Genomic DNA, 461,373 nt, shown 5'->3' with positions numbered 1-461,373 from the left:
TTCCTCACTTCGTCCGACCGGGCACTGCTCCCTTAGTGAGGCGAGGACCTGCGGCGCGTCCGGGCTAGCAGAAAGCTTGAGGTGGTCGTATGTCCGCCAGGAAACAGGACACTGCGTCTTCGTCATACAACTCTCCTTTGAATTTTTAGATTGCATCGGTAGCCAATTATTTCGTAGTGCTGATCTATAACAAACATCAACACCAACGAGAAACATCACTACAACGGGCTAAAATGCAGTATTTGCTGCAAGTCAATGACTCAGAACTCGACGAGTGGTCGCCCACATCGGGCGACCGTGCATCTGCAGTTAGATACTACATGATATCTAGCCATATTCAAGCTTCACTTCCTTCATTTGATATCCAGAGAAACCCGCATGCTAATTTCAAGACGACGTTGCTTCCTGCTATCGTCTTATATCCGCGGGGCAAAGCCGCGCCCATCAGACGCAATCATCACCAGATCAACCATGACCAAGCGAGAAACGCGGGCAAAGATTCCTCTTACCGAGGGGGACACAACGCCACACAAGCGGAAAAGGCGCAGCACAGCAGCGGTCCGCGATCTTATTATGGAGAGCGCGCGCGAACTGTTCGCGACCGTCGGATACGGACGCGCCAGCATCCGCGCCATAGCTGAACACGCGGGCGTGCTGCCGCACCTCGTCCATCGTAATATCGGCGGCGGCAAGGCAATGCTCTTCGAGCAGGCCGTCTTTCTACCGTTCGAGGAAATGCTCGAACAACATTACAAAAATACCTGGGTCGTGCGGCGGCGTGACATGGAAGGGGCCGTCGAACGCACGCGCAGCTATATCGAAGCCCTCTACGATCAGCTGCGCGCCGACCGGCAACTCTGGCGGGCACTCGTGCTAGCGATCCAGACACATCAGAACGAACTCGATCATTTGCTGGGTGACGCCTCTCCACTGCTTCGCTACTTCGAACGTCTCGTGGAAACGGCTCGCCCGTCAATGGACGAAATGGGTTGGGAACTTAATACCGATATCGCTGTGCGGATCACCTTCGGCTCCCTCTTCACGATGGCACTATTCGATGATCTTCTGTTTGGCAGAAGACGGCCAGACAAGAAGCTGCTGATCGAGGAGATGACACACTACGCCTTGTTCGGGGTAGCAGGCAGGCGCACTTCCGACAATATGACGGGACGCCTGCAATCAGGTCACGGTCACAATGTTCCGGCAGATCAGTGCGAGGCCGCAGCAGGCAAAAGAAAGCGCCCGGGATGCCGTCGTTGATACTGCGTGACGGTACACCTCCGGCACTCACCAGAGGTGGGTTAAGACTGCGTGAAAATCAACACTCCCGCACCATCCCCAGTTTTTGCTCCGCCGTCCAGCGCCGCCGACGCTCCGGGCCCGTCAACACATCCATCACTTCCTGCCTGGTGTTAGTCAAAAACACAGTCTTATGCCTACCCGCTAGTTTAGGTGTGAGGCTGTGTCCGGTGTTTCAGGGGGCTGCTCCATTACAACGAGCGCCCCCCGCATAGGGCATTGAAATACCGTTCGCCTCGGGAGTTCCGGCGAGCCACAGCATCATTAACTTAACGGTGCTCGCGTGTCCTGAGTTATGGGGTCAACTCCAAAGCGCCTGCCCCCTCAAAGCCAACAATCGCAACGTCGGCACTATCGTCCCAGTTAAACGACTCAGCCGCGTCGACGCAAAGTGGCGCATCGGAGTCAAGTCTTGTGCCTTCACTCATTTTTTCGTCTTGTCTGGCGGAACACCAAATGACGTTTCCCGACCACACTCGTGCAAAATTGAGCAACCCCGGGATCTTCAAAGAGCATCAGCGATCGACTCGAAAATCAATGCCGTGAATGTCAGCCGGATTTCCAACAAGTTTCTCAAGCGCGGCGCCGACGATAGGGACAGAGCTGTCGGGATGGACAGACCCGTGCGCGATCCGGTCCGTGAACGCACCTAGCGCACAGGATTCGTGAGTACTCCAAGGCCCTCAATATTGATCTCGACTTCGTCACCGGGATGCAACGGTGCGGTTCCAGGAGGCGATCCTGTGGCGACAACATCGCCCGGTTCCAGGGTCATCACGGAAGTAATATAAACCAGCAGCTCACGGCAACTCCAGATCATGTCGGAAGACCGATGGTCCTGCCGCGGTTCACCGTTCACGCGGCACTGAATGCGCACATCGGTAGGGTCGAAGTCCGTGTTGATCCACGGGCCCAGCGGGGCGAACGTATCAAAAATCTTGCCGTCTACAAAGGCAGCGGAGGCGCGAAAAGCCGGTTTATCACTCATCGTCCCGCCAGTGACATCGTTGATACAGGTGTAACCATAGATGTACTCAGCGGCATCATCGATTGTTACATTCCTGGCCTGTCGACCAATCACAATCGCAATTTCGCTTTCGTGATTAAACGGCACGGCGTCCGGCCATTCACGTGGCAACACGATTGGATCGCCTGGATTTGCACAAGTAGACGGTGGCTTGATCCAGAGGAAGGGCCGAGCCGGTAACGGACGACCGGCAAGGTGCGCACGATAGTTTGGACCAACTGCGACAATCTTCGAGGGCTGCACCGGGGCAAGCAACCTCTCATCGCTCAGAGAGAGCTGCCCGGCATTGGGCACTGGGCGGAGGTCAGGAAATGCGCCCTCAAGCGGCACGATCCAGTCTCCCGTGAGTTCGCCGAAGCGAGGTCCTTGCGGAGATTGATACCGAACTAGTTTCAAATTATCCTCTTCCTAAAAAAAGTCATGCTCGAACGCATCGCGGCAGCGAAATCTCGACGGTGCGACCCGCAACCCTCACGTCTTAGAAAACCTGACGAAATGACAACGGGGTGCTGACGCTCGACGCATGCTGTCAACCTTTTCGTTCTTTCGACGACGAAAAGACCATGACGAAACCGATACGACCACGACAAACATCGACGTCCGTTGCATGCAGCAGGCATCGCCAAAGAAATTGCTCGGCGCGGTTAGCCTCACGGCAGAGCATAGACACGAAGGGGCGCGGAGCGCGACCATTTCATGGCTTCACAACTTCCGCCGACTGCGGACTGCGCATTCGCTTCAAACGGTGTGCGCTCACCCACGAGGACTTCATGAAAGTTGCCTGCTGCATCATATGCTGGCGATAATTGCGAGCGTCATTTTGTAGACGTCTCTGAGTCGACGGCGCCGTCATAACCGGGTTGCCCATTGCAATGGTGAGCTTCGCCGTTTGGCCCAGATCCGTCGATACCGATCAGCTCGCAACCGGGCCGAAAATAGCCACAGGTGGATCGAAGTGCAGCCCGTTCGTTGCGCACCCCCTTTCGCTATACGGCGACTGACGCTCAAACCGCAAGTCTTATCGACCTCCTATGTGGCCAGTGCCCGCCTCAACGCGCACCGGGCCACCTACGTGGTACGTCCTTCGATTGATACAGGGGCAGCCCTGAGCGACCGCAGCTAACCTGGCCGACCTTGCGATCCCGCTGCAGCTGCATGCCCTTTTAGAACAGGAACGTAAGGTTTGCAGTTACGACAAGCGCACTTCCGGTGTCCGGCGCATAGGTGATAGGCGTCGGATTGTTGGTATAACGAACCCCGACGCCCGCATAAACCCCACGATACACCTTCGCCTTATACGCTAAAGTGAATGTCGTGCTGCTCGAATGCGTCAGGGAACCGGCACGGCTTGATGCTGCCTGTGCATACGGGCTGAATGAGTTTCTGTCGATGATGAACGAGTAGGTATCCTGCGGTCTGCTCGCAAACGGTCCAACCGCGTAGAATCTCAACTCATAAGTGCTGTCGATAGCCGAAAATTGCGAATTACCCCTCTGGACCGAGAATCCGGCAAACAGACCTCGATAAGGCGAGGAAGCAGAGAAGCGATACAACTGCTGGTCTCCCATGAGGTACCAGGCGTATTCTCCGGTTCCACGACCGCCGTTCTTGTAGTCGATAAACGCGCTGTTGTTATGTATATATCCTGCCCGGTACCAGCTTTGCAGAGCGCTGGCTGTTGGTTCAGTCTTATAGCCCAGCTCGTTGATTAACAGCGTCCTGGCATTTTTAACGTTCCATTTGAGCGATGAGGGATTCTCCACATTTTCCTGTCCATATCCGTCGGGACTGGAAGAGGCTTGCACCCCAAACTTGTTGTAGATCGCGTCAGTCAAATGAAACGTGAAATTGGCCCCCGGACGAGATGCCAATGAGCTTGACAAGCCAGCCTCCGCCGGCACTGTCCCCGAAGCCCCGAAAATTACGTTTGTGATATTTCCCGCGATATAGGGGCCGTAGAATTCGAAGTCGTTGCCAAGGTAGCCGAGCTTGGCTTCTACGCGCCGATTGAAGAGGGTCTGGTAATAGTAGAGCTGCCCCATCGTCAGTACGTCTGGGGTCCCCGCGGTCCAGTTTGTCCGGATCCATACCCCATCGACCACAATCTGCCCATCCGGAATACCGTATCGCGAGAGATCGGCAATGATGGCGAGATTAGCTGTCGAGATATACGTGTTTCTCTGGCCATCGTATCGCTGCTTTCCCGCCGGGGGACCACTTCCTGCTGATCCACCGAGTACGTTATCCTCAACATGACCTACCCAGAACCCCTGGTAGCCGATGCCGTGCTCCGCGAGCATCCGGCGGAAGCTGTTGTCCCCCGTCAATGTTCCAGACGGTGGCGGGAAATCGACAAAGATACTTTTGATACCTACGTTCTTGTAGACGTCATCGTTTCCGGCCGTCGGGGCGACAGGAACGGCCGGTACAGGTGCAGGCGAGGTTTCGGCCATCAATGCCGGGCCGGAAGAAGCCGTTGCCGGTGCTGCGTCCGTCGGCACCGTTCGGACAATTCCCACAGGATTTCCGGACGCACTTTCTGCCGGGTCAGGACTCGCCGCCATGGCACCTTGGACACCTAAAACCGCTAAAGTCATTACCGTCAGATTGCTGCCAAATCTCTTATTTTCTTTCGTAATCCTAACTAACATCTAACGTCTCCGTTTTGTAATATTTTAGATTTATAGGTTCATGACCAGGCCGATATTTCCCTAGTCGTCCGTTGCGCAAGCAACGTCTCGCCTACAAACAAGGCCGAGAGCTGAATGCATCGTCGACCCATGGATCGGGTCGACGAAATGCCCGACGCTGCTCGACCGAACGCTATGAGAAGTCTGGCCCTGGCCTTCAGTCGTTGATGTTCGTGGCAGGAACAAAATCTTCTGTCTGCGTGGCGAAATATCGCCCACTCCGGAGCGAACCAGCCAGGGTCGTACGCAAACCTGTCCGGTGGTACTGTGGATCAAAACCCATCGCAGCATGCAGGAAGCGACGGTTGTCCCACAGCATCACGTCATTCGGCGTCCAGCGATGCGCGTAGACGTTCGCGGGATCAGCAAGGTAGCCCGCCAGCTCGGCGAGCAACGCGTCGCTTTCCACCTGGTCCATACCGATGAAGCAATCCACATACGTCGGACTGATGTAGATGCATTTCCGGCCTGTTTCAGGATGCTGGATCACGACCGGATGGACGACGGAGGGATACCGATTGATAATCTCTTTCCCCGCCCACAGCTGCGTGGGGCCCGAAAACTCCCCTGAAGTCGGCGGACGCACACTATGCCAGGTAGAACCCGGCCGGGACTGCTGGAAAGGCCCCATGCGCAGCGTTGCCTTGTACTCCAGTTTTTCGATCCGCTGCTTCGTCGCTTCGGGTAACTGCTCGTAAGCCTTCTGGCTGTCCGCGAAAAGCGTCTCGCCGTCCTTTGGTGGCACCTCCACCAGACGCAGCAGCGCACCCTTGCAGACCTCCACTGTGTATGCAGTGTCGCGATGCCAAGGCAGTCGGCCCTCGCGGAGCTGGTCACCATCGTATACATAGGCACTTGCCGAAGTTCGCCGCGAACCACCGAGTTCAATCAGGTAAGGCTCGTCCTTCGACCTGATTTCGGGCATCGGGTGCATCTCCAGTTCGCCGAAGCAACGACTGAGCGCTAGATGCTGGGCGTTGGTCTTTACCGCCTCACGAAATAGCAGAATGCCGTGTTCAAGCCAGGCCGCATACAGTGCTGCGCGCGTGGCGTCCGGAACCGGCTTCTCGAGGTCCAGCCCGGTTACCTCGGCACCTACTGGCATAGGCTTCACCGTGAATCCTACAGAAGTCATACTGTTAGTCATGCTTTCCCCTTCACAGGTCTAAACTGATCCGCTGCGGCACACTCGCAGCGTCAAAACGCGTTGACAAAAACGACTGCTGTTACGGAGCTTCGATCCCGCCAGACGCGGCACTCGTGGGACTACATGCCGAAATAGAAACGACCGATGGGAATTGAATGTGTTTTGGCTACGACAGCCTGCCCTCCCGGCAGCATTGGAGACCAGAAACGCCATTGGGAGTAGCGCGACCACTGTGCGCCCCTCACTTTCGCACTGGAAATATGCTGACCTGTTTGGGACCCGGCGCTTCGAGTGATCTGACGCCGAAAAACGACCGGCAGCGAGCAGCAAGCGCAGCGATTGCGCTTAGTCTCCATCATCGTTGTCTCCCGATTCCGGCGCATTGTGGTTAAAAACCAGTGAATGCGCATACTCAGGGGTCTCTCGATCAGTTTGATCGAGAGACCATTATGTATCCAACGATGTGTATATTAGATAACTGCGTTTTCTTGTCAACAAGGGTTGTCCCGCAACGCCCCTCTCATGCGTGACCGACCTGCACACGTCGCAATAAACACCCGTCAACGTTTCGCTGCTTTCCTTGACCGTTTCGTTCGGCACGAGCCGTGCCCGCCAGCGCAAACCGGCGAGCGGCTCAGCAACACGCTCGGTAATTTCATAAATGCAGAGCGTTTGTCGCAACGTCCCGGTGGATCAGGAGAAATCGATGGACCAGGCTGTGTCCGATCTATTGCGCTGCCCGTTGAATTGCGGTTTGTATGCGCACCCGTCGGGCAAAAGGAGAAGTCAGCTAATAGGTCTCAATGTGTAGCCGCGCGCTGCTGTGCAACCGGTCGAACGTCAACTCCCAGTCAACTCCGCGTTCGACGCAGATGTCGCGGAAAGCGTCCAGGACGCCGCGCTCCATGCCCTTTCGGCCGCACATGTAGAAGTGACATGCTTCATCGGCCAAAGCACTCGCAACGTCCTCCGAACGACGGAGCAACAGGTCTTGTATATAAGCCTTGGGTTGGCCGTGGACCCGCGAAAAAGCCACGTTGACCTCGATGAAGCTTGCCGGCAACGCGCGCAGCTCACCCAGATAGGGAAGTTCTCCCGGAGTTCGCCCGCCATAAAACAAACTCATGGTTTTGGAGCCGACGCCAACCCGTTTCCGCCGTTCGACAAACGCTCGCATCGGAGCAATGCCGGTACCGGTACACATCATGACGATTCTGGCGTCTGGGTCCTCCGGCATGAGCAAGCTCGCACCCAAAGGACCAACCACCTTCACCTCCGCATCTACCTCAAGGTCGCAGAGGTAGTTGGAGCAGATGCCAGGCCGCGGCCCATTCGGCCCGTCTTCCATTACGCGTTTGACAGTCAGCGCAATGGTATTACTTACACCGTCTTCTCCGTCACGGGAACTTGCTATCGAGTACGCGCGCATCGTATGCGGTTTACCGCCTGCGTCTGTGCCGGGTGGAAGGACGCCCACCGATTGACCTTCGACGGCCGGATAGCGGTATCGACCAAAATCGATGACGATATGGTGTATGTTGCTGGTGACACCCGGGGCAGTCACCCGGACGTTCCGAACAACCTTCCCGATGGCCGGAGCACGAGAGGAATAGATACTGACCTCCGGCATGCCAGTGGCCGCCGGCGCGTCGCCAGCGCCTGAATCTTCCGCCCGCCTCGTTTCGGCGGGCAGCGCCGTCCAGGCAAACTGTTCTTCCACTGAATAACGCTGGTTATCGCCTACGAAACGCCACGAATCCACCGCCCCGGTCGGACAGTTCGAAATGCACTCGCCGCAACTGTCGCAGACGTCCGCCTTCACCACGTAGTTCTTCGCGTCATGGAGGATCGCGCCCTGCGGGCAACTCTCCTCGCAGGTATTGCAGCGAATGCAAAATTCCGGGTCAATCAGATGCTGTCGTATCACTTTGGTATCACTCAAGGGAGCAGGCTCATTCATCGGTCAAGTGGCAGGAGGCCGCGGGCATCGCCCTCGAACCGCCTCGACGCTACCAGCATGGTTCCACGGGCAAGAGAGTTCAGTCCCAACGTACGGGCAGGCTGACGGCGCCGCGCAAAAACGGCAGTACCCGGAACTGCGGCTTACCGTTCAGGCGCAGCTTTGGCAAACGGTTAAGCACCACTTGCAGCGCGACACGAGCATCGAGCCGAGCCAGATGACTGCCAAGGCAATGGTGGATGCCGAAGCCGAACGCCATATGGCGTTTAATCGTTGACAGAGGTCGGTCAAGACGGAAGGTGTCCGGATCGTCAAAGATGGCAGGATCCCGGTTCGCGCAGGCGTAATAGCCCGCGATTTTGACCCCGGCCGGGATATCGACGCCGGCAATTGTCAATGGCTTCGCGGTCGTTCGCCACGTCGCCATGACGGGCGGATCAAAGCGCAGACTTTCCTCAAGGGCGATTTCCCCCAATTCCGGTTGATTGCGCGCCGCCTGCAACAGATCGGGCTCTTGCAACAGGCGGGTCATGCAGCCGCCGAGCAAACCCGCCGTCGTATCCGTGGCACCGATCAGAAGCAGCAACAGCAGTTGTAGCAATTCGTCGTCATGGAATGGCCGGCCTTCCGGGTGAACCGCCAGCACCAGATGCGCGAGAAGATCCTCGCGTTCATTGTCGGTCGCATCGGCCAGTCGCTGACGCCGAACGGCCAGCAGCGTGCGAAAGTAGTCGAAAATCTGGCTCTTTGCGGCTTCTACCCGTGCCATGTCAAACGTCGAGTTGCCGTTGCTGATTTCGGAGGCCCACGAGTGAAAATCGTCGTACCTCGATGCATCCACGCCGAGGGTGCCCGCTGCAACACTGATTGGATACTGCGCGCAAAAATCTGCGCAGAAATCAGCCTCGCTCCGGTCAGCCGTCATCTTGTCGATAAGACGGTTTGCCGTCGTCTCGTAGACGCCGGTCATCCTTTTGACGGCCGCGATGCTGAAGTACGGGTTGACCAGGTTACGGAAGATTGTGTGTTCAGGCGGATCATTGCGCAGACCGGGCTCTTGCGTAAACTCAGGCATCTGACCGTAATTGGCCGTCGCCGACGTTGGGTCCTGCCATAGCGCGCGAATGTCCGCGTGTCGGGTGAGAGCATATAGCGGATGCTTATGGCCGCGATAAACCAGTACTTCGCCGGCCTGGCGCATCCAGCGTTGATAGGCGATGGGGTCACTGATCGCCTCTTCGCAGAAAGGGTTGAATTCGACCGGCTCTACGGCTGAAGGTGTTTGCGCCGAACAATTAGTGCCCATGCTGTCTCGCTCCTATCGCAGGAATTCACGCCCTAACAAGGAAGGCGTTGCGTCTCAAATTATGGAATTTCCGCTTTCCGGCTCGGAAAACTCGTCCCTTCGGTAGCTCCATTAATAACTGCCCCCACTCGCGCGGACAGAGGATCTAGCGAAGTCGCCCTTATACGGACGCCAGTCACCGCTGCATCGGAAGGCGCTACATGGAACCTATCAACCGGGCCACCCCGCATAAGCACAATGCTTAGCTATGCAAATTGTCCGTATGTCGCGAAACCGGTAATTCCATCGCCTGACATCGTTGATCCGGATATCCGAAAGAAGTCCATTAGATAGATTCTCCTATCCAGCAACTAGAGTGTACTGCCTATCTAACTAGTTTGACCTACCGAAAAACCCGGATACGTGGCTTGACTCCAAGCTCTTGCAGGAAGCCTGCCGCAGTACAGTAAAATCTGGGTTATATGACATTTACCGCCTATGATGAGCTCCAAAAATCCGGCAGGAAGCGCCACAACGAAAGAAACAGCCCCCCTCACAAAACGAAAGAGGCGCAGCACCGCGGAGATCCGTCGCTTAATATTGGAGAGCGCCCGTGAAATGTTCGCGAGCGTCGGATACGGGCGCACTAGCATTCGTGCGATCGCAGAGCACGCGGGCGTGCTTGAGCATCTCGTCTACCGCAACTTCGCTGGCGGCAAAGCAGCACTGTTTGAACATGCTGTGTTTTTGCCGCTGGAGGAAATGTTGGACGACCAATACCAGCACACTTGGGTGCTGCGGCAACCGGACATGGAAGGCGCGTTGGAACGAGCCCGCCGTTTCTTAGAAACGCTGTATGACCGGCTTCATGCGGACCGCAAGCTCTGGAAAGCGCTGGTTCTGGCTCTCCAGACGCATGAAACGGAGCTGGACCATCTGCTCAAGGTGGAAACTTCTCCCGTCTTGCGATATTTTCGACGACTGGAGCAAACAGCGGGCCCTTCAATGGACGCCATGGGCTGGAAAGCCGATACGCAAATCGCAGTGCGAATCACCTTTGGATACGTGTTTGCGGTAGCACTCTTCGAAGACTTGTTATTCGGGCCTACCCAACCGGACCGGGAAGCGCTGATCTCAGAAATGACGTCATACGCACTATTTGGCGTAGCGTCCCGGCCAGAGCCAAAAACAGCGATTCGCACACACGTGCGCCAGAATGCCCGCCGCTCGAGGTCGGAGCGATAGCGCCCGGGCAAACGCCCTGTGAATCACGCAGGGGTAACACTTATTTGCCGTACGCAGCAAGTGCATTTCAGTGCAGACGCTAGAGTCGAAAAGATCAGGCGGTCGTCGCAACGCGCGCTCCGCCGCCGCCTGAATGACATCGTCAATGCGCAGAGCAGTCTGCGGAGCCGGCCCGACAACGAAAGAGATCCTCGCTATTAAGCCGGTCAGCCACGAACCGAAGGAAGCGTGCCGCATCGGCCCCATTGATTACGCGATGATCGTAGCTGAGGGATAGCGGTAACATCTGACGCCAGACGACACGCCCATCGGTGTCCGGAACAGCCGTCGTACGGACGCGTGTCACTCCCAGGATAGCCACCTCCGGCGCATTGATGATTGGCGTAAAACCCGTACCACCAATATGACCAAGCGAAGTAAGAGTCATGCAGCCGCCGGACATTTGCTCCATCGGCAACCCCTTTGTCCGTGCTTTGTCCGACAGTTCGGTAAGCTCGGTAGCGATCTCGCTTACCGATTTCGTGTCGCAATCGCGAACGACCGGAACAAGAAGACCGCCCGGGGTATCGACCGCAACACCAATATTGACATATGACTTCAGAACGAGGTCGCCAGAGGCGTCCAGCGACGCGTTGAAATGCGGAAATTCGCGCAAAGCGGCTGCTAACGCTTTCACCAACAGCGGAACCAACGTCAGACGGACGCCGCCTGCAGCATTGCTTGCGCTGCGCCTTTGCTCAATCACCGTAACGTCCGCCTCATCGTGATGCGTCACATGCGGAATCATGACCCAGTTCCGGGCAAGAAAGCTCGCCACTAAGCGCTGCATCTTCGATAGCGGCTTGCGATCAACCTTACCGAATCGGGCAGGATCGCTCTTCGGCCACGGAGCTAAGCCGCGTACCCATTCCTCTGACATGTTATGCATTCTCCTTTTAGAATACTTCGTGATTTCCTCGGTTATTCCCTCGCTCCGCGCCGGGCTCCATCACCTGTTTTGCGCCCACGCCCCGCTGTTGATCCACAGCCCGAGATCCACAAATATTTAATCGATGATTCCGATCACGGCGCCTACCGCGTATGTTTCGCCGAGACGGCCGATGATCTTCAGAGTTCCGGTCGCGGGGCTTTCAATCTCATTCGTCGACTTGTCCGCCTCGATGGCATAAAGCGGGTCGCCCTCTTTTACATGAGCACCATCTTCCGCCAGCCATTCTGCGAGAATCGCCTCGCTCATTTCAAAACCGATTTGAGGAATAATAATTTCTGTTGCCATTGCATGTTTCCCGTGCACTGAAGTTAAACGCTGAAAGTCTTTTATATCTGCCGCTCGGCTCGCAATCAGATCCGCAAAACGCTCATGCCGATCAATTACTGCGGATACGAAATCAGGACGGCTGTTAGGACTGCTTGCGCCAAACGGAAGCCTCCGCGACTGCCTTTCGCATCGGCGCACAGCTCAACCAAAAGAGCAATGCCGCTATAGGGGACAGGACCAGCATTGAAACGGTAAGGCTATCGGCCAAGCGTGCTTCGTTGTGAAAAACGAGGTCGGTGCATCCCGCAACAAGGGATGGTCCCAGCCCGTATCCCATTCCCGAAGAAACGAGAAGATATATGCTCGAAACGATTCCCCGATATTCGCTTGGTGTAGTCAGCGGAATAGCCGCTCCAACGCCCGCGACACCTAGGCACAAAAATGTTGCAGCGACAGCAATCAGAAACGCTGGATAAGTGGACGCATGGACAGCAAGAATAACGAAGCTTCCCAGTAGCACCGAAACTACCATAAGGACGCGCATATGCGCGTCTGCGACACCGCGGCGATGACCAAGGTAGTCGATGATGTGGCCGATCAAAAGCATGGAAAGACAGACTGCGAATATCGCAAATATCGCGAAGGTAAAGCTGACTTGCGCCATCGGACGATGAAAGCTTCTAACAGCGTACGTTGGGGCCCACGAAAGCCACCCTAACGCACACATGAGGAATACTCCGTAGGCGACGAACATTGGCAAGTAAAACCCGCGCCTTTTCGCTATGAAACCAAACGCTCCCTTCAAAGAGGGTCGCGATTCTGACGCTAGGCGCTCTCGCCGCTCGGGTTCGCGGAAAGTGAGGACAAGCGGCAACACAAGCATCGATGGTATTGCCGCAGCCATGAAAACAAGCTGCCAAGTCGCGAAGTGCCGACCAAGCAAAGCTAGGCCACCCGGAGGAATCATCGTCAGAAGAAGGCCACCAAGTGCGAATCCAACACCGTTCCCGAGCGTGGCACCCATTCCGAAAATCGAGAATGCGAGCCCCATCCGCCGATGCGGGACCACATCGCCCATCAGAGAGTATGCTGCCGGCGACAGCGTCGCCTCTCCCGCACCAACTGCGAGTCGCGCCAGCATCAATGATCCAAGCTGGAGTGTTAAGCCACAGGAGAAAGTGGCGATCGACCATGTGAAAACGCCGGCCACGATGAGCATACGACGAGACCACCGATCGACCAAATATCCAAGGGGAAGCCCCAGCACGGAGAAAAACGCCGCAAACGCCAGTCCCTGCACCAGGCTGATCTGAAAATCAGAGATGTGTAGGTCAGCCTTAATCATAGGAATCAGCAGCCCGATGATCATGCGGTCAAGCTGTGAGGTCAGGTACAGCAACACCAGGATTCCTACCAAATACCAAGGCCGCTTGGCCGACATTTCAGCCGGTCGTGACAACGGACCAATTTTTCCGGTACGACCCGTGACTGCTTCTTCGCCTTCGACACCCATCAACATGATCCTCCTCCTGTAAGGCGCAAAATTCACCGCGCCCGTCTCCGTTTTCAACTGATTATCATGCGTTCGAGCTGCTCTTCATTATCGCGTGCGTGGGATTTGATGGGTCAACAACTGGATCGCCGCGCGCGCGCAGTCTCCCAGTACTTGCCGCCCGCCCCGCACGCCTGCCCGAAAAGACGCAATCCGCCAACGACATCCCGTTGATATACCCAGCAGCGCAAAGACCGGCAGCTGAGTGTCCGGCCGCGTATAGCCCCGTGATTCGGCTGCCCGAATCGTCAACGACCGCACCGGTATCCTCGTCGACTTGCAGACCACCTAGCGTAAATGTCTTCGCAAACGACAACCTGTGTGTCACCGCCAGATTGATCGCGACGTAGGGGCCACCTTGGATTGCGCACAGGATATCGGCACTTTTTCCCAGCGGATCGGCTCGGAGCGCGACCGCCGCGTTGTTTGCATCGATGGTCTTGGCGAGTGCATGGGGAGGCACGCTGATCTTTCGCGCCAACCCGAGTATGGTCGTCGAATAGCGCGTCCCTCCGCGCAAGATGTTGAGCAACGCGGGTGCGTAGCCAAACTTAAATTCGTTGCGTTTTGCCCGTGAGCATTGATAAAGGGCTTTGAAGCATGTCGAACGATCGACTATCAACCAAGCCTTACCCTCTGGCTGGCGCGCGATTGCAACACCAAGCTCGCCAGGATTTGCGCCCTCATTGACAAAGCGCTCCCCGCTGCCGTTTACCGCAACGCCGCCTAGCAGAGCACGAGGTGGCGCAATTGACCGGCTCAGAAAGGAGTTTTCCATTTTACGGACCGCACCACCAGCCGACTGACCAAGGTCGATGCCGCTTCCGTCATCTCCGATTGAACCCATGCGCACAAGCGCGAGATGATTCAACCCCAACAACGGCTGCGTTTCACGCAGCTTCTCCACGTTGAAGACATAACCGCCGGTGAAAGGATGACGCCGCGACGAGCACGAATTCGCACTGGCACTTGCTGTTGGGACAGTTCGAGCCGACGGCATTCGTCAATCGCCTCGTCCTGCGCCGTAGGGTTAAGCGGCTTGAGAGGCGTTACGGAAGCAAATAACTCCCTGTGTCGTTCAATATCGACGGGGGCAATGGGTCTTGCCTCTACACCAATCACGGCATCCGTCGCATCGATAATCAGACGGCTTACGAGCGTGTGAGTCAGACAAGGGATCTTCGCCCGCTCGACGGCATTCTTGAGCGCATCAAAGAACACTCGCCCCGTGAAACCCTCGCCAAGCGGACGATGGCCACGAGGTGAAGCGCGTGTGCCAGTCTTCTGCTCGAACTGGGCTTCGTTCCCCGAGTAAAAGAGCGAACTCGACGCCGGTGGGTAAGGGACCTTCGGGGAAAACAGTTCGCCGCTGTAAGGCACACCCAGGCGGACTAGCCAGTCAACGTCGTTTCGGCTGCCCTCACAGAAACGCCGTAACGTCGCGGGGCTCACTGCGTCGCCTAGTTCGGATTCAAGATACCGATACATCGCTTCGACACTATCTGGCACGCCGACGCGATCCTGCACTGCCGTCGCGCCCGCATAGAGAATACCGCCACTCCGAGCGGTCGCCCCACCGCCGTCGAAACGATCCACGAGGAGTACCTCCGCACCCGCCTCATGGGCCTCCAGGGCCGCGCATGCGCCAGCGCCGCCAAACCCAACGACGATGACGTCTGTTTCGCGGTCCCACCTCACGTCTGGCGCATCGGAAACCCGCAACGGCCCCAGTGCGACCGATATCTTAGGATCGGTCATGACGCGACCATTGCCTTGGCGACCTCAACAATCCGGCCCTGTGAAGGCGCAAAAGCTGTTTCAAGAGGCTTTGAGAAAGGTACTGGGCAGTAAGCGGATCCGATCCGTTCAATGGGAGCCTTGAGCGAGCCAAATAGAGCATGCCCGACCGTCGCTGCAATTTCAGCGCCGACTCCAAAGGGCGTAACTGCTTCATGCACAATCATCAACCGGCGAGTCTGTTGAACAGACGCGACCACCAGTTCACGGTCCCACGGCGAGACCGTACGCAGGTCGATCACTTCCGCCTCGACGCCCTGACTAACCAATGTCTCTGCCGCAGCTAGTGCCTCCACAACCATGCGCGAGTAGGAGACGATAGTCAGATCGCGTCCTTCTCTCACAACCAGACCTTTTCCAAGTGGCACGCGCTCGCCCGGCGCGATCGACCTGCCCCAAGCCGCAGCGCGATACGACGGCATGTTTTCGATAAACAGCACGGGATCTGGATCGTCAATGGCCGACCGCAAAAGGCCATAGGCATCGGCTGGATTCGATGGCGCGACCACCTTCATGCCTGCGGTATGAGCGAACCAAGCCTCGAGATAGTCGCAATGTTGGCCGCCGCTGCCGCGCCCGGCGCCGGTCATTGTCCGAATAGTAATCGGTACGCTGGTCTGTCCACCCGACATGAACCTCAGCTTGGCCGCATGGTTGACTATCATATCCATGGCGACAGTCGTAAAGTTCATCAGCATGATCTCTGCCACCGGTCGCCAGCCACGAATCGCTGCCCCAATCGCCGCTCCGACAATGGCCTGTTCTGAGATCGGCGTAGATCGCACCCGGTTGCCAAAGCGCGTCTCGAGGCCCTTGGTTATGCCAACTATTCCGCCGCCTTCGGGATCACCCACGTCTTCGCCGAGAACGAGCACCCTTGAGTCGTCCGACATCGCGTCGGTGAGCGCCAGGTTTATGGCCTGAAGGATATTCGGGCTCTTCTCCTGAACCTTGACGCTTTCGTTAAGTGCGGTCGCCATTATGCCAACTCCTGTTCAAACACGTCGCGCTTCAGTTCCGCGAGTTCTGGCCACGGACTCGCAAGTGCGAAGTCAACGGCCTCATCCAGTTGCGCCTCGAAATTCGCCTCGATTGCAGCGAGATCGCCTTCTGTCGCCACGCCGTTCTCAACCAGTTGCGCGCGGAAAACACGATAAGGATCGCCTTCGATAGCCGCCGCCTTCTCGGCCTTGTCCATATAGCTATCGTCGTCGCCAAAGATATGACCGTGGAACCGGAACGTCATCGCTTCGATGAGCGTTGGTCCCCCGCCGGAACGGGCCCGCTCCACTGCCTCCCTGGCGAACCCGTACAGGTGAAACGGATCGTTCCCGTCAACACGGGCCGCTGGCATCGAATAGGCGACTCCTCGATCTGCGATGCGGTCCGCGGAGGTCCCCTTTTCGTAAGCAGTGTGTTCGGCGTAGCGATTGTTCTGGCATACAAAGATAACCGGAAGCTTCCACACAGAAGCCAGATTCAGGCTCTCGTGAAAGGCGCCGATGTTAGAAGCACCGTCGCCAAAATAGGCAACCGTCACTCGACCATCGCCGGAGAGTTGAGAGGACCAGGCGAGGCCGTTCGCGATCGGTAACGATGACCCAACAATCCCTGTCGTGACCATAATGCCTTTGGCGGGATACGTGAGATGCATCGGGCCGCCCTTGCCTTTGCAGGTGCCGTCAACACGGCCTGCAAGTTCCGCCCAGAGATCCTTGAGCGGCAAACCCTTCGCCAGCATGTCGTGGATGCCACGGTATATCGTGCAGATGTTATCGTCGTCAGTGAGGCAGGCTGAAATCGCCGAAGGAATCGCTTCCTGACCACGATAGCTGTAGTAGGGCATAACCAATCGCCCCGAACGGATCACCTTGCGCGCACGGTCGTCGTTGGCCTTCAACAAGGCCATCCGACGGAAAATGTCCAGCTGCGTAGCGGCCGGAATCGTAAAGTTGTTTGTATTCATACCGGTTCCGATTTCCTATTGTTTCGACCAGAAAGCACGTGTCCATCACACCTTAGGAAGACGTCAGTAAATCAGCGAATCGAATTGGGGGAGACGCCGATCACTGAGCGTTCTCCTAGAGGAGACAACTGCAAGATAAGAACGAAGATAACGATAAGATGCCAGCGATCTGCTTTTGCGACGGGGATAACCCGAGCGGCGAAGCGACTATCTGAATGTCTTACGTTGCACTGTCCCGCTTGATCCGCCGCGAGAGAAACAATGTCGCTCAGGCCCGCCCACCCGCGAGATAGGCTTCGATCCCCCGGTGCATGTTATAAATTTGTCGCTCTTGCACCGGGTTGAGCCGCGGCCCTTTGAACGACGCGCCGTGCATACCCGACTGGACTCGCTCCATGTTGCTGAGATCCTGATAGAGAAGCGGAGGAATCTCAGCGCGATGCTGCCTGTAATCTTCGTAGTATTCGCGTTTGAACGTGGGAGCTTCCCCGGGTGCAACGCGCAACATCGCCCACATATCAAGCAGGCATTGCTCAGGGTTCTTGGCATTCGGCCGCGCGCGCATCACGAGGCTTGAATCGACGCCGAAGACGAGAACCATGTTCGGGAACACATTCCAGTCAACACCCAACTCTGCCATATCCTGTGCCGTAAGCTCATGCCAGCCGGCCCCTCGTCGATCGCCTGCTGTCGCAGCCGAACCGCGTATGCCTTCATGACCGCAAATGGATCCGCGTCCAGCCCAAATTCGGCAATGGCATCCTGAACGATCGATGCCCCCCGGCTGCTCACGGTGCCGGCTCCGCCGGTTTCCTTGGCGATTCGCTGAACCGCACTCGAGAATGCGGCGGCGAAGTTTTCGGGCTCAGGACGGCCCGTTTCCACAGCCGGCATGCCGAATGGCCGACCGCCCCGGTTCGTGTGGCTACCGTGCTTCCCACGCTCCTTGCTTGTGGTGACCGCGTCGAGGAAAGGCTGTGTCTGAAAATGCGTTGCCGGGACGTGATAACTTTCCATGAACGATTCGATCGCAACCTTCCAGTTGCATTTCATCTCCATGGTCTTGTACCAGGTGAACCGCATTTTTTCGAACTGTAGACGACCTACGGTTTCCGGCACCGGCGCGATGAAGTCCTCGAACGATTCACTTTCTGCGTCAAAATTGACAAAGACGAAGCCACCCCACCGCCCCACCTTAAGCTGGCCGAGACTCACCTCCTCGGGCTGCAGTCCGCCTCGGCAGTTCCAGTCCTCAGGAGTTCGAATATATGTGTTCTTACCCTGCAGGTCCCAGCGCCAGCCATGAAACTGACAATAGAAACGGGTGACGGTACCGCAATTGTGGTCGACTAGTTGACGCCCACGATGTGGGCAGGAGTTCTGGAACGCCTTGATCTCATCGTCGCCTGTCCGGACGATGATCACCGATTGCCCGACGATCTCATAGGTTATGAACGCGCCGACGGCAGGTAATTCCTCTTCGCGACATACCATCTGCCATGTACGCATCCAGAGCTTCTCAGCTTCCTGCCCGGCAATCTCTGAGGAAAAGTAAACATCCTTGGGAAGAAAATCGTCGCGCACGGCGCCATTCGCACGTAACTTTACCGAGCTTCCCGGTCCCTCTGCAAGCACCTTCTCCGTAAGCACAATCGTCTCCTAGATTGACTGGCTCGGCCCATACCGGATCGAAGCGCCGAGTGAATGCGTATACTTAGGGCTAATTCGACCAACACGACCTAACCATCGTTATGTATCCATCTGTGTGTATATTAGTTAATTGCTGTTCCTTGTCAAGAAGGGTTGTTCCTCGGCGTGCCAGCATCCTTCCGGGGGACCACGGTCAGTCATTTAACTCCCCACGCCGTCCGGGAGCCAGTGGACCGCAGTCTCGCCGCAATACCACTGCAGAGCGACAGGAGTCACTCGATGAACAAAAATAGAAGCAACGCCAAAACGCAGAATTCCGATGCGGACACGATGAAGCGCAGAGCGAACGGTATCCGGACTCATGCCAGGCTGCTCGAATGCGCGGTTTCGCTCTGGGCCGAACTTGGCCTGACGGGCGTAACGATCAGTGCACTGGCCGACCGGGCAGGAATGACCCGTCGGGCGATCTACCAGCACTTCGAAACCCGTGAGGCCCTGATAGACGAGATGAGGAATCACCTTGACGAAGAACTCATCAAGCTGGCCGCCGGGCATGCTTCTGCATTTCCGGATCCTTACGGCGTGATAGCCGGCCTCGCAGCCGACAGTCTGGACCTGGTACGCTCACGGATTCTCGACTTGATTTCCACTGACGCGAATGACAGCCCGCTTGTCGTTGACACCATCAAGTGGTTTCACATGCTGGACGCACGCGGTCAGCTGAGGGATGGCGTCGATCCTTCGCATGCCGCAATCATCTGCCTGTCGATGTGGTTCGCAGCTACCCTGGCCGTGTCGCTCGGCGCTAGCCCAGCCGAGCGGCGAGAGCAGGCGCGGCGATTCGCCAAGAGCTTCGCCGATTTCATGGGCCGCGGAGCGTTTATCGAAGGTTACCGGCCCGGTTCCCACGAGCCGCCCATGCCGTCCCGACCGCGCGCAGGCAGCAGGCTTCGCGCACAAGAACTCCCACAGGACGACACCCCCTGAACGGCGCGGACCGACCACGCCACGACATGGCGCAACTCGTTGTTAACCTGCCAACTGCCACCCCTTGCGATTTTCGCACCGGTGAAAAAACGAGCACGGCGGCACTATCGGCGCAGGAACCATGCGACGGCTTCGCCCGGCGTGTTTGGCTGCTCAAGGCTATCATATTCGTATAATTGAACACCGTTGCCTTTATTTTAAACAGGAGGTCAGGCGTCGCAGACATGCAAAAGCGCTAAAAAACACCCTTCGACACTCTCGGCGGGAGATCGGCGCATTTGCTCATAAGTCAGCGAGTCTTGCAACGGAGGCCACCAATCGCTGGGAGATACCAGACTGTTACGCTGCACGCTCGCCCGAGCGCTCGTCAGAGTCAGCGATCGGGTTGCCGGCAATGACAGGCGCCGTACTGATTCCAAATCATTGCCACCCTACTCAAGACTTGTACGTTCATTCATATTGTTATACACTGTTCACATTTTTAATGTCATCCATTTTTATGTTGCATCGGCAGAAGCTGCCGTTGACGTTACTTAAAGTTTGAGCCTCATTAGTGACTGCGTCAGACCTCGCAGGAACGTCCACCCATGATCTGCATGGGTCGATCGAAACGAGCGCAGGTTACCGTTCTAGCACCGATACACGGAGTAGCAAATGGACACTCGAGAGAGATCGTTGCGTATGCTGGTCGATAAATGGTTCGGAGCCGGGGCGGTGAACTTCGCACGCGTGACACGGTTCAGTCGTTCTCGGCCGACCCGGTTGCGCTATGTCTGTGTCGAAGTCGTCAGAGCATCGGGACCCGTCAGCATCCTATTCTTTCGTCATCCCGACCGGTCGTGGCGCGTCTTTCCGCCAGATCATGACCGACCTTCGATCGGTCGAGCGGCCGAGAGCAGCGTCCTTGGTGAGTATGTTCGCGAGAGCATGTATCAAATGAGCAACGCGTAGAGCAAGCCAAACCAAACTATTAGCAAAAAAGTGGAGACGGAGCCTGGTGTCAATTCCAACTATCTTCGAAGGTGATTTCGCTGACGAACGCGAATCGACAGAATATGACGTGGTGATTGTCGGCGGCGGCCCTGCGGGTTTGTCAGCGGCCATTCACCTAAAGCAGCGCGCGGCAGAAAGTGGCGTTGAAATCGGGGTTTGTGTGCTCGAAAAGGGCTCAGAGATCGGGGCGCATATCATGTCGGGGGCTGTGATGGACCCGCGTGCATTGAATGAGCTGATCCCGGACTGGAGGGAAAAAGGCGCGCCTTTGGACGTCGAGGTGACCGAAGACCGGTTTCTGTTTCTTACGGAAACTGGCTCGAAAGCAGTGCCGAACTGGGCGTTGCCGGACAACTTCAAGAATCATGGCAACTACGTGATCAGCCTCGCGAACGTCACGCGCTGGCTGGGCCAGCAAGCCGAAGCGTTGGGCGTCGAAATTTTCCCAGGCTTTGCTGCCGCAGAAGTGTTGTACGACAAGAACGGGAACGTCAAAGGCGTGGCGACCGGCAACCTCGGCGTCGGTAAGGACGGTAAGCCGACAGAGAATTTCCAGCTCGGCATGGAACTGCACGCAAAATACACGCTTTTCTGCGAGGGCGCGCGCGGTAATCTAGGTAGGCAGCTTTCCGATAGGTACGAGCTGCGCAATGATTCGGACCCACAAGTATATGGTATCGGCATCAAGGAACTGTGGGAAATTGACCCTGCGAAGCACAAGCCGGGCCTCGTGATCCACACGGCCGGTTGGCCGCTCGATTCGCGGACCTACGGCGGCTCCTTCCTGTATCACATCGATAATAATCAGGTGATGGTGGGCTTCGTCGTTGGCCTCGGGTATTCAAATCCGTATCTATCGCCGTTCGACGAATTTCAGCGCTACAAGACGCACCGGGACATCCGCAAGTTCCTCGAGGGCGGCAAACGCCTGTCGTATGGCGCACGCGCGATTACTGCGGGTGGTCTGATGTCCTTGCCGAAGCTCGTCTTCCCGGGCGGCGCGCTGGTCGGCGATGATGCGGGCTTTCTTAACGCATCGCGGATCAAAGGCTCGCATGCAGCGATCAAAACGGGCATCCTTGCAGCCGATGCCGCATTCGACGCTGTGCATACCGGCCGTCGTAACGACACGTTGAAGGCATATCCTGAATCGTTCAAGACCTCCTGGTTGCACACTGAACTGTACAAGGCGCGCAACTTCAAGCAGTGGATGAACAAGGGGCTCTACCTTGGCACGCTGATGGTCGGTCTCGAGCAGAAGTTACTGGGTGGCAACATGCCGTGGACGCTGCATCACGACCACTGGGACCACGAGATGCTTAGGCCCGCTTCAGAGTTCAAGCCGATCAAGTATCCGAAGCCAGACGGTAAGCTCACGTTCGATCGCCTCTCGTCGGTGTTTATTTCGAACACCAATCATGAAGAAAATCAGCCTGCTCATTTGACACTGAAAGATGCACGCGTACCTGTCGAGGTCAACCTGCGGACCTACGCAGGTCCTGAGGCCCGCTTCTGCCCGGCCGGCGTCTATGAATTCGTGAAGACGTGCGAAAAGGAAGACCGTTTGCAGATTAACGCGCAGAACTGCGTGCATTGCAAAACTTGCGATATCAAGGACCCCACGCAAAACATTATATGGGTCACACCTGAAGGCGGCGGCGGTCCAAACTATCCCAACATGTAATGTTCAGCTTGAGGCACCGGAAAATCGTTATGCAAATCATTCGGTCTATTTTGGAATTGCGTGGACAATTGCGAGAAAAAAATCGCACGGAATTCGTGCCTACAACGGGCGATCCGCACGACGGTTACCGCTCCCTGATACGGCTCGCGCTCCAGCATGGTGGCCCGGTTATAGCGAGTCTCATCACTAACCCCCTGCAGCGCGGGCCGAACGAGGATTTTGGGAGTACTCGAGGACGCTTGAGGGGGGCTTCGAGAAGCTGCGCGGACGGGAAACGTTGACTTTGTGTTCGCGCCGACCAAGAGTCATTCGTTTTCCCGTCCCGGCAATACGCTGTTCAGCCAGCGAGTGAGCTGGGTGACAGTTCTCAAGGCGAGTTCCAACGGGAATTCTTTCGCTGGAGGTGGCCCGATTGCAACGATATCCAGTACCGGATCCCCGCCCCGGCATATTGACGACGAGCGCCACCCGGAACTAGTAAAAAGGCGGCCGGCGCCCGGACTGGCCATAGACGCGTGAATTCGGAGTCTTGCACTATGCATCCGCCCGTTTCACGGAAGCGTCCGCGCAGCGTCACCGAGGCTCGGGACATTAGCCGAAGAACAGCAAGCACACACGAGTGATCGCAAGGAGTACGCCAGAATGGACTTCAGCTTTACGGAAGAGCAGACCTCGTTCCGGATGAAACTGCGTGCATGGCTCAAGGATAACCTGCCTTCGCGCAAGACCCTCCGTTACGACAGCCCCGGAAGCATGGAACGAACAGAGGACTTTCGCAAAGACTGGGAACGAAAGCTGTTCGAGGCAGGCTACGCGGTTGTTCACTGGCCCAAAGAGCACGGTGGCCAAGGCCTCTCAGCGACTTATAACCTGATTGTCAGCGAAGAACTCGGCCGGATTGCCGCTCCGGAACCGTTCAACACGGCCGGCACCGAGACCGCAGGTCCGCTTCTAATGGCAGCCGGCACCGAGGCTCAGCAGTCAGCGCTGCTCAGAAAGATCGCAGGCGCCGAAGATATCTGGTGCCAGGGCTTTACCGAGCCAGAGGCTGGTTCAGATTTGGCCTCCCTTAAAACGCGCGCCGTGCAGGACGCGGACGGATGGATCATAAACGGCAGAAAAATCTGGACAAGCCATGCTCATGTGGCGAATTGGTGCTGCCTGCTTGCGCGGACCGATCCCGAAGCTCCCACGAAGCGCGCGATGACCGTGTTCATCGTGCCGATGTCTGCGCCCGGGATCATGGTAAGGCCGCTGAACCAGTTGAATGGTCGCGCAGAGTTCAATGAGATTCTTTTCGAGAACGTGAGGGTTCCAGCCGATAACCACATCGGGGCGGTACATGATGGCTGGCGGGTCGCAACAGAGGCCGTTGCGCGCGAACGAGCCCTCATCCGCCTTTACCGCCAGGCACGCTTCCAGAACGAGTTCGAACATATCTTTCGCGCGGCGCTTGTCCGGCGAACGCGCACGGGGCGCTTCGCCGACGACGGGCATTTCAGGCAGCAGGCCGCCGATATCTATGGGATGTTACGCATCTTCCGCGTGCAAAACCTCAGACTGCTGAGCCGGCTTGAGGCCGGCGAGCAGATCGGTGCTGAAGCCAGTTTCCTGCGCCTGCTCTGGAGTGAAGCACGGCAGAAGATCGGACACCTGGGGCTCGACGTACTCGGTGATGACTGCGGCACCGAAGACGAGGAAAGCATAGGAGCGGGGCGCTTCCAGGACATTTATTTCATGTCTCGCGCGGACACCATCTTCGCGGGTACCGCCCAGATTCAGCGCAATATTGTCGCCGAGCGTATTCTCGGACTGCCGAGGTAGCAAGATGGATCACACCCTGACACATGAACAGCGCCTCGTTGGCGATACAGCTCAAGAACTCTTTTTGCAACACTTTCCCGTTTCGGCGCTCCGGCAGCTCATCGATGGCGAAGGGGTATCGAAGTCGGCTGTCGAAACGCTGGGTGCAAGCGGACTGATTGGAGTATGTGCCCCGGCGACGATTGACGGTGGAGAACTCGGCGCCCTCGGTGCATTGCAAATCGTTATCGCTGCCGCCAACTGTCTGGTTCCGTTTCCGGTGTCCGAAAGTATCGTGGCTGCAGCACTGCTTGGCACCACCCATCCGGATATCGCCCGGGAAACAATCACGGCGCAGACAACTGTCGTCTTCGGCGCTTCTCAAGCGGCGCCGATTGAGGGCGGCAATGGACGGCTCTGCGGAACCCTGCGCAACGTTCCCTCGGCTTTGACGGCAAACTGCGCGATCGCACAGGCGAATCTGCCTTCGGGACCCGCTCACGTCCTTGTGGATCTGGGCAAGCCGGGGGTGTCGCGAGTCGCCCGCAAGAGTATTGATCCCGGCTATCCGCTGGGAGAAATCGTACTCGAAGAGGTCGCGATCGATGAGAACGACATCATCGGTCCCATCGTTCCTGAGTGGGAACGGCTGCGGATGATTTTGGCAGCAGGTGAACTCCTCGGCGCCGCACGGGCCTGCCTGAGCATGGCAGTGGATTATATGAAGGTTCGCAAGCAGTTTGGCCAGGAAATCGGACGGTTCCAGGCACTGAAACACATCGCCGCAAACGGCGCGTTGTCGATCGACTGTATGCACACCGCGACAGAATACGCGGCCTGGGCCCACGACGCCCGGGACGACGAAGCCGAGATGTTCGCGTCGATTGCAAAGACTTACGCATCGGACCATGCCCGTCGGGTCGCAGAAGACGCTCTGCAGTGCCATGGGGCCATCGGATTCACCTGGGACTACGATCTGCATCTTTATCTTCGGCGCATCCTGCGCCTCGGCGCCAGTGCCGGTACCGCGGCGGAGCACCGTGAATCGATTGCAGAGATGCTCGGCAAACGCTTGGCTGCAGAGGAGATTTGAATGAATGGCGTGCTAAAAGGGTTACGGGTAATTGATTTCGGCCAGTACATCGCTGGCCCGCTCGCAGCAATGCTGCTTGCCGATCACGGAGCAGATGTCATCCACGTCGACCCGCCAGGTGGTCCCCTCTGGGACAAGCCTGCGAACGCGATGTGGAATCGGGGCAAGCGTGCCATCTCACTCGACCTGAAGAAAGCCGAAGATGTCGAGATTGCGCTCAGGCTGATTGCGTCTGCCGACATCGTGATCGAGAACTTCCGTCCGGGTGTCATGCGCCGACTAGGTCTCGACAGCGAAGTGCTGTGCACCCAGCATCCCCATTTAATCTGGTGCTCGCTCCCCGGGTTCGGCTCCGATGATCCGCGTGCCGGATTGCCCGCATGGGAAGGTGTGCTAGGTGCCGCAACCGGCAACTTCATGCTTAAAGTCCAGGCGGAGCGCGATGATGCGGGACGACGCCTGCCACGCGAGAATGAAGACCGACCGATCTATACCGCTACCCCGCTCTCCTCAATGTTCGGGGGATGCTTTGGCGCACTCAGCGTCGCCATGGCATTAGTAGCCCGCCAGCGGGACGGGCGCGGACAGCACATCGAGGTGCCGCTTTACGATGCCACGTTCGCAGCGATCGGCATGCCTCACTGGGTAGGCAAACCCGGCACGCCCTGGACGCGCAGCTACGAGTGCGCAGACGGACGCTGGATCGATATCATCGGCTTCCATGCGAAATTCATTCGCGCCACGCTCAAGGAAGCCGGCGTTGAGCATTGGCTTGATGAACCGTTCGTTGGCGACATCAGACGACCGTTCAAGACAACCCCTGAGCAAGCCACGGCATTGCTGGCAAAGATGGACCCGCTGTTTCGCACAAGAACCGCACTCGAGTGGGAAACTGCGCTGAATGCGGTTGGCGTTCCGGCAGCCGTCTGCCGTACTACGGCCGACTGGCTCGCTACGCCGCAGGCGCGCGTGTCGGGCGCCATTGTTGAGCAAAACGACCCGCGTCTTGGAACGATACTTCAGCCAGGCATACTGGTGAACCTGAGCCAGACTCCCGGCGACATCTGCCTGCCGCACCCTTGCCCGATCAGCACCGTGCAGAAATCCTCGCCGAGCTCAAGGCACCGCTGCGTCCAGCATTGCCGCTGAAGACGCCGGATAACCGGCCTCCACTCGCAGGACTGCGTGTCGTTGACCTTGGGACCGTCCTTGTTGGCCCCACCTGCGGCCGCACGCTCGCGGAGTTCGGCGCGGACGTGATCAAGATCGACAACCCGCGCGGGCAACCGCCCGACCCCGACGTGAGCCGTGGCAAGCGAAGTATGCTGATCGATCTGACCAGCGAGGCCGGACTGGATGCCCTGCGACGTCTGTCGGACTCGGCCGACGTTTTTGTTCAGAACTTCCGCTTCGGCATCGCGGAGAAAATGGGATTCGGCTACGAGCAGCTGCGGCAGCGAAATCCGGATCTCGTGTATATGTCGTTCAACCTCTATGGGCGCACAGGCCCGTGGGTTGAGCGGCCAGGCTTCGAGAATCAGGCCCAGGCGGCCACAGGGATGCAAGAGCGGTTTGGAGGCGCGAGTCATCCAGCGAAGGAGGCGCTCCCTGTCAACGATTATGGCACCTCCCTGCTGGGCGCCTACGGCATTGCACTCGCGCTCTACCATCGAAACCAGGCGGGCAACGGTTCGGGTCAGCACGTCCACACCGCACTGACATTCTCGGCCTCGATGATGCAATCGGCGATTTTTGTCGACCGTCGAGACACCATCACCAACGAACCACGCGGGCAGAATGCGCTCGGTTCGGCGGCTCTTCATCGAGCATATCAGGCTTCCGATGGCTGGCTCTTTGTCGGTGCCCTCCCCGAGCAGACCGAAAAGCTGGAGAGCGTCGCCGGGCTTTCTGGAGCCACCACCGTGCCACCCACCCGGCTCGCAATGTTCCTTGAGGAGCGTATACGCACTGCCAGCGTCGAGGACTGGGTACAGCGACTGGGTCCGGTGGGCGTCGGAGTGCACAGGATCGTTACCATTCCCGAGGTTATGGCGCTTCCATACGTCAGAGCGCGGAGCCTCTATCTCGAACGCCCACATCCAGATGGCGGCACCGTCGCAACGATAGGCCCTATTCCACGCCTGTCCCGCACTCCCGTGCAGCCAGGACGTCCGCTGCGGCCATCGCTGGAAGCCAGGGACATTCTTGGCGAGATTGGTCTGGACGACCGATTTGAGCAGTACTTGGCGGACGGTATCATCACTATGCGGCAGCCGCGCAGAGCGAGAACAGGTTGAGTTCCCTGCCTTCATCGCCTTGGAAGTAACACCGGGCCGGCGGATTCTTTCGTACCGCGCCGCCTTGCAAATAGCCGCGGCGGTTCAGAACCTATGACTACCCCGGCTGAATGCCCTGAGCTCCGCGCGCCGTCCGCCACATGGAACGAATAATCGTAAGCGGTCGAGTAATGACGCCCTACCGAAGCTGTCGTAAACGTAGGAGTCTAAGTGTCCGCGTGGACACTTAGACACTTACATGATTACAGAGCAACGGGACTTAAAAAGCAGGTTGGAGATCGGCCGAAAGCGGGACGGTCGGCGGGAATTTGACGAAGAAGCGGTAGAGGAACTAGTTCAGCTATGTCTGAAACCGGGCGTGTCGATCGCACGCACTGCGATGGACCACAACGTTAATCCGAACCAGCTCCGCAGGTGGATCACGCGCTATCAGCAACGCGAGGGCATGCAGAAATCTGCCATGCGGGGGACTGAAGTGGTGGAAGGGATGTCTATCGACATGGTATCGACTGCAACGGAACGACCGGCTTTCGTGCCAATCGTAGCGGCCGCGTCTGTGACAGTTCCTCCATCGCCACAGCTCTCGATGACCCTCGCGTTGCAAGTACGGCTGTCGAATGGTGTCGTGCTTGAGCTCGGGCAGGCCATTGCGAGCATCGAAGAACTGACAACGCTGATCCAGATCATGGGGAGGTTGCCGTGTTCCGGTTCGACGACAACCTGAGGGTATATCTGCACCGCGATCCCGTCGACTTCCGGTACGGCATGAACAGCCTGTCGATTCTTGTTGAGCAGGCGATGCACCTGAATCCGATGGACTCGTCGCTTTACATCTTCGGCAACCGTCGCCGTGACAGAATCAAGATCCTTTGTTGGGATGGTAGCGGCTTCTGGCTTATGACGAAACGCCTTGAGGCAAGCCATTTCATATGGCCCGACATCAAAGCCGAGGTAGTGACACTGACGACCAGCGTGTTGCACGCGTTGCTCGATGGCGATGACGTCACCGCGATCCGACGGCATCCGAAGCAAGAATATCTACGCGTAAGCTGAACACGGAATTGGCATGTCAGTCTAACCTGCATGCCAATTCCAGTCACCATCACCGCGGACGAACTTGCTGCGTTGCTCGCGATGCGCGAAGAGCACGCAGCACTTCAGCACGAGCGTGATGAGCTGCGTAGCATGGTGCGTCTCGTGACGGCAGAGCGCGATCTCGCCGAAGAGCGGTTGCGTGCTTATCGCCGTGAACTGTTCGGCGCAAAGGTAAGCGCGCGATTTCGCACACCTAGCTTCTGTTGTTGAGAAGGCTCACGATTGCGTCCGCAATCCTACTTGCGGACGCAATCCATGACAGAAGATGACTTGGGCTTTTTGCCGTTACGTGTGACGCGCGTTGGCGTCGGAGGCAAACGAAGCTTTGACCCGGTGGACAAGCGACGGCTGGTTGAAGCCTGTTTGCGCCCTGGGGCCTCGCTATCTGGCCTCGCTCTCAAGGCAGGTGTAAATGCCAACCAGTTGCATAAGTGGGTTCGCGCGCGTCAACAAGGCCTCGCCCCGATCATGCATGACGCGCCGGCCGCGCTGTCGGCGTTTGTACCGGTGGTCACAATCGAGGAGCAAGCGCCGGTAATGGCCTGTGCGCCCACGCCCCGCCGGATCACCGGTCCCGAATCTTCCTGTGCCCCACCATCGTCAACGCGAACGCGACCTGCACGCCTGACGGCTCACCTGCCCAACGGAGTGAACATTGAACTCGAATGTTCGGCAGGCGACGTTGCAGTAATCAATGCGGTGGTCGTTGCATTGGGAACACGCTGATGTTCCGCTTCGAGGCGGACCTGGCGGTCTTCCTGCATCGCGAACCGATCGACTTTCGGGCCGGCATCAATAGCCTAGTGGCGCTCGTCGAGCAGTCCATGGAACTCGATCCGTTTGCTCGCGCCGTCTTTGCCTTCCACAACCGCAAACGCAACCGGGTCAAGCTGTTGTTCTACGATCGCAACGGCTTCTGGATGATGTTGCGGCGCCTCGAGGAAGACCACTTTGTATGGCCACGCCGACAGCAGACCGTTATCAAGCTGACGAGCGAGCAGTTGCACTGGCTCCTGGAGGGCATCGACATTGATGCTGTGCGGCGTCACCCGGCGCGAACGTACCATCACGCCAGTTGAGGATCGCGCGTCACTTTGAAAGTACTAGTCGACTTGTTACACATTTCCGTAAACCCACCGCGCGCAACACTTCGCTATCGTGGGGCTATGGACGAGGACGACTTCTCTCGATTGCCGCCAGCTGCTCAAGCCTATATTCGTGAACTCGAAACACGAAACCGGCAATTGGGCGAACGGGTCACTCAGCTCGAGGAGCAGTTTCGCCTCGCGCAGAGCAGACGCTTCGCCCCGAGTAGCGAGAAGATAAAGGATCGCGTCTTCGACGAAGCCGAACAGTTCGCCAGCGCCGAGGCAGACGAGATCGACAACGACGGCATTGACGACGCGTTTGTGCTCCCCGACACGGGTCTGCCGGATGCGACGAAACCCGCGAGAAGCAAACCGGGACGTAAGCCATTACCGGCGCACCTGCCGCGCCAGCGCATTGAATACGATCTACCCGAAAGCGAGAAGATATGTCCGTGCTGCGCGCACGCTCTGCATCGTTTGGGCGAAGAGACCAGCGAACAATTGCATATTGAAGTAAAGGCCTCGGTGCTTCAGCACGTTCGCTTTAAATACGCATGTCGCCACTGCGAGCGTCACGCGGAGCGTACGCCGGTGATCACAGCGCCGATGCCGGCGCAGCCGTTGCCGGGCAGCAATGCCAGTGCGGCGATGATCGCCACCGTCACTGCGGGCAAATATGTCGACGGTACGCCTCTATACCGGATGGCCCATGCGCTGGCACGCGCGGACATCGAGGTCGGGCGTGGCACGCTGGCGAACTGGATCATTCGGCCCGCCGAGTTGCACTACAGTCGGCTGTACGAGGCGCTGCGCAAGACACTCCTGTCGCAACAGCTGGTTCACGGCGACGAAACAACGGTACAGGTGCTCAAAGAGCCGGGCAAAGCCGCCCAGAGCACCTCGTACATGTGGGTCTACCGCAGCGCCGAAGGCTGCCCTGAGCCCGTCGTGCTGTTCGACTATCAGCCAGGGCGCGCCCAGCAATATCCTCAGGCCTTCCTTGCCGGCTACAAGGGCCTGCTTATGACCGACGGATATTCCGCCTGGCGTACGCTCGAAGGTCCGACGCACTTTGGTTGCATGGCGCACGCACGGCGCGCCTTCGTGGAGGCCCTCAAGGGCATGAAGAAACCCGGTGGTCGTGCTGCACAAGCGTTGGAATACTTCAAGGCGCTCTACCAGGTCGAAACGCTCGCGAAGGGCGATCTGCCTGCAGGCGAGACCCGGGTCGACTACACCTTCCGGTTGCGTCAGCAGCACAGCGTGCCGCTGCTCGAGTCGTTGCGGAAATGGCTCGATGAACAGGCGCCGCAGACTCTCCCCGAAAGCCTGCTGGGCAAAGCGATCTCCTATACGCGCAACCAGTGGACGTATCTCAGCCGCTATGTGAGCGACGGACGCGCTCCAGTTGACAATAACGTGATCGAACGGGACATTCGGCCATTCTGTACGGGAAGGTCTTCATGGCTATTTAGCGACACTGCTGCCGGCGCGAAGGCGAGTGCAATGGTTTATAGCCTCATGCTGACGTGTCGGGCTTGCGATGTTGAGCCCTATGCATATCTCCTGCATGTGCTCACCGAATTGCCGCAGCGCGCGCCGCAGGACGATGTCACTGACCTCCTGCCATTCAACTTCGCGAAACGATCCGCTGTTGACGTTAAGTCAGTCTGATCAAGCGCGGTACGGCTTGCTGAAACGATGCGGAACACCGGCCGCTACCTCTGGACTTCTGGGTGTATCCTCGGAAGGCAACCACAGCGATGCCCCTGCTGCGACTCGAGACCGGCGGTCACCATGCCTCTCCTGACGAACGAAGAATCCGCGCTAGTGCTTGCGGATCGTCATATCACGGAAGCGCTGCAGCGAATCGCGCTGCAAGAAAAGCGCGTTACCGACCAGAAGGAATGCGGAAGAGATTCGTCGCAATCAGAACAGCTCCTGTGCATCATGCGGGACATCCTCTGCTCCTTTACGGAGCATCGGCGCCAACTTGAGGAAGAGCTTGAAAGAGAGCGGCGCTATCTAAAAACCCTCGACCCCTGAGCAACATCTCGACGACGCGTTGATAGACATCCGCATCCGGTGTGCTCAAACGAGCGCTTACGCGCAAAGAGTGAAGCGCAAGATTCAGATCAACCCGGCCTGTTCAACGAAGCCGAGGCGCTCAGCGCAAACGCAACCCCGGCACAGGAAGACTCGCCTGAGTCGATGGTTTCGGCACACACGCGCAAGAGACGCGGTCATCGCAAGCCGCTCGATCCTAACCTGCCGCGCGAAGTTGTGCGGCACGAATTGCCCGAAGCCGAGCGCTTCTGCATGAACGACGGACATGCGCTCGTCGAGTTCGGGGTGGAAATCAGCGAGCAGCTCGACGTGATTCCGGAGCAGCTTCGCGTGATCCAACACCAGCGCGTTAAGTATGCCTGCCCGTGCTGTGACCTCGGTATTAGGGTCACGCCAGCACCTGCGCGAATCATCCCGCGTGGACTGTTGACTGAGTCGGCGCTGGCGTGGATCGCTACGGGCAAGTACCAGTTCGGCATGCCTCTGTATCGCCAAGCTGGCCTGCTACGTCGCTTTGGCGGCGATATCTCGTCGAACACGATTGCGGCGAGCATGGTCCGCGTAGGTCTTGCGGCGCAGCCCGTGATCAACCTGCTGCGCGACGCGCTGCTTGACGCCGGAATGATCTATTGCGACGAGACGACGCTCCAAGTGCTCAAAGAGGAAGGTCGCCGAGCACAAACGACGAGCTATCTGTGGGCGCAGATGAGCGGGTCGGGTGTGCCCGTTCGCTGCTTCACCTATACGCCGGGACGTGGCACGAAATTGGGCGAGAAGCTGTTCACCGGCATCCGACCGGGCGCGGTCATGATGACGGATGGATACGAACCGTACAACGATATCGCCAAGCGCTATGGGCTCGTGCACCTTGGATGCTGGGTTCATGTAAGGCGGTACTTCGTCAAAGCAGAGGACAGTGTGCCCAAGGCGGCACGAACTCCCAACCTGCTTGCCACACGCTTCATCAAATTGATCGGCCAACTGTTCGTCGCCGAAGCGCGGAGCGAAACGTGGTCTGCGCAGCGACGGCAGCGGCTGCGACGACGGTACAGCGCGCGCGTATTCGAAGCGATACACGCGCTGATGCTCGAGCAGTCGCACGCCGTCGTACCCAAAAGCCTCCTCGGCAAAGGGCTAACCTATCTACGTGCGCAATGGCCAAAGTTAATCCGTTACATCGAGAACGGCGATTGGTGTGGCGCGACAATCCGGATGAGAGACGCGCGACGATCAAGTTGAGAATGTCGCGGCAGAAATGATGATGCCGATGTTGATTGACGCTGGCAAGCGTTTGTTGATTGACGCGGGCGTTTGGGTGTCGCGCGACAATCAAGTTGAAGCGACCAGTCAATGAGGATTGCTGTGTGATGGGGACGCCGCGGCTATTCTGGCTGCGCGACAATCAGGATGAGAATGTGGTGGCGTGGAGGGTGATGACGGGGTTGATTGACGCGGGCTAGCTTTGCCTGCGAGCCGCGCGTCAATCAGGATGAGAGCAGCGGGTTATTCGGTGAGGTCGATGCCGTGCTGATGCTCTTGGGTAGCTGGCACGCCGACGTTCTTTGGTGTTGCTCGACTGGCCGGGCGTCCTGGTCCGTGCTGCTTGCGCTGCAGGGCCGTACGGCGACGGTAGCTTTCGACGTTCAACTCAAAGATGGTCGAGTGGTGGACCAACCGGTCGACAGCGGCCACCGTCATGGCCCGGTCGGGGAAGACCTTGTCCCATTCGCCAAACGGTTGGTTGGCCGTTATGCAAAGGGAACGGCGCTCATACCTGGCGCTGATGAGTTCGAACAGCACCGACGTCTCCGCCTGATCTTTGCTGACATAGGCGAAATCGTCCAGGATGACCAGGTCGAAGCGATCCAGCCGGTTGATGGCTGACTCAAGCGCGAGCTCGCGGCGCGCAACCTGCAACCGTTGCACGAGGTCGGTAGTGCGAGCGAAGAAGACCTTCCAGCCCTTCTCCAGCAGGCTTAGTCCGATCGCCGACGACAAGTGCGATTTGCCGCCTCCGCTCGGCCCTAGAAGAATCAGGTTGGTGCCGTTACGCAACCAGCCGTCGCCCGCGCAAAGCGCCGAGACGTGCGCGCGCGACACCATCGGCACCGCGTCGAAATCGAAGTTCTCCAGTGTCTTGCCTGGTAACAGCTTCGCGTCCCTGAGGTGACGTTCGACTCGGCGTCGATCGCGCTCGGCGATCTCGTGTTCGGCTAGGGCCATCAGCAGGCGCGCTGCCGGCCATCCTTCCGTGTCGGAACGCTCGGCAAAGCTGGACCAGATCTGCTTGATGGCGGGCAGCCGCAAATCGTTGAGCAGCAGCGACAGGCGGGGGGCGTCAATGTCGAAGCTCATTGCGTCACCCCCGTTTCCATATCAAGCAGGGCTTCGTAGTCGCTCAGCGGTGCCAGTTGGACGTTCACCTCCGGCATGCTGTTCGTACGCTTCGCTTCGAAACGCGAACACAGTGCGTCCAGCTCGGGAAACTGTCCATCGTCCAAGCACTGCTGCAGTGTTGCTTTTCGCCGTAAAGGGGCCGGGTGTTTTCGGCGCAATGGCGCCAGCGAAAGGCGCCTGATTCGGGGCTCGAACGGGGATCAAGAATCCTTGTTTTTACCTCCTTTCGCAAGTGCTGATTTGTTGCTCTCGGGCATCGGGCGTGGAACACGGTAGCTCTCGCCGTCGAGCACGACGCGGTATGCCGCGTGTCGCAAGCGATCAAGCGTTGCAGCGCCGAGCATTTTGTTGGTCGCGAACGCGTCGCCCCATTCCGTAAAATCCAAATTACTTGTTAAGACAGTCGATGTACGCTCGTACCTCTCGGCAATCAGATCGTGGAAGTCTTCGTCTTCGGGCGTGCGCATGGGTTTCAGTCCAAAGTCGTCAATGATGAGCAACGGCACCTTGGCAAGCGCCTGGAATCGCCGTTCGTAGGAGCCCACGGCTTGCGCGTTGCGTAGCGTGCTGAGAAGCCGAGTCTGAGTCATGAACAGGACATCGTGACCTTGCCGGGCGGCGGAGTGGCCCAGTGCCTGCGCCAGATGGCTTTTGCCTGTTCCGCAAGGACCGGCGATCAGCACGCTGACCTTCTCATCGATGAAGCGACAGGTCGCGAGATCATGGACGACGGCGCGATTAAGATTGGGTAGCCGGTCGAAGTCGAAACCTTCCATTGTCTTCTGTCCACGGAAGTTCGCGCGGCGCATGCGGGCGTCGAGCTTTCGATGATCGCGCCGTGCGATCTCGTCCTGGATAAGCAACGTCAGGAAATCGGTATAGGCGAGCTTACGGTCGATGGCTTCACGGTTGCGTGCTTCGAGCGTGTCGAGGATGCCGGACAGTCGCAATTGCTTAAGAGAAGACGTGAGTTCGGGAATTGGATTCATGTTCAATGGATCAGGAGAGTCTGGGTATCGCGGCAGAAGCGGCCGCCGTGGGTGTAGGTGGTCGAGCCTGACTCAACAGGTTCAATCGACAGCCAGGTCTGATCGAGGCCTTTCTGCAAGATCAGCTTGACGGCTTTGTAGCTCGGCGTGCCGAAGTGATTCGCGCGACGGCAGGCCGCCTCCAGGCGCGATGCGCCGAACTGCTGAGCGAAGCGCAGCACGCCCTGGACGGCGCGCAGCTTGATGAGAACCTGATCGCCGAAGAGCGTGTGAACAAGCGCGTAGCATGACGGCCCGATACGTTGTGCTTCTCTCAGACACCATTGGGTGTCGTGCATTTGCCAGGCCTGTGCTGCTGGCGGCATGTGATCGGCCACAGTGATACGCGTTCCTGGCGTAGTCTGGCGGACATGCGATGCCGACAGTTCGTGCTCGTAGTAGAGCTGCACCATGGTGGCGGTCGCCTTGAGCCACAGATCTTTACCGGCAAGCCGGAACGGCACAGAATAGTAGGCGCGCTCGAATTGCACATGGGCGTCGCGATGAACCTTCACGCGCGCCCAGGTTGCCAGCTCGGGCGGCACATCGGGAAGCGGCTGCAACAGCGCCTGTTCGACATCCTCGAAACGCTTGAGCGGCACTTCGCGCGTCGTGCCATGCGTCCGGGTGCTGGCCTCGTGCATCACCCAGGCTCGCGCTTGCCGGTTGGCGTCGTCAAGGTCACGGAATTCGCGAAGAGGAAGGAAACTCGACTTCACGTATTTGACGCCCGACTCGACAATTCCTTTTTTAGCCGGGTCCCTCGGCGGACACGGATCGACCTTGAACGAATACCCTTCGGCGCATTGCGCGTAAGCGCGCTGGACTTCGGGTTCGTAGATGCAGGCCTTGACGATGGCACACTTGGGGTTATCGATGATGACGCGGCCCACTACGCCATTGAACCACTCGAAGGCGTGACGGTGACATAGCAACCATGTGTCGACGCTCTGATCGCGGACAAACTCAACGTATTGATGCCGCGACCAGCACAACGTCATCACGAAGAACCACGTCTTGTGGACCTCGCCGGTGTGTGCATCGGTGATGGTCGGACCTGCGCCGAAATCAACTTGCGCGGCTTCTGCGGGTTTGAACTCAAGCCGCATCGGAACATCCGGCGTGAGCTCCGCCTTCAATTGCTGAAGTAGCCTGTAGACGGATGAGTAGCTTCCCGTGTAGCCGTGGTTGCGCACCAGCGCGCTGTGAATCGTCGTGCCGGGGACGCCCGCGTCGTGCCACTGGGCAATCTGTTCGCGCCACGGTTCGGCCGACGAGATACAGCTCGCGGGCAGGAACTCCTTGTGGCTGAACGCTGTAGCAAGCTGCGCGTCATCCGGCAGAGCGTTGTCCGGAGAAAGCCACCCGCGCTCGGTTGCGATCTCCCGCACGGCTGCCAGCTTCTTACGGCCCATGATCTTCGACCGGTCGATATCCCGGTCGGAGTCACCCTGGCGCATTCGCACCAGAACCTGTCGATATTGGTACATCTCGAACTTCCTCTTCAAGCCACCCTCCGGAGCAAATGCGTGCCGGCAGAGTAGCGGTTGGTGAAGTTCGAGCGCCCGACTCAGACGCCAGTGGCGCCTTTACGGCGAAAATCTACTGGCGCCTATATGCCGAAAAACTTGCGGCGCCTAAACGCCGAAAACTCCCTGGCGCCTTTATGCCGAAAACGGTTTGGCTCCTTAACGGCGAAAGTTCACATGCAGCGCCTGGGCCAGTTGCGCTTCGCAGTTGTGCTCGTGGGCCAGGCCGAGCAGTTCAACCATGGTCCTACATGCTTGGCGCTGCGAAAGCTGCTCAAGCAGGCGATCGAAGGTCAGTCGATATGCCTCGCGCGGAAAGATCTGATCGCGGTAGACCAGGTTGAGCAGCGCCATGGGCTTGCGGCGCAGCGCGTGGATGACGTGCCGGTAGTTGATGACGTGGCCGTGCTTGCCATTGGGACCCGCGCGGCCGCGCTGCAGTGTCATGAGGGCTGTGCCGCCCAGAAACAGTTCCAGCCGGTCGTCGTACAGCCGTACGCGCAGGTGATGGCCGATCAACCGTGACGGGACGGTGTAAAACACCTTGCGCAGGACGAAGCCGCAGGTGGCCGTGACGTACACGCGCGTTTCCTCGTAATCAGACGTACGCTGGACCGGAAGCGGCTGAAGAAGTGCCCGCTCGAGTTCGATGCGTTTGCCGTTGCGCGCGTTGATTCGACCGACAATCTCGTCGATGAAGCGGCGATAAGAACCGAGATTCTCGAAGTCGTGACTGCCGCGCAGAAGCAACGCATCACGCACCGCGCTCTTGAGGTGGCCATGAGGGCTCTCGATAGAGCCGTTCTCGTGGGCAACGCCACGGTTGTTGCGTGTGGGCTGCATGCCGTAGTGGGCGCACAGCGCATCGTAACGCGTGGTCAGATCCTTGCGCGCGTCGGCATCGAGATTGCGGAACGCCGCCGACAGGCTGTCGCTGCGGTGTTCGCGCGGCGCGCCCCCAAGTGCCCAAATGGCGTTCTGCAGCCCTTCAGCCAGCGCGACATAGCTCTCGCCGCCGAGAATGACGTGAGCGTGCTCGAAGCCCGAGCACGCCAGCCGGAAGTGATAGAGGCGGTGGTCAAGCGCGAGACCCGCCACGGTAATGCTTAGGCTGTCCATTTCGGTGAAGTCGGACAATCCGAGATGACCGGGTTCGTGTACTTGACGGAACATAACGTCATGCTCCTCGCCATGGAGTGCACGCCAGTCGCGAATACGGCGCTCCAGAGTGCGGCGCACGTTGCCCGGGAGGTCGGGATGGCGCCGAAGCATCTCGTCCAGCACGGCTATCGGTCGAATGCCGGGAGCGGACTGGAGCAGCGGCACGATCTCGGTGTCGAAGATTGCCGCCAAGGGATCGGGACGACGACGCGCACGTGGCGCCTTCTTCTGTGATGGCAGTCGCCGGTCCTGATCGATGCGATACCCCGTGGCGGCGCTGAACCCGGCGCGCGCAGCCGCTTGAGCCGGTCCTTCCTTGAGTCTGTACTTCATGTAGAGCCTCATCTGATGGTCGTTGATGTGTCGGCCGGGCAACGCAGCCTCCGTTCGCTACACGAAAGAGCTGTTCATACCCGATTTACCGCGACCACCAATAAGGCACCCCAGCAGCGGGGCAGACTCCTTTGGCGCGGCGTCGCGACAGCGGTTCCGGGCTATGCCCTTCACCGCTGCCGCAACGCCATTACTCTCATCCTGATTGACGCACGGCTCTCATCTTGTTTGACGCGCGGCAGATTGGCCCGTCAGCAACAATGCTTGTGAAAATGCGATTCGTCCATTCTGTCTGGGACGCCGCTCGTGGCTGTTCAGCGACACAGTCGACGGCGCGAACGCAAGTGCCAATCTTTATACCTTGGTCGAAACGGCAAAGGCCAACGGCATCGATCCCTACCGCTACCTCACGTGGCTGTTCCAGCGTCTGCCTCTAGCGAAGACCGCTGACGACTACGACGCGTTGCTGCCTTGGCGCATGCCTGTCGATCTCCGCTGATCCATATCAACTCCTGCCGAGCCGATCAATCGCCTTACTCTGACGGGCGTCGCTCGTGGACCGCTTACGAATAATCGTACCTCGATTTCACGTACGGCAGGCCGATGCCGACACCTCGGATGAGCATGCGCAAATTGAAGGCAGTCCTGCGGCTGAAGCGGGCGCGTGGCCTGACCACCGGCAGATCAGCAGGGCCATCGGCATCAGCGTCGGCGCGGTGTCGAAGATTGCTTCTCAGGCGACGCAGGCAGGACTTGATTGAGCAGCGACCGAAGCGCTGTCAGACGACGAGCTGGACGCGCGCCTCAGCCTGCGGCGACCACTCCCTAGGTAGCAGCATCCCGGCGCATCGAGCCCGATTACCCCGCACTGCACCGAGATCTGCGCCGCAACTGCGTCACGCTGCAACTGCTCTGGGAGGAATACGTCCAAGGCAATCCCGGCCTGCGGACCTATCGCTGCACGCAGTTCTCCCAGAAGTACAAGGACTGGTCGGCCTCGCTCACGCGCTCGATGCGACAGAAGCATTGCGCCGGCGAGAATCTGTTCGCCGACTTCGCCGGGCCCAGCGCGCCGATCCTCGCGCGCAACGGCGTCGCATTCCAGACCCACGTGTTCGTCGCCGTGCTCGGTGCTCGAACAACACGTTCGCGTGCGCGACGCAATCTGAGGCGATGGCCGACTGGATCGGCGATCTGTGCGACGCGCTGGCGTTCATCGGCGGCGTCCCCGAACTGCTGGTGCCCGCTACCGGCTGCCGGACATCGTGAACACCGATAGCAGCCAGTCACGGCGGGCGTGTCCACCGAGGCGGTGCTCGGCCGCAACATCCGCCTGTCGATGGACGCCAAGAAGCCGGGCGCGACAACGTCTTTGTCGAAAGGGGTGGCGAAGCATCAAGTACAATTAGGTTTATTTGAGGGCTTATGAATCGGCCCGCCATGCCCGGCACTCCATCGACGACTACATCGTCTGTACAACCGGAAACAGCCTTATTCGAGCCCGGTGTTACCGCACACCGGATAAGGCATATGTTCCACTTAAAAATCTCAAACGACCGTTCGAACGAGTGAGGCCACCTCTCACAGCTTGACTTCCGCAAGGCATTACTTGTGCGATTGACATGAATACGCTACGTCAATTAAAATGTAATTCATCATCCGGAGAATTAATTCTCACAACTACGATGCGTCAGCAGCGCCTCCTTTGTCGGACACATGGATCGGTCTCGTGGATAAACTCGACAGCATGCGGATATTTGCCCTCGTTGCGGAAGCTCGTGGATTCGCTAACGCCGCGCGACGAGCCAACTTGAGCACTGCTGCAGTCTCGCGTGCCATCATGATGATGGAAAAGCGTCTGCAAACCCGCCTGGTCAACCGGACAACCCGGCAGATATCGCTCACCGAGCCGGGAAGACGCTATTTACGTCACTGTGAACAGATCCTGAATCTAGTCGACCGCGCCGATGCGGAAGCGGCCAATGCCAGGGTCCAGCCATCCGGGAAACTGCGCGTTCATGCTACGACCGGTATCGGTCAGCACTATCTCACGCCCGCCGTTGTGCAGTACACGCAGAACTACCCCGACGTTGAAGTAGAAATGGTTCTCGCGCAACGCAGTCCCGACCTCATCGAAGAAGATTTTGATGTGTCGATCGTAGCCGCATCTGGCCTGAAAGATTCATCATTGGTCTCGCAACGCATCGGCATCATTCGGGGGATCATTTGCGCTGCGCCGCGATATCTGTCCAAGCACGGAAAGCCAACATCCTTTTCGGATCTTGCATGCCATACCTGCGTGCAGCTCATTGCACAAGATGGCTCTTGCATCCCCTGGATATTTGGTGGGCTAGAGACGTTGGTGTTTCATCCACATCGTATTGCTCCAATCAAAGTGAACGTTGCTGAAGCTCTCACTGAAGCGGTCAAAGCCGGAGCGGGCGTCGGCGTGCTGTCAGCCTCCGCCGCACTGCAGGGTATTCGTGACGGGTCGCTCATTCAGCTGCTGCCAGACGTGTTACTGCAAGCCCAAAACCTCTACGCACTGTACGCATCGCGGGAACATCTGGATGCAAAGATCAGGAGCTTCGTCAGGCTCCTGCAGGAAACCATACCGAAAAAGCTTTTGGCAGAAGAACAGGAACTGAGATCAGCAGACTATCGACGGATCGAATCTTGCGCTGGAGTCCGAACGGCGTGAGAACCCGATGGTCGAGAAAGAAAAGGAAACGATTTTCGCCCAGCATCGGCAGGTGCCATACCAAGTGCGCAAAAATCGGTCGCTTGACTACACTGACTCACCGTTCCCGGCGTGTGGTTCAGAGAACCATCACGAACCGTCGTTGCATGCTCTCTGTGGACTGGCTCATCTTCCCTCGCCACGGAGCGCCGGGGTTCAACGCGATTCACAGCAGTGGCGATTCAATGGCCTCGCCAATCCACTGCAGCAAACGGCGATCGCGTACAAAGCGTTCCAACGGGAGTTTCGACGCGTTGAGCGAACAGCCCGCCCTGTGCCGGCCTTCCCGACATGCCAAGCTGATCGATGCTGCAAGTGGTTCTTGCTGCAGTCTCGCTCAGCCGGAGATTGGGTGAATTGCTTGACGTCACAGAGACATGTCACATAGCATGAACAATTCATCATTCGCTGAATATATTATGTATTCGTACCAGATACCCCGCCGCCGCACGCTCGGTACCCATGTATATGCTGCGCCAGCGAGGAACGCTGTATGACCTCGACACCGGAGGACAATGTTCCCGTCGAGCCCACGCCTCCCTATCCGCCCCTAGCCGGCGCCCAGCTCGTCATCGCGACCTTCGTGGTCGCGCTCGCTACGTTTATGACAGTGCTGGACACGTCAATTGCGAACGTGGCCGTGCCGGATCTGTCGGGAAACCTCGGCGTTTCTGTAGATGAAGGGACCTGGGTTATCACGATCTTCGCGGCAGCCAATGCAATCTCAATCCCGCTAACAGGCTGGTTCACTGAACGCTTCGGGCAGGTCCGTCTGTTCGTTGGCGCGATACTGATGTTCGTACTCGCCTCCTGGCTCTGCGGAATCGCCCCGAGTTTGCCGTTCCTGCTCGCCGCACGTATCCTGCAGGGTGTGGTGGCGGGGCCGCTTATCCCACTATCGCAAGCGATCTTGCTCGGCTCATATCCGAAGCACAAAGCCAATATGGCGCTCGCGCTATGGGCCATGACTGCTACGGTGGGTCCGATCGCAGGGCCGCTTCTCGGTGGCTGGATCACCGACAACTATAGCTGGTCATGGATCTTCTACGTGAACATCCCCGTTGGCATGTTCGCAGCATTCGTCATCTGGTCGATCTACCGAAAACGCGAAACCACCACGCGCAAGCTACCAATCGACACCGTCGGCCTGCTTCTGCTAATTATTTGGGTCGGCGCGCTGCAGATCATGCTGGACAAAGGTCGCGATCTGGACTGGTTCTCCTCGTCTCTGATAGTCACGTTGTGCGTCGTCGCCCTTGTGAGCTTTGCGTTCTTTATGATCTGGGAACTGACCGAGGAACACCCCGTGGTAGACCTCCGTCTGTTTGCGCGACGAAATTTCACAGGCGGCACTATAGCGATCTCAGTGTCATACGCCCTCTATTTCGGGAACCTCGTGCTGCTGCCGCAGTGGATGCAGGAGTATCTTGGTTACAAAGCCTTCGACGCTGGCCTCGCCACGGCGCCCGTCGGAATTTTTGCGGTGATTCTGTCACCGTTCATGGGCCGCGCGATGCGCCACGTCGATGCACGCGTATTGAGCACACTTGCATTCGCAGGCTTTAGTGCGATCTTTTTCATGCGCTCTAAGTATGTAACTAATGTAGATTTCTTGCATCTGGCGCTACCGACATTGCTACAGGGAATCCCAACTGTACTCTGGTTCGTACCACTCGCCTCCATCATTCTTTCCGGACTTCCGCCTGAACGCATCGCTGCCGCGGCTGGACTATCGAACTTCGCGCGAATCTTCTGTGGCGCAGCAGGCACATCGATCGCCGGTACCGTTTGGAATAACCGGATTGCACTTCATCACGTACGCCTCACTGAGCAGGCAAGCATCTACAATCCCGTCTTCATGCAATCGGCTGGAACAACCGAGTCGTTGTTGGGTCTCGACCCTCAAGCCGCGCATGCGTTGTTCGACGCCGGAGTTAATAGCCAGGCGGCCGTGATGGGACTCGACGACTTTTTCTTCTTGTCCTCACTCATATTCGTGGCGATCATTCCGCTGATCTGGATCACACGGCCGGTCAGGGGGGCGGGCGATGCATCCGCAGCCGCCCACTGAGCTATACAGCGCGCTGCCCACGATTTGTGGTTCGTCAGCCCACGCATCCGAACTACCTCTGCATTTCTCGTGACGGCGCGGAGCATGCGCCCGCGTGAAAGATTTTGCCGAAGCCGTTGGTCGTTCCGCGCTTTCCGCCGCTGGCGGCGCATACACCGGTGTACCCGAAGGGTTGCTTACCGCCTTATCGCGATCGGTCGGCGGTGTGTGGAAACCATGGCGACGATCAGCACCGGCATAGCGCGCTTCGCGCTTTAGCTCCGATGAAAAAACGCTCGCCGGTCTGCTCGCCGCCGTAGCCCACGCCCTGTACAAAACGATGTCGCGCGGCGGGAAGCACGCTCGAGTTTGCGTGATCAGCGGCTTCGCACAGCGCGCTCAATGATACGGCATTACGCCGCACGGCTGCGATGTGACCGTTCGCCTATCGGGCGTCCATCGAGGGACTCAGCCGATGCGTTGTCTTCGGTGCTTGCGCCGCCGATGCTGCCGCGTCCGCGACTCCCACTGCGCCAGATGGCATATCGATCGGCCGGGTCGTCGTTCCTGCCGCATGCGGGTACATCACCATCAGCGTGCGCAACACGCCATTGGTCCAGCCAAAGCCGTCCTGGAGGGGATATTCGCCGCCGCCGGCCGACGATGAACCCGCTTTCGCATCGACATCGTACTTTTCGACGAGCTTGCCGGTGTGCCGATAGTAGGCCACATCGTTCTGGATCCAGCGCTCCGCGATCTGCTTCGCCAGCGCGTCCTGACCGTAGCGGCGTAGTCCCATCACGGCGAGAAACTGCAGCGGTGCCCAGCCATTCGGCTCATCCCATTGCTGCCCGGAGCGGACCGTCGTCGTCGCGAGGCCGCCCGCGCGCAACAAACGGCTGCGAACGGTCGACGCCACGGCCACCGCCTGCGCCTTCGTCGCGATGCCCATGTACAGCGGATAGACCGTCGCCGCGCTCAACCGATGCGTCAACAGACGGGAGACGAACTGATAGTCGCCGAAGGCGTTCAGTTGCGGGTCCCACAAATGCGCGCAAATGGCATCCGCGCGCTGGCGGGCGTGCTGCTCCATCGCTTCCGCATTCGTGGCATCGCCCTTGATGCGATACCCGTGCGCAAGCGTGCGCTCCAGGTCGTACAGGAGACTGTTGAGATCGACCGGCACGATGGACGTCACTTCGATGCTCGACAGCGACTCGCCATCCGCGAACCAGCGCGAGCTGAAGTCCCAGCCTGTTTCGCCGCCCGCGCGCAGATTGCGCCACAGGTCCTGCGCATTGCGGCCGGGCATCTGTTGCGCCGTCTCCATGTCTTCACGATACGACTCGTCGCGCGGCGCGGCGCGGTCGTCCCAGTAGCGGTTCAGCAGCGCGCCGTCTTCCAGACGCACGGCATGTCGGACCGACTGGCCCGGCGCAAGCTTGTCAGCACCGTCCATCCAGTATGCATATTCCCTCTCCAGTTCGGGAAGATAGCGGACGAACGTTGCGGCGCCCTCCGTGTCGGCGGCGAGCTGGACCATCTGCGCGAAAAACGGCGGCTGCGAGCGGCTCAGGTAATAACTGCGATTGCCATTCGGAATGTGACCGTATCGGTCGATCAACGTCGCGAAGTTGTCCAGTTCGTTTCTCATCAGTTCGCGCTGACCGCTCTGTTTCAGGCCCAGCATGATGAAGTACGAGTCCCAGTAGTAGATCTCGTCAAAACGGTCGCCCGGCACGACATACGAATACGGAAGCGGCAGCAATGACGACCACGGACTCGCCTGTGCATCGGGGTTGCGGCGCAGGACCGTCCACAAGGTGTCGATATGTCCGGTCACGCTTTGCCGGGGATCGGATGCATAGCCTTTCACGTCGCGCGACGGCAGCGTGAAGTGCGATGCGATAAACGTCCCGAGATCGGATGACTGCGTACGCTTTGCGTAGTCGGACATCACCTGTTGCGGCGACATCTTCGGCACCATGTCGGCGAACGTCTTGCTGTCGGGATAGAGATGCGCGAGCTCGACTTCGCGATACAGCGCGCCATATAACTCTGAAGGCGGCAAGGGTGACGTCTGTGGTGCAATTTGTGCAATGGCATGTGACGTCGTCATCGCGCTTGCCATGACATAGAGTAAGGCGATGATCTTCCTCGGCATCATCATTCGCGACATTCAGTTTCTCCTGCTTCGACAGAAATGGGGTTGATGAAAGGTCGCGCCGGTAATAGGGTGGTGACAAGACACAGGTCGGACCGGGATTCACTAAACCTGAAAGATAATCAGGGTGCTCAGCTCGCGCCTGAACACGTACGGGAGACGGTGCCGTCACGCAAGGTCGTTCTTCGCATGCACGTTCAACATCAATCCAGCCGGATCGGAGCGCGCAGACGGGTATTCAATCGATCAACGAACCAGACCAAGCCCCCTCGCCAAAATCCATACAGTCGAGCCTGGTGCTGGCGATACAGCATTGCGTGACTCAACTGTGCGAGGCGACCATGAATTGTCGCTCCCTTGAACAGGCCGAACTTACCCAATGAGCCATAGGCATCGTAGTCAGCCAGCGACACAAGAGAGCCGAAATCCCGATATAAAAAATCTGGAACTCGGTATCCACGCAGACCGGCGGAAGGTAAGTACTGAATCAGATGTTGCGCCTGCTGATGAGCGACCTGGGCAGTCGGCGGCAATGGACGCTGAGCGCCGGGCAACGTCAGGCTCGCACAGTCTCCAATTGCGTACACATTCGCGTCCCGTGTTGTTTGAAGGGACGGCAGCACTGCAAGCTGATTGCCCCGCGTCGTTTCGAGGCCATCCATGTTCGAGAGGAACTCTGGCGCCTTTACGCCCGCAGCCCACACCTTCAACGATGCAGACAGTCGCCCGCCGTCCCCCAGAGTAAAACCATCCTCCGTAGCCGCAGTGACCTTTGTCGAAGTCAATATCCTGATCCCGAGAGCCGCGAGCTTCTGCTGCGTCGCTGCTGAGATGTCCGTCGGGAATGCTGCGAGTAGCCGTGGCCCGCTTTCGATGAGGGAAATGTCGATGCGCGACGCCAACGACTTTGCCCCGTATGCTGCCGCAATTTGAGTGAGTTGCACCAGCTCGGCCGCGAGTTCGACACCGGTCGCCCCTCCGCCCACGATCGCAATCGACAAGTCCTCGTCCTGCGCAAGGCACTGGAGCATGCGGATTCGAACTTCATGATTGAACGCATCCGCCTGCAAACGGGAATCGATTTTGAAGCAGTGGTCGCGTACACCTGGTGTACCAAAATCATTGGCTTCGCTGCCCACAGACATGATTAATATGTCATAGGCGAGCCGCCGCGCTGGGACGAGCAAACGGCCATAGGGCGCGTGCAACGCCGCGATTAAAATCTCGCGCCGGGACCGATCCAGACCACACATTTCCCCTGGCTGATACTCAAATCCGGCGTCGCGAGCCTGTGCAGCATATGGTGTCTGCTGCTGCGAGATATCACGGGTTCCCGCCGCAATAGTGTGCAGCATTGGTTTCCATACGTGGGCCGAATCACGGTCGATCAGCATTACCGACGGTCCACAGCGCCGGTGAGCCCGGCTCCTTCCCAGCGCAGTGGCAATCTCCAGACCTGCAACCCCACCACCTACAATCACAATTCGCTTTTCTAGCTGGTCACGCTTCATTATGTTCAGCCCTACCTGAAGATCAGCAATACCGTTAGTCGGTGTCGGCCCACAGTCGATCACTGTCGGTATTGCAAACGTTCTCTTTCGGCCCGAGACCCGGCACCTGAATCGCTGATGCGCTCCGCTCTTCACCACAGGCCGCGTGGCAACATCCCCTTCCGCTAACGCACGATGACATCGGGTTTTTTAATAAGATGGAAATCGGTCGAGGTCTCCTGAACCTGCAATCGTTTCAGCGATTCGCCCGGATCCTTGCGAGCAAGGACGTTCATCGCGTGTTCGTATCCGCGCGCCTGGTTAAGCTGAATCGCGACATCAGAGAAGTCATAATCCCGCGAAGACGGCTCACCTGGTGGTCCCTCACGCACAAATCGCACGACGCTCGTCTGTACACCATCGCCCATCAGTTGAATGTATCTGGGCCGTTGCGTAATTTTTTCCCTGACAGCCGGCTCAAGCTGGTCAAGAATGGTCCGGATCAAGCCACGATAAGCATCCGTCAATTCGCGCGTGCGCAGATCGTTACGCACCCTCTCCGAATAGACGATCTCGTCGCGGCGTGCCATCACTTCCATCATGTTCTTCGGTAACGCTTTTTCCCCAGCGAACAGATCTACGATGAAAACGCGTTTCCCATCCGGACCGCAGCGATCGATCACGAGATCAAGCGGGGAGTTGCTGACAACGCCTCCGTCCCAATACGGTTTGCCATTCACGAACGTCCAGGAAAATCCTGGCGGCAAACTTCCGCTGGCAAGGATATGGTCTGGTGTCAGTTCGTCAACGTAACTGTCGAATACCTCAAGCTCTGCGTTCAGCACATTGACTGCGCCCACCAGCAGCCGTACCGGGCTCGTCCCGAGCGCCTGGAAATCCACGTATTTCGTCAGCAGCCGTTTCATCGGCGTCGTATCGTAGAAACTTGTCCAGTTCCAGGGCGCTACCCAAGGCCTGTCGAACGAAAACATCCAACGCGGCCGGAAGAATTCGGGCACACCGAATTGCAGGATCTGCATGGCAGTCGTCGCACGCCTTAGCTCTTCCGAAGGCATCTGTGGTGATGCGACCTGAAGTTCGGACCAGAACGATTCGAGTGCGGCGGTTGCATTGCGCGGATTGCTGGCAATGATTGCGCCATTAAGCGCACCAATAGATATACCCGCCACTATTTGCGGGTATATCTGGTGTTGCTCGAGCGCCCGAACAACGCCACACTCGAACGCCCCAAGTGCTCCACCGCCCTGAAGAATCAGGACCGTCTGGCTGGCCAACTGATCGAGCACGAAATCGGGGTCGTGCAGCCTCTCCTTTTCATCATGCACATTCGTTCGGTAGCGAATGAGCCCCTCGACCAGGCGGGTTTCGCTGGGCGGACGGCCGAACGAGAAAACAGCACGAGGTACGTCGTTTTTCAGATAAAATTGTGCAAAGGAACGTTGGTCTAACGCTCCTCGGCCAATCCGCTCGTCCGTATCTAAGGGATCTCCAAGTACATCGAAGCTGATATCGCCGACTTCGCAGAAAAAATAAGACACCTGGTCGTATCGCATGCGCTTGTCAAGCATGTTCATGGCGGCCAGGCGTCCCTGCTTCACAGCGTTATCCCAGTGCTCGATATGCCGACGGCGTTGAAATACCGGATCAAAAAAACTCACTGCATCCCCAGCTGCAAAAACGTTAGCGACACTGGTTCTCAATTGCTCATCGACGACGATCCGTCGCGCCTCCAGAGCAATCCCACTACCGCCCAGGAATTCCGTAGCAGGCTCGACGCCGACACAGGCAACCACGAAGTCACAGGCTATACGTGCACCGGAAAAGGTTTCGACTTCCTTCACGTCACGGTCACCATAAAGTGCCACGATTCCGTCGCCGAGGCGAACCGAGACTCCGTATGCTTGCGCATGCCGCCTGAAAAACTCCGCCAGCTTGTCCGATTCGAGATGCCTGAGCAAGCGGTCGTCCCTCTCGATCACCGTTACATTCAGGCCAAGTTCACGTAGCGACATGGCAAGCTCCATGCCCAGAAAACTGCCGCCGACAATAGCCACGCTTTCGGCATCTGATGCTGCTTGCCTGATTGCCCAGCCATCCTCTACCGAACGGAGCGTATAAACCCTGCCGAGACTGGCACCCCGCCCAACGAATCGCTTCGGCCGAACACCAGTTGCTATTAGAAGTTTCCCGTACCCGATTTCCTGGCCGTCACTTGTCTCAATGTGTTGCTCAGCAGGATTGACAGATACCACCCGAGTGTCCAGCGCAAGACCGATTTCATGCTCCCGGTAAAATTGTTCGGAATGCACAAAGATCTGCACGTCATCCGCCTCGCCTAGCAGGTAACGTTTCGACAGGGCGGGTCGGTGGTAAGGCAACCGTTGTTCGGCCGAAACCAGCAGGACGGAACCCGTCGCACCCTCCCGCCTTAACGTCTCAGCCGCCATTGCATTTGCCAGCCCGCCTCCGATGAGAAGAAAATCAGCATGCTGATTCGCCACTGATAGCGCCTCCTGCCGTTAGTCGGCCCGCCTTTCGGGGCCGTCAAGTCCACTTCGTGCGCACAAGCCAGCGGCGCGCGCGCCCTCAGTCATTGCATGAACCAGCCGTGGCTGACAATAAACGACTGTCCTGTGAATGCCGCCGTGGGAAAGGACGAAAGAAACAGCACCGTCTGCGCTACGTCCTCCACTGTCGTGAATACCCCGTCCACCGTGCCACCCAGCATCACATTTCTGACTACTTCGGCTTCGCTGATTCCCAGCTCTTTGGCCTGTTCAGGTATTTGCTTGTCCACCAGGGGTGTGCGCACGAATCCCGGACAGACCACATGCGATCGAACGTTGTGCTTCGCGCCTTCCTTCGCCAGTACTCGCGCCAGTCCCAATAACGCGTGCTTGGCCGCTACATACGCCGACTTCAGCGGCGACGCCTCATGTGAGTGTACGGAGCCCATGTATATCACCACCCCGCCGCGATCGTCTCGATACATATGCCTAAGCGCCGCTTTCGTGGTCAGGAACGCTCCATCCACGTGAATTGCCTGCATCTTTTTCCAGTCAGAAAACGCATAGCTCTCGATCGTGTTCACAATCTGGATGCCCGCGTTAGACACCAGAATGTCCACCGATCCCAATTCAGACACCGCTCGGTCAATTCCGTGATTCACCGCGTCCTCGCTGGTGACGTCCATCGCCAGCCCGATCGCCTTACCCCCCCGCCCGATGATCTCTTCAGCCACCATATTTGCACCGTGCTCGTTCAGGTCCGCAATGACCACCGCCGCGCCCGCCTGTGACAGCGTCAGCGCAATCTCTTTGCCGATTCCACTTGCCGCGCCTGTGATAACTGCAACCTTACCGCTCAAGTCGTTCAACATATTTGCGCTCCACAACGTCATCCGGAAATACCACTCAGGTCAGGTAGTCGTGAACCACTTCGCCAAGACCGAGCGTGAGATCGGCGATGAGATGCCGGGCCTCCACGATTTCGAGAACAGGTAAATGCGCAACTGGCGCCAGCGCGTGGGACGCCAGTGTCAACGCGGCAGGGCCGCCCCACGCGCCCTTCATCGTGATGTCTTCGAGGTAGTAACGAACAAGCTCACAGATGCGCGGTGAGCCATCGACATGCGGAACAATCTTCAACAGAAAGTTGGGCATGGCCAGGCGCTTCGCCTGCTCGACAACGTCGAGTTCCCGATGCTTGTAGCCCATCGTCCCGGTCGCAACCCTCACGGGACCATAATCCAGTGTACCGACGAGAGTGTCGATGTGTGTTTCAAGCGTCGGCGACGCCAACTTCTTTGGGAATCCCCACAGCTCTCAACCGCCGGCGATGGGCGGATGGTCGTTCAGGTACATGGCATGCGTGTAGCTCCCGGGAACCCCGTCGTGTTCCACCGGAATCACCTGACCACTCTCTGTGTAATCGCCGAAACCCGTCGAATCGGCCATTCGGATAAATTCGTACTGAACGAGTGGCTCGGTAATCGTGAGTGGTTCGGGCACCACTTCGCGCAAACGGTCAGGGTCCGTTCGATAGGTAATGATGAAAAACTCGCGATTGACGAAACGATACGGTCCCATGGGGAATGCGGGACTCGTGAGTGGCATCGCAAAGGCGTTTGATACAACGGCATCGATTTTCATCTGCTTCCCTTTCCCTGCCAGTGTGGCTACTGAACGGATGAATTCTGACTTATACCAAGCCTCTGTCAGCGGCCGCCGGCAATTCGGCAGGGTATGGACAGCAGCGACTGGTTCGTCCGAGTGTTGAGATTGCCTGCAAATAATTCAGCAGTCAATGAATTTAATAGAGACGACGGCAAACAGGCACGGTGCCAGAGGATGCGACCGGGACTACGTCCTGCCTAGGCAAAGCGGCCGTCGAGCACCGCTTGCGTGAAACTACGGATCATCGGACGCGCCTCGAACGCTGGACCTTCCGGAGGAACCAGTCGGTCACCACTGCGAATTCAGACCGAGCATGCTTAGCACCACCCCGAGTACCGCGCGCTTGAATGCCCGAGGCCGGGCAGGGAGCGACGAGAATGACTCGAGCACGTGGCTGTAGGAAACGGTCTTGCTGATCGCGTTGACTATCATCCAGTACACAACTTCTGGATCGCTTTTCGGTAATTCCCCAGATCTCATGGCATCGTCAAGCAGCGGAATCATCGCATCGTGGTGGGGACGCACCAGTCGCTCTACAAGAAATGTCAGCCGCTCGCCCTGCTCCGTTGCGGCGGTCGAGAAGAACAGTCCGATATCTGGCTCAAGGAAGACGCGGTCGACAAGTATCGTCAGCGCATGCATGACCCTTTCGCAACGTGACAACCCTGTCTTTCGGAGATTGGCAATCGCCTCTATCATTGGCACGGCTTCGGTGGCGATCTGGTCAACCACAGCCGCCCACAAATCATCCTTCGAGCCAAAATAATGGGCCATCAGTGCAGGATCGACTCCCGCGTCGCGCGCAATCTCTCGTACGCTCGTCGCCTCAAATCCGCGTCTTGCGAAAACTTTCCGTGCATGCTTGAGCAAAGCCGCGGCATCAACGGTCGCGCTCCGCGCTGGACGGCCACGTGAACGACGCCCATTGACTGCTGGTGTTACAGACTGTCGCAGCGAAATGCTCATCTTTGTTCTGGCTCAGGTCAATGTGATTGAGGCAAGTTTACCTCACTCGCGCCGGCCATCTTCGCGGACCAACGTTTTTGCCAGTTGACGTTGACACGTCCCTTCCCATACCATACCCCATAATTCATCACACGAAGAAATTACCTGAGAATTCACGCATACGTTCTGAACCGAGGCCGGCGCGTCGTTTCCGGCGTCTGCTGTCCGACAGATTTGGTTCGCCCGGAAAAAGGACTTCATCGCGGCGTTGTGCAAGAGGAGTCCCCAGGCTGCTACCGGTGAAGCCCTCCACTTGTCTCGGGGGCGAACGTATCGTGATCGCTCTGACGAAATTCGCCATCTTTCCCGAGACCTCGTATGACTTTCTTTCTGTTGACGTGACGAATGCTGCCGGCCATGTTCTGCTGACACGAGCAGCCGGGTCTATTCAGGACAGGCCCGAGCCTCCAAGGGAAAATTCAACTGTCCGTCAAACAGATGATTCCCGATCGCGAGCAGTGCTTTATCAGTGTTCTCATTACGACTATGTACGACGACGACACCATCACTCTCGTTACAGACGCGCCTGTAGCTTGGGGAAGTCGACGGCTCGTGTATATCCATCCGGCGAAACCGAGTCTGCTTCTCAAGGTTGCCCACAGAATGAAGCCTGCACACGGTGGTCTGGGTAGACTGGCCGGAACTGGACGTCGGCTCCTCGCGATCTATGACCAAATGGTCATGCTGAGGCGTGAAGTTACCGAGTACCAACGGGTCGACCAGCTCAACGGAGGTTTTCTTCAGATCTGCCATGGCACTCTTCGAACTGATATCGGCATAGCACTCATTGTCGAGGCTATTCGAACACCATCGGGATCACTCGCTCCTACGCTCCATGAGCTTATCACTACAGGCCGCTTCAGAGGTCGGGTGCGATTGGCTCTTGAACCCTTTATAGGACAACTACTTCCAGTCCCGCCGTGCTGGTCGACATTCATACCCGGAACGTCGTTTACGATGAACTCGTGAACCGGTTCGTCCTCATTGACGGAATCGGGGATAAAACGCTTTTGCCGTTGCGTTCCTGGAGCCGTATGATCAATCGACGTTCCAAGCTCAAATATGTCGACCGATTTCTCAGAGAGATCGAAGTTATTAGCGCGTCCATCGCAGATTTCTCTAGGTCTCCGTATTCGCCTCCGGCTAACAAACGGCAAACTGTATTCGATCCCCGCCTCGTTAAATAAGTATGCCGGTCCGTCGCAGGACCGCTGGCCCCGACGACCGCGTAACAGTACGCGCCCGCCTGCAGATCCGCCGTTCGACGCGTGGCCCGTACACTATGTGGAGTTCGAAGCCGGCGGCAGCGCCGCTACACAGCAGAAAGCGGGCAATACATGCCATGCACAACTGCAATGCGCGACTGATGGCAACTATCGGGAGATGGTTCAGGCACAGCAACAGCTGGTCGCCCTTCCGGCAGCACAAATCGCAGCAGCGGCGAGCAGTATCGTTGAATTCGGAGCACGGTATGCCCGCAGACGGGGTCAATACTCGGCGGAAGAGTGTTACACAGGCGCACGGCACGCTGGCCGAAACAGTGGAAGCTGCCTAGCATGCCGCGCGCGGTGACGTTGTCCTGCGGCACACCATAGCGGCTCACGCGACACCGTTGGTTCTCTTTACGGTCCGTCCTGGTGCCCGATAAACATCGATCCCTGAACGGCGGATTGCAGAAAGCGGATTGACCATCCGGAAGCCCGTGATACCGCACTGCGTCGGTGCGGATTCGAGGATAAGATGCCGCGAAACGCCCCTTGGTCTGAGGCGTTCTCACTTGACTGCGTCGCTACAACTGGGAATCTCGATAGTCTCCAGATTGATTTGCTCGCTGCCTGAAAACTTGCGTCGCACAATTCATCATTCAATGAAATAATGATCGACGTTAGGTGCGATTTCTCAAGATAGTTCAAGCATTCAATGACCACAACGGACGTGCGCGTTAGCGGTGCGATAGCGAACAGTGCCCACCGATTTTGGAAGAACAATTTTCAGCTGTCGAACCCCATGCGATCTACGTGCAATCTCGCCCTTTCCGGCTTTCTATTGTGTGTCTGCTTACTACTCCCCCCCTTCGCTAGGGCGGCTGATGCTTCCGATACGAAGGCGGCGTCAACAGTGCCCGCATCCCTGACGGCCCCCGATGTCGACGCCCTTTTGGAGGAACTGCAAGCTGGTCAGAACAAGCTCAGGCAGCGCGCTGCGGAGGCGACCAGAGATGCGGAACTCGCCGAATCGGATGCACTCGCCCGGGAAATGACCGACAAGGTCCAGCTCTTGCTGGCCACTTCGCTAATGCCCTGGCATGCAAAACTGCAGGAGCAACTTGATGTGCTGGCTCCTGTGCCCACCCCCGGCGCAGAGCCGGAAACGCCAGCTGTTGCGTTACAACGCCGTACGCTGGGCGGCCGGCTATCGCAGCTGGACGTTCAAATCCGGCAGGCCCAGTCCATTCGAGATAACCTGGCAAAGCTGCATAAACAGATCAGCCGTCTCCAGCATGACAGGCTAAGCGACCTACTCGCGTTGCGCTCCAGCAGCATTCTGCAACCCAGGTTCTGGGCACCACTGGTTAAGCCCGATCCCGGGGACTCGGAAGCGTTTTGGTCCTTCAATGCCCTGTTGCTCAAGCAATTTCGGTTTGCGTGGCAAACCGCCCGGTGGCCGACCACCGCGCTGCTTCTTCTGTCTGCGTTTGCCTTCTGGGCCGTCGGACCACGTGCATTCGAATCGGCCATTGCCTCGCTATGCCTGCGTCGACTGCCAGAGGGTAGGTTAAGGCGAAGCGCACTGGCGATCGCAACCACGATCGCCAGCGTCGTATCGACCGCCTGTGTGGTGGAGATCACTTATGTCGCCATGACCCGGCGGCATCCTCTGGTGCCACCGCTCGACCAGGTGGCAGAAAATGTGATGCGCCTGTCGCTGATCTGCGCCTCCGTCTCCGGCCTCGGACGGGCGCTGCTGAGCGCGAAACGTCCGTCCTGGCGCCTGCCGGTAATTGCTGACGAAGTGGTCCTCGCGATAAGTCCAATTCCCCGCCTACTGGCCGTACTCCTCATTGTTTTCGGCACCGTAGAGCAGATCAACAGGGTCATCGACAGCAGTCTCGAGGTTACGCTGTTCGCTCGCGGCCTGGTCTCGCTGGTTGTGGTATTGGTCATCGGCGCTGCGCTGATCCGGGTCAATCGCGTCCGCAACACGATGGCAGCGGCGGGCAAACCTCCCGAAGCCCGGTCGACGCTTGCCGGAATGCTCCACGCCGGCATCACGGTCACGGTCGTAGTAGCACTGTTCGCATTGCTAGCTGGCTACATCACATTATCCCGCTTCCTTACCTATGAGTTGGTGTGGGTCAGTCTCGTTCTTTGCAGTTTCTATCTGCTCACGCGGCTCACACAGGATGTTTTCGAAAACCTGTTCTCGGTTCAGCATGCCAGCGGAAAGACGTTCAGGAACCTCTTTGGCGTCGAGGAAGCGCATCTCGACCAGACGTCAACGGTGCTGTCCGGATTGGCGACGAGTCTTTTACTCTTTGTCGCGGTCGTCGCGCTCTTGACGGGTGGATTCGGCACGACTCCGGCAGATCTTTTCAACGACATCGTCGAAGTTTTCGGGGGCGACCGGCTACGCAGCCTGAACATCGTTCCCTCTCGCGTGCTCAATGCGGGACTGACGCTCGCTGTCGGACTGTATCTGCTGCGCTCGGTGCATCGCTGGCTGGACCGCAAGTTTCTGCCCAAGACCGGCATGGGTGTCGGCATGCGGGCGTCGCTGCTGGCATTATTCACCAATATCGGCTATGTCGCCATCGCGCTGCTCACGCTGTCAGCGCTCGGCGTACGATGGGATAACCTTGCCTGGGTGGTCAGTGCCCTGTCGGTAGGCATCGGGTTCGGCCTGCAGGAAATCGTGAAGAATTTTGTATCCGGACTGATCCTGCTAACCGAGCGACCAGTCAAGGTCGGTGACATGGTCAGCATCAGCGGCGTCGAAGGCGACATCCGACGTATTAACGTCCGCGCGACCGAAATCCAGCTTGCCGATCGGTCAACGGTGATCGTGCCAAACTCGCAGTTGATCTCCCAGAACCTGCGCAATGTGACGATGGGCAACACCAGCCTGGGGGTCGCCACACTCATCCTGATTTTCCCGCTTGACATCGATCCGGAGCGGGTTCGGGATCTTCTCTTGCAGACATTCCTGGACCACCCCGCCATCCTGGAGCAGCCGGGACCGTCGGTTCTTTTTAGCGACCTGACGCCTGCGGGTATTACGCTAAGCGTTACCGGCTACGTGCGTAGTCCCCGGATTACGGGCAGTGCCAAAAGCGATCTTCTCTTCGAGGTGCTCAGACGACTGCGCGACGCCGGCATACCGTTGTCCAACCCGCAAACACTCGTGGTCCGCCGCTCGCAGCATGATAATCTTGAGCAGCAGCCTTCCGAAACGCGTGCCTTCGCAGAATCGGAGGCGAAAAACTGCACACCGGATGTGTCTCCGCAGAATTAGTTATGCCGCCTTCCATCAAGCGACGATGTTGATTAAACACTACAAGCATCATGGGTCGGGCAGTGTGTCTTGCGACTGCGCCCTGATGACGGGCGAGGTAAATGCACGTTGGGACCGCTTCGTCGAGAAACGAAGATGATCCTTTCTTGCGGCGTTTCGACCTGCATGCGTTGTATGTCCTGGCGTTATCTAAATGCGACGCCAGGTGAAAGGCCGTCCTGGCGACGCGAAAATTTTCGTGCAACAGCGGTTGAACTGATGGCATTGAGACACAAACTTCACATTTCATGTCGTGAGCAATGTTGGCCAGCTTCGGCCTGCGTCCGCAAATCACGCGAAGAACCTCCGCCACCTCTGTCTAAGACGCCTGACACGCCCGGTCATTCGCAGCGCGGCAGCTAAGCAGACAGATTGCTTGCGGTCGGGTGATGACGCCCGACCGGGCATCTGTCTGCTCGGCTCTGGCAGTGCCTGCGTCCAAGGTTCACGAGGAAGGTGATCGATCGCATTTCTACCGTTGATTGCACACCAATCTTTCTCAATGCCAGGATCCGGGCACTCGTGACTATTTCGGTCATGCCCAGGGAAAAGCACGCGCGGGCGATGACTATCTGGGGCATGGGCGTGACGATTGGACCAATTCTCGGCCCTATACTCGGGGGCTGGCTTACAGACAGTTATAACTGGCGCTGGGTGTTCTACGTGAATGTGCCTACCGGCATCGTTGCCTTCCTCGGCATCCTGATCTTTATGAATGAGACTCCGGTATCCGCTCGGCGGCTCGACCTGTTTGGCCTCGCGACCTTAAGCATTGCCATCGGATCGCTCCAGCTCTTCCTCGATCGCGGAGGAGTGCAGGACTGGTACGGCTCAGTCGAGATCTGGATCGAGTCATTGACCGCGCTCATCATCTTTGCATTCTTTCTCGTGCACACGCTAACGGTCGAAACGACCTTTAATCGTGCCCCGGCGCACGACCGCAACTTTGTCACCGGCTGTTCCATATACTTCATCGTCGGTGCTGTATTGTATGCAACCCGTGCGCTTCTTCCACCGTTGTTGCAGAACCTGATGCTGTATTCCGTCGTCGCATGGGTTTGGCGACCGCACCCAGCGGAGCAGGCTCAATGATCGCGATGACGCTCGCGGGACGTCTCGTCGGTCCGCTCAAGGCGCGCAACCTTATCGCAATCGGTTTCGCCGTCGCGGCGTTTTCGCTCTGGCAGATGGCTGGCTACAACCTGTTCGTGAGCGAAAGCACGGTGATCTGGTCGGGCTTTCTGCAGGGGCTCAGTATCGGCCTGACCTCCGTACCACTGACAACCGCCACCTTTTCGACGCTCGATCCGCAGTTGCGTGGAGATGGCACCTCAATCTACAGCCTGAGCCGCGACATCGGCAGCAGTATCGGCATTTCCTTTGTGCAAACCGAACTGACGCGCAATACGCAGATTGCCTACGTTGACGATTTCAAGCTGCTGTTCGTCCTTAGTCTTGCGGTCATACCTTTCGTGGCCCTCATGCGACCACGTCCCGCCCAGCCCGACACTTCGTCAATGGTGGAACATTGAGAGCACGGCCATTGTCGTTCGCGTCGAAGCGTGTTCGTTCAGGCTAACAAAACGAATGGATTCGGAGAACACTTCCTGACGTAGCGGCATCATCAGAACCGGCAGGCCAAGAGACAGGCTAAGCGCTTGCTATCTGCCAGTGGCCCTACCGTTAGGGCTGTTTAATTCGCTGAATGAAGTTCAAGCAGACCAAACAATAGCCGAATCCGAAAGATTTTTTGCGAGTACCAAACTTTTGGCCTCGCCATGCGCCCGGAAGCTCATACACTGATGACGCTTTAGACGAGCGCGTTGCCGACGTTCTATCGTTCGCGCTCCTGCCGCCCTTGGCCGGCATCACAACGATTGACTTCCACGAAGGCTTGGCGACCGTGCGCACGAGACGTTGTAAATCGGGGCGTGGCCTGCACAATCGGTCGATCCGATGCCAATCACGTCGAAGACACTATGCGCATCAGCGAAGTTCAGATCGATCGGCTTGGAAACTGCGAACATCTCAGCGTGACGTCGAGCTTGCGCCGGAACATGAGGCCGATATCGGTGCCGACACGGCACACGCGGCAGTCCTCGTTTCCAGCCCACACGCAGGAGGCCCCATCAAGATTGATGTCCACGGTGCAGCGCACGCGCTGGATGTCAACTACGCGCCCCCCGAATACCCTGCACCTTACTGCGGAGCTTGGGCATGCCGTTCCCTGCAAACGACCGAAGGCGGCCCATCTCCAGTGGGCCCCGCGTGCTGCTGCGAGCTGCGTCGCTGGTGTCGACATGTTACGCCTTGTCGAAACTATCCTTCGAATGCCTGTTCAGCCACCGCATCGACCACTGTACCGCGTCTTTGATCGCAGCTTCCGGAGAGTCAAACCGTTCCGCGGGAAAGCGCCGGCTGGTTACCACCGCCCGCTTCGAAGGTCGCGTGATCACCGCCGTCGCGCAAAAGCGTCCGTCAGGCATGCGTAGCGGCTCGCAATGGACGCTGTACTCGCCGCGCGACAACATCACCTTGGTCATTTCGATGTTCAGATCAATACCCTGACGGCCGTGGCTATCCGTTCGACCAGCCCGGCCCGCCATGGCAGTGGGCATGCCCGTCGCAGCTATTTTGCAGTCGGCACCCATATCTGGATCGCTAACGTAATTCATCAACCGATTAATATTACAGCAGCATGATCTGTATTGCCAGCAGGTGCCTGAGGAGCGACAGAACCCATGAGGAACTTTCGCAGACGCGATCGCGTACGGTCGGTGTACTTCGTCGGGGGCCGGCAATCGGATGGCTGAACAAGTCGCCCGGATCGACCGCCAGCCGCGGAATGGCAGTTTCATTCAGGGCTGCAAGAGGATCCGGGTGATTGAGCGATCCGTCCCCGAACTGTTCCTATCTGGTGCGTGACGCCATTGCGGAGACAGCAAAATCCCGTTTCCGGCCGCATCGTCAACGGAATGCCAAATTCTTCATATAATGAATTACTCGTTGGTAGCGTGACCGTGCCCATCACGGCGAAGGTTGGGGCTCAGCGGGACTGAGACCTCAATAGTTCGCTCCTGGCCACCGACATCCACGCTGACGCTCCAGTAGGCAGGCTAAAAGGGCTTACGATGAAAGCTGCGAGCGGGTGGTGCTGATCGAGGGGCTGAAGAGGAACTCTCACGCCCCTTCTAGTGGAGTCGCCGGATCTGAAGATAGATCAAGATTGTCCTATGTACGCAGCCTGCGGCGGGAATTTCCAGGCTTCATCGTCGCGGACGGGCGTGGTTCCATCTTGCCGGGGCTATGGTCCATCCAAAGATTCTCACCTCCCGGGAGAGCACATGCGCTGGGTGATTCTGTTGATCTTCATCGCTTGCACCGCCTACGCGCACTGGCGGGGCAAGGTTCGGCATGGGTTCTTTCGCCAGCTTTCTGATCATTCGACATTCATGTCGCCGCTGAACAGCTTTGTCTACCTGTTTTCGCGCGTGCCTTCCACGCCCTATCTTCAACCGTCGCTGTTTCCCGAACTGGCGCCGATCAAGGCGCAATGGGAAGCGATTCGCGCCGAAGCCGTGGCACTTCATGACGCAAGCAAAATCCAAGCGTCCGGTAAATACAACGACATCGGTTTTAATTCCTTCTTTCGGCGCGGCTGGCAGCGTTTCTACCTGAAATGGTATGACCATCCGCATCCGTCCGCCGTCGCGACGTGTCCGAATACGCTGGCAGTCTTGCGGAACATTCCGACCGTCAAGGCCGCCATGTTCGCGACGCTGCCGCCTGGCGGCACGCTCACGCTGCATCGCGATCCGTACGCTGGCGCGCTGCGCTATCACCTCGGACTCGTAACGCCGAACGACGACGGCTGCGCGATCATCGTCGACGGCGAACGCTATTCGTGGCGCGATGGAGAGGAGGTCGTATTCGACGAAACATATCTGCACTGGGCCGAAAACAAGACAGAAAGGCACCGCATCATTCTGTTCTGCGATATCGAGCGGCCCATGAAATACCGCTGGGCGCAGGCCTTCAATCGCGCCATTGGTGGCTTTGTTATGCGCGCCGCCGCATCGCCGAATGCGATCGGTGACCGCACTGGCTGGCTGAATCGGGCATTCAAATACCTCTATTTGATCCGACTCGCCGGCAAGCATCTGAAGGCGTGGAACCGGACTGCGTACTACATCGTAAAGTGGTTATTGTTTGGCGGAATCGCAGTGGCGATCTTTTGGCGCTACTGAATGCGAGACGGCGGTGCACAAGCACATCTACTACCGCAAGAATTACAGCCCTTCCGCTCTGAGCACTCGCGCGATATCGGCGGTTGGCGGTTCAGTTCCATTCGGCCTGACCAGTGTGCCTGGTGAGGCAAGGCGATCCTCGCCCGAAGAGCACCGCTTTCATAGGCCTCCCATAGGCACTCGACGGTCATCAGTCGCTTGGGACACGCGTGGAACGAGCTACGGAAAATCTCATTGAAACCCTTTGTCCTCCCCGTTTGAAATCGAATGTCGTAGGGCAAAGCCGCTAAGCGGGATCGGCCAGTCCAGTCGCGAGGGAACTCAACGAAACACCCCCTCGCCGGTCTGCTCGAACGCATCGGCCGCACGAAGGACTGTGCATTCGTCGAAATGGGCGCCAACCAGCATCAAGCCGACCGGCCGCCCGTCGATGCCACCGCAGGGCAGCGACAACGCCGGGTGGTGGGTGAAATCGAACGGCGCCGTGTTGAGCGCCATCGGATGCGACGTCTTCAATTCCACCTCGACGCTCGTCGATGCGTCCGGCAAGCGCGTCGCGGCCATCGGCGTCGTCGGCATCAGCAAAAGGTCGACCTCGTGCAGCGCGGCGTCGTACTGTCGCCGTAGCACGCGACCCGCATTAATGCCGCTTCCGTAACCGGCATAACCGATATGACGCCTGACATGCTCCGAGATGACGAAGAAGAGCTTGACACTGGCCGGCGCCTGTTCGACGTCCGCCGCGTGGTCGTGCGCCCATTGCATCAGCGAGACCGGGTACTGGTCGTGGCGGCCGATGCCGAACCCGTTTCCCCTCAACGCGGTTTCGCTCATGCCCGTCCAGCCGATCGCGCTCCAGATGTCGAAGCCGTTCAGGTGCAGGGGAATCGATACGTCGACCACCCGCGCGCCCAGTTTCCTGAGGACCGATGCCGCGTAGCGCACGCGCCGGCCTACCGCCGGATCGCTGCCGGGCACATCGAACCCCTCCTTCAGCACGCCGATCGTCAGACCCTCCACGCCCGCCCCGATCGCCGCTTCGTAAGCGTCGGACCGCTGGTCGCCCCGCTGGCGCGGATCGACGTCGTCCGGCCCGGCGATCACGCTCAACAGCAGCGCCGCGTCGGCGACCGTCGCGGTCATCGGGCCCACGTGATCGAACGATGCATCGAGCGACGGTATCCCGGTGTACGGCACGAGTCCATAGGTCGGCTTGATGCCCACGATGCCGCTGAACGAGGCCGGTAACCGGATCGAACCGCCCTGATCGGCACCGATCGCCATGTCGACCTCGCCGGTCGCGACCAGCACGGCCGAACCGGACGACGAGCCGCCCGACGAAAATCCTTCGGCCCACGGATTCAGGATCGGTCCCGCGCTGCACGTGTGGCTGTTGCCCGAAAAGCATAGATACTCGCAATGCGCCTTGCCCGCGATAATCCCGCCCTCCGCCAGGATCCGCTTGACCACCTCGGCATCGGTCTCGGGAATATAGCCATCGAAAATGTTCGCGCCGATCATCATCGGCAGGCCCGCCACCGGAACGCTATCCTTGATCGCGATGCGGCGGCCCGCGAGACGGCCGCCCGCCGCCTCGACGATATGGGACTTCACGTGCCACGCGTTGTGTATGTTGTCCGCGCCACCGGGCTTCGCATATTCGCGGCCGGCGGGCACCGGCCGCGCCCCCTGCGCCGCGATCTCGAAGACGTTGCCGTAATTGCGCACGCTGTTTGCTACGACGTCGGCGTAAAACCCGGCGTCGCTCGCGCCGATGCCGAGCCCGAGTTGGGCGGAAATCCGCAGGACATCGTCCGCAGACGGGGCGGGAATGTTCGCGACGCGCGCCGCATGGCCCGGCTGTATGCTATTCAAGTCATCCTCTCTATCGGTCAATATGTGAAAGGCTCGACGCGCGCAAGCCCGCGTTCTCTTCCGGTTGCGCGGAACGCGCCTCGAGCGGGTGATTGGACATCAGTGCAACGAGCGCCGCCTCGCCGATTCCATCGGGATTGACGTCGGCCACGACCTTGCCCTCGTACATCACAAGGCACCGGTCCGCGATGCGCCTGAGTTCCGCGAGTTCGGTCGAATACAGGAGCACCGCGCCGCCCGCCGCGCAGAAGTCCTCGATCGCGCGGTACAGAACCTCCTTCGTGCCGACGTCGACGCCACGCGTCGGGTCGTACAGCAGCAGGGTCCTCGCGCCGGTCATCAGCGCCCTGGCCAGCAAGGCTTTCTGCTGGTTGCCGCCCGACAGGTCCTCGATACGAAACCGGAGATACCGCTCCTGCAGTTCGACCTGCGACGCCGCCGCTTTCGCCGCTCGGATCTCCTTCCAGATCGACACGATCCCCAGCCGTCCCAGACGCCCCGAAATCGGCAGCGTGATGTTCGCCGCCGTCGAGAGGTTCGGAAAAATGCCTTCCGTCTTGCGGTCCTCTGCGACGTAGGCGATCCCCTGTTGCGTACGCAACGCATGACGCGGACTGCGCAGACGAATCGCGCGCCCGTTTAGCACGATCTGGCCGCCAGTGGGCTCTGCCTGGCCGCTCAGCGTCTGGAAGAGCTCGCGCTGCCCCTGCCCCTCGAAGGCGGCGACCCCAAGAATCTCGCCGCCCGCCACTTCAAGTGACACGCCGTGCAGGCCCCGACCGGTCAAGTCGTTCAGCACTAGCGACCTCGCACGTCCCGGCGCGGCGGCGCGCGCCCGCAGCCCGCGTTGCGACAAGCCGGAGCGGCCGACCATCATCCCGAAGATATCGCCGTCGCTGACTTCGGCGAGCGACACAGTCGCCACGCTCTTGCCGCTTCGCAGCACCGTGGCCGTGGACGCGAGTTCGCGGATTTCCGACAGGCGGTGCGAAATATAGAGCACCGCAGTGCCGCGCGCGGTCGCCTTGCGTACCAGCGAGAAAAGCCAGTCGACGTTGGCGAGCGCGGCAGTCGGCTCGTCGAGGATCAGCAGAAGCGGATTGCCGTGCATCGCGCGCACGATTTCGAGCCGCTGTCGGGATGCGAGCGACAGGTCGCCGGCGAGACTGCAACTCGAAATGTCGTCGATGCCGTGGTCCAAGAGAATCGCGGCGACGCGCTCCTCCATCAGCCGGGTCGCGACCGTGCCGCCCATGCGACGCAGCGAGCGCGGCAGAAAGAAATTCTGCGCGACCGTCAGATTGGGAATCAGGCTCAGCTCCTGAAAAGCGGTATGCACGCCTGCCTGCCGCGCGCCGACCGGATCCCGGGGTGCATACGGGCGCCGCATGATGCTCAGCGATCCTGCATCGGGGGCGACGACCCCAGACAGTACCTTAACGATCGTCGACTTTCCCGCGCCGTTCTCGCCCAGCAGCGCCTGGATTTCGCCTGCTGCAATCCGAAACGACACGCTCTCGAGCGCGACCGTCGGGCCGTACGCCTTCGATATCGACCGCAAATCAACGGAAATTTCGCTTTTGCTCATCGCACACTCCGAAACGGCAAACACGAGATCACGGCTGGACTGTGGCCTTGACCTTCGTCAGCTTGTACCGGTCGGCGGCCGGCGCGCAGTCGCCGCAATTGATGCCGGGCTCGTTCGGCGCGACAACGATCTGCGCGGGCAGCGGCTGGATCGTCGCGCCCGCGACTGGCTTGCCCGTCAGCGCGGAGTCCAGATCGATCTCGGGCAGCAGCGTCTTGTCGTAGATCTCGTCCGCGAAACCGTCGGGGACGAGATTCGCGGCGAACGTGTTGCAGCCGTCTGCGATGGTCTTGCCGTTGCATAGCTTCACCTTGTCGGCAGTCACCCACGGCAACGGATACTGAATGTTGGTCGGCTTGAGATCACGCTTGCCGGTCAACACTTCCATCATCAGCTTGAATGCGTAGCCGGAGGTGGCCGGCGGCGCGCCGGACGAAACGCCTGTGAGCCCGTTCGACGTGTAGTTCTTGTTGAGCAGCCCGAGCCGAAAGCCGTTCATGTTTTCGCCGGTGACCGGAATCAGCTTGTGTCGGGAATCGACAAGCGCTTTCAATACGCCGGCCTCGCCGCTTTCGGACCAGATGCCCTCCACGTCCGGATGAGCCGCGAGCGCCTTCAACGTCTCCTTCTGGCTGATCCGGTCGTCCCACATTCCATAGTACTCAGTTAGCACCTTGATGCCAGGATATTTCGAGAAGACCGATTCCGCACCATCCGCGTGTCGCTTGTCGAGCGACGTGCCGGGCACGCCGCGGTTCATGAAGATCTTGCCTTTGCCGCCCAGCATGTTGACCAGCGCCTGGGCCGTATTCTCGCCGAAGCCCGCGGACACGTAACTGACGTTGTAGACACAGGGCTCGGTCACCGTGGCGTCGGCCATGAAAAACTTCACGCCCTTTTCGCAACCGCGCTTGATCGTGCGGTTTAGAGCCGTCGGCGAAATCGGAAAACTGATGATGCCGTCGGCCTTCGCGTCGATCATGCTTTCATACGCGGCGATCTGCGCCTGCGGATCGGTGCCGGAGATCACGACCTTCAGATCGACCATCTTGTCGTAAGGCGGCGTGCTGGCGAGCGCCTTGACGATATTCGCGTACTCGCTCATGAAGCTGTTCCCCGTATAGCTCAGGCTGAGGAATATCTTGTATTTACCGGTGTGCGGCGCCGGGGTTTGCGCGTCCGATACCCCGGTCGCCAGCGCGAGCGCGCTGGCCAGCAGCGCAGTCAACAGAACAATTTTCATTTTTCCCGCTTTCATGAGTTTATGAGCCTTTAAAAAGGGTTGTTCGTGCAACCGGATCGGTCATCGGGACGACGGCTGCGCGAGCAGCGCCAGCGCGATGACGCCCCCCGAAATGACCAGCCGCCAACCTTGTTCGAGCCCGGTCGCGCCAATCAGCGAATCGATCGTGCCGAGAAAGCAGATGCCGACAATCGTTCCGACGAAATTTCCGCGTCCGCCGAGGATTGAAGAGCCGCCCACGACCACCGCGGCGATTGACGGCAGCAGATAGGGGTCGCCCATCGTCAACGTGGCGCCGCCCGAATAGCCGCACAGCAGGATCCCGCTGATCGCGGCCAGCATCGCGCTGCACGCATAGACGCCGATCAGCGTCCCCGCGACCGGCACGCCGGCGACGCGCGCGGCTTGCGCGCTTCCTCCTATCGCATACAGATGCCGGCCGAATACCGAACGACTCTGCAACGCAATGCCGATCAGGCAAACCAGCGCGAATATCAGTACGATGTTCTGGACGCCGGCCGTGCGGCCCTTGACGATCGACACCACCAGCGCCGGCGCGTCGCCGACCGGGCTCGCGTTTGTATAGCCGAGCGCGACCGATGCCACGATGATCCCGATGCTCATCGTCATCATGAAAGCCGGAATCCTGAACGCGGCGATGCCGATGCCGTTCAGGCAGCCGATCACGCCGGCCATCAATACGATCAGCACGAGGAACTGCCATTGATCCGCGTGGGCGCCGCTCAGCAATGACGTGGTCATCACGCCGCCAAACATGAAATTGGCCGAGACCGACAGGTCCAGCCCGCCCGACAGGATGACGAGCCCCTGCCCGAGCGCGACGGGCAGCAAGAACGTCCCGAGGATCAATACTGTCTCGGCTTGATTCCACGAACCGAGAGCGGGTGAAATCAACCGGGACGCGAAGATGCAGACGACCGTCAGCACGGCCAGCACGACCGTGGCCACGGTTTCGGGCGTCGTGCGGCGAGCGCGCCGCCCGTCCCGGCCCGCTTCGATGGGGTCGGAAACGTCGACTCTCGCACTCATGCTTCCGCTCCGCTATGGCGCGCCTGCGTCAGGCCCCGCTCGCAAAGGATCGCGGCAATCAGCAGCAAGCCCTGGCACAGCCCCGTGTAGAACGACGAAATCCCCATCGCCAGCAACATCTTCTGCATCAGAAGCAGCACGCCGGCGCCGATCATCGACCCGATCACGCCCCCCTGCCCTCCGGTCAGGCTGGTCCCGCCCAACGCGACGGCCGCGAACGACAGCAGCAGAAACGGTATGCCGGAGTTCGGATCGCCGGTCGCGGTCTGCGCGCTGAGCAGGAAGCCCGATGCGCCATAGCAGACGCCCGCCACGACGAACGCCAGGCAACGCGCCCTTCTGGTCGGGACGCCGGACAACGTGGCGGCCACTTCGTCCGCACCGGTCGCGTAAATCCATACGCCCACATCCGTATGCTTGAGGAACAGCCATAGCGCGGCGAATACGCAGACGACCATCGCGGTAATCGGCATGCCGAACAAGGTGTCGGTCATGGTCATGCTGATGAAGTCGGCGACCGAGCCGCCCGGAACCGGCATGATCAGCAACGCAATGCCCTGCGTGACAATCATTGTCGCCAGCGTGGCGGCAATGGGCTGGATACGGCGGTATGCGACCAGGTAGCCGTTCACTAGACCGACGGCCGCGCCAACAACTGCACACAGCAGAAACGACGCGACAGCACCGCCCGGCCCCGGCAACGGATAAGTGGCGACCAGCACGTTCGCGACCGCGATCGTTCCCGCCAGCGATAGGTCGAATCCGCGCGACAGAATCACGACGGTTTGTCCCGCCGCCGCGAGCGCCAAGGGCGCCGAGTTGTTCGCCAGATTCATCACCGACGAAACGTCGAGCGCGTCCGGATCGAAGACCGCGTATACCGCGAGCATCGCCATGTAGATGAGCGCGGCGAGCGACACGCCGCGGGTACCCCATTCCCTTAGCATTCCTACTGGACCTGCGTTGGTGCCGTGATTTCGATGGATGGTCATTGGGTGCTTCCGAACAATGATTGCGAGTGATTCAAGGACGCCCCGCGACTGCGTTGCAGCGGCTGCCGTCGGAATACGCCCGCCAGAAAATCAGTAACTGCGATGGTATGAATGCAAAAGTCGCTCTGCTTTGCCACGACAGCCATTGCAAATGGTCTGGGCAAGACACGATCGGCAATCGAGCCTGCTTTCGACGGAAAGCGGGCCAACACAGGTCGCGCATCCGGGCGGCGCGCGCCGAAGCGGTGCGCGAGGCCGCTAGGCTTTCCCCTATTGGTGCAGGACGGGGTCCGCGAAAGAGAATCGAGCGGCGCGCCTCGTGTCACGACGTTCGGCATGGATCTTGCTTTGTTATGACCGTAGTCCCGCCCGCTAAAAGGACGCCTTCAGTGGAATTCAATTTCTCTACGGCCACGGTCGACGATAGCCAGCGCTTTGACTATTGGCAGGATTCGATCTGCGCGCATTTCGCGCCCGCGCAAAGCAAGGCGCTCAAGGCCAGCGACTTCCACGGTCATGTGCGCGGTCAATCGCTCGGCAATCTGCTGGTCGGTCATTACACCGCGAGCCCACACTCGTGGCATCGAACAGCCCAGGACGTGCGCCGTCGACCGGACGAAGACATCATCGCGTTCTACGTCGAATCCGGATCGGTGAAGATGTCGCAATCCGGCCGGTATCTGGAGCTCGGCTGCGGGCAGATCGCGCTTTACGACGCTTCGCAACCGTTCGATCATGAGGTGGCCGTCGAATCGCTCTTTCTGATGCGGATGCCACGCTCGATTATCCTCGGCCGATTTCCCGAGATCGAACGGCTGATCAACGCGACAATCACCAGCAGCCCGTCGATCAGCGGACTGCTCGGCAGTTTCATGAAAGAAGCGCTGCTGTTTCCGGCGCAAGCGCCCGAGCTCGCCAAGCGTCGGCTCGGCGGCGCATTCGTTGACGCGCTCACCGCAGTCCTCGAGGTTCATCACTCGACGCTGTCCGAACGCTGGTCGAAGAAGCACGCGGCGCTGCGCGCGAACACTCTGCGCTTCATCGACGACAACCTCGAGGACGACAGCCTTTCGGTCGGCGCGATGGCCCGCTGTCTGAACGTGTCGGAACGCACGCTTGCACGCGCGTTCGCCGCCGTGGGATCAACCCCGACCCAAGCATTATGGCGAGCGCGCATTCAGAAGAGTTTCGACCTGCTGCAAAGCGGCAGTGTATCGAATGTCACGCAAGCCGCCTATCAGTGCGGCTTCAGCGACCTGTCGCATTTCTGCCGCTTCTTCAAGAGGACGTTCGACGTTACGCCGAGAGCCGTTCTCGCTCGTCAGCTCCAGTAAGCAAGTCTTGCCAGGCGCCGAACAGCCCGTCCGTGGGCCTCCAGCGCCCGTGCCTGTATGCCTGTGCATTTTTGCAGAAACCATCTGCACGCCCGGGAAATTGCGCATGCCACCGGCTGGCAGCAACATTAAGTCCAGTGCACCTTGCGCCACCGCGATGCAAAGTCAAATCACGCACCGGTGCGTATGCATCAATCAAATAATCAAGCCGGAGACACGCATGACTGCGTATTTCGGCGAACGTGACCGCCGATTTCGGGAACGTGACCGATTCGGCAAGGTCGGGCGTTGCGCGGTGTCGATTGTAGATTTCCTTGCTAGTTCTGGTCGAGTTCTGGTTCGAGCACGCTTGGTTTCGGAGGTGGTTTTCTAAGAGATTCGCCCGTCAGTTTGATGCGGTGATGTCGCTGCATAAGGCGATCGAGCATTGCGTCGGCGATCGTCTCGTCGCCTATCCAGCCATGCCAGTGTTCGATTGGTAGCTGGCTGGTCACGATCGTGGCTTTACCGGCAGAGCGGTCATCAATCATCTCGAGCAAATCGTTTCGGACCATCGCGTCGAGCGGAGCCATTCCCCAATCGTCCAACAGAAGAACATCAACGCGAGCGACCTGCAGCAGCCATTTGGTGAAGCCGCCATTGCCGTGGAGGACGCGCAGTTCCTCGCCGAGGCGCGGCACACGTAGGTACAACGCGGAATGCCCGCGTCGGCAGGCATACTGCGCGAGGGCGCAAGCGAGCCATGATTTACCTGCGCCGGTTGGGCCGCTAATGAGCAGGCTGTATCCAGATTCGACCCAGTCGCCGAGAGCCAGGCTTGTGAGCGATCGCGGGTCCACGCCTCGACCAGCGCGGGTGTCGAGATCTTCGATGGCGGCCTGCGGATACTTCAGGCGCGCTTGCTTGAGCAGTCGAGTGCGGCGACGATCATCGCGCCAACTTGCATCCCGGTCGACCAGCAACGACAGGCGTTCCTCGAAGCTCAGAGCCGCAGTGCCGGGCTGCGTCAGCTGCTCTTCCAATCCGTCAGCGAACCCATCCAACTTCAGGGTGCGTAGTTGCGTCAAGGTTTGGTGCATCATCATGGCGGGTTCTCTTTACTGGTAGTAGCTGGGGCCACGGACATGCGCGTGACTCGGACTGACCCATTCGACAGGCGTGGTCGCTGCCGCGCGGTCGCGGTTGTTGATGAGGATGTCGCGCACGTGGCGGTAACGATGTACACCCAATTCAAGCGCCAACGCGCACGCCGCTTCGAGACGGTCGCGACCATAGCGACGTGAGAGCGAGAGCAAGCCAAGGCACGCCCGATAGCCGTGCTCGGGATGGCGCTGTTCCTGCAGAAGTCGCGCGACGAGCGCACCGGTGGCGCCGCCGATCTGCTGACCCCAGTGGATAAGCCGCTGTGGAGTCCATTCGAGATGGGCGCGATGTGCTGCCGGCATGTGCTCGACGGCGGTGGTGTAGCCTCCTACGCGATCATTGCGAGCATGGCTGGCCACACGGCGACCGCGATGCAACAACTCGACAGCGCCCGCAGTGATGCGCGCATCGAGCTACCTTCGGCTTATCCTGCGGGCGATAAACGCGTGCAGGCAGAAATGAGGTGCCGTAGTGACGCGCGAAGTCCAGCACGGTGTCGCCGGCGCGAGGCTCATAGCGATCGGGATCGGCGATCATCGCGCGCGGGTTGTCCGGCACGATCAGTTGGGGAACGCCGCCGTAGAAGGTCAGCGCGCGGGCGATACCACTCAGCCAGTCCTCCATCGTCTCGGCCGGCGTGGCGCATGCGAATGTATAGCTCGATGCGCCCATGGCGGCCACGAAGATGTGCGCGCGGCGCCCTGTGGTCAACGGCAACGTGGGACCGGCAAAGTCGACGAATAGCTTCTCGCCAGCACGGTGGATTTGCCGCATGGAGCGCTTCAGCCGTTTCGCGAACGCCTTATAGTGCTCGCAGAACTGCGTGTAACGGTAAGTCTTCCGATTCGCGAACTCCGCCTGATATTCCTCCCACAACAACGTCAGCGTCACGCCCTTGCGGCGCAGCTCTTGATGAATGCGACCGTAGTCGGGCTGGGCATAGGCCGCGGGTCCGGTGGGCTTGCCAAGAAGCCGTCGCTCAAGCTCGCCTTCGTCCATATCACAGGCGATCGCCCAATCCAGCCCGGCGGCACCCGCCAGTCCGACGTACTTCGTGACCACGCCCTTGGAAATGCCCAGCGACGCGGCGATTCGATCATGCGAGAAACGTAAGCGACTCGGCACGACCGTATCTCAGTGCTGAATATTTCGACGCATGATGGGCGCGTTCAGCTTGACGAGGACAGTCAGCCATGTCGAACGCAGCGGGCCGTACCCATCCCCATCGCACGTATGCGCAAGAATTTAAGCAGCAGGTGATCCGGGAGACATTGGAACCCGGCATGTCGGTGTCGATCGTTGCGCGACGGCACGACATCAACGCCAATGTGGTGTTCGCATGGCGCAAACAATACCGTGAAGGCAAGCTGGTCATTCCTGCACTCGAAGCTGCGCCGAGCGTGCCCAGCACGAAGCTGCTGAGCGTCGACGTGATCGACTCGGCATTGGTACTGCGGCCGCCTGAGTCGTCAATGGCCTCGCAAGCGACGAGCGGCGTACCGATGCCGGCGCCCGTGTGCGAAATCGAGGTGGAGATCGGCAAACGGTGTGTGAGGATTCGCGGTCTGTCTGCCGAGCGCGCTGAAGCGTTCCTGCAGGAATGCCTGAAGTGATCGGGCTGCCGGCAGGTACGCGCGTCTGGCTCGTGGCCGGCGTGACAGATATGCGCTGCGGCTTCCAGGGGCTGGCCGCGAAAGTGCAGACCGCTCTTGAAGAAAATCCGCTGGGTGGCAACGTATTCATCTTCCGCGGCCGCCGCGGCGATCTCGTGAAGCTGCTTTGGGCGACCGACGATGGGCTCTGGCTGCTCGCAAAACGATTGGAGCGAGGCAGGTTTATCTGGCCTCAGGCCGACGGTGGAAAAATCCATCTGACGAGCGCACAGCTGTCGATGCTCCTCGAAGGCATCGACTGGCGACGCCCGCAACGCACCGCTGCTCTGTCGATGTTGTTAACCACATCGAAGGCTCGTAAACTGCGACGCATGTCCCAATCTGCGCCGCTTCCCACCACCGTCGCGGAGCTCCAGGCTCTGGTGCTCGAGCAGCGGGCGTCGATCGAGAACATGGTGCGGGAGCTCGCCGCACGGGACGACCAAATCGAACGCCTGAAGGCGCAGATCGACAAGCTCAGGCGGATGTACTTCGGGAGCAAGTCCGAGAAACTGGCCCGGCAGATCGATAAACTCGAGGCGCAGCTGGAAGACCTGACGGCCGGTCAGGGCGCTGCCGAGACGCGCGGGCGCCGAGACAAGACGTCGACGGCGCCGCCCGGTCGAGCGCCCACGCGAGAGCCGCTGCCGCCGCACTTGCCACGCGATGAAATCGAACTTACACCGAATCCGGCTTGCCCCAAGTGTGCGACAACGATGCAGCGACTCGGCGAGGATGTTTCCGAGCAGCTCGCGCGCGTAGCGGCTGCGTTCAAAGTAATCCGCACGATCCGTCACAAGCTGTGCTGTCCTGACTGCGGCCACATCGAACAGCCCGCGATGCCCAGCCTGCCCATCGAGCACAGCATCGCGCATCCGAGCCTGCTGGCCGACATTGCGGTATCGAAGTTCGCCGATCACCAACCGCTGTACCGCCAATCGGAGATTGCGGCACGCGACGGCGTGACGTTGGATCGCGCCAGTATGGGCCGCTGGATCGGACAGATCGCCGAGCTCTGCGGACCGCTTGTTGAAGCAATCCAGCGCTACGCGCTGGTCCCCGGCAAGGTACACGTTGACGACACGCCGGTTGCGGTGCTCGCGCCAGGCAACGGAAAGACGGTGACCGGTCGCTTCTGGGTCTACGTGCGTGACGATCACCGCTCGGGCTCGACTGAGCCGGCTGCGGTATGGTTCGACTTCTCCTCGAATCGCAAAGGCGTCCATCCTCAGACCCGACTCGCCGCATTCCGCGGCATCCTGCAGGCCGATGCATACGCCGGTTTCGATCAACTTTATGCGAGCGGCGAGATCCACGAAGCGGCATGCTGGGATCACGCGAGGAGGTACATTTACGATGTTCACGCGCGCACACCGACTTCAGATACCCAGCAACTGCTCGAGATGATCGGCGAGCTCTACAGCATCGAAGCCGACATCCGCGGCAAGGCGCCTGACGAGCGTCTGCGCTTCAGGCAGGAAAAGAGCAAGCCGTTGCTCGCGAAGCTCGAAGCGACGATCAGGGTGAAACTCGCGACGCTATCGACGAAGTCCGCGCTCGCAAAAGCAATCAACTACTCGCTGAACCACTGGGCGGCGCTGGTGTTCTACTGCGAGGACGGTCGAGTCGAGATCAGCAACGTGCTTGCCGAGAACGCGCTGCGCTGTGTCGCGCTCGGACGGAAGAACTATTTGTTCGTCGGCTCCGACAGCGGGGGCGAGCGAGCCGCCGCGATGTATAGCTTGATCGGGTCGGCAAAGCTCAACGGGATCAACCCGCGCGCCTATCTGGAGTACGTCCTGACCCATATCGCTGATCACAAGATCTCACGCATCGACGAATTGCTGCCTTGGAACGTGGCCGACAAACTGAAGCCGGCCACTCCGCCTACACCCTTAACCGGGTAGATCTGGATAGATTTGCGTGGATCGTGTCCACGATTGCCGATCATGGGCGCGATCCCCCGTGATCTATACGAATTCCACCACGACAGCACCATCATGCCTCACGCGCGCGCGAATCAGGAACTGGCCCAGCCGAGTCGCTTACCCTGAAGCGGCTGTAGAACGCGCCGATGCTGCCCTTGTTCGGCCCGCTCACGAAACGCAGTGACAGGTCCGCCGACACGGCCTTCCTTCTGCGCATCCGGATTACCGATCAGGTACTGACCGGTTGCGTCGTGCGGTCCGTTGGCGAAGAGTTCGTAGAGCGCCGGCGCGCGCTCCGTATAAGCGACGTTGCCCGCCACCGACCACACGGGCGTCAGCTTGTACAGCGCCCCGAGCGAGGCGCTGACCGCGTTGAAGTCGCGATCGGCAGCGCCCGCGAACTTGTCGTTGCCCGCTGCGGTGGGCTCCTGCTTGACGTGTTCGTAGCGTGCGCCCGCGCTCAGCTTGAGCGCATCGGTGACGTTCCACTCCTCCAGCCCGAACAGCGCCAGGTTGGTCGTCTGCGTGGTCGGCACGAGCGCCTCGTCGCCGAGCGCCGAGAACGTGTTCTGGCTGATCTGCACGCCGATCGCGCCTTCCAGCGGACCGATCTTGCGGTGCCGCGCCTCCAGCCGCGCTTCATAGCCGTGATTGCGGAACGTCGTGCTCGTCTCGCCGTCGTCGATTTCCCTGTGCTCGTAGTCCGTGTAGCCGAAATCGAATTTCAGTTGCGAGAACGGCCCTTGCAGATTGCGTATTTCGGACGCCAACGCCACATGGTCCTGATGCATGCGCAGTCGAACATCATCTTCCGCGACGGAGCCATAGTTCGCTTCATAGCCGTTGTACGGCAAGCCCGCGTAACCGTCGGCCCATGTGTACGACGTGCCGACCGCGCCCCCGTGCCAGCGCCCATCGCTGTTCGGGATGCTGCCGTAGGCCTCGTCGGCGTCGGGGCCGTCGAGCGCGCGCTGGCGGTCCGAATGCGCGAAGCCGGGAATGCGCTCCTTGCTGGTATCCCGGTCGAAGGCGTCGACGTGAAAGGCGAAACGCCCGTTACCGAGAAACCGCCGTCGAACTTAAGTCGTAAAACGTCCTTGATCATGCGCATGTTCATCCGATGCGCGGGCATGCTCTCTCCGGCAAAAGCCGGCGAGCATAGCTCGCGTGGTTGATGTCATGCGCAACGCCATTCCTGTCGTCCGGTCCGCTCGGTCACGTTCCCGAAACGGCCGGTCACGTTGCCGAAAACGCCGGTCACGATCCCGAAACAGCCGGTCACCTTCGTCCGAAATACGCAATGACTATTGACGTCGTATTCGTCGGCCTCGGCAATATGGGCCTGCCGATGGCAAAGAATCTCGCACGCGCTGGGCTGTCGGTCGCCGGGTTCGACCTGCAAACCGATCGCGTCGGCGAACTAGCGCAGTGCGGAGGGGTGGACGGACGCAGTCTTGATGAGGCGGTAGCGCATGCACGTTTCGTCATTACGATGTTGCCCGGCTCGAAGCAGGTGTCAGCGCTGCTCGACGGCGACCATGCGCTTTTCTCGAAGGCGCGGACGTCGACTGTGTTCATCGACTGTTCGACGATCTCGGCGGTTCACGCACGACAGCTCGGACAGGCCGCAAAGCGCTACGGCGTCGAGTTCGTGGATGCTCCGGTGTCTGGCGGCGCGCACGGCGCGGCGGCCGCGACGCTGACCTTCATGGCCGGCGCTAGCGCGTCGGCCTTCGAAGCGGTCAAGCCGCTTTTTTCAAAGACTGTAGCGAATGGAGTTTCATCTTCGACTTTAGGCTTTGCCGACTATTTGCGCTGTCGCGGGAAGTCACGGTTTGAACTCCGATCCGTGCCCAGTGCTCAGCCACTGATTTGATACATCGGTCGGACCAAGCACGGGGTTACTTTCGGGGTTGTTGCTCGAGTGCCGGTCCATCGAGTCCCGAAGGAGTAGTGGCCGCCGACCGGCACGTTGAGTGCCCAGAGGCTTCGCCGTGTCAGCCGATGATAGACAGCACCCAACTCGTTAAATGCGGCCCAACGAGAACCATCGCGATTCCGGAAAATACCATGGTCAGGCTAGCGACAACACCCTCTTCCGTCCCGCGTTCTCGTGCCCGCGCTGTTCCAAACCCATGGGCTGAGACACCGAACGAGGCGCCGTGCGCGACGGTCGAGCGGAGTTTCAGAACCGCGAGGACGATGTCACCAGCAATCATCCCAATCAGACCTGTGATGACCGTGAACAGAGAAACCAACTCTACAGACCCACCTGTGTCCGTCACAACTTCAACCGCAAATGGCGTAGAAACGGACCGCGCCATCAAGCTGAGTGAAACCTCTCTGTCGAAATCAAACAGCCTTGCGAGAAACGCTGCGCTGAATAACGCCACAGCCATGCCAACGAAGATACCCAGCGACAGTGCAAGCCAATGGCGTTTCGCAACGTCTCGATGGTTGTAAATCGGAACAGCGAAAGCGACTGTTGCTGGTCCTAACAGCCAAGTCAGCCATCGCGTGTCTCCGATGTATTGCGCGTAGTGGATATGAAAGGCCAGCAACGGCAACAGGATAGCGAGCGGCGCTACGATAGCGGGCGAGAGAAACACGACTTTTCGGCGTTGGTATACCCACTTCGACACGCCGTAAGCCACCAGCGTCCATGCGAAGCAGAGAATAGATATCCAGGACATGTCAGCCTCGCTTCGACGTTGCCGCTTCTTGCGAGATGAATTTCCCAGTAAGGCGCCCTACTAAGAAGACGGTTGCTGCAGTTGCCATCATGACCAGTACTGTACCCGCAGAAATCGAAATTAAGAGTTGCAGCCCGAACTCTCGAAACAGATGCGCGTACTTGGTCAGTGCCACAACACTCGGGATGAAGAACAAGACCAGCTCCCCCAATATCCAAGCTGCCCCAGTTTCCACATGCTTCGATTTGATAGAGCCAGTGAGTAGCAGCCCGAGCACGCAGAACAATCCGAGCACTCCGCCGGAAACAGGGAGGTCGAAACGCGTCACGACCTCTGACGCTGCTAGAAACACGAAAACGAAGATAGCTGCTTGATAAACTCGCTTCGCTAAGCGGCAAAAAGGAGCTGCTGAAAATGCCCACTTGACGGGCGGCAATCGCATCGATGACATGACTAAGCTAACGTAGGGTTTCCCCTATGTTAGCCGCGTTGCTAGTGAAGCGTTGTGGGTTTCGTGTTCAACGATTGTGCAGAATCCGCCTAACCTTGCTTAACGAGGTCGACTGGTTCGGCGAGTTGGAAGCGATTGAGCCGCTATTGGACGGCGTGCCAAGACGAAGCCCGTCAACGCGAGGAAGCTCGCTCGCCTCTTACGCTTCAAGCCGTTCGAGATACTCCTGCGGCAGGCTCATCACAACCTTGACGCCATATTCCGCGTCTGCCCACAATTCGCTAGCTTCGAACTCCACATGGAAGGTCGGGACGTATCCAGAGGGTAGACCGTTACCGACTGCGTCCGGATAGTGGATGTCGCGGTCGCGTTCTATGACCACTCCGGTCTTCCCGCGCACATAAGCCGGCATGCGAACATGACCCGGAACGAAGATATTGCGCGCACGGACGCGGTCGCCTAGTTGCAGCAGTTCCGTAGGTGGTGGTGGAGCCGCCCTCCCAGGTCCCATCGGACGCCCCATCGGCCAACGTCCGCCCGCTCTCGTTTCCAGCTCGCTATGCGAAAGGACGCCTGTTTCTACATAAAGGGTAGCCAAACCTGTGAGCGAGCGCTCGTAGTAGTTCTCCGAGAGATACTGGAGTGGAACAATCCTTTCGACCGCATGCCGATATTGGTCGACGTTGAATTTTTTAAGTTTTCCCGCGCCGAGCGACAAGAGAGCCTTCGGCACGATTTCCCAATCGGCATGGTCGTGGGCTTCCTTCGAGACCGGCCCGAAGCCCTGCATGCCACCAAGGTCGTGAATACCGTCCATATATGCCTCTGCCTGACAAAATCAATATAGTTGTATTGCGCCTCAACGCGCAACGGTAGGATTCGCAACTCCAATCATGCAGTCTTGCGTGACGATTGCTGCCAGTTCATTTTCGCTCCATCCTTCCGTGCCCTCTGGGCGGACCGGAATCACGAAATATCTCGAGTCGGCAGTCGTGTCCCACATCCGAATGCTGACCGACTTAGATAGTTCGAGCCCCAGTTCCGAAAGAACCCGCCTTGACTCGCGCACCGCACGAGCCCGGTACTCTGGGTCTTTGTACCAGTCAGGCGGGAAGCCGAGCACTGCCCACGCAGTGCACGAGCATTGGGTGCAGACCACCACGTTCTGCTCTGTCGGCGTGTTGAAAAGCGCTTTGATACGAGTTTGCTGCGGCGGACCAACGTAGCCCATCTCTGCGAGGGTCGCAGTAGCATCCTCATCGAGGCGAGCCCGGAATTCCGAGTCGAGCCAAGCTTTCGCCACGGCCTTCGCCCCGTTGTCTGACGTCCATTTCTGTGAAGCGTGCGCGGCGTATTCCGGGACAAACTCGTCCGAGAGCAGGCCTTTATCCTTCAGCGCGCCGACGATAGCTTCAGCGCGCTTCTCAGCAGAAGCTAAGGGGCGAGCATCTTGATTTGCATTGTGGGTCATGGTTGACACCTCCCTAATGATTGTGTTCATCCGGCTATCTCTGAAGGTTCTTGGCTTGCTGCCTCTCGACCGTCAGCCTCCGCAGAAGGTCGCAGTTCGACGCTCCGAAAAAGCACGAAGCCCTTCTTCGAAATCGACGCTTTCGCAAGCCTGCTTTCGGAGCTCTGCAATTCGCTCCATCGCGCTGACCGGCACAGGCACTGCGTCCTCAAGAATTCGTAGCTGTTCTTTCACTGCACGAATGGCAAGCGGAGCTTTAGCAGCAATCGTGCGAGCGTAATCAAGAGCGGCATCGTTCAGATGTCCCTTGTCCACTACGTGGTTGACGACACCATGCTGTACCGCTTGCTCGATTCCAAGTGGCTTTGCGCAGAAGAACATCTCCTTCAAGACATGCACCGGAAGATTGTTGAAAAAGCGAAGCAAGCCACTTGTTGAGTATGGCAATCCGATATTCGACGGTGTGATGGAAAACTGCGCGTTACGCTCGGCGATTACCAAGTCGCAGCTCATCACAAGGTCAACCGCTCCGCCCCATACCGAACCCGAGACTGCTGCGATGACAACGCCCGGGTAAGCCCTGACGGCGCGGAGCGCGACCTCGAGAGGCTTTCCATACGCGAGCGGGTCCCGGTCCTCTTGCAATTCTTTAAGGTCGTGCCCGGAACTCCATACCTTATCGCCCGAGGGATTTCTCACGATGACAACGGGAGCGTTCGGTGCGCTGGCGAGCAGCGTTAAATGCTCCGCGAACTGCGCAAGGATTTCCGTGTCGAGTGCGTGTCGAGCGGATGGATTAGAGAAGTCCAAGCACACGACCCTGTCTGCAAGGGTGGTGACGTGGACCTTTTCTCTTTCCACTGCGCCGTTGTATGTTTCCATTGAGTTGCTCGTCACTTCTCGTCTCCAGTGTTCTCGTGCTGTCTCGTCGCGCATGTTTCCGAGCTTCGCGCTGCTCAGTCACATCGAGGTTGCGCCGCCGTCCGCGTCAATTACTGTTCCGTTGACGTAGGCCGACCGGCTCGATGAGAGGAAAACAACGAGCGAAGCGATTTCATTGGGCGTTGCGGGGCGTCCGAATGGCATGTTTGAGAGCATTTCGCGCCATCTCTCTTCGTCCCCAAATCGCTCAGCGGCTCGGGACCTATAGAGCGTCACCAAACGGTCTGTCTCGGTCGGGCCAGGATTGACGCCAAGAACACGAACGCCGTGCCGGGAAGCATGCGCGCCGGTTGCCTTTGTGAAAGCAACCAACGCTGCGTTTGCAGTCGAGCCAGCGACGTAGTCATAGCGAGGGGCTACGCCTGCGATACCTATGACGTTGACGATTGCTCCAGACCCACGCTCACACATTGCCGGCAAAGCCGCACGTGTCAGATTGACGTACCCGTATAGCTTGAGGTCCCATGCGGCTCGCCATGCCTCGTCGGAGACCGACTCAAGGCCGCCACCTGGAATTGCACCTGCGTTGTTGACAAGAATGTCCGCGCTTGCCACCTGTTCGAGCAGTGCTTCAGGCAACGCGTGAGCTGACAAGTCTGCGCAGAGCCCTTTGACAACAGCTTCTGGCGTCTTCCTGAGTGTCTCCACGGCCGATGCGACGCGATTTTCGTCCGAGGCGACCATAGTAACGTCGCATCCTTCTTCAACGAACAGACGGCAGCATTCCAGGCCGATTCCACGCGACCCACCAGTGATAACTACACGCTTTCCTTCGAGATTCAGTTTCATGACAACTCCGTCGACAACGTCGTATCAGGCAGAAGCAAACATCGGTCTGTAAAATCGCCACTCAGTATTCATCTCGTAACGATGCGCAAAGTTGAGGACTGTGGCCTCGTCGAAATGCTTCCCGGCAATTTGAAAAGAAAGAGGAAGCCCATCAGATGTAAAGCCCATCCTAGCTGCGAGAGCCGGATGGCCGGTACAACAGAAAGGAGTCAAATAGCCACGGCCAGAGAGGAAATCCTCGGCTACGGGAGGCTTCAAAATAGGTGCAGGCTCACACGTCGGGAGCAAGATGACGTCCACCTTATCGAGCGCGGCCGTCACCGCCAACGTTAGTTCTCGTCGCAGACGGTGCGCGCGCATGTAGGACCCTCCGGACACCAACGCCCCTCCCATTACACGAACTCGGAAGACCTCCCCAAGGTCATCCGGAACGGTACGAATGAGGTCGGCGTGAGCCGCGAAGAGCTCGACCGCCGCGATGAGCTTCTTCGAGTCCTCAAATAGCTTCAAATGCGGGAGTTCAATCGACACCACCTTCGCACCCATCGCCTCGAAAACCTTCAAGGTAGCGTCGAATGCTTGCCGTACCGCCGAAGAAGCTGGCACCTCTTCGTCAAACCATCGATATGGCACTCCGATGACCGCGCCTGAAAGGTCGTTGCTGAGTCCAACGGTGTAGTCGCTGACTGGAGCCTGCGACGAGTCTGGGTCAGCTGGGTCATGGCCTGAGATGCACTGAAGAACTTCCGCTACGTCTGCGGCGCTCCAAGCAATCGGTCCTACGTGGTCATGCGAGAACGAATTGCTCATCACACCGCGGCGACTCACGCGGCCGAAGGTTGGCTTCAAACCTGTGACACCGCAATACGCTGACGGACCTCGTATAGAGCCGCCCGTGTCTGAACCGATGCTCATCAGCGCAAAGCCAGCAGCGACACCAGCAGCCGACCCGGAAGACGAGCCAGCCGGGTCGTGTGTGAGCTTCCAGGGATTGCGACACGGCTCACCTAGGATGTCCCATGACGGTCCGCCGTGAGCGAACTCCCAAGTCGCCGCTTTTCCCATAAGAACGCCGCCGGCGCTCTGTATGCGCAAGGACACCTCAGCATCTTTCTCTGGAACGCGCGAAGCAAATGCTCTCGACTGCCCCGTGGTTTTAGTTCCCGCTGTATCAATGATGTCCTTAAGTGTGTACGGAATTCCAGCCAGTGAACCGAGTGGTTGACCTGCGGCCACTTTCTGGTCGACGTCAGTTGCGGTCTGCAAGGCCGATTCGTACGTCTGCGTGACGAAGGTGTTGACCCTGCGCTCGTTCGCGTTGATACGCTCTCGGGTTTGGGCAAGCAGGTCAACGGAGGAAAGCGTACCTTCACGAATTTGTCGTTTCGCTTCAACCAGTGTTGGAATTTCGGAGGATTTCTGCATTCCTAGTACTCTACTCAGCGAGTCGGGTCAAAAATGAAAGCGGGTGTCGCCGTGAGGTCGACCTCCTCCAGCCTCTGCGACATTTCCGCTAACCGTCGGTATCCGCGAAGAATCTCGGAGCCAAACGGGGCGTTCGTCGGCAAACCTAGGACCGCCGCGCGCGCCAGAATCGCTTCATCCGACTCATCTGCGAAATTTGTCTTAGGTGTATCAGTCATAAGCCTTCTCTATGTTCGTTGCCCTATTACGGACATTGCTTCAGTGTCCCTTCACTACAAACGGCGTGCTGGGCATGTCGGTGTCGTCTTGAAGCTGCAACGCATCGAATTTTGCTTCTGAGGTTGCCTCTCTCGCCATGAGTGACACAGTCACACTTACAGCAAACGCAAGCGGGACGGTAATCAACGCAGGCGTGCTCAGCGGAAAAAACCACCAATGCGCACGCATGGCTGCCAGATTATTGTGAAGCACGGCTACCTGCACGGTCGGAGAGACAACAATAAGAACGACCGATGAGATAGCGCCCACAGCCATTCCCCATACCGCGCCATTTGTCGTCAGCCTTCGCCACAACAAGCTCAACACAAGGATAGGAAAGTTTGTAGCCGCGGCAATCGCCATCGAAAGACCGATAAGGAAGGCGACGTTCGTGTTTTCGAAAGCAAGAGCAAGGATGGCCGCAATAGCGGTCACAGCCACGGAGCTTGCCCGTGCCACCTTAACTGATGGCTCTGTGTTCTCTGTACCGGACTTCGAGAGGCTTCCCCAGACGTCATGTGCTAGCGTCGTCGCAGACGTCAGGGTGATTCCCGAAACGACCGCGAGAATCGTCGCGAAAGACACGCCGCAGATGAATCCAAACAGCGAACTCCCACCTAACTTCTCGGCGAGAAGGGGTACTGCCATGTTGCCCCCACCCCCCGCGTGCAGGATAGTTTCACGACCAAGCATTGCGAGCGCTCCGAAGCCGAGCACCAGGACCATAAGATGGAACAGGCCCACAATGACCGTTGAATACAGTGCCGATTTGCGAGCCGCGCCCACATTCGGAACTGTCAGAAAGCGCGTCAAAATCTGAGGCAGCCCCATAGCGCCACACAGCAGACCGATTGACAGTGAGATGGAATCCCAGCGAGAAATGCCGCCAAGAGAAGGTGCACCCAAGTAGTCCGCTCCACGAGTCTCCGCTACGGCCCGGAAGACGTTTCCTGGATTGAAGCCGAAGTGCTGCAGCAGCAGAAATGTCAAAAGCGCGACGCCAGTACATTGAAGGACAGCTTTGATAATCTGCACCCATGTCGTAGCCAGCATGCCGCCAAAGAGAACATATGACAGTGTGATAAGCGAGACGGCAATGACCGAGACCGCATACGGCAAGCCGAACAACAGCTTTATGAGTACCCCTCCGGCTACGAGCTGGCCAATTAAATAGAAAAGCGTAATCGGGATGTTCGATGTCGCTGTGGCAATTCTCATCGGCTTCTGCCTGAGCCGATGCGAGAGCACATCGGCGAGGGTGAACTTGCCAAGTCTGCGAATAGGTCCGGCAAAGAGAAACAACATCATTGGCCAACTGATGGCTGCTGAGATGGAGTAGACGTACCCTCCGAAGCCGCTTGTAGCGAGCAAACCGGTCATCCCCAGCAATGCACTGGCGCTGAGATATTCGCCGGACATCGCAAATCCGTTTTGCCACGCAGAAATACCGCCGGATGCAATGAGAAATGCCTTCGATGACTTGCTACGTTTCGTGGCCCAGACTGTGATAAGCACCGTTGCTGCTAAGAAAAGAAGAAAGAAGGCGACCGCGACGATGTGGTGACTGCTCATGGCTATCTCCTCTCAAGACCCGCGGTTGGCTAGAAAACTCGTGGCGGTCGCTAGCACGATGCCGAGGAGAATGATTGCCGGACCAATCACGAGGGAAGTCGGAATGTCTCCTAGGGTGTTACTCGAGAGAGCATCGGGAAAGAAAGCGAGCAATAGCGCAAAGATGCCGTAAAAGACCAGCATGACAGCTGCAAATTTTCTTTCCCTTACCGTCGAGGGCAGTGCGGTAGCTTTCAAAATACGACTCCTTTAGTGTTTATTAGAACGTTGGTGTCCGATAAAAAGAAGCTGCTTCCTTGGCGAGTCGTACCCGTCAGCCCACGTCTGCGTCGACATGCGCTGCGCACCGTGCTCAAGCTCACGAACTACTGCATTAGCTCTTCCGTAGATGCTGTGTCTTTCTCGGTCGCACTTGCTTGAAACAGCACCTTGTCTTGCACGAGTGTTTCGAGTTCCTCTGGCGAGAATCCGGCCTCTAATAGAACGCTGAATGTGTGCTCACCCAACTCGGGCGGCGCATATCGTGTCGCGTCGCGCGAGTCACTCGTCGTACCCGGTTCATTCGTGAATATCGGCGTGGGAACTTGGCGAATGGCTCCGAGTTGGCGGTGAGCGACCGACTCAACGAGTTCGGCGTGTTGCACCTGCGCGTCGGCGAAGACTTCATCGAGTGTGTGAATTGGTCCTGCAGGCACTCCAGCGCTCACGAGTAACTCGGTCCACTCACGCTTGCCCTTGTCCTTAAGCCGGGTCTCGAGCACCGTTCGAAGCAAATCGCGATTGGTGACACGGTCTTCATTAGTCAGGAATAGTGGGTCCGACGGAAGATTGGGCAGGTCCAGCAAACGGCACAACTTGTTCCACATGTCCGTCGTGATAGGCGCCAGATTGAGGGGGCCGTCTGCTGTTTGGAAAACTCCATATGGAGCAATGACCGAATGAGCGTTGCCCGTGCGTTGCGGAACCTGTCCGACGCTCAAGTAGCGTTGGCCATGGACGCTTAGCAAACCGACCAACCCAGCCAGGAGCGATGTCGTTACATGCTGTCCTTGCCCCGTGCGTTCACGCTCATAAAGCGCCGAGACAATCGCAATCGAAAGCCACATTCCGGAACTCAAATCGCCGATGGCAGTACCTGTGCGGGTAGGGTCGCTATCGGGAAAACCGGTAAGGCTCATCATGCCGGAGTAGCCCTGTGCAATCTGGTCGAAGCCTGGCCACTCGCGCAGCGGCCCGTCAGTCCCGAAGGCGTTGATACTTCCCATGACAAGCTGCGGATTCCGCACGCGCAGGGATTCAAAGTCAAGACCCATATCTTTGGCGGTGCCCGGCTTGAAGTTTTCGACGACGACGTCAGCGTCATCGATGAGACGACGAACCACGTCCAATCCCCGTGAACTACGGAAGTCGACGCAAATTCCCCGTTTGTTGCGGTTGCACGAAAGGTAATAAGTGCTCACGCCACGGTCAAAGGGACCCCAGACACGGCTCATATCGCCGTTTGGTCCGGCCTCCACCTTAATGACATCTGCGCCGAGGTCGGCGAGCACCATCGAGCAAAACGGACCCGACAGCGCACGGGTTAAGTCGACAACCTTCAGTCCTTGCAGCGAGCGCATACAGTGCCTCCTTCTTCGAGGCTAGCGGAAAATCCGGCCTCAGTTTTTGTCATCGATGCAGACGCAGGGCTTTGCGTCAACACCCCAAATCCATGTCTCTGAGGCCGAGTATAGAAATTTCAAAAATAAGTCGAAAATATGATATTTGTCTTGGTCGAGAAGATTTACTTATGGCGACGGGAGTTCTGAATGGACCTGAGACAGCTTCGATATTTCGTCCGAGTCGTGGAGATGGGCAACGTAACGCGGGCCAGCGAGTCGCTACACGTCGCCCAACCAGCCGTTAGCCAGCAAATTCGAAATCTGGAGCGCGAACTTGACTTTCAACTGCTTGAGCGCAGCCAGCAGGGCGTAACTCCGACCGCTGCGGGCAAGAGCCTTTATAGACACGCGCTGGAACTGATTCGGCTCGCGGACCGGACCCGCGAGCTTCTCCTACAAGACGCGGAGATGCCTCAGGGCAAAATTTCTGTCGGCCTTCCAACCAGCACGGCACGCTTTCTTGCAATGCCGCTTGCACAAACCATCCGAGAGCGATTTCCTACCATCTCTCTGGAACTCATCGAGGTGCCGACAGCCGACATGGCGTCCCTAGTCGCGTCTGACCGAGTGGACTTGGCGGTGATACCGGATGTGGCCCAACTGCATGGCGTGCGCACCGAGCATCTGTTGTCCGAGATTCTCTACGTGATTGCGTGGCCTGAGTTCGAGTTACCCAATGAGCCAGTTAGCCTCGCGGCGTTGGCTCGCATGCCAATGGTCCTGCCCAGCAACCCGAATACAATTCGAAGCAGAGTCGACTGGGCTCTTCGTGAGAAAGGGCTTGCATGCAACGTGCTGTTCGAGGCGGGAACCACTTCATTGTTGTTCGCTGCGGTACTCGCAAAAATAGGCGTAACGGTGCTACCTTGGACTGCTGCCTACCAGGAAGTTGAGGATGGCAAGCTCAAGATTGCGAGAGTCGACCATCGATTGTTCAAGCGCGACCTGTCGCTCTGTTGGAAGGATTCAGGAACGCTTAGCAATGCCGTGATAAAGGTGAAAGAGGTCGTCCATGAACTATTCGACAACTTCGGACAACGTCCTGAATGGGCGGCGACTTCTCAGCGAGCAACTTCGCAGAAGCGGAAACGCGACTTGAGCTAAGCGGAGGACTCAAAAGACGTCTTATCAGCAATAGTAACGTGCGAGCGATACCCACGCTCGCACGAGCCTGACCGGACCGTAATTGTTGAGGTCCTTGTTGTAGGCTATGACGTCTCAAATCTTCTCAAGATAGTTGTGAAATAGACCTACATGCACGAAGGCATCCTCGCAACCATCGGGCCACAAGTCGGTGCTCTTAAATCTCACATCGAACGTTCTCTGCGCGGGCGAGTCAAGAGAGTGAGCATGGGCGTCTGGAAATGCATAAGCCGGTGACACGCTGGCAATCGTTCCTACCTTGCCACGCACATAGGCTGGCATACGGATATGTCCAGCAAAGAAATCGTTAAGAACGCGAACGGAATCCCCTACCTGAAGTTCCGGTAGCACAGAGCGCCCCACTCGTCCGTCTCCAATCTTCACAGCAGGAATTTCGGCGCGACCAGACAGCGCTTGGAACTCTTCGAGACTTATGAGACCTTTCTCATGAGACAACACAAGTAGACCCAAAAACGCCCGCTCGAAATAGCTGACAGAGACATAGGTCGCGGGATTGAGACGCTCAACTGCATGACGGAACTCGTCCATGTTGAATGCCCGTGCCGTGACGAGCTTCGACATCAAGCCCGCGACCTTGATTTCCCACGGGTCCTTGAACGGCGTAGTCTTCCCTACTTTCGTGACGGGGCCGAAACCCTGCATGCCCCCCAAGTCGTGAATTCCATCCATTGTTACGCCCCGAGGTGCTGATAGTTGCTGGTAGGCATTTCAAACGGAGGCTCAAGCCGTCGGACTCCAATGAGACTATCCTGGTCGACAAGCTGCGCCAATTGCTCTTCACTCCATCCATCCGTGCCCGGCGGACGCATCGGGAGCACCATGTATCGGGTGTCAGCAGTTGTGTCCCACACGAAGAGCTTCATTTCTTCCGGTAGCGACAGTCCCATTTCAGCGAGCACGCTTCGCCCGTCACGAACAACTCGAGCCCGATAGTCAAGGTCTTTGTACCACCCTGGAGCGAGGCCCACGATGGTAATCGCGGTGCAGGAGCACAAAGTGCAAACGATAACGTTGTGTACGGCTTCTGTGTTTTCTTTCACCATCAAGCACCCGTGATGGGGTGGCATGGGAAATCCTTGCGAAGCCGCAGCGGCTTTACCATCCGTCAGCAAGAACTGTTTGAATTCAGGGTCAGTCCATGCTTTCGCACAAAGTCTCGCTCCGTTTGATGGCAGCCAGTCCTCTTCGACGTGCTTCTTATAGTCCGCTGCATCCGTCGCTTGCAAGACCTTGTTGTTGACAAGAAGAGTTTCAAATGCGTCGACGCGCGCATCGATTGGAGAAGTGGTCATATCGATTTTCTGAAAAATGGAGCGACTTTCGATTAGCCATGGCCCTATTCGCCATGGCATCAAACTTTCTACTTTAAAATTAGCATTAACACTCTTTAGCTATTATCAGACGCTCGCCTCTAAATCAGAGGATGAGCGCGAGCGCGCAAAGCCAGTAGGTTCTTCAGGAACGGCGAGCCACTTCTTGGTTTGAAAAGAAACCGCTATGAATGTAAACACTGCACTAATCATGATGGTGCCAGTCATTGCCGCCTCGAGACCGTATGTGGTCGTGAAGACGGCAATCAGGAACGGTGCAACGGCGCCAAGGGAATTGAACCCGCTTGCGATACCAAGACCCAAACCACGCTCCTCAGCCGTAAAGCGGCGCGAAAGGTAGGTCGGGACGATGCCGTAGATGCTGTTAGATATCAATCCAATCAAGATAGCGCCAACCATCATTGCCCAATGCGCCGGATTGAATGTGTAGAGCAAGGTAATAGGCACGGTCAGCGCCATATAAACCAATAGAACTGGTCGCTCGCCGAATCGACGTCCCAGCAAACCGGCAACAGGTTTTCCGACGATGGAGGCGACCGAATACATAGCGACGAACGGAAACACATCTGCCGGGCTCAGCCCGCGAATCTGAATGAGGAAGGTGGGATACAGCGCGAAGATTCCATAAAAAAGAAAGTTCGCACCCACAACGAATGCAAAACCTTGAAAGACCGCCGGGTTGAGAGTGAGGCCCACCTTCGCTTTGCCCTTCTGCTTTCGACGGCTCTCGAGCCACTCCGGCGACTCTGGGATGGCTTTTCGAATAAAAATAGCCAGTAGAGCCGGCAAAACGCCGATGAAAAACATCCATCTCCATCCAAGAACCGGATACAAGGTCTTGAAGCAAAATGCGGACAGAAGAAATCCCATCTCATAGCCAGCCATCATGAGGCCCGAAGCTAACGCTCGAGCCTCTTTCGGCAAGCTCTCCATCAGCAATGATGTAGCAGTGCCCCACTCGCCACCGTAACCAATACCAAAAAGAATGCGCAGCAGCAGCAACGACGCGTAGCTCCACGCAAGACCGCTCAACCCACTAAACAGACAAAACCAGAGAATCGAAATCATCAGTGGCAGCTTCCGGCCCCACTTGTCGGCAGCGGCCCCAAACCCGATGGTTCCAACCAAACGCGCTCCACCCATCGCAAGCGGAATAAGCGCCATCGTTTTCAGGTCGACGTGGAATGTCTTTGCGAGGTCGGGAATCAGGAAAAAGAAGATGGTCATGTCGAACGCATCGAGAGCCCACCCCATCGTTGCGGCGGTGAGAATCTTCCAGTTCGTTCGCATGAGGGCGAGCGGGTTTGTTTGCATGGGGCAATTCCGAAAACTGTCTGTGACCAGGTCACGTGAGCCACTCGTCAATCACCTATGGTGAACTGTGAGCGGCGCGAAGGAGACTTTATCAATAGCTCTCGGATTCATCGTATTCAGAAACAAATCCGGCTGTTAGCACGTGTGGGTCATTCAGATTTGCTACGAGAGCCACCCTCATCGCGTGTAATTCGCAGAGAGGGGTAGCCCGCTCGCAATCGTTTCACCGAACGAGCACCTCGCATGGAAACTTGCCCCGCTACGGATAACGGCAGCGGTATTCACTTCTTTCGGAGCCGGGGGTCAAGACATCGGGAGCCTAGAGACACGTCGAACGACGTGTCGGTGGTCGCACAAAGCAAACGGTGATAGATGCGTTGGAAATAATTTTTCACATCACCGAGCGTCGTGGCCGACCAACACTACTTCAGGCGTAGCGTTAATAGCCGCGGATTCGGTCAAAGAGATGCGGAATTCGCTCGCCAGATTGCTCGGCCCGGATTGCCATCGCGGCTTGTTTCGCCTTTGAGCGGCGCGAAATAATCGATGCGAGATGCCCCGTGACAATTACGCCTGGATGCTCCCAAATGGCATCTCCGCTTGGAAGCGGCTCTTCGTCGAATACGTCGAGAATCGCGCCCCCAAGCGTTCCAGAGTCAATGGCGGTAGTCAGTGCCGCGATGTCAAGCTGGCTACCTCTTCCCACGTTCACCACTCCTGCCCCCCGTGGGAGCATGTTGAGGACCTTACTGCTCAGAAGACCCCTCGTCTCCGTAGTCTCCGGCAGCAAATTCACCAGAACGTTTGTGCCAGCGAGAAATTCCGCAAACTCGCTCGCGCCTGCAAAGCAGGCGACGTCTCGAATCTGTTTCAATGTCCGAGACCAACCACGCACGGCAAAGCCATTTGCAATCAATCGATTGCAGGATGCAACTCCGAGATTCCCCAGTCCCATGATGCCGACTGTGGTCTCACTTGCAAGTCCGCCAATCAATGACGTGTCCCAGCGCTTCTCTCGCTGCGCCGTGACGATGCGGGGAAGATTCCGCGTTAGTGCGTAAGCCGCCATGGTCACGTAGTCGGCCATTCGCTCGCTGGTTTCCGCCGTAACCATCCTCACAATAGGAAGGTAACCCGGCAAATTCTGGTCTGCCAAGAGGTGGTCGACCCCCGCTGCTTGACTGAGGACTAGACGAAGATTCTTGTATTTTGCGGTACGTCCTGCCTCCGGCTTCCACAAAAGGACATACAGCACATCATCGGGATTGACAGAAGTGTCTTCCCAATGTCGTACCGGTAAACCTGGCAGGTGTTCTTCGAAGAGTGCTTGCCACTCTTGGAGCCCCTCGTTATCGCAAAAATTTACAAGCAACGTCACAATGCCTCACAACACAAAAAGAGCCACCGCCACAACCCACCTGCAACATGTCGATTCGGCAACGGCATACCCAAGCTTGCGCCTGCGAAATGCGACTCAGAGAACTGGCCGGCGTGTCCGATGTCCACTCATTTTTTCAAAGAAATGCCCAAGCTTGAGGACTACTGCGTCGCTGAATGGTTTTCCGGCAATCTGTAGCGATAGCGGGAGACCTTCGGTCGAGAATCCCGAACAGACAGACAGTGCCGGGAAGCCGAGCAGATTGAACGGCCGGGTGTAGACCTGGCGATTGGTAACGACGTCATGCTTTCCGAGGGGTGGTGCCGTATTCCCTCTCGTGGGCATGAGCACCGCGTCGTAAGATTTCAATGCTGTTCGAGCGTGGTTGATTAGGAGACGTCGGCGCCGTTGCGCATTGATGTAGTCGGCCGCGCTGATGAATGCGCCTGAGCCAATTCGTGCGCGAGCTATCTCTCCGTAAAGTTCGGGCCTTTCCGTAAGAGTGGACTGATGAATCGCGAACGACTCGGCGCGCTCAATCAAGTTACTAATATCGGAGTAGTGTTGAAGCGGAGCGAGCGACACATCAGATACCTTACAGCCGCCCTCTTCAAACGTTCGAACAGCCGATTCCAGCGCCTCAACCACGTTTGCGTCAGCGGGAGCATCGGACTCGTAGAAGTGCCTAACGATGCCGATTCGCATACCCGCGACGCTATTGTTCAAATCGGAGATAAAGTCAATCTTCGAGTGCCGCGCACTCGACGGGTCCGCCTTGTCGTATCCGGCTAAAGATTGCATCACCAATGCGCAATCCTCCGCTGACCAGCACATCGGACCGACATGGTCTTGCGAAAATGAGAGCGGCGTAACTCCTGCACGGCTGACAAGTCCGTAGGTCGGCTTAAATCCCGCGATTCCGGTCCAAGCTGCAGGTCCACGGATAGACCCGCCAGTATCGGTACCTAATGCTCCGAGGCCCATTCCAGCTGCGATAGCGGACGCGGACCCGGAGGATGAGCCTGCAGGGTCACGTTCGAGGTCCCAAGGATTGCGAGCTGGTGGCCAAGGAAGGTCAAACGATGTGCCACCGACCGCAAACTCCCAAGTAGCCGTTTTACCAAGGATAACCGCCCCCGCAGCCCGGAGCCGTCGGACAGCCGTTGAATCTGTTACTGCAGCTGCTTGGTCGCTGCAGACAGCGGAATGACACGTGGTCGTGCTCCCCTCGATATCGATGATGTCTTTGATTGCCACTGGTATGCCGTGGAGAGGGCCCTTGAAAACCCCCTTAGCAATCTCAGAATCGGCGTGCTCAGCGTCAGCAAGTGCCTGTTCCTTGCATACTGCCAGGTAGGCATTTGTTCGCGAATCTAACGCGTCGATACGGTCGAGTAAATGACGGGTCAGCTCCGTCGACTGAAGAGTCCCTTCCCTGATAGACGCTGACGCTTGAGCAAGCGTCAAGTGATGCAGTCCGCGGTCAGCCATCGAGTTCATCCGGGTGCAAGAAACAGAGGATGGGTTCGACATTGAATTTGATTGGGTCACGAACGTTCCTTGCCGCGACCGTGACCAATTCAACATGCCGCTCGAGCTCCGCGACGCTCTCTTGCGGATACCGCTCGAGGCCGTGCAACTGTAGAAGGGCCTTGAAACTTTTTTCCATACTAGGTTTTCTATCAGGGATTGATTTGACGTTACCGCTCACCGCATGGCCGTACAGAATCAAATGAAAGCCGCGCTTTGCTGTTCGCATGGGCTAAATTTAAGTGGGATTGCCGCCTCTACGTTAGCCTGACAAAGCCAAATCCTTGATTGTGGGAGCCAGTTCAGTCGTGCGACGCCTACCTCTGCATCCCCGGTTGTTCACGAACCGGCTACTTGTCTTCGACCCGTTGCTCAGACGTGCCCGACGTTGTAGACGCTCGCGATTGCGGAGAATTTCTTCGTTTCCCTTGCTCGCCCCGGCCAGCCAGTGTGATGTGCAGCAACTTCACAGAAAGCAGCGTCCCTGCCAGTGCGGCTACTAGCGTTATACCGACGGCAATATGAACCGAATGAACCATCACTTCGCGAGCGACACTCAAAACGCCGTGTCCATCATACGAAGCTAATTTGAAAAGCTCGAATACTTTGCGCTGGCTTGTCTCATCAACAAGCAGTTGCGGGTCGAGAAGCGTGCTTTCTACCTGAGATAGCGAATTCGGAACAAGACCGATATCAATCTTGGCCCTCATCGCGTAAATGTACGAGTGCGTGACAACCAGTCCCATCAGGGTCGTTCCAAGCATTCCACCAATCATTCGCGAGGACTGAAGAAGCGCCGTGGCTATGCCAAATCGCTCTCGTCCTACGATGTTGTGACCGAACACGTTCATGTTGTTCAAGCAAAATCCGATGCCAATGCCCGCCAGCACTACCGAGGTGGTCAGAACCAGGTGCGATGTAGACGCGTTGACCGTCAGAACACCCAACGCGGCGAGCAACATCAAGCTGAAACCAAAGGTAAGCGTTAGCACTGGCCGTTTAAGCTTCACGACGATTCTTGTATTGATTACGCTTCCGAGCGCGCTGCAAGCCGCCAGGGGTGTAGCGAGAATTCCGGCCTGTTCGGGGGGAAGTCCAAATCCAGCCTGGAGCAAAAGGGGAATGAAAAAAAGAAGGGAAAAGAGCCCCATTCCCGCGAGAATCGACAGTACAAGCAGCTTCACAAAGTCTGCTTCCTTGAACAGGTCAAGGGGCATGATTGCATTTGGATGCCGGCTCTCGACAAAGAGGAAGGCGGGGATACATACCAGAAGCAAGAACCCCAACAAGGCGTTTGCTTCCGTTAGACCGGATGAGGGAAATCGCTCGAGGCATAACTGCATCAGTATCAACATCGCCGCAATCAGCGTCGCCCCCCAGAGGTCGAGCTGAACCTTCTGGCCGCTTTGCATGTCTCGGTGCGTCATGCGAGGAAGAAATTTGAGAACAAGCGCCAGACCGACCAAACCGACGGGAAGGTTGATAAGGAACGTCGAGCGCCACCCCAAGTGTTCCGTCAAGAACCCACCGAGCGTCGGTCCTATGGATGTGCCCACGCCATACATTGTCGAAAGTACAACCTGCCAACGTACGCGAGAGCGTGCGTCTGGAAATAGGTCCGGCACGGAGGCGTAAGCCGTACCTACCATCATGCCACCACCGATTCCCTGTAGCGCTCTCGCGGCCACGAGAAACAGCATGCTATTAGCGATTCCGCATAGAGTGGACGCTATTGTGAATGTGGCGATTGCCGTCAAAAGGAAAGGCTTACGTCCAAAAAAGTCTCCAAGCCGCCCGAAAATCGGAACCGACACGATGGATGCCAGGAGATAGGCGTTGGCAATCCACGCATAGTATTCAAATCCACTAAGGTCAGAGACGATTGAAGGAAGCGCAGTACTTACAACAGTCTGGTCGAGTGCCACCAGCATGTTCACGGTGCCGATTCCGAGCATCGCGAAGAGGGACTGTTTAAAGGCGCGATTTGCCGGCGCAAGGCTGTCCCGCGCAAGCGTATGCGCTGATGACCCATCTTCGAAATTCATACTTAGAAGATTCTTCGACTGGTTTGACTATTACGAATTGGTTGCCAATGCGACCGAGGGATTTTTGCAAAAACTGTCAGCAAGAGGCGACTTAAGGTGCCACTCCGTAGTCAATTGAAACGCGTGAGCCGCATTAAGAATGGTCCCTTCCGAAAATGGCCGCCCAACGATTTGCATTCCGACGGGAAGTCCTCTCGAGTCAAAACCACATGGAACGCTTACTGCCGGCAAACCCAAATAGTTGAATGGGCGCGTGTTGTCCGAGATATTTGCCGCAAACTGTCCGGCATCGTTTCCGTTCAATTCGACGTCACTTTCCTCGCGTGTCGGAAGCTCAAATTTGACCGTCGGAGCCACGAGTACGTCTACCTTTGAGAACACTTCGCGTGAGAAGGTCTTTAGAATCGGCCCTCGCCGTCGTAGAGCTTCTATATAGTAGGTAGCAGGTATCGCGAGGTTCGCAAAAAGCTTCGCATTTGTATGCGCTGTCATCGCACCGGCGCTTAAGCGCATATTTTCGGCGTGGACTGATGCTCCTTCGGACCGTATGACCAACGAACCATACGTATGAATTGCATCCATCAACGGCACATCGACCGCCCGAACGGACGCACCGCGCGATTTGAGCACAGCGATAAAGTCCTCACTAGCCGCCAGAATCGCAGCGCTAGCGCCGTCGAAGAAGAAACTCCGGGGAACGCCTATTTTGAGCCCTCTTACATCGCCTGAGAGCATTGCCTCATAATCCGAAACCGGCATGTTCGAACTGCTCTTGTCTGCCTCGTCGACGCCTGCAATTACGCTCAGCATGAGCGCGCAGTCTCGCGCGCTTCTGGCTAGCGGTCCAACGTTATCCATCGAGAATGACAGAGGCATCACACCATGCCGGCTCACTCTAGTTTGTGTTGGCTTGATTCCAGTCACGCCATTGGCCGACGCCGGCAGACGGATGGACCCACCAGTATCGGTTCCCAACGAAGCAAAGGTTAGATTTGATGCAACGGCCGCACCTGACCCACTTGACGAGCCACCGCTGATATAACGCGCGCCCCACGCATTATGGACATCGCCTGTATGGCTATTGTGACCAGTGCCGTTTTGGGCGAACTCCGCCATGTTCAAGCCTGCAAAGGAATACGCTCCTTGCTGCGATAGCAGGCTTATTGCGGTTGCGTCGAAGGCGAAGCGTTGCGAACTATAGAGAGCTGACCCGAATGCGCAGGGCCGGCCCCGCTGCGCGAATATGTCTTTATGAGCCAGCGGAACTCCATGCAAGCGACCAAGCGGAGTTCTTTTTTCGGCGATTGCGTCGCATCGACGTGCCGCTTCCCATGCATGCTCTGTGTCGACCCAAGCGAAAGCATTCAGGCTGGCTCCCACCCTCTGCTGAAGACTTAAACATGCATCCAGGACCTCCGACGACTTTATGTCTCGTCGCTGAAGCGCATCGGCAACCTGCGTAAGGGTCATGCTTGTGATTTGCTCGTGGCTCATACTTGTTCGTCCACTCGCATCGCTGCCGCATAAACCAAAGCATCTTCAAAGGACGCTGGCTCATCCATGACTTCCAGCTGTCCGCGCAACGACTCGAAGTCTGTAATCACACATCTGAGTCCATCTGCAGCCTGTTGTGCCAAGCCAGTTGGCGCTTTCACGTCATGCCACTCCGAGACATAGCGCTCAACCAATATTCCAAAAGACCTATCGACGACGTCGCCATCAACGAAGCTTTTTGAATTCGGGTGACTACCGGCGCTTTCTGACGACATCTTGCGGTCCCTTACTGAAGAGTATGAATTCGAGCGCTGATGGATGAGCGTCACATGCTCTGCATGAAGAGCTGTGACAGGCTTCCCCCGCGTCAAAACCAATCTTACCGACGCGATTGAGGTGCCAGTTAGGATTGGATGGTCACGGCAGTTGACTCTTGAGGCCACCTGCGCGCTCGTGTCCTGGAGCATGGCGCAGCCAACCCGCTGCATATTGGTGCGTCTGTCACACATTTCGGTTCTCCTGCGCACCATGAAGCGGCGTGGGCCGTCACCATGCCTTATTTCCGGCGTATTCCGGGCAGTTGGTGTAGAGCTTGCTTTCCAGTAGGGAGTTGCCTATTGGCCATCATCATGCAATTTGATTACTCCACCGAAAACATTGAAGCCGCACAACGGTCCGAATACTGGACTGAGGTTGTTTGTCGACATCTCATCCCGTCCAAAGGGTGGATGTCCAACGACACCCACATGCAGGGTCGGTATCGTGGCCATTCGCTGGGGGCTCTTACGATTGCCAGCAGTTCAGCGCCTCACCGAGTTTGGAACCGCACAGAGGAACACGTCCGAACCTTGCCAGACGACGACATCATCGCAATACAGATTGCCTCGGGTTCGGCAGCAATGCAGCAAGCGAACAGAGAGGTTCTTCTGCAGGCCGGTGACATCGCTCTCTATGATGCGGGCAGGCCGTTTCGGCACGAGTTCTTCGGGGGTGACGCATATGCGTTGCGCATCCCTCGCAAACTGTTGCTTTCACGTTTGCCGAACGCCGAGTCTCTAACGAACATTAAGATTGGCGACAGAACTGGAATGCCGCTCATCATCGGGGGCATGCTCCGCGAAGCGAGTGAACGCCTTTCTTCGGCGAATCCAGCGACTCAGGGGCGGTTCGCAAGTGCAATTCTAGACACCATCAGTTCCGCGCTCCAAATTCAGTTCGAAGAGTCAGATTCAAGAGTGAGCAGAGGCGAGGACATTCTTTATAGAAAGGCGCTCGCGTTCATTGATGCAAACCTTGATAACTCATCGTTGTCAGCAACGGATATCGCTGACGCACTGCATGTCTCGCGTCGAACGCTGTCGCGCGCGTTCGCGAGGCAAGACAGTACATTGATGCAGTGTCTTTGGAATCGTCGCTTAGAGATGAGTCACCAACTGCTTCAAGAGGGAAAGGTCAAACAAATCTCGCAAGCAGCTTACCAATGCGGATTTGGCGACCTTTCGCATTTCTGCCGGTCATTTAAGAAAATGTATGGCTCGTCGCCGGGCCAAGTTCTTCCGACCGGAAACTGAGTCAAAGGAGCCAACGCTTTCGTTTGCGGCTAAAGCGTTGCTTTTATGAGTTCGGCGCTTTGAGTTCAATTAAGAGGTCTCTTGCGGCAACTTGGTCGCCCGGTTTGACATGCACGGCCGCGACTTCACAGTCTCGCTCGGCTGTAATGTTTGTCTCCATTTTCATCGCTTCGAGCGCAACGAGCGTCGCTCCAGCAACCACGCGCTGACCCGGCGTGACTGACACTGCCAGAACCGAACCGGGCATGGGCGCTGCCACATGAAGTCGGTTTGAGGTGTCTGCAACAGGCCGTCTCTGTCGCGAAGCGACTGCGGCACTTTGTGTTCTCTCTTCGACCGTCGTCGAACGAGGCTGACCGTTGAGTTCGAAATGGACTCTTACCAGCCCCGTTTCTCTGTCTCTGTGCTGGTCGAGTAAGCACACCTGAAGCGTCTTTCCTGGCTCAATAGAGACAGCGACCTCTTCCTGCGGCCGCACGCCGAAGAAGTACGCGGGTGTCGGCAGCACCGAGGTATCGCTGAACGCACGCACATGCGCAAAATATTCGCTGGTCTGCTTTGGGTACATTAAGTAGGACGCGAGCTGACGGTCGTCCAAACGTTGCTCGCATGCGGATTCGCCCTCTCTGCGCGCCTCATCAAGGTCCACATCGGGAATCGTGTCGCCGGGTCTGTAAGGTTTTGGCGGCTCGCCTTTCAACACCTTCCGCGACAGCTCTTGCGGGAAGCCATCCGGCGGGAAACCGAGTTCGCCGCGGAACAGAGACACTACGGATTCCGGAAACGTCATCTCCTTGGTAGGCTCGCAAACGTCCGCAGCGCTCAGGTCGTTCGCCACCATCATCAGTGCCATGTCCCCTACCACCTTCGAGGTCGGCGTCACCTTGACGATGTCGCCGAACATGCGATTGACCTCCGCATAGGCTTGGGACACCGTAAGCGTCAATCTGAGGCCGTCTTGACGATCAGAACTTGACCTCTGAGAGCCGCTGATTCGTTAGCACGAGATCGAAGGCGGCGGGATCGAAGCTGCCGCCACACCACTCGAGGAAGTGGTCGTGCTCCTCGTGCATCGGATCGGTGATCGCCTCGAGGAAGTCGGCATATCCTGGCACTCCACCGACGTCTTCCGGTGGACACGCATTCTGCCCGTCCAGGCACAGCGGCCGGCGCATGTCTGGATCAGGCACCAGCGCCTTCTCGACTTTGATCCGATGCTGCCAGTTGTCGCCGTAGTCGTAGATGTAGGTGAATGACTTTAGCCCGCCCAGCGCCTTCGCCAGCGTGACCCGTGCTTCATTGAGCATCGGTGGATCGCTCTGGAATCCGAAGTCATCAGGTTCACCATAGTTGGTTTCGCCGAAGACGAACTCGTGCAGGTGACCGCCTTCCCAGCCCATGGCCAGTTGCAGCACGACATGCAGTTTGCCCAGCCGGATCGAGCCGGGAACGATGATTCGTCGCCAGATCGCCGGCTTGATGTACTTCAGTTCAACGCGCAGTACGTAATCGGGCACTGGCGCCTTGACCAGGCGCAGGGCAGGTTTGCGGGGCTGGACCATCGGATTGATTGTCAGGCGGCTTGCTGCTCGATGTGTGCAGCCGGCATCAGGCGCCACGGCAGCAACTCGTCGATGCGGTTGATGGGATGATCGGCGATGCGCTCAAACACCGTGCGCAGGTAGGCAAACGGCTCGATGCCGTTCAGGCGCGCCGTACCGATCAGACTATAGATCACCGCCGCGCTCTGGCCACCTCCGTCGGAGCCCGCGAACAGATAATTGCGCCTGCCGAGGACCAGCGGCCTGATCGCGCTCTGCCGTATTGTTGTCCACCTCGATGCGCCCGTCTTCGCAATAGCATGTGAGTGCGTGCCAGTGCCCCAGCGAGTATCTGATCGCCTTCGCCAGCCCGGACTTCGCCGGTACCTGTGACAGCGTGTGTTCGAACCAGGCCTTCAGTTCAGCGAGCAATGGGGCCGAGCGCAGCTGGCGCGCAGACAGGCGCACGTCCGGCGTCTGGCCGCGAACCTCGCGTTCAACGGTATATAGCGCCCCAATGCGGCGCAGCGCTTCCTCGGCAATTGGTGAGCTATCCAGCTTGTACAGGTCGTAGAACTTGCGCCGCGCATGAGCCTTATGCCGAGTTCGGCATAAGGCGCATTATCCCGAGTCGAGTTTTATGTGGATTCTGACGCCGTGAACGTTGCACCGACAGTGGCTGTGCATCGCTGGACACTACATAAATCCTGTCAGTCAAAGGGAGTCCAGAAATGCCAGAAGGTCCGGTGTAGGCTTCCATGCCTTTGCACGGACTGGCCGAATCCCGGCATGCTGCCAGAAGGTTTCCAGTGCGTCACGTTTCATCTGGAGGTTTGTCGAAACGTAGCGTCCTGTCGTTGCGATGCTCGCGTGGCCAAGGTAGTCGCGAATTACAGTGATGTCTGTGCCGGATTGCAATAGCGCGACGGCGCAGCTATGGCGCAGGACATGCGGTGTAATGCGCTTCCGGTCGAGCGTGGGCAAAGCCTGCGTAGCCCCTTGTACATGTCGGCGCAGGATGTAGGCGATTCCATCGCGACTCAATGCTTCGCCCCGGCGGTTGAGAAAGACATGCTGCTGCCGATCTGGTTGAGCGTTCATCCGCAGACGGTGCAGTGCATTGACCGTATCGCGCCAAAGCGGCAAGAGTCGATCCTTTCGGCCTTTACCATGCAAGCAAACCAGCCGAGGTGCAGTCAGTTGCAAGTCGCTCCAGCAAAGGTCCGCTGCTTCGCTAACGCGCGCACCGGTATTGTAGAGAAACAGCAATAACGCGTAGTCGCGACCGCCCTCAACCGTTGCTGGGTTGGGTCTGGCGAGAATTGCGCGAACCTCGTCAGCTTCCAGATAGGTCGCCGGGCGATGCCGCACCTTCTTCGCCGGAATTGCAAGCGCTCGAGCATACTGTTGCGAGTGCACGATATCGGTACGCAGCAGGTGTCGGAAGAAGCTTCGAATAGCAGATCGCCGGCAATTGCGCGTCGCTGCGGAGTTCGAGCGATCCATCTCCAGATGAAGCAGGAACTGGCTAACGGTCTCTGCGGTCATGTCGTCAAGGGCAATTCCCGAAAGACTGCATCGCTTGTTCGCGGCGACGAATTCAAAGAACAGCTTCAGCGCGTCGCGATAGGCATGCACGGTATGCTCGCTGGCGCCTCGCATGTGCTGCAGGTTGTCGGTAAAGAATGATTCGACGCGCGTGAACAACGCGGCTGACGGTACGGTCTTCATTCGACTGGCCCCGCGCTGCGCAGATGACGCCGGAATCGTTGACTGGCGAGTTGGAGAAGTTGTGGCGTCGCCTTCAGGTACACCTCGGTACCGAGGACATCTTGGTGACCGAGATACGCCGACAACCACGGGAGCTTCGCGTGCATATCGACTCTGGCTTCGGCCCATGCCGTGAGACGGTGGACGGCAAAGGCGTGGCGAAACTCGTAAGGTCTGGCGCCGACTCTGCCTGCCGGTGGCTTCATCGACAACTGACGAAGTAATCGGCGGAGCGCATCAGACGCGGACTTCACGGTGAGTGGCGTACCGTCGAGCCGAATAAACAATGCTCGCGGCTCGCTAACGCCGAGGCGCTCGAGAATCTCGTGACGCGCATGAAGGTATTGACGCAACTCCTGCGCGAGGTCGGGGCGAAACGGAACGATACGCGATCGTCCCTTGCTATGTGGAATCAGGAATGTACCGCGCCTTAGATCTACGTCTTCCATACGCAAGCGTACCGCTTCTCCCAGTCGCAGGCCGGTACAGTACAGCACCAGCATCAACGTGCGCAGCATCCGTGCCCAGATCCATCGACCACGATGGCTGCTCGCCACCTGCAACATTCTCGTCACTTCATCGCGCGAGAAGATGTAGGGGATATAGTGCGATTCCTTGACCGGCGCGAGCGCGTGCTCGGGCACATATCCGGAAGGATCCTCTCGACGTCGGTACAGACATAGCTGGCGCACTACCCCGAATTCCAGCCCCACCGTGACCGGCTTACGCCCGGTCTTACGCGAGAGCCATCGCCCAATGGCCTCATCGAGGGCGACGTCGGCTCTCCACCCCCATTGTTCAGCGACGAATTGGACGAAACCGTTGAGCACGAATTCGCCGCGCAAATATTGCACGCCCATGGCCCGGCGAAACCGCAGAAACTTCGCAGCGTCGTGTGCCAAACCGGCTGCTGTCACGAGCGTTCTCATGATGGGACCGGAAGCGAGACGTCGCGCAAGGTCTCCGTTGCGATACGCACATATGCCGATAAGGAGTCCGGGTCGCGATGGCCGAGAATCTCTGAAATGATTCGCGGATCTGCTCCCAGGTCGATCTGGCGAGCAGCGTGAGAGTACCGCAGGACGTGACTACCGAGATACTGCGCCGTCAGCCCGGCTGCGGCCGCATGTTTGGCGATGACGTGCCAGACGGCTGAGGATCCCGTGAGCGGCGCGAACGGCAGCTTCAACTGGACGAACAGATATCGGGTTGTGGTATGTGGGGGCCTTCCGCCGCGAAGATAGCGGACCAGCGCCCTCGCGACCACCGGCAGAAGCGGCAGAGTAAAGACCGCGCCAGTCTTGGGACGCGTAACCTGTAACGACGACGAAGTCCAGTTGATATCGTCCAGTCGCAGCCGGATCAGTTCACCGGCTCCGAATCCATAGGTCACCATCATCAGCAGCATGGCGTAGTCGCGCAGGCCATGCGGATTTGATTGATCCACCGCTGCCAGTAAATGCTGGACGTCCTCCCATGGCAGGGCTCGGCGTGGCCGCTCATATCGTGGCTGGACGGGAGCGATTACCGAATCGGCGAGGTTGCGCGAGCTGCGCCCGGTGGCGAATAGAAAACGGGAAAAGGACCGAATACTGCCGGCGATATCGGCCGTAGTGGTACGCGCATATCGACGGCTACAGTCGACCAGGAATGCGTCAACGTCGACAAGCGTCATCGAACGCCAGGTTCGGTCAAGGACACGCAGGTGTTGGAGAAAATAGCCTATGTGCGTCAGCCGCTTGTGCACGGTCACCATCGGGTTACCGCGATGCGCTATGAGATAGTCCGCATACGCGCGTAGCAACGCAGTGGCCGGTCGAGCAGAAGGTGGTTGGATACGCCACGGCGGCGGATCCCTTCCCAGCACGTAATAGACCCGATTGAGCGCGTACAAAGCCGTCCCGGAGATTGCGGCTCTGTCAGGGCTGACGCTGTGCCTGCGAGCGTACCAGTCAAAGAATCGACGCGCACCGTCGCGAGTCAGCTCAGCGCGCTCGTCAAGCCCACGCTGCTCGCAATATCCCCTGAAGCGCCGGATCCACCAAAGGTACAGTCTGCCAGCGCCGTCGCCTACAGAACGGTCGTCGTGCCACACGCGAACGATCTCCGTCGTCGTCGGAGATGTGTCGAATGGGGGCGGATCGGCAGATTGATGTCGCATTCGGCACCCTCGCTGTTACCCGATCCAGCGTAAATTCGTCCCCGGCTGCTGTCATGCCCCATCTCTTGTTGGACGCCGGCGCTGAGGCACGAAGCATTCCGCCGCGATGGCAGAAAGCCCAGCGGGGCCGGCAGATTGTTGAGGGTATGGTGAGCAAGCGCACGCCGCAGTTCGAACAGCGAATCACATACGCCGGCCGGCTTCTGTCGCCTGGTGCCGAGCGTTGTTGCCCGGGGTAGGAGATCGAGCCCACGTAACGCTGCTTGAACTGCCCATAGACGGCGGCGCAACCAGCGTGCGGCCGCTGACAAACTCACGTCGTCCGATCGCAACGCATCGGCTGCTGCCTCTACACTTCGCATGCTTGACGCGCTTGCAACGACTGCATCGATTGAATCGAGTAGCCCTGGAAACCTTGCAGCGAGAAAATCGGGCAGAAGGCTAAAGGTCTTGCCTACCAGAGGACAGTACCACCGCGCAATGCGCATCCCCGCTGGCGTCACGCGGCGGTAGGTGCCATGGCGAGCAAAACCGCATCCGCCTGTGGGGTGTAACGGACAACGTTCCAGACGTGCCGTGACCCATTCACGCCTGGCGATATATCTCTCGGCGCTGGATTGCGTTCGCAGCGGAATTTGCATGCTTGCACTCGCCTCCGTTTGGACGCCATGTTCGCATCGCGTCGCAACGAATATTATGCCGAGTGCTACGCGGCTCTGACTGAATCCGCTCGCTGCAGCACAACCGTTTCGCCGCATAAAACCCAACTCGAGATAATGGGCCCAGCACCCGGCCTCGATGACCGTGCCGTCACGATACAGCGCGTCATACCCGCTGAAGGCATCTGCCTGCAGGATTCCCGTATAACCCGACAGATGTTCCCGAGGCCGCTCACCTTTGCGGTCGGGTGAGTACCTGTACCAGACTGCTGGTGGAGCGCGGCTGCCTGCCGGGCGGTCATCCCGAACGTAGGTCCACAGGCGCGCCGTGCGTGTCTTGCCACGCCCCGGCTCCAGCACCGGCACGGGCGTGTCGTCGGTATGGATCTTGTCTGCGGCGCGTACATAACCGCCGAGTGCGTCGGACAGGGGTTGCAGCAGCGCTGCCGCTTCACGCACCCACGAAGCCAGCGTTGCCCGGTCCAGTTCGATGCCCGCGCGGCGATAGATACCGGCTTGCCGATATAGCGGCATATGGTCAGCGTACTTCGCGACGACGACCTGTGCGAGCAGCCCGGCACCCGCCATCGAGCGTGCTATCGGCCGCGAAGGTGCAGGCTCCTGTACTACTGCTGCACAGCGCGGGCAGCTCAGCTTCGGACGTACGTGACGCAGCACCTTAAAGTAGCCGGGCACGTAGTCGAGTACCTCCGAGACGTCTTCGCCGAGCACACGCATCTGTTTGCCGCATTCCAGGCATCCGCAGTTTGACGGTGCATGCACAACCGTTTCGCGGGGAAGATGGGCGGGGAAGTGCCGTGACCTGCGGCGCGGCGGAACGACGTTCGTTGTGGCCGATGTATCCGCAGTCGCGTCGGCGTCAGGTACCTTCGCCGGTGCGGTCATATCTGGTTCATGAACAGGCAGCTCACCGAGCGCGAGCTGCAGCTGGTCCATCAGTTCTGTCATGCGCTCCGATGAGCGGCCATACTGCCATCGCTTCAGTCGCGAGATCTCGGCCAGCAACTGCGCGATGGTCTCGTCGCGCGAGGCGACGATGCGCTTGAGAGCGGCGATGTCATCGGGCAGATGGCTGGCTGGCATGCATGCCAGTGTAAATGAAGGCCACGCGCTTGTGGGCTCCCGCACCATGCCTTATGCCGCGTGCGTCGGCTGCCACGTCCGCTCGGGGTGCCGCCAGTCAATCCCTTCGAGCAGCATCGACAGTTGGGCGGCTGACAGATGGACTGTTCCCGAGTCCGCCTGCGGCCACACGAAGCGTCCACGCTCGAGTCGCTTCGCGTACAGGTTCATGCCGTCGCCGCTCCACCATAAAATCTTGATGAGGTCACCGCGACGCCCGCGAAACAGGAAGATGTGCCCCGAGAAGGGATCACGACCGAGTGCTGACTGCACCAGCGCGGCAAGTCCATCCATGCCGCGGCGCATATCGGTAACGCCCGCTGCCAGCCATACGCGGGTACCGCCTGGCGGCGCAATCATGCTGGCATCAGGCAGCGCAGCACGAGGCGCAACTGCACGGGGTCAACCATGCCCGTGACGCGTACACGGGCACCGTTCAGTTCGATCTCGATGCGCGACGCGGCCGGCACGCTCTCGCGATGTGACTCGACAGGCTGCACAGCGAGCGACGCCGGTTCTTCGGTCTCGCCGGTCGGTGCACCAGGTAGCGCTACGGGCAGCAACACCGCTGTGCTGTGCGCCACTCCTTCAAACAGGCCCGCCCGCAGTTGCCGGCGCCACTTGAACACCATATTCGGATTCAGTCCGTGCGCCTGCGAGAGCTTGGCCACCGAAACACCCGGCTCGCACGCCGCGACGGCAACTTGCCGCCGGTACTCTGGTGTGTAATTCGGTCTGCCTTTGCGGTTCGATGATCGCGCATTCCGTGTGTCCAAAGTAGTCCCCATCACTCGAAGTAACGGACATTACTTTGAACACCGGCTTAAGCTCTGTCCATGCGGCCGCGGAATGACGCTTACGGGACACCTCAGTCCATCGGTGGTCGATACCGAGCGACCGAGCTTGTTCCCGCAGATTGGTGTACTGGCCGCCGGGCATTTCGTGTCGATAGACGTCAGCTGTTCCCGCCCGCACTTCCGATTCGAATGGCGCGTAGTAGCGGCGAACACCCTCCCAGTACATCGAAGCTTCATGAAGCTTCGTCGGAGCGAGTCCCGGGTCGCATTCTGTTCCGGCGAGCGCTACCGCAATGCTGGAAAGGTTGGGCTGGGAGGTTTGACCGCTCATCGCATCAAGAGCACCATCGACCACGTCGCAACCGGCGCCGATAGCCGCAAGGACCGACGCAGCGGAGATACCGCTCGTGTCATGCGTGTGAAAATGGACTGGCAGGCCCGTTTCTTCCTTGAGCGCTTTCACCAACGCCGTCACCGAACGCGGTCTGCAAATGCCTGCCATGTCCTTAATGGCCAAGATGTTCACGCCGGCGCTCTTCAACTCCCTTGCAATGCCCACGTAGTAGCGTAAGTCGTATTTTGGCCGACTCTTGTCGAAAATGTCGCCGGTATAGCAGATGGCTCCCTCGCAAAGCGCGCCAGTGTCTCGCACGGCGTCAATAGCGACGCGCATGTTGCGGACCCAGTTGAGTGAGTCAAAGACCCGGAAAATGTCGACCCCGGCGCTCGCGGCTTGCCTCACGAAAAAGCGCACGACATTGTCGGCGTAGTTGGTATAACCCACCGCATTTGAGCCACGGAGCAACATCTGGAAGAGAATGTTCGGCACCCGTTCTCTCAGCTGAGCGAGCCGCTCCCACGGGTCTTCTTTGAGAAACCGCAATGCAACATCAAACGTAGCCCCGCCCCAGCACTCCATCGAGAATAAATTCGAGAGCTCGCGCGCGTAGAACGGCGCGATGGGAAGCATGTCAGCCGTTCGCATCCGTGTCGCGAACAGCGATTGGTGGGCGTCACGCATGGTCGTGTCAGTCACGAGCACTTGCTTCTGTGCGAGAATCCAATCTGAGAATTTGTCCGCGCCCAATTCCAGAAAACAGTCCCGCGAGCCGCTGGGGATGGGTGCGGCCGCATTGAAACGCGGTAGAACAGGTTTGGCGATTGGTAGCGCAGGAAGCGCGCGGCCCTTCATCTCTGCGCTACCATTTACGCTGACCTCACCCAGGTAGCGAAGCAGCTTCGTTGCCCGGTCACGGCGTTTGGTGAAGTTCAGCAACTCGGGCGTGAGGTCGATGAACCGTGTTGTTACGTCACCCCGAGCAAACGCCGGGTGATTGATGACGTTTTCTAGGAACTGAAGATTCGAGGCGACTCCCCGAATGCGAAACTCGCGCAGCGCGCGGTCCATCCTGACAATCGATTCGCCGGATGACGTCGCCCACGTCGTCACTTTGACCAGCAGCGAATCGTAGTACGGCGTAATGACAGCACCGCCGTATGCGGTACCGGCGTCGAGTCGAACACCGAAGCCTGTCGCGCTGCGATACGCGCTCAATTTCCCGTAGTCAGGAAGGAAGCCGTTCTCGGGGTCCTCGGTCGTAATCCGACATTGCAAGGCGTATCCGTTGAGTGGAATCAGGTCCTGGGCAGGGACGCAGGCCGCCCGAACAGCTAATTCACCGCGTGCATCGAAGTCATCCTCGGTAACGCCAATGCGCCCACCTTCAGTGATACGTAGCTGCGCCTTTACGATGTCGACGCCGGTTATCATTTCTGTAACCGTATGCTCAACCTGGATACGCGGATTGACTTCGATGAAGAAAAACTTGCCGCTGTCGGCGTCCATCAAGAACTCAACCGTGCCCGCATGGCTATAACCGACGGCATCCATGAGCCGAAGGGCAGACGCACATAATTCGGCTCTTGCTGTCTTGTCAAGATATGGAGCCGGTGCTCGCTCAACGACTTTTTGGTTGCGCCGCTGGACCGTGCAGTCCCGCTCGTACAAGTGAACAAGGTTGCCGTGCATATCACCGAGCACTTGAACCTCGACGTGACGGGCTCGTCGAACCAGCTTTTCAAAATAAACTTCGTCGTTGCCAAAAGCGGCGAGTGCCTCGCGGCGCGCAGCGATAAGGGCCGACTCAAGGTCTCCTTCGCTTTCCAACACTCGCATGCCTCGACCTCCGCCGCCCCAGCTAGCTTTGAGCATGATTGGGTATCCAACTTCCTCGGCGAGCGCTCGGCATTGCGCAAGGTCATGAGGCAGAGGGGCAGTGGCCGGCATCACCGGCACTCCCGCAGACATCGCCGCGTTTCTCGCAGATACCTTGTTCCCGAGAGTGCGCATGACTTCAGGCGTTGGGCCAACCCATCGAATACCGGCATCGATGACAGCCTGAGCGAAATCCGGATTCTCGGAAAGGAATCCATATCCCGGATGTATCGCGTCTACATTCGCTTGCTTCGCGACCCGCAGAATGTCGTCGATATCGAGATAGGCAGCCAGTGGCTTCTTCCCTTCGCCCACCAGGTAACTCTCGTCGGCTTTGAATCGATGCAACGCAAGTCGGTCCTCGTTCGAGTAAATGGCGACCGTCCTGATATTCAACTCTGAGGCCGCTCGCATCACTCGAATGGAGATTTCTGAGCGGTTGGCGACCAGGAGCGGCTTGATGGGGGCGATATTCGTCATGCTTTGTACCTACTTTGAGGACGTGCCGGCCTTGTGTCGGAAAGGCGAGTCCGCTTGTTGCAGCCGTAACGCTCGATGTCCTTGCAAACGCGAGGTGGCACGGAGCGGGTGACAGCTATATTGCGGCTGTGAGGAAGCTCGACAGTCGGGTCTAGGTGTCCAAGAGGACGCGAAGAGGCTTAAGTCGTTCCGTCAAGCGTATCGCGCATGAGAGCGCCTTCTCTTTGGTCACATACAGCGCTTCTGTTCTTGTAATGGCATCGCCTTGTTCGGACGCGCTTCTCGCTTCCAGATACCAAAGGTCCGCCTGCTCATCGAGGCGTGCGGTTATGACCGCATACAGACCGCGCGTTGTTGCGACTTTATCGCGACGCGGACAAATGCCTGCAACCGTTTGGCAAACAACGTCCTCGACGACGTCACCGTGGCTCATTCTTTTTCCCAGCTCAATTTTCTGACTTCAACCTACTCGAGACCGATGCGCGCGACGGTGTGACCGTCCATCCAATCCTAGTGGTCTCCGGTTTCAACCCACGCCCATCTGAAACCGTATGCTCTCCCAACGCTCGGGTCCTGTGTGTCGGCAATATCACTTGGTTGGTCCCGCATCGTCGTTGGGGCGCCGAGACTACCGCAGCCAGCACGTCCAGCAAGCACAGACATGTTCAATCTCCAGCATTTTGGGTCGCCTTTGGTGGGCGACCGACCTAAAAACTCGTGAGGACCACGCGGGACTCGCGAGTCATCACCGGACTTCTTCCATCCACGGCGCGTAAAATCTCTGTATCGAAGAAAGGTCCAGCTTTGCGACCTCTGCACTCTGACCTTGAAACAGCAACAACAGACTTCGCACCAAAGACCCGAGCGGTACCGATGAGCCGTGCAGCTGCGCATTGCATATGGCCAGGCCAAGGTCCTTACACATGAGCGCGACCTGAAAGCCGCCTTGATACCCATGACTTGACGGCACGTCCGGCAGCACGCCCGGCCACGGGTTCCATTTCTCTGTCATGAAATTTCGGCCGGTGCTGTGATTGATAATCTCGGTGAGCGCGTTCGCGTCAAGACCGTTCCTCGAACCCAGCGCCAATGCCTCTGCAGTTCCAGCCATCAGAATTGCGGCAAGCATGTTGTTGCACATCTTGGCCGTTTGCCCTGCTCCGCTTGGGCCTGCATGGAAGATGCGACTGCCCATTGAGTAGAGCATCGGGGAAGCATCATCCACAGCCGACTTATCGCCGCCAACCATGAAACTCAACGTCCCGGCGCGTGCGCCCATCACGCCGCCCGAGACTGGCGCGTCCATAAACGCGATGCCACCCTCAAGCGCCGCTGCATAGATGCGCCGTACGATTTCAGCAGAGACGGTGGAGCAATCGATAAGGAGCGGCTTTGAGCGTAACTGGGCCAGTAGACCGTTCTCACCAAGATACAACTCTCCAACAATCTTGTCGTTCGGCAACATCGTAATTACCGCGTCGACGTCTCTCGCGGCTTCCAAGGCCGAACCAGCAGTCTTGGCACCGGCATCAGTCAGCGGAGCATATGCGGCCTCATTGACATCGAAGACGGTGACCTGATGTCCCGTTTCGAGCAGGTTGAGCACCATCGGTGAACCCATGTTGCCAAGTCCAATGAACGCCACGCTTTTCATCGTTTTCCTCTAGACATTTGCAAGACAGGCACGGGATGCTGTTCTAGTTGGTCCCGAATAACCTTCTGCATCGGCGCGCATCGGAGCTCCGCTCCAGCGCGCCGACACCTCTATCATGCGGAGCGCTACACGATGTCAATCGACATCGGTGCCCTTAGTTTCTTTGACGAGGAAGAAGCAGACGATAGCGGCCACGCCTGCCACAACGATGGGATACCAAAGGCCGGAATAGATGTTGCCGCTAGCTGCGACCATGGCGAACGCACTCGCGGGCAGGAAGCCACCGAACCATCCGTTGCCAATGTGATAGGGCACTGACAGGCAGGTATATCGAATCTGCGTTGGGAAATATTCGACGAGCATTGCCGCCATCGGCCCATAGACCATCGTCCCGTACAGCATGAGCACGATGAGTACCACAACGGCCATGAACTTGTTTACCCGGTTAGGGTCTGCTTGCGCCGGGTAACCACTGTCAGTCAACGCGCCCTTAAGACTGTGGTCGAATCTCTCTGCCTCAATCTTTGCTGCGGGCCCTGCCGCGTTATACGAGGGGACGTTAATGCCGCCGACCTCAATCCGTGCTGGCTGTCCACTGGGTGCTACGCGGTTCTCATAGCTTACCCCTGCTTTTGACAAGGCAGCTTTCGCGACATCACAGGAGCTTGTGAACTTAGCCGTGCCGACGGGATTGAACTGAAACGAACACTCTTTCGGGTCGGCGATGACGACGATGGGCGCTCGAGCCTGAGCCTCCTCCAACGCTGGATTCACGTAGTGCGTGAGGGCTTTGAACATCGGGATGTATGTCAGCGCGGCCAGGAGGCAACCAATAAGCATGATTGGCTTTCGCCCAACCTTGTCCGACCATGCACCGAATATCACATAAAACGGCGACGTAATCAGCAGGGCAGCAACGAGAATCGTGTTCGTCGTCGCCGAGTCGAGTTTCAGCGTCTGATTAAGGAAGAGCAGCGAATAGAATTGGCCGGTGTACCAGACCACCGCCTCGCCCGCAGTCACGCCAAACAGAGCGATAAGCATCAGTCGAACGTTCTTCCATTTGCCGAAAGCTTCCTTGATTGGCGCTTTCGACACTTTCCCTTCGTCGTGCATGCGTTGAAACGCAGGCGACTCGCTCAACTGCAATCGAATCCAGACGGACACGCCCAGCAGAACAACCGACAGCAGGAACGGGACGCGCCACCCCCACGCGCCGAATGTGTCCTCGCCAACAACGAGGCGAATTGCAAGGATGACCACGAGCGACAGGAGCAAACCCAAGGTTGCGGTCATTTGAATCCAAGAGGTCCATCCGCCGCGTTTGTGCGCAGGCGCATGCTCCGCCACGTAAGTCGCCGCTCCGCCGTACTCACCGCCAAGCGCGAGACCTTGCAGCATTCGCATCGCGACAAAAATGATAGGCGACGCAATTCCAATCGACGCATAGCCAGGCAGCAAGCCGACGAAGAATGTCGATGCGCCCATCAGCAAAATGGTCACCATGAAGGTGTACTTGCGGCCCAGCATGTCGCCAAGTCGGCCGAAAAACACAGCGCCCAACGGACGCACGGCAAATCCTGCGGCGAAGCTCAGCAGCGTGAAGATAAAAGCCGCCGTCGGGTTGACGCCGGAAAATATGTGCTTGCTGATGTACGGTGCGAGCGCGCCTGCAAGGAAGAAGTCGTACCACTCGAACACGGTTCCGAGCGAGGATGCAAAGACTATCAGTCGGTCTTTGCTGCTCATTTTCTCTTGGCGCGTTTGTCCCACTACTGCCGACATGGCTGTCTCCAATTTGATTGGTCTGCGCTCCGAACGTGGCGTCGGAAACTAGCTGACTTGGCCGGCTGTGTGGCCGGCTCTAGTAATCAATATTGGATGTAAGCGGTACGCCTGCAAATGGCAGAATATCCACACTGATTGTGCGCGGATTGCGCAACGGGCCCCGGAGCAAGGCGCTCGAGACGGCGAGAGTGGGGTATCAGGGCGGCCCGCAGTGCGGATTTGCACGCTTTCGCCGAACGTCTTCGAGGGCAACTGCGACGACCCAAACGCATCAGCCGCGCGAACGGCGACCGCTGCGACAGATGTTTAGGCCGAACCTCAACCGGTTTTTTGGCCGGGGCGTAAAAATCAGATGACGAATCCGTCCCACGCTGTCCGCATGTAGTTGATGAACGGTGGACTGAGTCCTTCCTGACGCAGGTAGTCAGCATGAACCGGCAGTTCCGGCGCGCGGAAGTCGGGAGTTTGGCGAACACGGTTGGGAAAATCCGAATTCAAAATCGCTGCGCGACCTATCAGGACGAAGTCCGCTCCCTCCTCAAGCACCTCCAAAGCACGCCTAGCACTGCGAATCTTACCAGCGACGCCTAGACGAGCTTGTCCTCGAGCGAGATTAGCGAAAACACTCAACATGCTTCGGCCGGCAAATGGGCCGTCCATCACGACCTGCTTCGAATCCCAGAGTGCCAGGTCTAGATAATCAATCTTAGACTGCTGGAATGCCGCGGCGACAACATCGCGCAACTCTTCAACCCGCAACCCATATCTCTCCACGGACAAGCGCAAGCCAATCTGAAAGTCTGGCTTACAAGCCTGGCGGATTCCATCCAGTATCTCGAAGAGAAACCGTGACCTATTCTCAAGGCTTCCACCATAACGGTCCTGACGACGGTTCAAAGTCGGAGACAAGAACTCTGAAACCACGAATCCGAAAGCACCGTGCACTGCAACTCCGTCGAATCCGGCTTGTTGAGCGCGCCGAGCAGCACGGATGAAGTCGTCGCGTATCTCCACTATCTGGTCGATGTTCATCGCCCTCAGTCCGGCGACTGCGTCCTCTGACGCTGGCGCTGGAACGCCGCCGAGCGCGGGCTGCGCGCGATGACCTGCATGATGCAACTGCACACCTGACAGTGCTCCGCCAGCTCGAATGACGGTCGCCATACGCTTCAAACCCTCGAGCTGAGTGTCACTATGGATGCCAAGCTGCCCCTTGAAAGCTCGCCCTGTCGACTGCACCGTTGCCGCGCAGGTCTGGACGAGCCCATATCCTCCTTGAGCACAACGCTCGACCCACTCCACGTCGAACCGCGTTGCCGACCCGTCAGGAGCGCTTTGTTGATTTGTCAAAGGCGCGAGCATGAACCGGTTCTTCATAGGCTGCCCGTGCGCGAGGACTAGAGGTTCAAACAAGTTCGATTGCATCATTCGTTACTCGCCTAACTGCGTTGCTCGGTCGACGCTGGTCGGTGGTGTTCTTCCAACGCGCGTGAGTTAGCAGCATAGAAGTTGACAACACCCATTGTCAAATGAGAAAGTAGCAATATTGTCTTGTTTGGCGAGCTGCAGGGGTGCTTGATAGAACTGTGGCAACAACGATTTTCTAATTCGTGGGCGTTTTTATGAGGCAGTATCGCGGGAACACCGCCGAGTCGAGGCGGCTTGAACGAAGAGAAAGGCTTCTCGCTGCGGCCAGAAAGGTCTTCGGAGAACAGGGCTTTCACAGTGCAAAGGTGCGGGCCATTTGCGAAGAAGCTGGGCTCACAGAGCGCTATTTCTACGAAAGTTTCGCGAACAGCGAAGCGCTGTTCATCGCCATGCATAAGGCAACAAGCGAACGAATCATCAGCATCATCGCCAACGCCGCAGACACTTGCACTGACAAACCGGAGGCGAAGGTTCGGGCAATGCTGCTCGCCTACTTCGAAGACATCGTCGCCGACCCCGTGGCTGCACGGCTATTTGCTATCGACGCCGGCTACATCAGCGCCGCGGCCAAAGAAGTGTGCTCAAACTGGCGCCAGCGATTTGGTTCGTTGGTCGCTCAGACACTTAACGGACGAGCGAGCGCTGGAAGCCCGCTCGTCAGAAGCGGCGCCGTTCTCGCAGTGCTGTCAATCGGCGTGGAATGGATGGAAAGCGGGTTCTCTACGCCCATCGGCGCCATCGTCGACGCCGCGTCGCTCTTCACAAGCGTGCTTAAAGGCCACTGATGTAATTGCTGACCGCGGATGCGGTCACACCCCCTTTTCTTTCAAGGAGCCAACATGTTGAGCTACGTCATGCTGGGAGCCGATGACATCTCCGCATCGGAAAGATTTTTCACGGCCCTTCTGAGTCCACTCGGATATGAGATAACTCGCTTTGGGTCAGACAAGGTCGTCTACTCATTGCCCAATATGCGCGACCCTCACAACGGTCCAGGTGCCGTCTACGTGACGAAGCCATACGACGGCAAACAGGCAAGCGTCGGCAATGGCTCAATGACCGCTTTCCGAGTGAATAGCGCGCAGATGGTCGAGGAATTGCATAGCGCAGGGGTAGAAGCAGGCGGGACTGACGAAGGCGCCCCTGGTTTCCGGGCGGAGTACAGCGACGACTTCTACGTAGCCTACCTCCGAGACCCGTTAGGCAACAAAGTGGCGCTCTTCTTTACGCTGAATCGTTAGCATTCCCCCAATGTAACGTGCAAACGAAAAGTTTCTCGCAGCGTCTTGCTCTTCGTAGACCCGATGACCCCAATTTGGTGAGGCTTCGTCCACACCGGTGCAAGCTGGCACCGCCGTCTTCGGTGTAAGTCCGAATAGCAGCCACTTTCGCCTAGGCCTACTGTGCATAAATGCAGTAACACGGCTCCAACAGATTGGCGTAGAGCTTGCTTTAGAAAAGGACTTTCCACGTCAATCACTTGGTTGACGGGTGCTTCGAGCAAAGACGCAATGGAATTTCACTATTCAACCGATGGAATCGCTGCCCGCAAGCGTCCGGAGTTCTGGAACGACGCGGTTGCCGCTCAGTTTATGCCGGCGGACGGGCAATTTTCCGCAGGCGAGGAGTTTTCGGGCAGCCTGGACGGCCACACTGTCGGTAACGTGAGTGTCGGGAGGTTCAGCGCGCTTCATCATTGCTTCGAACGGACCGAACAACGGATTCGCCGAGATTCTATCGACGACTTTGTGTTGCTCTTTTGTGAGTCAGGTACAACGCTGTCGACGCAACAAGGAAGGACAGTCACGCTACAGTCAGGCGATATCGCACTCAACGATTCGGCACGCCCCTTCCTGCACGACCTCGATACAGACTCTCTTCTGCTTCTGCGGATGCCAAGGACAATGGTTTTGTCCCGCTTCGCGAGAGCCGAGTCGATGGTCAACGTAAGATTGGACCAGAGTCAGCCGATGGTGCGATTGCTCTCTGAGATGCTGAGAGAATCGTTCCGTATCGATGAGAATGCGCCGAGTTCAGCGAAAGCTCGGTTCGCGAGCGCGATGGTTGACACCTTCACATCGGTATTGGAAATCCAGTCCCAAAGTGACAGCACGATGCTAGGTGGTCGACACGAGCAGTTGTATAAGTTGGCGATGGACTATATCGAAGCTCATCTCGACGACTACGAACTCTCGATAGATTCATTGGCCAATATGTTGCATGTGTCCGAGCGGACACTTTCTCGCATTTTTGCGGTTCGTGGCACGACGGTCATGCAGCAAATCTGGAGGCGTCGGCTCGATGCGAGCTATGCGGTCCTCAAGGAGGGCAAAGTCAAGCAGGTCACCCAGGCGGCCTACCAGTGCGGGTTTGCAGATTTGTCGCACTTCTGTCGACTGTTCAAAAAGGTTTATGGAGAATCACCGAGCACGATTCTTCGGGCACGCTAACAGTCGCTGACTCCTTGTCGAGCAAAACTAGAAAAGCGCCTCGCGGCGCTTTTCTCTTTGACATTCAGTATTCAGACCGTAAGAACTACGGAGCCGGTCGTTTTCCCGCCTTGAATGTCCCTGTGCGCCGTGACGACCTCGTTCAGCGAATAGGTCGTCGGGGAATCGACCTTCAATATGCGTTGCTCCAATGCCTTGAAGACAGAATCCGCGGCCGCCTCGAACTCAGCGCGCTGAGCCGTGTAATTTGCGATTGAAGCCCGCGTCATGTATAGGGAACCGCGCGCCCCAAGCATTCCCAGGTCGATTGGGGGAGTTGGGCCAGATGCTGTTCCGAAGCTCACGAGAATGCCTCGCGGACGAAGACAGTCCAACGACTTCATGATGGTGTCCTTCCCGACGGAGTCGTAGACTGCCGACGTGAGCTTGCCGCTTGTGATTTCTTTAACGCGAGCGACGAAGTCTTCCTTCCGGTAGTTGATGGTGTGCGCGCACCCATTCTCCTTCGCACGTTGTGCTTTCTCGTCAGAGCCCACGGTTCCAATGACCGTTACGCCCATGTGGCTCATCCACTGGCACGCCAATGAGCCGACCCCGCCAGCAGCAGCATGCCAGAGGACTACGTCGCCCTCTTTCACCTCGTGGCACCGGTGGATGAGGTACTCCGCCGTCAGCCCCTTGAAGAAAACGCTAGCCGCAACCTCGTCAGTGACGCTGTCCGGCAGTTTCGCCGCGCGTGCAGCCGGAAGCAAGCGCTCCGTCGCGTAGGCGCCTGGAGGTCCGCCCGCGTAGACCACTCGGTCACCGACCTTGAACCCTACTACCTCCGGGCCTACTGCTTCGACAACGCCCGCAGCTTCGACACCCAGTCCGGTCGGCAACTGCAGCGGGTAAGAACCTTCGCGGTGGTAGACGTCGATATAGTTCAGTCCAACAACCGTATGGCGAATTTTCAGCTGCCCCTTTTCGGGCGCGCCGACATTAACTTCCTCCCAGCGCAGCACTTCTGGGCCGCCAGTCTCGTTCAATCGAATCGCTTTCGCCATGGTCATCTCTCCAGATTCTGGTGCCAAATGCAAATGGCAAGCGCATTTGGTTTGCCTTAAACAACCGAGTATTCACAACTGCGGCCGTGCCGCGTAATGCAACTGACGAACATCCGTTGTGCATTTATTGAGCAACGACCGGTCGGCTGCTTACTTTGCCGCCGGGTCGTCGAGAAACAGTCGGCTGTTGCGATGAACAGAGTCGGCAACGAAATTCGCCACTTCACGGATGTGTGCAGCCTTACGATGGTCCTGATGCACGTGCATGTGGAAGGAGCGTGTCAGCGCTATCTTGTCCGGCAGGACCTTAACCAGCGTTGGGAAAAACGCCGCAATGTAGGCGGGCAGAATGCCGAGACTCTCACCACCTAACGTCGCAAAAACCTGCGGTAAGAGCGCGGAACTGCGGATATGGGGAGTAATCGAATCGCTCACGGCACTCAAATAATTGAGCTCAGGCGCGAACAGCCCCTCTTCCACATACCCGACGAATGGGTGCCGTGCGAGGTCCTCCACCGTGCGAATCGGGTCTGCTCCACCGATGTAGTTGCGGGAGCCATAGATATACATCCGATAGTCCGTCAAGCGACGGGAAGCCACGCGCATGTGCTCTGCGCCCGACAGGCTAATTGCGATATCGACCTCCCCTTTCCACAGACTAAAGGCACGGGGGGCCGCAAAAACCTCAATTTCAAGCGCAGGATGAATGTCAGTGAGCTCGTGCAGCTTTGGTGTGAGGAAAATGCTCCCAAATCCGTCTGGCGCACCAATTCGAACGATACCTTCGAGCTTTTGTTCGTCTGGATTGGTTGAAGCCTTTGACAAAAGCCAAGCACTTTCGATTGTCTCGGCGGTTTGCATCACTCGTTCACCGGCCGGGGTCAAAACATAGCCCGCGTTGCTCTTGTGGAAGAGCCGATTCTTGAGTTCAGCTTCCAGTGATTGGATATGCCGCGAGACGGTCGTGTGCTCCGTGCCGAGGCGTTCCGCCGCTGCCGACAACGTGCCAGTCCGCGCCACTGCCAGGAAATAGCGGAAATCATCCCAATTCTCACCCTGCTTGCGTGCCGGCATCTTGCGTCTCGTCCCTTTACCTGCTGTTTTCCATATTTTATCCCGCTTGAGCCGCGCCGCGGACGCGGTCGCGCAATACATGCACAGCCGTTGGCAAGGTATGCGCTGTTGCGAATGAGAGCGCCCTCCTACCATTCACTCGTCCTGTGGTGTTCCCTGTAACGGAGACGCAGAAGCCACAAAGAAGGACTCTTCCTAAATCAAATTGCAATAGGAGCATCACCATGCCTACCCTCGCTTGGCTCGGCCTCGGACTCATGGGCAACCCCATGTCCAAACATCTCATCAACGCTGGCTATACCGTTCGAGGCTACGACATCGATGCTGATGCCTGCGACCGCGCTTCGGCTATCGGCGTAAAGGTCGCTAAGACCATTGCTGAAGCCGTCGCCGACGCAGACGTTGTCTACTCGATGTTGCCGTCGGGCACTGACGTGCATGATGTCATGACCGGTGCGAACGGCGTGTTCGCAAGTGCCCGCAAGGGAACCATGGTCATCGACTGCTCGACCATCGGCATCGACTATGCGAAGAAGATTCACACAGCCGCTGATGCCAAGGGCATTGTGTTCGTCGAGGCTCCGGTTTCCGGCGGCACCGAAGGTGCCCGCGACGGCACCTTGACGTTCATGCTCGGCTGCGACCCGAAGCATTCCAGCAAAGCGAAGGAAATGCTGCAGCCGCTGGGCGAGTACATTGCATACGTGGGCGGCCCCGGTACCGGCCAGGCTGCGAAGGTGGTGAACAACCTCATCATGGGCGTGAGCGTCACCGTCAACTGCGAAGCGACCGCATTGGGTCAGCGTCTTGGCCTTGACATGAAAGAGTTCTTCGAAATCGCCATCCGTTCCTCGGCGGACAATTGGTCGCTGCGTTTGTGGAATCCCGCTCCCAATGTCGTGCCTGAAGCTCCGTCGTCGCGTGGCTACGCCGCCGGCTTCAAGACGTGGCTGCTCGCGAAGGACTTGCACCTCGCGATTGAGGCTGGCGCCGAGGTCGGTGCAGACCTCAAGACCGCGGAAACTGCATACAAACTGATGACCGAGCACTCCGAAAGCGGCGGGAAGGACCTGGATGCGACGTCGCTCGTTCTGCATCTCAATGGCGAGAAGAAGAAGTAATCGAACGTCGTTCGTGTAATGACTTGAAGCCCCGGTTAGCGCTGAGCATTCCGGGGCTTCTTATTTCTTTGAGCGTCGATATGTGCGTATGCGGCTCTGGAGCTCTACTGACGCGAACGAACGGGTCGATGCGCGTACGGTACGTCTACCGGAGCCCCAAGCGTTACACGTGGCCGGGTCTAAATTGGAACGTCACCGCTGACTGCTCAACAGACGCTTTAGCCTTGAGTCGCTTGGCGGCAAGGCACCAATTCAGCGCAATGACCGAGAAGGCCAAACAGGCTTAGGATTGAATTCTGGAAGTTGGACTATTGCGGCGAAAAAGGCTAATGCTGACCCTCGTCCATTGCGACGAGAGAACGGCGATGAGATGTGACGCCGCTCAAACTGGAGAGCCCCACTCAATCTTTGGGCTCGGGGGATTTGCACTTACTGGGCCGCTCACATCCGGCGGGCAGCGCCGCGGATACTTTGCGTGGCTGCGTACCCGGGTGGCACTGACAGACGAGCTATTTTCAGTTATAGCCGAGAACGACCGCATCTCCGACATCTGGGCGCTCGTCCGTGCTGCGAGCCAGCGCGGCTACCGGATAACCCAGATGTTGTTGATAGCAATTAGGGCTCGGAAACGCTTCGAGCGAGAACGTAGCCGACGTGTCCCAGTCGACATTTGCGTCGACGGTGGTGAACGGCTCTCCCATGATGTCTTCCTCCATGCTGCTACTCGCTGACTGAGAGGCAGCTATCTGTAGTTTACTGGCTGAGATTGACCCGGGAAAACGGACACCTATTCTTTGTATAAGGAGGTGCTAAAAATGGGTAGGCATCGAGCACCGTACCCGGCGGAGTTCCGGGCTCGTATCGTTGACCTGGTGAAGGCCGGGCGAACACCTGAGGAGCTGGCGCGAGAGTTCGAGCCTAGCGTACAGACGATAATTAACTGGGTCGCGCAAGCGGATATTGACGCCGGTGTGCGTCAGGAGGGTTTAACCACCGCTGAGCGCCAGGAACTCACCCGTTTGCGCCGCGAGAATCGGCAACTAAAAACGGAGCGCGACATTCTCTCTCACGCCGCGGCCTGGTTCGCCCGCGAGACAGGAGCCGTATCTTCGAAGGATACGGATTCATGAGAGCGAACCGGGCCCGTTGGCCCATTGCCACGATGGCGCGGCTGTTGGGAGTCTCGACCAGCGGTTACTACGCGTGGCTGGTGCGTGAGCCGTCTAGGCAATCACGTAGCGATGCTCAATTACTCGCACGCATTCGTACGCTGCATGCGAGTTCGCACGGTACGTATGGGGCGCCGCGCATCCATGTGCAACTCGCGCGCGAAGGTGTGCACGTGGGACGCAAGCGAGTCGCACGCCTAATGCGCATTGCGGACCTAAGGGGAGCAAGCCGACGGCGCTGGCCACATACGACGCGTCAGCGTGCGGGAGCACGGCGCGCGCCGGATTTGGTGCGCCGGCACTTCAATGCTGGAGGGCCGAACATACTGTGGGTCGCAGATGCCACCTACATTCCGACGGCGGAAGGCTTTCTATATCTGGCCGTGGTGCTCGATGTATTCAGTCGGCGCATTGTCGGCTGGGCGATGTCGAACCACTTGTACACTGAACTTATGTTACGCGCGCTCGACATGGCGCTCCAGCAGCGGCGCCACGAGGGCGTCATCCTGCATACCGACCAGGGATCCCAATACACGTCAATTGCATTTGGGCGACGCTGCCGCGAAGCGGGTGTACAGCCGTCGACGGGTACAGCCGGTGACGCCTACGACAACGCAATGTGCGAATCCTTTTTTGGCACGCTTGAGGCAGAACTGCTGCTGCGCGAACACTTCGCGACCCACGAACAAGCACGGCGGTGCATCTTCTCATTCTTGGAAGGTTGGTACAACGTACGCCGCCTGCATAGCAGCATCGGATATTGTTCGCCGCTCGAATTCGAAAACCTGAGCGCGAAGACAAAAGCCGCATCACCCTGCGAGTTGCCCACCGACGGGCAGCGTCGTGGTCGTGAAAAGCGACCCGCTGCCCGTCCGTGGACAACTCGCGATTCAACACTCAACGGAGGCTAGATAACGTTGAACCCTTGACTGCAAATCCGTCCGTCAGAGCGGGTCAATCTCAGGCCGGGGTTTCCCGGAGCTATCAAGCGCAACGAACGTGAAGGTGGCTTTCGTTACTCGCTTGGTCTGTTCGCCATTTCGGTCTCGCTGCCAGGCCTCCACTGCCACGCGCATCGAGCTGCGTCCCACCGACAGCAACGACACGTAAACAGAAACTTCGTCCCCGACCTTGACTGGTTGAATGAACGAGATTGCCTCGATTGCTGCAGTCACTGTTCGTCCACGACTGTGGCGCGATGCGAACGCAGAAGCTGCGAGGTCCATTTGACTTACCAACCAACCGCCAAAGATGTCACCGTAAGGATTAGTGTCGGCTGGCATGGCTGTCACTCGAATTGCCGGCTCGCCTGTCGGAACATGTTCACCATCCAAGTTCACGTATGCTTCCCTTTTTTCAATAAATACTTCTTCACTTGTCTCAACAACATATCGGAGGCGCCAGATGTCACCGCGGCCCCCCGATATGTTCTCTCTCCACAGGTCGTGCCTTGCTTTTTACCGGCTAGCAACTCACCGTCGACGACGTGTTCGACTCCTCGGGTCGCGGCGTTGGTCGACGGCGTTACCCTCCTGAGCTACCCGTAGCTCTTCCATCAGGTCCACACCTTCTTTGAGCAAACCGAAGGGAGCCTCTGCAAGCTGGGCTTCGTACATGCTCATTACATTCGAGAGCTCTAAGAACAAGCCCTCATCAAGCAAGAAGGTGCCTGTCTCGTTTGCATGAGCTCTCGTAGAGCGTATTGCCCGCTCAATTTTGACGATGCGGTCTCTGCTCAAAGCACCACATCCTCGATGCGCGAGCCATGCGCTCTGGAAGAGCAACTCGCCCATTGAGGATGCTGCGCGCTCCCAACTGGTTCCTACGCGCGCTGCCTCCAGAAAGATTCGAAATCGCAGTGCGATTTCGTCACGCAGCCGCTGAGGAGACGGCTGACTGACATCGAACACAGCGGTCGTGACGCACGTTCTGAACGACTCGATTGTCACGGCGGTAGATGAAGCATCCTTTGACAAAGACAATTCCGTGCCCGCATAAGAAACTTGACAGTCCGCCTTGACGGCGGACTGTCCCTGACCAAAGCAGCAACTCGCTCGTTCACGATTGGCGATTTACGAGCGAGACCTACTCAACTCATCGATTGTCAGTTGATTTAATATACGGATGAATCTGAACGTTGTTCCAGACGCGGTTGACGAAGAAAGGGTCGCGCTGCGCGAAATCCCTGACCGCTTCAATACTGTCCGCTTCCACGACCAGCATGCTTCCGATTTTCTTATCGCTGTTCACTTCCGTGTACGGGCCAGCAACCAGCAGCTTGACAGTTGCAGCTGCCAGATGGGCTCGATGGGCCGGATAATTCTCTTCCCGCGCATTCGGCGTTGCGGGGTCATCCTGGCAATAAATTACGAAGTGCATTGCTGCCCCCTTCATTGAATCAGGTATGGTCGATTCCCTAGGTTGAATGGCCGCGCATACTAAGCATCCTTCTCCTCACGTACGCGCGGCAGCTCTTACTTCAACGAAATCGTTGTGTTCACTCCGTCGTTCACCGTGGCGTCGTCGAACCAACGCGCAGTGACCGTCTTCGTCTGCGTATAGAACTGAATGACTTGCTTACCGTACGGACCGAGGTCGCCAAGCTTGGAGCCGCGGGAACCCGTGAAACTGAAGTACGGGACCGGCACCGGAATCGGAATATTGATACCGACTTGGCCTACATCGATTTCGCTCTGGAAATGCCGTGCAGCAGCACCACTCTGAGTGAACAGTCCTACACCGTTGCCCATCGGATTGCTGTTGACCAGTGCGATAGCGTCATCAAGCGTCGGAACCGTCAATACGACGAGCACGGGGCCGAAAATCTCTTCACGGTAAATTCGCATGTCTGTCGTGACATCCGAGAAAATCGTGGGTGCGATGAAGTTACCGGATTCATAGCCCTTGACTTGCACATCTCGGCCGTCCAACAACAGGGTTGCTCCTTCATCCACGCCGCTTTGAATCAGCTCGAGGACACGGTTCTTTGCAGCTTTCGAAACCAACGGGCCCAAGTCGGCGCCAGCCTCATGACCCGCGTTGACCTTCAGCGTTTTCGCACGTTCGACGAGGTCCGGCAGCCATTCCTGCGTCTTCCCGACAAGCACGATGACCGAAGTAGCCATGCATCGCTGACCGGCAGCACCGAAACCGGCGCCGGCCAGCGCGTTGAGCGTGTGTTCGCGGTTAGCGTCCGGAAGGACCACAGCGTGGTTCTTCGCGCCCATCATGGACTGCACACGCTTGCCGTGCTCGCTTCCCAGACGATAGACGTGCGTACCCACAGCAGTGGAGCCGACAAACGAGATGGCCTTGATGTGCTCGTGCGTACAAAGCGCGTCAACGACGTCCTTACCACCGTGAACTACGTTCAGGACGCCCTTCGGCACACCAGCTTCAATAGCGAGTTCGACCAGCGCCATCGTGGACAGCGGGTCTTGCTCTGACGGCTTGAGAACGAAGGTGTTGCCGGTCACAATCGCCATGGGGAACATCCACAGCGGAATCATTGCTGGAAAATTGAACGGGGTGATACCGGCACACACACCGATTGGCTGCCGAAGCGTGTACGTGTCGACCTTGCCTGCCACGTTCTCAAGGAAGTCACCCTGTTGAAGCGTCCCAATCGATGCGGCATGCTCCACAACCTCGAGCCCGCGAAAGATGTCGCCCTCTGCATCAGGAACGGTCTTGCCCTGCTCCGCGCTGAGCAGCTTCGCAATGCGCGAAGAATCTTCGCGGATGAGTGCTTGATACTTGAGCATGATGCGCATGCGGGCGCCGACCGACGTGTTTCGCCAGGTCTGGAAGGCCTCGTGCGCCGAGTTAATAGCGGCGTTGACTTCTTGGGCAGTCGCGAAAGGAACGCGGCCAATGACTTCCTGCGTTGCCGGGTTGATGATGTCGCGCCACTCGTTCGTCTTCGATTCGACGAACTCGCCGTTAATCAGAAGCTTCGCGGTGGACACAACGTTCTGCACAGCGTCTTTCGGGTTGTTCATAGTTCAAGCCTGATTTGGATGGTTGAAACTGTCTACGCTGAGCACCGCGCAGGCATAAGATTCAGTCAGCCCGGTGTCTCCTCCGGTCTTCCGTCTTTGAGATGCTTGGTGTGCGTCGACCTCCGCAACACCTCAATGCGTCGATAAGACCGCTCCGGTTGCCTTGACTCCAGCGCTTCGCCGGCAAACTACTACTGCGCTACCAAACCTCTTTGGCTTCTGCATCTGGTTCGCCAGTCAGCGTGAAACCATTATTTGCCGCATACCTGCAAAAAAAAAGTGCCTATCTCTGCAATGGTTGTGCGCAAATCGCACAAGCGCACTCCGCGGCATGTGCGTAAGGTGTCGGATAGGGAAGGACAGGCCTGGGACCAGCCAGGCGGATGGATTGAGCAAACCAGATGAGGTGGGGCTAGTGGGAAAAGGTGCGGCGGCTTTCTAGCGAGCGCCCCGGGGCAGACGAGTCTTGTCTCGCGCCCTCAGACGAGCCGCGTGTCGGCTGGGTCAGACCAGGTTTTCCAGCGCCGGCAGTCACCCTACGGCTGGCGTACGCCGCGGGTGACTCAAATGAATGCTTGGACGACGACGCTTGACTCGTTAGCGGAGCGAAAATCGGCTATGCGTGAACGCCGGCGTATTGACTGACGATGTCAAGGTCCGTGAGATGCTCTCGAGGAATCTCACCAACAAACTGTCCTCGTCGGATAACCAGTACCTTCTCAGAAACAGCCGCGATGAAGTCGAGATTCTGCTCGACCAGCACGATGGCAAGCCCCCGCTCGGACCTCAATGCAACGAGCGTTTCCGCAATTTCCTCAATGATAGAAGGCTGAATACCTTCGGTTGGCTCATCGAGCAGCAGAATGGTTGGGTTGCCGATAAGCGCCCGCGCCAGCGCAAGTAGTTGCTGCTCTCCACCAGACAGCGAGCCACCCTGACGGTCCATCAACCTTTCTAACCGCGGGAAGTATTTAAGAGTGTCATCGATGGCGCTAGCCGCGTTCTCTCCGGTCTTATAAGCACCAAGACGCAGGTTCTCGTAGGACGTAAGCGTTGAGAATAAGCCTCGACCTTGCGGAACATATGCGAGGCCGCGACGCGCTCGTTCGTGCGGCTTCAAATGAGTGATGTCCTCCCCCGCCAAGGTGATTTCGCCTGCAGTCGCTTTCAGGGCGCCAATCAACGTTTTCAGGAAAGTCGTTTTCCCCATCCCGTTATGCCCGAGGATACCGACCGATGCCCCCTCTGGAACGGAGAAATCCATGTTGAAGAGCACGGGAATGGAACCGTAGCCCGCGCGCAAACCCTTCACTTCGAGCAAATTAGTCATGTCGCTCATTGCGGTTTCTTCCCGAGGTAGATTTGCTGGACGAAGGGGTCGCTCATAATGCTTTCAGGCGTGCCCTCCCGGATGATTGCGCCCTGGTGGAGAACCGTCACCTTCTTGGCAATCTTTCGGATGAAGCTCATGTCATGCTCGACCACAACCAGCGCGTGCCGCTGATTGATTTCCAAAATAAGTTGTGCCGTCCGCTCGACCTCCGCGTCACTCATTCCAGCCGCGGGCTCGTCCAGCAGAATCAGAGGTGGGTCACCCGCGATAACGACGGCGAGTTCAACCCACTGCCGTTGACCGTGAGCCAACAGGCCAACAATCGCATCGGAGAATTCGAGCATCCCGACTCGCTCGAGCGTTTCGGCTGTAATGCGGTCGGTCTCGTGCGGGGTGTTCGTCCTCCTCGCAGCTATCCAGACGTTCTCCCATACGGTCATCCCATTGCAGAGGCTCGGGACTTGAGTCTTGATGCCAATGCCGAGTCGCCCGGGCTCATGGGGTTGCATGGCCGAGATATCACGGCCGCGGAAGCGGATTTCTCCGGAGGTCGGCTTGACCTGACCTGTGAGCAGCTTGAAGAACGTGCTCTTCCCGGCACCATTTGGTCCGATAACGCAACGAAGCTCCTGCTCTTCGAGCTTGAAGTTCACGTCTTTCGTCGCATGGACACCGCCAAAACGAACGTTGAGACCCTTGGTTTCAATAAGTGGCGTCATCTCTTCATCCTCTAGAGGTCCACATTTGCCACGTCCGACGTGGCGGGACCATTTTGCTTCTCAAGGTCGGTTCGCGCACTACCCGCTCGCCGCTTGAACGGAATCAGCGCCAAGTCAACCAACTTACCGACGCTTGGAACGATGCCTCTAGGCACCAGAAGGACAAAGCAAACTAGGACCGCGCCCAATACGAGGTTTGAATTTACTACCTGTTGGGCACCAATCTGTGTTGTCAACCATTGAATCGCGATGCACCCGATGATTGGACCAACAAGGGTTTCGAGACCGCCAACGATGACCCAGATGATTATCTGGGCCGACTGCGACAGCCCGAAAATCGTGGGGCTGGTGAATGCTCCCCAGTTGGCAAAAAGACATCCAGCCAGCCCAGCAATGGCCGCCCCGATTACGAACGTTCCGAGCTTGTAAGCCCGCGAGTCGTACCCAAGCAGAAGCACGCGCTGTTCATTTTCTTTCGCGGCAACGATGACGCGCCCGACTTTGCTTGCGATGAGCCAACGCAAGAGAAAGTAAACAAGGAGGAGCGAGCCCATCGAAATGTAGAAGATGCCCTGCGGTCCAATGATGTCGTCAGGATTGCCCGGGACATTGAGTGTCGAGATTCCAGGAATTCCGTTGAATCCACCCAGCGACGCCTTGCCAACATTCCACTCGGGACCGGCGGTCGAATTCATCACGTTGAACAGGATGAGGGTCACCGTCAACGTGATGACGCCCATATAGACATCGGATAATCGCCCGTAGAACATCAGATATCCGAGTATTGCCGCGAAGACTGCTGGTACAAGTATGGAGAGTGCTAGCGGGATAGTACTGTCGCCAATGTTCGTGACTGCAACGGCATAGGTGTATGCGCCGATGCCGAAGAACGCTGACTGACCGAAACAAAGAATTCCGCCGAATCCCCAGATAAATCCAAGACTAACAGCAAGTATTGCCATCACCACATACACCGTCATCTGGACCAAGGCGAAATCGTCGAGAAGATGGGGCAGTGCGAACATGAGGACACCGCCGGCACACAACGTAAGCGCTGCACTCTTCCACGACTTGGAAAACCTTTCAACCGTGGTTGCCGTTGGGATTAGGCGGCTCTTCGCCTTCAGTACTGAGTTCATAACGCCCCCTTGAAAAACCGACCGGTAATGCCCTGCGGGAGAAGACGCAGCATCACAATGGCGCCCACAAGCAAGGCAACTTCACCGAAAACTGGTGTGGTCCAGAACGTCGCAAGTTGGTTCACCGTGCCGAACAAGGCAGAAGAACTGACCAGTCCCAGCACAATGGAGGCGCCACCGCCAATCACCGTGATAAACGCCTTTGCTACGAAAGCGCCACCCATTGTCGGAACAACGCCTGTGAGCGGCGCCAGAAGTCCACCGGCTAGGCCGGACAACGCTGCTCCGAGGGCGAAGGTTCCGGAATACACGATGCCCGGGTTGATACCCAAGGCACCAGCCATCTCGGGATTTAGCATCGTTCCCCGCGCAATCAGTCCGACCGACGTCCGCACAAGCAACAGCCTCAGCGCGACGGCGATGCAGACTGCGACAGCGATGATAACGAGCGAGTAGTTGCTGACCGAGTAAGAGCCTACGGAGAAACTCCCGAGCGGCGCTGATATGCCCTCGGTAGTATTGCCTACGAGAGCCGTAACGACTCCGATGAGAAGAAGAGATAGTCCCCAGGTGACTAGCATCGTGTCAACCATGCGACCGTATAGCCGACGGATGAAAAGGCGCTCGAGAACGACACCAATGACCGCGACGCAAATCGGCGCAACGATGAAAATGCTGACCCAGATGTTGATGCCAAGCCGCATCGCAGCGATGACGGCGTAGGCGCCCAACATCATGAATTCGCCATGAGCTAGGTTGATGACTTTCATCATGCCGAAGACGACCGCAAGACCAGCGGAAACAATCACTAGGCTTGCAATCGCAAATAGCACCTGTATGAAAACGACAGCTACAAGGTCCATCTCATGCCTCTCTATCGGAAGTCAAAACTCACATCAGAACTTAATCGTGTATTGACGATTGTCTTGTGGATTCTTGATAAGGTTGCAAACAGCACTTGTGTCACTCGGAGGCTGTGCCGGGAACGACTCAAGCACCTTGAATTGATGTTCTTTCACTTCGGCGATGCTCACATTCTGAATACAGTGATGCGTACCCGGGTCAATGGAAATCTTGCCGCTGGGTGCGTCGAAGGTGATGCCCGTTTCGAGTGATTCGATGACCTTCATACGGTCTACTGTCCCGGCTTTCACCACACCTAAGGCCCAAAGATTGAAGCCCTGATAGGCACTCATCGCGAGTTCGGTGACGTTGGGATAATTAGCCCCAAAGCGCTTCCTGAAGTTGGTTTTGAAGGCCTTGTTAACTGGATTTTCGGCAGACTCAAAATAGTTGTACGCGAGAAGGAACCCATCACACTCGGCGGGTGAGAGCACAAGCTGTTCGTTGCCGATACCAAACGTAGTCGAGGCCAACGGAATCTTCTTCTGCATGCCTGCAGCAGCCCACTGCCGATAAAACGACATGTGCGACCCACCAACCAAACACGAGACGACCATATCTGGCTTGGCAGATTCAATCTTCGAAATCGTGGATGCGAAGTTCGTCACATCAAGTGGGAAGAAATCCACGGCGACGACCGAGCCACCGTTCTCTTGCGCGTACTTCTTAATCCACTGCGAGGTGATTTGCCCGTAGTTATAATCGGCAGCAATGACGTAAATCTTTTTGCCCCACTTCTTCATTGCGTACGGAACGAGCTTGGCGACAGTCTGTGCGGGCGTCACTCCGGTGGCGAAAATGTTTCGGTCGCAGACCCCACCTTCGTATTCCTGGTTGTAGAAGTAAAGTGTTCGATATCGGTCTAGCACAGGCCGTACGACCTCGCGCGACGCCGATGTAATGCCGCCCTGCACGACCGCGACCTTGTCCTTCAGAGCCAGCTGTTGCGCATACTGCGCATACAACTGCATGTTCGACTGCGTGTCATAGTTGATAAATCGAATCTTTTTGCCGAGAAGGCCGCCTTTAGCGTTCCACTCTTCGATGGCAAAGGTCAAACAGTCGACCATCGGCTTACCATAGATATCAATCCCGCCCGACATGTCGTGCAAGCCCCCGACAAGAATCTCATCGGCTGCGCTAACAACCAGTGGAAACCCCGAACCAGCTGCAGCCAGCGAGACTGCCGACGTCTTCAGAAACGAACGACGATTCATCTTCTTCTCTCCAGAAATAGCGCCAATTTTCAGCCGTCGCTGAGGTCAAGCGACTCAGCATTGAGTGCAGCTTAAGGTTCAGAAATTGGCGTTTCTTGGCAAACAACGTCACGTGCATTGACTGTGACGGACAACGCGTCATATTCCCGTGAGATTTTTCACAAAGAACAGCGCTGTCGCTCACGTGCTAGTAGATTGTCTGCGACGGTCAACAGCCCGAATTTTGGCCAGTCTAGATTGGGGAGGCGCTACCACTGTCAGGCGGGAGACCGCTTGACGGTTCCCTAATCGCTAATTCGACGAGGTCAGACAATGTCGCAAGGTCCAGAACTTCCTACGGTCGGTCAACTGCAGGCGATTGCAAAAGATTGCGGTCTCGAATTGAGCGTAGAGCTCGCGACCGACTACGTTGGCATGATGGCTACAACCTTCAATTCCTACCGTCGCATCGACCAACTTGTTGAGCGAACACTCCCAGTCAAGTACGCTCGCACACCAGGCTTTCGTCCCTCCGAAGAAGAGAATCCGCTCAACGCGTGGTACTGGCGATGCGAGATTACTGGTGCTAAGGAAGGACTTCTGGCGGGCGAACGGGTGGCCGTAAAGGACACCGTATGCGTCGCGGGGGTGCCGATGATGAACGGCTCGAAGCTGCTGGAGGGGTATGTTCCAGAAGTGGATGCGACCATCGTCACACGAATGTTAGATGCAGGTGCAGTCATTGCGGGCAAAGCAAACTGCGAAGATTTTTCTTTCTCGGCGGGAGGCATGACGTGCAGCTACGGGCCGGTCGGGAACCCATGGAAGCCTGACCACAACCCCGGTGCCTCGTCGAACGGGAGCGCTGTCCTTATTAGCCAGGGACAGGTCGACCTCGCGATTGGAGGTGACCAAGGCGGCTCCATCAGATTGCCTGCCGCACTGTCTGGTTGCTACGGATTGAAGCCGACCTTTGGCCTCGTTCCTTATACCGGCTGCGCGATGATTGAAGCCACGCTAGACCACGTTGGGCCAATGGCAAGCTCCACCCGAGGAATCGCAAAGCTGTTGAGCGCTATTGCCGGCTACGATGGAGAAGACCCGCGGCAACAAGGTCGAATCGCTCCGGGCTTTGATACCAACTACTTACCTGCTTTAAAACGCGGTGTGGACGGATTGAGGATTGCCGTATTGAAGGAGGGGTTCGGTCAGGACAACAGTCACTATGGGCTCATCTCCTCGGAAAAGGAAGTCGACGAGTGTGTTCGCGCGGCCATCGAGAAGCTGCGCTCATTGGGAGCTAAAGTTGAAGAAGTCTCCATACCGCAGCATCTCGACGGATTCCCAATATGGACCGCTATTGCCATAGAAGGGTCGTGTGCATTCATGTTAAACGGTCACGGGTTGGGTACGAATTGGCATGGGTGGTACAACACATCGATGGGCGAACACCTCGCTCGTGCCCTACACTCGCGCCCGCATGACCTTCCGCCCACAGTCCTAAGCGTTCTTCTGAGCGGGGAATACATGCGCAAGTACTATTTCAACCGCTACTACGCAAAGGCTCAGAACACCAGGCACATCGTCACAAATGCGTACAACGCAATGCTTGCCGAATACGACATCATCGCCTGTCCAACTACGCCGCATCGCGCCACTCCCATGGCTCACCGTGATGATTTGCCGAGTACAGTTGTTGCGAACGCACTTGACCAGCTCCGAAACACGGTTGTTGCTGACGTTACTGGTCATCCGGCTATTAGCGTGCCTTGCGGCGTACGCGACGGCCTGCCCGTTGGCATGATGCTAACCGCACGGCATTTTGATGAGCACACTCTCATTGCCGCCTCGGCAGCTTTCGAGTCACTCGGAGACTGGAAGGAAGCCTGACTTCGTGTCTTCGACAGGATTCGAAACCGACAAAGTAACCTTTGGACTTTAGCGCGGCGCCTAAAACAAACGCCATCTGGCCGTTCAGTCAGATGGCGTTCGCAAGCTCGCACATGACGGGTCATCGACATCTGACAGAGGGTGCCGTTCGCGGGAAACTAGCTGATTTTCACCGGCATATCGTCGTATTTTCCCATTTTATAGACAACGACGGACACAAGCCAGCTGACCACGAATAGTCCGATTACCAAGTAACCAACAACTCCGAAATTGTCAGCGACTCGTCCAATGAAGTCCCAGAACGGACCCTTGAGTTGGAATTGCTGAGCTGAAAGCGAGAGCACTTCGATACCGCCAATTAAGACCGCTGCAACCACCGACACGAAGGTTATTGTGATGTTGTAGAAGAGCTTGCGCGCCGGGCGCCGGAAGGCCCAGCCATAAGCGCCCAGCATAAGAAGGCCGTCCGCCGTATCGACCAGGGTCATTCCGGCCATAAAAAGTGCAGGGAAAACCAAAATCGTTTCCATCGACATGCCTTTCGCTGCCTGAGCCGCCGATATGCCAAACAGAGCCACCTCAGTGGCGGTGTCAAAGCTCAGACCGAACAAGAATCCAATGGGAAACATGTGCCAGCTTCGCGTGACAAGTCTGAAAAGCGGTCGAAACACTCGGCTCAGCATTCCACTCTTATTCATCAAAATATCGAGGTCGTCCTCGACGAGCGTCTCTCCACGCTTCACCCGTCTGAACGTTTGGATAACCGAGTAAAGAATCTGGACATTCACAATTGCCAAGACGAGAAGAAATGTCGCAGAGACCGACGTCGCTATCACCGCGCCAACCGCTTTGAGTTGGTCGAAATGCCCTTCAATCGACGACGCTGCAAACCCCACGCCCACTGAGAGCAGGATAACTATCGTCGAGTGTCCCACGGCAAAGAAGAATCCCGCCGAAACAGGCCGCCGACCAGCCTGCATAAGCTTTCTCGTCGTATTGTCGATTGCCGCGATATGGTCCGCATCGACTGCATGCCTCAATCCGAAGGTGTACGCAAGAAGCGCTGTCCCAAGCAGCAATGGATGAGAATGCAGTGCTAGTGCTGCATATATCCAGGCAATAATGTTAATGGCAACGATTAAGCAAATCATCGCCACGACCCGTGCACGTAGGCCGTCACCACTCACGGCATGCAAACTCGAGAAAGATTGTTTGAACACTTAGACCTCTTGTTTTTTTCAAGTCGGCATGCCCGATGACAACACTGAGCAGCCGAGAGGATGACATCCCCTCGGCCTCAAGTTAGCCACGCAGAAGATACTTCGGGCCTGTCGAAGTGACGCTCGGTGAAAGGTAGTGACTGTGGGTTCTAAAACACTTCGTCGCGTGTGCCGTCGCGAAACTCATCCTCTCGCGCATGAAGAGCGTCCTGGTCGATAAGCGCGCTGCGCGCCATCGATTTCTCAAGCGCATCGAGCCAACGATGGTAATACTCGTCCACGCCGTTTTGCCCATGCTCCTGTATGGCGCGGGCAAGCTCTCCACGGAACGTTTCCCAGGTGAAATAACCCGCTTTCGATAAGCTCACAGCCATTCCAAAGGCCCTGCTTTGCCACGGTGCGTCAAATACCAGTTCACCGTTCGCTCGCGGCATCGCAATCTCGCCCGTCATTGCAGTGACATTACGGTCGAGTTCCGCACCGGCGGTATCAGTCGCGCATGAAACAAAATTTGCTTCCATATTCCCGCTCCTAAGCAACCGCCGGCAGGACAGTCACGCCTACCATCGAATCGCGAGTGACCAACTTCGCAAGCGCTTCCTCCGAGAGGCTCTCGCTGCCTTGCGGTCGTTGGGGGATGATGAAATATCTCACCTCGACGTTGCTATCGAGGACTTTGACAGGCTTTGAGTCCGCCACGGTCGTGCCAAATTCCGCCAATACTTTGCGCGGCTCACGGACAACGCGCGCTCTATACGGCGCGTCCTTGTACCAACGCGGCGGAAGACCGAGCACCGGCCACGGATAGCACGAGCAAAGCGTGCACACAATGACGTGATGGACATCCTCGGTATTTTCAACGGCAACGAGGTTTTCGCCTTCCATGCCGCTGATGCCAAGTTCGGCGACGGCCTTCGTCGCGTTTTCAAGCAGGCGTTTCTTGAACTCCGGGTCGACCCATGCTTTTGCCACAGCCCGAGCGCCGTTCATCGGGCCAATGTCGTTCGTGTAAGTGTCGATGATTTCATCGATGACCGGACCCTGCAGAACGCCTTTCTCGCGAAGCAGAGACTCGAGCGCGCGTGCTCTTACCTCGCCTTCAGTCGGCGAGTGTGGATGGTGATGATGGTGGTCGTGTTCGCTCATTTCATTCTCCGGTTATGCAGCAGCAGCGGGCGCGGTTTCCCGGTCCATGTAGCATTCGTAAAGGTCCATGGTCACGCTCGTATTGGGCTCCGCGTCATCGCCCCACAAGTCTTTGCCCTCGAACCGCACCGCGTATGTGGGCTGCGCGTTTTCGCCTTTACGATGTGCCATGGTGTCGGCCAGCGGATAGGTGCCGCTATACGCGACGACGGTGCCCGGCTTGTGCCAGATGAAGCGGGGTAGTCGGGTGTGACCTGGCACAGGCGCCATTCGCGCCCGAATCCGGTCACCAACTGAGAAGTTCTGGGGCTGGTCGTCGCGGCGTGCGCCAAGGCCCACGTAAGCGATTTTTTTGGCACCTTCCCTCAACTTCTCGACGACTGCAGGGTCGATTTTCAGGCCACTTAGGTCAGGCAAAGGCTTCCCTTCTCTGACCAACGATTGCCTCGCATTGATTTCGTCGCGCGTCACAAATCCATCCCTGACACACAATTCCTCGATTGCCTCAAGCCAATGCACGTAGTACGGCGTCTGCAGATAGTCAGCCGTCGGCATCTGCTCGATAATGTGCCGGAACTCGTCCAGAGCCCAACTGCCTTGCGTCCCCGCCACCAGGAGCAACCCAAACGTTAGTCCTTCCCAGGGTTCGTGAAAAACCACGTCATCTTTTGTCTGGATTGGGTTACGGAAGTGGTGACCGCCGATGTCATGGATTCCAATCATGCTTTTCTCCAGTCGTGGATGGCCTCTGGCTAGAGGTCCTGTTGGTCCAACGATTTACCGAAACGCACCTTCGCCGGTGGCCTCATACGCTTTCGCTGCCCGAAAAATGCTGCTCTCGTCATAGTGCCTGCCGACAAGCATGAGACCAGCAGGCATACCGTTCACGCCTCCGCAGGGAAGCGTCAGCGCAGGGTGGTGTGTGAAATCGAACGGCGACGTATTGAGCGCCATTGGATGAGACGTCTTGAGTTCGGTCTCAATCGATGTGGATTCGTCCGGCAGCGGCAGTGCGGTCATTGGAGTCGTCGGCATGAGGAGCAGGTCTACGTCCTTAAGCAACTCATCATATTTGCGACGAAGTACACGGCCCGCATTGATGCCATTCGCATAGCCGAGGTATCCAATGTGACGCTTAGCGTATTCGGAGATGACGAAGAAGAGCTTGACACTTGGCGGGGCTTGGTCGATGCCGCCTGCATGGTCACGCGCCCACTCCATCATCGAAAGCGGATATTGGTCGTTTCTGGAAATGCCAAAGCCGTTTCCTTTGAGGACAGTCTCCGTCATGCCAGTCCAACCGATGGACGTCCAGATATCGAAGCCGTGAACGTGAAGTGGGACGGAGACGTCGACCAATTTCGCACCAAGTTTTTCCAAGACCTTCGCGGCACTAAGGACACGCTGGCCTACCGCAGGGTCACTGCCAGGAACTTCGAAACCTTCTTTCAATACCCCAATTCGCAGGCCCTTGACCCCTTGCGCCATCGCGGCTTCATAGTCAGCAGGTTCAACGCCATGCTGTCGGGCATCGCTCCCGTCCGGTCCAGCGATGACGCTCAAGAGAAGCGCTGCATCACCAACGGTTGCCGTCATCGGGCCGACGTGGTCGAAGGAGGCATCGAGCGGAGCAATGCCAGTATATGGAACCAAACCATAAGTCGGTTTCAGTCCGACAATGCCGCTGAAGGACGCCGGCATGCGAATTGAGCCCGCCTGGTCCGCTCCTAAGGCCATATCCACCTCGCCGGTTGCGACCAGCGCAGCGGAGCCCGATGACGAACCGCCGGACGAGAAGCCTTCTGCCCACGGATTGTGAATACGACCAGCTACGCTCGTATGGCTACTGCCAGAAAAACACAAATACTCGCAATGAGCTTTTCCTGCAATTTCACCGCCTTCGGCAAGAATGCGCCGCACAACTTCCGCATCAAACTCCGGGACATAGCCCTCGAAGATGTTCGAGCCTGCCAACATCGGCAGCCCAGCAACGGGGATGCTGTCCTTAATTGCAATGCGCCGGCCGCTCAGCTTGCCCTTACCTTCGACGATGCTTGAACGCACATACCAGGCGTTGTTCCTGTTTTCCGCTGCGGGCGGTGTCGTGAAGTCACGTCCGGCAGGCGGCATGGGAGCGCCTTCCGCGGCAATCGCAAACACGGTGTCGTAACTCTTCACACTATTTGCGACAACATCTGCGTAAAAGCCGGCGTCTGCTTCACTCACGCCCAAGCCTAGGTCACGGGAAATCTTGAGAACATCCTCTCGGCTCGGAGCCGGGATGTTTGCCGCACTGGACTGCTTGAGGTCGGCACTTTTGGAGCTTCGGGCGTTCACTTGAACCTCGCAAAACGTAGTAAATGATGAAAGCGGAAGCGGTGGAGAACCTTTGCTCACCATCCTTATCACCATGCTACGAAGCCAATTTTGGAAGTGCTTGCCCCCTAACGCCATAAGAATTTGACTGGGAAAGCCAGAATCAGCGCTTCGTGTCCGTCGTGGTCAAAACCTTCTCCGTTGACGAATCTTCTCCGTTGGCGAATCGTAAGAAATCTTCACCCTCGAACCTTGTTGTGGGGTTCTACCGCGTGCGCGTCCCGCATGGCTCGAACAAACACTTGAAGCTTTGCTGGCATGCGGGAACGATGCGGGTAATAGAGATAAAACGCCTCACCCCGGGAGCAGTGCTCCTCCAAAACCGGGACCACGCGCCCGTCTCTGAGGGCGTTGTCGGCGAATTGTTGGTACACGTATCCGAGTCCTAAACCGTCCTCAACAGCCTCCACGACACTGCGCATCTCGCTGAACACCAAATTGCCAGCGACTTGCATCGAGAAGGACGATTCACGTGGGCCAAACCGCCACTCGAAGAACCGTCGGCTTGTGCCATAGCGTTGACGGATGCAGCGATGACTGAAGAGTTCTTTGGGGGTTCGAGGTGTGCCGTGCTTTTCGAGATAGGAAGGTGAAGCTATGACAATCGTCCTTTGTTCCAAGCCTAAGGGCAACGCAACCATGTCTTGCTGAACAGAATGACCCAACCGAATGCCAGCATCAAATCCGGAGCCCACGATGTCGATGAGTCGGTCGTCCATCGAGACGTCGAACGTGACGTCTGGATATTGTTCGACGAACCTCACTTGGATTGGTCGGATGAAACACTCGTATGCGACGTATGACGTGTTGATGCGTAAGACGCCCTTCGGGATATCGATGGTCTCGCCAATGTGCTGAATCGTCTCCGAAATGCTCCCCAACGCTGGGGCAAGCGACTCAAGAAGTTCGGTTCCTGACTCGGTCAACGCAACGCTTCGAGTTGTGCGGTTGAACAGCCGCACATTCAACTGCGTCTCGAGCGTCTTGATTGTGCGCGAGACGGCGGTTGGTGTGACCCCTAGTTCCGCTGCTGCTTGCCGAAAATTTCGATGGCGAGCAACTGCTTCGAAGGCTATCAAAGCACTCAAGCTGGGGTGCGGGATTGGCGGCACGACGGTGCTCACATGGCCTCCTGGCGTCATTGTGAACTTTATGTTCACAATGAGTGTACGCCTTTGCTGATTCCCCTAAGGCCCACCGAGCCCTACTTTAGGTACACGTTTGCAGCAAGGCGAACGCAACATATGCAGCTGCCAGGACCAGAAAATGAACACCTACCTCATTATCGGTGCCGGTCCGGGAATTGGACTCGCAAGCGCTCAGAAGTTTGCAGCACAAGGTTACAAAGTCGTATCAGCTGCGCGGTCGGGAAAGCGTCTTAATGAAGCAATCGGCTCATTGCGCGAAACCGGCGCGAAAGTTGTGTTTGAGGAGGTCGACGCAAGCAACTCAGCAGCGGTCGAGAAGCTGATTCAGAAGTACCGCGATGACCTCAAAGTTGTGCATTACAACGCCGGAGTGCTTCACTATGATGCCAATGGCTCGCTGCAAGCGGCGCCCGTCGACTCGATTACGGTCGAAAGCCTCAGCAACGAAATGACGGTCAACCTCACGAGTGCCCTTGTTGCCGTCAAGGCGGCAGAGGACGCTTTCGGGAAACGCGGCGGTTCGATTCTCCTGACGGGCGGTGGTTTCGGGGTCGAGCCTAACGCTGACTTCATTAACATCAGCGTTGCAAAGGCAGGGATTCGGGCTGCTACCAAAGCGTTGTTTGAGCCGCTCCGCGCCCAGAACATCCACCTCGCGACCGTAACGGTATCTACGCTGGTCAGTGCGTACTCTGACAAGTCGAAGGAAATCGCCGAGAAATTCTGGTCCCTGCACAACCAGAGCGATTCGAGCGCATGGGAGTGGGAATCGGTCGTGGTCTAACAGCCGTAAAAGCATGCCTCGCGCACGCGGGGCATGCAAGACGGGTCAACAGGATGTTTGGCCGCAGCTAAACCATGCGCTTACGGTCTGACCAATACCTTTCCCTGCCGGTTGCGGTCGGCAAGCACATTGAACGCTTCCTGCGACTTGTCGAGGGAGTGCTGAAGGTACGCAACGGGTTGCAATGCTCCATCTGCAAATCGCTGAAACAATTCCCTAGCTGCGGCGAGCGCTTCCGATTGATGCGCACCCACAAAATGACGAACATCGACACCGACAAGGCTCGCTGATTTAAGCAATGCGAGATTCGTCGGCAACTTGGGTATGGTTCCCGATGCAAACCCGATAACCAAATGTCGGCCGCCTTTGGCAAGAGAGCGAAACGACGACTCGGAGTCGGCTCCCCCGACTGGGTCGACGACGATGTCAATCGCTCCATCTGCCGCTAGTGCGCGAAGCTGGTCCCGTAACGCCGGCCCGCTGGATGCGAGAACAAGTGTCTTTGAGGCACCGAGCGCACGGACCTTCGCTGCCTTGCTATGCGACGAGACAGCAGCCAATACCCGAGCGCCGTTTGAAACAGCAAGTTGCACCGCGGCCTGACCAACCCCACCCGCAGCCCCCAGCACCAGTACTGTCTCCCCCGAGCGCAACGACCCCCGATTGCCCAACGCGTAGTGGGCAGTCAAATAGTCTACGAGAGCACTAGCGGCGACGTTTTCGTCGACACCGTCAGGCAAGGTTATCAAGTCATCTGCCTTCGCGACCGCGTACTCGGCGAGGCCACCGCCAAACTGCCAAACGGCTACCTTACGACCCACCCATTGTCCGTCCACGCCGTCACCCACGTCCTCAACGACACCGACAATCTCACCCCCGGGAACGTATGGCAGTTCAGGCTTCATCTGATACTTTCCCTGAACGATGAGCCCGTCCACAAACCCAAGTGCCGTGGCTACCACTCGGAGAAGCACTTCGCCTCTAGCCGGTACCGGCCTTTCGCCGACATCAAGAGTGAGGATTGGTGAGTCAACAAGTTCTTTAACAACTGCTCGGCGCATCGAACGCCTCCTAATGGTCATGGGATGAGCACATTCTTATGCTGAAGGCGGCACCTCAACATTGTGAGACCGCCACATCGTTCCGTAAGAGTAGCTGATTGCGACATTCTGGTTGGGCGCAAACGCATGAACGGGTGTGCGTAGAGAGGATGGTCCTCCCCGGTCGTGATATTGCAAAGTGCAGAGTGTCTTTTGGAGGCGAATATGACTTCACACAACCAATCCGGACAATCGGCGGGCTTACGTTTCCGCGATGCTGTCCGAGAAGAATCCCCTTTGCAAGTCGTCGGCGCAATCACCGCTTATGCCGCGAAGATGGCCGAAGCGGTCGGCTTTAAAGCGCTCTACCTCTCGGGCGGTGGCGTTTCGGCGAACTCTCTCGGCATGCCGGACCTCGGCATCAGCACAATGGAAGATGTCTTGATTGATGCGCGTCGCATTACCGATGCGTCGTGCCTTCCGCTCATGGTCGACATCGACACCGGCTGGGGCGGTGCATTCAACATTGCTCGCACCATTCGCTCATTTATCAAAGCTGGCGTTGCTGCAGTACATATCGAAGACCAGGTTGGTCAAAAGCGCTGCGGTCATCGCCCCGGCAAAGAATTGGTGTCTAGTGCTGAGATGGTCGACCGGGTAAAGGCTGCCGTCGACGCCCGCACAGACGATTCATTTGTCATCATGGCGCGCACAGATGCCGCAGCATCTGAAGGCATTGACGCAGCCATCGAACGAGCTGTCGCGTACGTCGAAGCCGGTGCAGACATGATTTTCCCGGAAGCGATGAAGACGCTTGACGACTACCGTCGTTTCAAGGAAGCGGTGCGTGTTCCAATTCTCGCCAACTTGACCGAGTTCGGCTCTACTCCGTTCTTCACAGTTGATGAGTTGAAGACCGCGAACGTCGACATCGCTCTCTACTGCTGCGGCGCATACCGCGCAATGAATGCCGCCGCACTCAACTTCTACGAGACGCTCAAGCGGGACGGCACACAAAAGGCGGCGGTGGAAACGATGCAGACTCGCGCTGACCTGTACAAGTATCTCGGTTACCACGCCTACGAAGACAAGCTTGACGAGCTCTTCGCAGCGAACAAATAAAAGCATTAGGAGACAAACATGAGCGAGGCTCAAAGTAGCACTGCAGCGGGCGGCTTCAAGCCGAAGAAGTCCGTCGCCCTCTCCGGCGTCACGGCGGGAAACACTGCGCTTTGTACGGTTGGGCGCACCGGAAACGATTTGCACTATCGCGGCTACGACATCCTCGACATCGCGACGACAAGCGAATTCGAAGAGGTTGCCTATCTCCTCGTGCACGGCAAACTACCGAACATCGCGGAGCTAAAAGCCTATAAGACGAAGCTCAAGTCGCTGCGCGGGCTGCCCGCGAATGTTCGAGCAGCACTCGAATGGGTGCCGGCGTCGGCGCATCCGATGGATGTCCTGCGCACCGGCGTGTCAGTGCTCGGCACAGTTCTTCCCGAGAAGGACGGCCACAATATTGCTGGCTCAAAGGACATCGCTGACCGTTTGATGGCGTCACTGGGCTCGATGCTGCTGTATTGGTACCACTATTCGCACAACGGAAAGCGCATCGAAGTCGAGACCGATGACGACTCCATCGGCGGACATTTTCTGCATCTGTTGCATGGCAAGGAACCGTCGAAGTCGTGGGTCGACGCGATGCACATTTCGCTTAACTTATACGCCGAACACGAGTTCAATGCGTCGACTTTCACGGCGCGTGTAATCGCCGGCACGGGTGCCGACATGTACTCGGCTATCACCGGTGCTATCGGCGCTCTGCGTGGCCCGAAGCACGGCGGTGCCAACGAAGCTGCGTTCGAAATTCAGAGTCGCTATGAAAACGCAGACGAGGCAGAAGCCGACATCAAACGCCGCGTTGAGAATAAGGAAGTCGTGATTGGCTTCGGCCACCCGGTGTACACCATCTCGGACCCGCGTAACAAGGTCATCAAGGAAGTCGCGGGCAAACTGTCCAAGGAAGCGGGAGACACGAAGCTCTTCAGCATCGCCCACCGACTCGAGTCGGTGATGTGGGAATCGAAGAAGATGTTCCCCAATCTCGACTGGTTCAGCGCCGTGTCGTATCACATGATGGGCGTGCCGACCGCGATGTTCACGCCGCTCTTCGTCATCTCGCGTACGTCGGGTTGGAGCGCTCACATCATCGAGCAGCGCATCGACAACAAGATTATTCGACCAAGTGCCAATTACACGGGACCGGATAATCTCACGTTCATTCCGATTGCCGACCGCAAATAACAGAGCAACGTCGTCCCTTCACGTCCTGAGAGCACGTGGAGATTCGGCCCCACTGCTCACCCGGCGGTAGGGCCTTTTTGATATATGGCAGGGTTTTTTGCGGCACGTTGCATCAATTCCAGCTCGCCCTGTGCGAGACGTCGACGCGTCGCAATAGACTTGCCGTGGTGATTAACCGTAGGGGTCTCCCCACAATACCTTTGAGCATGGCGATTTCTCATAGACCATGCGATAAGCGAGATACGGCCATGAATACTGCATACCGAAAACCCCTCTCCGGCAAAACTTGCGACTTCTTCGATGCGCGCGCGGCCGTTGACGCTATCAAACCCGGCGCGTATGACACGCTGCCGTATACCTCCCGAGTGCTTGCGGAGAATTTGGTTCGCCGTTGCGACCCCTCTATTCTGGAGATTTCGCTGCTCCAGTTGATTGAGAGAAAAAGAGAAAGGGATTTCCCCTGGTTCCCTGCACGCGTCGTGTGTCATGACATCCTGGGTCAAACAGCCCTCGTTGACCTCGCTGGCCTACGAGACGCCATCGCCGACCAAGGTGGTGACCCTGCGAAGGTGAACCCGGTCGTCCCGGTCCAACTCATCGTGGACCACTCGCTCGCTGTTGAATGCGGCGGTTACGACCCTGATGCGTTCAAGAAGAATCGCGCAATTGAAGACCGACGAAACGAAGACCGTTTCGACTTCATCAATTGGACCAAGAGGGCGTTCAAAAACGTCGATGTAATTCCGCCGGGCAACGGCATCATGCATCAAATCAACCTGGAACGGATGTCGCCCGTCATCCATTCCAACGACGGCGTAGCTTATCCAGACACGCTTGTCGGAACCGACAGCCACACACCGCACGTTGATGCGCTAGGCGTCATCGCAATCGGCGTTGGTGGGTTGGAAGCAGAAAATGTGATGCTTGGTCGTGCGTCTTGGATGCGCCTACCGGACATCGTCGGTGTCGAGCTTACCGGCAAGCGCCAGCCCGGCATCACCGCGACGGATATTGTGCTCGCTCTTACTGAGTTCCTTCGGAAGGAAAAAGTCGTCGGTGCCTACCTTGAGTTTTATGGCGAAGGTGCATCAAGCCTGACTCTTGGTGACCGTGCCACCATTTCGAACATGGCGCCGGAATATGGTGCGACGGCAGCGATGTTCTACATCGACGAGCAGACTATCGAGTATCTCCGTCTCACCGGTCGCGAAGAGGAACAAGTGCGCCTCGTCGAGACGTATGCCAAGACTGCCGGGTTGTGGGCAGATACTCTGAGCGGTGCGCAATACGAGCGCGTGCTCCATTTTGATTTGTCGAGCGTCGAGCGCAATATGGCTGGCCCCTCGAATCCGCACAAGCGCCTTCCGACCTCTCAACTTGTGGAACGCGGAATTGCAGGCGAGTGGGATGAGACCCCGGGCAAGATGCCGGACGGCGCAGTAATCATCGCAGCCATCACGAGTTGCACGAACACCAGCAATCCGCGCAACGTGATTGCAGCCGCACTCCTTGCCCGTAACGCCAATGCGCAAGGCCTTACGCGCAAACCGTGGGTCAAATCATCCCTCGCCCCCGGTTCCAAGGCAGTCGAATTGTATTTGGAGGAAGCAGACCTCCTGACCGACCTCGAGAAGCTTGGCTTCGGCATCGTTGCATTCGCCTGCACGACGTGTAACGGCATGTCCGGAGCGCTTGACCCGGTCATCCAGCAAGAAATCATCGACCGCGAGCTTTACACGACTGCGGTCCTTTCTGGAAACCGCAACTTCGATGGCCGCATCCATCCGTACGCGAAGCAAGCGTTTCTCGCATCGCCTCCGCTGGTGGTTGCCTACGCGATTGCCGGTACGATTCACTTCGACATCGAGAGGAACTCACTCGGCCTCGGGAAGGATGGTCAACCGGTCTACCTTAGGGATATCTGGCCGACCGATGAAGAAATCGACGCGATTGTCGCTAAGAGCGTGAAGCCCGAGCACTTCCGCAAGGTCTATGAGCCGATGTTCGCCGTCACAGCGGCGAGCGGCGATGCAATCAGTCCCCTTTATGACTGGCGGGAACAGAGCACGTATATTCGCCGGCCCCCGTATTGGGAGGGCGCACTTGCCGGTGAGCGGACTCTTAAGGGTATGCGACCGCTAGCTGTTCTCGGTGACAACATCACTACCGACCACTTGTCGCCGTCCAACGCTATCTTGGCGAATAGCGCCGCCGGCGAATATCTGGCCAAGATGGGTCTGCCAGAGGAAGATTTCAACTCGTACGCTACCCATCGCGGCGACCATCTCACGGCTCAACGGGCGACCTTTGCCAATCCGACGCTCATCAATGAAATGGCGGTCGTCGACGGACAGGTAAAGAAGGGCTCGCTTACCCGCGTAGAACCTGAAGGAAAGGTGACCCGCATGTGGGAGGCAATCGAGACCTATATGGACCGAAAACAACCGCTCATCATCGTTGCAGGCGCAGACTACGGCCAAGGCTCTTCGCGCGACTGGGCGGCAAAAGGTGTGCGTCTCGCTGGCGTCGAGGCTATCGTTGCTGAAGGATTCGAGCGCATCCATCGCACCAACCTCATTGGCATGGGCGTTTTGCCGCTTGAATTCAAGTCGGGCGTCAATCGAAACACTCTGGGTATCGATGGAACCGAGACGTATGATGTGCGCGGCGACCGTAGGCCTCGCGCAGACTTGACCTTGGTCATCCATCGCAAGAACGGTGAACAGCTTGAGGTTCCTGTGACCTGTCGCCTCGAGACGGCCGAAGAGGTCTCCATCTACGAAGCCGGGGGGGTGCTGCAACGCTTTGCGCAGGACTTTTTGGAGTCGTCGAAGGCTGCGGCCTAACGTCGACGGCGATTGCAAAGGCGGCGCCAAGCGCGCCGTCTAATCTACCCACGGAAATCAAATCGCATGGCACAAGCACCTCAAATCAAGATTGCTGCAACCTACATGCGGGGCGGCACAAGTAAAGGCGTTTTCTTTCGTCTCAACGACCTTCCGAAATCCGCTCGGGCTCCGGGCACGGCCCGCGACGCACTGCTTCTGCGCGTCATTGGAAGCCCTGACCCTTACGGTAAGCAAATTGATGGAATGGGCGGCGCAACGTCAAGCACCAGCAAGACGGTCATCGTGTCGAAAAGCACGCGACCTGACCATGACGTCGACTATCTCTTCGGTCAGGTGTCAATTGACAAGCCTTTCGTGGACTGGAGCGGCAACTGCGGAAATCTGTCGGCAGCGGTTGGCCCCTTCGCGATTAGCGGCGGGCTAATCGACCCCGAGCGTGTGCCTGACAACGGCCTTGCAGTTGTCAGGATTTGGCAGGCAAACATTGGCAAAACCATTATTGCTCACGTCCCAATGACCAGTGGGTCGGTGCAAGAGACGGGCGATTTCGAATTGGATGGCGTGACCTTCCCCGCAGCCGAAGTCCAGCTCGAATTCCTCGACCCCGCCGCGGACGAAGAAGGCGCAGAGGGGTCAATGTTCCCCACTGGCAACCTCGTCGACGACCTCGAGGTACCGGGTGTCGGCACGCTGAAAGCAACCATGATTAACGCCGGCATTCCCACCATCTTCGTCAATGCTGACGCTATTGGCTATACGGGCACCGAACTGCAGAACGCTATCAACGGTGACGAAGAAGCCCTCAAGCGGTTTGAGACGATTAGAGCGTACGGCGCGCTGCGCATGGGACTTATTAAGAACCTCGATGAAATCGCAAAGCGTCAGCACACGCCCAAGATTGCGTTTGTTGCCCGCCCTGCCGAATATGTCGCCTCAAGCGGAAAGAAAGTTAGTACAGAAGAGGTCGACGTGTTGGTCCGTGCGATGTCCATGGGTAAGCTGCACCATGCAATGATGGGAACAGCCGCAGTTGCTATCGGCACTGCCGCGGCCATCCCGGGCACCCTGGTCAATCTCGCTGCTGGAGGCGGCGAACGCCACGCCGTTCGCTTTGGACATCCGTCAGGCACCTTGCGTGTCGGAGCCGAAGCGGTCGAATCGAACGGTGATTGGCAGGTCAAAAAGGCAATCATGAGCCGAAGCGCGCGCGTCCTCATGGAGGGTAACATTCGCGTTCCGAGCGACGGAAACTAGCGCTTCCCATTTCATCGAATGTCGCCACCGGGGAACTTGCTTCCCTGGTGGCAGAGATGAGCCTCGCAAAACTGAACCGATTCAGAGCCTGTCCGACGCTGTGCCCAGCGGTCTTCGACTCGCTCGAAACGAGAGTTCTCGTGGCTGCGTTGTCCTAGCCGCCGCGACTACCTACCAGATGTCGAAACCGTGCATATGCAGGGGCACCGACACATCAACACGCGTAGCACCGAGCTTCATCAGCACCTTGGCGGCCGCGCGCACGCGCTCGACTGCAGCCGGGTTGCGGATTTCGGAAGGCGAACGCTCGTTTCGGTGAAGTCGAACAAGCTGGCGGGCGGTGCTGCGAGGTGCATGGATTGTAGCGTGAGTGTTCGGGATCAGGCTACGCGGTCATCGGGCTTATTCTTTCGGCGCATCGAGTCGCCCTTCGGCGGAAGCTTGTGGGCCTGATGCACGAGGCGATTGAGAATGGCGTCGGCAAGTGTCGGATCCTGTAGCCATGCATGCCAGTGTTCGAGTGGCAACTGGCTGGTGATGATTGTCGAGCGTGTGCTGACGCGATCGTCGAGCACCTCGAGCAAATCGTTGCGCGCGCCCGAATCGAGATCCTGCAGGCCCCAATCATCAAGTAATAAAACGTCCATTTTTGCGAGCTGCGCGAGGCGTCGGGTGAAGCTGCCGTCACCGTGCGTGATCTTCAGTTCCTCGAACAGGCGGGCCACACGCACATACAGTACCGAGAAGCCTTGCCGGCAGGCTTGCTGCGCGAACGCGCAGGCGATCCATGTCTTGCCCGCGCCGGTCGGCCCGCTGAGGATGATGTTCTGGGCGTTGCGAATCCAGTCACAGCCGGCGAGCGTGGCGACGACGCGCTGATTAAGTCCGCGGCTCTGCCGGTATTCGATATCTTCGATGCATGCCTGCCGGTTCTTCAACCTTGCAGCCTTCATCAGGCGTTCGAGCCGTCGCGTGTCGCGCCACGCCAGTTCACGATCGACGACGATGCCAAAGCGCTCTTCGAATGATCGTCCCGAGGCCGACACCGAGCGCGCCCTGTACCTGTCGGTGCGTGAGATTGCATGCCCACTTCAGGCGGAGCACTTCTTTGATTCTGCGCATGGTCGTCCGGTGAGCCGGCATCGTCGATAACTCCCAAGTATCCGTCAGCGCAACCCGTCTTGATTGTCCGCGTGCATGATGCGAAGGTTTGGCCATTGTAATGGTTGGAGTGATGCGATGGACGACGACGCGGTGGGCCGAGCTGCTGCGCGAACGCGCGCGCGACGCCCTCGCCAGGGCGAAGCGTTCTGGCGAGAGATGGTTGCAGCATGGAAGATGAGCGGCGTTGGCACTCGACGTTTTTGTCGCGAACAAGGCCTTGCCGTAAGCACTTTCGGATTGTGGCGCAAGAAGTTTGCGGGCGAAACGGCAGCAATGAGTCCGCTGGCGTGACGGCCGACGCCGCGTTTGTCATTGCTCGCCTCGAAGGTGAGCCTGCAGCGACACCATCATCTGCGTCAGTCGATACGCCAGCATCGTCGACGCGTGATCGCGTGACGTTATCGATCGTCGGCGTTCACATCGAAATGAGTGGCGTGCATGCCGAGCGCATCGTGCGCTTCGTGCTTGGCCAGCTTGGCGGTGCACGGTGCTGATCGCCGCTGATGTTCGAGCCTACATCTGCCGCGAGCCGGTCGACATGCGCAAGTCGATCGACACTCTGTCGTATCTGGTCGAACCGCTGCTTGAGCAGAAGCCGGCTTCGGGCAACTTGTTCGTGTTCGTCGGGCGTGACAGCACGAAGGTGAAGTGCCTCTATTGGGACCGTACCGGATTCGCGCTTTGGTACAAACGACTTGAACACGGACATTTCCCATCACCGGCCTCGCTCGCACAACGCGGCTTCACGCTTGCGGAACTCAATGCGTGGCTCGAAGGTATTGAGATTCCAGCGCGCGAGCCTCATCGCGCCGTCGCGGTGACGCGCGTGGCTTAAACGCTGCCCTGAATCGCGCACAGCGCTCACCGAAGCTTGTAAACGTCGCGCGAGTTGGGCATCATGCTTGACATGCTGCCCGCCGCCGTCACTGCCGAGGATCTGCCACTAGAGCTGGAGGCTCTGCAAGCCTTTGCACTCGAACAGAACCGGCTCGCGTGCGTGTTGTGGAAGCAACTGGAGAGCCTTCAGCATCAGATTGCACAACTCAATCGCGCATGCTTCGGCGCGAGCTCTGAGCGCCTGGCCGGTCAGGCCGAGCTGTTTGACGCCGCCATAGATATTCCCGTTCCTCCCGAGCCAGCGAAGTTTCAAGTCACAGGGCACGCCCGCCGGGGACGCCCTGCGCTGCCAAAGGACTTACCACGCACGCGCATCGAATATGACCTGAGCGACGAACAGAAGGCCGCATTCGACGCGCTTGAGCGCATCGGCGAAGAGCGTAGCGAGACGCTGCATTACGAGCCGTCAAGGCTCACAGTCATCGAACATATCCGCTTCAAGTATGCAGCGAAGAAGGATGGCGAGTCGACCATCGTGACGGCGAGCGCTCAGCCCTCGCCGCTGCCCAAGAGTAACGCGAGCGCGAGTCTGCTCGCAAACATCCTAGTGAGCAACTACGTCGATCATCTGCCGTTGAATCGGCAAGAGATGCGCTATGCGCGCCGTGATATTCACCTGCCGCGGGCCACGCTGTGCGAATGGAAGCTGGCCGCAGCAGAATTGCTCGCTGCGCTTCTGCCACCGCTGCGTGCGCACCAGTTGCAGGCGCCGCGCATGCACGTCGACGACACGACGCTGCCTTTGCTTGAGAAGGGCCGCAAGACCACCCGCACTGCTCGATTATGGTATCCGTCAGCGGAACCCGTTAGGGCGGTTGCGCGGCTAAATGTCGACGATCTTTCGCAGTAGAGAGTAGGAAACGCGCCAGTGACCATCAGTATCATTGACGGCAATCGAGGCGGTCTTCGCATTTAGTCGAACGATGATGCCGACGCGCTCGCTCAGGTGCTTGTCGGTGAAGCCAACCGTGTCACCGATGAAGAATTCTTCACGCTGCGTTCTCGGCGGTGGTGTCGGTTCGACGTGAGGCTGAGCATTCGAAGTTTCTGGATAATCGCTGCATACAGCACGCCCCAACGGCGTCGAGTTGCGCTGTCTTGAACAACGGCCTGTGTTTGGCGAAGTTCAACTATGGTGCCTTGCGCAGGCGGTCAGAGCGGGTTGTCGCCGATGTAGTTTACGGCCATCCCCAGATGCAGGCGTTGACGTATTTCGAGAATACGTCGGGGGTCATCAAGCATTTTACCGATAGCAAGATAGAGGCGATATAGCTCGGCGCTGGGCGCCTGCCGAAGCGAGTCGAGAATGTCCATGGTGTAGAGGTGTTTTAACGGGCGAGCGGCAACAGTTCGTGCACGCGATTGACGGGATACGATGGCAGTTTCTCAAGCGTTCGTTCGAGCCACGAATAGGGTTCGATTCCGTTAAGGCGAGCCGTCCCGATGAGGGAATACATCGTTGCGGCCGCCCGGGCGCCTCGTGGAGAACCCGCGAACATCCAGTTCGATCTTCCGACGGCAATAGGCCTGATCTGGCGTTCTAGAGCATTGTTGTCTGGCAATAGGACGCCGTTCTCCGTGTACCGGATCAGCGCCTGCCAATGCCGTAACGCATAACCAAATGCCTTGGCAAGCGGCGCTCGTGGGAGCAAACCGATGCTATTTGCCTCGAGCCATCGACGAAACTGCGCAAGCATGGGCAACGCCTCAGTTTGTCGTGCCGCAAGTTTGATGTCCGGAGCTTGGTCTTTAACCCGGGATTCAATCGCATATAGCTTGGCGATCCACTGAAGGGCTTGCGCTGCGAGCCCCGGCTCCTTCTGATCCTTCGCAATTTCAAAGAACCGTCGACGGCAATGCGCCCAACATCCAACCTCGATAATATCGCCTCGCTCGTATAGCGCACCATGGCCGCTATACGCGTCAGCCTGCAGATACCCTTTGTATCCGTTTAGGTACAGCAGCGGATGTGCTCCCGCACGCGACTCCGCGAACTCGAACACGACTGCCGGCGGATGGTCGATCCAGACACCGTTCTCGTTGCGCTGGCCCGCGCCCAGATAACCCCATAGTCGTGCTGTGCGCGTTGATGGGTGCCCTCGCTCAAGCAGAGGTAGCGTCGTGTCGTCCACGTGCATGCGCGGCGCCTTCAACTGGTGAGCGCGCAAGCTAGGCAGCAGTACCGAGAGTAGCTCAGCAGATGCCAGCTTCCATTCGCACAACGTGGCGCGTGGTAAGTACACGCCCCGGCGCGCGTAGCGCATTTCCTGTCGATTCAACGGCAGATGATCGACATAGGTATTGACCAGGACATTGGCAAGCAGGCTGGCGCTTGCATTGCTCTTGGGCAGCGGCGACGGCTGAGCGCTTGCGGCCACGATGGTCGATTCGCCATCCTTCTTCGCCACGTATTTGAAGCGGATGTGCTCAATGACGGTCAGCTTGGACGGCTCGTAATGCAGTGTCTCGCTACGCTCTTCGCCAATGCGTTCGAGCGTATCGAACGCCATCTTCTGTTCGTCGCTCAGATCGTATTCGATGCGTGTACGTGGCAGGTCCTTGGGTAGCGCCGGACGCCCTTTACGGGTGTGACTCTCTACAGGAACGGCGTCGACTGCTGGCGGTGCCGGGATATCCGTGGCGGCGTCAAACAGCTCGGCTTGGCCTGCCAGGCGCTCGGAGCTCACGCCAAAGCGCGCACGGTTCAACTGTGCAATCTGATGCTGGAGGATTTCCAACTGCTCCCACAACACTCGTGCAAGCCGGTTCTGTTCGAGCGCGAACGCTTGCAGTGCATCGGGCTCGACGGGAAGATCCGCGACAGTGACGGCGTTGGGTGGCATATGTTCCATGATGCCTAACTCAGGCCACGTTTACAAGCTCGGCGCTGCGCTGGAGCACCTCACGTCACGCGCGTGACTGCCACGGTGCGGTGCGGCTCTCGCGCCGGGATCTCGATGCCCTCGAGCCATGCGTTGAGCTCGGCGAGCGTGAAGCCGCGCTGGGCGAGTAACGAGGGTGCCGGGAAACGGCCTCTTTCGAGACGCTTATACCAAAGCGCGAAGCAGGTCCGGTCCCAATAAAGAATCTTCACTTTGGAGCGGTCGCGCGCCACGAAGACGAACAGGTTGCCCGATGCAGGCTTCTGAGCAAGTAACGGCTCGACGAGATAAGACAACCCATCGATCGCCTTGCGCATATCGACCGGGTCGCGACAGATGTAAGCGCGAACGTCCGAGGCAATAAGCACCGGCCACCTCCAAGCTGGCCAAGCACAAAGCGCACGATGCGCTCGGCATGTACGCCGCTTAGTTCGACACGAACGCCAGCGAGCGAGAGCGTCACCCCGTCACGCGAGGGCGACACATCAGCCGCTTGCGTTGCAACAGGCGGCCTTGAGGGAGCCAGTTCACCATCCACATTGGAAACGATGAATGCCGCATCCGCAGTAACCGCGAGTGGCTGTTTAATCTCTCTAACCGGGCTTGCGAGCTTCTTGCGCCACAGGCTGAAGGTGCTTACCGCGAGACCCTGTTCTCGGCAAAACCGCCGAGCGCCCACACCACTCGCCTTCCAGGTGGCAACCATTTCGCCCCAGAACGCTTCCCCTTGCCGTGGGCGACGTGTACCCATCGCCGTTGCAGCCTTAATGATCTCGTCTTCCATCGCATTGCCCTCGGTCTCACGAAAGCATCACCTTCACATTCGGGACGTCGCGATTCAAGACGGGATCCGCTGACGCTTACCGATTATGGGGCTATCTGGGTGCGGGCCAACGCGAGGAGAACGACGTTTGGGTCGATCACCCTCCGGCGGTCGTGTTCCAGTTCGCTGAATCGCGCGCGGGCTCGCATCCGCAAGGTTACCTAAAAACTTACAAGGGCTACTTGCAGGCCGACGCATACAGCGGGCACGAGGCCCTTTATGAGACCGGCGACATCATCGCGGTCGGTTGTTGGGCGCATTGCCGCCGTCGGTTCTTTGAAATCGCCAAGACTCAAAGCAAGCCGGGACTTGCGGCCCAGGCGCTGCAGTGGATCGCCCAGCTATACGCCATTGAGTCGCGAATCAACCACCAGACCCCTGACCGCAAATATGCGGCGCGGCAAGCGGAGACCTTGCCGGTATTAGCGCAGTTCCGGCAATGGTTGGAAGGAAACGTCATCGGTTTGCCGACTCAGGCACCGCTCGCCAAAGCGTTCGGCTACGCGTTACGTCATTGGCAAGCGCTGATACGCTACACAGAGAGCGGTGTTCTGTTACCCGACAACGACGCGTTGGAACGGCAAATCCGGCCGATCGCGCTTGGAAGAGTCACTGGACGTTCGCGGGCTCACCGCGAGGCGCTCGTGCGACGGCCACCATGTATTCATTGCTCGGGACGGCTCGCTTAAACGGTTTCGAACCGTATGCATGGCTGAAGGAAACACTAGAGAAGTTGCCGTCGTATCCCGTCAATCGCGTGCACGAACTGCTGCCGCTTGCCCGCTAACTACCCCGACATTCATGGACATCCTGGACTCCCTTCGGCAGGCGCCTAGCGCTGAGTTATATCGCCTCTATCTGACCATCGGTAAAATGCTAGATGATCCGCGACGCATTCTCGAAGTCCGTCAACGACTGCACATTGGGATGACCGTCAGATACATCGGTGACAATCCGTTGGGACCGCCTTTGGAAGGCACTATCAACGAGCTGCGACATACGCAAGCGGTCGTACAGGACAACGTGACTCGACGCCGATGGGCAGTGTTGTATGCGGCGATTATCCTTGATGCCACCGCAGCCCCAATTCAAAAAGGAAGCGCCGCCACCGCGCCCGCGTCCCGAAGAGTTCTTCATCGGCGACACGGTCGGATTCACCGACAAGCATCTGAACGAGCGTGTTGGCACCGTCGTCAGGCTGAACTCCAAAACGGCGTCGATCGCCGTGACAGACTCCGAAGGACACTGGCGCGTCTCGTACGGTCTCTTACGGAAAATCCTCGATATCTGACTGAAGTCCTGTCAACACGGGATGTGCTGACGGATACACTCCCAAAGGGAGCTACCTTAATGCCGGCAGATTGGTCCATACGCAGCACCGCCATGATGAAGCCGACGATCCGTTTCGGTTTGCCGAACACTCATTCCGGGAATCTGAACACGCGTTTCGGCAAATCGAACAACCGGTTCGGAGCACCAGCGTCCTTGTTCGACTTCAACCGAAACGCGTGTTCATCTTCCAGCGAAAACCCTGTTCGACATCAACCGAAATCTCTGTTCGGCTTCGCCGAAATACGCAGCCGGGTCGCTGCCAGGGACCTCAAACCCTTCCTTGAGCACCCTAATGCGCAGGCCTTTGATGTCATAGGCCATAGCGGCCTCATAGTCCGAAGACTTGACCCCGTGCTGGCGTGCGTCGCTGACATCCGGGCCAGCGATAACGCTCAACGGAAGCGCAGAGTCGGAGACTGTTGACGTCATAGGCCCTACATGGTCAAACGACGCGTCGAGCGGCGCAATGCCCGTGTACGGGACGAGGCCGTACGTCTGCTTCAGACCAACAATGCCGCTGAACGACGCAGGCAGACGAATCGAGCCCGCCTGGTCAGCTCCGAGTGCCATATCGACTTCGCCGGACGCGACGAACACCGCAGAGCCGGACGATCAACCGCCGGACGAAAAGCCATCGCGCGACGGATTCTGGATACGACCCGCATTTAATAGGAGTGCCCGGAACACTCAACCCATCTGGCCTAGGTTGGCACAGCCAGTTGAACGCCAATGCGCCGGATCTGATGGAAGTCCGCCGCATCGTCGAGCCAGCAGTGGCAGCACTCGTCGCGAACCGCTTCCCGAAAAACGACACAATGGGGCTCCCGACGCCGTATGAATACGTGGGGAGCGCGGCGAAACCGACAGATCAGCTCGAATTTGGCTTCGCGATCTTCCTACGACCCACAATCATTTCCCGCAACGCTCGCGCAGTTCAATGCGCAACCATATTGGCATCACTGCATCCGACACGTTCAAGGCCGGACGAAAACCGTTCAATACCTCTTCCGCTGCATATGAGGTGCTCGACGCAATCGTCGGGTGACGCCATTCTCGCGACTAGTGCGATGCTGGAACTTTAGATCGACACCGAATCACGTCGTCAGCGATCTGCAAGAAGTCAACAGTCCGGTGGCACCAACGGCTGGTCTTATTCACCGCTTCCCCGTGCGATAGCGGACGCGGCCGTCACCGTGCTGTCGAGGCGAGATAACATGCTCGCCGTGGGTTCATAGCTACAGCGCATATCGCGGACGGTAGCGCCCCGCCCTGCGAGAATCGTTGCCGGAATGCAACACTTCACCATATTATCCACTGCGGCCACCCAAAATTTCAACGCGGACGAGATGATCTCATTCCCGGTTGCAAGTTAGTACATCACTTAGTACGTCCGCACCCGCGCCAAAGTTTAAACCCTCGTGTTTTCAATAGGTTAGAAATGAAGTGCGGCGCCTCTCCTGGGCACCAAGGTCTCTTTCAGCGTTTTGCAAACGACCCCACGAATCGACGCGTGGGGTTTTTTGTTTCCGCGCCTTTTCTTTTCAAATCCTATTCAATTTTCTTACGTCGTCTATTCGATCTTCTGTTGATTCGAATCGATTCGAATCATTCGCGCTTACGATCACGATTTAATCGCGCTTATTCGTGCCACGCGCTTTCTTGACCTCCTGCAGCTAATTAAACACGGGCGTACACTCAGCGTGCCTGCGGCCCTGCCTGTCCGGCCTCGCCGCTCGCCAGGCAAGCCAATCAATTAATCGAACGGAGACCACGGCAATGAGTTGGACGCGCGAACAACGAAACGTAACGATTGCGGCTTACCTGGGCTGGACACTCGACGCATTCGACTTCTTTCTGATGGTCTTCATATTGAAGGACATCGCCGCCGAATTTAATACCGGCATTCCCAAGGTGGCCTTTGCCATTACGCTTACGCTGGCGGCGCGTCCGCTTGGCGCGTTGATCTTCGGGCGGCTCGCGGATAAATTCGGCCGCCGTCCGACATTGATGATCAACATCGCGATTTATTCGCTGCTCGAATTGCTCTCGGGTTTATCGCCGAATCTCACGACTTTGCTGATCTTGCGCTTTCTCTTCGGCGTCGCGATGGGTGGCGAATGGGGCGTCGGCTCCGCGCTGACGATGGAAACCGTGCCGCCTTCCTCGCGCGGCTTCGTCTCGGGCTTGCTGCAGGCGGGATATCCGAGCGGCTACTTGCTCGCGTCGATCGTATTCGGCGTGCTTTATCAGTTCGTCGGCTGGCGCGGGATGTTCTTTGTCGGCGTCGCGCCCGCGCTGCTCGTGCTCTATGTGCGCGCGCACGTGCCGGAATCGCCCGCGTGGCGCGCGCTCGAAAAGCGCAAGCGGCCGGGTCTGCTCGCCACGCTCAAGCAGAACTGGAAGCTCTCGCTTTACGCGATCGTCCTGATGACCGCGTTCAACTTTTTCTCGCATGGCACGCAGGATCTGTATCCGACCTTCCTGCGCGAACAGCATCATTTCGACCCGCACACGGTTTCGCTGATTACCATCGTGCTCAATATCGGCGCGATTGTCGGCGGACTCTTTTTCGGGTCGCTTTCCGAGAAGATAGGACGGCGCGTGGCGATTTTCATCGCCGCGCTGATCGCGTTGCCGGTTCTGTATCTATGGGCGTTCTCGACAGGCCCGGTGATGCTCGCCCTCGGCGCGTTCCTCATGCAGATTTCCGTGCAGGGCGCGTGGGGCGTAATTCCAGTGCATCTGAACGAGATTTCGCCGGATGAGATTCGCGCGACGTTTCCGGGGCTCGTTTATCAACTCGGCAATCTGCTGGCGGCCGTCAATGCGACGATGCAGGCATCGATCGCCGAGGCCCACGGCAAGGACTACGGCACGGCAATGGCGATCGTTGCGGGAACCGTCGCTGTCGTGATCGCCGCGTTGATCTTCTTCAGCCGCGAGCGAAGGGGTATCGATATGACGCGCTCGGCGGAGGAAGTGGCGGCGCAAACTTAAGCGAACCATCGGGCGCCACAAGCTATTTTAGAGGGCGATGCCGACGCATTCGGCACGCCCCGTGCTGCTCCTCCGAACCAACGCCGCTTCGGAGACCCGTGATGCTCGCCCTCTTCGTCATCGCTTTCCTCCTTGTCGCTGGCGCGTTGACCTTCGTGCAAGCGCCCGCCGTCGCCTGGCTCGCGGCGCTCACGATCTGGGTCGCGGCGGGCGCATTCACCGGCATCGTCGGGCCGATAGTCACCGCGCTGCTGGCCATCGTCTTCGTGCTTCCGGCGCTTCTCCTCTCCATCAAGCCGTTGCGCCGCGTGCTCATCAGCCGGCGGGTGCTGGGCGTATTTCAAAAGATCCTGCCGCAGATGTCGGCCACCGAACGCGACGCCATCGAAGCGGGCACGGTCTGGTGGGACGCCGAACTCTTTTCCGGCCGCCCGCACTGGGACTCGCTCCTCGCTCACGGCGCGCCAAGACTCACGCCGGAAGAACAAAGCTTCATCGACAACGAATGCGCCCATCTCTGTGACATCGCCAACGACTGGGACACCACGACGATCTGGCAGGATCTGTCGCCGCAAGCCTGGGCCTTTATCAAGGAGAAGGGCTTTCTCGGCATGATCATTCCGAAGCAGTACGGCGGAAAGGCGTTCTCCGCTTACGCGCACTCGCAAGTCATCATGAAGCTGTCGACGCATTCGTCGGCGGCGGCGGTCTCGGTGATGGTGCCCAACTCGCTCGGACCCGCCGAATTGCTGCTGCATTACGGCACCGAAGAACAGAAGAACTACTACTTGCCACGCCTCGCGCGCGGCGATGAAATCCCCTGCTTCGCGCTGACGAGTCCGTATGCCGGCTCCGACGCCGCTGCGATTCCCGATGTCGGCGTCGTCTGCCGCGCGATGCACGAAGGCCGCGAGACGCTCGGCTTTCGCGTCACCTGGAACAAGCGCTACATCACGCTCGGACCGATTGCCACCGTGCTCGGCCTTGCCTTTCGCGCGCTCGATCCCGAACGTCTGCTCGGCGGCAACGAAGCGCCCGGCATCACCTGCGCGCTCATTCCGACGACGCATCCCGGCGTGCATATCGGCAGACGTCACTGGCCGCTCAACGCCGTGTTCCAGAACGGCCCGAACTGGGGAACAGACGTTTTCATCCCGATGGAATGGGTTATCGGCGGACGCGAACAGGTCGGACGCGGCTGGCGCATGCTGATGGAATGTCTCGCGGCGGGCCGCGCGATCTCGCTGCCGTCGTCGAATGTCGGCATGGCCAAACTCGCCGTGCGCGGCACCGGCGCCTATGCCGCCGCGCGCCGCCAGTTCCGGACGTCGATCGGACGCTTCGAGGGCATTCAGGAAGCGCTCGGCCGCATGGGCGGCAATCTGTACGTGATGGATGCGGCGCGCCGCCTGTCGGCACAGGCCGTCGATCTCGGCGAAAAGCCCTCGGTGATTTCGGCGATCGCGAAATATCACATCACCGAGCGCGCGCGCAAAGTGATCAACGACGGCATGGACGTGGTCGCGGGCAAGGGCATCTGCATGGGGCCGTCGAATTTTCTGGCGCGCGCGTATCAGCAGATGCCGATCTCGATCACCGTCGAAGGCGCGAACATTTTGACGCGCTGCCTGATCATCTTCGGACAGGGCGCGATTCGCTGTCATCCGTATGTGCTCAAGGAGATGGCGGCCACGCGCGAGCCCGACGCAAAACGCGCACTCACCGACTTCGACGCGGCCTTCTTTGGTCATGCGAGCTTTCTCGCGTCCAACGCGATCCGCAGCCTCGTCTACGCGCTCGGCGGCGGCGTGTCGATCCGCAAACCCGCACAGGCCGACGCGCGCCTCGTCCTGTACTATCGCGCCGCGACACGACTGTCGAGCGCGTTCGCCCTCTTCGCCGATATCTCGATGCTCGCGCTCGGCGGCGAGCTCAAGCGTCGCGAGCGCCTGTCCGCGCGCCTGGGCGACATCCTCGCGCAGCTATATCTGATCTCCGCGACGCTCAAGCGCTTCGAGGACGACGGCCGCCCGGAAAGCGACCTGCCGCTCGTGCGCTGGGGCGTGGAGGACGCGCTGTATCAGGCGCGGCTCGCCTTCGACGGCTTGCTCGCCAACTATCCGAACCGTGCCGCCGCGGCCTTCTTGCGCGTCTTCGCGTTCCCGTTCGGCCTGCCGCACACACCCAGCACGGACGCGCTCGGCAACGACGTCGCGCTTCTGATGCAGACGCCCGGCGATGCCCGCAGCCGCCTCGTCGAAGGCTCGCACGTGTCCGCGCTCGAGGACGATCCGATCGCGGTCGGCGAGAAATTGCTCGCGCTCACGCCCGCCGTCGTCGCACTCGAAGCGCGCCTGCGCGATGCCGTGAAATCCGGCAAGACCGCTCCTTTGCCGCAAAGCCCGGACGAGATCGAAGCCTGGGCGCGGCAAGCGACCGCGCTCGGATTGATCGATGCGAGCGAGGCGGCTCTGCTCGAAGAATGGGCATCGCTCGCGCGCGAAGCCGTGAAAGTCGATGATTTTTCCGCAGACTTCGGTATCCTCGAAGCATTGCAAAAGCGCAGCGCCGAGATCGAGCAACAAATGCCCGAAACGGTCGCCTGATTTCGAAGCACACCACGCTGCCGACGACCGCTCGCCAATCGATGAAAGACCGCTACCTCGACTTCGTCAATTCGCCCTTCGGCACGAGCATCGCCCGCTCGCTCGGGCTGCCGCGCCCCGAAGTGTTGCGCCGCCTGCGCGCAGGCGAAGCCGAGTTCGGCGGTATGGCGGCCATCGGCGCGGGACCGTCCCCGGCACTGTTCGACGACCTCCTCGCGGTGTTGTCCGGCATCGGCATGACGGGCATCGCGCATGACAGCGCGTCCGGATGGCTCGCCGTGGCAAGCCGTCATGGCGCGATGAGCGGGCGTTTCGAGGCGCGCGCCACCGATTCCAGCCCCGCCAACCGCGTCCAAGCGCTGATCTTCGATGCCACCGGCATTGTCGAAAGCAGCGAGCTGCATGCGCTCTACGCCTTCTTCCACGACGCGCTGCGCTCGCTTGCCAGAAGCGGCCGAATCGTCGTGCTCGGCCGCCCGCCCGGCGCTTTGAGCGATCCGCGTGCGGCGACCGCGCAGCGCGCGCTCGAAGGTCTCACGCGCTCGCTCGGCAAGGAAGCGCGCAACGGCAGCACGGCGAATCTGCTGCGCGTGAGTCCGCAGGCTTCCATCGAAGGCACGCTGCGCTTCTTTTTGTCGCCGCGTTCGGCGTATGTGTCGGGGCAAGTCGTGCATCTCGAAGGCGCGGCGCCCTCGCCCGCGAACTGGGCCGCGCCGCTCGCCGGAAAGCGCGCGCTCGTGACGGGCGCGGCGCGCGGCATCGGAGCATCGATTGCGGCGGTGCTCGCGGCGCACGGCGCCATCGTCACCGGGCTCGACGTGGCCGCCGCGCGCGACGCGCTCGATCAGACCATGCTCGGCATAGAAGACGCGTCGCCTTCTAACGGCGCGCATACCGCGCTCTATGCCGATATCGCATCGCCAGAAGCGCCCGCCGAACTCGCGGCCGCGCTTGCGGCGTCGGGCGGCATCGATATCGTCGTGCATAACGCGGGCATCACGCGCGACAAGACCATCGCGCGCATGAGCGCAGAGATGTGGGACAGCGTGATCGACATCAATCTGCTCGCGCAGGAACGCATGGACGAAGCCCTGCTCGCGCAGAACGTGATCGGCGCGGGCGGGCGCATCGTCGCGGTGTCGTCGATCAGCGGCATTGCGGGCAATCGCGGCCAGACCAATTACGCCACCTCGAAAGCCGGCGTGATCGGGCGCGTGCAGAGCATGGCGCCGATACTGCGGGCACGCGGCATTACCATCAACGCGGTGGCGCCGGGCTTCATCGAAACGCAAATGACCGCGCGCATGCCATTCGGCGTGCGCGAGGCCGGACGAAGGCTCAACTCGATGGGCCAGGGCGGCTTGCCGGTCGATGTCGCCGAAACCGTGGCATGGCTCGCGAGTCCCGGCAGCGCGGGCGTGACCGGCCAGGTGGTGCGCGTCTGCGGCCAGAGCCTCGTCGGAGCCTGACGGATGCACGTCTCCACGATGCCCCGCCCGCGCACCGTCGTCGTCGATACGCTGCCGTCGCCCGCAAAGCTCTATGGCCGCTTGCTGCCGGGCCTGTTCTGGCGCGGCCACGCAACCGATCTGCCCGCGCTGCGCCTGATTCGCCCCGACGTGCGGCTCGACCCCGAACATATCGGCCGGTATGCGCGCGTATGCGCTTCATCCCCGAGCACGGCGTGCCGCTCACGTTCCCGCATGTGCTCGCGTTTCCGCTGCATCTGATGATGCTTACCGATCCGTCGTTTCCCTGGTCGGCGCTCGGCGTCGTGCATCTGTCGAACAGCGTGCATTTGCGCCGGCCGCTGCTCGCGGGTCAGGGCTTGCGGATCGAAGTGGAATGCGGACCGCTCGTGCCGCATCCGAAAGGCCAGGCGTTCACGCTGCATACGCGCATCTACCGGCGCGGCGAGGCCGTGTGGGATGGCGACAGCGTCTATCTGAAACGCGGCGTGAAGACCGAAGCCACCGCGCCCGTCGCCGATGCCATCGAGACCAGTACGCCGCTCCTCGTACGCGAAGCGCGCTGGCAGCTTCCCGCGCAACTGGGCCGCGACTACGCGAAGGCTTCCGGCGACTTCAATCCCATTCACCTGCATGCGTTGAGCGCGAAGGCGTTCGGCTTCCAGCGCGCCATCGCGCACGGCATGTGGACGCTTGCGCGCACGCTCGCGGCGCTGCATCCGGTGAAGACGCTCGCATCCGGTCACGCGCACAGCGACTTCAAGCTGCCGCTCTTTCTTCCGGGCGACGCGACGCTGTGGAGCGCGGCGCCCTCGTCCACCGCGCGCGCCTTCGAAGTGCGCGATCTCGCCGGCGACCGGCCGCATTTGCGCGGCGAGTTCGAATGGGAACTGCCATGAGCACGTCTTCGAACCTCGGGCGCAGAGTCGCGATCATCGGCAGCAACCGGATTCCGTTCGCGCGTTCGAATACGGCTTACGCGACGGCATCGAATCAGGACATGCTGGCCTTCACGCTGCAAGGTCTCGTCGATCGCTACGATCTGCACGGCCTGCGTCTCGGCGAGATCGCGGCGGGCGCGGTCGTCAAGCATTCGCGCGATTTCAATCTCACGCGCGAAGCCGCGCTCTCGACCACGCTGGCGAAGGAAACGCCCGCTTACGATGTTCAGCAGGCCTGCGCCACCGGCCTCGAAACGGTGATTCTGGTCGCCAACAAGATTGCGCTCGGACAGATCGACGTGGGTATCGCAGGGGGCGTGGATACGGCGTCGGACGCGCCCATCGGCGTGAACGAGCGCATGCGCAAGATTTTGCTCGAAGCCAATCGCAGCCGGACGGCGGGCCAGCGCGTGGGCGCGCTCGCGAAACTGCGGCCCGGCATGTTCTTCAGGCCGACGCTGCCGCGTAACGCCGAGCCGCGCACCGGTCTTTCGATGGGCGAGCATTGCGAACTGATGGCCAAGCGCTGGAAGATTTCGCGCGAAGCGCAGGACGCGCTCGCGCGGGAAAGTCATCTAAAACTCGCGGCGGCGTACGAGCGCGGCTTCTTCAACGACCTGATGACGCCGTACAAAGGCCAGACGCGCGACAACACGCTGCGGCCCGAGCTTTCGCTCGATCAGCTCGCGCAACTGAAGCCTGTCTTCGATCGCGATGCGGGCACGCTCACCGCCGGCAACTCGACGCCGCTCACCGATGGCGCGTCGGCCGTGCTGCTCGCATCGGAACAATGGGCCGCCGAACGCGGCTTGCCGGTGCAGGCGTACTTGAGTTTGTCGGCATCGGCGGCAGTCGATTTCTTCGACAAGCGCGAAGGTCTCTTGATGGCGCCCGTCCACGCCGTCCCGCCGCTGCTTTTGCGCGCCGGCCTCGCCTTGCAGGACTTCGACTTTTACGAGATTCACGAAGCCTTCGCCGCGCAGGTGCTATGCACGCTCGCCGCATGGGAAGACCAAGAGTATTGCGAAACCGTGCTCGGACTCGGGCAGGCGCCAGGCGGCATCGACCGCGCGCGTCTGAACGTGAACGGCAGTTCGCTCGCGACCGGGCATCCGTTCGCGGCGACAGGCGGACGCATCGTCGGCACGCTCGCGAAGATGTTGAGCCATGCGCCCGCTCGCGGCGATGGCCGTCCCACGCGCGGGCTGATCTCGATTTGCGCGGCGGGCGGACAAGGCATCGTCGCGATACTGGAACGCTGAAGCCGCGAGACGCTCGCGGCCCTCAACGCACGTAGCCGACGCAACGCGAGCACGAAGCACGAAGCACGAAGCACAGCAGAACACAAAGCAGCATGACAAACATAAGGCGCATACAACCCGCGCCAACGGAGACAAACCATGAGTCCGGCACCGGCATCGCCGCGCGGGGCTGTCGAGCCGCATTGCACGGATGGCATTTGGCATGCCTCGTATCCGGCGGGCGTGCCGCGCGATATCGATCCGTCGCGTTACCGTTCGCTCACGCATTTCTTCGATCAAGCCGTCGAGCGCTTTCGCGATCGCGTCGCTTACGTGAGCCTCGGCTCCGAACTCACGTTCGGCGCGCTGCGCGATAAGGCGCTGGCGTTCGCTTCGTATTTGCAAGAGCTCGGCGTCAAACCCGGCGATCGCGTCGCGCTCATGATGCCCAATTCGCTGCCCTATCCCGTGACGCTCTTCGGCGCGCTTGCGGCGGGCGCGATCGTCGTCAACGTGAATCCGCTCTATACGGCGCGCGAACTCGCGTATCAGTTGAAGGATTGCGGCGCGCAGACCATCGTCGTCGCGGAGCCTTTCGCGAAAACATTGCAGGACGCGCAGCACGGCACGCGCATCCGCCATGTGATCGTGAGCACGCTCGGCGACTTGCTCGGCGACGGCCTCAACCTCAAGGGTCAGGCAATCGACTTTTTTCTGCGTCACGTCAAGAAGAGCGTGCCCGCGTACTCGCTACCCGAGGCGGTCGGCTTGCGGCAGGCACTCGCGCGCGGCGCCAGGCGCAAGTTCGAACCGGTGCGCATCGGGCACGGCGATATCGCCTTCATCCAATATACCGGCGGTACCACGGGCGTGGCGAAGGGCGCGATGCTCACGCACCGCAATGTCGTCGCCAACGTGATGCAGGCGCTTGCGTGGGCGCGCGCGAGGCTCGTCGATGGCGCCGAAACGGTGGTCACGCCGCTGCCGCTCTATCACATCTATTCGCTGACGATGAATGCGCTCGTGTTCCTCGGCATCGGCGCGCGCAATGTGCTGATCGCCAATCCACGCGATCTCAGCACGTTCATGCGCGCGCTGCGCCGTGAGAACTTCACCGCGATCAGCGCGCTCAACACGCTCTACAACGCGCTGCTCGACAACGACGAATTCCGCGCGCGCGACTTCTCCGCGCTCAAGCTTGCGATGTCGGGCGGCATGGCCACGCAACGCGGCGTCGCCGAACGCTTCGCGAAGCTCACGGGCTTGTCGATCACCGAGGGTTACGGGCTCACCGAATGCTCACCGCTCGTGTGCGCGAGTCCCATCGGTGTCGAAGACAACATGGCTTTCGATGGCAGCATCGGCCTGCCCGTGCCTTCCACGCTCGTGCGCATGCGCCGCGAAGACGGCGTATGGGCCGACATCGGCGAACGCGGCGAGCTTTGCGTGTGGGGCCCGCAAGTGATGAAAGGCTACTGGAATCGGCCTATCGAGACCGCGCGGATTATCGGCGCGGACGGCTGGCTCGCCACCGGCGACATCGGCGTAATGGACGCGCGCGGGTTCGTTCGTATCGTCGATCGCAAGAAGGACATGATGATAGTGTCCGGGTTCAACGTGTATCCGAACGAGATCGAGGACGTGCTCGCGGCGCATCCGAAAGTACATTCGGCGGCGGCTATCGGCGTGCCCGACGCGGTGACGGGCGAACGCGTGAAGGTGTTCGTCGTGCGGCGCGACGCCACGCTCACCGTGGAAGAAGTCCTCGCCTTCGCCCGTTTACATCTGACCGGCTACAAGATGCCGGCGTTCGTGGAGTTTCGGGATTCGCTGCCGCTTTCGACCATCGGCAAGGTTTTGCGACGCGAATTACGCGATGCTGAACGCGCGAAGCTTAAGGAGTAGCATCACTGGTCCAATCGGAGAACTCATGCCGCCAGTGCCGCCAGTGCCGTCAGTGCAATTGCGCCGCATCACGAACTGGCGGCTCGCCTGTGCGAGCCTGTGTTTTCTGCTGCTCGCGATGTTCGCGCTGTTCGAATCGCACGCGTACGCACAGGTTGGCGCGGACCGCATCGCCACGCTCGATGCCGATCAGCAGGTTGCGTGGCTGACCGGCGCGGCGGCGAGCGGCGAGCTTGCGGCGCTCGACGACGAGCAACTCGTCACCCTCTTCCAGTCGCTCGATCCTCACACGCTGCCGCGTTACTTGAGCGCGGGCACGCACCGCTTTGCATCGTGCGAATTCACCATGTGGCGGCGCGAACGCGTGAAGGGAAAATGGCCGAAGCGCGCCGACCACATGCTCGTGCGCGTGACGCGCGAACCGCTGCGCATCTACGCCAAATGGTTGCCCGACGGCGCGCATGCGGGCCAGGAGATCATCTACGACGATTCGACGCGTCCCCGTGAGCTATACGGGCATCTGGGCGGGCTGTTCGGCGTGGTGCCGATGTGGACGAAGATCGACGGCGCCTTTGCGCGCGCGCAGTCGAATCATTCGATCCGCGAACTCAGCATCGACGCCATCACGCAGCGTTTCATCGACGAAAGCCGCCGCTTCATCGAAGCGGGCATCACGCGGCCGGCCAGCGTCGATGTGCGGACTATCGACGGTGTGCGCGTCGTCGCCCTCACCTACGATACGCCGAGCGGCCAGCCCGACTTCTACGCCAAGCGCGAAGTGCTCGGTCTCGATCTGACGCGTCCGCTTTTGCGCAGCATCGAATCGTTCGATAACGACGGCGAGCAGTTCGAAAGCATCGTGCTCGAACGCATCGATCCCAAGCCCTTCGACGACCTGACGTTCGACCCGAAAAATCCCGACTATCGCTTCTGATGGCGGCGCTCTGAAGTGCTCGCTGACTTGACGACACACGCTGTAACAAGCGCGATTTCCCGGCATCGGTTAATTTTAAGTTTCGCCTAAGAATCGGCTTCTAACCTTGCCGGACTTCATCGACATCAACGTCGGCTGCCGGATGTCACCGGCGCCCAGAATCGTCATGTAACAACCAAGGAGTTCGGTCCATGAACCTCCGTTTAGCTTCCGCTTCGGCGCCCGTGCGGGCCATCAAACGGCTGCTCAGCCATCACGAAATCGCCACGCTGCTTTTGCTTTTGCACGCGCCGATCGACGCCATGGCCGCGACGCCGGATGTCGCTTCGTTGCAGGAATATGGCTACGTCGAAATCGTGTCTCCCGAAGCGGGCGCACCGAAAGTCCGGCTGACCGAAGACGGCAATGCCGTATTGCGCGGGTTGGGCGTTCGCTAAAGACGCGCGCTTGGCACGTGCTCGACACTCATTCGGCGTCGCGATCTCTGTAATAATCGGTTGATCCCATTCACAACCGACCAAGGAGTGATTCGCGATGTCCGCTACTGAACCCATCGTTCAACGTGTGTTGCTCACCAACGACGACGGCATCGACGCCCCCGGCCTTGCCGTGCTCGAAGCCGTCGCCCGCGAAATCGCGCACGAAGTCTGGGTGATCGCACCCGAGCACGATCAGAGCGGCACGTCGCACTCCATCAGTCTTCATTCGCCGTTGCGCGTGTCGCGTCAGGGCGAACGGCGCTTCGGCGTGCAAGGCACACCCGGCGACTGCGTCGTGATGGCCGCGCGCCATCTCATGAAAGATGCGCCGCCCGATCTCGTGCTTTCTGGCATCAATCGCGGTGCGAATCTTGGCGTCGAGACCATGTTTTCCGGCACGGTCGGCGCAGCCATGACAGGCTTGCTGCTCGGCTTGCCGTCCATCGCGTTGAGCCAGACATTTTCAGATCGCGACAACGTGCGCTGGGACACGGCGAGCGCGCTCGCGCCCGGCGTGATCCGTCAGTTGCTCGCCATCTCGCACGACGCGCCGACGTGTCTCAACGTCAATTTCCCCGATTGCGATGCAGAAGCCGCCGGTCCGCTTACCGTGACGCGGCAAGGCGCCGGGCTCGTGGAAGGTATCGACGTCATCGCGGAAGTCGACCCGCGCGGTCTCGATTACTATTGGCTACGCTTTCAACGCGGCGCACGTGAGAATGCGCCCGACACCGAGACGGCGAACGTGGCGGCCCGACGCATTGCGGTGACGCCGCTCAATTTCGATCGCACCGACGCCCGCACCTTCGCCACGCTCGAAGCCGGCTTGCGCGGCGCACGGTAGCGCGTTGTTGGCTAGAACGTTTCCTCTCAGACGCAGATACGGCTTTCTCGTATGCTGACGCGACCCGCCGTACCAGCGCGCGGGATGACGATTAGAAAAAGGAGACACCCTATGAAGCGTGCGATCAGCCGCGCATGCGCCGCTGCGCTCTTGGCGCTGTCGGCGGCAAGCGCGTTTGCGCAAGCGCCTACGCCCGTTGGCACATGGCAGACTATCGACGATGCCACGGGCAAGCCGAAGGCGATCATTCAGATCGTCGACGACGGCAGCGGCCAGTTGTCGGGACGCGTGGTGCGCGGCATCGGCGAATTCGATCATCCGGAGCGGCGCTGCACGGCCTGCACCGACGAGCGGCGCGATCAACTAGTGAAAGGCATGACCATCATCACCGGTCTCAGGCAGAACGGCGACGCCTGGGAAGACGGGCAGATTCTCGACCCTGAAAACGGCAAGCTCTACAAGTGCAAGATGAAGCTCGAGGACGGCGGACAGAAACTCGTGGTGCGCGGGTATATCGGCGTGTCACTCTTGGGGCGCTCGCAGACATGGTTGCGTCAGTGATCTCGCTCAAATGAAAAAACCGGCCAAGGCCGGTTTTCGTTTTGCATCCTCTTTGCAGACGCTTTGCAGACGCTTCGCACGTGGCCGATGTCACGCAGCGCGGCGTTCCGCTTCGACGCTTTCTTCCATGAGCGATGGAAGCTCCGCCGGAACGCGCATGCGAGAAGTCATCAACGCGTAAAGGGACTCGCCTGCCGGGCCGAACAACTGCGTCATCACGCGCAGCAGCACGCCCGATTCGTGCCACGCCTTGAAGCGCCGGTGACAGGTCTGATACGACGGGTATTTGCGCGGCATGGTGGACCACGACGCGCCGCTATACATGACCCAGAGCACGCCATTTAGCACGGCGCGGGTGTTGGCGAGCGGCCGACCGCGCAGTTCGGAACGCGGCCTCAGCTCGGGGAGCAACGGCGCCACCATTTGCCATTCTTCGTCGGACATGTCGCGGTAGGGCTTCACGTTAATTTCTCCAATTTACTGTACCCGGCAACGATACCGAGCGCACCAAAGCGGGGAAATAAGAGTCCTCCTAATCTTGAAAAAGCCCGACAAGCCTTACGCCAATTGGCTGAACGGCTATTTTTGGTTTCTCGGTATTAGGTCAGTGAGATATCCGATAGACGGCGCGGCGACTCCAGATATTCCTTCGACTGCATTTCCACGATGCGCGATACCGTGCGCGCGAATTCATTGGCCATCGGTCCTTCCACGTACAGGTCTTCGGCGGGCACCGCCGCCGACATCAGCAGCTTGACCTTGTGGTCGTAGAACACGTCGATGAGCCACGTAAAGCGACGCGCTTCCGATGCCATGCGCGGCGACATCTGCGGCACGTCCGACAGAATCACGGCGTGAAAGCGGCTCGCGAGTTCGAGGTAATCGTTTTGCGAACGCGGTCCGCCGCACAAGGTCGCGAAATCGAACCAGACGACGCCGTCCGCGCGACGCAGTGCCTTGAGCTCGCGCTTCTCGATATGCAGCAGCGGGCTTTCGTCCGGCACGGCGGCGAGCTTCGCGAAGTCGTCGCGCAAGGCTTTATCCGCGGCCGCGCCGAGCGGCGTGTGATAGGCCTGCACGGTCGAAAGCGTCAGTCTGCGATAGTCGGTGCCGGCATCGACATTCAGGACGTCGAGATGCTTCTTGATGAGTTCGATAGCCGGCAGCAGCCTGTCGCGATGCAGGCCTTCCGGGTACAACGTGTTCGGCTCGTAATTGGACGTCATCACGAACTGCACGCCGTTGGTGAAGAGGCGATCGAGCAGGCGATAAAGAATCATCGCGTCGGCGATATCGGAGACGTGGAATTCGTCGAAGCAGATCAGCCGGTAACGCTTCGCGATGCGCCGCGCGAGTTCGTCGAGCGGATCGGCCTGGCCCTTAAGGTCTTCCAGTTCGCGATGCACCTCGCGCATGAACTCGTGAAAATGCAAACGCGTCTTGCGCTGCACCGGCACGACCGCATAGAAGCTGTCCATCAGAAAGCTCTTGCCGCGCCCGACGCCGCCCCATAGATACACGCCGCGCGGCAGCTCCGGATGCACGAGAAACTTCATGATCGCGTTCGAGCGGCGCGACTTGTAGGAGATCCATTCGTCGTAACAGCGCTGCAGCCGCGCGACCGCCGCGAGCTGCGCCTCGTCCGATCGATAGCCCCGCGTGCGCAGCTCGTTTTCGTAGTATTCGGTGACGTTCATGATGCGGCTTGTAGCGCTGATGCCGTTGAATGTGACGAAGGCGAACGGTTTGATCCGCTCGCCTTCGTTGCGATGCCGGCCGAGCCGGGCCGAGTCCGGCCGGGTCCGACCGGGTCCTTTAAGACCCGGCGAACTTACATGTTCAGCGCGCGTTTATCGACTGCGAGCGCCGCTTCGCGCATGACTTCGGAAAGCGACGGATGCGGATGGCAAATGCGGCCGATGTCTTCGGCGGCCGCCTTGAACTCCATCGCCACCACGGCTTCCGCGATCAGGTCCGACGCGTCGGCCGCGATGATATGCACGCCGAGAATCTCGTCGGTCTTCGCGTCCGCGATCATCTTGACGAAGCCATCCGCACGGCCTATACCCAATGCGCGGCCATTGGCCATCATCGGGAACTGGCCGAACTTGAACTCGCGCCCTTCCGCCTTGAGCTGCTGCTCGGTCTTGCCGACCCACGCGATTTCCGGTTCCGTGTAGATGACCCACGGAATGCAGTTGTAGTCGATATGCGGCTTCTGACCGTCGATGATCTCGGCCACCGCCACGCCTTCGTCTTCCGCCTTGTGCGCGAGCATCGGGCCGCGCACCACGTCGCCGATTGCGTACACGTTCGGCACGGCGGTCGCGCAGTGTTCGTCCACGTCGATGAAACCGCGCTCGTTGGCCTTCAGGCCGATTGCTTCCAGACCGAGATTGTCCGTGTTCGGCACGCGGCCGATGGACACGATCAGGCGGTCCGCTTCCAGCGTCTTTGCATTACCCGTGCTGTCCGTGTACGCGATGGAAACGCCGCTCTCCGTGGTCTTCACTTCGCCGATCTTCACGCCGAGGTGAATGTCGAGGCCCTGCTTCTTGAACTGCTTCGCGGCTTCACGCGCGAGCGCTTCGTCCGCTGCGCCGAGGAACTGCGGCAGCGCTTCGAGCACGGTCACGTCCGCGCCGAGACGGCGCCACACAGAACCCAGTTCCAGACCGATCACGCCCGCGCCGATCACGGCGAGCTTCTTCGGCACGGCGTCGAAGGACAACGCGCCTTCGTTGTCGGCGACGATCTTGTTGTCGACCGGGATATTCGGCAGATGACGCGCCTTCGAACCCGTGGCGATGATCACGTTCTTCGCCGTGACCGTTTCCGTTTCGCCTTCGCCCGACACTTCGATCTGCACGCCGGCCTCGGTCTTGCCGGCGAACTTGCCGTGACCCTTGAGCCACGTGATCTTGTTCTTGCGGAACAGGAACTCGATGCCCTTCGTCATCTTCTCGACGATGCCGTCCTTGCGCGCGAGCATCTTCGAGACATCGAGCTTCACGTCCGACACGCTGATGCCGTGATCGCCCAGATGCTTCGCCGTGTTCTCGAACTCTTCCGACGACGCGAGCAGCGCCTTCGACGGAATGCAGCCCACGTTCAGGCACGTACCGCCGAGCTTGAGCGTGCCCGCCGGATTTTTCCACTTCTCGATACACGCAACCGACTTGCCGAGCTGCGCTGCGCGAATGGCCGCGATATAGCCACCGGGGCCCGCGCCGATCACGACGACATCAAATTCCTTGGACATGACTTTCCCTTGATATGACTCCGCTCATGCGGAGACGCCCTTCACGGTGCGCGCGAGCCTATCGCGCGCACCAGGGCAACATGCGTTCTACGCTTACAGGTCGAGCAGCAGACGAGCCGGATCTTCCAGCGCGTCCTTCATGGCGACGAGCGACAGCACGGCCTCGCGGCCGTCGATGATGCGGTGATCGTAAGACAGCGCCAGATAGTTCATCGGGCGGATCACGATCTGGCCGTTTTCCACCACGGCGCGTTCCTTGGTGGCGTGCACGCCAAGAATCGCGGACTGCGGCGGGTTGATGATAGGCGTCGACAGCATGGAGCCGAACACGCCACCATTCGAGATGGAGAACGTGCCGCCCGTCATTTCGTCGATGGACAGTTTGCCGTCCTTCGCCTTCTGACCGAATTCGGCGATCTTCTTTTCGATGTCGGCGAGGCTCATCTGATCTGCATTACGCAGAATGGGCACGACGAGACCACGCGGCGAACCGACCGCGATACCGATGTCGAAGTAACCGTGATAGACGATATCGTTACCGTCGATCGACGCGTTCACGAGCGGGAACTTTTTCAGCGCGTGCACGGCGGCCTTCACGAAGAACGACATGAAGCCGAGCTTCACGCCATGTTCCTTCTCGAAGCGGTCCTTGTACTTGTTGCGCAGATCCATGACCGGCGCCATGTTGACTTCGTTGAACGTCGTCAGGATGGCGTTGGTCTGCTGCGATTCGAGCAGACGCTCGGCGATACGCGCACGCAGACGCGACATGGGCACCCGTTGTTCCGGGCGATCCTTGAGCCACTGATCCGCCGATGCGGGCGCCTTCACGTCCGGCAGCGACGGCTTCGCGGCGCGTGCGGCAGCCGGAGCCGGTGCGGCGGCGGGCGCCGGAGCAGCAGCCTTGGCGGGCGCGGCAGCGGCGGATGCCGAAGCGCTGAGTGCATCGCCCTTCGTGATGCGGCCGTCGCGGCCGGAGCCTGCAACCTGGTCCGCGGATACGCCCTTCTCGGCCAGAATCTTCGTGGCCGAAGGCGATGCGGCACCGCCCGTGGCTTGCGCCGAACCTTGCGCGGCCGCCGGAGCAGCAGCCGATGCGGCGGCAGGCTCGGCTTCGGGCGCCGGTTTCACTTCCGCGTCGCCAGCGGCGGCGGCGGCCGGTGCTTCACCGGCCTTGGCTTCGGTGTCGATCTTCGCGATGATTTCATCGGCGGCGACGATATCGCCGTCATGCTTGATGACTTGCGCCAGCACGCCGGCGGACGGTGCGGGCACTTCGAGCACGACTTTGTCGGTCTCGATTTCGATGAGGATTTCGTCCCGGGCGACAGCCTCGCCCGGCTTCTTCTTCCACTGCAGCATGGTCGCTTCTGAAACCGACTCCGAAAGCTGGGGAACCTTGACTTCTACGATAGCCATTTCTGTTTTGTCCTGATACGTGTCTGTATGAATGCGAGCGACGCGATGCACGGCGACCTGACGCCGCATTCGATGCGCGTTTCGCGTACGGGACCGGCGAGCCTCGCCCGCGCGGTCCCGTCAAGCCGTGTTACTTCGCGATCACCTGCGCGCCCTTGAGGCGGCCGAACGCGCCTTCCACGAGCGCCTTTTGTTGCTCGTAGTGCTTCGCGTAGTAACCGACCGCGGGCGAAGCCGAAGCCGGACGGCCGCTATATGCGAGCTTCATGCCGTCCTTCATGCCTTCACGCAGATGGTGCTCGATGTAGAACCAGGCGCCCTGGTTCTGCGGCTCGTCCTGCACCCAGACCACTTCGGTCGCGTTCTCGTATTTCTTGAGTTCCGCGTCGAACTGCTTGTGCGCGAACGGATAGAGCTGCTCGATACGCACGATGGCGACGTCGTTGCTCTTCGCTTCGCGGCGATGCGCGACGATGTCGTAATACACGCGGCCCGAGCAGACGACCACGCGCTTGACCTTCTTCGCGTCGATGGCCTCGTCCACTTCGCCGATGACCGGCTGGAACGAACCCTTCGCCAGTTCCGACAGGTCCGACACGGCTTCCTTGTGACGCAGAAGCGACTTCGGCGTGGCGATGATCAGCGGCTTTCTGAACAAGCGGATCATCTGGCGGCGCAACAGATGGAAGATTTGCGCCGGCGTGGTGGGCTGCACCACTTGCATGTTGTGATCCGCGCACAACTGCAGGAAACGTTCGATACGTGCCGACGAGTGCTCCGGACCTTGGCCTTCGTAGCCGTGCGGCAGCAGCATGGTGAGACCCGAGACGCGGCCCCATTTCACTTCGCCCGACGAGATGAACTGGTCGATCACGACTTGCGCGCCGTTCACGAAGTCGCCGAACTGCGCTTCCCACGCGACGAACGTGTTCGGCTCGGCGGTCGAATAACCGTATTCGAAACCGAGCACCGCTTCTTCGGACAACACGGAGTCGATCACCGAGAACTTGGCCTGACCTTCGGCAATGTTCTGCAGCGGAATGTACGTGCCGTCGTTCCAGCGCTCGCGGTTTTGATCGTGCAACACCGCGTGACGGTGCGTGAACGTGCCGCGGCCCGAGTCCTGACCCGTCAGACGCACCGCATAACCCGAAGCGACCAGCGACGCGAACGCGAGATGCTCGCCCATGCCCCAGTCGAGCTTGGCTTCGCCACGGCCCATGGCGCGGCGATCGTTGATCACGCGCTCGACGAGCGGATGCACCTTGAAGTTTTCCGGGATCGTCGTGATGCGCTCGGCCAGCCGCTTGAGTTCGGCGAGCGGCACGGCGGTGTCGGCCGCGTCGGTCCACTTGCGATTCAGGAACGGCACCCAGTCGACCGCGTACTTGCTCTTATAGTTCGAGAGCACCGGGTCGATGGTGTGGTGACCTTCGTCCATTGCCGTGCGGTACGCCTTGACGTATTCGTCCGCGACTTCGGGCGTGATGACGCCTTGCTGCACGAGCTTTTCGGCATACAGCGCGCGCGTGCCCGGATGCTTGGCAATAGTCTTGTACATCAGCGGCTGCGTGACCGCCGGCGTGTCCTGCTCGTTGTGACCGAGCTTGCGGAAGCAGACGATATCGACGACCACGTCCTTATGGAACTTCGTGCGGAAGTCGATGGCGAGCTGCGTGGCGAGCACCACGGCTTCGGGATCGTCGCCGTTCACGTGCAGCACCGGCGCTTCGATCATCTTGACGACGTCCGAGCAGTACAGCGTCGAGCGAGAGTCGCGCGGGTCCGAGGTCGTGAAGCCGATCTGATTGTTGATGACGATATGCAGCGTGCCGTGCGTGCCGTAGCCGCGCGTCTGCGCGAGGTTCAGCGTTTCCATCACGACGCCCTGGCCCGCGAAAGCGGCGTCGCCGTGAATCTGCACCGGCAGCACTTGCAGGCCTTCTTCGTCGCCACGGCGATCCATCCGCGCCTTGGCCGACCCTTCGACCACCGGGTTCACGATTTCCAGATGCGACGGGTTGAACGCGAGCGACAGGTGAACCGGGCCGCCATCGGTCGAGACGTCCGACGAGAAACCCTTGTGATACTTGACGTCGCCAGCCGGCAGGTCATCGACGTGCTTGCCTTCGAATTCGGCGAAGAGGTCGGCGGGCATCTTGCCGAGCGTATTGACCAGCACGTTCAGACGCCCGCGGTGCGCCATGCCGATGACGATTTCCTGCACGCCGTTCGCGCCTGCGTGACGGACGACTTCGTCCATCGACGCGATGAAGCTCTCGCCGCCTTCCAGCGAGAAGCGCTTCTGACCGACGTACTTGGTGTGCAGGAAACGCTCGAGGCCTTCGGCGGCCGTCAGGCGATTCAGGATGTGCTTCTTCTTGTCGTTCGAGAAGTTGGGCGTCGAGCGCGTCGACTCGAGCTTCTCTTTCCACCAGCGCTTTTGTTCGGGGTCGCTGATGTACATGTATTCGGCGCCGATCTTGCCGCAATACGTGTCACGCAATGCCTTGACGATCTCGCGCAGGCTCGCGCGCTCGAAACCGAAATACAGGTTCGTGGCGCTGAACGTCTGGTCCATGTCGGCTTCGGTGAAGTCGTAGAACGCAGGTTCGAGTTCAGGAATATGCGGACGCTCGCGGCGCTTGAGCGGATCGAGGTCGGCCAGTTGCGAGCCGAGGAAGCGATATGCGCCGATCAGTGACTGGACGTAGACCTGCTTGCGCGCGGTGGCGAGATCTTCGCCGCCGCCTTCACGAGGAACGAAGGCGTTGGACTTCGCGCGCTGCGCAAAGGATTCGACGATAGGGCCGTGAGCCACGTCGCTCTGAGCCGTGCCGTCGGATGCTGGCACGTTCTGAAGCGCGTCGAAATAGGTGCGCCAGGTCTCGGGGACCGACGCCGGGTTGTCTAGATATTGCTCGTACAGTTCTTCTACGTACGGAGCGTTACCGCCGAACAAATAGGAGTTCGACTGGAATTGCTTCATCATTTTACGCTCACCTTTCTTCGAGTTTCTCGAGGAAGTGCGGGTTAAGAAACCTTCCGCGCCACGGCCTGACCGTTTAGCGGATTGCGCGAATCAAGTCTGCTTGGAAGGACCTAAAAAGCGACAGCTAATCCGATTAGCATAGCACAGAACCAATCGTCATATGACAGGTGGTCGCACCTTGGAGCCTCGGCTTCGCCCTTCTGCAACGCAGATGTGCGGGCATTCGCGCGATAAGCAAGCGATGTTATTGCGCGCGCGTCGGCAGCGCTTTCGGAAGCTTTAGCGATGAGATAAAAAAAGCCGCCCGAAGGCGGCTTTGTCACTTGCATGCGAACGAACGCGTTAGTCGGCTGCACCTTCACGGCTCGCGCGACGACGCTCGTGTTCCTTCAGATGACGCTTGCGCAGGCGGATGGACTGCGGCGTCACCTCGACGAGTTCGTCGTCGTCGATGAACTCGACCGCGTATTCCAGCGACAGCTGAACCGGCGGCACGAGACGCACGGCTTCGTCCGTACCCGATGCGCGCACGTTGGTAAGCTGCTTACCCTTGATCGGGTTCACGACCAGGTCGTTGTCGCGGCTATGGATACCGATGATCATGCCTTCGTACAGCGCGTCGCCCGGCGTCACGAACATGCGGCCGCGATCCTGCAGCTTCCACAGTGCGTAGGCGACAGCGGCGCCATCGTCTTGCGAGATCAGCACGCCATTGCGACGTTCGCCGACCGAACCTTCCTTCACCGGCGAGTACGAGTCGAACGTATGGCTCATCAGACCCGTCCCGCGCGTAAGCGTCAGGAATTCGCTCTGGAAACCGATCAGACCGCGCGCCGAAATCTTGTATTCGAGACGCGTACGGCCACGGCCGTCGGACGTCATGTCGAGCATTTCGCCCTTGCGACGGCCGAGTTCTTCCATCACGCCGCCCTGATGCTGGTCTTCGATATCCACCGTCAGGTTTTCATACGGCTCGTGCTTCACGCCGTCGATTTCTTGCAGCACCACGCGCGGGCGCGACACGGCGAGTTCGTAACCTTCACGGCGCATGTTCTCGACCAGAATGGTCAGATGCAGTTCGCCGCGACCCGACACTTCGAACGTGGTTTCGTCGCCCGTGTCTTTCACGCGCAGCGCCACGTTGTGGTTCAGTTCCTTCGTGAGACGGTCGCGAATCTGGCGGCTCGTCACGAACTTGCCTTCCTTTCCCGCGAGCGGCGACGAGTTCACGAGGAAGTTCATCGTGAGCGTGGGTTCGTCGACGGTGATCATGGGCAGCGCTTCGGGATTTTCCGGCGCGCAGATGGTCACGCCGATACCGATTTCCTCGATACCGTTGATCAGCACGATGTCGCCCGCCTGCGCTTCCTCGACCTGCACGCGCTCGAGGCCGTGGAACGACAGCACCTGATTGATCTTGCGATTGATGATCGCGCCGTCCGGACCCGAACGCACGGCCACTTGCATGCCCGGGCGAATACGGCCGCGCGCCACGCGACCCACGCCGATACGGCCGACATACGAGTTGTAGTCGAGCGAAGTGATCTGCAGTTGCAGGGGACCATCGGGGTCCGACGGGCGCACCGGCACGTGTTCCAGAATGGCTTCGAAGAGCGGACGCATGGTGCCTTCGCGCACTTCCGGGTCGAGACCGGCATAGCCGTTCAGGCCCGACGCGTAGACGATCGGGAAGTCGAGCTGCTCTTCGGTCGCGCCCAGCTTGTCGAACAGATCGAACGTCTGGTTGATCACCCAGTCGATACGCGCGCCCGGACGGTCCACCTTGTTGATGACGACGATGGGCTTGAGACCGAGCGCGAGCGCCTTCTTGGTCACGAAGCGCGTTTGCGGCATCGGGCCTTCGACGGCGTCGACGAGCAACAGCACGGAATCGACCATGGAGAGCACACGCTCCACTTCACCGCCGAAGTCGGCGTGTCCCGGCGTGTCGACGATATTGATGTGCGTGCCTTCGTATTCGACCGCGCAATTCTTCGCCAGGATCGTGATGCCACGTTCTTTTTCGATGTCGTTCGAGTCCATGACCCGTTCGGCGACCTGTTGGTTTTCCCGGAACGTGCCCGATTGACGGAGCAACTGGTCGACGAGCGTGGTCTTGCCGTGGTCGACGTGGGCGATGATTGCGATATTGCGTAGGGCGCGAGTCATAGAAGGTATCTTGGTTATGCGCCGTCGAAGCAGGCCTGAGTCCATCCAGAACATTCTGGATAAGGAGGCGTCGTGGCTCGGCAGGCCGTCTTTGACGCAATGCTGTTCCGACTGAGCTTGTCCGGCAGCGCGCAAGTTCCTTGTGCGCTGCATTCCGTCCGGCTTATGTCTTTCGGACGTAGTTCTTGTACTTCGCGGGTACTTCGTCTTGTACTTCGCGGGTACTTGGCTCGTTACTTCGCTTGTTACTTCGGACGGCTCGTCAGTCGGCGCAGTTGCATGTGAATCACGGTCCCGGCGCGGTGAGAACCGTAAATTATAGCACGCACGGAAGTCACTTTCTGACAATAGGCCGCGACCCGTAATTGCGATGTTGCGCCGCCGCCGCGTCATCTATGTGATAAACGCGCTTGGCTTAGTGCGGCGGGCCGCCCCGGCCGATTATTAAGCGTTCTTGGAAAAGATTCTTGCAGCGACATGTTGCCCTACCTATAATACTGCCTAGTCAATTATTGCGACCGCACAAGAATTTACAATGAGTGAGGCTCCAAAACCCGCTGGCATCGGCGATTACGTCCTGAGCGAAAGCGTGGGCTACCTCATCAGCCGGGTGCGCTCCACCATGTGGAACATGGTGACGCAGCACACCTCCTCCGAGCTCGGCATTACCGGAACGCAGGCGAGCATTATGTTCATGCTGGCGGTGGGCAAATGCGCGACGGCGGCGGATATTGCACGTGAGTACGGTATCGACGCAAGCGCGGTCACGCGTCTGATCGACCGGCTGGAGAAGCGCGGCCTGCTGTCGCGCGTGCGCAGCGAGGCGGACCGGCGCGTGGTTCGACTGGCGCTCACCGAAGACGGCCGCGTGATGGCCGAACAAGTGCCCGCCATCTTTACAAGCGTCCTGGACAATCTTCTTGCAGGCTTCACGCCCGAGGAAGTCGGATTTCTCAAGAGCATGCTGCGACGCGTACTGGCAAACTCGTGCGACTCCGCCGCGGCCCTCGCGCTGAACGCGAACGACAAGCCCGCGACGTCATTGCGATGACAAGCAAATCCGCCGCTACGGCGCAAAAAAATGATTGCAACGTCCATCTTTAATTCTCATCTCAAGAGACGAGCGATGAAACACCTATCCTTGCCAGCGCTCCGAGGCATCGGGCTGCCGGGAAGCGCGAAGACCGCGTTGGCGGCCGCCGCTGCCGCGCTGACCATCGCCGGATGCGCGAACTATTCGGGCATTTCGAGCGACAAGACAATCGCCACGCCCGACGACTACAGCGCGACGCAAAGCGTGCCGGGACAAGGCGGCCAGTGGCCGTCGCTCGACTGGGCTAAGCAGTTCGGCGACCCGCAATTGCCGCAACTCATCGACGAAGCGCTTGCGGACAATCCGAGCATTGCGCAGGCCCAATCGCGAATTGCAAAGGCATCGTCGTATATCGAAACCTCGCGTTCGGCGCTGTCGCCTAAGGTCAACGGTTCGTATTCGTGGACTCGCGAGCTCTACTCCGCCAACGCGCTTTTCCCGCCGCCCTACGGTGGAACGTGGTTCAGCGAGAACAACGTGCTTGCCAGCGCGTCTTGGGATCTCGACCTCTGGGGCAAGAATCGCGCGCGTCTGAATCAAGCGGTCTCGCTGGAAAAGGCGGCCGAGGCCGACATGCAGCAGGCGCGCGTCACGCTCGCGGCGTCGGTGGCGCGCACGTATAACCAGCTTGCGTTGCTTTACGCACTGCGCGATGTCACCCAGCGCGAGATTTCGAATCGCGAGAACGTGGGCCGCATCACCAACGGACGCGTGACCGCCGGTCTCGATACCAACGTGGAACGCCGCACCGCCGAAGGCAACACCGCGACGAGCCAGACCAACCTCAGCGAACTCGACGGCCAAATCGAGTCGGTGCGCTATCAGCTCGCGGCGCTGCTGGGCAAGGGTCCGGACCGCGGCCTGCAGATCGCCAATCCGGTGATCAATTCGAACATCACCGTCGCGCTGCCCGACAACGTGCCCGCCGACCTCGTCGCGCGCCGTCCGGACATCGTCGCGGCACGCTGGCAGGTCGAGTCGGCAACGCACAACATCAAGGAAGCGAAGGCCGAGTTCTTCCCGGACATCAACCTCGCCGCGGGCTTCGGTTTCGACGCGTTCGGCTGGGGCCGCTTCCTCACTTCGAGCAGCCGTCAGGTCCAGGCCGGTCCGGCCATCCATCTGCCGATCTTCGATGCCGGCGCACTGCGCGCCCAGTTGAAGGGCCGTTATGCCGACTTCGAAGGCGACGTCGCCAACTACAATCAGACGCTCATCAACGCGATGAACGACGTGGCGACCAATATCTCGGCCATCCGCTCGCTCGACCGTCAGATGGGCGACGCCCAACGCGCGCTCGCGGCGGCGTCGAACGCCTACGAGCTCGCGGTGATCCGCTACAAGGCCGGGCTGTCGCCGCAACTGCAAGTGCTGACGGCCGACCAGAACCGCCTCGCCAACGAGCAGACCGTGACCAATCTGCGCTTGAGGCGCAGCGACCTGCAGATCGCGCTGATCAAATCGCTCGGCGGCGGATTCGACGCGACCGATTCGAATCTCGCGATCGACGGCAGCGGACAGCCCAAGGGCACGCAACAGACGGCAAGCCAACCGGCGCAGTCGAACTGAGCCGCGCCCAAGTACAAGAACACGCATCAAGATAAATACGAAACATTCGGAGCCTTCAATGAGCGACCCTCAACAAAACGCCGCCGCAGCCGCCGCCGCTCCCGCGCCCAAGCAGCGCAACGGCAAACGCCGCGTGCTCATGACGCTGATCGTGCTCGTCGTCATCATCGCCGCCGTGGCGTACGGCCTTTACTACTTCCTCGTCGCGCGCTTTCACGAGTCCACCGACGACGCCTACGTGAACGGCAACGTCGTGCAAATCACGCCGCAAGTGGTTGGCACGGTCATTTCGGTGAACGCGGACGATACCCAGACGGTGAAGGTCGGCGACCCGCTCGTCGCGCTCGATCCCGCCGACTCGAAGGTCGCGCTCGATCAGGCGGAAGCGAATCTCGCGCAGACCGTGCGTCAGGTACGCACCTTCTTCGTCAACAACAACCAGTACGAAGCGCAGATCGCGCTGCGTCGCTCCGACCTCTCGCGTGCCCAGGACGATTTGCGCCGCCGCATGACGGTCGCGCAAACGGGCGCGGTATCGCTGGAAGAAATCTCGCACGCTCGCGACGCCGTGCGCGGCGCGCAGGCGGCGCTCGATTCGGCCCAGCAGGAACTCGCGTCGAACCGTTCGCTGACCTCGAACACGACGATCGCCGATCACCCGAACGTGCTCGCCGCCGCCGCCAAGGTGCGCGACGCGTACATCAACTACGCGCGCAACACGCTGCCCGCGCCGGTGACGGGCTATGTCGCGAAGCGTTCGGTGCAGGTCGGCCAGCGCGTGGCGCCGGGCAATCCGCTGATGGCCATCGTGCCGCTCAACGGCGTGTGGGTCGATGCCAACTTCAAGGAAGTGCAGCTCAAGCACATGCGCATTGGCCAGCCGGTCGATCTGACGGCCGACCTGTACGGTTCGAGCGTGGTCTATCACGGCAAGGTCGTCGGCTTCTCGGCCGGCACGGGTTCGGCCTTCTCGCTTTTGCCCGCCCAGAACGCGACCGGCAACTGGATCAAGGTGGTGCAACGGCTGCCGGTGCGTATCGCGCTCGATCCGAAGGAACTGGAGCAGCATCCGTTGCGTATCGGCCTGTCGATGGATGTCGACGTGACCATCAAGGATGAACAAGGCGGCCAGCTCGGCCAGGCGCCGAACACGGTTTATCAGACCAACGTGTTCGACAAGTACGGCGATCAGGCCGATCAGGAAATCGCGCGCATCATCCAGCAGAACGCGGGCAATGGTCCGCAGGCTTCGTCGGGCGCTTCGTCCTCGCGCGGCAACGGCGCGGCGGCGAAGTCCGCCTCGGCCGCCAAGCTGATGTAAGCGGACACGGACCTCATCGATGTCTCAAGCCAACGTCGTTCATCCGCCGTTGACGGGCGGGAAGCTCGTCATCGGGACGATCGCCGTGTCGCTCGCCGTATTCATGAACGTGCTCGACACGTCGATCGCGAACGTCTCGATTCCGTCGATCTCGGGCGATCTCGGCGTCTCGTCCGATCAGGGCACGTGGGTCATCACGTCGTTCGCGGTCGCCAACGCCATCTCGGTGCCGCTCACCGGCTGGCTCACGCAGCGCATCGGGCAAGTGAAGCTGTTTCTCGGCTCGATCATTCTCTTCGTGATCGCTTCATGGCTGTGCGGACTCGCGCCGACGCTGCCCTTCCTGCTCGCCGCGCGCGTGCTGCAAGGCGCGGTCGCCGGCCCGATGATCCCGCTGTCGCAAACGCTCCTGCTCGCGAGCTACCCGCGCGAGAAAGCGCCCATCGCGTTATCCATGTGGTCGATGACCACGCTCATTGCGCCTGTCGCCGGGCCGATTCTCGGCGGCTGGATCTCGGACAACATCTCATGGCCGTGGATCTTCTACGTGAACATTCCGGTCGGCTTCATTGCGGCCATCGCGACGTTCATGATTTTCCGCGACCGCGATTCCGCCATCCGTAAAGCGCCCATCGATTCGGTCGGGCTCGGCTTGCTCGTAGTCTGGGTCGGCTCGCTGCAGATCATGCTCGACAAGGGCAAGGATCTCGACTGGTTCAATTCGACGACCATCGTCGTGCTCGCACTGGTCGCGGTGATCGCGTTCGCGTTCTTCATCGTGTGGGAGCTGACGGCGGAGCATCCGGTCGTCGATCTGTCGTTGTTCGCGCTGCGCAACTTCTCGGGCGGGACCATTGCGCTCTCGGTCGGCTATGGACTCTACTTCGGCAATCTCGTGTTGTTGCCGCTGTGGCTGCAAACGGTGATCGGCTACACGGCCACCGACGCCGGGCTCGTGATGGCGCCCGTCGGATTGTTCGCGGTGCTGCTCTCGCCGATCACGGGCAAATTCCTGCCGCGCACCGACCCGCGCCGGATTGCAACCGCCGCGTTTCTCGTGTTCGCGCTGTGCTTCTGGATGCGTTCGCGCTACACCACGGGCGTCGATACCTGGTCGCTCACGCTGCCCACGCTGATTCAGGGTATCGCGATGGCGGGCTTCTTCATTCCGCTGGTGTCGATCACGCTGTCGGGTTTGCCGGGGCATCGCATTCCGGCGGCGTCGGGCTTGTCGAACTTCGTGCGGATCATGTGCGGCGGTATCGGCACGTCGATTTTTTCGACGGCCTGGGAGCATCGGTCGATCGTTCATCACGTGCAACTGGTGGAGCAGGCGAATTCGTTCAATCCGAACTTCACCAATTCGATGCAGCAGATGGGCGCAATCGGCTATTCGCACGATCAGACTTACGGTCTATTCAACAGCATGGCGACGCAGCAGGCCGCGCAGCTCGGCGTGAACGACATGTTCTATATCTCGGCGGGGATTTTCGTCGCGCTGATCGCATTGATCTGGATCACGAAGCCCGAACGCTCCGGCGGCGGAGATTCAGCGGCGGCGGCATCGGCGGCGCATTGATCGTTGCGGTTCGTTTGGCACGGACGTAAAAAAGCCCAGACTTCTCGTCTGGGCTTTTTTTCGTTGCGCAGGTTGCAAGTCTGGCGTCGCTGACTCGCTCAGCCCGCCGTGACGATCAACCGTTCCGGCGCAAGCACGCCCTCGCCCGCTTTCGCCACGCCAAGCAGCCGTCCGCCTTCTTGCGTGTACACGCGCACGCGGCCCGCTTCGAGCATGTCCGTCGATACATCCGACAGCTTGAGGCGCTGGCCATGCAAAAAACGCCGGGTGGCATCGTCGTCCAGACGCACTTCCGGGAACGTCGATAGCAGCGCATCCACCGGCTGAAGCCACGCATCGCGCGCGATTTCGTCGATGTTCGCCAATGCATCGAGCGTCACCGCATGGTCGAGCGTCAACGCGCCCACGCCCGTCCGCCGCAACGCCGTCAGATGCGCGCCGCATCCCAACGTCTCGCCGATATCCTCAGCCAGGGTGCGTACATACGTGCCCTTGCTGCAGGTCACGCGAAACGTGACGAGCGGCAACGCACACGCGATCATCTCCAACGCGTGGATGGTGACGTTGCGCCCTTCGCGCTCCACGGTCTGTCCCGCGCGCGCGTATTCGTAGAGCGGCTTGCCGTCACGTTTGAGCGCGGAATACATCGGTGGAATTTGCACGATCTCGCCGAGAAAGCGCGTCATGGCATCTCGCACAGCCGCTTCGTCGCACGTCACCGCGCGCTCGTCGATGGCTTCGCCTTCCGCGTCGCCGGTCGTCGTGCGCATACCGAGGCGCATCGTCGCTTCGTAGGTCTTGTCGGCTTCGAGCAAATCCTGCGAAAACTTGGTTGCTTCACCGAAACAAAGCGGCAGCAAGCCTGTCGCGAGGGGATCGAGCGTACCCGTGTGTCCCGCCTTCTTCGCGAGAAAAAGCCGCTTCGCCTTGATGAGCGCGTCGTTGCTGGACAAACCGAGCGGCTTGTCCAGCAGCAACACGCCATCTAGCGCGCGCCGGGCAATCTTCGGGCGCGGCGAGTCCTTCGTTGCACCGCTCATCGCTCAGGCGCCTTCTTCGTCGTCTTTGGCGCGCGAGGCGTTCGCTTCGTCGATCAGACGCGACATCTCCACGGCTTTCTCGATCGTCTGGTCGTAGTGAAAGTGCAGCGTCGGCACCGTATGAATGTGCAGGCGCTTGAACAATTGGTTATGAAGATGCCCGGCCGCGTGGTTCAACGCTTCCTCGGTTTCCTTCGGGTCGCCGGTGAGCGTCGTGAAATAGACCTTCGCATGCGCGTAATCGGGCGTGAGTTCGACGCTCTGCATCGTCACCATGCCGATGCGCGGATCTTTCACCTCGCGCATCAACTCGGAGAGATCGCGCTGAATCTGATCGGCGATCTGCACGTTGCGATTCGGGGAAGTACGTTTTTTAGCCATGATGTTTTCCGTATTCGTCGCGCGCCGCACAAAAGAAAAAGGGCGGAGCGAGCCGCGCGGCCCGCTCCGCCCTCTCGCCTTGGCGGCTCGCTGCAAGTTACCGCTTTACAGCGTACGAGCCACTTCGGTCACTTCGAAGACTTCCAGCTGGTCGCCTTCGACGATGTCGTTGAAGTTCTTCATCGAGATACCGCACTCGAAGCCCTGACGCACTTCCTTGACGTCGTCCTTGAAACGCTTGAGCGAGTCGAGTTCGCCGGTGTGGATCACGACGTTGTTGCGAATCACGCGCACCGAAGAGGAACGCTTGACCACGCCGTCCGTGACCATACAACCTGCGATAAGGCCGATCTTCGGCACGCGGATGACCTGGCGCACCTCGACCATACCCGTAACCGTTTCGCGCTTTTCCGGCGAGAGCATGCCGGACATTGCCGCCTTCACTTCATCCACAGCGTCATAGATGATGTTGTAGTAGCGAATGTCGATGCCGTTGGATTCCGCCAGCTTGCGGGCTTGCGCATCCGCACGCGTGTTGAAGCCGATGATGACCGCCTTTGAAGCCGTCGCCAAATTGACGTCCGACTCGCTGATCGCGCCGACCGCGCTGTGCACGATCTGCACGCGCACTTCGTTGGTCGAAAGCTTTTGCAGCGATTGCACCAGCGCTTCCTGCGAACCCTGCACGTCGGCCTTGACGATGAGCGGCAGATTCTGCACTTCGCCTTCGCCCATTTGCTCCAGCATGTTCTCGAGCTTCGCGGCCTGTTGCTTGGCGAGCTTGACGTCGCGGAACTTGCCTTGACGGAACAGCGCGATTTCGCGCGCCTTGCGCTCGTCCGGCAGCACGATGACTTCTTCGCCCGCAGCCGGCACTTCCGACAGACCCTGGATTTCCACCGGGATCGACGGACCCGCCGTCTTGGTCGGCTTGCCGGTTTCGTCCAGCATGGCGCGAACGCGACCGTACGCGCTGCCCGCCAGAACCACGTCGCCGCGATTCAGCGTGCCCGACTGCACCAGGATGGTTGCGACCGGACCCTTGCCCTTGTCGAGCTTGGCTTCGATCACGAGACCCTTGGCCGGTGCGTCGATCGGTGCCTTCAGTTCCAGCACTTCGGCCTGCAGCGACACGTTTTCCAGAAGGTCGTCGATACCCTTGCCGGTTTTCGCCGACACTTCGATGAACGGGGAATCGCCGCCGTACTCCTCCGGCACCACGCCTTCCGCGACGAGTTCCTGCTTCACGCGGTCGGAATTGGCTTCCGGCTTGTCGATCTTGTTGATCGCCACCACGATAGGCACGCCACCCGCCTTCGCGTGGGCGATGGCTTCCTTCGTTTGCGGCATCACGCCGTCGTCGGCCGCGACGACCAGAATGACGATGTCGGTTGCCTTCGCACCGCGCGCACGCATGGCCGTGAAGGCCTCGTGACCCGGCGTGTCGAGGAAGGTGATGACGCCACGCGGCGTTTCGACGTGATATGCGCCGATATGCTGCGTGATGCCGCCCGCTTCGCCCGCCGCCACCTTGGCGCGACGGATGTAGTCCAGGAGCGAGGTCTTGCCGTGGTCGACGTGACCCATGACGGTGACGACCGGCGGACGCGGCAGACGCTCTGCCGTTTCTTCCGTGGTTTCGCCTTCGACCAGCAGCGCTTCCGGATCGTCCAGCTTCGCCGCGACCGCGCGATGGCCCAGTTCCTCGACGATGATCATCGCCGTTTCCTGATCCAGCACTTGGTTGATCGTGACCATCTGGCCGAGCTTCATCATGATCTTGATGACTTCGGACGCCTTCACCGCCATCTTGTGCGCGAGATCGGCCACCGAGATGGTTTCCGGCACGTGCACTTCACGGATGATCGGCTCGGTCGGCGCCTGAAACGTGGTCTGTTCCTGATGCTTGCCGCGACCTTTCGGGCCACCGCGCCAGCCGCGATCTACGCCGCCGCTCGTGTCACCGCGCGTCTTGATGCCACGCCGCTTGGACGCGTCGTCCTGCCAGCCGCCCTTGCCGCCGGCCTTCTTCTTGTCGCCCGCGGGTGCGGTCGTGGCGTGTGCCGCCGTGCCGCCCGCTGCCGGCTTCTTCGCCACGGCAGGACGTGCCGCCGTCGCGCCTTCCGGACGCGCCGGCTTGTGCAGCGTGCCCTTCGCTTCCGCAGCCTTGGCTGCTTCGGCCGGCTTGGCGACCACGGGCGCCGGCTCCGGCGCCTTTACCTGCGCCTTGCGCGGCGTGTTCATCATCTCGCGGATGGCGCGTGCCTCGGCTTCCGCTGCCGCGCGACGCTTCGCGATCTGTTCCTGTTCGACACGCGTTTTTTCAGCAGCGGCGCGCGCGGCGTCCTCCGCCTTCTTGGCGGCTTCGCGTTGCGCGGCGCGCTCGCTGGCAGCCTTCTCTTCCGCAGCCTTTTCGGCGGCTTCGCGTTGCGCGGTGTCGTCGACCTTCGGCTCGGGCTTCACTTCAGCCTTTGCATCGACCGTCGGCGGCGTGCGCGCTTCCTGACGCGCAGCCGATGCCGCGCGCGAGATTTCCGCTGCCTGCGCGGCAGCAGCCGCACGGCGCGCCGCTTCGTCTTCCTGACGACGACGCTCGGCTTCAGCCGCTTCCTCACGCTGACGACGCTCGCTTTCCTCGCGTTCGAGCTGAGCCTGACGCTCCTTCAGCTCGCGCTCTTCGCGCTCGAGCTGCTCGGCGGCGCGACGCGCTTCTTCCTCGCGGCGCTGCAATTCGGCTTCGTCGACTTCTTCCTCGACCGGAGCGGGCGCCTCGGCGGCTTGTTCCACGCCGGCCTCGTCGCGCTTCATGAATACACGCTTCTTGCGCACCTCGACCTGAATGGTGCGAGCTTTACCCGTTGCGTCAGATTGCTTGATCTCCGACGTATGCCGGCGGGTCAAAGTGATCTTGCGCTTGTCGGCGTCGGCGGAACCGTGCGACTTGCGCAAATGATCGAGCAGACGCGCCTTGTCCGTCTCGGACAGGTCGTCGTTCGCGCTTGCTTTCTGGACGCCAGCCGCCTGCAACTGCTCGAGCAGGACGCCCGCAGGCATTTTGAGTTCCGCGGCAAATTGGGCTACGTTGTTACTCGCCATTCATTCCTCTTGATGCAAGGACATATCCTTGCGGTTAGATCGGGGTCACGCGGCCAAACCGGCCGCCAAATATCAGTGCGCCATGGTCATTTCTCACTGGAACCAGTGTTCACGTGCTTTCATGATCAACGCCTTAGCGGCATCCTCTTCCACACCGGTCATTTCGACCAGTTCATCCACAGCCAGCTCCGCGAGTTCGTCGCGGGTCTGGATCTGGTGTTCAGCGAGCTTCGCGAGAAGCTCGTTGTCCATTCCTTCGAGACTCTTCAGATCGAGCGCGACGCCTTCGACCTTCTCTTCATTGGCGATCGCCATGGTCAGCAACGCGTCGCGCGAACGGTTACGCAGTTCGTGCACCGTGTCTTCGTCGAAGGCTTCGATCTCGAGCATTTCGTTGAGCGGCACGTACGCGATTTCTTCGAGGCTCGTAAAGCCTTCGTCGATCAGGATGTCGGCGACTTCCTCGTCCACATCCAGACGCGCCATGAACAGATCGCGCAACTTGCCACGTTCTTCGTTCTGCTTCAGCGCCGATTCGTCCGGCGTCATGATGTTGATCTGCCAGCCGGTGAGCTCGCTGGCGAGTCGAACGTTCTGGCCGCTTCGGCCGATGGCAACCGCGAGTTCGTTTTCGTCTACGACGACGTCCATCGAATGCTTTTCTTCATCCACGACAATCGACTGGACGGCTGCCGGCGCGAGAGCGCCGATCACGAACTGGGCGGGGTCTTCCGACCATAGCACGATGTCCACGTTCTCGCCACCAAGCTCGTTGCGTACGGCCTGCACGCGCGAACCGCGGATGCCGACGCAAGTGCCGATCGGGTCGATACGCTTGTCATAGGCGATCACCCCGATTTTCGCACGCACGCCAGGATCGCGCGCGGCCGCCTTGATCTCCAGCAGGCCTTGCTCGATTTCCGGCACTTCCAGCTCGAACAGTTTCATCAGAAACTCGGGCGCAGTGCGCGAAAGCTCGATTTGCGGGCCGCGCGCCGTGCGGTCGACCTTGGCGATGTACGCGCGCACACGGTCGCCCACCCGCAAGTTTTCCTTCGGAATCAATTGGTCACGGCGCAGCAGCGCTTCCACGCGACCGGATTCGACGATGAAATTACCCTTGTCCAAACGCTTGACCGAGCCGGTCATAATCTTTTCGCCGCGCTCGAGGAAGTCGTTCAAAATTTGCTCGCGCTCGGCATCGCGCACTTTCTGCAGGATGACTTGCTTCGCTGCCTGGGCGCCGATACGGCCGAACTCGATGGACGGAATCGGTTCTTCGATGAAGTCGTCCACCTGCGCGTCGGGCTGTTGCTCCTTCGCTTCGAACAGCAGGATTTCCTGATCCGGCTCTTGCAGGCCGGCCTCGTCCGGCACCACGCGCCAGCGGCGGAAGGTTTCGTGCTCGCCGCTTTCACGGTCGATCGCCACGCGAATGTCGACGTCTTCCTCGAACAGCTTTTTCGTTGCCGATGCAAGCGCAGCCTCCAGGGCTGCATACACCACGTCCTTGTTGACGTTCTTTTCGCGCGCCAGCGCATCCGCCAGCATCAAAACTTCGCGACTCATTGTTTGCGGCTCCTAAAGTCAACTTTGGGGACGAGACGTGCTTTGTCGAGGTCCGCGAGCGTGAAATCGAGCATCGCGGCGCCGTCCTTCCCTTCAAATTCCAAACCGATCGTGTCGCCGTCGGGGGCATGCAAAATGCCACGGTACGACTTGCGCCCGTCCAACGGCTTTTTCAATGTGATGACGACTTCGCTCCCCGCGAAGCGTTCGAAATCCGCCAGCTTCTTGAGCGGACGGTCGAGACCCGGCGACGAGACTTCGAGCCGGTCGTAATCGATATTCTCGACTTCGAGCACATACTGGAGCTGGCGTGTGACTTTCTCGCAGTCCTCGATGGCGATACCGCCCGGATGGTCGATATATATACGCAGCATGCCGCCTCCCGAACGCTCGAGATCGACAAGCTCGTAGCCTAAGCCCGAGACCGTGGTTTCAATCAGTTCCGTCAGTTGCACAGTCACTCCAAGGTGTTCGCGCGCTCCACGCCGACAACACCTGCGGGCATGCGCCATAAGCGGGCGCGCACCCTTCTTCCCCGAGATGCCGAACCGAAAAGCCAAAAAAAAATGGGCGCAACGCCCATCTTCTTCAACCGAGATCGCACTCAGGGCAGAGAGAAAAACTACGTGCCCAGCGACTTTGTGATTTTAGCCATTTTTCGGGATAAACGCAAACGTAGACGGCCCGTTCAGGCTCGTTTCGTGCCGAAAGACAGACTTTTTGGCTTGCATTTGCAAAAAACGGTCGACGCCATGAAGCCTGTCGACCGTTACTTGCGAATCCCGCAATGACGCGGATTCAATGACGGCTAGCGCCCGCGCGTCCGATTTCGCGGACCGCCGCGCGCCGGACCGCCCGGCTTGCCTTGTCCCGCGTTTTGCTGGCCGCCCGGACGATTGCCGCGCGGACCGTTGCCATTCGCGGCTCGCTTGGCCGGACCCGCCGCGCCCGGCGCACCACTTTGAGGACGCGCGCCGCGAGGACCGCCACGGCCGCCCGGTGCGCGATTGCCGTTAGCCTCGCCGCCGCCCGCGCGGTTGCCGTTAGCCTCGGCGCCGTTGCGTCGGCCTGTGCCATTGCCGCTCCGGTTGCCCGGGCCGCCGCCAAAACCAGCACCCGCGCCGCCCATGCCGAAGCCGCCCGACATGCCGCCCGCCGCGCCGCGCCGACCGCCGCCGTTGCGTCCCGGCGTTTGCGACTGCGCGATGCGCGCATGCGACATCAGCACCGGCTCACGCGTGATGATGCCCATCGACGTCTGCATCGGATCGGGCTGCACGCGCGGTGCGGAACTACGGCCACCCTTTTCTTCGGTCGGCAGCTTGAGACCCACCGCCGCGAGCAGGCTGCGCACCTGGTTATCTTCGAGCTCTTCCCAGCGGCCACGCTTGAGACCGCGCGGCAACGCGATCGGACCGTGACGCGTGCGGATCAGGCGGCTGACCATCAAGCCCGCGGCTTCGAACATGCGGCGCACTTCGCGATTGCGGCCTTCGGCCAGCGCGACGTGATACCAGTGATTCGTGCCTTCGCCGCCACCATCTTGAATGCGCAGGAAGTTCGCGGGACCGTCGTCGAGTTCGACGCCCTTTAAAAGCTTCTGCTTCATCCCTTCCGACAACTGGCCGACCACGCGCACCGCGTATTCGCGCTCGACGCTATAGCGCGGATGCATGAAGCGGTTCGCCAGATCGCCCGAGGTGGTAAGCAGCAGCAAGCCTTCGGTATTGAAGTCGAGGCGGCCGACCGCGAGCCACTTGGCGGTTTTCATCGACGGCAGCTTGTCGAACACGGACGCGCGGCCTTCCGGGTCGGCGTGACTGACGATTTCGCCTGTCGGCTTGTGATAGAGCAAGACGCGCGGCGGTTTGCTCGCCAGCTTGCGCTTGAGCGGCTTGCCGTTGATACGCACCTGATCGGTCGGCATGATGCGCTGGCCGATATGCGCCGGCTCGCCGTTCACCGATACACGGCCCGCGATGATCAATTCTTCCATGTCGCGCCGCGAACCCATGCCGGCATCTGCAAGAACCTTGTGCAGCTTGGGCGCGTCGTCGTCCGGTTCGAGCACGCGCTTTTGCTGGGGCGCGTTGCGGCCACGGCGGAGCATCGGCGCGCGCACGCCGCTCGCGCCGTTGTCGGCGTCGAAGGCGGGGGACGTGACGTAGGCGAAAACGTCGTCGACATTGGCGGCTGCGGCGCGCTCGCCCGTTGCCGGTGCGGCTTCGGCACGCTTGCCGCGCGCTTGCTGCGGATTCTTGCGCCGGCCGCCTTCGCGCGGCGCGGCTTGAGGCGCGGCATCGGCGGCGACGGGCGCCTCGGTTGCATCGACCGGTTCGCTTGCGCCGGCTTCCGCCGATTCACGGCGCGGATTCCTGCGGCCGCCCTTTGCCGCGTTGGCGCGCGGCGCGCGGTTGCCCGCTTCCTTGCGCGGCTTTGCGACCGGTTCCGCGACGACGCCATCCGGCGTCGCCTCGGTCGCGGTGTCGGGTGAACCCGGCGCGCCTTCGGCGCCCTTGGTCTTGGCGACAGCGCGGCGCCGCGCGATCAGACTGCGTGGCCCGCGGCGCAGGCCGCGGCGCGGACGATCGTCGCCTTCGCCATTCTCGTCGCTGCGCGTGCGTTCGCCGGCGTCGGCCGGTTCATGGGCGTCCGCGGCGTGCACGGGGCGCGCGGAATCAGGCGAATCGCTGTCGTGGGAATGTGTCAAAACAACCTCAAATGTCGAATCGCGCGTCTCGTGAGGCGCGTCAAAAATTTCCGCTGATCGGTTCGGCCGGTCGTCTCGAAATGATCATTTTGGCGAGCCGAAGCGGATCAGGGGCCATGCAAAATTGCGTCAGGCGCGGCGCGCCGTAGGTTCTTCGGAGTCGTCGTCATCCGAAGCGAAGTCGTTCAATGCACGCGTGTCCCGTTCATGGCCGTCTTGCGCGCCATCGGGCGGAGCGGGAACGGCTGAATCGTCGACTTCGTGCGCTTGCGTGCCGTCGGGATGCGCGTGCAGTTCAGGCGCGGCTCTCAGTGGCTGCGCGTGAATTGCGGCGTCCGGACCGGCATCGCGGGAGTCACTCGCGTCGGCGCTTTCGGGTGTTGCTTCAGGCTGTGCCGCGGTTACGTCCGCGGGCTGCACCGGCTCGGTGAGCGCGATGACGGACTCGGACACTTCATTCGGGTTGACTGGCGCACTTGCGGGATGTTCCCCGGCGGCAGTCGATTCATCCGCAATGCTGGCTGTGGGCGGTGTATCGCCGGCAACGCGATCCGGAAACTCGATCGAATGCTGCGACAACAACGACGCTTCCAGTTGCGCCGACGGATTATCCAGCGCGGGCAATTCATCGAGCGCGGTCAGCCCGAGGTCATCCAGAAACTGCTTCGTCGTGGCGTAGAGCGCCGGACGTCCGGGCACGTCGCGATGGCCGATCACTTCGATCCAGCTCCGATCCTCTAGCTGCTTTACCACTTGCGTGTTGACGGTCACGCCGCGAATCTCTTCGATATCGCCACGCGTTACTGGCTGCCGGTAAGCAATGATCGCAAGCGTTTCAAGCACGGCGCGCGAATACTTCGGCGGCTTTTCCGGATGCAAGCGGTCGAGATAAGTCCGCATCGCCGGCTTGCTTTGAAAGCGCCAGCCCGTTGCGAGCGCGACCAATTCGACGCCGCGGCCCGACCAGTCGGCCTGAAGGCCTTCGAGCAGCGTGCGAAGGGTATCCGCCGATACGTCGTCGGCGAACAGCTTGCGCAATTCACTCAGTCGCAGCGGTTCCTGCGCGCAAATCAATGCAGTCTCGAGGACGATCTTCGCCTCTTGAGTATTCATGCAGCTTGGGTCAACCCTAAATGGTCAATGAGTGGTCAATGAACGGCCAATGATTCGATTCAAACCGGACTTGCGCAGGTTCGAACGCCACCGAAACGGTGCGGACGATAAAGCTGGACGCTGAGTTTCAAGACGCGCTCGCCCGATTTTGGTCGGTCATATTGACTGGGAGCACGCACCGGGGAGAGGCGATATCGGGCGTTCGATCGAGCGAAGCGCCGGGCCATCCAGCCGGACGAGGTGGCGCTTTCCTGGATGAAAGCGCATGACTGAGCGCCATATTACGCAAAAAGAACCGGTGCGTAAAGATGAATACAGGCGAACACGCAATCGGCGCGCTCCTTACTTCGCGCGCCGCCGAGATCCTCGACCTCAGACGCGCGTCGAAAGAAAGACGCGCAAACGCTCGACGCCCTTGTCGAGCCGCGCGGGATCGCACGCGTAGCACCAGCGCACGAAGCCTTCGCCCTCTTCACCAAACGCGCTGCCGGGCGCAAGCCCGAGACCGGCGTCGCGCACCAGCGACTTGCAAAGCTCGAGACTGCGCGACGCGCCGGGCAGCGAGAAGAACAGGTACATCGCACCGTCCGGCGCGCGCACGTCGACGCCGTCGATGGTCTGCAGCGCCTTGACCAGATGATCGCGACTCGCGTGCAGGTCCGCGACGAGCGATTGCGTGAAACGCTCGCCCTCCTCGACTGCGACGATGCCCGCCTGCTGCACGAACGACGGCGCACACGACGTGTTGTATTCCACGAGCTTGCCGAGGTCGTCCATGAGACGCTCGGGCGCGACGATCCAGCCGAGCCGCCAGCCCGTCATGAGCCAGGCCTTCGAAAACGAATTCACGGCGATCACGCGTTCATCGCGCGATGCGAGGTCGAGGAACGACGGCGCAACCTTGCCGTTTCCGCCGTAATACAGGCGCTCGTAGACTTCATCCGCGACGATCCAGATGCCGTGGCGGCGGCAATGCTCGAGAACGGTGCGCTGCTGATCGCGCGTCATCGTCCAGCCGGTCGGGTTGTTCGGCGAGTTGATCATCAGCATGCGCGTCGACGGCGTGAGCGCGGCGAGCAGCCGGTCAAGATCGAGCGTCCAGCCGTTTTCGCCGTAACCGAGCGAAACCGTTTCGACGCTCGCGCCGAGAATCTTCGGAATCTCGACGAGATTCGGCCACAACGGCGTCACCGCGACCACGCGATCGCCCGCGCCGACGACGAGTTGCGCCGCCAGCATCAGCGCGTTCACGCCAGCGCTCGTCACCGCGACGTGCGCGGCCGACGTATCGCCATGCAAGGCCGTGACGTAGCGCGCGAGCGCCTCGCGCAAAGACGCGACGCCCAGGTTATGGGTGTAGAACGTTGCGCCATCGGCGAGTGCGCGACTCGCGGCATCGCGAATGAACGGCGGCGTCACGCGATCCGATTCACCGAACCAGAACGGCAGCACGTCCGGCACGCCGAAGCCGGCATTCGCCACTTCGCGAATTTGCGACGGACGCAACGCCCGCACGGCATCGCGTGCGTTGGGCGCATGAGGCGCAGGCGACGCACCGCTGTGGCGCGCGCCCGTCAATTCGCTCAGTTCTGCGCTCACCGCGCCTTCCGATTCACTCATTGCACGCCTCGTCGAATAAAGAACGCAGTCTAACGCTCCCGGCACATTTTCGAGACAAACGGCCCGTCAGGTCAGTTGCTCGGCGCGCGGAGGCAGCGCGGCGATCAGCGACCAGACCGACTCCGCCGCCGGAGACAGCGAGCGGTCGCGCCGTCGTACGAGTTCCACGGTGCGCTCGGCGCGCGGTTCCAGCGGCAGCGCGATCAACGAGGAATTCGCGGGCAAAGGCAGCGCGAGCCAGGGCAACACGCTCACGCCGACACCCGCCTCGACCAGTCCGAACACCGTCGCCGGATGGCCGAGCTCCTGCACCACCTGCGCCTGAACGCCGTGCCGCTGCATGACGGCATCGATGATTGGCCGGCTTCCCGAAGCCTGATCGAGCATCACGAGCCGCTCTCCCGCGAGCGCTTCCCATGGCGCCGCAGACTCGTGCGCGAGCGGGTGATCGCGGCGTGCGACGAGACAAAACGAATCGGTCATCACGGGCTGGCCGTGAAGGGCGTCGTCGGCCAAAGGTCCGATCACGACGCCGAAATCCGCTTCGCCCGACTTGACCTGGCGGAGCACGTCGGATTGGACATCGTCTCGCAGAATCAATGTGACGAGCGGAAATTCTCGCAGACACGACGCAATCACGCGCGGCATCAGCCGGCACGCGACTGTCGGGCTCGCCGCGACGATCACCCGGCCGCGCTTTTGTTGCCCCAATTCGCGCACTTCGTGGAGCGCGGAGTCGAGGTCGGCAATCAGCCGGGACACCGTGCCGACGAGATTGACGCCGACATCCGTCAACTGCACTTCGCGCGTCGTCCGGTCGATGAGCTTCAGCCCGATTTCCCCTTCCAGCTCGCGCACGCATCGGCTGACCGCCGACTGCGTCAGGCCGATTTCATCGCCCGCGCGGCTGAAACTACGCAACCGCGACACCTCGATAAAGACGCGCAACTGGCGCAGCGTCACGTTCAGCGATCCGTTCATTCCCGACGTTCATCAATAAGCCCGTTTCATACGGATTATAGCGGCGGCAATCACGCCGAATCCTCCGAACGTACGTTTCGCTGCGGTGCAGCATAATTGCGAAAACGCACGCTGGATGGGCTCTCTGCACAGGATTGGTGATTGTCCCGATTTCTTATCCGGCTCGTTTCGGGTCTGATACGGGCCATGCTGGCGTTGCGTCAGCCTACTGCCATGCGGGTTTCCCGGATTTTGCGACGCGCATGGCACGGTTCTCGCATTTCATTGCGCACAGAGGTCGGGCGACGAGGCATTCAGAAACAATCGTCTGCCGCACCGTTCCGACTCTCTCCTGGTAATTCGTTCATCGGATTCCGACCAGAGTGCGCGGCGCGGGGCAGCGCACCGGGGTTAGCTTCGCTGAGGTGAGATATGGTGCTGTTCGACGATTTGAGAGATAACGAGTGGGCGCTGGTTGAGGCTTTGTTCTGTTCCGAGCCAGCGCGCAGTGAGCGGCGCGGCCGTCCGCGCGTCGAAGCGCGTTCGGTGGTCAACGCCGTGCTGTGGGTGCTCTCGACGGGTGAAGGCTGGTCGAAGCTGCCCGGGCGTTATCCTTCGCCCCCTACTTGCCGCCGCCGTTTCGACGAATGGCAGGCGGACGGCACGCTTGCCGAAATCGTGAAGCGTTTGTCGAGCAATGGCCGCGAAGTCTCGCTGCGCGGACGCATTGGTTCGAGCGCAGCCAAGCCGCCCGCGCCGCCGAGCCGCGATCGTCTGCGCGGTGCATTCTGGACCAACCCGGAATCGTGGCGCGCCCCGGCCAAGATGGCCTGATCTATCTGCTCCGCTCGAAGCAGGCTGATTTCCATACATTCCCTGTTTCGGCTCAGTTTCGCTTCATTCCCTGCACGCGGGCGTTCGGCCCGCGAGGCATCACCTTCCGCCAATGTTCGCCGCGCACGCCCTTCTTTGCGTGCCGGCCTTTCTCGCCGGTCATAGTATGGCTCGCCAAAAAAACTGGCGAGGCTCAGCTAAAACGGCGGAGAAACAACTCTTTACCATTGCTTACAGCGTGTTGGCTGCGCAAAGCATAGTTTGGTGAGTGGACTAACAGGCCCGGTTTGGGTTTGAGGGGACTCGCCATGAAGGTATCGATACTGCTCGCTTGCGGTGCGCTCGGCGCGCTGACGAGCGCGGCGGCATCTGGGCAAGCCCGGCCGCCGCCGGGGTCGGATTTGCATCTGAATACGAGAGCGGCCATGAGCGCGCCGCAGGATATCGCCCGGACGCGCGATGTGACGCCGCCCGCTCCGCGTGGCGATCTGCGCGGCGATATCGCGAGCAATGTGCGCGCGCGTCCCGATTCCGAAAGGGAGAGCCAGGGACGGCATCATTGACGGACGCGCGTTTGCGTAACAAAGTGCTGGACCATTCCCGTGCGAAACGGGATTTTTTTCGTCCGCGCCAGTGTGAAGCCACGGGAAAGACCGGACGCCCGAGAAGAAGCCCGGCGGACAAGACTGACGACGACGATCCCTCGGCTCGTCAGCCGATCAGTCTCAGCTCCAAGCACTCGCCGTTCAGGCTCTCGCCTCGACTACGACTTCCTGGCCGCCGAACGAATAAGGTTCGCTGCGTCTCAAGTCCCAGTCGATCGAACGTTCGTCGCGGCAAAGCCGGTTGAATTCGTTTTTCCCGCGCTCGGTTACAACAGCGATATCCACGGGTGCATGAAAGCCCGGCGCTGGCGCAACGGTGCGCTGTCTCGTGAGTTCGAGCAGCCCGAGGGCGCGCAGAAGGTCGAAACCTTTGGGACGTTTTGCCCAGGGAACCTGACGATACTGCGCTCGGCGAAGTGCTTCGAGTACGGCTTCGTTAGAATACGTGGTCATCTCGTTCTGTCTTCCTGTGCAGCCATGACGACGCTCGTGACGGTCGCAAGACGGTCCGCGACGTCGACTAAACGCGGCGCGCCGAATTTCGCGTTGCCAAGCATGATCAGCTTGCTGGCGAATGTTTGGCCGCCGCTTGCGTTAGGTGCTGCTTTCTATTACAAGCCCCCGTTGAGAGCGCGCTAATCACGCGCTTTACTGCGACACCCGCCGATGCGTTCCCGAAGTCCGCGATGACGGAACGAATTGTCCTCAAACCAATACGTTACCCCAATCAAATTGGTTCTATTTACTTTATTGCTGCTTTTTTTTGCATTATTTGCGCTTTGGCGACGCCGCCGCGTCCAGATTGCCGTTCTCACCGTCATTTTGGCGTGGGCGTGCGGTAGCGGATGGTTCGCCGGGCCTTTGCTCAATCTGGCGCAACAGGGCTTTGATCAGACGATCACGCCGGACTTCGCACCCAAGACCGACATCGTTCTGATGGGCGGCGGAACGGACAGGGAAGGCACGGGGCTCATCCCGAAAGCGGATTCGATCCCGCGCATTGCGGCGGCGGCGAAGTTGTACCGGGAGTGCCGCGCGTCCGGTGCGTCGTGTCGATTGATCCTGAGCGGCGGCGACCCGCAAAACCACGGTCAGGCCGAAGCGGACAATTACGCGCCTTACGTGCTTGCGCAGGGCGTCGCGCCCGGCGATCTCATCCGCGAAAATCAAAGCCTCAACACTTATCAGAACGCGCGTAATGTCGCCGCCATTCTGGGTGATGCACATGACAGCGATTTGATCGTCATTACGTCGGCGTACCACATGCGACGCTCGCTGGCCGCGTTCGACGCATTCGGTTATCGTCCGCAGGCCTACGTTTCAGATGTGCGACATAACTCCGTCACACTTCTGCCCCGCTTCCGCAGCTTCGAGAACAGCGAGCTTGCGGCGCACGAACTCGTGGGCATGGCGCGCTTCGAGGTGTATCGCTGGCTGCGTCTTTATTGAAGGCGCTGGCCGAATGCGTGAATCGATTGCGCGAGGTTTAGTCAGGACTAGCTAGCAACGAGCCGCACCTGTAAGATCGCGCACCGGCTTTTCGAGGGCCGGCCAGGAATCGTGATTCGACACGTCGTTGCCCGAATCGGGGTCTACGATGGGTACGGTCCGAAGCGCATTGCCGAAGACGTTCGGGTAGCGAAGCACCTCCGTGCGATGCGGGACTGGATTTTGCTCCGAACTATGCGGCAATACCCGGATCGGACAGGCGATTCCCGGATTCAACTGTCACCAGGAGGTTAAAATGAAGAAAGTGTCCGTGGCTGTTCTGTTGTCGTTGAGCGCGCTTGCATCGGTGGCCTATGCTCAAAGCGAGCAAGGCGTGACGATGAGCACCGATCCCGCGAAGATCGCGGACGTCGAATCGCGCGCACAAGCTCTGCAATCGTCGCAGCAAGACAGTATGCAAGGCATGCATTCGCAGCCTATGCATAAGTCGGGTAGTCATCACAAGAAGTCGCACGGCAAGTCGACGACCGGTTCGAGCCAGTAAGTTCGCTTCCGGCCGCACGGCTAGTTCTGTCGCGCTGCGCTCTGGTGCGTGAGCACCTCGGGCGCAGCGTAATCAGCGAACGAGCCAATCGCCGCTTGATATCTTCGGTAGTCCTGCAACTGATTGCGCCGAGACGGGGTACATCAGGCAATCGATGCGCGTTCTCGTGCCATCCAGTTCCACTTCGACATGCATCCGGTGCGAGCGAAACAGTCCTTCCACACCGGGATACACCTCTTCGATTTCATCGAGCACAGGCACAAGCGATTCTTCGATTCGAAAGATATCGCCACGAATCGGCGCACCGGTATCGTCATCGAGCACTAGTCCGGGATAAGCGCCGAAATCGAAAAGATGACCGCGCACGTGCGCCGCGCCCAGATATTCCGGTGTCGCCAGATCATGGCGCTCTGCCGCGCGATTGATATCATTGGCTTCGCCCGCGCGCAGGGTGCCGTACACAAAGACGTATTGCATCGGAGAATGCCGCTCCATTCGTGGCGTTGAACGATCCGCGCATTATGCCCCGCGAAAATGCGCTGCCGGCGGGCCGTCCAAGCTTCCGCCCGAAAGGCGATCCATGACTACGTTCGTCGACACGAATCCATCCAGCGAGAATGTCGAGCACCTCGACATTCCAGTCGAACATTCGCCGACCCGCGATCATCCGATCCGCGTGCGCTCGCGGCCCGTGCCGTATGGCGTGCGAATCGCGCTGCATACACATCCGTGGGCGCAGGTTGCGTACACGTCACGCGGCGTGCTGCGCGTGGCAACCGCCGATTCGACGTGGATGGTGCCGCCTTCCCGTGCGATCTGGGTGCCGCCGAACGTGACGCATGAAGTCGTGATCGTCGAGGACGCGTATCTACGCACCCTTTACGTCGACGCCAGCGTCGTGCCGCCTGGCCTCGGCGCGTGCCGCGTGGTGGAAGTGTCGCCGCTGCTGCGCGAGGTGATCGCCGCACTCGACGAAGACGCGATTTCCCGCCAGCGTGAGCGGCTGCTCGGCACGCTTGCGCTCGATGAAATCATCCGCTCGCAGCCACTTCCGCTTTCCGTGCCGATGCCCAATGACAAGCGCCTGCGCGCGCTCTGCGACGCCGTGCTGAGCGACCCGTCGCATTCGGATCTCGAACGATGGTCGTCGGAAGCCGGGGCGAGCACGCGCACCATCGCGCGGCTCTTCAGGCGCGAGCTCGGCGTGAGCTTTTCGCAATGGCGCCAGCAGGCCGTGCTCGCACGCGCCATTCCGCTTCTGAGCCAGGGACGACCGCTAGCGCAAGTCGCACGGGAATTGGGTTATCAAAGTCAGAGCGCGTTTTCGGCGATGTTTCGCCGCGCTTTCGGGCAAAGTCCTCGCGCGTTTTTTTCGCGTGATGCGGGAACGGGCCACGACGAACGCCCGATGGACGACGCCTAAACGCGGCGCACCATGTGCCGGATCGAACCGAGCAAGGCGAGTCGCGGTCCCGCCGGACGATAGCCCAGACGCACGTACAGGCGCGCGGCGGGGTTGTCGACGAATACGCGCAACTGGCATTCGGCGAGCCCTCGCGCACGCGCCCAGCGATGCGCCGTGTTCAGCAGGAAGGTGCCTGCGCCGCGTCCGCGAAAGCCCTGCGCGATCTGCACGTCACGAATATGCAGCGAGTCGTCTTCCTCCGTCACGCGCATGACACCAATAGGCACGCCGTCCGCCTGCAGGATGAAGTTCTCCGACTCGCGCCAGCTCGACAGAAACAGGTCGCCCCGCCACACGAGATTGTGACGACGATAGTAGCCGACCATGTTGTCGTGCGTGAGCGCTTCGGCGAAAGCGAAATCCGCCATCGACGCCTGGCGCAACTGGAACAGAGAGAGGTCTTCGGTCGGGTCGAGCATCGCACGCGGGACGGGCACGAGGAGGTGCCCTAAACACTATGACAGTGCGCGCCTGCTGGCAATCGACAAATCGATGTTTGCGCAGGATTCGGTGCGCGGGACCTGACGCAAGCGAAAAAACGAGCCCAAAAAAAATCCAGCCCGAAGGCTGGATTTTCTCAACTAGCTGGCGGAGCGGACGGGACTCGAACCCGCGACCCCCGGCGTGACAGGCCGGTATTCTAACCAACTGAACTACCGCTCCAACTCGTTCACCGATTGCAGCGCTTTTACAGCAGCCGCCGATGTTCTGGCGTCCCCTAGGGGATTCGAACCCCTGTACTCACCGTGAAAGGGTGATGTCCTAGGCCTCTAGACGAAGGGGACTTCAACCTACTAAAACTAAACTATCGACACAGCGCAGCGAAAAAAAATCCGGCTTATCAGCCGGAGTCTTCCTGCTTGCAATGCGTTGGCGGAGCGGACGGGACTCGAACCCGCGACCCCCGGCGTGACAGGCCGGTATTCTAACCAACTGAACTACCGCTCCAGCGCTTACTTCCAGGCAGCGCTTCTTACTAGCAGCCGCCGATGTGCTGGCGTCCCCTAGGGGATTCGAACCCCTGTACTCACCGTGAAAGGGTGATGTCCTAGGCCTCTAGACGAAGGGGACAGAAACTTGTGTATCTGTCTTTGCTACTTAATCATTCGCTCTGGGCTTAACAACTTGCCGCAAGCAGCGAAGACCGAAATTCTATACAACCTGATGTTACTTGTGAAGTATTTTTTGCGACTTCCGAAACGCTGGAAACCATACAAACAATACCACCTGCCCTGCAAAACCATTCTTGGTGGAGGTAAGCGGGATCGAACCGCTGACCTCTTGCATGCCATGCAAGCGCTCTCCCAGCTGAGCTATACCCCCTTGCAGAACAGAAACGAGATTCTATAGGCCATTTTTGAAGTTGTAAATACCCTTTGACGCTCGTAGCGAAATTTTTTACCTCTCTTCATGCATTTGCGCGCAATGCATGCATCGCTGGCATTCATCGCGCGCGGCTTTGCGTCTTCAGTCAGCTTGCGGCCAGTTCCAGCCGACGCAAAACGGCTTCGCGGCCGAAGAGCGCAAGCACGGCGTCGAGGGACGGCGTGTGCGTCGTGCCTGCAACCAGCAAGCGAACCGGCATCGCGAGTTGCGGCATCTTGAGCTTGTGCGCGGCAAGCGTAGCCTTCACGGCCGCGGCGATCGCTTCCTTGCTCCACTCCGCTTCGGCGAGCGCCGCGCGCAAATCGGCGATGGCCGGCCGCACTGCATCGGTGACGTGCTGCTTGCGCGCTTCGGGATCGATCGTGGGCTCGCGATAGAACATCACGGCGTTATCGGCGATTTCCTTCACCGTCGATGCGCGGTCCTTCAAAAGCCCGATCGCCAGCTCCAGCGGCGCGCCGTTCTCGATCGCGCTCGCTTCGATACCCGCCTCGCGCAAGAACGGCCGCGTGAGTTCCGCGAGGCGACCGTTGTCCGCTTCCTTGATGTAATGCGCATTGAGCCAGTTGAGCTTGTCGTGGTCGTATTGCGCCGGCGACTTGCCCAGATGCTCTAGGTCGAACCATTCGACGAACTGTTCGCGCGAGAAGATTTCCGCATCGCCATGCGACCAGCCGAGGCGTGCGAGATAGTTCACGACCGCCTCGGGCAGATACCCGTTGTCGCGATAACCGGTCACGGCCATGGCGCCATGACGCTTGCTCATCTTCTCGCCCTGCTCGTTCAGCACCGTCGGCAAATGCGCGTAAACCGGCACTTCACCGCCGAGCGCGCGCAGGATGTTGATCTGACGCGGCGTGTTGTTCACGTGATCGTCGCCGCGAATGACGTGCGTGATCTGCATGTCGAGGTCGTCGACGACCACGCAGAAGTTGTAGGTCGGCGTACCGTCGGGACGCGCGATGACGAGATCGTCGAGTTCTTCGTTCGAGATCTCGACCGTGCCCTTCACGGCGTCGTCCCACGCGACCACGCCCGTCAGCGGATTGCGAAAGCGCACCACCGGCTCCACGCCTTCGGGAACCGGCGGCAACTCCTTGTCCGGCTCGGGACGCCACGTGCCGTCGTAACGCGGCTTTTCGCCCGCAGCGCGCTGACGCTCGCGCAGGGCATCGAGCTCCTCGGTCGACATATAGCAGTGATACGCGAGCCCCTTCTCCAGCATCTGCGCGACCACTTCGCGATAACGCTCCATGCGCTGCATCTGATAGAACGGACCTTCGTCGAAATCGAGGCCGAGCCAGGCCATGCCTTCGAGAATCGCATCGACCGAGGCTTCGGTGGAGCGCTCGACATCGGTGTCCTCGATGCGCAGCACGAAGGTGCCCTTCATCTTGCGCGCGAACGCCCAGGGATAGAGCGCGGAGCGGATGTTGCCGAGATGGATGAAACCGGTCGGGCTCGGTGCGAAGCGGGTACGGACTTGGGTGGTCATTGCGGTTTTACTCGATGGATGGCGTCTGTCTCGCTCGAAGCCGATGCGCGCTCTACGCGCCTCAAAGCAGACGAGAAGTGTCCAATGACGGCTGATTCGGAAGCGTTCGTGCGGCTGGATCACGCGGCCGGCGCTTCGTCAAAGTGAACCGGAATTATACTCGCGGCCTGCTTTGTGCCGGTCCGTGCGCCTTTGTTTTATGATGTCCGCGCCTTTTTGCCGATACCGGCCAAGGCACGTTCAAAGCAGCAAGGCGCGCCCGGAGTTCAACTTGAAGCCATCGTCATCCCGTCTTTCGCTTTCGCGCCGCGCGTTTTCGCTCGCGGCGCTGTCATCCGTCGTGACCGCGTGCACGACCGCCACGGGCGGCAACGCCACGTCGACCACGACCACGAGCACGCCGCCGCCCAAAACGGATATCCAGCGGCAAGCGCCCGTTCGCATCGGGCTTGCGCTCGGTGGCGGCGCGGCGCGCGGCTTCGCGCATATCGGCGTGATCAAGGCGCTCGAAGCGCGCAACGTGCCGGTCGATCTCGTGGCGGGCACGAGCGCGGGCTCGGTCATCGCGGCACTGTATGCGTCGGGCATGAACGGCATCGCCATCAACAAGCTCGCGCTCACCATGGACGAAGCCTCGATCAGCGACTGGGCCATGCCTTTTCGCACGCGCGGCATCTTGCAAGGCGTGGCGCTGCAGAACTACCTCAACAAGACGCTCGACAATCGTCCGATCGAGAAGATGGCGAAGCCGCTTGGCATCGTCGCGACCGACCTTCGGAATGGTCAGCCGATCCTCTTTCAGCGCGGCAACACGGGCATCGCGGTGCGCGCGTCGTGCAGCGTGCCGTCGATCTTCGAGCCGGTGAAGATCGGCGACCACGAATATGTCGATGGCGGGCTGGTGAGTCCCGTACCCGCCGCATTCGCGCACAAGATGGGCGCGGACTTCGTGATCGCCGTGGATATTTCGGCGCGTCCCGAAAGCGGCCTCACGCAAAGCTCGTTCGACGTGCTCATGCAGACCTTCACGATCATGGGCCAGACCATCAAGGCTTATGAACTCGACAAGTACGCGGACGCGGTCATCCGGCCGAATCTCAATGCCATGAGCAGCAGCGACTTCAGCCAGCGCAACGCATCGATTTTGGCGGGCGAGGAAGCGGTCGCGAAGATGTGGCCAGCGTTGCAGCGGCAGCTCGTCGAACGCGGCGTGCGCGTTTGAGAAGTCTTCTGCCTGGGTAATGCAGCGCGGAGCATGAGCGCGCCGGCGCTCGGATACCACGGCGGTTCCTGTGCTCGGGTGCGCGGCGAGCGTTTGAAACCCAACGCGAAGAATCGATCGAGCGACACACTGTCGCCCAACGACGTCACGGCGACTTGGGTGCTCGAATGCGCGGCAAACCCCAAGCAAAAGAGGCCACGCTCGCCGAGCCGTGGCCTCTTTCGTTCGCGCTGCGGAAGACCGCGACTACCTCAGCGACTTCACCTTGTCTGCAGTGATCTCGGCAGGCTGTCCGCCCCACGTTGCGCGAAGATAATTCGCCAGTTCGGCGATCTGCTCGTCGCTATACGTGCCCGCGAATCCAGGCATGTCCTGCATGGCCTCGCCGTGCGGGAACGGCTGCGCCTTTATGCCATCGAGCATCGACACGATCAGGTTGCGCGGATCGGCCAGACGCAAGGTCGAGTTGCCGTTCATCGCTACCGTGACGTGCGGCTTGCCCTCGCCCTCGTGCCCGTGACAACCCGCGCAAGAATCCAGATAGAGCGAGCGGCCCGCAGCGAGCCGCGTGGCGTCGCCCGACTGAATGGCGGCGAGCGGCGCGGCTGCCTGCGGCTTGTCGCCGAGCAGATACGTGGCGAGCGCGCGCAGATCGTTGGAATCCAGATGCTGCGTGCTCAGATAGATCACGGGATGCATCTCGCCATAAGCCGAGCCTTGCCGCGCGACGCCCGTCGCGAAGAAAGTCTGCAGATCGGCGGCATTCCAGCCACGCGCGGCAAGCGCTTGCGGCGTGATGTCGGGCGCGCCGACACGGCCGAGGGCTTCGCCTTGCAGCGTTTTCGCATCCTGCAACTGGCCGAAGGCACCACGCGGCGTGTGGCACTCGGCGCAATGGCCGAGCGCGTTGGCCAGATAGCGCCCGCGCGTCCAGTCCGCCGATTGTCCCTGCGACGCATCCGGCAAGGTGTCGTTCAAGAACAGCATGTCCCAGAAACGCACGGCGAAGCGCACGTTGTAGGGAAACGAGAGGACCGGCTTGACACTCGGCACGGCTGCCGGCTTTTGCGCCATCAGATACGCGTAAAGGGCGTCACTGTCCTCGCGCGTGATCTGTCGATACGACGTATAAGGCATCGCCGGATACAGCTTGCCATTCGGCGACTTGCCTTCATGCAGCACGGCGTAGAAGTCGTCGGCGCTATAAGAGCCGATGCCGTACTTCGTATCGGGCGTGATGTTGGTGCCGTAGAACGTGCCGAACTGCGATTGCAGCTTCACGCCGCCCGCGAACGGCGCGCCGCCGTTCGCCGTGTGGCATGCGGCGCAATCCGCCGCATGCGCGAGATAGCGTCCACGCGCGATCTGCTCGGGCGAGCTCGCGATGTGAACGGGCGCGTCCCGACGGTCGCCGCACGCGCTCAACGCGAAAGCGGCAAGCGCGAGTGGAATCAGCCGCACGACGCAGCGCGACACGAAGCGAGTTACATTCAGTCTCGTCATGCTGTGTCCTTCACCAGGCCGGGCGTCGTGAGCACCAGTTCCTTCACGGCTTCGTAGTAGCGCACGTAACCTGTGCAACGGCAGATGTGGCTGTCGAGCGCCGACATGATGGTCGCTTCGATCTGATCCTTCGCGATGGGATCGCGCTTCAGGTTGTCGAGCAGGACCATCGTCGCGTTGACGAAACCCGGCGTGCAATAGCCGCACTGGAAGCTGAAATGTTCCAGGAACTTCTGCTGCACGGGCGCCAGTTCGACGACTTCGCCCTGCTCGTTGCGCTTCGCGTGTCCCTCGACGGTCCGCACGTTCTTGCCGTCGAAGAAATGCGCGCCGTTGATGCACGAACGCACTTCCTCGCTCGTGCCATCGGCCCGGTCGACGATCACGACGCACGCGTGGCAGATGCCCTGCCCGCAGCCGAGACGCGAACCGGTCAGGCCGAGATACTCGTGCAGGAAATCGATCATCGGCAAGCCGGATGGCACCTGCATCGGGCCGACCTTATTGCCGTTGATCGTCATGGAGAGCGAGCGCGATTCGACGCCCGCGGCGGATGGGATGGCCGTCATGCGAGCACCTCCTGAATGTTTTGCGGGCTCACCGGCAGATCGGTGAATCGATGTCCGATCGCATGCGCGATCGCGTTGACGATGGCTCCGACCACCGGAATCATCACCACTTCGGCGATGCCTTTAGGCGGATCGGTTTCGGAAAGCGGCGGCAACACTTCGCTGGTTTGCTTCCAGACGGCGACATCGCTTGCGAGCGGCAAGTGATAGCGGTTGAAGTTCCACGTGCCGTTGCCGGGACCGTCTTCGTAAAGCGGCAGATACTCGTGCAGCGCGTGGCCGATGCCCATCGCGAGGCCGCCTTGCAACTGCCCGGAGACGAGTTGCGGCGCGATCTGATTGCCGCATTCCATGATCGAATGATGCGAGAGCAGATCGACCTTGCCGCTGGCCGAGTCGATAGCAAGTTCGACGAGCGTGCCGACCGCGCTGTAATACGTGACCGCGGCGTTGTTGCGCTGCACGGGCGGGATGAACACGCGTTTGCGATCGAGCACGGTATAGCCGTTGGCCGTGGCCTTGCCGCGTTGCTTGCCGTTGGCGGCATCGGCGCTGCCGAAGCGCACCGAGAGTCCGTCGAGCGGTACCTGATCGACGGTGCCCGCGATATCGAACTGCGCCTCGCTCCACTGCCAGCGATTGAAGGTATGCACCGCAGCGCCCGTGACGAGCCCGAGTTCATGCGCCTTCTTCGCGAGCACGTCGAAGGCAAGCGGCTCCATGCCGTCGGCCGCCAGCTTGCCGTCGACCCAGCGCGCATCTTCCACACGCACGACGTACGAGGTCGCCTGACCGCCGCCGATACCCTGCCCCCAGAGCGCGAGCGCGGCGGGCCAGATGCCGTGACGGAACACGACGCGCGCCGCTTCATGCGTGGCGTGCGTGAAGTAGAAGGCGGAATTCGTCGCGCTGGCCGGCGACATGTACGCGGGCGACCAGCGCGGATTCGCGCTCAAGCGATCCTGCTCGGCTTGCGACATGATGTACGGATCGCCGCTCGTCACGACCGGCAGATCCGTCCAGTCGATGATCGCCATATGCACCTCGACGGCGGGCTTGCCGAGCCACTTCGCGACCGCGAGGGCCTGCGAGGTCGACGTGCCGGTGCCGATCTCCGCGCCCGAGTGACTCAACGCGATGCGCCCGTCGGCCGTGAACTCCACTTTCGCGAAGGCGCTTTCCGCGCCCGTACCGAAGTCCTTCTGCGTACACGCGAAGCCGATGCCATAGCGCATTCCCGGATGCGCCGCCTCGAAATCGCTCTTGCGCCGCATGCGTTCGGTCCACAGCGGCAGTTCCTTCGCGCGACGCAGCACTTCCTCGGCGCGCAACGCGCCGGCGGGAATGGCGCCTTGCGTGTTCTTCATGCCGGTGCGGAACACGTTCTTCAGGCGAAAATCGATCGGGTCGATATCGAGCTTCTGCGCGATCTCGTCGATCATCATCTCGGTCGCGGCCATGCTTTGCAGCGTGCCGTAACCGCGCGCCGAACCGGCATCGACCGCGCGCGAGGCAATCGCGATCGCGGTCAGATCGCTCTGCGGAATGTAGTAGATCGACTGCGCCGCGGTCGCGCCGACCATCGCGACCGATGGCGAGAAGTTGCAGCGTCCGCCACCGTTCGCTTCGAAGTCGCCCTTGAAGGCTTGAATGAGGCCGGTGTTCTTGTCGATCGCCATGCGATAGCGCATGTCGAACGCGTGACGCTTGAGCGAGCTCTGGAACTGTTCGAAGCGGTCGAAAGCCAGGCGCACGGGACGGCCCTCGCCATACATGGCCGCGACGAGACCGTAGAACGGCACGTTGAAGTGATCCTTCGAACCGTAGCCCACCGTGTAGCACGGATGCAGGAACAGGTTCTTCACTGGAAAATGCGACTTGGCCGCCATCTCAACAGCGCTTTCCGCGACTTCGTGCGGACCTTGCGTCGGGACGACCATGTGCAGCGACTGAGTCGCCGCGTCGTACCAGCAATTCGCGTTGTCGGGCTCGAGCGCGGCCGTATCGACCGATTGCGTCTTGTATTCGCGATCCACGACGAGCCAGTCCGCCGGCGGATGATCGAGCTGGTCGGCAATACTTTGCGCGTGGAACATGCCCTGCTCGTCGAGCTTGCCGTGTTCATGAGCGTCGGCCCAGACGGGCGCGCGCTTCTTCATCATGTGCGGAAAGAGCGGCGTGTTCTTCAGGCTCGAAAACGTGTCTTCGTCGAAAGGCGTCTTGCCGCCGACGCGCACGAAGCGAAACGACGCCCACGGATCGCGCTCGAGCGGACCCGTCGTTGCGCCGTAACGGATCACGCCATCGCGGAACTGGAGCTTTTCCTTCGCGAAACGGAAGCGCGCGAAGTCGTGATAAATCAGCATCGCAACGGCCTGGCCGAGATACGCGGGCGTCTTCCCGGCCGGCAGGAACATGTCGTCGCCATAGAACGCGGGGAAGGCGAGCTTGTCGCGCGCGAGATCTTCCGCGGTGACTACGCGATCGGGCTTCAGCGCATCGCCGAGCACCGACAGATCGAAGCCTTCGTACAGACAGTCGGCCCGCGTCACGCGCAGGATCAGCGCGTGCGATTGTTGCTGCGGCCAATGCGGCATGTCGGCCGCGCGGATGTCGCGCGCGAAGACCTTCGCGCCCGTTACTTTTGCCATGCCGTCGATACGAAACTTTGCGCTTCCGTTCGTGGCATCCCATTGAACGGGCGTGAGTATCTTCTCTTCGAACAACGCGGCGAACGCACGGCTGCCTAAGGGCGCGACGAATACCGAAACGCCCGCGAGTGCAGCCGCTTTCAGAAAACCACGACGCGACAGGTCGAGTTTCCCCATGTACTTCTCCTCAAGTGATCGCCACAGGCCGTCCAGCATGGAGACGGCCACACGCCGCCTTCACGCGGGCATGTAAAATTTGTTTGCAATACGAAACGTCGCTGGGCGATGAATCGAATCCGGCATTGACTGACAGAAGGCAGTGGGCGCGATTTTAAGTGCGGGAAAGACCGTCAACAACGCGCACAACGTCAAGTTCTGTCAAGATTAAAGCGGCAAGGGAATGAGGAAAATCAATATGGTGAAATGCCGCGCGCTCAAAATAAAACGGCGACCTCTTTCGAGAGTCGCCGTCTTTTAGACGATACCAACGCGATCAATAATCCGCGTCTTCGATCCACGCAGCCTGAATGGCTTCGAGAATCTTTTCATTGGAGCTCTGCGGATCGTCGTCGAAACCAACCAGCTCCGTCACCCAGCGATGCAAGTCCGTGAAACGCACATACTGGGGATCGATATCTTGATGCGCATCGGTCAAGGCCATTGCGATCTCTTGAGTATCTGTCCACTTCATGAGCGAGCCTCCGTCAGTGATTTTCTTTGGCGTGGTTAATGGTGTAGCGCGGGATCTCGACCACCAGATCCTCGTCGGCCGGCACCATTGCCTGACATGATAACCGCGATGTCGGTTCGAGGCCCCACGCCTTGTCGAGGAGATCGTCCTCGTCTTCCTCCGACGGTTCGAGCGCGTTGAAGCCCTCGCGGATGATGACGTGGCAGGTCGTGCACGCGCACGACTTCTCGCAGGCGTGCTCGATCTCGATACCGTGTTCCAGCAGATTGTCGCAGATGCTCTTGCCGATATCGGCGTCGATGACCGCGCCGTCCGGGCAAAGCTCCACGTGAGGAAGCACAACGATTTGAGGCATGGACTTAAGTTTTCCGTGAATTTCCGAATGGATCAGACATCGTCGAGCTTGCGGCCGGCGAGTGCGCGGCGAATGCTCTTGTTCATGCGGCGCGCGGCGAATTCGTCGGTTGCAACGGAAAGCGCCTTGGTCGCGTCTTCGATACGTTGCGCCGAATCGCCCTTCGCGATGGTCGCGAGTTCTTCCGCCAGCGTTTCGATCTGCGCGCGTTCGCTCTCGTCGAGCAACTCGGCGTCTGCCGCGAGCGCCGCGTGCGTGGCTTCGACCAGCCGTTCTGCATCGACCTGTGCCTCGCGCAGCGCGCGAGCCTGCATGTCGGTCTCGGCGGTCTTGAAACTTTCCTCGAGCATGCGCGCGACGTCGTCATCGGCGAGACCGTAGGACGGCTTTACCACCACCGACGCTTCCACGCCCGAAATCTGCTCGCGCGCGAAAACGGACAGCAAGCCGTCGGCATCGACCTGATACGTCACGCGGATGCGCGCGGCGCCCGCCGCCATCGGCGGAATGCCACGCAATTCGAAACGCGCGAGCGAGCGGCAGTCGGACACGAGTTCGCGTTCGCCCTGGACCACGTGGATCGCCATTGCGGTCTGGCCGTCCTTGAACGTGGTGAAGTCTTGCGCGCGCGCGGTCGGGATCGTCGAATTGCGCGGAATAATCTTTTCGGTGAGACCGCCCATGGTTTCGACGCCGAGCGACAGCGGAATCACGTCGAGCAAGAGCCAGTCGTCGCCTTCGCCGCGACGGTTGCCGGCGAGCAGATCGGCCTGAATCGCGGCGCCGAGCGCCACGACCTGATCCGGGTCGAGATTGACGAGCGGCGGCTGGCCGAAATACGTCTGCACCGCGCGGCGGATCACCGGCATGCGCGTCGCGCCGCCGACCAGCACCACGCCCTTGATCTCGGCGGGCGCGACCTTGGCATCGCGCAGCGCCTTTCTCGTGGGTCCGAGCGTGCGCGCGACGAGCGCTTCGGTGAGCGTGTCGAACTGCGCTTCGGTCACGGCGACATCGATCACGCGGCCGTCCGAAAGCGTGGCCTGGACGCGCGTTTCATCGGCCGACGAAAGCGCTTCCTTCGCGACTCGCACATGGTCCAGCAAGAGCCGCACGTCTTCGGGCGAAGTGACTTCGACGCCCGCCTGCGCAATCACATGCCGATACAGCACGTGGTCGAAATCGTCGCCGCCGAGCGCGGAATCGCCGCCGGCCGCGAGTACTTCGAAGACACCCTTGGTGAGCTTGAGAATGGACAGATCGAAGGTACCGCCGCCGAGATCGTAGACCGCGTACAGACCTTCCGATGCGTTGTCGAGACCGTAAGCGATGGCCGCCGCGGTCGGTTCGTTCAGCAGTCGAAGCACGTTGAGTCCGGCGAGCTTCGCGGCGTCCTTGGTGGCCTGGCGCTGGGCCTCATCGAAATAAGCGGGCACGGTGATGACCGCGCCGACCAGATCTTCGCCAAGCGAATCTTCCGCGCGATAACGCAGCGTGGCGAGAATCTCGGCCGACACCTCGACCGGGCTCTTCACGCCGTCGATCGTACGAATCTGCACCATGCCGGGCGCGTCGATGAAATCGTACGGCGCGTTCTCCGCGCCCTCCACCTCACTCTTGCCTCGGCCCATGAAGCGCTTGACGGACACGATCGTATTGCGCGGATCGATGGCCGCTTCTTCCTTCGCGACGCGGCCGATGCGCCGTCCGCCCTTCTCCAGATAGCGCACCACCGACGGCAGCAGCACATGGCCGTCCTCGTCGGGAAGCGCTTCGGGCACGCTGTTGCGCACGGCCGCCACGAGCGAGTTCGTCGTGCCGAGATCGATGCCGACCGCCACGCGCCGCTGATGCGGTGCGGGCGCCATGCCGGGTTCTGAGATTTGCAGTAAAGCCATCGTTGATCTTATGGGGTTGTGTGCGGCGCCTGAGGCTCTTGTACGTCAGGCGGTTTCGAGCCGCTCGATCTGCGTGCCGATTTCATGCGCCACGCGTTCGATGAACATCAGTTGCCGCACCGCCTCGCTTGCCGCCTGATCCGACTTGCTGTCGATCAGCGCTTCGAGCTTGGTGAAGCGCACGCGTTCTTCATCGCGCAATTCGTCGAGCAAGGATTCGAGCGCGCCGATATTCTTCGCGCCGGCCGCATCCTCGATATTCTCGCGCCATTCCATTTGCTGCATGAGGAACGCGGGTTCCATCGCCGTATTGTTTTCCGCGCCGACATCGATACCGCGCAGCGACAGCATGTAGCGCGCGCGCTTCAACGGATCGCGCAGCGTTTGGTAAGCCTCGTTGGCGCGCGTCGCCCATTGCATCGCGATACGGCGTTGCGCGTCGCCCGCCGAGGCGAAGCGGTCCGGATGCACTTGCGCCTGCACGGTGCGATATGCGTCGTCGAGCGCTTGGTGATCGACCGCGAAGACCGGCGGCAAGTCGAAGAGATCGAAGTGACTGTCGTTGAGCGATGCCATTGAGGATTACCGGTTACTCGGAAGATGTCTCGAAGGATGCAGCAAAGTCGAAGCGCGAATGAAAAAGGCGGCACGCGCCGCCTCTTTTGCCGATACCGTCGGCGTCATGCCCGGTTATACGCGGAACGACTCGCCGCAGCCGCACTCGTCCTTCGCGTTCGGGTTGTTGAAGCGAAAGCCTTCGTTCAGCCCTTCACGCGCGAAATCCAGTTCGGTGCCGTCGAGATAGGCGAGGCTTTTCGGATCGATCACGACCTTCACGCCCGCCGACTCGAACACCATGTCTTCCGGTGCGAGTTCATCGACATATTCGAGCTTGTACGCGAGACCCGAACAGCCCGTCGTACGCACGCCCAGGCGCAGGCCGACGCCCTTGCCGCGTCGCGCCAGATACTTATGCACGTGCTGTGCTGCCTTCTCCGTCAACGTGATTGCCATAGTCTTTGCGTCGCGCTCTTTACTTGCTGCGTTACTTCGAAATCCGAGGCGCCGATCTTGCCGGCGCCATTCCAGGGTCGTTGCCTACGCCACCTTCTTGCCGCATTCAGGCCGCGTGTTGCTTGGCTTCCGTCTGCTCGGCCTGGGGAGCCGCCACGCCGTGACGTTCCTTGTAGTCGGCGACCGCTGCCTTGATTGCGTCTTCGGCGAGAATCGAGCAGTGAATCTTCACGGGCGGCAGTGCGAGTTCCTCGGCGATCTGCGTGTTCTTGATCGTCAGCGCCTGATCCAGCGTCTTGCCCTTCACCCATTCGGTCACGAGCGAGCTCGACGCGATGGCCGAGCCGCAGCCGTACGTCTTGAACTTCGCGTCTTCGATCACGCCGTCCGCGCCCACGCGGATCTGCAGTTTCATCACGTCGCCGCAAGCCGGTGCGCCGACCATGCCGGTGCCGACCGTGTCGTCGTCCTTCGAGAAGGAGCCGACGTTGCGCGGGTTTTCGTAGTGGTCCAGAACCTTGTCGCTATAAGCCATGATTCGAATTCTCCGGTGATCTATCTCCGCGAGAGGCGGAGCAACATTCTTTCGACCGGCACGCGGCCAGTCGCCAAACCATTCGTGATGCGCTCAGTGCGCCGCCCACTGGATGCTCGAGATATCGATGCCATCCTTGTGCATTTCCCACAGCGGCGACAGGTCGCGCAGCTTTGCAATCTTGTTCTTCAGCAGGTTGATGACGTAATCGACGTCCTGCTCGGTCGTAAAGCGGCCGACCGTGAAGCGGATCGAGCTATGCGCCAGCTCGTCGTTGCGGCCGAGCGCACGCAGCACATACGACGGTTCCAGCGACGCCGACGTGCACGCCGAACCCGACGACACCGCGACATCCTTGACCGCCATGATGAGCGATTCGCCTTCGACGAAATTGAAGCTGATGTTGAGGTTGTGCGGCACGCGGCGTTCCATGTCGCCGTTCACGTACACCTCTTCCATGTCTTGCAGGCCCTTGAGCAGACGGTCGCGCAACATGCGGATACGTTCGTTCTCGGTGGCCATTTCCTCGCGCGCGATACGGAAAGCCTCGCCCATGCCGACGATCTGATGCGTTGCGAGCGTGCCCGAACGCATGCCGCGCTCGTGACCGCCGCCGTGCATCTGCGCCTCGATACGCACGCGCGGCTTGCGACGCACGTACAGCGCGCCGATGCCCTTCGGCCCATACGTCTTGTGCGCCGAGAACGACATCAGATCGACCTTCAGCTTCTGCAGATCGATCGCGATCTTGCCGGTGGCTTGCGCTGCATCGACGTGAAAAATGATGCCCTTTTCACGCGTGATCTCGCCGATCGCCTCGATGTCCTGAATCACGCCGATCTCGTTGTTCACGCTCATCACCGATACGAGGATCGTGTCGGGACGAATGGCGGCCTTGAACTTGTCCAGGTCGATGAGACCGTCGTCCTTGACATCCAGATACGTGACTTCGAAGCCTTCTCGCTCGAGATCGCGCGTGGTGTCGAGCACGGCCTTGTGCTCGGTTTTCACCGTGATGATGTGCTTGCCCTTGCTCTTGTAGAAGTGCGCGGCGCCCTTGATCGCGAGGTTGTCCGACTCCGTCGCGCCCGACGTCCAGATGATTTCGCGCGGATCGGCATTGACGAGCGCCGCGACGTTTTCGCGCGCTTCCTCGACCGCCCGCTCCGCGTCCCAGCCGTACTGATGGCTGCGCGAAGCCGGATTGCCGAACTGCTCGCGAAGATACGGAATCATCTTGTCCACCACGCGCGGATCGACGGGGGTCGTCGCGCTGTAATCCATATAAATGGGCAGGTGGGGAATGTCGTTATTCATCTGTCGCTCCGGGAAAATCGTTCAATACACGTGGCCGGGATGCTCGTACTCGCGCTTCATGAGACGCGCCGCGCGGCTTCAACCAGCCAGGTTGAAAATGGAATTCGGCCCCTTGGGCACCACACGCGCGGCTTCGACGCCCGCCGGTTCGGCGCGGCGGTCGCGCAACACCGACGACGAACCTTCGCGAGCGCGCTGCTGATCGACCAGATCTTTCAGCGAGACGGAATCGAGATACTCGACCATCTTCTGATTGAGCGTCGCCCACAGTTCGTGCGTCATGCAGTGGCCGTCGTGCTGCTTTGTGCCTTCGCACGTGCCCTTGCCGCCGCATTGCGTGGCGTCGATCGGTTCATCGACCGCGATGATGATGTCGGCCACCGTGACGTTCTCGGCGCGGCGCGCGAGGTTGTACCCGCCGCCCGGCCCGCGTACGGACTCGACGATCTCGTGGCGACGCAGCTTGCCGAACAACTGTTCGAGATAGGAAAGCGAGATGCGCTGGCGCTGGCTGATGCCTGCCAACGTCACCGGGCCCTGCTCCTGGCGCAATGCCAGGTCGATCATCGCCGTGACGGCGAAACGGCCTTTCGTGGTGAGTCTCATAATTGGGGGCTACCGCTAATACTCGATGATTTCTGTCAAGTATAAATATCCCACAGTTTTAGTCAAGTATCCGAGACCAGATAAGTAGCTGTTTAATTCTATTTCTTGCCGCGCGCAAGGCCGCCGCGTCGTGCCCATTTCAACTGACGAGTTGTGTCCGCAAGGCCGCCAATAGCCCCTCACAAGCGTCTTCGCATTGATCGAGCACGCGCTCGAAACCGTCGTCACCGCCGAAATAGGGGTCGATGACCACGCGGCTGTCGTCACGCGTCGCGAACTCCATCAACAGGCGAATCTTGTCGCGATGCTCCGGCGGACAGACCGCCGTAAGCGCCGCGACGTTCTTGTCGTCCATCACGATCAACAGGTCGAAGCGAGCGAAGTCTTCGGCCGTGATCTGCCTCCCCCGCAACGGTGAGAGGTCGTAGCCGCGCTTCTTTGCGGCACGTTGAGCGCGCTCGTCGGGCGGATGTCCGATATGCCAGTCGCCCGTTCCCGCCGAGTCGATAATGATCCGTTCCGAAAGCTTCGCCTCCTCGACGAGATCGCGCATCACCGCTTCGGCGCTGGGCGACCGGCAGATGTTGCCGAGACAGACGAAGCAAACGGCGATGGAATTCATCTCAAGGCTGGATAGAAGGTTATCGGCTGCCACCATCGGCAACGCGTGTTCGATAGGCCCGAATTATACAAAGGGTCACAAAAACGCGCGCGCACGAGTCACTCAAGCAAATCCGCCGAGCACGATCAGCTCCCGTCGCGATGAATGTCATGCGTGATGAAGCCGGAGTCGCCGTTCGGCATTTTCAGCCAGTCGCGATGCGCGAGCGTGCGGCGAATGTCGTCGAGCCCGCTACTCCAATGCTCGCGCATGGTCGAAAGGCCGAATTGATAGTCCTTGTAATGCCCTTCGTATTCCTTGTGGCGGTAAATCAGGTGGATCACGTTGTAGCGCTTCGAGCACGCGAGTTCGGCCGCGCGCCGGCACCATTCGTCGTTGTTGCGCAGTTCCTCGGGCACGAGATCCAGCACATGCTGCAATACGTTGCGATACCGCTGTGAGCGCTGCATCTGATCCGTCACGAGACGCGTGCGGCTGGAATATTGAACGTCCTTCACGCGACCCATGACGTCGACGATGCTGTCCGGCACCGGCCCGCGCGCGCTCCAGAGATCGACCTGAAATGCGAGTGTGTCGCGACGCGGCGTGGCCTGCGCAATCTCGTAGAGCGGCGTGTTGGACATGAGGCCGCCGTCCCAGTAGAACTGGCCGTCGACCTCGACTGCCGCAAAGCCCGGCGGCAGAGCGCCCGACGCGATGAAATGCTCGGCGCGCAGCTTGATCTTCGTATTGTCGAAGTAAGCGAAGTTACCGGTTGCCACGTTGACCGCACCGACCGACACGCGCTTTTCGCCCGAGTTGATGCGATCGAAGTCGCACAGGCCTTCCAGCGTGGCCCGAAGCGGCGTCGTGTCGTAATAACTTGCGGTCTGCGGCGAGCCCGGCCGCGAGCGGCGAAGGGGGCGGAAAGCGCGGCACGAAAAAACCCTTTTGCCCTTCCACGATCGCGCCGAACGCCTGCCACGCGGTGAACGCCTTGCGAATCTCGTCGGGCGATTCGAACAGCGCATGCTCGATGAACGCCGGCAATGGAAACCCAAATGCCGGCTGACAAATGGTTTCCCAGAACTGGAGCAGACGCGGCACGCGATCCTTAGGCGCATTGCCCGCGATGATCGCCGTATTCAGCGCGCCGATGGAGATGCCGGCGATCCAGTTCGGCTCGATGCCCGCTTCGTAGAGCCCTTGATAGACGCCCGCCTGATACGCGCCGAGCGCACCGCCGCCCTGCAGCATGAGCGCGATGGTCTCGTAAGGCGGCAAGTCGATGCGCTTGTCGCCTTCGTTCTGAGTCTCCGGTTGCAGCGCTTCGCTGTCGTCGATTTCCGCCATGCCGATGCCTCCGCTTTCTCGCGTGCGTGTCTTTCGCTTATTGCATGAACCAGCCGTGGCTCACCACGAACGATTGCCCCGTGAGCGCCGCTGTCTCGAACTCGGACAGGAACCGCACCATCTGCGCGACGTCTTCCACCGTGGTGAACACGCCGTCGACCGTGCCGCCCAGCATCACGCGCTTCACGACTTCTTCCTCGCTAATGCCGAGTTCCTTCGCTTGTTCGGGAATCTGCTTGTCGACGAGCGGCGTGCGCACGAAGCCCGGACACACCACGTGCGAGCGCACGTTATGCTTTGCGCCTTCCTTTGCCAGGACGCGCGCAAGCCCGAGCAAACCATGCTTGGCGGTCACATAAGCGGACTTGAGCGGCGACGCTTCATGCGAATGCACCGAGCCCATGTAGATGACGACGCCGCCGCGATCGTCCTTGTACATGTGCTTCAACGCGGCTTTGGTCGTGAGGAAGGCGCCATCGACGTGAATGGCCATCATCTTCTTCCAGTCCGAGTAGGCGTAATTTTCGATGGGATTGACGATCTGAATGCCCGCGTTCGACACGAGGATATCCACCGATCCAAAATCCGCCGCGACCCGGTCGATACCCTGATTGACCGCGTTCTCGTCCGTCACGTCCATCGCGATGCCGATAGCCTTGCCGCCCTTTTCGCGAATCTCGGCGGCGACGGTATCCGCGCCTGACTGATTTAGGTCCGCGATAGCGACTGCCGCGCCCGCTTGTGCAAGCGTGATTGCGATTGCGCGGCCAATGCCGCTCGCCGCGCCCGTGACGACCGCGGTTTTACCATCGAGCTTGCCGTTCTGTGACATGCGAACCTCCTCTCTGACAGTTGAATGACAACATGCGACGCCATTGGCCGCAATATGGCCGTTCGGCATAGGACGAGTCACGCCGCGCATGAGAACACCTAGACCGTTCGGCCGACTAGTCATGGACGACCGGAAGCGGCTATTGTGCATGAACGGCGTGTCGCACTGCAGCGAATACGAAGCGACGCTCGGCTACAATGAGTGCCCTTCGCGCATGCCGGACGTGCCGCGCCGTTTGCCCTGAACTCGTTTTTTGTTGCCCTCCGCGGGCCTTTCGCCATGCTCAGTTACCGCCACGCCTTCCATGCGGGAAATCACGCCGACGTACTGAAGCACGCACTCGTCGTCCGGATGCTTCGCCATCTCGCCCAGAAAGACAAATCGTATTGGTATATCGACACGCATGCGGGCGCCGGCGTCTACTCGCTGACGGAGGGCTTCGCCGCGAAGAATGCCGAGTATGAAAACGGCATCGCGCGGCTGTGGGAGCGCACGGATTTGCCGCCGCTCATCGCCGATTATGTCGATGAAGTCACGGCCCTGAACGCCGATGGTGAATTGCGCTTCTATCCTGGCTCGCCGTATCTCGCGTGGCGGCTCATGCGCGAACAGGACCGCATGCGTTTGTACGAGTTGCACAGCACGGAAATCGACGTGCTGCGTCATAACTTCCGCGATGCAGGCCGCCGCGCGATGATCTACGAAGGCGATGGCTTCGACGGCATCAAGGCCATTTTGCCGCCGCCGCCGCGCCGCGCGCTCGTGCTGATCGACCCGTCATACGAAGACAAGCGCGACTATGCGCGCACGCTTGCTTGTCTTGAGGAATCGCTCAAGCGGTTCGCGACGGGCACTTACGCGGTGTGGTATCCGATCGTCGCGCGACCGGAGTCGCAACGCTTCGCGGAGCAATTGAAGGCCATTCAACCCAATGGCTGGCTGCATGCGGCATTGATCGTGAGGCAGCCGCCCGAAGACGGCTTCGGGCTATACGGCAGCGGCATGTTCATTTTGAATCCGCCCTATACGCTCGCCGCCGAACTCAAGCAGGCGCTGCCATATCTCGTCGATACGCTCGGCGAAGACAAGAACGCATCGTTCAAGCTGGAGCACCGCGCGGCCTGAACTTGCTCGACTCAGGGATAAGGCGTGCGGGAATTGCCGTGCCGCCTGCTGTTGGATTGCGCAGGCGCAGTCGCTTGCCCCGACGAATAGTCGATGTACGGAGAAACGACGATAGGCGGCTGGTCCTGCTGCGGCGGTCCGGGCAGCGTGGCCATGGGCACCATGCCGGGCCCGCCGAGCGGCCCCGTCTGAAGCACGGTCCCCGGCACGCCGCTGTGGATGCCCGTTTGCGTGTCCAGCACCAGCGGCTCGCCGCCCGGCGTGCCGAACGCCAGTGGCGCGATGACGCAAAGGCATGCGCCGAGTGCCGCGCGAACGCGTCGTGCCGTATTGCTTTGCGTGCTTCGGAAAGCCTTCGTCGCGTCGTGGATATGGCTGCGCATCGCTCGCTCTTTTATGTAGACGAAACCGCTTTACCTTACCCCGGTGGCAAGCTTTAGGCTAGGTGTTTTGCCTCACAACCGGCCCTTCTCAGGAGATACGATGCAATCGACCAGAACGCTGCTTGCCCTTCTCATCTCGCTTTGCAGCGCCACCGCCATGGCGCAGACGGCCGCGCCCGCTCACGACTCCATGCACGGCATGCATATGTCCGAAGCCACGCCGAACGCGGCGGGATCGTCATCGACAGCGGACTTTCAGGCCGCCGACAAGTCGATGATGTCGGGCATGGCCGACATACAGTACAGCGGCGACGCCGACCGCGATTTCGTCGCGCACATGATCCCGCATCACGAAGGCGCGGTGGAAATGGCGAAAGTCGAGCTGAAGTACGGCAAGGACGCGAAGCTGCGCAAGCTGGCGAAGGACATCGTTGCGGCACAGGAAAAGGAAATCCGCTTCATGAAGCAGTGGCTCGCGGCGCATCCGCAAACGAAGTAAGCGGAACAAGCAGCGCGCCAAAAACGACAAAGCCCCGCGTTGCGGGGCTTTTTGCATGGCCGTGGCGCCCTGTGCGGCGCTACTGCGCCTTAAGCGTTGTAGCCGTTCGATTCGAGCGAGCGGATGCGCATTTCGAGCTGAACGATATCCGCTGATTGCGCCAGATACTCTTCACGGCGACGTTGTTCGGCGGTTTCAAACCAGATGCTGAGTTTTTCAAGCAGGACTGCAAACATGATGTTTCTCCAAGGATTTCGACGATCCCTGGCATTTCGGGTCAGGGATTACCCGTATAAGGGATAACCCGGATTATAGCGCTTGAATCTCAAAAAGTGTAGCTATATGCATGAACACTGTGCATTTCGTCACGCAGTGGTGCGTCTTTTTTGTCTTACTCAACCGACTGATTTCAAGCAGCTTTTTCTACAGCGTCCGTGAGCGAAAGCACACTGTTGGTGCATTACTCCGCAAGCTGATCCAAAATGGGGCAATCAGGACGCTCGTCGCCATGACAGTGGTTCGCAAGATGAACGAGCGTATCGCGCATGCTCGTCAGTTCATCGATCCGACGGTCCAGTTCGGCGACGTGCTCAGTTGCAATCGCCTTCACTTCGGCGCTTGCACGCGAGCGGTCTTGCCATAGCGCCAGTAATTTGCGTATGTCTTCCACCAGGAAACCAAGCCGGCGCGCCTGCCGGACGAACCGCAATGCATGAACCTCCTGCGCTCCATACACGCGATAACCCGACGACGTTCGTCCCACCGGATTGAGCAAGCCGACGCTCTCGTAGTAGCGGATCATCTTCGCCGTCACGCCCGAGGCCTTAGCCGCTTCACCTATGTTCATTTCTCGCTCCGCATAAAATCTTGAAATCGACTCTACACCTTCCCATCATGGCAAGGTATACGATGTTGTCATCGATCCAATTTTCAAGCGAGGAAACCGGAATGACCGAGTTCGAAGTTCAGGGCATGAGTTGCCAGCATTGCGTCGCCGCCGTGACGCGCTCGATTCATGAAATCGATCCGCAAGCGCAAGTGCGCGTCGATCTCGAACATGGCCGCGTGACAGTCGAGTCATCGCAGACGAATGAGGCGTTGATCGACGCAATCGACGACGCCGGCTACACCGTCAAAGGCGCCGCGTCCGCATGAGTGCCAGCGAACGCTTTACCGTTGCGCTCATCGGCGCGTCGGGTTTGCTGGGGCGCGCGGTCGGCGCCGAGCTGAAAAACGCGGTCGAGGCGCATGACTGGCGCGTCGTGCGCACGACGCATCGGCATGGCGATGCGGGCAGCGTGTCGCTCGATATTCGCGATCACGACGCCGTGCGCGCCTTTCTGCGGAGCGAGAAGCCGAATGCCGTCGTGGTCGCCGCGGCCGAGCGCCGTCCGGATGTGTGCGAGAACGATCCCGCTCTCGCCCGCGCGCTCAACGTCGATGCCTTGCAGACAATCGCGACCGAAGCCCGCGCGCTCGGCGCCTGGGTATTGTCGATCTCGACTGACTACGTGTTCGACGGCACCTCGCCGCCCTACTTTCCCGACGACGCGCCTGCGCCGCTCAACGCCTACGGCCATAGCAAGCTGGACGGCGAGCGCGCGCTACTCGCGTGCGATCCGGCTTCATGCGTGCTGCGGCTGCCGTTGCTCTACGGTCCGGTTGTCGACTGGAGTGAATCGGCGGTGACGAGCCTCACGCCCGCCATCGTCCGATCGGCCGATGCCGCGAACGCGCCCGCGCCAATGGACGCCTGGGCGACCCGCTATCCGACCTACACGCCCGATGTCGCCGTGGTAATCCGCGGCATGCTCGAACAGCACGCGCAAGGCGAGACGATCTCGGGCATCGCGCAATGGTCCGGCGACGAGCCGATGACCAAGTTCGATATCGCCGAGCGCATCGCGCGAGTACTGCAACTCGACGCGAAGCTCGTCGCGCAAACCACGCCCATGGACGCGACACCGCGCCCGCGCGACTGTCATCTCGATTCGGGGCGGCTCGAAGCGCTCGGCATTGGACGGCGCACGCCTTTCGATACCGCGATCGCGCATCTGCTCGCTCGATATCCCGAGCAAGCTCAGTGAAAGTCGCGGCTCGGCGCGGCGAGCCCGGCCAAGCAGCGCGCTATGGTCTTCGAGCCGCTGCGCCACCAGATGCCGCACATCGCCTTCTTTTTGCCAGACGCCTTGCACGCCGAGCAGCGACGCGCCCAGCAACACCTTGCGCTGTTTCTCGACGAGCCCCGGCCAGACGATCACGTTGATCGAGCCGGTTTCGTCCTCGAGCGACAGGAAGATCGTGCCGTTCGCCGTGCCCGGCCGCTGCCGCACCGTGACGATGCCGCACGCCCGCACGAAGCGGCCGTTGCGAGTCTCGCCGAGTTCAGCGGCGCTTTTGAAACGCTGGCGCGCGAGCCGCTCGCGCAGCAAGGCGAGCGGATGACGATTGAGCGTGAGCCCGAGACTCGCGTAGTCGTCGACGATCTCGCGGCCTTCCGATGCTTCCGGCAACGCGAGCGGCGCTTCGGTCATCGGCGCATCGCGCAGCAATTCCGGCGCGCGCTGCTGCGCGCTCACCGCCCACCAAGCCTGACGCCGATGCCCCGCGATGCTTTGCAGCGCATTGCCCGCCGCGAGCGCTTCGAGTTCGCGACGCGACAGGGCCGCGCGACGCGTGAGATCGTCGACATCGACGAATGGTGCTTGAGCGCGCTCCGCCATGATCCGCTCGGCCGCCGCTTGTGAAAAACCCTTGATCAGTTGCAGCCCGATGCGCACGCCCGGACCGCCCGCGCCGTACGCCTGGGCATCGAGCCTGACGCGCTTTTTGAGCTTGCGCGCGCCGCGTCGCATGGTCTTGCGAAAAACCTGATCCGGGCAAGGTGTGCCGTAGAACTGCTGACGCCGCCGCTGCTTTTCGGCATCCTGCAAGACGCGCACGCCATCGCCGGGCGGCATTTCCAGCACCGATTCCCAGTCGCTCAGCGACACATCCGGCGCGAACACCTGCACGCCATGACGCCGCGCGTCCTGCACGAGCTGCGATGGCGAATAAAAGCCGAGCGGCTGGCTATTCAGCAAGCCGGCCAGAAACGCCGCCGGTTCGTAGCGCTTGATCCACGCGCTGACATAGACGAGCAGCGCGAAACTCGCCGAATGACTCTCGGGAAAACCGTATTCGCCGAAACCCTCGATCTGCTTGCACACGCGCGCCGCGAACTCTTCCTCGTAGCCGCGCGCGAGCATCTTCGTCATCAGATCGGCCTGATACTTTTCCAGATGACCGCCGCGTCGCCATGCGGCCATCGCGCGGCGTAGCTGATCGGCCTGTTCCGCGCTATAGCCTGCGGCGACCATCGCGAGCTTCATCACCTGTTCCTGGAAAATCGGCACGCCGAGTGTACGCTCGAGCACCGGCCGCAGTTCTTCCTTCGGATACTCCGCTTCCTCGAGCCCTTGCTTGCGGCGCAGATATGGATGCACCATGCCGCCCTGAATTGGACCGGGCCGCACGATCGCCACTTCGATCACGAGGTCGTAGTACTTGTTGGGCCGAAGACGCGGCAGCATGCTCTGCTGCGCGCGCGATTCGATCTGGAACACGCCGACCGTGTCCGCGCGGCAGCACATCTCGTAGACGGCCTTGTCCTCGCGACGCACATGCGTCATGCCGAAATCCGGCACGCCACGCCGCAGCGCGATGAATTCGAGCGCGCGCCGGATCGCGGAGAGCATGCCGAGCGCGAGCACATCGACCTTCAACAGCTTGAGCTGATCGATGTCGTCCTTGTCCCACTGAATCACGCAGCGATCCTTCATTGCGGCGTTTTCAATCGGCACGAGGCGCGACAAGCGTTCGCGCGCGATCACGAAACCGCCGACGTGCTGGGACAAGTGACGCGGAAAGCCGCGCAACTCGCGCGTAAGCCGGATCAGATGCTTCGTCACGTGCGAGTCTTCGTTGAAACCCGCTTCTTTCAGATAACCGGCCACCGCGGACGGACCATCCCACCACTGCTGCGACTTGCCGATCCGTTCGATGAGCGACGCATCCAGTCCCAGCGCCTTGCCGACATCCTTGAGCGCACTCCTCGTGTGATACGTGGTGAGCGACGCCGCGAGCGACGCGCGATGCCGCCCGTACTTCTGATAGATGTACTGGATGACTTCCTCGCGCCGCTGATGTTCGAAATCGACATCGATATCCGGCGGTTCGTTACGCGCGCGCGAAATGAAGCGCTCGACCAGCATGCTCATCTCGACCGGATTGATCTCCGTGATGTAGAGGCAATAACAGATGATCGAATTGGCCGCCGAGCCGCGCCCCTGACACAAGATTTTCCGGCTGCGCGCGAACGCGACGATGTCGTAGACCGTCAGAAAATACTTCTCGTACTTCAGGTCCGCGACGAGTTCCAGCTCCTTTTCGATCTGCCCGATGGTCTCCACGCTCAATCCGTTCGGCCAGCGTTTGAGCGCGCCCGCGATCACGTTTTTGCGCAGATAACTGCCTGGCGTTTCGCCGGGCGGCACGAGTTCCTCGGGATATTCGTAGCGCAATTCATCGAGCTCGAAGGTGCAGCGCTTCGCGACCTTCAAGGTCTCGGCAATCGCTTCTTTCGGATACAACGCGCCGATGCGCAAGCGTGTACGCAGATGCCGCTCCGCGTTCGCTTCGAGCGCGTAACCGCATTCGGCCAGCGGACGATTGAGGCGGATTGCCGTCAACGTGTCCTGCAAGGGCTTGCGCGAACGCGCGTGCATTAGCGCGCCGCTTGCCGCAACGAGAGGCAAACCGCTCGCCTTCGAAATCACGCGGCACGAAGCGAGACGTTCATCGTCGCTGCCGTCCTGCCACAACTCCAGCGCAAGCCACGCGCGGCCAGCGGCGAAACTTCCGAGCCAATGAGCGCGATCGAGCGTATCGGCAAGCGTGGCCGAGCGTTGCGGAACCAGAATCAAGAGACAGTGCGGCAGATGCTTCAGATGCGCGATATCGCCGCGTAAATCGGTGGCATCGAACGAGTCGGACGGAGTGGCGGCGGGATTCGTGAAATCCTCCGGACCGATCCGATACGTTCCCTTCGGCGAACGCGAGCGCGCAAGCGAAATCAGCTCCGACAAATTGCCGTATCCCTCGCGATTGGTCGCCAGCGCAATGAGCGTGCAAAACGGCTCGCCGTTGGCATCGGTGAGATGCAATTCACTGCCGATTATCAGCTTCAACGTTGCCTGCTTGGGCGATGGCTCGCCGGCCTTTCGCGCCGCGTCGGCTGCGGCTTGCGCCCGCGTCTCGATCTCCTTGATCGCGCCGTACGCGCGCACGACGCCTGCAAGCGAACATTCGTCCGTGATTGCTAGCGCGGTATAGCCGTGTTCGAGCGCGGCGGCCGCCAGTTCCTGCGGATGCGAAGCGCCGCGCAGGAACGAGAAGTTGCTCAGGCAATGCAGTTCCGCGTAGCCGGGCAAGAACGCCGAGGCGGACATCGCGCCGGAGAACTTGCCTTTGCCGTCGCCACCGCCCAGGCCGATGAGGTCGCTCAAATCTTCCATGGCGGCGTCATCCGAAAAAACCGTGGAGAAACCAGTCGCCCGTCAGACGCTCGCGATACACCCAGAACATGCGGCCGCGATCGTCGGAGGCGACGTAGTAATCGCGTTGAACGCCGTTGCCGTCCCACCAGCCCGCTTCGATACGCTCGGTCCGGCTGATGAGCTTCAACGCGCGACGATAGAACGGCCGCTCGTTGCGCAACATCAGCTTTTGCGGCGTTTCGAGAATCCACGATGGCCGCGGCTGCGAAGGCACGGCTTGGTCGGGAAGCTCGAACGATTCCGCGCTTTCTTCTTCCGTGTCGTCTGGCGTCGGCGCTTCGACGCCCTCTTTCGCGCGCGACTTTTTTCCGCGCTTGGGCTTGGCCTTACGTTCAGGCTGATACGTTTCGACCGTCACCGCCGCTTCCGGCCGATGATCCTCCCGCTCGCTCAATTGCACGACATTTTCCGCGCCGAGTCGCGCGCTCAGACGCTCCAGCAACTGCGCCATCGAGTCGGCATCGGAACCCGGCATGGGGAAAAGCGTATCGGCGGGCGGCTCGTGCTTGCTGACCTTGTCGGCCAAAAGCTTCATCTCGATCACCGGCGCGATCAAGGTTGCCTGATTCAGCTTTTCGCGCAGCAGCCAGAGAATGTGCTCGGCATCGCGCGTCGGCACAGCCCATGCAATCTTGAGCGTCGATGTCTTGGGTGCGTTGCGCGCCGCCAATTCATGTTCGAGCAAAAGCGAAAACTCGCTGACCGCCGAGTGATGCGCGCTCAACCAACCGGCGAGTTGCAACACGAGCCGGCGTGCCGCAAACAACAGCGCATCGGCGTTTTCGACGCGCGCCTGCAACTCGAGTTTTGCCTCGAACGATGCCGGCGAAGCGCAAAACGCTTCGCGTGGATCGGGCGCCTGCCCGTAAGCTTGCGCGAGCCATTGCAGAATGCCCTGCCCGAAACGCCGCGCCACGCCTTTGCGCGGCAAGCGACGCAAGTCGGCGAGCGTCACGCAACCAATCTGCTCGAACGCATTGCCATGCGATGCCGCCGACGGCACGAGAGACACCGGCAATGCATCGAGCGCGCGCACGAGTGTTGCCTCTTTCACAATACGAACGCGTTTCGCCACTCGTCGCGTGCGCGCGTGCGCAAAGAGCCACGCGCCCCACGCGGTCGGCGCACAGCCCATCCGGGACGTGAAGCCACAATCTTTCACCGTGGAGCGCACCTTTGCAAAGAGGCTGCGCAAGCCGCCGAAAAGCCGCATGCTCGCGCCGACTTCCAGCAACACGGTATTCGCATGTGCAAGCACGACCTTCGGCGTGAACGCGAGCAAGGACAACGCCACTGCTTCGAGCGCGCGCTGCTCTTCGCTGATATCGACGGCAAGCAAAGTGAGCCGCGGCGCGAGCGCGAACGCATGCGAGCGCGTGCTGCCCGGGCGCACGCCGAGGCGGAACGCGACGAGATCGGGCAGCAGAATGCGCGCGTGATCCGCGAGCGCAAAACATGGCTGACCGGAATCGTCCGCGTTCGCAACCGAATTGCCGACGGGCGCTTTACCGGGCGTCGAGTCCATTCCAGGCGAGGTCGAATTCGTCGAGATCGACGGCATCGATGGCGGCCTGACTGCTTCGAGCGATAAAAGCGGCAATGTCACCGCTATCCACAACATGATTGACCTCTCGTGCTCTCCTGGCTTGATCCGCGCGACGAATGTGCTCAGGCAATGCCGGCATTTGCAGCGGCAAACGCAACTGCAGCGGTTTTTCCAGCAACGGACCACGCCGCTTGATGATGTCGATTTCGAGCATGACCACCTGCATCCATTCGCGACGATTCATTGTCTGCGCGTGCGCAGGCAGCACCGGTTTGCAGACGATGCGCAATGGTGCCGCGGAGGATTGCTTCGCGGCATCGAGCGGGCGGAACAGAAACACCAGCGACTGCGATTCCTGAGCGGCCACTTGCAAACGACGCAGCGCATCGGGCCGCGCCTTGGGCAGCCAGATCAAGACCGCGCCGCTGCCATCCTGTTTGAGCGATTGCTCGGCCGCCCATAGCACCTGATCCTCGGGCGCTTTGACCCAGACCAGCTTGCCCGGCGCGATGTTCATCGACCGGAACGCTGCTGGATTGGGCATCCAGGGAGGCGCTACGAAGATGACGGTGCGGCCTCTTTTCGTCACCAACTCACGAAGCGAACGCGCGAGCAGCCTGACCTCGCCGACCCCGCATTCTTCGATAAGCAATTCAGTGACGGCGCCAGCCATCCAGCCGGTATTTGGCAAGACCAGATCGAGCGCCCGATAGCCACTCGAAACGACACCCGCGTCCGACACGCCGACCTGCTCGCCTTGCCAAAGCTGCTGCTGCAGGCGCGATGTCAGCCCGATATCGAGCAGTGAAAGTGCTGCACCCATGAGTCTTCCCCGTCCACCCGAATGCAAGAGCCTGCTCATGCCCAGAGCATTCGGCAACCCTTTTGTACTGTATATTTATACAGTATTTCGAGGCGACGAGGTAAACGGTCGATGTGGGTTTTAGACGGGCTTGAGACGGACGACTGGAGGGGATTTGAATGTTTCTGGATGGAGATTTGGTGCTTGCGTCCGTGATGTAAGCAAGACTCTTTCTCGCACGCCCAACGCCGCAGAAACGCAAAAACCCCACCTGGTTTGGGGGTGGGGTTTTTGTTGCTGCATGAGGAGCCTGACGATTACCTACTTTCACACGGGAGATCCGCACTATCATCGGCGTGGAGTCGTTTCACGGTCCTGTTCGGGATGGGAAGGGGTGGTACCAACTCGCTGTGGTCATCAGGCATGACTTGTTGTCGTGCGCCGGGTGGGCACACAACCAATCCGGGAAGAAGCAGTAAATGTTGGGTGGCGATTGTCGCACACGCATAACTCGCCAGTGGTTCAAACACACTGGTTATAGGATCAAGCCTTACGGGCAATTAGTATCAGTTAGCTCAATGCATTACTGCACTTACACACCTGACCTATCAACGTCCTGGTCTAGAACGACCCTTCAAGGGGCTCGAAGCCCCGGGGATATCTCATCTTAAGGCGAGTTTCCCGCTTAGATGCTTTCAGCGGTTATCTCTTCCGAACATAGCTACCCGGCGATGCCACTGGCGTGACAACCGGTACACCAGAGGTTCGTCCACTCCGGTCCTCTCGTACTAGGAGCAGCCCCCTTCAAATATCCAACGCCCACGGCAGATAGGGACCAAACTGTCTCACGACGTTTTAAACCCAGCTCACGTACCTCTTTAAATGGCGAACAGCCATACCCTTGGGACCGGCTACAGCCCCAGGATGAGATGAGCCGACATCGAGGTGCCAAACACCGCCGTCGATATGAACTCTTGGGCGGTATCAGCCTGTTATCCCCAGAGTACCTTTTATCCGTTGAGCGATGGCCCTTCCATACAGAACCACCGGATCACTATGACCTGCTTTCGCACCTGCTCGACTTGTCGGTCTCGCAGTTAAGCACGCTTATGCCATTGCACTATCAGCACGATTTCCGACCGTACCTAGCGTACCTTCGTACTCCTCCGTTACACTTTGGGAGGAGACCGCCCCAGTCAAACTGCCTACCATGCACTGTCCCCGATCCAGATCATGGACCAAGGTTAGAACCTCAAACAAACCAGGGTGGTATTTCAAGGACGGCTCCACCGAAACTAGCGTTCCGGTTTCATAGCCTCCCACCTATCCTACACAGATCGGTTCAAAGTCCAATGCAAAGCTACAGTAAAGGTTCATGGGGTCTTTCCGTCTAGCCGCGGGGAGATTGCATCATCACAAACACTTCAACTTCGCTGAGTCTCGGGAGGAGACAGTGTGGCCATCGTTACGCCATTCGTGCAGGTCGGAACTTACCCGACAAGGAATTTCGCTACCTTAGGACCGTTATAGTTACGGCCGCCGTTTACCGGGACTTCAATCAAGAGCTTGCACCCCATCATTTAATCTTCCGGCACCGGGCAGGCGTCACACCCTATACGTCCACTTTCGTGTTTGCAGAGTGCTGTGTTTTTATTAAACAGTCGCAGCCACCAGTTTATTGCAACCTCTTCACCCTTCCAGCGCAGGCTGGTTAAGCTACAGAGGCGTACCTTATCCCGAAGTTACGGTACCAATTTGCCGAGTTCCTTCTCCCGAGTTCTCTCAAGCGCCTTAGAATACTCATCTCGCCCACCTGTGTCGGTTTGCGGTACGGTCACTATTAGACTGAAGCTTAGAGGCTTTTCTTGGAACCACTTCCAATTGCTTCGCTTCCGAGGAAGCTCGCGCCACACCCTTGAATCCTGTGCCCGGATTTGCCTGAGCACCTTCTCCAATGCAGCGACCGGGACGTCCAACACCCGGACAACCTTCCGCGATCCGTCCCCCCATCGCATCTAACAATGGTGCAGGAATATTGACCTGCTTCCCATCAGCTACGCATTTCTGCCTCGCCTTAGGGGCCGACTCACCCTACGCCGATGAACGTTGCGTAGGAAACCTTGGGCTTACGGCGAGGGGGCTTTTCACCCCCTTTATCGCTACTCATGTCAGCATTCGCACTTCCGATACCTCCAGCACGCTTTTCAACGCACCTTCGCAGGCTTACGGAACGCTCTCCTACCATGCATATAAATATGCATCCGCAGCTTCGGTGACTGGCTTGAGCCCCGTTACATCTTCCGCGCAGGACGACTCGATCAGTGAGCTATTACGCTTTCTTTAAAGGGTGGCTGCTTCTAAGCCAACCTCCTGACTGTTTTTGCCTTCCCACTTCGTTTCCCACTTAGCCAATCTTTGGGACCTTAGCTGGCGGTCTGGGTTGTTTCCCTCTTGACACCGGACGTTAGCACCCGATGTCTGTCTCCCGTGATTGCACTCTTCGGTATTCGGAGTTTGCTATGGCGTAGTAATCCGCAATGGACCCCACAACCATGACAGTGCTCTACCCCCGAAGGTGATACACGAGGCACTACCTAAATAGTTTTCGGAGAGAACCAGCTATTTCCAAGTTTGTTTAGCCTTTCACCCCTATCCACAGCTCATCCCCTAACTTTTCAACGTTAGTGGGTTCGGTCCTCCAGTACGTGTTACCGCACCTTCAACCTGGCCATGGATAGATCACTTGGTTTCGGGTCTACGCCCAGCAACTGATCGCCCTATTCGGACTCGCTTTCGCTACGCCTGCCTTAATCAGTTAAGCTCGCTACTGAACGTAAGTCGCTGACCCATTATACAAAAGGTACGCCGTCACCCCTTGCGAGGCTCCGACTGTTTGTATGCATGCGGTTTCAGGATCTATTTCACTCCCCTCCCGGGGTTCTTTTCGCCTTTCCCTCACGGTACTGGTTCACTATCGGTCGATCACGAGTATTTAGCCTTGGAGGATGGTCCCCCCATCTTCAGACAGGATTTCACGTGTCCCGCCCTACTTGTCGTACCCCTAGTTCTTCCACGCTGTTTTCGCTTACAGGGCTATCACCTGCTATGGCCGCACTTTCCAGAGCGTTCAGCTAACAACACAGATAAAGAGTACAGGCTGATCCCATTTCGCTCGCCACTACTCTGGGAATCTCGGTTGATTTCTTTTCCTGCGGTTACTTAGATGTTTCAGTTCACCGCGTTCGCTTCACTAAGCCTATGGATTCAGCTTAGGATGACCCATTCGGGCCGGGTTTCCCCATTCGGATATCGGTGGATCAAAGCTCGTTTGCCAGCTCCCCACCGCTTTTCGCAGGCTACCGCGTCCTTCATCGCCTGTGATCGCCAAGGCATCCACCACATGCACTTGTTCGCTTGACCCTATAACGAGTGTGTCTGCCAGCATTGCTGCCTTTAAGCCCACCGTCATAGGTTGAGTATTCGCGTTGTGCCGTATTCCAAAGCAATCTTTCGATCACCTTTTCATACTTGATACAATCACAACCCTGATTACCCTACTCACACCCATCTCTAAGTGCTTTCGAATAATCTCTTTACTACTTCTTCCAGATTGTTAAAGAACGACAGCCGATAGCGTGATCAAATTCAATCACCTACCCGTGCTGACTGGCTCAATCGCCAATGCGCAACGTTGAACCCCGCGTTCAGCGCTGTGCATTGAGGATTGGTGGAGGATGACGGGATCGAACCGACGACCCCCTGCTTGCAAAGCAGGTGCTCTCCCAGCTGAGCTAATCCCCCCGTGTGTGCCTGACTCAGTCTGCTCGCTTGGTCGTTTTAAGCACCGCTTGCCCGGGTGGTGGGTCTGGTTGGATTCGAACCAACGACCCCCGCCTTATCAAGACGGTGCTCTAACCGACTGAGCTACAGACCCTTAGCCTGTCTTTCTGACAGCCGATAAGCGTGAACACTTGAGTGGGCGAGCGTTTAAGCTCGAGAAAGGAGGTGATCCAGCCGCACCTTCCGATACGGCTACCTTGTTACGACTTCACCCCAGTCATGAATCCTACCGTGGTGACCGTCCTCCTTGCGGTTAGACTAGCCACTTCTGGTAAAACCCACTCCCATGGTGTGACGGGCGGTGTGTACAAGACCCGGGAACGTATTCACCGCGGCATGCTGATCCGCGATTACTAGCGATTCCAGCTTCACGCAGTCGAGTTGCAGACTGCGATCCGGACTACGATCGGTTTTCTGGGATTGGCTCCACCTCGCGGCTTGGCAACCCTCTGTTCCGACCATTGTATGACGTGTGAAGCCCTACCCATAAGGGCCATGAGGACTTGACGTCATCCCCACCTTCCTCCGGTTTGTCACCGGCAGTCTCCCTAGAGTGCTCTTGCGTAGCAACTAAGGACAAGGGTTGCGCTCGTTGCGGGACTTAACCCAACATCTCACGACACGAGCTGACGACAGCCATGCAGCACCTGTGCGACGATTCTCTTTCGAGCACCCCAAGCTCTCACCCGGGTTTCGTCCATGTCAAGGGTAGGTAAGGTTTTTCGCGTTGCATCGAATTAATCCACATCATCCACCGCTTGTGCGGGTCCCCGTCAATTCCTTTGAGTTTTAATCTTGCGACCGTACTCCCCAGGCGGTCAACTTCACGCGTTAGCTACGTTACTAAGGAAATGAATCCCCAACAACTAGTTGACATCGTTTAGGGCGTGGACTACCAGGGTATCTAATCCTGTTTGCTCCCCACGCTTTCGTGCATGAGCGTCAGTATTGGCCCAGGGGGCTGCCTTCGCCATCGGTATTCCTCCACATCTCTACGCATTTCACTGCTACACGTGGAATTCTACCCCCCTCTGCCATACTCTAGCCTGCCAGTCACCAATGCAGTTCCCAGGTTAAGCCCGGGGATTTCACATCGGTCTTAACAGACCGCCTGCGCACGCTTTACGCCCAGTAATTCCGATTAACGCTCGCACCCTACGTATTACCGCGGCTGCTGGCACGTAGTTAGCCGGTGCTTATTCTTCCGGTACCGTCATCCCCACCCGGTATTAACAGGCAGGTTTTCTTTCCGGACAAAAGTGCTTTACAACCCGAAGGCCTTCTTCACACACGCGGCATTGCTGGATCAGGGTTGCCCCCATTGTCCAAAATTCCCCACTGCTGCCTCCCGTAGGAGTCTGGGCCGTGTCTCAGTCCCAGTGTGGCTGGTCGTCCTCTCAGACCAGCTACAGATCGTCGCCTTGGTAGGCCTTTACCCCACCAACTAGCTAATCTGCCATCGGCCGCCCCTATAGCGCGAGGTCCCGAAGGATCCCCCGCTTTCTTCCGTAGATCGTATGCGGTATTAATCCGGCTTTCGCCGGGCTATCCCCCACTACAGGACACGTTCCGATGTATTACTCACCCGTTCGCCACTCGCCACCAGGGTTGCCCCCGTGCTGCCGTTCGACTTGCATGTGTAAGGCATGCCGCCAGCGTTCAATCTGAGCCAGGATCAAACTCTTCAGTTCAATGCCTGTTACTGTTTTCGGTTGTTTTACCAACCGGTCGCTCACTCAACGTACTGACGATGATCAATCCGTCTTTCGACAGATAAACCTTCCTCTAATACTGTGTGAGACTTGATAACTTTCGCTAAACGTCCCAACCCCGAAAGGTCAGAACCGCTCGCGCCATCAAGTGCCCACACTTATCGGCTGTTAGTTTTTAAAGAGCACATTCGCCAAGACTTCCTGCCAAGCGCACCAAGCATTTTGCTCAGCACCGCTTCGTCTTGCGTCGCTGCATCTGCAGCAGAGAAACGAGATTATGTACGTCGTTTCAGTTACTGTCAACAAGAATTTGAAGCTTTCTTTTCTTGCCCACCGCGCTTCGGAGCGAATACCACCTTTGTCCGCCTCGCCTACTGAAACCACCTCCCGCTTCCTTCGCGTTCATCGAATCGCGAAGGAACGGAATTTTAGTTGCGCGGCGTGCAATCCGCAAGTAGCCGAAACGAAAAAATTGACGGGCGAAGATCCACCGCCCAAACGATCCACTTCAAAGCCCGTGTTCAACGTTTCGAACGTCACTCTAGCTACCATTCAGATGAGCAGTAACGGCGCCACCTAAGCGACTACAATTAAAGGTTTTCTGCCCCAACTAACTCGTATCCCTATGCGCTCGCGAATTGCAAAACGTATTCCTCCGGACGCTGACAAGCTCGTCAGTCTCTCGCTCGCGCTGTTCGCGTCGGGCAGCCGCGTCGAAGACCGCTTCTGGGAAGTGCGTCTCGATGCCCTTATCGCCAAACTCGTGCGTAACGGCAATCAAACAACGCTCGACGCTGCCTTAGATCATCTCCAGCAGAATCATCCCGATGCCTACGGTGCGCTTGCCGATATGGCCGAGACGCATAGCGAGTCTTTTGCCATCGACATCGACGGCGTCGCGCACGAAGCGCTCCTGATTGCCGCGCCGGTGCTCGCCTGGACGCGCTATTCCATCCCGTCGGGTGCGCTCAAGTCCGAGACGATCGACGCCATGCGTACGCAGCTGCAGGCGCACGTGCTTGCGGCGGGTGCGCGCGTCGCATTCGCGCCGTATCTGTACAGCATCGATCAATTGCCGCGTCATCACGTGGATACGGCTCGGCTAGCCCAGCAATTGACGCAGACCGCCTTGGGCGCGGCGGCAGTCCGGCTGAATCTAGCTGATCTGCCGGAGACCTCGCCAATTCTCGCCGACCCGCGCTTCCTGTTGGCCATCGCGATTGTTCCTGCAGGCGCGGCTTTCTTCCGCTGGCAAGAAGACGAAACGGGCGGTCGTACCGAACGCGGTCAGTGCCTGGAGCAATGGATGGCGCAAGGTGGGCCAAACTTCGCTGCCATCCTGCCGGGTTGTGAGATCGAATGCCTGCTTCCAGACGCCTATTACTCAGCCTGCCGCGATGCAGACGAGCAAGTCCGCCCTCACACGGTGCGCACGGCGGTGCGTTATCTGTTCGATACGCTCGGCACCGCGCCGCAGGAATTGCGCGCAGTCATCGCGGGCTTTGGCGAGCGCCGAATCGACGAGTATCGAGTCGGCTTCACGCGTCGCGGCAGTAACGATGTGATCTACGGTGTCGTATGGCCGTTATACGGCCGCGAGAACGGCGAGCTGGACATGGAAGAGGACATCGTCGAACTGGAAGGCGCAAACGGTCCGGTCGAAGAAATCGTCGAGCTATTGAAGAAAGCTGGAGTGTCCGACGTGCGCCGCCACGCAGGCCGCTTCGAACCCGAATTTTGCGACGACTGCGGCGTGCCGCTTTACGCAGATCCGCTCGGTGAGATCGTACATGCCGAGATGCCTGAAGACGCCGAACCTGCGCAACCCCACTTTCATTGACTGGCGTCATAAGACTAAGTGCCTAAGGCAATTAAAAAACCCCGCTTTTGCGGGGTTTTTTGTGCAATTCTGCCTATGCCGTTTGGCTAGGGGGAAAAATCGGCCGAAGTTTGTCAATATGGACCCGTGCCGACGCGCTTGTCGGCAGCAAGTCCCGGCGCGCAGGCGTCGGCGTATTGATTCGAGGTATAAGCATGAAAATTACGATCATGGGTGCTGACGGCGAACGTCGTGCAGGCCTTAAAACATTGCTGCGCCGTATCGCGCGTCACGCGCAGTTCAACGAAGTAATCGACTGGCGACAGGCCGGGGTGGCCTTGAGACAAGCCAGATCCAGCCTGATTGTCGTCGACTGGGAGCCTCATCTGCGAGCGGGCGATCTGCAGACGCTGCTCGAAGAGGCACGAGGCATTCCCACCGCCGTAGTGGTCGACCGACCCACGGTCGCTCAGGTTTATATGCTGATGGGCATCGGCGCGATGGGCGTCATTCCACGCACGCTCGATCCCGTTCTAATCGTCAGCGCGCTCGACATGGTGCTCATCGGCGGTCATTACGTGCCGCCTGATGTGATCGATCCGGCGCTGAGTCAGGAGTCGCTAATCATTCGTACGCCGCTCAGCGCGGCCATTCGGCGGCGGCTACGTCATCTGCCCGCGCTGTCGCCGCGGCAGCAGCAGATCATGCGTTGCGTACACATGGGCAGCACCAACAAGATGATCGCGAAGACGCTGGGTATCAGCGAAGGCACTGTCAAGATCCACCTTGCGAGCATCTTTCAGCAACTAGGCGCCACGAACCGCGCCGCTGCCGTTGCCATCTATAACGGCGTGCAAACCGCGCATCTCGAGATTCTTCGCAGCAGCGAATGCGAAGCGCCGGAGCGCGCAGTGCCGGGACAAGCGAACGTGGTGCCATTGCGCCGAAGACGCGCGCTGTATCCGTCACTCACGGAAAGCGACGCGTCGTCGCTGCCAATGGCCGCCCAGCCCGAGGCGACGTTCTAGCAACAAAGGACGCGTTTGGGTTCGTCGTTTGCACGCACGAATCACGCGCAACGAGTAATATGCAAGGCATGGGGTTCTTTTACACACCGCTCCCGCTTTGGCTTACCGTCGGCGGCTGGATAGTCGCCGCGGGATTGCTCGCGCTCGTACTGTTGCAGCGTCCTTTCAGCAGATTGCAGGACGCCACGCTACAGCACGTGTGGCTTGGCATCATCGTCGCGGTGACGGTGTTGTGGGCGTGCAATGCATGGTTCGACGACGGACCCGTCATCCACTTGCTGGGCGCGACCTTGATGGTCACCTTGTTCGACTGGCGGCTGGCGCTCATCGGCACGGCTGCCACCACCGGTCTCGCGGCCGTCGTGCTCGAGGCATCCTGGCTCTCGGTCGCGGTCACCTATATGTTGTTCGGCGCGCTGCCTGTTGCGGTATCAACGTTCCTGCAACGGCTATCCAATGCGTGGCTGCCGCGCAATCTGTTTACGTTCATCATCGGGCACGGCTTCGTGAGTTCCGCGGCAGCGGTTGCCGCGGCATGCGGCGCGACGGTGCTCTTCGAGATGGCGCTCACCGGCGGACCGGTCACCGTGCCCGCTGCATTCATGCGCGGCTCGCTATTACTGGTTGTCGGCGAAGCGCTCTTTACCGGCCTACTCACCATTTTAATCTCGGTGTATAAGCCAGCCTGGATCACCACTTACGACGTGCGCCGCTATCGCCTTGATCGCGGACCTCGCGTCTGAGGCATTCCGCAAGCCGAATTGCACGCGAGCAAAAACGCAATCAAAGTGCGATAAGATGGAACTCCTTCCCCGCACGCGGCATCTTACTTGCCCGTGTCTTCTTAGCACCAGACTTGATGGAAAGTAACCACGCACCGCGCCGGCTTTTGCGGCTCGTCGGCCGGTTGGCGGTATGCGCATCGATTGCATGCGCGGCAGTATCCGCCTTAGCCGACTCGCTCGACGAGCGCAACGAATTGATTCACCACTTCGTCACCGACTTCCACGCCAATCCGCTCGTCGCGGATTGCGCGGCACACGGCAACTTCATCGCTAGCACTTCGGCGGCGTTCGATCACGTAGAGTTTCCGCCTGCTGTCTTCGACCCATCGCGCTCGACCATCGAACCGTGGAACGATTCGTTCGACGAGAAGAAGCAGCGTATCAAGGTGGACAACGTCGTGACAGTCGAGGGCGAAGGCGTCTCGAAGAGCGGTGAGAGCGATGTCACGCCGCTCAAGTTTCGTTGTGGCTACGTAGGCAGTCAAATGCTCGCCTTCGGCTGGAACGATCCGGTTCCGCCACTACGCCCCCGCGCCGAACCGTCGTCCGCACGCGGCACGAAGGGCAAGCATGGCGCGAAAACAAAAGGTGCGTCTGCGGGCAAAAGCAAGAGCTCGGGCAAGTCGACGAAGAAGTCGGCCAAGAAGCACTAGCTAGCCAGCCAGGAAGCACGGCAAACAAAAAAGGCGCGGCACCTGAAGGTGTCGCGCCTTTTTGCGTCATCGGAAACGCTCTGGGATAGATCAGGCCGGATACGTCTGCAACTGCCAAAGAATCGCCTGCAACATCGCCGCACCAAGCGCCGAACTCCGCTCGCCACTCCAGCCCACACGCTCATCCGGCAAATTCGCGTTGTCCTTGAACGGCATCTCCAGCGTCAGCGAGAGACACTTGTACTCGTTGCCGATGTACTTCGACGCGAGCTTGAGCGCATCCGTCTGATACTTGCTCGACTCGTAGCCGTGCACGTCCTGAAAGTCCGGGCTTGCCTGCTTGAAGAACTCGATGAACGCCTTCTGTTCTTCCGCCTGCTTGCCGGTGAAGCCCGGAAGCATCTCCGAGCCCGCGACGAACACGTAAGGAATGGCTTCGTCGCCATGGATGTCGAAGAACATGTCGCAGCCGATATCGCGGATGGCATCACGCACCACGAGCACCTCGGGACTGCGCGCGGCATCCGGCTCCATCCATTCGCGGTTCAGGTTCGCGCCGGCCGCGTTGGTGCGCAGATTGCCGAGCACGCTGCCATCCGGATTCATGTTCGGGACGATATGAAACACCGCGCGATCCAGTACCGCGCGCGCGGTCGGGTCACCCGCCCAGTCGCCCCAGCCCGCGAGCCGCTTGACGAGGCCCTCGACGAACCATTCCGCCATCGTTTCGCCCGGATGCTGGCGCGCGATGATCCACACGTTCTTCTTGGGCTTGGCACTCATGCCATCGGCGAGACCGAGCGAAAGCAAGGACATTGGTCGGCCTTGCACCGTGCTGCCAAGTTCGGTCAACGTGGCGTGCGGCATCTGCTGCACGGCGCCAAGGAATTCCGCGTGACGCTCGTCGCTATACGGCTCGAAATACGCGTAATGGATGCGATCGAAATCGGGCGTATGGTCGATCTTCAACACGCCGCCCACGTATTCCGTCGCCACGCGAAACCAGTTCACGCGATCGTAGCTCGCCACCGCCTGATAGTCGCGCCAGCCTTCCGGAAACGCGCATTGCGCCGCATTCTCGAAGCTCATCACGAGACGCTCGCCACGCGCACCCGAGACGCGGAAATAAAACCACTGCGCGAAATCGGCGTGAGAATCCGGACGCACGCGCAAACGAATATCGGACGGGTTGGTCGCGTCGACGACTTCGATTGCGCCCGCATCGAAATGACTTGAAATTGAAATGCTCATGATGAATTCCTTGATGCAGACACTTTAATCCGCGACGCGGCGGCGAAAAATATAAGTCGTATCGTTCGATGCCTTCGCGTCGAACGCATACCCGTCACTGTCGAAGTCCTTGAGCCCTTCCGGCTCGTCGATGCGGTTCTTCACCGCATAGCGCGCCATCAAACCGCGCGCGCGTTTCGCATGAAAACTGATGATCTTGTAGCGTCCGCCCTTCCAGTCCTCGAACACGGGCGCGACCACCGGCACGTCGAGAAGCCGCGGCTTCACCGACTTGAAGTATTCCCCCGACGCACAATTCACGAGCACGCGCGCGCCGCGCTGCTTCCTGAATTGCTCGTTGAGCGCGGCCGTGATGCGCTCGCCCCAGAACGCGTAAAGATCTTTGCCGCGTGCGTTCGGAAACTTGGTGCCCATTTCAAGGCGATAAGGCTGCAATAGGTCGAGTGGTCGCAAGAGCCCATAAAGCCCGGACAAAACACGCACATGATTCTGCGCGTAGTCGAGATCGGCCGAAGACAGCGTCTTCGCGGCGAAGCCTTCGTAGACGTCGCCATCGAAGGCGAGCACGGCCTGCTTCGAATTCGTCTCGTCGAAACGCTTCGACCATTCGGCATAACGCTGGAAGTTGAGCGTCGCGAGCTGGTCCGAGATGCCCATCATTCCGCCGATCTGTTGCGGCGAAAGATGACGCAGACCCTTGATGAGCTCGGCGGCGTCATCGACGAACTCGGGCAGCGTGTGCTTGCGGATATGCGGCGGCGTCTCGTAGTCGAGCGATTTGGCAGGCGATAGAACGATTATCATGGAGGCTCGCCGTCAAACGAGCGGCGATCATAGGCATAAACCCCCAATTGTATCGAATGGAAAATTCCGCCGCGCTGCCCGTGCAAGCGCCCACGCCCGCCTCCGCCTTACGCGTGGTGCTCGATTCCAACGTGTGGATCGACATCCTCGTATTCGACGATCCCGCCACGCGCCCGATTCGCGCCGCGCTCGAAGCAGGCACGCTCGAAGCGCTGATCGATCCGCGGTGTCTCACCGAACTCACGCGTGTGCTCGACTATCCGCAGTTCGTGCGCTTGAACGTCGACAAGGAAGCGGCGCTTGCCATCGTCGCGCGGCTTTCGACCTTGATCGCGCCGCGCACGCAGGAAGGCGAACGGCCGCTGCCCAAGTGCCGCGACCGCGACGACCAGAAATTCCTCGAACTCGCGCAGGCTTCTCGCGCGGACTGGCTCGTCTCGAAGGATCGCGCGGTGCTGAAGCTCGCGAAGCGCATCGCGCGGGATTTTGCGTTTCGTATCGGCGAACCCAAACCTTTCGTCACCGCATTCGAGGCACGATTCGAGGCACCGCAGGCCACGTCCGCGCACATTGCAAGCGCTGTTTAGAATAGCAACCCTACCCGTCAGCACACGTCCACGCCATGAACGCCACGCACGAACTGCCACAGACCCCGCCCGAGCTGTCCTTTCCGTCGCGTCTGCCCAATGTCGGCACGACCATCTTCACGGTGATGAGCGCGCTCGCCGCACAGAAGGGCGCGGTGAATCTCGGTCAGGGTTTCCCCGATTTCAACTGCGACCCGCGCGTCGTGGATGCCGTCGCCAACGCCATGCGCGACGGCCACAACCAATATCCGCCGATGGCGGGCGCCGCGCCCTTGCGTCAGGCCATCGCGCGCAAGATCGACGCGCTCTACGGCCGCGCCTACGACGCCGACCGCGAGATCACCGTGACCGCCGGCGCGACGCAGGCCCTGCTCACGGCGGTGCTGTGCTGCGTGCATCCGGGCGATGAAGTCATCGTCATCGAGCCGACGTACGACAGCTACGTGCCGTCCATCGAGCTCGCGGGCGGCAAGCCCGTGTTCGTCGCGCTCGAAGCGCCCGACTACGCGCTGCCCTTCGACAAGATCGCCGCCGCGATCACGCCGAAGACGCGCCTTCTGATGATCAACACGCCGCACAATCCGACCGGGCGCGTCTGGCGGGCGGCGGACATGAAGAAGCTCGAAGAGATCGTGCGCGATACCAACGTGCTGATCCTCTCCGACGAAGTCTACGAACACATGGTCTACGACGGCGCGCCGCACGAAAGCGTCTCGCGCTACCCGGAACTGGCCAAGCGCAGCTTCGTCGTGTCGAGCTTCGGCAAGACCTTCCATGTGACAGGCTGGAAAGTGGGCTACGTCGCCGCGCCCGCCGCGCTGACCGCCGAATTCCGCAAGGTGCACCAGTTCAACGTGTTCACGGTGAACACACCCATGCAGGTCGGCCTCGCGCATTATCTCGAAGATCCGAAGCCGTATCTCGAACTGCCCGCGTTCTATCAGAAGAAGCGCGACTTTTTCCGCGCGGGTCTCGCCGATACCCGCTTCAAGCTCCTGCCTTGCGACGGCACCTATTTTCAGTGCGTCGATTATTCGGCGATCAGCGACATGCCCGAAGCCGACTTCTCGCAATGGCTCACGAGCGAGATCGGCGTCGCGGCCATTCCGGTGTCGGCGTTTTATCACGAGAGTCACGAATCCGGCGTCGTGCGGTTCTGCTTCGCCAAGAAGGAAGAAACGCTGGCGCTCGCCTTGCAAAGGCTCTCGAAACTCTGAGCGGGGCGCGGCGAATTCAATCACGTAGAGGAGACATCCGCATCATGAGTTCGCAGGAATACGCAATCGGAACGCTTGGAATCGTCGGCAGCGGCGCGATGGGTCGCGGTATCGCGCAGATCGCGGCGCTCGCCGGACTCACCGTGCGTCTCTTCGATGCCAATCCCGTCGCGCTTGCCGCCGCGCGCGAGTATCTGTCCGAAACGCTATCGAAGCTCGCCGCCAAGGGCAAGATCAGAGAAGCCGATGCGCACGCCGCGCTCGCCAACGTGCACGACGCACAGGACGCGAGCGAACTCGCGGATTGCGACGTCATCGTGGAAGCGATCGTCGAAAATCTCGACATCAAGCGCGAACTGTTCCGTGAACTCGAAGCCGTGGTGAGCGAGCGCTGCATTCTCGCGTCGAACACTTCGTCACTGTCGATCACCGCAATCGCGGCGGGCTGCTCGAAACCGGAACGCGTCGCGGGCTTCCACTTTTTCAATCCCGTGCCGTTGATGCGCGTGGTCGAAGTCATCGACGGACTGCGTGGCGATCCGCGCGCGGGCGATTCACTCATGGAACTCGCGCGCCGCATGGGTCACACGCCGGTGCGCGCGAAGGACATGCCGGGCTTCATCGTGAATCACGCGGGACGCGGCATGAACACCGAAGGCCTGCGCGTGGCGAGCGAAGGCGTGGCGAGTTTCGCGGACATCGACCGCATCATGCGCGAGCAGGCGGGCTTTCGCCTCGGGCCATTCGAATTGCTCGATCTCACCGCGCTGGATGTCTCGCATCCGGTGATGGAGTCGATCTATCACCAGTTCTATGAAGAGCCGCGCTTCAGGCCTTCGCCGATCACGGGCACGCGGCTCGCGGGCGGGCTGATCGGGCGCAAGACGGGCGAAGGTTTCTATCGATATGCCGATGGCAAACACATCGCGCCGCCCGAAGCCGAAGCGCCTACCCGCTTGCCCAAGCGCGTGTGGGTGAGTCGGGCGTCGCAAAGCGCTTATGAAGCGGTGCGCGCGTTGCTTCCCGCATCGGTCGAACTCGATACCGACGCAACGCCCGCTTCGGATTCCTTGATCATGGTCACGCCGCTCGGCTTCGATGCGACCACCGCCGCCGTCGCTGAAACGCTCGACGCCACGCGCGTCGTCGCCATCGACACACTCTTTCCCTTCGATACCGCCGCGCGCCGCACCATCATGACGACGCCCGCGACCACGCCCGCCATGCGCGACGCGGCGCACGCGCTCTTCGCCGCCGATGGCGTGCCCGTCAGCGTGATCCGCGACTCGACCGGCTTTGTCGCGCAACGCGTGGTGGCAACCATCGTGAACATTGGCTGCGATATCGCGCAGCAAGGCATTGCGACGCCGTCCGACATCGATCTCGCCGTCATGCTCGGCCTCGGCTATCCGCGCGGACCGCTCGCACTCGGCGACGCGTTCGGCGCCGCGACCATCCTCACGATCTTGCAGAACATCCACGGCGTGCTCGGCGACCCACGCTACCGGCCTTCGCCCTGGCTCGCACGCCGCGCGAGGCTCGGACTTTCTCTTACCCATATCGAGGAGCTCAGATGAGCGCCGAACTGCTGACCTACCGCCCTGCCGGGAGCGACACCACGCTCGTGCTCAAGCTGTCGAATCCGGGCGCGCGCAACGCCCTGCATCCGGATATGTATGCGGCCGGCATCGAGGCGCTCAGCACGGCCGAGCGCGACACGTCGGTGCGCGCCATCGTGCTGACGGGCGCGGACAACTTCTTCTGCTCGGGCGGCAACCTGAACAGGCTGCTCGAAAACCGCGCGAAGGATGAATCGGTGCAGGCCGAGAGCATCGACTTGCTGGGCGAATGGATCAGCGCGTTGCGGGCATCGACCAAGCCGATCATCGCGGCCGTGGAGGGTGCCGCGGCCGGCGCGGGATTTTCGCTTGCGCTCGCGTGCGATCTGATCGTCTCCGCCGACGACGCGCGCTTCGTCATGTCGTATGCGCGCGTCGGCCTCACGCCCGATGGCGGCGCTTCGTGGTTCCTCGCGCGCGCCTTGCCGCGCACGCTCGCCAGCGAAGTCCTGCTCGAAGCGAAGCCGATCGGCGCGGCGCGTCTGTATGAAGTGGGCGTGGTCAACCGGCTGACGAAGAAAGGCATTGCGCTCGATGCCGCCATCGCCTGGGCCGACGATCTCGGCAGCGTGTCGCCGAAAGCACTCGCACGCATCAAGTCGCTCATCAACGCGGCGGACGTGCAGCCGCTCGCCGCGCATCTCGACATGGAACGCGACAGTTTCGTCGACGCCCTGCATCACGGTGACGCGCTCGAAGGCATTACCGCGTTCCTCGAAAAGCGTCAGCCGACTTACCGCTGAGATGGCTCAATACCAGTTGCCCAAACGCCGCCGCATCTATCTGATGCGCCATGGCGACGTCACGTATTTCGACGACAGCGGCCGCGCAATCGACCCGGAAAGCGTGCCGCTCAACGAACGCGGCCGCGAGGAAGCAAGCGCGGCTGGACGCGTGTTTGCCGCGCAGAACATTCGCTTCGACCGCGTGATCGTGAGCGGCTTGCCGCGCACGCGCGAAACGGCGCAGCGCGTGCTCGCCGAAACGCATCAGCCAATCGAGCCGGAAGTTTGGCCGGAGTGGCAGGAGATACGCGGCGGGCGGCTCGCGAGTCTCACGACGCAGGATATCGAGCGCGCTTTTCTTTCCGTGTTCGATGGCGTGGTGCCCGAAGAGACGCGCTTTCTGGGCGGCGAAAGCATTGGCGAGCTGCTCGATCGCGCGCTGCCCGCCATGACGAAGCTGCGCGGCGATGCCTCATGGGACACGGTGCTGCTCGTGCTGCACGGCGGCGTGAATCGCGCGTTGCTGTCGCATGCGATCACGGCCGGCGGGCGCGCGTTCTTCGGGCATCTGTCGCAGGCGACGGGCTGCATCAACGCGCTCGATGTCGGCGACAAACCCGGCGACTGGGTCGTGCATGCAATCAATCATTCGCCGCCCTCGCCGCTTCATGCCGACGTGCGTCACACGACGATGGAACTGCTGTACGCGCAGTTTCTGCGCTTCAAGGCCGACGAGATGGACTGAAGCGCGACGTCCTGGCGCACCACAAAAATATGGGAGGAGACGATGCCAGACAACGAAACCGATTTCGCAGCGTTCGAAGGAACGCGTCCGGTGCACGAGAGCCAGCGCTTCGATAGCGACGCGCTCGCCGCGTGGCTTGCCGCGCACGTCGAAGGATTCAGCGGCCCACTCAAGCTGGAGCAGTTCGCGGGCGGCCAGTCGAATCCGACCTTCAAACTCGTCACGCCCACGCGCGCTTATGTCATGCGCTCGAAGCCCGGGCCGGCCGCGAAGCTCTTGCCATCGGCGCATGCAATCGAGCGTGAATATCGCGTGATGCATGCACTCGCCGCCACGGATGTCCCCGTCGCGCGCATGCTCGCGCTGTGCGAGGACGAGAGCGTGATCGGCCGGGCGTTCTATGTCATGGATTTCGTCGAAGGCCGCGTCTTGTGGGACCCGTCGCTGCCCGGCATGTCGGCCGACGAACGCGCCGCGATCTACGGCGAGACCAACCGCGTGATCGCCGCGCTTCATACCGTCGATGTAGCAGCGGTCGGACTCGCCACCTACGGCAAGCCTGGCAACTACTTCGAGCGGCAAATCGGACGCTGGAGCAAGCAGTACGTCGCGTCGCAAACCGAATCCATCGACGCAATGGACCGCCTGATCGAATGGTTGCCGCGGCATATCCCGCAAGTCGAGGCGCGCGTCAGCATCGTGCATGGCGACTTCCGGCTCGACAACCTGATCTTTCATCCGAACGAGCCGCGCGTGCTTGCCGTGCTCGACTGGGAACTCTCCACGCTCGGCGATCCGCTCGCCGACTTCGCGTATCACTGCATGGCTTGGCATGTCGATCCATCGCAGTTTCGCGGTATCGCGGGACTCGACTGGACCGCGCTCGGCATTCCCGACGAAGCCGCCTACGTCGCACGCTATTGCGAACGCACGGGCTTTGCGATCGAAGGCGACTGGAACTTTTACCTTGCCTACAACATGTTCCGCATTGCCGCGATTCTGCAAGGCATCATGAAGCGTGTGGTCGATGGCACCGCCGCGAGCGCACAAGCCGCCGATGCGGGCCGGCGCGCGCGGCCGATGGCCGAACTTGCCTGGCACTACGCCCAGAAAGTCGGCCACTGAAGACGGAAAAGAGGAGACGAGCGATGAATTTCGACTACACAGAGAAGGTGCACGCGCTGCGCGAGAAGCTGCTCGCCTTCTTCGACGCGCATATCTATCCGAACGAACACGCCTTCGCCGAGGAGATCGCAGCCAATGGCGCGGCGGGCAACGCATGGGTGCCGACGCGGCTGATCGAAAACCTCAAGGACCACGCACGTCGCGAAGGACTGTGGAATCTGTTTCTGCCGGCATCGGCGCGTGGCGCGGGTCTCACGAATCTCGAATACGCGCCGCTCTGCGAAATCATGGGTCGCGTACCGTGGGCGCCCGAAGTCTTCAACTGCAATGCGCCCGATACCGGCAACATGGAGACCATCGAACGCTATGGCACCGAAGCGCAAAAGGCGCAGTGGCTCGAACCGCTTCTGCGCGGCGAGATTCGTTCGGCGTTTCTGATGACCGAGCCGGAAGTGGCGTCGTCGGATGCGACGAACATCCGTTGCAGCATCACGCGCGATGGCGACGATTACGTCGTCGATGGCCACAAGTGGTGGTCATCCGGTGCGGGCGATCCGCGCTGCAAGGTGTATATCGTGATGGGCAAGACCGATCCCGATGCGCCACGCCACGCGCAACAATCGATGATCCTCGTGCCTGCCGATGCAGCGGGCATCACGGTGCGTCGGCCGCTCAATGTTTTCGGCTACGACGACGCGCCGCACGGCCACATGGAGATTACGCTCGAGCAAGTGCGCGTGCCGGCCGCCAACCTATTGCTCGGCGCCGGACGCGGCTTCGAGATCGCGCAAGGGCGGCTCGGGCCGGGGCGCATTCATCATTGCATGCGGCTCATCGGTCTCGCCGAACGCGCGCTCGAACTGATGACGAAGCGCACGCTGTCGCGCGTGGCGTTCGGCAAGCCGATTGCGCGGCAAGGCGTGACGCAAGAGCGCATCGCCGAGGCGCGCATCATGATCGAACAGGCGCGTCTGCTCACGCTCAAAGCTGCCTACATGATGGACACCGTCGGCAACAAGGGCGCGCGCGGCGAGATCGCGATGATCAAGGTCGTGGCGCCGAACATCGCGTGTCAGGTCATCGACTGGGCGATACAGGCGCACGGCGCGGCCGGCATCTGCGACGACTTTCCGCTCGCTTATGCGTATGCTTCGGCGCGCACGCTGCGGCTCGCGGATGGGCCGGACGAAGTGCATCGCAATGCCATCGCGAAGCTCGAGTTCGGGCGGTATTCGGAAGCGCGCGATTGAGCGAGGAAGACGGCCTCGCCGCGCCCTTTAGCTCGCTTGCGAACCCGCGTCGCGCAACCCGAACAGCGCCGCCGAATCCACCGTCAGCACCAGTTCGCCATCCTGGTTATGCGCTTCCCAGCGCGTGGCGACGATACCGCGATCCGGCTTGCTCTTCGACACGCGCTTGTCCAGCACGCGCACCGTAAGCCGCACCGAATCGTCGACGCGCACCGGCTTGATCCAGCGGATATTGTCGAGACCGGGCGAACCCATCGAGGTCGAATCGGCGAGCATGTCGCGCACGAGAATGCCCATCATCGCGGAACAGGTGTTCCAGCCGCTCGCAACGAGACCGCCGAAATGCGACGCCTTGCCCGCTTCCTCCGACAGATGGAACGGCTGCGGATCGTAACGCTTCGCGAACTCGATGATCTCATCGCGCGTGAACGTGTGGGCGGAGAGTGTCACCGCATCACCGACTTCGAAATCTTCATAGGCGTAGGTCATTCAAGCTCCTTCCAGGTCATGAAACGCGGGTTGAGACGCAAAACGCGCGAGGTGGTAGTCCACGTCGCCGAGCGTCGTCTCGATGATCGACAGCCGTTTGAACCAGTGCGCGGCGGGCATCTCGTTGGTCACGCCCATGCCGCCGTGCAACTGCACCGCCTGTTGCCCGACGAAGCGCGCCGCCTGACCGACACGCGCCTTCGCAGCGGAAATGGCCTGCGTGCGCGTGGCCGCGTCGCCGCTGGCGTAACGCGCAGCGGCGAGATACGTGATGGAGCGTGCCTGCTCGGTGTGGATCAGCATGTCCACCATGCGATGCTGCAGCACTTGAAACCGCGCGATGGGCGCACCGAACTGCTTGCGCTCCTTCGTGTAGTCGACGGTCGCGCGATCGAGCGCATCGAGCGCGCCGAGGGCTTCGGCGCAAAGCAAAAGCGTGGCGTAATCGGCGATCTTCGCGAACGTGGCCGCACCGCCGTTCAAACGCGTGGCTTGCGTGTTCCTGAAGACGAGCGTCGCGGCGCGCTGACCGTCGATCGTGCGGTAGTCGGTGACATCGACGTTGGCGGCATCGCGCGGCACCAAAAAGAGCGCGACTTCATCGGCGAGACGCGCGGGCACGATCCAGTAATCGGCCTGCGCGCCGTGCTGCACGACCGACTTCCTGCCGTCGAGCGTATGGCGTTCGCCTTGCTTGCTCGCCGTAGTGCGAAGATCGAAGAGATCGTAGCGCGCGTGCGGCTCGTTGAACGCCACCGCCATCCTGAGTTCGCCACGTCCGGCGCGCTCGAGCAATTCGCCCTGTTCCGCCGATGCCGCGAGCCGCAACGCTTCGATGCCGACCGCCGTCGCCCAATAAGGCTCGACGACGAGCGCGCGCCCGAGCTCTTGCATCACGACGAGCATATCGACGGGCCCACCATCGAAACCGCCTTGCGCTTCGGGAACGGGCAGCGCCAGCAAGCCGAGCTCGGCGAACGCGTTCCAGTGCCGTGCATCGACGCCCGCTTGCGACATGACGATCTTCTGCCGCGCGTCGAACGAATATTCGCGGTCGAGATAGCGGCGCAGTGCATCGCGAAACTGCTGCTGTTCATCGGTGAAATCGAAGTCCATGCGCGCTCCTCAAAGGCCCAGAATCATCTGCGCGATGATATTCTTTTGAATCTCGTTCGAGCCGCCATAGATCGACGTCTTGCGAAAGTTGAAGTAGTACGCGGCAAGCGGCGCGGCATCGTCGTCGCCGGTCTGGCTCGCGTCGCGCTCGCCTTCGAGGTACGCGGGATCGAAGCAGGCCGCTTGCGGTCCGGCCGCTTCGAACATGAGTTCGGTCAGCGCCTGCTGCACTTCCGTGCCTTTGATCTTCAGCATCGATGCTTCGGGCCCCGGACCTTTTGCATCCGACTCGCTTGCGATCACGCGCTGCACCGTTGCTTCGAGGGCCATCAGTTCTATCTCGAGCGCGGCGACTTTCGCGGCGAACAAGGGATCGTGCAAAAGCGGCTGGCCGCGGCTCGTGCGTTCGAGTGCAAGCCGCTTGAGAAAGCGCAGTTCACGCTTCGATTGCCCCACGCGCGCAATGCCCGTTCGCTCGTGCCCCAGCAAATACTTCGCATACGTCCAGCCGCGATTCTCCTCGCCGACGAGATTGGGGACCGGTACCTTCACGTCGTCGAAAAAGACTTCGTTGACTTCGTGATCTTCGTCGAGCGTGATGATCGGCCGCACGGTGATGCCCGGCGTTTTCATATCGATCAGAAGGAACGAAATGCCCTCCTGTTTCTTGGCCTCGGGATCGGTACGCACGAGGCAGAACATCATGTCGGCATGTTGCGCGAGCGTGGTCCACGTTTTCTGACCATTGACGATGTAGTGATCGCCCTGTCGCTCGGCGCGCGTGCGCAACGAAGCGAGATCGGAACCGGAGCCGGGCTCGGAATAGCCCTGACACCACCAGTCGGAGCCATCGAGAATGCGCGGCAGATAGCGAGCCTTTTGCGCGTCGCTGCCATATTTCATGAGTACGGGACCGACCATCGATACGCCGAATGGCAGGACCATCGGTGCGCCCGCGCGCGCGGATTCTTCGTCCCAGATATGACGCTGCGTGGCGTTCCAGCCGGGACCGCCATACTGCTTCGGCCACGCGACCGCCGACCAGCCGCGCTCGCCGAGCAGCTTGTGCCAGTTCGCAAAGTCTTCGCGAGTCAGACGCTTATGATTGAGAACCTTGTCGCGCAATGCGCGCGGCAAGCTGGCTTCGAGCCAGTTACGGATGTCGGCGCGAAAGGCTTCGTCCGCAGGGGAATGATCGAGATTCATGCGCTGTGTCTCCTGTGTAGCCGACCACACGAGACACCGCTGATTTACTGCAGCGGCTCTTTCAGTGCGGCCAGAACGGGCAACGGCAATACGTCGATCCCTTCTTCCAGCAAGGCATGCGTTTCTTCGGGCGTCGTCACGCCGCGGATATTGCGCGCGGGCGCTTCATCGTAATGAATGCGCCGTGCTTCCTCGGCAAAACGATCGCCCACGTTCTCGGTCTTCTCGATCAACTCGCGCATGAAATGAAGCGCGCGCGCCTGAACGCCCGCCGCATCCGGCGATGGTTCCGTCGGTACCGCGCGGTCGTTGCGCGCCGTCGAAAGATTCAGACGCGGCGCCGATGGCATGCGGCTCACATCCGTCTCCGAACAGACCGGACACGCAACCAGCTTGCGCAACAGTTGCGATTCGAACTCTTCGGTAGAAGCGAACCAGCCTTCAAACCGATGTTCTTGCGAGCACTTTAAATCGAGGACCTTCATGCTGATGGGGACTTCCGGGAAGTTTATCTCAAAAACTATCGATTGTGAACGGTCGTTCGTAAAGACTAATCTTTTGATTGCTCGACCGGTGATCGATTCTAGCGGTTCGAGGGTACGGGCGCTTGGCTCACCCATAACGCGAAATGTGGCAGTCTGGCACTGCGCCGAAAATGAACAAGCCCCAAGATCGAATGATCTTGGGGCAAGCGATACGTCTTCAGCGGTTCAACGGATGACGACTACGCCTTCGATTCTCCCAACGCCCACTCTCCCGAGCGCACCTTCTCCAGCCAGAACGCGCCGATGATCGTCTTAACATCGCTGATCGTGCCGTCCTTCACCCACTGCATGAGCTGCGCCGGCTCCGCGATAAACGTCTCGAGAAATTCGCCTTCATCGAGCCGGGCATCGCCAGCGGTGAGACCGCGCGCGAGATAGAGATCGATGAACTCGGTCGAATAGGAGATCACGGGGTGGATACGCGTCAGAAAAATCCACTCGCTCGCGGTATAGCCCGTCTCTTCCAGCAGTTCACGCTTCGCGCATGTCAGCTCGTCTTCGTTGGGATCGAGCTTGCCGGCGGGAAATTCGAGCAGCACCTTTCCCACCGGATACCGATACTGCCGTTCCAGCAAGACGCGACCATCGTCGAATTCCGGCAGGATCATCATCGCGCCCGGATGCTCGACGAATTCGCGCGTGGCGTGCTTGCCGTCGGGCAATTCCACGGTATCGCGCTTGAGCGTCAAAAATTTGCCTTCGTGAAGCGTGACGCTTTCGACCTTCTTCTCGATTAGGCCGTCGTCGTTACCGAAGTTCGCGGTGGAAGAAGCGTTGTGATCTGCCATCTTGAGCCCTATGCCAAATGGCCAAAAGCCGCCGACAGCAACCAGCCGTCAGCGGCGTTTGACAAGATACTGATACGTGAAGCCCGGAAACGCGAACACCACGAAGAGACTGAAGGTAATGGCATAAAACTGCCATTCCTGATCGAAGCGGTTGCCGGCGCGCGCTTCGAGCATGAAGCCGAGCGCGCCGACCGCGAAGTAAAGAACGAGCAACTCGCCGATCCGAATCCAGACGCCCTTCTTCGCCGTCTTGCTCCCATCCGCATGAAGCTTGAGCGGCACGACGGCAAAAAGGCGCTGATTCAGGAACGGCAAGTTGGCGCCGACGAGCGCCAACAGCACGATAAACCATCCCGCTGCCGACATTACAGCGGCAGCGTATGCGTGATCGCTTGCAGGCAAGCCGTCATCAGCGGGCCGGGCACGAGACCGAGCACGAGCACGGCCAGACCGTTGAACGCCAGCAAGGAGCGATTGAGGCTGCCGGCAACGATCGGCGACGCATCTTGCGGCGCGTCGAAGTACATCAGCTTCACGATGCGCAGGTAGTAGAACGCACCGACCAGCGATGTCAGGACGGCCAGCACGGCGAGCCACGTCAGACCGGCGTTCATCGTCGCTTCGAGCACGGCGAGCTTCGCATAGAAACCGACGGTCGGCGGAATGCCCGCGAGCGAGAACATCATGATCATCATGACGAACGCGAACACCGGGCTGCGCTGATTCAATCCCTTGAAGTCGTCGATCATCTCGGCTTCGAAGTCGCGGCGCGCAAGCAGCATGACCACGCCGAAGGTGCCAAGCGTCGTGACGAGGTAGATGATGCTGTAGAACATTGCCGAGCTGTAGGCGCCCGCCGCGCCCGTTACCTTGCCGTCCACCACGCCAGCCAGCAGGCCGAGAAGCACGAAGCCCATGTTGGAGATGGCCGAGTACGCGAGCATCCGCTTGATGTTCTTCTGCACGATACCGGTGACGTTGCCGACGATTAGCGACAGCGCGGCGAGAATCACGAGCATCTCTTGCCAGTCGACCGCGAAAGGCAGCAGACCCATCACCAAGAAGCGCAAGCCCCACGCAAAGGCCGCGACCTTCGGGCCGCCGCCGGTGAGCAAGGTCATTGCGGTCGGTGCGCCTTGATAGACGTCCGGCACCCACATATGGAACGGCACCGCGCCCATCTTGAACGCCACGCCCGCCACGACGAAGATGATGCCGAACAACAGCACCGCGTCGTTGATGCGGCCCGAAGCCACCGCCTTGAAGACTTCACCCAGTTCCAGCGAGCCGGTCGCGCCATAAAGCATGGATATGCCGTAGAGCAGGAAGCCGGAAGCGAGCGCGCCGAGGACGTAGTACTTCATCGCCGATTCGTTCGCCTGCGGCGAATCCTTGCGCAGCGCGATGACCGCATACAGCGACAGCGACATCAGTTCGAGGCCGAGGTACAGCGTGAGGAAGTTGTTGCCCGAAATCATCACGCACTGGCCGAGCAGCGAAAAGAGGCCAAGCAGGAAGAAGTCGCCGCGAAACAGACCGCGGTCTTCCAGATAGCGCCGCGAATAGATGACCGACACCGCGTAGCCCAGACACACCACCGCTTTCATGGCGCTCGCGAACGGATCGACGACATACATGCGCGTGAAGAAGTAATGCGGCGTCGGATCAAGTGCCGTGAACGCGAACCACACGCCGACCACGAGGGTCGACACGAGCGCGATCAGATACGTGACACGACGGCTTGGCACGCCGAAGATCGTGTCGTTCAGCCAGGCGATGACGACTGCGGCCATCAGGACCGCGTCGGGCAACAGCACACTCATAGGGGCGTTTTGCATGATCTTTTAATTCCTCCGCACGGCGTTACTGATCCAGCGGCAGCTTGGACTGCGCGACGTGGGAGAGCAGGTTTGCCACCGATTCGTGCATGACGTCGGTGAAGGGCTTCGGATGCAGGCCCATGTACAGCGTGAACGCTGCGAGCACCACCAGCATGAACATTTCGCGCTTGTTGATGTCCTTCAGCTTCGCGACATGGTCGTTCGCCACGGCGCCGAAGTACACGCGCTTGTACATCCACAGCGTATAGGCCGCGCCGAGAATCAGCGTGAACGTGGCCAGGAAACCGATCCAGAAGTTGAACTTCACGGCGGCCAGAATCACCATGAACTCGCCGACGAAACCCGAGGTGCCCGGCAGGCCGCAGTTGGCCATGGCGAACAACATGGAGAACGCCGCGAACTTCGGCATGGTATTGACGACACCGCCGTAATCCGCGATCTGGCGCGAGTGGACGCGGTCGTACAGCACGCCGATGGAAAGGAACATCGCGCCCGAGACGAAGCCGTGCGAGATCATCTGGATGATCGCGCCTTCCACGCCAAGCTGGCTGAAGATGAAGAAGCCAAGCGTGACGAAGCCCATGTGCGCAATCGACGAATACGCCACCAGCTTCTTCATGTCCGCCTGAACGAGCGCGACGAGACCGATGTAGATCACCGCGATCAGCGACAGCGTGATGACCACGGGCGCGAGAAAGTGGCTTGCGTCCGGCGCGATGGGCAGCGAAAAGCGCAGAAAACCGTACGCGCCGAGCTTCAGCATGATCGCGGCAAGCACGACCGAGCCGCCCGTCGGTGCTTCCACGTGAGCGTCGGGCAGCCAGGTGTGGACGGGCCACATCGGCACCTTGACGGCGAACGCGAGGAAGAACGCTATGAACAGCAGCACCTGCGGCGTCATGCCGATCTTCGCGGCTTGCCACGTGGCGAGGTCGAACGTGTGCGTCTGCGTGTACAGGTACAGCAGCGCGATCAGCATCAGAAGCGAGCCGGCCAGCGTGTACAGGAAGAACTTGAACGCCGCATACACACGGTTCGGACCGCCCCACACGCCGATGATGATGTACATCGGGATGAGCGTGGCCTCGAAGAACACGTAGAACAACAGGCCGTCGGCGGTCGAGAACACGCCGATCATGATGCCCGAGAGAATCAGGAACGCGGCCAGGTACTGCGAGACGCGCTCGGTGATCACTTCCCATGCGGCGATCACCACGATCACCGTGATGAGCGCGGTCAGCACGACAAACCACATCGAGATGCCGTCCACGCCCAGGTGATACGTGATGTTGAAGCGTTCGATCCAGCTCGCCTGCTCGACGAACTGCAACGCGGCCGTCGACGTATCGAAGCCGGTGATGAGGGGGATCGTCACGATCAGCCCGAGCACCGAGCCGATCAATGCGACCCAGCGCGCGGGCGCCGGGTTGTGGTCGTTACCTATAGCCAGGACCAGGACGCCGAATACGATCGGCAGCCAGATCGCGACACTGAGAATCGGAAAAGAGTGCATAGGGTCCCTCGCCTTATTTGCCGCCGAGCGTTACAAACAGGGTCAAGAGCCCCAACATGCCGATAATCATGGCGAACGCGTAGTGATAGATGTAACCGGATTGAAGGAAGCGGATCACACCGGCGAACCAGCCGACGAACCGCGCACTGCCGTTGACGATGCCGTCGATGACGACCACATCGCCCTCTTTCCACAGCCCCCGGCCAATGGCGACCGCGCCCTTGGCGAAGACCACTTCGTTGATCTTGTCGAAGTAGTACTTGTTGTCGAGGAGCGTATAGATCGGGCCGGACGCCTTCTTGATGACAGCGGGCAGATCCGGACGCTTGATATACAGGAACCACGCGACGATCACGCCGAAAGCCGCGATCCACACCGGTCCCGGCGTGATGATGCCGTGCAGCGCCATGGCCATCCAGCCGTGGAACTCCGTGGCCATTTCCTTCAGGCCTTCGTGGTTTTCGGCAATGTAGATCACCTTGTCGAAGATCACGCCGTGCGAGAAGAAGTCGCCGTAGACCATCGGACCGATGCCGATCGCGCCGATGATGATCGACGGAATAGCCAGCAGCACGAGCGGCAGCCACACCACCCACGGGGTTTCGTGCGGCACGTGCGCGTGGCCGTGGTCATCATGGCCGTGCCCGTGGTCGTCGTGACCATGGCCGTGCGAATCGTGACCGTGGCCATGTGCTTCAGCTTGACCCATCGGCGAATCGGGATGCTTCGGACCGCGGAAACGCTCCGGACCGTGGAACACCATGAAGTACATGCGGAACGAGTACAGCGACGTGACGAACACGCTTGCGACCACCGCGAAGTACGCAAAGCCGGAGCCCGCCAGGTGCGAGGCCTTGGCCGCTTCGATGATCGAATCTTTCGAGTAGAAGCCGGAGAAGAACGGCGTGCCGATCAGCGCGAGCGAACCGATCAGCGACGTGATCCAGGTGATCGGCATGTACTTGCGCAGACCGCCCATGTTGCGCATGTCCTGGTCGTGGTGCATGCCGATGATGACCGAACCCGCGCCGAGGAACAGCAACGCCTTGAAGAACGCATGCGTGGCAAGGTGGAACACGGCGACCGGATAAGCCGACACGCCGAGCGCGACCGTCATGTAACCGAGCTGCGATAGCGTGGAGTAAGCCACCACGCGCTTGATGTCGTTCTGCACGACGCCGAGAAAGCCCATGAACAACGCGGTGATCGCACCGATGACCGTGACGAACGACAGCGCCGCATCCGAATGCTCGAAGAGCGGCGACATGCGCGTCACCATGAAGATACCGGCCGTTACCATGGTTGCCGCGTGGATCAGCGCGGAGATCGGCGTCGGGCCTTCCATCGAGTCGGGCAGCCACACGTGCAGCGGAAACTGCGCGGACTTACCCATCGCGCCGATGAAGAGGCAAATGCACGATACCGTCAGCAAGCCCCATTGCGTGCCGGGGAAGGTCATGGTCGCGAGCTTGTCGCTTTGCGCGAACACGTCGCCGTAGTTCAACGAGCCGCCGAACGCCAGCAACAGGCCGATGCCCAGCAGAAAACCGAAGTCGCCCACGCGGTTCACGATAAACGCCTTCATGTTGGCGTAGATCGCGGTTTCACGCGTGAAGTAGAAGCCGATCAGCAAGTACGACACAAGACCCACGGCTTCCCAGCCGAAGAACAGCTGCAGGAAGTTGTTCGCCATGACGAGCATCAGCATGGAAAACGTGAAGAGCGAGATGTATGAGAAGAACCGCTCGTAACCGACTTCTTCATCCGCCATGTAGCCGATGGTGTAGATGTGCACCATCAGCGAGACGAAGGTCACGATGACCATCATCATCGCGGTGAGCGAGTCGACCAGGAAGCCGACTTCCATCTTGAGCGAACCGACCGTCATCCATTCGTAGACGGTGGCGTTGTAGCTCGCGCCGTTCAGCACGTCGAAGAAGACCATCGCGGACAGCACGAAGGAGATCGCGACGCCGAGAATCGTCACGCTGTGCGCGCCCTTGCGCCCTATCGTCTTTCCCAGCAGCCCCGCGATCAGCGAACCGGCAAGCGGCGCCAGCGGAACCGCAAGCAGGACGTTTTCATTGAGTGTCATGGACATAACAGCCTAGCCTGAAATTAACCTTTGAGCTGATCGAGGTCCTCGACGTTGATCGTGTCGAGGCTGCGGAACAGGGTCACGAGAATCGCGAGACCGATTGCCGCTTCAGCAGCAGCCACGGTCAGCACGAAGAACACGAAGATCTGGCCGTGTATGTCGCCCAGATAATGCGAGAACGCGACGAAATTGGTGTTCACCGCGAGCAGCATCAGCTCGATGGCCATCAAAATGATGATGACGTTACGGCGATTCAGGAAGATGCCGACGATGCTGATCGCAAAGAGGATCGCACCGAGCACGAGGTAATGGGCAAGACTCAACATTTCGATATTCTCCTTCGCGCTCAGCCCTTGTTGTCGACCGTTCCCGCACCGATGTTGCCGGTCACGGGCGGTTCCGTCGCGGCGTCGGGCGCCTCTGTCTCGGACTTCATCTTGACGATACGCACGCGGTCCTGAGCACGCACCTTGACCTGCTGGCTAACGGTCTGCGTCTTCTTGTCCTTCTTGTCGCGAATGGTGAGCGAGATCGCCGCGATGATGGCGACCAGCAGCACGAGACCGGCGATTTCGAACGCGAAGATGTAGTCCGTGTAGATGATCTTGCCGATGAGCTGCGTGTTCGGCATCACCGCCGCGCCGCTGACAGCCGCGCCGACCACCGGCGTGGTCGTCGCGCCGAAACCGTGCCACAGGATCAGCGCCGTTTCCACCACGATGATCGCGCCCACGATGCTCGCGAGCGGCACGAAGCGTCTGAAGTCGCGTCGCAGTACGTCGATGTTGATGTCGAGCATCATCACGACGAAGAGGAACAGCACCATCACGGCGCCCACGTAGACGAGAACCAGCAGGATCGCGAGGAATTCGGCCTGCAGCAGCATCCAGATCGCGGCCGCGTTGAAGAACGCGAGCACGAGGAAGAGCGCGGATGACACCGGGTTGCGCGAAGTGATCACCTTCAGCGCCGACACGGTCAGGAGCAGCGCGAAGATATAGAACAGTACGGTTGTGAATTCCATGATTACCGGTTCATCGTTAGGCCATCAAGAGGCATGGTGTATCGGCGCTTCGGCTCGCTCTCTCCGTGCGACGGACAAAGCGCGGCCGGGGAAGATCAGCCACGAAGCACGGTCACTAAGCGCGCCGCATTGTGCCAGACAGCAACAACAAAAACGCAACGACATGTCGAGGACGGGAGCGCGCGAACGTGGTTTCTGTTTCTCTCGCGCGGCGCTCCAGGCTCGGCTTCGCATCAACGATAAGGCGCGTCTGCCGCCTTCGATGCGGCGATTTCTGTCTCGTAACGGTCGCCCACCGCAAGCAGCATGTCCTTCGTGAAGTACAGGTCGCCGCGCTTCTCGCCGTGATATTCGAGGATGTGCGTCTCGACGATCGAGTCGACCGGGCAGCTTTCTTCGCAGAAGCCGCAGAAGATGCACTTGGTCAGGTCGATGTCATAACGCGTCGTGCGGCGCGTATTGTCAGCACGCGTTTCCGATTCGATCGTAATGGCGAGCGCCGGGCATACTGCCTCGCACAGCTTGCAGGCAATGCAGCGCTCTTCACCGTTTTCATAGCGGCGCAGTGCATGCAGGCCACGAAAACGCGGAGAAATAGGCGTCTTCTCTTCCGGGAACTGCACCGTGATCTTGCGCTGAAACGTGTAGCGTCCCGTCAGCGCCAGACCCTTGAGCAGTTCGGTCAGGAAGAAGGTCTTAAAAAAGCTCTGTATTGCGTTCATGATATTTGTCCGCTCTTGTCTCTTTGCGCGCCGTTACTTCCAGATGTTGAGCGGCGACATGATCCAGAAGCCGACCACGACGACCCACACCACCGACACCGGCAGGAACACTTTCCAGCCAAGACGCATGATCTGGTCGTAGCGGTAACGCGGGAAAGTCGCGCGCGCCCAGATGAAGACCGACAGCAGGAGGAAGACCTTGAAAACGAACCAGAACACGCCCGGGATGAACGACAGGAAGCCGAACGGTGCGTCCCAGCCGCCGAGGAACAGCGTCGTGGCGATCGCCGAGATCACGATCATGTTGATGTACTCGGCGAGGAAGAACAGCGCGAACGCCATGCCGGAGTAATCGATCATGTGACCGGCGACGATTTCCGATTCGCCTTCCACCACGTCGAACGGATGGCGGTTCGTTTCGGCGATGCCCGAGATGAAGTACACGACGAACATTGGCAGAAGCGGCAGCCAGTTCCACGACAGGAAGTTGACGCCGAAGCCCGCGAAAATGCCGCGTTGCTGCGACGTGACGATATCCGACATGTTCAACGTGCCCGCGACCATCAGGACGACGACCAGCGCGAAGCCCATCGAGATTTCGTAGGACACCATCTGCGCCGCCGCGCGCATGGCGCCTAGGAACGCGTACTTCGAGTTCGACGCCCAGCCCGCGAGAATCACGCCGTACACGCCGATGGACGAGATCGCCATGACATACAGCAGACCGGCGTTGATGTCGCCGAGCACAGCCTTGGCCTGGAACGGAATGACCGCCCACACGGCGAACGCCGGGACCACCGTCATGATCGGCGCGATCACGTAAATCCACTTGCTTGCTTGCGTCGGCTGAATGACTTCCTTGAGCAACAGCTTCAGCACGTCCGCAATTGGCTGCAAGAGACCTGCCGGGCCGACGCGGTTCGGGCCGAGACGCACGTGCATCCAGCCGATGAGCTTGCGTTCCCAGAGAATCAGGTACGCGACGCACAGCAGGATCACTACCGCGACCACGACAATGCGCACCAGCGCCCACACCGTTGGCCATGCGACGCCCAGAATCTGCGTGCCGCCCGCGTTGATCGTATCGAACAAGCCCATTTACGCCTTCTCCACTACCAGTTCGCCGAACAGGCCGCCAAGCGCGGCGCCGGCTGACGTGCCCGCCGATACGCGGACCACCGATTCCGCCAGATTCGCATCGCGAACCGCGGGCAGCACCACCGACAGATTGCCTTGCTTGACGCGCACTGCTTCGCCGTCTTTCAGGCCGAGCTGGTCGAAAAGCGCGGTCGGCAGACCCGCCATGTTCGCGTCGCGGGCCGCGGCCGTCAGATGCAGCGACGGGGCGCGGCGCACCAGTGCGTCGGCGTGATAGATCGGCACGTCGGCAAGACGCTGGAAGCCGCCGTTCGCCGTGACATTCGACGCCGCGCGCTTGGCCGCGACCGTCGTCTCGTTCGACAAACGCGCGCTCAACTCACCCGTGCCGAGTGCGGCGATACGCACTTCTTCGGCCGTGTCGTAATCGAAGCCCGACAGACCGAGCAACGTGCCGAGCACCCGCAGAACCTTCCAGCCCGGACGCGTGTCGCCCAGCGCGCGCACGACGCCGTTGAACGACTGAGCCGTGCCTTCCGCGTTGACGAAGGTGCCCGACGTTTCCGTGAACGGCGCGATGGGCAGCAACACGTCCGCGTAGTCGAGGCCGTGCTTGAACGACGACATCACCACGACCATTTCCGCCTGCTTCAATGCGGCGATGGCTTGTGCGGGGTTGGCCGTATCGAATTCCGGTTCTGCATTGAGCAGCACGTAGCCCTTGCGCGGCTGTTCGAACACTTCGCGCGCGTTGAGACCGCCTTCGCCCGGCAGGACGTCGACCAGATGCGCGCCCACTGAATTCGCGCCTTCGGTCAGGAAGCCGAGCGTGGCGCCCGTGCTGTTCGCGATCCATTGCGCCGCCGCGTGAATCTGCGCGAAATCGGGATGCTGAACCGCGAGGTTGCCGAGCAGCACGACGCGCTTGTCGCCCGCCGAGAGCGATGCCGCGACATCTTTCGCCGCCGCCGATACTTCGCGTCCGGCAAACGCTTCCGGCAGTTCCGAGCCACGCGCTTCGGCCACCGCGGCTGCGATGCCCGCGAGCTGGTCGAGCCAGGCCGACGGCGCCGCCACCAGGCGATGCGCGGTCGGGATCAGCGAGTCGTCGTTGCTTGCGTTGAGAAGCGTGAGCATGGCGCCATTCTTCGCCGCCTGACGCAGACGCGCGGCCAGCAACGGATGATCGCGACGCAGGAACGAACCGATGACGAACGCGGTATCGACATTCGACAGATCCGCGATAGGCACGCCGAGCCACGGTGCGCCGACGCCCACGGGCGCCGAGAAGTCGTTCTGACGCAGACGGAAATCGACGTTGGGCGTACCCACGCCTTCAGCGAATTGCTTCAGCAGGAAAAGTTCTTCGACCGTTGCATGCGGCGTGGTCAGCGCAGCGATGGCGTTCGCGCCGTGGTCCGCCTTGATACCCTTGATGCCCTTGGCCACGTATTCGAGCGCGGTCTGCCAGTCGGTTTCGATCCAGTTGCCGCCTTGCTTGAGCATGGGCGTGCTCAGGCGCTCGTCGCCGTTCAGACCTTCATAGGAGAAGCGATCCTTGTCTGAAATCCAGCATTCGTTGATGGCTTCGTTTTCCATCGGCAGAACGCGCATGACGCGATTGTTCTTCACCTGGACGACGAGGTTCGCGCCAACGGAATCGTGCGGGCTCACCGATTTGCGGCGCGACAGTTCCCACGTACGCGCGCTATAGCGGAACGGCTTGCTCGTGAGCGCGCCGACCGGGCACAGATCGATCATGTTGCCGGACAGTTCGGAGTCGACCGTCTTGCCGACGAACGAGGTGATTTCCGAATGCTCGCCACGGCCCAGCATGCCGAGCTCCATCACACCGGCCACTTCCTGGCCAAAGCGCACGCAACGCGTACAGTGGATGCAGCGCGTCATCTCTTCCATGGAGATGAGCGGGCCGACGTTCTTGTGGAACACCACGCGCTTTTCTTCGCTATAGCGCGATTGCGACTTGCCGTAACCGACGGCCAGATCCTGCAACTGGCACTCGCCGCCCTGATCGCAAATAGGGCAATCCAGCGGGTGGTTGATCAGCAGGAACTCCATCACCGACTGCTGCGCCTTCACGGCCTTGTCGGAGGTGGTACGCACGATCATGCCGTTGGATACGGGCGTGGCGCACGCGGGAACGGCCTTCGGCATCTTTTCGACTTCGACGAGGCACATCCGGCAGTTCGCCGCGATCGACAGCTTCTTGTGATAGCAGAAGTGAGGAATGTACGTATCGACCTTATGCGCAGCCTGGATCACCATGCTGCCTTCAGGAACCTCGACCGTCTTGCCGTCAATTTCTAGTTCAACCATGATGGATAAAGATCCTCAACCTCTGTCGCGCATCTGATTGCGCGTCTGATTACGCGGTAAGCGCTTCGGACGCCGCATGATGCGCGTGCCCGCCGACGAGACAATGCTTGTGCTCGACGTGATATTCGAATTCGTTCCAGAAGTGCTTGAGCATGCCGCGCACGGGCATGGCCGCCGCATCGCCGAGCGCGCAAATCGTGCGGCCCATGATGTTTTCGGCAACCGAGTTCAAGAGATCCAGATCTTCCTTGCGGCCAAGTCCGTGCTCGATACGATGCACCACGCGATACAGCCAGCCCGTGCCTTCGCGGCAAGGCGTGCACTGACCGCACGACTCTTCGTAATAGAAGTACGACAGACGCAGCAGCGAACGCACCATGCAACGCGTTTCGTTCATGACGATGACCGCGCCCGAGCCGAGCATGGAGCCCGCCTTGGCGATGGAATCGTAGTCCATGTCCGTTGCGAGCATCATCTCGCCCGGCACGACCGGCGCCGACGAACCGCCTGGAATGACCGCCTTGATCGACTCGCCGCGTACACCGCCGGCCAGTTCCATCAGCGTGGCGAACGGCGTGCCGAGCGGCACTTCATAGTTGCCAGGACGATTCACGTCACCCGACACCGAGAAGATCTTCGTGCCGCCGTTATTCGGCTTGCCGATCTCGAGGTAATTCTGCGGGCCGATTTCCAGCAGGAACGGCACGGCCGCGAACGTCTCGGTGTTGTTGATGGTGGTCGGCTTGCCGTACACGCCGAAGCTCGCCGGGAACGGCGGCTTGAAGCGCGGCTGGCCCTTCTTGCCTTCCAGCGATTCCAGCAGCGCGGTTTCTTCACCGCAGATATACGCGCCATAGCCATGATGCGCGTACAACTCGAACGAAAAGCCCGTGCCCAGGATGTTCGCGCCGAGATAACCGGCCGCGCGCGCCTCTTCGAGCGCCGCTTCGAACACGCGATAGACCTCGAAGATCTCGCCGTGAATGTAGTTGTAGCCCACGGTGATGCCCATTGCGTACGCGCCGATGGCCATGCCTTCGATCAGCGAATGCGGGTTCCAGCGCAGGATGTCGCGATCCTTGAACGTGCCCGGTTCGCCTTCGTCCGAATTGCAGACGAGATACTTCTGCCCCGGGAACTGACGCGGCATGAAGCTCCACTTGAGGCCGGTCGGAAAACCCGCGCCGCCGCGGCCGCGCAGACCCGACGCCTTGACGTCGGCGATCACTTGCTCGGGCGGAATCTTTTCTTCGAGAATGCGCCGCAACTGCTTGTAGCCGCCGCGCGCAACGTAATCTTCGAGATGCCAGTTCTCGCCGTTGAGGCCAGCGAGGATCAGCGGCTTGATGTGACGATCGTGGAGTGACGTCATTTCGAAAGTTCCTCGATCAACTGGTCGATCTTCTCGTGGCTCAGGAAGCTGCACATGCGGTGATTGTTCACCAGCACGACGGGTGCGTCGCCGCACGCGCCAAAGCATTCGCCTTCTTTCAGTGTGAACTTGCCGTCCGGCGTGGTTTCGCCGAAGTCGATGCCAAGCTTCTGCTTGAGGTACTGAGCAGCACTATCCGAGCCACCGTCCGGGCCGAGCTGGCAAGGCAGGTTCGTGCAAAGCGTGATCTTGTGCTTGCCGACCGGCGCGAGGTTATACATGGTGTAGAACGTCGCGACTTCCTGCACGGCGACCGGCGGCATGCTGAGATAGCTCGCCACGAACTGCATGAGTTCCGGCGAGAGCCACCCGTGCTCTTCCTGAGCGACAGCCAGTGCTGCCATCACCGCGGATTGCTTTTGCTCCGCGGGATATTTCGCGACCGCGCGATCGATTTCTTTCAGGCCTTCAGCTGAGATCATTTTCAGACACGACTCTTTCAATTCCTACCGAACGAAAACCTGCCGCGCCCTTCTTGTTGCGGCAGACCTGGCGTCCTGCGGTTTGCTGTTATTGCTGCTGCGCTGTTCGCTTGGGCGTCGAGCGAGAACCAATACGAACGGCTATCAGCGATCGATTTCGCCGAACACGATGTCTTGCGTGCCGATGATCGTCACGGCATCCGCGATCATGTGGCCGCGCGCCATTTCGTCGAGCGACGCGAGATGCGCGTAGCCCGGAGCGCGAATCTTGAGGCGATAAGGCTTGTTTGCGCCGTCCGAAATCAGATAGATGCCGAACTCGCCCTTCGGATGCTCGACGGCGGCATACGTCTCGCCTTCGGGCACGTGGAAGCCTTCGGTGAAGAGCTTGAAGTGGTGAATCAGCTCTTCCATGTTGCTCTTCATGCCGACGCGCGAAGGCGGCGCAACCTTGTGATTATCGACCATCACCGGGCCCGGATTCTTGCGCAGCCAGGCAATGCACTGTTTGGCGATACGCACGGACTGACGCATTTCCTCGACGCGCACCAGATAGCGGTCGTAGCAGTCGCCGTTCACGCCAACCGGAATGTCGAAGTCGAGTTGGTCATAGACTTCGTACGGCTGCTTCTTGCGCAGATCCCATTCGATGCCCGAGCCACGCAGCATTGCACCGGAAAGACCCATCTGCAACGCGCGCTCAGGACTCACCACGCCGATGCCGACAAGCCGCTGCTTCCAGATACGGTTGTCGGTGAGCAGCGTTTCGTACTCGTCGACACAGTGCGGGAAGCGATTGAAGAAGTCTTCGATGAAGTCGAGCAGCGAACCTTGACGGTTCTCGTTCATCCGGTCAAGCGCCTTCGCATTGCGAATTTTGGACGCCTTGTATTGCGGCATTGCGTCAGGCAGATCGCGATAAACGCCGCCCGGACGATAGTAAGCCGCGTGCATGCGCGCGCCCGACACCGCCTCGTAGACGTCCATCAGATCTTCGCGCTCGCGAAACGCATAGAGGAACACCGCCATGGCGCCGACGTCGAGCGCGTGCGATCCGATCCACATCAGGTGGTTCAGCACGCGCGTGATTTCGTCGAACAGCACGCGGATGTACTTCGCGCGGATCGGCACGTCGATACCGAGCAGCTTTTCGATGGCGAGCACATAGCCGTGCTCGTTGACCATCATCGACACGTAGTCCAGGCGGTCCATGTACGGAACCGACTGAATGAAGGTCTTGGTTTCCGCCAACTTTTCGGTCGCGCGATGCAAGAGGCCGATGTGCGGATCTGCGCGCTGGATGACTTCGCCGTCGAGTTCCAGCACAAGACGCAGCACACCGTGCGCTGCAGGGTGTTGCGGGCCGAAGTTCAGCGTGTAGTTCTTGATCTCTGCCATGGCGTTCTCTTAATGTTTCAGACCGCCGTAGCGATCTTCGCGAATCACGCGCGGCGTGATCTCGCGCGGTTCGATCGTCACAGGCTGATACACGACGCGCTTCTCTTCCGGGTCGTAGCGCATTTCCACGTAGCCGGAGATCGGGAAGTCCTTGCGGAACGGATGGCCGATGAAGCCATAATCCGTGAGAATGCGGCGCAGGTCGGGATGGCCTTCGAACACGATGCCGTACAGGTCGAACGCTTCGCGCTCGTACCAATTTGTCGACGACCAGATGTCGACCACCGACGGCACGATGGGCACTTCGTCGTCCGGTGCGAACACGCGCACGCGCACGCGCCAGTTGTTCGCGATGGACAGAAGATGCAGCACAGCGGCAAAACGCGGGCCGTCGTAGACGCCGTCGCCGAAGGTCGAATAGTCGACGCCGCACAGGTCCATGCACTGCTCGAAGCCGAGCGAGCGATCGTCACGCAGCCGGGTCGCGACTTCGATGTAGTCGGCCGCTTTCACGACCACCGTTACCTGACCCAGCGACTCGGTGACTTGGAGACGGTCGCCAAACGCCGCCTCGAGGTTCGCTTTGAGGGTCTCGAGTTTGCTTGCCATAATTGGGGAGGTTCAGGCCTTTATTGACGCGCGATGGTGTTGGTCCGGCGAATCTTCGCCTGCAACTGGATCACGCCGTAGACCAGCGCTTCGGCGGTCGGAGGACAGCCGGGCACGTAGACGTCGACCGGAACGATACGGTCGCAGCCGCGCACGACGGAATACGAATAGTGATAGTACCCGCCGCCGTTCGCGCACGAACCCATGGAGATGACCCAGCGCGGCTCGGCCATCTGGTCGTACACCTTACGAAGCGCGGGCGCCATCTTGTTGCACAGCGTGCCTGCCACGATCATGACGTCGGACTGACGCGGGCTCGGGCGAAACACCACCCCGAAGCGATCCAGGTCGTAGCGCGCCGCGCCCGCATGCATCATCTCGACCGCACAGCAGGCGAGACCGAACGTCATCGGCCAAAGAGAGCCGGTGCGCGTCCAATTGATCAGCTTGTCAGCCGTGGTGGTGACAAAGCCTTCCTTCAAGACCCCTTCGATACTCATTTGTTTTCCACTCCAGATGAGCTGCCAGCCATAGCCGCCCATGAATCCGGTGATCTAACTTTCATTCCCAGTCGAGTCCGCCCTTTCTCCAGATGTAGGCGAAGCCGAGCAAAAATTCGAGCAGAAAAATCATCATGGCCATGAAGCCCGGCCACCCGATATCGCGCAGGGCAACACCCCACGGAAACAGGAACGCCGTCTCAAGGTCGAAGATGATGAAAAGAATCGCGACGAGATAGTAACGCACATCGAACTTCATACGCGCGTCTTCGAAGGCTTCGAAGCCGCATTCGTACGGTGCGTTCTTTTCGGTGTCGGGTCTGTTGGGACCGAGAACTTTGCCGATGCTGACCAACGCTATACCCAGACCGAGGCCGACTACGATAAACAAGAAGACGGGGTAATAGGGTGCGAGGTTCAAGGCTATCCTCAGATCGGTAGATGTGGTCTGTGACTGTCTGGGTGCTGCTGCCGGCGCAAATGCACGGCGGAGAATTCACTTCGGACCGCTTGGTAACTCTTCGGCACCATGCTTATCACAACGATAAGTCAATGTGAAACCGTAAGGGTACTCCAGAAGTGACAATGCCAGCCGAAGCGATGCATGCGGCTGGCATTTGGATAACTTTTTGGTGCCGACGGCGAGACTCGAACTCGCACAGCTTTCGCCACTACCCCCTCAAGATAGCGTGTCTACCAATTTCACCACGTCGGCACTGTACTGCAATCCGGGAAAACAACTTCTTAATTGCCGCGAATCGCTACAAGACTTGAATTATAACTAGGTCTCACGAATTGTTCAACGCACAAAACACGAATAACGCGAAAATTTGTTCTGGGCGTTTCTTGGACAACCCGGCCAAGGAGTTCGGCGATTTACTTCGGCACGTCGGAACCCGGCGCGCTCGACGCAGGCGCGGCGGATGCCGGCGCAGTCGCAGCGGCAGGCGCCGAACCCGACTTTGCCGCAGCAGGCGCGGAAGCCGTGGGCGCAGGCATTGCACCGCCAAGAACGCCCGCGGAAACCTGCGGCTTGTAGCTGCCGATGTATGTCAGCGCCAGCGTCGTCACGAAGAAGACCGCGGCAAGCACGGCGGTCGTGCGTGATAGGAAGTTAGCGGAACCGGTCGCGCCAAACAGACTGCCCGATGCCCCACTTCCGAACGCCGCACCCATGTCCGCACCCTTGCCATGCTGCAACAGCACAAGCCCGATTACGCCAAGCGCCGACAACAACTGGACGACGATAATCAAAGTCTTCAAATACAGCATTTCAACTCACCTGGATCTTGATGTTTCCGTGACACTCATGTGCCGCGATTTGCTTCTTCGTCTGCCTGACGCTTCGGCCGTTTACTGAACCTCGGCCAACGCCGCCTGGCAAATCGCAAGAAAATCTTCCGACTTCAAGGACGCGCCGCCAATCAGCCCGCCGTCGATGTCCTGTTGCCCGAACAATTCCTGCGCGTTTTCGGGCTTCACGCTGCCGCCATACAACAGCGGCACGTTCGCCACCGACGCACCCTTCTCCGCCAGCTTCGCACGCACGAACGCGTGAACATCCTGCGCTTGCTGCGCCGTGGCGCTCTTGCCCGTGCCGATGGCCCACACCGGCTCGTACGCCACCACGATGCTCGCTGCCTGTTCCTCGGTCAACGCGAGCAACACGGCTTCGAGCTGCGTGCCGACGACTTCTTCAGTCGAGCCTGCTTCGCGCTGTTCGAGCGTCTCGCCGACGCACACAATGGGCGTCAGGCCTGCGTCGATTGCACGCAGCGCCTTGGCCGCCACGAGTTCCGGGCTTTCGCGATGATACGCGCGCCGCTCGGAATGCCCGACGATTGCATATGTCACACCGAAATCGGCGGCCATTTCCGCCGCGACTTCTCCGGTGAACGCGCCCTTCTCATGCGCGGACACATCCTGAACGCCCCAGCGCACGACCGAGCCGCTCAAAAGCGCCTGCGATTGCGCGAGGTACGGACATGGAACGCATACGCCCACACCCACGCTCTTCTGCAAGGCCGACGCCCCAACGGCGACCTCGCTCAGCAAAGCCGCGTTCTCTTTGATGCGGCCATGCATCTTCCAGTTGCCCACCACCAGTTTCGCTCGTTGTCTGGACATTGTCTCGTCACTCGACGGCGGTGGAATGACACCGCCATGCGTGGCGGCCTTTGAAGATCACCGGGGCGAACCCGATCGTTCATCAATCGTTCACCCGGAGGTTCAAAGACCACTCTGTTATAGGAATGTTTGAACCCTCTGCGCGTATTTCGAAAAAGCGAACTGCCAACTGCTTGCAAAACAGGCGATTTTACTGTGATACGGCGAAACCGGTCAAACCGCCAGAACCGCAACGCGCAACAATCAAGGGCAATCAGGCGTCCTCGCGCCAGTCGAGCATGATTTTGCCGACGTGCGTGCTGCTTTCCATCAACGTGTGTGCGGCTGCGGCTTCGCTTGCCGGGAACACCTGATGAATCACCGGCTTGATACGCCCCGCCTCGATCTCCGGCCAGACTTGCTCTTTCAGCTTAGCGGCAATCTTCGCCTTGAACGCCACCGGACGCGGCCGCAGGGTCGATCCGGTGATGACCAGCCGACGCCGCAGCACGTCATTGAGATTGATCTCCGCTTTTGCGCCGCCAAGCAGCGCGATCACGCAGATACGCCCGCCATCCGCAAGCGACTTCAGTTCGCGCGGGAGATAATCGCCCGCGACCATGTCGAGAATGACGTCGACTCCACGATCGTTCGTGAGCGAACGCACCACTTCGACGAAATCTTCCGTCTTGTAGTTGATTGCGCGCTCCGCGCCGAGTGCTTCGCAGGCGCGGCACTTTTCGTCGCTGCCGGCCGTGGCGAACACGCGAAAGCCGAGCGCCTTCGCAATCTGTATGGCCGTCACGCCGATACCGCTCGATCCGCCCTGCACGAGCAGCGTCTCCTCGTCGCCGTTTTCGCCCGAACCGAGATGCGCGCGCTCGAAGACATTGCTCCACACGGTGAAGAACGTTTCCGGCAGCGAAGCCGCTTCGATGTCCGTCAATCCAGCCGGAACCGGCAAACATTGTTCGAGCGGCGCAACCGCGTATTCCGCGTAACCGCCGCCCGCGAGCAGCGCGCAGACGCGATCGCCCTTCTTGAGGCCAAACGGATTATGTTTAGGATCGAAGTCGCCATCGACGATCTCGCCCGCCACTTCGAGCCCCGGCAAATCCGACGCGCCCGGCGGCGGCGCATACGCGCCCTTGCGCTGAAAAACATCGGGCCGGTTGACGCCGGAAGCGCTCACCTTGATGAGCACTTCGCACTTGCCCGGCTCGGGCTTCGGGCGCTCGCCCAGCTTCAGCACTTCGGGTGCACCAAACTCAGTGATTTCGATGGCCTTCATTGCTTCTCCCAGACAGTCAGTCGTGTGGCAAGCGCGTTGACTTGGCGAACCAGATGGCACTGTGCCGCGCGGGCAACACGCGCTCCACAGTGCCATCGGGTCCGGCGATGCATCGGACAAAGCGTCGCCCGCTGCACCTCATACAAGAAAACGGCCGGCTCGCAGATGCGGCCGGCCGTCGACACATTACCGCATTACTGCTGCGGCTGCGTCGGTTCGGCTTGTTGCGCGGCTTCGTTCAGAAGCGCCTTGGCCGACAGACGCACGCGACCCTTCTCGTCCGTCTGGATGACCTTGACCTTCACGATCTGGCCTTCCTTCAGGTAGTCGTTGATGTCCTTCACACGCTCGTTGACGATTTCCGAGATGTGCAGGAGACCATCCTTGCCCGGCAGGATATTCACGATCGCGCCGAAGTCCAGCAGCTTGAGCACCGGACCTTCGTACACTTGGCCCACTTCCACTTCGGCCGTGATGTTCTCGATACGCTTCTTCGCCTCGGCCATGCCTTCCGAGCTCGTGCTCGCAATGGTCACGACGCCGTCGTCGGAAATGTCGATGGTCGTGCCGGTCTCTTCCGTCAGCGCGCGGATCACCGAACCGCCCTTGCCGATCACGTCGCGAATCTTCTCCGGATTGATCTTGATGGTGATCATGCGCGGCGCGTAGTCCGACAGCTCCGTGTTCGTGGTCGGCACCGCGGCGGTCATCTTGCCGAGGATATGCATGCGGCCTTCCTTCGCCTGCGCGAGCGCGACCTGCATGATTTCCTTGGTGATGCCCTGAATCTTGATGTCCATTTGCAGCGCCGTCACGCCTTGCGCGGTGCCGGCCACCTTGAAGTCCATGTCGCCGAGGTGATCTTCGTCGCCGAGAATGTCGGTCAGAACCGCGAACTTGTTGTCTTCGAGGATGAGACCCATGGCAATGCCGGCCACGTGCGCCTTCATCGGCACGCCGGCGTCCATCAGCGCGAGGCAACCGCCGCAGACCGAAGCCATCGACGAAGAGCCGTTCGATTCCGTGATTTCCGACACGACGCGGATGGAATAGCCGAATTCGTCGGCGTTCGGCAGGCACGCGACCAGCGCGCGCTTGGCGAGACGGCCGTGACCGATTTCACGGCGCTTCGGCGAACCGACGCGGCCCGTTTCGCCCGTCGCGAACGGCGGCATGTTGTAGTGAAGCATGAAGCGCTCGCGGTATTCGCCTTCGAGCGCGTCGATGTTCTGCTCGTCGCCCTTCGTGCCGAGCGTGGCGACGACCAGCGCCTGCGTCTCGCCGCGCGTGAAGAGCGCCGAGCCGTGGGTGCGCGGCAGAACGCCGGTGCGGATTTCGATCGGACGCACGGTGCGCGTGTCGCGACCGTCGATACGCGGTTCGCCGTTCAAAATCTGCGAACGGACGATCTTCGCTTCGATGTCGAACAACACGTTGCCGATGGTCGCCGCATCCGCCGCTGCCGTGCCCGAAGCAGCCGCGTCCGCTGCGAGCTTCGCCGAGGTCGCCGCGAAAACTTCCTTCAGCTTGGCCGAACGCGCTTGCTTGTTGCGCAGTTGATAAGCCGCTTCCAGTTCCGGCTTGGCGATTTCCGTGACGCGCGAGATGAGCGCTTCGTTCTTCGGGGCCGGCTGCCAGTCCCATTCCGGCTTGCCGCCGTCGCGCACCAGTTCATGGATTGCGTCGATGGCGATTTGCATCTGCTCGTGGCCGAACACGACCGCGCCGAGCATGACTTCCTCGGACAACTGCTGCGCTTCCGATTCCACCATCAGCACCGCGCGTTCCGTACCGGCGACCACGAGGTCGAGCGCCGATTCCTTCATTTGCGGACGCGTCGGGTTCAGCACATATTCGTTGTTTATGTAGGCGACGCGCGCGGCGCCGACCGGGCCGTTGAACGGCAGACCGGACACGGCGAGCGCTGCCGACGCGCCGATCAGCGCGGGAATGTCGGCGGGAACGTCCGGGTTCAGCGACAGGACGTGGATCACGACCTGCACTTCGTTATAGAAGCCTTCCGGGAAGAGCGGGCGCAGCGGACGGTCGATCAGGCGCGAGATGAGCGTTTCGCCTTCGGACGGACGGCCTTCGCGGCGGAAGAAGCCACCCGGGATCTTGCCGGCGGCGTAGGTCTTTTCGAGGTAATCGACGGTCAGCGGGAAGAAATCCTGACCCGGCTTGGCGGTCTTTGCGCCGACGACAGTGGCGAGCACGACGGTATCTTCGACATCGACGATCACCGCGCCGCTTGCCTGACGAGCGATTTCACCCGTTTCCAGGCGGACGTTATGCTGTCCCCACTTGAATTCCTTGACGATCTTATTGAACATTGCGACTCCTTCTACGTTGCGCCACGCCGGATCGGTGGACGTTTGCCCACCGGACGGCGCTGGCTAGGCGGTACCGAGCCGCGCTTGAGAGGTGTGTTATGCCATTCCAGCGCGACGCGCGCATTGAGTGTTCGTACCGCGCTGGAATGACACAAAGCTCCGCCGCGAGGCTGCACCGAGTGTCTGTCCGGATGAAGCATCCGGGGTAAAGCATGTGAACTACTTGCCGATTATCAGCATTCGACGAACCCAATGATGAGAGATCGACCGAGCGCTGACCGGGCAAATGATCAGGCGAGCGGATCGCGCAAAAACAAAATGCCTGTATCAGCGAACTGACACAGGCACTTCGTTAGAACGCTGGCCGCAAAGCCACGTTTGGGCGCAATTACTTACGCAGACCCAGTTTTTCGATCAGCGAGCGGTAACGGTCCGCGTCCTTGCCCTTCAGGTAGTCGAGCAGCTTGCGGCGACGGCTCACCATGCGCAGCAAACCGCGGCGGCTGTGGTGGTCCTTCGTGTGGGCCTTGAAGTGGACGGTCAGTTCGTTGATGCGGCTCGTGAGCAGTGCGACTTGCACTTCGGGGGAGCCAGTGTCGTTGGCGCCGCGCGCGTATTCGGCGACGACGTCGGACTTCTTGATTTCTGCTGCGGACATTTGCTTTTCCTTTAAAACAGACAGGCGGTCACGGAAGAAAGGCCGTGCCGTGGTTTGTTCACGATAAATTCGCTTCTTCCAGACTCTTGGTTTCAGACTGTTTTCGACAGCCGGATCGAGTCAAAAAAGCGAAGCGCAGAGTATAGCATAGGGCGAAGTCCGAAAGACGGGCGACTAGCGCGCCGGACGCGCCATCTGGCATGTCGACGGCTGAACGGTCTTTTCCGCCGGCACCGCGAGCAGCGTCCGAAAGCCATAGTCCGAGCCTTCGTTATCGAACCGGATGCCCGCCGTGCCCGCCTTGTCCATCTCCATGACATACAGGGGCTGGATCAATTGATGATCTTCCGCGCGCATGGTCGATGCGTGGAATCCTTCGCCATCGAACTTCATGCCTTCGAGCGCGCGGGCCACGGCGTAAGGGTCCGCGCTGCCGGCGCGCGTCATCGCGGCGGCGAGCATCTCGATCATCAGCGGCATGCGCAGCACGAGGTAATCGTCCGATGCCGCCGGATAGCGCGCGCGGAAATCGCGGTAATACGCGTCCGATAACGCGCCGCCCGCATTCGGATGCCAGTCGGCGACCGCGATCACGCGCTTTACGCCGGCGTCACCCAGCGCGGCCGGTGCGCCGAGACTGTTGCCGTAGAACGTGTAGAACTTCGTGTCGAGCCCCTGCTCGCGCGCCGCCTTGACGAGCAACGTGAGATCGTTGCCCCAATTTCCGGTGATGACCGCGTCGGCCCCGCTCGCGCGAATCTTCGCGATATACGGCGCGAAATCCTTCACGCGGCCGATCGGATGAAACTCGTCGCCCGCAATCGCGATATCCGGCCTGCGTTCCTTCAGCGCACGCTGCGCTTCGCGGCTGACGTCGTGGCCGAAGCTGTAATCCTGATTCAGCAGATAGACCTTTTTGACCGCGCGATCGTTCTTCAGCGCGTCCGCGAGCGCGTCCATGCGCATGCCGGCGTGGGCATCGAAGCGAAAATGCCAGAAACTACACGCGGCGTTGGTCAGGGCGGGATCGTCGGCGGAGTAGTTGAGGAACACCACGCGATGCTCGGGCTCGCGCCCGTTCTGCTTGTCGATGGCCGTCACCAGCGCACCCGCCACCGCCGAACTGTTGCCCTGCATGACGAAGCCGATCCTGTCGTCGATCGCCGCGCGCAACTGTACGAGGCTCGCCTCGCTGCTGCCTTTACCATCGAGCACGACGAGCCGCAGCGGGTGCATGCCGTCTGCGAGCTTCACGCCGCCCTTCGCATTCACGCGCTCCACGCCGAAGCGCAAGTTGCGCTCGACCGCCGCGCCTGCGTTGGCGAAAGGTCCGGACATGCCCTCGATCATCGCGAGCTCGATGGGCGGCAAGTCAGCGGCGCTTACGTGCGCCATGAAAGACGACATCGCGCAGGCCAGCGCGGCCCGTTGCAGCCATCGCGCGGCTCGTTTGCTTGCGGATTCGCTCACCGTCAGCCCTTCCAGTCGAAGAAAGGGCGGATCATAGGACGGCTATGGCTCGCGGTGCAAGTGCGGCGATTCCGCGAGCGCCCTCTTCGCGTCGATGAGAGGCATCGCGCTTTTGTCCCGATGGCGTGTCAAAATCGAACGCGAACGATCCAGGCTTTGGCGACGATCGTCAAAACGATGAATGCGACAACGCGCGGCGCGCTGGAATCCTCGAGGCGCCAAGAACGTTAACACTGTCGCGACACAAGAATATGTGGAGGCCTTCATGCTGAACTCTTTCAACCGGCTGCGCGGCACGCTCGCTTGCGTGGGTGCCGCGCTCATGCTCACGGCTTGCGCGCAGCCCTGGCAAAACTTTCAGACGGGCGCGGATTCATCCACGCTCACCGCGCGCTTGGGCCCGCCACGCGAAGTCTACGATTTGCCCAACGGCGGCAAGCGCCTGATGTGGCCGACTCAACCGCTCGGTGAAGTCACGACCGCCGCCGATGTCGATGCTTCCGGCAAGATCGTCAGCGTGCGGCAAGTGCTCGACGAGAACGAGTTCTACAAGGCGCAGATCGGCACATGGACCAAGACGGACGTGCTCGTGAATTTCGGCCGTCCGGTGGAGACGTCGTACTTCCCGCTGATGAAGCGCGAAGTCTGGACGTATCGCTATATGGAGGCGAACGTCTGGTACATGATGTACAACTTCTATTTCGATGAACAAGGCATCGTGCGTCTCACGCAAAAAACGCCAGACCCGCTGCACGATCCCGACCGCCGCAACGCCTTTTGAAGTATTCAAAATGACGGAGGCCTCGCTAATCGCGAGGCCTTTGGTTTCGAGCTACATCAAGCCGCGATCAAAGCTGCGGGTTGAGCTTTTCGACCTTCGAATGCAGCTTGTTCAACGCGGCGATATAAGCCTTCGCCGACGCCGCGATGATGTCCGGGTCCGTGCCCACGCCATTCACGATCCGCCCGCTCTTCGAAAGACGCACCGTGACTTCGCCCTGTGCCTGCGTGCCGGTCGTGATTGCGTTGACCGAATACAGCACCAGTTCCGCGCCGCTATCCACCTTCGATTCGATCGCGTGCAACGTCGCATCGACCGGACCGTTGCCGCGCGCTTCGCCCGTCACTTCCGCGCCTTCGACCGCGAACACCACTTGTGCTTGCGGTTGCTCGCCGGTCTCCGAATGCTGCTTCATCGACACGAAGCGGAAGTGTTCCTTCGCCTGCGCTTCCGCCGATTCCTCCGAAACGATCTGCATGATGTCTTCGTCGAAAATTTCGGCCTTGCGGTCGGCGAGTTCCTTGAAGCGCGCGAACGCGGCGTTCACGTCGGCCTCGGATTCGAGTTGCACGCCGAGTTCTTCCAGACGCTGCTTGAACGCGTTACGGCCTGACAACTTGCCGAGCACGATCTTGTTCGCCGCCCAGCCCACGTCTTCCGCGCGCATGATTTCGTACGTGTCGCGCGCCTTCAGGACGCCGTCCTGGTGGATGCCCGACGCGTGTGCAAACGCGTTTGCGCCGACCACTGCCTTGTTCGGCTGCACGACGAAGCCGGTGATCTGCGAAACGAGCTTCGACGTGGGCACGATCTGCGTCGTATCGATGCCGACGTCGAGCCCGAAGTAGTCCTTGCGCGTCTTGATCGCCATCACGATTTCTTCGAGCGACGTATTGCCCGCGCGTTCGCCGAGTCCGTTCATCGTGCACTCGACCTGACGCGCGCCGCCGATCTGCACGCCCGCCAGCGAATTGGCGACGGCCATGCCGAGGTCATCGTGACAATGCACGGAGAAGACCGCCTTGTCCGAATTCGGGATGCGCTCGCGCAGCGTCTTCACGAGATTGCCGTACAACTCGGGCACGCCGTAACCGACCGTATCCGCGATATTGATGGTGCGCGCGCCTTCGTCGATCACCGCTTCGAGCACGCGGCAAAGAAAGTCGATGTCCGAACGGCTGCCGTCTTCCGGCGAGAACTCGACGTCGTCCGTGAACTTGCGCGCAAAACGCACCGCAAGACGCGACTGCTCGTACACCTGTTCCGGCGTCATGCGCAGCTTCTTTTCCATATGCAGCGCGGACGTTGCGATGAACGTATGGATGCGAAACTGGCTCGCGGGTTTCAAGGCGTCAGCGGCGCGCTGGATGTCCTTGTCGTTCGCGCGGGCGAGCGAGCAGACCGTGCTGTCCTTGATCATCGAGGCGATCGTGTGGATGGCGTCGAAGTCTCCGTTCGAGCTGGCCGCGAAGCCCGCTTCGATCACATCGACCTTCATGCGCTCCAGTTGCCGCGCGATACGGATTTTTTCTTCCTTCGTCATGGACGCGCCGGGGGACTGCTCGCCATCGCGCAAGGTCGTATCGAAGATGATCAACTTGTCTGCTGCCATGTTGGACTCCAGTGGGGAGAATTATCGACTGTTGGAATTATCGCGTTGAAGCGAAAGACAAAAGGGAATTCGGGTGTTCGCGCCACCGCTGGCGTCGAAAACCTTGAACGAGCAGACGGGAGGCGAGAAGAATCAGCGCGGTAGACGCGCTAGTAGCGATAGTGCGCGTAGCGACGCACCAGCCGAATAAAGCGAGAGGGAGAACGAGAAAAAGTTCATTCGAAAACTATAACGGCTTTTAGGAACGCGTGCAATCGGGCTTTCCGATCGAACCGATTGACTTTTACCTGCCGCTTGTCATGCAAAACAGCGCGTAGGAAAACAAAAAGCCTGCATTCCGTTGGGAAGCAGGCTTTCGTAGATTCAGACGGCTTACAACTTACGGCTTAGTAACCGCCGATACTCGCGCTCACGCGCTGACGCAATTCGCTACCGTCGGTGAACTGCACGTTGTCGATGCGGCGCGCGCCCTGGAAGCGCTGCTCCCAGTAACCGCTTTCCATGTCGTCAACGCGGATCGTGCTGCCGGTGGACGGCGAATGCACGAACTTGTTGTCGCCAATATAGATGCCGACATGCGAAAACGAACGGCGCATGGTGTTGAAGAACACGAGATCGCCTGGCTTGAGATCCGACACGCGGACCTTCTCGCCGACACGGCTCATTTCCTCGGCGCGGCGCGGCAAGGTCATGCCGAGCGTGTCCTGAAAGACGTATCGCACGAAGCCGCTGCAATCGAGGCCGGAATCCGGTGTATTGCCACCCCAGCGATAACGCACGCCAATCATATTGAGTGCGCCGACGACCACATCGCCCGCCTTGCTGGCAACGCCAGAAAGAAACGAGCGTGCGCCGCCAGGAGCGCTGGCGGTGTCTGCCGTGGCGGCGACTGGGCTGATCTGGGAGGAGTTCGAAGCGTTGCCGTTGCTGGCAACTTGGCTACTTTGGCTATTACTGCTGACTTCGTCGGCGAACGCGCCGGAAGTTGTTGTCATCAGAAGGCCGATCAACATGCCTGCGGCTGCCCGCGCGCATGTCTGAGTCAATGTCAATGGCTGCATCGGTCGGTAGGTTTTACAATTAAAGACTGAAAAATCAGGGAGATACGAGAAAGTTTGGAAGGATACTAGCCACAAATTATTTAACTGTCAAAAGAAATAGGAAAATACAATTGAGACGAGCACCCAATTGATGAAAAAGAAAGATTTTTAGGATTCCAGCGCTGCCCTCAGTAGCTTTCGTGTGTATTCCTCTGAAGGGTTCGAAAAAATCTTCTCTACTTCTCCCGCTTCCACGACAATTCCGTTTCTCATCACGGCCACGCGATGCGCCATTGCGCCGATCACTTCGAGGTCGTGGCTAATGAAAACATAACCGAGATTGTGCTTCTTCTGAATATCGGCGAGCAGCGTCAGAACTTGTTGCTGAATCGAAACGTCTAGTGCACTCGTCGGTTCGTCGAGAATCAGAATGCTGGGTTCAAGCACCAATGCTCGCGCAATTGCGATGCGTTGCCGTTGTCCGCCGGAAAACTCGTGCGGATAACGCGTAAGCGCCGTCCGATCCATCCCCACCTCACGCAGCACGGCAATGACCTTGTCGCGCCGCGCCGGCGCCTTCAGTTCCGGCCGATGCAACGCAAGCCCCTCCCCGACGATTCGTTCCACCGTCTGACGAGGCGAAAGCGAGCTGAACGGGTCCTGAAACACCACTTGCAGATTCGACCGCAGCACGGTTTTTTCGCGTCCGCGAAAATCGCCGAGCGCGCGCCCCTGGAACTGCACCGCGCCGTTCGAGACACGCTGCAAGCCGAGCAACGCCATGGCCAGCGTGGATTTGCCCGATCCTGATTCCCCGACGATGCCAAGCGTCTCGCCTTGCCGCACGGAAACGCTCACGTCGTCGACGGCTTTGAAGCGGCCGCGCTTGAACCAGCCGTTGATGCCTGGCAGTTTCGTCGCATAGTCGACCGAGAGGTTTTTCGCGTCGAGCAAGACCGGCGCGATGGGCAGCACGGGCAGGACGTGGCGCTTCGGTTTGCTTTCGAGCAATCGCTGCGTGTACGGGTGCTGCGGCGAGGTGAAAATCTGCTCCACCGGCCCGCTTTCCACCAGAAGACCCTTCTCCATCACCGCGACGCGCTCCGCGAAGCGCCGCACGAGATTCAGATCGTGGGTGATCAGCAGCACGGCCATGCCGCGCTTCTCGGCTTCGTCACGCTGCAGTTCCAGCAGGAGATCGACGATCTGCGCGCGGATGGTCACGTCGAGCGCGGTGGTCGGCTCATCCGCGAGCAGAAGGCGCGGCAGGCACGCGAGCGCCATCGCGATCATCACGCGCTGACGCTGCCCGCCCGACAACTGATGCGGATAGCTGTCCACACGCCGCTCGGGCTCGGTGATGCCGGTACGCGCCAGCAACGCGATGGCACGCTGACGCGCCTCGCGCGGCGTCGCGCCGTCGTGCAACTGAATGGTCTCGCCGATCTGGTCGCCGACCGTGTAGAGCGGATTGAGCGCGGTCATCGGCTCCTGAAAGATCATCGCGATGTCGGAGCCGCGCAGGCCGCGCATCGCGTGCTCGCTCTTCGACAGCAACTCCTCGCCGTTAAAGCGAATGGAGCCGCTGAGTTCGGCATCGCGCACGAGGCGCAGGATCGCCAGTGCGGTCACGCTCTTGCCCGATCCCGATTCGCCGACGAGCGCCACGCGTTCGCCCGCGCGAATGTCAAGGCTCACGCCGTCGACCGCGACGGTATCGCCGAAACGCACGCGCAGGTCGTCGATCGCCAATAACGGTTCGCTCATGCTCGCGCTCACTTCGCGCCTCCGGCCTTCACCGCATCCGCAATCCGCGTGTCGAGCGCGTTGCGCAAGGCGTCGCCCATGAAAGTCAGAAGCAACAGGGTCGCCACCAGCACGCCGAAGGTGGACAGCGAAATCCACCACGCGTCGAGATTGGCCTTGCCTTGCGCGAGCAATTCACCGAGCGACGGCGTCGGCGACGGCACGCCCAGCCCGAGAAAATCGAGACTCGTGAGCGCGAGAATCGCTCCGCTCATGCGAAATGGCAGGAATGTGATGACGGGCGTCAGGCTATTGGGCAGCACATGCCGCCAGATGATCTGCCAGTTGGACAAACCCATCGCGCGCGCGGCGCGTACGTAGTCTTGCGTGCGGTTGCGCAGAAACTCCGCGCGCACGTAGTCCGACAGCCCGATCCAGCCGAACAGCGACAGCAGGATGACCAGCAAGACGAGGCTCGGCTCGAAGATCGACGCGAAGATGATCAGCAGATAAAGCTCCGGCAACGCACTCCAGATTTCGATCAGCCGTTGCCCGGCGATGTCGGTCCGGCCGCCGAAGTAGCCCTGCACCGCGCCCGCCACCACGCCGAGCACCGTGCCGATGGCCGTCAGCACGAGCGCGAACAGCACCGATACGCGAAAGCCGTAGACGAGCCGTGCGAACACATCGCGCCCGCGGTCGTCGGTGCCGAGCCAGTTCTCGCGCGACGGCGGCGCGGGATTCGAGCCCTTCGAGAAGTAATTGAGCGTGTCGTAGTAATAGTGATTCGGCGGATAAACCGCGAAATTGCCCGGCGCGCTGAAGCGGTCGCGCACGAACGGGTCGAGATAATCGGCGGGCGTCGGATAGTCGCCGCCGAACGTCGTTTCCGCGTAGGTCTGCACGATCGGAAAATACAAGTGTCCCTGGTAGCGCACGACGAGCGGCTTGTCGTTCGACCAAAGCGGGCCGGCCAGGCTGATCGCGAACGCCACGACAAACACGATCAGACTCCAGTAGCCGAGCTTGTGCTGCCTGAAACGCATCCACACCCGCCGCGAAGGCGATGGCGAAACCGGCTCGCGCAAGGGCTGCGCATCGGCGGCGCCGCGTGAGGATCGTGAAGAAGCGGCTCGGTTCATCAGCGCTCCAGTTGCTCGAATTGAATGCGCGGATCGACCCAGACGTAGCAGAGATCGGAGATGAGCTTGGTCGCAAGCCCGATCAGCGTGAAGAGATAGAGCGTGCCTAGCACGACGGGATAGTCGCGCCGCACCACGGATTCGTACGAGAGCAGTCCGAGTCCGTCGAGCGAGAACAGCGTTTCGATCAGCAGACTGCCCGTGAAGAATGCGCCGATAAACGCTGCGGGAAAGCCGACGATCAGCGGCAGGAGCGCATTGCGGAACACGTGCTTCCAGAGCACGCGTCTTTCGGAAAGGCCCTTCGCGCGCGCGGTGAGCACGTATTGCTTGCGGATTTCGTCGAGAAACGCGTTCTTGGTCAGCATGGTGACGATGGCGAAGCTGCCGACCACCGACGCCACCACCGGCAAGGTGATGTGCCACAGATAATCGACGATCTTGCCGCCGAGCGAGAGCGTGGCCCAGTTATCCGAAGTGAGATTGCGCAACGGGAAAAGCTGCCAGAACGAGCCGCCGCCGAACAGCACGAGCAGCAGCACGCCGAGCACGAAGCCGGGAATCGCGAAACCGATCAGCACGATGAGACTCGTCGCCACGTCGAAGCGCGAGCCGTTTCTCACCGCCTTCGCTATCCCGAGCGGCACCGATATCAGATAAGTGATGAAAAACGTCCATACGCCGATGCTGATCGACACCGGCAGTTTCGACACGATCAGCGACCAGACGCTTTGATGCCGGAAGTAACTGTCGCCGAGATCGAAGCGCGCGAACTTGCCGAGCATCAGCCAGTAACGCTGCAAAGGCGGCTTGTCGAAGCCGTAGAGCGCCTTGAGTTGCGCGACCTGCTGGGCATCCACGCCAGTATGCGTGCGCAGCCCGAAGCCGCCGCCGCCTTCCGCGTTGCCGCGCCGCAGATCGTGCACCGCCTGCTCGACAGGCCCGCCCGGCACGAACTGAATCACGACGAAGGTCAGCGTGAGCACGCCGATGAGCGTCGGGATCATCAACAGAATGCGTTTGAGTATGTAGCTCCACATGGCGCGCGGTCCTGTTATTTCGACGCGGCGGCTTTCGCCCACCACGCCGACACTACCCACTCTTCCGCCGTGTAGTAGAGCGGCAAGGTCGCGGGGTACTGAAGCGTATTGCGATACGCCACCCGATGCGTCGCCGAATACCAATGCGGCACCACGTAATAGCCATTCATCAGCACGCGATCGAGCGCGTGAGTAGCATCGACGAGTTGTTCGCGCGTCTGCGCGCCCACCACTTTTTGCAGAATCGCGTCGACCGCCTTCGACTTCACGCCGGCGAGATTGTCGGAGCCTTGCTCGTCGGCGGACTTGCTGCCGAAGCGCGAGACTTGCTCCGTGCCGGGAATCTGCACGTCGGGCATGCGCACGCTCGTGACGTCGAAATCGAACGCGTCGAGCCGTTTTTGGATCAGCGCGTAGTCGACGGTGCGAAAGTTCATCGTGATGCCGAGCTTTTGCAAATTGCGCCCGAACGCGGCGGCGACCGGTTCCATGGAGGCGCCGCCGCCCGTATCGTCGAGAATCTCGAACACGAAGGGCTCGCCCTTCGCATTGCGCAGCGCGCCATCGCGATACGTCCAGCCCGCCTCGGCGAGCAATCCGCGCGCCTTGATGAGGTTGGCGCGCAGCGATCCGGGCGGGTCGGTGTCGGGCTGACGCGGCATCTCGCCGAACACGGACGCATCGAGGTCCTTTTTGAGCGGATCGAGAATGGCGAGTTCGCCGTCGCTCGGCTTGCCCTTCGCCTGCAAGTCCGTATTGACGAAGAAGCTGTCGATGCGCCTGTACTGATTAAAGAACAGTTGCCGGTTGAGCCACTCGAAGTCGAGCGCGAGATCGAGCGCCTGACGCACGCGCACATCCTTGAAGAGCGGCCGGCGCGTGTTCATGAAAAAGCCCTGCATGCCGGTGCCGTTATGCTGCGGGAATTCGCGCTTGATGAGTTCGCCGCTGTCGAAGCGCTTGCCGATATCGCGCCGCACCCAGCTTCGCGCAACGTATTCGACGAGCACGTCGTACTCGCCCGCCTTGAAGGCTTCGAGCCGCGCGACCGGGTCCGAATACAGCTTGTAGTGAATCTGCGCGAAATTGAACAAGCCCACGCGCACCGGCAACGCCGCGCCCCAGTAGTTCGGGTTGCGCTTGTACGAGATGGTGCGGCCGTTGTCGTATTGGTCGATCAAATACGCGCCGCTGCCGATCGGCTTCTGAAACGCGAGTTGATCGAACGGAATACGCGTGCCGTCGGGCTTCACTCCCCATTTGCGCGAAAACACGGGAATGCCGCCCGCGAGCAACGGCATCTCGCGCGTCGCGGTCTTGAATTCGAAGCGAATGGTCGATGCGTCCACCACGACCGCGCGCGCGATCTGCCCGAAGTACACGGAGAACTGCGGCGCGGCGAGCGGGCTTTTCAGCGTCTCGAACGAGAACTTGACGTCCTCGGCGGTAACGGGATCGCCATTCGAGAAATGCGCTTTCGGGTTGATGTGGAACGTGGTGGACAGGCCATCGGGTGCGACGGCGATGTCGTCGGCAAGCAAGCCATAACCGGTCGATACTTCATCGAGACTGCCGGTGGTCAGGCTTTCGAACATCAGCGAGAGCCCCGGCGCGGGATTACCGCGCAAGGTGAACGGATTGAATTTGTCGAAGCTCGTCAGGCGGTTCGGATTGGCGAGTACGAGCGTGCCGTCGCGCGGCGCGTCGGGATTGACGTAATCGAAGTGACTGAAGCCGGCCGGATATTTCGGCTCGCCGTACTGTGCGTAAGCGTGCGCCGCCTCGGCCTGGTTCGCGCCCGAGACGATCGATCCGGCCAGCGCGAGCGCAATGGCCATGCGCCATGCGCGGGTTGGGCGGATCGTCGTGCGAGTCGTCATAAGCTCCTTGGGCGCCGGGTATCGCGCAATCGACGTTCGGGTCGGGCAGGCCATTGCGATGTGAGAGAATTCTACCCAAATCAAAAGCCGTGCGACCGTGGGTCAATTGCGCCGCACGCGCTTGAGGCTCACGCGGCGCGGGCAGATGCGGCTCGTTCGCCAACGTGCGCGACATTGACTTCAAAGGAGCATTCATGGGCTTTCTCGCTGGAAAACGAATTCTGCTGACGGGCTTGCTGTCGAACCGTTCGATTGCCTACGGCATCGCACAGGCCTGCAAGCGCGAAGGCGCGGAGCTGGCGTTCACCTATGTCGGCGAGCGTTTCAAGGATCGCATCACCGAATTCGCAACCGAATTCGAAAGCGATCTGATCTTTCCGTGCGATGTCGCGAACGACGCCGACATCGACGCACTCTTCGCGTCGCTCAAGGAACGCTGGGATTCGCTCGACGGTCTCGTGCATTCCATCGGCTTCGCGCCGCGTGAAGCGATCGCGGGCGACTTCCTCGACGGCATGACGCGCGAAAACTTCCGTATCGCGCACGACATTTCGGCGTACAGCTTTCCGGCGCTCGCCAAGGCGGCCAAGTCGATGCTGTCGGACAGTTCGTCGCTGCTCACGTTGAGCTACCTCGGCGCCGAGCGCGCGATTCCCAACTACAACACGATGGGTCTTGCCAAGGCATCGCTCGAAGCAAGCGTGCGCTATCTCGCGGCTTCGATGGGCAACAACGGCGTGCGCGTGAACGGCATCTCGGCCGGTCCCATCAAGACGCTCGCGGCCAGCGGCATCAAGGGCTTCGGCAAGATTCTCGATTTCGTCGAAAACAACGCGCCGCTCAAGCGCAACGTGACGATCGAACAGGTGGGTAACGTGGCGGCGTTCCTGCTGTCGGATCTCGCGGCCGGCGTGAGCGCGGAAATCGTGCACGTCGATGCGGGATTCAATGCGGTGGTCGGCGGTATGGCGGGCGTGACGGAATAACGCCTGCGGCGCTCGGTCATGTGCAAAGGGCGGCTCTCTTGCGAGAGCGGCCCTTTTGCTTTTGTGCTCAGGTTTTTGCGAATGGCGGCGTCGTGACAGCCGCTAATACAGCGCCATTCATACGGGCGTGATCTTCGTGACCCTCGCCTTCGGGAACGTTGGCTTTGTGAAGAACGCCTTTGATAGCGTCGTCTAAAGGCTCGCTATGTCTGCCGACTCGGCAGCCACACTGGACCAGTGCGTTCAATGCCTGCCATGCGAACCACCATGTCCGTTGCCATGACCATTGCCGTGTCCGTACCCGTTACCGTGTCCGTGTTGCGGCCCGCGATTGTAGCCATGCCCGTAACCGTGGCCGTGATAACGGTTCCAGTCGTTCCGGTTCCAGTAACGGCGCCCATCCCAATACCGGTTACCGTACCAGCCGATGATCACGGGCGGACGCGCATAAACTGGAGCCGGCTGATAAATCACAGGCGGCGGAGGCGGCGCGTACACAGGCGCGGGTGCAACGTACACCGGCGCGGGGATGCCGACGTTCACGCCTACGTGTACATCGGCGTGCGCGGTGCCACTTATCGCTGACGCGGTCACGATCAACATGCCGCCCAGCACTAGCCCCATGACATTCACTTTCATCGCGTGGTCCTCGTTTTGTTTTGATTGGCTTGCGACAAAATATAACGGACGCCTTTCAGCGCAATATTTCAGCTTTGTAAGTTCTTCCCATGACGTGGCTCTCGTCAGGAGAAACCTTACCTTTTGTTACACGCTGCCGCGCGGCGACAAATAAAAAGCCACCCTTCGACAGGGTGGCTTTCTCTGAGCGCGACGTTCGCTCAATGGTCGTGATGACCGTGATCGTGATGATCGTAGTCGCGGCCGCCGTATCCGTGACCGCCGTGACCGTGGTTCCACTCGTCGCGGTTCCAGTAGCGATGGCCATCCCAGTACTGGTCGCCATGCCATCCGATCACGATAGCCGGTTGCGCATAAACCGGCGGAGGCGGCGGCGCATAGACCACGGGCGGAGGCGGAGGCGCATAGACCGGCGCCGGCGCAACGTACACGGGCGCGGGCACGCCGAGATTGATGCCGACGGAAACGCCCGCCATGGCCGCGCCGGACAGCGTCATACCACCGATGACGAACGCTCCTGCGAGCGCGGATGTCCTCAATACCTTGTTCATGTGAAGCCCACCTCGATGGGATGTTTGTTGTGTTGAGTGGACTATATCGAACGAACGCCTTTGCTTGTGTGCCACTTGGTAACGTCCCATTACCAATGCCTACCAGGCAAATGATTACGGAGAGTAAGGATCATGCACGCCGCGCGCCAATGAGAAACGGCGGCTCGTGAAAGCCGCCGTCAGGGACCGTGCAACGGGCACTAATTGGGCAGTTCCTGTCCGCGCGTTTCAGGCGCGAGCGGAATCACCGCGAGGCCGATGAGAAACGCGATACCCGTGAGCGCGATCGGCACGCCGAGCGTCTTCATATGCAGCACCATCGCGCCGATGCCGAAGTTCACGATCGCGCCGAAGAAGCGTCCCACCGACGTGCAGAATGCGAACGCCGTCGCCCGGACGCGCGTTTCGAACTGTTCCGGCAGCCACAGGCTGAAGAGCGCGAAGTTGCCGCCGAAGAAGCCGAGCACGACGAGCAGCGCAATGAACGGCACGAGCCCGTTCGGCAGATAGAACGCCCAGCCGAACGACAGCGCAATGGAAGCCGCCATACCGACGAAATACACCGCGAGCGTCTTGCGCCGGCCGATGCGCTCGGCCATCGGCGGCAAGGCGAGACAGCCGATGATCGTGCCGATGGACAGCAAGCCCGTCGCGATCGACGCCATGCGCGCGGCTTCCGGCTTGCTCATGCCGGCCTTCGTCGCAAGCTGAATGACTGCCGACGGTTCATACACCGCGCCCGCCCACAGACCGATGATCGCCACGGTCAGCAGCACCGCCGCGACGATCGTGCGCTTGCGATACTGCGGCGAGAAGATCGTGCGCAACGAACCGTGCTGCTTGACGGCAGGCGCGCTCGTCGCTTCGGCGCGCTGCCACTTGTCGGTTTCCTTCACGCGCAAGAGCACGAGAATCGATACGACGACCGGGAACAGTCCAACCAGAAACATCGCGCGCCAGCCGAATGCCGCGCCGATCGTGTAGTTGAGCGCGGCCGCCAGAAAGAAGCCCGCGTAATACCCGGTTTGCAGATAACCCGCGCCCATCTTGCGACGATCTTCCGGCCATGCCTCGGCGACGTAGGTTCCGGCAAGCGCCCACTCCCCGCCTATGCCGACGCCCGCAAAGAAGCGATAAATGCCCAACTCCCAAACCGAATGCGATGTCGCGGCCAGCCCCGTGAAAATCGCGAACGTGAAAATGGTCGCGGCGAGCACCTTGGTGCGCCCGAAGCGATCGGCGAGCGGTCCCCAGATGAACGACAGTCCCCATCCGACCAGAAAGAGCGCGAAGAGTATGGAGCCTGCAAGACCGACGTTCGCGGGCGTGGCCGCGTAGCCCGAACGCGGCAGCAGTTCGGTGAGCGCGGGCGCAAGCACGAGCGCGTAGATGAAAGAATCCATTCCGTCGAGCGTCCAGCCGGCCCACGCACCCCAGAAGCCGGTGATCTGCGAGCGGTTGAGCGGGGTTTTGATCGGGCGCGAGGCGCGTAACTCTCGGTCCACCGTGGTTGGCATGGCCATGTCTCCGGAAAGGGGAATATAGATACACGCGCGCTCTCGATTCTTGTCAGCCGCTCCCAGCTTAGGGAAAGCACCTTCTGTGAAGTCGCGCATCGTTTTATATATAATATTTGAACATTGACACGCGGCAAGTCCGCACTTACACCTAGCCATGCCGACAGATCTCTCCACTTCCGATGCAGCGCAGCCACTTGCATCGTTTCGTCACGCACAGTTCGAACCGCGCCAGAGCACGTCGCGCTTCATCGCGGATGCGTTGCGCACGGCTATCGTCGAAGGTGCGTTGTTGCCGGGCGAACCGCTGCGCCAGGACGCCATCGCACGGCAGTTTTCGGTGAGCGCGATTCCGGTGCGCGAAGCGTTCCGGCAGCTCGAAAGCGAAGGCTGGGTGACCATCGAGCCGAATCGTGGCGCGGCCGTCAGCCTGCAATCGGCCGACGAGGCGCGCGAGATCTACGAGATACGCGCGTCGCTCGAAAGCTTGGCGATCGGCATCGCGCTCGAACATCACACGGCGCAAACGCTCGCCGAATCGCAACGTCTGCTCGAAGCGGCGGAAAGCGAGCCGGACCCGGCGCTCTACGTCGTGCGCAACGAGCAGTTCCATATGAGCCTTTACGCGCCCGCGGACCGGCCGCGTCTGATGGAGCTGATCGGCCAGATGCATCGGCGCGGCGAACGTTATTTGCGGCTGAAGCTCGGCTTGCCGATTCACAAGGATTCGTCGGATGCGGAGCATCGCGCGATTCTTGCCGCGCTCGTCGCCCGCGATATCGAACAGGCGCAAACGCTCGTCGCGCGTCATCTGCTTGCGACAGGCGATTTGATCCACCGCTTTCTCGCCGATGCGCAAGCGCTTGCCGCGGCGAGCCATGTCAAGAAGAAGCGCCGCCCGCGCGCCGCGCCCGCAACGGCTTCTGCAACCTCTTTGAAGGAGGATCGATGAACTCGTCCCCGACGCCTGCCACGTCGCCCGCGCGCGACACGAGCCCGCAAACCCGGCAGTGGAACACGCGCGCGCAGGAAAAAGCGCGCCGCCTCAAGCTGATCGAACCGTGGCTCGACGGCTCGGTGCTCGCGACCGACCGTATCGTCGATGCCTTGCACGCGCTGATCGTCACGGGCGACCGCGTGGCGCTCGAAGGCAACAATCAGAAACAGGCCGACTTCCTCTCGCGCGCCTTCGCCAGACTCGATCCCGAACGCGTGCACGACGTTCATCTGCTGATTTCGAGCATCAGCCGCCCGGACCATCTCGCGCTGTTCGAACAGGGCATCGCGCGCAAGGTCGATTTCGCGTTCGCCGGTCCGCAAAGTCTGCGCGTCGCGCAACTGCTCGAAGACGGACAACTCGAGATCGGCGCGATCTATACGTATATCGAACTGTATGCGCGCATGTTCATCGACCTCACGCCGCAGGTGGCGCTCGTGTGCGCGGTGCAGGCAGACCGGCACGGCAATCTCTACACGGGCGCGAACACCGAAGACACGCCTACCATCGTCGAGGCCACCGCGTTCAGACATGGCATCGTGATCGCGCAGGTCAACGAGATCGTCGATGAACTGCCGCGCGTCGATATCCCCGGTTCGTGGATCGATGTCGTCGTGAAGGCAGACCGCCCGTTCGCCGTCGAGCCGCTCTTCACGCGCGATCCGCGGCATATCGGCGAGTTGCAGATTCTCATGGCGATGATGACCATTCGCGGCATCTACGACCGCTACGGCGTGACTTCGCTGAATCACGGCATCGGTTTCGATACGGCGGCCATCGAACTTCTGCTGCCGACATATGGCGAATCGCTCGGGCTGAAGGGAAAGATCTGCACGCACTGGGCGCTCAATCCGCATCCGACCTTGATCCCCGCGATCGAAAGCGGCTGGGTGCAGAGCGTGCACTGCTTCGGCAGCGAGGTCGGCATGGAGGACTACATCACGGCGCGGCCGGACGTGTTCTTCACCGGCCGCGATGGCAGCCTGCGTTCTAACCGCGTGTTCTGCCAGTTGGCAGGGCAATACGGCGTCGATCTCTTCATCGGTTCGACCCTGCAGATGGACGCCGACGCCAACTCGTCCACCGTCACGCTCGGGCGGCTGGCGGGCTTCGGCGGCGCGCCCAACATGGGCCACGATCCACGCGGGCGCCGTCATTCGAGCGAGGCGTGGCTCAAGCTGCTGAAAAACGACGGCCCGAACCCGGCCATCGCGCGCGGTCACAAACTCGTCGTGCAGACCGCCGAGACGTACAAGAAAGGCGGCGAGCCGACCATCGTCGATGCATTGGATGCCATCGCCGTCGGTGAAAAAAGCAACATGCCGATCGCGCCTGTCATGATCTACGGCGACGATGTCACGCACGTCGTGACGGAAGAAGGCATCGCGTATCTGCATGCGGCCGAAGGTGTCGATGAGCGCCGCGCCGCGCTTGCCGCCGTGGCGGGCGTCACGCCCATCGGCATGCGCGCGGATGCGAAGAAGACGGCGGAGTTGAGAAGGCGCGGCATCGTCGCGTTGCCGGAAGACCTCGGCGTGCGGCGCGGCGAAGCAAAGCGTTCGCTGCTCGCGGCACGCAGTATCGACGACCTGGTGGCGTGGTCGGGCGGTCTGTATGCGCCGCCTGCGCGCTTCAGAAGCTGGTGAGCGCGATGGGTTCGTGTATGTCTGACCGTGAAGACAAAGCGTCGAGCCTTTGCGTGGTTGCCGACATTCCCGCTGGCGTGTGTTCGTGGAACGCAGAGGCGCGGCTCGATGACGCCACGCATGCGAACCCGTCGAATTCGCGTGCCGTCGCAACGCACGCCAATACCGGAGCCGCTGCCCGCCCGAGCATGGGCCATGCGATGCAAACGGCGCTAGCGTCGCGCGAAGCCACTCGGTTCGCCCACTTGCAGCCGATCGCGCCCGATGCCATCGCGACCCGCGCCGTGGCCGCGCTCATCGACGAAGCGTGCCTCACACCGAAACCCGCATTGGTGGACCGGCGCGGCAGCGGCGCGCATCGCGATTTGTCGCTCGACATCATGTTGCGCTCGGCAAAAGCGTTGCACCCCACGTTTGTCGCCATCGCTCGCGCGTCGGCCGATCTCGACCCGTCGCAGACGTTACGCGAACAGCTTGCACGCATTGGCCGCGAAGGCGAGATTGCGATGATGCACGCGACCGCCGGCAGCAACGCGCATCGCGGTGCGATCTGGATCGTCGGCTTGCTGTGCGCCGGCGCGGCAATGCATGCGCCCGACGACAGCGCGGCGATCTGCGCAAGCGCGGCACGCATCGCACGCTTCAAGGATCGTTACGCGCCCGCGTCGGCACAAACGAGTCACGGCGCGCGCGTGTCGGCGCGATACCGTGTGGCAGGCGCGCGCGGCGAAGCGTGCGATGGCTTTCCGCATGCGCTCGAAATTGGGCTGCCCGCGCTCGGTGCAGCCCGTTGCCGCAATCTCGATGAAAACGACGCGCGCCTCGAAGCGCTCGTCGCGATCATGGCGTCGCTCGACGATACCTGTCTCCTGCATCGCGGCGGCATGACGGCGCTGCGAGTCGCGCAATACGGCGCGCGTCGTGTGCTTGACGCAGGCGGCGTTGCATCGGCGAGCGGCAAGACAGCGCTTCACGAACTCGACCGCGAACTGCTCGCGCTCGATGCATCGCCTGGCGGCGCCGCCGACTTGCTTGCGGCGACGCTCTTTCTCGACAGTCTCAGGCGCTTGCATTGATTCGCAACGCGCGCATCGAAGAGGAACGATGATGGAAAACATCCGATACGAATACCCCGCCACCCGCCCTGTGCCGCGTCGCGCGCACGTCGGCGTGGTCGGCTCGGGCGATCTCGAAGTGCTGCTCTCGCCATCGGCGACAGCGAATGCGGAAGTGGTGATCCGCACGAGCGTCGACGGCTACGAGCATGTCTGGAAGAGTGTGCTCGACCGTTTTTTTCAGCGATACGACGGCGCCGCGAAACTCGAACTCAACGACTTCGGCGCGACGCCCGGCGTGGTCATGCTGCGCCTGAATGAAGCCGTCGAAGCCAGCGAGGGCACGCCATGAACGCTCACGACACCTTTCTCGCGCGTCACAGCTTCATCGAGATGACCGCGCGCGAACGCGCCCGCGCCCTGCTCGATGCCGGCACCTTTCGCGAACTGCTCGGCCCCTTCGACCGGCTCGAATCGCCGTGGCTTGCCATGCAGAACGTCGTCTGCCAGTCCGACGACGGCGCGGTGATCGCGCGCGGCATGCTCGATGGCGAACCCGCCGTGATCGCGGCGATCGAACCCGCGTTTCAGGGCGGCAGCATCGGCGAAGTCTCGGGCGCGAAGATCGCGGCCGCGCTCGAAATGGCGCTCGGCGAGTTCGAAGCGGGCCGCGCAATCCGTCCCGTCGTACTGTTCGAAACGGGCGGCGTGCGCCTGCAGGAGGCGAACCTCGGGCTTGCAGCCATCGCCGAGATTCAGGCGGCGATCGTCGCGTTGCGGCGGCACGTGCCGGTGGTCGGCGTGATCGGCGGCATGGTCGGCTGCTTCGGCGGCATGTCGCTCGCGGCGGCGCTCTGCACCGAACTCGTGATGACGCGGCAGGCGCGCCTTGGCATGAACGGGCCGGAGGTGATCGAACAGGAAGCGGGCATCGAGGAGCTCGATTCGGGCGACCGGCGCCTCATCTGGTCGATGATTGGCGGAGAAGAACGCGCGGCGGTCGGCCTCGTCGATGCGCTCGTCGAAGACGATACCGCGCAAGTACGCGACGCGGTGCTGGCGGCGTTCGCGCGCGGCGTGCCGACGCGTCATCGCACCGAGGACGTGGACGGTTTCATCGAGCGTCTGGCGCGCGTGAACCCGGACGCCATCGATCCCGAAACGCTGCGCACGCTCTGGAGTGCATCACGATGAACACGACAACTCTCTCGCGCGGCGAACGCTGGATCGACGCGCTGACTTCGCCTGCGTCCGGCGCGCAAGCCGGTCCGATTCGCGCGCGTGGCGGGCTTTTGAACGGCGAGCACGCGCATTTTCTCGCCGTCGTGCCCGATCCGGACAACCGCTTTCCACGCGCCCGCGACAACGTCGTCGGCCTCGAACAGGGATGGCTGTTGGCGCGCGCGGTGCGCGAGGTTATCGACGCGGATCGCGAGCGTGACGTGAAGCGTCCGATCGTCGCCGTCGTCGATGTCAAAAGTCAGGCTTATGGCCGGCGCGAGGAACTGCTCGGCGTGCATCTTGCCTGCGCCGCTGCCGTCGATGCTTATGCGAGCGCGCGTCTTGCGGGTCATCCGGTGATTGCGTTGATCGTCGGGCCGGCCATGTCGGGCGCGTATTTGGCGCACGGGTATCAGGCGAACCGGATCGTCGCGCTCGATTCACCCGGCACCGCCGTGCACGCAATGGGTCGCGAAGCAGCCGCGCGCGTCACGCGGCGCAGCGTGGAAAGTCTGGATGCGCTCGGCGACACCGTCTTGCCGATGTCGTACAAGATGAGCGCTTATGCAAAGCTCGGATTGCTGCATGAACTGATCGAAGGCGTCGATGCGGATGCGCCCTCGGCGGCCGAGATCGAGCGCGTGAAGGCATCGCTTGCGGCGGCCGTGAACGATGCGCGCGGTGCTTTGCGTGATCTGTCGAGCCGGCTTGGTTCTGCCGATGCGAAGCGCACGCGGGCTGCGTCGGTGGAAGTGCGCAAGCGAATGCGTGAGCAGTGGGATGAAGCTTGAGTCGGGGCGGTGCTCCATGCGGCTTGGCGCATCGAGAATGGCTTGTCACGCACCAATGAAGCAGCTGTCACCGACGATGAGCTCCGCTTCGACGCAACATGCAAGAGGCCTTTGTGCGGCCCGTTTGCCGCGCATCGTTCGACACGGTCGCGCGATTCGTGACTGCGCGTGCCCAGCAAGCGTCACCGATGAGAACAATGATGAACGCAAGGCAGTATGAGATACGGCCACATGACCTGCTGAAGATCGACACGCTGTCGTCATCGGCCGGAGGCGGCGCGGATGTCGCGGCCTCGCTGCTCTTCGCGCCCAACGTGCCGTCCTGGGTCGCCACCTCGCTCGCGCGCTCACCTTTCGTCGTCGTCCGCCGTGCGCCGCGCCTGGGCGACGCAATTCCCATCGGCGTACGCGGTTCGACGCGCGGCGAGCGCTTCGGCGCGTGGATCGATCAACGGTCGATCGCGTCTGCGTTGTCTCCCGAAGCCTTGCTCGAACGCACGCCCGATTCGGACCGCGCACACTTGCCCGCGTTCGCGCTTCTGCGGGCAATCTCGTCTTCGATCCAGGCAACGGGACTCGCCTGGGGCCCCGCCGGCAGCACAGGCTTCGAACTCGCGAGCGGTACACCCACGGTCACACCCGAAAGCGATCTCGACATCGTGATTCGCGCGCCCTCGCCGCTTTCGCGCGATGCAGCCGCCGCGCTTCTCGACACACTGTCGCGAACCGCGCGGGAGATCGGCACGCGCATCGACGTGCAGATCGAAACGCCGGAAGCCGCCTTCTCGCTCGCGGAATTCGCGCGCGCGAATCTACGCGTGATGCTGCGTCACGCCGACGGGCCGCGACTCGTCGCCGATCCGTGGGCAGCCGCATGATCGCGTATCTCTTTCCGGGACAGGGTGCGCAGACGCCAGGCTTTTTGCATCGGCTGGGCGGCGAGCAACCGCATCCGGTCATCGGGCAGACGCTCGCCGAAGCATCCGACATCCTCGGCGAAAACATCCTGCAACTCGATGACGCCACCGCGCTTGAGTCGACCGTCGCGGTGCAAGTCACGTTGCTGGCGGCAGCCGTGGCGGCGGCGCGCGCGCTCGCGGCCGAAGGTATCGAGCCGGAAGCCGTCGCGGGTTTGTCGGTCGGCGCGTATGGCGCGGCGGTGGCGAGCGGCGCCGTTGCGTTCGACGATGCCCTGCGCCTCGTTCGCCTGCGCGCGACGCTCATGCAGAACGCGTATCCGCACGGCTACGGCATGCTGGCGGTGCTCGGCCTGAACGAACGAGAGATTGCACGCGTGATCGCCGACGGTCACGCCGATGCCTATGTCGGCAATCTGAACGCGCCGCGTCAAATCGTCGTATCCGGCAGCGATGATGCGCTCGAAGCCGTGAGCCGCCTCGCGCTCGAACGCGGCGCGCGCAAGGCCGAACGGTTAGCGGTGAGCGTGCCTTCGCATTGCGTGCTGCTCGAAGACGCGGCCACGCAATTGATCGAAGCTGCCGCGAAAGTCCGCTTCGATGCACCACGCGTTCCATATGTCGGCAATCGCGGCGCACGCGTGCTGCGTCGCGCCGATGCCGTGCGCGAAGACCTCGCGACCAACTTGCGCTATCCGGTGCGCTGGCACGAATCGACCATCGCGCTGTTCGAACTCGGCGCAAATGTCTTCGTCGAAATGCCGCCCGGCCACACGCTGACGCAACTCGCAAGCGACGCCCTGCCCGATGCGCAGGCGCTATCCATGGACGCCGCGTCCACTCATCCGACCGCCGTTCGCGTACGCGCGGCAAACCAGCGCGCCGCAGATTAATCCGCTTTTTCCGCACTTTTCCGACAGCGAATTGTCAACGTCCGTAAGCAAAATCGGAATGTTCCGCTAGCTTTTTGTTCGACGGACATCGACGATGCCGCTCCGTGCGCGAAGCATCGCGTCACGGACGCCCCAAAAACAATTCTAGGAAGACCGAAACATGAAATTCATCCGCTTGGCGCTCGCGGCGCCTGCTCTGTGCGCGCTCATCTCCTGCAGCAGCATGAATGCACTCAATCCCGACACGCTGTTGCAGTCTGGCCAGCTCGCATCGCAAGCCTTCACACTGAGTGACGCCGATGTGCGCACGCTCTCCGACAAATCGTGCGCGGACCTGGACAAGGAAAACAAGATTGCGCCGGCGTCGAGTCAATACACGCAGCGTCTGAACCGCATCTCGAAGCAACTGGGCGACAACATCAATGGCGTGCCGGTCAACTACAAGGTCTACGTCACGAAGGATGTCAACGCCTGGGCGATGGCCAACGGTTGCGTGCGCGTGTACAGCGGCCTCATGGACGCAATGAACGACGACGAAGTGCGCGGCGTGGTGGGCCACGAAATGGGTCACGTGGCGCTCGGCCACACCAAGAAAGCGATGCAGCTCGCCTATGCGACCTCGGCCGTGCGCTCGGCGGCGGCATCGACGGGCGGCGCGGTGGCGAATCTGTCGGCATCGCAACTGGGCGACTTGTCCGAGAAGTTCGTCCAGGCGCAATTCTCGCAATCGCAAGAAAGCGCCGCCGACGATTACTCGTTCGACATGCAGAAAAAGAAGGGATACAGCCCGGCCGGCCTCGTGACGGCGTTCCAGAAGCTCGCGACGATCGACGGCGGCAAGTCGAGCATGATGGATTCGCACCCGTCGTCGCCTTCGCGCGCGAAGCACATTCAGGATCGGATTGCGTCGGGCAAGTAAGGACGGGGCAAAAAAAAAGCGCGAGCAGCGGTTGCTCGCGCTTTCCATTCCGATTCGTGACGATCAGAAGTAGTAATGCACGCCGACGGTCAGGCTGTCGTTACGACGATGGCCGCCGTCGCAGTGTGCCGTGTCGGCCGTGTATTCGCCAGCGACACTCCATTGCTTCGCGAACTTATACTCGACGCCCGCGCCGTAGTGCAAGCGCGTGTCCGGCCAGGTGCCAGTGAAGCCCACGCGCGCGTAGGGCATGATGTTGCCGTCGATAGGCATGCCGACTTTTACGTCGATGCCGCCGTCCTTCTTGGTCGTGGAACCGGCATGAAGATCAGCGAATCCTTCGACGCCGACTACGAACTGGTTGACATCGACGTTATAACCTGCCGTCAGGCCCGGAAAGAACGTCGTGTGCGTCGATTTCTCGAAATCGTGTCCGGTTGCATCGGAGAAATTCAAGCCGAGCTTCGCGCCGACGAATGGGCCGGAGAATTCGCTAGCGTGCGCGCTAGCGATACCGAGCAGCGAGACGAAAAGCGGCGCCGCTACCTTTTTGATACTTACCATGAGTGAGCCAACCGTGAGAAAGGCGTCGCCAGAACACGCAAATCGAATTCAGGCAAGAAAATAATCGAGACAGCGCAGGCTGTCTTGCAATTGACTGCTTCCAAACAATCAACGCGCAAGGTTAGTTTCCGATTGTTAACTCGGATAGCGGACTTGTCTTAAAGGTTGGGCTCGGCGGCGTAGGGTGTGACATGCGTCATGTGTTGCCTGGCCGATGACGCCGATGAGACCGGCACGCCTCATGGGAAAGTGGCGGCGATTGATGGTAGTACCGGCGGATGAGTGAACTTGCCGCCTACTTCCCGCGCAGAATGTCCCAAATTGCGATACTTCCCAAAAGCAAAACGACGATCAGCGCCGCCGTTCCAAGCACGTTAAAAATCACATTCACGATCAACTTCGTCGCCTCCAGACACTGCCTGTTTTTTTGAATGGTTCGAGTAAGTATTCGCTATTTTTGCACGCCAGCCGTTTGAACCATCGAAGATGGGAGCCGACTCTCGTACATGATCGTGCGTCGCTCGTTCTTTATTGCGTGTGGAAGACCTCGACCGGGCAGAGAGTTTCTCCTGAACCATCCTGATATTGCAATCTGCCATTCGGTCGGTGTGTGACGCGTGGCACGTCCGAGACATGGCTGGCGTGCTCCGCAAAGTTTCTAAGCTCGGACCCTGAGCACGCCATCTCCACAAAGTTGCATTCCAAAAGACATCGATAGACTCGCTCCGATGATAAGATCGTTAGTCTTCTTTAGCTTTCGAACGCGCCGTTTTCGTCAGAGCCGATTTTCTTCAACTTGGCTCGCTCGTGTCGTTCATCGTGCGAAACCATCCGCCATTACGCGAACGCGATTACATAGCCCACAAGCGTGACTTCAGACTGCATACCTATGCGATCGTCTTGATGTCCCGTGGTCAAACTCGCAGCGTCCTTAAAGACTCGTAACTTCTCTGATCGTCAACAGTGCGACATCCCCTCGTTAGCTCATCCAATTGGAGCATCACTTAAATGAAAATCACGCTATTGGTGAGTTCCATGGGAAGCGGCGGCGCGGAAAGGGTCGCGGCCACGCTCGTGAATGCCTGGAGTGAGCGCGGTGACGATGTCACGCTGATCGCTACATATAGCGGTAAGGGTGATTGCTTTTACAAGATCTCCGAGAACGTTCGCTTCATCTATCTGACTGACCGTGCAGGGAGTCAAGGCGGCAAGTTATCGAGCTTCGTTCAGCGGCAGCGGGCTTTGCGCTCGCTCATCCGGGAGAACCGTCCCGACGTCGTGATTTCCTTTTTAACCAATGTCAACGTAGCCGCAATTCTTGCAACATTAGGCTTGGGCATTCCGGTTATCGCTTGTGAGCATAACGATCCATCTCGCGACGGACGATCCGCGTTATGGAAACTGCTTACTCGTCTGACTTACCCGCATGCCAGCGCGATAACGGTGCTCACCGAAAATGTCGTCGCGCCGTTCAAGACAATGGTGCCCGGCATGCGACATATTGCTGTCGTCCCAAATCCGCTGCCTGACGAATTATTCCAGCAGTCGGCGCCGTCTATCGAAACCGGCGCGCACATGCGCCTCGTTTCGCTCGGACGATTGCATCCGCAAAAGAACTATCGCCTTTTGATCGACGCATTCTCGTCCATTGCGAATGCGTGCCCAGAATGGGATCTGTGGATATGGGGTGAAGGCGCCGAACGCGCATCGCTCGAAGCGGAGATCGAAAGGCGAGGTATGACCCAGCGCATCTTTCTTCCGGGTGTCACCGAAAATCCATGGACGGAGATTCTGCGCTCGCAGGCATTCGTCATGTCATCCCGCTTCGAAGGATTCGGCCTCGCGCTCGCCGAGAGTATGGCTTTAGGCGTTCCCGCCGTAGCTGTCGATTGTCTCAGTGGTCCGCGCTACATCACGCGCGACGGGCAGGACGCGCTGCTTGTGCCAGTCGCCAATCCGCAAGCGTTAGCCGCTGCAATTCAAAGGATGCTCACCGATGACACGCTGCGTGCCGAACTGAGTCGCAAAGGTGCAAAGTCCGTTCGCGAGCGATATTCAACGAATACGATTCTTCGCGTGTGGGACGAGTTGTTCACGCGCGTTGGCGTGGACACCGACGATGCCGCCGCGCGCCGACCCATCCATGAAAACGACATGACAGATTACGACTCACACGAATTGCAAGGCGCCTACGACTCGACGCGCCGTTGATATCGCCTAATGAAGAAAATAGCTGTAGACATCAGCCTGATAATTCTTGAGGGCATCTGCCGTCAGGGCAAGAAGAATCAGCGCAGTCCACCATATCAAGAACGCGTTCTTGAATCGTATTTGCGAGATCACGTACGGCAGCAGTAACGCTATGCAATACCACACGCGTCCCTTCCCAAACGGAAACAGCACATACGCAAAGACCAAATAAGCCATGAGCGCAACGTGCATCGTGCATAGCTCCGTCCATACCTTGTCCTTCGCTGTGCCCTTCTCTTTCCATTGCGTATAAAGCACAATGACAGAAGCCGTTGCATAGACGATCAACAGGATGAGCAGCCGGATAGTGAAATCGTCCTGGTAGTCCGCATATTCCTCGACTCGCCTGCCGCCGAAATTATTGAAAAGATAGCCCGCCGCGGCGGCGAGTACGAACGCCGTCAAACTCGAAACGATCAACGCTGGCCATTTTCGATCTCCGCACGCTCGAATGGAGAGCAATAGCAACGCGGGTATCGCGAAGGTCGTATGAACGAAGCTCGCGAGCACCCATCCGAGGACGGGCCGCTGATAGCGCAGCGTGATAAGCATCGCTATGCCGAATGCCAAACCTTGACGGATTTGAAACAGTCCGACCGTAGCCAAGGCTACCGGAACGACCGCCCAAAGAAGCAGCCCTAGTAGCGGTCGCCGGACTTCTAAAAGCGCCGCAATGACAAGTGCGTTCGCCAATACGACGGTCAGTCTTACACCAATATCGGGTGTTACGCCGAACGCATTCAATACGATCAACCAGGTACGCCAGCCGAATTCCTCCGTCACCGTGCTGATGACAAAACTGAGCGTTGAAGTGCGTGTCTGATAAAGATTGACGAACCAGTCCCACGTTGTCTGGCTGAAGTACTCCAGGTAATTGTCCTGATCGAGCAGCATCGTACGATCACCTACCGCAACCACCACCAGCAACAGAATCGCTATGAGGATGAATAGCCAGCCGCCAGGAGTAGTCAGGTAGGCGCGCGCCTGAGTTTTGCGACGGGGAACTGCTGGACTCGGCGCTTGAGTCATTCTGGCTTTCATCGAAATTCTTTTAGGTCGGATTATGCGCTCGGCGCCGGCTTGCTGCCTTGCGAGGTTGTCGTCGGCGAAGTGCGCCGATTATCGAATAGTCTTCAAGTCCGTTACTACGATCTGCGGTCCGCGCTTGTCGTAATCGTGGCTTTCGACGGAAAGAAGCTTTGGCTTGATCCAGGTCGCCGATCGATTGACGATTCGTCCTTTCACAATTGAACCTTTGGTATCGAGACCTGAAACGCTAAAGGCGGCGATCTTCGCGGATTCATCGCGCTGACCGCTGATATCGATCTGCACGTCCTTGGACTCGACACCGGCAATCTTCAAGAGATAGACGAGGATGCCGATCTTGCAGTTTCGCGTGACAGGGTTGACGATCCTGATGTTTTCCAGCACGTCCCGATTCGAATTGGGCTCGATATCCAGACCCGCCGACGGCGCCGTTCCACCGATGTTCTCCCACAGACCGCCTTCAATGAAAACGTTCCTTCCGCTAATGATGGAGATTCCCTGTCGACGACAGTTATTCGCGTGATGGTCAATCACGTGAATATACTGAGGCGGCATGCTGGTCGGCTGATAACTGTTCGCCAGGTAGATACCGTCGCCCCAGCAACCCACCGTGGTTGCCGATTTGATCGTGATTTTTGAACTACCTGCTATCGAAATGCCCATGCCGTAGCCTTCCGAATGCGTTTTGGGCTGCGCCGAGTTCAACTCACGACTGCCGTCTAGCGTCGCGTTCTCCAGCACAACGTCGCTCACGTCCCACATGCGCAACATTTGATACGAAGGCGTGTCATGCGCAAGCAACTTGATCGAGGCGCCCGGTTCGAAGCGAACGCGCGAGCCGCTTCGCAGACTCAGTCCTTGCGTGTCGATGCGGCATTGTCCGCCAATGAGTAACGTCTTGCCAACTGAGCGATCGATCGCATCCTGAAGACGCGACGTGTCATTGCTCACGCCATCGCTCACGACGCCGAAGACACTCGCATGCACGACGTCGTCTTCATTCAATATCTTAGCCGCCGCCGACCGACACGCAAGCCCATGCGCCAGAGGCATCGACGCTATGACTTTGAGCGCAACTCTTCTGCTTATCATGATCGTTCTCAAGCGTTCTGCGTTGTTCCATACACCGCAACGGTCCGCTCGATCACGATCCTTTCGTCGAACTCTGCGAGCGCGCGAACGCGCGCATTGGCACCGATCGTTTCGCGCGACACCGGGTCGTCATGCAGACGCGCGATTGCATCTGTCAGCGCGACGCTGTCCTTCACCGGAACGCGCAAGCCATCGACGCCATCTTGACTCACGACCTCGCGACAACCCGGCGCGTCCGTCGTCACCAGCGCGATGCCGCATGCTGCGGCTTCGATCATCGCCTTTGGCAATCCTTCTCTATAACTGGGCAACACCATGATGTCGATGTCGCGTAGCAACGCCGGCATGTCACCGACATGACCGAGCCAAGTCAGCGTGCCCTCCTCGACCCAGGCCTCAACCGTTTTTGTCGGCACCGAAGCAGGATTGCCCTCGTCGGGATCGCCGGCGAGCAGGAATTCGAACGAGCGCTGGCTGTTTCGCAGCGCGCGCGCCGCTTCCACGTATTCCGCGATGCCTTTGTCCCACAGCAGGCGCGCAGCCAGCAAAACGCGAATCGGTCGCGGCGTGCCGCTCGTGTCCTTCGCGCGTTGGGCGAACTTCTGTACGTTCACGCCCGATCCGGGAATGAGGTGGATGCAAGACTTGTCGACGATACCGGCGTTGATGAACATCGCGACATCGTCCGGATTCTGGAGAATCAGCGATGCGCCGCGGCCATTCAACGTCGCGCGCATCAATATTTTGACCAGCGGTCGTAAGACGCGCGCCTTCAACGAATCGTTCGTAAACACGAAGCCGAGACCTGCCACAGCGTTGACGCGCTGCCTGACGCGCGCGAGACGCGCCGCAAGCGAACCGTACACCGCGCATTTAATGGTGAACCCATGCACGACATCTGGCCGCTCTTTGCGGAACAGGCGGCATAGGTGCAAGACCAGCAAGAGTTCCCGCAAGGGGTTCAGACTGCGTCGTTGCATCGGCACGGGAAGCCAGCGGAATCCGGCGTCCTCTAACCCCGCGACATAAGGCCCCGGCGGCGACATGAGCAACACCGACCAGCCATTGTCCCGAAGATACTTCGCGAGCGACAAACGAAAATTGAAAAGGTACCAATCCGTATTGGCAAAGAGAACGACTTTTTTCATGACCTACCGACCTAACTCACGTCGAAACTTGAACCGCCAGTACAAATAAAGCGCTGATCCGAATGGCAGATTCAACAGCACCTGCAAGCGATGCCCGGACGCCATCGCGATCTGGTACACGGAACGTCGCGCCAAAAACTCGTAAGCAATGAGCCGCCACGTCATCACGATCCGCGTGCGCATGTTGACCGGCGGCGCGATTGCCCAGCGAATGCCGTGTGCGGACCCGACCGGGCACAGGACCGTCAGCGCCGCGCCGCCTCGCGTCAGACCATCGGACAGATACTCGCAAACATAGAAGCCGATGTTCACGTGCAGCATCCGATACCGCCGCCCGATCATTCCCCATACGGCGGACTCCATCATGAAGCGCTCGCCTTCGACTTCCGGAAAAGGAAACTGCTTCAAGATGTCTGCGCGCCAGACTTCGGCCTTGTCGCCACGCACCCCGCGATTGATGCGCATATCGATGTATGTCGCCAACTCGCGGTCCGGCTCGAAGCGGTCCCCGATCACGCGTCCATCCGCGCGCAGTCTGAGAAAGCTCATGCCGCATACGTCGGGAATGGTTCGACACGACGACCAGTTTTCGCGAATCGTCGCGATGGCATCGAGCGTGAGCGTGTCATCGCTATCGACCGTGATGATCAATTCGCCTTTCGCAAGTGCGAAGCCCCGATTCAGCGCGGTATGCTTCCCGCCGTTCGGTTTCTGAATGTAGCGCAGCGGCCAATCGACCTGGTCAGCCCAGCGCTCGCAAAGCGCGCGCGTGTTGTCGACGCTGCCATCATCGACGACTATCCATTCGAAATCTCTGTCGCTTTGTTTTTCGAGGCTGGCGAACAAGCTTGGCAACTGAGCCGCACGGTTATAGCTGGCGGTAATAACAGAGATGAACGTCATCGAGAAAACTTGACAATGCGTGGCATGCGGGTGAGGCGATTCCAAGTCGGCGATCGCGTCAGACAAGGCATCGGCGAGAAATCAGGCTCCATGCTCTTGCTCCATGTCCTCTTCCTCGTTCTCGTGGATGGAGAAAAGATAGAGAACGAACACGACGCCGGCCATGACAGCAGTGCCTACAGGAAGCGCGGCCAAACCGAGCATTGGTGTGAAGGCGAAGTTGGCCGCGACCTTGGCGACGAAGCCTGCGCATGTGATGAACGCGATCGACCGATAGCGCCCTTCGCTGGCTGCCATCTGCATCAACACTAATGTGGCAAATGCTGGCGCTAATTGCAGCGTGAACCAGCGAAGCAAGACCGCGACATGTTCAGTATCGACCGCCGTGAAGGCGCCTCGTTGAAACAGCACACGCACGATCAAAGGCGCGGCGAACGAAGCGACACATGCCGCCACGGCGCCGATTCCGAACATGACGTAGGCCCATTTGATCGCCATGGATCGAGCGCGCTCGCGTTCGCCATTGCGGATTGTCTGCGTCAACACGGGCAACGTCGCCCTTCCGATTGCCGATGCACCGAGACCCATTAGCAACGCAATCAGCCGATTGGCATAACCAAGCGTGGCGACCGCTCCAGCGCCTTCACGGGTCGCCATGTATTGATCGATAGGCACGATACAAGCAAGGATGGCCTGACTGATGAGCATGACGCCGATCGAATGCGCCATGGCCCGCCACTGCGGCGAACTGAATCCGAAGCGAATGGGAGCGCGGACCTTATCCGCACGCCTTGCGAACATCGACAACAAATAAACTTGCAGCGCGAGTCCGAGCGTAACGGCCATGTAAAGCGGCTTGATCGACGAACCGGTACTGACGATCACCACGAAAAAGAGCACTGCAGCCGGCACGGCTTCGAGCAACGTGTTGATATGCCGCTCGCGTGCCTGCAAGCGCGCGGCATCGATACACATGAGCAAGGTAAGCGGCACGAGCGGCGACATACCGACGATAAATTGCATCGCAAGCGATCTCGTATGCTCGGGCAGCGGTCCGCCCACATAGGCGATCACCACGGGCGATGCAAAAACGAGCACGTTGGCGATGGCAAGACCGACGAGCCACGCCAAGCCACGCAATTCGCCGATGAAGTTGGCGAGCGTGTCGGTGTCGTCATTGCGCATGCGCACGAGCACGGGAATCAGCACGGTACTGAGCACCGTGACGAGCATGGAAGGTATCCATGTGGCGAGCGTGAAGGACAACTGGTAGGCATCGACGATACCGCTCACGCCATAGCGATACGCGATCGCCATTTCCTTGAAGGCGCCGGCACTCTTGCCCATCAGCACGAAGAGTGACACCCATGCGGCGCCTTTCGCTATCCTGCGATGATCCGGATGCGCGTTCGCAAGCTTGGCCCGAAGCTTGGAGGCCAGTCCGAAGCTCATGTCCGCTTCTCTCTGCGATGCCGCGGAACGACCTTGCCCGCGCGCGCGGCGACTTCGCGCCAGGTCGACTCATACGCTTTCTGCATCCGCTCGAGACCGAAGTTACTCACGATGCGAGTGCGCGCACGTTCCCTGCGCGCTTTACCTTCAGTCGTGCGGATCATTGCAATTGCTGCACCAAGCGCCTTTGAAAGCGCGACCGAATGACCAGGCGGGACGACCCATCCTTCGCTACCGACTATCGTGGCAACGTCGCCTACATCGGTATTCACGCTCAACGTGCCGCAAGCCATCGCCTCGGCGACCACGTTCGGGAACGCTTCCCCAGCGCTCGGCAGCACGTGGATATCGAGCGCGTTCATGACGCCTGGGATATCGTCCGACGGTCCCGCCAGAAGCACGCGTTCGCGCAAACCGACAGCATCGAGCGATGCGAGAAGATCGGCGTTCGCGCATGTCATGTCGGCGCCGACGAGCACCAGCTTGAAAGCGACGCCATTATCGGCGAGCATCGCCGCGGCGCGAAACAGGTTCGGATGGTCTTTCTGAGGATTCCAACGCGCGACGCATCCGATAAGCGGTATATCGTCCGAGACTTGCCAGAGCTGTCGTTGCGCGGCCCTCACATGAGGATCCGGCGAGAAGCGTTCGATGTCGTAGCCGTTCGGGATCCACGAGAACTTGCTGCCGTCATAGCCGATCTGTTGATGCGCGGCCTGGCCTCGTTTCGAGCAGCACACAATGCGGTCCGGCACGAAGCGCGAGAGCAATCCGCACATCTTCGCGATCCGGACCGTCATGCGTGTGTTTTTGTCGGAGTCGAGATTCGCGTGATGAACTGCCCAGCAAATCGGCTTGAAGCGCGTCAGATAGGCAAGCACGCCGCCGATGAGATCGGCGTGATACATCCAGGTCTGCACGACGTCCGGGCCGAATGCGCGCATGACCGACCAGAGACGAAGCAACGCGCGCGGCGTGATTCGGCCTTTCGAACAATTCAGCGCTTCGACTTCGATGCCTTGTTCGAGCAACTTCGCAGTGTAGTACCCTTCTCCGCGCATACAGACCACGCGATGCTCGATGCCGCTCGTGCACCCGTGCGACACAACCTGGAACAACACCGCCTCTGCGCCACCGCGATCGAGGCTGCTGATGATATGCAGAACCTTCATCGCGATGTATTACCGTTGCTCGCATCGGAAGATTGGACGTGGTTTCGCTGCGTCTTCGTCGACGCGATATACCACGGCACGGCGGTCCGAATGCCTTCGTCGAGCCGCACGCCGTCGGCATATTCAAGCATCGACTTCGCCTTCTCTATACTGGCCTGCGAATGACGTACGTCCCCTGCGCGAAACGCGCGGTATGTCGGCGGCCGATCGTATCGAATGCCGTGTTCTTCAAGCGTGTCACGCAGCAAGCCGAACAACTCGTTCAACGTCGTGCGATCTCCGAGTGCGACGTTGAAGACCTGTCCGCGCACATCATCGCTCGCCGTTGCTGCGAGCAGATTGACCTGTACCGCGTTATCGACGAAGCAGAAGTCGCGGCTCGTCTCGCCGTCGCCATTGATCTGCACGTCTTCGCCGCTCATCATCGTGGCGATCCAACGCGGAATGACCGCCGCATACGCGCCGTTCGGGTCCTGGCGTTTGCCAAAGACGTTGAAGTAGCGCAAGCCTGTCGCCTTGAAGCCGTAGCAACGCGCGAAGACTTCTGCATAGAGCTCATTCACGTACTTCGTGACGGCGTAAGGCGAAAGCGGACGTCCGATATTCGCTTCCTCTTTGGGAAGCGCCGGATGATCGCCGTATGTTGAACTGGACGCCGCATAGGTGAAGCTGGATACGCCTGCATCGCGCGCGGCGACCAGCATGTTGAGGAAGCCACCGATGTTCACCTGATCGGTCGCGACCGGATCGTTCAGCGAACGCGGCACCGATCCCAAGGCGGCCTGATGCAGCACATGCTTCACGCCAGCGACAGCGGTCTCGCAATCTCGCGCATTGCGGATATCGCCTTCTATCAGCGTGAAGCGTGACCATTGCTCCGGCAACACCGAGGACGCCACTTCGTCGAGATTGCGCCGATGACCGGTCGCGAAGTTATCGAGCCCGACGACCTCCTGATTCAGCCTGAGCAGCGTCTCGACGAGATTCGAACCGATGAATCCCGCCGCGCCCGTGACCAGCCATCGCACTGGATTCGCTCGCAACGCTTCGCAGATAACCTGATAGCGATTCATCGTGAGTATCCTTACAGGCGCAGATCCGAACCATCGGCCGGCAAGACGTATTTGAGGTCATAAAGAAGGTGCTCCTTCTTGCCGAAATCGCGCATGCCCTTTCCGAGCGTGACGAACTGCTCGTGAGCGACCGCGATAACGATCGCGTCATAAGCACCCGCCTCAGGCGACTCGACGAGATCGATGCCGTATTCGTCCTTGACCTCGTGCACAAGCGCCCACGGATCGCAGACATCGACATGCGCCTGATACTCTGCAAGCTCGCTGACGATGTCGATGACACGCGTGTTGCGAATATCCGGGCAGTTTTCCTTGAACGTGAGACCGAGAATGAGCACGCGCGCATCGGCGATAGCAATGCGCTTCTGCGCCAGCGCCTTGACGAGTTGCGCGACGACATACTGCCCCATGTTGTCGTTGAGGCGACGACCCGCGAGGATGATCTCCGGGTGATATCCAATCTCTTCGGCCTTATGCGTCAGATAGTAAGGATCGACGCCGATGCAGTGACCACCGACCAAACCCGGCTTGAACGGCAGGAAGTTCCACTTTGTACCCGCCGCGCGCAGCACGGACTCGGTATCGATATTCATGCGATTGAAGATGATCGCGAGTTCGTTGATCAACGCGATATTCACGTCACGCTGCGTGTTCTCGATGACCTTCGCGGCTTCGGCCACGCGGATGCTCTCGGCCATGTGCGTTCCCGCCGTGATGATCTCGCGATAAACGGCATCGACCTTGCGCGCGGTTTGCGGCGTCGAACCGGACGTCACCTTGCGAATGTCCACTACGCGATGCGTCTTGTCGCCGGGATTGATGCGCTCGGGACTGTAGCCGACGAAGAAGTCGACGTTCATCTTGAGACCAGAGACGCGCTCGAGCACGGGCACGCAGACTTCTTCGGTGGCGCCCGGATAGACCGTCGATTCGAACACGACGATGTCGTTTTTCTTCAGCACCTTGCCGACGGTCTGGCTTGCCGAAATGAGCGCGCCGAGGTCGGGCCGGTTGTACGCGTCGATTGGCGTCGGCACCGTGACGATGAAGAAGTTGCACTTGGCAAGATCCGCCGCATCGGCGCTGAAACTTAGCTGACTTGCGCGGGCGAGTTCCTTGGTACTTACTTCGAGCGTCGAATCGATACCCTGCTTCAGCGCATCGATACGCGTCGTGTTGATATCGAAGCCGACTACGGGACGCCCGCGACCAAACTCGACGGCAAGAGGCAAACCTACATAGCCCAGACCGATGATTGCAATACGGAGATTTTCTAACATTTCGTTTAACCAACCTTCAGTGTTTCTCGATGCTTCGCTTGAAACATCGACGCCGAATTCGTCACGGCGTGCTTTTAGCGAGTGCTGCGATCAGGAGCGGTCCTGGTAGTAACCGTCTCCGGTATAGCGATAGTTTTGGTATCGGCCGCCGTAGCCATAGATCCTTCCGCGCGGCTTGATTGCGTTGAACAGCAAGCCGGTGACTTGCGTGCCGGTCTGCGTCAGACGCTTGATGGATTCGCTGACCTCTCCGCCGCGCGTCACGCCAGAGCGCGTGACGAGGAAGACGCTGCCCGCCGAGCCAACGATGGTTTCCGCGTCGGAAACGACGAGTACTGGCGGCGCGTCGACGATGACGACGTCATAGGCACGGGATGCCGCCGAGATGAAATCGCCCCAGTTTTTATGCGAGAGCACTTCCGCAGGGTTCTGCGGATAATTGCCCGACGAGACGAAATCGAGATTGGGAAGAACGTCCCGATGCACGACAGAATCGACCGACCTGGCTTCGGATATCGCGTCGGACAGCCCGGTATCGCGCCCCAGACCGAAGTACCGGTTGAGATAACCCTTGCGCATGTCCGCATCGATGAGCAACACGCGGGCGCCGCTCGACGCCAGCACCGTCGCGAAGTTGACGGACACGAACGACTTGCCGATTCCCGGTGTCGGACCCGCGATCAACACGACGTTATTTTTTCCGCCCGATGCGACGAACTTGAACGCGGTCCGAAGACTGCGCAGGCTCTCCACGGCTGGATCGTTCGGATACAGATTCGCGAGCACCAGCGGGCGCGAACCGTCGCTTCGCAGGTTACGGATGAGTTCGGCCTGCTTGTCGCTAACGGGAATCGTGGCGTAGACGCTGAGACCGGTGTGCTCTTCCAGCGAAATCGGATCGGTGACGCCCGTGAACAAGCGGTCCTTCACGAGAGCGAGTAAGGTTCCGAGGAACAGACCGACGATCGCCGCAGCGGCCATGACGATCAGCTTGCGCGGCTTGACCGGGCGCTCGGGAATATCGGCGGTATCGACGATCCGCACATTGCCGATCTTGCCCGCCTTCACCAGACGCAACTGCTCGACGTTGCTGCGCATGGCGACATACAGGTCCGTCGAAACACGCACATCCCGCTGAAGCTTGAGCATGTCCTGCTCGGTCAGCGGCATCTGGCGAATCTGCGCGGCGATGCTATCGATCTGCTTCTGGTTCGTCGCAATCTGTTCGTCGATAGCGAGCAACGACGGATGCATCGGACCGAAACGCGTCGCCAAGTCCTGGCGCTTTTGCTTCATCGCGATGAGGCGTGTCTCCGCGTCGGCCGATTGCTGCAAGCTGACCTTGCCGGCCTCGGACAAGTCCACGATCGTGTGACTGTTTTGATATTCGCTCAACTTCGCTTCAGCGTCTTCGAGTTGCTGCTTCATGACGGGAAGCTGAGCGTCGAGGAACGAGATGGAATGTTCCGCCTGAGCCGCTTTGCGGTCGGCATTTTGCTTGACGTATTGGCGGCCGAGTTCATTCAGCGTGTCGCTCAAAAGCACGGGGTCCGTGCTTTCGAGCGTCGCGGAAATCACGCCCGAGTGCTTGCCCTGCTCGATGATCTGCAACGACTTGATGAGGTCATCGGTCGTGAGTTGGCTCGAACGAGATTTCAGGACGAAGCTGGCGCCCGGTCTTCCGGACAGCTTGGTGACCTTCAGGGTGAGCGCGCCGAAGCTCGAGTTGAACTTCTCTTCGGTGCCGATAGAACCCGTCACTGGAGATTCCAGTCCGTAACCGCTCAGGCTGTACCGGTTGTCCTTCAGCACTGTCAGGTCGTAGCTGCGTCCCTGAAGCTTGCGGGGAACCTCGAAGGCGGCAAGCTCGATCGATTCGCTGCCCCAATCGAAACCGCCCCAACCGAATACCCCAGGATTCGACAGTCCGTCGTTGTGAGATGCCATCCATTTACCGAACACGGGAAAATAGCGTGGCTTCGCTTCGACATTGAGTTTCAGCGCGTCGACCGTTCCGGACGCGACGAGCCGCGAACCAAGAATCTGGATTTCGCCATCCGCTGACGATTTGACATCGAACATGGCGGAAACATCGCTAAGTAAGTTCTTAGCGCTGGCCGCATCGGAAGAATCTTCGACGGCTACCAGAATGCGCGAGCTATAAACCGGCGTCGCGAGAAACGCATACATTGCGCCGACGATCACGAACAGCGCAGCGACGATGGCAATCAGCTTTCTGTGATCCAACAGGGCGTCCAGCAACTCGACGATACTTAGTTGATCGCTGCTCTCGCCATGCGACATAACCGGTAGATTCTCTTGTTTCATAACTTCCAACGCGTTGATTCAATTCGCCCGACCCAGTCCGAAAGTCCTCTTTCGATCAAGTCAAAACAGTCTTCGAAAACATTCCGTTCTTTTCGGTACGGGTCCGGTACTTCAAAGTTACTGAATTGACCTAGCCTGAAGACGCGACCTTTTACAAACGGATATCGCTTCTCCAGATAGCGCTTTTGCTGTTCCTGCATTACGAGGATCAACTCGGCGCGCTTGCAGTCGAAGCCGCTCAACTGCGCGCCACGATGAGACGAGATGTCGATGCCGTGATCCATCATCACGCCTTGTGCGTATGGATCGGCAGGCTGTCCGGCAAGCGCGCTGATTCCGGCGGACCAGACTTCCAGCGACGGCACTTTCGACTGCAACCAACCCGCTGCCATCGGACTGCGGCAGATATTTCCCTCGCACACGAGGAGAACGGAGTCGATCATCCCGAGACTCCTGTGCGATCGTTCATGCGAGTCGTGCGTGAGGACATGATCAATAGCCCGCGACCTGGCGCCCGATGTTCGCGCCTTGCGCGCTCGGCAAGAGCAGATTGACAATGCGGTTCCAGCGAGCAAGACCAGTGGCGTCCACATAGACGACATCCTTTGGCTGCAGCTCGAAGTGCTCCGCGAGCGCCAGTGCCACCGGCGATGTGCTGTCGAGATGAAAGACCTGCGGCGCGGCCGGGTCTTCGGTCGGACGTACGACGTAAACTCCTGCCGCTTCGGCCGTCGAAGGATTCACGCCGGCAGCCGAGGCCAGTGCGTCATTCAAGGTAAGCCGACCGTCGTGCATCGACAGCGTCATCGGGCGCATTACTTCGCCGGTGACGAACACCTGGTTATAGGTCTGCGGCAAGACACGGACGACATCGCGGTCTTTCAGGAAGATCATCGATGCATCGAGTTTCTGTTCCGCGAGTTGCGGCAAGCTAATCTGGAAGGTCCGGCCGTTACGCAAGATCTGAATCTGGCTCGTGTCGCCCACGCCGGCGGTGACGCCATTGGCCTCGCTGAGCGCTTCCGACAGGGACATCGGGACATTCGTGATCGGCTTGATGCCAGGCTGATTGACTTGGCCCTCCACGAACACGCGCTGACTGCGATAGGCGACTACGCTTACCGTCAGTTGCGGATTTCTCAGATAAGGCGTGAGAAGGCGCTTCAACGTCGCTTGTAATTGAGCGACGGTTCCGCCAGAAGCCTTCACTTTTCCAACATATGGAAACTGAATGTCGCCGTTATCCCCGACGACGAAGCCGGGGACCGTCTGTGTGCTGAGACCCGGCCCATTGGGCAGCGTGCCGGCTGTATCGCCGATGCTGTAGGTCAGATTTGGAACGACCAGTTCGGGGTGATCCCAAACGATGATGGAAAGCACATCGGCCGGCCCAATGACGTAATGACTGGGATAGCCGATGAGCTGGCGATAATCGCCTTGGGACGTGGCATCGCGCTCAGCCTTTTGCTGCCTGACCAGTTGCGGCGTGATAGTCGCCATGTCGGGTGTTGAGGCTGGGTCGGAAGAGTCGACTGGTGCTTTGGGATCGAGTCGCATGCCGGGGGCAAGCGCGCATGCGTTAAGCAGGGCGGGCAGCATTGCGATAGCGAGAGCCAACTTGAGACGGCCGGAAAATTTCAAATCAACCATTGCTTGCGGGTGTTCAATTCAATTCGGTTCAAACACTGGCTTGACGCTGAATCGGCGTCGGCCTTAGTCCGTGTTCTCAATCAAAATTTCAGGGTTAAAAACAGAGACGGTTTTATTGTTCAGCGTGCACGACAATAGGTTGCTCCTTGACAGGCGTTGGCCGAAGCCAAGCCGGCACGTGAAATCTCACGATTGCGGCATACAACCAGACATAGGTGGCAATAAAGAGGAGTGCCGACGCGCCGAGAAGAACTGGAGATTCTGAAAACAAGGTTGCCGGAACGACCGCGCAAAGCGTCAGCGTCCACAGATAAGGAGATGCCCGGGAATTTCTGAGACTCAAGGCGCGTGAATCGCATCGATTCAATTCTCCGCCAAGCACGCGACGATAAACCAGTGTATGCAAATGAACCGCATCAGGCGCACCGGCAGGCAAACCACGCACGAGTTTTCTTCGGTAGATCGAGAAGACGGTTTCGAAGACTGGGTAGATCGTTACCAGTATTGCGTAAAGCGGCGAAATGCTGGGATTGCGCATGGTGAGCAAGATCAGCAACTCGGCGATTAGAAAACCGATGAAATACGCGCCGCCGTCTCCGAGAAAGACTCGGGAGATCGGAAAATTCCAGGCAAGAAAACCGGTAATCGCACCAATCAGCGTCAACGAGACAATAACAATTGTCGAGTCGCCCACATGAAACGCCACTAGGCCGATCGACGCTAAAATGATGATCGCAACAACGGATGCAAGCCCATTCAAACCGTCGATGATGTTAATTGCATGCACCACGCCAGATACTGAAAATACTGTCAGAGCAATCGCGATGGGCGAAAAAACAAGCACTGCATCGACATAAGAAAAATTCACCCGTGTAACCACCGCCCTCAGTGCGAAGCAAGCAAGCAGTGCCGCAATCATGGACGCGATCAAACGCGTTCTCGGGCTGATTTTCTTGGTCAGATCCTCCGCGAAACCTGACAGGAACGCAGGCAAGGAACAGCCAAGCAAAATTAGAGCTTCGCTACTGTTACGCGAAGGATTCAGAAAGGCATTCAAGAGTAACGAAGCAGCGACTGCGACGATGACGCCCGCGCCACCGATTCGTGGCACCGCAACCGCATGGACTTTTTGAATCCCATCCAGATCGCGGTCCATTGAGAAGGAACCATGCCAGCGCTCGAAGCGAACAATGAACAGTACCGAAACAAAGGAAACCAGAAGCGCGATCAACACAACCAACATCGAAATCACCACCAAGTCCTCAACCTAAAAATCGAAAGCCTTTCTGCGCAAGATCAAAATAAGCGTGAATATTGGCTTCTTCTTTCCTGCCAAACATGCGAGATAGTCCGCTTGTTTATGCTTTTCATTATCACCGCTTTCAGGCCCTAATGACCTATCAACTTCTAAAGCACTTTGTTTCACGCTGACCTTTCAAGGCGCTCCGCCATTTCCAGTAACGGCCTTTGAATCTATATCAACGGACGAGCCGCAAGCGTTATTGGGAAATGTCTTAAGAGGATGAACCATAGGGTGGCGGCTGCCCAATCGCCGTTACTAAAATTCACGGGCTTTGATGTAAATGCTAACAACGAGCAAGTGTACTAGCAGTTGTAAAAAGTCTGGCAGCGATCAGGACATAAACTGTGCAATTTCATCGCATTCTTAGGCTTAATCGACGTACGCGTAAGCTCTTTTACAGACATGTCTTAGTCTTCCAAGAAATTCCGAGACAAAATGTGTAAACCGTTAGGATAATTCCGTTTGTATCGAGGGATAACCATCGATTTTCGGAGAGACGTGTGAAAGAAAGCGAGACGGCTCGATCCGGATGAGAGGTCCGGCTTCACGCGTTTTAGAGGTTAGATTTCTGCGCGGCGGACGTTTCGCGCGCTTACTGTTCGTGCGCGGCGGCTAAGGGTTCCGACAGCGCCGCCGGAGCATACTGCGATCAACGTGTGGATCGAATGGAGCGTGTGCGTGTGCGCGTTTTCGATGTTTGACTACGCGATCTCATCATGCCAGACGCGCGATTGCTCGAATTCAAGACGCGAACAACCCCGCGCTTGAAAAACAGGGAGACAGTTCCGCGCGAGCACTGCTCTGGCAAGCGACATAGCGAATCGCCATGCATGGCTGCTAGAAGTTGTCAACGCAAGCCAAGATTGAATCTCACGCGACCGGGCCCGATCACCGCCCAAAAACAAAAAGCCCCGCAAGTTTTTAACCTTGCGGGGCTTTTCTACTACTACTGGCGGAGACGGAGGGATTCGAACCCTCGATCCAGTTTTTAGCCAGATGCTCCCTTAGCAGGGGAGTGCCTTCGACCACTCGGCCACGTCTCCCAAACTGTTCGTCGCACCGGGAGTGCAGTGCAACGAGATCGAGATAATAGCGTGTTCGCTCGCGCCGGTCAAATTCGCATAACGATTTTTTCCAATCGATTACGCATCGGCTCATGGCTTACGCGAACCGCAACAGTGCATGAGCACTCGAACCCGTCGCAACGCTCAACGCCAAACTCAAACAAGACTCAAGCAACACTCAAGCGCGGTCGAGCTCGAACGCCTTATGCAGCGCGCGCACCGCGAGTTCGGTGTACTTCTCGTCGATCAGCACGGAGATCTTGATTTCGGAGGTCGAGATCATCTGGATGTTGATGCCTTCTTCCGACAACGTGCGGAACATGGTGCTCGCGATACCCACGTGCGAACGCATGCCGACACCCACCACCGACACCTTCGACACCTTCGGGTCGCCCAGCACGGTCTCGGCCTGCACGTGGCCCTTCACCTGGCCGTTCAGGATCTCGAGCGCGCGCTGATAGTCGCCGCGGCCCACCGTGAACGTGAAGTCAGTCTTGCCGTTCACGCTCTGGTTCTGAATGATCATGTCGATGTCGATGTTCGCATCGGCGACCGGTCCGAGAATCTGATACGCGACGCCCGGCTTGTCCGGCACGCCCATCACGGCGATGCGCGCTTCGTCGCGCTGAAACGCGATGCCAGAAATCACTGCTTTTTCCATGTTCTCGTCTTCTTCAAAAGTAATCAGGGTGCCCGAGTGCATTTCCTTTTCGAGCGGCATAAGCGGGTCGGTCAGGCTCGAGAGCACACGCGTCTTCACCTGATACTTGCCAGCAAATTCCACCGAACGGATCTGCAGCACCTTCGAGCCCAGGCTCGCCATCTCCAGCATCTCTTCGAAGGTCACGCGGTCGAGCCGGCGCGCTTCTTCGACGACGCGCGGATCGGTCGTATAGACGCCGTCGACATCGGTATAGATCAGGCACTCGTCAGCCTTAAGCGCCGCGGCGATCGCGACCGCCGAGGTGTCCGAGCCGCCGCGCCCGAGCGTGGCAATGTGACCTTCCGGATCGACGCCCTGAAAGCCCGTGATGACCACGACCTTGCCCGCATCGAGATCCTTGAGCACGCGCTCGCCGTCGATTTCGCTGATGCGCGCCTTGGTGAACGCGCTGTCCGTCTTGATCGGAACTTGCCAGCCGGCGTAGCTCACGGCTTCGAGGCCTTCGGCGTGCAGCGCGATGGCGAGCAAGCCCACGCTGACCTGTTCGCCGGTGGAGGCGATCATGTCGAGTTCGCGCGGGTCCGGATTGGGCGTGATGTCTTTCGCGAGGCCGAGCAGGCGGTTGGTTTCGCCGGACATCGCCGAGGGCACGACGACCAGCTTGTGGCCTGCCTTGTGCCATTTGGCGACGCGCTTGGCGACGTTCTTGATGCGCTCGACCGAGCCCATCGAAGTGCCGCCGTATTTGTGTACGATGAGTGCCATTGTCGTTTTGAACTGGAAGGAAAACCGCGCTTCATGCGCTCGTTGCAATGCGCTTTAAGCGTTGTGGCCGATCACTTCGGGGATGATTTGAAGCTGGCGACGCGACGCGTTGGCGCATATGCCGCCGCGTGCTTGGGGTACCGGATTGCAATACCAGGCAGCAGTTGCGTTAGCCAATCGCGCATGAAAGTCGCGCAGTTGGTACGCAGCGAATTCGCGCGATGGCTGGCGATTTAACGTTGAATATCACGTCTTTTGGACGGAGATGACGAGCAAAACGCCAAGCGGACAAACGAGCTACGGTACCGGATCGAAGCCGAAATTACAAGATGAAGCGGCTGGGCGTCTATTTTAACGGGTTTGCAGCGGAGCATCCCGAAAAGAGGTGTGCGCAAGTTGCTGCCCTCCTGTATTAGAAACTCGTTGCCAGGCGGACACCGCACCCCTCAGGCGATCAACAAATCCGGCCGCCAGATCAACCGCCGCCACGGCCCCTTCGCGTTTTCGACTTCGCGATTCACGCCGACGAGCGGCACGAACATCAGCAACGCGCCGATGAAGATGAGCGGCACATCGCGCTTCCACGCTGGCACGCCGCGCTCCTGGAAGAGATTCTTGAGCGTGCGGCTAGGTGCATCGGATGCAACGCGCAAACGCTCGCCGCCCGCGCGTGAACGCGCGCTCAACGGCGCGGCGCGCAACACGCTTTCGGCGATGACGTCATCGCCCGGTTCGGCGGCAGGCTCGAACACCAGCGACCCGCGCCACTGCGGCAAGCGCCAGACTTCCTCGCCCTGCCAGCGCAGTTCGACCAATGCTCTCGCTTGACTCGGACCGTCGTCGAGATCGGGTGCATCGGCGCTGTCGGCCTTCTCCCAGAACAACGCATTGCGATAAACCCGCAGCGCGTGTCCCACATGATCGATACGAAGCGCGTGCCCGTCGCGCGCGTCGGCGGCTGCGTGCAGTTGACGCAGAATGTCCGCGACACGCGCGGTGGATGCCGCCTGCAAGCCGCGATCTCGCATCCAATAACGCAGCAGATTGGTCGCGCGTTCGTCGTCGAGTGCGAGCAGCGCATTGAGCGCGAGCGCGCCTTCTTCCGCGTGCCGCGCCTTTTCCATGTCGATGCCCGCCAGCTCGTCGAGCAAGCGTTGCGCCGAAGCGGCATGCGACGCCGTGCGCGCGAGCGCATCGCGAAAGCCGGGGAAATGCACGGCGAGCACCGGCAGCACGTCATGCCGCAGCGCGTTGCGCGCATAACGCGTATCGGCGTTGGATTCGTCCTCGATCCAGCTCAGGTCGCGCTCATGCGCGTATTGCTCGAGTTGCGCGCGCAGCAGCCGCAACAACGGACGCAGACGCAGCACCTCGCTTGCGTGAAGACGCTGCGGCGCCATCGCCGCGAGGCCCGCGACGCCCGCGCCGCGCAGCAATTGCAGCAGCACGGTTTCGGCCTGATCGTCGGCGTGATGCGCGATCAGAAGCGCCGCCGCGCCTTGCTCGTCGCAGAGATCGTCGAGCGCGCGATAACGCGCATCGCGCGCGGCCGCTTCGAGACTCTCGCCGCCCATGCGGACGACATCGACATGACGCGACGCATAACGTACATCGAGCGAGGCAGCCAGCGCCTCGCAATGCGATACCCACGCATCCGCGTTAGGGCTCAGGCCGTGATGGATATGCAGCGCGATCACGCGCGATGCGCCGAAGCAGCGCACGGCGGCATCGAGGAGAACCGTGGAGTCGAGACCGCCGCTGAGCGCGACGGCCAGCAGCGAGTCGGCGGGCAGCGCCGCCTCCGACAAAGCGCCGCGCAACGCCTCGATGACGAGGCGGCCGGCCGGGGTTTCAGTGTCGAAGTTCGCCATGAGGAACGCGGATCACGCGCCCGGCAGCGTTTCCTTGAACTTGCCGTACGCCATCAGCTTGTCGAAGCGGCGCTCGCGCAGATCCTGCACGCTCATGCCCTGGAACTGGCGCAGGGAATCGGCAAGCGCGCGACGCAAAAGCGCCGCCATGCCCTTGGGGTCGCGATGCGCGCCGCCGAGCGGTTCGTTCACGATCTTGTCGATGAGACCCAGCGCCTTCAACCGATGCGCCGTGAGCCCGAGCGCTTCCGCGGCTTCCGGCGCCTTGGCCGCGCTCTTCCACAAGATCGACGCGCAGCCTTCCGGCGAGATGACCGAGTACGTGGAGAATTGCAGCATCATGACGGTGTCGGCCACGGCGATGGCAAGCGCGCCGCCCGAACCGCCCTCGCCGATGATCGTCGTGATGATCGGCGTCTTCAACTCCGCCATGACGTAGAGATTGCGCCCGATGGCTTCCGACTGCCCGCGTTCCTCCGCGCCGATGCCGGGATACGCGCCGGGTGTATCGACGAAAGTGAAGATGGGCAGATTGAACTTCTCGGCGAGACGCATGAGGCGCTCGGCCTTGCGATACCCTTCCGGGCGCGGCATGCCGAAGTTGCGCAACGCGCGCTCCTTGGTGTCGCGACCCTTCTGATGGCCGATCACCATGCACGGCTGGCCATTGAAACGCGCAAAACCGCCGACGATGGCGAGATCGTCCGCATAGGAACGATCGCCATGCAATTCATGGAAGTCCGTGAACAGCTCGTTCACGTAGTCGAGCGTGTACGGACGCTGCGGGTGCCGCGCGATTTGCGATACCTGCCACGGCGACAGATTCGCGTACAGATCTTTGGTGAGCTGCTGGCTCTTTTTCGACAGCCGCTCGATTTCTTCCGAAATATCGACAGCGGAATCGTCCTGAACGAAGCGGAGTTCTTCGATCTTCGCTTCGAGTTCAGCGATCGGCTGCTCGAAATCCAGAAACGTGGTCTTCATGTGTTCGAGTCCTAGAACATCGGGCAGGGCGTATTTTAACCGCGTCCGTCCCTGATAAATGCGCGCGGGAACTATCGATTATAAATCAACGATAGTTCGCCAATCTTTTAGTCGGTTCTTAATGGTCCGCGGGAATCGGATTGAGACTGCGCCACATGTACCACGTTGCAACCGTGCGCCACGGCTCCCAGTTAGCAGCCACTTCGCGCGCTTCACTGCGCGTGACAGGTTCGCCGCTGAAGTAGTTGACGCTGATCGCCTGAATCAGACCGAGGTCGTCGAGCGGCAAAACGTCCGGGCGTGCCAGGTTGAAGATGAGGAACATCTCCGCCGTCCACCGGCCGATACCGCGAATCTGCGTGAGTTCGGCGATCACGGCTTCGTCGTCCATCGACGCCCAGGTATCCACGTGCAACGCGCCCGATACGAAGTGCTGCGCGAGATCGAGAATGTACTCCGTCTTGCGTTTGGACAAGCCGCACGCCTGAAGCTTCTCCGGGCCGAGCTTGATGAAACGCGCCGGCACGACATCCGGACAAGCGCCCTTCACGCGCTCCCAAATGGCTTGCGCGGCCTTCACCGAAATCTGCTGGCCAGCAACCGAACGCGCGAGCGTCGAGAAGGGATCGCCCAGATTCACGAGATGCATCTGGCCGAACTTCGGAATGAGTTTCTTGAGGATGCGGTCGCGCTTCATCAGGTCGGCGCACGCTTTGTCCCAGTAATCGGGACGCACGACTTCGCGCGTGAGTCCGCCGATCTGCACGGGCACCTCGGCATCCGCCGTGACGACGCGCGACTTGCGCACGACTTCACCGCGCTCCTTGTCGGCGACGAGCGCTTGCGCGTTCGTGGCATCGCCGGCATGCGCGCGTCCGTTCGCCTTGACGGGCGACGCTTCCGCTTCCTCGCTGCGCGTTTTCGTCACGCGCGCGGCTGCGCGGATCGCTTTCGTGTCCGTCTTTGCATCCGCTTTTACGTCCTCACGGCTTACGCCGTTCAGACGCGTGCCGTCGCTACGTTTGAGTGCCGCGCGCTTGACTGCCTTCTGAGCCGAAGCTCGTGCACCATCACTCTTGAGCGTGCTTGTCGTCGCTTGCTCGCCGCGCGTTCGCTTCGTCGCGGGCGATGCATTCCTGACAGACGCGGGTCGCTTGACCGGCGTCTTCCTGGCCGTTGCCATCGTGCCTCCTGCCTGGTGAGTCGATCAGAGGGTATGAAGGGCTGCGTTCACACGCGGCGCCATTCGGTCGACCCACCCGGTTTGTCTTCAAGCGCAATACCGGCTTCGAGCAATTCGGCCCGAATACGGTCTGCTTCGGCATAGTTCCTTGCCTGCTTCGCGGCAACGCGTTCGGCGATCTTCGCTTCGATCTCTTGCGGCGCGAGGCCTTCGGTCGAAGCCGCGCCGCCTGCTTGCTGCAGGAAAGCGCGCGGCTCACGGCCGAGCAGACCCAGCACGCCGGCGAGACCCTTGAGCTGGCGCGCGAGAGAAGTGTCGCGTGTGCGGTTCACTTCGCTCGCGAGATCGAACAGCACCGAGACCGCCACGGGCGTGTTGAAGTCGTCGTTCATCGCAGACTGGAAACGCTGCGCGTTCGCCTCGTTCCAGTCAAGTTGCCGATTGTCCGGCTCGACATCTTTCAACGCCGTATAGAGGCGAGTCAATGCGTTCTTGGCATCGTCGATATGCACGTCGCTGTAGTTCAGCGGCGACCGATAGTGTGCCCGTGCAATAAAGAAACGCACCACTTCGGCATCAAATTTTTCAAGGACTTCGCGAATGGTGAAGAAGTTGCCAAGCGACTTCGACATCTTCTCGTTGTCGATCTGCACATAGCCGTTGTGCATCCAGTAGTTCACGAACGTCTGCCCGGTCGCGCCTTCGCTCTGCGCGATCTCGTTCTCGTGGTGCGGGAACTGCAAGTCCTGGCCGCCGCCATGAATGTCGAACCGGTCGCCAAGCAAGCTGCAGCCCATGGCCGAACACTCGATGTGCCAGCCTGGACGCCCGCGTCCCCACTTCGAGTCCCAGCCCGAGTCCTGTGGCTCGCCGGCCTTTGCCTGCTTCCACAACACGAAGTCGAGCGGATCTTCCTTCGCGTCGTTGGTGGCGACGCGCTCGCCCGCGCGCAAGTCTTCGATGGACTTGCCCGACAGCTTGCCGTAGTCAGCGAACTTGCGCACGGCGTAGTTCACGTCGCCGTCTTTCGCGTGATAGGCATAGCCGTTCGCCTGCAATGCATCGATCATGCCGAGCATCTGCGCAATGAAGTCGGTTGCGCGCGGCTCGAGGTCCGGACGCGCGACGCCGAGCGCATCGGCATCTTCGTGCATGGCCGCGATGAAGCGCGTGGTGAGCGCCTTGATGGGCTCGCCGTTGTCCACCGCGCGACGAATGATCTTGTCGTCGATGTCCGTGATGTTGCGCACGTACGTGACTTTATAGCCGAGCGTGCGCAGCCAGCGCTGCACGATGTCGAACACCACCATCACGCGCGCATGGCCGATGTGACAATAGTCATACACCGTCATTCCGCAGACGTACATGCGTACCTCGCCAGCGCGAAGCGGCGTGAAGGATTGCTTGTCACGCGCGAGCGTGTTGTAGATGCGCAGCGAATTCATAAAGAGACAGTGCGTGAACCCGGAACATTCGTGCATGGCATTGCATGCGGCGTGTCGATGCGGGCTTTACGGCCAAGGCGCACTCGCGAAAGCGACACGACGGTCATGCGACCAGAACGAAGACGGCCACGAGTGGCTGAAAAGGAAAGTCCAACAAGAAAGTCCAACGAGTCCGATGCCTCGCAACGCTGCTTAGATACACCGGGCAACACATGCACTTGCAAAGGATAGCTGCAAGCAGCCGGCGCGTGCGCGAAACGTACGGACCTTTTGTTAGAATGGGTCGGAGTATAACACCGGGGCCTGTGCCCATGAAGTGCCCGGCGTGCCGCGCGACGGACTTCGCGCGTGACGCTCGAGCCATGCCCGAGGCCTTTTGCGGCGGGCTTGTCGGCCAAGTTGCCGCATGCTTCGCTGACTTGCTTCGACACCTGGTTGTCCGCTTGCCGGCCGCTTGCCGGCCGCTCATCCATCAAGCCCGGTTATGATCCCTTCGCTGCCTCATTCCTTGAATCGATTCCAAGTGACTCACGCTCGCGCGCGCATGCCTTCGCACCTCTTCTCTCTTTCCCGCAACATCGCGAGGAACACGCTCATGCGTGCCGGCGCGATCGCGGTCATCGGCATGGCGGCTTCGGTCGGCATCTCGACCACGGCGTTCGCGCAGCTCGCGAAATCCACCACCGACGGCACGCCGCAGATCGACTCGACCATCGCCGGACAAGACTGGAACGCCGCGCTCAAGCAACTCGATGCGCGCATCGCCACCAATCCGACCGACGTGCAGGCGAAGTTCAAGCGCGGCACCGTGCTTGCGCGCCTGAATCGCGACGACGACGCCATCGTGGCCTTCACCGAGCTCACGCAGGCGTATCCCGAACTGCCCGAGCCGTATAACAACCTCGCCGCGCTCTACGCCAAGAAAGGCCGCTACGAAGAAGCGCGCGCCGCGCTCGAAACGGCGGTCAAGGCGAACCCGGGCTACGCGCTCGCATACGACAATCTCGGCGATCTTTATCTGCGGCTCGCGAGCGAATCGTACAAACGCGCGCAATCGCTCGGCTCGACGAGTCCGCTCACGCGTCAGCGCGTGACGGCCATTCAGAACATCATCACGCCGCCACCGGTTCGTCGCGGCGTTGCGGCGAATGGCGCCTCGGGCACGCGCGCCACGACGGCGCCGCAATCGCCATCGGGTGAATGGGCGCCCGCGCAAGGCTCGGGCAGCACCGACAGCGGCACCGGCCTGTCGACCATGCCCTCACCCGATTCTTACTCGCCGTACGGCGGCGCAACCGGGCCGTTCCCGACCGCGCCTTACGTCGCGCCGCAGACGCAGCCTTGAGACACGCGACCACGGCGCGGCGTCGGACAAGGCTAATTGGCGCACTCGCGCGTGCAGGCGGTAAGCTGTCGGTCGGCCGCGATTGCGGCTGCTTATCTGCATTCGTTTGCATTCATCACCCGAGGACCGATCCTTCATGAAATTGCTGATGCTGGGGCTTACCAGCGCTGCCCTGATCGCTACCGCGCCCGCCTACGCACAGGCGGCGCAATCCGCAACGGGCGCGCATCCGACCGTGCTGTTCCATACCTCGCAAGGTGACTTCAAGGTCGAGCTGTATCCGGAGAAGGCGCCGAAGACGGTCGCGAACTTCCTGGACTATGTGAAGTCCGGTCAATACTCGGGCACGATCTTTCATCGCGTGATTCCGGGTTTCATGATCCAGGGCGGCGGCTATAGCACGAGTTTCGCCGAGAAGCCCACGCGCGCGCCCATCGCGCTCGAAAGCAAGAACGGCCTGAAGAACACGACGGGCACGCTCGCCATGGCGCGCACCAGCGACCCGAATTCCGCCACGGCGCAGTTCTTCATCAATACGGTCGATAATGCAGGACTCGACTTCCCGAATCCCGACGGCAACGGTTATGCCGTGTTCGGCAAGATCGTCTCGGGCATGGATGTCGTGAAGAAGATCGAAGCGAGCCCGACCACCACGCGCGGCCCAATGCAGGACGTGCCGCAAAAGCCGACCGTGATCGAGTCGGCTACCGTGGTCTCGCAATAAACGCACAACCCGGCAGCGTTCGTTCGGTGAACGCTGCCCATCGTCAATCATCAACATACCGGAGAAATCATCATGGTCGAACTGCATACGAACCACGGCGTCATCAAGATCGAACTGGACGCTGAAAAGGCGCCGAAGTCGGTTGAGAACTTCCTCAACTACGTGAAGAAGGGTCATTACGACAACACCGTGTTCCACCGTGTAATCGACGGCTTCATGATTCAGGGCGGCGGCTTCGAGCCGGGCATGAAGCAAAAGCCGACCGATGCCCCCATCGACAACGAAGCCAACAACGGCCTCACGAACGACAACGGCACGGTTGCCATGGCGCGCACGAACGACCCGCATTCGGCAACCGCGCAGTTCTTCATCAACGTGAAGGACAACGACTTCCTGAACCATTCGTCGCCGACGCCGCAGGGCTGGGGCTACACCGTGTTCGGCCGCGTGGTCGAAGGTCTCGACGTGGTGGAGAAGATCAAGAAGGTCAAGACCGGCTCGAAGGGCTTTCATCAGGACGTGCCGGTGGACGACGTCGTGATCGAAAAGGCCGTGGTGGTCTGAACACGGCACGCATGATCGACACGAAGTCTTTCAGGCAAGAGGTCGCGCAAAAAGCAGCGGGCGCAGCGCACAACGCGCGCCCGCTGTTTTTCATTTCCGACCTGCACTTGAGCGAGGCGATTCCAAAGACGGTCGCCGCGTTCGAGCATTTCATCGAAGTCACGGCGAGCGGCGCGGACTCGGTTTTCATCCTCGGCGACTTGTTCGAATTTTGGGTCGGCGACGATATCCTGGATGACGCCGTCGCCGACGAGCGCGCCCGCTTCGCGCGCCGCATGACGAAGCTTTTGCATACGCTCACCGAGCGCGGCATCGCGTTATATGTCATGCATGGCAATCGCGACTTTCTGCTCGGCAAGCGCTTCATGAAGGAAGCCGGCGCACTTCCGTTGCCCGATCCGTTCACCATGACCGCGTTCGGCACGCGCATCGTCCTCGCGCATGGCGACGCGCTCTGCACCGCCGATCCCGGTTATCAGCGCTTTCGGCGCTTTGCGCGCAATCCGTTCGCGCAGCGCGCGTTTCTCGCGTTGCCGCTGAAGACGCGGCTCGGCATCGGGCAGCGCATGCGCACGAACAGCGAGGGCGCGCGCATGCAGGGCGAATCGCCGAAATACGACGTGACGCGCAAGGCGGTGTCGGAGCTTTTCATCCGCAGCCGCACGCATACGATGATCCACGGACATACGCATCGTCCGGCGATGCATCGGGAAGTGGAAGGCGCGCGCTGGGTGTTGCCGGATTGGGAACTGGATATGGATGAACCGCGCGGCGGGTATCTGCGGATCGACGAGGAAGGGATTCGCGCGCTGCCGTTGTAGTTCTGGTGCATGACTCTTGGGTTCGCCGCAACCGTTGCCGTGCGAGCGCGAATTTCGTACTGCACTCACGGTTTCACGCGCCGCAACGGCACAAAAAATTACCGCTGCGCGAGTTCGCTTTCCACCTTCCCTTCCATCGACGCGCACAAGCGCTTCAAGTCCACGAGCCCCGCTCCGCCGGCACCATTGAGCGCTTCCACGCGCGCGCCCAGACGTTCGAGCGCGGCGACGATTTCATCGACACGCTGCGTTTGCGTCGATGCGTGATCGATCAAACCGTGAATGGCCAGCGACACCGGATCGTCCGCGTTCGGCGTGATGCCGTAAGCGCAAAAGCCTTCACGCGCGGTTTCCTTTGGCCGCTGCACCGCCGGCATCACGATGCGCGCCGGATTGCCCACCGCCGTGCCGCCCGCCGGAACCGGCTTCACGACGACCGCGTTCGAACCGATCTTCGCCCCCGCGCCGACCGTAAAGCCGCCGAGCACCTTCGCGCCCGCGCCGACGATCACGCCGCGCCCCAGCGTGGGATGCCGTTTCGCGCCGCGCGTGAGCGACGTACCGCCAAGCGTCACGCCCTGATAGATCGTGCAGTCGTCGCCAATCTCGGCCGTCTCGCCGATCACCACGCCCATGCCGTGATCGATGAACACGCGCCTGCCGAGCGTCGCGCCCGGATGAATCTCGATGCCAGTGAGAAAGCGCGCCATCTGCGAGACGAAACGCGCGAGCCAGCGCCACTGCGCGCGCCAGCAAGCATGCGCGAAACGATGCAGCACGATGGCATGCAGGCCGGGATAGCACGTCACGACTTCAACGGCGCTGCGAGCGGCGGGATCGCGCTCGCGGATGGCGGCGATATCTTCGCGAAGTCGTTGGAACATGTCGTGATCTCGATGGGGTCAGGCGCGAAGCCCAAATGACCGCGCGCGCAAAGCTTATATTTTTGGCGATTGTAGAGTCACTCGGACGAACTCTGCACGATTGTCCCCGCTGCAAGCACGGTTGCTTGCAGCCACATCGCGTTCAGGGTTTTTTGACGCGCGCGAGAATATGTTTGGCGATGCCGCGCAGGATATTCACTTCCTCGTGCTCGAGTCCCGAGCGCGCGAAGAGCCGCCGCACGCGCGACATCAGCTTCTTCGGATTGGCGGGATCCAGAAAGTCGAGCGCGACGAGCGCTTCTTCGAAATGCGCGTACATGCCTTCGATCTCATCGCTCGATGCACCCGCGACGTGCGCGGCCGGCTCGACGAGCGTGAGTTCGGACGCGGGCTCCTGAAACGCGACGCGCAATTCGTAGGCGAGGACCTGCACCGCCTGCGCCAGATTGAGCGAGCTATACGCCGGATTCGCCGGGATATGGGCAAGCGCGCTGCAACGCTCGACATCCGCGTTGGACAAGCCCGTGCGCTCGTTGCCGAACACGAGCGCGATGTCGCCATGCCGCACGAGTTCGTGCGCGCGTTCGGCGAGTGCGCGTGGCGGCATCTGCGGCGGACCGTACTCGCGCATGCGCGCCGTGAGCGCGACGGACCAGCGCACGCCGACGAGCGCATCGGCGAGCGTATCGACGACATGGGCGCTCGCAAGCACGTCGTCGGCGCCGCTTGCCATCGCGATGGCTTCGGGTTCGTTCTTGACGTCGGCCACTCGCGGCGCGACCAGCACGAGGCGCGCGAAGCCCATGGTCTTGAGCGCGCGCGCCGCCGCGCCGACATTGCCAGGATGACTCGGCTCGACGAGGATGAAACGGGTCGACGTGAAGCCGCCCGCGGGCGCGATGAATTGGTTGGTGTCCAAGGATGAATGGTGCTTTGCGTGTTGCTGAATGGTTCGTGCGCGTCGGTATTGCGTCTCGTCGCGCATCGATGGCGAACGGGTGCACACAGTCCGCTATGTTAGCGATTGTCGGCGATGTTGGCGGCTTTTTGGTTCGCGCGCGCGGCCAAAAGGCGCGTTTCGGGTAAAATAGCGCGCTTGCGTTTCGCCTCTTCAACTTTGCCTGGCGCCGCGCCCCGCTCTTATCCAATTCGTCTTTCGTCGACAAAGTCGTTGTCGCTCATTTAATTCGCCTGCTCGCGGTTCTTGCCCGTGCACGGCGGTCAAAGGATTTCGCTCATGCATCCGATGCTCAATATCGCTGTCAAGGCCGCGCGCCGCGCCGGACAGATCATCAACCGCGCATCGCTGGACCTGGACCGTATCCAGATCAGCAAGAAGCAGCACAACGACTTCGTGACGGAAGTCGACAAGGCGTCCGAAGCCGCCATCATCGAGACGCTGCACACCGCTTATCCCGATCACTCCATTCTTGCCGAAGAATCCGGCAAGGACGATCGCGACTCCGAGTTCCAGTGGATCATCGACCCGCTCGACGGCACCACGAACTTTATCCACGGTTTCCAGTATTACTGCGTGTCGATCGCGCTCGTGCACAAGGGCATCGTGACGCAGTCCGTGATCTACGACCCGACGCGTAACGACCTCTTCACGGCATCGCGCGGCCGTGGCGCGTATCTGAACGAGCGTCGCATTCGCGTGGGCAAGCTGGATCGTCTTTCGGATGCGCTCATCGGCACGGGCTTTCCGTTCCGTGACGGCCAGGGCCTGAACGGCTATATGCGCCTTTTCAGCGAAATGACCTTGTCGTGCGCGGGCCTGCGTCGTCCGGGCGCGGCGGCGCTCGATCTCGCCAATGTCGCGGCGGGCCGTCTCGACGGCTTCTTCGAGCAAGGCATTCATCCGTGGGACGTGGCTGCCGGCAGTCTGCTCGTCACGGAGGCGGGCGGTCTCGTCGGCAACTACACGGGCGAATCGGATTTCCTGTTCCAGAACGAGATCGTCGCGGCCAATCCGAAGGTGTACGCGCAGATGATCAAGGTGCTCGATCCGCATTCGCGCACGCGGTTGACGGGAGAGTAAGGGGCGTTTGGGTCGGCGGGCACGCGCGAGCGTGCCCGCCTAGCGTTTTCCTCGTTCTTCGATCGCCACGCTGCATCACTTCCTGCATCGAATCCGCCGCTCCGATACAGTGCAATCTTTCGCACACGCGGCAAGGTTCAAGCGCCACAGCACGCTCCTTGGCTGTCCGTTTCCCCCGAACACACCCCGGCGCGCGCCGCACGACGCGCGCCAACTCTCGTTTTGCCATGAAAAAAGGCTTCTACACGATCATTGCCGCGCAGTTCGTCTCGTCGCTGGCGGACAACGCGCTTTTGATCGCCGCGATCGCCATGCTTGCCGTCGTGCAATCGGCGCCGTGGGTCACGCCGCTGCTTCAGATCTTTTTCACGGTGTCGTATGTGGTGCTCGCGCCTTTCGTCGGTGCATTCGCCGATGCCCTGCAAAAGCGCCACGTGATGTTCATCTCCAATGCGCTCAAAGCCGCGGGCTGCGCGCTGATGATCGCGGGCGTGCATCCGATGATTGCATACGGCGTGGTCGGCCTCGGCGCGGCCGCTTATTCGCCCGCGAAGTACGGCATCCTGACCGAACTGCTGCCGCCGCAAAAGCTCATCGCGGCGAACGCGTGGCTCGAATCGGCGACGGTCGGATCGACCATCCTCGGCACGGTGATCGGCGGCGCGCTCGTGAGCCAAGTCGTGGCGCGCTGGGTCGAGAACGCGCACGTGCCGTTGATGCACACCGCCGCGCACGCCGCGATGTTCACGGTCATGCTGATCTACGCGTCGGCGGCCGCGATCAACGCGTTCATTCCCGATACCGGCGCGCGCTACCCGAATTCGCTGAACCAGCCGACGCGTCTCGTCGGCGACTTCTCGCACAGTTTCAACGTGCTCTGGACCGACAAGCTCGCGCAGATCGCGCTCTGGGTCACGACGCTCCTGTGGGGCGCGGCCGTTACGCTGCAACTGCTCGTGCTCAAGTGGGCCGACGCCAATCTCGGCCTCTCGCTTTCCAAAGCGGCCGTGTTGCAGGGCGTGACGGGCGTGGGCATTGCGCTAGGCGCGGCGGCGGCATCGGCATGGATCGTCTTGCGGCAGTCGCTCAAGGTTCTGCCGGTGGGCGTGCTGATCGGCGCGGTATCGGTGGCCATGGCCTTCTACAACAAGGACATGTTCCCCGCCAATGCAGGCGTGCATATCGGGCCGCTCTTCGCGCCCGCTTATATTCTGATGGCGTATCCGCTGATGATCGCGCTCGGCGGCCTCGCGGGCTTTTTCATCGTGCCGATGAACGCGATTCTTCAGCACCGGGGCGCCACGCTTTTGTCCGCCGGCGCGTCCATCGCCGTGCAGAACTTCAATCAGAACATCGCCGTGCTAGCCATGCTCGGCTCCTACGCGCTGCTCCTCACGATCAAGGTTCCGGTGCAATGGATCATCGTGATATTCGGCGTGTTCGTCGGCGTGATGATGGCGCTCGCCATGCGCCGCCATTCGCAAAACGAACGCGATGTGGATCTCGGCGCGCTCGTCGAGGAATGAAGCTTGCTACCGAGTGTATCCTGGGTTCGTACCAGGCCGCGAAGCCCAGTGGCCTGTGCAATCGGTCGCGGGCAACCGCGAAAAACCTGGTAGACAGAGCATCAGACGCGGCACGCTGCAATACATGCGGGTTCGCGTCGTGCGACTCTTTTCGGCACGTCAATAAGGAGCAAGGAAATGGGATTGTTCACACGTTCGACGCTCGACAGCAAAATCAATGGCGCAGCCAACGTGGGCCAGCGCGCCGTGCGCGGTGCGAGCGATGCGGTCGATTCGGCCAGCAGCCAGTTGCGCAGTTTGCTCGATGACCTCGAAAGCTCGATCCAGAGCGGCAAGGATATCGACGGCGACAAGCTGCGCCGTGACTTGCAATCGAAGCTCAAGACCGCTCGTTCGCAAATCGACGGCGCGAGTACGGCACTGACAGGCAAGCTCGGCGATGCCGCAGGCTACGCCGACGAATTCGTGCACGACAAGCCGTGGCATACGCTGGGCGCGGTGGCGGGTCTCGCGCTGCTGGTCGGATTTCTGGCCGGACGCGCATAAGGATCAGCGCTTTTAGCGTTGCGTGGGTCTGACGAAGGCGCCGGCGAGTCCGGCGCCTTCGTTATTTCATCGGCTGCTGGAGCACGTACTCGACCCTAGCCCGTTCGGCCGACTCCTCTCGTACGTGCCCGACAGGTTAAACTCATGCCCTATCAGTTGGCGCGCGGCTGAACGCACGCTGCGCCCGGCGTCTTTGCACTTACCGCACGCAAGATGGGCAATCAAACGGCAACTCCCGAACCTTCTTCCAATGCAGCGGCCGCGCTTCCGGCGGATATCGCGCAGCACACTCCCATGATGCAGCAGTACTTGCGCATCAAGTCGGAGCATCCCGGCACGCTCGTCTTTTATCGTATGGGCGACTTCTACGAGCTCTTTTTCGACGATGCCGAGAAAGCCGCGCGCCTGCTCGACCTCACGCTCACGCAACGCGGCACGTCGAACGGCAATCCAATCCGCATGGCGGGCGTGCCGCATCACGCATGCGAGCAATATCTCGCCAAGCTGGTGAAGCTCGGCGAATCGGTGGCGATCTGCGAGCAAATCGGCGACCCGGCGACATCGAAAGGACCGGTCGAACGCAAGGTCATGCGCGTGGTCACGCCCGGCACGCTGACCGACGCGGCGCTCCTCGCCGATAAAAGCGACGTCTATCTGCTTGCGCTCTGCCCCATGCACAACCGGCGCGGCGTGGTGACGAGCGTCGGCCTCGCGTGGCTCAATCTCGCGAGCGGCGCGCTGCGGCTCGCGGAAGTCGCGCCCGAGCAAGTGAGCACGGCGCTCGAACGCATCCGTCCGGCGGAAACGCTTATCGCGGATACCGTCACCGACACGCGCGCTTCCTTCGGCGTGACGAATCTCACGGCGACCACGCGCGTGCCCGCATGGCATTTCGACGTTAGCTCCGGCACCAAGCGTCTCGGCGAACAACTAGATGTAGCGAGCCTCGACGGCTTCGGCGCGCAGACCCTCACCTGCGCGTGCGGCGCGGCGGGTGCGCTGCTCATCTACGCGGCCGCCACGCAAGGCCAGCAGTTGCGCCACGTGCGCAGCCTGAAGGTGGAATACGAGTCGGAGTACATCGGGCTCGATCCTTCCACGCGCCGCAATCTCGAACTCACCGAGACGTTGCGCGGCACGGAATCGCCCACACTGTTCTCGCTTCTCGATACCTGCTGCACGACCATGGGCAGCCGTCTGTTGCGTCATTGGCTGCATCATCCGCCGCGCGATACGTCGATTGCGCAGGCGCGTCAGCATGCCATCGGCGCATTGCTCGATGCTCCCGCCGCGAGCGGTCTCGACGCGTTGCGAAGCGCGTTGCGCAAGATCTCGGACATCGAACGCATCACGGGGCGTCTTGCGCTGTTGTCGGCGCGTCCGCGCGATCTGTCGAGCCTGCGCGATACCTTCGCCGCCCTGCCCGATCTGCGCGCCTTGGTGGCAGCCGTGCCCGCGCAGACGACGGCGCTCGTGCGCATTGGCGAAGCGCTCGAACCGCCGCGCGAGTGTCTCGATTTGCTCACGGCCGCGATCGCGCCCGAGCCTGCCGCACTGATCCGGGACGGCGGCGTAATCGCGCGCGGCCACGACACGGAGCTCGACGAGTTGCGCGACATTTCGGAGAACTGCGATCAATTCCTGATCGATCTCGAAACCCGCGAACGCGCGCGTACCGGCATCACCAATTTGCGCGTCGAGTTCAACAAGGTGCATGGCTTCTATATTGAAGTCACGCGCGGACAGACTGACAAGGTGCCCGACGACTACCGGCGCCGGCAGACGCTCAAGAACGCCGAGCGCTACATCACGCCCGAACTCAAGACTTTCGAGGACAAAGCGCTTTCGGCGCAAGAGCGGGCGCTCGCGCGTGAACGCTTGCTTTACGACGCGCTCTTGCAAAATCTGCTGCCATTCATTGCAGATTGTCAGCGCGTCGCGGCAGCGCTCGCCGAACTGGATCTGCTCGGCGCTTTCGCCGAACGCGCGCATGCGCTCGACTGGGTCGCGCCCGAGTTCGCCGCGGGTGCGGGCATCGATATCGAACAAGGGCGGCATCCCGTGGTCGAGGCGCAGGTCGAGCAATTCATCGCCAACGACTGTTGCCTGTCGCAAGAGCGCAAGCTCTTGCTCATCACCGGTCCGAACATGGGCGGCAAGTCCACCTTCATGCGGCAAACGGCGTTGATCGCGCTCATGGCTCACGTCGGCAGCTACGTGCCGGCGAAGCGAGCACGCTTCGGCGCGCTGGACCGCATCTTCACGCGAATCGGTGCGGCGGACGATCTCGCGGGCGGGCGCTCGACGTTCATGGTGGAGATGACCGAAGCAGCCGCCATTCTCAACGACGCGAGCGCGTCCAGCCTCGTGCTGATGGATGAAATCGGGCGCGGCACGTCCACGTTCGATGGCCTCGCGCTGGCATGGGCCATCGCGCGCCATCTGCTCACGCATAACGGCTGCTACACGCTCTTCGCCACGCACTACTTCGAGCTCACGCAACTGCCCACGGAGTTTACGCAGGCGGCCAACGTGCATCTTTTGGCCGTCGAGCACGATCATGGCATCGTGTTCCTGCATTCGGTCAATGAAGGTCCGGCCAATCAGAGTTATGGTCTGCAAGTCGCGCAACTGGCTGGCGTGCCGTCCGCGGTGATCCGCGCGGCGCGCAAGCATCTCGCGCATCTGGAGCAGCAGTCCATCGGCCAGCCGACACCGCAATACGATCTCTTCGCGAGCCCGGCTTACCATTATGAAGACGAGCCGGAAGCATCGCCGGTTCACGCGCCGCCCGAGCATCCCGCACTCGATAAGCTGCGTTCACTCGATCCGAACGGGTTGCGTCCGCGCGATGCGCTCGAACTGCTGTTCGAATTGCACGACATGGCGAAGTCCGCGGCGGATGACGCGCGTTGAGCGCCTCTCGGCGGGCAATCTAATGCGCGCGTTCTGCGCGGCGGCACTGCTTGGTGCCGCGCTCACGCACGCCCACGCTCAAGGCGAAGACAACGGGCCGCTGACCTTCGCCGTCATTGCCGATTCTCTTTCGCGTCCCGCCGACGAAGCGCCCGTGCGGCAAATGCTCGATGCCATCGGCCGCGATCGGAATCTGGCGTTCATCGTCTATGACGGAAATCTGAAGGGACCGGCCGAAGCATGCCGCGACAGCGTGTATCAGTCGCGCCACGATCTTCTCGATGCATCGCGCGCGCCGCTCATCATGCTGCTCGGCGAACACGACTGGGCCGATTGCGGCTCGGCGCGCTCAGGCTCATACGATCCGGTCGAACGGCTCGATTTCGTCCGTCAGCAATTTTTCGGCGATGCAGGCTCACTTGGACAGAACCCGCTCACGCTCGCACGCGAAAGCGATGTCGCGCGCTTTCGCTCATTCCGCGAGATCGTGCGTTGGCAAGCGAACGGCGTCGCGTTCATCGGACTCAATGCGCCGAGCCCGAACAATCACTACCTGACGGCCGGCGGGCGCAACGGCGAGTTCGAGGATCGCGCGGTGGCGACCACGTTCTGGCTCGAACATGCGGCGGAATCGGCGCGACGTTCGGGCATGCGCGCGCTCGTCGTGCTCATGCAGGGCGATCCGGATTTCGCGCGCTATGAAAAGCGCGATCGTTTTGCATGGCTGCGCTTTTCGCGCACAAACCCGGTACGCGACGGCTTTCTCGAACTGAAGCGCAGCCTCGTGAAAGCGGCGGAGACGTTTCGCGGACCGGTGATCGTCATTCATGGCGGCGACGCCAGCGAGCCGAGCGGCTTTCATATCGATCAGCCCTTGCACAACGACAAGGGATTGGTGGTGACGAATCTCACGCGGGTTGCCATTGCGTTGAAGAAACCGCAGACGCAGTGGCTCGAAGTTCAGAGCGATGCTTCTTGGCATCCGCCATTCCGGCTGCGCGTGCGCAACGTGAGCGATGTCCGCAAGCGCGACAGCAACGATCAGCAAAACGAAGCACCTGCGCAATCGAGCGGTTCGTCTGCACCACTGGGTGCGTCTTCTTATGCGGCGCCCATCGTGCCGCCAACCACGCCGCCCGCCTTGCCGCGCGATGACCTCCCCGCTCCGTTGCCCGCGCCACCTTCCTTACCGCAGCCGCCTGCATCGGACCTGCCACCGGTCTTCACGCCGCAATCCATGCCGCCATTGTTTCCATTGCCGGCATCGGGCGTACAGAACGGTGCAGCGCCTCAAGGCTCGAACGAAAGCAATCGATATTAAAAAAAAAGCGCAGCAAGCGCTGCGCTTTTCGGACTGCATCAAACAAGATGATCAGTGCAGCGTGGGGCCCGCGTCTTTCGGCGGCTCTTCGTCATCGTCTTCGTCGTCGGCCACTTGAAGGCCGTCCGCGCCATGCGCGTGCTGATGCACGATTTCGTCTTCCGTGGCCGTGCGCACTTCCTGCACCGACAATGCGAAGCGCAGCGCCATGCCTGCGAGCGGATGATTGCCGTCGAGCACGACCTTGTCTTCGGCAACGTCGGTCACCGTATAAATGAGCGAGTCGAGTTCGTCGTCGGCGTCTTCGGGCGTGCCTTCGAACTGCATGCCCACTTCGAGCGGCTCGGGGAAACGGCTGCGTTCCTCGATCTTCACGAGTTCAGGGTCGTACTCGCCGAATGCATCTTGCGGCTCCAGTTGAATGGACGTTTCATAGCCGGGTTCGCGACCATCGAGCGCTTCCTCGATCTTGGGGAACGTGCCATCATAGCCGCCGTGCAGATAGACCATCGGCTCGTCGCTTTCCTCGATCAGATTGCCTTGTGCATCCGATAGCTTGTAAGCGACCAGAACGACAGTGTCTTTCGCAATTTTCATTGGATCCTCCAAGATACAAGCCTCGATTATACGATGCCCAAGCGGCCACCTGAAGCAACACCCATCCCCGATTCCAGCCTGCGTCCCAACATGCACAAGCCTGGCGCACCGTTACCCGACGAGCCTACGCCTCTGTTGGGCAACCGCACGCCGCGACAGTTCATGCGGCGTTACTGGCAGAAGAAGCCGCTCCTGATTCGCCAGGCGTTCCCCGGCATGAAGGCGCCGCTGTCGCGCGACGAACTCTTCGAACTCGCCGATCTCGACGACGTCGAATCGCGCCTCATCACGCATTTTCGCAATACGTGGAACATGGAGCACGGACCGTTCGCATCCGACGAACTGCCGGCCGTCAAGAAGCGCGAATGGACGCTGCTCGTGCAAGGCGTGAACCTGCATGACGATCGCGCCGCCGCGTTGATGAACTGCTTTCGCTTCATCCCCGATGCGCGTCTGGACGATCTCATGATCTCCTATGCGACGGATGGCGGCGGCGTTGGCCCGCACTTCGACTCTTACGATGTGTTCCTGCTTCAAGTGCATGGCAAGCGCCGCTGGCGCTTCGGCGCACAGCGCGATCTCTCGCTAAAACCCGACATGCCGTTGAAAGTTTTACAGCACTTCGAGCCCGAGGAAGAATGGGTGCTGGAGCCGGGAGATATGCTGTATCTGCCACCTCATATCGCGCATGACGGCATCGCCGAAGGCGAGTGCATGACTTGCTCTATCGGCTTTCGCGCGCCTTCCACGCGAGAACTCACGGCGCAGTTCCTCTATCACCTAGCCGAACGCATGGGCGATACACCGGCGAACGCAAAAGCGCAGGCGCGCTATCGCGATCCGCAACAGGAGCCGGTTACGAAACCCGCGCTTTTGCCGCAGCTTCTGCTCGACCGGGTTGGCTCGATCCTTGCGCATATCAAATGGACCGAAAAGGATATCGCGGCGTTTTTAGGCAGTTATTTGAGTGAGCCGAAAGCGAATGTCGTTTTTGATCCGCCGGAGCGTGCGCTTAATCAGCAAAAGTTTGTAGAGCGCGCGAAGAAGGCAGGTTTAACGCTCGACCGTAAGACTATTCTGCTCTATGACAAGACGTCTTATTTTGTTAATGGCGAGGCCGAAGCGTTAACTGCAAGGGCTAAAAAGTGGCTTCCCGAACTGGCCGATGCACGCTGCCTTGAAGGGAAACGCTTTGTAACACTTACAGATGATTCTTCAATGACATCGCTGCTGCACGAATGGTATTGTGCGGGCTGGATTAAGCTGGACTCTTTGATCTGAATTGCTTGACAGCCAATGCGCCGCCAAGTATTTGCGGAACTAATTGTTTTGCTGTCCCGCAATATGAAAATTTGTATGAGAAAGACAACGTATCGGCCCCCGATTTATCGACGGTCGCGTCGAAAGTGCCTATAATTTCCGGCCAAGCCGTAGGATGTCTCACAACAAAAAAATATTGTGGGGCTCCACAGCGGCCCAGGTCGGTGTTGGAGCACACATTACCGGTACTTTGCGCTGTTGCTTACCTTTAACCATAAAAGGACGTGATCATGAAGAAATCCCTCCTCGTAGCATCCCTGTTGGCTGCTGTTGCTCTTGCTGCATGCAACAAGTCTAGCGATTCGGCTGCTCCGAGCGCTGCAAGCGATACGTCGGCTGCTTCGGCACCGGCGGCTGCTGCTTCGGACGCAAACGCTGCAGCATCGAGCGCTTCGGCCGCTGCAAGCGACGCAGCTTCGGCTGCTGGCGCAGCATCGGACGCTGCCGCTTCGTCGGCTGCCCCGGCTTCGGGCGCAAGCCAGTAAGGTTGAGTCCTTACTTAGTGCGGGCTGCTTCATCGCAGCTTGCATGCAAAAAAACCGGCTTTTGGGCCGGTTTTTTTGTGTCTGCGTTTTCTGTGCGAGTTGCTTAGATAATCAAAGCGCGAGCCAATCGAACCCTTCGGTCTGCGTTGCAACGACGACATCCACCGCCGACGCACCCACTACGCCAGCGAGCGCAGCCTGCGCCAGATGCGGCAGATTGTTTTGCTGACTGAGATGCGCGGCAACCAGATGACGCAACTTCGAACGGTCGAGCGCCGCGAGAATCGCAGCAGCGGCGTCATTATTCAGGTGTCCGTGCGTTCCGCCGATGCGCGCCTTCAACGAAGCCGGATAGCGGCTTCCCGCGAGCATTTCGATATCGTGATTGGACTCGAGCACAAGCGCATCGCACCCGCTCAACACGTTCAGAATGTGCGGCGTCGACACACCCACGTCGGTTAGCACGCCGAGACGGCTTGCGCCGTCCGAAAACACGTACTGCAAGGGCTCTCGTGCGTCGTGCGGCACCGTGTAAGGCAAGAGGCTGATATCGCCGATGGCGACGCTCTCATCGCCCCACAACACGTTGAGCTGAACGTTCGCTTCGTCGGCGCCGCATGCGCGAGCCGTGCCCCAACTCATATGCAATGGAATGGACCACTTGCGCGCAAGCGTCAGCGCGCTGCCGATATGATCCGTGTGTTCATGCGTGATGACGATGGCATCGAGCTCGTCCGCGCGGCAGCCGAGCCGCGCGAGCCGGCGCTCGGCTTCCTTCGCGGAGAACCCGCAGTCGAGCAGCACGCGCGTGGTGGTCGTGCCGCTCGTCGCCTCGACGAGCAATGCATTGCCTTCGCTACCGCTGCCGAGGCTCGCAAATCTCACAATGTGTCCATGTCGATGCGCGAATATTCAGTTCAACTGCGCGTGCAGCAAGGACACGATACGCTGCGCATCCGACGAATTGTCCGGCTGGCCGTTGGCGTCTACCACGGCGATCTGCGTAAGCGCATCCGCCTTCGGCTTCACGTTGACGAAGAACTGGCGTGTAGGCATGGGCGTGTTGCTCGAAAACAGCTTGCCGAAGAAACCTTCCTTCTTCAGCTCCGCCATGGAGTCCGAATAATGCACGTAGTAGAGACCCTTCGCGCGGTCGCGATTGTCCACCGTGAAGTTGGTGCGATCGAGCGCGAGGCCCACGCGCAGCCACGCGCGATCGAACGGTTCCGCCAGATCGAGTGTCGAGCCGCCCGCGGCTGAATCGACCGCGACTTTCGCGCCCGCCGGACGCGCCTGCGTCACGAGCTTCTTGCCCTGGTCTTCGGTCAGGCCGAACTTCTGCATGATCTTCACGAGAATCGCGGCTTCGAGCGCCGGATTGCGCGGACGCGTTTCCCAGCGCGACGAAGTCTTGTCCTGACCCGTCAGCACTTCTTCCATCGCGCTATGCGTGACGTTGATGTCGGTCGAGCCGTCCGCCGCGCGATCCACTTGCGTGCGGAACATGTCGCGCGTACCCGACGAATATGCGAAGTCGATCAGCTTGCCGACGCTCTTTCTGAACCAGTCGTCCGGAATGTTCGCGCGATTCTCGGCCCAGTCGGTCGCCATGATGCCGGTCTGCGGCGAGTCGGTCTTGAGCGTAAAGCCGTTCTCCGTCCAGAACTCCTGCAGTTGCGGCCAGACTTGGTCGGGCACACGGCCGTCGACGACGAGCCAGCGGCGGTCGCCATCGCTTTCCACGTGCATGCCGTACGGATCTTGCGCTGTCGGCACGCCGAGCGTGGTGTTGCCGGCCGGCGTGACCGAACGCGCGGCGGTGCCGCCGAGCGTGTTTTCCTTGGGCGGCGCGGCGTAACGCTGGCTGATGTCGGCGGTGGAAAGATCGGACGGCACGGCCAACGCGGGCGCGGTCTCAGCAGCCTTGTAGTTGACGCGGTCCGGCGCGAGCCAGTCGTTGAGCGTATCGCAGCCGGCAAGCGCGAAGACGGCGCTGACGCCGAGTGACAACACGCTCAGGCGTTTGGCTTGAGTAAGAAGAGCGGAACGGTTCATGAGGTCCTTCTTTGCTGCTGATGACGCATTGCCTCGCGTCGTTCCCGCGTTATTCGTGCGGGCCGACGGGGCCAATGAACGGCGGTTGATGACTGATGAAGTGGCTCATTTCGATCACTTGCGGCGGTGCTGGCGTCTCGATGATTTCGATAAGGTCGCCCGCCGCGCCTGATCAGGCGAGCAGCCCGGTTTCGCGCAACGCGTCGCGCACCACGTCGTGGTAGCGCTCGTCGAGCGGCGTGAGCGGCAGACGAATGCCGCCTTCCATGCGGCCGAGCGCTTGCAGCGCCCACTTGGCCGGAATCGGATTCGCTTCGCAGAAGAGTTGCTTGTGCAGCGACAGCAAGCCGAGATGGATACGGCGTGCGGTGATGGCGTCGCCTTCGAGCGCGGCGCGGCACAACTGTCTCATGGCCTTCGGCGCGACGTTGGCCGTCACCGAGATGTTACCGTGGCCGCCGAGCAGCATGAGCGCGATGGCGGTGGGATCGTCGCCGCTATAGATCGAGAAATGCGCCGGCGCGTGCTTGATGAGATGCGCCGCACGATCGATATTGCCGGTGGCTTCCTTCACGCCGATGATGCCCGGCACTTCGGCAAGACGCAGGATGGTCTCGTTGCTCATGTCGGCCACGGTGCGGCCCGGCACGTTGTAGAGAATCACCGGCAGGTCGACGGCTTCCGCAATCGCGCGGAAGTGGCGGTACATGCCCTCTTGCGTCGGCTTGTTGTAATACGGAACGACTTGTAGCGTGGCATCGGCGCCGACCTTTCTGGCCTGCTTCGACAGCTCGATGGCCTCTGCCGTCGAATTGCCGCCCGCGCCCGCGATGATCGGGAAGCGCTTGGCCGTATGCTCGACGGCCGTCTGCACCATCAGCACGTGTTCTTCCACCGACAAGGTGGCGGACTCGCCGCTCGTTCCGACTACGACCAGTCCATTCGAGCCTTCCGCGACGTGCCAGTCGATCAGCTTTCGAAACGCCGGCAAATCGAGACTACCGTCCTCGTGCATCGGTGTGACGATGGCAGGAATGCTGCCGCGGATCTGGATGCCGCCAAGTGTTCCGTTTGTCATGAAACTCTATGAATTTAATCGAAAATTTAGTCGCAAAAAGCGCGATACCGCGATTGTAGCGGATTAGCCGGTCAATTCGTAACGTGGCCAACCCGAGGGTGTGTTACCGGTTGTGTCCTCAATCGCGCCGGCTTTTGCGGGCTCTGGAACGAGTACAGCGCAGATTCGTTGCACGAAGGCAGGATGCGGAGCATCGACGAAACCGTCTTCATACGCGATCACGCGCAGACGGCCGCGCACGGCTTCGAGCAACTCGCCAGGTTCGAGCAGAAACGCAGGATTGGACGGTTTACCGACGGTTTGGTTGCCGGCCGCGAAGGTTTCGTAGATAAGCGCGCCGCCCGGCGCGAGCGCATGAATCAGATGCGTGAAAAGCGGACGATGCAGGTAGCGCGTAACGACGACCGCCCCGAACGTCCGGCCGCCAGCCAGCGGCCACGGCGCGCCTTCGAGATCGGCGCACAACGTCGCGATGTCGGGCAGCGCGGACATGGAGGCGAGCGCATCGGCGTCACGGTCGACGGCCAGTACCGCGTGCCCGCGCGCCGCGAGCCAGCGCGCGTGGCGGCCGCTTCCGGATGCGACATCGAGTACCGAAGCGCCGGGCGCAATGAGATGCGTCCAGCGCGTGACCCACCCGCTCGGCGTGCCAGCGTCCATCAGTTGTAGGACAGGCCCATTGCCTCGCGTACGTCGCGCATGGTTTCGACGGCGAACTTGCGTGCCTTGTCGCAACCGTCCGCGACGATGGCGCGCAACAGCGAAGGATCGTCCATGTACTTCTGCGCGCGTTCGAGCATGGGCTGCTGCTCGCGCAAGATGCCTTCGATCACCGGTTGCTTGCAGTCGAGGCAACCGATTCCCGCGCTGCGGCAGCCCTTTTGCACCCACTCGTGCGTGGCTTCGTCGGTATACACCTGATGCAGTTGCCAGACCGGGCACTTGTCCGGATCGCCCGGATCGGTGCGTCGCACGCGAGCCGGATCGGTCGGCATGGTGCGCACTTTCTTCGCGATGGTCTCGGCGTCCTCACGCAAGCCGATGGTGTTGCCATACGACTTCGACATCTTCTGGCCGTCGAGACCCGGCATGCGCGACGCTTCCGTCAACATCACTTGCGGCTCGACGAGAATCAGCTTGCGCGCGCCTTCCAGATAGCCGAACAGGCGCTCGCGATCGCTCATCGACAGGCTCTGCGATTCCTGCAGCATCGCGCGGGCTTGTTCGAGCGCTTCGTCATCGCCTTCCTGTTGATACGCCACGCGCAATTCGTGATACAGCTTCGCGCGCTTGCCGCCCAGCTTCTTCGCGGCTTCGAGCGCCTTCTCCTCGAAATCCGGTTCCTTGCCGTACAGATAGTTGAAGCGGCGCGCGATCTCGCGCGTCATCTCCACATGCGGCACCTGATCTTCGCCGACCGGCACGAGCGAGGCGCGATACAGCAGAATGTCCGCCGCCATCAGCACCGGATAGCCGAGAAAGCCGTAAGTGGAGAGATCTTTCTCGCGCAGCTTTTCAATCTGTTCCTTATAGGTCGGCACGCGTTCCAGCCAGCCGAGCGGCGTGCCCATGCCGAGCAGGAGCGACAGTTCCGCATGCTCCGGCACGCGGCTCTGAATGAAGAGCGTGGCCTGCGCCGGGTCGATACCCGACGCGAGCCAGTCGATCAGCACTTCCCAGACGTTTTTCTCGATGACCTCGGGCGTCTCGTAGTGCGTCGTGAGCGCGTGCCAGTCGACCACGGCGAAGAAACACGGGTATTCGGACTGCAGCCGCACCCAGTTTTTCAGCACGCCGTGATAGTGGCCGAGATGCAGCGAGCCGGTCGGCCGCATGCCGGAGAAGATACGGTCAGGGAACATGGTTTTATGGGAATAGTGAAGCGAAGGGATTCAGTATGGCCGATACCGCCGCGTAACCGACGCCGACGAGCGGACTCAGCCAGTAGCGTGTGAGCACGCCCGTCACGACCAGCGCCATCACGATGAAGAAACCGTAAGGTTCGAGCTTCGAAAACGCGATCGACGCGCGTACCGGCAATAGCGCCATGAGCACGCGGCCGCCATCGAGCGGCGGCAGCGGAAAGAGATTGAGCACGCCGAGCACGAGATTCACGCCAACGCCAGCGGCCGCCATGCGCGTGAAGAACGGTTCGTCGACATTGAAAGCCGCGAGCAGCACCGCGATCACGCCCCACAGGAGCGCCTGCACGAAGTTGCTACCGGGACCCGCCGCTGCGACCCAGAGGCTGCCCCAGCGCGGATTGCGCAGATTGCCGAAGGCCACCGGCACCGGTTTCGCGTAGCCGAACATGAACGCGCCGCTCGTCACGAAATAAAGCACGATGGGAATCACGATAGTGCCGATGGGATCGATATGCCGCATCGGGTTCATCGAGACACGGCCGAGCACGTAGGCCGTGTTGTCGCCGAGCAGACGCGCGGCGTAGCCATGCGCGGCCTCGTGCAGGGTGATCGCGAAGATCACCGGGAGCGCGTAGACCGCGATGGTTTGTATCAGGGAAGCATCCATAGGGCGGTATTGTATCAAGCAGGCAGGCGAGAGCAGACGAAGGCGGGGCGATGCCAAGCGCCGCGCCGGCGGTTTGTGCAGGATTTAAGCGCGTGGACGAAAACTTACGCGGCGAGACCGAACGGTTCCAGACTACCGCGTCCCGCGCGCACGAGCACGGGTTCGCCGCCGGAAAGATCGATGACCGTCGAGGGTTCGGCCGGGCAAGCGCCTGCATCGATCACGAGTTCGATCTGCTTTTCGAGCCGTTCGCGGATCTCCTCCGCGTCGTTGAGCGGTTCCGTGTCGGGCGGCAGGATCAGCGTAGAGCCAAGCAGCGGCTGCCCCAGCGCTTCGAGCAGCGCCAGCGTGATGGCGTGATCCGGCACGCGCAGCCCGATTGTCTTGCGCGACGGATGCGACAGCCTGCGCGGCACTTCCTTGGTCGCCTGCAGCACGAACACATAAGGGCCTGGCGTCACGGACTTGATGAGCCGGTACTGCGTGTTGTCGACCATCGCGAAATTCGACAGCTCCGAGAGATCGCGCACGAGCAGCGACAGCAACTGCTTGTCGTCGATCCCACGAATCCGGCGCAGACGCTCGACCGCCGTCTTGTCGTCGAGATGGCAGGCGAGCGCGTAGCTCGAATCGGTCGGCAGCGCGACGATCCCGCCATCGCGAATGATCTGCACAGCCTGATTGATGAGCCGCGGCTGCGGATTGTCGGGGTGAATCCGAAAAAATTGAGACATGACGATGCCTTCTTGTTCGCTCGTGCCCGCAACGCCACGCGAGCGCCCAGGCGTGCCGCGCGTACGGAAAATTCGGATGACGCAGGGAGCACGAGCCGTGCGGACGCCTTACAGCCAACGCTCCCAAACCGGCGTGAGATCGTCCGGCAACGGCGGCAACTGACCGAGATCGACGCGCCCTTCCCCCGCGCCGTGGAAGTCGGAACCGCGCGAGGCTTCGAAGCCGTAACGACGCGCGACATCCGCATATTCGCGATACTGATCCGGCGTGTGGCTGCCGGTGACGACCTCGATGGCGCGGCCGCCGAGCTGGATGAATTCGTCGAAGAGCGCGGCGAATTCGAGCGGGCTGTAATCGTAACGCCCCGGATGCGCGATGATCGGCTCGCCGCCCGCGTTGCGAATCCATTTCACCGTGTCGGCGAGTTTCGCCCAGCAGTGGCCGACGTAACCCGGCTTGCCCTCGCCGAGATAGCGCGCGAACACGTCGGACGTGGTCTTGGCGTAGCCTTCTTCCACCAGGAAGCGCGCGAAATGTACGCGCGAAATCATGTCGGGGTCCTCGGCATGGCGCAGCGCGCCTTCGTGCGCGTTCGGAATACCGACTGCCGCCAACGCTTCGCCAATCGCCACGCCGCGCGCCGCGCGGCCGTTACGCGTGGCTTCGAGCCCGCGCTGCAGTTCCGCGTTGTCCGGATCGACATTCATGCCGACGATGTGAACCGTGCGCCCCGCCCACGTCACCGAAATCTCGACGCCCGGCAAATAGCCCATGCCGAGCGCCTCGGCCGTCTCGCGCGCTTCGCGCTGGCCGCCGAGCTGATCGTGATCGGTGAGCGACCATAATCCGACGCCGCCGGCGTGCGCGCGCGCCGCGACCTGCGCAGGCGCGTACTGGCCGTCGGAGACGGTGGAATGGCAGTGCAAATCGGCGTTGATCGTCGGCTTCATGATTTTTAACATTTTACTGTAACGGCATGACGTGCTGGTGATGCCGTTGCGCCTGGCCGCGCGTTAGCGTGCACATTCACGCGCAGAACGCTTCGATGAGCGCCGCGACTCGCTCGGGTTGATCGTGATGAACCATATGCCCCGCTTCATCGATGATTTCCTCGCGCCAGTCGGCAAACGCCTCGAAGCGCGTCTTGAACTCGGCAATCGGCATTTTTCCGGCAAAACCCGCAAGTGTGGGCGAATCCTTCGCCTCGACGTGCAGCACGGGCGCCTGGACCCGCTTCCAGACCGCCGACACCTCATCGAGCCGATACAACGTAGGACCACGCAGCTTGTGTGCCGGGTCGGCGAGCAAATGAAATTGCCCGTCGGCTTCCTGCCGTGACCAGTGCTGCGCGAGAAACCGCGCGCGCGCAGGCGCCAAGCGCGGATTGGTGCGGATCAGCCGATCGGCGACTTCATCGAGCGTCGCATAGCTGCGCAGTTGTGGCGGCGCGCGCAGGTCGTCGAGCCATGTAGCGATACGTCCGGGCGCCTGCGCCGGATGCGCCGCGGGCAGCCCAAAGCCTTCGAGATCGACGACGCGGCGTACCCGCTCCGGCCGCACGCCCGCATAGAGCAGCGCGAAATTCGCGCCCATGCTGTGGCCGATCAGGTTCACTTTGCCGACGGGATCGAAATGGTCGATGAGCGCTTCGAGGTCCGCGAGATAGTCCGGAAAATAGTAATGGCCGCCGCCCTTCTCGGCCACCGGCCAATCCGACAGCCCGAAGCCGCGTGCGTCGGGCGCGAGCACTTGCCAGTGGCCCTTGAGCGCATCGACGACGAACTGGAACGATGCCGCGACGTCCATCCAGCCGTGCAGCATGAAAAGCATGGGCGCGTCGGGCGAGCCCCAGCGGCGCACGTGCAGACGCACGCCGCGCGCATCGACGAATTCGGAGCGCGATTCTTTCATGGTCGGTGTCGCATTCGAAAAAGATGATCGTTCGATTATAGCGACGGGTTCTCGTCCAGCCCGGCGAGCGCGCGCAGTTCGGCCTCGTCGAAGCCCGCGTCGCGACGCGCCTCGAAGTTGAACGGGCCACGCAATTTCGGCGCGTGATACTGCTTCGCAAGACGCTCGTAAGTGGGATGCGGTTCGAGACTCGCCGCGTCGCAGAGAAAACGGAACCAGTGGTTGCCAATCAGCACATGACCGATTTCATCGCGCAGGATTACATCGAGAATTGCTGCCGACGCTTCGTCGCCCGCCTGCGCGAGACGCTTGCGAATGGGCGGCGAGGCATCGAGACCGCGCGCTTCGAGCGTGCGCGGCACGAGCGCCATGCGCGCCAGCACGTCGGCGCGGGTGCGCTCGGCCATTTCCCACAAGCCGTCGTGAGCGGGAAAATCGCCGTAGACGTGGCCGAATTGCGCAAGACGCGCGGTTAGCAGCGAGAAGTGATGCGCCTCCTCCGCCGCGACCTTCAGCCAGTCGATGTAGAACGCCGTGGGCATCGAAGGAAAGCGCCACACGGCATCGAGCGCCAGATTGATCGCGTTGAATTCGATGTGCGCAAGCGCGTGCAGCAGCACCGCGCGCCCCGCGTCGGATTGCATGCTGCGGCGCTTGAGCGATGACGGCTCGACGAGTTCCGGCGCCTCGGGACGGCCGGGCAAGTCGTCCGGTTCGTCGAGCGCGACCTCCGGGTCGATGCGCGCCGCACCGCTCAGCGCGCGCTCGTACAGCGTGCGGGCGTCGCGCGCTTTCGTCACCGGATCGCGCTCGCGGAGAATGGCGAGCGCCGCGCGGCGCATGCAGGCATCGTCGGTGAAGGAAGTCGGAACGTTTTGCATGATGCTCGGTTAAGCGAAAGACGCCAGGAAGCGAATGCGGCCGGCGCGAAGGACGTTTCAGCGCAACCGGCTAAAATGGTAATCCCGGCGCACGCACGACACGCCGAAAGCAATAATCCGCGCGGTCAACCAATTGGACAAGGCGCGAAACGACATACGACAAAGGCGCGCATTGTAGCCCTCGCGCAACCCGACGCGGCAACGAGCGCATCCCACCCTTCGAAGACAACGCCCAGGAGACACAGTGGCCATCTACAAACTCGGCGACGACGCCCCCACCATCCACGAAAGCGTCTTTCTCGCGGATACCGCGACGATCATCGGTCAGGTGACGCTCGAGGAAAATGCCAGCGTGTGGTTCGGCGCGACGCTGCGCGGCGACAACGAACCGATCGTCGTCGGTCACGGCAGCAACGTGCAGGAAGGCGCGGTGCTGCACGCGGACCCGGGCTTTCCTCTGACGATCGAAAACGACGTGACCGTCGGACATCAGGCCATGCTGCACGGCTGCACCGTAAAGGAAGGCTCGCTGATCGGAATTCAGGCGGTGGTCTTGAATGGTGCGGTAATCGGCCGCAACTGTCTGGTTGGCGCGGGCGCCATCGTCACCGAAGGCAAGGTTTTTCCGGATAACACTCTGATTCTCGGCGCACCCGCCAAAGCGGTGCGGGAGATCGGCGAAGCGGATATCGCCCGCATGCGCGGAGCCACGGCAAGCTACGCGGACCGGCGCGAATTCTACAAGGCGCAGCTCGTGCGCATCGGTTGAGCGGCTCATCCGCTTATCGAAGACGGCGCGTCTCGCCTCATCACCCAAGGAAGAGTTGTGAACGACCAGTTGCAAAAATTCATGTTCAATGCGGCGCCCGTGCGCGGCGAGATCGTCTCGCTGCGCAATACGTGGCAAGAAGTGCTCGCGCGCCGTTCGTATCCGCAAGCGGTGCGCAATGTGCTCGGCGAGATGATGGCCGCGTGCGCGCTTCTGTCGGCGAACCTCAAGTTCGACGGCACGCTAATCATGCAGATATATGGCGACGGCCCCGTGAAAATGCTGGTCGTGCAGTGCAATTCGAATCTGTCGCTGCGCGCCACGGCCAAGCTTTCCGATGACGCGAACGAACAGCAGCTCGACGGCGACATGTCGCTTGCCGATTTGCTCAACCGCAATGGCCAGGGGCGCTGCGTCATCACGCTCGACCCGAACGACAAGAGGCCGGGACAGCAGCCGTATCAGGGCATCGTGCCGTTGTCGGGCGAGCACGGGCCGCTCACGTCGATGTCGGAAGTGCTCGAACACTACATGCATCACTCCGAGCAGCTGGACACGCGTATCTGGCTCGCGGCCAACACCGACCGCGCCGTCGGCGTGCTGCTGCAGAAGCTGCCGGGCGATGGCGGAATCGTGCCGCATCCGGGCGAACACGACGCCGATACTTGGCAGCGCGTGTGTCATCTCGGCAGCACGCTTTCCGCCGAGGAATTGCTGAAGGAAGAGCCCGAGACGGTGTTCCGGCGACTTTTCTGGCAAGAGAACGTGCAGCACTTCGAGCCTGCGCCCGCGCGCTTCCAGTGCAGCTGCTCGCGCGAAAAGGTCGGCGGCATGCTGAAGATGCTCGGCCGCGAAGAGGTGGACAGCGTTATTAAGGAGCGCGGCAGCGTCGAGGTTCACTGCGAGTTCTGCAATCAACGCTACGAGTTCGACCCGGTGGACGTTGCGCAACTTTTTGTCGCAAAAGAGCTCTCACAAGGGGTGAGCCCGGCGCCCGGTCAGCGGCACTGAGCCTTGCGGTGCCTGGGTTTGCGCGGGATTGGCGAGGGCATCTGCCGATCCGGCGCGGCTTTTGCATCGGTTGATGCATCAAGCTTGCCGCACGGTATGATTTTCACCCCGCAGAACTCAGTACCGGCCCGCTGGAGGTCGCAAATGAAAACCGCAACGCTCAACTGGAAACTTTCGTCGTGCCTCTTGGGCTTGGCGCTCGTCGCTGGCTGCACGATGGACCCGCCCGGCCCTTCGCCAATCTACAGCCGCTTGCCCAACACGCCGCTGCCCCCGCAAGAGACGCTCACGCCCGAGCAGCAGATGGCGCGCTATAACGCCATCGACAAACAGGCGCTGAACGAATCGCAGAAGGCTGCGAGCATAGGCAACGACGCCAAGATGATGTCCAATTACTACACGCCCCCCGTCACGGTCTACGGCGGCTATTCCAGCGGCGGCTGGGGTGGCGGTCCTTACTGGGGCTCGGGAATAGGCATCGGCACCGGCTATTCCTGGTAACGGCGAATCCCGCGCAAACCAGGCGCACATGAAAAATGGCGCGGTCGAAATATCGACTGCGCCATTTTTTTATCCTGCCGGGAAAAACGAAAAGCCGCTCAGTTAGCCGCGCCCTGCTTCTTCTTCGCCTCGGCGGCCTTTTCCTTCTGCAATTTCTTGTCCGCGTCGCGCATTTCCTGCTTCGAGCGCGAAACCGGATTCGGCACCACACGCAACGGCGCCGCCGAAACTTGCCCGCGCGTCGAACCGTTCATGCCGGGCACGTTGGCCGAGTTGACAGGCGCGTTGGAGTTCGGCGCCACGAATTGCACGAACACCTCGCTGTCCTTCACCATGCCCATCTCATAGCGCGCGCGCTCTTCGACAGCCGCGGTGCCGCTTTGCAGATCCTGCACTTCACCCTGAACGCGCTCGTTGCGCAGCTTCAGATTCGTGTTCTTGTCGCTTTGCTGCGCGAGCTGCTGCTGCAATTCATGCACGCGAAGCCAGCCGCCGTGTCCCCACCACAACGGGTATTGGATCAGCGCCAGTAACAAGACCAGAACGACAGTTACGAGCCGCATTCGAGTAGCCGAAATAAGCGCCGCCCGGCAACCTCTATTGACGTCGAGGCCGTGGCGGCGGGCTGAAAATAAGACTAACGTTCTTATCGACTAAAGCGGCAAAAGCTTTAGCGGAGGTTATAGAACGCCGACTTGCCGGGGTAGCTTGCGATATCGCCGAGGTCTTCCTCGATACGCAGCAACTGGTTGTACTTCGAGATGCGATCGCTGCGCGACAGCGAGCCGGTCTTGATCTGGCCGGCGTTCAGACCGACGGCGATATCCGCGATGGTCGAATCTTCCGTCTCGCCCGAACGGTGCGAGATGACCGCCGTGTACGACGCGCGCTTCGCCATTTCGATCGCCGCGAAGGTTTCGGTGAGCGTGCCGATCTGGTTGATCTTGATGAGGATCGAGTTGGCGATACCCTTGTCGATGCCTTCCTTCAGGATGCGCGTGTTGGTGACGAAGAGGTCGTCGCCGACGAGCTGAATCTTCTTGCCGAGGCGATCGGTCAGCGTCTTCCAGCCGTCCCAGTCGCTTTCGTGCATGCCGTCTTCAATGGAGACGATCGGAAACTTGTCGGCGAGCGTCGCCAGATAGTCCGAAAATTCGCCGGACGACAGTTGCAGACCTTCGCCGGCCAACTGGTACTTGCCGTCGTGGTAGAACTCACTTGCCGCGCAATCGAGCGCGAGCAGCACGTCTTCACCGGCGCGATACCCCGCTTTCTCGATAGCCTGCAGGACGGTCGAGAGACACTCGTCGTTGCTGCCGAAGTTCGGCGCGAAGCCGCCTTCGTCGCCCACTGCCGTGCTCATGCCGCGATCGGCCAAAATCTTCTTCAACGCGTGGAACACTTCGGCGCCGCAACGCAGGGCTTCGCGAAAGGTCGGCTGGCTTACCGGCACGATCATGAATTCCTGGATGTCCAGGCTGTTGTTCGCGTGCGCGCCGCCGTTGACGATGTTCATCATCGGCACCGGCAGTTGCATGGCGCCCGAGCCGCCGAAGTAGCGATACAGCGGCAGTCCCGCTTCCTCGGCTGCGGCCTTCGCAACCGCCATGGAAACGGCGAGCATTGCGTTCGCGCCGAGTCGCGACTTGTTTTCGGTGCCGTCGAGTTCGAGCAGCGTCTTGTCGAGGAATGCCTGCTCCGAGGCGTCGAGACCCATGATGGCTTCGGAGATCTCGGTGTTGATGTGTTCGACTGCCTTCAGGACGCCCTTGCCGCCATAGCGGCCGGCTTCGCCGTCGCGTAGTTCGATGGCTTCGCGCGAGCCCGTCGATGCACCCGACGGCACCGCTGCGCGGCCCATCGTGCCCGATTCGAGCAATACGTCGCATTCGACGGTCGGATTGCCTCGCGAATCGAGAATCTCGCGGCCGATGATATCTACGATAGCACTCATGGTTTCCTCAAATTGACGATGAATTCTGTCAGTCACAGCGATGCTTCGCGCGTCCAGGTTCGCGCGCGACGGCTTCGCTTGAGACACCTTCCACGGCCATCAGGTTCATTCCGTGGCGCTTGCCCGCGTGTTGCCGCGCGAGCCTGGCGCCAGCGACGATCGAACCGTCTGGCACTGTCGAAATCGATGGTCCGCACATGAAACCGGCTGCATGCGTTTTGCTGCGGCCGCGGCGCGTTTGACAAGCCCTCGTGCCGCCAGGCCTTGCACGCCCATCTCCTCTTATGTTGTCACTCCGCGTGACTATTTTTAAGACACGGACGCCGTGAAGGCGACGCCCGCTTTACTGCCTGAAACGATTTGACGATCAGCTGAAGTCGTTTTCGAGAAAAGGACCGCTCTTGACCGCGCGATCCAGCGCGACGAGCGTTTCGAGCAACGCTTCCATGCGATGCAGCGGCACCGCGTTCGGGCCGTCCGACTTTGCGCACGCGGGATCGGGATGCGTCTCCATGAAAAGCCCGGACACGCCCACGGCCACCGCCGCGCGCGCCAACACCGGCACGAACTCACGCTGGCCGCCCGAACTCGTGCCTTGCCCGCCCGGCAACTGCACCGAATGAGTTGCGTCGAACACGATAGGCGCGTTGGTCTCGCGCATGATGGCGAGCGAGCGCATATCGGACACGAGGTTGTTATAGCCGAACGACACGCCGCGCTCGCACGCCATGAAGCGGTCTTCGGAAAGACCGGCTTCACGCGCCGCGTCGCGCGCCTTGTCGATCACGTTCTTCATGTCGTGCGGCGCGAGGAACTGGCCTTTCTTGATGTTGACCGGTTTGCCCGAACGCGCGCACGCATGAATGAAGTCGGTCTGACGGCACAGGAACGCAGGCGTCTGCAGCACGTCCACGACCGATGCCACCGCTTCGATCTCGTGCTCGGCGTGCACGTCCGTCAGGACCGGCAAGCCGAGTTGCTTCTTCACTTCGCCGAGAATACGCAAGCCTTCGTCCATGCCGAGGCCGCGAAACGACTTGCCCGAGCTGCGGTTCGCCTTGTCGTAGGACGACTTGTAGATGAACGGCACGCCAAGCTTGTCGGTGATTTCCTTGAGACGCCCGGCGACGTCGATAGTCATCTGCTCCGACTCCACCACGCAGGTTCCTGCGATAAGGAAGAACGGCTTGTCGAGTCCCGCTTCGAAGTGACACAGCTTCATGCTTGCGCTCCTGCCGTGGCCGCGGTCTGCGTGGTGTTCGCGCCGCCAGCCGTGAGACTATGCGCGCGCGCCGCTTCGACGAATGCCTTGAAGAGCGGATGCCCGTCGCGCGGCGTGGACGTGAATTCCGGGTGGAACTGGACGCCGACGAACCACGGATGCTGTGCTTGCGGCAACTCCATCATTTCGGGCAGATCCTCGCTCGGCGTACGGGCGCTGATGATAAGCCCGCCGGCTTCGAGCTGGGGCACGAAACGGTTATTGACCTCATAACGGTGACGATGACGCTCGTTCACATCCGTGCCGTAAATACGCTCGGCCATCGTACCGGGCTTGATCGGGCACTTTTGTGAACCAAGACGCATGGTGCCGCCGAGATCCGATTCCTCGCTGCGCTTTTCGACGCGGCCCGCACGGTCGTACCACTCGGTGATGAGCGCGACGACAGGATTGGTCGTGTCGGCATTGAACTCGGTGCTGTTGGCATCGGCGAGACCGGCGACGTCGCGCGCGAACTCGATGACTGCGAGCTGCATGCCGAGACAGATGCCGAGATACGGCGTCTTCGACTCGCGCGCATAGCGGATTGCCTTGATCTTGCCTTCCGTGCCGCGACGCCCGAAACCGCCCGGCACCAGCACGGCGTCGAGATGCTTGAGACCGTCCGCGCCTTCGGCTTCGATCTGCTCGGAGTCGATATATTCGATGTTGACCTTGGTCGACGTATGAATGGCGGCGTGACGCAGCGCTTCGATCAGCGACTTGTACGACTCCGTCAGTTCGACGTACTTGCCCACCATGCCGATGGTCACTTCGTTCTTTGGATGCTCGAGTTTTTCGACGAGATCCGACCACATTTTCAGGTTGGCTGGCGGCGGCGAGAGCTTCAACTCGTTGCAGACGATTTCGTCGAGGCCCTGATCGTTCAGCATCTGCGGAATCTTGTAGATGCTGTCGACGTCCCACACCGAGATGACCGCTTCCTCATGCACGTTCGAGAAGAGCGAGATCTTCTGGCGCTCGTCGTCCGGGATCGGGCGGTCGGCGCGGCAAAGAAGCACGTTCGGATAGATACCGATTTCACGCAGCTTCTGCACGCTGTGCTGCGTGGGCTTGGTCTTCAGCTCGCCCGCGGTGGCGATGAACGGAACCAGCGTGAGGTGGATGAAGCACGCGCTGTTGCGGCCCATGCGCAGGCTCATCTGACGCGCGGCTTCGAGGAACGGCAGCGATTCGATGTCGCCCACCGTGCCGCCCACTTCGACGATTGCCACGTCAGGCTGCCCGCACGTCGCCGCGGCGGCGCCGCGTTCGACGAAAGCCTGAATCTCGTTGGTGATGTGCGGAATGACCTGCACCGTCTTGCCGAGATACTCGCCGCGACGTTCCTTGCGGATCACCGATTCGTAGATCTGGCCCGTGGTGAAGTTGTTGGCCTTGCGCATCTTCGTGCTGATGAAGCGCTCGTAATGGCCGAGGTCGAGATCGGTCTCGGCGCCGTCTTCGGTCACGAACACTTCCCCGTGCTGGAACGGGCTCATCGTGCCGGGGTCGACGTTGATGTAGGGATCGAGCTTGAGGAGGGTGACTTTCAGACCGCGCGATTCGAGGATCGCGGCGAGGGAGGCGGCGGCAATACCCTTGCCAAGGGAAGAAACTACGCCGCCGGTGACGAATACATATTTGGTCATCGCTAGATGCTCGCGGGAAAAACGGATTATACCGTAAAGGCACGCGCCCACCCAGAGGATCGGCGGCGCAAATGCCCTGCATCGGTGCGCGCCTCGGCGATGCTCGCGATGTCTGTCGCGGGCGGTGCGAACGCCCGTTTCAGCACAAACATACGATCATGCGCCGCACCGCGCGATACGTGCATGCGCGCGGACGATGTCCGGCGAACGGCGCCTCGTTCAGCGATTCATCCAGTAGCGCAAGTGAGTGTGCCGGAAGCGTTCGAGCACGATCTCTTGCCCGAAGTCGATCCGCGCCGCGCCGTCTTCATCGCTTCGCGACAGCGCGATCTCGCGCAACTGATAGCGCGCATAAACGGTCGGGTTCGGATGATGAAAACGGTTGAGATAGCCCATCTGAAATATCGCGGCGAGCGGCTTCACGGAGTCGAGAAACGGTTCGGTCGATGACGTGCGGCTGCCGTGATGCGGCGCGATCAGCACGTCCGCGTGCAACGCCGCGCGATCTCGCGCGATGAGCGTGCGTTCGTCGCCTGCCTCGATATCGGCGGTGAAAAGCGCGCTGCGGCCTTCCGCGTTCGTCACCTTCATCACGCAACCTTGATGATTCGGCTTGCCGGTAAGCGGCCCGGCATCCGGCCAGAGCATGCTGAAGTCCACGCCGTCCCACGTCCAGTGCTGACCTGCCGCGCAGCGCAGCCTCTCGGCGCCGCGCGCGCGTGCAAGCGACCAGAGCAGGTCGCTTGCGGGCAGCGACGCGAGCAGTTGCTCGACCGCGATGCCTTGCAGCACCGCGGGCGCGCCGCCTGCGTGGTCCGAATCGGAGTGACTGATGACGAGCGTATCGAGCGAGCGGATGCCCGCCGCGAGCAGATACGGCGCGACGATACGTTCGCCCGCGTGCGTCGATTCGGGGCCGGGACCGGCATCGAAAACGAGCGTATGACGACGGGTTTCGACGACGAGCGACGAGCCTTGCCCGATGTCGAGCGCGGTCACGCGAAACTCGCCATGCGGCGTCACGTGATTCGCGGATGCGAGAAGCGGCAGCCACGTGAGCGGCGCGGCAAAGCGCAACGGCCAGCCGCGCGGCGCGAGCGCCCACGCGACGCCCACGCATGCGGCGGCGAGCGCAAACGCGCCGGGTTGCGGCAAGTGCCAGAGCGGTGAATTCGTCGTGGCCGCGAGGCGGGCGAGCGCATCGATCATCATGCTCAACGATGCGTGCGCGAAATGGAGCGCGGGGGCGTCGAACGGCGCGGGAAGGATCAGTCCCGCGAGCGTCGCGGGCGTCACGAGCACGCTGACCCAGGGAATCGCGAACAAGTTGGCCAACGGGCCGATGAGCGGTATCTGCGAGAACCAGTAGATGGTCAGAGGCGCGAGCGCGAGTGTCACGGCGTATTGCACGCGCAGGCTCGACAAGGCGTGACGACGTCCATTCGATGCGGCACGGCGGCAAGCTCCGGTGAGCTTTTGGAAAGCACCGGGGCTTGGGTTGATCACGCGTCGCGCCTGTTCGAGCGGCGTGGTATGTGCCGGGGACGCGATCGGCACACGAGCGCTGTCGTTACTCTCGTCACGCACGAGCGCGGCGGGCTGGCCTCGCGCCGCTTTCGAACCCGTCCTTACATTCGCTCGCTGCCGGCCAGCGTCGGGATCAGGCGGCTCCCGCGCCTCCATCTCCCGCGCGATCGTCTCTGCATCTTCCACCACCCTCACCGCTTGCCGCCCCACCGACGCGATGCCATGCAGAATCGCCGCGACCGCGCCGAACGAAAGCCAAAATCCGGGTGACGTCACGGCCCACGGATCGGCAAGCAGCACGAACGCGAGCGCCCAGCAGAACACCAGCGAAGAAGCCGGCCTTCGCCCGCCGATAAATCCGATGCCGAACACGACCAGCATCCACAGCACGCGTTGCGCGGGCACGTTGAAACCGGCGAGCGCCGCATAGCAGGAAGCGAAGATTGCCGCGCCCAAGGCCGCGATTTTCGGCGCGGATACCCACAGCGGCGCCGCCATGCCACGCAGCCGCATGCGCTTCCATGCGAAGCCGCACAACAACGCCGCGAGCCCCGCCACGAAGCCGATATGCAGCCCCGAAATCGCAACGAGATGGCTCGTGCCGGTCGCGCGCATGATGGCCCAGTCGCTATCGCTTACCGATGACTGCGCGCCCACCGCCAACGCCACGATGATTCCCCGATGGGGCGCATCCGCGAGCACGGTCTCGATGCGTCCGCGCAAACGTGCACGCATGCGCTCTATCGCGAGCAGCGGCCCGCGCGCATCGACACGCAAACGCCGTGGCGCCCGCACGTTCGACACCGCGCCCGTTGCGCGAATATTGCGTTCGAGCAAAGCGACTTCGCTGTCGCGCAGCCCGAAGTTCGCGTTGCCGTGCGCACGCTTCAAACGCGCGTAAAGCGTCCAGCGCTGACCCGGCACGAGCGTCGGCGGCGCGTTGGCGTGGCCTCGCTCGGCGGGCATCCACAGCAATCTGACGATGCGCGGAAAGTCTCGCAACCCCGCGCCATTCGATTCGACTTCGAACAGGAACCGCACGCCGTCCGTCTGAGCCTCGGGCAGACCGCGCACGAAGCCGGTCAACGCGATATCGCGTTGTTCGTAAGCAACCGGCAGATGCGCCTGCAGTCGCACGTCGGCGCGCAACGCGGCATAGGCAAAACCGAATGCGAACGCGGCCAGGATGAATGCCGAACGCCGCCGGGCCCCACGCGCACCGATGCCGCAAAGGCACAGCGAAGCGCAGAACCACGCCAACCACGACGGCAATTGCGCCTGCTGTTGTAACCACCAGACGCCCGCCGCGAAACCGAGCAATATCGCGCGCACCTATCCTCACCCACACGTTCGATCAAAGCGAACGCATCCGCATCGGAAAACCAAGTCATCCGAAGCAATGCGAAACCTGCGAACGATTATGCAGAGGCAAGCGCGAGCCGGGGCAATGCACGATGCGCGTTAGCCGTTGTGCCGATGGCAAGCGCGTTTTCATCGATGCCGCGCAACTCGGCCAGCACCTTCGCGATACCCGGAACCTGGTCCGGCGAATTGCGCCCCTTGTAGCGCCAGGAAGGCGCGATATCGGGCGAATCGGTTTCGAGAACGATGGCTTCGAGCGGCAAGTCGCTGGCCAGACGGCGGATCTGTCGCGCGCGCTCGAACGTCAGATTGCCGCCGAAACCGAGACGCATGCCTTGCGCGATGAACGCCTCGGCCTGCTGAAAACTGCCGTTGAACGCATGCGCGATTCCGCATCGGATGGCATGCACGCGCAAGCCCTTCAGCACCTTGTCCTGCGACTTGCGTACATGGCAGATCACCGCGAGATCGAACTCGCGCGCGAGCTTGAGTTGCTCGTTGTAGAAGAACTGCTGGCGCGCGTCGTCGAGCGTGGGCACGAAGTAATCCAGCCCGATTTCGCCGATGCCGACGAACAACGGATCGTCGAGACTCGCCTCGATCTTCTCGCGCAGAACGCGCAGATCGTCCTCCCGCGCGCCCGGCGTGAAAAGCGGATGGATGCCGAGCGCGTACGCCCCGCCCGCGATGCCATGCGCCAGATCGCGCACGGTGTCGAAGTTGCCGCGATCCACACCCGGAATCACGATGCGCGACACGCCCGCGCCGAGCGCGGCATCCGCGACGGCGGCGCGGTCCGCGTCGAACTCCGAGGCATCGAGATGGCAGTGCGTATCGATCCACATGGCGTCCTCCGCGGCGCGCGTGATTACACCGGCACGGACGGCTCTTCGTGCAGCACGCCGTCGCGCAGGCGCATGATGCGGTCGCATCGCGCGGCCAGATCGGGGTCGTGCGTGACGATCACGAAGCTCGTCGAAAGCGTCTGCGACAGTTCCAGCATCAGATTGAAGACCGTGTCGGCGGTGCCGCCGTCGAGATTGCCGGTCGGTTCATCGGCGAGCACGCACGCCGGATGCGTGACGAGCGCCCGCGCAATGGCCACGCGCTGGCGCTCACCGCCCGACAGTTCGCCCGGCCGATGCTTCGCGCGATGCCCGATGCCCACGCGCTCCAGCATGACCATCGCTTCGCGGCGCGCCTCGTCTTCCGGCATGCGGCGAATGCGCAGCGGCATCGCCACGTTATCGAGCGCGGTGAATTCCGGCAGCAGATGATGGAACTGATACACGAAGCCAAGCGCGCGATTGCGCAACTCGTTGCGCTCCTTTTCCTTCAACTGCGTGAACGGCTTGCCGAGCAGCGAGACCTTGCCCGCGCTCGGTTCGTCGAGGCCGCCGAGCACATGCAGCAAGGTGCTCTTGCCCGATCCCGACGCGCCCACGATGGCGAGCTTCTCGCCGCGCCGCACTTCCAGTTGCGCGTTGTCGAGCACCTGCACGTTGAAGCCGCCCTGCACGAAAGTCTTCGAGATGGAAGACGCGTGCAACACGATCTCGTTCTGGTTCAAGTCACTCATAGCGCAGCGCCTCCGCCGGACGAACCTTGGAACCGCGCCAGCTCGGATACAGCGTAGCCAGCGACGACAACAGGAACGCAATGACGCCGATCTTCATGACATCGCCCGGGACGAGTTCGGACGGCAGTTCGCTGATGAAATAAACCGAAGGCGGCAGAAACTGCACGTTGAAGAGATGCTCGATCATCGGCACGAGCCACGGAATGCTCCATGCGACGAGACATCCGAACGTCACGCCGAGCGCCGTACCGATGAAGCCGATCGTCACGCCCTGCACCACGAAGATCTTCATGATCGATCCTGGCTGCGCGCCGAGCGTGCGCAGGATGGCGATATCGGCTTGCTTGTCGGTGACGGTCATCACGAGCGACGAGACAAGATTGAACGCCGCCACCGCGATGATCAGCGTGAGGATGATGAACATCATCCGCTTTTCGATCTGCACGGCGGAGAACCACGTCTTGTTCTGCTGCGTCCAGTCGCGAATATACAAGTCGCCCGAGAGCGTGTGCGCGAGTTGCCGCGCGACTTCGGGCGCGCGCTGCATGTCCTTCAGCCGCAGCCGCACGCCGGTTGGCGCAGGCAGGCGGAATAGCGCCTCGGCATCGCGAATGGAGATGAGCGCGAGCGTCGAATCGTATTCGTAGTGGCCCGACTCGAAGATGCCGACCACCGTGAATTGCTTGAGTCGAGGCATCATGCCGGCCGGCGTGATCGTGCCTTCGGGCGCGACGAGCGTGATCTTGTCGCCGGTCATCACGCCGAGATTGGTCGCGAGATCGCGCCCGAGCACGATGCCGAATTCGCCCGGCCTCAAGTCCGCGAGCGCGCCCGAGCGCATTTCCTTGCCGATGTCCGACACTTCCGGTTCCAGCGACGGCTCCACGCCACGCAACGCCACGCCGCTCACCGCGCCTTGACGCGTGAGCAGCGCCTGGGCTTCGACATAGGGCGCCGCGCCAAGCACTTCCGGATTGCGGCGCGCTTCCTGCGCGGTCACTTGCCAGTTGGGCATGGAACCGGTCGGCGAGAAGATCTCCACGTGCGCGAGCACGGAGAGCATGCGGTCGCGCACCTCTTTCTGGAAGCCGTTCATGACCGAGAGCACGACGATCAGCGCGGCGACACCGAGCGCGATGCCCGCCATCGACACGAGCGCGATGAAGGAGATGAAGCCGTTGCCTGTGGTGCGTTTGCTGGCGCGCGTGTAGCGCCAGCCTATCTGCCATTCATACGGGAGTTTCAAGCGAATCCTTTCTTCTACGGTTGCTGCGTTGCCGTCGTTGCTTGCGGCTTCGGTTTTGCGCTTCTCTCTTGATTACGCACATGCGCGACTAGCGGATGCAGCGCGACGCGAGCGCGAAATTGGCGAAAGTTTGCCATATTAGGACAATTCAAAGGCGCGGCGCAGGTCCGATCGATGTCCGGCGACGAAGAAATCGCTTCTTCCAGGGCGATGGCGAGCACCGATGCCGCGTGCGCCTTTGCCCTACAATGCCGACCATCATGCCCGTTTCCGACCTCCATCTTCTGCTCCCCTTCGCGCTGCCTGCCGCAGCAGACGCCGCCACCGCGCTACACGGGCTGCAAAGCGCGGCGCTCGACAAACTCCTCGCGCGCGCGACGTTGGAAGAGCGGGTGCTCGGCGAAGACTTTCAGCGCACGCTGCCGCACGAGCGCTGGATTGCGCAACGTTTCGATGCCGCCGCGCCAAACTCCGACGAAGCGCCGCTCGCACCCTACATGCTGCTCGCCGATGGCGGCACGCCCGGCGATGCGCTCTGGGCGTGTATCGAGCCGGTTCACGTGCGTATCGCGCACGACCATCTCGTGCTCATCGATCCGGCCACGCTCGGCGTGCGCACGGAAGAAGCCCGCACGCTCTTCGATACGGCGCGGCCCGTGATCGAAGACCTCGGCATCACGCTGCAAGCGCCCACGCCGTTGCGCTGGTATGTGTCGGGCGGCGCGCTGGGCGCGCTCGCGGGCGCGTCGCCGTTGCGCGCGACGGGACGCAACATCGAAATCTGGTTGCCGCACGAAGCCCGCACGGGCGAACGTTCGCGCGCTTGGATGAAGTTGCAGAACGAAATCCAGATGGCGTGGTTCGAACATCCGGTCAACGAAGAACGCGAGTCGCGCGGCCTGCCTGCGATCAACTCCATCTGGCTGCACGGACAAGGCACGCTGCGTCCGGTCAAGAGCCCGTTCGCCCGCATCATGTCCGACGCCGCCGCCACGCGCGGTCTCGCGCTCGCCTCGAACATCGCGCCGGAAGCGCCAGCCGACTCTTTCGCCGCGCTCGCCAACGGGCGAGAAGCGCAAGAAGGCACGACGCTCGTCGAACTCGATCCGTTCTCGGCGCCGTTCATCGAACAGGACTGGGCGCGCTGGAACGACTCGTTGCAGGCGCTCGAAACCGCGTGGTTCGCGCCCGCGCTCGACGCGCTCGCGAACGGCACGCTCAAGAAACTCGGTATCACGCTCTGCGGCGATACAGGCTCGGTGACGCTCGGCGTCACGCGCTCGGACTTGCGCAAGTTCTGGCGACGCCGGCCGATCGCGGCGCTTTTCATCGAATAGGTCACTGACAGCATGACGCGTATCGTTACCCGCGCCGCCTCCCCCGCCGATGCCGAAGCCCTCGCGCGCCACGGCCTGCATCCCGTCATCGCGAGGCTGTATGCGTCGCGCGGCGTCACGTCGCCCGACGAAATCGAAACCGAGTTCAAGCGCCTGCACGCGCCCGTCGGCCTGAAGGGTTGCGATGCCGCCGCCGTCGTTCTCGCCGATGCGCTCGCAGCGAACAAGCGCATGCTCGTCGTCGCCGATTACGACTGCGACGGCGCGACCGCCTGCGCCGTCGCCGTGCGCGGGCTGCGCATGTTCGGCGCGGACATCGACTATCTGGTTCCGAACCGCTTCGAATATGGCTACGGGCTCACGCCGGAGATCGTCGAACTGGCGGCGCGTTCGCCACGCGGCGTACCCGATCTTCTGATCACGGTCGATAACGGCATTGCCAGCGTGGATGGCGTCGCGGCCGCCAATGCGCTCGGCATGGAAGTCGTCGTCACCGACCATCACTTGCCCGGCGACGAGTTGCCCGCCGCGCGCGCGATCGTCAATCCGAATCAGCCGGGCTGCGCGTTTCCGAGCAAATGCATCGCGGGCGTGGGCGTGATGTTCTACGTGCTGCTCGCGCTGCGCGCCGAACTGCGGCGTCGCGACACCTATGGCGATGGCCGCCCCGAACCGCGTCTCGACGGCCTGCTCGATCTGGTCGCGCTCGGCACCGTCGCGGATGTCGTGAAGCTCGACGCCAACAATCGCATTCTCGTCGCGCAGGGTTTGAAGCGGATTCGCTCGGGCCGCATGCAGCCAGGCATCGCCGCGCTTTTCCGGGCCGCGAGCCGCGATGCGCGCACCGCTTCCGGCTTCGATCTGGGCTTCGCGCTCGGACCGCGTCTGAACGCGGCGGGACGGCTGTCGGACATGTCGCTCGGCATCGAATGCCTGACGACCGACGATATCGGCCGCGCGTGGGAACTCGCGCAACAACTCGACGGCATGAACCGCGAGCGCCGCGAGATCGAAGCGGGCATGCAGCAGCAGGCGCTCGCCGAATTGCAGACGCTCGACCCCGGCGAGCGCGCCACGCTCACGCTCTACGACGCGAGCTGGCATCAGGGCGTGATCGGCATCGTCGCGGGGCGGCTGAAGGAGCGGTTTCATCGGCCGTCGTTCACCTTCGCGCACGCCGACGACAGCGGCGTGCTCTGCAAAGGCTCCGGCCGCTCGATTCCGGGCTTTCATCTGCGCGACGCCGTCGATCTCATTTCGAAGCGCGAACCCGGTCTCATCCACAAATTTGGCGGTCACGCGATGGCGGCGGGCCTCACGCTCGCCACCGCAGACATTCCGCGCTTCACGGCCGCGTTCGAGGCCATCGGACGCGAATGGCTGACGGCCGACGCGCTTTCACGCACCATCGAAACCGATGGCGAACTGGAGGACGCGTATTTCACGCCGCAATTCGTCGAATTGATCGATGCAGCCGTGTGGGGACAAGGCTTTCCGGCGCCCACGTTCTCCGGCGAGTTCGAGGTCGCGTCGCAGGCGCTCGTCAAGGACAAGCATCTGAAGCTACAACTTCTGCGCGGGCGCCAGCGCTTCAACGCGATCTGGTTCAACCATGTCGACCCGCTCCCGGCGCGCGCGACGGTCGCTTACCGGCTCGTCAGCGATTCATGGAACGGCGTGGCGCGCGTGCAGCTGATCGTCGAACACGCGGGCTGAAAACCCGCCGGAACGGCCCGCTCGAAGCGGGAAAACCCGGTCGATCGGCTATAATTGCACCTTTTTACGAAGCCGAAGATCGACAATGGAAGCGGAACGTCTCAACGCGATCGAAAGCCTTCTGGCCGACCTGCGCCGTCGCGCGGGCGAGCTACGGGGGTATCTTTGACTACGACGCCAAGTCAGCGCGTCTAGCCGAAGTCAACAAAGAACTCGAAGACCCGAACGTCTGGAACGACTCGAAGAACGCGCAGGCGCTCGGTCGTGAGAAGAAGCTGCTGGACGGCGTGGTGTCGAAACTCACCGCGCTCGACAACGACCTGCGCGACGCCAGCGATCTCTTCGAGATGGCGCACGAGGAAGGCGACGAAGAAACGCTCGTCGCCTGCGAAACCGACGCGGAAGCACTGCGAGTGCGCGTCGAAGACACGGAATTTCGCCGGATGTTCTCGAACCCGGCCGACCCGAACAATTGCTTCATCGACATCCAGGCGGGCGCGGGCGGCACCGAGGCGTGCGACTGGGCGTCCATGCTGCTGCGCCAGTATCTTCGCTATTGCGAGCGCAAGGGCTTCAAGACCGAAGTGCTCGAGGAATCCGAAGGCGACGTCGCCGGCATCAAGAGCGCGACCATCAAGGTGGAAGGCGAATACGCCTACGGCTATCTGCGTACCGAGACGGGCATTCACCGCCTCGTGCGCAAATCGCCGTTCGACTCGTCGGGCGGGCGGCATACGTCGTTCTCGTCGGTGTTCGTGTATCCGGAAATCGACGATTCGATCGAGATCGAAATCAATCCCGCCGATATCCGCACGGACACGTATCGCGCTTCGGGCGCGGGTGGCCAGCACATCAACAAGACCGACTCCGCGGTGCGTCTCACGCACGCGCCGACTGGCATCGTCGTGCAGTGCCAGAACGACCGCTCGCAGCACCGCAACCGCGCGGAAGCCATGCAGATGCTGAAGGCGCGTCTCTACGAATTCGAGATGCGCAAGCGCCAGGCCGAACAGGACAAGCTCGAATCGAGCAAGACCGATGTGGGCTGGGGCCATCAGATCCGCTCCTACGTGCTCGACCAGAGCCGCGTGAAGGACCTGCGCACCAGCGTGGAAATGAGCAACACGCGCGCCGTGCTCGACGGCGACCTCGACGACTTCATCAGCGCGAGCCTGAAACAGGGCGTTTGAGTTTCGCGGCGCGGATCCCGGCTTTCGGTATCCGCGCTTTCGTTTGGCCCTCGCCGCGCCGCATCCCACCGTATCGAAAGCTACACATCATGACCGAACCGACTCAAGCGGGCGCCGCGCCCGAACTGGAAGAAAACCAGATCATCGGCGAGCGTCGCGACAAATTGCGCGCGCTGCGCGAGCAAGGCGTCGCTTATCCGAACGACTTTCGTCCGACGCATCAGGCCGCCGCGCTGCAAGGCGAATTCGCCAATACCGACAAGGAAGCACTCGAAGCCAATCCCCTGCCCGTGGCGCTTGCCGGCCGCATGATGCTCAAGCGCGTGATGGGCAAGGCCAGCTTCGCGACGGTCCAGGACGGCAGCGGCCAGATCCAGTTCTTCATCACGCCCGCCGACGTCGGCGCCGAGACTTACGACGCCTTCAAGAAGTGGGACCTGGGCGATATCGTCGCCGCGCGCGGCGTCCTGTTTCGCACGAACAAGGGCGAACTGTCGGTGCGCTGCACGGAACTGCGCCTGCTTTCGAAGGCGCTGCGTCCGCTGCCCGACAAGTTTCACGGCCTTGCCGATCAGGAAATGCGCTATCGCCAGCGTTATGTCGATCTGATCGTCACGCCGGAGTCGCGCAAGACCTTCATGGCGCGGACCAAGGCGGTCACGTCCATTCGCAATTTCATGGCGCAGGCGAGCTTCATGGAAGTCGAAACGCCAATGCTGCACCCCATTCCGGGCGGCGCGGCGGCCAAGCCTTTCGTTACGCACCACAACGCGCTCGACATGCAGATGTTTCTGCGCATCGCGCCGGAGCTGTATCTGAAGCGGCTGATCGTCGGCGGCTTCGAGCGTGTGTTCGAGATCAATCGTAATTTCCGGAACGAAGGCGTGTCGCCGCGACACAACCCGGAATTCACGATGATGGAGTTCTACGCCGCATACACGGATTATCACTGGCTCATGGACTTCGTCGAGCAACTGATCCGCCAGGCGGCAATCGACTCGCTCGGCACCGCGAGCATCACGTATCAGGGCCGCGAACTCGATTTTTCGAAGCCGTTTCATCGGCTGACGATCAATCAGGCTATTCAAAAATACGCGCCGCAATACACCGACGCGCAACTCGGCGACGCCGCGTTCCTGCGCACGGAATTGAAAAAGTTCGGCGTGGATACGACGCAACCGGCGTTTTTGAATGCGGGCATTGGCGCATTGCAATTGGCGCTTTTCGAAGAGACGGCCGAATCGCAACTGTGGGAGCCGACATATATCGTCAATTATCCAATCGAAGTGTCGCCGCTCGCGCGTGAGTCGGACAGCGTGGCGGGCATCACGGAGCGCTTCGAGTTGTTCATCACGGGCCGCGAGATCGCCAACGGCTTTTCCGAATTGAACGATCCGGAAGATCAGGCCGCGCGCTTTCAGAAGCAAGTCGATCAGAAAGACGCTGGCGACGAAGAAGCCATGTTTTTCGATGCCGACTATATTCGCGCGCTCGAATACGGCATGCCGCCGACAGGCGGCTGCGGAATCGGCATTGACCGGCTGGTGATGTTGCTGACCGACAGCCCGAGCATCCGCGACGTCATTTTGTTCCCGCATCTGCGTCGCGAGGACTGAACTGAGTGGCGCTGACAGTGATGTCAGCGCTGTCTTGCAGCGCTTCTGATCAATGCCCCATCAACACGGCGGCAATCTGCGCGAACAGAATTTTCAGAATGGTCATCGACGGGAAAATCATGGCATAGCCGATATCCGGTTTATCGGTTGGCGTCACGCGATTGGCAAACGCGAGAATGGCGGGATTTCCCGTAGCACCGCTGAGAACGCCAATGGTGGTATCGAACGGCAGCTTGAAAATCACCAAGCAGAAAAACGCCGTCACGAGCACTAACGCAATCAGAATCACCGCGCCGTAAAGCAGGAGCGAAGCACCCGTCGCCCCTACTTCGGCAAAGAATTTCGGTCCGGAAGCAATCCCGACTTGTGCCAGAAAAATGGTCAACCCGAAGTTCCGCAGAACCAGATTCGCCGACAATGGCACGCTCCAGATAAATGGCCCCGAGCGACGAATCTTCCCGAGATAAAGCGCGGTCAGCAGCAGCGCCGCAAGCCCGAGCGTCAGTTTCCCCACGCCGGGCACGGGAATCGGAATCATGCCAATGAGCAAGCCAATCGCGGCGCCAACGCCAATCGAGATGAAGCTGAGTTCGGCCGTCCCTTTGATCGAGTCGCCGAACAGTTTGCGAACCGCTTTGGCATGCGTCCGATTCACCAGCAACCCGACCCTGTCTCCGGATTCCAAAATCAGATCGACGTGAGGCAACATATCGGCGTCGCCTCTGCGCACATGAGCAATCGAGCAGACGACGCCATCGGGAAATCGAATGTCCCCAATGCGCTGCCCGGTCATGACCCGGCTCGATACGAACACGCGCAGGTAATCCAGATCTTCCCGATGCCGCGTGATTCTGCCCGGCTGAACCTCGCCGATGAGTGTGGCCGCCTCCTCCAGCGCGGCCGGCTCCAATGCCGTTGCCAGCAGGACATCGCCGGTTTGCAGAACGAAATCCGCGGTCGGCAGCCGGTTGCGATGCGCGCGGCGAACGGCGGCAATGGTCACGCCATCCGGCAACTCCGCATGAAGTTCGACTGCGCTGAGACCGACGAGCGCGGGATTTTGCAGGGCGATCTCCGCCGTCTCGATGTTGCTTTCGGGCGGCGCCTCGATCTTCACTTTGAGCAACGCGCCGAGGGCGTAGATCATCAGTATCGGACCGGCGACGCCGAATGGATAAGTCACGCTGTAGCCCACGGCGGCGCCATCGCTATGCAAGGTTGAGATCACGGCTTGCAACGTCGCCGTACTGGTTCCCGAGCCCGCGAACAAGCCGAGCGTTTCGTCGAGCCTGAGACCGAACGCCGGCACCAGCGAAAGCGACACGAAACCCGCCGCGACGACGCCAAGCGCCGCTGCCGCGTTGGCCCGCAATCCTTCCGCGCTCGTCAGTCCCTTGAAGAAATGCGCGCCGTATTGAATGCCGATGCCGTACAGAAACAGCAACAAGCCGAGCGTGCCGAGCAGCGCGGGCGGCAAGGCTTTCGGCGCGAATCCGCCGATTGCCAAGCCGACGAAAAGCACGGCCCCCGATCCGAGCGAGACGCCTTTGAGGCTAATCTCGCCAATCACGTAGCCGAGCGCGATCGTGAGGAACAACGTGAAGAGCGGCTGAGCTTCGAGCAGCGTCCTGATTGCGTTCATAACGTCCTCTTGTCGATGTCAGCCGCGCCACGCATCGTCTTTCCGCTGGCAATGCGCCCGCCGACGTTCAGCCTCCCAGCAGCCTTAACGCGTGACGGGCAATCATCAATTCTTCGTTCGTCGGGATGACACAGACATCGACTGCGCTCGTCGAATCGTCGATGCGCCGTTCGTGGCGTGCATTGGCCTCGTCGTCGAGCGATACGCCGAGCCATGCCGCCGCGCGCCCCACGCGCTCGCGCACGGGCGCCGCACGTTCGCCGATGCCGCCGGTAAACACGAGCGCATCGAGCCCGCCGAGCGCGGCCGCAAGCGAGCCGAGTTCGCGCGAGATTCGATAGCAAAACAGATCGACCGCTTCGGCGGCAGCGGGTGCATCGCTCGCGAGCAGCGTGCGCATATCGCTGGAAATACCCGACACGCCGAGCAGACCGGAGCGCTTGTAGAGCAGCGTCTCGATGGCATGGGCGTCCATGCGCGCTTCCTGCATCATCCATAGCAGCACGCCGGGATCGATGCTCCCGCAGCGCGTGCCCATGACGAGCCCTTCGACGGCCGTGAAGCCCATCGTATTGGCGACGCTCTTGCCTCGATCGAGCGCCGTCATGCTCGCGCCATTGCCAAGATGAAGCACCACGCTCTTGCCATTGGCGGCCTTCGCGCTGTATTGCGGCAGAACGCTCGCGATGTACTCGTACGACAGCCCGTGAAACCCGTAGCGCCGCACGCCGCGTTGCGTGATCTCGGGCGGCAGCGCGAAGCGCGTTGCCGATGCGGGCTGCGTATGGTGGAAGGCCGTATCGAAACATGCGATTTGTGGCACCTGCGGATTGCGCGCTCGTATCGCGCGGATCGCTGCGAGGTTATGCGGCTGATGAAGCGGTGCGAGCGGAACGAGCGCTTCCAGTTGCGCGAGCACGTCCGTATCGACGCGCACCGGCGCTGCAAATCGTTCACCGCCATGCACCACACGATGACCCACGGCAAGCAGTTTCGCGCCGGAAGAGCGTTCACGCAGCCAGTTCAGCAAGAACGTGATCGCATTGTCGTGCCCGAGTTGTTCGCCTTCGGGCCAAAGCTTTTCGTCGATGAGTTCGCCGTTCGGCCGCCTGGCCTCGAAGTACGGCTTGCCGTAGATCTCTTCGAGCTTGCCGCCGGCGACAGGATCGAGGCTGCCTTCCGTCTCGACGTATGCATGAAACTTGATGCTGGACGACCCCGCGTTGATGACCAGAACGACGTCCATACATCCCTCTAGACGATCGCGGCTGAAGGATTCTCGCGCCGCGCGAGCGCTACGAGCGAGGCCACCGCGCATGACGCGAGCCGCGTCATGATCGAATCCGCACGGCTCGTCAGGATGATCGGCACCTTCGCGCCCAGCACGATGCCCGCTGCATCCGCGCCAGCGAGAAACGACAGGCTTTTTGCCAGCAGGTTTCCGGATTCGAGGTCCGGCACGACGAGCACGTTCGCGCGCCCCGCCACCGGTGATTCGATCCCCTTGATCCTTGCGGCTTCCTCGCTGATTGCGTTGTCGAGCGCGAGCGGGCCGTCGAGAATGCCGCCCGTGATCTGCTGGCGATCGGCCATCTTGCAGAGCGCGGCGGCATCTAGCGTCGAGGGCACCTTCGAATTCACGGTTTCCATCGCGGAAAGAATCGCTACCCGCGTCTCGGCAATGCGCAATGCGTGAGCGAGATCGATGGCGTTCTGCACGATGTCGCGCTTCTGGTCGAGCGTCGGTGAGATGTTGACGGCGGCGTCGGTGATGATCAGGGCGTTTTCGCGGCCGGGAACATCCATCACGAAACAGTGGCTCACGCGCCGCCCGGTGCGCAAGCCGTTACGCGTGACCACCGCGCCCATCAGTTCGTCGGTGTGCAGCGAGCCTTTCATCAGCGCTTCCGCGCGCCCTTCATGCACGAGCTGCACCGCGACTTCCGCCGCCGCGTGGCTGTGCGGAACGTCGATGATGGGTAGATCGCCGAGATCGAGATTGCACTCGCTGGCGACCGCTTCGAGTTTGCTGCGCGAGGCCACGAGAATCGGCGCGACGAGCCCGAGCCGCGCCGCTTCGATGATGGAAGACAGAGAGTCGTGATCGCATGGATGAGCGACCGCGGTCGGCAGCGGCGGCAAAGTGCTGGCGAAAGCGAGCAGCCGCTCGTATTTTTCGCGTTTGAATTCCATTTCATGCCCTCGATTGGCGTGAACTGCTGGCGCTTGGCGATGCACGATGAGTCGAGCACCGGCATCGATGTGCGTCGTGTGACTGCTTCGCGCCGCTGCCACGTTCGATCGTGCTGCCGCTTCTCGCCGTGCCGGATCGTGGCCACGGAGCGTCTCTCTGTGCGGGTCTCGTAATCGACGGGAGGCATCGATCCTCGCGTCTACCTTCGCGCGGCTGGGTCAGCATACGCTGCGCGAATTCGCCGGAACACACTCGGTTAGAGAACGGCCGACGCGCATCTCTGAAACGATCAGCATGGCGAATAAACGCGAAACGGCATCGACGATTGGTTATGTCGATGGGGCTTCTTGCGTCGTTATGTTGCGAGCGATTTAGCGTTTTGCCGGGCGGTTACGGCAATGGCATTCCACGCGTTACGCGAAGACTTTCTCTTTGTGTGATGCGCAACGCGGGAACAAGAAACCGTTCAAGAAGTGGCGGCGCCTACGCGCGAGGAGCGCCCCGCTGACGATCAGCTTATTTCCAGCCGTTTTTGCCCGAGGCATCATCTTTTTGTAACTCCTGGTAAAGGTCGAGCGGGTCTTCGTCGCGTCAAATCGCCTTCGGACAGGGCGGATCACGTTTGGCATTATTTGTGCTTTCCACTTTGTGCCTAGCGGTCGAGCATTTGTTACAACCGCTTAAGCACGAAATCCGGGTTTCCCCGAAAATCGTATTGCACAGACGGCATCGGCAGTATGCCGCTTATATTCAGCGCATCCGCGCTCCCAAAGCCTCGGTACGGAGGTCCAAAAAATGGATAACGGGAACAGTAAATTTACGCCGGCCACTTCGCCCTCGACAGGCAGTGGTCAACCGCCACAACGGCGTCTGCATCCGCTCATCGCCACGGCGGCGGGCGCGGTGATCGTCGCGAGTCTCGTGGCCACGGCTGCGATGACGGGAATCTTCCCGCGCGCATCGAGCAATTCGGCGGATACAGCGCAGACACAGGCGGCAGCCGTCGGACAGCAGCAACCCAGCGCTGCGCAACAAGCCGCACAGCAGCAAGCGGCGCAACAAGCACAACAGCAGGCAGCGCAGCAACAAGCCGCTCAACAGCAAGCCGCGGAACAAGCCGCGCAGCAACGGGCGGCCCAGCAGCAAGCTCAGCAACAGCCGCCTGTTCAGCAACCGTCGTATGCACAACAGCCTCCCGCGCATCCGGCTTATTGCTCGACCTGCGGGACGGTTGAAGCGATCTCCGCCGTTCGTCAGGAAGGACACGGTACCGGCATCGGTGCGGTGGGCGGCGCGGTGGCGGGTGGCGTCGTCGGCAACCAGTTCGGCCGTGGTGGCGGACGTACCGCAATGACGCTCCTTGGCGCGCTCGGCGGCGGTCTGGCAGGGAATTCGGTCGAGAAACACGTTCGCAGCGAGACGGACTATTTGGTGCGCGTGCGGATGGAAAACGGCAAGACGCGCTACTTCACGTATAAGCAGCAACCGCCGTTCGGCGAAGGTCAACGCGTACGTGTGCAGAACGGCACGTTAGTGGCAGGTTGAGCCGTTCGCGAACACCGGCACTAGTCGCGTCGACTCGCGACAATATCCGCGCGCGCTGTTTGTCCTTGGACACTGTCGGTAAGCAAAAAGGCGGCGATCTTTCAAATCGCCGCCTTTTCTTTTTCTCACGATGACAGTGATGCCCCTTAACCATCCCGCTGCGAGCTACGCGCCGGGTTCGGCCGCCCGCGTATCGCCATATAGCCCCACCAGACGTAGCCCGAAAAGCCGTACAGAACGAAGAGGCAAAACAGCATGACCGGCGGATCGGACGACACCAACACGAACGCCACCACGACGAGCAACACGCCCGCGAATGGCACGCGATACCGCACATCCAGCGCCTTGCCGCTGTAGAACGGCGCGTTCGATACCATCGTCACGCCCGCATAGACAGTAAGTGCAAAGGCCACCCACGGCAGCCACACGAGCTTGAGCGGCACGCGGTTATCGGTCGCGAGCCACACGAAGCCCGCGATCAACGCAGCCGCGGCCGGACTCGGCAAGCCCTGGAAATAGCGCTTGTCGACCACGCCCACGTTCGTATTGAAGCGCGCAAGCCGCAACGCCGCGCCGGAGCAATACACGAAGGCCGCGAGCCAGCCCCAGCGGCCGAGATCCTTCAAAACCCATTCGTACATGACGAGCGCCGGCGCGACCCCGAACGACACCATGTCCGAAAGACTGTCGAACTGCTCGCCGAACGCGCTCTGCGTGTGCGTCATGCGCGCGACGCGTCCGTCCATGCCATCGAGCACCATCGCGACGAAAATGGCGATGGCCGCGATCTCGAAGCGAACGTTCATCGCCTGGACGACAGCGAAGAAGCCGCAAAAAAGCGCCGCCGTGGTGAACGCGTTAGGCAGGAGATAAATGCCGCGTTTGCGCAGGAACTGCTGCCGTTTGGCGCGCCGCGTTTCCACGGCACCGACGTCCTGCGCGGCCTTGTTGCGCCGGAAGGCGCGCGGAGTCGCGCCGTTCATACGGTTACGGCGCGGTTTGAATGCCGCCATCGAAACCCCCGGCGTTATTCCGCGAACTCGGCGAGGATCGTCGACGATGCGGACACTTTCTCGCCAATCGAGACACGCGGACGGCTACCAATCGGCAGATACACGTCGACGCGCGAACCGAAACGAATGAAGCCATAGCGCTGACCGCGCGTGAGCGGCTCGCCCACATGCACGTAGCAGAGAATACGTCGTGCGATGAGGCCCGCGATCTGCACCGACGTCACGGTATGACCGCTCGCCGTCTGCAAGACGATGGCATTGCGCTCGTTCTCCGTCGATGCCTTCTCGACCGCCGCATTCAGATACGCGCCCGGGAAGTACTGAACCTTGCTGATGGCGCCATCGACCGGCGAACGCTGCGAATGCACGTTGAAAACGTTCATGAACACGCTGATCTTGAGCGCCTCACGGCCCGCATACGGATCATGCGCAGTTTCGACCGCGACAATGCGCCCGTCGGCCGGACACAGCACGGCGTTGGCCTGCGCGGGAATGGGACGCGGCGGGTCGCGAAAAAACTGGACGACGAAGATCACGATCAGCCAGAAAATCCAGGCGAAGCCGAAGCCGCCGAGCGCCTGCACGAGAATCGCAACGACGGCCGCGATGGCGATGAACGGCCAGCCTTCGCGGGCAATGATCGGATGAGGATAGTTCATGAACGAGTTCGATGTTTTATTAAAACCGTAGGATAGCAAAAGCCGCCCGGAGCACAGGGCATCCGGACGGCTTTAGTTTCAGCAAGAAACGTGCTGCAAACATCGATCTCCACGCATGCGAAGAAAATGGCGCAAGCAGCAGGCCCCTCGGAAACGCGGTCTATCTCCACGCAAACGGAGAAGGGGCAAGTTACGAACCCCTCGAAGCGAGACTTAGTTCTTCGACTGATCGACCAGCTTGTTCTTCGCGATCCACGGCATCATGGCGCGCAGCTTCTCGCCGACCTGCTCGATCTGATGCTCGGCCGTCAGACGGCGACGCGATTGCAGCGTCGGCGCGCCAGCGCGGTTTTCGATGATGAAGCTCTTCGCGTATTCGCCGGTCTGGATGTCTTTCAGCACGGCCTTCATCGCCTTCTTCGTTTCTTCCGTGACGATGCGCGGACCCGTCACGTACTCGCCGTACTCGGCGTTGTTCGAGATCGAGTAGTTCATGTTGGCGATACCGCCTTCATAGATCAAGTCGACGATCAGCTTCAGCTCGTGCAGGCACTCGAAGTACGCCATTTCCGGCGCGTAGCCCGCTTCCACCAGCGTTTCGAAGCCAGCCTTGATCAGGTCCACCGTGCCGCCGCACAGCACGGCCTGCTCGCCGAACAGGTCGGTTTCGGTTTCTTCGCGGAAGTTCGTTTCGATGATGCCGGCACGTCCGCCGCCGTTGGCCGCCGCATACGACAGCGCCACGTCGCGGGCCGAACCCGACTTGTCTTGTGCCACCGCGATCAGGTGCGGCACACCGCCGCCTTGCTGATACGTGTTGCGCACGGTGTGGCCCGGCGCCTTCGGCGCGATCATGATGACGTCCAGATCCGCGCGCGGGATCACCTGGCCGTAATGCACGTTGAAGCCGTGCGCGAACGCCAGCGCCGCGCCTTCCTTGGCATTGGCGTGGACTTCGTTCTTGTAGACTTCGGCGATCTGCTCGTCGGGCAGCAGCATCATGACGACATCCGCGCCCTTCACGGCTTCGGCCACTTCCTTGACCTTGAGGCCCGCGTTCTCGGCCTTGCTCCACGAAGCACCGCCTTTACGCAGGCCGACCGTCACGTTCACGCCGCTTTCCTTCAGGTTCAGCGCGTGCGCATGGCCTTGCGAGCCATAACCGATGATGGTGACTTGCTTGCCCTTGATGAGGGAGAGGTCGGCGTCTTTGTCGTAGAAAACTTTCATGGTGGTTCCTTGAGGTCTGTCTCCGCGCAGGCAGAGAAAACTAGTCGAAATGAGTGTAGGTTTAAACCTTCAGAATGCGCTCGCCCCGGCCGATGCCGGAACTGCCCGTGCGAACCGTTTCCAGAATGGCCGTGGCGTCGAGCCCCTGAATGAACGCGTCGAGTTTGTCGGATGCGCCCGTCAGTTCCATCGTGTAGGTCTTTTCGGTCACGTCGATGATGCGGCCGCGGAAGATATCCGCCATGCGCTTCATCTCTTCGCGTTCCTTGCCGACCGCTCTTACCTTGATGAGCATCAGCTCGCGCTCGATGTGGGCGCCCTCTGTCAGGTCGACCACTTTCACCACCTCGATCAGGCGGTTCAGGTGCTTCGTGATCTGTTCGATCACGTCGTCCGAGCCAATCGAGACGATGGTCAGCCGCGACAGCGAACTGTCTTCGGTCGGCGCCACCGTCAGCGTTTCAATGTTGTAGCCGCGCGCGGAAAAGAGCCCGACGACACGCGATAACGCGCCCGGCTCGTTTTCCAGCAGTACGGAGATGATGTGTTTCATGTCTTTTCCCGAGGTTTATCCAGTTGGCGTCTGCTTCGAAAAACCCGTGCGCGGCGCTCGTCCTTTGTGAAGACGGGTGCGCCCGGGCCTCGCGAGTCAAAGCCGCGTTATAGATCTTCCGAGCCGAGCAGCATTTCCGTGATGCCCTTGCCTGCTTGCACCATGGGAAATACGTTTTCGGTGGGATCGGTCTGGAAGTCGAGAAATACGGTGCGATCTTTCAGGCGCAGCGCTTCCTTCAGCGCCGGCTCGACGTCCGCAGTCTTTTCGACGCGAATGCCGACATGCCCATACGCTTCGGCGAGCTTCACGAAGTCAGGCAGCGCGTCCATGTAGGAACTGGAATAGCGCTTCTTGTATTCGATCTGCTGCCACTGGCGCACCATGCCGAGATAGCGGTTGTTGAGCGAGATGATCTTGACGGGCGTGTTGTACTGCTTGCACGTCGAGAGCTCCTGAATGCACATCTGGATGGAGCCTTCGCCCGTGATGCAGACCACTTCCTCGTCGGGAAAAGCCATCTTCACGCCCATGGCTGCCGGCAAGCCGAAACCCATGGTGCCGAGACCGCCCGAGTTGATCCAGCGGCGCGGCTTGTTGAACGGATAGAACTGCGCGGCCCACATCTGATGCTGGCCGACATCCGAACAGACGAAGGCGTTGCCGTCGGTCAGTTCATGCAGCTTCTGGACGACATATTGCGGCTTGATGATCTCGCTTTTGCGGTCGTAAGCGAGGCAGTCTTTCGAGCGCCAGCCTTCGATCTGGTCCCACCACGACTTGAGCGCCTGCGTGTCCGGGCCGTGTTCCGCCGTCTGCAACTGCTCGATCAACTCCTTCAGCACTTCCTTCACGTCGCCGACGATGGGAATGTCCACCTTCACGCGCTTGGAAATGGACGAAGGATCGATGTCGATGTGGATGATCTTGCGCGGCGACGATGCGAAGTGCGCCGGGTCGCCGATCACGCGGTCGTCGAAGCGCGCGCCAATGGCGATCAGCACGTCGCAGTTCTGCATGGCCATGTTGGCTTCGTACGTGCCATGCATGCCGAGCATGCCGAGGAATTTCTTGTCGCTCGCGCGGTAACCGCCCAGACCCATCAGCGTGTTGGTGACCGGATAGCCCAGCAAATCGGCGAATTGGTTCAGCTCGCGCGATGCATCCGCGAGAATGATGCCGCCGCCGGTATAGATATACGGGCGCTTGGCCGAAAGCAGCAGTTGCACCGCCTTGCGGATCTGGCCGGAGTGGCCCTTCGTCACCGGGTTATACGAACGCAGCGACACGCTCTTCAGCGGTTCGTACTTGCACGACGCCTTCGACACGTCCTTCGGAATGTCGATCAGCACCGGACCGGGGCGACCCGTGCGAGCAATGTAGAACGCTTTCTTGACGGTGGCGGCGAGATCGCGCACGTCCTTCACGAGGAAGTTGTGCTTGACGCAGGGCCGCGTGATGCCGACGGTGTCGCACTCCTGGAACGCGTCGAGGCCGATGGCCGCGGTCGGAACCTGCCCGCTGATGATGACGAGCGGAATGGAGTCCATATAGGCCGTGGCAATACCCGTCACCGCATTGGTGACGCCGGGGCCGGAAGTCACGAGGCACACGCCCACGTTGCCGGTCGAGCGCGCATAGGCGTCGGCGGCGTGTACGGCGGCCTGTTCGTGGCGCACGAGAATGTGCTGGATCTGGTCCTGCTTGTACAGCTCGTCGTAGATGTAGAGTACCGAGCCGCCGGGATAGCCCCAAATGAACTCGACCTTCTCGTCAGCGAGCGCGCGCATGAGCACGGTGCCGCCGATGGAGTCAGCTTCGTGAGGGGGAGTCGTATCCGACGTGGAGAATTCCGCGCTGGGCATGTTCATTCATCACCTTTCGAATTTTCGGCAAAAAATTGATCGGGTGCTCTCTGCCGGGCTTGTGGCTCGGGTTCAAGCGGCGCGTCTTGAATTGACTGGCGTGCTTCTTGGGCTCGCCTCAAAGCAGACATTTCACTTTATGATGCGAGTCGGAAAATGTAGCCCGGCGCGCGCAACGGGTCAAGAAAAAAGTTTCGGAAATCTCCGATCCGACGCTTTTCGGAAAAAGCTCAGATTTAGCACAACGTTTGACGCTTGGAGCAGCGAGTACGTAAATCGGGCAACAAATCGTCCCAAATCCTCCCGGCGTGGCGAAAATTTGCTAGCATCCGCAGGTTTTCCTAGAACCCACGATCCCTTTCGACGCAAATTCGTTGCGCCGGGCTCCCAACGGATGGCATCAGACAAGGAACTTGCCGATTTCCTGGCGGGCGTCGAACGACGCGCGTTCAAACAGACCGTGTACACCGTCCGCGACGACGACGCGGCGCTGGACATCGTGCAGGACGCCATGATCAAACTGGCGGAAAAATACGGTGACAAGCCGCCTTCCGAGCTTCCGCTGCTTTTCCAGCGTATCCTCCAGAATGCGACGCACGACTATTTCCGTCGCCAGAAGGTGCGGAACACGTGGGTCAGCCTCTTTTCGTCCTTCGGAAACGCGGACGACGACGAGTTCGACCCGCTCGAATCCTTCGAATCACAAGACGGCGCACTTGGCAGCGAGAGCAGCGAGAACAAACTGGAACGCGAACAGGTACTCAACCTGATCGACGCGGAAATCCAGAAATTGCCGGCACGTCAACGAGAAGCCTTTCTCATGCGTTACTGGGAAGATATGGATGTCGCAGAGACGGCCGCCGCCATGGGCTGCTCCGAGGGCAGCGTCAAAACGCATTGTTCACGCGCCACGCACGCCCTCGCGCACGCCCTGAAAGCCAAAGGGATCACGCTATGAGTTCCGTTCTTGATTCAAAGGAAAACGAGTTCGCGCTGAAGGTAGTTCGCGCGCTGGACGAAAGTACATCGACTATTCCGGCCGCCGCGGTCGACCGGCTCGCCGAGGCGCGCCGGGCTGCTATCGCGCGCAAGAAGCCGGAGAAGGTCGCCCTTGTCGCGCCCGCGTTCACGCCGGCTTTGGCCGGAGCAGGCGCGAGCCTCTCGGCGGGCGGCGCGGGTCACGACGGCTCCGAGACGCGAGGGCCGAAGGGCCCGTTCGCGCGGCTCGGCGGCTTCGGCCTCGTGTGGCCGGTGTGCGCGCTGGCTATTGGTCTGGCTGGCATCGCTTACTGGGAAGATCAGGAGCGCCGTGCCGAACTTGCCGACATCGACGCGGCCATGCTCTCCGACAGCTTGCCGCTCGACGCCTATCTCGACCACGGCTTCAACGCATATTTGACGCGTAATCACTGACGCGTATTATCGAATCTTTCAACTGACATCAAACCTGGCGGGGAGTTTTCGGGTGAGTTACAAGCGCGGTCTCGCGATTGTCTTTAGTTGCGCGATTGCGAGTCTGGTCGCATTCGCCGCGACTTATCCGCGCTTTTACCCGGCCACCGCCGCCTTGCTCTCGACCGCCGCCGCGCCCAACGGCGCAAGTTCGGGCGCCGATTCCGGCCTTTCGCTTTCGGCGCTCTCTTCCGGCAGTCCGCTCTCGTGGAATCGTCTCACCGAAGCGCAGCACGTCGCGCTCGCGCCGTTCTCCACGCAATGGGATTCCTTCAGCGAAGAGCGCAAGCAAAAGTGGCTGAAGATCGCATCGCGCTATCACCGCATGTCGCCCGAGGCGCAAAAGCGTCTGCATCAGCGCATGGAGGAATGGACGCGCATGACGCCGGACCAGCGCAAAGTCGCGCGCGAGAACTATCAGGTTTCAAAGTCCGTCGCGCCGGAGAATCGCGAAAAGGCGTGGGATGCTTACCAGAAGCTTTCCGAAGAGCAGAAGAAAAAGCTCGCCGCCACCGAGCGCACGCGCCGTCCCACGGTCGTCAGCGCGCCGCCGACCGGCAAGAGCGAAGTGAAGGACATCAACCGGCTCGTGGCCGCACGCGAGCAAGGCCACGGCGCGGGACATGCCGAAGGCGGCTCCGGTGCGCCGGCTGCATCGCCTTCTTCCACCTCAACCGCCACGCCCGCGATTCCCAACGCCACGAGCGTCGTGCCGGCAACGCCGATTCCCGTCTCCCCGCAGCAAGCGCCTTCCATGTACAACGGCTCATGAGCGCGTCCGCTTCCACCACCACGCCTCTCTCGCCGCTCCACGCGCCCACGCTGCGCCGCCGGCTCGCGACGATGGTCTACGAAGGCGTCATCCTGTTCGGCGTGGTGTTCATCTCCGGATATTTGTTCAGCACGCTCACTCAGCAGAAAAACGGCCTTACGCATCACAACTGGCTGATGACGTGGATCGGTCTCGTGCTCGCCGCGTATTTCGTGTGGTTCTGGACCCACGGCGGCCAGACGCTGCCAATGAAAACCTGGCGCCTCAAATTGGTCGATGCCCACGGTGAGCCCGTCACGCCTGGCCGGGCTCTCGCGCGCTACGCGCTCGCGTGGCTGTGGTTCCTGCCGCCGCTCGCGCTGCATCCGCTGCTCGGGCTCGCCGTGCCGCAGACGCTCGCCGTGTTCGCGGCCTGGATCGCGCTGTGGGCGGCCGCCGTCCGGCTCGATCCGGCGCGGCAGTTTCTGCACGATCGCCTGGCTGGCACGCGCATCATCATGGCGCCGGCTCCCTACAAGTAATAAGAACTTCTCGTGACTGTCACGGCTCGGTCACGGCCGCATGGCGCAATGCGCATATCGAAACCCGATACGCGAGCCCATGACCTTCCACTCGACCGTCACGCAGGCAATCGAAGCGTCTTCCGCTTATCGTTTTCGGAGCGCCGATCTGCGCGGCGCGACGCATGAAGCCGCCCTGCCGCTGCCGGCGAACCCGGGCGTCGACGACGACAGCGAATCCTCCAGTGCGCCTCAACGCTATCGCGCGATCTGGCTGTCGGACATCCATTTGGGCTCCGGCGGCTGCCAGGCGCCCTATCTGCTCGATTTTCTGCGCCACAACGAGTCGGAGTATCTGTATCTCGTCGGCGACATCATCGATGGCTGGCAACTGAAGAAAGGCTGGTTCTGGCCGCAGGCGCACAACGACGTCATTCAGAAAATCCTGCGCAAGGCGCGCAAGGGCACGCAAGTCGTCTATATCCCCGGCAATCACGACGAAGCCGCGCGCCAGTACTGCGATCTCGCGTTCGGCGACATCCACGTGCGCGGCGAAGCCTTCCATACGACGCTCGCGGGCAAGCGTCTTTGGATCGTGCACGGCGATCTCTTCGACGGCGTGATCCAGCATGCGAAATGGCTCGCCTATCTCGGCGACACCGCCTACACGATGATCCTGCTGCTCAACCGCTGGTTCAATCGCGTACGCACGAAGCTCGGCTTCGACTACTGGTCGCTCTCGCAGTATCTCAAGCATCAGGTCAAAAACGCGGTCAACTTCATTTCGCAGTTCGAACGGGTCATGACCGACGAAGCTCGCCGCCGCGGCTGCGATGGCGTGGTGTGCGGGCATATCCACAAGGCCGAGATACGCGATATCGACGGCATTCTCTATTGCAACGACGGCGACTGGGTGGAGAGCCTCTCCGCGCTCGTCGAGACCCAAGACGGCGAACTGAAGATCGTCTACTGGACCGTCATGCACTCCCCGGAAGCGCAACCGAACCGCGTGCGCGCCACCGTCTGAACCGCATCCTCACCCGAGCCGAAATCCGATGAAAATCATGATCGTCACCGATGCATGGGAGCCGCAGGTCAATGGCGTCGTGCGCACGCTCACGCAGACGAGCCGCGAACTCACGGGCCTCGGGCATCGCGTGGAATTGCTCACGCCGCTCGAGTTCAGAACCATTCCGTGTCCGACTTATCCCGAGATTCGCCTATCATTGATGCCGGGCCGGCACGTGGCGAAGCGTATCGACGAATTCGCGCCGGACGCACTGCATATCGCGACCGAAGGCCCGCTCGGCATGTCGGCGCGTGCCTATGCGCTGCGTCACAAACTGCCGTTCACGACCGCTTATCACACGCGTTTTCCCGAGTACGTGAAAGCGCGCTTCGGCATTCCACTCGCCATGACTTATCGGTTTCTGCACTGGTTTCATCGGCATTCGCAGGCGGTGATGGCGCCTACTCCGGTCGTCAAGCACGACCTGGAACAGTACGGCTTCACCAACGTCGTGCTGTGGACGCGTGGCGTCGATCTGGACATCTTTCATCCGATGGACTCTAAGGTGCTCAACACCGCGCGGCCCATCTTTCTGTATGTCGGGCGCGTGGCCGTGGAAAAGAACGTGGAAGCGTTTCTGAAGCTCGATCTGCCCGGCTCGAAGTGGGTCGCGGGCGAAGGACCGGCGCTCGCGGAACTGAAGTCGCGCTATACGAACGTCAACTATCTCGGCGTGCTCTCGCAGACGGAACTGGCGAAGGTCTACGCCGCCGCCGATGTCTTCGTGTTCCCGAGCCGCACCGATACCTTCGGCCTCGTGCTGCTCGAAGCGATGGCCTGCGGCACGCCGGTCGCCGCGTATCCGGTCACGGGTCCCATCGACGTGCTAGGTGAACACGGTCCCGGCGCGCTCCATGAAGATCTGCACGAAGCCTGTCTGCAAGCGCTCAAGATCGAACGCGCCGATGCCCGCGCGTGGGCCGAGCGCTTCTCGTGGCGCGCGGCCTCCGAACAGTTCGCCTCGCATTTGCGCCAGGTCGAACCACGCGCGCCGAGCACCGACCGGGCGGCCGCATGACGCGAAAGAGGCTCGCCGAGCAACGCGCCGAAGCTCACGCCCGTGCGGCGCCTCGTCCGCTCGAGTCCAAGCGCGATGGCGACGTCGAAGCCAATGCGGAAAACGAACCGCTAGGTCCCGACGATCCGCTCGCGCCGCTGCCCTTCAACCCGTATAAGGGGAATCGCGGTTTCACGCGCGCCTGGCACGCGATGAAGAACTCGCTCAACGGTTTTCGCGTCGCCATTCGCGAGGAAAGCGCGTTTCGTCAGGAACTCACGCTCGCCGCGATTCTTCTGCCATGCAGTCTTTTCGTGCCGGTGGCGCCCGTCGAGCGCGCGGCGCTGATCGCATCCGTGCTGCTCGTGCTCATCGTCGAATTGCTCAATTCGAGCGTGGAAGCGGCTATCGACCGCATCTCGCTCGAACGTCACGAACTCTCGAAGCGCGCGAAGGATTTCGGCAGCGCGGCCGTGATGGTCGCGCTCGGCGTTTGCCTAATTACGTGGGCGTTGATTCTCTGGCCGGTCGTGTCGAATTGGCTCGCTCGTATCCCATAAAAGATGAATGTCACCTGAAACGCAGCACTGTCGCGCCGAACGACCGGTTTATAATCGTCCGACATTCTCAAAAATAGCAACGGAAACCGGTCGCGCGAACGTTTTGGAGTTTCGAGCGCCGCCACCGGAAGCCAAGGTCGGACGACATGGAAGCCAAACCTCCCCGCCGTACCCGCGAACGGATTCTCGAGCTGTCGCTGAAGTTGTTCAACGATATCGGCGAGCCGAACGTCACCACCACGACGATCGCCGAGGAAATGGAAATTAGTCCAGGTAATCTGTACTACCATTTCCGGAACAAAGACGACATCATCAACAGCATCTTCGCGCAGTTCGAGCAGCAGATTCAGAAGCGCCTGAAGTTCCCGGACGATCATCGTCCGACCATAGATGAAATGTGGTCGTACTTACAGTACATGGCCGATTTCCTGTGGGCGTATCGCTTTCTCTATCGCGATCTGAACGATCTGCTCGCGCGCAATCGCACGCTCGAAACGCACTTCAAGCAGATCATCACGCACAAGGTGCGCTTTGCCAGCCAGCTATGCGAAGCGCTCGTCGCCGATCAGGAAATGGTCGCGACGCCGGCGGAGATCGAAGTCATCGCGACCAACATGGGCGTGATCTCGACCTACTGGCTTTCGTACCAGTACGTGATGAACCCGCGCAAGTACAACGATCAGGAAGCGATCCGCACGGAGTTGCATCAGGCGAGTCTGCATATCATTTCGATCATGGCGCCGTATCTTCGCGGACGATCGCGCCAGCTCTTCGACGACCTCGTGTCCGGTAAACTGCCGAAGCGCCAGTACGCCGACTTCCTGCCGCCGCGCGAGGAAGCGCCGTCGGGCGCGCCGAAGAACGTAACACCGAGGGATTCCCGATAATGAAGGCTGTTTGTGTCTATTGCGGCTCCGCCAGCGGAGCCCGCCCTGTGTATGCCGAAGCGGCCAAGGCGTTCGGCCGCGCGCTCGTCGAGGCCGACCTCTCGCTCGTGTATGGCGGCGGCCGCGTCGGTTTGATGGGCCTGATCGCCGATGAAGTGCTCGCCGCCGGCGGACGCGCAATCGGCGTCATTCCAGAGTTGCTGCTTGCGAAGGAAGTGGGCCATACGGACCTCACGGAACTGATCGTCGTGCCCGACATGCACGAGCGCAAGAAGCGCATGGCCGATCTCGCGGACGCGTTCGTCGCGATGCCCGGTGGTGTCGGCACTTTCGAGGAATTTTTCGAAGTGTTCACGTGGGCGCAGCTTGGTTATCATCAGAAGCCTGTTGGCCTGCTGGACGTGAACGGCTATTACGACCCGCTCATGGCCATGTTGCGCCATACCGTCGACGAAGGCTTCATGCGCGAGCAGTATCTGGAACTCATACAGATTGCGCGCGAGCCCGGCGAGATGATCACGAAGCTGCAGCACTACACGCCCCGCACGCTCGACAAGTGGAACGAAAAGCGCGACGCGGTTTGATCCATTCCTAACGGTCGACACGATGTCCAAAGTCATCCTGATTACGGGCGCGAGCCGCGGCATCGGCCGCTCGGCAGCGCTGCTCGCGGGCGCGCGCGGCTGGTCGGTCGGCGTGAACTATGCGAATAACGCCAGTGCCGCCGATGAAACCGTCGCCGCGGTGCAAGCCGCTGGCGGCAAGGCGATCGCCATTCAGGGCGACGTGTGCGACGAGGCGGCGATCATCGCGATGTTCGATGCCACCGAGAAGGCGTTCGGCAAGCTCGATGGCGTGGTGAATAACGCGGGCATCGTCGCGCCTGGCTCCATGCTCGCGGACATGGATAGCGAGCGCATGAAACGTATTTTCGATACCAATGTGCTCGGCGCGTTTCTTTGCGCTCGTGAAGCGGCGCGGCGGCTTTCCACTTCGCGTGGTGGCAAGGGCGGGTCGCTCGTGAATGTTTCTTCGGCGGCCGCCAGATTGGGCGGCCCGGGGGAGTATGTCGATTATGCGGCTTCCAAAGGGGCTATCGATACACTCACCATCGGGCTTTCCAAAGAGCTCGGGCGCGAAGGGGTGAGGGTCAATGCCATTCGGCCCGGTCTCATCGAGACCGAGATTCACGCTAGTGGTGGTAAGCCCGATCGGGCTCAGGTGCTGGGTGGGCAGACGCCTATCGGGCGCGCCGGGTCCGCCGATGAAGTCGGCGAGGCTATCGTCTGGCTGCTCTCCGATGCCGCTTCTTATGTCACCGGGGCTTTGATCGATGTCGCCGGTGGGCGGTGAGGTGCTTTCTTTTTTTCTTTTGCTGCGTTTTGTTCAGTAGCCGCCTCCCCGGCGGAGGGGTAACTTTCTTTGCTGCTGCAAAGAAAGTTACCAAAGAAAGCAGCTTAGGAACCGGCTCCTGAAGCACAGCTGGTTCCCCGCTATTTACCACAAACCCTTTGAGCACTTCCCCTTTCTCACGCTCGTAGTCGTTCGCAGCTCATGATTCTCTTCGAACGCTTGCCCTGCAATGGGCCGTTGTCTGCGAATTTTTTTGTCACCTCTCCGCAGTTGATGACCTTCTTTGCGGCCCGCTGATCGAAGCCTTGTCTTTGCGCAGTTCTACTCGAGCACTCACGTTGATTACCGGTCTTAGTGCTCTTCGGACCTCCAAGCCACGCCTTTCTGACTCGCTGCGCGCAATCATCGGGTTCGCCTCCCTCTAAAAGCCGCCGCGTGTCATCAGCCACGTTTCTTCGTCCTTCGTCGTCGGCCTGCCCAAAATTCGGTTGCGATGCGGAAAGCGCCCGAATCGTTCGATGACTTCCGCATGCTTCATCGCCGATTCATGGAAGCTCGTCACGCCCTCTTCTTGCTCTAATTTCCCAAACAATTCAACCGCGCGAAGCTGGCTCTCCATCGTCTCGTCATGCTCGAATGGCATATACGCAAACGCACGATGGTATGCATCGGCCAAGCGCAAATCATCGCCGGAATCGACCAGCGCTTTCGCCAACGCCAACGCACGCTCGTCGCCCGCAAACGCGCGCGGCGTATGCCGATAACAATTGCGCGAAAACTGGTCGAGCAGCACGATCAGCGCAAGCGCACCCGAAGGCGTGCGCTCCCATTCACGCAAACCGCCCGACAGCGCTTCTTCGAGCACCGCGCCGAAGCGCTCGCTGATCTGCGCATCGAAGGCAGGCTTCTTTTTCCACCACAGCTTGCGTTCCGTCCCGGCCTCAGGCGAGCCGACCGCGCCGAACCAGAATTCGAGTATCGCGCTCGCGCGCGAATCGAGTGCTTCCGCTCGCGCGTTCAAACCAGCTCCAGCACCAGTCGCCGCGTGCGCGCGCTCTTCTTCTCCAGCTTTGCAATCCGCAAGCCGCCGATCTCGCCCGTATTACGCACATGTGTGCCGCCGCATGGCTGCAAATCCACGTTTTCGATGCGCAAAAGGCGCACGCGGCCAAGGCCCATCGGTGGCTTTACGCTCATCGTGCGGACGAGTTCAGGGCGCGCGGTCATCTCGTCGTCGGTGATCCATTCGGTATTCACGTCGTGCGCGCCGCCGATCAGTTCCGCCAGACGCGCTTCCACGCGCTCACGTTCGATAGGCTCGACCGTCGCGAAGTCGAGGCGCGCATAGTCTCTCGTGATGCTGCATCCATCCACCGGATACGGCAGTACCGCGCACATCAAATGACTCGCCGTATGCAGCCGCATATGCCGATACCGCCGCTCCCAGTCGATCTCCGCGCTCACTCTGTCGCCAACCTTCAAAAGCGAAAGCGCTTCTTCCTGGCCGGGCGCGGGCACATGCACGGCGTCGTCGGGCGTGGCGCCTTCAAACTTCGCCTTGCGCGTGTCGGCAATGACGATCTTCGTGCCGTCGGCAAGCGTCAGCGTGCCCGCATCGCCGGCCTGGCCGCCGCCGAGCGGATAAAACACGGTTTGATCGAGGTGCATGCCCATTTCGTCGATAGCCGTGACGCTCGCCTCGCACTGTGTGCGATAAGCGTCCTCGCGAAAGAGTGCGCGTGTGCTCATGTCTTGTCCTTGCAATGTTTCGTGGGGCGGCAAAAAGCCGTTCCGCAGATCATGCCGCACGCGCCGCTGCCTTGGACCGATACAAAAGCGCGCGAATCAGCCGGGCCGGTTGCGCATCCAGTCGGCGGTATCGAAGAAAGAGGTGAGAAGGCGCTCGCGCAAAGGCTCGTCGAGGCCGATGTCCTGCATCGCCCACGCCATGCAGCGCAACCATTGATCGCGCTCGGCCGTTGCAATGGCGAACGGCATATGCCGCGCCCGCAAACGCGGATGGCCGAAGCGGCTGATGTAGTGATCCGGTCCGCCCATCCAGCCGCACAGAAACCAGAAGGTCTTGTCGCGGGAGTTGTCGAGTGTCGGCGGATGCAGCGCGCGCAAGCCCGCGAATTCAGGTTCGAGGTCCATCAGATCGTAAAAGCGATCGACCATCGCGCGCAGACGTTCCTCGCCGCCGATCAGTTCGAACGGCGTGGGCTTTTGGACTTCATCGTCGGAAGGTTGGGAATTGACTTCGCTCATTGCTTTTGGACAACAGAAAACTCAGGCGTCGCGCAGCGATTGCAAGGCCGGACGCGCCAGCACGCGCCGCAGGCTCATCCAGCCGCCGAGCGCCGCGCAAGCAACGCCCGCGACGATGCCAACCGGCACGAGCCACGGGTTGAACTCGATATGAAACTCGAACACGCGCGATGCAAGCACGTAACCGATGCCCTGCGCACCGAGCGCCGCCATCAGGCCGGACAACGCGCCGACCGCGACAAACTCGGCGACCTGCACCGAACGAATCTGCCGATGCGATGCGCCCAAAGCCCGCAATAGCGCCGACTCGCGCATGCGTTCGTCGCGCGTGCCGGCAAGCGCCGCGTAGAGCACCAGCACGCCGGCCGCGAGCGTGAAGATGAACAGGAACTGCACCGCGCCGATCACCTGGTCGAGCGTGCGCTGAATCTGCGCGAGGATCGGCGCGGTATCGATGGCGGTCACGTTCGGATAGGCGGCGACGAGGCCGTCGATGGTGCGCGCCTGTTCCGGCGGCAGATGAAAACTCGTGATGAACGTCGCGGGAAGGTCGGCCAGCGTCTCGGGCGGCATCAGCACGAAAAAGTTGACCTTGAACGAATTCCAGTCGACCTTGCGCACGCTCGTCACCGGCGCCTCGACCGGCATGCCGGCGACATCGAAACGCAGCGTGTCGCCCATCTTCACGCGAATGGTCTTCGCGATGCCCTCTTCTATCGACACCGCCGGCTGCGCGTTCTTGCCGAACCACGTGCCCTGCGTCACGCGGTTATCGCCCGGCAATTCGGTGGTGTAAGAAAGATTGAATTCGCGATCGACGAGCCGTTTTGCATCCGGCTTGTCGTAGCTGTCCGGATTTACCGCCTTGCCATTGATGGCGACGAGACGCGCGCGCACCATCGGCGAGAGCGTGGCATCGGGTTGGCCATGCCCATGCAGATACGCGAGCACGCCTTCGCGCTGATCCGGCTGGATGTCGATGAGAAACTCGTTGGGCGCATCCGGCGGCGTGGCGGCGCGCCAGCCCTTGATGAGGTCGTCGCGCGTCATCGCTATCAGCAACAAACACATGAGGCCGATGCCAAGCGCCGTGATCTGCAACGCGCTCGCGCCGCTGCGCCGTTCGAGCGACGCCAGCGCATAACGCCAGCCCACGCCCGCGCGGCTCTTTTCCCGCCGCACGAAGCGCGCCGCCGCCCACAACGCCGCGCGCGCGATCACGCCGAAGATCAGGAGGCCGGCCGCGAATCCGCCCGCGACGATGCCGCCGAGCTTCAACTCGCCCGCCGCGACGATGAGCAACGCCGCGAACAGCACGACGCCGACGCCGTAGGCCGCATAAGCGACGCGCTTTGCATCGCCGAGTTCACGGCGGATCACATGCACAGGCGGCACGCGCGTGAGCGGCAAAAGCGGCGGCAGGGCGAAGCCGAGCAGCAGCACGAGGCCCATCGCAATGCCTTGCAGCGCGGGCCAGACGGAGGGCTGCGGCAAATCGACATCGACGAGCGAGCCCAGCCAGTTCAGCAGCACGAGATGGCCGCCGAAACCGAGCACGACGCCAAGCGCGCTGCCGATCACGCCGATCGCCAGGAATTCGTTCAGAAACAACGCGCGCAGCGTGCGCTGACTGACGCCCAGGCAACGCATGGTGGCGCAGCCGTCGAGATGCCGCCGCGCAAAACGATGCGCGGCCATGGCGATGGCTACCGCCGCGAGCATCGCCGTCAGCAGCGAAACGAGCGTGAGAAAGTGGCTCGCGCGATCGATGGTCTGCCGCACTTGCGGCTGCCCGTCCGACAGCGATTCGAGTCCGACGCCGCGCAATTTGCCGCCGTCGGTCTTATCGCGGGCGAATTGCGCGAAGCGCTCGATCTGCGCATCCGGTCCCGCGACCAGCAAGCGGTAAGTCACGCGGCTGCCGTAGCCGAGCAATCCCGTGGCGGCGATTTCATCGGCGCGCATCATGAGGCGCGGCGAGAAGTTGACGAAGGAAAAGCCGCGATCCATCTCGCGCGTGATGATGCCCGCCACCTTGAACGTGCGCGTGCCGACCTTCATCGTGCCGCCGGGCTGCGTTTTCAGCGCATCGAGCAGGGAGGCATCGACCCAGACGGTGCCGGGCGCGGGAATGCCGTTGACGGGCGCGTCGGGCTTGCCGGGCGCGGACGCGATACGCAGCGCGCCACGCAGCGGATAACCTTGCGTCACGCCCTTGATCGCCGCGAGCCGCGAGGCGGGCTGCGCCGCGGTCGAGCTGATCATGCTCGGGAAGATCGTGGTCCCGGCGGTTTCGAGGCCGAGCGACCTGGCTTGGTCGGTGAACATCGCATCGACGGGATGATCCGAGCGCACGACGAAGTCCGCCGCGATCATCTGACGGCCGTCGCGCACGAGCCCTTGACGCATGCGGTCGGAGAGAAAACCGACGCTCGACAGCGCCGCCACCGCCAGCACCAGCGCGAGCAGCAGCATGGTGAGTTCGCCCGCGCGCCAGTCGCGCGCGGTCATGCGCCACGCCTGACGCGCGGTCTGCAGAAAATCGAGCCGGACGGGAGGATGCGTGCGGTCGGCTTTGAGCGCGGCCTTGGAGGGAGTGGAGTCGTTGCGCGCCGCGGTGCTCAATCGTGCTTGCTCCGCAGGCTCGTGATCGACGTTTGCGGCGCGCCGCTGCCGGGCAGCATGTGCTTGGCCATGCGCGATATGCCGCCGTGCACGCCGCGCACGAGGCGCGGCAGCGCCCAACCGGCGATGACCAGGAACGCAATCAGCATGACGAGGAACAGCACCGGCACGAAGAGCGCGAGCGTGATGCCGAGCAGCACGCCGATGTCTTCCGTCGCGGATGCCGCCCAGTTCGACACCGGTTCGGGCGAGAGATTGATCAGCGCGCGCGTGCCCGCCTTGGCGAAATGCGAGGCGCCGGCAAGCGTTCCGCCCGCCAGCGCCGCGATGGTGAGCATGGCCGGATCGGCATGACCGAGCGTGCCGGCGGCGAGCACGGCGCCCGCCGGAATGCGGATGAACGTGTGAATGGCGTCCCACAGCGAATCGAGCGCGGGAATCTTGTCGGCGAGAAATTCGACGACGGCGAGCACCGCCGCCACGCCGATCACCCACGGCGAACCGAGCACCGCGAGCGAATCAGGAAGATGGATGAGACCGATGCGTTCGAACAGACCCGCGATAAAGACCGTGAGATACAGGCGCAACCCGCTCGCCCATGACAGGCCCGCAGCGAGCGAAAGTGACTCAAGCATTGCCGCCTCCTTGGTGCGCCAGCAACCCGGCCAACCGTGTGCGCCGGTCTGAACGTCGCTTCTTTCCAGCCCGGATGCCGGAAGAAGCCGCCCATATCAACGAGGATATCGAAAAAAGCCTCGTGACGCAGGCGGAAAGATAAAACGGTGCGGCTCGCCGAGTGATGTTATCTGCAATCGGAGATTGCTGAAAATCGGAAATGCCTTCAGACCATTATATCCATGCAAAAGGAAGCGGTGCAGCAAGGCATCCGGCGAATGCCGCCCGAAGTGCGCTGCCGCTCGCACCGGCGACCATTGCGGTGGCGCCGGTGCAACAGCGCGTCAATGCCCGGACGAGAGCTTGAGTCCGACAAGCCCCGCGACGATCAGCGCCGCGCTGCCGATACGCGCCGCCGTCAACGCCTCGCCCAGAAACACGATGCCGAAAATAAACGCGCCGACCGCGCCGATTCCCGTCCAAACAGCGTAAGCGGTGCCGAGCGGCAACTGGCGCATGGCCATGGCAAGCAAGACGAAGCTGCCGATGGCCGTCACCAGCGTGAACACCGACGGCCAAAGCCGCGTAAAGCCTTCCGATGACTTGAGCCCGGCGGCCCATGCCACTTCGAGCAAACCGGCGATAAAAAGAAGAATCCAGGACATGGTGACTTCCTCGAAGGAACGGGGCCGTCCCCGGTAACAAGAAGCGCGCGCGGTCGTCCACGCGGCGAAAGCAGACCGTAATTATACCGATTTGGTGCAGCAAGGCTTTTCGCTCCTCGTGCCGAGCGATGTAAAACCGTGTATTAATGGAGCGCGCGCCACCAGTGTGCGACCGTGCACCCTTCGCCCCGCCCTTTACAGAAACACAAAAGGAGCGCTCATGGATGTCGATTCGGTCCTGCTTTCACGTTTCCAGTTCGCCTGGGTCGTCGCGTTCCACATACTGCTGCCCGCGTTCACGGTCGGCCTGTCGTGCTTCATCGCGACGCTCGAATTCAACTGGTGGATCACCAAGCGCGATGTCTACCGGCGCCTGTCCGCGTTCTGGCTGAAAATTTTCGCGGTGTCGTTCGGCATGGGCGTGGTGTCGGGCATCGTCATGCCGTTTCAGTTCGGCACCAACTGGAGCCGTTTCTCCGATGCCACCGCCAATGTCGTCGGCCCGCTGATGGGCTACGAAGTGCTGACGGCGTTCTTCCTCGAATCGGCGTTTCTCGGCGTGCTCCTGTTCGGACGCAAGCTCGTGCCGCAATGGGCGCACGTCATGTCCGCGATTTTCGTCGCGGCGGGCACGGTCATCTCGTCGTTCTGGATTCTCGCCGTCAATAGCTGGATGCAGACGCCGCAAGGGCATCGCATGTTGCCGGACGGCCGCTTCGAAGTGGTGAGCTTCTTCGACGTGATCTTCACGCCGTCGTTTCCGTACCGGCTCGGGCATACGGTGAGCGCGTTCCTCGTCACGACGGGCTTCGTCATTCTCGGCGTCGGCGCCATGTATCTGCGGCAAAAACGCGCTGTCGAGGAAAGTCGCGTGATGCTCAAGATGTCGCTGATCTTTCTTATCATCATGGTGCCGATCCAGATGGTGATCGGCGATTCGCACGGTCTGAACACGCTCAAATATCAGCCCGCCAAGCTCGCGGCGATGGAAGGTCTGTGGGAAACCGGCTCGCGCGTGCCCGCGAATCTCTTCTCCATTCCCGACGAAAAGGAAGAGCGCAACCGCTTCGAGATTTCGATTCCCGTGCTCGGCAGCCTTTACCTCACGCACGATCCGAACGGAGTCGTGCGCGGGCTGAAGGACTTTCCGCGCGAAGACCGCCCGCCTGTCGCCGTGGTGTTTTTCGCTTTTCACATCATGGTCGGGATCGCGCTTCTGATGTTCGCGCTCGTGCTGTCGGGCATCGTGCTGTTCGCGCGCGGCAAGCTGGAACAAAGCACGCGCTGGCTGCGTTGCGCGACGTTCGCCATGCCGCTCGGCTTCATCGCGGTGATCGCGGGCTGGACCACCACCGAAGCGGGCCGTCAGCCGTGGACCGTGTATGGCATCCTGCGCACGCGCGATTCCGTCACGCCCTCGCTCACCACCGCCGACGTCGGCCTGTCCTGGGCGCTCTACATGCTGGCTTATCTCGTGATCTTCGGCGCGGGCTTCGTGCTGTTGCGGCGGCTCGTGCGCATCGGCCCGACCGACGCGTCGCGTGACCATGAGAACGAATCGCTCGATACGAAGACGCGCGCGGCGCGGCCGCTGTCGGCGGTATCCGCGGTCACGGCAGGCGGCGACGGCGGCGCGCGCACGGCGAATCGCGACGACGTCGTCCCGCCGCATCGCCCATAACAAGTCAACAGGAGACCGCGATGCTCGATCTCGTGCCTTTGTGGGCCGCCATCCTCGCGCTGGCCGTGTTCATGTACGTGCTGCTCGACGGCTTCGATCTGGGCGTCGGCATGCTGTTCCTGCTGCGCCGCGATCCCGACGAACGCAACTTGATGATCCACTCCGTCGCGCCGGTGTGGGACTTCAACGAAACCTGGCTGATCCTCGGCGGCGGCGGCTTGTTCGCGGTGTTCCCGCTGGCCTTCGCGATCATCGTGCCGGCGGTCTACTTTCCGATTCTCTTCATGCTGCTCGGGCTGATCTTTCGCGGCGTCGCGTTCGAATTCCGCGAGGTCGAGGGCGCGCGCCGATGGCTGTGGGATGGCGCGTTCGGCTACGGCTCGCTCGTCGCGACCTTCGCGCAAGGCACGGTGCTCGGCATGTTCATCCAGGGCTTTCCGATCCACGGCCGGCAGTACGCCGGCACGAGCTGGAACTGGGTGGCGCCGTTTCCGCTACTCGTCGGCGTCGGGCTGATCTTCGGCTATGCGTTGCAGGGCTCGACCTGGCTCGTGCTCAAGACCGAAGGCGAGTTGCAAGCGTGGGGTCGCAAGATGGCGCGTCATGCGCTGCTCGGCGTGATCGCGTTCATCTTGCTGATCAGCCTGTGGACACCGCTGAAAGATGCGCGCATCGCGGCGCGCTGGTTCGGCTTTCCGCAGAGCTTAGCGTTCACGCCCGTGCCGGTGTTGACCGCGCTCCTTGCGTGGACGTTGTGGTCGAGCTTGCAAAAAGGCCGCGAAGTGCTGCCCTTTCTGTGCTCCGTGGGCCTCTTCTTTCTCGCGTTCACCGGGCTCGTGATCAGCTTGTGGCCGTTCATTGCGCCGCCTTCGGTGACGCTGTGGGACGCATCGGCCGCACCGTTATCGCATCAGTTTCTGCTGATCGGCACGATGTTCCTGCTGCCGGTCATCATCATCTACGTGATCTGGTCTTACTGGGTGTTTCGCGGCAAGGTGCGCGGCGATCTCGGCTATCACACGCAATAGCCGCTTGGTCATGACTAAAGCTTTTGGCGCGTGGCGAGCGTGAGGATGCGCGTCCACTTGCGAGCATCGGCCGGATCGCTGATGGGCAGACGCCATTCGGGATGTTTCGAATCCGCGACGGTGAGGACGACCGCGTTGCCCTGCTCCTCGCGCGCGCCGCGCAGATCGGCAAAGATATAGCTGCCCGTCGCTTCGCCCACGCGCACTTCCAGGAGCCGCTTGCCCGCGGCAAGCCGCAAGCCGCCCCAGTCGCGTTTGAGTTCGTGAGTCCAGTCGCCACCAGCCGAGCGCGGAATGTTCGCCGCGACCTCACGGCGCCGCGCGAGCCAGTAAGCGACGCCCGCCGCGATTGCCGCGGTCGCCACCACCGCCACGCCGACTGCGACAGCAAGCCCGAAGTGCGCGTGCAGCGCGTTGAACGACCAGACCGCGCCATAGATGAGCGCGACGAGAACCGCGAGTGCGACAACGATCGGCATCTGACTTCACACCTTGTTCTTTGAACGACGAATACGGAACGACAAGCTCATTGCGCCTTGTGTTTTGCGTTCCAGTCACGCAAGGCCTGCAAGGTATTCGCGACATGCTGATCCGGCGAAAGGCTCGTGTATTCGTAGATCACCTTGCCGTCCGGCGCGATCACGTAGGACACGCGATTGGCCATCGAACTCTTCATGGGCAGCGAGGCGTCGTAGGAGCGGATGATCTTCGAATCTTCATCCGCCGCGACCGGGAACTTGCTGCGGCACTCGCTCACGGAAAACTTCTTGAGCGTGTCGATGTTGTCGTGCGACACACCGATCACGGTGGCGCCCTGCGCCTTGTATTGATCGACCGCCTCGGCGAATTCGTGCGCTTCGATCGTGCAGCCCTTGGTGAACGCCGCCGGATAGAAGTACAGGACGACGGGGCCTTTCTTGAGCGCGTCGGCGAGCGAATACTGATACACATCGCCGCCAAGCGATGCCTGGGCGACGAACGACGGCGCGGCGTCGCCCGGTTTGAGCGTGGCGCTCGCGGCAGTCGAATACACCACGGCCACGCAAGCCGCGGTTGCGGCGGCCAGGCCGGCGACGGTCGCCAGAATCTTTTTCTTCATATGCACTCCGCTTGAGGGCAGCAAAAATGTCGCGAGACGAGCGGCAAGCGCCTCAGCCTTGCGCCTCGTCCTGATCCAGCCGGCTCTCGGTGAACCACGCCGCCGCTTCGACCTGCATTTGCGAGAGCGTGGCGGGCGTGAGTTCCGCGAGCGCGGGATCGGCCAGCCGGCTTGCATCGATCGCGGCGGCATCGCCCTGTTCGGCCGCTTTCGCGATGGCCAGCAGCGCACCGAGCGCGCCCTCGCCTTCGAGGATCGCCGAGCGGATCTCCGCCGTGAGGTGAAGCTTATCGACAATTTCTTCCGGCTGCATGCCGAGCACGACATGCACGAGCGAAAAGATGCCCGTCATGAAGGCGGCATCGGCAAAAGGCTCGTCATCCGGGCGCAGCACGCCGGCCGCAAGTTCCATGAAGCGCGCGCGCGTGCCCACGAGTTGGAGGAGCGGGTCCGAGCGCCACGGCAGACCGCTGCCGTCCGCGTAGAGCAGCAGTTGGGTCCAGCGCATCAACTGACGTGTGCCTGTCGACGCGATGGCCTCGCGCAACGACGACACGCGCCGTCCGCGCGCATGCGCGCTGGAATTGGCCAGACGCAGCAGTTGCACGACGATGTCCGGATTGCGCTTGAGTTCGGTCTCGAGCTCGCGCAAGGCCGGGTCGCCGCCGAGCACGGCGAGCAACCGCAGCAGCGCACCGCGCGCCGGACTCGCGCGCCTTGCCGAGAGCACTTGCGGCCGTGCGAAGAAATAGCCCTGAAAGAAGTCGAAACCCAGGCGCTTGGCTTCCTTGAAGTCGTCGAGCGTCTCGACCTTCTCGGCGACCAGCAACTTGCCGCGCGTCTTGAGCGTCGTGGCGAGCTTCGGCAAGTGCGCGCGGTCGGTGGACAGAAGATCGATCTTGACGATATCCACGGATGGCAGCGCGGCAAGGAGCGCGTCGTCCAGACGGATGACATCGTCGAGAGCCAGGCGAAAGCCTGCGTTACGCAACTGGCCGCAGCGCCGGAAGATGGACTCGTCGAACTCGATGCTCTCCAGCAATTCGAGCACGAAGCGCTCGGGCTGCATGATGTGGACAATGTCGTCGAAGAGCAATTCGCGGCTCATGTTGACGTAGCCGGGATGATCGCCCAGCACGGCCGACACGCCGATCTCGCCGACCGTGCGCGCCACCACGTGCGCGGTGGCCTGCACGTCGTCCGCTATGCGGGCGCGATTGTCGGGGCTGTCGCGAAACAGCAATTCGTAGGCAGCCAGCGCGCCGTCGCCGTCGAGAATGGGTTGACGGCCGACATAGACACTGTGTTCGCGCCGGGAGGGCGCGGGCTTTAGCGGGGAATCGGCCATGACGGGAAGCTCGGAAGTGCCCAGCACGCTGCCTCGCAAACGAGGCGAGCCGGCAATCTATGGTGGGTCATGGGATTGAACAACTCAAGCGAATTTTCCGGTCGACGGTCAACGGTCTTGCAAGCGGACATCGCCGCCGGCACTGCAGGTGCCATCGAAGGTGCCATCGAAGGTGGCATGATACGCAAGTTTTGTACGACAAATAACCTCGACGCGTTAGGCCATACAGCGCGGCACCGTCGCTCCAGCTAAAGAAACCGTCCCATGGGCCGATAACTCGCCTGATAGAACGTGTCGCGCGTGTGCCGGCACGTACCCGACGAGAGCGTCCGCAAGACGTTTTCGAGCGCCGCAGTGTCCCCTCGCCGTTGCTTATTCGGCTGCGGAACACCGGCGCCACGCACCACTCGACCACAACATGCAAGCGAATCGGATCACCGCCTCCCGCCGCGCACCGTGGCGCATCGTTCGCGATGCGCTCGGCCGCGCATGGCGAAGCGCTATGGCGAGCCGCCGCGAAGCCGTGAGCGCCGCGCCCGGCGTCGCCGCCGTGCAAGCGCAGGCAAAAGAGCCGGTACAGCCGGAAGCACAAACGCAAGCACGCGCGCCCGCTTCTTCGAGCGCAGTCGCGGCGCATGGCTTCGACAAGGATCAGTCGGTGCTCATGCTGGCGCTCGGCGCGGTCGATTTCCTCGCGCAACTCGACGATGCCCTGCGCTTCCGGCAGGTGTCGGACGCGAGCATCGAGTTCATCGGGTATCACCGCGACTATCTGAGCATGCTGACGCTGCACGATCTCGTGCCGTCCGAGGAAGCCGACGAACTGCACGCGCTCATTGCTCGCGCGCGAGCGAGCGGCAAGCTCGAATCGGCGACGCTCAACGTGGTGAAGTCGTTGACCATTCCGATCTGCGTCGAGTTGCGGCTCATGTCCACCGCCGCGCTCGGCACGCCGGGCTTCGCGCTCGCCGCGTTCGATGTATCGCACTGGCGCGAGCGTGAGGATTCGCTGCAACACGCGCTGCATCACGATGCGCTCACCGGACTCGACAACGCCGCCGCGCTCGATACCGCCATGAGCGCAGCGCAAGCCGAAGCCGAACTCACGCGCACGCAGGCGGCGCTGCTCGTGCTCGATATCGACGATTATCAGCGGATCAACCGCGCGCTCGGTTACGACACCGGCGACGACATGTTGCGCGAGACGGCGCGGCGCATTCAGCACACCGTCGCGCCGGGCGAGCGCGTGGCGCGCATTGCGAGCGACGAGTTCGCCGTGCTGCTGCCCGCCGGCACCACGCTCGAAGCCGCCGAAAGCCACGGCAAGCGTCTGCTCAACGCGATTGCGCAGCCGTATCGGCATCGCGGGCAGCATACGCATTTGTCGGCGAGCGTGGGTATTGCGATGTACCCGGATCACGCCGCGCTCGCGGACAAGCCCGTCGAGCGCAACGGCAAGCACGGCGTTCAGGCGAGCCTGTTGCGCATGGCCGATCACGCGCTCGCGCAGGCGAAGGCCGCGGGCGGCAACACGCTCGTGTTCCACGCACCCGACGACGACCCCGCCGACGCCGAACGCCTCAAGCTGGAAGCCGAGCTCTACGAAGCGGTGCGCAACGGCGAATTCTCGCTGTACTTCCAGCCGATCACGAAGATCCGCACGGGCGCGGTGGTCGGCGTGGAAGCGCTGATGCGCTGGAATCATCCGCTGCACGGGCTCGTGCCGCCGACGGTGTTCATTCCGCTCGCGGAGTCCATCGGTCTCATCAACTATCTGGGCAACTGGGTGTTGAAGGCGGCGTGCATGCAGCTCGCGCAGTGGGACGCCATCGGCATCCGGCTGGATTACGTGGCGATCAACGTGTCGCCGCAGCAGTTCCGGGACAAGCGTTTTGCCTCGGCGGTCAAGGAAGCGCTGGCGCTGACGGGCATCGACGCGCGCCGCATCGTGCTCGAAATCACCGAGAGCGTTCTGATGCGCGATCCCGAGGAAGCGACTTGCCTGCTTGAAGCGCTGACTTCGGTGGGCATTCGCTTCGCCGTCGACGACTTCGGCACCGGCTATTCGAGCCTCGCCTATCTGCAGCGGTTTCCCTTGTCGAAGCTCAAGATCGACCGGAGCTTTGTCGAGAACCTGATTACGTCGCGCAACAATCGTGCGATCGTGAGCGCCGTGGTCGGGCTCGCACAATCGCTCGGGCTGGAACTCGTCGCCGAGGGCGTCGAAACCGAGGAGCAGCGCGACCTGCTCGCCGAGATGGGCTGCGACCATATTCAAGGCTGGCTGATCAGCCGCGCGCTGCCGTCCGACGAGCTGGCGTCGTCGTTCCAGTCGCATTCGCTGGTGCTGCACGAGACATTATGAGAGAAGGCGTGTTCGTGTTCTAATCGAACGACACGTCATGAGAAAGAAGGCTGCGAGGGCCGATTGGAATCGATCCTCGCGCAACGAAGGGTTCTTATCACGGATGGCAGTCAAGGCCGAAATTATGGACAAGCTGTGGGCGCGCATGAGCGAGCGCGGGGATTTCCCCATGCTGTCTCAGGCGCTGCGCACGACCGTGTCCGCGATGAGCGATAACGACCTCGACTTCACGTCCCTCGTGCAAGTGGTGCTGTCGGACTTCGGCCTCACGCAGAAGGTGCTGCGTCTCGCCAATTCCGCGATGTACGTGGCCTTCGGCGGCAACATCACCACCGTCACGCGCGCGCTGATGGTGCTCGGCATGGACGCCGTCGGGCATCTCGTGGTCGGGCTCAAACTCGTCGATCACTTTCATCACAGTGCGCCACGCCGTATCGACGCCAAGCTGGAACTCAACCGCACCTTGCTCTCCGGCGCGGTCGCGCGGCAGATCACCGAGCGCACTGATCTGCGTTCGGCGGAAGAAGCCGTGGTCTGCACGCTGATGCGGCAGATCGGCAAGCTGCTCGTCGCGTTCTATCTCGAACACGAGTGGGATCAGTTGCGGCGCAAGGCGGCGGCGGACAACATCAGCGACAGTCACGCGTGCGCCGCGCTGCTCGGCGTGACCTTCGACGAAATCGGCATGGAAGCGGCCGACCGCTGGCGCCTGCCCGAGACGATCCGCGCCGGCATGCAGGCGAGCGACCCTGAAGCGCCGCCCGACGAAAACGTGCCGAAGCACGTGCGCTGGCTGCAGGCCGTCACCAACTATTCGACCGAAGTCGCCGACGCGCTCACCGCGCAGCATGTCGAAGCGAGCGGCCGCGAGTCCTTGCTCGTCGATATCGCCAATCGCTATAGCGACGCGCTCAGCACCGACGCCGCGACGCTCGCCTCGATGAGCCTCGCGCTTGCCAGCGAAGAAGGCGGCGACTCGGTCATGCGGGAGATCAGCGAACTGCAGGCCAATGCGGATGCCATCGCGCGGGCGGGAATATCGGCGGAAGCGCGCATTGGCGCGAGCCTCGAAGACTTGCGCTCGTTGCCATCGAAGAATGCACTCGCGCCCGTGCTTGCGCTTGCCTCCGAAGCCGTGCTCGCGGGGCTCGGCTTGTCGCGCGCGGTGGTATTCGTGCGCCAGGCCGACAACGAATTCCAAGCGCGGCTGGGACTTGGCGCCGGCGTCGAAGCGATCCTGCCCGAGCTGCACTTTTCCGCCGACTTCAAGCCCGACGTGTTCCATCTGGCGATCACGAATCCGGTGGGCATCTTTATCGAGAACGCGCACGATCCGCGTATCGACGCACGCTTGCCGCGCTGGTACAAGGAGACGCTCGGCGAGGCGCAGGCGTTCGTGCTGCTGCCGGTGAAGTCGGATGCATCGACGGTCGCGCTCGTCTACGGCGACTGGACGCATCCGCAACACGTGCGCAAGATCGCGCCATCGGAAATGAGCGCGCTGAACGAACTCACGCGCGAACTCAGCCGCTTCTTTTCCAGCGCGAACTGGAAAGAAGTCGAGCTGATCTGATTCCTCCTTCCTATTCGCGCTTCAGAATAGCCACGACCTGCTCGCCATATGGGACGAGATAGCCGCCGTTGGCGCGCTGCCAGGCGAGCGCGTCGGCTTCGTTGGCGAACCAGTTGCGCTCGAAGTCGTTGAACGCGCCGGCATCGAGCCGGTATCGGTCGATGCGCGCGGCGGGTTCTGTGTCGATATCGTTCTTGCAGGCGTCCCAGCTTGAATAACCGAGTTCGTTGGCGAGCATGGCGAGCACGTGCTTGAGTTGCAGCGCGTCGCGCTTCGCGTGGAGATCGGTGAGGCGCGAGGCGCGCGTGATGTCGGCGGATTGCAGCCGTCGCAACACGGGCAGCGCGGCGCTCGAATCGCCATCGCGCGCCTGACGCAAGAGCCGCCGCGCGTGTTCGCGCAGATAGTCGCTATTCGAAGCGGGAGGGGAAATTGGACAGGATGTGGACCACATGACGTTGTTCCTTTGTTTGCGCCGTTCTCGCGTGCGGCTGAAAAGGTTCGACGTTGCGGTTCGTGACTCGGGCGCGTTGACTGCGCTTTGGACTGCAAGGCGTGGCAGGTGTGGATGACTTTCGCGAGAATGGGCGCCCTGCCGGCGCCCGAGTTCGCGGATTTTAGCTTGAGGTTGCGACTTTGAGCAAGCGCGAAGAGTACGCGTACTCAACGATTGCGCTTGCCGTGCAAATCGGGTCGAGGGGCTTCTTCACCGTCACCCGACGCCACGCGAATCAGGCAAGTTGGAACTTCCCGACCAGCGCATTCAAGCCCTTCGCCTGATCGTCGAGCGATTGCGCCGCCGCGGCCGCCTCTTCCACCAGCGCCGCGTTCTGCTGCGTGCCCGCATCCATCTGCGCGACGGCGTGGCTGATCAGTTCGATGCCCGTCTTTTGTTCCGCCGATGCCGCCGAAATCTCGGCCATGATGTCGGTCACGCGCCGCACCGCGCGCACGACTTCTTCCATCGTCGCGCCCGCTTCCTGCGCGAACGACGAGCCGTCCGACACGCGCGCCACCGATGTATCGATCAGGCTCTTGATCTCCTTCGCCGCCGCCGACGAACGCTGTGCAAGACTGCGCACCTCGCCCGCCACGACCGCGAAACCGCGCCCTTCCTCGCCCGCGCGCGCCGCTTCGACCGCTGCGTTCAACGCCAGAATGTTGGTCTGAAACGCGATGCCCTCGATCACGCCGATGATGTCGCCAATACTTTTCGCGCTCGCATCGATCCGCTGCATGGTTTCGACCACGCGGCTCACTACCGCGCCGCCCTTCTCCGCAATCGCCGACGCGTTGTTGGCAAGCGTGCTCGCCTGCATCGCGTTATCGGCGTTCTGGCGCACGGTCGACGTGAGTTGCTCCATGCTCGAAGCGGTCTTCTCGAGCGCCACCGCCTGTTCCTCGGTGCGGCGCGACAAGTCGACATTGCCCGTCGAAATCTCGCTCGATGCCGACGCGATAGCCTGCGCGCTCACCGCGATCTCGCCAACCGTCGACGACAGGCCCGCCTGCATCTCCGACAAAGCCGCCAGCATGCTCGCGTCATCGCGACGCGCAAGCACGATGCGATTGGCCAGATCGCCCGAGGCAATGCGCCGCGCGATATCCATCGCGTAAGCCGGCTCGCCGCCGAGTTGTTTCGCGAGCCGCCGCACGACCCATTCGCTCACGGCGATAGCCAGCCCGAGCAGCGCGAGCGTCAGCACGGAGACCATCACGAACGAAGAATGAAAGATGAACGCGGCGGCATCGATGGTCGCCTTTGCGGCCGCGCCGCGCCGCGCGACGAGTTCATCGACCATCTTTTCGAGCTTGCCGGTCTCGACCAGCAGCGAAATGTCCTGCGTGCCCACTTGCCAGTTCATCTGCGAAAGATCGAGCGGCTGCTCCTTCACGAGTTTCACGAAGCCGCGCACGTTGCCACTCCACGCGGCAAGCGCCGTGTCGAAACGCTTTTGCTGCGCGAGTGCGTCTTGGTCCGCGTGATCGACGTATTGCGCGAGTTGTCCCTGTTCCTTGCCGATGGCCGCGAGCGCCTCTTCGATCTGCGCGCCGAGATCGTCGCGCTCTTTGGCGGTCGTCGCGGTGAGCAGCATCTTTTGGGAACGGCTCGCGCGCAGCAGATAGCCACGCGTTTCTTCCGCCGCGCGGCTCGCGACGACGCCCTGCGTGTAAATGGATTCGGTCGCGCCGTTTAGACGGCTGATCTGCATCAGCGATATCGCGCCGATGGCAAGCGTTCCTGCAAGCACGAGTCCGAAGGCAAGACGCAGCGTCGCCTTGACGCTCAACCCTCGCCTGGCGGAATCGGCCGCGCGTGGATGGTTGCTGGCGGCGTCCGGCAGGAAGGCCGCGTCGCTCGTTGCGCGTACGCCGCGTAGCGAGAACAGTTTCATGGTTGATCCCCGAAGTGTTTGCTAGACGGCCGCGTCTATCGCGCGGCACGTCTGTATCGCTGGTCTACGGCAAACATTTGGCTTTCTTTAATCCGATTGTGTACGGGCGTTCGTCTCTCGCGTGGCCGCCGAGAACACACCGACGATGTCCGATTCGCGACGAACCTTGGCAGGACAACGACTCGCGGACAGCCTACACTTGTCAGAAATTCAGCTTGCGCATAAATGTCGCAGGCGAATACAAGAATTGGGACAACCGTTTTTTCCACGCGTTTTACGCCATCCACCATGCAAACAAGTATCGATAAAGGCGCGTTTCCGCCTTCGGGCAGCGCGTCGGTCGCCAGTACCGCGACTGCGGGCGCGTCACCGGCCACCACGCCTGCCGTTCAGCGCACCGTGTATTCGGTGCTGGGCGCGGTCAGCTTCGCGCATCTGCTGAACGACATGATCCAGTCGCTGATCCTGGCGATCTATCCCATGTTCAAGAGCGAGTTCTCGCTCTCGTTCGGGCAGATCGGCCTGATTACGCTGACTTATCAGATCACCGCATCGCTTCTGCAGCCGCTCGTCGGGCTCTACACCGACAAGCATCCGAAACCGTGGTCGTTGCCGGTCGGCATGGGTTTCACGCTGTCTGGTCTCTTGCTGATGTCGGTGGCGGGCAACTTCGGCACTTTGCTGATCGCGGCGGCGCTGGTTGGCTGCGGATCGTCGGTGTTTCATCCGGAATCGTCACGCGTTGCGCGCATGGCGTCGGGCGGCAGGCACGGCCTTGCGCAATCGCTCTTTCAGGTGGGCGGCAATGCGGGTTCGTCGCTCGGGCCGTTGCTTGCGGCGCTGATCGTGATTCCGCACGGACAACGCAGCATTGCGTGGTTTTCGGTCGCGGCGCTCGTTGCCATGTTCGTGCTGGCGAATATCGGCCGCTGGTACAAGCGTCATCCCGCGACGAAGAAGGGTCGCGGACAGGCTGCGCATCATTCCTTGCCGCGTCAAAAAGTCATGATGGCGATGAGCGTGCTCGTCCTGCTCGTGTTCTCGAAGTACTTTTACCTGGCGAGCATCACGAGTTACTTCACGTTTTATCTGATCAGCAAGTTCGGCGTGTCGGTGCAGAGCGCGCAGATTCACCTGTTCGTGTTTCTGGCGGCGGTGGCGGCGGGGACGATCATCGGCGGGCCGGTTGGCGACAAGGTCGGGCGCAAGGCGGTGATCTGGGTATCGATTCTCGGTGTCGCGCCGTTCACGCTGCTCATGCCTTACGTGAATCTGTTCTGGACGGGCGTGTTGTCGGTGATCATCGGGCTCGTGCTGGCATCCGCGTTTTCGGCCATCCTGGTCTATGCACAAGAGTTGATTCCCGGCAAGGTCGGGATGGTGGCGGGCCTCTTCTTCGGCTTTGCGTTCGGCATGGGCGGCGTGGGCGCGGCAGTGCTCGGCCATCTCGCGGATGTGACGAGCATCGACTTCGTTTATAAGCTCTGCGCGTTCTTGCCGTTGATCGGCGTGCTGACGGTGATGTTGCCTAAGATGAGCGAGGAGCGGGTGAGGGCTTGAGGTTTAACAGGCCGTAATTCCCTTTAACGGGCGCGTCGATGCTTCGAGAGATCACGCCCCCGGTGTGCTTTAAGTGGCGATGCAGCTTGGTTCGTTCCGGTGAAGGTGCAAGCGCCCTTGCGTATTCAAAGCCCGCTGCTCGCGCTCACGATTCCAACGCCGCCTTCACCAACCCCAACGCACTCGGGTCCTCGATAGTCGGCAATTCCCCCGGATCGCGCCCTTCGGCCAGCGCCGCGATCGCTCGGCGCAAGAGCTTGCCCGAACGCGTCTTCGGCAGCATCGACACGAAAAGCACGCGCGCCGGACGCGCAATCGCGCCCAGTTGCGCATCCACCGCGTGACACAGCTCCGCCTCCAGCCCGGCGCGCGCACCGGGCGCATCGAGACGGCTTGCATCGCGCAGCACGACGAACGCAGCGGCGGCCTGGCCCTTCACGGCATCCGTCACGCCGACGACCGCGACTTCCGCCACCGCCGGATGCGCGGACAACGCCTCCTCGATCTCGCGCGTGCCCAGCCGATGCCCCGCCACGTTGATCACGTCATCGGTGCGGCCGAGAATCGACACATAGCCGTCCTCGTCCTGCACGCCCCAGTCGAAGGTCGAATAGACCAACTGGTTCGGCACGCTAGTCCAATAGGTGTCGATGAAACGCTGATCGTCGCCCCACACGGTCTGCATGCAGCCCGGCGGCAACGGATAACCCAACGCGACCACGCCCTTCTCGCCCGGCGCGCAAATCTCGCCGGTCGCCTCGTTGCGCAAGGTAAGGTTGAAGCCCATCGACGGCACGCCCGGCGAGCCGAGCTTCGAGGGCAACGCCTCGATGCCGCGTGGAATCGCGATCATCGGCCAGCCGGTTTCCGTCTGCCAGTAATTGTCGATGACGGGCTTTCTCAGCGCGCTCTGAATCCATTGCGCGGTCGGTTCGTCGAGCGGCTCGCCCGCCAGAAACAGCGTGCGCAGGCTGGACAGATCGGCGTCTTGCATCAGCGCCGGGTCCTGCTTCTTGAGCACGCGGATCGCGGTGGGCGCGGTGAACATCAGGTTGATGCGATGCTGCTCCACGAGCCGCCACCAGATGCCGCCGTCCGGACGGACCGGGGTGCCTTCGTACATGACCGTGGTCAGGCCCGCGATCAGCGGCGCATAGATGATGTAGCTGTGCCCCACGACCCAGCCGATGTCGGACGCGGTGAACATGGTGTCGCCCGGCGCGCCCTGAAAGATATGCTCCATCGATGCCGCGAGCGCGACCGCATAACCGCCGACATCGCGCTGCACGCCCTTCGGCCTGCCGGTCGTGCCGGACGTGTACAGCACGTACGAAGGCTCGTTCGATTCGAGCCATTCGCACGGCACGTGAGCATCGAAAAATTTTTCGCGCAAGGGTTCGTAGGAGACGAGATAGCTCGCCTGCAGCCGCTCGGGCGCCAGTTGCCGGTCGATCAAAAGCACTTGCGGCACCTTGAATTCAGCGCGCGAAAGCGCCTCGTCGACGAGCGGCGTGTAGTCGATCACCTTGCCCGCGCGCGCGCCAGCATCGGCGGTGACAATGAGCGCGGGCTCCGCATCGTCGATGCGCGCCGCCAGATTCGGCGCCGCGAAGCCGCCGAACACCACCGAATGCACCGCGCCGAGACGCGCGCACGCGAGCATCGCGAAGAGCGCTTCAGGGATCATCGGCATATAGATGAGCACGCGGTCGCCCTTCTTCACGTGCAGCGAGCGCATGACGGCAGCCATGCGGTTCACTTCCGCGTGCAGTTCGGCGTAGGTATAACGGCGCTCGATGCCCGTTTCCGTCGATACATACACGAGCGCGTTTTGCTGCGCGCGCGAGGCGAGATGGCGATCGACCGCGTTATGACAGAGATTGGTCTTGCCGCCGACGAACCAGCGCGCGAACGGCGGGTTGCTCGCATCGAGCACCTGCGTGAAAGGCGTATGCCAATGGATGCGGCGCGCCTCATCGGCCCAGAACGCCTCGGGTTCCTCGATCGACCGGCGATACGCTTCTCGGTAAGTCGGCATGCGCGTCCTCTTTGAGCGAAGTGCGTGGCTGTGCTTGTCTCTGTGCGTCCGCCAACGCCGCATGCGCCCACGTCGGGCGGCCGCGTTGACATCTCTTCATCACGAAGACAGAGCATAGAGCAGCCCGCAAACCCTTGCTAGACAGGGCGCGCCCTGATCGGTGTCATCGATTCAGGCGCGCTTCGCCTCTCCGAACGCTTCGTACGTTTCAGACCGCGCGACTCTTCGACACCGGCGCTGCCGCTTCGCCCGAATGCTTGAGCAACACGGGCGCGAGTTCGCCGGCCACGCGCATGCTCGATACCACGACCGTGCGCACGCCGCTGCCCTCGGTCGAATGACGGAGCGCTTCACGCGTGGTCGCGCGCGCCTCGATACGCGGCTCGATCACGACGATGCCCCGGCAATACGCCGCGAGTTGCACGCGCTGATTGCGCAGCCACGCGGTGCGCAGGCGAATGTCGTCGGCGGTTTCATCGGCGTCGTGCTCGGCGACGATCACGAAGGGCGTGTTGAGCGCAAGCAGGCGGCGCATCTGCGCGCACCATGCAAACGCGTAGCCCGGCTTGACGGCGCGTCGGCGCAGGCGCACGAGCGGAAAGCGGCTGGCGTCGAACATGCGGGCATCGAGACCGAGATCGGGAAGCGGGACGGACGATGAAAGCGACTCGCGCGTTGAATAGAGATTGGCGGCATTCACAGAGGTTTCGGACTCCAGTAATTCAGCGCGGCAACCAGGCTCGGCCAGCGCGACTGTCGCGGCACGGCCCGCTTTTTCGGTTTCGTGGCGCGCGGCAACCGGCGCGCGGCTTCTTTCGGTGCTTCCGATGCCTGGCTCCACGCGTGACGCGTGGTTTCGAGCACTTTTGCGGCGTTGGCCGCGACCGCGCATTCGTTGCGCGCCTCGTGAATTTCGCCTGCCTCGGATACGCCGCCCCGCTCGCGCGTCAAGCCGATGGCAGTGGGAATGGAATCGTTGGTCATGTATGTTCGGGCCTCGTTGGTCGGACGAAGCCGGCGGTTTCGCGCCGGCTTCGGCTCCGATGCAAAGCTACGGATAAGCGCTGACGGCAGCGCTGTGTCTCGGATCAGGCCGGGATGGCGGTCGTCGAAGCAGCGGTTCGCGCTTCTTTGCGGCACGCCGATATCCGCGCTTGTGATGCATTGTATTGAGAATCATTCTCAATTACAAGCGGCAAATTGTCTGGCGGCAGAAGGGGAAACCCCGAGAGTTGGAGCTAATGCACAGACCGAAGAAACCGCACCAGAATCCCCGACGAATACGCACCCGCGATCGCCACGAGAAACTCCGCGAACGATTCAGGCGCGGCGGCATCGGCGCTATCCGAGATGGTGCGCACGACGGCGCACGGCACCGCGTGTTCGAAACAAACCTGCGCGAGCGCCGCGCCTTCCATTTCGACGGCGAGCGCATCGGGCAAGGCGTCGCGCAGCGCCAGCACGCCTTCGTTGCTCGCGACGAAGCGATCGCCACTTACGATCAACCCGCGATGCACACGCGGCGCATGCACCGCGAAGCGCTCGGCAAGCGCGCGGCCCTCATCGACGATGAAACTCGCGGCGGCCAGCGCGAGCGCATCGGAAAAGCTGGGATCGGCGGCGAAATGAGAGCGGGCCAGAAGCGGCACTTCATAGCGCGGAAAAAGCGGCGAGGCATCGAGATCGTGCTGCAGGAGCGTGTCGCCGATGACGATGTCGCCCACCCGGACATTTGCATGCACGCCGCCCGCGACGCCCGTGAAAACGATCGCATCGACCTTGAACACGTGAATGAGCGCGCTCGCCGTCGCCGCCGCCGCGACCTTGCCGATGCGCGCGAGCGTCGCCACCACGCGCACGCCATGCGCGTGGCCGACGTGATACTCGCGCTGACCGAGCGTCACCGTCTCGACTGCGCCCGCCGCATGCATCTGCGCGACGAGATCGCCCAGTTCCTGCGGCAGCGCCGCCATGATGCCGAGCATCGTCATTCGACCGCTTGCAGTTTCGCCACCGCGAGCGCGAGCCATTTCTCGCCGTGCCGCTTGAAGCGAACCTGCGCGCGCGCATCGCCGCCGGAACCTTCGAGCCCGATCACCGTGCCCTCGCCGAACTTCGTGTGGAACACCGCTTGTCCGACCTTGAAGCCGCTTTCCGCCGCGCGCTGCTCGTTGGCGAACGACGGCAACGCCGGTGCGGACGCGGCGGAACCGCCGTAAGCCGAACCGCCGCGCTCCTGGCCTGGGCGCGCGAACCAGTCGCGGCCCCAGCCGGCGTTATCCGCGCGCCCGCCCCAACGCGCGCCCGGCTCGATCTTCGGCGTGAGCCACTTGAGCGAGCCTTCGGGCAATTCGTCGAAAAAGCGCGAGCGAATGTTGTAGCGCGTCTGTCCATGCAGCATCCGGCTCTGCGCGAACGACAAATAAAGCCGCTCTTTCGCCCGCGTGATCGCCACGTAAGCGAGCCGCCGCTCTTCTTCGAGGCCGTCGGTTTCCTGCGCGCTGTTCTCGTGCGGAAAGAGCCCTTCTTCCAGTCCGGTGATGAACACCGCCGTGAATTCCAGCCCTTTCGCCGCGTGTACGGTCATGAGTTGCACGGCATCCTGGCCGGCCTGCGCCTGGTTGTCGCCCGCTTCGAGCGATGCATGCGAGAGAAACCCCGCGAGCGGCGTCATGGTGTCGGGGTTCTGCGCGGGATCGGCAATGCCGGGCGCGTCCAGCACTTCGATCTCGCCGTCCTCGCTCACGATTTCCGGCGCCGCCGTCGCGCCGGGGCGCAGCGGCACGGACCGCGCGGGGGTATCGAGCCCGTAGCCTTCCTCGCTCACGAACGCCGCCGCCGCGTTGACCACTTCCTGCAAGTTCTCCAGACGGTCCTGGCCTTCGCGCTCGGTCTCGTAGAACGCGGCGAGACCGCTCGCGCGCACGACGTATTCGACCGTTTCCGGCAGACTCATCTGCTGCGTTTCGGCGCGCATCTTCGCGACGAGCGTGGCGAAAGCGCCGAGGCTCGAACCTGCCTTTCCCGTGACGTAGGGCACGGCGGCGGCCATCGAACAGTTGTAGAGACGCGCGGCGTCGGCGAGTTGCTCGATGGAGCGCGCACCGATGCCGCGCGTCGGGAAATTGACCACGCGCGCAAACGCCGTGTCGTCGTTCGGGTTGTCGATCAGACGCAGATACGCGAGCGCATGCTTCACTTCCTGACGCTCGAAGAAGCGCAAGCCGCCATACACGCGATACGCAATGCCCGCGTTCACGAGCGTGTGCTCGATGGTCCGCGACTGCGCATTGCTCCGGTACAGCACCGCAATCTCCCCGCGCGCGAGACCCGTATTGATGAGCGCCTTGATCTCCTCGACGATCCAGCCCGCTTCCTGCGAATCCGTCGCGGCTTCGTAGACGCGCACCGGTTCGCCGTGCCCCGCATCCGTGCGCAGGTTCTTGCCGAGCCGCCGCGAGTTGTTGGCGATCAGGAAGTTCGCGGTATCGAGAATATGGCCGTGCGAGCGATAGTTCTGCTCCAGCTTGATGAGATTGCGCACGCGGAATTCGCGCTCGAAGTCGTGCATGTTGCCGACGTTCGCGCCGCGAAACGCGTAGATGGACTGGTCGTCGTCACCGACCGCGAAGATGGCGTTGCTCTCGCCCGCGAGCTGCTTGAGCCACGCGTACTGCAGCTTGTTGGTGTCCTGAAACTCGTCGACGAGGATATTGCGAAAGCGCGCCTGATAATGTGCGCGCAGCGGCGCATTGAACGCGAGCAGTTCGTGGCAGCGCAACAGCAGTTCGGGGAAATCCACGACGCCTTCGCGCTGGCATTGCTGATCGTAGGCTTCGTACAGTTCGACGAACTTGCGGTTGAAGGCGTCCGTGGCGTCCACGTCTTTCGGACGCAAGCCCTGCTCTTTCGCGTTGTTGATGAAGTACTGAAGGTTCTTCGCCGGATATTTTTCGTCGTCGACATTGAGCCCTTTCATCAGCCGCTTGATGGCGGAGAGCTGATCGGCGGTATCGAGAATCTGGAAAGTCTGCGGCAGCCCCGCGTCGCGATAATGCGCGCGCAGCATGCGGTTGCACAGGCCGTGGAAGGTGCCGATCCACATGCCGCGCGTGTCTATGGGCAAGAGCGCCGAGAGCCGCGACATCATTTCGCGCGCGGCCTTGTTCGTGAAGGTCACGGCGAGAATGGTCGGCGGCGACGCGTAGCCCTGCTGGATCAGCCACGCGATTCGCGTGATGAGCACGCGCGTCTTGCCGCTGCCCGCGCCGGCGAGAATCAGCGCGGGCTCGTTGGGCAGCGTCACGGCGGCGAGTTGTTCGGGGTTGAGGTTCGCGAGCAGGTCGGGCATGGGAGCAGGTGGACGGCGAAAAGCGGGCCAAAGTCTCTGGCGGCGGGCCGACCATTATAAGACCGCGCCGATGGCGTCGCCGGCGCCTGGCATCCGCGCCTGGCCGCAAGCCACCCCGAATTCGTCCGATTGACTCGCTCGAACCTTATAATCAGGGATTACCCCGCACTTTTCACGCATTTTTCGGCAGATTTCACGATGAGCGACAACACGCTTGCGAAGAGCTTCGAGCCTCAGAACATCGAGTCCCAATGGGGCCCGGAATGGGAAAAACGCGGCTACTCCGCCCCGACCTTCCAGGAAGGCGCGAAGAATTTCTCCATTCAACTGCCGCCGCCGAATGTCACCGGCACGCTGCACATGGGTCACGCGTTCAACCAGACCATCATGGACGGCCTGACGCGCTATCACCGCATGCTCGGCGAAAACACGCTGTGGGTGCCGGGCACGGACCACGCGGGCATTGCCACGCAGATCGTCGTCGAACGCCAGCTCGACGCCAAAAAAATCTCCCGCCATGACCTCGGCCGCGAGGAATTCCTGAAGCGCGTCTGGGCGTGGAAGCAGGAATCCGGCTCGACCATCACGAATCAGGTACGGCGTCTGGGCGCTTCCATCGACTGGTCGCGCGAATACTTCACGATGGACGACAAGATGTCCGCCGCCGTGCGCGACGTCTTCGTGACCTTGTACAAGCAAGGGCTCATCTATCGCGGCAAGCGGCTCGTGAACTGGGACCCGGTGCTGGGCACGGCCGTGTCCGACCTCGAAGTCATCAGCGAGGAAGAAAACGGCAGCCTTTGGCATATCAAGTACCCGCTGCCCGACGGCTCGGGCCATCTGACGGTCGCGACCACGCGGCCCGAAACCATGCTCGGCGACGTTGCGGTGATGGTGCATCCGGAAGACGAGCGGTATCGGCATCTGATCGGCAAGACGGTCGTGCTGCCGCTTGGCGACCGCGAGATTCCGGTGATCGCGGACGACTACGTGGACCGCGAGTTCGGCACGGGCGTCGTGAAGGTTACGCCCGCGCACGACTTCAACGACTACGCGGTCGGCCAGCGCCACAAGCTGCCGCAGATCGAAATCCTCACGCTCGACGCGAAGATCAACGACAACGCGCCCGCGAAATATCGCGGCATGGATCGCTTCGACGCGCGCAAGGAAGTGGTGAAAGATCTCGAAGCGCTCGGCCTGCTCGAGTCCGTGAAGCCGCACAAGCTCATGGTGCCGCGCGGCGACCGCACCAACGTGGTCATCGAGCCGATGCTGACCGACCAGTGGTTCGTCGCAATGACCAAGGCCGCGCCGGAAGGCACGTTCAATCCGGGCAAGTCGATCACGGAAACGTCGCTGGACGTGGTTCGCGGCGGGCAGATCAAGTTCGTGCCCGAGAACTGGACCACGACTTACTACCAATGGCTCGAAAACATCCAGGACTGGTGCATCTCGCGCCAGTTGTGGTGGGGCCATCAGATTCCCGCGTGGTATGGCGAAAACGGCGAGATCTTCGTCGCGAAGACGGAAGACGAAGCGCGCGCCGAAGCCGACGCCAAGGGCTACGAAGGTGCGCTGCGCCGCGACGAAGACGTGCTCGATACGTGGTTCTCGTCCGCGCTCGTGCCCTTCTCGTCGCTCGGCTGGCCGGACGAAACCAGGGAACTGAACGCATTCCTGCCGTCCACCGTGCTCGTGACGGGCTTCGACATCATTTTCTTCTGGGTTGCCCGGATGGTGATGATGACCACGCACTTCACCGGCAAGGTGCCGTTCCACACGGTCTACGTGCACGGCCTCGTGCGCGACGCGGAAGGCCAGAAGATGTCGAAGAGCAAGGGCAATACGCTCGATCCCATCGATATCGTGGATGGCATCGAGCTCGAACCGCTCGTCGCCAAGCGCACCGCCGGCCTCATGAATCCGAAGGCCGCCGCGCAGATCGAAAAGAAAACGCGTAAGGAATTTCCGGAAGGCATCCCGGCCTTCGGCACCGACGCGCTGCGCTTCACGATGGCTTCCATGGCCACGCTGGGTCGCAATGTGAATTTTGATCTGGCACGCTGTGAGGGTTATCGCAATTTCTGCAACAAGCTCTGGAACGCCACGCGTTTCGTGTTGATGAATTGCGAAGGCCACGATTGCGGCTTTGCGAACCCCGGCGACTGCAAGCCGGGCGATTGCGGCCCCGGCGGCTACACGGATTATTCGCAGGCGGACCGCTGGATCGTGTCGCTCCTGCAGCGCGTCGAAGCGGAAGTCGAAAAGGGTTTCGCGGACTATCGCTTCGACAACGTTGCGAGCGCAATTTACAAGTTCGTCTGGGACGAATACTGCGACTGGTATCTCGAACTCGCGAAGGTGCAGATCCAGGCCGGTACGCCCGAGCAGCAGCGCGCCACGCGCCGCACGCTGTTGCGCGTGCTGGAGACGGTGCTGCGGCTCGCGCATCCGATCATCCCGTTCATCACGGAAGCGCTGTGGCAGAAGGTGGCGCCGCTGACCGACGTTTTGCCCGAAGGCACGAAGGAAGGCGAGTTGTCGATCATGACGCAGGCCTATCCGCGCGCCGAGACGAAGAAGATCGACGAAACGGCGGAACAGTGGGCGTCCGAACTCAAGGCTGTCATCGACGCATGCCGTAATCTGCGCGGCGAAATGAACCTGTCGCCCGCGGTGAAGGTGCCGCTGCTCGCACATGGCGACGCCGCGCGTCTCCATACGTTTGCGCCGTACGTCGCCGCACTGTCGCGTCTTGCCGAAGTGAAGATCATCGACGACGAAGCCGCGCTCGACGCCGAAGCGGAAGGTGCGCCGGTGGCGATCGTCGGCGCGAACAAACTCGTGCTGAAGGTGGAGATCGATGTCGCCGCCGAACGCGAGCGTCTCACGAAGGAAGTAGACCGCCTGACTGTCGAAGCAGGCAAATGTAACGCGAAGCTCGGAAATGAAAGCTTTGTTTCAAAAGCGCCGCCCGCCGTCGTTGAACAGGAGCGAAAAAGGCTGGCAGAATACGAAACCACTATCGAGAAGCTTCGGGCGCAAATTTTGCGGCTGCCTGTCTGATTGGGCTGTCGTGAAGTAGCATCGCCGCGTGATCGGGGATGTTCGTCCGTTCGCCCAACTGCTCGACGTTCCAAATGATTAAGAGGATCAGGGTTATCACATGCTAAAAGTTACCAAAGCGGTTTTCCCCGTCGCGGGTCTCGGCACTCGGTTCCTCCCCGCGACCAAGGCGAGCCCGAAAGAAATGCTGCCCGTCGTCGACAAGCCGCTGATTCAATATGCGGTGGAAGAGGCAATGGCCGCCGGCATCACCGAAATGATCTTCGTGACCGGGCGCAGCAAGCGCGCGATCGAAGACCACTTCGACAAGTCTTATGAGATCGAAGCCGAACTGGAAGCGCGCGGCAAGGACAAGCTGCTCGAACTCGTGCGCAGCATCAAGCCGAGCCATGTCGATTGCTTCTACGTGCGTCAGGCCGAAGCGCTCGGTCTCGGCCACGCGGTGTTGTGTGCCGAAAAGCTCGTCGGCGACAACCCGTTCGCCGTGATCCTCGCGGACGACTTGCTGTACGGCAAGCCGCCCGTGATGTCGCAGATGATCGAAGTCTTCGACCACTATCACAGCTCGGTGATCGGCGTCGAGGAAATCCCGGCGGAAGATTCGAAGTCCTACGGCATCATCGACGGCAAGGAGTGGGAAGACAACATCTTCAAGCTCTCGGGTATCGTCGAAAAGCCGGAACCGGCCGTTGCGCCGTCGAACCTCGGCGTCGTCGGCCGCTATGTGCTGAAGCCCCGCATTTTCGATCACATCCGCTCGATCAAGCCCGGCGCGGGCGGCGAACTGCAACTGACGGACGCCATCATGTCGCTCCTGTCGGACGAACAAGTGCTCGCGTACAAGTACCACGGCACGCGCTTCGACTGCGGCAGCAAGCTCGGCTATCTGAAGGCGACGGTGGAATTCGCGCTGCGCCATCCGGAAGTGTCGAAAGACTTCGACGAGTATTTGCGCACGCGCTCGCCGAACCTGGCTAGCTGAGTTGAAGTAAGTTGAATTCGCCCGCGTCGGCAGGCGAAAAAAAAAGCCCATCGCGTCATGTGATGGGCTTTTTCCTTTTCAGCGGCGTCGCATTAGAAAGGTGAACACTTTGTCCTGCGTGGTTACTTCGACGATCTCGTTGCCGGTCTGCCTTGCAAACGCCGCGAAATCGCGCTGCGATCCGGGGTCGGTGGCGAGCACCTTCAGAATCTGGCCGCTCGTCATGTCGGCGAGTGCTTTCTTTGCCCGCAGGATCGGCAACGGGCAGTTGAGCCCGCGCGCGTCGACTTCCTTGTGAACTTCCATCGCGATTTGAATTCCGTTAAGCCTTGCGTGTTGCGAAACATCGAAGGCCCGATTCTAACGCAGCGTTCACAAGTCCACCGGGCGCCCGGTCTCATATGCCTGCCGCATGGCGATGCCGATCCTCGTTGCCTCGCGCGCATCGTCGAGCGTGAGGCCGGTCGGCGTGCCATCTCGCACGAGCGCGACGAAGGCTTGCGCTTCGCGTAAAAACGCATCTTCGAAGCGCTCGAAGAAAGTCGGCGTGCAAACGTTTCGCATGCCGTGTGCATCGGCGATCTCGACGCGGTTCGCACGCGGATTGCGCCCAACGGCAAGCGCGCCCGCCGTGCCGATGACTTCTGTCTGCGTGTCGTGGCCATGAGCCATCGTGCGGGAAGCGAATAGCACGGCAAGCCGGCCATCGTCGAATTCGATCGTGCCCACGCCATTGTCGATATCGCCACATTCGCGCAAGCCTTCGTGGATTGCTATCGTGCCGCTCGCGAACACGCGTTTGGGCTTCGGATTACCGAGCATCCAGCGCGCGAGGTCGATGTCGTGCACGCTGCAATCGAGAAAGAGTCCGCCCGATGTCGGCGCGAAGCGCACGAAAAAACCATCCGGATCATTCTTGTCGCAGGTCTGCGAGCGCACCATGAACGGCCGGCCGATCGCGCCTTCGCCAATGCGCTCGAAGGCATCTCGATAACTCGCATCGAAACGGCGCACGAAGCCGATCATTACATGCAGATGCGCATGCCGCGCGTGTTCCTCGATCACGCTGTCGCATTCGGCGAGATCGAGCGACAGCGGCTTCTCGCAGAACACATGTTTGCCCGCGCGCAACGCGGCGATGATCTGCCGCGCGTGCAGCGAAGTCGGCGTGACGAGCCACACGGCGTCGATGGACGGATCGGTCAGCAAGTCGGCGTAATCGGCATGGAGCGCGATTTCCGGCAGGTTGTCGCGAGCCCATTCGCGCTCTTGCTCAACCGGGCTGCACGCCGCGACGAGCCGCGCGCCCGGCACATGCCACGCGAGGTTTTCCGCGTGTCTGCGGCCGAGCCGCCCCAGCCCGACAATGCCCACCCGCACCGCGCTCATGCCGCGTTCTCCCCGAGCTTCACGATGCGCTTTTCGCGCCACGAAAGCGTCGCGGCCTCGGCGAGTTCGAGCGCCTTGAGGCCGTCGGCAACAGTGGTGCGCACGGGCTTCCCATTGGTCACGGCATCGAAGAAATGCGCGATTTCCGCGGCATACGCCGCGCGATACCGTTCGAGAAAGAACGCCTCGGGCACGTCGCTCGACACGTCCTTGGTCGAATATGCCGTCACTTCGGTCGGACGCACGTTGCCCGCTTGCAGCATGCCGAGACTGCCGAGCACCTCGAAGCGCTGATCGTAGCTGTAGCCCGAGCGCCGCGCCGTGTTGATCTGGCACAGGCGTCCGCGTTTCGTGCGGATGGTGACGGCTGTCGAATCGATATCGCCGGCATCCGCGATGGCGGGATCGGACAAACAACTGCCCGTGGCGTGCAGCGTGTCGGCTTCGTCGTCGAGCATCCAGCGGAAGATGTCGAAGTCGTGGATCAGCATGTCCTTGAAGATGCCGCCCGAATGCTTGATGTATTCCACGGGCGGCGCGCCCGGATCGCGGCTCGTCACGATCAGCATTTCCGGTTCGCCGATCTCGCCCGCTTCCACGCGCGCCCTCAATGCCGAGAAAGTTGGGTCGAAGCGCCGCTGAAAGCCGATCATGCAGACCACGCCCGCTTTCTGCACGGCATCGGCGCAGGCGCGCGCGCGTTCGAGCGTGAGGTCCACGGGCTTCTCGCAGAACACGTGCTTCTTTTGCGCCGCCGATGCGAGGATCAGGTCCGCATGCGTGTCCGTGCTCGAACAGACGACCGTCGCGCCCACCGAGGCGTCGCCCATGGCGGCATCCACATCGGCGACTTGCGCGCCGTATTGCGCAGCGAGCGCCGACGCGGCCTCGCGGTTCACATCGACGACATACTTGAGGCGCACGCCAGGCTGCCGCGCGAGATTGGCCGCGTGAATCTTGCCAATGCGCCCTGCTCCGAATACCGCCACGTCAATCGTCATAGCCGCCTGTCTCCTTGGATTCTTCTACGTTGAGTTCGAGCCGGTACGCGAGCGCGATGAACAGCGCCTGGCACAAGCAAATGGTGCTCGTGAGCGAGCGGAACGCGAACGCGCTGCCCTCCTTCACGAGCAGACTCGCGCTCGCGTGACGCGCGAGCGGCGAAAGCTGGCTGTCGGTGATCACGAGCGTCTTCGCGCCGTGATGCTGCGCGGCGCGCACGCAATACTGCGTTTCCTTGCCATAAGGCGCGAAGCTGATGGCCACGACCACGTCGCCCTTTCTCACGCTCTTGACCTGTTCGCGGAACATGCCGCCGATGCCGGAGATCAAATGCACGCGCTTTCTCGTGTGCTGCAACGCGTAGACGATATAGCTCGCCACCGCGAACGAGCGCCGCACGCCGATCACATAGATGTTCTCCGCGTGTTCGAGCATTTCCACGGCGGCGTCGAACTGTTCGTCGTCGAGACCGGCTTCGAGTTCGTCGAGTCCCGTGCGGCTCGCCGCGATGAATTCGCGCGCCACGGAGACACCGGAGGCATCGCCCGCCTTTTCGTCGATGAGTTTGCGAATGCGCTGCTGATAACTCTGCTGCGAGCCATTGCCGCCCGCGAACGCCTGCCTGAACACGGCCTGCAAGTCCGAGAAGCCCGAAAAACCGAAGCGCTGCGCAAAGCGCACCACGGCCGACGGATGCACGCCGCACGCGGTGGCGATATCGCTCGTACGATCCATCATCACGCTCGACCGATGCTGCTCGATATACGTCGCGACGTTCTTCAACTGACGCGGCAACGTGTCGTAAGCGTCGGTGATGCGCTGCATCAGATCGTCGACGCTCTGCACGTCGGTGCTGGTCTCATCCTGCATGGATAGCTCATGTCGATGGCGCCGCGAAGGCAGACGCCGTGGAAGCGATTATAGGAAGGCCGCAAGGAAAATGGAACGTATTTTCCATTTATGGCATCGGTGCAATTCCTATTGCAGACCGGGAAAACTTGGCCTACTCTTGGTGCTGAGTTCGAAGCGGCCCCAAGCAACGGCCGCATCGGCTCGCGGAAAAGTCAGATCAAACAACAAACCGAGATAGGTGGAGACAATGACCATTCGCAATGGCCGAGCCGCGTTGCGCGCGCTCGCGGCAGCCGCAATCCTGAGCAGCACAGCCTTGTTGACGGCGTCCCCCGCTCACGCGGCGCCCGACGCCAAGTTCGTCCTCATCAGCCACGCGCCCGACTCGGACTCGTGGTGGAACGTCATCAAGAATTCGATCAAGCAAGCCGACGAGGACTTCAACGTCCAGACCGACTATCGCAATCCGCCCAACGGCGACATTGCCGATATGTCGCGTCTCATCGAGCAGGCCGCCGCGCGTAATTACGACGGCGTGATCACCACCATCGCGGACTTCGACGTATTGAAGAGCGCGCTCAACAAGGTGACGGCGAAGAAGATTCCGCTCGTCACGATCAACTCGGGCACCGAAGAGCAAAGCGAGCAACTCAATGCGATCATGCATATCGGCCAGCCGGAATACGTCGCGGGCAAGGCCGCAGGCGAAAAGGCGAAGGCCGCGGGCGTCAAGTCGTTCCTGTGCGTGAACCATATCGCGACCAACACGGTGTCATTCGACCGCTGCCGTGGCTTCGCGGAAGCCATCGGCGTCGACTACAAGGCGTCCACCATCGACTCCGGTCAGGACCCGACGGAGATTCAGTCGAAGGTGTCGGCTTACCTGCGCAATCATCCCGATACGCAGGCTGTACTCACGCTCGGACCCACGCCCGCCTCGGCGACGCTCAAGGCCGTCACGCAAATGGGCCTGCAAAACAAGCTCTATTTCGTGACCTTCGACTTTTCCGATGACATCGCGAAGGGCATCAAGGACGGCACGATCAAGTTCGCAATCGATCAGCAACCGTACTTGCAGGGCTATATCCCCGTGGCCGTGCTCGCTATCGTCAAGAAGGATCACACCACGGACCCGGTGAAGATTCGCCAGATTCTCGAAGCGAATCCGAAGTTCAAGGCGCGTCTCGAAACGTATGGCCTCGCGCCGTCGTATGGACCGAAGAACATTCGTTCGGGTCCGGGCTTCATCACCAAAGAGAATCTCGACAAGGTCGTGAAATACGCCGGTCAATATCGTTGACCGTTCAGGGCGGCCGTCTTTTCAGCGCCGCCCGCTATCACTGCATTTCCGCGGAACGTCGTGTGTCTGCTGCGTCTATTCCCGACGCGGCAGGAGCGCGCGCATCGGTATCAGTCAAGGAGCCATCATGGGCGTAGCCGGCAAGCATTACCCTCCACATGCGAATCCACAGCCAGAGTCGGCCGAGACGCAGGAGGCAGCAAAGCCCTCGGACGAACGCGTGCGCCGGCAATCGTGGTTCGGCCATCTGCTGAACCGGCCGGAGTTCGCCGCGATCTCGGGCACCGTGCTCGTGTTCATCGTGTTCGGCTTCGCGGCGGGTTCGTCGGGCATGTTCAACCTCGACGGCGTGATGAACTGGTCGCAGGTCGCGGCCTACCTCGGCTTGCTCGCGGTCGGCGCGTGTCTTCTCATGATCGCGGGCGAGTTCGATCTGTCCATCGGCTCGATGATCGGCTTCGCGGGCATGATGGTCGCGCTGCCCTCGGTTTATCTGCACTGGCCGTTCTCGCTGTCGATTCTCTTCGCGTTCGTCGCTTCCATGCTGCTCGGCGCGTTGAACGGCTACCTCGTGATGAAGACGCGGCTGCCTTCGTTCATCGTCACGCTCGCGTTTCTGTTCATCCTGCGCGGCCTCACGCTCGCGCTCTCGATCATGTTCGCGGATCGCACCATCATTTCCGGTGTCGGCGATCTCGCTCAACAAGACTGGCTCGCCGACACGCTCTTTCGCGGCGTCGCGCTGCACGGCCTCTTCGCGTGGCTCGCGCACATGGGGATCGGTCAGTTGCTCGATAACGGCCAGCCGCTCGTGCCGGGCATTCCGAAGGTCATCATCTGGTGGCTCGCGCTCGCCGCCGTCTGCGCCTTCGTGCTCGCCAAGACGCGCTACGGCAACTGGATTCTCGCGGTCGGCGGCGACGCCAACGCGGCCAAGAACGTCGGCGTGCCGGTACGGCGCGTGAAGATTTCGCTGTTCGTGCTCACCGCCTTCTGCTCGTGTCTCTTCGCCGTGCTGCAGGTGTGCGATATCGGCTCGGCAGCGGCCGATCGCGGCTTGCAGAAGGAATTCGAGGCGATCATCGCGGCGGTCATCGGCGGGACGCTTTTGACGGGCGGTTATGGCTCGGTCGTCGGCGCGTGCTTCGGCGCGCTCATCTTCGGCGTCGTGCAGATCGGCATCACTTATACGAACGTGAGTTCCGACTGGTTCCGCGTCTTTCTCGGCGTGATGCTGCTGCTCGCCGTGCTGTTCAATCACTACGTGCGCCGTCGCGTATCGCAAGCTCAGTGAGGCCAACGCCATGAACGACGACAACATTCTCGCGCTGGAAAACGTCAGCAAGTTTTTCGGCAAGGTCATCGCATTGAACGGCGTGACCTTGCGCCTGCGACGCGGCGAAGTGCATTGCCTGCTGGGCGATAACGGCGCGGGCAAGTCCACGCTCATCAAGACGCTGGCGGGCGTGCATACGCCGTCCGCCGGCGACTATCTCGTCGATGGCAAGCCAGTGCGCTTCGAGTCGCCGAAGGAAGCGCTGGATTTGGGCATCGCCACGGTTTATCAGGATCTCGCGCTCGTGCCGCTCTTGTCCGTTGCGCGCAATTTCTTCATGGGCCGCGAGCCGCAGAAGAAACGCTTCGGTCTCTTCAGCGTGATGGATCTCGATCTTGCCGCGGAGACTTCGCAGGCAAAGCTCGCGGAAATGGGCATCAACGTACGCGATCCGCATCAGCCTATCGGCACCATGTCCGGTGGCGAGAAGCAATGTCTCGCGATTGCGCGCGCCATTCACTTCGGCGCACGCGTGCTGATTCTCGACGAACCGACCGCCGCGCTCGGGGTGAAGCAGAGCTTCAACGTGCTGAAGCTGATTCACAAGGCGCGCGAAAAAGGCATTTCCGTGATCTTCATCACGCACAACGTGCACCACGCTTATCCGATCGGCGACTCCTTCACGCTGCTCAATCGCGGCCGCTCGATGGGCACCTACACCAAGGACACCATCTCGAAGAACGAAGTGCTCGACATGATGGCGGGCGGCGCCGAGATGCAGACGATGATCAACGAACTCGAAGGCGCGACGATCTGAGGATCGAGGACAACAAGCCATGCCAGAACAACACACCTCACGTTTTGCAGCGGACCGTGCGCACGATATCGTGTGCCTCGGCCGCCTCGCGGTCGATCTCTACGCGCAACAGGTCGGCGCGCGGCTCGAAGACGTCGCGACGTTTGCGAAGTATCTCGGCGGGTCGTCGGCGAATATCGCGTTCGGTTGCGCGCGGTTGGGGCTCAAGTCGTCGATGCTCGCGCGCGTCGGCAACGATCACATGGGACGCTTTCTCGTCGAAACACTCGCGGGCGAAGGCTGCGACGTGAGCCACGTGCGCACGGACTTCGAGCGTCTCACCGCGCTCGTGCTGCTCGGCATAAAAGATCGCGATACCTTTCCGCTCGTGTTCTATCGCGAGAATTGCGCCGACATGGCCGTGGACGAAAACGATTTCGACGAAGCGTATATCGCCTCGTCGAAGGCATTGCTCATCACGGGCACGCACTTCTCCACGGAACAGGTGAATCGCACGAGCCGCCGCGCGCTCGAATACGCGCGCCGAAACAACGTGCGCACGATTCTCGACATCGATTATCGGCCGGTGCTGTGGGGTCTGACAGGCAAGGCCGACGGCGAAACGCGCTTCGTCGCCGATGAAAGCGTCACCGCGCATTTGCTGCATATCCTGCCGCTGATCGATCTCGCGATCGGGACGGAAGAAGAGTTCCGGATTGCGGGCGGCAAGGACGATCTGATCGATGCGCTCGCCATGGTTCGTACCGTTACTCATGCCACGCTCGTCGTGAAGCGCGGGCCGCTCGGCTGCTCGATCATCGAAGGCGCGGTGCCCGCTTCCATCGACGATGCGCCCATTCATGGCGGCGTCGAAGTCGAAGTGCTCAACGTGCTCGGCGCGGGCGATGCGTTCGCGTCCGGCTTCCTCTCGGGCTGGCTGCGCGACGAATCGCTCGAAGCGTGCGCGCGCGCGGCAAATGCGTGCGGCGCGCTCGTCGTTTCGCGTCACGGCTGCGCGCCCGCCATGCCCACGCCCGAGGAACTCGTGTACTTCCTCGCGGCCGCAAAAGAAGACCCGGCACGCATGCGCCGTCCGGATCGCGATGCGGGCCTCGCGCGTCTGCATCGCGTGAGCCCCAGGCGCAAGCAATGGGACGAAGTGCTCGGCTTCGCGTTCGATCATCGCAACCAGTTTTTCGAGCTTGCGCAGCAGACCGGCGCAAACGAAACGCGCATTGCGAAGCTGAAGGGTCTTTTCGTCGATGCCGTCGCGAAGACGGAAGAAGAACGCGGACTGGCCGGCCGTATCGGCGTATTGATCGACGACCGCTACGGACAGGATGCGCTCAATGCCGCGACTGGCCGCGGCTGGTGGATCGGCCGTCCGGTCGAGTTGCCGGGCTCGATGCCGCTCGTGTTCGATCACGGCCGCGACGTCGGCACGACGCTCATCGAATGGCCGCGCGAGCATATCGCGAAGTGTCTCGTGCACTATCACCCCGATCATCCGCATGACGTGCGCCTCGAACAGGAAGCGCAACTGCGCACGCTCTACGATGCGACACAGGCGAGCGGCAATGAACTGCTGCTCGAAGTGATCGTGCCGAAGAACGGACCGCCCGTGGAGGACGACACGGCGTATCGCGCATTGAAGCGCCTCTACAACCTCGGCATCTATCCCGAATGGTGGAAGCTCGAACCGATGAGCGCACAGCAATGGCAGGCCGTCGATGCGCTGATTGCCGAGCGCGATCCGTATTGCCGCGGCGTCGTGCTGCTCGGGCTCTCGGCGGCGGTCGATCAGTTGCGCGATGGCTTCAAGGCGGCGGCATCGTCCAAAACGTGCAAGGGCTTCACGGTCGGACGCACCATCTTTCACGAGCCGAGCCGCGCATGGCTCGCGGGTGAAATCGGCGACAACGAGTTGATCGCGCGCGTTCGCCACACGTTCGAAACGCTGATTTCCGCATGGCGCGAGGCGCGCGCGTCGCTGAATGCCGTGCAGCCAAGACAGGAGCAAGCAGCATGAATCAGCACGCTACCATCCGGCTGACCACCGCGCAGGCGCTCGTGCGCTATCTCGCCGCGCTGCGCACGGAAAGCGGCGAGGCGCTCTTCGGCGGCGTCTTCGCAATTTTCGGGCACGGCAATGTCGCGGGCATCGGCGAGGCGTTGTATCGGCATCGCGAGGAATTGCCGACGTATCGCGCGCACAACGAGCAAGCCATGGCGCATAGCGCGATCGCGTTTGCGAAGGCGCGTATGCGGCGCCGCATGATGGCTGTCACGACGTCCATCGGGCCGGGCGCCACCAATCTCGTGACGGCGGCCGCGCTCGCGCATGTGAACCGGCTGCCGGTGCTGCTTCTGCCGGGCGACATCTTCGTGTCGCGCGCGCCCGATCCGGTTCTGCAACAAGTCGAGGACGCACACGACGGCGGCGTTTCCGCGAACGATGCCTTGAAGGCCGTATCGCGTTATTTCGATCGCATCGTGCATCCGGCGCAGTTGTTGAGCGCGTTGCCGCGCGCGATCCGCGTGCTTACCGATGCCGCGCTCTGCGGTCCCGTCACGCTCGCGCTGCCGCAGGACGTGCAGGCGATGGCCTACGACTATCCCGCTTCGTTCTTCGAGCCGCGTGTGGTCGAGTTCCATGCGAGCGCGCCGTCACCGCATGAAATCGCGCGCGCCGCAGCGGCCTTGCGCGAGTCGCGCGAACCGCTGATCGTCTCGGGCGGCGGCGTGCTGTACGGCCTCGCCACCGACGCGTTGCGCGCCTTCGCGCACAAGCATGGCGTGCCCGTCGCAGAAACGCAGGCAGGCAAAGGCGCGCTCGCTTGGGACGACGCCCTAAACGCGGGCGGAATCGGCGTGACGGGCGCGGCATCGGCGAATGAACTCGCGCAATCGAGCGATTGCGTGCTCGCGGTCGGCACGCGCTTGCAGGACTTCACCACGGGATCGAACACGCTCTTTGCGCATGCGCAACTCGTTTCGATCAACGCCAATCCTTTCGATGCCCTGAAGCAAGACGCGCTGAGCGTCGAAGCCGATGCACGCCTCGCACTCGATGCGCTTTCCGAAGCGCTCGGCGACTGGCGCGCGTCGTCGCAGTGGACCACGCGCGCCAAACGTCTCGCCGACGACTGGCGCGAGACTGTCGCGCACGTGACGAACACGCCCGTCGCCGACAACGCCTTGCCGCGCGAAGCGGATGTCATCGGCGCGGTGCAGCGCTCGAAAGCCGATTCGCCGGCTGACGATATCGTCGTGTGCGCGGCGGGCACCTTGCCGGCCGACCTGCAGAAGCTGTGGCGCACGAGCGCGCCGGGCGGCTATCACGTCGAATACGGTTATTCATGCATGGGCTACGAGATCGCGGGCGGTCTGGGCGCGAAGCTCGCGCGGCCGGAGCGCGAGGTGATCGTGATCGTCGGCGACGGCAGCTATCTCATGATGAACAGCGAGTTGGCGAGCTCCGTCATGCTCGGCGCGAAGCTGATCGTCGTGTTGCTCGACAATCGCGGCTATGGCTGCATCAACCGTTTGCAACAGGCATGCGGCGGCGCGCCCTTCAACAACCTGATCGACGACTGCAAGCAAGGCTCGCTCGGCGCACCGACCATCGATTTCGCGATGCACGCGCGTGCGCTCGGCGCGTTGTCGGAGCATGTGGCGAGCATCGACGACTTGCAGGCCGCGATGCAACGCGCGCGCGCCGCCGAGCGCAGCTACCTCATCTCCATCGACACCGACCCCGCGCGCACGACCGACGAAGGCGGATGGTGGTGGGAAGTCGCGGTGCCCGAGGTATCGGATCGCGATGCGGTCTTGTCGGCGCGCGAGCGTTACGAGCGCGCGTTGAAAGCACGCAGCGAAGGCAACTCTATCTAGGACCGCGCACATGTCTTTGCACGTACGGATCGGAATCAATCCCTTGTCGTGGATGAACGACGATTTGCCATCGCTCGGCGGCGAGACGCCCTTGTCCGTCGCGCTGACCGAAGGCCGGCGGATCGGTTACGAAGGCTTCGAACTCGGCAACAAGTTTCCGCGCGAGCCGCAGGCGCTCAAGACGCTGCTGGCGCAATACGACCTCGCGCTGGTGTCGGGCTGGTACTCGGGCAGACTCGCCGAGCGCAGCGCGGAAGAAGAGATCGAAGCCGTGGGTGCCCATCTCGACTTGCTCGCGCAAAACGGCGCGAAGGTGATGGTCTATGGCGAAGTGGCGAATTCCATTCAAGGCGCGCCGCGCCCGCTCTATCAGCGCCCGCGTTTCTTTGCGGATGCGCAGTGGCAACAGTATGCCGAGCGGCTGAATCGTTTCGCGGAATACACGCTGTCACGAGGCGTTCGGGTCGCCTATCATCATCACATGGGCGCGTATGTGGAGACGCCCGCGGACGTCGACCGTCTGATGGCGGAGACCAGCGACGCGGTGGGCCTTCTTTTCGATGCGGGCCACATCACCTTCGCGGGCGGCGACGCATTGACCACGCTGCGCAAGCATATTGCGCGCGTGTGCCATGTGCATTGCAAGGACGTGCGCCCGGAGATCGTGAAGCTGGCGCGCAATCGCAACTGGAGTTTTCTCGATGCGGTCATCAATGGCGCCTTCACCGTGCCGGGCGATGGCGCGGTGGATTATCCCGGCATCGTCGCGTGTCTGGCCGAGCACGATTACGACGGCTGGCTCGTCGTGGAAGCGGAGCAGGACCCGGTGATCGCGCGGAGTTTCGAGTATGCCGACAAGGGTTATCGCACGTTGCGCACACTTGTCGATGCCACATTCAAGGAGACGGCATGAGCCTGTTAGTGAAGGCATCGCGCGAAGGCCAGACGATCGCGCGTGTGACACCGGAATCCGCTGGCTGGAAGCATGTCGGCTTCGCGGCGTACCGGCTGGAAGAAGGTGAAGTGCTGCATGTCTACGACGCCGGGCGCGAAAGCTGCATCGTCGTGCTGACGGGCACGGTGAGCGTCGAGGCGGGCGACGAGCACTGGCAGTCCATCGGCTCGCGCGACAGTGTGTTCGAAGACGCCGCGCCCTATGCCGTCTACGTACCGCCGAAGCTCGCGGCAATCGTGCGGGCGGAGCGCGAAACGGAACTCGGTGTGGCGAGCGCGCCGGCGACGGGCGTGTATCCGCCGCGACTCATCGAGCCCTCGCAAATGAAGCGTTCGACGCGCGGCAAGAACGCGAATACGCGACACGTGTGCGATATTCTTCCGCAGACCGAGGCCGCAGAGTCGTTACTCGTGGTCGAAGTGCGTACGCCGAGCGGCCATGCGTCGAGCTATCCGCCGCACAAGCACGATCAGGACAACGTGCCTGTCGAAAGTTCGCTGGAGGAGACTTATTACCATCGGCTGAATCCGCCGCAGGGCTTTGCGTTTCAGCGTGTTTATACCGACGAGCGCGATCTCGACGAAACCCTGGCGGTGGAGAACCGCGACGTGGTGATGGTGCCGCGTGGGTATCATCCGGTCGTCGTGCCTTATGGCTACGATAATTATTATCTCAACGTGATGGCGGGCGATAAGCGCACGTGGCACTTTAAAAACGATCCGAAGCATGAGTGGATTGTGGATCGGGATAGCAAGGAGTGAGTTAACCCACCGACAGCCATTCTCGCTGCACATCGGCGCGTGTTTCCAGCTCTCCCAACGCCCCGTCGAACTGAACCGCGCCGTGCCCCATCACCGCGACGCGCGCATCGAGCATGCGCGCGATCGTCAGGCGCTCTTCGATCAGCAGTATGGCCACGCCGCGTTCGCGCAGACCCGCGAGGCACGCCGCCACTTGCGTCAGCATTTGCGGCGCGAGCCCTTCGCCGGGTTCGTCGATGACCACCAACGACGGATCGCCCGCCAGCGTTCTCGCCAGCGCCAGCATTTGCTGTTCGCCGCCCGACAACGCGCCGGCCTTCACTCGCGCGCGCTCCCGCAACACGGGGAAGAGGCGATAAGCATCGTCCACACTGAAGCGCGTGCCCGGACGCTCGCCGAGCACGAGATTGTCGCGCACGCTCAAGCCCGGAAACACATCGCGCGTTTCAGGCACGTAGCCAATTCCCATGCGCGCGATGCGAAACGGCCGCAGCCCGACGAGCGATGCATCGCGAAACCGCATCTCGCCCTCGCAGCGCACGAGGCCCATGATGGACTTCGCGAGCGTCGAGCGCCCCGAACCATTGCGGCCCACGAGCGCGACGATCTCGCCTTCGGCTATCGACAGGTTCACGCCGTGCAGTACCTGTGCCGCGCCATGCCACGCGCGCAGATCGTGGATACGCAACCCGGCGCTCATCGCGATTCCCCCAGATACGCCTCGCGCACCGCGCGATCGTCGCGAATCGCCGCAGGCGTGCCGGTGGCGATCACGCGCCCTTGAACCAGCACGGAGATGCGATCCGCGAGGCCGAACACCGCGTCCATGTCGTGCTCGATGACGACGAGCGTGCGCCCTTGCGTCGTCGCCCGAATCAGCGCCAGCGCGCGCGATGCCTCCGCGCGGTTCATCCCCGCCGTGGGTTCGTCGAGGAGAATGAGCGGCGCATCGGTGGCGAGCGCGATGCCAAGATCGAGCGCGCGCTGTTCGGCATACGTGAGCCGTGCGGCGGGTACGTCGGCGTGAGCGGCCAGGCCGATGGCATCGAGCATGGCGCGGGCGCGGTCTTCGAGCGCGCGCGACGGCAGCCAGCGATCGATCATGCGCGACGAAGCCGAGCCCAACGCCGCACAACGCAAATTGTCGAGCACGCTCAAGCCGGTGAAGACGCTCGTCGTCTGGAAGCTGCGCGCAAGCATTCGGCTAATGCGTTGCGGCGCGCGACCGGTGATGTCGATACCGATTGCCACGATGCGCCCTTCGTCGGGTTTGGTGCGCCCGGAAATGGTGTCGAAGAGCGTGGACTTGCCTGCGCCGTTCGGGCCGATGAGCGCATGACGTTCGCCGCTTTGCACTTGCAGATCGATACCGCGCAGAACGCGCGTCGGACCGAACCGTTTCGCGATGCCGCGCAATTCGAGGGCGATGGTCATGGCGTGTACCCTTTGCGGCCGGCGGCAAAGATCGCCCTGAAGCGCTCACCGAACTTACGCGGTTCAAGACCCATGTTCATAGCACGCCCCGCGCCCGTCGATCGATCCACGCGAGCCCAACGCCGAGCGCCAAGCAAGGCAACGCGATCCACCAAACGCCGTGCGGCAACGCGCTTGCATCCGCTTGTCGCGCATAGAGCGTCTCCACCGCGACGACCACGGCCGCACCGAACGCCAGCGTGCTCGACATGGCATACATGGTTGAACGAAGCGGGCGCGTGCGCATGCGCGTGAAGAAGCCAGCGACGCCATCGGGCGCCGCGACGATCACCCACGCGAAGCACAGTCCGAGATACATCGGCCAGGCAGCGGACACGCTCGCCACCGCCACGCTGAAAAACGTGAGCAGCACCGCCCCGGCAATCGGCCCAAAGAAGCTTCCGGTCCCGCCGATGACCGTCGCCACCAGCACGCTCGTCGATCTCGCAAGCCCGACGCTTTCCGCCGATGCCAGTTCGACATTCACGAGCGACAACACGCCTGCAATGCCCGCGAAGAACGCGGATACGACGAGCATCGTGAAGCGCACGCGCCGTGGCGACGCGCCTATCGCCGCCGCGCGCACGGGATTGTCGCGCACGGCGTTGGCGAGGCGACAAAGCGGCGTGCGCGAGAACGCGAACATCGCGCAAGCCGACACGACACACCAGCACGCGATCAACGCATACGCCTGCCGCAACGGGCCGAATGTCCATCCGAAGAGCGCAGCGCCGCTCGCGCGATCGATCGCCACGCCACCCTCGCCGCCGAACCAGCCCGGCACGAGCCAGACGCTTGCCGCAACCAATTCGCCGATGCCTAGCGTGATCATCGCGAAAGCCGTGCCGCCGCGTTGCGTCGAGATCGCGCCGAAGACGATGGCCGCGAGCACCGCAAAGCATCCGCCGATCAATGGCAGCAATGGCAACGGCACGCCAAAGCGATTGAACACGTGCGCGGCGGCGAAAGCGCCGAACCCCGCATAAACCGCGTGACCGAAGGAAAGCAAGCCCGTCTGCCCGAGCAGCAAGTTGTAGGAGAGCGCGAAGACGATGAGCGTCGCCGTCTGCGCGAGATACGCAAGCAGCCAGGATCGATCGAAGCAAAGCGGCGGTAGCGCAAGCGCCGCGACGAGTGCGAGCCACGGCGCGAGGGACTTAAGCATCGCCCGTCTCTTCACCGAAAAGTCCGCGTGGACGCGCCGCCAGCATCGCGACGAGCAACAGGTACGGCAGCACGGGCGCGAGTTGCGCGACGCTGAGCGCGGCCCAAGCGTCCGGCAAACGCACGCCGAACCAGGCAGCAATGCTCCCCGCCGATGCCGTCGTGCCCACGGCGAATGTCTGCACGCAGCCGATCAAGAGCGACGCGACGAGCGCCCCCGAAAGCGAGCCCAGCCCGCCGATGACCACGACGACGAACACGATGGGACCGACGGCATCGGCCATCGACGGTTCGAGCACGGCAAGCGGCGCGCCGATCACACCCGCGAGCGCCGCCAGCGCCGTGCCGGCGGCGAACACCGTCGTGAAGACGCGCGGGACATCGTGGCCGAGCGTTTCGACCGTCGCGGAATGCGTGAGCGCCGCGCGCACCACGAGCCCCGTCTTCGATACGCGCAACACGACATGCAACGCGCCGAGCATGAGGATGGCAAGCAGCATCATGAACACGCGATAGCGTGGAAATGCGGCGCCGTACCAGGTGAAGAGCGGCCCGTCGAGCACGGAGGGAATCGTCGCGGGCAACGGTCCGAGCCCCCATACGAGCTTCACGCCCTCGCCTATCACCATGGCCGCGCCGAACGTGAGCAGCAACTCGGCGAGCGCGCCGCGCGCATGCACGCGCTTGAGCAGAAAGCGCTCGAATAACGCCCCCGCGCAGCCGACGATCAAAGGCGCCACGACGAGTGCCAGCCAGAATCCGCCATACGAAGCCAGCGCCTGACCGACATACGCGCCGAGCATATAGAAGCTCGCGTGCGCGAAGTTGAGCACGCCGAGCATCGAGAAGATGAGCGTGAGGCCCGCACAGAGCATGAAGAGCAGCAGCCCGACGCTCACGCCGTTGAGCAGGCTCACGCTGAACCACTGAAGCACGGAACAATCCTCAAGCGTTGACGAGCGGCTTCAAGGCATCGACGAGACGCTCGGGCAAAGGCACCGGCCGGCGCGTCATGCGGTTCACATAGACATGCACGAAATGGCCCTGCGCCGCCGCGCTCTTTGCGCCTTGCGTGAAGATGCCGACCTCGTAGCGCACGCTCGTCGTGCCGAGCTTTTCCACGCGCAAGCCCGCATCGATCAGATCGGGAAACGAAACCGACTCGAAGAAATTGCAGCGCGTTTCCACGACGAGCCCGATCGTCTCGCCGCCCGCGAAGTCGAGCACGCCCGAGCGCAGCAGATACTCGTTCACGACGGTATCGAAGTAGCTGTAGTAGACGACGTTGTTGATATGACCATAGACATCGTTGTCGGACCAGCGCGTGCTGATGGTGAGGAAGTGCGGATAGTCCGCGCGGCGCGTGGGTTGCGGTTTGCTCATCGTCGGCAGCGGCTGCATCAGCGGTTGATCGCTGCGAGTGCGCGGACTTCGTCGGCGAAGCGCTCGACGGTGTCCTCGCGCGTGTCCCATGCGCACATCAGGCGGCAGCCGCCCGACCCGATGAACTGATAGAACTTCCAGCCTTTCGCGCGCAAGGCGGTGGCGACGTGCGGCGGCAATTCCGCGAACACCGCGTTCGATTCCGGCTTGAAGAGCACCTGTACGCCGGGAATATTCGCGAGACGCTCGGCCATCAATTGCGCCATTGAGTTGGCGTGACGCGCGTTGCGCAGCCAGACATCGTTATCGAGCAAGCCGAGCCACGGCGCGGAGATGAAGCGCATTTTCGATGCAAGCTGCCCCGCCTGTTTCAGCCGATAAGCAAAATCCACGGCAAGCGCCTTGTCGAAAAACACGACCGCTTCGCCGACCGGCAAGCCGTTCTTGGTGCCGCCGAAGCACAGCACGTCGACGCCCGCGCGCCAAGTAATCTCCGACGGATGCACGCCGAGCGTGGCGACCGCGTTGGCGAAACGCGCGCCATCCATATGCACGGTCAGATGCCGCCGCTTGGCGATGGCCGCAATCGCGCGCACTTCCTCGACGGTATAGACCGTGCCCACTTCCGTCGATTGCGTGAGCGAGACGACTTTCGGCTTCGGATAATGGATATCAGCGCGTCGGGTGACGAGTTCCTCGATCGCATCGGGCGTGAGCTTGCCGTTCTCGCCCTTGGCGGTCAGAAGCTTGGAGCCGCCGGAGAAGAATTCGGGGCCGCCGCACTCGTCGGTTTCGATATGCGCGAGCTCGTGGCAAATGACCGAGTGATACGACTGGCACAGCGACGCCAGCGCAAGCGAATTGGCCGCCGTGCCATTGAAGACGAAGAAGACTTCGCAGTCGGTCTGGAACAGGTCGCGAATGCGGTCGCACACGCGCGCGGTCCAGGAATCGTCGCCGTAAGCCGGTTCGTGGCCGCTGGTGTTGGCCTTGACGAGCGCATCGAGCGCTTCGGGGCAGATACCCGCGTAATTGTCGGAGGCGAAATGCTGGATGGATTCGTTCGGCGCGGTCATGGAGTTCGCTGGAAGACTGGTAGAAGGCGCTGCACGAGCTTCGGGACCCGGGACGAGTGAAGATTGCGTGGTCGCCATCGTTGCGTGCCGTGCAAGCAGTCCGCTCATTTTATCCGCATCGCGCCGTGCATGATTCGAATGCGATTGAGCGATAGATCGTGTGCCGCGCCCGTTCTAATCGCGCGACACTTAGGATACCGACGGGCAGCGTCGAACGATTGCGCTATCGGTCTTGATTGCGCGTTGCCGCTACGAGCATCGACGACGCGGTGCCGTCAGCGCGCCGCTCCAATTCAACATGTCATCTGACGATAAAGCGCGCCACCGAAGCCGGCGGCGCGCTTTATGGCGCAAACAATAACTTGGGTCGAGGCTGCGCTTACTTCGCTGTCGTGCCGCTGGCGGCGTTGGCTTGCTGCGCGGCCTTGTCCTTCTTGTTCGCTTCGTGATGGCCGATCGCGCAGCCACCCGCCGCGCCCACCACGCCGTGCTTGCCCGCGACGTGCCCCGCCACGCCGCCGACTGCCGCGCCTTCGAGACATCCCTTGGCCTGTGCTGCGCCCGTGGCGGCGATCATTGCGCCAGCCAGCACGATCGATGCAATCTTGTGGTTCATGTTTGTTCTCCCCTTTTGGTTGAAAGTACCGGAGAAGATGCACGAGATGTGCCTGACAGGCTGTAATGAAAAACGGCCCGGTGACTTTCGCCAACCGGACCGTTTTAAGCACTTCCACCGCGCTTTAAAGCTGCTGCTGCACCCAGCCTGTCACGCCTGCGAGTGCGGCCGGCAGCTTGGCCGGTTCCGTGCCGCCCGCCTGCGCCATGTCGGGACGGCCGCCGCCCTTTCCGCCCACTTGCTGCGCGACGAAGTTGACGAGCTCGCCCGCCTTGACCTTCTTCGATGCATCCGCCGTCACGCCCGCGATGAGGCTGACCTTGCCGCCTTCGACGGAAGCCAGCACGATAGCCGCGCTCTTGAGCTTGTCCTTCAGCTTGTCGACGGTTTCGCGCAGCGTCTTCACGTCCGCGCCTTCGAGTTGCGCGGCCAGCACTTGAACGCCCGCGACATCGACGGCTTGCGAAACGAGTTCATCGCCCTGGCTCGATGCGAGCTTCGACTTGAGCGCGCCCAGTTCCTTCTCCAGCGACTTCAAGTGCTCCTGAACCTGCGCGATACGCTGCGTGAGTTCGGACGGTTGTGCCTTGAGGGCGCCCGCCGCCGCGTTGATACGCTGATCCAGCTCCTGCACATAGCGCACGGCATTGTCGCCCGTGATGGCTTCGACACGGCGAATGCCCGCCGCCACGCCGCCTTCCATCACGATCTTGAAGAGGCCGATGTCGCCCGTGCGCTGCACATGTGTGCCGCCGCAGAGTTCGCGCGAAAAGCCCAGGTCCAGCACGCGCACCGTGTCGCCGTACTTCTCGCCGAAGAGCGCCATAGCGCCGCCCTTCACCGCTTCGTCGTAAGACATGACGCGCACGACGCCCGGCGCGTTCGCAAGCACTTCCTGATTGACGATCTGCTCGACGCGGCGGATCTCGTCGTCCGTCATCGGCGCGTTGTGTGCGAAGTCGAAGCGCGTCTTGTCGGCGTCGACGAGCGAGCCTTTCTGCTGCACATGACCGCCGAGCACTTCGCGCAACGCCTTGTGCATCAAGTGCGTGGACGAGTGATTGCGTGCGGTGCGCGCGCGGCGGATGGCGTCGATCTGCGCCTTCACCACGTCGCCGACCTTGAGCGTGCCCTGCTCCACCGTGCCGTGGTGGCCGACGACATCGGCCTGAACCTTGAGCGTGTCTGCCACCGCGAAGCGCGCAGAGGCATTCGCGAGCACGCCCTGATCGCCCACCTGACCGCCGGATTCCGCATAGAACGGCGTGTGATCGAGCACGACGACCGCTTGCTGGCCCGCTTGCGCCTCGCTCACCGACGCGCCCTCCACATACAGCGCGACGATTTTCGCGTCGTCGAAGATTTCCTTCTCGTAGCCGTGGAACGTGGTCTTGGCGCCCGAGTATTCGAGGCCGGCCGCGAGCTTGAACTTGCCCGCCGCGCGCGCCTGATCGCGCTGACGCGCCATGGCGTCGTCGAAGGCGGGTTCGTCCACCGTCACGCCGCGTTCGCGGCATACGTCGGCCGTGAGATCGAGCGGGAAGCCGTAGGTATCGTGCAGCTTGAACGCGAGTTCGCCGTCCAGTTGCTTCACGCCCTTCTTGTCGAGTTCGGCCAGTTCGCCTTCGAGAATCGACATGCCGTGCTCGATGGTCTCGAAGAAGCGCTCTTCTTCCTGCCGCAGCACATCGGTGACGCGCTGTTGAGCATCGACAAGTTCGGGGTAAGCCGCGCCCATTTCCGCGACGAGGTCCGGCACGAGCTTGTGGAAGAACGAGCCGCGCCGGCCGAGTTTGTAGCCATGACGAATGGCGCGGCGCACGATACGGCGCAGCACGTAACCGCGGCCTTCGTTGCCGGGAATCACGCCATCGACGATCAGGAACGAGCACGCGCGGATATGGTCGGCAATGACCTTCAGCGAGTTGTTTTCCAGATCGGCCGTATGGGTCTCGCGGCCCGCGGCCTTGATGAGCGTCTGGAAGAGGTCGATCTCGTAGTTGCTGTGCACGTGCTGCAGCACGGCGGCGAGACGTTCGAGGCCCATGCCGGTATCGACGCACTGCTTGGGCAGCGGCGTCATGTTGCCTTGCGCGTCGCGGTTGAACTGCATGAACACGAGATTCCAGATCTCGATGAAGCGGTCGCCGTCTTCCTCCGGCGACCCCGGCGGGCCGCCCCAGATTTCCGGACCGTGGTCGTAGAACACTTCGGAGCACGGACCGCACGGGCCGGTGTCGGCCATTTGCCAGAAGTTGTCGGATGCGTAGCGCGCGCCCTTGTTGTCGCCGATGCGGATGATGCGTTCCGCCGGCACGCCGATTTCCTTTTCCCAGATGGCGTACGCTTCGTCGTCTTCCTGATAGACCGTGACGGTGAGCTTCTCCGGCGGCAGCATGTAGACCTTCGTCAACAGCTCCCAGCAGTAGTGGATGGCGTCGCGCTTGAAGTAGTCGCCGAACGAGAAGTTGCCGAGCATCTCGAAGAACGTGTGATGCCGCGCCGTATAGCCGACGTTCTCCAGATCGTTATGCTTGCCGCCCGCGCGCACGCTGCGCTGCGCTGTGGTTGCGCGCGAGTACGGCCGCGCTTCGGCGCCGAGGAACACGTCCTTGAACTGGACCATGCCCGAGTTGGTGAAGAGCAGCGTCGGGTCATTGCCCGGCACGAGGCTCGACGAACGGACGATCGTATGTCCCTTCGATTCGAAAAACTTCAGGAATTTCTCGCGTATTTCGGCGGCTTTCATGGCGTACGGGGCGTTTTGCGTGTTCTGCTGGTTTTCTGACGAAGCCTTGGTAAAGCCCGTTTGAAGCCCTTCTGATGCGGGTTTCGGCAAGACTTAAGGCTATTCCGAGTAATTTTTGATTATACGGGATTCGCGGTGCCGAACCGGGGCGCGGCAGGCGTCTGCAACGGATAAAGCGCCCTCGCGCGCCCGTCCGTTCTATGCGACAGTCGCGTGGTCAGAAACCAAACCCGAGACGAGAGACACGACGCATGGGAGCACTCAGCCATATCCGCGTACTCGACCTGACCCGCGTGCTCGCGGGACCGTGGTGCGCGCAGACGCTCGCCGACCTGGGCGCGGAGGTCATCAAGATCGAGCGGCCCGAAACCGGCGACGACACCCGTCACTGGGGCCCGCCCTATCTCAAGAAGCCCGATGGCGAAGACACGCGCGAGGCCGCCTACTATCTCGCGGCGAATCGCAACAAGCGCTCGGTAACGGTCGATATCGCGAGCGACGAAGGTCAGCGGATCGTGCGCGCGCTGGCCGCTCGAAGCGATGTCGTGCTGGAGAACTACAAGGTCGGTCAGTTGAAGAAGTACGGGCTCGACTATGAATCGCTGAAAGAAGTGAAGCCGGATATCGTCTATTGCTCGGTAACAGGCTTCGGGCAGACCGGGCCATATGCGGAGCGCGCGGGCTACGATTTCATCATTCAGGGCATTGGCGGCTTCATGAGCATCACCGGCGAGCGCGACGGACAACCCGGCGGCGGTCCGCAAAAGGCAGGCGTCGCCATCGCCGACCTCATGACCGGCATGTACGCGACAGTCGGCGTGCTGGCGGCGCTCTCGCACCGGGATCGCACGGGCGAAGGGCAATATATCGACATGGCGCTGCTCGACGTGCAGGTCGCCATGCTCGCCAACATGAACACCAACTATCTCGCGAGCGGCAAGCCGCCGGTGCGCTGGGGCAACGCGCATCCGAACATCGTGCCGTACCAGACGTTTCAGACGAGCGATGGCTGGATCATCGTCGCGGTCGGCAACGACGGGCAGTTTCGCAAGTTCGTCGAGGCAGGCGCATGCGCGCATCTCGCCGACGATCCGCGCTTCGCAAAAAACCCGTCACGCGTGCGCAATCGCGACGTGCTCGTGCCGCTTCTCGCCGACATGGTCGCCACGCGCGGCAAGCACGAATGGCTCGCCGCGCTGGAAGCGGCGGGCGTGCCGTGCGGCCCGATCAACGATCTCGGTGAAGTGTTCGACGACCCGCAAGTGCTGGCGCGCAGGATGCGTATCGATCTGCCGCATCCGGAAGGCGGCGACGTGAAGCTCGTGGCAAGCCCCATCAAGATGAGCGCGACGCCGCCCGAAGCACGCACGCATCCGCCGATGCTCGGTGAACACACCACGAGCGTGCTCAAGGACGTGCTCGGTTACGACGATGCGCGCATTACGCAGTTGCGAAAGGGCAAGGTGATCTGAGCGCGATACGCCGGTATCAACGCGTTCCCGCGCCGATCAGCCCGCCCGCCGCCGCCCCGGCGATGGTCCCGAGCGGCCCGCCCGTGAGCACGTAGCCGAGCGCCCCACCCGCGCCCGCGCCGATGGCCGCGTGAGCCTGCTGACGCGACACGCCCGCGCAGGCTGTGAGGCTCGTCACGAGCGCGGCCACCGCCGCGAGCTTGATGATCTTGTTCATGGTCGAATTCCCTGTGTTCTCGTTGTGTTGTCGTTGTGATGTCTTGTAGTCGCACCGCTTGCCGGCTTGCAACCCGACCGGCGAGCCGATCATAAAAGCCCGCGCGCCCCGCCCACAACGCGATTTACCTTCCGTTACCCTCGTTACGGTGACCGAATAAGTGCTTCACAGGTGTAACGCGGGAGCCGGAATATGCAGGCCGATCCGCAGCGCATGGAAAGGCGGCATCGGCGAAACCCGCGAGCGCCTGCCCGCGCGGGTTGCGTAAGGTAGAATCATCCCGATATACCTAGCATTCGAACGCGTTCCGAGCCGCGAGGAACGTTTCCCGAACCGATCACACGCGAGCGCATCCGTTGGCACTTCTTTTCGCATGAACACCGATCGCAACGACGCCCCGGCGCCATCCAATTTCATTCGCAACATCATCGAAGACGACAACCGTTCAGGTAAGTGGTCGCAGCGTGTCGAGACCCGCTTCCCACCCGAGCCGAACGGTTATCTGCATATCGGTCACGCGAAAAGCATCTGCGTGAATTTCGGGCTGGCCGCGGATTACGGCGGCGTATGCCATCTGCGTTTCGACGACACGAACCCCGAGAAGGAAAGCGTCGAGTACGTGGATTCGATCATCGACGCGGTCGAGTGGCTCGGCTTCGAGTGGAACAAGGACGGCCGCGAACACAAATACTTCGCGAGCGACTACTACGACAAGCTGTACGAATGCGCCGAGCTGCTCATCAAGAAAGGCCAGGCCTACGTCGATAGTCAGACCGCCGAGGAAATGCGCGCCACGCGCGGCTCGGCAACCGAAGCGGGCATCAACTCGCCGTATCGCGACCGCACGCCCGCTGAAAACCTCGAACTCTTCCGCCGCATGAAGGCGGGCGAGTTCAAGGAAGGCGAGCACGTGCTGCGCGCGAAGATCGACATGGCGGCGCCGAACTTCAACATGCGCGATCCGGTCATCTACCGCATCCGCTTCGCGCACCACTACCGCACGGGCGACAAGTGGTGCATCTATCCGATGTACGACTACGCGCATTGTGTGTCGGACGCGCTCGAAAACATCACGCACTCGCTGTGCACGCTGGAGTTCGAGGATCACCGGCCACTCTACGACTGGTTCCTGGCGCAACTCGCCGACGATGGCGTGTTCGCGCGTCCCCTGCCGCAGCAGATCGAATTCTCGCGCCTGAACCTGACGTATGCCATCACGAGCAAGCGCAAGCTCCTGCAACTCGTGCAGGAGAATCACGTGGACGGCTGGGACGACCCGCGCATGCCGACCATCGTGGGCGTGCGCCGCCGTGGCTTCACGCCGGAAAGCATCCGCTTGATGGTGGAACGCGTGGGCGTGACCAAGGTGGATTCGTGGATCGACATGAGCGTGCTCGAAGGCGCGCTGCGCGACGATCTCGACGAGAAAGCCCCGCGCGCAATCGCGGTGCTCGATCCGCTCAAGCTCATCATCGACAATTATCCGGAAGGACAAAGCGAGGAATGCAGCGCGCCCGTGCATCCGCATCATGCTGAACGCGGCACGCGCAAATTTCCGTTCTCGCGCGAATTGTGGATAGAACGCGAAGACTTTCAGGAAACGCCGCAGAAGGGCTATTTCCGCCTTTTCCCCGGCAACAAAGTGCGGCTCAAGTACGGCTTCGTGGTGGAGTGCACGGGCGCGGACAAGGACGAGAACGGCAAGGTGATCGCCGTGCATTGCAACTACTTCCCGGACAGCAAGTCGGGTACGGACGGCGCGAACGCGTACAAGGTCAAGGGCACGATCCACTGGGTCAGCGCCGCGACGGCCTACGCGGCCGAAGTGCGTATCTACGACCGCCTGTTCAAGGAGCCGCAACCGGGCGCGGGTGGCGCGGAGTTTCTGGATGCGTTGAATCCGGATTCGAAGCGCATCGTCAATGCGTTCCTGGAACCCAGCGCGCGCGAAGCCAACGCCGAAGACCGCTTCCAGTTCGAGCGCCACGGCTATTTCGTCGCGGACCGTCTGGATTCGCAACCAGGCAAGCCGGTGTTCAACCGTATCGTCAGCTTGCGCGATAGCTGGGGCAAGCCTGCCTGAGCGTCGCAATTTTAGTTGCAGAGTAACGGGCGCCGCACGCAAGAGGCGGCGTCCGGTCCCGCATCCGCGGTGCGAACAAGACAAACAGAGGGCCAGCAACACGCGCTTCCAGCGAGGACATCCATGAAGCAGTACTCAAGCGCGCCGCGAGCGGGCGCGTTCCGGGTCATTGTCGGAAACGTTTGCATCGCGACGTCCGCCGCGCTGTCTTTCTGCTCTCCGGCATGGGCCGCCACGGCGAAAGAGCTCGCTTCCGCGCAGGCCGCCGTCGATCAGCTTCCGCCTTCGGCCACGCTGCGCAAGATCGCCGAGAACGGCGCGATCGTCCTGGGCGCGCGTGAATCGTCGGTGCCGTTTTCTTATCTGAACAAGCAGCAGCCGGTCGGCTACTCCTACGACATCGCGCTCAAAGTCGTCGATGAAGTGAAGCGCCGGCTCAACATGCCGAATCTCACGGTGAAGAACGTGGTCGTGACCTCGTCGAACCGCATCTCCTACGTGGTGAACAATCAGGTCGATCTGGAATGCGGCAGCACCGCGCATCTGGCCGAGCGCGATCCGCTGGTCGCGTTTTCCAACAGTTTCTTTTTGTACGGCATTCGCATGGTCGTGAAGCGCAAATCGGGCATTCGCGATTACGACGATCTCGCGGGCAAGACCGTCTCCACCACGGCGGGCACGTCGGACGAACGGCTGCTGCGGGAGATGAGCATCGAGCGCAAGCTGAATCTGCGTATCATCAGTGCGCGCGATCATGCCGAGGCATTTCAGGCGCTCAAGAGCGACCGCGCAGTCGCCTTCGTGATGGACGACCCGCTGCTCTACGGCAAGATCGCGCAGGAAGGCGCGGCGCGCCGCGACTACATGGTGACGGGCGAATCGCTTTCCAATGAATCGTACGGCTGCATGATGCGCAAGGGCGATCCCGAGTTCAAACGCATCGTCGACGATGTGATCGCCGGCATGCAGCGCTCGGGCGAAGCGAAGAAGCTCTACGACACCTGGTTCATGCAGCCCATACCGCCGGACGGCATCAATCTGCAGTTTCCGTTATCGGCGGACATGAAAGCGCTGTTCGCCAATCCGACCGACCATCTCGCCGAATGAATTCAGAGTGTGTCGTGCAGTTCGGCCAATGACAGCGTGGTTTGAAAGAGCTTCGCGAGGCTGCGGCTCGCGAAGCTGTCCACGTCGGCGGGACTGACCCAGCGATAGCCGTCCATCTCGGGAATCATGGTGCCGTCGCTGTAGCGCGGAAAATACGACTCGCACACGCAGTCTTCGAGCTTCACTTCGTCGTTGCTCACGCGCACGGCGAAGAGATGCAAGTCCTTGTCGCGACGATACACAAAACGTCCGAGGTCTTTGAGACGCGCGGCCGGCAGCACGATGCCCGTTTCCTCGCGCAACTCGCGCAAGGCCGCGTCGATAGGCGCCTCGCCGGGATCGCCCTGTCCTTTCGGCACGTCCCAATGCGTGGTTTCGGTCGCGTGGCACAGGAGCACGTCGCCCCGCGGGTTCAGGATCACCACGCCGCACGATACGGTACGGGCGGTCATCGCGCGACGGCTCCGTTCAACATGCAAACCCGCACGTCATTGCTTCTTGAGTTGCCACTTGCCGCTCGCCTGCTTGCAGGCAGACGGCGTCCAGGTCTGCGTTTGCCCCTTCGCAATGGCCACGATCTCGACCTTGCGGCACTTGAGACCGGCGTCTTCGAAGGTCTCGCGCGGCGTGATGGTGCCGTGGACCGGCACGGTATTGCCCGCGTCCTTGTTGTCCCAGTCGAGCGATTCGCCGTCTTTCTTGGTTTCGAGCGCGGTCTGCGCGGCGCGGTTGAGCGCCTGCAAGTCGCGCTGCTTCATGTAGGTGATGGGCGTGTTGTTCAGAAAACCCAGATTGGCCGCAAACGCCGAAGCGCTCGCGGCGACGAGCACGGTGGCCGTCAATGTCCGGATGCAGGCGCGCGCCAGCGGTCGATATTCGATCGGCATAGATTCTCCTCGTTGCAATGCGTTCGATACGGCGCCGTAGACGAGGCGCGTATGACGAGCGGCGGCGAAACCGCGCGCTCGGGCCTTTGAGGGCCGCAACGAGGATAGCATGACACAAGGCGATCGGCCGCCTTGCGGGCTATATCGCGGGCTTTAGTTCGATGCCGCCTTCATGTCCTGGATCGCCGTGCCCTTTTGCGAATTCTTGTCGGTGGCGGGATCGTAGCCGTCGGTGAGCGTGCCGAGGAAGGCGACCACGTCCTTGATCTCGGCTTCGTCGAGTGCGGGCTTGTCGCCGCGCTTGCGATCGAACGGCGCCTCGGTATTCACGTTCTCCCAGTACTTGCGCGGCAAATCGTCGAACTTTTGCACCGCGCCCTTCTTCGAGACCGGATAGAACTTCTCCGGGTTCGTATCGCGCTCGACATAGAAGCGCACGACTTCATCGAGCGAATGATAGATGCCGTTGTGGAAGAAGGTCTTGCGCGTCGCCACGTTGCGCAGCGACGGCGTGCGAAAGAGTCCGCAGAACTCGTCGCGGCCCTTCAGATCGGTGCGCTCGGGTCCGCATGCGCCCAGATCGTGAAAGTTCGGATTCTTGTTGATCGGCAATGCGCGATTGCGCGGCACGCCGATGGCGATCAGGCCGAAGTCGCTGAACTGCGGCGGTGTGCCGTCCTTCGCGCGCTGGCTGATATGACACGCCGCGCAATTGCCCTTGCTCTCGTCGTTGAAGAGCTGCAGGCCGTGCATCTCGGCGTCGTTGAGCTTTGCGCGGCCGGCAAGGAATGCGTCGAACTTGCTCGTGTAGGGGAAGAACTTCTGCGGCGTCTGCTCGAACGCTTCCAGCGAACTCAGCACGGAGGCGAACAGACGGTCGTCGCTATCGAATACGCTCGCACCGAACGCGCGGCGGACATCGTCCGCATAAGGCGCCGCCCGGACCGCCGCCGCGACCTTGGCGGGCGTGCTGCCCATCTCGAACGACGACAGCAGCGGAATGCGCGCCTGGTCCGCGCCATGGTCCACGCGGCCGTCCCACGTCAGCCCGCCGGTCGGGCCGGCATCGACACTTTCGTCGCCTTCGTCGTCGGAATCGTGGAAGTGCTCGGCGAATTGCGGCACGGACTGCAAGTACTTGAGCGACGGCACCGCCCGAAAGCCAGGCCGATGCATATCGCTGCCGCCCAGCTGCACGGAGAACGCGTTAGGCGGACCGAAAGCATGACTCGGACTATGACAGGACGCACACGCGAGCTTGCCGGAGCCTGACAGCGACGGGTCCATGAAGAGCTTCTCGCCGACCGTCTGCATTGCCTTCACTTGCGCGAAAACCTCCGCGCGCGACTGCCCTTTCGATGGCGCGGCTTGTGCCGGAGCCGTTGCCAGATCGGCTGCGTGGGAATCGCATCCGCTCAACGCGACGGATGAGGCGGCCAGCAACAGGGAACATAAAACGAACGGCAGACACATCGAAGGCATGGATTGCGGACGCATGAAATTGAAAGATGCCGCAGGGTATGACGCTCATGTGTCTCTCATGTGACAAGCGCCGACGCCGTCATATGGATGGCCACGCATGATGGTTATTTCACCAACCTTACGCATTCGAAAGCGTTATTACATGTTCGCGTAATTGATCGTGGTCACACTTCGCACGCCGGCACTAAAAGGCACTTGAAGGCGTTTGCCGAAGTCGCCTGCATTCGGCGCCGGCTCCCCAACACAAGAGAGACCTCGATGAACAAGAAACTCGTTTGCGCAGTGCCGCTCGCATCGGCGCTGGCAATCGGCTTATACGCATGCGGCGGCGACGACCACCACGACAACGACATCTCGTCGGTGAAAAACGTCGTGGTCATCTACGCGGAAAACCGCAGCTTCGATAACCTCTACGGCAGCTTCCCCGGCGCGAACGGCTTGCAGAGCGTGACGGCGGCAAGCGCGCAGCAGCTCGACCGCGACGGCAGCGTGCTGCCGACCCTGCCGAAGATCTGGACGGGTCTGACGGCAACGGGCGTGACGCCTGCCGTCACCGAGGCGATGACGGCGAATCTGCCGAACGCGCCTTTCGCCATCGACGATCCGGCGGGCTTCAACACGCCGCTCTCGCTCACGACGCGCGACCTGTATCACCGCTTCTATGAAAACCAGATGCAGATCGACGGCGGCAAGAACGACAAGTTCGCCGCATGGGCGGATTCGGGCGGCATGGTGATGGGTCACTACAGCACGCCGCCGCAAAAGCTGCCGCTGTGGAAAGTCGCGCAGCAATACACGCTCGCCGACAACTTCTTCATGGGCGCGTTCGGCGGTTCGTTCCTGAATCACCAGTGGCTGGTTTGCGCGTGTACGCCGGTTTATCCGAACGCCGACAAGAGCGTGGCGAAGGCGTCGATCTCGGCGGTGAACGCGGATGGCGTGTCGCTCACGCTGGCGTCGAACTCGCCGGCTTCGGCGCTCACGGGCATTCCGAAGTTCGTCAACTCGGGCAACCTGACGCCCGACTTCTACGCGATCAACACGATGCAGCCGCCGTATCAGCCGAGCGGCAACACGCCGCCGACGGGTGGCGATCCGACGCTTGCCGACCCGAACGCCGCGACGACGCTGCCGCCGCAGACGCAGCAGCATATCGGCGACCTGCTGAACAACGCGGGCATCAGCTGGGCATGGTATGGCGGTTCGTGGGGCGCGGCGCTGGCGAGCCGTTCGGTGATCGGCGGCTCGGTGAATTCGGTGCCTAACTTCCAGACGCACCATCAGCCGTTCAACTACTTCGCCGATCTCGCGCCGGGTTCGACCAACCGCGCGCAGCATTTGCTCGACGGCGGCACGAACGGAACGGAGTTCATCAAGGCGATCGACGCGGGCACCTTGCCGCAAGTCTCGTTCTACAAGCCGCAGGGCAACCTGAACGAGCACGCGGGTTATACGGACGTGGCCTCGGGCGATCAACACATCGCCGACCTGATCACGCATCTGCAGAACAGTCCGCAGTGGAAGAACATGGTCGTGGTCGTGACGTACGACGAAAACGGCGGCTTCTGGGATCACGTCGCGCCGCCGAAGGGTGACCGCTGGGGTCCGGGCACGCGCATTCCGGCGCTCATCGTCTCGCCGTATGCGAAGAAGGGTTTCGTCGATCACACGCAGTACGACACGACGTCGATCCTGCGCTTCATCACGAAGCGTTTCTCGCTGCCGACGTTGCCGGGTCTGGCTTCGCGCGATGCCGCGTTGAAGGCGAACGGCGCGCCCGCAATGGGCGACCTGACGAACGCGATGAACTTCTCGCAGTGATAAGTCTCCGAGCTTGACCGACGGGCCGCCTCTTGCGGCCCGTTTTTTCATGCGCCCGCGAAAAGCGACGCCAGATCGCTGCTACGCTGGCCGCCCGCCTCGGTCAGCACGCGCGCCTCGAGTTCATCGATATGCTCGCGCATGACGGCAAGCGCGGTGTGCAGATCGCCGGCTTCGAGCGCATCGACGAGACGCCCGTGTTCGTCGGATGCGCAATTCGACACCTTCGACGGATCGAACAACGCTTTATACAGCTCCGTCCTGGCGACGAGCCGCGCGAGAAACGCCTCGACTTCCGGCGTGCCCGCAAGCTGCGCAAGCAGCAGATGGAACTGTCCCGCGAGCCGCACGCATTCTTCCACGACGCCGGTTTTGAGCGCACGCTGCTCGCTCTTCACATGCGCACGCAACGCACGCTTTTGCGGCGTTTTGAGCGCGCCGCACAGGCTCGCCACGATGCCCGCCTCCACCACTTGCCGCGCGCGATAGACCTCGCGAATATCATCGACGGAAGGCGACGGCACGAACGCGCCGCGATTGACTTCGAGCGTGAGCTTGCCTTCCGCGCCAAGCCGCGCGAGCGCCTTGCGAACGGCGCCGCGCGTGCAGTCGAACGCCGCCGCGAGTTCGCGCTCGACGAGTTGCGCGCCCGGCGCGAGCTTGCCCTGCAAGAGCGCGGAAGCGACCGCGCCGTAGACGCGCTCTTCCGGTGAAATGTCCTTTTGCGATGCCATGAATGCGTGCGGTGCTTGTTGTTGATCCGCATTGTAGCGAGTGCCCGGCAAATACGGGTTATCAGCGATGCCGCGATTTTGGTTGACCAATATTTGCTAATATGGTCAACCAAAAAGGAGGCTCTCGGGTATGGAACCGGCAATCTGGATTATCGGCGCACGGCCGTTCGGCGGCGATTCCGTGGACGTCTGCGTGCGCGCGCGCACCATCGACTCCATCGCGCCGCATGGCGAGAAGACGCCTGCCGCGAGCGATACGGTCGTCGACGGCGCGGGCATGTTGCTGCTGCCTGGCTTCGTCGAAGGCCACACGCATCTCGACAAGACCACGTGGGGCATGCCGTGGTATCGCAATGCGGTGGGGCCGCGTCTTGTCGATCGCATCGAGAACGAGCGGCGCTGGCGCGCCGAAAGCGGTCACGATGCGGCCGAAGCGTCGCGCGCGCTCGCGCTGGCATTTCTGCGTCAGGGCACGACGCGCATTCGCACCCACGTCGATATCGATACCGACGCCGGCCTGCGTCATCTGGAAGGCGTCGCCGCCACGCGCGCCGCGCTCGCCGATGTGCTCGACATGCAGATCGTCGCGTTCCCGCAATCCGGCGTGACGACGCGCGCGGGCACGCGCGAGCTGCTCGATACCGCATTGCGAAGCGGCGCGGACGTGCTCGGCGCGCTCGACCCGGCAGCCATCGACGGCGATCCCGCTCTCTCGCTCGACATCACCTTCGCGCTCGCCACGAAGCACGACAAGCCGATCGACATTCACCTGCACGAACCCGGCGATCTCGGCGCCTTCACCTTCGATCTGCTGCTCGATCGCGTAAAGGCGCTCGGCTTCGAGGGACGCGTCGTCGTGAGTCACGCGTTTTGTCTGGGCCAGTTGCCCGATGCGCGGCGCCACGCGTTGCTCGAACGCATCGCGCGCCTGAATGTGGCGCTGCTCACCACAGCGCCCGCATCCGTGGCCGTTCCGCCGTTTCGCGAGGCGCGCGCGGCGGGCGTGACGCTCTTCGGCGGCAACGACGGCATCCGCGATACATGGACGCCCTTCGGCTCGCCCGACATGCTCGAACGCGCGATGCTCATCGCGATGCGTTTCGACCTGCGCCGCGACGACGATCTCGCCGCAGCCTTCGCATGCGTATCGAGCGAAGCGGCACGCGGTTGCGGCTTCGCGGATTATGGCCTTGCCGCGGGCATGCGCGCGGACCTCGTGCTCGTCGATGCCGAAACGGTCGCGCAAGCCGTCGCCATGCGCCCCGCTCGCCGCTTCGTGATGTCGAACGGCACGATCATTCCCGCGGACTTCACGCGATGAAAGCACGCGCATCGAACCTTGTATGGCTGGCGGTGATTGTCGCAATCGGTTTGAATCTGCGGCCGCTGCTCACGTCGATCAGTCCGCTGATGAACGTGATCCTGCCCGCCACCGGCTTGTCGTTTCGTGGCGCTTCACTGCTCACCGGCCTGCCCGTGGTCGCCATGGGCGTCTGCGCATTCGGGGCGAGCGCGCTGACCCGGGCTATCGGCAATGCGCGTGGCGTGGCTATCGGGCTCGTGGCGATCGTCGCGGCGTGCGCGGCGCGTGTTTTCGCGGGCGAAGCGGCGGCGTTGATCGCAAGCGCGGCGGTCGCGGGCACGGGCGTCGCGGTCATTCAGGCGCTTCTGCCCGGTGTCATGAAAACGCGCTTCGCCGCGCGCCTGCCCTTTGCGATGGGCCTCTACTCCGCATCGATCATGGCGGGCGGCGGACTCGGCGCGAGCATCACGCCCAACGTGGCCGCGCTCGCAAGCTGGCAAACAGGTCTCGCTGTCTGGGCGATACCCGCGCTCATCGCGCTCGCGTTGTGGCTGCTTCTGATGCGCGCGGATGCCTTGCCTCGTCCCGCCGTCACACGCGATACGACTTCTAAGCCTTCGCTCTTTTCGAATCGTCGCGCGTGGGCGCTCGGGGTGTTTTTCGGGCTCGTCAACGGCGGCTATACGAGTCTTGTCGCGTGGTTGCCCGCGTACTATCAACAACTCGGTCAGAGCGTCCGCGAAAGCGGCACGCTGCTCGCGTTGCTCACGGTGTTTCAGGCGTCGTCCGCGCTGCTCTTGCCGATGGCGGCCGCTCGCTTCGGGCGCGCTCGTGACCGGCGCGCGTGGATCGCAGCCGGCCTTGCCGCTCAACTCGCGGGATTCGGCTTGCTGCTGTACGCGCCGCTCGCGTGGCCCGTTCTGGTCGTGGCGTTGCTCGGCGCGGGACTCGGCGGCGTGTTTTCGCTCACGCTCGTATTGACGCTCGATCACGCCGACGACCCCGAACTCGCCGCGCGTCTCGTCGCGTTCGTGCAGGGCGTGGGTTTCGTGATCGCGGCGGCAGCGCCGGTGATTGCCGGCATCGTGCGCGACGCAAGCGGCGGCTTCGCGATGTCGTGGGCCATGCTCGCGGCGAGCCTCATCGCGATGATCGCGCTCAATGCCGTGTTCGGCCCGCGGAGCTATGCGCGCGCGATGCAGCGTCAGCGTGCGGACTTCAACGCACCGCGTGGCACGCGAAGTATTCGTCGAGCAGATCCGTCATCTGCCACACGGGGCACGGGCGGCGGCAATGCCCGTCGTAGCCCGCTTCCTTGAGACGCCCGAGCGGCTCTTCGGGAAGAAAGCTGCTCATCGCGATGATCAGGCGGCCCGCGTCGTCGTCCTGACGGCGCACTTCGCGCACGAGTGCATAGTTGGCGCAGCCGCCGATGCGCGTATCCAAGAAAACCAAATGCGGCCGCCACTCCTCGACAACGCCCTTGAGCGATGTCGCATCGATGGCAAGCTGCGTCGGAAATCCTTTCAGCTCGAACAACGACACGAGCGATATGCCGAGCGCCCGCTCCGCGTACGCGACGAGCACGCGCCGCGCATCCGGCCGCACCCGCAGCTTCTTGCGATTCCAAAGCGAGCACTGAGCTGGACTGGTTTCGTATGCTCGATTATTCACGTCATCCTCTGGCGACACAGGTTTGCCAGCCGCACACGCGGTGCATCCAATGCGCCATGTTGGGGCGCAAATGCATCCTGGGTGTGCAGCGCAAGTGTTGTACGAACCGGTTAATCCAGCCAAGGCCAGCCAATTTCAGCCGGAGCCTTGGCCCGTGGGGCGTTCGTCGGCGCGGTGAAGCAACGTGAGAAAACATAGGGCAGGAAGCGGGCCAGAACGAATGCCGACCCCGCGCGCAAAACCGCTGAAATGTCTGACTAATTCGCGCTAATCGGACGAAAAAGCACATATCGTTTTTTCTTGACGTGCTCTCGAAACCAGCCTATAACCCTCCATATGGATGGTCAACGGATGGAAGAAACGAACTCATGGCGAGGCAAATCTTGGATGCCGCACGTTCCAAAGGCGGCGAAACGGAAAAAATCACGATCAATCTTGGCCCGGTGGATCTCGGCCAAATCGATCTGCTCGTGGAAGAAGGTTTCTATTCGAACCGCACGGATCTGATCCGTACGGCTATCCGCAATCAGCTCTCGGTGCATGCCGTGGTCGTCAAGGAAACGGCGACGCGGCGCGCCCTCGTGCTGGGACTTCAATACTTCTCGAAGCAGGATCTGGAAGCGGTGCGCGCGGCCAATGAAAGGCTCAAAATTCAGGTACTGGGTCTTGCCAGCATTGCCGCCGACGTCTCCCCGGAACTTGCCCTTGCCACCATCGAATCGATACTGGTTCGCGGTGCGCTGCACGCATCGCCGGCTGTGAAAGCGGCGCTTGCAGATCGAATCCGCTGACCTGCCGATGCAGGCCGGAAACGACTACGGAAACCATGATGAAACTGAACGAAGGATTTCTCGACTCCATGAAAGAGGCGTTCGAACGCTTTCGCAATAGCGACAGCAGCGGCGCCGTCGAGGTCGTCAAGCGCGCGATGCGCGGCGCCACGCACGCAACGCACGCGTCTGACGCATCGGATGCTTTCGTCAAGGCACCGCCGCAACCAGCGCCCGCCTCTGCACCGGACGCCGAAGATCGCGGACACTTCAGCAAGCGGCGCTTCACGGGCGCGGCCGGTCAGCGCGACTACAAACTTTACGTGCCGGCCGGTTATCGCGATGAGCCGTTGCCGCTCATCGTCATGCTGCACGGCTGTACGCAAAACGCCGACGACTTCGCGGCCGGCACGCAAATGAACGCGCTTGCCGACGCGCACGACTGCATCGTCGTCTATCCGGTTCAGCCGCAAAGCGCGAATCCGTCGAAGTGCTGGAACTGGTTCAAGTCGTCGGATCAGCAACGCGACTGCGGCGAACCGTCGATCATCGCGGGAATCACGCGTGAAGTCATGGCGAGTCATCGCGTGGACCCGAAACGCGTCTACGTCGCGGGCTTGTCCGCCGGCGGCGCAATGGCGGCGATCATGGCGCAGCGCTATCCGGATCTCTATGCAGCGGCGGGCGTGCACTCCGGCCTTCCCGTGGGTGCCGCGCACGATCTGCCGTCCGCGCTCGCAGCAATGCGCGGCGGTCAGGGCAACGCCGCGAACCAGCGCGCGGGAGGCGAAGCGCAGTGCTCGTTGATCGTCTTTCACGGCGATGCCGACGCCACGGTGAATTACGCCAACGCCCGCAAGCTCGTCGACGACTTCACCGCAAGCGGTTCCGACCGCGAGATGCACGACGGCATTTCCGGCGCACGCAAATACACGGTCCAGCGCTTGAAGTCGGCCAACGGGAAAATCGCGGAGTTATGGACCATTCACGGCGCGCCGCACGCATGGTCAGGCGGCAGCACGCGCGGAACCTACACCGATCCGGCCGGACCTGACGCTAGCGCCGAGATGCTGCGTTTCTTCCTCGCGCATCCGAGGAGTTGATCGCCGCGCAACGGTTCGGGCGGCGCAGTCCGCGCGGTTCGGATTCGGGTCTTTGCCGCGACGAGAGTCATGACGTCGCTGGCGGGGCTTGAACCAATCGCTTTGCCTCGACACATGTCCCTGACGTTTCAGAGGTCGAGAAACGAGCGCAGCTTGTCGGCGCGGCGGGGATGCATCAGCTTGCGTATGGCCTGGCTTTCTATCTGGCGAACGCGCTCGCGCGATACGCCCAGATGCGAGCCCAGTTCGCCCAGCGTGAATTCGGATACCGTGTCTATTCCAAAGCGCATGCGCAGCACGCGCGCCTCGCGTGGCGAAAGCGCGTTGAGCGCGTCGTCGATGGCGGCGCGCATGTCCGCGTGCACGGCGGCATCGAGCGGCGATTGCGCGTTCGTGTCCTCGATCATGTCGCCGAGCGTGGCGTCGGCGTCTTCGCTTGCAGGCGTTTCCAGCGAGATGAGATGCAGCGCGATCTTCTGGATACCGCTGATTCTCTCCTTCGGCAACTCCATGCGTTCGGCGAGCACCGCAGGCTGCGCGGGCCGTCCGGTCTGCTGCATGATCTCGCGTGAAATGCGATTGAGCCTGTTGATGGTTTCGACCATGTGCACCGGAACGCGAATGGTGCGCGCCTGATCCGCGAGCGCGCGCGTGACCGACTGCCGAACCCACCACGTCGCATAAGTCGAAAACTTCCAGCCACGCCGATATTCGAACTTGTCGACGGCTTTCATCAGACCGATATTGCCTTCCTGAATCAAGTCCAGAAAGTGCACGCCCCGGTTCACGTATTTCTTGGCAATCGAAATGACGAGGCGCAGATTGGCCTCGATCATCTCGGCCTTCGCGCGTCTCATGCGCGACTCGGCCGCGAGCATCTGACGGCTGGTTTGCTTGAGCCTTTGCAACGGCATCGCGGCGCTCGATTCAAGCTCGATCAGCTTGTACTGCTCGGTCTGGATGGCCGGAAGACTGCGGTAGAGCGACGCGCCGTACTCATGCGAGTTCGCTGCCGCAGCCGTACTAGCGGTCCACTCGAGATCGGTTTCATGACCGGGAAACGACGCCACGAATTGCTCGCGCGGCATGCCGCAATAATCGATCGCAATGGACGAAATGCGCCGCTCGACCATGCGAACTTGCGCGACTCGCTGCTGCATGTCGGCACAAAGACGATCCACGGTCCGATTGGTAAAGCGAATGCGCGCGAGTTCGGTGCGAATGCTCGTATCTGCAAGCGGGCTTTGGATTGCATCGACAGCCATGCGGTCGAAGGATTTTTCGACACGCGCAAAGATGGCCAGGCTGTCGTTCGTGAGCCGACTCAGCCTTTCCTGCTCGGCGCGGTCGGAGTCTTCGAGACTGGTTTCTTCGTCGGCATCGCTCGGTGCGTTGGGCTCACTGGACTCATTGGGCGCATTGGACGCATTGGACGCATTGGACGCATTGGACGCATTGGACGCATTGGACTCATTGGGCGCCTGCGCGAACGGCATTGCGTCCGCATCGTCCTTGTCGTCGATGCCATCGACGAATTCATCGATCGACAGCGTGCCCGCCTCGACCTGCGCCGCGCTGGCAAGGATCAGCGAGATGGTCGCGGGGCACGCTGCAATTGCCTGGATCATCTCGTGAAGACTGTCTTCGATACGCCGCGCAATCTCGATCTCCGCCGCGCGCGTCAGCAATTGCTTCGCGCCCATCTCGCGCATATACATGCGCACGGGATCGGTCGTGCGGCCGAACTCGGAATCCACCGTCGACAAGGCGACTTCGACATCCTCGTCGGAGTGGTCCTCGAGCATGGCGACGGCGGTCGCGTCGTTCAGAAGCAGGGGTTCGGTGTCGGGCGCCTGTTCAAAGACCGCGACGCCCATGTCGTTGAAGGTTCGAGCAATGGCTTCTCGCGCGGCTTTCTGCGCGAAGTCGCCGGGAAGATGGTCGTTGATCTGCGCATGCGTGACGAAGCCCTGATCCTTGCCCATCTGGATGAGCGCGCGTATTTCACGCTGCCGCGTGTCGTCTTGTGCGGCTTCGGCGTAGGCAGCCGCCGAAACGACGGCAAGCGCCGGCTTGCCCTTGCGCACGCGTGAGGCGCGCGCTTTCCGCATCGTGCTGATGGGATTTTCAGGCAGGTCTTTCGTCGCGTCTTCTTGATTGAAACTGGCCATTCTTTCTCCGCTGCAAGCATGCTTGGCGATGTGAGACGTTAGCCAGAGGCACGAAGGCCTGCGCAGACGGAATCACGGGGTTTCGATAGACCCGATGCGGACACTAGCCGAAGCGAGCGTCAAGCCAGTCTTGCGCCCACTTTTTAGCGAAGGCGACTGCATCGTCACGCGAGTCGAAGCCGGCGAGATCGCCGCTCGACAGGACATCGGATTCGCTGCCGTCCGCGTTGGTGGTGATGATTCGCGCATGCGCCATATATTCTCCGTCGGCCCTGCGCGGTGTTGGGTCGATGCGAAAGCGGGCTCGCGTGATCTCCATGGCGTCTCCTGGTTGATTGCCGTGAGGCGCCCTGGCATCACAGCTCTTAGCTAAAGCACATTCAGGCTTGCGGAAAAATCATGCAGGCGCGACGTCTCTCGATCTGCTCGATCGATCATTCAGTCGAAAAACGTTCTGTCTTGCGGACATTGATCGATCATCTGTTCCGCATAAGCAGTCGATGCGCGGCGCGCGTCACCCGCGCTTTGAAAAGGCTCGTCCATGCTAAGCCTGAAAACACGACTGCGCGCCACGCCAGTCTCGACTTGCGGTTCCTGGATGCGCACGGCGGCGTCGAATCCCTCGTCGTAGTTATGACCATGACCGGAATCTGCGGGCCTATGCGAGAAGACGAGCGGATAAATTTCAAGGCCGCGATATAGGCGGAATTCAACTGTCATGGGATGACCTCGCGCCGCCGTGGGCGGCATATCAATGATGGAGCGTGGAGCAATATCGGCGCTGTTCGCGATGTCGGCGACGTCTATGCAACTGACCGCAACGACTGACCGCATTGCACGGTCTCCGATAATAGGCCGATCCCGTCAGGGCCCACCGTGAGAGCAACGTATGCGGTTTTCACACAAAGTCGCGACTCAATCGGCCAAGCCAATCCTACGCGCTTTAGTGATTTTGTACAGCGAAAGTTTCAGTACCGGCGTTCAATGATCTTATCTGTCTATCATCGCGCGACCTGCATCGCGCACCCCGCCAAAAAGCGCGCGAACTCACCCGACCGAAAGCGCGTCATGTTCCGCATCTTCCGGTGTCGCGGCTTCGAAATACATATGGCGCTGACGTCGTTCGCGAAAGACTTGTATGACGTGAGTTTGCGGATCAAGCACAGCGGCAACTCGAGTGTGCCCGAGCAGTGCGGCAGCGATCACGCGCGGCTCGTCTTGTCTCATCGCCGAAAGCGCGGGACAAGCCGCTATCGATTTTTTGCCCCGGCCAATAGCCGCGAAGCAGCCGCCCGAAATGTCTTGACCCTACCGAATTGACTGCGTATCGTCGGCTGGACACGCTTCGAAGTTATCTTTTGCCCGCGCGCCTTTGCAGCTTTCTGCCCTCCCCTTGAATGCGCTTCTCTTTCTCGGCTTGAACGGTCGACAGGATAATCGGGGAGTACTGATGAATATCGACGCGGTATTTCGACTTGTCCCGAGTTCACATCGCTGATGCGTGGCGCCGATGTTTTCTTCACGCTTGCTTGCAAACGCGCGGCAAGAAACGCAAAGCGCCATTCGATCACATCACGCCGTCCCGACTCTGATGAACACCGACTCCATCGAACTCTATGTAAGCCCGAACGGCGATAAATGGCTGTTGCATACCGGCGCGGACAAAATGCCCGTGGTTCGACATGTGCCGAATGCCGCATCGGGAGGACGCGTATCCGAGTTATCGCTGGATGCGTTTTTGTCTTCGGGTGAAGCCGCGCCGCAGCGTGACGCTTTGCTTGAACTCGTCGGGAGAATGATTCCGCGCGAGCAACCCGATAAGCCCGCCACGTTCAAGCCCGCGGCCGAAGCGCTGCTCCTTACTGCGGCCCGGGTCCGCACGTTCGTGCAAGAGCGTCATCTAACGAATGCGAGTGGCTTTTTCTTTGCTCGCGATCAGCGCCTGTTTCTCGTCACGAGCCGTCACGTCGTCACCGATAAACCGAGCCAGCATTTTCCCGATCGTATCGAGATCGAATTGCACACAGACCGCGACAACCTCGGTGCATCGACGTGGTTCAACCTGCCGTTGTATGCACAGAGCGTGAGTCTCTGGCGCGATGGGTCGGACGACGGCGGCGCGATCGACGTCGCCGTGCTGGAGATTCGTCGCGACCGGTTGCCCGTAACGGCGGTGTTCGAGGCGTTCGGGCCGGAGCATCTTCCCTCGCCCGAAGATGTCATGCCAACGGGCGCGTCCGTGCTGATCGTCGGCTTCCCGCTTGGTTTTCACGACTCGCTGCATCATTTGCCGGTGGTGCGGCAAGGCATTATCGCGTCGGCATTCGGCCTGCGCTTTCAGGGCAAGGGATGCTTCATCACGGATGCACGCACGCATCGCGGAACGAGCGGCGCGCCTGTGGTCATGAGCAATCCGTCGATGGCGAACACGAGCACGGGTGCGAGCTTGCCGTGGGTGTTGCTCGGCATTCATTCATCGACCATCGACATGGGAACAAGAGACGTCCACGCCGATGAAAGCCTCGGTCTCAACAGCGCGTGGTACTCGGACATTCTGATGACACTGACGAGCGATCATCCGCGCGTGGCGAAGGAACCAGCCGAAAAGACATGACTCGATTCGGATCGCCAAGTAATCATTCCGCTCGCAGCGGATGACGAAATTCACGCTTGGCGAGTGCGACGAACACAGCGAATGGTCGTCGAAAATACGGCGGGACGATTTGCAAAAAGATGCGCCTGAACGCGCTTCGGAACAACCGCTGATTCTGGCCCGCCCTACACGACTCGAACGTGTGACCTACGGCTTAGAAGGCCGTTGCTCTATCCAGCTGAGCTAAGGGCGGTTACGAGGAACCACTTGAGACATGGGCGCGTGGCAGGCCAAGCGAGACCGGCCGCACCCAAGAGAGCGAGGATTTTACCTCAATCCGCAAGCGGCGCGGCCAGACTTGATTACAACGGCTGCGGATGCATCATGAACCATCCGAAGAAGAAGATGCCGGCGATCACGCAATACACGCCGAACGATGCCAGCTTGCCGTGACCTTCGAAATAACGCATCAGGAAACGCACGCTCAGATAAGCCGCGATACCCGTCAGCACGCCGCCGAGCAACGCATCGAAAAGCTGACCGGGCGCGTGAAAGAGCTTCGGCAATTCGAGCACGCCGGCCGCGAAGATGATCGGCGTGCCAAGCAGAAACGAAAACTCCGCCGCCGCTTCAGCCGTCAGGCCCGCGCCGACACCCGCGATGATCGTGAGACCGCTGCGCGAGAAGCCGGGAATCAGCGCGCCGATCTGCGCAAGACCCACCAGAAACGCCTGCTTGAACGTGAGCTTTTCAGGCGCGCGTGCTGCACGGGCGCGTTGCAGCTTGTCGCCGAACCACAGCAACACGCCATTGACGATCAACGCGGCCGCCACGATACGCAGATCGTGAAACAGCGCTTCGAGCCGCTTTTCGAGCAACAGCCCGACGATGCCCGTCGGAATGGTACCGATGATGAGCGCCCACATCATGTGACCGTCGTCATTGCGGCGACCGCCGAGCGAAGCGAACCAGCCGCCGATCAGCGCGACCCAGCGCTTGCGGAAGTACCACAGCAGCGCGAGCGCGGTGCCGAGATGCAAGGCGACGAGAAACGGCAGCAGTTGCGGCGCGTGCTTGTCGATATGCATGCCGATCAAGCCGGGAACGAGCAGCGTATGTCCAAGGCTACTGACCGGAAAGAGTTCGGTCACGCCCTGTAGCACGCTCAGAAAAATAAGAAACCAGAGAGTCACGCGTCGGTCCTTTTCGTGAAAGAGGAAGGAAGACGCGCCGCGGAGTGCTTTCCTCGCTCCAAAGCGCAAGGCCGAAGGCGGCGAGACGAAGATCGAAGGGGATGAGGAAATGGTGCGGCGCGCAAGTCGGGACCGATTATGCACAGCCGTAGTTGGACCGCCAAGCGGAAAACGTACAAACGCGTGCGACAGGCGTCACCGATCGATAAACGTCAGCGAACCGAATCAATCAGTAATTTATAAGAAAGCGATATCGAAGCAAGCCGAAAGAACCTCGACGAGCAGCGGCACGCTGCTCAGCCCTTCAGCTTATAAAGAAATATTGCCGTGCTCGCACCGAAGAGGCCGAACATCGCGACGCCCATTGCCATCGCCAGATCCATGGTGACTCCCTGTCCGTCTGATTTCCAACATTCGGTTGCTATAACAACACATCGTCAGATGAGACGGCAGTCGCAATTTCCCGCAAAGGGTTTCTCCGTAGGACAAAGCAAGGCAGAATCGTCGGGGTTTCAAGGCCCGTTTTCAGCGCGATCATCATTTCACCGGAGCGTCTTCGCACCATGTCATCTCAACCAGACGTGATTCATATCGAGCGCGATGGCGCCGAAATCCTGCTCGCGCCGAGCGCCGGCGGCCGCCTCATGACGTGGCGAGTGAACGGCGAGCCCGTCATCCACTGGCCCGATGCGCCCGACTGGAGCAATCCGCCCAAGATTCGCGGCGGAAATCCGCTGCTGTTTCCGTTTCTCGGCCGGCATTTCGTCGACGGCGAGATCAACAAGTGGCGCGATCAGGACGGCGTCGTCCACACGCTCTCGACACACGGCTTCGCGCGCGACCTGCCGTTCTCCTGTACGCGCGATGCCGACGGTCACGGCCTGCGCATGACGCTCGTCGACAGCGACGCCACGCGCGCAGGCTATCCGTTCGCGTTCCGCTTTGAGGCAGCGTACCGGCTCGTCGATGCCACGACTCTCGAAGTCGAACTCACGACATCGAATCCCGGCGAAGTGGCGCTGCCCTATTACGCCGGACATCACTTCTATTTCCATCTGCCGCACGATCAACGGGCACAAAGCAGCGTGGAGCTGCCGCGCACCGAGCGCCGGCATCAGTTGGCCGGCGGCGCGATCAGCGAGGCGACGCCTGGCTCGCCGCGCTACTCGTTGGGCGACGCGAGCATCATCGACAACTTTCATTGCTTCACGGGTCCTTCCGATCAGCCCGTGCGCCTGAACATGCCGGGCCTGAAGCGCACCGTGAGTTTCGAGCTGCATCAGCCCGATTCGGTGCCGTGGTTTGCCGTCACGACCTGGACCGAGGCGGATACATCGGACTTCTATTGCGTCGAGCCGTGGATCGGCTTGCCCGATGCCATCCATAACGGTCTTGGCCTGCGCTGGCTCGCGCCGGGCAAAACGGAGACCGCGTTGCTCAGGCTCGCCGTCACGCGCGCCGACTAAACGTTGCAAACGGCTTTCTGTCAGGGGAAACCCGAAACGGTAAAATCCTGCCTTCGATCCGCCGCGCAAAATTTCAAACGCCCGTCGCGCGGCGGCGCCTTACGAGGTCAGGTTTGCATAAAAGAATCCGCCAGTTCGTTTTTACATCGCTCGTCGCGGCGGTCGTGACGCTTTCCGCTTGCGGCTCAGGTCCGGTTGCGCCCGGTTACTATCGCGTCGAGCGCGGCGATACGGTCACGAAGATCGCGCGCGCCAACCGCACCACCGTCGCCAATCTCAAGCGCTGGAACAGCTTGTCGAATCCCGATGCAATCGAAGTCGGACAAGTGCTGCGCGTGGTGCCGCCGGAAGGCTCGGCGACGGCTTCATCGAACGTGGCGAGCACGAGCACACCGAAGAGCGCGGACACCGCACCGGCGACGAAGCCCGGACCCGGCATCACGCTCGTCTGGCCCGCACAAGGCGACGTCATCCGCAACTTCAACGGCAGCAACTCGAAGGGCATCGACATTGCCAATTCTGCGGGAACGCCGATCGTGGCCGCGGCGACGGGCAGCGTCGTCTATGCGGGCAACGGCTTGCGCGGCTACGGCAACATGTTGATCGTCAAGCATAACGAGGACTACCTCACCGCCTACGCACACAACAGGACGCTCTTCGTCAAGGAAGGCCAGACCGTGCAACAGGGCCAGAAAATCGCCGAGATGGGCGATACCGACAGCGACCGCACCATGCTGCATTTCGAGGTGCGTTATATGGGCCGCTCGACGGACCCGGCGCGTTACTTGCCGTCGCGTTGAACGCAGACGGACCATAAGAGGAAGATCGATGATTTCGATGAAGAGAATCCACCCGGGCGCAGTCGTTGCCGCTCTCGCGCTTACCGGCGCGCTCGGCGGATGCGCCCACGGCCCGACCATGACCTACTTGCCATCCGGCGACACGGGCTTCGCCATCAACTGCAGCGGCGGCGATGCGAGCACGAGCTGGGCGGCCTGCTACAAGCAAGCGGGCGAAGTGTGCGGTGCATATGGATACGACGTGGTGTCGAAGGACAATGACAACGGCGCGACTTCCGGCGGCACGGTCGCGGGTATCTTCGGCGCGAACATCAAGAATCGTTCGATGGTGATCCGCTGCAAGCAGTGACGCTTGCATGCGTGCCTGCGTGAGCGCTCAAGGGAACATCACGCGCTCGCGGGCTTGGTCCGATCGCGCTTCGGCGCTTTCTTTCGCCAGCGGCCGGACAATGGATCGATACGCGCGGCAAACGCAAAGAGGAATGCAAGCGCGAGCGGAGCAACGATAGCGAAAACCGACAGCAGATTCATGGCGAAACCAGAATGCACTAAGTCGTCGGATATTAACCTTGCGGCAAATGTTTCGCTTAAATGTCAGTTAGAAGTTAAGGTCAGTATGGATGACCGACGCGTCGTTCCTACCGCGCAAACGTGTGGCGCCGGCGTATTGAAATTTGCACGCCGTTACGCTCTAAAACAAGCGCACACAGTTGCCGAGGCCAAGCCTCCATAAAATGTCTGCAGCCCGCGCTTCTCTCTGCGCGAACAGTCCGCGCGGGTTAGAAGCGCCGGCGCTCATGCGTCGGCGCTTCGCCTTCTTTCACTTTGGATCGGCCGACGTCGGCGCGATGAGCATCGACGGCGGGGTGTCGTCGGTCGGTACGCCCTTATAGTCGGGCGGGTCTTGCGGCGGATGCTTTTGATTGGCGGGTTCGGTGCATGCAGCCAGCATGAGTGCAAGCGTGGCGGCACCTAGAACGGACATGAAGTTACGCAGCATGAAGTCCCCAAGAAGACGTCAAACCCGACGTCATAAAGACAAAGGGGTTACAAGCCGTGACTTGTAACCCCTTCGTGTATGGTGGTCGGAGCGAAAGGATTCGAACCTTCGACCCTCTGATCCCAAATCAGATGCGCTACCAGGCTGCGCTACGCTCCGACAAGCCGCAGATTATAGCTTGCTTGCCGCGACGCCGCAAACACTTCCGGCAGAGGGAACGAATGTTGCCACTTTAGCGAGTGACGGCCGCCGCCCGGTCATGCAAGTTATTGCCATTTCGAATTCGCGGAGACAACGATGAACCTCATTCTCTGGCGTCACGCCGAAGCCGAAGATCAGGCCGCAAGCGATCTCGCGCGTCAACTCACCTCGCGCGGACGCAAGCAGGCGCAAGGCACCGCAAAGTGGCTGAAGGCGCGTATCGACGACGATGCGGTCTTCATCGCAAGCCCGGCCACGCGCACCATTCAGACCGTCGAAGCCTTCGGCGATCAGTATCGCGTGATCGATCAACTTGCGCCCGGCCGACATGCACAGGACGTGCTCGATGCCGCCGGCTGGCCCGATGGCATCGCGGAAACGGTGGTCGTCGTGGGCCATCAGCCTACGCTCGGACACGTTGCCGCGTGGCTCATGACCGGCGACGAAGCGGACTGGTCGATCAAGAAATCAGGCGTCTGGTGGTTCCAGTCGCGCTCGCGTCACGGCGACGGCCAGGTCGTTCTGCGCGCGGTGACGAACCCCGATCTGCTCTAGCCGAAAGGCCGTGTAATCGCAGGTTCAACAGAATGTCGTTTCATCGAAACGTCACTGCGATGCCATGCGAGCGTCATTGCGCGTTACTACATTGGCGAGGACCGAAACCCTCAAGCTTTCGTCCTGCCGAGGAACGCCAATGCTCGATATGCCGACGCCCTTCCTGCCAACCGGAGCGTCATCGTCGCTCTCGCTCGATTCGCGCCGCCAGCTTCCGCGTACCGCGGAAACCATCACCGGCCAGCATCGGCTGCAAGTGTCGTGGGCGCGTTCCAGCGACGCCGTGCGTGAAGCCCAGCGGCTGCGTTACCGCGTGTTCTCCGAGGAGATGGGCGCGCACCTCTCGGGGCCTGCGGGCCTCGACGTCGATGTCTTCGACGCCTACTGCGATCATCTGCTCGTGCGCGATCTCGATACGTTGAAAGTGGTCGGCACGTATCGCGTGCTGCCGCCGCATGAGGCCGCGCGGATTGGGCGGCTGTATGCGGAAGGCGAGTTCGACGTGTCGCGGCTTGCGCATCTGCGGCCGAAGCTCGTCGAGGTGGGCCGCTCGTGCGTGCATCCCGACTACCGCAACGGCGCGGTGATCATGTCGCTATGGGGCGGGCTCGCGGCCTACATGAAGCACAACGGCTACGAAACGATGCTTGGCTGCGCGAGCGTCGGCATGGTCGACGGCGGGCACTACGCGGCGAACCTTTACACGTCGCTCGCCGCCGATGCCCTCGCCGCCCCCGAATATCACGCGTTCCCGCATACGCCGCTGCCGGTGGAGGAATTGCGCACGGGCGTGGAAGTGAGCCCGCCGCCGCTCGTGAAGGGTTATCTGCGTCTAGGCGCGAAGATATGCGGCGTGCCTGCGTGGGACCCGGATTTCAACACGGCGGACTTTCTTACCCTCTTCCGCCTGTCGGATATCAACGCGCGTTATGCGCGGCACTTCATCGGTTGATTCAAGGCGCGGCGTTCGTCAATCGCCGGTATAGACCACGCGATACGGGCGCCCGATCTTTTCCCACTCCATGGCTTCCTGAACGAGGCTGTAGTCCGTGAGCGGATTGCTCGCGACCCACTCGTTGGACAGCCGCACTTCGAAGCCTCCCGCCGCGCTCTTCACCTCGATGCCGGGCAGCCCGACATCCGCGCGCCGGCGCGACAGCAATACGGCAAGACGCAGGCAAAACAGCAATGTCCAGTCGACATCGCGCGCTTGCGCGAGCTTGCCGAGCTTGCCCGCGTGACCCAGCACGAGCGTCGCGAGCCGCGCCTGGTCCGTGCGCGAAAAGCCCGGCATGTCCGCGTTGCTCGCGATATACGCTGAATGCTTGTGATACGCGCTATGCGCAATCGACAAGCCGATCTCGTGAAGCGACGAAGCCCACGCGAGGAACATGCGTTCTTCCTCGCGACGTTCCGCATCGGGTTCGCCGAGCTGATCGTAGAAGCTGATCGCGAGCGAGCCGATGCGTTCGGCCTGCGCGGCATCGACGCCATAACGGCGCTTGAAGCCTTCCACGGTGACGGTGCGCATGTCCTGATGCTGCGAACGCCCGAGCAGGTCGTAGAGCACGCCGAGACGCAAGGCGCCGTCGGTGGTATCCACATAATCGATACCCAGTTCCTCGAACACGCCGAGCATGATCGAAAGGCCGCCCGCGAGCACTGGAATGCGGTCCGGCTTGAGCGCGACGAGCTTCAGCCGATTGACGTTCTCCGCCTTGATAACCGCGCGCTTCAGACGCTCCAGCCCGCCGCGCGAAATGCCGTGCGTGATGCCAGGGTCGTTGAAATCGTTCGCTTCGACGAGTTCCGCGAGCGCGCGCGCCGTGCCTGAAGAACCAATGGCCTGATCCCAGCCGGTCTGCTTGTATTCGCGCGAGATGATCTGGATTTCGCGCTTGGCCGCGAGTTCGGCCTGGCGCATGGTGTATTCGTCGACGTTGCCGGCCGGAAAGAACGTGCGGCTGTGGCTCACGCAGCCGATATACAAACTCTCCATATGAATCGGCGTGTAATGCGAGCCGATGATGAACTCCGTCGAGCCGCCGCCGATATCCACCACGAGGCGCTTGCCCGCGCTCGCCGGCACCGAATGCGCGGCGCCCGCGTAGATGAGCCGTGCTTCTTCCCTACCGGCGATCACTTCGATCGGAAAACCCAGCGCGCTTTCCGCCTCGCCGATGAATTCGTGCGCGTTCTTCGCCACCCTGAGCGTGTTGGTGGCCACCGCGCGCACCTGATCCGGATGAAAGTCGCGCAGACGTTCGCCGAAGCGCTTCAACGCTTCGAGCCCGCGCAACTGCGACGCACGGTCGAGCATTTTGTCCTTCGATAGACCCGCGCCAAGGCGCACGGCCTCGCGCAAGGCATCGACCTGGTAAATCTGGCTGCCTGCGGGCGTTTCTTCCACCCGCCCCACGATCAGCCGGAAACTGTTCGATCCGAGGTCGACCGCAGCAAGAAGATGAGGATGAGTGACCATCGGATGTCCAGGGATCGTGGGAGGAGGCGCGCTTTGCTGCAGCGCAGGATTCTATTCTACGTCGACTACTTATGCGCCGATGTCAATTGGTGAATCACGCTCGACCGCGGTATCACGCGCCCTGCGCTAGCGACGCTAACCACAATGTGAGTAGAATTTGTGACAATCGTTCTGTCACAATAAAGCCATCTTACTGTGAGACTATCCGAACGTTTCCTTGCCCTTCCGATCGAGACACCATTCTCCCAGCCGATGTCCATACGCTATCCGCTCTTCAACCGCGAACTGGGCATTCTAGGTTTCAACGAGCGAGTTCTGGCGCAGGCCGCCGATATCTCGGTTCCCTTGTTGGAACGCCTGCGCTTCATCTGCATCACGAGCAGCAATCTCGACGAATTCTTCGAAGTCCGCATGGCCGGGCTTCAGGAGCAGATGCGCGACAACCCCGGCTCGCTCTCGCCGGACGGCATGTCGCTGCAGCATGTCTACGATCTCGTCTCGGAACGCGCGCAGCGCCTCGTGCATCAGCAATACGTGATGCTGCATGAAATCGTCTTGCCCGCGCTCGAGATGGAAGGCATCTATTTTCATGGCGCGGAAAGCTGGAGCGAGCAGCAAAACGCCTGGGCGCGCGAATATTTCCTGAACGAACTGCTGCCGGTGCTGACGCCGATCGGCCTCGACCCGGCGCATCCGTTTCCACGCGTGCTAAACAAGAGCCTGAACTTCGTCGTCGAACTGGAAGGGACGGATGCTTTCGGCCGTCAGGCCATGATGGGCATCGTGCAGGCGCCGCGCGCGCTGCCGCGGCTCGTGCGCATGCCCGAGGCGCTGTCGGGTTATCCGCATGGCTTCGTGCTGCTGAGCACGTTCATGCAGCACTTCGTGAGCGAGCTGTTTCCGCATCTCATCGTGCGCAATTGCAACCAGTTTCGCATCACGCGCAATAGCGAACTTTTCGTCGATGAAGACGAGATCACGAATCTGCGCGTCGCCTTGCAGGGTGAGTTGCCCGCGCGGCATCTGGGCAATGCGGTGCGGCTCGAAGTATCGGCGGAGACGCCACCGCATCTCGTGCGGCGTCTGCTCGACGAAAGCCAGTTGAGCGAGCGCGATTGTTATCGCGTGAACGGGCCGGTGAATCTCGTGCGGCTCATGCAACTGCCTGAAATGGTGGACAGGCCGGACCTCAAGTTCGTGCCGCACATTCCTTCGGTGCCGAAATCGATCGCCAACACGACCAATCTCTTCGATGCGATCGATCAGGGCGATATCCTGCTGCATCATCCTTACGAGAGTTTTCAGCCGGTGCTCGAACTGCTGTTGCAGGCGGCGAAAGATCCGCAAGTGATGGCGATCAAGCAGACCATCTACCGGACCGGCACCGATTCGCCCTTGATGGATGCGCTCATGCAGGCCGCGCGCAATGGCAAGGAAGTGACGGTAGTGGTCGAGTTGCTGGCGCGTTTCGATGAAGAGACGAACATCAACTGGGCGTCGCAACTCGAAGCGGTGGGCGCGCATGTGGTGTATGGCGTGGTTGGCCACAAGTGTCACGCGAAGATGATGTTGATCGTGCGGCGCGTGTCGCAGGGCGGCAAGATGGTGCTCAAGCGTTACGCGCATCTGGGCACGGGAAATTACCATCCGCGCACGGCGCGTCTTTATACCGACTTCGGTCTCATGACCGCTGATCAGCAGATGTGCGAGGACGTGCATCATGTCTTTCAGCAGCTGACTGGAATTGGCGGAGAGATTCCGCTGCATCTTTTGTGGCAATCGCCTTTTACCTTGCACGCGAAATTGATCGATGCGATTCGCGCCGAGGCGGAGCATGCGCGCGCGGGCCGGCGAGCGCGGATCGTCGCGAAGATGAATGCGTTGCTCGAGCCTACCGTGATTGCTGCCTTGTACGAGGCATCGCATGCGGGCGTGAAAATCGATTTGATCGTGCGTGGGGTTTGTTCGCTCAAGCCTGGTGTGGAGGACCTTTCGGAGAATATTACCGTTCGGTCTATTGTCGGGCGCTTCCTCGAACATCATCGCATCTTCTATTTTTATGCGAACGGGCAAGAGGATGTGTATCTGTCGTCGGCGGACTGGATGGATCGGAACTTCTTTCGACGCGTCGAGGTGGCGTTTCCGATTCGCGATCGGCGGCTTAAGCGTCGGGTGATTGCTGAAGGGTTATCCGTCTGTCTTGGGGATAATCAGTCTGCCTGGGTCATGCAGAGCGATGGGCATTATCGTAAGCGGCGGTCGGGGAAGTCTATTCGCAATGCGCAGTTGGGGTTGCTGGCTAAGTTTTGTTCTTAGGGTGTTGGTTTTGTGGTCGGTTTTTTCCTGGGAACTTGAGCCGTTGTCTCGCGGTTTGTTTCAGTAGCCGCCTCCCCGGCGGAGGGGTAACTTTCTTTGCGGCTGCAAAGAAAGTCACCAAAGAAAGCAGCTTTGGAACCGCCTTCTGAAGCACAACTGGTTCCTCGCTATTTACCACAAGCCCTTTGAGCGCTTCTCATCGCTCATGCTCGTGGTGGATTCTTCATCACACACAGGCGCCCTCTCGGGAAATTTGAGCCGTCGTCTCGCGTTTCGTTTCAGTAGCCGCCTCCCCAGCGGAGGGGTAACTTTCTTTGCGGCTGCAAAGAAAGTCACCAAAGAAAGCAGCTTTGGAACCGGCTTCTGAAGCACAACTGGTTCCTCGCTATTTACTACAAGCCCTTTGAGCGCTTCTCATTGCTCATGCTCGTGGTGAATGCTTTATCTAGCACCGGCGTCTTCTGGGAACTTGAGCCGTTGTCTGGCGGTTTGTTTCAGTAGCCGCCTCCCCGGCGGAGGGGTGACTTTCTTTGCTGCTGCAAAGAAAGTCACCAAAGAAAGCATCTGTAGAACCGCCTTCTGAAGCACAACTGGTTCCCCGCTATTTACCACAAACCCCTTGACCACACCCCCTTGCTGATGCTGGCGGTAAATCTACGTTAAGCACAGACTTGTCAGTAGACAGCGTTAAGGAAGACTATTGTCTCGTTGTTCTTTGCTTGGGGTGCAGGTGAAAAGTTTAACCAATAGGACGTCGTAATTTTTTTGCGTTTCGGTCGGCCACCGTATGTGTGTTCTACTCCTGGCACATGTAAAACACGCATGCGCATTTTCGTTAGGCGGCGCGAAGGCTCTACTCGCTTGTGCGTGCTAACGATTTACCACGAGCGTGAGCGACGGGGAGTGCCCAAAGGGCTTGTGGTAAATAGCGAGGAACCAGTTGTGCTTCAGAAGCCGGTCCCTAAGCTGCTTTCTTTGGTGACTTTCTTTGCAGCAGCAAAGAAAGTTACCCCTCCGCCGGGGAGGCGGCTACTGCAACAAACCGCGAGACAACGGCTCAACTTCCTAGCAAGCGCTAAACAAAGATCTCTAAGCGGCCAAAGGCTTCCTCGAAGCAGCCTA

Annotated in this window: 398 protein-coding genes, 11 tRNA genes, 3 rRNA genes and 18 pseudogenes (1 of these 430 cut by a window edge); 160 read left to right on the top strand and 270 right to left on the bottom strand. The window is 60.6% G+C overall.

Annotation, left to right across the window (positions count from 1 at the left end; all coding sequences use genetic code 11):
- Positions 1-126 carry the start of a cytochrome P450 gene (locus tag P9292_RS33165; protein ID WP_309963276.1) on the bottom strand. It extends 1,095 nt beyond the left edge of the window, so the window shows 126 of its 1,221 coding nt (coding positions 1-126); it begins with the start codon at positions 124-126; the stop codon falls past the left edge of the window.
- Positions 127-471: 345 nt separating this feature from the next.
- On the opposite strand from P9292_RS33165, the gene P9292_RS33160 reads away from it, so the two are divergent.
- The gene (locus tag P9292_RS33160) at positions 472-1,260 is read left to right on the top strand and encodes a helix-turn-helix domain-containing protein (protein ID WP_309963272.1); all 789 of its coding nucleotides are present in this window, start codon (positions 472-474) and stop codon (positions 1,258-1,260) included.
- 688 nt (positions 1,261-1,948) lie between these two features.
- On the opposite strand, the gene P9292_RS33155 is transcribed toward P9292_RS33160, so the two are convergent.
- On the bottom strand, positions 1,949-2,722 hold the full coding sequence (locus tag P9292_RS33155) for a fumarylacetoacetate hydrolase family protein (protein WP_409015275.1): 774 nt from the start codon (positions 2,720-2,722) through the stop codon (positions 1,949-1,951).
- 180 nt (positions 2,723-2,902) lie between these two features.
- On the opposite strand from P9292_RS33155, the pseudogene P9292_RS33150 reads away from it, so the two are divergent.
- Positions 2,903-3,132 (top strand): annotated as a pseudogene (locus P9292_RS33150) (IS5/IS1182 family transposase); the annotation flags it as partial.
- 357 nt (positions 3,133-3,489) lie between these two features.
- Here the strand turns inward: P9292_RS33150 and P9292_RS33145 are convergent.
- The 4 genes from P9292_RS33145 to P9292_RS33130 all read right to left on the bottom strand — a co-directional run bounded on the left by P9292_RS33145 (position 3,490) and on the right by P9292_RS33130 (position 9,429).
- Positions 3,490-4,977 (bottom strand): carbohydrate porin, encoded by a 1,488-nt coding sequence (locus P9292_RS33145; protein WP_309963269.1) that lies wholly within the window; start codon positions 4,975-4,977, stop codon positions 3,490-3,492.
- Positions 4,978-5,173: 196 nt separating this feature from the next.
- Positions 5,174-6,163, bottom strand: coding sequence for a TauD/TfdA family dioxygenase (locus P9292_RS33140; protein WP_309963267.1), 990 nt, complete (start codon positions 6,161-6,163; stop codon positions 5,174-5,176).
- Positions 6,164-6,953: 790 nt separating this feature from the next.
- Positions 6,954-8,105, bottom strand: a complete 1,152-nt coding sequence (locus tag P9292_RS33135; RefSeq protein WP_309963265.1) for a 4Fe-4S binding protein — start codon at positions 8,103-8,105, stop codon at positions 6,954-6,956.
- A gap of 97 nt (positions 8,106-8,202) precedes the next feature.
- Entirely contained in the window at positions 8,203-9,429 is a 1,227-nt protein-coding gene (locus tag P9292_RS33130) for a cytochrome P450 (protein ID WP_309963263.1), read from the bottom strand.
- A 477-nt stretch (positions 9,430-9,906) separates the two neighbouring features.
- Here P9292_RS33130 and P9292_RS33125 point away from each other — a divergent pair, with 477 nt between their 5' ends.
- A complete protein-coding gene (locus tag P9292_RS33125; RefSeq protein WP_309963261.1) occupies positions 9,907-10,653 on the top strand; it encodes a helix-turn-helix domain-containing protein in 747 nt (248 codons plus the stop codon).
- Between the two features lie 142 nt (positions 10,654-10,795).
- Here the strand turns inward: P9292_RS33125 and P9292_RS33120 are convergent, their stop codons facing one another.
- The 9 genes from P9292_RS33120 to P9292_RS33080 form a co-directional block, all read right to left on the bottom strand.
- Entirely contained in the window at positions 10,796-11,572 is a 777-nt protein-coding gene (locus P9292_RS33120; protein ID WP_309963259.1) for a 2-oxo acid dehydrogenase subunit E2, read from the bottom strand.
- Between the two features lie 126 nt (positions 11,573-11,698).
- Positions 11,699-11,929 (bottom strand): lipoyl domain-containing protein, encoded by a 231-nt coding sequence (locus tag P9292_RS33115; RefSeq protein WP_309963257.1) that lies wholly within the window; start codon positions 11,927-11,929, stop codon positions 11,699-11,701.
- Positions 11,930-12,053: 124 nt separating this feature from the next.
- Entirely contained in the window at positions 12,054-13,430 is a 1,377-nt protein-coding gene (locus P9292_RS33110; protein ID WP_309963255.1) for an MFS transporter, read from the bottom strand.
- 58 nt (positions 13,431-13,488) lie between these two features.
- Complete coding sequence (locus P9292_RS33105) at positions 13,489-14,370, bottom strand: FAD-binding protein (RefSeq protein WP_309963253.1); 882 nt, start codon at positions 14,368-14,370, stop codon at positions 13,489-13,491.
- A complete protein-coding gene (locus tag P9292_RS33100) occupies positions 14,331-15,221 on the bottom strand; it encodes an FAD-dependent oxidoreductase (RefSeq protein ID WP_309963251.1) in 891 nt (296 codons plus the stop codon). Before P9292_RS33100 ends, P9292_RS33105 begins: the two co-directional genes overlap by 40 nt.
- The gene (locus tag P9292_RS33095; protein ID WP_309963248.1) at positions 15,218-16,240 is read right to left on the bottom strand and encodes a transketolase C-terminal domain-containing protein; all 1,023 of its coding nucleotides are present in this window, start codon (positions 16,238-16,240) and stop codon (positions 15,218-15,220) included. The genes P9292_RS33100 and P9292_RS33095 overlap by 4 nt, the downstream gene beginning before the upstream one ends.
- Entirely contained in the window at positions 16,240-17,226 is a 987-nt protein-coding gene (locus tag P9292_RS33090; protein WP_309963246.1) for a thiamine pyrophosphate-dependent dehydrogenase E1 component subunit alpha, read from the bottom strand. The genes P9292_RS33095 and P9292_RS33090 overlap by 1 nt, the downstream gene beginning before the upstream one ends.
- Positions 17,227-17,494: 268 nt before the next feature.
- A complete protein-coding gene (locus P9292_RS33085; protein WP_309963244.1) occupies positions 17,495-17,866 on the bottom strand; it encodes an SRPBCC family protein in 372 nt (123 codons plus the stop codon).
- Complete coding sequence (locus P9292_RS33080) at positions 17,791-18,876, bottom strand: aromatic ring-hydroxylating dioxygenase subunit alpha (RefSeq protein ID WP_309963242.1); 1,086 nt, start codon at positions 18,874-18,876, stop codon at positions 17,791-17,793. Before P9292_RS33080 ends, P9292_RS33085 begins: the two co-directional genes overlap by 76 nt.
- Before the next feature lie 279 nt (positions 18,877-19,155).
- Here P9292_RS33080 and P9292_RS33075 point away from each other — a divergent pair, with 279 nt between their 5' ends.
- The 15 genes and pseudogenes from P9292_RS33075 to tnpC (P9292_RS33010) all read left to right on the top strand — a co-directional run bounded on the left by P9292_RS33075 (position 19,156) and on the right by tnpC (P9292_RS33010) (position 33,222).
- On the top strand, positions 19,156-19,863 hold the full coding sequence (locus tag P9292_RS33075) for a helix-turn-helix domain-containing protein (protein WP_309963240.1): 708 nt from the start codon (positions 19,156-19,158) through the stop codon (positions 19,861-19,863).
- Positions 19,864-20,866: 1,003 nt separating this feature from the next.
- Positions 20,867-22,540, top strand: a complete 1,674-nt coding sequence (locus tag P9292_RS33070; protein WP_309964268.1) for an electron transfer flavoprotein-ubiquinone oxidoreductase — start codon at positions 20,867-20,869, stop codon at positions 22,538-22,540.
- Complete coding sequence (locus P9292_RS43325; protein ID WP_409015268.1) at positions 22,540-22,821, top strand: pantoate--beta-alanine ligase; 282 nt, start codon at positions 22,540-22,542, stop codon at positions 22,819-22,821. The genes P9292_RS33070 and P9292_RS43325 overlap by 1 nt, the downstream gene beginning before the upstream one ends.
- 361 nt (positions 22,822-23,182) lie before the next feature.
- Positions 23,183-24,364, top strand: coding sequence for an acyl-CoA dehydrogenase family protein (locus P9292_RS33065; RefSeq protein WP_309963238.1), 1,182 nt, complete (start codon positions 23,183-23,185; stop codon positions 24,362-24,364).
- 4 nt (positions 24,365-24,368) lie between these two features.
- On the top strand, positions 24,369-25,436 hold the full coding sequence (locus P9292_RS33060; protein WP_309963236.1) for an acyl-CoA dehydrogenase: 1,068 nt from the start codon (positions 24,369-24,371) through the stop codon (positions 25,434-25,436).
- Positions 25,437-26,585 carry a CoA transferase gene (locus tag P9292_RS33055; protein WP_309963234.1) on the top strand — a complete coding sequence of 383 codons (1,149 nt, stop codon included), beginning with the start codon at positions 25,437-25,439 and terminating at the stop codon, positions 26,583-26,585.
- A complete protein-coding gene (locus P9292_RS33050) occupies positions 26,516-27,733 on the top strand; it encodes a CoA transferase (protein ID WP_309963232.1) in 1,218 nt (405 codons plus the stop codon). The genes P9292_RS33055 and P9292_RS33050 overlap by 70 nt, the downstream gene beginning before the upstream one ends.
- A 238-nt stretch (positions 27,734-27,971) precedes the next feature.
- Positions 27,972-28,457, top strand: coding sequence for a transposase (locus P9292_RS33045; RefSeq protein ID WP_309963230.1), 486 nt, complete (start codon positions 27,972-27,974; stop codon positions 28,455-28,457).
- Positions 28,433-28,786 carry an IS66 family insertion sequence element accessory protein TnpB gene (tnpB, locus tag P9292_RS33040; RefSeq protein ID WP_309963228.1) on the top strand — a complete coding sequence of 118 codons (354 nt, stop codon included), beginning with the start codon at positions 28,433-28,435 and terminating at the stop codon, positions 28,784-28,786. The genes P9292_RS33045 and tnpB (P9292_RS33040) overlap by 25 nt, the downstream gene beginning before the upstream one ends.
- A 30-nt stretch (positions 28,787-28,816) precedes the next feature.
- Positions 28,817-29,011, top strand: a pseudogene (locus tag P9292_RS33035) (IS66 family transposase); the annotation flags it as partial.
- Positions 29,012-29,083: 72 nt separating this feature from the next.
- Positions 29,084-29,554, top strand: coding sequence for an IS66-like element accessory protein TnpA (gene tnpA, locus P9292_RS33030; protein ID WP_309963226.1), 471 nt, complete (start codon positions 29,084-29,086; stop codon positions 29,552-29,554).
- Positions 29,554-29,907 carry an IS66 family insertion sequence element accessory protein TnpB gene (gene tnpB, locus P9292_RS33025; RefSeq protein WP_309963224.1) on the top strand — a complete coding sequence of 118 codons (354 nt, stop codon included), beginning with the start codon at positions 29,554-29,556 and terminating at the stop codon, positions 29,905-29,907. The genes tnpA (P9292_RS33030) and tnpB (P9292_RS33025) overlap by 1 nt, the downstream gene beginning before the upstream one ends.
- Before the next feature lie 87 nt (positions 29,908-29,994).
- Positions 29,995-31,590, top strand: a complete 1,596-nt coding sequence (tnpC, locus tag P9292_RS33020) for an IS66 family transposase (RefSeq protein ID WP_309963222.1) — start codon at positions 29,995-29,997, stop codon at positions 31,588-31,590.
- A gap of 123 nt (positions 31,591-31,713) precedes the next feature.
- Positions 31,714-31,962, top strand: coding sequence for a hypothetical protein (locus P9292_RS33015; RefSeq protein ID WP_309963220.1), 249 nt, complete (start codon positions 31,714-31,716; stop codon positions 31,960-31,962).
- Between the two features lie 39 nt (positions 31,963-32,001).
- Positions 32,002-33,222, top strand: coding sequence for an IS66 family transposase (gene tnpC, locus P9292_RS33010; RefSeq protein WP_309963218.1), 1,221 nt, complete (start codon positions 32,002-32,004; stop codon positions 33,220-33,222).
- A 264-nt stretch (positions 33,223-33,486) separates the two neighbouring features.
- On the opposite strand, the gene istB (P9292_RS33005) is transcribed toward tnpC (P9292_RS33010), so the two are convergent.
- The 5 genes and pseudogenes from istB (P9292_RS33005) to istA (P9292_RS32985) form a co-directional block, all read right to left on the bottom strand.
- Positions 33,487-34,338 (bottom strand): IS21-like element helper ATPase IstB, encoded by an 852-nt coding sequence (gene istB / locus P9292_RS33005; protein ID WP_035509944.1) that lies wholly within the window; start codon positions 34,336-34,338, stop codon positions 33,487-33,489.
- Positions 34,335-34,484: a hypothetical protein gene (locus tag P9292_RS33000; protein ID WP_309963216.1), complete on the bottom strand. Its 150-nt coding sequence runs from the start codon at positions 34,482-34,484 to the stop codon at positions 34,335-34,337. Before P9292_RS33000 ends, istB (P9292_RS33005) begins: the two co-directional genes overlap by 4 nt.
- A gap of 96 nt (positions 34,485-34,580) precedes the next feature.
- Positions 34,581-35,369 (bottom strand): IS21-like element helper ATPase IstB, encoded by a 789-nt coding sequence (gene istB / locus P9292_RS32995; RefSeq protein ID WP_309963214.1) that lies wholly within the window; start codon positions 35,367-35,369, stop codon positions 34,581-34,583.
- 2 nt (positions 35,370-35,371) lie between these two features.
- On the bottom strand, positions 35,372-36,898 hold the full coding sequence (istA, locus tag P9292_RS32990) for an IS21 family transposase (protein WP_309957873.1): 1,527 nt from the start codon (positions 36,896-36,898) through the stop codon (positions 35,372-35,374).
- Between the two features lie 219 nt (positions 36,899-37,117).
- Positions 37,118-38,443 (bottom strand): annotated as a pseudogene (gene istA / locus P9292_RS32985) (IS21 family transposase); the annotation flags it as partial.
- Positions 38,444-38,678: 235 nt separating this feature from the next.
- Between istA (P9292_RS32985) and P9292_RS32980 the strand changes: the two are divergent.
- The 5 genes and pseudogenes from P9292_RS32980 to P9292_RS32960 all read left to right on the top strand — a co-directional run.
- Positions 38,679-38,930, top strand: a pseudogene (locus tag P9292_RS32980) (transposase domain-containing protein); the annotation flags it as partial.
- 104 nt (positions 38,931-39,034) lie between these two features.
- A pseudogene (locus P9292_RS32975) lies at positions 39,035-39,676 on the top strand (IS21 family transposase); the annotation flags it as partial.
- A gap of 52 nt (positions 39,677-39,728) precedes the next feature.
- Positions 39,729-39,860, top strand: a complete 132-nt coding sequence (locus P9292_RS32970; RefSeq protein WP_309963213.1) for a hypothetical protein — start codon at positions 39,729-39,731, stop codon at positions 39,858-39,860.
- A 300-nt stretch (positions 39,861-40,160) separates the two neighbouring features.
- The gene (locus tag P9292_RS32965) at positions 40,161-41,132 is read left to right on the top strand and encodes a LysR family transcriptional regulator (protein ID WP_309963210.1); all 972 of its coding nucleotides are present in this window, start codon (positions 40,161-40,163) and stop codon (positions 41,130-41,132) included.
- Positions 41,133-41,664: 532 nt separating this feature from the next.
- Positions 41,665-43,242, top strand: a complete 1,578-nt coding sequence (locus tag P9292_RS32960; RefSeq protein ID WP_309963207.1) for a DHA2 family efflux MFS transporter permease subunit — start codon at positions 41,665-41,667, stop codon at positions 43,240-43,242.
- 424 nt (positions 43,243-43,666) lie between these two features.
- Here the strand turns inward: P9292_RS32960 and treF are convergent, their stop codons facing one another.
- The 6 genes and pseudogenes from treF to P9292_RS32930 form a co-directional block, all read right to left on the bottom strand.
- Positions 43,667-45,352, bottom strand: coding sequence for an alpha,alpha-trehalase TreF (treF, locus tag P9292_RS32955; RefSeq protein WP_309964265.1), 1,686 nt, complete (start codon positions 45,350-45,352; stop codon positions 43,667-43,669).
- Positions 45,353-45,588: 236 nt separating this feature from the next.
- Positions 45,589-46,896, bottom strand: coding sequence for an NAD(P)/FAD-dependent oxidoreductase (locus tag P9292_RS32950; protein ID WP_309963205.1), 1,308 nt, complete (start codon positions 46,894-46,896; stop codon positions 45,589-45,591).
- 164 nt (positions 46,897-47,060) lie between these two features.
- Complete coding sequence (locus P9292_RS32945; RefSeq protein ID WP_309963204.1) at positions 47,061-49,397, bottom strand: FAD-dependent oxidoreductase; 2,337 nt, start codon at positions 49,395-49,397, stop codon at positions 47,061-47,063.
- Between the two features lie 89 nt (positions 49,398-49,486).
- Positions 49,487-50,275: a 3-hydroxybutyrate dehydrogenase gene (locus P9292_RS32940; RefSeq protein ID WP_309963202.1), complete on the bottom strand. Its 789-nt coding sequence runs from the start codon at positions 50,273-50,275 to the stop codon at positions 49,487-49,489.
- 34 nt (positions 50,276-50,309) lie between these two features.
- A pseudogene (locus P9292_RS32935) lies at positions 50,310-51,047 on the bottom strand (acetoacetate decarboxylase).
- A 312-nt stretch (positions 51,048-51,359) separates the two neighbouring features.
- Positions 51,360-52,037, bottom strand: coding sequence for a helix-turn-helix domain-containing protein (locus P9292_RS32930; RefSeq protein WP_309963200.1), 678 nt, complete (start codon positions 52,035-52,037; stop codon positions 51,360-51,362).
- A gap of 477 nt (positions 52,038-52,514) precedes the next feature.
- Between P9292_RS32930 and P9292_RS43320 the strand changes: the two genes are divergently transcribed.
- The 5 genes from P9292_RS43320 (at position 52,515) to P9292_RS32910 (ending at position 58,159) form a co-directional block, all read left to right on the top strand.
- The gene (locus tag P9292_RS43320; protein ID WP_409015261.1) at positions 52,515-53,045 is read left to right on the top strand and encodes a YrbL family protein; all 531 of its coding nucleotides are present in this window, start codon (positions 52,515-52,517) and stop codon (positions 53,043-53,045) included.
- Positions 52,997-53,263: a YrbL family protein gene (locus P9292_RS43315; protein WP_409015259.1), complete on the top strand. Its 267-nt coding sequence runs from the start codon at positions 52,997-52,999 to the stop codon at positions 53,261-53,263. The genes P9292_RS43320 and P9292_RS43315 overlap by 49 nt, the downstream gene beginning before the upstream one ends.
- Before the next feature lie 820 nt (positions 53,264-54,083).
- Positions 54,084-56,588 (top strand): DUF3772 domain-containing protein, encoded by a 2,505-nt coding sequence (locus P9292_RS32920; protein WP_309964263.1) that lies wholly within the window; start codon positions 54,084-54,086, stop codon positions 56,586-56,588.
- A gap of 495 nt (positions 56,589-57,083) precedes the next feature.
- Entirely contained in the window at positions 57,084-57,719 is a 636-nt protein-coding gene (locus P9292_RS32915) for an MFS transporter (protein WP_309963196.1), read from the top strand.
- Positions 57,716-58,159: a hypothetical protein gene (locus tag P9292_RS32910; RefSeq protein ID WP_309963194.1), complete on the top strand. Its 444-nt coding sequence runs from the start codon at positions 57,716-57,718 to the stop codon at positions 58,157-58,159. Before P9292_RS32915 ends, P9292_RS32910 begins: the two co-directional genes overlap by 4 nt.
- Positions 58,160-58,930: 771 nt before the next feature.
- Here P9292_RS32910 and P9292_RS32905 read toward each other — a convergent pair.
- A complete protein-coding gene (locus P9292_RS32905; protein ID WP_309963192.1) occupies positions 58,931-59,302 on the bottom strand; it encodes a hypothetical protein in 372 nt (123 codons plus the stop codon).
- A 669-nt stretch (positions 59,303-59,971) separates the two neighbouring features.
- On the opposite strand from P9292_RS32905, the gene lpxO reads away from it, so the two are divergent.
- Positions 59,972-60,874 carry a lipid A hydroxylase LpxO gene (gene lpxO, locus P9292_RS32900; RefSeq protein WP_309964260.1) on the top strand — a complete coding sequence of 301 codons (903 nt, stop codon included), beginning with the start codon at positions 59,972-59,974 and terminating at the stop codon, positions 60,872-60,874.
- A gap of 321 nt (positions 60,875-61,195) precedes the next feature.
- On the opposite strand, the gene P9292_RS32895 is transcribed toward lpxO, so the two are convergent.
- The 5 genes from P9292_RS32895 to P9292_RS32875 are packed head-to-tail and all read right to left on the bottom strand — an operon-like array spanning position 61,196 to position 67,622.
- Complete coding sequence (locus P9292_RS32895) at positions 61,196-62,770, bottom strand: amidase (RefSeq protein ID WP_309963190.1); 1,575 nt, start codon at positions 62,768-62,770, stop codon at positions 61,196-61,198.
- Entirely contained in the window at positions 62,760-64,337 is a 1,578-nt protein-coding gene (locus tag P9292_RS32890; RefSeq protein WP_309963188.1) for a sugar ABC transporter ATP-binding protein, read from the bottom strand. Before P9292_RS32890 ends, P9292_RS32895 begins: the two co-directional genes overlap by 11 nt.
- Positions 64,338-64,365: 28 nt before the next feature.
- Positions 64,366-65,580: a sugar ABC transporter substrate-binding protein gene (locus tag P9292_RS32885; protein WP_309963186.1), complete on the bottom strand. Its 1,215-nt coding sequence runs from the start codon at positions 65,578-65,580 to the stop codon at positions 64,366-64,368.
- Positions 65,581-65,640: 60 nt separating this feature from the next.
- A complete protein-coding gene (locus P9292_RS32880) occupies positions 65,641-66,630 on the bottom strand; it encodes an ABC transporter permease (protein WP_309963184.1) in 990 nt (329 codons plus the stop codon).
- Positions 66,627-67,622 (bottom strand): ABC transporter permease, encoded by a 996-nt coding sequence (locus tag P9292_RS32875; RefSeq protein ID WP_309963182.1) that lies wholly within the window; start codon positions 67,620-67,622, stop codon positions 66,627-66,629. Before P9292_RS32875 ends, P9292_RS32880 begins: the two co-directional genes overlap by 4 nt.
- Positions 67,623-68,011: 389 nt before the next feature.
- Between P9292_RS32875 and P9292_RS32870 the strand changes: the two genes are divergently transcribed.
- On the top strand, positions 68,012-68,956 hold the full coding sequence (locus P9292_RS32870) for a helix-turn-helix domain-containing protein (RefSeq protein ID WP_309963180.1): 945 nt from the start codon (positions 68,012-68,014) through the stop codon (positions 68,954-68,956).
- A gap of 317 nt (positions 68,957-69,273) precedes the next feature.
- On the opposite strand, the gene istB (P9292_RS32865) is transcribed toward P9292_RS32870, so the two are convergent.
- Both istB (P9292_RS32865) and istA (P9292_RS32860) read right to left on the bottom strand, forming a co-directional pair.
- Positions 69,274-70,041 carry an IS21-like element helper ATPase IstB gene (gene istB, locus P9292_RS32865; protein ID WP_309963178.1) on the bottom strand — a complete coding sequence of 256 codons (768 nt, stop codon included), beginning with the start codon at positions 70,039-70,041 and terminating at the stop codon, positions 69,274-69,276.
- Positions 70,042-70,053: 12 nt separating this feature from the next.
- A pseudogene (gene istA / locus P9292_RS32860) lies at positions 70,054-71,224 on the bottom strand (IS21 family transposase).
- A 68-nt stretch (positions 71,225-71,292) separates the two neighbouring features.
- Here istA (P9292_RS32860) and tnpA (P9292_RS32855) point away from each other — a divergent pair.
- The 3 genes and pseudogenes from tnpA (P9292_RS32855) to tnpC (P9292_RS32845) all read left to right on the top strand — a co-directional run bounded on the left by tnpA (P9292_RS32855) (position 71,293) and on the right by tnpC (P9292_RS32845) (position 73,658).
- A complete protein-coding gene (tnpA, locus tag P9292_RS32855; RefSeq protein WP_309963176.1) occupies positions 71,293-71,712 on the top strand; it encodes an IS66-like element accessory protein TnpA in 420 nt (139 codons plus the stop codon).
- Positions 71,700-72,014 (top strand): annotated as a pseudogene (gene tnpB / locus P9292_RS32850) (IS66 family insertion sequence element accessory protein TnpB); the annotation flags it as partial. The gene tnpA (P9292_RS32855) and the pseudogene tnpB (P9292_RS32850), both read left to right, overlap by 13 nt.
- Positions 72,015-72,083: 69 nt before the next feature.
- Positions 72,084-73,658 carry an IS66 family transposase gene (gene tnpC / locus P9292_RS32845; protein WP_309964258.1) on the top strand — a complete coding sequence of 525 codons (1,575 nt, stop codon included), beginning with the start codon at positions 72,084-72,086 and terminating at the stop codon, positions 73,656-73,658.
- Between the two features lie 142 nt (positions 73,659-73,800).
- Here the strand turns inward: tnpC (P9292_RS32845) and P9292_RS32840 are convergent.
- A pseudogene (locus tag P9292_RS32840) lies at positions 73,801-74,740 on the bottom strand (TonB-dependent receptor domain-containing protein); the annotation flags it as partial.
- Positions 74,741-74,979: 239 nt separating this feature from the next.
- Here P9292_RS32840 and P9292_RS32835 point away from each other — a divergent pair.
- Positions 74,980-75,555: an NAD(P)-binding domain-containing protein gene (locus P9292_RS32835; RefSeq protein ID WP_309963174.1), complete on the top strand. Its 576-nt coding sequence runs from the start codon at positions 74,980-74,982 to the stop codon at positions 75,553-75,555.
- Between the two features lie 121 nt (positions 75,556-75,676).
- On the opposite strand, the gene P9292_RS32830 is transcribed toward P9292_RS32835, so the two are convergent.
- The 10 genes from P9292_RS32830 to P9292_RS32785 form a co-directional block, all read right to left on the bottom strand.
- Complete coding sequence (locus P9292_RS32830; RefSeq protein ID WP_309963172.1) at positions 75,677-76,372, bottom strand: LrgB family protein; 696 nt, start codon at positions 76,370-76,372, stop codon at positions 75,677-75,679.
- Between the two features lies 1 nt (position 76,373).
- Positions 76,374-76,823 (bottom strand): CidA/LrgA family protein, encoded by a 450-nt coding sequence (locus P9292_RS32825; RefSeq protein ID WP_309963170.1) that lies wholly within the window; start codon positions 76,821-76,823, stop codon positions 76,374-76,376.
- 199 nt (positions 76,824-77,022) lie between these two features.
- A complete protein-coding gene (locus P9292_RS32820) occupies positions 77,023-77,640 on the bottom strand; it encodes an SH3-like domain-containing protein (RefSeq protein WP_309963168.1) in 618 nt (205 codons plus the stop codon).
- Between the two features lie 42 nt (positions 77,641-77,682).
- Entirely contained in the window at positions 77,683-78,294 is a 612-nt protein-coding gene (locus tag P9292_RS32815) for a nitrile hydratase subunit alpha (RefSeq protein WP_309963166.1), read from the bottom strand.
- 72 nt (positions 78,295-78,366) lie between these two features.
- On the bottom strand, positions 78,367-79,176 hold the full coding sequence (gene scpB, locus P9292_RS32810) for a methylmalonyl-CoA decarboxylase (RefSeq protein WP_309963164.1): 810 nt from the start codon (positions 79,174-79,176) through the stop codon (positions 78,367-78,369).
- 78 nt (positions 79,177-79,254) lie between these two features.
- Complete coding sequence (locus P9292_RS32805) at positions 79,255-80,025, bottom strand: short-chain dehydrogenase/reductase (RefSeq protein WP_309963162.1); 771 nt, start codon at positions 80,023-80,025, stop codon at positions 79,255-79,257.
- 24 nt (positions 80,026-80,049) lie between these two features.
- The gene (locus tag P9292_RS32800; protein ID WP_309963160.1) at positions 80,050-81,450 is read right to left on the bottom strand and encodes an amidase; all 1,401 of its coding nucleotides are present in this window, start codon (positions 81,448-81,450) and stop codon (positions 80,050-80,052) included.
- 258 nt (positions 81,451-81,708) lie between these two features.
- The gene (locus P9292_RS32795) at positions 81,709-83,280 is read right to left on the bottom strand and encodes a sodium:solute symporter family transporter (protein WP_309963158.1); all 1,572 of its coding nucleotides are present in this window, start codon (positions 83,278-83,280) and stop codon (positions 81,709-81,711) included.
- Between the two features lie 12 nt (positions 83,281-83,292).
- Entirely contained in the window at positions 83,293-83,517 is a 225-nt protein-coding gene (locus P9292_RS32790; RefSeq protein WP_309963156.1) for a DUF485 domain-containing protein, read from the bottom strand.
- A gap of 128 nt (positions 83,518-83,645) precedes the next feature.
- Positions 83,646-84,899 carry a CoA transferase gene (locus P9292_RS32785; protein WP_309963153.1) on the bottom strand — a complete coding sequence of 418 codons (1,254 nt, stop codon included), beginning with the start codon at positions 84,897-84,899 and terminating at the stop codon, positions 83,646-83,648.
- 189 nt (positions 84,900-85,088) lie between these two features.
- Here P9292_RS32785 and P9292_RS32780 point away from each other — a divergent pair, with 189 nt between their 5' ends.
- Positions 85,089-86,045 carry a LysR substrate-binding domain-containing protein gene (locus tag P9292_RS32780; RefSeq protein WP_309963151.1) on the top strand — a complete coding sequence of 319 codons (957 nt, stop codon included), beginning with the start codon at positions 85,089-85,091 and terminating at the stop codon, positions 86,043-86,045.
- A 114-nt stretch (positions 86,046-86,159) separates the two neighbouring features.
- Here the strand turns inward: P9292_RS32780 and nthB (P9292_RS32775) are convergent, their stop codons facing one another.
- The 9 genes from nthB (P9292_RS32775) to P9292_RS32735 all read right to left on the bottom strand — a co-directional run bounded on the left by nthB (P9292_RS32775) (position 86,160) and on the right by P9292_RS32735 (position 95,472).
- On the bottom strand, positions 86,160-86,774 hold the full coding sequence (gene nthB / locus P9292_RS32775; RefSeq protein ID WP_309963149.1) for a nitrile hydratase subunit beta: 615 nt from the start codon (positions 86,772-86,774) through the stop codon (positions 86,160-86,162).
- Positions 86,775-86,776: 2 nt separating this feature from the next.
- Positions 86,777-87,397 (bottom strand): nitrile hydratase subunit alpha, encoded by a 621-nt coding sequence (locus P9292_RS32770; RefSeq protein WP_309963147.1) that lies wholly within the window; start codon positions 87,395-87,397, stop codon positions 86,777-86,779.
- A 105-nt stretch (positions 87,398-87,502) separates the two neighbouring features.
- Positions 87,503-88,750 carry an MFS transporter gene (locus P9292_RS32765; protein ID WP_309963144.1) on the bottom strand — a complete coding sequence of 416 codons (1,248 nt, stop codon included), beginning with the start codon at positions 88,748-88,750 and terminating at the stop codon, positions 87,503-87,505.
- Positions 88,751-89,189: 439 nt separating this feature from the next.
- Positions 89,190-90,128: a glyoxylate/hydroxypyruvate reductase A gene (locus P9292_RS32760; protein WP_309963141.1), complete on the bottom strand. Its 939-nt coding sequence runs from the start codon at positions 90,126-90,128 to the stop codon at positions 89,190-89,192.
- A 96-nt stretch (positions 90,129-90,224) separates the two neighbouring features.
- Positions 90,225-91,619, bottom strand: coding sequence for an amidase (locus P9292_RS32755; protein WP_309963139.1), 1,395 nt, complete (start codon positions 91,617-91,619; stop codon positions 90,225-90,227).
- Complete coding sequence (locus P9292_RS32750) at positions 91,612-91,887, bottom strand: hypothetical protein (protein ID WP_309963137.1); 276 nt, start codon at positions 91,885-91,887, stop codon at positions 91,612-91,614. The genes P9292_RS32755 and P9292_RS32750 overlap by 8 nt, the downstream gene beginning before the upstream one ends.
- Before the next feature lie 121 nt (positions 91,888-92,008).
- Positions 92,009-93,613: an MFS transporter gene (locus P9292_RS32745; RefSeq protein WP_309964256.1), complete on the bottom strand. Its 1,605-nt coding sequence runs from the start codon at positions 93,611-93,613 to the stop codon at positions 92,009-92,011.
- Positions 93,614-93,733: 120 nt separating this feature from the next.
- A complete protein-coding gene (locus P9292_RS32740; protein ID WP_309963135.1) occupies positions 93,734-95,197 on the bottom strand; it encodes an amidase in 1,464 nt (487 codons plus the stop codon).
- Positions 95,194-95,472 carry a hypothetical protein gene (locus P9292_RS32735; protein ID WP_309963134.1) on the bottom strand — a complete coding sequence of 93 codons (279 nt, stop codon included), beginning with the start codon at positions 95,470-95,472 and terminating at the stop codon, positions 95,194-95,196. The genes P9292_RS32740 and P9292_RS32735 overlap by 4 nt, the downstream gene beginning before the upstream one ends.
- Before the next feature lie 342 nt (positions 95,473-95,814).
- Between P9292_RS32735 and P9292_RS32730 the strand changes: the two genes are divergently transcribed.
- Positions 95,815-96,768: a helix-turn-helix domain-containing protein gene (locus P9292_RS32730; RefSeq protein ID WP_309963132.1), complete on the top strand. Its 954-nt coding sequence runs from the start codon at positions 95,815-95,817 to the stop codon at positions 96,766-96,768.
- A gap of 43 nt (positions 96,769-96,811) precedes the next feature.
- Here the strand turns inward: P9292_RS32730 and P9292_RS32725 are convergent.
- From P9292_RS32725 to P9292_RS32660, 14 genes and pseudogenes are all read right to left on the bottom strand, one after another.
- Positions 96,812-97,702 (bottom strand): annotated as a pseudogene (locus P9292_RS32725) (biotin/lipoyl-containing protein); the annotation flags it as partial.
- Between the two features lie 31 nt (positions 97,703-97,733).
- A complete protein-coding gene (locus P9292_RS32720) occupies positions 97,734-98,330 on the bottom strand; it encodes a plasmid pRiA4b ORF-3 family protein (RefSeq protein WP_309936132.1) in 597 nt (198 codons plus the stop codon).
- Positions 98,331-98,341: 11 nt separating this feature from the next.
- Positions 98,342-98,903: pseudogene (gene tnpC / locus P9292_RS32715) on the bottom strand (IS66 family transposase); the annotation flags it as partial.
- A gap of 120 nt (positions 98,904-99,023) precedes the next feature.
- Positions 99,024-100,040: a site-specific integrase gene (locus P9292_RS32710; RefSeq protein ID WP_309963129.1), complete on the bottom strand. Its 1,017-nt coding sequence runs from the start codon at positions 100,038-100,040 to the stop codon at positions 99,024-99,026.
- Positions 100,037-101,008: a tyrosine-type recombinase/integrase gene (locus P9292_RS32705; protein WP_309963127.1), complete on the bottom strand. Its 972-nt coding sequence runs from the start codon at positions 101,006-101,008 to the stop codon at positions 100,037-100,039. Before P9292_RS32705 ends, P9292_RS32710 begins: the two co-directional genes overlap by 4 nt.
- Positions 101,005-102,174 (bottom strand): tyrosine-type recombinase/integrase, encoded by a 1,170-nt coding sequence (locus P9292_RS32700; RefSeq protein ID WP_309963125.1) that lies wholly within the window; start codon positions 102,172-102,174, stop codon positions 101,005-101,007. Before P9292_RS32700 ends, P9292_RS32705 begins: the two co-directional genes overlap by 4 nt.
- Complete coding sequence (tnpC, locus tag P9292_RS32695) at positions 102,150-104,051, bottom strand: IS66 family transposase (protein WP_309963123.1); 1,902 nt, start codon at positions 104,049-104,051, stop codon at positions 102,150-102,152. The genes P9292_RS32700 and tnpC (P9292_RS32695) overlap by 25 nt, the downstream gene beginning before the upstream one ends.
- A gap of 3 nt (positions 104,052-104,054) precedes the next feature.
- Positions 104,055-104,402: an IS66 family insertion sequence element accessory protein TnpB gene (tnpB, locus tag P9292_RS32690; RefSeq protein WP_074295443.1), complete on the bottom strand. Its 348-nt coding sequence runs from the start codon at positions 104,400-104,402 to the stop codon at positions 104,055-104,057.
- Positions 104,399-104,725, bottom strand: a pseudogene (locus tag P9292_RS32685) (transposase); the annotation flags it as partial. The gene tnpB (P9292_RS32690) and the pseudogene P9292_RS32685, both read right to left, overlap by 4 nt.
- Positions 104,631-107,534 (bottom strand): pyruvate carboxylase, encoded by a 2,904-nt coding sequence (locus P9292_RS32680; RefSeq protein ID WP_309963121.1) that lies wholly within the window; start codon positions 107,532-107,534, stop codon positions 104,631-104,633. The pseudogene P9292_RS32685 and the gene P9292_RS32680, both read right to left, overlap by 95 nt.
- Positions 107,535-107,685: 151 nt before the next feature.
- Positions 107,686-107,967 carry a hypothetical protein gene (locus P9292_RS32675; RefSeq protein WP_309963119.1) on the bottom strand — a complete coding sequence of 94 codons (282 nt, stop codon included), beginning with the start codon at positions 107,965-107,967 and terminating at the stop codon, positions 107,686-107,688.
- A 312-nt stretch (positions 107,968-108,279) separates the two neighbouring features.
- Positions 108,280-109,188, bottom strand: a complete 909-nt coding sequence (gene mmsB, locus P9292_RS32670; protein ID WP_309963117.1) for a 3-hydroxyisobutyrate dehydrogenase — start codon at positions 109,186-109,188, stop codon at positions 108,280-108,282.
- A gap of 135 nt (positions 109,189-109,323) precedes the next feature.
- Positions 109,324-110,973: an MFS transporter gene (locus P9292_RS32665; RefSeq protein ID WP_309963114.1), complete on the bottom strand. Its 1,650-nt coding sequence runs from the start codon at positions 110,971-110,973 to the stop codon at positions 109,324-109,326.
- Positions 110,974-111,324: 351 nt separating this feature from the next.
- Positions 111,325-112,404 (bottom strand): NADH:flavin oxidoreductase, encoded by a 1,080-nt coding sequence (locus P9292_RS32660; protein WP_309963112.1) that lies wholly within the window; start codon positions 112,402-112,404, stop codon positions 111,325-111,327.
- A gap of 194 nt (positions 112,405-112,598) precedes the next feature.
- Between P9292_RS32660 and P9292_RS32655 the strand changes: the two genes are divergently transcribed.
- From P9292_RS32655 to P9292_RS32645, 3 genes are all read left to right on the top strand, one after another.
- A complete protein-coding gene (locus P9292_RS32655) occupies positions 112,599-113,189 on the top strand; it encodes a TetR/AcrR family transcriptional regulator (protein ID WP_309963110.1) in 591 nt (196 codons plus the stop codon).
- Positions 113,190-113,243: 54 nt separating this feature from the next.
- Positions 113,244-113,645 (top strand): VOC family protein, encoded by a 402-nt coding sequence (locus P9292_RS32650; protein WP_309963107.1) that lies wholly within the window; start codon positions 113,244-113,246, stop codon positions 113,643-113,645.
- 270 nt (positions 113,646-113,915) lie between these two features.
- A complete protein-coding gene (locus P9292_RS32645) occupies positions 113,916-114,854 on the top strand; it encodes a helix-turn-helix domain-containing protein (RefSeq protein WP_309963105.1) in 939 nt (312 codons plus the stop codon).
- A 71-nt stretch (positions 114,855-114,925) separates the two neighbouring features.
- On the opposite strand, the gene P9292_RS32640 is transcribed toward P9292_RS32645, so the two are convergent.
- Positions 114,926-115,900 (bottom strand): quinone oxidoreductase, encoded by a 975-nt coding sequence (locus tag P9292_RS32640; protein ID WP_309963102.1) that lies wholly within the window; start codon positions 115,898-115,900, stop codon positions 114,926-114,928.
- 150 nt (positions 115,901-116,050) lie between these two features.
- Positions 116,051-116,974 carry a LysR family transcriptional regulator gene (locus tag P9292_RS32635; protein WP_309963100.1) on the bottom strand — a complete coding sequence of 308 codons (924 nt, stop codon included), beginning with the start codon at positions 116,972-116,974 and terminating at the stop codon, positions 116,051-116,053.
- A 224-nt stretch (positions 116,975-117,198) separates the two neighbouring features.
- Between P9292_RS32635 and mmsB (P9292_RS32630) the strand changes: the two genes are divergently transcribed.
- Positions 117,199-118,095 carry a 3-hydroxyisobutyrate dehydrogenase gene (mmsB, locus tag P9292_RS32630; protein WP_309963098.1) on the top strand — a complete coding sequence of 299 codons (897 nt, stop codon included), beginning with the start codon at positions 117,199-117,201 and terminating at the stop codon, positions 118,093-118,095.
- Positions 118,096-118,610: 515 nt separating this feature from the next.
- Here mmsB (P9292_RS32630) and P9292_RS32625 read toward each other — a convergent pair.
- A complete protein-coding gene (locus tag P9292_RS32625) occupies positions 118,611-118,811 on the bottom strand; it encodes a hypothetical protein (RefSeq protein WP_309963096.1) in 201 nt (66 codons plus the stop codon).
- Between the two features lie 99 nt (positions 118,812-118,910).
- On the opposite strand from P9292_RS32625, the pseudogene P9292_RS32620 reads away from it, so the two are divergent.
- Positions 118,911-120,046, top strand: a pseudogene (locus P9292_RS32620) (IS3 family transposase); the annotation flags it as partial.
- 162 nt (positions 120,047-120,208) lie between these two features.
- On the opposite strand, the gene P9292_RS32615 reads toward P9292_RS32620, so the two are convergent.
- From P9292_RS32615 to P9292_RS32580, 8 genes are all read right to left on the bottom strand, one after another.
- Positions 120,209-120,547, bottom strand: coding sequence for an acyl-CoA thioesterase (locus P9292_RS32615; protein ID WP_309963094.1), 339 nt, complete (start codon positions 120,545-120,547; stop codon positions 120,209-120,211).
- Positions 120,548-121,358: 811 nt separating this feature from the next.
- On the bottom strand, positions 121,359-121,643 hold the full coding sequence (locus P9292_RS32610; RefSeq protein ID WP_309963092.1) for a YciI family protein: 285 nt from the start codon (positions 121,641-121,643) through the stop codon (positions 121,359-121,361).
- A 95-nt stretch (positions 121,644-121,738) separates the two neighbouring features.
- Positions 121,739-123,265: a CoA-acylating methylmalonate-semialdehyde dehydrogenase gene (locus P9292_RS32605; RefSeq protein ID WP_309963090.1), complete on the bottom strand. Its 1,527-nt coding sequence runs from the start codon at positions 123,263-123,265 to the stop codon at positions 121,739-121,741.
- A 616-nt stretch (positions 123,266-123,881) separates the two neighbouring features.
- Positions 123,882-124,604 carry an ATP-binding cassette domain-containing protein gene (locus P9292_RS32600; protein ID WP_309963088.1) on the bottom strand — a complete coding sequence of 241 codons (723 nt, stop codon included), beginning with the start codon at positions 124,602-124,604 and terminating at the stop codon, positions 123,882-123,884.
- Positions 124,601-125,317: an ABC transporter ATP-binding protein gene (locus P9292_RS32595; protein WP_309963086.1), complete on the bottom strand. Its 717-nt coding sequence runs from the start codon at positions 125,315-125,317 to the stop codon at positions 124,601-124,603. The genes P9292_RS32600 and P9292_RS32595 overlap by 4 nt, the downstream gene beginning before the upstream one ends.
- An 11-nt stretch (positions 125,318-125,328) precedes the next feature.
- Positions 125,329-126,456, bottom strand: a complete 1,128-nt coding sequence (locus P9292_RS32590) for a branched-chain amino acid ABC transporter permease (protein WP_309963084.1) — start codon at positions 126,454-126,456, stop codon at positions 125,329-125,331.
- The gene (locus tag P9292_RS32585) at positions 126,453-127,319 is read right to left on the bottom strand and encodes an ABC transporter permease subunit (RefSeq protein WP_309963081.1); all 867 of its coding nucleotides are present in this window, start codon (positions 127,317-127,319) and stop codon (positions 126,453-126,455) included. Before P9292_RS32585 ends, P9292_RS32590 begins: the two co-directional genes overlap by 4 nt.
- Before the next feature lie 33 nt (positions 127,320-127,352).
- Positions 127,353-128,576 carry a transporter substrate-binding protein gene (locus P9292_RS32580; protein ID WP_309963079.1) on the bottom strand — a complete coding sequence of 408 codons (1,224 nt, stop codon included), beginning with the start codon at positions 128,574-128,576 and terminating at the stop codon, positions 127,353-127,355.
- 312 nt (positions 128,577-128,888) lie between these two features.
- On the opposite strand from P9292_RS32580, the gene P9292_RS32575 reads away from it, so the two are divergent.
- Entirely contained in the window at positions 128,889-130,445 is a 1,557-nt protein-coding gene (locus P9292_RS32575; RefSeq protein ID WP_309963077.1) for an amidase, read from the top strand.
- 158 nt (positions 130,446-130,603) lie between these two features.
- On the opposite strand, the gene P9292_RS32570 is transcribed toward P9292_RS32575, so the two are convergent.
- The 6 genes from P9292_RS32570 to P9292_RS32545 all read right to left on the bottom strand — a co-directional run bounded on the left by P9292_RS32570 (position 130,604) and on the right by P9292_RS32545 (position 136,311).
- The gene (locus P9292_RS32570) at positions 130,604-131,596 is read right to left on the bottom strand and encodes a HoxN/HupN/NixA family nickel/cobalt transporter (RefSeq protein WP_309964254.1); all 993 of its coding nucleotides are present in this window, start codon (positions 131,594-131,596) and stop codon (positions 130,604-130,606) included.
- A 218-nt stretch (positions 131,597-131,814) separates the two neighbouring features.
- Positions 131,815-132,186, bottom strand: a complete 372-nt coding sequence (locus tag P9292_RS32565; protein WP_309963075.1) for a nitrile hydratase accessory protein — start codon at positions 132,184-132,186, stop codon at positions 131,815-131,817.
- Between the two features lie 10 nt (positions 132,187-132,196).
- Positions 132,197-132,811, bottom strand: a complete 615-nt coding sequence (nthA, locus tag P9292_RS32560; RefSeq protein WP_309963073.1) for a nitrile hydratase subunit alpha — start codon at positions 132,809-132,811, stop codon at positions 132,197-132,199.
- A gap of 12 nt (positions 132,812-132,823) precedes the next feature.
- Positions 132,824-133,534 (bottom strand): nitrile hydratase subunit beta, encoded by a 711-nt coding sequence (gene nthB, locus P9292_RS32555; RefSeq protein WP_309963071.1) that lies wholly within the window; start codon positions 133,532-133,534, stop codon positions 132,824-132,826.
- Positions 133,535-133,588: 54 nt separating this feature from the next.
- Positions 133,589-135,211: an amidase gene (locus P9292_RS32550; protein WP_309963069.1), complete on the bottom strand. Its 1,623-nt coding sequence runs from the start codon at positions 135,209-135,211 to the stop codon at positions 133,589-133,591.
- A gap of 155 nt (positions 135,212-135,366) precedes the next feature.
- Positions 135,367-136,311 (bottom strand): LysR family transcriptional regulator, encoded by a 945-nt coding sequence (locus P9292_RS32545; protein WP_309963067.1) that lies wholly within the window; start codon positions 136,309-136,311, stop codon positions 135,367-135,369.
- Between the two features lie 142 nt (positions 136,312-136,453).
- Here P9292_RS32545 and P9292_RS32540 point away from each other — a divergent pair, with 142 nt between their 5' ends.
- Positions 136,454-137,119, top strand: coding sequence for an SDR family NAD(P)-dependent oxidoreductase (locus P9292_RS32540; RefSeq protein WP_309963064.1), 666 nt, complete (start codon positions 136,454-136,456; stop codon positions 137,117-137,119).
- Between the two features lie 80 nt (positions 137,120-137,199).
- Here P9292_RS32540 and P9292_RS32535 read toward each other — a convergent pair whose 3' ends face one another.
- The gene (locus tag P9292_RS32535; RefSeq protein WP_309963062.1) at positions 137,200-138,180 is read right to left on the bottom strand and encodes an NADPH:quinone oxidoreductase family protein; all 981 of its coding nucleotides are present in this window, start codon (positions 138,178-138,180) and stop codon (positions 137,200-137,202) included.
- A 204-nt stretch (positions 138,181-138,384) separates the two neighbouring features.
- On the opposite strand from P9292_RS32535, the gene prpB reads away from it, so the two are divergent.
- The 4 genes from prpB (at position 138,385) to prpF (ending at position 144,569) form a co-directional block, all read left to right on the top strand.
- Positions 138,385-139,281, top strand: coding sequence for a methylisocitrate lyase (gene prpB / locus P9292_RS32530; RefSeq protein WP_309963060.1), 897 nt, complete (start codon positions 138,385-138,387; stop codon positions 139,279-139,281).
- Between the two features lie 18 nt (positions 139,282-139,299).
- Positions 139,300-140,466 carry a 2-methylcitrate synthase gene (gene prpC, locus P9292_RS32525; RefSeq protein ID WP_309963058.1) on the top strand — a complete coding sequence of 389 codons (1,167 nt, stop codon included), beginning with the start codon at positions 139,300-139,302 and terminating at the stop codon, positions 140,464-140,466.
- Positions 140,467-140,714: 248 nt separating this feature from the next.
- A complete protein-coding gene (gene acnD, locus P9292_RS32520; protein ID WP_309963056.1) occupies positions 140,715-143,312 on the top strand; it encodes a Fe/S-dependent 2-methylisocitrate dehydratase AcnD in 2,598 nt (865 codons plus the stop codon).
- 66 nt (positions 143,313-143,378) lie between these two features.
- Positions 143,379-144,569, top strand: a complete 1,191-nt coding sequence (gene prpF / locus P9292_RS32515; protein ID WP_309963054.1) for a 2-methylaconitate cis-trans isomerase PrpF — start codon at positions 143,379-143,381, stop codon at positions 144,567-144,569.
- 380 nt (positions 144,570-144,949) lie between these two features.
- Here the strand turns inward: prpF and istB (P9292_RS32510) are convergent, their stop codons facing one another.
- Positions 144,950-145,648, bottom strand: a complete 699-nt coding sequence (istB, locus tag P9292_RS32510) for an IS21-like element helper ATPase IstB (RefSeq protein WP_409015433.1) — start codon at positions 145,646-145,648, stop codon at positions 144,950-144,952.
- A 118-nt stretch (positions 145,649-145,766) separates the two neighbouring features.
- Between istB (P9292_RS32510) and tnpA (P9292_RS43310) the strand changes: the two genes are divergently transcribed.
- The 3 genes from tnpA (P9292_RS43310) (at position 145,767) to P9292_RS32500 (ending at position 147,480) form a co-directional block, all read left to right on the top strand.
- On the top strand, positions 145,767-146,024 hold the full coding sequence (tnpA, locus tag P9292_RS43310; protein WP_409015244.1) for an IS66 family insertion sequence element accessory protein TnpA: 258 nt from the start codon (positions 145,767-145,769) through the stop codon (positions 146,022-146,024).
- A gap of 196 nt (positions 146,025-146,220) precedes the next feature.
- The gene (tnpB, locus tag P9292_RS32505) at positions 146,221-146,568 is read left to right on the top strand and encodes an IS66 family insertion sequence element accessory protein TnpB (protein WP_309963052.1); all 348 of its coding nucleotides are present in this window, start codon (positions 146,221-146,223) and stop codon (positions 146,566-146,568) included.
- 63 nt (positions 146,569-146,631) lie between these two features.
- Positions 146,632-147,480: a transposase gene (locus P9292_RS32500; protein ID WP_309963050.1), complete on the top strand. Its 849-nt coding sequence runs from the start codon at positions 146,632-146,634 to the stop codon at positions 147,478-147,480.
- A 302-nt stretch (positions 147,481-147,782) separates the two neighbouring features.
- Here the strand turns inward: P9292_RS32500 and P9292_RS32495 are convergent, their stop codons facing one another.
- From P9292_RS32495 to tnpA (P9292_RS43305), 4 genes and pseudogenes are all read right to left on the bottom strand, one after another.
- Complete coding sequence (locus tag P9292_RS32495; RefSeq protein ID WP_309963049.1) at positions 147,783-147,944, bottom strand: hypothetical protein; 162 nt, start codon at positions 147,942-147,944, stop codon at positions 147,783-147,785.
- Positions 147,945-147,958: 14 nt separating this feature from the next.
- Entirely contained in the window at positions 147,959-149,482 is a 1,524-nt protein-coding gene (gene tnpC / locus P9292_RS32490; RefSeq protein WP_309963048.1) for an IS66 family transposase, read from the bottom strand.
- A gap of 50 nt (positions 149,483-149,532) precedes the next feature.
- Positions 149,533-149,880, bottom strand: a complete 348-nt coding sequence (tnpB, locus tag P9292_RS32485) for an IS66 family insertion sequence element accessory protein TnpB (protein ID WP_309963045.1) — start codon at positions 149,878-149,880, stop codon at positions 149,533-149,535.
- Positions 149,881-150,002: 122 nt separating this feature from the next.
- Positions 150,003-150,218 (bottom strand): annotated as a pseudogene (tnpA, locus tag P9292_RS43305) (IS66 family insertion sequence element accessory protein TnpA); the annotation flags it as partial.
- Positions 150,219-150,322: 104 nt separating this feature from the next.
- Between tnpA (P9292_RS43305) and P9292_RS32480 the strand changes: the two are divergent.
- The 3 genes from P9292_RS32480 (at position 150,323) to P9292_RS32475 (ending at position 151,626) form a co-directional block, all read left to right on the top strand.
- A complete protein-coding gene (locus P9292_RS32480) occupies positions 150,323-151,024 on the top strand; it encodes an IS66 family transposase (RefSeq protein ID WP_309964252.1) in 702 nt (233 codons plus the stop codon).
- A complete protein-coding gene (locus P9292_RS43300) occupies positions 150,994-151,122 on the top strand; it encodes a transposase domain-containing protein (RefSeq protein WP_409015241.1) in 129 nt (42 codons plus the stop codon). Before P9292_RS32480 ends, P9292_RS43300 begins: the two co-directional genes overlap by 31 nt.
- 282 nt (positions 151,123-151,404) lie before the next feature.
- On the top strand, positions 151,405-151,626 hold the full coding sequence (locus P9292_RS32475) for a hypothetical protein (RefSeq protein ID WP_309963043.1): 222 nt from the start codon (positions 151,405-151,407) through the stop codon (positions 151,624-151,626).
- Between the two features lie 221 nt (positions 151,627-151,847).
- On the opposite strand, the pseudogene P9292_RS32470 reads toward P9292_RS32475, so the two are convergent.
- Positions 151,848-152,267 (bottom strand): annotated as a pseudogene (locus P9292_RS32470) (amidase family protein); the annotation flags it as partial.
- Between the two features lie 1,176 nt (positions 152,268-153,443).
- Between P9292_RS32470 and P9292_RS32465 the strand changes: the two are divergent.
- The 10 genes and pseudogenes from P9292_RS32465 (at position 153,444) to P9292_RS32420 (ending at position 165,644) form a co-directional block, all read left to right on the top strand.
- On the top strand, positions 153,444-154,664 hold the full coding sequence (locus tag P9292_RS32465; protein ID WP_309963039.1) for an MFS transporter: 1,221 nt from the start codon (positions 153,444-153,446) through the stop codon (positions 154,662-154,664).
- A gap of 101 nt (positions 154,665-154,765) precedes the next feature.
- The gene (locus tag P9292_RS32460) at positions 154,766-157,270 is read left to right on the top strand and encodes an acyl-CoA dehydrogenase (protein ID WP_309963036.1); all 2,505 of its coding nucleotides are present in this window, start codon (positions 154,766-154,768) and stop codon (positions 157,268-157,270) included.
- Between the two features lie 41 nt (positions 157,271-157,311).
- A complete protein-coding gene (locus tag P9292_RS32455; protein ID WP_309963033.1) occupies positions 157,312-158,739 on the top strand; it encodes a 3-oxoacyl-ACP reductase in 1,428 nt (475 codons plus the stop codon).
- A 3-nt stretch (positions 158,740-158,742) separates the two neighbouring features.
- Positions 158,743-159,638: pseudogene (locus P9292_RS32450) on the top strand (MaoC/PaaZ C-terminal domain-containing protein).
- Entirely contained in the window at positions 159,635-160,942 is a 1,308-nt protein-coding gene (locus P9292_RS32445; protein ID WP_309963030.1) for an acetyl-CoA C-acetyltransferase, read from the top strand. The pseudogene P9292_RS32450 and the gene P9292_RS32445 overlap by 4 nt, the downstream one beginning before the upstream one ends.
- Positions 160,943-161,080: 138 nt before the next feature.
- The gene (locus P9292_RS32440; RefSeq protein ID WP_309963028.1) at positions 161,081-162,826 is read left to right on the top strand and encodes an AMP-binding protein; all 1,746 of its coding nucleotides are present in this window, start codon (positions 161,081-161,083) and stop codon (positions 162,824-162,826) included.
- 25 nt (positions 162,827-162,851) lie between these two features.
- Positions 162,852-163,760 carry a DUF1571 domain-containing protein gene (locus P9292_RS32435; protein WP_309963026.1) on the top strand — a complete coding sequence of 303 codons (909 nt, stop codon included), beginning with the start codon at positions 162,852-162,854 and terminating at the stop codon, positions 163,758-163,760.
- 191 nt (positions 163,761-163,951) lie between these two features.
- Positions 163,952-164,197: a hypothetical protein gene (locus P9292_RS32430; RefSeq protein ID WP_244825389.1), complete on the top strand. Its 246-nt coding sequence runs from the start codon at positions 163,952-163,954 to the stop codon at positions 164,195-164,197.
- 97 nt (positions 164,198-164,294) lie between these two features.
- A complete protein-coding gene (gene surE, locus P9292_RS32425) occupies positions 164,295-165,083 on the top strand; it encodes a 5'/3'-nucleotidase SurE (protein WP_309843277.1) in 789 nt (262 codons plus the stop codon).
- A gap of 111 nt (positions 165,084-165,194) precedes the next feature.
- On the top strand, positions 165,195-165,644 hold the full coding sequence (locus tag P9292_RS32420) for a DUF2147 domain-containing protein (protein ID WP_309963023.1): 450 nt from the start codon (positions 165,195-165,197) through the stop codon (positions 165,642-165,644).
- A gap of 90 nt (positions 165,645-165,734) precedes the next feature.
- Here P9292_RS32420 and P9292_RS32415 read toward each other — a convergent pair whose 3' ends face one another.
- The 6 genes from P9292_RS32415 to typA all read right to left on the bottom strand — a co-directional run bounded on the left by P9292_RS32415 (position 165,735) and on the right by typA (position 175,486).
- The gene (locus tag P9292_RS32415) at positions 165,735-166,106 is read right to left on the bottom strand and encodes a transposase (RefSeq protein ID WP_244825392.1); all 372 of its coding nucleotides are present in this window, start codon (positions 166,104-166,106) and stop codon (positions 165,735-165,737) included.
- A gap of 137 nt (positions 166,107-166,243) precedes the next feature.
- Complete coding sequence (gene zapE, locus P9292_RS32410) at positions 166,244-167,341, bottom strand: cell division protein ZapE (protein ID WP_309963020.1); 1,098 nt, start codon at positions 167,339-167,341, stop codon at positions 166,244-166,246.
- A 134-nt stretch (positions 167,342-167,475) separates the two neighbouring features.
- Positions 167,476-168,906, bottom strand: coding sequence for a dihydrolipoyl dehydrogenase (gene lpdA / locus P9292_RS32405; RefSeq protein ID WP_309963019.1), 1,431 nt, complete (start codon positions 168,904-168,906; stop codon positions 167,476-167,478).
- A gap of 93 nt (positions 168,907-168,999) precedes the next feature.
- Positions 169,000-170,325: a 2-oxoglutarate dehydrogenase complex dihydrolipoyllysine-residue succinyltransferase gene (gene odhB / locus P9292_RS32400; RefSeq protein WP_309963017.1), complete on the bottom strand. Its 1,326-nt coding sequence runs from the start codon at positions 170,323-170,325 to the stop codon at positions 169,000-169,002.
- 130 nt (positions 170,326-170,455) lie between these two features.
- Complete coding sequence (locus tag P9292_RS32395) at positions 170,456-173,317, bottom strand: 2-oxoglutarate dehydrogenase E1 component (protein ID WP_244825396.1); 2,862 nt, start codon at positions 173,315-173,317, stop codon at positions 170,456-170,458.
- A gap of 342 nt (positions 173,318-173,659) precedes the next feature.
- Entirely contained in the window at positions 173,660-175,486 is a 1,827-nt protein-coding gene (typA, locus tag P9292_RS32390) for a translational GTPase TypA (protein ID WP_309963015.1), read from the bottom strand.
- Between the two features lie 535 nt (positions 175,487-176,021).
- On the opposite strand from typA, the gene P9292_RS32385 reads away from it, so the two are divergent.
- The 4 genes from P9292_RS32385 (at position 176,022) to P9292_RS32370 (ending at position 181,048) form a co-directional block, all read left to right on the top strand.
- A complete protein-coding gene (locus P9292_RS32385; RefSeq protein WP_250509106.1) occupies positions 176,022-176,537 on the top strand; it encodes a MarR family winged helix-turn-helix transcriptional regulator in 516 nt (171 codons plus the stop codon).
- Between the two features lie 75 nt (positions 176,538-176,612).
- A complete protein-coding gene (locus tag P9292_RS32380; RefSeq protein WP_309963013.1) occupies positions 176,613-178,148 on the top strand; it encodes an efflux transporter outer membrane subunit in 1,536 nt (511 codons plus the stop codon).
- A 58-nt stretch (positions 178,149-178,206) separates the two neighbouring features.
- Positions 178,207-179,469 carry an HlyD family secretion protein gene (locus tag P9292_RS32375; protein ID WP_244825400.1) on the top strand — a complete coding sequence of 421 codons (1,263 nt, stop codon included), beginning with the start codon at positions 178,207-178,209 and terminating at the stop codon, positions 179,467-179,469.
- 19 nt (positions 179,470-179,488) lie between these two features.
- Positions 179,489-181,048 (top strand): DHA2 family efflux MFS transporter permease subunit, encoded by a 1,560-nt coding sequence (locus tag P9292_RS32370; protein WP_244825401.1) that lies wholly within the window; start codon positions 179,489-179,491, stop codon positions 181,046-181,048.
- Between the two features lie 98 nt (positions 181,049-181,146).
- On the opposite strand, the gene truB is transcribed toward P9292_RS32370, so the two are convergent.
- From truB to rimP, 5 genes are all read right to left on the bottom strand, one after another.
- Positions 181,147-182,088 (bottom strand): tRNA pseudouridine(55) synthase TruB, encoded by a 942-nt coding sequence (truB, locus tag P9292_RS32365; protein ID WP_250465036.1) that lies wholly within the window; start codon positions 182,086-182,088, stop codon positions 181,147-181,149.
- A gap of 3 nt (positions 182,089-182,091) precedes the next feature.
- Complete coding sequence (rbfA, locus tag P9292_RS32360; protein WP_244825403.1) at positions 182,092-182,469, bottom strand: 30S ribosome-binding factor RbfA; 378 nt, start codon at positions 182,467-182,469, stop codon at positions 182,092-182,094.
- A gap of 105 nt (positions 182,470-182,574) precedes the next feature.
- Entirely contained in the window at positions 182,575-185,565 is a 2,991-nt protein-coding gene (infB, locus tag P9292_RS32355; RefSeq protein WP_309963011.1) for a translation initiation factor IF-2, read from the bottom strand.
- A 93-nt stretch (positions 185,566-185,658) separates the two neighbouring features.
- Positions 185,659-187,134 (bottom strand): transcription termination factor NusA, encoded by a 1,476-nt coding sequence (gene nusA / locus P9292_RS32350; protein ID WP_244825405.1) that lies wholly within the window; start codon positions 187,132-187,134, stop codon positions 185,659-185,661.
- On the bottom strand, positions 187,131-187,589 hold the full coding sequence (rimP, locus tag P9292_RS32345; protein WP_250465040.1) for a ribosome maturation factor RimP: 459 nt from the start codon (positions 187,587-187,589) through the stop codon (positions 187,131-187,133). Before rimP ends, nusA begins: the two co-directional genes overlap by 4 nt.
- Between rimP and P9292_RS32340 the strand changes: the two genes are divergently transcribed.
- Positions 187,584-187,925, top strand: coding sequence for a hypothetical protein (locus P9292_RS32340; protein WP_309963009.1), 342 nt, complete (start codon positions 187,584-187,586; stop codon positions 187,923-187,925). The genes rimP and P9292_RS32340 overlap by 6 nt on opposite strands.
- Before the next feature lie 17 nt (positions 187,926-187,942).
- On the opposite strand, the gene rluB is transcribed toward P9292_RS32340, so the two are convergent.
- From rluB to P9292_RS32320, 4 genes are all read right to left on the bottom strand, one after another.
- Entirely contained in the window at positions 187,943-189,844 is a 1,902-nt protein-coding gene (rluB, locus tag P9292_RS32335) for a 23S rRNA pseudouridine(2605) synthase RluB (protein WP_309963006.1), read from the bottom strand.
- A gap of 129 nt (positions 189,845-189,973) precedes the next feature.
- Positions 189,974-190,957, bottom strand: coding sequence for an SMC-Scp complex subunit ScpB (scpB, locus tag P9292_RS32330; protein ID WP_250465046.1), 984 nt, complete (start codon positions 190,955-190,957; stop codon positions 189,974-189,976).
- A 372-nt stretch (positions 190,958-191,329) separates the two neighbouring features.
- Complete coding sequence (locus P9292_RS32325; protein ID WP_309963001.1) at positions 191,330-192,577, bottom strand: pyridoxal phosphate-dependent aminotransferase; 1,248 nt, start codon at positions 192,575-192,577, stop codon at positions 191,330-191,332.
- A 66-nt stretch (positions 192,578-192,643) separates the two neighbouring features.
- A complete protein-coding gene (locus P9292_RS32320) occupies positions 192,644-193,546 on the bottom strand; it encodes a LysR family transcriptional regulator (RefSeq protein WP_250465070.1) in 903 nt (300 codons plus the stop codon).
- Between the two features lie 423 nt (positions 193,547-193,969).
- Between P9292_RS32320 and P9292_RS32315 the strand changes: the two genes are divergently transcribed.
- Both P9292_RS32315 and P9292_RS32310 read left to right on the top strand, forming a co-directional pair.
- The gene (locus P9292_RS32315) at positions 193,970-194,371 is read left to right on the top strand and encodes a transposase (protein ID WP_050454634.1); all 402 of its coding nucleotides are present in this window, start codon (positions 193,970-193,972) and stop codon (positions 194,369-194,371) included.
- A gap of 308 nt (positions 194,372-194,679) precedes the next feature.
- Positions 194,680-194,934 carry a hypothetical protein gene (locus P9292_RS32310; protein WP_250465050.1) on the top strand — a complete coding sequence of 85 codons (255 nt, stop codon included), beginning with the start codon at positions 194,680-194,682 and terminating at the stop codon, positions 194,932-194,934.
- A 183-nt stretch (positions 194,935-195,117) separates the two neighbouring features.
- Here P9292_RS32310 and P9292_RS32305 read toward each other — a convergent pair whose 3' ends face one another.
- Positions 195,118-195,429 (bottom strand): hypothetical protein, encoded by a 312-nt coding sequence (locus P9292_RS32305; RefSeq protein WP_244825411.1) that lies wholly within the window; start codon positions 195,427-195,429, stop codon positions 195,118-195,120.
- Positions 195,430-195,837: 408 nt separating this feature from the next.
- Between P9292_RS32305 and P9292_RS32300 the strand changes: the two genes are divergently transcribed.
- Positions 195,838-196,425, top strand: coding sequence for a YdcF family protein (locus P9292_RS32300; RefSeq protein WP_250492491.1), 588 nt, complete (start codon positions 195,838-195,840; stop codon positions 196,423-196,425).
- A 295-nt stretch (positions 196,426-196,720) separates the two neighbouring features.
- On the top strand, positions 196,721-196,969 hold the full coding sequence (locus P9292_RS32295) for a hypothetical protein (protein ID WP_250492492.1): 249 nt from the start codon (positions 196,721-196,723) through the stop codon (positions 196,967-196,969).
- 72 nt (positions 196,970-197,041) lie between these two features.
- Here P9292_RS32295 and P9292_RS32290 read toward each other — a convergent pair whose 3' ends face one another.
- Positions 197,042-197,446 (bottom strand): gamma-glutamylcyclotransferase, encoded by a 405-nt coding sequence (locus tag P9292_RS32290; protein ID WP_250465056.1) that lies wholly within the window; start codon positions 197,444-197,446, stop codon positions 197,042-197,044.
- Between the two features lie 103 nt (positions 197,447-197,549).
- On the opposite strand from P9292_RS32290, the gene P9292_RS32285 reads away from it, so the two are divergent.
- Positions 197,550-198,392, top strand: a complete 843-nt coding sequence (locus P9292_RS32285) for a helix-turn-helix transcriptional regulator (protein ID WP_309843358.1) — start codon at positions 197,550-197,552, stop codon at positions 198,390-198,392.
- On the opposite strand, the gene P9292_RS32280 is transcribed toward P9292_RS32285, so the two are convergent.
- From P9292_RS32280 to gltX, 7 genes are all read right to left on the bottom strand, one after another.
- Positions 198,389-198,871, bottom strand: a complete 483-nt coding sequence (locus tag P9292_RS32280; protein ID WP_244825416.1) for a GNAT family N-acetyltransferase — start codon at positions 198,869-198,871, stop codon at positions 198,389-198,391. The two genes, P9292_RS32285 and P9292_RS32280, sit on opposite strands and share 4 nt — an antisense overlap.
- Positions 198,872-199,020: 149 nt before the next feature.
- Positions 199,021-199,097 (bottom strand) — tRNA-Asp (locus tag P9292_RS32275).
- A 46-nt stretch (positions 199,098-199,143) separates the two neighbouring features.
- Positions 199,144-199,219: transfer RNA gene (locus P9292_RS32270), tRNA-Glu, on the bottom strand.
- A gap of 86 nt (positions 199,220-199,305) precedes the next feature.
- A tRNA-Asp gene (locus P9292_RS32265) sits at positions 199,306-199,382 on the bottom strand.
- A 47-nt stretch (positions 199,383-199,429) separates the two neighbouring features.
- Positions 199,430-199,505 (bottom strand) — tRNA-Glu (locus P9292_RS32260).
- A gap of 176 nt (positions 199,506-199,681) precedes the next feature.
- A tRNA-Ala gene (locus P9292_RS32255) sits at positions 199,682-199,757 on the bottom strand.
- Positions 199,758-199,905: 148 nt separating this feature from the next.
- Positions 199,906-201,315: a glutamate--tRNA ligase gene (gene gltX / locus P9292_RS32250; protein ID WP_309962999.1), complete on the bottom strand. Its 1,410-nt coding sequence runs from the start codon at positions 201,313-201,315 to the stop codon at positions 199,906-199,908.
- A gap of 271 nt (positions 201,316-201,586) precedes the next feature.
- On the opposite strand from gltX, the gene P9292_RS32245 reads away from it, so the two are divergent.
- Positions 201,587-202,537: a patatin-like phospholipase family protein gene (locus P9292_RS32245; RefSeq protein WP_250492496.1), complete on the top strand. Its 951-nt coding sequence runs from the start codon at positions 201,587-201,589 to the stop codon at positions 202,535-202,537.
- Positions 202,538-202,783: 246 nt separating this feature from the next.
- On the opposite strand, the gene P9292_RS32240 is transcribed toward P9292_RS32245, so the two are convergent.
- The 14 genes and pseudogenes from P9292_RS32240 to P9292_RS32175 all read right to left on the bottom strand — a co-directional run bounded on the left by P9292_RS32240 (position 202,784) and on the right by P9292_RS32175 (position 216,462).
- Positions 202,784-204,040: a cytochrome c gene (locus tag P9292_RS32240; RefSeq protein ID WP_309843364.1), complete on the bottom strand. Its 1,257-nt coding sequence runs from the start codon at positions 204,038-204,040 to the stop codon at positions 202,784-202,786.
- The gene (locus P9292_RS32235) at positions 204,037-204,657 is read right to left on the bottom strand and encodes a (2Fe-2S)-binding protein (protein WP_409015431.1); all 621 of its coding nucleotides are present in this window, start codon (positions 204,655-204,657) and stop codon (positions 204,037-204,039) included. The genes P9292_RS32240 and P9292_RS32235 overlap by 4 nt, the downstream gene beginning before the upstream one ends.
- Positions 204,606-207,437, bottom strand: a complete 2,832-nt coding sequence (locus P9292_RS32230) for a xanthine dehydrogenase family protein molybdopterin-binding subunit (RefSeq protein ID WP_250525943.1) — start codon at positions 207,435-207,437, stop codon at positions 204,606-204,608. The genes P9292_RS32235 and P9292_RS32230 overlap by 52 nt, the downstream gene beginning before the upstream one ends.
- Positions 207,438-207,753: 316 nt before the next feature.
- A complete protein-coding gene (gene iscX, locus P9292_RS32225; RefSeq protein WP_244825420.1) occupies positions 207,754-207,951 on the bottom strand; it encodes a Fe-S cluster assembly protein IscX in 198 nt (65 codons plus the stop codon).
- 13 nt (positions 207,952-207,964) lie between these two features.
- Positions 207,965-208,306, bottom strand: coding sequence for an ISC system 2Fe-2S type ferredoxin (gene fdx / locus P9292_RS32220; RefSeq protein WP_244825421.1), 342 nt, complete (start codon positions 208,304-208,306; stop codon positions 207,965-207,967).
- A 32-nt stretch (positions 208,307-208,338) separates the two neighbouring features.
- Entirely contained in the window at positions 208,339-210,204 is a 1,866-nt protein-coding gene (gene hscA / locus P9292_RS32215; RefSeq protein WP_250465083.1) for a Fe-S protein assembly chaperone HscA, read from the bottom strand.
- Between the two features lie 45 nt (positions 210,205-210,249).
- Positions 210,250-210,780, bottom strand: a complete 531-nt coding sequence (gene hscB / locus P9292_RS32210) for a Fe-S protein assembly co-chaperone HscB (protein ID WP_244825423.1) — start codon at positions 210,778-210,780, stop codon at positions 210,250-210,252.
- 114 nt (positions 210,781-210,894) lie between these two features.
- Entirely contained in the window at positions 210,895-211,218 is a 324-nt protein-coding gene (gene iscA / locus P9292_RS32205) for an iron-sulfur cluster assembly protein IscA (protein ID WP_244825424.1), read from the bottom strand.
- Between the two features lie 106 nt (positions 211,219-211,324).
- Entirely contained in the window at positions 211,325-211,753 is a 429-nt protein-coding gene (gene iscU, locus P9292_RS32200) for a Fe-S cluster assembly scaffold IscU (RefSeq protein ID WP_244825425.1), read from the bottom strand.
- A 93-nt stretch (positions 211,754-211,846) separates the two neighbouring features.
- A complete protein-coding gene (locus P9292_RS32195; protein ID WP_244825426.1) occupies positions 211,847-213,070 on the bottom strand; it encodes an IscS subfamily cysteine desulfurase in 1,224 nt (407 codons plus the stop codon).
- A 78-nt stretch (positions 213,071-213,148) separates the two neighbouring features.
- Entirely contained in the window at positions 213,149-213,676 is a 528-nt protein-coding gene (gene iscR, locus P9292_RS32190) for a Fe-S cluster assembly transcriptional regulator IscR (RefSeq protein ID WP_244825427.1), read from the bottom strand.
- 139 nt (positions 213,677-213,815) lie between these two features.
- A complete protein-coding gene (locus P9292_RS32185; RefSeq protein ID WP_250465085.1) occupies positions 213,816-214,298 on the bottom strand; it encodes a low molecular weight protein-tyrosine-phosphatase in 483 nt (160 codons plus the stop codon).
- Between the two features lie 125 nt (positions 214,299-214,423).
- Positions 214,424-215,630: pseudogene (locus tag P9292_RS32180) on the bottom strand (patatin-like phospholipase family protein).
- A 37-nt stretch (positions 215,631-215,667) separates the two neighbouring features.
- The gene (locus P9292_RS32175) at positions 215,668-216,462 is read right to left on the bottom strand and encodes a 3-hydroxybutyrate dehydrogenase (RefSeq protein WP_309962992.1); all 795 of its coding nucleotides are present in this window, start codon (positions 216,460-216,462) and stop codon (positions 215,668-215,670) included.
- A gap of 279 nt (positions 216,463-216,741) precedes the next feature.
- Between P9292_RS32175 and P9292_RS32170 the strand changes: the two genes are divergently transcribed.
- Positions 216,742-217,587: a 23S rRNA (adenine(2030)-N(6))-methyltransferase RlmJ gene (locus tag P9292_RS32170; RefSeq protein ID WP_309962990.1), complete on the top strand. Its 846-nt coding sequence runs from the start codon at positions 216,742-216,744 to the stop codon at positions 217,585-217,587.
- Between the two features lie 11 nt (positions 217,588-217,598).
- On the opposite strand, the gene P9292_RS32165 is transcribed toward P9292_RS32170, so the two are convergent.
- Complete coding sequence (locus P9292_RS32165; RefSeq protein WP_309962988.1) at positions 217,599-217,970, bottom strand: hypothetical protein; 372 nt, start codon at positions 217,968-217,970, stop codon at positions 217,599-217,601.
- A 100-nt stretch (positions 217,971-218,070) separates the two neighbouring features.
- Between P9292_RS32165 and P9292_RS32160 the strand changes: the two genes are divergently transcribed.
- Positions 218,071-218,469 carry a DUF305 domain-containing protein gene (locus P9292_RS32160; protein ID WP_309962986.1) on the top strand — a complete coding sequence of 133 codons (399 nt, stop codon included), beginning with the start codon at positions 218,071-218,073 and terminating at the stop codon, positions 218,467-218,469.
- A gap of 89 nt (positions 218,470-218,558) precedes the next feature.
- Here the strand turns inward: P9292_RS32160 and P9292_RS32155 are convergent, their stop codons facing one another.
- Positions 218,559-218,705 (bottom strand): DUF3563 family protein, encoded by a 147-nt coding sequence (locus P9292_RS32155; RefSeq protein ID WP_244825434.1) that lies wholly within the window; start codon positions 218,703-218,705, stop codon positions 218,559-218,561.
- Positions 218,706-218,929: 224 nt separating this feature from the next.
- Complete coding sequence (gene cueR, locus P9292_RS32150; RefSeq protein ID WP_309962985.1) at positions 218,930-219,316, bottom strand: Cu(I)-responsive transcriptional regulator; 387 nt, start codon at positions 219,314-219,316, stop codon at positions 218,930-218,932.
- A gap of 101 nt (positions 219,317-219,417) precedes the next feature.
- Between cueR and P9292_RS32145 the strand changes: the two genes are divergently transcribed.
- Together P9292_RS32145 and P9292_RS32140 are read left to right on the top strand one after the other, a co-directional pair.
- On the top strand, positions 219,418-219,624 hold the full coding sequence (locus tag P9292_RS32145) for a heavy-metal-associated domain-containing protein (protein ID WP_250465097.1): 207 nt from the start codon (positions 219,418-219,420) through the stop codon (positions 219,622-219,624).
- On the top strand, positions 219,621-220,556 hold the full coding sequence (locus P9292_RS32140; protein WP_309962980.1) for an SDR family oxidoreductase: 936 nt from the start codon (positions 219,621-219,623) through the stop codon (positions 220,554-220,556). The genes P9292_RS32145 and P9292_RS32140 overlap by 4 nt, the downstream gene beginning before the upstream one ends.
- On the opposite strand, the pseudogene P9292_RS32135 reads toward P9292_RS32140, so the two are convergent.
- The 8 genes and pseudogenes from P9292_RS32135 to P9292_RS32100 all read right to left on the bottom strand — a co-directional run bounded on the left by P9292_RS32135 (position 220,550) and on the right by P9292_RS32100 (position 231,945).
- A pseudogene (locus tag P9292_RS32135) lies at positions 220,550-224,024 on the bottom strand (error-prone DNA polymerase). The gene P9292_RS32140 and the pseudogene P9292_RS32135 sit on opposite strands and share 7 nt — an antisense overlap.
- A gap of 7 nt (positions 224,025-224,031) precedes the next feature.
- Positions 224,032-225,687: a DNA polymerase Y family protein gene (locus tag P9292_RS32130; protein ID WP_309962978.1), complete on the bottom strand. Its 1,656-nt coding sequence runs from the start codon at positions 225,685-225,687 to the stop codon at positions 224,032-224,034.
- Positions 225,572-226,435 (bottom strand): translesion DNA synthesis-associated protein ImuA, encoded by an 864-nt coding sequence (gene imuA, locus P9292_RS32125; protein ID WP_244825443.1) that lies wholly within the window; start codon positions 226,433-226,435, stop codon positions 225,572-225,574. Before imuA ends, P9292_RS32130 begins: the two co-directional genes overlap by 116 nt.
- 287 nt (positions 226,436-226,722) lie before the next feature.
- A 5S ribosomal RNA gene (gene rrf, locus P9292_RS32120) occupies positions 226,723-226,836 on the bottom strand.
- Between the two features lie 117 nt (positions 226,837-226,953).
- Positions 226,954-229,834: ribosomal RNA gene (locus P9292_RS32115) — 23S ribosomal RNA — on the bottom strand.
- A 305-nt stretch (positions 229,835-230,139) separates the two neighbouring features.
- A tRNA-Ala gene (locus P9292_RS32110) sits at positions 230,140-230,215 on the bottom strand.
- A gap of 56 nt (positions 230,216-230,271) precedes the next feature.
- A tRNA-Ile gene (locus P9292_RS32105) sits at positions 230,272-230,348 on the bottom strand.
- 64 nt (positions 230,349-230,412) lie between these two features.
- Positions 230,413-231,945: ribosomal RNA gene (locus P9292_RS32100) — 16S ribosomal RNA — on the bottom strand.
- The 16S, 23S and 5S rRNA genes sit together here with 2 tRNA genes alongside, the layout of an rRNA operon.
- A gap of 646 nt (positions 231,946-232,591) precedes the next feature.
- On the opposite strand from P9292_RS32100, the gene P9292_RS32095 reads away from it, so the two are divergent.
- The 4 genes from P9292_RS32095 to P9292_RS32080 all read left to right on the top strand — a co-directional run bounded on the left by P9292_RS32095 (position 232,592) and on the right by P9292_RS32080 (position 236,251).
- Complete coding sequence (locus tag P9292_RS32095; RefSeq protein ID WP_309843411.1) at positions 232,592-233,806, top strand: DUF2863 family protein; 1,215 nt, start codon at positions 232,592-232,594, stop codon at positions 233,804-233,806.
- A gap of 194 nt (positions 233,807-234,000) precedes the next feature.
- On the top strand, positions 234,001-234,813 hold the full coding sequence (locus tag P9292_RS32090; RefSeq protein WP_309962976.1) for a response regulator transcription factor: 813 nt from the start codon (positions 234,001-234,003) through the stop codon (positions 234,811-234,813).
- A 68-nt stretch (positions 234,814-234,881) separates the two neighbouring features.
- Positions 234,882-235,556: an energy-coupling factor ABC transporter permease gene (locus P9292_RS32085; protein ID WP_309962975.1), complete on the top strand. Its 675-nt coding sequence runs from the start codon at positions 234,882-234,884 to the stop codon at positions 235,554-235,556.
- Between the two features lie 116 nt (positions 235,557-235,672).
- The gene (locus P9292_RS32080) at positions 235,673-236,251 is read left to right on the top strand and encodes a BspC domain-containing protein (RefSeq protein ID WP_250465109.1); all 579 of its coding nucleotides are present in this window, start codon (positions 235,673-235,675) and stop codon (positions 236,249-236,251) included.
- A 90-nt stretch (positions 236,252-236,341) separates the two neighbouring features.
- Here the strand turns inward: P9292_RS32080 and P9292_RS32075 are convergent, their stop codons facing one another.
- Positions 236,342-237,502: a M14-type cytosolic carboxypeptidase gene (locus P9292_RS32075; protein WP_309962972.1), complete on the bottom strand. Its 1,161-nt coding sequence runs from the start codon at positions 237,500-237,502 to the stop codon at positions 236,342-236,344.
- A 24-nt stretch (positions 237,503-237,526) separates the two neighbouring features.
- Positions 237,527-238,306, bottom strand: coding sequence for a peroxide stress protein YaaA (yaaA, locus tag P9292_RS32070; RefSeq protein WP_309962970.1), 780 nt, complete (start codon positions 238,304-238,306; stop codon positions 237,527-237,529).
- A 56-nt stretch (positions 238,307-238,362) separates the two neighbouring features.
- Between yaaA and P9292_RS32065 the strand changes: the two genes are divergently transcribed.
- Genes P9292_RS32065 through P9292_RS32035 form a run of 7 tightly spaced genes read left to right on the top strand, consistent with a single transcriptional unit; the run spans position 238,363 to position 245,574 of the window.
- Positions 238,363-238,893: a putative toxin-antitoxin system toxin component, PIN family gene (locus P9292_RS32065; RefSeq protein ID WP_250465114.1), complete on the top strand. Its 531-nt coding sequence runs from the start codon at positions 238,363-238,365 to the stop codon at positions 238,891-238,893.
- 35 nt (positions 238,894-238,928) lie between these two features.
- The gene (locus P9292_RS32060; protein WP_244825453.1) at positions 238,929-240,110 is read left to right on the top strand and encodes a pyridoxal phosphate-dependent aminotransferase; all 1,182 of its coding nucleotides are present in this window, start codon (positions 238,929-238,931) and stop codon (positions 240,108-240,110) included.
- A gap of 44 nt (positions 240,111-240,154) precedes the next feature.
- Positions 240,155-241,687 carry a 3-hydroxyacyl-CoA dehydrogenase gene (locus tag P9292_RS32055; protein WP_309962968.1) on the top strand — a complete coding sequence of 511 codons (1,533 nt, stop codon included), beginning with the start codon at positions 240,155-240,157 and terminating at the stop codon, positions 241,685-241,687.
- Entirely contained in the window at positions 241,684-242,472 is a 789-nt protein-coding gene (locus tag P9292_RS32050; RefSeq protein ID WP_309962966.1) for an oxepin-CoA hydrolase, alternative type, read from the top strand. Before P9292_RS32055 ends, P9292_RS32050 begins: the two co-directional genes overlap by 4 nt.
- Position 242,473: 1 nt before the next feature.
- Positions 242,474-243,199 (top strand): histidine phosphatase family protein, encoded by a 726-nt coding sequence (locus P9292_RS32045; RefSeq protein ID WP_250525963.1) that lies wholly within the window; start codon positions 242,474-242,476, stop codon positions 243,197-243,199.
- A 42-nt stretch (positions 243,200-243,241) separates the two neighbouring features.
- Positions 243,242-244,324: a phosphotransferase gene (locus tag P9292_RS32040; protein ID WP_250509193.1), complete on the top strand. Its 1,083-nt coding sequence runs from the start codon at positions 243,242-243,244 to the stop codon at positions 244,322-244,324.
- A gap of 23 nt (positions 244,325-244,347) precedes the next feature.
- Complete coding sequence (locus P9292_RS32035) at positions 244,348-245,574, top strand: acyl-CoA dehydrogenase family protein (RefSeq protein WP_309962962.1); 1,227 nt, start codon at positions 244,348-244,350, stop codon at positions 245,572-245,574.
- A 27-nt stretch (positions 245,575-245,601) separates the two neighbouring features.
- On the opposite strand, the gene P9292_RS32030 is transcribed toward P9292_RS32035, so the two are convergent.
- From P9292_RS32030 to P9292_RS31900, 27 genes are all read right to left on the bottom strand, one after another.
- Positions 245,602-246,063: a MaoC family dehydratase gene (locus tag P9292_RS32030; protein WP_244825464.1), complete on the bottom strand. Its 462-nt coding sequence runs from the start codon at positions 246,061-246,063 to the stop codon at positions 245,602-245,604.
- Positions 246,064-247,179, bottom strand: coding sequence for an acyl-CoA dehydrogenase (locus P9292_RS32025; RefSeq protein WP_309962960.1), 1,116 nt, complete (start codon positions 247,177-247,179; stop codon positions 246,064-246,066).
- 9 nt (positions 247,180-247,188) lie between these two features.
- Positions 247,189-248,385 (bottom strand): acyl-CoA dehydrogenase family protein, encoded by a 1,197-nt coding sequence (locus tag P9292_RS32020; RefSeq protein ID WP_309962957.1) that lies wholly within the window; start codon positions 248,383-248,385, stop codon positions 247,189-247,191.
- Between the two features lie 44 nt (positions 248,386-248,429).
- Positions 248,430-248,870, bottom strand: coding sequence for a DUF1178 family protein (locus P9292_RS32015; RefSeq protein ID WP_309962955.1), 441 nt, complete (start codon positions 248,868-248,870; stop codon positions 248,430-248,432).
- Positions 248,871-249,109: 239 nt separating this feature from the next.
- Positions 249,110-249,718 (bottom strand): NUDIX domain-containing protein, encoded by a 609-nt coding sequence (locus P9292_RS32010; protein ID WP_250525968.1) that lies wholly within the window; start codon positions 249,716-249,718, stop codon positions 249,110-249,112.
- A 48-nt stretch (positions 249,719-249,766) separates the two neighbouring features.
- On the bottom strand, positions 249,767-250,084 hold the full coding sequence (locus P9292_RS32005; protein WP_250525969.1) for a DUF2818 family protein: 318 nt from the start codon (positions 250,082-250,084) through the stop codon (positions 249,767-249,769).
- On the bottom strand, positions 250,084-251,556 hold the full coding sequence (gene nuoN, locus P9292_RS32000) for an NADH-quinone oxidoreductase subunit NuoN (protein WP_244825471.1): 1,473 nt from the start codon (positions 251,554-251,556) through the stop codon (positions 250,084-250,086). The genes P9292_RS32005 and nuoN overlap by 1 nt, the downstream gene beginning before the upstream one ends.
- Positions 251,557-251,581: 25 nt before the next feature.
- A complete protein-coding gene (locus P9292_RS31995) occupies positions 251,582-253,072 on the bottom strand; it encodes an NADH-quinone oxidoreductase subunit M (protein WP_244825472.1) in 1,491 nt (496 codons plus the stop codon).
- Positions 253,073-253,085: 13 nt separating this feature from the next.
- Entirely contained in the window at positions 253,086-255,173 is a 2,088-nt protein-coding gene (gene nuoL, locus P9292_RS31990; RefSeq protein WP_244825474.1) for an NADH-quinone oxidoreductase subunit L, read from the bottom strand.
- A gap of 17 nt (positions 255,174-255,190) precedes the next feature.
- Positions 255,191-255,496 (bottom strand): NADH-quinone oxidoreductase subunit NuoK, encoded by a 306-nt coding sequence (nuoK, locus tag P9292_RS31985; RefSeq protein ID WP_031360677.1) that lies wholly within the window; start codon positions 255,494-255,496, stop codon positions 255,191-255,193.
- Between the two features lie 20 nt (positions 255,497-255,516).
- Complete coding sequence (locus P9292_RS31980) at positions 255,517-256,194, bottom strand: NADH-quinone oxidoreductase subunit J (protein WP_244825476.1); 678 nt, start codon at positions 256,192-256,194, stop codon at positions 255,517-255,519.
- A gap of 233 nt (positions 256,195-256,427) precedes the next feature.
- Positions 256,428-256,916, bottom strand: a complete 489-nt coding sequence (nuoI, locus tag P9292_RS31975) for an NADH-quinone oxidoreductase subunit NuoI (protein WP_244825478.1) — start codon at positions 256,914-256,916, stop codon at positions 256,428-256,430.
- 33 nt (positions 256,917-256,949) lie between these two features.
- Positions 256,950-258,014, bottom strand: a complete 1,065-nt coding sequence (gene nuoH, locus P9292_RS31970) for an NADH-quinone oxidoreductase subunit NuoH (RefSeq protein ID WP_244825480.1) — start codon at positions 258,012-258,014, stop codon at positions 256,950-256,952.
- Positions 258,015-260,351, bottom strand: a complete 2,337-nt coding sequence (nuoG, locus tag P9292_RS31965) for an NADH-quinone oxidoreductase subunit NuoG (protein ID WP_309962952.1) — start codon at positions 260,349-260,351, stop codon at positions 258,015-258,017. It lies immediately after the preceding gene.
- 49 nt (positions 260,352-260,400) lie between these two features.
- The gene (nuoF, locus tag P9292_RS31960) at positions 260,401-261,723 is read right to left on the bottom strand and encodes an NADH-quinone oxidoreductase subunit NuoF (RefSeq protein WP_244825483.1); all 1,323 of its coding nucleotides are present in this window, start codon (positions 261,721-261,723) and stop codon (positions 260,401-260,403) included.
- Positions 261,720-262,205 (bottom strand): NADH-quinone oxidoreductase subunit NuoE, encoded by a 486-nt coding sequence (nuoE, locus tag P9292_RS31955; RefSeq protein WP_244825485.1) that lies wholly within the window; start codon positions 262,203-262,205, stop codon positions 261,720-261,722. The genes nuoF and nuoE overlap by 4 nt, the downstream gene beginning before the upstream one ends.
- A 144-nt stretch (positions 262,206-262,349) precedes the next feature.
- Positions 262,350-263,603 carry an NADH-quinone oxidoreductase subunit D gene (locus P9292_RS31950; protein WP_250465136.1) on the bottom strand — a complete coding sequence of 418 codons (1,254 nt, stop codon included), beginning with the start codon at positions 263,601-263,603 and terminating at the stop codon, positions 262,350-262,352.
- Positions 263,604-263,612: 9 nt separating this feature from the next.
- A complete protein-coding gene (locus P9292_RS31945) occupies positions 263,613-264,212 on the bottom strand; it encodes an NADH-quinone oxidoreductase subunit C (RefSeq protein ID WP_244825489.1) in 600 nt (199 codons plus the stop codon).
- 20 nt (positions 264,213-264,232) lie between these two features.
- Positions 264,233-264,712: an NADH-quinone oxidoreductase subunit B family protein gene (locus P9292_RS31940; protein ID WP_006052903.1), complete on the bottom strand. Its 480-nt coding sequence runs from the start codon at positions 264,710-264,712 to the stop codon at positions 264,233-264,235.
- A gap of 61 nt (positions 264,713-264,773) precedes the next feature.
- Entirely contained in the window at positions 264,774-265,133 is a 360-nt protein-coding gene (locus P9292_RS31935) for an NADH-quinone oxidoreductase subunit A (RefSeq protein ID WP_244825491.1), read from the bottom strand.
- A 209-nt stretch (positions 265,134-265,342) separates the two neighbouring features.
- Positions 265,343-265,427 (bottom strand) — tRNA-Leu (locus P9292_RS31930).
- A 161-nt stretch (positions 265,428-265,588) separates the two neighbouring features.
- Positions 265,589-265,984, bottom strand: coding sequence for a preprotein translocase subunit SecG (gene secG, locus P9292_RS31925; RefSeq protein WP_244825493.1), 396 nt, complete (start codon positions 265,982-265,984; stop codon positions 265,589-265,591).
- An 81-nt stretch (positions 265,985-266,065) separates the two neighbouring features.
- Positions 266,066-266,839, bottom strand: a complete 774-nt coding sequence (gene tpiA, locus P9292_RS31920; RefSeq protein WP_244825494.1) for a triose-phosphate isomerase — start codon at positions 266,837-266,839, stop codon at positions 266,066-266,068.
- 253 nt (positions 266,840-267,092) lie between these two features.
- Positions 267,093-268,109, bottom strand: coding sequence for an NAD(P)H-quinone oxidoreductase (locus tag P9292_RS31915; protein WP_244825496.1), 1,017 nt, complete (start codon positions 268,107-268,109; stop codon positions 267,093-267,095).
- A 194-nt stretch (positions 268,110-268,303) separates the two neighbouring features.
- Positions 268,304-270,442 (bottom strand): polyribonucleotide nucleotidyltransferase, encoded by a 2,139-nt coding sequence (gene pnp, locus P9292_RS31910; protein ID WP_244825498.1) that lies wholly within the window; start codon positions 270,440-270,442, stop codon positions 268,304-268,306.
- Between the two features lie 388 nt (positions 270,443-270,830).
- Complete coding sequence (gene rpsO / locus P9292_RS31905; protein ID WP_244825500.1) at positions 270,831-271,100, bottom strand: 30S ribosomal protein S15; 270 nt, start codon at positions 271,098-271,100, stop codon at positions 270,831-270,833.
- Positions 271,101-271,274: 174 nt separating this feature from the next.
- Complete coding sequence (locus P9292_RS31900) at positions 271,275-272,507, bottom strand: branched-chain amino acid ABC transporter substrate-binding protein (RefSeq protein WP_309964249.1); 1,233 nt, start codon at positions 272,505-272,507, stop codon at positions 271,275-271,277.
- A 328-nt stretch (positions 272,508-272,835) separates the two neighbouring features.
- On the opposite strand from P9292_RS31900, the gene P9292_RS31895 reads away from it, so the two are divergent.
- Positions 272,836-273,351 (top strand): hypothetical protein, encoded by a 516-nt coding sequence (locus tag P9292_RS31895; RefSeq protein ID WP_244825501.1) that lies wholly within the window; start codon positions 272,836-272,838, stop codon positions 273,349-273,351.
- Between the two features lie 67 nt (positions 273,352-273,418).
- Here the strand turns inward: P9292_RS31895 and P9292_RS31890 are convergent, their stop codons facing one another.
- From P9292_RS31890 to P9292_RS31865, 6 genes are all read right to left on the bottom strand, one after another.
- Positions 273,419-274,963 (bottom strand): 2-isopropylmalate synthase, encoded by a 1,545-nt coding sequence (locus P9292_RS31890; RefSeq protein WP_244825503.1) that lies wholly within the window; start codon positions 274,961-274,963, stop codon positions 273,419-273,421.
- A gap of 386 nt (positions 274,964-275,349) precedes the next feature.
- Positions 275,350-276,024: a C40 family peptidase gene (locus tag P9292_RS31885; RefSeq protein WP_250509200.1), complete on the bottom strand. Its 675-nt coding sequence runs from the start codon at positions 276,022-276,024 to the stop codon at positions 275,350-275,352.
- Positions 276,025-276,171: 147 nt separating this feature from the next.
- Entirely contained in the window at positions 276,172-277,770 is a 1,599-nt protein-coding gene (locus P9292_RS31880) for a dipeptide ABC transporter ATP-binding protein (protein ID WP_309962947.1), read from the bottom strand.
- Positions 277,771-277,778: 8 nt separating this feature from the next.
- Positions 277,779-278,891: an ABC transporter permease gene (locus P9292_RS31875; RefSeq protein WP_250465141.1), complete on the bottom strand. Its 1,113-nt coding sequence runs from the start codon at positions 278,889-278,891 to the stop codon at positions 277,779-277,781.
- Positions 278,891-279,931 (bottom strand): microcin C ABC transporter permease YejB, encoded by a 1,041-nt coding sequence (locus tag P9292_RS31870; RefSeq protein ID WP_250465142.1) that lies wholly within the window; start codon positions 279,929-279,931, stop codon positions 278,891-278,893. Before P9292_RS31870 ends, P9292_RS31875 begins: the two co-directional genes overlap by 1 nt.
- A 14-nt stretch (positions 279,932-279,945) precedes the next feature.
- The gene (locus P9292_RS31865) at positions 279,946-281,769 is read right to left on the bottom strand and encodes an extracellular solute-binding protein (protein WP_250465300.1); all 1,824 of its coding nucleotides are present in this window, start codon (positions 281,767-281,769) and stop codon (positions 279,946-279,948) included.
- 236 nt (positions 281,770-282,005) lie between these two features.
- On the opposite strand from P9292_RS31865, the gene fabI reads away from it, so the two are divergent.
- Positions 282,006-282,797 (top strand): enoyl-ACP reductase FabI, encoded by a 792-nt coding sequence (gene fabI, locus P9292_RS31860; RefSeq protein WP_244825511.1) that lies wholly within the window; start codon positions 282,006-282,008, stop codon positions 282,795-282,797.
- Between the two features lie 243 nt (positions 282,798-283,040).
- Here fabI and P9292_RS31855 read toward each other — a convergent pair whose 3' ends face one another.
- From P9292_RS31855 to P9292_RS31845, 3 genes are all read right to left on the bottom strand, one after another.
- Complete coding sequence (locus P9292_RS31855; protein ID WP_309962944.1) at positions 283,041-283,436, bottom strand: hypothetical protein; 396 nt, start codon at positions 283,434-283,436, stop codon at positions 283,041-283,043.
- A 200-nt stretch (positions 283,437-283,636) separates the two neighbouring features.
- Positions 283,637-283,987, bottom strand: a complete 351-nt coding sequence (locus P9292_RS31850) for a hypothetical protein (RefSeq protein ID WP_370652022.1) — start codon at positions 283,985-283,987, stop codon at positions 283,637-283,639.
- Positions 283,988-284,187: 200 nt separating this feature from the next.
- Complete coding sequence (locus P9292_RS31845) at positions 284,188-285,504, bottom strand: MFS transporter (protein ID WP_244825515.1); 1,317 nt, start codon at positions 285,502-285,504, stop codon at positions 284,188-284,190.
- A 157-nt stretch (positions 285,505-285,661) separates the two neighbouring features.
- Between P9292_RS31845 and P9292_RS31840 the strand changes: the two genes are divergently transcribed.
- The 9 genes from P9292_RS31840 to P9292_RS31800 all read left to right on the top strand — a co-directional run bounded on the left by P9292_RS31840 (position 285,662) and on the right by P9292_RS31800 (position 293,943).
- Positions 285,662-286,456, top strand: a complete 795-nt coding sequence (locus P9292_RS31840; RefSeq protein WP_244825517.1) for a GntR family transcriptional regulator — start codon at positions 285,662-285,664, stop codon at positions 286,454-286,456.
- Complete coding sequence (mdcA, locus tag P9292_RS31835) at positions 286,453-288,147, top strand: malonate decarboxylase subunit alpha (RefSeq protein WP_250465146.1); 1,695 nt, start codon at positions 286,453-286,455, stop codon at positions 288,145-288,147. Before P9292_RS31840 ends, mdcA begins: the two co-directional genes overlap by 4 nt.
- 200 nt (positions 288,148-288,347) lie before the next feature.
- Positions 288,348-289,223, top strand: coding sequence for a triphosphoribosyl-dephospho-CoA synthase (locus P9292_RS31830; RefSeq protein ID WP_309964246.1), 876 nt, complete (start codon positions 288,348-288,350; stop codon positions 289,221-289,223).
- A gap of 31 nt (positions 289,224-289,254) precedes the next feature.
- On the top strand, positions 289,255-289,554 hold the full coding sequence (locus P9292_RS31825) for a malonate decarboxylase subunit delta (protein ID WP_244828068.1): 300 nt from the start codon (positions 289,255-289,257) through the stop codon (positions 289,552-289,554).
- Positions 289,551-290,396 carry a biotin-independent malonate decarboxylase subunit beta gene (locus tag P9292_RS31820; RefSeq protein WP_250509204.1) on the top strand — a complete coding sequence of 282 codons (846 nt, stop codon included), beginning with the start codon at positions 289,551-289,553 and terminating at the stop codon, positions 290,394-290,396. The genes P9292_RS31825 and P9292_RS31820 overlap by 4 nt, the downstream gene beginning before the upstream one ends.
- Entirely contained in the window at positions 290,393-291,214 is an 822-nt protein-coding gene (gene mdcE / locus P9292_RS31815) for a biotin-independent malonate decarboxylase subunit gamma (protein ID WP_250465148.1), read from the top strand. The genes P9292_RS31820 and mdcE overlap by 4 nt, the downstream gene beginning before the upstream one ends.
- A 197-nt stretch (positions 291,215-291,411) precedes the next feature.
- Positions 291,412-292,092 (top strand): malonate decarboxylase holo-ACP synthase, encoded by a 681-nt coding sequence (locus P9292_RS31810; RefSeq protein WP_309962942.1) that lies wholly within the window; start codon positions 291,412-291,414, stop codon positions 292,090-292,092.
- On the top strand, positions 292,089-293,024 hold the full coding sequence (mdcH, locus tag P9292_RS31805) for a malonate decarboxylase subunit epsilon (protein WP_309962940.1): 936 nt from the start codon (positions 292,089-292,091) through the stop codon (positions 293,022-293,024). The genes P9292_RS31810 and mdcH overlap by 4 nt, the downstream gene beginning before the upstream one ends.
- Before the next feature lie 160 nt (positions 293,025-293,184).
- Positions 293,185-293,943 (top strand): M48 family metallopeptidase, encoded by a 759-nt coding sequence (locus P9292_RS31800; RefSeq protein ID WP_244825525.1) that lies wholly within the window; start codon positions 293,185-293,187, stop codon positions 293,941-293,943.
- 63 nt (positions 293,944-294,006) lie between these two features.
- On the opposite strand, the gene P9292_RS31795 is transcribed toward P9292_RS31800, so the two are convergent.
- Positions 294,007-294,507 carry a porin family protein gene (locus P9292_RS31795; RefSeq protein ID WP_309962938.1) on the bottom strand — a complete coding sequence of 167 codons (501 nt, stop codon included), beginning with the start codon at positions 294,505-294,507 and terminating at the stop codon, positions 294,007-294,009.
- A 1,008-nt stretch (positions 294,508-295,515) separates the two neighbouring features.
- Between P9292_RS31795 and P9292_RS31790 the strand changes: the two genes are divergently transcribed.
- Positions 295,516-296,718 (top strand): glycosyltransferase family 4 protein, encoded by a 1,203-nt coding sequence (locus tag P9292_RS31790; protein ID WP_309962936.1) that lies wholly within the window; start codon positions 295,516-295,518, stop codon positions 296,716-296,718.
- A 6-nt stretch (positions 296,719-296,724) separates the two neighbouring features.
- Here the strand turns inward: P9292_RS31790 and P9292_RS31785 are convergent, their stop codons facing one another.
- The 18 genes from P9292_RS31785 to cysS all read right to left on the bottom strand — a co-directional run bounded on the left by P9292_RS31785 (position 296,725) and on the right by cysS (position 319,181).
- On the bottom strand, positions 296,725-297,798 hold the full coding sequence (locus P9292_RS31785) for an EpsG family protein (protein WP_309843490.1): 1,074 nt from the start codon (positions 297,796-297,798) through the stop codon (positions 296,725-296,727).
- 78 nt (positions 297,799-297,876) lie between these two features.
- Entirely contained in the window at positions 297,877-298,557 is a 681-nt protein-coding gene (locus P9292_RS31780; protein ID WP_309962934.1) for a right-handed parallel beta-helix repeat-containing protein, read from the bottom strand.
- Between the two features lie 347 nt (positions 298,558-298,904).
- Positions 298,905-300,044 carry a glycosyltransferase family 4 protein gene (locus P9292_RS31775; protein WP_309962931.1) on the bottom strand — a complete coding sequence of 380 codons (1,140 nt, stop codon included), beginning with the start codon at positions 300,042-300,044 and terminating at the stop codon, positions 298,905-298,907.
- Positions 300,045-300,047: 3 nt separating this feature from the next.
- A complete protein-coding gene (locus P9292_RS31770; protein WP_250525981.1) occupies positions 300,048-300,947 on the bottom strand; it encodes a glycosyltransferase family A protein in 900 nt (299 codons plus the stop codon).
- Between the two features lie 81 nt (positions 300,948-301,028).
- A complete protein-coding gene (gene murJ / locus P9292_RS31765) occupies positions 301,029-302,399 on the bottom strand; it encodes a lipid II flippase MurJ (protein WP_309962929.1) in 1,371 nt (456 codons plus the stop codon).
- Positions 302,396-303,571 (bottom strand): glycosyltransferase, encoded by a 1,176-nt coding sequence (locus P9292_RS31760; RefSeq protein ID WP_309962927.1) that lies wholly within the window; start codon positions 303,569-303,571, stop codon positions 302,396-302,398. The genes murJ and P9292_RS31760 overlap by 4 nt, the downstream gene beginning before the upstream one ends.
- Positions 303,568-304,644 (bottom strand): SDR family oxidoreductase, encoded by a 1,077-nt coding sequence (locus P9292_RS31755; RefSeq protein WP_309962925.1) that lies wholly within the window; start codon positions 304,642-304,644, stop codon positions 303,568-303,570. Before P9292_RS31755 ends, P9292_RS31760 begins: the two co-directional genes overlap by 4 nt.
- An 11-nt stretch (positions 304,645-304,655) precedes the next feature.
- A complete protein-coding gene (gene tviB, locus P9292_RS31750; RefSeq protein WP_250465160.1) occupies positions 304,656-305,924 on the bottom strand; it encodes a Vi polysaccharide biosynthesis UDP-N-acetylglucosamine C-6 dehydrogenase TviB in 1,269 nt (422 codons plus the stop codon).
- Positions 305,925-306,014: 90 nt separating this feature from the next.
- Positions 306,015-308,252, bottom strand: a complete 2,238-nt coding sequence (locus P9292_RS31745) for a polysaccharide biosynthesis tyrosine autokinase (protein ID WP_309962923.1) — start codon at positions 308,250-308,252, stop codon at positions 306,015-306,017.
- Complete coding sequence (locus P9292_RS31740; RefSeq protein WP_250465162.1) at positions 308,249-308,695, bottom strand: low molecular weight protein-tyrosine-phosphatase; 447 nt, start codon at positions 308,693-308,695, stop codon at positions 308,249-308,251. Before P9292_RS31740 ends, P9292_RS31745 begins: the two co-directional genes overlap by 4 nt.
- Positions 308,696-308,744: 49 nt before the next feature.
- On the bottom strand, positions 308,745-309,752 hold the full coding sequence (locus tag P9292_RS31735; protein WP_309962920.1) for a polysaccharide biosynthesis/export family protein: 1,008 nt from the start codon (positions 309,750-309,752) through the stop codon (positions 308,745-308,747).
- A gap of 262 nt (positions 309,753-310,014) precedes the next feature.
- Positions 310,015-311,157 (bottom strand): glycosyltransferase, encoded by a 1,143-nt coding sequence (locus tag P9292_RS31730; protein WP_309962916.1) that lies wholly within the window; start codon positions 311,155-311,157, stop codon positions 310,015-310,017.
- A 998-nt stretch (positions 311,158-312,155) separates the two neighbouring features.
- Positions 312,156-312,248 (bottom strand) — tRNA-Ser (locus P9292_RS31725).
- 199 nt (positions 312,249-312,447) lie between these two features.
- Entirely contained in the window at positions 312,448-313,698 is a 1,251-nt protein-coding gene (locus tag P9292_RS31720; RefSeq protein ID WP_244825543.1) for an aspartate kinase, read from the bottom strand.
- A 446-nt stretch (positions 313,699-314,144) separates the two neighbouring features.
- Positions 314,145-315,569 (bottom strand): tRNA lysidine(34) synthetase TilS, encoded by a 1,425-nt coding sequence (gene tilS, locus P9292_RS31715; RefSeq protein ID WP_309843522.1) that lies wholly within the window; start codon positions 315,567-315,569, stop codon positions 314,145-314,147.
- 12 nt (positions 315,570-315,581) lie between these two features.
- Positions 315,582-316,553, bottom strand: coding sequence for an acetyl-CoA carboxylase carboxyltransferase subunit alpha (locus tag P9292_RS31710; RefSeq protein ID WP_244825547.1), 972 nt, complete (start codon positions 316,551-316,553; stop codon positions 315,582-315,584).
- 118 nt (positions 316,554-316,671) lie between these two features.
- Entirely contained in the window at positions 316,672-317,736 is a 1,065-nt protein-coding gene (locus P9292_RS31705; RefSeq protein WP_250525986.1) for a DNA-3-methyladenine glycosylase, read from the bottom strand.
- Positions 317,737-317,783: 47 nt separating this feature from the next.
- On the bottom strand, positions 317,784-319,181 hold the full coding sequence (gene cysS, locus P9292_RS31700; protein ID WP_250465166.1) for a cysteine--tRNA ligase: 1,398 nt from the start codon (positions 319,179-319,181) through the stop codon (positions 317,784-317,786).
- A gap of 595 nt (positions 319,182-319,776) precedes the next feature.
- On the opposite strand from cysS, the gene P9292_RS31695 reads away from it, so the two are divergent.
- The 4 genes from P9292_RS31695 (at position 319,777) to P9292_RS31680 (ending at position 322,635) form a co-directional block, all read left to right on the top strand.
- Entirely contained in the window at positions 319,777-320,526 is a 750-nt protein-coding gene (locus P9292_RS31695; protein WP_250465167.1) for a M48 family metallopeptidase, read from the top strand.
- 136 nt (positions 320,527-320,662) lie between these two features.
- A complete protein-coding gene (locus P9292_RS31690; RefSeq protein WP_244825554.1) occupies positions 320,663-321,250 on the top strand; it encodes a peptidylprolyl isomerase in 588 nt (195 codons plus the stop codon).
- Positions 321,251-321,322: 72 nt separating this feature from the next.
- A complete protein-coding gene (locus P9292_RS31685) occupies positions 321,323-321,814 on the top strand; it encodes a peptidylprolyl isomerase (protein ID WP_244825556.1) in 492 nt (163 codons plus the stop codon).
- An 11-nt stretch (positions 321,815-321,825) separates the two neighbouring features.
- Positions 321,826-322,635, top strand: a complete 810-nt coding sequence (locus tag P9292_RS31680; protein ID WP_250465168.1) for a UDP-2,3-diacylglucosamine diphosphatase — start codon at positions 321,826-321,828, stop codon at positions 322,633-322,635.
- 98 nt (positions 322,636-322,733) lie between these two features.
- Here the strand turns inward: P9292_RS31680 and cysE are convergent, their stop codons facing one another.
- Complete coding sequence (gene cysE / locus P9292_RS31675) at positions 322,734-323,519, bottom strand: serine O-acetyltransferase (RefSeq protein WP_250525988.1); 786 nt, start codon at positions 323,517-323,519, stop codon at positions 322,734-322,736.
- A 142-nt stretch (positions 323,520-323,661) separates the two neighbouring features.
- On the bottom strand, positions 323,662-324,438 hold the full coding sequence (locus P9292_RS31670) for an RNA methyltransferase (RefSeq protein ID WP_284503802.1): 777 nt from the start codon (positions 324,436-324,438) through the stop codon (positions 323,662-323,664).
- 318 nt (positions 324,439-324,756) lie between these two features.
- Between P9292_RS31670 and P9292_RS31665 the strand changes: the two genes are divergently transcribed.
- The 5 genes from P9292_RS31665 (at position 324,757) to P9292_RS31645 (ending at position 331,869) form a co-directional block, all read left to right on the top strand.
- A complete protein-coding gene (locus P9292_RS31665) occupies positions 324,757-325,560 on the top strand; it encodes an inositol monophosphatase family protein (protein ID WP_244825561.1) in 804 nt (267 codons plus the stop codon).
- Between the two features lie 227 nt (positions 325,561-325,787).
- A complete protein-coding gene (gene lplT, locus P9292_RS31660) occupies positions 325,788-327,086 on the top strand; it encodes a lysophospholipid transporter LplT (RefSeq protein WP_309962911.1) in 1,299 nt (432 codons plus the stop codon).
- 177 nt (positions 327,087-327,263) lie between these two features.
- Entirely contained in the window at positions 327,264-327,632 is a 369-nt protein-coding gene (locus P9292_RS31655) for a YqjD family protein (RefSeq protein ID WP_244825565.1), read from the top strand.
- Between the two features lie 213 nt (positions 327,633-327,845).
- Entirely contained in the window at positions 327,846-330,548 is a 2,703-nt protein-coding gene (mutS, locus tag P9292_RS31650) for a DNA mismatch repair protein MutS (protein ID WP_309962909.1), read from the top strand.
- On the top strand, positions 330,535-331,869 hold the full coding sequence (locus tag P9292_RS31645) for a hypothetical protein (protein ID WP_309962906.1): 1,335 nt from the start codon (positions 330,535-330,537) through the stop codon (positions 331,867-331,869). The genes mutS and P9292_RS31645 overlap by 14 nt, the downstream gene beginning before the upstream one ends.
- 51 nt (positions 331,870-331,920) lie before the next feature.
- On the opposite strand, the gene P9292_RS31640 is transcribed toward P9292_RS31645, so the two are convergent.
- Positions 331,921-332,466: a peptidylprolyl isomerase gene (locus P9292_RS31640; protein ID WP_244825571.1), complete on the bottom strand. Its 546-nt coding sequence runs from the start codon at positions 332,464-332,466 to the stop codon at positions 331,921-331,923.
- A 33-nt stretch (positions 332,467-332,499) separates the two neighbouring features.
- On the opposite strand from P9292_RS31640, the gene P9292_RS31635 reads away from it, so the two are divergent.
- Positions 332,500-333,747 (top strand): cupin domain-containing protein, encoded by a 1,248-nt coding sequence (locus P9292_RS31635; RefSeq protein ID WP_309962904.1) that lies wholly within the window; start codon positions 332,500-332,502, stop codon positions 333,745-333,747.
- Between the two features lie 269 nt (positions 333,748-334,016).
- Positions 334,017-334,271, top strand: a complete 255-nt coding sequence (locus tag P9292_RS31630; protein ID WP_244825575.1) for a hypothetical protein — start codon at positions 334,017-334,019, stop codon at positions 334,269-334,271.
- 111 nt (positions 334,272-334,382) lie between these two features.
- Here P9292_RS31630 and P9292_RS31625 read toward each other — a convergent pair whose 3' ends face one another.
- The 10 genes from P9292_RS31625 to P9292_RS31580 form a co-directional block, all read right to left on the bottom strand.
- Positions 334,383-335,156, bottom strand: coding sequence for an MBL fold metallo-hydrolase (locus P9292_RS31625; protein ID WP_250465174.1), 774 nt, complete (start codon positions 335,154-335,156; stop codon positions 334,383-334,385).
- Between the two features lie 27 nt (positions 335,157-335,183).
- On the bottom strand, positions 335,184-336,326 hold the full coding sequence (bamC, locus tag P9292_RS31620) for an outer membrane protein assembly factor BamC (protein ID WP_244825578.1): 1,143 nt from the start codon (positions 336,324-336,326) through the stop codon (positions 335,184-335,186).
- 172 nt (positions 336,327-336,498) lie between these two features.
- Positions 336,499-337,404 carry a 4-hydroxy-tetrahydrodipicolinate synthase gene (gene dapA, locus P9292_RS31615; protein ID WP_309962902.1) on the bottom strand — a complete coding sequence of 302 codons (906 nt, stop codon included), beginning with the start codon at positions 337,402-337,404 and terminating at the stop codon, positions 336,499-336,501.
- A 63-nt stretch (positions 337,405-337,467) separates the two neighbouring features.
- Positions 337,468-338,064: a class I SAM-dependent methyltransferase gene (locus P9292_RS31610; RefSeq protein ID WP_309962900.1), complete on the bottom strand. Its 597-nt coding sequence runs from the start codon at positions 338,062-338,064 to the stop codon at positions 337,468-337,470.
- Entirely contained in the window at positions 338,064-339,266 is a 1,203-nt protein-coding gene (locus P9292_RS31605; protein WP_244825581.1) for a tryptophan--tRNA ligase, read from the bottom strand. The genes P9292_RS31610 and P9292_RS31605 overlap by 1 nt, the downstream gene beginning before the upstream one ends.
- 4 nt (positions 339,267-339,270) lie before the next feature.
- Complete coding sequence (locus P9292_RS31600) at positions 339,271-339,936, bottom strand: site-2 protease family protein (RefSeq protein WP_244825582.1); 666 nt, start codon at positions 339,934-339,936, stop codon at positions 339,271-339,273.
- A 104-nt stretch (positions 339,937-340,040) separates the two neighbouring features.
- Positions 340,041-340,670, bottom strand: coding sequence for an L-threonylcarbamoyladenylate synthase (locus P9292_RS31595; protein ID WP_244825584.1), 630 nt, complete (start codon positions 340,668-340,670; stop codon positions 340,041-340,043).
- Between the two features lie 108 nt (positions 340,671-340,778).
- Positions 340,779-341,621: a 3',5'-nucleoside bisphosphate phosphatase gene (locus P9292_RS31590; protein ID WP_250465179.1), complete on the bottom strand. Its 843-nt coding sequence runs from the start codon at positions 341,619-341,621 to the stop codon at positions 340,779-340,781.
- Between the two features lie 76 nt (positions 341,622-341,697).
- A complete protein-coding gene (locus P9292_RS31585; RefSeq protein WP_309962898.1) occupies positions 341,698-342,582 on the bottom strand; it encodes an alpha/beta hydrolase in 885 nt (294 codons plus the stop codon).
- Positions 342,583-342,617: 35 nt separating this feature from the next.
- Positions 342,618-343,463, bottom strand: coding sequence for a ferritin-like domain-containing protein (locus P9292_RS31580; RefSeq protein WP_250525994.1), 846 nt, complete (start codon positions 343,461-343,463; stop codon positions 342,618-342,620).
- Between the two features lie 244 nt (positions 343,464-343,707).
- Between P9292_RS31580 and P9292_RS31575 the strand changes: the two genes are divergently transcribed.
- From P9292_RS31575 to P9292_RS31565, 3 genes are all read left to right on the top strand, one after another.
- Positions 343,708-344,232, top strand: a complete 525-nt coding sequence (locus P9292_RS31575; RefSeq protein WP_244825592.1) for a gamma carbonic anhydrase family protein — start codon at positions 343,708-343,710, stop codon at positions 344,230-344,232.
- A 57-nt stretch (positions 344,233-344,289) separates the two neighbouring features.
- The gene (gene hslO, locus P9292_RS31570) at positions 344,290-345,243 is read left to right on the top strand and encodes an Hsp33 family molecular chaperone HslO (protein WP_244825594.1); all 954 of its coding nucleotides are present in this window, start codon (positions 344,290-344,292) and stop codon (positions 345,241-345,243) included.
- Between the two features lie 144 nt (positions 345,244-345,387).
- Complete coding sequence (locus P9292_RS31565) at positions 345,388-345,744, top strand: hypothetical protein (protein WP_244825596.1); 357 nt, start codon at positions 345,388-345,390, stop codon at positions 345,742-345,744.
- Positions 345,745-345,842: 98 nt separating this feature from the next.
- On the opposite strand, the gene ftsB is transcribed toward P9292_RS31565, so the two are convergent.
- The 8 genes from ftsB to P9292_RS31525 all read right to left on the bottom strand — a co-directional run bounded on the left by ftsB (position 345,843) and on the right by P9292_RS31525 (position 356,325).
- Positions 345,843-346,307 carry a cell division protein FtsB gene (gene ftsB / locus P9292_RS31560; protein ID WP_250509238.1) on the bottom strand — a complete coding sequence of 155 codons (465 nt, stop codon included), beginning with the start codon at positions 346,305-346,307 and terminating at the stop codon, positions 345,843-345,845.
- 107 nt (positions 346,308-346,414) lie between these two features.
- Entirely contained in the window at positions 346,415-347,698 is a 1,284-nt protein-coding gene (gene eno / locus P9292_RS31555; protein WP_244825600.1) for a phosphopyruvate hydratase, read from the bottom strand.
- A 367-nt stretch (positions 347,699-348,065) separates the two neighbouring features.
- The gene (kdsA, locus tag P9292_RS31550; protein ID WP_244825602.1) at positions 348,066-348,920 is read right to left on the bottom strand and encodes a 3-deoxy-8-phosphooctulonate synthase; all 855 of its coding nucleotides are present in this window, start codon (positions 348,918-348,920) and stop codon (positions 348,066-348,068) included.
- Complete coding sequence (locus P9292_RS31545; RefSeq protein WP_309843570.1) at positions 348,917-350,611, bottom strand: CTP synthase; 1,695 nt, start codon at positions 350,609-350,611, stop codon at positions 348,917-348,919. Before P9292_RS31545 ends, kdsA begins: the two co-directional genes overlap by 4 nt.
- 219 nt (positions 350,612-350,830) lie before the next feature.
- Complete coding sequence (locus P9292_RS31540) at positions 350,831-353,470, bottom strand: DNA internalization-related competence protein ComEC/Rec2 (protein WP_309962893.1); 2,640 nt, start codon at positions 353,468-353,470, stop codon at positions 350,831-350,833.
- Between the two features lie 86 nt (positions 353,471-353,556).
- Positions 353,557-354,345, bottom strand: a complete 789-nt coding sequence (locus tag P9292_RS31535; protein ID WP_309962891.1) for a TatD family hydrolase — start codon at positions 354,343-354,345, stop codon at positions 353,557-353,559.
- 23 nt (positions 354,346-354,368) lie between these two features.
- Positions 354,369-355,079: a lipoprotein-releasing ABC transporter ATP-binding protein LolD gene (lolD, locus tag P9292_RS31530; protein ID WP_250465188.1), complete on the bottom strand. Its 711-nt coding sequence runs from the start codon at positions 355,077-355,079 to the stop codon at positions 354,369-354,371.
- Positions 355,072-356,325, bottom strand: coding sequence for a lipoprotein-releasing ABC transporter permease subunit (locus P9292_RS31525; protein ID WP_244825609.1), 1,254 nt, complete (start codon positions 356,323-356,325; stop codon positions 355,072-355,074). The genes lolD and P9292_RS31525 overlap by 8 nt, the downstream gene beginning before the upstream one ends.
- A gap of 248 nt (positions 356,326-356,573) precedes the next feature.
- Between P9292_RS31525 and P9292_RS31520 the strand changes: the two genes are divergently transcribed.
- The 4 genes from P9292_RS31520 to lysS all read left to right on the top strand — a co-directional run bounded on the left by P9292_RS31520 (position 356,574) and on the right by lysS (position 362,184).
- Positions 356,574-357,662, top strand: a complete 1,089-nt coding sequence (locus P9292_RS31520; RefSeq protein WP_309962888.1) for a regulator — start codon at positions 356,574-356,576, stop codon at positions 357,660-357,662.
- A gap of 12 nt (positions 357,663-357,674) precedes the next feature.
- Complete coding sequence (gene recJ / locus P9292_RS31515; protein WP_244825611.1) at positions 357,675-359,378, top strand: single-stranded-DNA-specific exonuclease RecJ; 1,704 nt, start codon at positions 357,675-357,677, stop codon at positions 359,376-359,378.
- Positions 359,379-359,463: 85 nt separating this feature from the next.
- A protein-coding gene (gene prfB, locus P9292_RS31510) for a peptide chain release factor 2 (protein ID WP_244825612.1) occupies positions 359,464-360,568 on the top strand; the annotation gives its coding sequence in 2 pieces (ribosomal slippage) (positions 359,464-359,544 and positions 359,546-360,568; 1,104 coding nt in all).
- An 89-nt stretch (positions 360,569-360,657) separates the two neighbouring features.
- Positions 360,658-362,184, top strand: a complete 1,527-nt coding sequence (lysS, locus tag P9292_RS31505) for a lysine--tRNA ligase (protein ID WP_309962886.1) — start codon at positions 360,658-360,660, stop codon at positions 362,182-362,184.
- A 49-nt stretch (positions 362,185-362,233) separates the two neighbouring features.
- On the opposite strand, the gene P9292_RS31500 is transcribed toward lysS, so the two are convergent.
- The 3 genes from P9292_RS31500 to P9292_RS31490 all read right to left on the bottom strand — a co-directional run bounded on the left by P9292_RS31500 (position 362,234) and on the right by P9292_RS31490 (position 366,019).
- Positions 362,234-363,826, bottom strand: coding sequence for a TrkA C-terminal domain-containing protein (locus tag P9292_RS31500; protein WP_309962884.1), 1,593 nt, complete (start codon positions 363,824-363,826; stop codon positions 362,234-362,236).
- A gap of 67 nt (positions 363,827-363,893) precedes the next feature.
- Positions 363,894-365,072 carry an acetate/propionate family kinase gene (locus P9292_RS31495; RefSeq protein ID WP_309962882.1) on the bottom strand — a complete coding sequence of 393 codons (1,179 nt, stop codon included), beginning with the start codon at positions 365,070-365,072 and terminating at the stop codon, positions 363,894-363,896.
- Between the two features lie 8 nt (positions 365,073-365,080).
- Positions 365,081-366,019: a phosphate acetyltransferase gene (locus tag P9292_RS31490; RefSeq protein ID WP_250465192.1), complete on the bottom strand. Its 939-nt coding sequence runs from the start codon at positions 366,017-366,019 to the stop codon at positions 365,081-365,083.
- 796 nt (positions 366,020-366,815) lie between these two features.
- Here P9292_RS31490 and P9292_RS31485 point away from each other — a divergent pair.
- Positions 366,816-367,565, top strand: coding sequence for a glycine zipper 2TM domain-containing protein (locus tag P9292_RS31485; RefSeq protein ID WP_309962880.1), 750 nt, complete (start codon positions 366,816-366,818; stop codon positions 367,563-367,565).
- A 146-nt stretch (positions 367,566-367,711) separates the two neighbouring features.
- Here P9292_RS31485 and pssA read toward each other — a convergent pair whose 3' ends face one another.
- From pssA to P9292_RS31460, 5 genes are all read right to left on the bottom strand, one after another.
- On the bottom strand, positions 367,712-368,578 hold the full coding sequence (gene pssA, locus P9292_RS31480) for a CDP-diacylglycerol--serine O-phosphatidyltransferase (protein ID WP_244825623.1): 867 nt from the start codon (positions 368,576-368,578) through the stop codon (positions 367,712-367,714).
- Between the two features lie 14 nt (positions 368,579-368,592).
- Entirely contained in the window at positions 368,593-369,237 is a 645-nt protein-coding gene (locus tag P9292_RS31475) for a phosphatidylserine decarboxylase (RefSeq protein WP_244825625.1), read from the bottom strand.
- Between the two features lie 213 nt (positions 369,238-369,450).
- Complete coding sequence (gene ilvC, locus P9292_RS31470; RefSeq protein ID WP_244825627.1) at positions 369,451-370,467, bottom strand: ketol-acid reductoisomerase; 1,017 nt, start codon at positions 370,465-370,467, stop codon at positions 369,451-369,453.
- A gap of 61 nt (positions 370,468-370,528) precedes the next feature.
- A complete protein-coding gene (gene ilvN / locus P9292_RS31465) occupies positions 370,529-371,020 on the bottom strand; it encodes an acetolactate synthase small subunit (protein WP_035939651.1) in 492 nt (163 codons plus the stop codon).
- A gap of 107 nt (positions 371,021-371,127) precedes the next feature.
- Positions 371,128-372,891: an acetolactate synthase 3 catalytic subunit gene (locus tag P9292_RS31460; protein ID WP_309962878.1), complete on the bottom strand. Its 1,764-nt coding sequence runs from the start codon at positions 372,889-372,891 to the stop codon at positions 371,128-371,130.
- A gap of 388 nt (positions 372,892-373,279) precedes the next feature.
- Here P9292_RS31460 and P9292_RS31455 point away from each other — a divergent pair, with 388 nt between their 5' ends.
- The 10 genes from P9292_RS31455 to P9292_RS31410 all read left to right on the top strand — a co-directional run bounded on the left by P9292_RS31455 (position 373,280) and on the right by P9292_RS31410 (position 380,475).
- Positions 373,280-373,843 (top strand): RNA polymerase sigma factor, encoded by a 564-nt coding sequence (locus P9292_RS31455; protein ID WP_244825631.1) that lies wholly within the window; start codon positions 373,280-373,282, stop codon positions 373,841-373,843.
- Entirely contained in the window at positions 373,840-374,298 is a 459-nt protein-coding gene (locus tag P9292_RS31450) for a DUF3619 family protein (protein WP_309962876.1), read from the top strand. Before P9292_RS31455 ends, P9292_RS31450 begins: the two co-directional genes overlap by 4 nt.
- Before the next feature lie 52 nt (positions 374,299-374,350).
- Positions 374,351-375,109, top strand: coding sequence for a DUF3106 domain-containing protein (locus tag P9292_RS31445; RefSeq protein ID WP_309843605.1), 759 nt, complete (start codon positions 374,351-374,353; stop codon positions 375,107-375,109).
- Positions 375,106-375,630 carry an RDD family protein gene (locus tag P9292_RS31440; RefSeq protein WP_309962874.1) on the top strand — a complete coding sequence of 175 codons (525 nt, stop codon included), beginning with the start codon at positions 375,106-375,108 and terminating at the stop codon, positions 375,628-375,630. The genes P9292_RS31445 and P9292_RS31440 overlap by 4 nt, the downstream gene beginning before the upstream one ends.
- Positions 375,631-375,709: 79 nt before the next feature.
- Positions 375,710-376,636, top strand: a complete 927-nt coding sequence (locus tag P9292_RS31435) for a UDP-2,3-diacylglucosamine diphosphatase (RefSeq protein ID WP_250492579.1) — start codon at positions 375,710-375,712, stop codon at positions 376,634-376,636.
- 28 nt (positions 376,637-376,664) lie between these two features.
- Positions 376,665-377,696, top strand: coding sequence for a glycosyltransferase family 1 protein (locus P9292_RS31430; protein ID WP_244825637.1), 1,032 nt, complete (start codon positions 376,665-376,667; stop codon positions 377,694-377,696).
- Positions 377,693-378,235: a diacylglycerol kinase gene (locus P9292_RS31425; RefSeq protein ID WP_309962871.1), complete on the top strand. Its 543-nt coding sequence runs from the start codon at positions 377,693-377,695 to the stop codon at positions 378,233-378,235. Before P9292_RS31430 ends, P9292_RS31425 begins: the two co-directional genes overlap by 4 nt.
- Positions 378,236-378,381: 146 nt before the next feature.
- Positions 378,382-379,122 carry a TetR/AcrR family transcriptional regulator gene (locus tag P9292_RS31420; protein ID WP_309962869.1) on the top strand — a complete coding sequence of 247 codons (741 nt, stop codon included), beginning with the start codon at positions 378,382-378,384 and terminating at the stop codon, positions 379,120-379,122.
- Entirely contained in the window at positions 379,122-379,706 is a 585-nt protein-coding gene (locus tag P9292_RS31415; protein ID WP_250465199.1) for a TIGR00730 family Rossman fold protein, read from the top strand. Before P9292_RS31420 ends, P9292_RS31415 begins: the two co-directional genes overlap by 1 nt.
- A 22-nt stretch (positions 379,707-379,728) precedes the next feature.
- The gene (locus P9292_RS31410) at positions 379,729-380,475 is read left to right on the top strand and encodes an SDR family oxidoreductase (RefSeq protein ID WP_309962868.1); all 747 of its coding nucleotides are present in this window, start codon (positions 379,729-379,731) and stop codon (positions 380,473-380,475) included.
- A 421-nt stretch (positions 380,476-380,896) separates the two neighbouring features.
- On the opposite strand, the gene P9292_RS31405 is transcribed toward P9292_RS31410, so the two are convergent.
- The 6 genes from P9292_RS31405 to sugE all read right to left on the bottom strand — a co-directional run bounded on the left by P9292_RS31405 (position 380,897) and on the right by sugE (position 386,648).
- Positions 380,897-381,496, bottom strand: a complete 600-nt coding sequence (locus P9292_RS31405; protein ID WP_309962866.1) for a DUF924 family protein — start codon at positions 381,494-381,496, stop codon at positions 380,897-380,899.
- Complete coding sequence (locus tag P9292_RS31400; RefSeq protein ID WP_309962864.1) at positions 381,493-382,224, bottom strand: alanyl-tRNA editing protein; 732 nt, start codon at positions 382,222-382,224, stop codon at positions 381,493-381,495. Before P9292_RS31400 ends, P9292_RS31405 begins: the two co-directional genes overlap by 4 nt.
- Positions 382,225-382,320: 96 nt before the next feature.
- Positions 382,321-382,743, bottom strand: a complete 423-nt coding sequence (locus P9292_RS31395) for a group II truncated hemoglobin (protein ID WP_244825648.1) — start codon at positions 382,741-382,743, stop codon at positions 382,321-382,323.
- 21 nt (positions 382,744-382,764) lie between these two features.
- Positions 382,765-385,254 carry an FtsX-like permease family protein gene (locus P9292_RS31390; RefSeq protein WP_309964244.1) on the bottom strand — a complete coding sequence of 830 codons (2,490 nt, stop codon included), beginning with the start codon at positions 385,252-385,254 and terminating at the stop codon, positions 382,765-382,767.
- A gap of 110 nt (positions 385,255-385,364) precedes the next feature.
- Positions 385,365-386,003, bottom strand: a complete 639-nt coding sequence (locus P9292_RS31385) for a DUF4126 domain-containing protein (RefSeq protein WP_244825650.1) — start codon at positions 386,001-386,003, stop codon at positions 385,365-385,367.
- Between the two features lie 324 nt (positions 386,004-386,327).
- Positions 386,328-386,648, bottom strand: a complete 321-nt coding sequence (gene sugE, locus P9292_RS31380; RefSeq protein WP_309843626.1) for a quaternary ammonium compound efflux SMR transporter SugE — start codon at positions 386,646-386,648, stop codon at positions 386,328-386,330.
- A gap of 220 nt (positions 386,649-386,868) precedes the next feature.
- Between sugE and P9292_RS31375 the strand changes: the two genes are divergently transcribed.
- Positions 386,869-388,329, top strand: a complete 1,461-nt coding sequence (locus P9292_RS31375) for a cytochrome ubiquinol oxidase subunit I (RefSeq protein WP_250465204.1) — start codon at positions 386,869-386,871, stop codon at positions 388,327-388,329.
- A gap of 20 nt (positions 388,330-388,349) precedes the next feature.
- Positions 388,350-389,357 carry a cytochrome d ubiquinol oxidase subunit II gene (gene cydB / locus P9292_RS31370; protein WP_309962862.1) on the top strand — a complete coding sequence of 336 codons (1,008 nt, stop codon included), beginning with the start codon at positions 388,350-388,352 and terminating at the stop codon, positions 389,355-389,357.
- Between the two features lie 14 nt (positions 389,358-389,371).
- On the opposite strand, the gene P9292_RS31365 is transcribed toward cydB, so the two are convergent.
- From P9292_RS31365 to P9292_RS31355, 3 genes are read right to left on the bottom strand one after another with little or no spacing between them, the layout of a single operon-like run.
- A complete protein-coding gene (locus P9292_RS31365; protein ID WP_309962860.1) occupies positions 389,372-389,836 on the bottom strand; it encodes a hypothetical protein in 465 nt (154 codons plus the stop codon).
- Positions 389,837-389,883: 47 nt separating this feature from the next.
- On the bottom strand, positions 389,884-390,456 hold the full coding sequence (locus P9292_RS31360) for a peroxiredoxin (protein WP_250465207.1): 573 nt from the start codon (positions 390,454-390,456) through the stop codon (positions 389,884-389,886).
- A 52-nt stretch (positions 390,457-390,508) separates the two neighbouring features.
- Positions 390,509-391,804, bottom strand: coding sequence for an EAL and HDOD domain-containing protein (locus P9292_RS31355; protein WP_244825657.1), 1,296 nt, complete (start codon positions 391,802-391,804; stop codon positions 390,509-390,511).
- Positions 391,805-392,222: 418 nt separating this feature from the next.
- Here P9292_RS31355 and P9292_RS31350 point away from each other — a divergent pair, with 418 nt between their 5' ends.
- Together P9292_RS31350 and P9292_RS31345 are read left to right on the top strand one after the other, a co-directional pair.
- Positions 392,223-394,169 carry a bifunctional diguanylate cyclase/phosphodiesterase gene (locus P9292_RS31350; RefSeq protein WP_309962858.1) on the top strand — a complete coding sequence of 649 codons (1,947 nt, stop codon included), beginning with the start codon at positions 392,223-392,225 and terminating at the stop codon, positions 394,167-394,169.
- A 103-nt stretch (positions 394,170-394,272) separates the two neighbouring features.
- Positions 394,273-395,742: an HDOD domain-containing protein gene (locus tag P9292_RS31345; protein ID WP_309843636.1), complete on the top strand. Its 1,470-nt coding sequence runs from the start codon at positions 394,273-394,275 to the stop codon at positions 395,740-395,742.
- Positions 395,743-395,752: 10 nt separating this feature from the next.
- Here P9292_RS31345 and P9292_RS31340 read toward each other — a convergent pair whose 3' ends face one another.
- Together P9292_RS31340 and P9292_RS31335 are read right to left on the bottom strand one after the other, a co-directional pair.
- Positions 395,753-396,196 (bottom strand): hypothetical protein, encoded by a 444-nt coding sequence (locus tag P9292_RS31340; RefSeq protein ID WP_250509255.1) that lies wholly within the window; start codon positions 396,194-396,196, stop codon positions 395,753-395,755.
- 277 nt (positions 396,197-396,473) lie between these two features.
- Positions 396,474-398,138 (bottom strand): methyl-accepting chemotaxis protein, encoded by a 1,665-nt coding sequence (locus P9292_RS31335; RefSeq protein WP_309962856.1) that lies wholly within the window; start codon positions 398,136-398,138, stop codon positions 396,474-396,476.
- A 288-nt stretch (positions 398,139-398,426) separates the two neighbouring features.
- Here P9292_RS31335 and P9292_RS31330 point away from each other — a divergent pair, with 288 nt between their 5' ends.
- Positions 398,427-399,698 carry an MFS transporter gene (locus P9292_RS31330; RefSeq protein ID WP_250509257.1) on the top strand — a complete coding sequence of 424 codons (1,272 nt, stop codon included), beginning with the start codon at positions 398,427-398,429 and terminating at the stop codon, positions 399,696-399,698.
- A gap of 145 nt (positions 399,699-399,843) precedes the next feature.
- On the opposite strand, the gene P9292_RS31325 is transcribed toward P9292_RS31330, so the two are convergent.
- From P9292_RS31325 to P9292_RS31305, 5 genes are all read right to left on the bottom strand, one after another.
- Entirely contained in the window at positions 399,844-401,799 is a 1,956-nt protein-coding gene (locus tag P9292_RS31325; RefSeq protein WP_284507734.1) for a propionate--CoA ligase, read from the bottom strand.
- A 145-nt stretch (positions 401,800-401,944) separates the two neighbouring features.
- Positions 401,945-402,436, bottom strand: a complete 492-nt coding sequence (locus P9292_RS31320; protein WP_309962854.1) for a hypothetical protein — start codon at positions 402,434-402,436, stop codon at positions 401,945-401,947.
- Complete coding sequence (locus P9292_RS31315; RefSeq protein WP_309962851.1) at positions 402,433-402,720, bottom strand: hypothetical protein; 288 nt, start codon at positions 402,718-402,720, stop codon at positions 402,433-402,435. Before P9292_RS31315 ends, P9292_RS31320 begins: the two co-directional genes overlap by 4 nt.
- A gap of 254 nt (positions 402,721-402,974) precedes the next feature.
- The gene (locus P9292_RS31310; protein WP_309962848.1) at positions 402,975-403,727 is read right to left on the bottom strand and encodes a 5'-methylthioadenosine/adenosylhomocysteine nucleosidase; all 753 of its coding nucleotides are present in this window, start codon (positions 403,725-403,727) and stop codon (positions 402,975-402,977) included.
- On the bottom strand, positions 403,724-406,087 hold the full coding sequence (locus P9292_RS31305; RefSeq protein WP_244825671.1) for a UvrD-helicase domain-containing protein: 2,364 nt from the start codon (positions 406,085-406,087) through the stop codon (positions 403,724-403,726). The genes P9292_RS31310 and P9292_RS31305 overlap by 4 nt, the downstream gene beginning before the upstream one ends.
- Positions 406,088-406,285: 198 nt before the next feature.
- Here P9292_RS31305 and P9292_RS31300 point away from each other — a divergent pair, with 198 nt between their 5' ends.
- A complete protein-coding gene (locus tag P9292_RS31300; protein ID WP_309962846.1) occupies positions 406,286-409,153 on the top strand; it encodes a valine--tRNA ligase in 2,868 nt (955 codons plus the stop codon).
- Positions 409,154-409,253: 100 nt separating this feature from the next.
- Positions 409,254-410,135, top strand: a complete 882-nt coding sequence (gene galU, locus P9292_RS31295) for a UTP--glucose-1-phosphate uridylyltransferase GalU (RefSeq protein ID WP_244825674.1) — start codon at positions 409,254-409,256, stop codon at positions 410,133-410,135.
- Positions 410,136-410,213: 78 nt separating this feature from the next.
- Here the strand turns inward: galU and P9292_RS31290 are convergent, their stop codons facing one another.
- The 4 genes from P9292_RS31290 to P9292_RS31275 form a co-directional block, all read right to left on the bottom strand.
- The gene (locus P9292_RS31290) at positions 410,214-410,441 is read right to left on the bottom strand and encodes a sulfurtransferase TusA family protein (protein WP_062601442.1); all 228 of its coding nucleotides are present in this window, start codon (positions 410,439-410,441) and stop codon (positions 410,214-410,216) included.
- Positions 410,442-410,507: 66 nt separating this feature from the next.
- On the bottom strand, positions 410,508-411,524 hold the full coding sequence (locus P9292_RS31285; protein WP_309962843.1) for a Gfo/Idh/MocA family oxidoreductase: 1,017 nt from the start codon (positions 411,522-411,524) through the stop codon (positions 410,508-410,510).
- Positions 411,521-412,525 (bottom strand): inositol 2-dehydrogenase, encoded by a 1,005-nt coding sequence (gene iolG, locus P9292_RS31280; RefSeq protein WP_309962841.1) that lies wholly within the window; start codon positions 412,523-412,525, stop codon positions 411,521-411,523. Before iolG ends, P9292_RS31285 begins: the two co-directional genes overlap by 4 nt.
- Positions 412,515-413,396, bottom strand: coding sequence for a MurR/RpiR family transcriptional regulator (locus tag P9292_RS31275; protein ID WP_244825677.1), 882 nt, complete (start codon positions 413,394-413,396; stop codon positions 412,515-412,517). Before P9292_RS31275 ends, iolG begins: the two co-directional genes overlap by 11 nt.
- A 229-nt stretch (positions 413,397-413,625) precedes the next feature.
- On the opposite strand from P9292_RS31275, the gene P9292_RS31270 reads away from it, so the two are divergent.
- The 7 genes from P9292_RS31270 to iolB all read left to right on the top strand — a co-directional run bounded on the left by P9292_RS31270 (position 413,626) and on the right by iolB (position 422,360).
- The gene (locus tag P9292_RS31270) at positions 413,626-414,678 is read left to right on the top strand and encodes a sugar ABC transporter substrate-binding protein (RefSeq protein WP_309962838.1); all 1,053 of its coding nucleotides are present in this window, start codon (positions 413,626-413,628) and stop codon (positions 414,676-414,678) included.
- 127 nt (positions 414,679-414,805) lie between these two features.
- A complete protein-coding gene (locus P9292_RS31265) occupies positions 414,806-415,972 on the top strand; it encodes an ABC transporter permease (RefSeq protein WP_244825679.1) in 1,167 nt (388 codons plus the stop codon).
- Positions 415,973-415,982: 10 nt separating this feature from the next.
- Positions 415,983-416,771, top strand: a complete 789-nt coding sequence (locus P9292_RS31260) for an ATP-binding cassette domain-containing protein (protein ID WP_244825680.1) — start codon at positions 415,983-415,985, stop codon at positions 416,769-416,771.
- 19 nt (positions 416,772-416,790) lie between these two features.
- On the top strand, positions 416,791-418,779 hold the full coding sequence (gene iolC / locus P9292_RS31255) for a bifunctional 5-dehydro-2-deoxygluconokinase/5-dehydro-2-deoxyphosphogluconate aldolase (protein WP_309962836.1): 1,989 nt from the start codon (positions 416,791-416,793) through the stop codon (positions 418,777-418,779).
- Positions 418,776-420,644, top strand: coding sequence for a 3D-(3,5/4)-trihydroxycyclohexane-1,2-dione acylhydrolase (decyclizing) (gene iolD / locus P9292_RS31250; RefSeq protein ID WP_309962835.1), 1,869 nt, complete (start codon positions 418,776-418,778; stop codon positions 420,642-420,644). Before iolC ends, iolD begins: the two co-directional genes overlap by 4 nt.
- Positions 420,645-420,654: 10 nt before the next feature.
- Entirely contained in the window at positions 420,655-421,557 is a 903-nt protein-coding gene (iolE, locus tag P9292_RS31245; RefSeq protein WP_309962832.1) for a myo-inosose-2 dehydratase, read from the top strand.
- Positions 421,554-422,360, top strand: a complete 807-nt coding sequence (iolB, locus tag P9292_RS31240; RefSeq protein ID WP_309962830.1) for a 5-deoxy-glucuronate isomerase — start codon at positions 421,554-421,556, stop codon at positions 422,358-422,360. Before iolE ends, iolB begins: the two co-directional genes overlap by 4 nt.
- A 1-nt stretch (position 422,361) precedes the next feature.
- Here the strand turns inward: iolB and P9292_RS31235 are convergent, their stop codons facing one another.
- The 8 genes from P9292_RS31235 to alaS form a co-directional block, all read right to left on the bottom strand.
- Positions 422,362-423,060, bottom strand: coding sequence for an ABC transporter ATP-binding protein (locus P9292_RS31235; RefSeq protein ID WP_309962828.1), 699 nt, complete (start codon positions 423,058-423,060; stop codon positions 422,362-422,364).
- On the bottom strand, positions 423,057-423,794 hold the full coding sequence (locus P9292_RS31230) for an ABC transporter ATP-binding protein (protein ID WP_309962826.1): 738 nt from the start codon (positions 423,792-423,794) through the stop codon (positions 423,057-423,059). Before P9292_RS31230 ends, P9292_RS31235 begins: the two co-directional genes overlap by 4 nt.
- 76 nt (positions 423,795-423,870) lie before the next feature.
- On the bottom strand, positions 423,871-424,998 hold the full coding sequence (locus P9292_RS31225; RefSeq protein ID WP_309962825.1) for a branched-chain amino acid ABC transporter permease: 1,128 nt from the start codon (positions 424,996-424,998) through the stop codon (positions 423,871-423,873).
- Positions 424,991-425,872 carry a branched-chain amino acid ABC transporter permease gene (locus tag P9292_RS31220; protein ID WP_309964242.1) on the bottom strand — a complete coding sequence of 294 codons (882 nt, stop codon included), beginning with the start codon at positions 425,870-425,872 and terminating at the stop codon, positions 424,991-424,993. Before P9292_RS31220 ends, P9292_RS31225 begins: the two co-directional genes overlap by 8 nt.
- Positions 425,873-425,942: 70 nt before the next feature.
- Positions 425,943-426,380 (bottom strand): thioesterase family protein, encoded by a 438-nt coding sequence (locus P9292_RS31215; RefSeq protein ID WP_244825692.1) that lies wholly within the window; start codon positions 426,378-426,380, stop codon positions 425,943-425,945.
- A gap of 17 nt (positions 426,381-426,397) precedes the next feature.
- Positions 426,398-427,435 (bottom strand): low specificity L-threonine aldolase, encoded by a 1,038-nt coding sequence (locus tag P9292_RS31210; protein ID WP_244828077.1) that lies wholly within the window; start codon positions 427,433-427,435, stop codon positions 426,398-426,400.
- 400 nt (positions 427,436-427,835) lie between these two features.
- Positions 427,836-428,072, bottom strand: coding sequence for a hypothetical protein (locus tag P9292_RS31205; protein WP_244825693.1), 237 nt, complete (start codon positions 428,070-428,072; stop codon positions 427,836-427,838).
- A 124-nt stretch (positions 428,073-428,196) separates the two neighbouring features.
- On the bottom strand, positions 428,197-430,821 hold the full coding sequence (gene alaS, locus P9292_RS31200; RefSeq protein ID WP_309962823.1) for an alanine--tRNA ligase: 2,625 nt from the start codon (positions 430,819-430,821) through the stop codon (positions 428,197-428,199).
- A 251-nt stretch (positions 430,822-431,072) separates the two neighbouring features.
- Between alaS and P9292_RS31195 the strand changes: the two genes are divergently transcribed.
- Entirely contained in the window at positions 431,073-432,293 is a 1,221-nt protein-coding gene (locus tag P9292_RS31195) for a CaiB/BaiF CoA-transferase family protein (RefSeq protein WP_250509270.1), read from the top strand.
- Between the two features lie 16 nt (positions 432,294-432,309).
- On the opposite strand, the gene P9292_RS31190 is transcribed toward P9292_RS31195, so the two are convergent.
- Positions 432,310-432,510 (bottom strand): ornithine carbamoyltransferase, encoded by a 201-nt coding sequence (locus tag P9292_RS31190; RefSeq protein ID WP_244825697.1) that lies wholly within the window; start codon positions 432,508-432,510, stop codon positions 432,310-432,312.
- A 373-nt stretch (positions 432,511-432,883) separates the two neighbouring features.
- Here P9292_RS31190 and P9292_RS31185 point away from each other — a divergent pair, with 373 nt between their 5' ends.
- Positions 432,884-434,593, top strand: coding sequence for a glutamine--tRNA ligase/YqeY domain fusion protein (locus P9292_RS31185; RefSeq protein WP_309962820.1), 1,710 nt, complete (start codon positions 432,884-432,886; stop codon positions 434,591-434,593).
- A gap of 123 nt (positions 434,594-434,716) precedes the next feature.
- On the top strand, positions 434,717-435,700 hold the full coding sequence (locus P9292_RS31180) for a transporter substrate-binding domain-containing protein (protein ID WP_244825699.1): 984 nt from the start codon (positions 434,717-434,719) through the stop codon (positions 435,698-435,700).
- Positions 435,701-435,702: 2 nt separating this feature from the next.
- On the opposite strand, the gene P9292_RS31175 is transcribed toward P9292_RS31180, so the two are convergent.
- The 3 genes from P9292_RS31175 to P9292_RS31165 all read right to left on the bottom strand — a co-directional run bounded on the left by P9292_RS31175 (position 435,703) and on the right by P9292_RS31165 (position 438,084).
- Positions 435,703-436,152 carry an NUDIX hydrolase gene (locus P9292_RS31175; protein WP_250526034.1) on the bottom strand — a complete coding sequence of 150 codons (450 nt, stop codon included), beginning with the start codon at positions 436,150-436,152 and terminating at the stop codon, positions 435,703-435,705.
- A 36-nt stretch (positions 436,153-436,188) separates the two neighbouring features.
- On the bottom strand, positions 436,189-436,587 hold the full coding sequence (locus P9292_RS31170; protein ID WP_244825701.1) for an RT0821/Lpp0805 family surface protein: 399 nt from the start codon (positions 436,585-436,587) through the stop codon (positions 436,189-436,191).
- A 153-nt stretch (positions 436,588-436,740) separates the two neighbouring features.
- Positions 436,741-438,084, bottom strand: a complete 1,344-nt coding sequence (locus P9292_RS31165) for a cytochrome c peroxidase (protein ID WP_309962816.1) — start codon at positions 438,082-438,084, stop codon at positions 436,741-436,743.
- A gap of 243 nt (positions 438,085-438,327) precedes the next feature.
- On the opposite strand from P9292_RS31165, the gene P9292_RS31160 reads away from it, so the two are divergent.
- Complete coding sequence (locus P9292_RS31160; protein ID WP_244825704.1) at positions 438,328-439,890, top strand: acid phosphatase; 1,563 nt, start codon at positions 438,328-438,330, stop codon at positions 439,888-439,890.
- Between the two features lie 47 nt (positions 439,891-439,937).
- Here the strand turns inward: P9292_RS31160 and P9292_RS31155 are convergent, their stop codons facing one another.
- Entirely contained in the window at positions 439,938-440,624 is a 687-nt protein-coding gene (locus tag P9292_RS31155; RefSeq protein ID WP_250492607.1) for a GntR family transcriptional regulator, read from the bottom strand.
- A gap of 130 nt (positions 440,625-440,754) precedes the next feature.
- On the opposite strand from P9292_RS31155, the gene P9292_RS31150 reads away from it, so the two are divergent.
- Both P9292_RS31150 and P9292_RS31145 read left to right on the top strand, forming a co-directional pair.
- The gene (locus P9292_RS31150; protein WP_309962813.1) at positions 440,755-441,945 is read left to right on the top strand and encodes an amidohydrolase family protein; all 1,191 of its coding nucleotides are present in this window, start codon (positions 440,755-440,757) and stop codon (positions 441,943-441,945) included.
- Positions 441,942-443,246, top strand: a complete 1,305-nt coding sequence (locus P9292_RS31145) for a cyanate transporter (protein WP_309962811.1) — start codon at positions 441,942-441,944, stop codon at positions 443,244-443,246. The genes P9292_RS31150 and P9292_RS31145 overlap by 4 nt, the downstream gene beginning before the upstream one ends.
- Here P9292_RS31145 and P9292_RS31140 read toward each other — a convergent pair.
- Positions 443,146-443,601 (bottom strand): hypothetical protein, encoded by a 456-nt coding sequence (locus P9292_RS31140; RefSeq protein ID WP_309962809.1) that lies wholly within the window; start codon positions 443,599-443,601, stop codon positions 443,146-443,148. The two genes, P9292_RS31145 and P9292_RS31140, sit on opposite strands and share 101 nt — an antisense overlap.
- 368 nt (positions 443,602-443,969) lie before the next feature.
- Between P9292_RS31140 and P9292_RS31135 the strand changes: the two genes are divergently transcribed.
- The gene (locus tag P9292_RS31135; RefSeq protein ID WP_244828079.1) at positions 443,970-444,392 is read left to right on the top strand and encodes a CopG family transcriptional regulator; all 423 of its coding nucleotides are present in this window, start codon (positions 443,970-443,972) and stop codon (positions 444,390-444,392) included.
- Positions 444,393-444,430: 38 nt separating this feature from the next.
- A complete protein-coding gene (locus tag P9292_RS31130) occupies positions 444,431-445,474 on the top strand; it encodes a PHB depolymerase family esterase (RefSeq protein ID WP_309964240.1) in 1,044 nt (347 codons plus the stop codon).
- A gap of 128 nt (positions 445,475-445,602) precedes the next feature.
- Here the strand turns inward: P9292_RS31130 and rpoD are convergent, their stop codons facing one another.
- From rpoD to P9292_RS31115, 3 genes are all read right to left on the bottom strand, one after another.
- Complete coding sequence (gene rpoD, locus P9292_RS31125; RefSeq protein WP_309962807.1) at positions 445,603-447,645, bottom strand: RNA polymerase sigma factor RpoD; 2,043 nt, start codon at positions 447,643-447,645, stop codon at positions 445,603-445,605.
- Between the two features lie 103 nt (positions 447,646-447,748).
- Complete coding sequence (locus P9292_RS31120; RefSeq protein WP_244825715.1) at positions 447,749-447,964, bottom strand: hypothetical protein; 216 nt, start codon at positions 447,962-447,964, stop codon at positions 447,749-447,751.
- 119 nt (positions 447,965-448,083) lie between these two features.
- The gene (locus P9292_RS31115) at positions 448,084-448,365 is read right to left on the bottom strand and encodes a hypothetical protein (protein ID WP_244825717.1); all 282 of its coding nucleotides are present in this window, start codon (positions 448,363-448,365) and stop codon (positions 448,084-448,086) included.
- A gap of 348 nt (positions 448,366-448,713) precedes the next feature.
- On the opposite strand from P9292_RS31115, the gene P9292_RS31110 reads away from it, so the two are divergent.
- Together P9292_RS31110 and P9292_RS31105 are read left to right on the top strand one after the other, a co-directional pair.
- Positions 448,714-448,965 carry a hypothetical protein gene (locus tag P9292_RS31110; RefSeq protein ID WP_309962806.1) on the top strand — a complete coding sequence of 84 codons (252 nt, stop codon included), beginning with the start codon at positions 448,714-448,716 and terminating at the stop codon, positions 448,963-448,965.
- Positions 448,966-449,236: 271 nt separating this feature from the next.
- Positions 449,237-450,259 carry a serine protease gene (locus P9292_RS31105; protein ID WP_250509276.1) on the top strand — a complete coding sequence of 341 codons (1,023 nt, stop codon included), beginning with the start codon at positions 449,237-449,239 and terminating at the stop codon, positions 450,257-450,259.
- Positions 450,260-450,414: 155 nt separating this feature from the next.
- Here P9292_RS31105 and P9292_RS31100 read toward each other — a convergent pair.
- Together P9292_RS31100 and P9292_RS31095 are read right to left on the bottom strand one after the other, a co-directional pair.
- A tRNA-Arg gene (locus tag P9292_RS31100) sits at positions 450,415-450,491 on the bottom strand.
- Between the two features lie 109 nt (positions 450,492-450,600).
- Positions 450,601-451,431 carry an undecaprenyl-diphosphate phosphatase gene (locus P9292_RS31095; RefSeq protein ID WP_244825722.1) on the bottom strand — a complete coding sequence of 277 codons (831 nt, stop codon included), beginning with the start codon at positions 451,429-451,431 and terminating at the stop codon, positions 450,601-450,603.
- A gap of 563 nt (positions 451,432-451,994) precedes the next feature.
- Here P9292_RS31095 and P9292_RS31090 point away from each other — a divergent pair.
- The 3 genes from P9292_RS31090 (at position 451,995) to P9292_RS31080 (ending at position 454,046) form a co-directional block, all read left to right on the top strand.
- On the top strand, positions 451,995-452,897 hold the full coding sequence (locus tag P9292_RS31090) for an aldose epimerase (protein ID WP_309962803.1): 903 nt from the start codon (positions 451,995-451,997) through the stop codon (positions 452,895-452,897).
- Positions 452,898-453,010: 113 nt separating this feature from the next.
- Positions 453,011-453,697, top strand: a complete 687-nt coding sequence (locus P9292_RS31085) for a peptidoglycan DD-metalloendopeptidase family protein (protein ID WP_250465238.1) — start codon at positions 453,011-453,013, stop codon at positions 453,695-453,697.
- A gap of 28 nt (positions 453,698-453,725) precedes the next feature.
- On the top strand, positions 453,726-454,046 hold the full coding sequence (locus tag P9292_RS31080; protein WP_370652024.1) for a hypothetical protein: 321 nt from the start codon (positions 453,726-453,728) through the stop codon (positions 454,044-454,046).
- A gap of 38 nt (positions 454,047-454,084) precedes the next feature.
- Here the strand turns inward: P9292_RS31080 and P9292_RS31075 are convergent, their stop codons facing one another.
- The 3 genes from P9292_RS31075 to P9292_RS31065 form a co-directional block, all read right to left on the bottom strand.
- Complete coding sequence (locus P9292_RS31075; protein WP_250509279.1) at positions 454,085-454,228, bottom strand: hypothetical protein; 144 nt, start codon at positions 454,226-454,228, stop codon at positions 454,085-454,087.
- Positions 454,229-454,517: 289 nt separating this feature from the next.
- Positions 454,518-454,697, bottom strand: a complete 180-nt coding sequence (locus P9292_RS31070) for a hypothetical protein (RefSeq protein ID WP_309962800.1) — start codon at positions 454,695-454,697, stop codon at positions 454,518-454,520.
- Positions 454,698-454,779: 82 nt separating this feature from the next.
- Positions 454,780-454,856 (bottom strand) — tRNA-Pro (locus tag P9292_RS31065).
- A 138-nt stretch (positions 454,857-454,994) separates the two neighbouring features.
- Here P9292_RS31065 and P9292_RS31060 point away from each other — a divergent pair.
- Together P9292_RS31060 and P9292_RS31055 are read left to right on the top strand one after the other, a co-directional pair.
- Complete coding sequence (locus P9292_RS31060; RefSeq protein WP_309843842.1) at positions 454,995-455,453, top strand: histidine phosphatase family protein; 459 nt, start codon at positions 454,995-454,997, stop codon at positions 455,451-455,453.
- Between the two features lie 139 nt (positions 455,454-455,592).
- The gene (locus P9292_RS31055; RefSeq protein ID WP_309962798.1) at positions 455,593-456,405 is read left to right on the top strand and encodes a GNAT family N-acyltransferase; all 813 of its coding nucleotides are present in this window, start codon (positions 455,593-455,595) and stop codon (positions 456,403-456,405) included.
- An 18-nt stretch (positions 456,406-456,423) separates the two neighbouring features.
- Here P9292_RS31055 and ppx read toward each other — a convergent pair whose 3' ends face one another.
- On the bottom strand, positions 456,424-457,935 hold the full coding sequence (gene ppx, locus P9292_RS31050; RefSeq protein WP_244825732.1) for an exopolyphosphatase: 1,512 nt from the start codon (positions 457,933-457,935) through the stop codon (positions 456,424-456,426).
- Between the two features lie 252 nt (positions 457,936-458,187).
- Between ppx and ppk1 the strand changes: the two genes are divergently transcribed.
- The gene (gene ppk1, locus P9292_RS31045) at positions 458,188-460,251 is read left to right on the top strand and encodes a polyphosphate kinase 1 (protein ID WP_244825734.1); all 2,064 of its coding nucleotides are present in this window, start codon (positions 458,188-458,190) and stop codon (positions 460,249-460,251) included.
- The last annotated feature ends 1,122 nt before the right edge of the window (positions 460,252-461,373 follow it).

The organism is Caballeronia sp. LZ001 (assembly GCF_031450875.1).
Lineage (GTDB): Bacteria > Pseudomonadota > Gammaproteobacteria > Burkholderiales > Burkholderiaceae > Caballeronia.
This window is presented reverse-complemented; position numbering and strand designations above follow the sequence as displayed.

Excerpts from the sequence above, each read along its gene's own strand:
- P9292_RS33160 (WP_309963272.1), top strand. The coding sequence starts at position 472 with ATGACCAAGCGAGAAACGCGGGCAAAGATTCCTCTTACCGAGGGGGAC.
- P9292_RS33145 (WP_309963269.1), bottom strand. The coding sequence starts at position 4,977 with ATGTTAGTTAGGATTACGAAAGAAAATAAGAGATTTGGCAGCAATCTG.
- P9292_RS33140 (WP_309963267.1), bottom strand. The coding sequence starts at position 6,163 with ATGACTAACAGTATGACTTCTGTAGGATTCACGGTGAAGCCTATGCCA.
- P9292_RS33130 (WP_309963263.1), bottom strand. The coding sequence starts at position 9,429 with ATGGGCACTAATTGTTCGGCGCAAACACCTTCAGCCGTAGAGCCGGTC.
- P9292_RS33125 (WP_309963261.1), top strand. The coding sequence starts at position 9,907 with ATGATGAGCTCCAAAAATCCGGCAGGAAGCGCCACAACGAAAGAAACA.
- P9292_RS33120 (WP_309963259.1), bottom strand. The coding sequence starts at position 11,572 with ATGTCAGAGGAATGGGTACGCGGCTTAGCTCCGTGGCCGAAGAGCGAT.
- P9292_RS33115 (WP_309963257.1), bottom strand. The coding sequence starts at position 11,929 with ATGGCAACAGAAATTATTATTCCTCAAATCGGTTTTGAAATGAGCGAG.
- P9292_RS33110 (WP_309963255.1), bottom strand. The coding sequence starts at position 13,430 with ATGTTGATGGGTGTCGAAGGCGAAGAAGCAGTCACGGGTCGTACCGGA.
- P9292_RS33100 (WP_309963251.1), bottom strand. The coding sequence starts at position 15,221 with ATGACCGATCCTAAGATATCGGTCGCACTGGGGCCGTTGCGGGTTTCC.
- P9292_RS33095 (WP_309963248.1), bottom strand. The coding sequence starts at position 16,240 with ATGGCGACCGCACTTAACGAAAGCGTCAAGGTTCAGGAGAAGAGCCCG.
- P9292_RS33090 (WP_309963246.1), bottom strand. The coding sequence starts at position 17,226 with ATGAATACAAACAACTTTACGATTCCGGCCGCTACGCAGCTGGACATT.
- P9292_RS33085 (WP_309963244.1), bottom strand. The coding sequence starts at position 17,866 with ATGGCAGAGTTGGGTGTTGACTGGAATGTGTTCCCGAACATGGTTCTC.
- P9292_RS33075 (WP_309963240.1), top strand. The coding sequence starts at position 19,156 with ATGAACAAAAATAGAAGCAACGCCAAAACGCAGAATTCCGATGCGGAC.
- P9292_RS43325 (WP_409015268.1), top strand. The coding sequence starts at position 22,540 with ATGTTCAGCTTGAGGCACCGGAAAATCGTTATGCAAATCATTCGGTCT.
- P9292_RS33065 (WP_309963238.1), top strand. The coding sequence starts at position 23,183 with ATGGACTTCAGCTTTACGGAAGAGCAGACCTCGTTCCGGATGAAACTG.
- P9292_RS33060 (WP_309963236.1), top strand. The coding sequence starts at position 24,369 with ATGGATCACACCCTGACACATGAACAGCGCCTCGTTGGCGATACAGCT.
- P9292_RS33055 (WP_309963234.1), top strand. The coding sequence starts at position 25,437 with ATGAATGGCGTGCTAAAAGGGTTACGGGTAATTGATTTCGGCCAGTAC.
- P9292_RS33045 (WP_309963230.1), top strand. The coding sequence starts at position 27,972 with ATGATTACAGAGCAACGGGACTTAAAAAGCAGGTTGGAGATCGGCCGA.
- tnpA (WP_309963226.1), top strand. The coding sequence starts at position 29,084 with ATGACAGAAGATGACTTGGGCTTTTTGCCGTTACGTGTGACGCGCGTT.
- tnpB (WP_309963224.1), top strand. The coding sequence starts at position 29,554 with ATGTTCCGCTTCGAGGCGGACCTGGCGGTCTTCCTGCATCGCGAACCG.
- tnpC (WP_309963222.1), top strand. The coding sequence starts at position 29,995 with ATGGACGAGGACGACTTCTCTCGATTGCCGCCAGCTGCTCAAGCCTAT.
- P9292_RS33015 (WP_309963220.1), top strand. The coding sequence starts at position 31,714 with ATGCCTCTCCTGACGAACGAAGAATCCGCGCTAGTGCTTGCGGATCGT.
- istB (WP_035509944.1), bottom strand. The coding sequence starts at position 34,338 with ATGAGCTTCGACATTGACGCCCCCCGCCTGTCGCTGCTGCTCAACGAT.
- istB (WP_309963214.1), bottom strand. The coding sequence starts at position 35,369 with ATGAATCCAATTCCCGAACTCACGTCTTCTCTTAAGCAATTGCGACTG.
- istA (WP_309957873.1), bottom strand. The coding sequence starts at position 36,898 with ATGTACCAATATCGACAGGTTCTGGTGCGAATGCGCCAGGGTGACTCC.
- P9292_RS32960 (WP_309963207.1), top strand. The coding sequence starts at position 41,665 with ATGACCTCGACACCGGAGGACAATGTTCCCGTCGAGCCCACGCCTCCC.
- treF (WP_309964265.1), bottom strand. The coding sequence starts at position 45,352 with ATGGCAAGCGCGATGACGACGTCACATGCCATTGCACAAATTGCACCA.
- P9292_RS32950 (WP_309963205.1), bottom strand. The coding sequence starts at position 46,896 with ATGAAGCGTGACCAGCTAGAAAAGCGAATTGTGATTGTAGGTGGTGGG.
- P9292_RS32940 (WP_309963202.1), bottom strand. The coding sequence starts at position 50,275 with ATGTTGAACGACTTGAGCGGTAAGGTTGCAGTTATCACAGGCGCGGCA.
- P9292_RS32930 (WP_309963200.1), bottom strand. The coding sequence starts at position 52,037 with ATGAGCATTTCGCTGCGACAGTCTGTAACACCAGCAGTCAATGGGCGT.
- P9292_RS43320 (WP_409015261.1), top strand. The coding sequence starts at position 52,515 with ATGATTCCCGATCGCGAGCAGTGCTTTATCAGTGTTCTCATTACGACT.
- P9292_RS32920 (WP_309964263.1), top strand. The coding sequence starts at position 54,084 with ATGCGATCTACGTGCAATCTCGCCCTTTCCGGCTTTCTATTGTGTGTC.
- P9292_RS32910 (WP_309963194.1), top strand. The coding sequence starts at position 57,716 with ATGATCGCGATGACGCTCGCGGGACGTCTCGTCGGTCCGCTCAAGGCG.
- P9292_RS32905 (WP_309963192.1), bottom strand. The coding sequence starts at position 59,302 with ATGAATTACGTTAGCGATCCAGATATGGGTGCCGACTGCAAAATAGCT.
- lpxO (WP_309964260.1), top strand. The coding sequence starts at position 59,972 with ATGCGCTGGGTGATTCTGTTGATCTTCATCGCTTGCACCGCCTACGCG.
- P9292_RS32890 (WP_309963188.1), bottom strand. The coding sequence starts at position 64,337 with ATGAGCAAAAGCGAAATTTCCGTTGATTTGCGGTCGATATCGAAGGCG.
- P9292_RS32885 (WP_309963186.1), bottom strand. The coding sequence starts at position 65,580 with ATGAAAATTGTTCTGTTGACTGCGCTGCTGGCCAGCGCGCTCGCGCTG.
- P9292_RS32880 (WP_309963184.1), bottom strand. The coding sequence starts at position 66,630 with ATGAGTGCGAGAGTCGACGTTTCCGACCCCATCGAAGCGGGCCGGGAC.
- P9292_RS32875 (WP_309963182.1), bottom strand. The coding sequence starts at position 67,622 with ATGACCATCCATCGAAATCACGGCACCAACGCAGGTCCAGTAGGAATG.
- istB (WP_309963178.1), bottom strand. The coding sequence starts at position 70,041 with ATGATGATGCACCAAACCTTGACGCAACTACGCACCCTGAAGTTGGAT.
- tnpA (WP_309963176.1), top strand. The coding sequence starts at position 71,293 with ATGTCGAACGCAGCGGGCCGTACCCATCCCCATCGCACGTATGCGCAA.
- tnpC (WP_309964258.1), top strand. The coding sequence starts at position 72,084 with ATGTCCCAATCTGCGCCGCTTCCCACCACCGTCGCGGAGCTCCAGGCT.
- P9292_RS32835 (WP_309963174.1), top strand. The coding sequence starts at position 74,980 with ATGACTATTGACGTCGTATTCGTCGGCCTCGGCAATATGGGCCTGCCG.
- P9292_RS32830 (WP_309963172.1), bottom strand. The coding sequence starts at position 76,372 with ATGTCCTGGATATCTATTCTCTGCTTCGCATGGACGCTGGTGGCTTAC.
- P9292_RS32825 (WP_309963170.1), bottom strand. The coding sequence starts at position 76,823 with ATGTCATCGATGCGATTGCCGCCCGTCAAGTGGGCATTTTCAGCAGCT.
- P9292_RS32820 (WP_309963168.1), bottom strand. The coding sequence starts at position 77,640 with ATGGACGGTATTCACGACCTTGGTGGCATGCAGGGCTTCGGGCCGGTC.
- P9292_RS32815 (WP_309963166.1), bottom strand. The coding sequence starts at position 78,294 with ATGACCCACAATGCAAATCAAGATGCTCGCCCCTTAGCTTCTGCTGAG.
- scpB (WP_309963164.1), bottom strand. The coding sequence starts at position 79,176 with ATGGAAACATACAACGGCGCAGTGGAAAGAGAAAAGGTCCACGTCACC.
- P9292_RS32805 (WP_309963162.1), bottom strand. The coding sequence starts at position 80,025 with ATGAAACTGAATCTCGAAGGAAAGCGTGTAGTTATCACTGGTGGGTCG.
- P9292_RS32800 (WP_309963160.1), bottom strand. The coding sequence starts at position 81,450 with ATGCAGAAATCCTCCGAAATTCCAACACTGGTTGAAGCGAAACGACAA.
- P9292_RS32795 (WP_309963158.1), bottom strand. The coding sequence starts at position 83,280 with ATGAGCAGTCACCACATCGTCGCGGTCGCCTTCTTTCTTCTTTTCTTA.
- P9292_RS32785 (WP_309963153.1), bottom strand. The coding sequence starts at position 84,899 with ATGCGCTCGCTGCAAGGACTGAAGGTTGTCGACTTAACCCGTGCGCTG.
- P9292_RS32780 (WP_309963151.1), top strand. The coding sequence starts at position 85,089 with ATGGACCTGAGACAGCTTCGATATTTCGTCCGAGTCGTGGAGATGGGC.
- nthB (WP_309963149.1), bottom strand. The coding sequence starts at position 86,774 with ATGGATGGAATTCACGACTTGGGGGGCATGCAGGGTTTCGGCCCCGTC.
- P9292_RS32770 (WP_309963147.1), bottom strand. The coding sequence starts at position 87,397 with ATGACCACTTCTCCAATCGATGCGCGCGTCGACGCATTTGAAACTCTT.
- P9292_RS32765 (WP_309963144.1), bottom strand. The coding sequence starts at position 88,750 with ATGCAAACAAACCCGCTCGCCCTCATGCGAACGAACTGGAAGATTCTC.
- P9292_RS32755 (WP_309963139.1), bottom strand. The coding sequence starts at position 91,619 with ATGGCTGACCGCGGACTGCATCACTTGACGCTTGCTCAAGCGTCAGCG.
- P9292_RS32750 (WP_309963137.1), bottom strand. The coding sequence starts at position 91,887 with ATGCGAACAGCAAAGCGCGGCTTTCATTTGATTCTGTACGGCCATGCG.
- P9292_RS32745 (WP_309964256.1), bottom strand. The coding sequence starts at position 93,613 with ATGCTCGGAATCGGCACCGTGAACATGCTGGTGGCACTCGACCAGACT.
- P9292_RS32740 (WP_309963135.1), bottom strand. The coding sequence starts at position 95,197 with ATGAGCCACGAGCAAATCACAAGCATGACCCTTACGCAGGTTGCCGAT.
- P9292_RS32735 (WP_309963134.1), bottom strand. The coding sequence starts at position 95,472 with ATGTCGTCAGAAAGCGCCGGTAGTCACCCGAATTCAAAAAGCTTCGTT.
- P9292_RS32720 (WP_309936132.1), bottom strand. The coding sequence starts at position 98,330 with ATGGTCCAGCCCCGCAAACCTGCCCTGCGCCTGGTCAAGGCGCCAGTG.
- P9292_RS32710 (WP_309963129.1), bottom strand. The coding sequence starts at position 100,040 with ATGAAGACCGTACCGTCAGCCGCGTTGTTCACGCGCGTCGAATCATTC.
- P9292_RS32705 (WP_309963127.1), bottom strand. The coding sequence starts at position 101,008 with ATGAGAACGCTCGTGACAGCAGCCGGTTTGGCACACGACGCTGCGAAG.
- tnpC (WP_309963123.1), bottom strand. The coding sequence starts at position 104,051 with ATGGTGCGGGAGCCCACAAGCGCGTGGCCTTCATTTACACTGGCATGC.
- tnpB (WP_074295443.1), bottom strand. The coding sequence starts at position 104,402 with ATGATTGCGCCGCCAGGCGGTACCCGCGTATGGCTGGCAGCGGGCGTT.
- P9292_RS32680 (WP_309963121.1), bottom strand. The coding sequence starts at position 107,534 with ATGACGAATATCGCCCCCATCAAGCCGCTCCTGGTCGCCAACCGCTCA.
- P9292_RS32675 (WP_309963119.1), bottom strand. The coding sequence starts at position 107,967 with ATGAGCCACGGTGACGTCGTCGAGGACGTTGTTTGCCAAACGGTTGCA.
- mmsB (WP_309963117.1), bottom strand. The coding sequence starts at position 109,188 with ATGAAAAGCGTGGCGTTCATTGGACTTGGCAACATGGGTTCACCGATG.
- P9292_RS32665 (WP_309963114.1), bottom strand. The coding sequence starts at position 110,973 with ATGTCGGCAGTAGTGGGACAAACGCGCCAAGAGAAAATGAGCAGCAAA.
- P9292_RS32660 (WP_309963112.1), bottom strand. The coding sequence starts at position 112,404 with ATGATGCAATCGAACTTGTTTGAACCTCTAGTCCTCGCGCACGGGCAG.
- P9292_RS32655 (WP_309963110.1), top strand. The coding sequence starts at position 112,599 with ATGAGGCAGTATCGCGGGAACACCGCCGAGTCGAGGCGGCTTGAACGA.
- P9292_RS32650 (WP_309963107.1), top strand. The coding sequence starts at position 113,244 with ATGTTGAGCTACGTCATGCTGGGAGCCGATGACATCTCCGCATCGGAA.
- P9292_RS32645 (WP_309963105.1), top strand. The coding sequence starts at position 113,916 with ATGGAATTTCACTATTCAACCGATGGAATCGCTGCCCGCAAGCGTCCG.
- P9292_RS32640 (WP_309963102.1), bottom strand. The coding sequence starts at position 115,900 with ATGGCGAAAGCGATTCGATTGAACGAGACTGGCGGCCCAGAAGTGCTG.
- P9292_RS32635 (WP_309963100.1), bottom strand. The coding sequence starts at position 116,974 with ATGCCGGCACGCAAGCAGGGTGAGAATTGGGATGATTTCCGCTATTTC.
- mmsB (WP_309963098.1), top strand. The coding sequence starts at position 117,199 with ATGCCTACCCTCGCTTGGCTCGGCCTCGGACTCATGGGCAACCCCATG.
- P9292_RS32625 (WP_309963096.1), bottom strand. The coding sequence starts at position 118,811 with ATGGAGGAAGACATCATGGGAGAGCCGTTCACCACCGTCGACGCAAAT.
- P9292_RS32615 (WP_309963094.1), bottom strand. The coding sequence starts at position 120,547 with ATGCCAGCCGACACTAATCCTTACGGTGACATCTTTGGCGGTTGGTTG.
- P9292_RS32610 (WP_309963092.1), bottom strand. The coding sequence starts at position 121,643 with ATGCACTTCGTAATTTATTGCCAGGATGACCCCGCAACGCCGAATGCG.
- P9292_RS32605 (WP_309963090.1), bottom strand. The coding sequence starts at position 123,265 with ATGAACAACCCGAAAGACGCTGTGCAGAACGTTGTGTCCACCGCGAAG.
- P9292_RS32600 (WP_309963088.1), bottom strand. The coding sequence starts at position 124,604 with ATGAGCGACATGACTAATTTGCTCGAAGTGAAGGGTTTGCGCGCGGGC.
- P9292_RS32595 (WP_309963086.1), bottom strand. The coding sequence starts at position 125,317 with ATGACGCCACTTATTGAAACCAAGGGTCTCAACGTTCGTTTTGGCGGT.
- P9292_RS32590 (WP_309963084.1), bottom strand. The coding sequence starts at position 126,456 with ATGAACTCAGTACTGAAGGCGAAGAGCCGCCTAATCCCAACGGCAACC.
- P9292_RS32585 (WP_309963081.1), bottom strand. The coding sequence starts at position 127,319 with ATGGACCTTGTAGCTGTCGTTTTCATACAGGTGCTATTTGCGATTGCA.
- P9292_RS32580 (WP_309963079.1), bottom strand. The coding sequence starts at position 128,576 with ATGAATCGTCGTTCGTTTCTGAAGACGTCGGCAGTCTCGCTGGCTGCA.
- P9292_RS32575 (WP_309963077.1), top strand. The coding sequence starts at position 128,889 with ATGTCGCAAGGTCCAGAACTTCCTACGGTCGGTCAACTGCAGGCGATT.
- P9292_RS32570 (WP_309964254.1), bottom strand. The coding sequence starts at position 131,596 with ATGATTTGCTTAATCGTTGCCATTAACATTATTGCCTGGATATATGCA.
- P9292_RS32565 (WP_309963075.1), bottom strand. The coding sequence starts at position 132,186 with ATGGAAGCAAATTTTGTTTCATGCGCGACTGATACCGCCGGTGCGGAA.
- nthA (WP_309963073.1), bottom strand. The coding sequence starts at position 132,811 with ATGAGCGAACACGACCACCATCATCACCATCCACACTCGCCGACTGAA.
- nthB (WP_309963071.1), bottom strand. The coding sequence starts at position 133,534 with ATGATTGGAATCCATGACATCGGCGGTCACCACTTCCGTAACCCAATC.
- P9292_RS32550 (WP_309963069.1), bottom strand. The coding sequence starts at position 135,211 with ATGGTGAGCAAAGGTTCTCCACCGCTTCCGCTTTCATCATTTACTACG.
- P9292_RS32540 (WP_309963064.1), top strand. The coding sequence starts at position 136,454 with ATGAACACCTACCTCATTATCGGTGCCGGTCCGGGAATTGGACTCGCA.
- P9292_RS32535 (WP_309963062.1), bottom strand. The coding sequence starts at position 138,180 with ATGCGCCGAGCAGTTGTTAAAGAACTTGTTGACTCACCAATCCTCACT.
- prpB (WP_309963060.1), top strand. The coding sequence starts at position 138,385 with ATGACTTCACACAACCAATCCGGACAATCGGCGGGCTTACGTTTCCGC.
- prpC (WP_309963058.1), top strand. The coding sequence starts at position 139,300 with ATGAGCGAGGCTCAAAGTAGCACTGCAGCGGGCGGCTTCAAGCCGAAG.
- acnD (WP_309963056.1), top strand. The coding sequence starts at position 140,715 with ATGAATACTGCATACCGAAAACCCCTCTCCGGCAAAACTTGCGACTTC.
- prpF (WP_309963054.1), top strand. The coding sequence starts at position 143,379 with ATGGCACAAGCACCTCAAATCAAGATTGCTGCAACCTACATGCGGGGC.
- tnpA (WP_409015244.1), top strand. The coding sequence starts at position 145,767 with ATGATGCGAAGGTTTGGCCATTGTAATGGTTGGAGTGATGCGATGGAC.
- P9292_RS32500 (WP_309963050.1), top strand. The coding sequence starts at position 146,632 with ATGCTTGACATGCTGCCCGCCGCCGTCACTGCCGAGGATCTGCCACTA.
- P9292_RS32495 (WP_309963049.1), bottom strand. The coding sequence starts at position 147,944 with ATGGACATTCTCGACTCGCTTCGGCAGGCGCCCAGCGCCGAGCTATAT.
- tnpC (WP_309963048.1), bottom strand. The coding sequence starts at position 149,482 with ATGGAACATATGCCACCCAACGCCGTCACTGTCGCGGATCTTCCCGTC.
- P9292_RS43300 (WP_409015241.1), top strand. The coding sequence starts at position 150,994 with ATGTATTCATTGCTCGGGACGGCTCGCTTAAACGGTTTCGAACCGTAT.
- P9292_RS32475 (WP_309963043.1), top strand. The coding sequence starts at position 151,405 with ATGCCACCGCAGCCCCAATTCAAAAAGGAAGCGCCGCCACCGCGCCCG.
- P9292_RS32465 (WP_309963039.1), top strand. The coding sequence starts at position 153,444 with ATGAGTTGGACGCGCGAACAACGAAACGTAACGATTGCGGCTTACCTG.
- P9292_RS32460 (WP_309963036.1), top strand. The coding sequence starts at position 154,766 with ATGCTCGCCCTCTTCGTCATCGCTTTCCTCCTTGTCGCTGGCGCGTTG.
- P9292_RS32455 (WP_309963033.1), top strand. The coding sequence starts at position 157,312 with ATGAAAGACCGCTACCTCGACTTCGTCAATTCGCCCTTCGGCACGAGC.
- P9292_RS32445 (WP_309963030.1), top strand. The coding sequence starts at position 159,635 with ATGAGCACGTCTTCGAACCTCGGGCGCAGAGTCGCGATCATCGGCAGC.
- P9292_RS32440 (WP_309963028.1), top strand. The coding sequence starts at position 161,081 with ATGAGTCCGGCACCGGCATCGCCGCGCGGGGCTGTCGAGCCGCATTGC.
- P9292_RS32435 (WP_309963026.1), top strand. The coding sequence starts at position 162,852 with ATGCCGCCAGTGCCGCCAGTGCCGTCAGTGCAATTGCGCCGCATCACG.
- P9292_RS32430 (WP_244825389.1), top strand. The coding sequence starts at position 163,952 with ATGAACCTCCGTTTAGCTTCCGCTTCGGCGCCCGTGCGGGCCATCAAA.
- surE (WP_309843277.1), top strand. The coding sequence starts at position 164,295 with ATGTCCGCTACTGAACCCATCGTTCAACGTGTGTTGCTCACCAACGAC.
- P9292_RS32420 (WP_309963023.1), top strand. The coding sequence starts at position 165,195 with ATGAAGCGTGCGATCAGCCGCGCATGCGCCGCTGCGCTCTTGGCGCTG.
- zapE (WP_309963020.1), bottom strand. The coding sequence starts at position 167,341 with ATGAACGTCACCGAATACTACGAAAACGAGCTGCGCACGCGGGGCTAT.
- lpdA (WP_309963019.1), bottom strand. The coding sequence starts at position 168,906 with ATGTCCAAGGAATTTGATGTCGTCGTGATCGGCGCGGGCCCCGGTGGC.
- odhB (WP_309963017.1), bottom strand. The coding sequence starts at position 170,325 with ATGGCTATCGTAGAAGTCAAGGTTCCCCAGCTTTCGGAGTCGGTTTCA.
- P9292_RS32395 (WP_244825396.1), bottom strand. The coding sequence starts at position 173,317 with ATGATGAAGCAATTCCAGTCGAACTCCTATTTGTTCGGCGGTAACGCT.
- typA (WP_309963015.1), bottom strand. The coding sequence starts at position 175,486 with ATGACTCGCGCCCTACGCAATATCGCAATCATCGCCCACGTCGACCAC.
- P9292_RS32385 (WP_250509106.1), top strand. The coding sequence starts at position 176,022 with ATGAGTGAGGCTCCAAAACCCGCTGGCATCGGCGATTACGTCCTGAGC.
- P9292_RS32380 (WP_309963013.1), top strand. The coding sequence starts at position 176,613 with ATGAAACACCTATCCTTGCCAGCGCTCCGAGGCATCGGGCTGCCGGGA.
- P9292_RS32375 (WP_244825400.1), top strand. The coding sequence starts at position 178,207 with ATGAGCGACCCTCAACAAAACGCCGCCGCAGCCGCCGCCGCTCCCGCG.
- P9292_RS32370 (WP_244825401.1), top strand. The coding sequence starts at position 179,489 with ATGTCTCAAGCCAACGTCGTTCATCCGCCGTTGACGGGCGGGAAGCTC.
- truB (WP_250465036.1), bottom strand. The coding sequence starts at position 182,088 with ATGAGCGGTGCAACGAAGGACTCGCCGCGCCCGAAGATTGCCCGGCGC.
- rbfA (WP_244825403.1), bottom strand. The coding sequence starts at position 182,469 with ATGGCTAAAAAACGTACTTCCCCGAATCGCAACGTGCAGATCGCCGAT.
- infB (WP_309963011.1), bottom strand. The coding sequence starts at position 185,565 with ATGGCGAGTAACAACGTAGCCCAATTTGCCGCGGAACTCAAAATGCCT.
- nusA (WP_244825405.1), bottom strand. The coding sequence starts at position 187,134 with ATGAGTCGCGAAGTTTTGATGCTGGCGGATGCGCTGGCGCGCGAAAAG.
- scpB (WP_250465046.1), bottom strand. The coding sequence starts at position 190,957 with ATGAATACTCAAGAGGCGAAGATCGTCCTCGAGACTGCATTGATTTGC.
- P9292_RS32325 (WP_309963001.1), bottom strand. The coding sequence starts at position 192,577 with ATGAGTGAATCGGAAGGCGCGGTGAGCGCAGAACTGAGCGAATTGACG.
- P9292_RS32315 (WP_050454634.1), top strand. The coding sequence starts at position 193,970 with ATGGTGCTGTTCGACGATTTGAGAGATAACGAGTGGGCGCTGGTTGAG.
- P9292_RS32310 (WP_250465050.1), top strand. The coding sequence starts at position 194,680 with ATGAAGGTATCGATACTGCTCGCTTGCGGTGCGCTCGGCGCGCTGACG.
- P9292_RS32305 (WP_244825411.1), bottom strand. The coding sequence starts at position 195,429 with ATGACCACGTATTCTAACGAAGCCGTACTCGAAGCACTTCGCCGAGCG.
- P9292_RS32295 (WP_250492492.1), top strand. The coding sequence starts at position 196,721 with ATGAAGAAAGTGTCCGTGGCTGTTCTGTTGTCGTTGAGCGCGCTTGCA.
- P9292_RS32290 (WP_250465056.1), bottom strand. The coding sequence starts at position 197,446 with ATGCAATACGTCTTTGTGTACGGCACCCTGCGCGCGGGCGAAGCCAAT.
- P9292_RS32285 (WP_309843358.1), top strand. The coding sequence starts at position 197,550 with ATGACTACGTTCGTCGACACGAATCCATCCAGCGAGAATGTCGAGCAC.
- gltX (WP_309962999.1), bottom strand. The coding sequence starts at position 201,315 with ATGACCACCCAAGTCCGTACCCGCTTCGCACCGAGCCCGACCGGTTTC.
- P9292_RS32240 (WP_309843364.1), bottom strand. The coding sequence starts at position 204,040 with ATGACGAGACTGAATGTAACTCGCTTCGTGTCGCGCTGCGTCGTGCGG.
- P9292_RS32230 (WP_250525943.1), bottom strand. The coding sequence starts at position 207,437 with ATGGGGAAACTCGACCTGTCGCGTCGTGGTTTTCTGAAAGCGGCTGCA.
- iscX (WP_244825420.1), bottom strand. The coding sequence starts at position 207,951 with ATGAAGTGGACAGATACTCAAGAGATCGCAATGGCCTTGACCGATGCG.
- fdx (WP_244825421.1), bottom strand. The coding sequence starts at position 208,306 with ATGCCTCAAATCGTTGTGCTTCCTCACGTGGAGCTTTGCCCGGACGGC.
- hscA (WP_250465083.1), bottom strand. The coding sequence starts at position 210,204 with ATGGCTTTACTGCAAATCTCAGAACCCGGCATGGCGCCCGCACCGCAT.
- hscB (WP_244825423.1), bottom strand. The coding sequence starts at position 210,780 with ATGGCATCGCTCAACGACAGTCACTTCGATCTCTTCGACTTGCCGCCG.
- iscA (WP_244825424.1), bottom strand. The coding sequence starts at position 211,218 with ATGGCAATCACGTTGACGGAGAAGGCAGCACAGCACGTGCATAAGTAT.
- iscU (WP_244825425.1), bottom strand. The coding sequence starts at position 211,753 with ATGGCTTATAGCGACAAGGTTCTGGACCACTACGAAAACCCGCGCAAC.
- P9292_RS32195 (WP_244825426.1), bottom strand. The coding sequence starts at position 213,070 with ATGAATAACGACATTCCCCACCTGCCCATTTATATGGATTACAGCGCG.
- iscR (WP_244825427.1), bottom strand. The coding sequence starts at position 213,676 with ATGAGACTCACCACGAAAGGCCGTTTCGCCGTCACGGCGATGATCGAC.
- P9292_RS32185 (WP_250465085.1), bottom strand. The coding sequence starts at position 214,298 with ATGAATTCCATCGCCGTTTGCTTCGTCTGTCTCGGCAACATCTGCCGG.
- P9292_RS32175 (WP_309962992.1), bottom strand. The coding sequence starts at position 216,462 with ATGTCACAGAACGGCAAGCTCGATGGTAAAACCGCGGTCGTCACGGGC.
- P9292_RS32170 (WP_309962990.1), top strand. The coding sequence starts at position 216,742 with ATGCTCAGTTACCGCCACGCCTTCCATGCGGGAAATCACGCCGACGTA.
- P9292_RS32165 (WP_309962988.1), bottom strand. The coding sequence starts at position 217,970 with ATGCGCAGCCATATCCACGACGCGACGAAGGCTTTCCGAAGCACGCAA.
- P9292_RS32160 (WP_309962986.1), top strand. The coding sequence starts at position 218,071 with ATGCAATCGACCAGAACGCTGCTTGCCCTTCTCATCTCGCTTTGCAGC.
- P9292_RS32155 (WP_244825434.1), bottom strand. The coding sequence starts at position 218,705 with ATGTTTGCAGTCCTGCTTGAAAAACTCAGCATCTGGTTTGAAACCGCC.
- cueR (WP_309962985.1), bottom strand. The coding sequence starts at position 219,316 with ATGAACATAGGTGAAGCGGCTAAGGCCTCGGGCGTGACGGCGAAGATG.
- P9292_RS32145 (WP_250465097.1), top strand. The coding sequence starts at position 219,418 with ATGACCGAGTTCGAAGTTCAGGGCATGAGTTGCCAGCATTGCGTCGCC.
- P9292_RS32140 (WP_309962980.1), top strand. The coding sequence starts at position 219,621 with ATGAGTGCCAGCGAACGCTTTACCGTTGCGCTCATCGGCGCGTCGGGT.
- P9292_RS32130 (WP_309962978.1), bottom strand. The coding sequence starts at position 225,687 with ATGTTGTGGATAGCGGTGACATTGCCGCTTTTATCGCTCGAAGCAGTC.
- imuA (WP_244825443.1), bottom strand. The coding sequence starts at position 226,435 with ATGGGTGCAGCACTTTCACTGCTCGATATCGGGCTGACATCGCGCCTG.
- P9292_RS32095 (WP_309843411.1), top strand. The coding sequence starts at position 232,592 with ATGCGCTCGCGAATTGCAAAACGTATTCCTCCGGACGCTGACAAGCTC.
- P9292_RS32090 (WP_309962976.1), top strand. The coding sequence starts at position 234,001 with ATGAAAATTACGATCATGGGTGCTGACGGCGAACGTCGTGCAGGCCTT.
- P9292_RS32085 (WP_309962975.1), top strand. The coding sequence starts at position 234,882 with ATGGGGTTCTTTTACACACCGCTCCCGCTTTGGCTTACCGTCGGCGGC.
- P9292_RS32080 (WP_250465109.1), top strand. The coding sequence starts at position 235,673 with ATGGAAAGTAACCACGCACCGCGCCGGCTTTTGCGGCTCGTCGGCCGG.
- P9292_RS32075 (WP_309962972.1), bottom strand. The coding sequence starts at position 237,502 with ATGAGCATTTCAATTTCAAGTCATTTCGATGCGGGCGCAATCGAAGTC.
- yaaA (WP_309962970.1), bottom strand. The coding sequence starts at position 238,306 with ATGATAATCGTTCTATCGCCTGCCAAATCGCTCGACTACGAGACGCCG.
- P9292_RS32065 (WP_250465114.1), top strand. The coding sequence starts at position 238,363 with ATGGAAAATTCCGCCGCGCTGCCCGTGCAAGCGCCCACGCCCGCCTCC.
- P9292_RS32060 (WP_244825453.1), top strand. The coding sequence starts at position 238,929 with ATGAACGCCACGCACGAACTGCCACAGACCCCGCCCGAGCTGTCCTTT.
- P9292_RS32055 (WP_309962968.1), top strand. The coding sequence starts at position 240,155 with ATGAGTTCGCAGGAATACGCAATCGGAACGCTTGGAATCGTCGGCAGC.
- P9292_RS32050 (WP_309962966.1), top strand. The coding sequence starts at position 241,684 with ATGAGCGCCGAACTGCTGACCTACCGCCCTGCCGGGAGCGACACCACG.
- P9292_RS32045 (WP_250525963.1), top strand. The coding sequence starts at position 242,474 with ATGGCTCAATACCAGTTGCCCAAACGCCGCCGCATCTATCTGATGCGC.
- P9292_RS32040 (WP_250509193.1), top strand. The coding sequence starts at position 243,242 with ATGCCAGACAACGAAACCGATTTCGCAGCGTTCGAAGGAACGCGTCCG.
- P9292_RS32035 (WP_309962962.1), top strand. The coding sequence starts at position 244,348 with ATGAATTTCGACTACACAGAGAAGGTGCACGCGCTGCGCGAGAAGCTG.
- P9292_RS32030 (WP_244825464.1), bottom strand. The coding sequence starts at position 246,063 with ATGACCTACGCCTATGAAGATTTCGAAGTCGGTGATGCGGTGACACTC.
- P9292_RS32025 (WP_309962960.1), bottom strand. The coding sequence starts at position 247,179 with ATGGACTTCGATTTCACCGATGAACAGCAGCAGTTTCGCGATGCACTG.
- P9292_RS32020 (WP_309962957.1), bottom strand. The coding sequence starts at position 248,385 with ATGAATCTCGATCATTCCCCTGCGGACGAAGCCTTTCGCGCCGACATC.
- P9292_RS32015 (WP_309962955.1), bottom strand. The coding sequence starts at position 248,870 with ATGAAGGTCCTCGATTTAAAGTGCTCGCAAGAACATCGGTTTGAAGGC.
- P9292_RS32010 (WP_250525968.1), bottom strand. The coding sequence starts at position 249,718 with ATGGCAGATCACAACGCTTCTTCCACCGCGAACTTCGGTAACGACGAC.
- P9292_RS32005 (WP_250525969.1), bottom strand. The coding sequence starts at position 250,084 with ATGTCGGCAGCGGGATGGTTTATCGTGCTGTTGGCGCTCGTCGGCGCC.
- nuoN (WP_244825471.1), bottom strand. The coding sequence starts at position 251,556 with ATGCAAAACGCCCCTATGAGTGTGCTGTTGCCCGACGCGGTCCTGATG.
- P9292_RS31995 (WP_244825472.1), bottom strand. The coding sequence starts at position 253,072 with ATGCACTCTTTTCCGATTCTCAGTGTCGCGATCTGGCTGCCGATCGTA.
- nuoL (WP_244825474.1), bottom strand. The coding sequence starts at position 255,173 with ATGTCCATGACACTCAATGAAAACGTCCTGCTTGCGGTTCCGCTGGCG.
- nuoK (WP_031360677.1), bottom strand. The coding sequence starts at position 255,496 with ATGTTGAGTCTTGCCCATTACCTCGTGCTCGGTGCGATCCTCTTTGCG.
- P9292_RS31980 (WP_244825476.1), bottom strand. The coding sequence starts at position 256,194 with ATGGAATTCACAACCGTACTGTTCTATATCTTCGCGCTGCTCCTGACC.
- nuoI (WP_244825478.1), bottom strand. The coding sequence starts at position 256,916 with ATGAACGCAATACAGAGCTTTTTTAAGACCTTCTTCCTGACCGAACTG.
- nuoH (WP_244825480.1), bottom strand. The coding sequence starts at position 258,014 with ATGGGCTTGTTCGATACGATCAACGCGGGCGGCACGCAGATTCTGGGC.
- nuoG (WP_309962952.1), bottom strand. The coding sequence starts at position 260,351 with ATGGTTGAACTAGAAATTGACGGCAAGACGGTCGAGGTTCCTGAAGGC.
- nuoF (WP_244825483.1), bottom strand. The coding sequence starts at position 261,723 with ATGACGTCACTCCACGATCGTCACATCAAGCCGCTGATCCTCGCTGGC.
- nuoE (WP_244825485.1), bottom strand. The coding sequence starts at position 262,205 with ATGATCTCAGCTGAAGGCCTGAAAGAAATCGATCGCGCGGTCGCGAAA.
- P9292_RS31950 (WP_250465136.1), bottom strand. The coding sequence starts at position 263,603 with ATGGCAGAGATCAAGAACTACACGCTGAACTTCGGCCCGCAACACCCT.
- P9292_RS31945 (WP_244825489.1), bottom strand. The coding sequence starts at position 264,212 with ATGGCAAGCAAACTCGAGACCCTCAAAGCGAACCTCGAGGCGGCGTTT.
- P9292_RS31940 (WP_006052903.1), bottom strand. The coding sequence starts at position 264,712 with ATGAGTATCGAAGGGGTCTTGAAGGAAGGCTTTGTCACCACCACGGCT.
- secG (WP_244825493.1), bottom strand. The coding sequence starts at position 265,984 with ATGCTGTATTTGAAGACTTTGATTATCGTCGTCCAGTTGTTGTCGGCG.
- tpiA (WP_244825494.1), bottom strand. The coding sequence starts at position 266,839 with ATGTCCAGACAACGAGCGAAACTGGTGGTGGGCAACTGGAAGATGCAT.
- P9292_RS31915 (WP_244825496.1), bottom strand. The coding sequence starts at position 268,109 with ATGAAGGCCATCGAAATCACTGAGTTTGGTGCACCCGAAGTGCTGAAG.
- pnp (WP_244825498.1), bottom strand. The coding sequence starts at position 270,442 with ATGTTCAATAAGATCGTCAAGGAATTCAAGTGGGGACAGCATAACGTC.
- rpsO (WP_244825500.1), bottom strand. The coding sequence starts at position 271,100 with ATGTCCGCAGCAGAAATCAAGAAGTCCGACGTCGTCGCCGAATACGCG.
- P9292_RS31900 (WP_309964249.1), bottom strand. The coding sequence starts at position 272,507 with ATGTCGTCTTTCATGGCGCACGTAAGCGCCGCTGACTTGCCGCCCATC.
- P9292_RS31895 (WP_244825501.1), top strand. The coding sequence starts at position 272,836 with ATGCTGAACTCTTTCAACCGGCTGCGCGGCACGCTCGCTTGCGTGGGT.
- P9292_RS31890 (WP_244825503.1), bottom strand. The coding sequence starts at position 274,963 with ATGGCAGCAGACAAGTTGATCATCTTCGATACGACCTTGCGCGATGGC.
- P9292_RS31885 (WP_250509200.1), bottom strand. The coding sequence starts at position 276,024 with ATGCAGCCATTGACATTGACTCAGACATGCGCGCGGGCAGCCGCAGGC.
- P9292_RS31880 (WP_309962947.1), bottom strand. The coding sequence starts at position 277,770 with ATGAGCGAACCGTTATTGGCGATCGACGACCTGCGCGTGCGTTTCGGC.
- P9292_RS31875 (WP_250465141.1), bottom strand. The coding sequence starts at position 278,891 with ATGAACCGAGCCGCTTCTTCACGATCCTCACGCGGCGCCGCCGATGCG.
- P9292_RS31870 (WP_250465142.1), bottom strand. The coding sequence starts at position 279,931 with ATGTGGAGCTACATACTCAAACGCATTCTGTTGATGATCCCGACGCTC.
- P9292_RS31865 (WP_250465300.1), bottom strand. The coding sequence starts at position 281,769 with ATGGCCATTGCGCTCGCGCTGGCCGGATCGATCGTCTCGGGCGCGAAC.
- fabI (WP_244825511.1), top strand. The coding sequence starts at position 282,006 with ATGGGCTTTCTCGCTGGAAAACGAATTCTGCTGACGGGCTTGCTGTCG.
- P9292_RS31855 (WP_309962944.1), bottom strand. The coding sequence starts at position 283,436 with ATGAAAGTGAATGTCATGGGGCTAGTGCTGGGCGGCATGTTGATCGTG.
- P9292_RS31850 (WP_370652022.1), bottom strand. The coding sequence starts at position 283,987 with ATGAACAAGGTATTGAGGACATCCGCGCTCGCAGGAGCGTTCGTCATC.
- P9292_RS31845 (WP_244825515.1), bottom strand. The coding sequence starts at position 285,504 with ATGCCAACCACGGTGGACCGAGAGTTACGCGCCTCGCGCCCGATCAAA.
- P9292_RS31840 (WP_244825517.1), top strand. The coding sequence starts at position 285,662 with ATGCCGACAGATCTCTCCACTTCCGATGCAGCGCAGCCACTTGCATCG.
- mdcA (WP_250465146.1), top strand. The coding sequence starts at position 286,453 with ATGAACTCGTCCCCGACGCCTGCCACGTCGCCCGCGCGCGACACGAGC.
- P9292_RS31830 (WP_309964246.1), top strand. The coding sequence starts at position 288,348 with ATGCAAACGGCGCTAGCGTCGCGCGAAGCCACTCGGTTCGCCCACTTG.
- P9292_RS31825 (WP_244828068.1), top strand. The coding sequence starts at position 289,255 with ATGGAAAACATCCGATACGAATACCCCGCCACCCGCCCTGTGCCGCGT.
- P9292_RS31820 (WP_250509204.1), top strand. The coding sequence starts at position 289,551 with ATGAACGCTCACGACACCTTTCTCGCGCGTCACAGCTTCATCGAGATG.
- mdcE (WP_250465148.1), top strand. The coding sequence starts at position 290,393 with ATGAACACGACAACTCTCTCGCGCGGCGAACGCTGGATCGACGCGCTG.
- P9292_RS31810 (WP_309962942.1), top strand. The coding sequence starts at position 291,412 with ATGATGAACGCAAGGCAGTATGAGATACGGCCACATGACCTGCTGAAG.
- mdcH (WP_309962940.1), top strand. The coding sequence starts at position 292,089 with ATGATCGCGTATCTCTTTCCGGGACAGGGTGCGCAGACGCCAGGCTTT.
- P9292_RS31800 (WP_244825525.1), top strand. The coding sequence starts at position 293,185 with ATGAAATTCATCCGCTTGGCGCTCGCGGCGCCTGCTCTGTGCGCGCTC.
- P9292_RS31795 (WP_309962938.1), bottom strand. The coding sequence starts at position 294,507 with ATGGTAAGTATCAAAAAGGTAGCGGCGCCGCTTTTCGTCTCGCTGCTC.
- P9292_RS31790 (WP_309962936.1), top strand. The coding sequence starts at position 295,516 with ATGAAAATCACGCTATTGGTGAGTTCCATGGGAAGCGGCGGCGCGGAA.
- P9292_RS31785 (WP_309843490.1), bottom strand. The coding sequence starts at position 297,798 with ATGAAAGCCAGAATGACTCAAGCGCCGAGTCCAGCAGTTCCCCGTCGC.
- P9292_RS31775 (WP_309962931.1), bottom strand. The coding sequence starts at position 300,044 with ATGAAAAAAGTCGTTCTCTTTGCCAATACGGATTGGTACCTTTTCAAT.
- P9292_RS31770 (WP_250525981.1), bottom strand. The coding sequence starts at position 300,947 with ATGACGTTCATCTCTGTTATTACCGCCAGCTATAACCGTGCGGCTCAG.
- murJ (WP_309962929.1), bottom strand. The coding sequence starts at position 302,399 with ATGAGCTTCGGACTGGCCTCCAAGCTTCGGGCCAAGCTTGCGAACGCG.
- P9292_RS31760 (WP_309962927.1), bottom strand. The coding sequence starts at position 303,571 with ATGAAGGTTCTGCATATCATCAGCAGCCTCGATCGCGGTGGCGCAGAG.
- P9292_RS31755 (WP_309962925.1), bottom strand. The coding sequence starts at position 304,644 with ATGAATCGCTATCAGGTTATCTGCGAAGCGTTGCGAGCGAATCCAGTG.
- tviB (WP_250465160.1), bottom strand. The coding sequence starts at position 305,924 with ATGTTAGAAAATCTCCGTATTGCAATCATCGGTCTGGGCTATGTAGGT.
- P9292_RS31745 (WP_309962923.1), bottom strand. The coding sequence starts at position 308,252 with ATGAAACAAGAGAATCTACCGGTTATGTCGCATGGCGAGAGCAGCGAT.
- P9292_RS31740 (WP_250465162.1), bottom strand. The coding sequence starts at position 308,695 with ATGATCGACTCCGTTCTCCTCGTGTGCGAGGGAAATATCTGCCGCAGT.
- P9292_RS31735 (WP_309962920.1), bottom strand. The coding sequence starts at position 309,752 with ATGGCGACTATCACGCCGCAACTGGTCAGGCAGCAAAAGGCTGAGCGC.
- P9292_RS31720 (WP_244825543.1), bottom strand. The coding sequence starts at position 313,698 with ATGGCACTCATCGTACACAAATACGGCGGCACTTCGATGGGCTCGGTC.
- tilS (WP_309843522.1), bottom strand. The coding sequence starts at position 315,569 with ATGGCGAACTTCGACACTGAAACCCCGGCCGGCCGCCTCGTCATCGAG.
- P9292_RS31710 (WP_244825547.1), bottom strand. The coding sequence starts at position 316,553 with ATGAAGACCACGTTTCTGGATTTCGAGCAGCCGATCGCTGAACTCGAA.
- P9292_RS31705 (WP_250525986.1), bottom strand. The coding sequence starts at position 317,736 with ATGGCAACGGCCAGGAAGACGCCGGTCAAGCGACCCGCGTCTGTCAGG.
- cysS (WP_250465166.1), bottom strand. The coding sequence starts at position 319,181 with ATGAATTCGCTGCGCATCTACAACACGCTCGCGCGTGACAAGCAATCC.
- P9292_RS31695 (WP_250465167.1), top strand. The coding sequence starts at position 319,777 with ATGCGTGCCGGCGCGATCGCGGTCATCGGCATGGCGGCTTCGGTCGGC.
- P9292_RS31690 (WP_244825554.1), top strand. The coding sequence starts at position 320,663 with ATGAAATTGCTGATGCTGGGGCTTACCAGCGCTGCCCTGATCGCTACC.
- P9292_RS31685 (WP_244825556.1), top strand. The coding sequence starts at position 321,323 with ATGGTCGAACTGCATACGAACCACGGCGTCATCAAGATCGAACTGGAC.
- P9292_RS31680 (WP_250465168.1), top strand. The coding sequence starts at position 321,826 with ATGATCGACACGAAGTCTTTCAGGCAAGAGGTCGCGCAAAAAGCAGCG.
- cysE (WP_250525988.1), bottom strand. The coding sequence starts at position 323,519 with ATGTTCCAACGACTTCGCGAAGATATCGCCGCCATCCGCGAGCGCGAT.
- P9292_RS31665 (WP_244825561.1), top strand. The coding sequence starts at position 324,757 with ATGCATCCGATGCTCAATATCGCTGTCAAGGCCGCGCGCCGCGCCGGA.
- lplT (WP_309962911.1), top strand. The coding sequence starts at position 325,788 with ATGAAAAAAGGCTTCTACACGATCATTGCCGCGCAGTTCGTCTCGTCG.
- P9292_RS31655 (WP_244825565.1), top strand. The coding sequence starts at position 327,264 with ATGGGATTGTTCACACGTTCGACGCTCGACAGCAAAATCAATGGCGCA.
- mutS (WP_309962909.1), top strand. The coding sequence starts at position 327,846 with ATGGGCAATCAAACGGCAACTCCCGAACCTTCTTCCAATGCAGCGGCC.
- P9292_RS31645 (WP_309962906.1), top strand. The coding sequence starts at position 330,535 with ATGACGCGCGTTGAGCGCCTCTCGGCGGGCAATCTAATGCGCGCGTTC.
- P9292_RS31640 (WP_244825571.1), bottom strand. The coding sequence starts at position 332,466 with ATGAAAATTGCGAAAGACACTGTCGTTCTGGTCGCTTACAAGCTATCG.
- P9292_RS31635 (WP_309962904.1), top strand. The coding sequence starts at position 332,500 with ATGCCCAAGCGGCCACCTGAAGCAACACCCATCCCCGATTCCAGCCTG.
- P9292_RS31630 (WP_244825575.1), top strand. The coding sequence starts at position 334,017 with ATGAAGAAATCCCTCCTCGTAGCATCCCTGTTGGCTGCTGTTGCTCTT.
- bamC (WP_244825578.1), bottom strand. The coding sequence starts at position 336,326 with ATGAACCGTTCCGCTCTTCTTACTCAAGCCAAACGCCTGAGCGTGTTG.
- dapA (WP_309962902.1), bottom strand. The coding sequence starts at position 337,404 with ATGACAAACGGAACACTTGGCGGCATCCAGATCCGCGGCAGCATTCCT.
- P9292_RS31610 (WP_309962900.1), bottom strand. The coding sequence starts at position 338,064 with ATGGACGCTGGCACGCCGAGCGGGTGGGTCACGCGCTGGACGCATCTC.
- P9292_RS31605 (WP_244825581.1), bottom strand. The coding sequence starts at position 339,266 with ATGTTCCCTGACCGTATCTTCTCCGGCATGCGGCCGACCGGCTCGCTG.
- P9292_RS31600 (WP_244825582.1), bottom strand. The coding sequence starts at position 339,936 with ATGGATGCTTCCCTGATACAAACCATCGCGGTCTACGCGCTCCCGGTG.
- P9292_RS31595 (WP_244825584.1), bottom strand. The coding sequence starts at position 340,670 with ATGTCTCAATTTTTTCGGATTCACCCCGACAATCCGCAGCCGCGGCTC.
- P9292_RS31590 (WP_250465179.1), bottom strand. The coding sequence starts at position 341,621 with ATGAAGCCGACGATCAACGCCGATTTGCACTGCCATTCCACCGTCTCC.
- P9292_RS31585 (WP_309962898.1), bottom strand. The coding sequence starts at position 342,582 with ATGAAAGAATCGCGCTCCGAATTCGTCGATGCGCGCGGCGTGCGTCTG.
- P9292_RS31580 (WP_250525994.1), bottom strand. The coding sequence starts at position 343,463 with ATGCAAAACGTTCCGACTTCCTTCACCGACGATGCCTGCATGCGCCGC.
- P9292_RS31565 (WP_244825596.1), top strand. The coding sequence starts at position 345,388 with ATGAAAACCGCAACGCTCAACTGGAAACTTTCGTCGTGCCTCTTGGGC.
- ftsB (WP_250509238.1), bottom strand. The coding sequence starts at position 346,307 with ATGCGGCTCGTAACTGTCGTTCTGGTCTTGTTACTGGCGCTGATCCAA.
- eno (WP_244825600.1), bottom strand. The coding sequence starts at position 347,698 with ATGAGTGCTATCGTAGATATCATCGGCCGCGAGATTCTCGATTCGCGA.
- kdsA (WP_244825602.1), bottom strand. The coding sequence starts at position 348,920 with ATGAAGCTGTGTCACTTCGAAGCGGGACTCGACAAGCCGTTCTTCCTT.
- P9292_RS31545 (WP_309843570.1), bottom strand. The coding sequence starts at position 350,611 with ATGACCAAATATGTATTCGTCACCGGCGGCGTAGTTTCTTCCCTTGGC.
- P9292_RS31535 (WP_309962891.1), bottom strand. The coding sequence starts at position 354,345 with ATGTGGATCGATACGCACTGCCATCTCGATGCCTCGGAGTTCGACGCG.
- lolD (WP_250465188.1), bottom strand. The coding sequence starts at position 355,079 with ATGAGTGACTTGAACCAGAACGAGATCGTGTTGCACGCGTCTTCCATC.
- P9292_RS31520 (WP_309962888.1), top strand. The coding sequence starts at position 356,574 with ATGCCGACCATCATGCCCGTTTCCGACCTCCATCTTCTGCTCCCCTTC.
- recJ (WP_244825611.1), top strand. The coding sequence starts at position 357,675 with ATGACGCGTATCGTTACCCGCGCCGCCTCCCCCGCCGATGCCGAAGCC.
- lysS (WP_309962886.1), top strand. The coding sequence starts at position 360,658 with ATGACCGAACCGACTCAAGCGGGCGCCGCGCCCGAACTGGAAGAAAAC.
- P9292_RS31500 (WP_309962884.1), bottom strand. The coding sequence starts at position 363,826 with ATGAACGCAATCAGGACGCTGCTCGAAGCTCAGCCGCTCTTCACGTTG.
- P9292_RS31495 (WP_309962882.1), bottom strand. The coding sequence starts at position 365,072 with ATGGACGTCGTTCTGGTCATCAACGCGGGGTCGTCCAGCATCAAGTTT.
- P9292_RS31490 (WP_250465192.1), bottom strand. The coding sequence starts at position 366,019 with ATGGAATTCAAACGCGAAAAATACGAGCGGCTGCTCGCTTTCGCCAGC.
- P9292_RS31485 (WP_309962880.1), top strand. The coding sequence starts at position 366,816 with ATGGATAACGGGAACAGTAAATTTACGCCGGCCACTTCGCCCTCGACA.
- pssA (WP_244825623.1), bottom strand. The coding sequence starts at position 368,578 with ATGGCGGCATTCAAACCGCGCCGTAACCGTATGAACGGCGCGACTCCG.
- P9292_RS31475 (WP_244825625.1), bottom strand. The coding sequence starts at position 369,237 with ATGAACTATCCTCATCCGATCATTGCCCGCGAAGGCTGGCCGTTCATC.
- ilvC (WP_244825627.1), bottom strand. The coding sequence starts at position 370,467 with ATGAAAGTTTTCTACGACAAAGACGCCGACCTCTCCCTCATCAAGGGC.
- ilvN (WP_035939651.1), bottom strand. The coding sequence starts at position 371,020 with ATGAAACACATCATCTCCGTACTGCTGGAAAACGAGCCGGGCGCGTTA.
- P9292_RS31460 (WP_309962878.1), bottom strand. The coding sequence starts at position 372,891 with ATGAACATGCCCAGCGCGGAATTCTCCACGTCGGATACGACTCCCCCT.
- P9292_RS31455 (WP_244825631.1), top strand. The coding sequence starts at position 373,280 with ATGGCATCAGACAAGGAACTTGCCGATTTCCTGGCGGGCGTCGAACGA.
- P9292_RS31450 (WP_309962876.1), top strand. The coding sequence starts at position 373,840 with ATGAGTTCCGTTCTTGATTCAAAGGAAAACGAGTTCGCGCTGAAGGTA.
- P9292_RS31440 (WP_309962874.1), top strand. The coding sequence starts at position 375,106 with ATGAGCGCGTCCGCTTCCACCACCACGCCTCTCTCGCCGCTCCACGCG.
- P9292_RS31435 (WP_250492579.1), top strand. The coding sequence starts at position 375,710 with ATGACCTTCCACTCGACCGTCACGCAGGCAATCGAAGCGTCTTCCGCT.
- P9292_RS31430 (WP_244825637.1), top strand. The coding sequence starts at position 376,665 with ATGAAAATCATGATCGTCACCGATGCATGGGAGCCGCAGGTCAATGGC.
- P9292_RS31425 (WP_309962871.1), top strand. The coding sequence starts at position 377,693 with ATGACGCGAAAGAGGCTCGCCGAGCAACGCGCCGAAGCTCACGCCCGT.
- P9292_RS31420 (WP_309962869.1), top strand. The coding sequence starts at position 378,382 with ATGGAAGCCAAACCTCCCCGCCGTACCCGCGAACGGATTCTCGAGCTG.
- P9292_RS31415 (WP_250465199.1), top strand. The coding sequence starts at position 379,122 with ATGAAGGCTGTTTGTGTCTATTGCGGCTCCGCCAGCGGAGCCCGCCCT.
- P9292_RS31410 (WP_309962868.1), top strand. The coding sequence starts at position 379,729 with ATGTCCAAAGTCATCCTGATTACGGGCGCGAGCCGCGGCATCGGCCGC.
- P9292_RS31400 (WP_309962864.1), bottom strand. The coding sequence starts at position 382,224 with ATGAGCACACGCGCACTCTTTCGCGAGGACGCTTATCGCACACAGTGC.
- P9292_RS31395 (WP_244825648.1), bottom strand. The coding sequence starts at position 382,743 with ATGAGCGAAGTCAATTCCCAACCTTCCGACGATGAAGTCCAAAAGCCC.
- P9292_RS31390 (WP_309964244.1), bottom strand. The coding sequence starts at position 385,254 with ATGACCGCGCGCGACTGGCGCGCGGGCGAACTCACCATGCTGCTGCTC.
- P9292_RS31385 (WP_244825650.1), bottom strand. The coding sequence starts at position 386,003 with ATGCTTGAGTCACTTTCGCTCGCTGCGGGCCTGTCATGGGCGAGCGGG.
- sugE (WP_309843626.1), bottom strand. The coding sequence starts at position 386,648 with ATGTCCTGGATTCTTCTTTTTATCGCCGGTTTGCTCGAAGTGGCATGG.
- P9292_RS31375 (WP_250465204.1), top strand. The coding sequence starts at position 386,869 with ATGGATGTCGATTCGGTCCTGCTTTCACGTTTCCAGTTCGCCTGGGTC.
- cydB (WP_309962862.1), top strand. The coding sequence starts at position 388,350 with ATGCTCGATCTCGTGCCTTTGTGGGCCGCCATCCTCGCGCTGGCCGTG.
- P9292_RS31365 (WP_309962860.1), bottom strand. The coding sequence starts at position 389,836 with ATGCCGATCGTTGTCGCACTCGCGGTTCTCGTCGCGCTCATCTATGGC.
- P9292_RS31360 (WP_250465207.1), bottom strand. The coding sequence starts at position 390,456 with ATGAAGAAAAAGATTCTGGCGACCGTCGCCGGCCTGGCCGCCGCAACC.
- P9292_RS31355 (WP_244825657.1), bottom strand. The coding sequence starts at position 391,804 with ATGGCCGATTCCCCGCTAAAGCCCGCGCCCTCCCGGCGCGAACACAGT.
- P9292_RS31350 (WP_309962858.1), top strand. The coding sequence starts at position 392,223 with ATGCAAGCGAATCGGATCACCGCCTCCCGCCGCGCACCGTGGCGCATC.
- P9292_RS31345 (WP_309843636.1), top strand. The coding sequence starts at position 394,273 with ATGGCAGTCAAGGCCGAAATTATGGACAAGCTGTGGGCGCGCATGAGC.
- P9292_RS31340 (WP_250509255.1), bottom strand. The coding sequence starts at position 396,196 with ATGTGGTCCACATCCTGTCCAATTTCCCCTCCCGCTTCGAATAGCGAC.
- P9292_RS31335 (WP_309962856.1), bottom strand. The coding sequence starts at position 398,138 with ATGAAACTGTTCTCGCTACGCGGCGTACGCGCAACGAGCGACGCGGCC.
- P9292_RS31330 (WP_250509257.1), top strand. The coding sequence starts at position 398,427 with ATGCAAACAAGTATCGATAAAGGCGCGTTTCCGCCTTCGGGCAGCGCG.
- P9292_RS31325 (WP_284507734.1), bottom strand. The coding sequence starts at position 401,799 with ATGCGGCGTTGGCGGACGCACAGAGACAAGCACAGCCACGCACTTCGC.
- P9292_RS31315 (WP_309962851.1), bottom strand. The coding sequence starts at position 402,720 with ATGACCAACGATTCCATTCCCACTGCCATCGGCTTGACGCGCGAGCGG.
- P9292_RS31310 (WP_309962848.1), bottom strand. The coding sequence starts at position 403,727 with ATGACGATGCTCGGCATCATGGCGGCGCTGCCGCAGGAACTGGGCGAT.
- P9292_RS31305 (WP_244825671.1), bottom strand. The coding sequence starts at position 406,087 with ATGCCCGACCTGCTCGCGAACCTCAACCCCGAACAACTCGCCGCCGTG.
- P9292_RS31300 (WP_309962846.1), top strand. The coding sequence starts at position 406,286 with ATGAGCGACAACACGCTTGCGAAGAGCTTCGAGCCTCAGAACATCGAG.
- galU (WP_244825674.1), top strand. The coding sequence starts at position 409,254 with ATGCTAAAAGTTACCAAAGCGGTTTTCCCCGTCGCGGGTCTCGGCACT.
- P9292_RS31290 (WP_062601442.1), bottom strand. The coding sequence starts at position 410,441 with ATGGAAGTTCACAAGGAAGTCGACGCGCGCGGGCTCAACTGCCCGTTG.
- P9292_RS31285 (WP_309962843.1), bottom strand. The coding sequence starts at position 411,524 with ATGAGCGCGGTGCGGGTGGGCATTGTCGGGCTGGGGCGGCTCGGCCGC.
- iolG (WP_309962841.1), bottom strand. The coding sequence starts at position 412,525 with ATGACGATTGACGTGGCGGTATTCGGAGCAGGGCGCATTGGCAAGATT.
- P9292_RS31275 (WP_244825677.1), bottom strand. The coding sequence starts at position 413,396 with ATGCAGGATGAGACCAGCACCGACGTGCAGAGCGTCGACGATCTGATG.
- P9292_RS31270 (WP_309962838.1), top strand. The coding sequence starts at position 413,626 with ATGACCATTCGCAATGGCCGAGCCGCGTTGCGCGCGCTCGCGGCAGCC.
- P9292_RS31265 (WP_244825679.1), top strand. The coding sequence starts at position 414,806 with ATGGGCGTAGCCGGCAAGCATTACCCTCCACATGCGAATCCACAGCCA.
- P9292_RS31260 (WP_244825680.1), top strand. The coding sequence starts at position 415,983 with ATGAACGACGACAACATTCTCGCGCTGGAAAACGTCAGCAAGTTTTTC.
- iolC (WP_309962836.1), top strand. The coding sequence starts at position 416,791 with ATGCCAGAACAACACACCTCACGTTTTGCAGCGGACCGTGCGCACGAT.
- iolD (WP_309962835.1), top strand. The coding sequence starts at position 418,776 with ATGAATCAGCACGCTACCATCCGGCTGACCACCGCGCAGGCGCTCGTG.
- iolE (WP_309962832.1), top strand. The coding sequence starts at position 420,655 with ATGTCTTTGCACGTACGGATCGGAATCAATCCCTTGTCGTGGATGAAC.
- iolB (WP_309962830.1), top strand. The coding sequence starts at position 421,554 with ATGAGCCTGTTAGTGAAGGCATCGCGCGAAGGCCAGACGATCGCGCGT.
- P9292_RS31235 (WP_309962828.1), bottom strand. The coding sequence starts at position 423,060 with ATGAGCGCCGGGTTGCGTATCCACGATCTGCGCGCGTGGCATGGCGCG.
- P9292_RS31230 (WP_309962826.1), bottom strand. The coding sequence starts at position 423,794 with ATGACCATCGCCCTCGAATTGCGCGGCATCGCGAAACGGTTCGGTCCG.
- P9292_RS31225 (WP_309962825.1), bottom strand. The coding sequence starts at position 424,998 with ATGCTTAAGTCCCTCGCGCCGTGGCTCGCACTCGTCGCGGCGCTTGCG.
- P9292_RS31220 (WP_309964242.1), bottom strand. The coding sequence starts at position 425,872 with ATGCTCTGTGCGGGCCTCACGCTCATCTTCTCGATGCTCGGCGTGCTC.
- P9292_RS31215 (WP_244825692.1), bottom strand. The coding sequence starts at position 426,380 with ATGAGCAAACCGCAACCCACGCGCCGCGCGGACTATCCGCACTTCCTC.
- P9292_RS31205 (WP_244825693.1), bottom strand. The coding sequence starts at position 428,072 with ATGAACCACAAGATTGCATCGATCGTGCTGGCTGGCGCAATGATCGCC.
- alaS (WP_309962823.1), bottom strand. The coding sequence starts at position 430,821 with ATGAAAGCCGCCGAAATACGCGAGAAATTCCTGAAGTTTTTCGAATCG.
- P9292_RS31195 (WP_250509270.1), top strand. The coding sequence starts at position 431,073 with ATGGGAGCACTCAGCCATATCCGCGTACTCGACCTGACCCGCGTGCTC.
- P9292_RS31190 (WP_244825697.1), bottom strand. The coding sequence starts at position 432,510 with ATGAACAAGATCATCAAGCTCGCGGCGGTGGCCGCGCTCGTGACGAGC.
- P9292_RS31185 (WP_309962820.1), top strand. The coding sequence starts at position 432,884 with ATGAACACCGATCGCAACGACGCCCCGGCGCCATCCAATTTCATTCGC.
- P9292_RS31180 (WP_244825699.1), top strand. The coding sequence starts at position 434,717 with ATGAAGCAGTACTCAAGCGCGCCGCGAGCGGGCGCGTTCCGGGTCATT.
- P9292_RS31175 (WP_250526034.1), bottom strand. The coding sequence starts at position 436,152 with ATGACCGCCCGTACCGTATCGTGCGGCGTGGTGATCCTGAACCCGCGG.
- P9292_RS31170 (WP_244825701.1), bottom strand. The coding sequence starts at position 436,587 with ATGCCGATCGAATATCGACCGCTGGCGCGCGCCTGCATCCGGACATTG.
- P9292_RS31165 (WP_309962816.1), bottom strand. The coding sequence starts at position 438,084 with ATGCGTCCGCAATCCATGCCTTCGATGTGTCTGCCGTTCGTTTTATGT.
- P9292_RS31160 (WP_244825704.1), top strand. The coding sequence starts at position 438,328 with ATGAACAAGAAACTCGTTTGCGCAGTGCCGCTCGCATCGGCGCTGGCA.
- P9292_RS31155 (WP_250492607.1), bottom strand. The coding sequence starts at position 440,624 with ATGGCATCGCAAAAGGACATTTCACCGGAAGAGCGCGTCTACGGCGCG.
- P9292_RS31150 (WP_309962813.1), top strand. The coding sequence starts at position 440,755 with ATGGAACCGGCAATCTGGATTATCGGCGCACGGCCGTTCGGCGGCGAT.
- P9292_RS31145 (WP_309962811.1), top strand. The coding sequence starts at position 441,942 with ATGAAAGCACGCGCATCGAACCTTGTATGGCTGGCGGTGATTGTCGCA.
- P9292_RS31135 (WP_244828079.1), top strand. The coding sequence starts at position 443,970 with ATGGCGAGGCAAATCTTGGATGCCGCACGTTCCAAAGGCGGCGAAACG.
- P9292_RS31130 (WP_309964240.1), top strand. The coding sequence starts at position 444,431 with ATGAAACTGAACGAAGGATTTCTCGACTCCATGAAAGAGGCGTTCGAA.
- rpoD (WP_309962807.1), bottom strand. The coding sequence starts at position 447,645 with ATGGCCAGTTTCAATCAAGAAGACGCGACGAAAGACCTGCCTGAAAAT.
- P9292_RS31120 (WP_244825715.1), bottom strand. The coding sequence starts at position 447,964 with ATGGAGATCACGCGAGCCCGCTTTCGCATCGACCCAACACCGCGCAGG.
- P9292_RS31115 (WP_244825717.1), bottom strand. The coding sequence starts at position 448,365 with ATGACAGTTGAATTCCGCCTATATCGCGGCCTTGAAATTTATCCGCTC.
- P9292_RS31110 (WP_309962806.1), top strand. The coding sequence starts at position 448,714 with ATGTTCCGCATCTTCCGGTGTCGCGGCTTCGAAATACATATGGCGCTG.
- P9292_RS31105 (WP_250509276.1), top strand. The coding sequence starts at position 449,237 with ATGAACACCGACTCCATCGAACTCTATGTAAGCCCGAACGGCGATAAA.
- P9292_RS31090 (WP_309962803.1), top strand. The coding sequence starts at position 451,995 with ATGTCATCTCAACCAGACGTGATTCATATCGAGCGCGATGGCGCCGAA.
- P9292_RS31080 (WP_370652024.1), top strand. The coding sequence starts at position 453,726 with ATGATTTCGATGAAGAGAATCCACCCGGGCGCAGTCGTTGCCGCTCTC.
- P9292_RS31075 (WP_250509279.1), bottom strand. The coding sequence starts at position 454,228 with ATGAATCTGCTGTCGGTTTTCGCTATCGTTGCTCCGCTCGCGCTTGCA.
- P9292_RS31070 (WP_309962800.1), bottom strand. The coding sequence starts at position 454,697 with ATGCTGCGTAACTTCATGTCCGTTCTAGGTGCCGCCACGCTTGCACTC.
- P9292_RS31060 (WP_309843842.1), top strand. The coding sequence starts at position 454,995 with ATGAACCTCATTCTCTGGCGTCACGCCGAAGCCGAAGATCAGGCCGCA.
- P9292_RS31055 (WP_309962798.1), top strand. The coding sequence starts at position 455,593 with ATGCTCGATATGCCGACGCCCTTCCTGCCAACCGGAGCGTCATCGTCG.
- ppx (WP_244825732.1), bottom strand. The coding sequence starts at position 457,935 with ATGGTCACTCATCCTCATCTTCTTGCTGCGGTCGACCTCGGATCGAAC.
- ppk1 (WP_244825734.1), top strand. The coding sequence starts at position 458,188 with ATGTCCATACGCTATCCGCTCTTCAACCGCGAACTGGGCATTCTAGGT.